The 395677-nt window shown below is 55.8% G+C and carries 340 protein-coding genes, 2 tRNA genes, 3 pseudogenes and 1 riboswitch (1 of these 346 only partly in view); of the genes and pseudogenes, 175 read left to right on the top strand and 170 right to left on the bottom strand.

All coding sequences use genetic code 11. The features are described from left to right. Window positions 1–405, top strand: a 405-nt coding sequence (locus tag AACY09_RS07715) for a transposase (protein WP_339487033.1), incomplete at its 5' end; no start/stop codon positions are given. A 75-nt stretch (window positions 406–480) separates the two neighbouring features. Here AACY09_RS07715 and AACY09_RS07710 read toward each other — a convergent pair. Then, window positions 481–1068 (bottom strand): 2-hydroxychromene-2-carboxylate isomerase, encoded by a 588-nt coding sequence (locus tag AACY09_RS07710; protein WP_339487032.1) that lies wholly within the window; start codon window positions 1066–1068, stop codon window positions 481–483. Window positions 1069–1104: 36 nt separating this feature from the next. Further along, window positions 1105–1836, bottom strand: coding sequence for an SDR family oxidoreductase (locus tag AACY09_RS07705; protein ID WP_339487031.1), 732 nt, complete (start codon window positions 1834–1836; stop codon window positions 1105–1107). Between the two features lie 103 nt (window positions 1837–1939). On the opposite strand from AACY09_RS07705, the gene AACY09_RS07700 reads away from it, so the two are divergent. Further along, window positions 1940–2425, top strand: coding sequence for a winged helix-turn-helix transcriptional regulator (locus AACY09_RS07700; RefSeq protein ID WP_339487030.1), 486 nt, complete (start codon window positions 1940–1942; stop codon window positions 2423–2425). Between the two features lie 16 nt (window positions 2426–2441). On the opposite strand, the gene AACY09_RS07695 is transcribed toward AACY09_RS07700, so the two are convergent. The 9 genes from AACY09_RS07695 to ubiE all read right to left on the bottom strand — a co-directional run bounded on the left by AACY09_RS07695 (window position 2442) and on the right by ubiE (window position 8607). Beyond that, window positions 2442–3149: a 16S rRNA (uracil(1498)-N(3))-methyltransferase gene (locus AACY09_RS07695; RefSeq protein WP_339487029.1), complete on the bottom strand. Its 708-nt coding sequence runs from the start codon at window positions 3147–3149 to the stop codon at window positions 2442–2444. After that, complete coding sequence (tatC, locus tag AACY09_RS07690; RefSeq protein WP_339487028.1) at window positions 3146–3955, bottom strand: twin-arginine translocase subunit TatC; 810 nt, start codon at window positions 3953–3955, stop codon at window positions 3146–3148. Before tatC ends, AACY09_RS07695 begins: the two co-directional genes overlap by 4 nt. Beyond that, window positions 3952–4440: a Sec-independent protein translocase protein TatB gene (tatB, locus tag AACY09_RS07685; RefSeq protein WP_339487027.1), complete on the bottom strand. Its 489-nt coding sequence runs from the start codon at window positions 4438–4440 to the stop codon at window positions 3952–3954. Before tatB ends, tatC begins: the two co-directional genes overlap by 4 nt. Before the next feature lie 144 nt (window positions 4441–4584). Continuing rightward, window positions 4585–4818, bottom strand: a complete 234-nt coding sequence (gene tatA / locus AACY09_RS07680) for a twin-arginine translocase TatA/TatE family subunit (RefSeq protein ID WP_339487026.1) — start codon at window positions 4816–4818, stop codon at window positions 4585–4587. Window positions 4819–4844: 26 nt separating this feature from the next. Next, window positions 4845–5177: a phosphoribosyl-ATP diphosphatase gene (locus AACY09_RS07675; protein WP_339487025.1), complete on the bottom strand. Its 333-nt coding sequence runs from the start codon at window positions 5175–5177 to the stop codon at window positions 4845–4847. Further along, the gene (gene hisI, locus AACY09_RS07670; protein WP_339487024.1) at window positions 5170–5571 is read right to left on the bottom strand and encodes a phosphoribosyl-AMP cyclohydrolase; all 402 of its coding nucleotides are present in this window, start codon (window positions 5569–5571) and stop codon (window positions 5170–5172) included. Before hisI ends, AACY09_RS07675 begins: the two co-directional genes overlap by 8 nt. Before the next feature lie 62 nt (window positions 5572–5633). Beyond that, a complete protein-coding gene (gene ubiB, locus AACY09_RS07665) occupies window positions 5634–7223 on the bottom strand; it encodes a ubiquinone biosynthesis regulatory protein kinase UbiB (protein ID WP_339487023.1) in 1590 nt (529 codons plus the stop codon). Then, window positions 7220–7837, bottom strand: coding sequence for a ubiquinone biosynthesis accessory factor UbiJ (locus AACY09_RS07660; protein WP_339487022.1), 618 nt, complete (start codon window positions 7835–7837; stop codon window positions 7220–7222). Before AACY09_RS07660 ends, ubiB begins: the two co-directional genes overlap by 4 nt. Next, a complete protein-coding gene (ubiE, locus tag AACY09_RS07655; protein ID WP_339487021.1) occupies window positions 7837–8607 on the bottom strand; it encodes a bifunctional demethylmenaquinone methyltransferase/2-methoxy-6-polyprenyl-1,4-benzoquinol methylase UbiE in 771 nt (256 codons plus the stop codon). The genes AACY09_RS07660 and ubiE overlap by 1 nt, the downstream gene beginning before the upstream one ends. Window positions 8608–8750: 143 nt before the next feature. On the opposite strand from ubiE, the gene AACY09_RS07650 reads away from it, so the two are divergent. The 3 genes from AACY09_RS07650 to AACY09_RS07640 all read left to right on the top strand — a co-directional run bounded on the left by AACY09_RS07650 (window position 8751) and on the right by AACY09_RS07640 (window position 10549). Next, window positions 8751–9029: a polyhydroxyalkanoic acid system family protein gene (locus AACY09_RS07650; RefSeq protein WP_339487020.1), complete on the top strand. Its 279-nt coding sequence runs from the start codon at window positions 8751–8753 to the stop codon at window positions 9027–9029. Between the two features lie 199 nt (window positions 9030–9228). Continuing rightward, window positions 9229–9669, top strand: a complete 441-nt coding sequence (locus AACY09_RS07645) for a phasin family protein (protein ID WP_339487019.1) — start codon at window positions 9229–9231, stop codon at window positions 9667–9669. A 10-nt stretch (window positions 9670–9679) separates the two neighbouring features. Next, the gene (locus tag AACY09_RS07640; RefSeq protein ID WP_339487018.1) at window positions 9680–10549 is read left to right on the top strand and encodes a phasin family protein; all 870 of its coding nucleotides are present in this window, start codon (window positions 9680–9682) and stop codon (window positions 10547–10549) included. Window positions 10550–10608: 59 nt separating this feature from the next. On the opposite strand, the gene AACY09_RS07635 is transcribed toward AACY09_RS07640, so the two are convergent. From AACY09_RS07635 to AACY09_RS07590, 10 genes are all read right to left on the bottom strand, one after another. Continuing rightward, window positions 10609–11223 (bottom strand): TetR/AcrR family transcriptional regulator, encoded by a 615-nt coding sequence (locus tag AACY09_RS07635; RefSeq protein ID WP_339487017.1) that lies wholly within the window; start codon window positions 11221–11223, stop codon window positions 10609–10611. A 277-nt stretch (window positions 11224–11500) separates the two neighbouring features. Further along, entirely contained in the window at window positions 11501–13183 is a 1683-nt protein-coding gene (gene phaC, locus AACY09_RS07630) for a class II poly(R)-hydroxyalkanoic acid synthase (protein WP_339487016.1), read from the bottom strand. A 280-nt stretch (window positions 13184–13463) separates the two neighbouring features. Continuing rightward, complete coding sequence (gene phaZ / locus AACY09_RS07625; RefSeq protein WP_339487015.1) at window positions 13464–14321, bottom strand: poly(3-hydroxyalkanoate) depolymerase; 858 nt, start codon at window positions 14319–14321, stop codon at window positions 13464–13466. Between the two features lie 140 nt (window positions 14322–14461). Continuing rightward, the gene (phaC, locus tag AACY09_RS07620; RefSeq protein ID WP_339487014.1) at window positions 14462–16141 is read right to left on the bottom strand and encodes a class II poly(R)-hydroxyalkanoic acid synthase; all 1680 of its coding nucleotides are present in this window, start codon (window positions 16139–16141) and stop codon (window positions 14462–14464) included. A gap of 331 nt (window positions 16142–16472) precedes the next feature. Next, on the bottom strand, window positions 16473–16847 hold the full coding sequence (locus AACY09_RS07615) for a DUF971 domain-containing protein (protein WP_339487013.1): 375 nt from the start codon (window positions 16845–16847) through the stop codon (window positions 16473–16475). 196 nt (window positions 16848–17043) lie between these two features. Next, window positions 17044–18384 carry an ATP-dependent protease ATPase subunit HslU gene (hslU, locus tag AACY09_RS07610; protein ID WP_339487012.1) on the bottom strand — a complete coding sequence of 447 codons (1341 nt, stop codon included), beginning with the start codon at window positions 18382–18384 and terminating at the stop codon, window positions 17044–17046. 32 nt (window positions 18385–18416) lie between these two features. Then, on the bottom strand, window positions 18417–18950 hold the full coding sequence (gene hslV / locus AACY09_RS07605) for an ATP-dependent protease subunit HslV (RefSeq protein WP_339487011.1): 534 nt from the start codon (window positions 18948–18950) through the stop codon (window positions 18417–18419). Between the two features lie 164 nt (window positions 18951–19114). Further along, on the bottom strand, window positions 19115–19783 hold the full coding sequence (locus AACY09_RS07600; protein ID WP_339487010.1) for an SPOR domain-containing protein: 669 nt from the start codon (window positions 19781–19783) through the stop codon (window positions 19115–19117). Further along, window positions 19784–21523 carry an arginine--tRNA ligase gene (gene argS, locus AACY09_RS07595; RefSeq protein ID WP_339487009.1) on the bottom strand — a complete coding sequence of 580 codons (1740 nt, stop codon included), beginning with the start codon at window positions 21521–21523 and terminating at the stop codon, window positions 19784–19786. Between the two features lie 160 nt (window positions 21524–21683). Next, entirely contained in the window at window positions 21684–23903 is a 2220-nt protein-coding gene (locus tag AACY09_RS07590) for a primosomal protein N' (protein ID WP_339487008.1), read from the bottom strand. 166 nt (window positions 23904–24069) lie between these two features. On the opposite strand from AACY09_RS07590, the gene rpmE reads away from it, so the two are divergent. The 3 genes from rpmE to AACY09_RS07575 all read left to right on the top strand — a co-directional run bounded on the left by rpmE (window position 24070) and on the right by AACY09_RS07575 (window position 26531). Continuing rightward, window positions 24070–24282, top strand: coding sequence for a 50S ribosomal protein L31 (gene rpmE, locus AACY09_RS07585; RefSeq protein WP_339487007.1), 213 nt, complete (start codon window positions 24070–24072; stop codon window positions 24280–24282). Between the two features lie 26 nt (window positions 24283–24308). Next, window positions 24309–25112, top strand: a complete 804-nt coding sequence (locus tag AACY09_RS07580; RefSeq protein ID WP_339487006.1) for a thermonuclease family protein — start codon at window positions 24309–24311, stop codon at window positions 25110–25112. A gap of 150 nt (window positions 25113–25262) precedes the next feature. Further along, window positions 25263–26531 carry a malic enzyme-like NAD(P)-binding protein gene (locus AACY09_RS07575; RefSeq protein ID WP_339487005.1) on the top strand — a complete coding sequence of 423 codons (1269 nt, stop codon included), beginning with the start codon at window positions 25263–25265 and terminating at the stop codon, window positions 26529–26531. 347 nt (window positions 26532–26878) lie between these two features. Here the strand turns inward: AACY09_RS07575 and AACY09_RS07570 are convergent, their stop codons facing one another. After that, entirely contained in the window at window positions 26879–29359 is a 2481-nt protein-coding gene (locus AACY09_RS07570) for a penicillin-binding protein 1A (protein WP_339487004.1), read from the bottom strand. Window positions 29360–29540: 181 nt separating this feature from the next. Between AACY09_RS07570 and AACY09_RS07565 the strand changes: the two genes are divergently transcribed. The 11 genes from AACY09_RS07565 (at window position 29541) to hemE (ending at window position 45201) form a co-directional block, all read left to right on the top strand. Next, on the top strand, window positions 29541–30605 hold the full coding sequence (locus AACY09_RS07565) for a pilus assembly protein PilM (protein ID WP_339487003.1): 1065 nt from the start codon (window positions 29541–29543) through the stop codon (window positions 30603–30605). Continuing rightward, window positions 30605–31177 (top strand): type 4a pilus biogenesis protein PilN, encoded by a 573-nt coding sequence (gene pilN / locus AACY09_RS07560; protein ID WP_339487002.1) that lies wholly within the window; start codon window positions 30605–30607, stop codon window positions 31175–31177. The genes AACY09_RS07565 and pilN overlap by 1 nt, the downstream gene beginning before the upstream one ends. Beyond that, on the top strand, window positions 31174–31797 hold the full coding sequence (pilO, locus tag AACY09_RS07555; RefSeq protein ID WP_339487001.1) for a type 4a pilus biogenesis protein PilO: 624 nt from the start codon (window positions 31174–31176) through the stop codon (window positions 31795–31797). Before pilN ends, pilO begins: the two co-directional genes overlap by 4 nt. Further along, window positions 31794–32318 carry a type 4a pilus biogenesis lipoprotein PilP gene (gene pilP / locus AACY09_RS07550; protein WP_339487000.1) on the top strand — a complete coding sequence of 175 codons (525 nt, stop codon included), beginning with the start codon at window positions 31794–31796 and terminating at the stop codon, window positions 32316–32318. The genes pilO and pilP overlap by 4 nt, the downstream gene beginning before the upstream one ends. Window positions 32319–32372: 54 nt before the next feature. Beyond that, window positions 32373–34448, top strand: coding sequence for a type IV pilus secretin PilQ (gene pilQ / locus AACY09_RS07545; protein WP_339486999.1), 2076 nt, complete (start codon window positions 32373–32375; stop codon window positions 34446–34448). 4 nt (window positions 34449–34452) lie between these two features. Further along, window positions 34453–34971, top strand: a complete 519-nt coding sequence (gene aroK / locus AACY09_RS07540) for a shikimate kinase AroK (protein WP_339486997.1) — start codon at window positions 34453–34455, stop codon at window positions 34969–34971. A 51-nt stretch (window positions 34972–35022) separates the two neighbouring features. Continuing rightward, the gene (gene aroB, locus AACY09_RS07535; RefSeq protein WP_339486996.1) at window positions 35023–36126 is read left to right on the top strand and encodes a 3-dehydroquinate synthase; all 1104 of its coding nucleotides are present in this window, start codon (window positions 35023–35025) and stop codon (window positions 36124–36126) included. A 10-nt stretch (window positions 36127–36136) separates the two neighbouring features. After that, window positions 36137–37696 (top strand): SPOR domain-containing protein, encoded by a 1560-nt coding sequence (locus AACY09_RS07530; protein WP_339486995.1) that lies wholly within the window; start codon window positions 36137–36139, stop codon window positions 37694–37696. Window positions 37697–37939: 243 nt separating this feature from the next. Further along, window positions 37940–42388 carry a glutamate synthase large subunit gene (gene gltB / locus AACY09_RS07525; RefSeq protein ID WP_339487104.1) on the top strand — a complete coding sequence of 1483 codons (4449 nt, stop codon included), beginning with the start codon at window positions 37940–37942 and terminating at the stop codon, window positions 42386–42388. A gap of 107 nt (window positions 42389–42495) precedes the next feature. Further along, the gene (locus AACY09_RS07520) at window positions 42496–43914 is read left to right on the top strand and encodes an FAD-dependent oxidoreductase (RefSeq protein ID WP_339486994.1); all 1419 of its coding nucleotides are present in this window, start codon (window positions 42496–42498) and stop codon (window positions 43912–43914) included. A 219-nt stretch (window positions 43915–44133) separates the two neighbouring features. After that, on the top strand, window positions 44134–45201 hold the full coding sequence (gene hemE / locus AACY09_RS07515; protein WP_339486993.1) for a uroporphyrinogen decarboxylase: 1068 nt from the start codon (window positions 44134–44136) through the stop codon (window positions 45199–45201). 115 nt (window positions 45202–45316) lie between these two features. Here hemE and AACY09_RS07510 read toward each other — a convergent pair whose 3' ends face one another. The 22 genes from AACY09_RS07510 to AACY09_RS07405 form a co-directional block, all read right to left on the bottom strand. Then, window positions 45317–45664 (bottom strand): type II toxin-antitoxin system ChpB family toxin, encoded by a 348-nt coding sequence (locus tag AACY09_RS07510; protein ID WP_339486992.1) that lies wholly within the window; start codon window positions 45662–45664, stop codon window positions 45317–45319. Further along, entirely contained in the window at window positions 45661–45915 is a 255-nt protein-coding gene (locus AACY09_RS07505) for an AbrB/MazE/SpoVT family DNA-binding domain-containing protein (protein ID WP_339486991.1), read from the bottom strand. The genes AACY09_RS07510 and AACY09_RS07505 overlap by 4 nt, the downstream gene beginning before the upstream one ends. A 316-nt stretch (window positions 45916–46231) precedes the next feature. After that, on the bottom strand, window positions 46232–46672 hold the full coding sequence (locus tag AACY09_RS07500) for an excinuclease (protein ID WP_339486990.1): 441 nt from the start codon (window positions 46670–46672) through the stop codon (window positions 46232–46234). 70 nt (window positions 46673–46742) lie between these two features. Next, complete coding sequence (locus tag AACY09_RS07495; RefSeq protein WP_339486989.1) at window positions 46743–47990, bottom strand: beta-ketoacyl-ACP synthase; 1248 nt, start codon at window positions 47988–47990, stop codon at window positions 46743–46745. Beyond that, entirely contained in the window at window positions 47990–48718 is a 729-nt protein-coding gene (gene fabG / locus AACY09_RS07490; protein WP_339486988.1) for a 3-oxoacyl-ACP reductase FabG, read from the bottom strand. The genes AACY09_RS07495 and fabG overlap by 1 nt, the downstream gene beginning before the upstream one ends. After that, window positions 48711–49178, bottom strand: a complete 468-nt coding sequence (locus AACY09_RS07485; protein WP_339486987.1) for a hotdog family protein — start codon at window positions 49176–49178, stop codon at window positions 48711–48713. Before AACY09_RS07485 ends, fabG begins: the two co-directional genes overlap by 8 nt. Continuing rightward, window positions 49175–50374, bottom strand: coding sequence for a beta-ketoacyl-[acyl-carrier-protein] synthase family protein (locus tag AACY09_RS07480; RefSeq protein WP_339486986.1), 1200 nt, complete (start codon window positions 50372–50374; stop codon window positions 49175–49177). The genes AACY09_RS07485 and AACY09_RS07480 overlap by 4 nt, the downstream gene beginning before the upstream one ends. Further along, a complete protein-coding gene (locus AACY09_RS07475) occupies window positions 50374–50874 on the bottom strand; it encodes a hypothetical protein (protein ID WP_339487103.1) in 501 nt (166 codons plus the stop codon). Before AACY09_RS07475 ends, AACY09_RS07480 begins: the two co-directional genes overlap by 1 nt. Beyond that, window positions 50874–51599: a class I SAM-dependent methyltransferase gene (locus AACY09_RS07470; RefSeq protein ID WP_339486985.1), complete on the bottom strand. Its 726-nt coding sequence runs from the start codon at window positions 51597–51599 to the stop codon at window positions 50874–50876. The genes AACY09_RS07475 and AACY09_RS07470 overlap by 1 nt, the downstream gene beginning before the upstream one ends. Next, window positions 51596–52855 (bottom strand): NAD(P)/FAD-dependent oxidoreductase, encoded by a 1260-nt coding sequence (locus AACY09_RS07465; protein WP_339487102.1) that lies wholly within the window; start codon window positions 52853–52855, stop codon window positions 51596–51598. Before AACY09_RS07465 ends, AACY09_RS07470 begins: the two co-directional genes overlap by 4 nt. After that, window positions 52842–55202: an MMPL family transporter gene (locus AACY09_RS07460; protein WP_339486984.1), complete on the bottom strand. Its 2361-nt coding sequence runs from the start codon at window positions 55200–55202 to the stop codon at window positions 52842–52844. Before AACY09_RS07460 ends, AACY09_RS07465 begins: the two co-directional genes overlap by 14 nt. Beyond that, window positions 55192–55797 (bottom strand): outer membrane lipoprotein carrier protein LolA, encoded by a 606-nt coding sequence (locus tag AACY09_RS07455; RefSeq protein WP_339486983.1) that lies wholly within the window; start codon window positions 55795–55797, stop codon window positions 55192–55194. The genes AACY09_RS07460 and AACY09_RS07455 overlap by 11 nt, the downstream gene beginning before the upstream one ends. Beyond that, the gene (locus AACY09_RS07450) at window positions 55794–56219 is read right to left on the bottom strand and encodes an acyl-CoA thioesterase (RefSeq protein WP_339486982.1); all 426 of its coding nucleotides are present in this window, start codon (window positions 56217–56219) and stop codon (window positions 55794–55796) included. The genes AACY09_RS07455 and AACY09_RS07450 overlap by 4 nt, the downstream gene beginning before the upstream one ends. Continuing rightward, window positions 56209–57753, bottom strand: a complete 1545-nt coding sequence (locus tag AACY09_RS07445) for an HAL/PAL/TAL family ammonia-lyase (RefSeq protein ID WP_339486980.1) — start codon at window positions 57751–57753, stop codon at window positions 56209–56211. The genes AACY09_RS07450 and AACY09_RS07445 overlap by 11 nt, the downstream gene beginning before the upstream one ends. Next, the gene (locus tag AACY09_RS07440) at window positions 57734–58672 is read right to left on the bottom strand and encodes an LpxL/LpxP family acyltransferase (protein ID WP_339486979.1); all 939 of its coding nucleotides are present in this window, start codon (window positions 58670–58672) and stop codon (window positions 57734–57736) included. Before AACY09_RS07440 ends, AACY09_RS07445 begins: the two co-directional genes overlap by 20 nt. Continuing rightward, window positions 58669–59403, bottom strand: coding sequence for a glycosyltransferase family 2 protein (locus AACY09_RS07435; protein ID WP_339486978.1), 735 nt, complete (start codon window positions 59401–59403; stop codon window positions 58669–58671). The genes AACY09_RS07440 and AACY09_RS07435 overlap by 4 nt, the downstream gene beginning before the upstream one ends. Beyond that, on the bottom strand, window positions 59396–61060 hold the full coding sequence (locus tag AACY09_RS07430) for an AMP-binding protein (RefSeq protein ID WP_339486977.1): 1665 nt from the start codon (window positions 61058–61060) through the stop codon (window positions 59396–59398). The genes AACY09_RS07435 and AACY09_RS07430 overlap by 8 nt, the downstream gene beginning before the upstream one ends. Continuing rightward, the gene (locus AACY09_RS07425) at window positions 61057–61602 is read right to left on the bottom strand and encodes a COG4648 family protein (RefSeq protein WP_339486976.1); all 546 of its coding nucleotides are present in this window, start codon (window positions 61600–61602) and stop codon (window positions 61057–61059) included. Before AACY09_RS07425 ends, AACY09_RS07430 begins: the two co-directional genes overlap by 4 nt. Beyond that, window positions 61599–61856: an acyl carrier protein gene (locus AACY09_RS07420; protein WP_339486975.1), complete on the bottom strand. Its 258-nt coding sequence runs from the start codon at window positions 61854–61856 to the stop codon at window positions 61599–61601. The genes AACY09_RS07425 and AACY09_RS07420 overlap by 4 nt, the downstream gene beginning before the upstream one ends. Window positions 61857–61869: 13 nt before the next feature. Next, window positions 61870–62130 carry a phosphopantetheine-binding protein gene (locus tag AACY09_RS07415; RefSeq protein WP_339486974.1) on the bottom strand — a complete coding sequence of 87 codons (261 nt, stop codon included), beginning with the start codon at window positions 62128–62130 and terminating at the stop codon, window positions 61870–61872. Beyond that, the gene (locus tag AACY09_RS07410; RefSeq protein ID WP_339486973.1) at window positions 62105–62920 is read right to left on the bottom strand and encodes a lysophospholipid acyltransferase family protein; all 816 of its coding nucleotides are present in this window, start codon (window positions 62918–62920) and stop codon (window positions 62105–62107) included. Before AACY09_RS07410 ends, AACY09_RS07415 begins: the two co-directional genes overlap by 26 nt. Next, entirely contained in the window at window positions 62893–63606 is a 714-nt protein-coding gene (locus AACY09_RS07405) for a beta-ketoacyl synthase chain length factor (protein ID WP_339486972.1), read from the bottom strand. The genes AACY09_RS07410 and AACY09_RS07405 overlap by 28 nt, the downstream gene beginning before the upstream one ends. 325 nt (window positions 63607–63931) lie before the next feature. Here AACY09_RS07405 and AACY09_RS07400 point away from each other — a divergent pair, with 325 nt between their 5' ends. Next, on the top strand, window positions 63932–64705 hold the full coding sequence (locus AACY09_RS07400) for a ParA family protein (protein ID WP_339486971.1): 774 nt from the start codon (window positions 63932–63934) through the stop codon (window positions 64703–64705). A gap of 161 nt (window positions 64706–64866) precedes the next feature. Here the strand turns inward: AACY09_RS07400 and AACY09_RS07395 are convergent, their stop codons facing one another. The 4 genes from AACY09_RS07395 to AACY09_RS07380 all read right to left on the bottom strand — a co-directional run bounded on the left by AACY09_RS07395 (window position 64867) and on the right by AACY09_RS07380 (window position 68590). Further along, window positions 64867–65664, bottom strand: a complete 798-nt coding sequence (locus AACY09_RS07395) for a universal stress protein (protein ID WP_339486970.1) — start codon at window positions 65662–65664, stop codon at window positions 64867–64869. An 87-nt stretch (window positions 65665–65751) separates the two neighbouring features. Then, window positions 65752–66195 carry a YiiD C-terminal domain-containing protein gene (locus AACY09_RS07390; RefSeq protein ID WP_339486969.1) on the bottom strand — a complete coding sequence of 148 codons (444 nt, stop codon included), beginning with the start codon at window positions 66193–66195 and terminating at the stop codon, window positions 65752–65754. 93 nt (window positions 66196–66288) lie between these two features. Then, window positions 66289–66726, bottom strand: a complete 438-nt coding sequence (gene trxC / locus AACY09_RS07385; RefSeq protein WP_339486968.1) for a thioredoxin TrxC — start codon at window positions 66724–66726, stop codon at window positions 66289–66291. Between the two features lie 73 nt (window positions 66727–66799). After that, entirely contained in the window at window positions 66800–68590 is a 1791-nt protein-coding gene (locus tag AACY09_RS07380) for an SLC13 family permease (protein ID WP_339486967.1), read from the bottom strand. Between the two features lie 241 nt (window positions 68591–68831). Between AACY09_RS07380 and AACY09_RS07375 the strand changes: the two genes are divergently transcribed. Continuing rightward, window positions 68832–69536 carry an aspartate/glutamate racemase family protein gene (locus tag AACY09_RS07375; protein ID WP_339486966.1) on the top strand — a complete coding sequence of 235 codons (705 nt, stop codon included), beginning with the start codon at window positions 68832–68834 and terminating at the stop codon, window positions 69534–69536. A gap of 20 nt (window positions 69537–69556) precedes the next feature. Here the strand turns inward: AACY09_RS07375 and selO are convergent, their stop codons facing one another. From selO to AACY09_RS07350, 5 genes are all read right to left on the bottom strand, one after another. Beyond that, window positions 69557–71017, bottom strand: coding sequence for a protein adenylyltransferase SelO (selO, locus tag AACY09_RS07370; protein WP_339486965.1), 1461 nt, complete (start codon window positions 71015–71017; stop codon window positions 69557–69559). Between the two features lie 77 nt (window positions 71018–71094). Continuing rightward, entirely contained in the window at window positions 71095–74505 is a 3411-nt protein-coding gene (mscK, locus tag AACY09_RS07365; protein ID WP_339486964.1) for a mechanosensitive channel MscK, read from the bottom strand. 33 nt (window positions 74506–74538) lie between these two features. Further along, on the bottom strand, window positions 74539–76284 hold the full coding sequence (locus AACY09_RS07360) for a potassium/proton antiporter (RefSeq protein WP_339486963.1): 1746 nt from the start codon (window positions 76282–76284) through the stop codon (window positions 74539–74541). 235 nt (window positions 76285–76519) lie between these two features. After that, window positions 76520–78322, bottom strand: a complete 1803-nt coding sequence (locus AACY09_RS07355) for an acyl-CoA dehydrogenase (protein ID WP_339486962.1) — start codon at window positions 78320–78322, stop codon at window positions 76520–76522. A 119-nt stretch (window positions 78323–78441) separates the two neighbouring features. Continuing rightward, entirely contained in the window at window positions 78442–79617 is a 1176-nt protein-coding gene (locus tag AACY09_RS07350) for a YbfB/YjiJ family MFS transporter (RefSeq protein WP_339486961.1), read from the bottom strand. Window positions 79618–79791: 174 nt separating this feature from the next. On the opposite strand from AACY09_RS07350, the gene AACY09_RS07345 reads away from it, so the two are divergent. After that, on the top strand, window positions 79792–80640 hold the full coding sequence (locus AACY09_RS07345; protein WP_339486960.1) for a 23S rRNA (adenine(2030)-N(6))-methyltransferase RlmJ: 849 nt from the start codon (window positions 79792–79794) through the stop codon (window positions 80638–80640). Window positions 80641–80897: 257 nt separating this feature from the next. On the opposite strand, the gene msrA is transcribed toward AACY09_RS07345, so the two are convergent. Both msrA and AACY09_RS07335 read right to left on the bottom strand, forming a co-directional pair. Beyond that, entirely contained in the window at window positions 80898–81545 is a 648-nt protein-coding gene (gene msrA, locus AACY09_RS07340) for a peptide-methionine (S)-S-oxide reductase MsrA (protein ID WP_339486959.1), read from the bottom strand. 119 nt (window positions 81546–81664) lie between these two features. Next, entirely contained in the window at window positions 81665–84331 is a 2667-nt protein-coding gene (locus AACY09_RS07335) for a putative bifunctional diguanylate cyclase/phosphodiesterase (RefSeq protein ID WP_339486958.1), read from the bottom strand. Window positions 84332–84409: 78 nt separating this feature from the next. Between AACY09_RS07335 and AACY09_RS07330 the strand changes: the two genes are divergently transcribed. Continuing rightward, entirely contained in the window at window positions 84410–84940 is a 531-nt protein-coding gene (locus tag AACY09_RS07330; RefSeq protein ID WP_339486956.1) for a hypothetical protein, read from the top strand. 86 nt (window positions 84941–85026) lie between these two features. On the opposite strand, the gene aceF is transcribed toward AACY09_RS07330, so the two are convergent. Next, window positions 85027–86967 (bottom strand): dihydrolipoyllysine-residue acetyltransferase, encoded by a 1941-nt coding sequence (gene aceF / locus AACY09_RS07325; RefSeq protein WP_339486955.1) that lies wholly within the window; start codon window positions 86965–86967, stop codon window positions 85027–85029. 11 nt (window positions 86968–86978) lie between these two features. Further along, entirely contained in the window at window positions 86979–89624 is a 2646-nt protein-coding gene (gene aceE / locus AACY09_RS07320) for a pyruvate dehydrogenase (acetyl-transferring), homodimeric type (RefSeq protein WP_339486954.1), read from the bottom strand. 264 nt (window positions 89625–89888) lie between these two features. On the opposite strand from aceE, the gene glnE reads away from it, so the two are divergent. The 13 genes from glnE to AACY09_RS07255 all read left to right on the top strand — a co-directional run bounded on the left by glnE (window position 89889) and on the right by AACY09_RS07255 (window position 106132). Beyond that, a complete protein-coding gene (glnE, locus tag AACY09_RS07315; RefSeq protein ID WP_339486953.1) occupies window positions 89889–92837 on the top strand; it encodes a bifunctional [glutamate--ammonia ligase]-adenylyl-L-tyrosine phosphorylase/[glutamate--ammonia-ligase] adenylyltransferase in 2949 nt (982 codons plus the stop codon). A gap of 68 nt (window positions 92838–92905) precedes the next feature. Beyond that, window positions 92906–93829 (top strand): branched-chain-amino-acid transaminase, encoded by a 924-nt coding sequence (gene ilvE, locus AACY09_RS07310; RefSeq protein ID WP_339486952.1) that lies wholly within the window; start codon window positions 92906–92908, stop codon window positions 93827–93829. A 101-nt stretch (window positions 93830–93930) separates the two neighbouring features. Further along, the gene (waaF, locus tag AACY09_RS07305; protein WP_339486951.1) at window positions 93931–94965 is read left to right on the top strand and encodes a lipopolysaccharide heptosyltransferase II; all 1035 of its coding nucleotides are present in this window, start codon (window positions 93931–93933) and stop codon (window positions 94963–94965) included. Further along, on the top strand, window positions 94965–95966 hold the full coding sequence (waaC, locus tag AACY09_RS07300; RefSeq protein WP_339486950.1) for a lipopolysaccharide heptosyltransferase I: 1002 nt from the start codon (window positions 94965–94967) through the stop codon (window positions 95964–95966). The genes waaF and waaC overlap by 1 nt, the downstream gene beginning before the upstream one ends. Then, a complete protein-coding gene (locus tag AACY09_RS07295; RefSeq protein ID WP_339486949.1) occupies window positions 95966–97093 on the top strand; it encodes a glycosyltransferase family 4 protein in 1128 nt (375 codons plus the stop codon). Before waaC ends, AACY09_RS07295 begins: the two co-directional genes overlap by 1 nt. After that, entirely contained in the window at window positions 97084–97905 is an 822-nt protein-coding gene (gene rfaP / locus AACY09_RS07290) for a lipopolysaccharide core heptose(I) kinase RfaP (RefSeq protein ID WP_339486948.1), read from the top strand. Before AACY09_RS07295 ends, rfaP begins: the two co-directional genes overlap by 10 nt. Continuing rightward, window positions 97905–98639, top strand: a complete 735-nt coding sequence (locus tag AACY09_RS07285; RefSeq protein WP_339486947.1) for a lipopolysaccharide kinase InaA family protein — start codon at window positions 97905–97907, stop codon at window positions 98637–98639. The genes rfaP and AACY09_RS07285 overlap by 1 nt, the downstream gene beginning before the upstream one ends. Next, entirely contained in the window at window positions 98636–99382 is a 747-nt protein-coding gene (locus AACY09_RS07280) for a lipopolysaccharide kinase InaA family protein (RefSeq protein WP_339486946.1), read from the top strand. Before AACY09_RS07285 ends, AACY09_RS07280 begins: the two co-directional genes overlap by 4 nt. After that, window positions 99379–100812 (top strand): lipopolysaccharide kinase InaA family protein, encoded by a 1434-nt coding sequence (locus tag AACY09_RS07275; protein WP_339486945.1) that lies wholly within the window; start codon window positions 99379–99381, stop codon window positions 100810–100812. The genes AACY09_RS07280 and AACY09_RS07275 overlap by 4 nt, the downstream gene beginning before the upstream one ends. A 51-nt stretch (window positions 100813–100863) precedes the next feature. Further along, window positions 100864–102621, top strand: a complete 1758-nt coding sequence (locus tag AACY09_RS07270; protein ID WP_339486943.1) for a carbamoyltransferase family protein — start codon at window positions 100864–100866, stop codon at window positions 102619–102621. Next, on the top strand, window positions 102605–103741 hold the full coding sequence (locus AACY09_RS07265) for a glycosyltransferase (protein WP_339487101.1): 1137 nt from the start codon (window positions 102605–102607) through the stop codon (window positions 103739–103741). Before AACY09_RS07270 ends, AACY09_RS07265 begins: the two co-directional genes overlap by 17 nt. A 277-nt stretch (window positions 103742–104018) precedes the next feature. Then, a complete protein-coding gene (locus tag AACY09_RS07260) occupies window positions 104019–104888 on the top strand; it encodes a glycosyltransferase family 2 protein (RefSeq protein WP_339486941.1) in 870 nt (289 codons plus the stop codon). Next, entirely contained in the window at window positions 104798–106132 is a 1335-nt protein-coding gene (locus AACY09_RS07255) for an O-antigen ligase family protein (protein ID WP_339486939.1), read from the top strand. The genes AACY09_RS07260 and AACY09_RS07255 overlap by 91 nt, the downstream gene beginning before the upstream one ends. A gap of 10 nt (window positions 106133–106142) precedes the next feature. On the opposite strand, the gene AACY09_RS07250 is transcribed toward AACY09_RS07255, so the two are convergent. Further along, window positions 106143–106679, bottom strand: a complete 537-nt coding sequence (locus AACY09_RS07250; protein WP_445323778.1) for a toluene tolerance protein — start codon at window positions 106677–106679, stop codon at window positions 106143–106145. Window positions 106680–106885: 206 nt separating this feature from the next. Between AACY09_RS07250 and msbA the strand changes: the two genes are divergently transcribed. The 4 genes from msbA to AACY09_RS07230 all read left to right on the top strand — a co-directional run bounded on the left by msbA (window position 106886) and on the right by AACY09_RS07230 (window position 112779). Continuing rightward, a complete protein-coding gene (msbA, locus tag AACY09_RS07245; protein WP_339486938.1) occupies window positions 106886–108673 on the top strand; it encodes a lipid A export permease/ATP-binding protein MsbA in 1788 nt (595 codons plus the stop codon). 39 nt (window positions 108674–108712) lie between these two features. Further along, complete coding sequence (gene hldE, locus AACY09_RS07240) at window positions 108713–110134, top strand: bifunctional D-glycero-beta-D-manno-heptose-7-phosphate kinase/D-glycero-beta-D-manno-heptose 1-phosphate adenylyltransferase HldE (RefSeq protein WP_339486937.1); 1422 nt, start codon at window positions 108713–108715, stop codon at window positions 110132–110134. Between the two features lie 121 nt (window positions 110135–110255). Continuing rightward, window positions 110256–111539, top strand: coding sequence for an acyl-CoA dehydrogenase family protein (locus AACY09_RS07235; RefSeq protein WP_339486936.1), 1284 nt, complete (start codon window positions 110256–110258; stop codon window positions 111537–111539). Window positions 111540–111573: 34 nt separating this feature from the next. Next, window positions 111574–112779 (top strand): acyl-CoA dehydrogenase family protein, encoded by a 1206-nt coding sequence (locus AACY09_RS07230; protein WP_339486935.1) that lies wholly within the window; start codon window positions 111574–111576, stop codon window positions 112777–112779. A 10-nt stretch (window positions 112780–112789) separates the two neighbouring features. Here the strand turns inward: AACY09_RS07230 and AACY09_RS07225 are convergent, their stop codons facing one another. The 4 genes from AACY09_RS07225 to AACY09_RS07210 form a co-directional block, all read right to left on the bottom strand. Further along, window positions 112790–113749, bottom strand: a complete 960-nt coding sequence (locus AACY09_RS07225) for a metal ABC transporter ATPase (protein WP_339486934.1) — start codon at window positions 113747–113749, stop codon at window positions 112790–112792. A 120-nt stretch (window positions 113750–113869) separates the two neighbouring features. Then, on the bottom strand, window positions 113870–114682 hold the full coding sequence (locus AACY09_RS07220; RefSeq protein WP_339487098.1) for an aldo/keto reductase: 813 nt from the start codon (window positions 114680–114682) through the stop codon (window positions 113870–113872). After that, window positions 114679–115851, bottom strand: coding sequence for an NAD(P)/FAD-dependent oxidoreductase (locus tag AACY09_RS07215; protein WP_339486933.1), 1173 nt, complete (start codon window positions 115849–115851; stop codon window positions 114679–114681). Before AACY09_RS07215 ends, AACY09_RS07220 begins: the two co-directional genes overlap by 4 nt. Before the next feature lie 120 nt (window positions 115852–115971). Next, window positions 115972–116304, bottom strand: a complete 333-nt coding sequence (locus AACY09_RS07210) for a DMT family transporter (RefSeq protein ID WP_339486932.1) — start codon at window positions 116302–116304, stop codon at window positions 115972–115974. Between the two features lie 86 nt (window positions 116305–116390). Between AACY09_RS07210 and AACY09_RS07205 the strand changes: the two genes are divergently transcribed. Both AACY09_RS07205 and waaA read left to right on the top strand, forming a co-directional pair. Further along, complete coding sequence (locus AACY09_RS07205; protein ID WP_339486931.1) at window positions 116391–117275, top strand: LysR family transcriptional regulator; 885 nt, start codon at window positions 116391–116393, stop codon at window positions 117273–117275. A 61-nt stretch (window positions 117276–117336) separates the two neighbouring features. Further along, on the top strand, window positions 117337–118626 hold the full coding sequence (waaA, locus tag AACY09_RS07200; protein WP_339486929.1) for a lipid IV(A) 3-deoxy-D-manno-octulosonic acid transferase: 1290 nt from the start codon (window positions 117337–117339) through the stop codon (window positions 118624–118626). 61 nt (window positions 118627–118687) lie between these two features. On the opposite strand, the gene AACY09_RS07195 is transcribed toward waaA, so the two are convergent. Beyond that, complete coding sequence (locus AACY09_RS07195; RefSeq protein WP_339486928.1) at window positions 118688–120133, bottom strand: TolC family outer membrane protein; 1446 nt, start codon at window positions 120131–120133, stop codon at window positions 118688–118690. A 434-nt stretch (window positions 120134–120567) separates the two neighbouring features. After that, window positions 120568–120674: riboswitch (TPP riboswitch) on the top strand. Window positions 120675–120772: 98 nt separating this feature from the next. Between AACY09_RS07195 and thiC the strand changes: the two genes are divergently transcribed. Both thiC and cytX read left to right on the top strand, forming a co-directional pair. Then, window positions 120773–122665 carry a phosphomethylpyrimidine synthase ThiC gene (gene thiC, locus AACY09_RS07190; RefSeq protein WP_339486927.1) on the top strand — a complete coding sequence of 631 codons (1893 nt, stop codon included), beginning with the start codon at window positions 120773–120775 and terminating at the stop codon, window positions 122663–122665. 88 nt (window positions 122666–122753) lie between these two features. Beyond that, window positions 122754–124043 (top strand): putative hydroxymethylpyrimidine transporter CytX, encoded by a 1290-nt coding sequence (cytX, locus tag AACY09_RS07185; RefSeq protein ID WP_339486926.1) that lies wholly within the window; start codon window positions 122754–122756, stop codon window positions 124041–124043. On the opposite strand, the gene AACY09_RS07180 is transcribed toward cytX, so the two are convergent. After that, window positions 124012–124752, bottom strand: a complete 741-nt coding sequence (locus AACY09_RS07180; protein ID WP_339486925.1) for an RsiV family protein — start codon at window positions 124750–124752, stop codon at window positions 124012–124014. The genes cytX and AACY09_RS07180 overlap by 32 nt on opposite strands. A gap of 216 nt (window positions 124753–124968) precedes the next feature. On the opposite strand from AACY09_RS07180, the gene AACY09_RS07175 reads away from it, so the two are divergent. From AACY09_RS07175 to AACY09_RS07135, 9 genes are all read left to right on the top strand, one after another. Further along, a complete protein-coding gene (locus tag AACY09_RS07175; RefSeq protein WP_339486924.1) occupies window positions 124969–125586 on the top strand; it encodes an NUDIX domain-containing protein in 618 nt (205 codons plus the stop codon). Beyond that, window positions 125577–126029 carry a DUF1249 domain-containing protein gene (locus tag AACY09_RS07170; RefSeq protein ID WP_339486923.1) on the top strand — a complete coding sequence of 151 codons (453 nt, stop codon included), beginning with the start codon at window positions 125577–125579 and terminating at the stop codon, window positions 126027–126029. The genes AACY09_RS07175 and AACY09_RS07170 overlap by 10 nt, the downstream gene beginning before the upstream one ends. Window positions 126030–126468: 439 nt before the next feature. Beyond that, window positions 126469–127284: a 3',5'-cyclic-AMP phosphodiesterase gene (cpdA, locus tag AACY09_RS07165; RefSeq protein ID WP_339486922.1), complete on the top strand. Its 816-nt coding sequence runs from the start codon at window positions 126469–126471 to the stop codon at window positions 127282–127284. Between the two features lie 94 nt (window positions 127285–127378). Beyond that, on the top strand, window positions 127379–127987 hold the full coding sequence (locus tag AACY09_RS07160; protein WP_339486920.1) for a YqiA/YcfP family alpha/beta fold hydrolase: 609 nt from the start codon (window positions 127379–127381) through the stop codon (window positions 127985–127987). A 102-nt stretch (window positions 127988–128089) separates the two neighbouring features. After that, window positions 128090–129979: a DNA topoisomerase IV subunit B gene (gene parE / locus AACY09_RS07155; protein WP_339486919.1), complete on the top strand. Its 1890-nt coding sequence runs from the start codon at window positions 128090–128092 to the stop codon at window positions 129977–129979. After that, window positions 129976–130977, top strand: a complete 1002-nt coding sequence (locus AACY09_RS07150; protein WP_339486918.1) for a DNA topoisomerase IV — start codon at window positions 129976–129978, stop codon at window positions 130975–130977. The genes parE and AACY09_RS07150 overlap by 4 nt, the downstream gene beginning before the upstream one ends. Further along, entirely contained in the window at window positions 130974–131498 is a 525-nt protein-coding gene (locus AACY09_RS07145; protein ID WP_339486917.1) for a retropepsin-like aspartic protease family protein, read from the top strand. Before AACY09_RS07150 ends, AACY09_RS07145 begins: the two co-directional genes overlap by 4 nt. 7 nt (window positions 131499–131505) lie before the next feature. Further along, window positions 131506–133755, top strand: a complete 2250-nt coding sequence (gene parC, locus AACY09_RS07140) for a DNA topoisomerase IV subunit A (RefSeq protein ID WP_339486916.1) — start codon at window positions 131506–131508, stop codon at window positions 133753–133755. 291 nt (window positions 133756–134046) lie between these two features. Further along, window positions 134047–134751 (top strand): PqiC family protein, encoded by a 705-nt coding sequence (locus AACY09_RS07135; protein WP_339486915.1) that lies wholly within the window; start codon window positions 134047–134049, stop codon window positions 134749–134751. A gap of 253 nt (window positions 134752–135004) precedes the next feature. Here the strand turns inward: AACY09_RS07135 and AACY09_RS07130 are convergent, their stop codons facing one another. Continuing rightward, window positions 135005–136597 (bottom strand): AhpA/YtjB family protein, encoded by a 1593-nt coding sequence (locus AACY09_RS07130; protein WP_339486913.1) that lies wholly within the window; start codon window positions 136595–136597, stop codon window positions 135005–135007. A 304-nt stretch (window positions 136598–136901) separates the two neighbouring features. On the opposite strand from AACY09_RS07130, the gene serB reads away from it, so the two are divergent. Both serB and thpR read left to right on the top strand, forming a co-directional pair. Next, window positions 136902–138116, top strand: coding sequence for a phosphoserine phosphatase SerB (gene serB, locus AACY09_RS07125; RefSeq protein WP_339486911.1), 1215 nt, complete (start codon window positions 136902–136904; stop codon window positions 138114–138116). A gap of 31 nt (window positions 138117–138147) precedes the next feature. After that, complete coding sequence (thpR, locus tag AACY09_RS07120) at window positions 138148–138672, top strand: RNA 2',3'-cyclic phosphodiesterase (RefSeq protein ID WP_339486909.1); 525 nt, start codon at window positions 138148–138150, stop codon at window positions 138670–138672. An 88-nt stretch (window positions 138673–138760) separates the two neighbouring features. Here thpR and AACY09_RS07115 read toward each other — a convergent pair whose 3' ends face one another. The 5 genes from AACY09_RS07115 to AACY09_RS07095 all read right to left on the bottom strand — a co-directional run bounded on the left by AACY09_RS07115 (window position 138761) and on the right by AACY09_RS07095 (window position 146510). Further along, window positions 138761–140830, bottom strand: coding sequence for an EAL domain-containing response regulator (locus tag AACY09_RS07115; protein ID WP_339486907.1), 2070 nt, complete (start codon window positions 140828–140830; stop codon window positions 138761–138763). Window positions 140831–141042: 212 nt separating this feature from the next. Continuing rightward, window positions 141043–142881 (bottom strand): molecular chaperone, encoded by a 1839-nt coding sequence (locus AACY09_RS07110; RefSeq protein ID WP_339486905.1) that lies wholly within the window; start codon window positions 142879–142881, stop codon window positions 141043–141045. A 193-nt stretch (window positions 142882–143074) separates the two neighbouring features. Continuing rightward, on the bottom strand, window positions 143075–143953 hold the full coding sequence (asd, locus tag AACY09_RS07105) for an archaetidylserine decarboxylase (protein ID WP_339487097.1): 879 nt from the start codon (window positions 143951–143953) through the stop codon (window positions 143075–143077). Window positions 143954–144027: 74 nt separating this feature from the next. Further along, window positions 144028–144840, bottom strand: a complete 813-nt coding sequence (locus AACY09_RS07100) for a rhodanese-like domain-containing protein (protein ID WP_339486903.1) — start codon at window positions 144838–144840, stop codon at window positions 144028–144030. A gap of 149 nt (window positions 144841–144989) precedes the next feature. Continuing rightward, window positions 144990–146510 carry an HDOD domain-containing protein gene (locus AACY09_RS07095; protein WP_339486901.1) on the bottom strand — a complete coding sequence of 507 codons (1521 nt, stop codon included), beginning with the start codon at window positions 146508–146510 and terminating at the stop codon, window positions 144990–144992. Between the two features lie 115 nt (window positions 146511–146625). Here AACY09_RS07095 and motA point away from each other — a divergent pair, with 115 nt between their 5' ends. Both motA and motB read left to right on the top strand, forming a co-directional pair. Further along, window positions 146626–147477 carry a flagellar motor stator protein MotA gene (gene motA, locus AACY09_RS07090; protein ID WP_339486899.1) on the top strand — a complete coding sequence of 284 codons (852 nt, stop codon included), beginning with the start codon at window positions 146626–146628 and terminating at the stop codon, window positions 147475–147477. A gap of 10 nt (window positions 147478–147487) precedes the next feature. Further along, window positions 147488–148522: a flagellar motor protein MotB gene (motB, locus tag AACY09_RS07085; RefSeq protein ID WP_339486897.1), complete on the top strand. Its 1035-nt coding sequence runs from the start codon at window positions 147488–147490 to the stop codon at window positions 148520–148522. Window positions 148523–148662: 140 nt separating this feature from the next. Here motB and rsgA read toward each other — a convergent pair whose 3' ends face one another. Beyond that, a complete protein-coding gene (rsgA, locus tag AACY09_RS07080) occupies window positions 148663–149694 on the bottom strand; it encodes a small ribosomal subunit biogenesis GTPase RsgA (protein WP_339486896.1) in 1032 nt (343 codons plus the stop codon). Between the two features lie 170 nt (window positions 149695–149864). Between rsgA and AACY09_RS07075 the strand changes: the two genes are divergently transcribed. Together AACY09_RS07075 and orn are read left to right on the top strand one after the other, a co-directional pair. Next, on the top strand, window positions 149865–150656 hold the full coding sequence (locus AACY09_RS07075) for a class I SAM-dependent methyltransferase (protein ID WP_339486895.1): 792 nt from the start codon (window positions 149865–149867) through the stop codon (window positions 150654–150656). 192 nt (window positions 150657–150848) lie between these two features. Then, a complete protein-coding gene (orn, locus tag AACY09_RS07070) occupies window positions 150849–151391 on the top strand; it encodes an oligoribonuclease (RefSeq protein WP_339486894.1) in 543 nt (180 codons plus the stop codon). An 18-nt stretch (window positions 151392–151409) separates the two neighbouring features. Here orn and queG read toward each other — a convergent pair whose 3' ends face one another. Beyond that, complete coding sequence (gene queG, locus AACY09_RS07065; protein ID WP_339486893.1) at window positions 151410–152474, bottom strand: tRNA epoxyqueuosine(34) reductase QueG; 1065 nt, start codon at window positions 152472–152474, stop codon at window positions 151410–151412. A gap of 60 nt (window positions 152475–152534) precedes the next feature. On the opposite strand from queG, the gene AACY09_RS07060 reads away from it, so the two are divergent. The 14 genes and pseudogenes from AACY09_RS07060 to AACY09_RS22020 all read left to right on the top strand — a co-directional run bounded on the left by AACY09_RS07060 (window position 152535) and on the right by AACY09_RS22020 (window position 167605). After that, a complete protein-coding gene (locus tag AACY09_RS07060; RefSeq protein ID WP_339486891.1) occupies window positions 152535–154028 on the top strand; it encodes an NAD(P)H-hydrate dehydratase in 1494 nt (497 codons plus the stop codon). After that, window positions 154021–154488, top strand: coding sequence for a tRNA (adenosine(37)-N6)-threonylcarbamoyltransferase complex ATPase subunit type 1 TsaE (tsaE, locus tag AACY09_RS07055; protein WP_339486889.1), 468 nt, complete (start codon window positions 154021–154023; stop codon window positions 154486–154488). The genes AACY09_RS07060 and tsaE overlap by 8 nt, the downstream gene beginning before the upstream one ends. An 8-nt stretch (window positions 154489–154496) precedes the next feature. Then, window positions 154497–155927: an N-acetylmuramoyl-L-alanine amidase gene (locus AACY09_RS07050; RefSeq protein ID WP_339487096.1), complete on the top strand. Its 1431-nt coding sequence runs from the start codon at window positions 154497–154499 to the stop codon at window positions 155925–155927. Continuing rightward, the gene (gene mutL / locus AACY09_RS07045) at window positions 155924–157795 is read left to right on the top strand and encodes a DNA mismatch repair endonuclease MutL (protein WP_339486887.1); all 1872 of its coding nucleotides are present in this window, start codon (window positions 155924–155926) and stop codon (window positions 157793–157795) included. The genes AACY09_RS07050 and mutL overlap by 4 nt, the downstream gene beginning before the upstream one ends. Before the next feature lie 33 nt (window positions 157796–157828). Next, entirely contained in the window at window positions 157829–158803 is a 975-nt protein-coding gene (gene miaA, locus AACY09_RS07040) for a tRNA (adenosine(37)-N6)-dimethylallyltransferase MiaA (RefSeq protein WP_339486886.1), read from the top strand. 97 nt (window positions 158804–158900) lie between these two features. Continuing rightward, complete coding sequence (gene hfq, locus AACY09_RS07035) at window positions 158901–159161, top strand: RNA chaperone Hfq (protein ID WP_010488369.1); 261 nt, start codon at window positions 158901–158903, stop codon at window positions 159159–159161. A gap of 15 nt (window positions 159162–159176) precedes the next feature. After that, window positions 159177–160478: a ribosome rescue GTPase HflX gene (gene hflX, locus AACY09_RS07030; RefSeq protein WP_339486884.1), complete on the top strand. Its 1302-nt coding sequence runs from the start codon at window positions 159177–159179 to the stop codon at window positions 160476–160478. A gap of 96 nt (window positions 160479–160574) precedes the next feature. Beyond that, entirely contained in the window at window positions 160575–161747 is a 1173-nt protein-coding gene (hflK, locus tag AACY09_RS07025; protein WP_339486882.1) for an FtsH protease activity modulator HflK, read from the top strand. Continuing rightward, window positions 161747–162619 (top strand): protease modulator HflC, encoded by an 873-nt coding sequence (gene hflC, locus AACY09_RS07020; protein WP_339486880.1) that lies wholly within the window; start codon window positions 161747–161749, stop codon window positions 162617–162619. Before hflK ends, hflC begins: the two co-directional genes overlap by 1 nt. 106 nt (window positions 162620–162725) lie before the next feature. Beyond that, window positions 162726–162911 (top strand): DUF2065 domain-containing protein, encoded by a 186-nt coding sequence (locus tag AACY09_RS07015; RefSeq protein ID WP_339486879.1) that lies wholly within the window; start codon window positions 162726–162728, stop codon window positions 162909–162911. 37 nt (window positions 162912–162948) lie between these two features. Further along, on the top strand, window positions 162949–164136 hold the full coding sequence (locus AACY09_RS07010; protein WP_339486878.1) for an ATP phosphoribosyltransferase regulatory subunit: 1188 nt from the start codon (window positions 162949–162951) through the stop codon (window positions 164134–164136). A 55-nt stretch (window positions 164137–164191) separates the two neighbouring features. Next, window positions 164192–165487, top strand: coding sequence for an adenylosuccinate synthase (locus tag AACY09_RS07005; RefSeq protein WP_339486876.1), 1296 nt, complete (start codon window positions 164192–164194; stop codon window positions 165485–165487). Between the two features lie 597 nt (window positions 165488–166084). Continuing rightward, window positions 166085–166747: pseudogene (locus AACY09_RS22025) on the top strand (HAMP domain-containing protein); the annotation flags it as partial. Next, complete coding sequence (locus tag AACY09_RS22020) at window positions 166721–167605, top strand: methyl-accepting chemotaxis protein (protein WP_445323795.1); 885 nt, start codon at window positions 166721–166723, stop codon at window positions 167603–167605. The pseudogene AACY09_RS22025 and the gene AACY09_RS22020, both read left to right, overlap by 27 nt. 111 nt (window positions 167606–167716) lie before the next feature. Here the strand turns inward: AACY09_RS22020 and AACY09_RS06995 are convergent. After that, window positions 167717–167803 (bottom strand) — tRNA-Leu (locus AACY09_RS06995). Between the two features lie 206 nt (window positions 167804–168009). Between AACY09_RS06995 and rnr the strand changes: the two genes are divergently transcribed. The 8 genes from rnr (at window position 168010) to alr (ending at window position 176395) form a co-directional block, all read left to right on the top strand. After that, on the top strand, window positions 168010–170607 hold the full coding sequence (gene rnr, locus AACY09_RS06990; RefSeq protein ID WP_339486872.1) for a ribonuclease R: 2598 nt from the start codon (window positions 168010–168012) through the stop codon (window positions 170605–170607). Continuing rightward, entirely contained in the window at window positions 170604–171353 is a 750-nt protein-coding gene (gene rlmB / locus AACY09_RS06985) for a 23S rRNA (guanosine(2251)-2'-O)-methyltransferase RlmB (RefSeq protein WP_339486870.1), read from the top strand. The genes rnr and rlmB overlap by 4 nt, the downstream gene beginning before the upstream one ends. Before the next feature lie 272 nt (window positions 171354–171625). Further along, complete coding sequence (gene rpsF, locus AACY09_RS06980; RefSeq protein ID WP_339486868.1) at window positions 171626–172054, top strand: 30S ribosomal protein S6; 429 nt, start codon at window positions 171626–171628, stop codon at window positions 172052–172054. Between the two features lie 28 nt (window positions 172055–172082). Beyond that, window positions 172083–172313, top strand: coding sequence for a 30S ribosomal protein S18 (gene rpsR, locus AACY09_RS06975; RefSeq protein ID WP_003246847.1), 231 nt, complete (start codon window positions 172083–172085; stop codon window positions 172311–172313). Between the two features lie 35 nt (window positions 172314–172348). Then, window positions 172349–173242 carry a hypothetical protein gene (locus tag AACY09_RS06970; protein WP_339486819.1) on the top strand — a complete coding sequence of 298 codons (894 nt, stop codon included), beginning with the start codon at window positions 172349–172351 and terminating at the stop codon, window positions 173240–173242. Between the two features lie 21 nt (window positions 173243–173263). Next, a complete protein-coding gene (gene rplI / locus AACY09_RS06965) occupies window positions 173264–173710 on the top strand; it encodes a 50S ribosomal protein L9 (RefSeq protein WP_339486817.1) in 447 nt (148 codons plus the stop codon). A gap of 122 nt (window positions 173711–173832) precedes the next feature. Then, window positions 173833–175227: a replicative DNA helicase gene (gene dnaB / locus AACY09_RS06960; protein WP_339486816.1), complete on the top strand. Its 1395-nt coding sequence runs from the start codon at window positions 173833–173835 to the stop codon at window positions 175225–175227. Between the two features lie 85 nt (window positions 175228–175312). Continuing rightward, window positions 175313–176395 (top strand): alanine racemase, encoded by a 1083-nt coding sequence (alr, locus tag AACY09_RS06955; protein WP_339486814.1) that lies wholly within the window; start codon window positions 175313–175315, stop codon window positions 176393–176395. A 139-nt stretch (window positions 176396–176534) separates the two neighbouring features. On the opposite strand, the gene AACY09_RS06950 is transcribed toward alr, so the two are convergent. Then, window positions 176535–177641 (bottom strand): hypothetical protein, encoded by a 1107-nt coding sequence (locus AACY09_RS06950; protein ID WP_339486813.1) that lies wholly within the window; start codon window positions 177639–177641, stop codon window positions 176535–176537. A gap of 775 nt (window positions 177642–178416) precedes the next feature. On the opposite strand from AACY09_RS06950, the gene AACY09_RS06945 reads away from it, so the two are divergent. Beyond that, complete coding sequence (locus AACY09_RS06945) at window positions 178417–180708, top strand: YgiQ family radical SAM protein (RefSeq protein ID WP_339487095.1); 2292 nt, start codon at window positions 178417–178419, stop codon at window positions 180706–180708. A gap of 126 nt (window positions 180709–180834) precedes the next feature. Next, a complete protein-coding gene (locus tag AACY09_RS06940; RefSeq protein WP_339486812.1) occupies window positions 180835–181281 on the top strand; it encodes a GNAT family N-acetyltransferase in 447 nt (148 codons plus the stop codon). A 184-nt stretch (window positions 181282–181465) separates the two neighbouring features. On the opposite strand, the gene AACY09_RS06935 is transcribed toward AACY09_RS06940, so the two are convergent. From AACY09_RS06935 to AACY09_RS06925, 3 genes are all read right to left on the bottom strand, one after another. Beyond that, complete coding sequence (locus tag AACY09_RS06935) at window positions 181466–182731, bottom strand: Hsp70 family protein (protein WP_339486811.1); 1266 nt, start codon at window positions 182729–182731, stop codon at window positions 181466–181468. A 101-nt stretch (window positions 182732–182832) separates the two neighbouring features. After that, window positions 182833–183270: a YqaA family protein gene (locus tag AACY09_RS06930; RefSeq protein WP_339486810.1), complete on the bottom strand. Its 438-nt coding sequence runs from the start codon at window positions 183268–183270 to the stop codon at window positions 182833–182835. Window positions 183271–183322: 52 nt separating this feature from the next. Beyond that, entirely contained in the window at window positions 183323–184051 is a 729-nt protein-coding gene (locus tag AACY09_RS06925; protein WP_339486809.1) for a VC0807 family protein, read from the bottom strand. 378 nt (window positions 184052–184429) lie between these two features. On the opposite strand from AACY09_RS06925, the gene AACY09_RS06920 reads away from it, so the two are divergent. From AACY09_RS06920 to AACY09_RS06905, 4 genes are all read left to right on the top strand, one after another. Then, complete coding sequence (locus AACY09_RS06920; protein ID WP_339486808.1) at window positions 184430–185188, top strand: substrate-binding periplasmic protein; 759 nt, start codon at window positions 184430–184432, stop codon at window positions 185186–185188. A gap of 101 nt (window positions 185189–185289) precedes the next feature. Continuing rightward, window positions 185290–186153 (top strand): isocitrate lyase/PEP mutase family protein, encoded by an 864-nt coding sequence (locus tag AACY09_RS06915; RefSeq protein ID WP_339487094.1) that lies wholly within the window; start codon window positions 185290–185292, stop codon window positions 186151–186153. An 81-nt stretch (window positions 186154–186234) separates the two neighbouring features. Then, entirely contained in the window at window positions 186235–186501 is a 267-nt protein-coding gene (locus AACY09_RS06910) for a DksA/TraR family C4-type zinc finger protein (protein ID WP_339486807.1), read from the top strand. A 168-nt stretch (window positions 186502–186669) separates the two neighbouring features. Then, window positions 186670–187638 (top strand): alpha/beta hydrolase, encoded by a 969-nt coding sequence (locus AACY09_RS06905; RefSeq protein WP_339486806.1) that lies wholly within the window; start codon window positions 186670–186672, stop codon window positions 187636–187638. Window positions 187639–187694: 56 nt separating this feature from the next. Here AACY09_RS06905 and ureC read toward each other — a convergent pair whose 3' ends face one another. From ureC to AACY09_RS22015, 24 genes are all read right to left on the bottom strand, one after another. After that, window positions 187695–189395: an urease subunit alpha gene (gene ureC / locus AACY09_RS06900; RefSeq protein ID WP_339486805.1), complete on the bottom strand. Its 1701-nt coding sequence runs from the start codon at window positions 189393–189395 to the stop codon at window positions 187695–187697. A 117-nt stretch (window positions 189396–189512) separates the two neighbouring features. Beyond that, window positions 189513–189818: an urease subunit beta gene (locus tag AACY09_RS06895; protein ID WP_339486804.1), complete on the bottom strand. Its 306-nt coding sequence runs from the start codon at window positions 189816–189818 to the stop codon at window positions 189513–189515. Beyond that, window positions 189815–190348, bottom strand: coding sequence for a GNAT family N-acetyltransferase (locus tag AACY09_RS06890; RefSeq protein ID WP_339486803.1), 534 nt, complete (start codon window positions 190346–190348; stop codon window positions 189815–189817). Before AACY09_RS06890 ends, AACY09_RS06895 begins: the two co-directional genes overlap by 4 nt. Before the next feature lie 6 nt (window positions 190349–190354). Beyond that, window positions 190355–190891 carry a GNAT family N-acetyltransferase gene (locus tag AACY09_RS06885; RefSeq protein WP_339487093.1) on the bottom strand — a complete coding sequence of 179 codons (537 nt, stop codon included), beginning with the start codon at window positions 190889–190891 and terminating at the stop codon, window positions 190355–190357. A gap of 20 nt (window positions 190892–190911) precedes the next feature. Continuing rightward, complete coding sequence (gene ureA, locus AACY09_RS06880) at window positions 190912–191214, bottom strand: urease subunit gamma (RefSeq protein ID WP_087518350.1); 303 nt, start codon at window positions 191212–191214, stop codon at window positions 190912–190914. A 44-nt stretch (window positions 191215–191258) separates the two neighbouring features. Next, a complete protein-coding gene (locus AACY09_RS06875; protein ID WP_339486802.1) occupies window positions 191259–192122 on the bottom strand; it encodes an urease accessory protein UreD in 864 nt (287 codons plus the stop codon). Window positions 192123–192199: 77 nt separating this feature from the next. Next, window positions 192200–192898: an urea ABC transporter ATP-binding subunit UrtE gene (gene urtE / locus AACY09_RS06870; RefSeq protein WP_339486801.1), complete on the bottom strand. Its 699-nt coding sequence runs from the start codon at window positions 192896–192898 to the stop codon at window positions 192200–192202. Window positions 192899–192923: 25 nt separating this feature from the next. After that, the gene (urtD, locus tag AACY09_RS06865; protein WP_339486800.1) at window positions 192924–193775 is read right to left on the bottom strand and encodes an urea ABC transporter ATP-binding protein UrtD; all 852 of its coding nucleotides are present in this window, start codon (window positions 193773–193775) and stop codon (window positions 192924–192926) included. Continuing rightward, entirely contained in the window at window positions 193772–194851 is a 1080-nt protein-coding gene (gene urtC / locus AACY09_RS06860; protein WP_445323794.1) for an urea ABC transporter permease subunit UrtC, read from the bottom strand. Before urtC ends, urtD begins: the two co-directional genes overlap by 4 nt. An 11-nt stretch (window positions 194852–194862) precedes the next feature. Continuing rightward, the gene (gene urtB / locus AACY09_RS06855; protein ID WP_339486798.1) at window positions 194863–196440 is read right to left on the bottom strand and encodes an urea ABC transporter permease subunit UrtB; all 1578 of its coding nucleotides are present in this window, start codon (window positions 196438–196440) and stop codon (window positions 194863–194865) included. A 105-nt stretch (window positions 196441–196545) separates the two neighbouring features. Then, a complete protein-coding gene (urtA, locus tag AACY09_RS06850; RefSeq protein ID WP_339486797.1) occupies window positions 196546–197814 on the bottom strand; it encodes an urea ABC transporter substrate-binding protein in 1269 nt (422 codons plus the stop codon). 185 nt (window positions 197815–197999) lie between these two features. Beyond that, the gene (locus AACY09_RS06845; RefSeq protein WP_339486796.1) at window positions 198000–198596 is read right to left on the bottom strand and encodes a MarC family protein; all 597 of its coding nucleotides are present in this window, start codon (window positions 198594–198596) and stop codon (window positions 198000–198002) included. A gap of 147 nt (window positions 198597–198743) precedes the next feature. After that, window positions 198744–201512: a hybrid sensor histidine kinase/response regulator gene (locus AACY09_RS06840; RefSeq protein ID WP_339486795.1), complete on the bottom strand. Its 2769-nt coding sequence runs from the start codon at window positions 201510–201512 to the stop codon at window positions 198744–198746. 114 nt (window positions 201513–201626) lie between these two features. Further along, the gene (gene purD, locus AACY09_RS06835; RefSeq protein ID WP_339486794.1) at window positions 201627–202916 is read right to left on the bottom strand and encodes a phosphoribosylamine--glycine ligase; all 1290 of its coding nucleotides are present in this window, start codon (window positions 202914–202916) and stop codon (window positions 201627–201629) included. Window positions 202917–203130: 214 nt separating this feature from the next. Further along, complete coding sequence (purH, locus tag AACY09_RS06830; protein ID WP_339486793.1) at window positions 203131–204738, bottom strand: bifunctional phosphoribosylaminoimidazolecarboxamide formyltransferase/IMP cyclohydrolase; 1608 nt, start codon at window positions 204736–204738, stop codon at window positions 203131–203133. Window positions 204739–204810: 72 nt separating this feature from the next. Further along, complete coding sequence (gene fis / locus AACY09_RS06825) at window positions 204811–205131, bottom strand: DNA-binding transcriptional regulator Fis (RefSeq protein WP_339486792.1); 321 nt, start codon at window positions 205129–205131, stop codon at window positions 204811–204813. After that, on the bottom strand, window positions 205128–206126 hold the full coding sequence (dusB, locus tag AACY09_RS06820) for a tRNA dihydrouridine synthase DusB (protein WP_339486791.1): 999 nt from the start codon (window positions 206124–206126) through the stop codon (window positions 205128–205130). Before dusB ends, fis begins: the two co-directional genes overlap by 4 nt. Window positions 206127–206296: 170 nt before the next feature. Further along, on the bottom strand, window positions 206297–207604 hold the full coding sequence (locus AACY09_RS06815) for a DUF3426 domain-containing protein (RefSeq protein WP_339486790.1): 1308 nt from the start codon (window positions 207602–207604) through the stop codon (window positions 206297–206299). A 93-nt stretch (window positions 207605–207697) separates the two neighbouring features. Next, on the bottom strand, window positions 207698–208576 hold the full coding sequence (gene prmA, locus AACY09_RS06810; RefSeq protein ID WP_339486789.1) for a 50S ribosomal protein L11 methyltransferase: 879 nt from the start codon (window positions 208574–208576) through the stop codon (window positions 207698–207700). A 131-nt stretch (window positions 208577–208707) separates the two neighbouring features. After that, window positions 208708–210057, bottom strand: coding sequence for an acetyl-CoA carboxylase biotin carboxylase subunit (accC, locus tag AACY09_RS06805; RefSeq protein ID WP_339486788.1), 1350 nt, complete (start codon window positions 210055–210057; stop codon window positions 208708–208710). A gap of 17 nt (window positions 210058–210074) precedes the next feature. Further along, window positions 210075–210524, bottom strand: a complete 450-nt coding sequence (accB, locus tag AACY09_RS06800; RefSeq protein ID WP_339486787.1) for an acetyl-CoA carboxylase biotin carboxyl carrier protein — start codon at window positions 210522–210524, stop codon at window positions 210075–210077. A 22-nt stretch (window positions 210525–210546) separates the two neighbouring features. After that, window positions 210547–210996, bottom strand: a complete 450-nt coding sequence (gene aroQ / locus AACY09_RS06795) for a type II 3-dehydroquinate dehydratase (RefSeq protein WP_339486786.1) — start codon at window positions 210994–210996, stop codon at window positions 210547–210549. Between the two features lie 121 nt (window positions 210997–211117). After that, window positions 211118–212926, bottom strand: coding sequence for a protein-disulfide reductase DsbD (locus AACY09_RS06790; RefSeq protein WP_339486785.1), 1809 nt, complete (start codon window positions 212924–212926; stop codon window positions 211118–211120). Window positions 212927–213135: 209 nt separating this feature from the next. After that, entirely contained in the window at window positions 213136–213903 is a 768-nt protein-coding gene (locus AACY09_RS22015; protein WP_445323793.1) for a methyl-accepting chemotaxis protein, read from the bottom strand. A gap of 1497 nt (window positions 213904–215400) precedes the next feature. On the opposite strand from AACY09_RS22015, the gene AACY09_RS06780 reads away from it, so the two are divergent. The 4 genes from AACY09_RS06780 to speA all read left to right on the top strand — a co-directional run bounded on the left by AACY09_RS06780 (window position 215401) and on the right by speA (window position 219771). Further along, entirely contained in the window at window positions 215401–216468 is a 1068-nt protein-coding gene (locus tag AACY09_RS06780; protein WP_339486783.1) for a DUF2333 family protein, read from the top strand. A 3-nt stretch (window positions 216469–216471) separates the two neighbouring features. Continuing rightward, window positions 216472–217023: an NUDIX hydrolase gene (locus tag AACY09_RS06775; protein WP_339486782.1), complete on the top strand. Its 552-nt coding sequence runs from the start codon at window positions 216472–216474 to the stop codon at window positions 217021–217023. 323 nt (window positions 217024–217346) lie between these two features. Beyond that, window positions 217347–217718, top strand: a complete 372-nt coding sequence (locus AACY09_RS06770; RefSeq protein WP_339486781.1) for a translation initiation factor Sui1 — start codon at window positions 217347–217349, stop codon at window positions 217716–217718. A gap of 139 nt (window positions 217719–217857) precedes the next feature. Next, window positions 217858–219771, top strand: coding sequence for an arginine decarboxylase (gene speA / locus AACY09_RS06765; protein ID WP_339486780.1), 1914 nt, complete (start codon window positions 217858–217860; stop codon window positions 219769–219771). A gap of 473 nt (window positions 219772–220244) precedes the next feature. On the opposite strand, the gene AACY09_RS06760 is transcribed toward speA, so the two are convergent. The 4 genes from AACY09_RS06760 to AACY09_RS06745 form a co-directional block, all read right to left on the bottom strand. Further along, window positions 220245–220964 carry a Type 1 glutamine amidotransferase-like domain-containing protein gene (locus tag AACY09_RS06760; RefSeq protein WP_339486778.1) on the bottom strand — a complete coding sequence of 240 codons (720 nt, stop codon included), beginning with the start codon at window positions 220962–220964 and terminating at the stop codon, window positions 220245–220247. Window positions 220965–221089: 125 nt separating this feature from the next. Beyond that, the gene (locus tag AACY09_RS06755) at window positions 221090–221548 is read right to left on the bottom strand and encodes a DUF2214 family protein (protein ID WP_339486777.1); all 459 of its coding nucleotides are present in this window, start codon (window positions 221546–221548) and stop codon (window positions 221090–221092) included. Between the two features lie 27 nt (window positions 221549–221575). Further along, window positions 221576–222628, bottom strand: a complete 1053-nt coding sequence (locus tag AACY09_RS06750; protein WP_339486776.1) for a sensor domain-containing diguanylate cyclase — start codon at window positions 222626–222628, stop codon at window positions 221576–221578. 25 nt (window positions 222629–222653) lie between these two features. Continuing rightward, window positions 222654–223916 (bottom strand): MATE family efflux transporter, encoded by a 1263-nt coding sequence (locus AACY09_RS06745; protein WP_445323777.1) that lies wholly within the window; start codon window positions 223914–223916, stop codon window positions 222654–222656. Window positions 223917–224263: 347 nt separating this feature from the next. On the opposite strand from AACY09_RS06745, the gene AACY09_RS06740 reads away from it, so the two are divergent. The 3 genes from AACY09_RS06740 (at window position 224264) to AACY09_RS06730 (ending at window position 227364) form a co-directional block, all read left to right on the top strand. Further along, window positions 224264–225028 carry a FadR/GntR family transcriptional regulator gene (locus tag AACY09_RS06740; RefSeq protein WP_339486775.1) on the top strand — a complete coding sequence of 255 codons (765 nt, stop codon included), beginning with the start codon at window positions 224264–224266 and terminating at the stop codon, window positions 225026–225028. Window positions 225029–225046: 18 nt separating this feature from the next. After that, window positions 225047–226072: a LacI family DNA-binding transcriptional regulator gene (locus AACY09_RS06735; RefSeq protein WP_339486774.1), complete on the top strand. Its 1026-nt coding sequence runs from the start codon at window positions 225047–225049 to the stop codon at window positions 226070–226072. A gap of 134 nt (window positions 226073–226206) precedes the next feature. Next, the gene (locus tag AACY09_RS06730) at window positions 226207–227364 is read left to right on the top strand and encodes an L-talarate/galactarate dehydratase (RefSeq protein ID WP_339486773.1); all 1158 of its coding nucleotides are present in this window, start codon (window positions 226207–226209) and stop codon (window positions 227362–227364) included. Here AACY09_RS06730 and AACY09_RS06725 read toward each other — a convergent pair. From AACY09_RS06725 to AACY09_RS06705, 5 genes are all read right to left on the bottom strand, one after another. Further along, window positions 227361–228269 carry a LysR family transcriptional regulator gene (locus AACY09_RS06725; RefSeq protein WP_339486772.1) on the bottom strand — a complete coding sequence of 303 codons (909 nt, stop codon included), beginning with the start codon at window positions 228267–228269 and terminating at the stop codon, window positions 227361–227363. The genes AACY09_RS06730 and AACY09_RS06725 overlap by 4 nt on opposite strands. Window positions 228270–228543: 274 nt before the next feature. Next, entirely contained in the window at window positions 228544–230064 is a 1521-nt protein-coding gene (locus AACY09_RS06720) for a tripartite tricarboxylate transporter permease (RefSeq protein WP_339486770.1), read from the bottom strand. 11 nt (window positions 230065–230075) lie between these two features. Then, window positions 230076–230561 (bottom strand): tripartite tricarboxylate transporter TctB family protein, encoded by a 486-nt coding sequence (locus AACY09_RS06715; protein ID WP_339486769.1) that lies wholly within the window; start codon window positions 230559–230561, stop codon window positions 230076–230078. Between the two features lie 62 nt (window positions 230562–230623). Then, window positions 230624–231607 carry a tripartite tricarboxylate transporter substrate binding protein gene (locus tag AACY09_RS06710; protein WP_339486768.1) on the bottom strand — a complete coding sequence of 328 codons (984 nt, stop codon included), beginning with the start codon at window positions 231605–231607 and terminating at the stop codon, window positions 230624–230626. Window positions 231608–231639: 32 nt separating this feature from the next. Then, window positions 231640–233031: an enolase C-terminal domain-like protein gene (locus tag AACY09_RS06705; protein ID WP_339486767.1), complete on the bottom strand. Its 1392-nt coding sequence runs from the start codon at window positions 233029–233031 to the stop codon at window positions 231640–231642. A 395-nt stretch (window positions 233032–233426) separates the two neighbouring features. Here AACY09_RS06705 and kdgD (AACY09_RS06700) point away from each other — a divergent pair, with 395 nt between their 5' ends. Further along, window positions 233427–234338 carry a 5-dehydro-4-deoxyglucarate dehydratase gene (gene kdgD / locus AACY09_RS06700; protein WP_339486766.1) on the top strand — a complete coding sequence of 304 codons (912 nt, stop codon included), beginning with the start codon at window positions 233427–233429 and terminating at the stop codon, window positions 234336–234338. A gap of 456 nt (window positions 234339–234794) precedes the next feature. On the opposite strand, the gene AACY09_RS06695 is transcribed toward kdgD (AACY09_RS06700), so the two are convergent. The 8 genes from AACY09_RS06695 to AACY09_RS06660 all read right to left on the bottom strand — a co-directional run bounded on the left by AACY09_RS06695 (window position 234795) and on the right by AACY09_RS06660 (window position 243187). Beyond that, window positions 234795–236036, bottom strand: coding sequence for an OprD family porin (locus tag AACY09_RS06695; protein WP_339486765.1), 1242 nt, complete (start codon window positions 236034–236036; stop codon window positions 234795–234797). A 551-nt stretch (window positions 236037–236587) separates the two neighbouring features. Then, on the bottom strand, window positions 236588–237496 hold the full coding sequence (locus tag AACY09_RS06690; RefSeq protein ID WP_339486764.1) for an aldose 1-epimerase: 909 nt from the start codon (window positions 237494–237496) through the stop codon (window positions 236588–236590). 44 nt (window positions 237497–237540) lie between these two features. Continuing rightward, the gene (locus AACY09_RS06685) at window positions 237541–238452 is read right to left on the bottom strand and encodes an EamA family transporter (protein WP_339486763.1); all 912 of its coding nucleotides are present in this window, start codon (window positions 238450–238452) and stop codon (window positions 237541–237543) included. Between the two features lie 70 nt (window positions 238453–238522). Then, on the bottom strand, window positions 238523–239803 hold the full coding sequence (locus AACY09_RS06680; RefSeq protein WP_339486762.1) for a TRAP transporter large permease: 1281 nt from the start codon (window positions 239801–239803) through the stop codon (window positions 238523–238525). Beyond that, window positions 239803–240333 carry a TRAP transporter small permease gene (locus AACY09_RS06675; RefSeq protein WP_339486760.1) on the bottom strand — a complete coding sequence of 177 codons (531 nt, stop codon included), beginning with the start codon at window positions 240331–240333 and terminating at the stop codon, window positions 239803–239805. Before AACY09_RS06675 ends, AACY09_RS06680 begins: the two co-directional genes overlap by 1 nt. A gap of 66 nt (window positions 240334–240399) precedes the next feature. After that, window positions 240400–241371, bottom strand: a complete 972-nt coding sequence (locus AACY09_RS06670; protein ID WP_339486759.1) for a TRAP transporter substrate-binding protein — start codon at window positions 241369–241371, stop codon at window positions 240400–240402. Between the two features lie 63 nt (window positions 241372–241434). Then, on the bottom strand, window positions 241435–242316 hold the full coding sequence (locus tag AACY09_RS06665; protein ID WP_339486758.1) for an SMP-30/gluconolactonase/LRE family protein: 882 nt from the start codon (window positions 242314–242316) through the stop codon (window positions 241435–241437). A 49-nt stretch (window positions 242317–242365) separates the two neighbouring features. Beyond that, window positions 242366–243187 (bottom strand): NAD-dependent epimerase/dehydratase family protein, encoded by an 822-nt coding sequence (locus AACY09_RS06660; protein WP_339486757.1) that lies wholly within the window; start codon window positions 243185–243187, stop codon window positions 242366–242368. A 383-nt stretch (window positions 243188–243570) separates the two neighbouring features. Between AACY09_RS06660 and kdgD (AACY09_RS06655) the strand changes: the two genes are divergently transcribed. The 6 genes from kdgD (AACY09_RS06655) to AACY09_RS06630 all read left to right on the top strand — a co-directional run bounded on the left by kdgD (AACY09_RS06655) (window position 243571) and on the right by AACY09_RS06630 (window position 251800). Then, a complete protein-coding gene (kdgD, locus tag AACY09_RS06655; protein ID WP_339486756.1) occupies window positions 243571–244482 on the top strand; it encodes a 5-dehydro-4-deoxyglucarate dehydratase in 912 nt (303 codons plus the stop codon). A gap of 105 nt (window positions 244483–244587) precedes the next feature. Continuing rightward, a complete protein-coding gene (locus tag AACY09_RS06650; RefSeq protein WP_339486755.1) occupies window positions 244588–246030 on the top strand; it encodes an aldehyde dehydrogenase family protein in 1443 nt (480 codons plus the stop codon). A 103-nt stretch (window positions 246031–246133) separates the two neighbouring features. After that, window positions 246134–247489, top strand: a complete 1356-nt coding sequence (gudD, locus tag AACY09_RS06645; protein ID WP_339486754.1) for a glucarate dehydratase — start codon at window positions 246134–246136, stop codon at window positions 247487–247489. Between the two features lie 262 nt (window positions 247490–247751). Then, the gene (gene garD / locus AACY09_RS06640; protein WP_339486753.1) at window positions 247752–249308 is read left to right on the top strand and encodes a galactarate dehydratase; all 1557 of its coding nucleotides are present in this window, start codon (window positions 247752–247754) and stop codon (window positions 249306–249308) included. 125 nt (window positions 249309–249433) lie between these two features. After that, on the top strand, window positions 249434–250843 hold the full coding sequence (locus AACY09_RS06635; RefSeq protein ID WP_445323792.1) for an FAD-binding oxidoreductase: 1410 nt from the start codon (window positions 249434–249436) through the stop codon (window positions 250841–250843). A 24-nt stretch (window positions 250844–250867) separates the two neighbouring features. Then, window positions 250868–251800 (top strand): 2-hydroxyacid dehydrogenase, encoded by a 933-nt coding sequence (locus AACY09_RS06630; protein ID WP_339486751.1) that lies wholly within the window; start codon window positions 250868–250870, stop codon window positions 251798–251800. 46 nt (window positions 251801–251846) lie between these two features. Here AACY09_RS06630 and AACY09_RS06625 read toward each other — a convergent pair whose 3' ends face one another. Next, complete coding sequence (locus AACY09_RS06625; RefSeq protein ID WP_339486750.1) at window positions 251847–252245, bottom strand: RidA family protein; 399 nt, start codon at window positions 252243–252245, stop codon at window positions 251847–251849. A 130-nt stretch (window positions 252246–252375) separates the two neighbouring features. Between AACY09_RS06625 and AACY09_RS06620 the strand changes: the two genes are divergently transcribed. Both AACY09_RS06620 and AACY09_RS06615 read left to right on the top strand, forming a co-directional pair. Then, window positions 252376–253302, top strand: coding sequence for a LysR family transcriptional regulator (locus AACY09_RS06620; protein ID WP_339486749.1), 927 nt, complete (start codon window positions 252376–252378; stop codon window positions 253300–253302). Window positions 253303–253429: 127 nt separating this feature from the next. Beyond that, window positions 253430–258355 (top strand): alpha-2-macroglobulin family protein, encoded by a 4926-nt coding sequence (locus tag AACY09_RS06615; RefSeq protein ID WP_339486748.1) that lies wholly within the window; start codon window positions 253430–253432, stop codon window positions 258353–258355. A gap of 81 nt (window positions 258356–258436) precedes the next feature. Here AACY09_RS06615 and AACY09_RS06610 read toward each other — a convergent pair whose 3' ends face one another. Continuing rightward, complete coding sequence (locus AACY09_RS06610) at window positions 258437–258730, bottom strand: hypothetical protein (RefSeq protein WP_339487091.1); 294 nt, start codon at window positions 258728–258730, stop codon at window positions 258437–258439. A 173-nt stretch (window positions 258731–258903) separates the two neighbouring features. Here AACY09_RS06610 and pbpC point away from each other — a divergent pair, with 173 nt between their 5' ends. From pbpC to AACY09_RS06580, 6 genes are all read left to right on the top strand, one after another. Next, complete coding sequence (gene pbpC / locus AACY09_RS06605) at window positions 258904–261261, top strand: peptidoglycan glycosyltransferase PbpC (RefSeq protein WP_339486747.1); 2358 nt, start codon at window positions 258904–258906, stop codon at window positions 261259–261261. Window positions 261262–261589: 328 nt separating this feature from the next. Beyond that, window positions 261590–262474, top strand: coding sequence for an EamA family transporter (locus AACY09_RS06600; RefSeq protein ID WP_339486746.1), 885 nt, complete (start codon window positions 261590–261592; stop codon window positions 262472–262474). Between the two features lie 295 nt (window positions 262475–262769). Next, window positions 262770–263693, top strand: coding sequence for a glycine betaine ABC transporter substrate-binding protein OsmF (osmF, locus tag AACY09_RS06595; RefSeq protein ID WP_339486745.1), 924 nt, complete (start codon window positions 262770–262772; stop codon window positions 263691–263693). Continuing rightward, window positions 263693–264865, top strand: coding sequence for an ABC transporter permease (locus AACY09_RS06590; protein ID WP_339486744.1), 1173 nt, complete (start codon window positions 263693–263695; stop codon window positions 264863–264865). The genes osmF and AACY09_RS06590 overlap by 1 nt, the downstream gene beginning before the upstream one ends. Further along, window positions 264862–265806 (top strand): ABC transporter ATP-binding protein, encoded by a 945-nt coding sequence (locus tag AACY09_RS06585; protein WP_445323776.1) that lies wholly within the window; start codon window positions 264862–264864, stop codon window positions 265804–265806. Before AACY09_RS06590 ends, AACY09_RS06585 begins: the two co-directional genes overlap by 4 nt. Window positions 265807–265856: 50 nt before the next feature. Continuing rightward, a complete protein-coding gene (locus tag AACY09_RS06580) occupies window positions 265857–266546 on the top strand; it encodes an ABC transporter permease (RefSeq protein WP_339486743.1) in 690 nt (229 codons plus the stop codon). A 5-nt stretch (window positions 266547–266551) separates the two neighbouring features. Here AACY09_RS06580 and AACY09_RS06575 read toward each other — a convergent pair whose 3' ends face one another. The 3 genes from AACY09_RS06575 to AACY09_RS06565 all read right to left on the bottom strand — a co-directional run bounded on the left by AACY09_RS06575 (window position 266552) and on the right by AACY09_RS06565 (window position 269565). Next, complete coding sequence (locus AACY09_RS06575; protein ID WP_339486742.1) at window positions 266552–267403, bottom strand: universal stress protein; 852 nt, start codon at window positions 267401–267403, stop codon at window positions 266552–266554. Window positions 267404–267440: 37 nt separating this feature from the next. After that, window positions 267441–268928 (bottom strand): SulP family inorganic anion transporter, encoded by a 1488-nt coding sequence (locus tag AACY09_RS06570; RefSeq protein ID WP_339486741.1) that lies wholly within the window; start codon window positions 268926–268928, stop codon window positions 267441–267443. 187 nt (window positions 268929–269115) lie between these two features. Then, complete coding sequence (locus AACY09_RS06565; RefSeq protein ID WP_339486740.1) at window positions 269116–269565, bottom strand: DMT family transporter; 450 nt, start codon at window positions 269563–269565, stop codon at window positions 269116–269118. Between the two features lie 333 nt (window positions 269566–269898). On the opposite strand from AACY09_RS06565, the gene AACY09_RS06560 reads away from it, so the two are divergent. Both AACY09_RS06560 and AACY09_RS06555 read left to right on the top strand, forming a co-directional pair. Next, window positions 269899–271635, top strand: coding sequence for a collagen-like triple helix repeat-containing protein (locus AACY09_RS06560; protein WP_339486739.1), 1737 nt, complete (start codon window positions 269899–269901; stop codon window positions 271633–271635). 96 nt (window positions 271636–271731) lie between these two features. Continuing rightward, the gene (locus AACY09_RS06555) at window positions 271732–273399 is read left to right on the top strand and encodes a ShlB/FhaC/HecB family hemolysin secretion/activation protein (protein WP_339486738.1); all 1668 of its coding nucleotides are present in this window, start codon (window positions 271732–271734) and stop codon (window positions 273397–273399) included. A gap of 205 nt (window positions 273400–273604) precedes the next feature. Here the strand turns inward: AACY09_RS06555 and AACY09_RS06550 are convergent, their stop codons facing one another. Further along, window positions 273605–274018, bottom strand: a complete 414-nt coding sequence (locus AACY09_RS06550; protein WP_339486737.1) for a response regulator — start codon at window positions 274016–274018, stop codon at window positions 273605–273607. Between the two features lie 46 nt (window positions 274019–274064). Further along, the gene (locus tag AACY09_RS06545) at window positions 274065–274334 is read right to left on the bottom strand and encodes a Flp family type IVb pilin (protein ID WP_339486736.1); all 270 of its coding nucleotides are present in this window, start codon (window positions 274332–274334) and stop codon (window positions 274065–274067) included. Window positions 274335–274595: 261 nt separating this feature from the next. Here AACY09_RS06545 and cpaB point away from each other — a divergent pair, with 261 nt between their 5' ends. From cpaB to AACY09_RS06500, 9 genes are all read left to right on the top strand, one after another. Continuing rightward, window positions 274596–275546, top strand: a complete 951-nt coding sequence (gene cpaB, locus AACY09_RS06540) for a Flp pilus assembly protein CpaB (RefSeq protein ID WP_339486735.1) — start codon at window positions 274596–274598, stop codon at window positions 275544–275546. 20 nt (window positions 275547–275566) lie between these two features. Then, window positions 275567–276811: a type II and III secretion system protein family protein gene (locus AACY09_RS06535; protein ID WP_339486734.1), complete on the top strand. Its 1245-nt coding sequence runs from the start codon at window positions 275567–275569 to the stop codon at window positions 276809–276811. A 9-nt stretch (window positions 276812–276820) separates the two neighbouring features. Continuing rightward, entirely contained in the window at window positions 276821–277993 is a 1173-nt protein-coding gene (locus tag AACY09_RS06530) for a pilus assembly protein (RefSeq protein ID WP_339486733.1), read from the top strand. Then, window positions 277990–279258: a CpaF family protein gene (locus AACY09_RS06525; RefSeq protein WP_339486732.1), complete on the top strand. Its 1269-nt coding sequence runs from the start codon at window positions 277990–277992 to the stop codon at window positions 279256–279258. Before AACY09_RS06530 ends, AACY09_RS06525 begins: the two co-directional genes overlap by 4 nt. Beyond that, window positions 279258–280139, top strand: a complete 882-nt coding sequence (locus AACY09_RS06520; protein WP_339486730.1) for a type II secretion system F family protein — start codon at window positions 279258–279260, stop codon at window positions 280137–280139. The genes AACY09_RS06525 and AACY09_RS06520 overlap by 1 nt, the downstream gene beginning before the upstream one ends. 1 nt (window position 280140) lies before the next feature. Beyond that, complete coding sequence (locus AACY09_RS06515) at window positions 280141–281043, top strand: type II secretion system F family protein (RefSeq protein WP_339486729.1); 903 nt, start codon at window positions 280141–280143, stop codon at window positions 281041–281043. Next, the gene (locus tag AACY09_RS06510) at window positions 281040–281819 is read left to right on the top strand and encodes a tetratricopeptide repeat protein (protein ID WP_339486727.1); all 780 of its coding nucleotides are present in this window, start codon (window positions 281040–281042) and stop codon (window positions 281817–281819) included. Before AACY09_RS06515 ends, AACY09_RS06510 begins: the two co-directional genes overlap by 4 nt. Continuing rightward, complete coding sequence (locus tag AACY09_RS06505) at window positions 281816–282121, top strand: DUF3613 domain-containing protein (RefSeq protein WP_339486726.1); 306 nt, start codon at window positions 281816–281818, stop codon at window positions 282119–282121. Before AACY09_RS06510 ends, AACY09_RS06505 begins: the two co-directional genes overlap by 4 nt. Before the next feature lie 213 nt (window positions 282122–282334). Further along, the gene (locus AACY09_RS06500; RefSeq protein WP_339486725.1) at window positions 282335–284404 is read left to right on the top strand and encodes a TadG family pilus assembly protein; all 2070 of its coding nucleotides are present in this window, start codon (window positions 282335–282337) and stop codon (window positions 284402–284404) included. 77 nt (window positions 284405–284481) lie between these two features. On the opposite strand, the gene AACY09_RS06495 is transcribed toward AACY09_RS06500, so the two are convergent. Together AACY09_RS06495 and AACY09_RS06490 are read right to left on the bottom strand one after the other, a co-directional pair. Then, window positions 284482–285258 (bottom strand): response regulator transcription factor, encoded by a 777-nt coding sequence (locus tag AACY09_RS06495; protein WP_339486724.1) that lies wholly within the window; start codon window positions 285256–285258, stop codon window positions 284482–284484. A 151-nt stretch (window positions 285259–285409) separates the two neighbouring features. Next, on the bottom strand, window positions 285410–285886 hold the full coding sequence (locus tag AACY09_RS06490; RefSeq protein WP_339486723.1) for an A24 family peptidase: 477 nt from the start codon (window positions 285884–285886) through the stop codon (window positions 285410–285412). A gap of 112 nt (window positions 285887–285998) precedes the next feature. On the opposite strand from AACY09_RS06490, the gene AACY09_RS06485 reads away from it, so the two are divergent. The 10 genes from AACY09_RS06485 (at window position 285999) to AACY09_RS06440 (ending at window position 299259) form a co-directional block, all read left to right on the top strand. Next, entirely contained in the window at window positions 285999–286442 is a 444-nt protein-coding gene (locus tag AACY09_RS06485; RefSeq protein WP_339486722.1) for a TadE/TadG family type IV pilus assembly protein, read from the top strand. Window positions 286443–286451: 9 nt separating this feature from the next. After that, window positions 286452–289199, top strand: coding sequence for a PAS domain-containing sensor histidine kinase (locus AACY09_RS06480; RefSeq protein ID WP_339486720.1), 2748 nt, complete (start codon window positions 286452–286454; stop codon window positions 289197–289199). 120 nt (window positions 289200–289319) lie between these two features. Further along, complete coding sequence (fdnG, locus tag AACY09_RS06475) at window positions 289320–292400, top strand: formate dehydrogenase-N subunit alpha (RefSeq protein WP_339486719.1); 3081 nt, start codon at window positions 289320–289322, stop codon at window positions 292398–292400. A gap of 10 nt (window positions 292401–292410) precedes the next feature. After that, on the top strand, window positions 292411–293340 hold the full coding sequence (fdxH, locus tag AACY09_RS06470) for a formate dehydrogenase subunit beta (protein ID WP_339486718.1): 930 nt from the start codon (window positions 292411–292413) through the stop codon (window positions 293338–293340). Between the two features lie 58 nt (window positions 293341–293398). Further along, the gene (locus AACY09_RS06465; RefSeq protein ID WP_339486717.1) at window positions 293399–294028 is read left to right on the top strand and encodes a formate dehydrogenase subunit gamma; all 630 of its coding nucleotides are present in this window, start codon (window positions 293399–293401) and stop codon (window positions 294026–294028) included. Window positions 294029–294127: 99 nt separating this feature from the next. Beyond that, complete coding sequence (gene fdhE / locus AACY09_RS06460) at window positions 294128–295057, top strand: formate dehydrogenase accessory protein FdhE (protein WP_339486716.1); 930 nt, start codon at window positions 294128–294130, stop codon at window positions 295055–295057. Window positions 295058–295099: 42 nt separating this feature from the next. Then, entirely contained in the window at window positions 295100–296500 is a 1401-nt protein-coding gene (selA, locus tag AACY09_RS06455) for an L-seryl-tRNA(Sec) selenium transferase (RefSeq protein WP_339486715.1), read from the top strand. A gap of 3 nt (window positions 296501–296503) precedes the next feature. Beyond that, the gene (selB, locus tag AACY09_RS06450) at window positions 296504–298411 is read left to right on the top strand and encodes a selenocysteine-specific translation elongation factor (RefSeq protein ID WP_339486714.1); all 1908 of its coding nucleotides are present in this window, start codon (window positions 296504–296506) and stop codon (window positions 298409–298411) included. Between the two features lie 38 nt (window positions 298412–298449). Next, the gene (locus tag AACY09_RS06445) at window positions 298450–298989 is read left to right on the top strand and encodes a metal-dependent hydrolase (RefSeq protein WP_339486713.1); all 540 of its coding nucleotides are present in this window, start codon (window positions 298450–298452) and stop codon (window positions 298987–298989) included. Window positions 298990–299163: 174 nt separating this feature from the next. Beyond that, window positions 299164–299259 (top strand) — tRNA-Sec (locus AACY09_RS06440). A gap of 129 nt (window positions 299260–299388) precedes the next feature. On the opposite strand, the gene AACY09_RS06435 is transcribed toward AACY09_RS06440, so the two are convergent. The 13 genes from AACY09_RS06435 to AACY09_RS06375 form a co-directional block, all read right to left on the bottom strand. Further along, a complete protein-coding gene (locus AACY09_RS06435) occupies window positions 299389–300249 on the bottom strand; it encodes an AbiJ-NTD4 domain-containing protein (protein ID WP_339486712.1) in 861 nt (286 codons plus the stop codon). A gap of 197 nt (window positions 300250–300446) precedes the next feature. Beyond that, window positions 300447–301040: a hypothetical protein gene (locus AACY09_RS06430; protein WP_339486711.1), complete on the bottom strand. Its 594-nt coding sequence runs from the start codon at window positions 301038–301040 to the stop codon at window positions 300447–300449. A gap of 482 nt (window positions 301041–301522) precedes the next feature. Continuing rightward, window positions 301523–301942, bottom strand: coding sequence for a hypothetical protein (locus AACY09_RS06425; protein ID WP_339486710.1), 420 nt, complete (start codon window positions 301940–301942; stop codon window positions 301523–301525). 204 nt (window positions 301943–302146) lie between these two features. After that, entirely contained in the window at window positions 302147–303058 is a 912-nt protein-coding gene (locus tag AACY09_RS06420; RefSeq protein WP_339486709.1) for a DUF4238 domain-containing protein, read from the bottom strand. 594 nt (window positions 303059–303652) lie between these two features. Continuing rightward, window positions 303653–304603 (bottom strand): alpha/beta fold hydrolase, encoded by a 951-nt coding sequence (locus AACY09_RS06415; RefSeq protein ID WP_339486708.1) that lies wholly within the window; start codon window positions 304601–304603, stop codon window positions 303653–303655. 96 nt (window positions 304604–304699) lie between these two features. Beyond that, on the bottom strand, window positions 304700–305158 hold the full coding sequence (locus AACY09_RS06410) for a glycine cleavage system protein H (RefSeq protein WP_339486707.1): 459 nt from the start codon (window positions 305156–305158) through the stop codon (window positions 304700–304702). Continuing rightward, window positions 305155–305529, bottom strand: a complete 375-nt coding sequence (locus AACY09_RS06405; RefSeq protein WP_339486706.1) for a DsrE family protein — start codon at window positions 305527–305529, stop codon at window positions 305155–305157. Before AACY09_RS06405 ends, AACY09_RS06410 begins: the two co-directional genes overlap by 4 nt. Next, a complete protein-coding gene (locus AACY09_RS06400) occupies window positions 305526–306017 on the bottom strand; it encodes a GNAT family N-acetyltransferase (protein WP_339486705.1) in 492 nt (163 codons plus the stop codon). The genes AACY09_RS06405 and AACY09_RS06400 overlap by 4 nt, the downstream gene beginning before the upstream one ends. Before the next feature lie 2 nt (window positions 306018–306019). Beyond that, on the bottom strand, window positions 306020–306583 hold the full coding sequence (locus tag AACY09_RS06395; protein WP_339486704.1) for a DUF4136 domain-containing protein: 564 nt from the start codon (window positions 306581–306583) through the stop codon (window positions 306020–306022). A gap of 92 nt (window positions 306584–306675) precedes the next feature. Then, entirely contained in the window at window positions 306676–307299 is a 624-nt protein-coding gene (locus AACY09_RS06390) for a DUF4136 domain-containing protein (protein WP_339486703.1), read from the bottom strand. Window positions 307300–307311: 12 nt separating this feature from the next. Next, the gene (locus AACY09_RS06385; protein ID WP_339486702.1) at window positions 307312–308061 is read right to left on the bottom strand and encodes a methyltransferase domain-containing protein; all 750 of its coding nucleotides are present in this window, start codon (window positions 308059–308061) and stop codon (window positions 307312–307314) included. Beyond that, window positions 308058–308363, bottom strand: a complete 306-nt coding sequence (locus tag AACY09_RS06380; protein ID WP_339486701.1) for a MazG-like family protein — start codon at window positions 308361–308363, stop codon at window positions 308058–308060. The genes AACY09_RS06385 and AACY09_RS06380 overlap by 4 nt, the downstream gene beginning before the upstream one ends. 92 nt (window positions 308364–308455) lie before the next feature. Continuing rightward, entirely contained in the window at window positions 308456–309313 is an 858-nt protein-coding gene (locus AACY09_RS06375) for a MaoC family dehydratase (RefSeq protein ID WP_339486700.1), read from the bottom strand. 215 nt (window positions 309314–309528) lie between these two features. Between AACY09_RS06375 and AACY09_RS06370 the strand changes: the two genes are divergently transcribed. Further along, window positions 309529–310521, top strand: a complete 993-nt coding sequence (locus tag AACY09_RS06370) for an AraC family transcriptional regulator (protein WP_339486699.1) — start codon at window positions 309529–309531, stop codon at window positions 310519–310521. Between the two features lie 152 nt (window positions 310522–310673). Here AACY09_RS06370 and AACY09_RS06365 read toward each other — a convergent pair whose 3' ends face one another. Beyond that, window positions 310674–312026, bottom strand: coding sequence for a 3-oxoacyl-ACP reductase (locus tag AACY09_RS06365; protein WP_339486698.1), 1353 nt, complete (start codon window positions 312024–312026; stop codon window positions 310674–310676). Between the two features lie 266 nt (window positions 312027–312292). Between AACY09_RS06365 and AACY09_RS06360 the strand changes: the two genes are divergently transcribed. The 3 genes from AACY09_RS06360 (at window position 312293) to AACY09_RS06350 (ending at window position 318466) form a co-directional block, all read left to right on the top strand. Then, on the top strand, window positions 312293–313576 hold the full coding sequence (locus tag AACY09_RS06360; RefSeq protein ID WP_339486697.1) for an acetyl-CoA C-acetyltransferase: 1284 nt from the start codon (window positions 312293–312295) through the stop codon (window positions 313574–313576). A 160-nt stretch (window positions 313577–313736) separates the two neighbouring features. Continuing rightward, the gene (locus AACY09_RS06355; protein ID WP_339486696.1) at window positions 313737–317258 is read left to right on the top strand and encodes a response regulator; all 3522 of its coding nucleotides are present in this window, start codon (window positions 313737–313739) and stop codon (window positions 317256–317258) included. Window positions 317259–317278: 20 nt separating this feature from the next. Next, window positions 317279–318466 carry a response regulator gene (locus tag AACY09_RS06350; RefSeq protein WP_339486695.1) on the top strand — a complete coding sequence of 396 codons (1188 nt, stop codon included), beginning with the start codon at window positions 317279–317281 and terminating at the stop codon, window positions 318464–318466. A gap of 5 nt (window positions 318467–318471) precedes the next feature. Here the strand turns inward: AACY09_RS06350 and AACY09_RS06345 are convergent, their stop codons facing one another. Further along, entirely contained in the window at window positions 318472–318756 is a 285-nt protein-coding gene (locus AACY09_RS06345; protein WP_339486694.1) for a DUF2218 domain-containing protein, read from the bottom strand. Window positions 318757–319010: 254 nt separating this feature from the next. On the opposite strand from AACY09_RS06345, the gene AACY09_RS06340 reads away from it, so the two are divergent. Next, window positions 319011–319901, top strand: coding sequence for a LysR family transcriptional regulator (locus AACY09_RS06340; RefSeq protein WP_339486693.1), 891 nt, complete (start codon window positions 319011–319013; stop codon window positions 319899–319901). 107 nt (window positions 319902–320008) lie between these two features. After that, complete coding sequence (locus tag AACY09_RS06335; RefSeq protein WP_339486692.1) at window positions 320009–320896, top strand: PA4780 family RIO1-like protein kinase; 888 nt, start codon at window positions 320009–320011, stop codon at window positions 320894–320896. 188 nt (window positions 320897–321084) lie between these two features. Here the strand turns inward: AACY09_RS06335 and ypfJ are convergent, their stop codons facing one another. After that, the gene (gene ypfJ / locus AACY09_RS06330; RefSeq protein ID WP_339486691.1) at window positions 321085–321972 is read right to left on the bottom strand and encodes a KPN_02809 family neutral zinc metallopeptidase; all 888 of its coding nucleotides are present in this window, start codon (window positions 321970–321972) and stop codon (window positions 321085–321087) included. Window positions 321973–322115: 143 nt separating this feature from the next. Here ypfJ and AACY09_RS06325 point away from each other — a divergent pair, with 143 nt between their 5' ends. Beyond that, a complete protein-coding gene (locus tag AACY09_RS06325) occupies window positions 322116–322502 on the top strand; it encodes a DUF4345 domain-containing protein (RefSeq protein WP_339486690.1) in 387 nt (128 codons plus the stop codon). Window positions 322503–322604: 102 nt separating this feature from the next. On the opposite strand, the gene trmA is transcribed toward AACY09_RS06325, so the two are convergent. Both trmA and AACY09_RS06315 read right to left on the bottom strand, forming a co-directional pair. Then, entirely contained in the window at window positions 322605–323693 is a 1089-nt protein-coding gene (trmA, locus tag AACY09_RS06320; protein WP_339486689.1) for a tRNA (uridine(54)-C5)-methyltransferase TrmA, read from the bottom strand. A gap of 77 nt (window positions 323694–323770) precedes the next feature. Continuing rightward, entirely contained in the window at window positions 323771–325066 is a 1296-nt protein-coding gene (locus tag AACY09_RS06315) for an NCS2 family permease (protein WP_339486688.1), read from the bottom strand. Between the two features lie 184 nt (window positions 325067–325250). Here AACY09_RS06315 and AACY09_RS06310 point away from each other — a divergent pair, with 184 nt between their 5' ends. Beyond that, window positions 325251–325805: a DJ-1 family glyoxalase III gene (locus AACY09_RS06310; RefSeq protein WP_339486687.1), complete on the top strand. Its 555-nt coding sequence runs from the start codon at window positions 325251–325253 to the stop codon at window positions 325803–325805. Here AACY09_RS06310 and AACY09_RS06305 read toward each other — a convergent pair. Beyond that, window positions 325802–327064 carry an MFS transporter gene (locus AACY09_RS06305; protein WP_339486686.1) on the bottom strand — a complete coding sequence of 421 codons (1263 nt, stop codon included), beginning with the start codon at window positions 327062–327064 and terminating at the stop codon, window positions 325802–325804. The two genes, AACY09_RS06310 and AACY09_RS06305, sit on opposite strands and share 4 nt — an antisense overlap. A gap of 369 nt (window positions 327065–327433) precedes the next feature. Here AACY09_RS06305 and AACY09_RS06300 point away from each other — a divergent pair, with 369 nt between their 5' ends. From AACY09_RS06300 to AACY09_RS06280, 5 genes are all read left to right on the top strand, one after another. Beyond that, complete coding sequence (locus AACY09_RS06300) at window positions 327434–328405, top strand: XdhC family protein (protein WP_339486685.1); 972 nt, start codon at window positions 327434–327436, stop codon at window positions 328403–328405. 5 nt (window positions 328406–328410) lie between these two features. Beyond that, window positions 328411–328986, top strand: a complete 576-nt coding sequence (locus tag AACY09_RS06295) for a nucleotidyltransferase family protein (RefSeq protein WP_339486684.1) — start codon at window positions 328411–328413, stop codon at window positions 328984–328986. Window positions 328987–329276: 290 nt separating this feature from the next. Continuing rightward, window positions 329277–330704 carry a cytochrome ubiquinol oxidase subunit I gene (locus AACY09_RS06290; protein ID WP_339486683.1) on the top strand — a complete coding sequence of 476 codons (1428 nt, stop codon included), beginning with the start codon at window positions 329277–329279 and terminating at the stop codon, window positions 330702–330704. A 2-nt stretch (window positions 330705–330706) separates the two neighbouring features. Next, window positions 330707–331717, top strand: a complete 1011-nt coding sequence (gene cydB, locus AACY09_RS06285) for a cytochrome d ubiquinol oxidase subunit II (protein ID WP_339486682.1) — start codon at window positions 330707–330709, stop codon at window positions 331715–331717. 10 nt (window positions 331718–331727) lie between these two features. After that, window positions 331728–331868 (top strand): DUF2474 domain-containing protein, encoded by a 141-nt coding sequence (locus tag AACY09_RS06280; protein ID WP_339486681.1) that lies wholly within the window; start codon window positions 331728–331730, stop codon window positions 331866–331868. A gap of 226 nt (window positions 331869–332094) precedes the next feature. Here AACY09_RS06280 and AACY09_RS06275 read toward each other — a convergent pair whose 3' ends face one another. The 4 genes from AACY09_RS06275 to AACY09_RS06260 all read right to left on the bottom strand — a co-directional run bounded on the left by AACY09_RS06275 (window position 332095) and on the right by AACY09_RS06260 (window position 335959). Beyond that, a complete protein-coding gene (locus AACY09_RS06275) occupies window positions 332095–332820 on the bottom strand; it encodes an amino acid ABC transporter ATP-binding protein (protein ID WP_339487089.1) in 726 nt (241 codons plus the stop codon). Window positions 332821–332839: 19 nt separating this feature from the next. Continuing rightward, the gene (locus AACY09_RS06270) at window positions 332840–333787 is read right to left on the bottom strand and encodes an amino acid ABC transporter permease (RefSeq protein ID WP_445323773.1); all 948 of its coding nucleotides are present in this window, start codon (window positions 333785–333787) and stop codon (window positions 332840–332842) included. Window positions 333788–333871: 84 nt separating this feature from the next. Continuing rightward, a complete protein-coding gene (locus tag AACY09_RS06265; RefSeq protein WP_339486679.1) occupies window positions 333872–334669 on the bottom strand; it encodes a transporter substrate-binding domain-containing protein in 798 nt (265 codons plus the stop codon). Between the two features lie 153 nt (window positions 334670–334822). Continuing rightward, window positions 334823–335959: a class I SAM-dependent methyltransferase gene (locus AACY09_RS06260; RefSeq protein WP_339486678.1), complete on the bottom strand. Its 1137-nt coding sequence runs from the start codon at window positions 335957–335959 to the stop codon at window positions 334823–334825. Window positions 335960–336118: 159 nt separating this feature from the next. Between AACY09_RS06260 and AACY09_RS06255 the strand changes: the two genes are divergently transcribed. Beyond that, on the top strand, window positions 336119–336895 hold the full coding sequence (locus tag AACY09_RS06255; protein WP_339486676.1) for a ferredoxin--NADP reductase: 777 nt from the start codon (window positions 336119–336121) through the stop codon (window positions 336893–336895). 150 nt (window positions 336896–337045) lie between these two features. On the opposite strand, the gene mscL is transcribed toward AACY09_RS06255, so the two are convergent. Next, window positions 337046–337450: a large-conductance mechanosensitive channel protein MscL gene (gene mscL / locus AACY09_RS06250; RefSeq protein WP_339486675.1), complete on the bottom strand. Its 405-nt coding sequence runs from the start codon at window positions 337448–337450 to the stop codon at window positions 337046–337048. Between the two features lie 216 nt (window positions 337451–337666). Between mscL and AACY09_RS06245 the strand changes: the two genes are divergently transcribed. Both AACY09_RS06245 and radA read left to right on the top strand, forming a co-directional pair. Next, complete coding sequence (locus AACY09_RS06245; RefSeq protein ID WP_339486674.1) at window positions 337667–337912, top strand: YdcH family protein; 246 nt, start codon at window positions 337667–337669, stop codon at window positions 337910–337912. Between the two features lie 115 nt (window positions 337913–338027). Then, on the top strand, window positions 338028–339392 hold the full coding sequence (gene radA, locus AACY09_RS06240) for a DNA repair protein RadA (RefSeq protein ID WP_339486673.1): 1365 nt from the start codon (window positions 338028–338030) through the stop codon (window positions 339390–339392). 23 nt (window positions 339393–339415) lie between these two features. Here radA and AACY09_RS06235 read toward each other — a convergent pair whose 3' ends face one another. Then, a complete protein-coding gene (locus AACY09_RS06235; protein ID WP_339486672.1) occupies window positions 339416–339787 on the bottom strand; it encodes a PilZ domain-containing protein in 372 nt (123 codons plus the stop codon). Between the two features lie 240 nt (window positions 339788–340027). On the opposite strand from AACY09_RS06235, the gene AACY09_RS06230 reads away from it, so the two are divergent. Beyond that, the gene (locus AACY09_RS06230) at window positions 340028–340534 is read left to right on the top strand and encodes a DUF3015 domain-containing protein (protein WP_339486671.1); all 507 of its coding nucleotides are present in this window, start codon (window positions 340028–340030) and stop codon (window positions 340532–340534) included. 65 nt (window positions 340535–340599) lie between these two features. Here AACY09_RS06230 and glyA read toward each other — a convergent pair whose 3' ends face one another. Both glyA and AACY09_RS06220 read right to left on the bottom strand, forming a co-directional pair. Then, a complete protein-coding gene (gene glyA / locus AACY09_RS06225; protein ID WP_339486670.1) occupies window positions 340600–341853 on the bottom strand; it encodes a serine hydroxymethyltransferase in 1254 nt (417 codons plus the stop codon). 112 nt (window positions 341854–341965) lie between these two features. Then, on the bottom strand, window positions 341966–346135 hold the full coding sequence (locus AACY09_RS06220; RefSeq protein WP_339486669.1) for an EAL domain-containing protein: 4170 nt from the start codon (window positions 346133–346135) through the stop codon (window positions 341966–341968). Window positions 346136–346632: 497 nt separating this feature from the next. Between AACY09_RS06220 and ettA the strand changes: the two genes are divergently transcribed. The 4 genes and pseudogenes from ettA to AACY09_RS06200 form a co-directional block, all read left to right on the top strand. Next, window positions 346633–348300, top strand: a complete 1668-nt coding sequence (gene ettA, locus AACY09_RS06215; protein ID WP_339486668.1) for an energy-dependent translational throttle protein EttA — start codon at window positions 346633–346635, stop codon at window positions 348298–348300. 195 nt (window positions 348301–348495) lie between these two features. Next, window positions 348496–349902, top strand: a complete 1407-nt coding sequence (locus AACY09_RS06210; RefSeq protein ID WP_339486667.1) for an NAD(P)/FAD-dependent oxidoreductase — start codon at window positions 348496–348498, stop codon at window positions 349900–349902. A gap of 44 nt (window positions 349903–349946) precedes the next feature. After that, window positions 349947–350288 carry a cupin domain-containing protein gene (locus AACY09_RS06205; RefSeq protein ID WP_339486666.1) on the top strand — a complete coding sequence of 114 codons (342 nt, stop codon included), beginning with the start codon at window positions 349947–349949 and terminating at the stop codon, window positions 350286–350288. Window positions 350289–350325: 37 nt separating this feature from the next. Then, window positions 350326–350499 (top strand): annotated as a pseudogene (locus AACY09_RS06200) (spermidine/putrescine ABC transporter substrate-binding protein PotF); the annotation flags it as partial. 138 nt (window positions 350500–350637) lie between these two features. Here AACY09_RS06200 and AACY09_RS06195 read toward each other — a convergent pair. The 5 genes from AACY09_RS06195 to AACY09_RS06175 form a co-directional block, all read right to left on the bottom strand. Further along, window positions 350638–352182, bottom strand: a complete 1545-nt coding sequence (locus AACY09_RS06195) for an amino acid ABC transporter permease/ATP-binding protein (protein ID WP_339486665.1) — start codon at window positions 352180–352182, stop codon at window positions 350638–350640. A gap of 71 nt (window positions 352183–352253) precedes the next feature. Further along, entirely contained in the window at window positions 352254–353054 is an 801-nt protein-coding gene (locus AACY09_RS06190; RefSeq protein ID WP_339486664.1) for a transporter substrate-binding domain-containing protein, read from the bottom strand. 49 nt (window positions 353055–353103) lie between these two features. Continuing rightward, on the bottom strand, window positions 353104–354162 hold the full coding sequence (locus AACY09_RS06185; protein WP_339486663.1) for an isopenicillin N synthase family dioxygenase: 1059 nt from the start codon (window positions 354160–354162) through the stop codon (window positions 353104–353106). A 13-nt stretch (window positions 354163–354175) separates the two neighbouring features. Next, the gene (locus AACY09_RS06180) at window positions 354176–355015 is read right to left on the bottom strand and encodes a sugar phosphate isomerase/epimerase family protein (protein ID WP_339486662.1); all 840 of its coding nucleotides are present in this window, start codon (window positions 355013–355015) and stop codon (window positions 354176–354178) included. A 474-nt stretch (window positions 355016–355489) separates the two neighbouring features. After that, window positions 355490–356098, bottom strand: coding sequence for a HutD/Ves family protein (locus AACY09_RS06175; protein ID WP_339486661.1), 609 nt, complete (start codon window positions 356096–356098; stop codon window positions 355490–355492). Between the two features lie 306 nt (window positions 356099–356404). Here AACY09_RS06175 and hutI point away from each other — a divergent pair, with 306 nt between their 5' ends. The 8 genes from hutI (at window position 356405) to hutC (ending at window position 367341) form a co-directional block, all read left to right on the top strand. Then, complete coding sequence (hutI, locus tag AACY09_RS06170) at window positions 356405–357622, top strand: imidazolonepropionase (protein WP_339486660.1); 1218 nt, start codon at window positions 356405–356407, stop codon at window positions 357620–357622. Continuing rightward, a complete protein-coding gene (gene hutG / locus AACY09_RS06165; RefSeq protein ID WP_339486659.1) occupies window positions 357612–358553 on the top strand; it encodes a formimidoylglutamase in 942 nt (313 codons plus the stop codon). Before hutI ends, hutG begins: the two co-directional genes overlap by 11 nt. 116 nt (window positions 358554–358669) lie before the next feature. Continuing rightward, window positions 358670–359995: a YjiH family protein gene (locus AACY09_RS06160; protein WP_339486658.1), complete on the top strand. Its 1326-nt coding sequence runs from the start codon at window positions 358670–358672 to the stop codon at window positions 359993–359995. 29 nt (window positions 359996–360024) lie between these two features. Beyond that, window positions 360025–361692, top strand: a complete 1668-nt coding sequence (gene hutU, locus AACY09_RS06155; protein ID WP_339486657.1) for a urocanate hydratase — start codon at window positions 360025–360027, stop codon at window positions 361690–361692. A gap of 78 nt (window positions 361693–361770) precedes the next feature. Then, window positions 361771–363366 (top strand): BCCT family transporter, encoded by a 1596-nt coding sequence (locus AACY09_RS06150; RefSeq protein WP_339486656.1) that lies wholly within the window; start codon window positions 361771–361773, stop codon window positions 363364–363366. Then, complete coding sequence (locus AACY09_RS06145; RefSeq protein ID WP_339486655.1) at window positions 363347–364885, top strand: HAL/PAL/TAL family ammonia-lyase; 1539 nt, start codon at window positions 363347–363349, stop codon at window positions 364883–364885. Before AACY09_RS06150 ends, AACY09_RS06145 begins: the two co-directional genes overlap by 20 nt. Window positions 364886–364897: 12 nt before the next feature. Continuing rightward, the gene (gene hutH / locus AACY09_RS06140; protein ID WP_339486654.1) at window positions 364898–366433 is read left to right on the top strand and encodes a histidine ammonia-lyase; all 1536 of its coding nucleotides are present in this window, start codon (window positions 364898–364900) and stop codon (window positions 366431–366433) included. A 194-nt stretch (window positions 366434–366627) separates the two neighbouring features. After that, entirely contained in the window at window positions 366628–367341 is a 714-nt protein-coding gene (gene hutC, locus AACY09_RS06135) for a histidine utilization repressor (RefSeq protein ID WP_339486653.1), read from the top strand. A 65-nt stretch (window positions 367342–367406) separates the two neighbouring features. Here the strand turns inward: hutC and AACY09_RS06130 are convergent, their stop codons facing one another. The 5 genes from AACY09_RS06130 to AACY09_RS06110 form a co-directional block, all read right to left on the bottom strand. Further along, complete coding sequence (locus tag AACY09_RS06130; RefSeq protein WP_339486652.1) at window positions 367407–368462, bottom strand: c-type cytochrome; 1056 nt, start codon at window positions 368460–368462, stop codon at window positions 367407–367409. 11 nt (window positions 368463–368473) lie between these two features. Next, the gene (locus AACY09_RS06125; RefSeq protein ID WP_339486651.1) at window positions 368474–369070 is read right to left on the bottom strand and encodes a c-type cytochrome; all 597 of its coding nucleotides are present in this window, start codon (window positions 369068–369070) and stop codon (window positions 368474–368476) included. A gap of 130 nt (window positions 369071–369200) precedes the next feature. Next, window positions 369201–369554 carry a hypothetical protein gene (locus tag AACY09_RS06120; RefSeq protein WP_339486650.1) on the bottom strand — a complete coding sequence of 118 codons (354 nt, stop codon included), beginning with the start codon at window positions 369552–369554 and terminating at the stop codon, window positions 369201–369203. A 97-nt stretch (window positions 369555–369651) separates the two neighbouring features. Continuing rightward, on the bottom strand, window positions 369652–369774 hold the full coding sequence (locus tag AACY09_RS06115) for a hypothetical protein (RefSeq protein WP_339486649.1): 123 nt from the start codon (window positions 369772–369774) through the stop codon (window positions 369652–369654). Between the two features lie 34 nt (window positions 369775–369808). Continuing rightward, window positions 369809–371662, bottom strand: coding sequence for an Lnb N-terminal periplasmic domain-containing protein (locus tag AACY09_RS06110; RefSeq protein WP_339486647.1), 1854 nt, complete (start codon window positions 371660–371662; stop codon window positions 369809–369811). Window positions 371663–371832: 170 nt separating this feature from the next. On the opposite strand from AACY09_RS06110, the gene AACY09_RS06105 reads away from it, so the two are divergent. From AACY09_RS06105 to AACY09_RS06085, 5 genes are all read left to right on the top strand, one after another. Then, window positions 371833–372165, top strand: a complete 333-nt coding sequence (locus tag AACY09_RS06105; protein ID WP_339486645.1) for a TraR/DksA family transcriptional regulator — start codon at window positions 371833–371835, stop codon at window positions 372163–372165. Between the two features lie 132 nt (window positions 372166–372297). After that, window positions 372298–374793, top strand: a complete 2496-nt coding sequence (locus AACY09_RS06100; RefSeq protein ID WP_339486644.1) for a Lon protease family protein — start codon at window positions 372298–372300, stop codon at window positions 374791–374793. 189 nt (window positions 374794–374982) lie between these two features. Then, on the top strand, window positions 374983–375324 hold the full coding sequence (locus AACY09_RS06095) for a PA4575 family protein (RefSeq protein WP_339486643.1): 342 nt from the start codon (window positions 374983–374985) through the stop codon (window positions 375322–375324). Window positions 375325–375506: 182 nt separating this feature from the next. Next, window positions 375507–376001 carry a TIGR00645 family protein gene (locus AACY09_RS06090; RefSeq protein WP_339486642.1) on the top strand — a complete coding sequence of 165 codons (495 nt, stop codon included), beginning with the start codon at window positions 375507–375509 and terminating at the stop codon, window positions 375999–376001. A 200-nt stretch (window positions 376002–376201) separates the two neighbouring features. Further along, window positions 376202–376819, top strand: coding sequence for an FKBP-type peptidyl-prolyl cis-trans isomerase (locus tag AACY09_RS06085; protein ID WP_339486641.1), 618 nt, complete (start codon window positions 376202–376204; stop codon window positions 376817–376819). Between the two features lie 135 nt (window positions 376820–376954). Here the strand turns inward: AACY09_RS06085 and AACY09_RS06080 are convergent. Continuing rightward, a pseudogene (locus tag AACY09_RS06080) lies at window positions 376955–377176 on the bottom strand (PA4570 family protein); the annotation flags it as partial. Window positions 377177–377391: 215 nt separating this feature from the next. Beyond that, complete coding sequence (locus AACY09_RS06075; protein ID WP_339486640.1) at window positions 377392–378360, bottom strand: polyprenyl synthetase family protein; 969 nt, start codon at window positions 378358–378360, stop codon at window positions 377392–377394. A 381-nt stretch (window positions 378361–378741) separates the two neighbouring features. Here AACY09_RS06075 and rplU point away from each other — a divergent pair, with 381 nt between their 5' ends. The 5 genes from rplU (at window position 378742) to AACY09_RS06050 (ending at window position 382480) form a co-directional block, all read left to right on the top strand. Then, entirely contained in the window at window positions 378742–379053 is a 312-nt protein-coding gene (gene rplU, locus AACY09_RS06070) for a 50S ribosomal protein L21 (RefSeq protein WP_339486639.1), read from the top strand. Between the two features lie 38 nt (window positions 379054–379091). Further along, the gene (gene rpmA, locus AACY09_RS06065) at window positions 379092–379349 is read left to right on the top strand and encodes a 50S ribosomal protein L27 (RefSeq protein ID WP_003281574.1); all 258 of its coding nucleotides are present in this window, start codon (window positions 379092–379094) and stop codon (window positions 379347–379349) included. Between the two features lie 222 nt (window positions 379350–379571). Beyond that, complete coding sequence (gene cgtA, locus AACY09_RS06060) at window positions 379572–380789, top strand: Obg family GTPase CgtA (protein WP_339486638.1); 1218 nt, start codon at window positions 379572–379574, stop codon at window positions 380787–380789. A gap of 95 nt (window positions 380790–380884) precedes the next feature. Further along, a complete protein-coding gene (gene proB / locus AACY09_RS06055; RefSeq protein WP_339486637.1) occupies window positions 380885–382003 on the top strand; it encodes a glutamate 5-kinase in 1119 nt (372 codons plus the stop codon). A 12-nt stretch (window positions 382004–382015) separates the two neighbouring features. Next, on the top strand, window positions 382016–382480 hold the full coding sequence (locus tag AACY09_RS06050) for a CreA family protein (protein WP_339486636.1): 465 nt from the start codon (window positions 382016–382018) through the stop codon (window positions 382478–382480). Between the two features lie 201 nt (window positions 382481–382681). Here the strand turns inward: AACY09_RS06050 and rpsT are convergent, their stop codons facing one another. After that, window positions 382682–382954, bottom strand: coding sequence for a 30S ribosomal protein S20 (gene rpsT / locus AACY09_RS06045; RefSeq protein WP_339486635.1), 273 nt, complete (start codon window positions 382952–382954; stop codon window positions 382682–382684). 191 nt (window positions 382955–383145) lie between these two features. On the opposite strand from rpsT, the gene murJ reads away from it, so the two are divergent. The 6 genes from murJ (at window position 383146) to ispH (ending at window position 390760) form a co-directional block, all read left to right on the top strand. Further along, the gene (gene murJ, locus AACY09_RS06040) at window positions 383146–384684 is read left to right on the top strand and encodes a murein biosynthesis integral membrane protein MurJ (protein ID WP_339486634.1); all 1539 of its coding nucleotides are present in this window, start codon (window positions 383146–383148) and stop codon (window positions 384682–384684) included. Window positions 384685–384941: 257 nt separating this feature from the next. Then, window positions 384942–385868 (top strand): bifunctional riboflavin kinase/FAD synthetase, encoded by a 927-nt coding sequence (gene ribF / locus AACY09_RS06035; protein ID WP_339486633.1) that lies wholly within the window; start codon window positions 384942–384944, stop codon window positions 385866–385868. 35 nt (window positions 385869–385903) lie between these two features. Continuing rightward, on the top strand, window positions 385904–388735 hold the full coding sequence (gene ileS, locus AACY09_RS06030; protein WP_339486632.1) for an isoleucine--tRNA ligase: 2832 nt from the start codon (window positions 385904–385906) through the stop codon (window positions 388733–388735). Next, entirely contained in the window at window positions 388728–389240 is a 513-nt protein-coding gene (gene lspA, locus AACY09_RS06025; protein WP_339486631.1) for a signal peptidase II, read from the top strand. Before ileS ends, lspA begins: the two co-directional genes overlap by 8 nt. Then, the gene (locus AACY09_RS06020) at window positions 389233–389670 is read left to right on the top strand and encodes an FKBP-type peptidyl-prolyl cis-trans isomerase (RefSeq protein WP_339486630.1); all 438 of its coding nucleotides are present in this window, start codon (window positions 389233–389235) and stop codon (window positions 389668–389670) included. Before lspA ends, AACY09_RS06020 begins: the two co-directional genes overlap by 8 nt. A 145-nt stretch (window positions 389671–389815) precedes the next feature. Next, window positions 389816–390760, top strand: a complete 945-nt coding sequence (gene ispH, locus AACY09_RS06015) for a 4-hydroxy-3-methylbut-2-enyl diphosphate reductase (RefSeq protein WP_339486629.1) — start codon at window positions 389816–389818, stop codon at window positions 390758–390760. 63 nt (window positions 390761–390823) lie between these two features. Here ispH and AACY09_RS06010 read toward each other — a convergent pair whose 3' ends face one another. The 3 genes in view from AACY09_RS06010 to AACY09_RS06000 are tightly spaced (at most 10 nt apart) and all read right to left on the bottom strand, a layout consistent with a single transcriptional unit that may run on beyond the window. Further along, window positions 390824–391261, bottom strand: a complete 438-nt coding sequence (locus AACY09_RS06010; RefSeq protein ID WP_339486628.1) for a type IV pilin protein — start codon at window positions 391259–391261, stop codon at window positions 390824–390826. Further along, window positions 391261–395538, bottom strand: coding sequence for a pilus assembly protein (locus AACY09_RS06005; protein ID WP_339486627.1), 4278 nt, complete (start codon window positions 395536–395538; stop codon window positions 391261–391263). The genes AACY09_RS06010 and AACY09_RS06005 overlap by 1 nt, the downstream gene beginning before the upstream one ends. A 10-nt stretch (window positions 395539–395548) precedes the next feature. Beyond that, window positions 395549–395677 carry the 3' portion of a hypothetical protein gene (locus AACY09_RS06000; protein ID WP_339486626.1) on the bottom strand. It continues 219 nt past the right edge of the window, so the window shows 129 of its 348 coding nt (coding positions 220–348); the start codon falls outside the window, past its right edge; it ends in the stop codon at window positions 395549–395551.

Raw genomic sequence — 395677 nt, 5'->3', positions numbered from 1 at the left:
GATCTACGCGGCCAGAGAGATCTGCTAACCAGCATCAACGGCATCGCCGACAAGACAGCGGCGTTGATACTGGCTGAGCTGGGAGATATCCAGCGTTTCGACAGCAGCCGAGCTGTTACCGCCTTTTCCGGGCTCAATCCGAGGCTGCAGGAGTCGGGGAAATTCAAAGGGCATACGCGGATATCGCGCACGGGTTCTTGCAGATTACGAGCCGGACTTTATATGCCGGGTGTCACCTCCATAACGTATAACCCGGCCATTCGAGCGCTGGCTCAGCGAATGAAAGCCAACGGCAAAACGGGTAAGCAGATCGTCTGCGCAGCGATGCGCAAACTGCTTTGCATCGCCTACGGCGTACTGAAATCCGGGAAACCGTTTGATCCTCATCTCGCTATTGCAAGGTGAGGTTCAAGACGGTATCTACGGAACGTCAGCCACCGAGTGCGCATCGAAGGTTAATGATGGCCGTTCACGAGGCTGTTACTGCGCTAATGCCTCGGCAACAAAGTCGAGGCGGTCTTGGCCAAAGTGCAGTTCGTCACCGACAAAGAAGCTCGGCGCGCCAAATACGCCTCGTTTTATGGCTTCTTCGGTGTTGGCTTTCAAGCGCTCCTTGACGGCCTCGTCTGCCACTAGTCGGGAAAATTCTTCAGGGTCAAAACCCGCTGCCGACAGCACCTGTGCGACCTGCTCGGGGTCACCCATGTTTATCTTTTGCACCCACATGGCTTCAAACACGCTTTTAACAAACAATTCAAAGCGTTGGTCATCGAGATACCCTGCCGCGCCGCGCATCAGGTGCAAGGTGTTGATTGGGAAGTTGGGGTTAAACGCCAGCGGGACTTGGTAGCGTTTAGCGAAGCGCGCAAGGTCTTGCAGCATATAGCGACCTTTTGCCGGAACTTGCACAGGTGAACTGTTGCCCGTGGCTTTGAATACACCACCCAGAAGCATGGGCCGCCAGCTAATCTGTGCGCCAGCATTGGCTGCAATCTGCGGCAGCTGGGTCCAGGCCAGATAGCTCGTGGGGCTGCCGAAATCGAAGAAAAATTCTACCTGTTTGCTCATTGGGTAACTCCTGTCATTTGATTGTTGCGCCGAGCATCAAAAGGTTTCCATCCATGGCCGTAAGTCCAGCTCATGGGTCCAACTGTCGCGGGGTTGGCAATGCAATTGCCAATAGCTGTCGGCGATGTGTTCAGGGTTGAGAATTCCGTCCTGCTCCTTGAGTGCGTAGCGTTGCGGGAATGTCTCGCGAATAAACGCGGTGTCGATAGCGCCGTCGATAATCGGGTGGGCAACATGAATGCCTTGTGGACCCAGTTCGCGAGCCATGCTCTGGGCCAGCGCGCGCAAGGCGAATTTTGCCCCGGCGAATGCGCAAAAGCCTTTGCCACCGCGCAATGAAGCGGTCGCGCCGGTGAAAATGATCGTACCCTGGCCCCGCGGCAACATCACTTTGGCTGCTTCACGACCGGTCAGAAACCCAGCCAGTGTCGCCATCTCCCAGACTTTGCGATAGACCCGTTCAGTGGTTTCAGTGATTGAAAAATTGACGTTGGCACCGATGTTGAAAATCACTGCGTGCAAGGGGCCTATTTCACGCTCAATGGTGGCGAACATTTCGATCACCTGTTCTTCGACACGGGCGTCGCAGCCGAAGGCGCGGGCGGTGCCGCCTGCCTGCTCAATACTTTCGACCAAGGGTTGCAGTTTTTCCGCGTTGCGCCTGGCTACGCAGGTGACGAAGCCCTCGCGGGCGAACCGCTTGGCGATCTCGCCACCGGTTGCGTCGCCAGCGCCCACTACCAAAACTGCTTTGCGTTGAGTTGTCATAGCTACTCCGTGTCAGGGTTCTGTTTTGGAACTCATAAGAATAGTCGGTTCCATTTAGGAACCTGTCAAGTTATTCTTGTTTGGCAATCTGCGGAGGCTATCTATGCGCTGGGAAGAACTTGATCAACAACCGTGCTCCTTGGCTCGCACCTTATCGGTGGTCGGTGACCGCTGGACCCTGTTGGTGTTGCGCGAATGTTTTATGGGCGTGCGCCGTTTTGACGACTTTGAGCAGCGTCTGGGCGTCACCCGGCACCTGTTGTCTGATCGTCTGAAGAAGCTAGTTGAAGCTCAGGTGCTGAGCAAGCAAGCCTACCAACAGCGGCCGGTGCGCGAGGAATACCGGCTAACTGCCAAGGGGCGAGATTTGTACCCAGCGATCATGGCATTGGTGCATTGGGGCGACCTGCATATGAGTGAGAATGGCGAAGCGCCAATTCGCCATAGGCACACTCACTGTGGCGAGCAGGTACATGGGCAGATGGTGTGCTCGCATTGTGCTGAGCCGCTTTTGCCGCAAGACGTTCAGTTGGAGGAGTCACCCAAATACCGTGGCAAGTTGCTGCCCGTGCGCGCGCTCGGCGATTGAGGCCGCGTTTGTCGGCTTAAAAGAGGCGAGCCAGCAGGGCAGTGACGGCCGTCTCTACGCGCAGGATGCGCTCGCCGAGTTGAACCGGACTCAGCCCCGCCTCATGGAGCTTTTCGATCTCATAAGGGATCCAGCCGCCTTCTGGGCCGATGGCCAGGGTTACCGGGCGCTCCACTGCTCGGGGGCATGCTGGGAAATCTCCTGGATGTCCGACCAGCCCCAGGCTGTCGCCCACCATCTGCCGCAGTTGGTCCTCAACAAAGGGCTTGAAGCGCTTTTCGATACGGATCTCTGGCAGCACCGTATCGCGGGCTTGCTCCAGGCCCAAAATGAGCTGCTCGCGAACCGCCTCTGGTTGCAGAAATGGTGTCTGCCAAAAGCTTTTCTCCACCCGGTAGCTGTTTAGCAAAACCACGCGGGCGACGCCCATTGAGCTGATGGTTTGCAGCACGCGGCGCAGCATTTTCGGGCGCGGTAGTGCGAGCAACAGCGTGAGTGGCAGTTTTGCAGGCGGCGCTTGGTTCAGCTCGAACCGGATATGGGCCTGCTGTGCATCCAGTTGCAGGATCTGGCCATTGCCCATCAGCCCATTGATGCGGCCAACCCGCAAGCTGTCGCCAGCTTCAGCGCGATGTACTTCCAGCATGTGTTTAAGCCGCCGACCTGTGAGGATGGCCTGGTCGGCGCTAATGCAGTCGCTGTCTTCGAGTAACAGCAGGTTCACGGTTTGGTAGCGGGCGGCTGGTCGCGGGTCTCGCTGGCGGCTTGCGCTTCTGCCTCTTCGGCTTCCAGTCGCTCACGGCGCTTGACCATGGCGCCACAGAGCAAGCCAGCTTCAAACAGCATCCACATGGGCACCGCGAGCAAGGTTTGCGAGAAAATGTCCGGCGGCGTCAGGACCATGCCAATCGCAAAGCAGCCAACCACAACATAAGGACGGCCTTTGCGCAGGGTCGGGACATCAACAATACCGACCCAAATCAGCAGAAAGGTCGCCACCGGAATCTCGAAGGCCACGCCGAAGGCGAAAAATAGAGTCAGTACAAAGTCGAGGTATTGGCCTATGTCCGTCATCATTTCGACCCCTTCCGGGGTGACGCTGGCAAAGAAGCCGAACATGATCGGGAATACCACGAAGTAGGCGAACGCCATGCCGCCGTAGAACAGCAAGATGCTGGAGATCAACAAAGGCACTGCTACGCGTTTTTCGTGCTTATACAGGCCGGGGGCAATAAAGCCCCAGATCTGATGCAAAAGCACAGGTATGGCGAGGAACAGCGCGACCATCATGGTCAGCTTGAATGGCGTCAGGAAGGGCGAGGCCACACCTGTTGCAATCATCGTCGCGCCAGCAGGCAAATAGCTACGCAGTGGGGCAGCCACGAGGGCGTAGATGTCTTGCGAGAAGTAGAACAGCCCAGCGAAAAGGACAAATATCGCGAATACGCAGCGCAGCAGGCGCGTGCGCAGCTCAGTCAGATGCGAGATAAGCGGCATCTCTTCATCTTGATGATCAGGTAGTCGGCTCATGGTTGTTGGGCTTTATCCGGGCTGTCAGCAGCGCTTGTTTTTACGGCAGAAGGCTCTTCGGCAGGCGGCTCTGTTGGCGCTGTCGTCACGGCAAAGGCTTCGTCAGGCGCCGGGGTAGTCGGCAAGCTTTCAGTGGCTGAACTCGTCGACTCACCGAAAGGTGCTGGAGCTAAGCTCGCAGCAACAGTCGTTGGTGAGGCTTCGGCGGTTGGCTTGGCAGTGCTTTTACCCGGCGCCAGAATGTCGTTTTTCATCGACTTCATTTCTCGCTCAAGGTCGAGAATCTGCTCGTTGTGCAGTTGCCGGCGAATTTCATCTGCGCCAATCTCGCGCTCAACGTCAGCTTTGATTGCGTTGAAGCTACGTTTAATCCGGCCAATCCATAAGCCCGCTGTCCGTACTGCCCCCGGCAGGCGCTCGGGGCCGAGCACTACCAAGGCGACAAGTCCGCACAAAAGCAGTTCAGTGAAACCGATATCAAACATGTGAGCTGACTCTTAGTACCTGAAAATAGTACCTGTAATACAGGACCGGCTGATGAACGAGTAAGCAGCCAGCCGGTGCTACGCGCGCGAAGTGCGCAGCAACAGGGCGGGGTGTTCAGCGAGCATGCAGCGACTAGAACAGACTTAGTCTTTCTTTAGCGGATCTTCAACCTTGCGCGCTTGAGCGTCAAAGGTCTGGCCTTTTTCGTCTTCAACTGGCGGTTTGTCTGCGTCTTCAGTGCCCATCGATTTACGGAAGCCCTTGATCGCGTCGCCGAGGTCCGAACCAACACCTTTCAACCGTTTGGTGCCGAACAACATGACCACGATCAACAGAATGATCAGAAGCTGCCAAATGCTAATTCCACCGAAACCCATGATGCGTACTCCGATTTAAATAAGGGTTAGGACTCTGAGCGTGCCGCTTTTTCGGCATGCCCACTTAATCCAAAGCGTCGATCCAGTTCGTCCAGCACTGCTTGCGGGTGCTGGTCCAGTGCGGCCAGCATAACCATGCTGTGAAACCATAGATCGGCTGTTTCATAAATCACGTCGCTGCAGTCTCCACTGATTGCAGCATCCTTTGCGGCGATGATGGTTTCAACCGATTCTTCGCCGACTTTCTCTAAAATCTTGTTCAGGCCTTTATGATACAGGCTAGCCACATACGAGGAGTCTGCGGCTGCGCCTTTGCGTGACTCAAGGACTTCAGCCAGGCGGGTCAGGGTATCAGTCATGGCTGTGTCCTTCGGCATAAATGGCTTTTGGGTCTTTGATTACTGCGTCGACTGTTTTCCATGCGCCATTCTCGAATACGCGGTAGAAGCAGCTTTCGCGCCCAGTGTGGCAGGCAATACCGCCGAGCTGCTCAACTTTGACAATAACCACATCGGCATCACAATCCAGGCGCAGCTCGTGGAGCTTTTGTACGTGGCCGGACTCTTCACCTTTGCGCCATAGTTTACCGCGCGAGCGCGACCAATAGATGGCGCGGTTTTCGCTGGCGGTCAACGTCAGGGCCTCGCGGTTCATCCAGGCCATCATCAGCACCCGGCCAGTCTGGTAATCCTGGGCAATTGCCGGAACCAGCCCGTCGCTGTTCCAGTTTATTTCATCAAGCCAATCGTTCATTGCACATTCCGCCCTGTTCGGGCTGTTCGAGTCTCTAGTTTGCCAGTACGGCACGGGTGTGGCTATCGGCGCAGCACCAGATAAATGCCGCCGATCAGCATTGTCCAGATCGGCCAGGCTGGCAGCTCAAGCTGTAAACCTTGGCTGACTGCACCGGCAATCAGCACACCCCCGAGCAGGCGCGCCGGCCAGTTTGAGTGGCTTTGCTCTTCGGTTCTGACCGTCAACTGCTGCTGATTGAGCTTTTCCAGTGTATCGCGGGCAATCTGCGACAGGTGTGGAACCTGTTCCGCCTGTTGTTGCAGGTTGCGTAGCAAGTGTATCGGACTGTAGCGCTCGCGCATCCAGCGCTCCAAAAATGGCTGCGCGGTGCTCCACAGGTCCAGGTCTGGGTAGAGCTGGCGGCCCAGTCCTTCAATATTGAGCAAAGTCTTTTGCAGCAACACCAACTGCGGCTGGACTTCCATATTGAAGCGCCGCGCGGTCTGGAACAGGCGCATCAGCAGCTGGCCGAAGGAAATATCCTTGAGCGGCCGCTCGAATATTGGCTCGCAAACCGTGCGTATAGCTGCCTCGAAATCGTTGACCTTGGTTTGCGCGGGTACCCAGCCTGAGTCGATGTGCAGTTGGGCCACGCGGCGGTAATCGCGCTTGAAGAACGCCAGCAGATTGCGCGCTAAGTAGTCCTGGTCTTCTGGTGTCAGGCTGCCGATGATGCCGCAATCAATGGCGATATACTTCGGGTTCCATGGCTGGCTGGTGCTGACGAAGATATTGCCCGGGTGCATATCGGCGTGAAAAAAGCTGTGGTCGAACACCTGGGTGAAGAAAATCTCGACGCCGCGTTCAGCCAGCAGTTTCATGTCAGTGCGCTGATCCGCCAAGGTCGCCAGATCAGTAACTGGAATGCCGTAGATACGCTCCATGACTAGCACTTTGGGCCGGCAATAGTCCCAGTAAACCTGCGGTACGTAGAGCAGTGAAGAACCATCAAAATTGCGCCGGAGCTGACTGGCGTTGGCGGCTTCACGGAGCAGGTCGAGCTCATCGTAAATGGTTTTCTCGTAATCGCTGACCACTTCCACAGGGCGCAGGCGGCGAGCATCGGCCGAGGCTTTCTCCGCCAACTTGGCGATGATAAACAGCCAGGCGATATCTTGGCGAATAATCGGCTTGAGGCCGGGACGGATGACCTTGATCACCACTTCTTCACCGGTTTTCAACTTGGCCGCATGGACTTGAGCAACCGAAGCAGATGCCAGCGGCTGTGGGTCAAAGCGGGCAAAGGTGTCGGTTACTCTGGCGCCCAGTTGTTCTTCGATGAGGGCCAGTGAGTGCGCCGGGTCGAACGGCGGCACTTGATCTTGCAGTTTGGTCAGCTCATCGGCCACATCGAGTGGCATCAAATCGCGCCGGGTGGAAAGCAACTGACCGAACTTGATGAAAATTGGCCCAAGCTCTTCTAAGGCTAAACGCAAGCGTGCGCCGCGACTCAGGCCCAGGTCTTTGCGGGGCAGCCAGCGCCACGGCAATCCGTAGCTGAGCATGCGCAGCCAGAACGGCAAAGGTAAGGCAAAGAGAAAGTCATCCAGCTGATAGCGGATGACTACGCGCAGGATTCGGAACAAGCGACGTGCGGCGAGCAACTTCATTCTTTGGGCTTATTACGTTGGGCGAGACGTTCGATGCGTGCATCGAGACGGTCGAGGGCTAACTTCAGGTCATCCAGTTCGGCAAAGCGCGCATTGGCTTCACGTTGGCCAACCAAGGTGCGCGATTCTTCGCTGAGATAATCGGCGAGGTTCAAGCGCAAGGTATCAAGAGTTTGGGATGTCCAGCTAACCCGGCTGCGCAGATGGCTGCCGAGGAGTTGGCTGCCGACCGGGCCGAGCCACCGCGACAGTTCATATTCCCAGTCGAGTTCAAGGTCTTGCAGTACAGCAGCAAAGTCGAGGAGCACAGCGCTGTCACCCTCAAGCTCTACTTCCGGGCTATGCAGCACCGCCGTTTTATCGCTGCTGGTGGCTAAACGAAGCAAGTGGGAGGCCGGCGCCCGCAGGCGGCAATCCACTTCGCCCTCCCAGCGGGCGGCCAGCATCAGGCCTTCGCCGTCGGGCATGATGAACAGGCTCATGGCTGGCGACTGGCAGTCAATGGCAATGACTTTGCCTGCCAGTGGCTCAAGGCGTGGCAGCGCAGTGCTGTCCAGTGCCAGCACACGGTTGAGGCCGGTTTCGACCCCGGCCAGCAGCCCGCTCAACAGCATCAGGGTTTGATACCGCGGTGCAGCGCGACGATACCGCCAGTCATATTGTGGTAGGTGGTGCGCTCAAATCCGGCATCGACCATCATTGCCTTCAACGTGTCCTGATCGGGGTGCATGCGGATCGACTCAGCGAGGTAGCGATAGCTTTCCGAGTCATTGGTGATCAACTTGCCCATCAGCGGCATAAAGGTGAACGAGTAGCGGTCGTAGATTTTCGACAGCATGGCGCTTGATGGCTTGGAGAACTCCAGGATCAACAGGCGTCCACCAGGTTTGAGCACCCGTAGCATCGAACGCAAGGCGTCTTCTTTATGGGTGACGTTGCGCAGGCCAAAGGCGATGGTCACACAGTCAAAGTGGTTGTCCGGGAAGGGCAGCTTTTCGGCGTCGGCCTGAACAAACTGGACGTTGCCGGCAACGCCCCGATCCAGCAGGCGATCCCGACCGACTTTCAGCATCGAGTCGTTGATGTCGGCCAGCACCACTTCACCGGTTGGGCCGACCAAGCGTGAGAATTGGCGCGTGAGGTCGCCTGTGCCACCGGCAATGTCGAGCACCTTGTTGCCGACACGCACGCCAGACAGTTCAATGGTGAAGCGCTTCCACAGGCGGTGCATGCCGCCGGAAAGCAGGTCATTCATGACATCGTACTTGGCAGCCACCGAGTGGAACACTTCTGCGACCTTTTCAGCCTTCTGGCTTTCCGGCACGTCTTTAAAACCAAAGTGTGTGGTCGGTTCGCTGTCGCTGTTCTTGCGCGGATCGTTCATGTTGCGCTCACTTGAATCATAGTGAGCGACATTCTAAACCTGCGACGTGGCTTATGTCTTGGCATGTGCTCCATAGCCGCGAGCAGAGCGACCAGCAGGCCTGCTATAGTCAGGCAAATTCAGGTTGCAGCCCGAGGATACCAATGGCCAAAATTGACATTCAACGCCCTCACTCACTGGGTCGCGACGGTGCCCGTGAAAAAGCCGAATACCTGGCAGAGCGTTTATCCAACGAATATGGCGTGCGCTATCAATGGAAGGGTGATGTGCTCGAGTTCAAGCGCAGTGGGGCAGACGGTCGTATTGAGGTCGGTGAGGATCAAGTCCGGGTGCAGCTGAGCCTGGGATTAATGCTCTCGGCGTTGAGCGGGACTATTAAACGTGAGATTGAGCAGGTCCTGGATAAGCATCTGCAGGCTTAACAATCACTAGCGTCAGGCGCGGGTTTGACGCTACCCATGCCGGCGGACAGAAAAGCGCTGTCCGCCTTTACTGGCCGCACTGCATATTTATTGCAGAATCTTTGGGCTTAGTATGTGGTTTCTAATTTTCCTCGATAGGCTGTGTCTCAAGCCTGCACTTTGTGGGCGTTTCCTCTTAATTATTTGAGTGAGGTGCACCATGTCTAAAGTCGCTATCAAAAAGAAAGTTGTCGTCGAAGACAAAGCCACCGTGCTGACCGACGCCAAAGTCTATGCGCGTAAAATCTGGCTCGCGGGTTTGGGCGCATACGCCAAAGCCGGTCAGGAAGGCGCAGAATATTTGAAAGACCTGATCAAGACCGGTGAAGGTGTTGAGCAGAAGGGCAAAAAAATCGTTGATCAACAAGTCGATGCGGCCAATAGCCAGATCGACAGCGTGAAAACTAACGTGCGCAGTAATGTCAGCAGCGTTAAAGGCAAAGTTGAATTGCAACTCGACAAAATCGAAAAGGCGTTCGACACTCGTGTTGCCTCCGCTCTGAACCGTATTGGTATTCCGTCGAAGCAGGACATCGAAGTCCTCTCTGCTAAGCTGGATGAGTTGAGTGCATTGCTTGATCACGTCTCGCGTACCAAATAAGGAGAGTCGGATGGCTGTTAAGAAGAAAGTTGAAAAAGAAGCTAGTTCGTGGATCGGCGGCGTAGAGCGTTACTCGCGTCAAATTTGGCTGGCCGGTTTGGGCGCCTACTCCAAAGTCAGCAAAGACGGCACCAAGCTGTTTGATACGCTGGTCAAGGATGGCGAGAAAGCCGAGAAGCAAGCCAAGACCGAAGTCGACAAACAAGTCGATGCGGCTAAATCTTCGGTTGATTCACGTGTGGGTTCTGCCAGGTCGAAAGTCGACGAAGTACGTGGCAGAGCAATTGGTAAGTGGGGCGAGTTGGAAGAAGCTTTCGACAAGCGTTTGAACAATGCCATTTCGCGCCTTGGTGTACCGAGCCGCAATGAAGTGAAAGCGCTCAATGCCAAAGTTGAAGGCCTGACCAAGCAGATCGAAAAGCTCACTGGCGTCTCGGTTAAGTCGGTTAAGCCAGCGGTCAAGGCCAAGCCAGCACCTAAAGCAGCAGCCAAGCCAGCCCCAAAGGCGGCCGTTAAACCGGCAGCGAAAAAACCCGTGGCAAAGGTAGCGGCTAAACCTGCTCCTAAAGCTGCCGCTAAACCAGCTGCTAAACCAGCTGTAAAAGCAGCAGCCAAGCCAGCGCCAAAGGCAGCGGCTAAACCGGTGGCTAAACCCGCCGCCAAACCGGCAGTAAAAGCGGCCGCTAAACCTGCTGTTAAACCGGCGGCTAAGCCTGCTGCAAAGCCAGCAGCGCGCAAGCCAGCGGCTAAACCCGCCGCCAAGCCTGCTGTAGCCAAGCCTGCTGCAGCAACGACACCTGTTGCTACACCAGCGGCTGCACCTGCGGCTAACTCACCGGCTACACCGGCAGCACCAACGACACCGACATCCCAGTCGTAAGCGTTTAGCTGTTACTCAAAAAGCCCGGCATCTGTGCCGGGCTTTTTGTTTCCTGTGAATTAGTCTTCCAGGTAGCGCTGAGCCAAATGTTCGGCGGCAAATCGTGATTCTGGGCTCAGGTGCGGCGCGACCAGCATCATCACTTGATAGACCACCAGGCGGCTTTCACCGTCACTGCCGATGATGCGCTGATAGTCGAGGGAGAACAGCAGCGTCAGGGTGATCTGCTCAACCAGTTGGCCAAGCGACTGCGTATCGCTAAGCAGTTGCTCTTCGGCCTTGAGTCGCGCCAGCAAGGCCGCGAGCGTGCGCTTCAGCGCGTTAAGCCAGTGGCGCATCCCTCGGGCAATTTTGGGCAGGCGTCCGGTTAGGTTGGACAGGTCTTGGAAGAGAAAGCGGTAGTGGGCCATGCGCTCGGCAATCAAGTGCAGGAACAGCCAGTAATCTTCAACATCCAGCTGGGCGTCTTCAGGTGGGTCGAGCAACGGTGCTAGCTCGGCTTGGAAGCGTTCAAACAGCCCGGTAATCAAGGGCTCTTTGCCGTGGAAATGGTAATACAGATTGCCTGGGCTGATGCCTAGCTCATTGGCGATTTCCAAGGTTGAAACATTGGGTTCGCCCTCTTGATTGAACAACATCAGGGCACATTCGAGAATCCGTTCACGAGTTTTCATGCAGGTTTCTTATTGTTAATGCACATGGCACGAAGATAACTGTGCTGCGGCGTTTCGGCCAGCAGATTGCGCCGGCTGCAGATACGCATGCAGTCCAGGGCGGGACAACCTTGGAGTTTCCTTCGTCATTGAAACCATGTCTGGAGCGGCCATTTCGGTAGGCTGGACGATGTTTTTATCGTCCAGCATTTGCAACCATGAATATCCGAAAATTTGCATGTTCCCAGTGGACAAGCTCAGTGGTGTCACTTCGTGTTTTTGGCTTTCGGGGTGCCGCCTAGCGTGCGTGTACGTAATGACCGGGCGCCTCTGCCAGCTGCGGATAATTCTGGTCACCCGTGGCCATTATGGTTTCACGCTGAGTCCCAGAGCGGGCCTGTATCCATTCCAGCCAAAGTGGCCACCAGCTGCCTTGCTGATTTTTAGCATCGTGGTACCAGGCGCGTGGATCTGAAGTAAGTTTCGGGTTCTCAAAGAAATTGGCTTTAGGGTTGCCCGGTGGATTGAGAATGCTTTGGATATGGCCGCTATTCGACAAAACAAAGCGCCGGTCGCCACCGAGAAGCAGGGTTGAACGATATACCGCATCCCAGGGCGTAATGTGATCGTTGATGCCCGCGATGTTGAAGCTGTCGACGTTAACCTTCTGCATATCAATCGGGGTGCCGCAAATTTCCAACGCACCGGCGCGAGTCAAAGGGTTGTATTTGAAGAACTCGATCAAATCGCCATGCAGCGCAGCGGGTAAACGGGTGTTGTCGTTGTTCCAGTAAAGGATGTCGAACGCTGGGGGTAGTTTGCCCATCAAGTAATTGTTGACCCAGTAATTCCAGATCAAATCATTGGGCCGCATCCAGGCAAAGACCTTGGCCATATCACGGCCATCAAGCACGCCTTGTTGATAGGAGCGTCGCTTGGCTGCTTCAAGGGTTTTTTCATCAGCAAACAGCATCGCCGGGCTATCGATCTGGCTGTCGAGCAAGCTAACCATATAGGTTGAGCTGGCAATCTTACGCAACTGGCGTTTAGCCTGCAGGTGCCCTTGTAATGCGGCGATGGTCAGGCCGCCAGCACATGCGCCGAGTAAGTTGACATCTTTACTGCCGGTGATCGCGCGGCAGACATCTATCGCCTCTTCAAGCGCTTGCACGTAGCTCGAAAGGCCCCACTCGCGGTGTTGCGGGTCGGGATTGCGCCAGCTGACGACGAAGGTTTGCAGGTTGTTTTTCAAGGCGTACTGAATGAAGCTCTTCTCGGGTGAGAGGTCGAAGATGTAAAACTTGTTGATTTGTGGGGGCACGATAAGCAAGGGCTTGGCGTACTGTTTCTCGCTCATTGGTTTGTACTGAATCAGCTCGAGCATTTCATTACGGAAAATCACCGAGCCCGGGGTGGTTGCCAGATTCCGTCCCACCTCAAATGCATGCTTACTGACCTGGCTGGGCATGCCGCCGTTGTTCATCAGATCGTCAAGTAAATGATTGAGCCCTTTGAATACACTGGTGCCGCCGCTGTTGAACAGCTCTTTCAGGGCCAGTGGGTTGAGCAACGAGTTTGAGGGCGACAGCGCATCACTCAACAACGACGAAACAAAGCGTGCGCGTGTGCGGTCATCCGCCGACAGGGCGCTTTCATCTATCCAGCTGTTGAGTTGTTTTTGCCACGCCAAATAGGCTTGCAGGCTACGCCGGTAAAAGGGGTTATGGTGCCAGGTCGGGTCACTGAAGCGGCTGTCATGAGGGTTGACCTTGTGTGGCGTATCGCCTGCCAGTACGCGGCCTAACTGACCTCCAAATGCCAGTAAATGTTTGGCACTGTGTACGGGCTGCTTGAGTCCCTGCAGCGCTAAAACGCGGAATGTGGAGATAACATCGCGACCGCGCAGACCGGAAATGGCGTTCTGCGCATTCATGGCTCTGGTAGGACTTGGCAAACTGCTTTTGCTGGTTTTATCAGGCATGAAATAACACTCCGTCGTTATTACGCTGCGCAACCTCGTATGCATTGCTGCGCTTTGTAGCTGGGTTACCGCAGCTATGAAGCAGCAGTTGAACGCGGGCAAAGTCGCCAGGACTCATTGTTCTATATTGAGCAGCAAGGCTTGTACCAATATGGCTAAACCTGCATTGCAGAGCCTGCGAGGCCCGCAGGCAATAAAATGGCCAGCCCTTAAATGAGTCAACTATAGGTGCCAAGCACTACAAGAGTGCGACAGTCTTGTGACTACCATTTCTTCAGGGCTAGTGAGTTGAGGCGGCAACTGGTACCGGGTGCATCACTGCACGTTGGCGCTCTTCGTCGAGGAACTTCATGATAATGGGTGCGACCGTTTCGGCGCGGGTCACCAGAAATAAGTGGCCATCATCAATCACATGCAGCTCGGCATTTGGAATACGCCACGCCAGTAAACGCATATTGATCAGGGGGATAATCGGGTCGTCATCACCGGCGAGCACCAAGGTCGGCTGATGAATTTTGTGCAGCCAGTGAATGCTTGTCCAACCCAGGCCTGCAAATAACTGCCAGTAGTAACCGACCTTGCCTGAGGAGCGCACTTTACTGGCGTGGGCCATGGCGAGCTTCGGATCTCGGCGGAAGGCGCCACCGTAGATGATTGGGGCGATTTGTACGCCGTATGAGGGCTGTATATAGCGCCGAGGGCTGGCCATGCGCAGCAGAACCTTGGGCTTGCCGGGCACCATTACCGCGCCCGCAGCAGTTGCCGCCAGTACCAGTTTTTTGCAGCGCTCGGGATAGTCGTGAGCAAATTGTTGGGCTAACGCGCCGCCCCAGGATACGCCGATCACATTGACTTGACCGTAGTCCAGATAGTCGAGCATTCGCGCTGCGAGCTTGGCCAATCCAGGGAAGCGATAAGGCGTGCTTGGGGTGGATGAACCGCCCACGCCAGGGACGTCGAAGGCGATGACTTCGAGTTCAGGGTCGAGCGCTTTAACGAATGGCATAACCAACTCAAGGTTGGCGCCAATGCCGTTGAAGATCAATAGCGGCGCGATTTTGCTGTTACCAGGGCGAACCGCAGTACGGATAGTCTGGCCATCCAATTCGATGGTGCGAAATACAAATGGTAGCGACATACGCGTAGCCCTATCAGTTAAACCGTTGAGGTGGACGGTCTTGGCTGTATCCATAGCCTCCAGATCATTCTGGTCCGCTGAGTGCTCAGCGAGCAGCGCAGTTCTTGCGCTGCGGGCATCAGTGCGCAGTGCGCAATTAATTAGCGTTCGTGTACATAGGTGCCGGGTGCAGCTTCACCTGCCGGGTATTTTTTATTGCCCAGCTGGGCTTTCGCCGGTTTTGTTTTACCTGAGCGCTCGGCCAGCCATTGTTGCCAATGCAGCCACCAGGAGTCCGTGTGTTTGGTTGAGTTCGCCTGCCAGTCTTTGGGGTCATCTGGCATCTCGGCGTTGGTCATGTAGCGTGATTTGGGATTGCCCGGCGGGTTGAGGATGCTCTGGATGTGCCCGCTGTTAGAGAGAACGAACTCGCAGTTACCGCCAAACAGTTTGGCTGACTTGTAGCACGACTCCCACGGCGTGATGTGGTCAGTGTTGCCTGCTACGCAAAACAGATCGCTCTTAACCTGTTTCAGGTCAATAGGCGTACCACAGACCTCAAGTGCACCCGTGCGCGTCAATGGGTTGGTGACGAACATATCAATGAACTCGCCATGCAAGGCAGCCGGCAAGCGTGTGGTGTCATTGTTCCAGTACAGAATATCGAAAACAGGTGGTTCGTTACCCAGCAGGTAGTTGTTGACCCAATAGTTCCAGATCAAGTCATTGGGCCGCATCCAGGCAAACACTTTCGCCATGTCGCTGCCTTCGAGCACGCCCGCTTGGTAGGAGCGCCGCTTGGCCGCTTCAAGGGTTTTCTCATCGGCAAACAGCGCGACCTGCGTATCCATCTGGGTGTCGAGCACACTCACGAGCAAGGTCAGGGCATGGACTTTCTGCTCGCCCAGCGCCGCGTAATGGCCGAGTAGCGAAGTGGTGGTCAAGCCGCCGGAGCACGCGCCCAGCATGTTGATGTCTTTGCTGCCGGTAATAGCGCAGATCACCTCAATCGCTTCTTTAAGCGCTTCGATGTAACTGCTCAGGCCCCATTCGCGCTGGGCTTTGGTCGGGTTGCGCCAGCTGACTACAAAGGTCTGCACGCCATTGCGCAACAGAAAGCGCGCCACGCTTTTCTCCACCGACAAGTCGAACACGTAATACTTGTTGATCTGCGGCGGTACGACCAGTAGAGGCCGTTCGTGGACTTGTTCAGTGACAGGGGCGTACTGGATCAATTCGAGCAGGTCATTGCGAAAGACTACAGCGCCTTCAGTGGTGGCCAGATTTTTACCCACCTCGAAGGCAGACATATTCACTTGGCTCGGCATGCCGCCGTTGTTGACCATGTCTTTGGCAAGGTGGGAGAGGCCGTCGAGCAGGCTTTTGCCGCCCGTCTCGAAGAAGCGTTTGACTGCCATTGGATTGGCCAGCGTATTGCTTGGCGCCATGGCTTCAGTCATCAGATTAACCACAAAGTGACCGCGGCTGGCATCTTGTGGTGACAGGGTGCTTTCGTCGATCCACTGGTGCAGTTCTTTGCGCCAAGCCAGGTAGGTTTGCAGGTAGCGCCGATACAGCGGGTTTTGGCTCCAGGCAGGGTCATTAAAGCGCTTATCCGTAGGATCGGCCTGTAGTTCAGATTGGCCGAACATAACGTTTTTCAGCTCGAGACCGAAATGCGCGACATGCTTGGCACTGTGTAAAGGTTGCCGCAGCGCAAGGGACATCACCATTCGCGCTGAAGTAAGCAGGTCTTTACCACGGATCCCAACGACGGGATTAAGGCCAAGGGTGTTTTCTGAAGCTTGATGCTTCAGGGCATCATTATTTTTATCAGCCATTTGACGCTCCATTGTCCTGAGACACCGACCTCAATTGCATTATGCGCGCGGACATAAGCAAGGGCGCGGCGTTACTCGGGTTACCGTATGCAATTAACATGACTACTGTATGCAGCTGGTTGCTCCAGATGCAGGTAACTTGCCAGTTACTTGGTTACCCGAGTTTTTGCCTTTACGCAAGGCGTGCGTGTGCAGCATTGAGTTAAAGCAGTATGCCTTGAGAGATTAGAAAATGCGTTCTAACTGTGCGCTCGCAATGGCGGGCAAACGCAGCAATGGCCGATTTGGTGCGTGCGCGGTGGGTTGGAGCAGGCCGTGGTGCGGCGCCCGCTTACTGCATGAGCCGCACAATTGATTCGCTGGGGTCGCGCGACTTGCCAGCGGCTTGCAGCTCGGCGAGGTAGTCTGACCAGAGTTGATCCTGACGAGTGGCAAGCTGATAAAGGTAGTCCCAGCTAAACAAGCCGCTGTCATGGCCGTCATCGAAGCACAGTTTCAGTGCGTAGTTGCCTGCGGGCTCGATGCTGCTCAAGCCGACATTGAGCTTGCCGGTTTGCAGGATTGGATTGCCGTGACCCTGCACCTCGGCAGAGGGTGAGTGGACGCGTAAAAACTCGGCAGGCAAGGTGTAGCTACCCTCAGCGTACTTCAGCGTCAGGGTTTTCGATGCCTTGTGCAGTTCGATTGCGCTGGGGATTTTCGCCATGGAGAGTGTTCACGCCGTGCAAAGGGTTAAAAGACAGTAGCTGCTTGGGCGGCGGACGCTTGTCCTTCATTGGGTAATGATCAAATGTGCAGCGATCAACACATCCAAGTATCAGGAACCATATTAAGTGTCCGTCGGCCCAGTGGTGGATGAAAAAGACGTCATCCACCCTTGTACGCCAAAGCCTATCGCGCGGCTAGAGAATATAACGCGACAGGTCTTCGTCTTCTGCCAGTTCGCCCAAGTGGCTGTTAACGTAGCTGGCGTCAATCAGAATTGGTTTGCCACTGTGGTCGGCGGCCATATCGCCAGCGCTGAATGACACTTCCTCAAGCAGGCGCTCGAGTAAAGTGTGCAGACGACGTGCACCGATATTTTCAGTCTTCTCGTTAACCTGCCAGGCGATCTCGGCGATGCGCTTGATGCCCTCGGCGGCAAACTCGATACCCAAGCCTTCAGTGTTGAGCAGTGCTGCGTATTGCTCAGTAAGTGACGCATGGGGCTCAGTGAGGATGCGCTCGAAGTCTTCTGGGCTCAGGGCTTTGAGTTCTACGCGAATTGGCAGGCGGCCCTGCAACTCAGGGACCAGGTCGCTCGGCTTGCTCAGGTGGAAGGCACCGGAGGCAATAAACAAGATATGGTCGGTTTTGACCATGCCCAGTTTGGTGTTGACTGTGCAGCCCTCGATCAACGGCAGCAAATCACGCTGTACACCTTCGCGGGAAACATCCGCACCCCCGGTGTTGCCGCGCTTGGCGACTTTGTCGATTTCGTCGATAAATACAATGCCGTGCTGTTCAACGGCTTCCAGCGCGCGCGCTTTAAGCTCTTCTTCATTGACTAGGCGCGCGGCTTCTTCCTCGCGAACCATCTTCAAGGCATCTTTGACCTTGAGCTTGCGGCTCTTGGTTTTGCCTTTGCCCATGTTCGAGAACAGGTTCTGCAGCTGGTTGGTCATCTCCTCCATGCCCGGCGGGGTCATGATTTCGATCCCGGCTGGGCTGTCGGCGACTTCGATTTCGATCTCTTTGTCATCCAGCTCGCCTTCACGCAAACGCTTACGGAACAGCTGACGGGTGTTGGAGTCAGTGCTTGGTGCGGCTTCTTCTTGGAAACCCTTGCGAGCTGGCGGCAGCAGGGCATCGAGGATGCGATCTTCGGCAGCATCTTCGGCACGATGGCGCACGCGGACAATTTCCTGCTCGCGGAGCATCTTCAGCGCCGCATCAGCCAGGTCGCGAATGATCGACTCAACATCACGGCCAACATAGCCCACTTCAGTGAATTTAGTCGCTTCAACCTTGAGGAAGGGCGCGTTAGCCAGTTTGGCTAAGCGGCGAGCGATTTCGGTTTTACCCACCCCCGTCGGGCCGATCATCAGGATGTTCTTCGGGGTGACTTCAGCGCGCAGCTCGGCGGGCAACTGCATGCGCCTCCAGCGATTACGCAAGGCAATCGCTACAGCACGCTTGGCATCGTCTTGGCCAATGATGTGGCGATTCAGCTCGTGGACAATTTCACGGGGTGTCATGGACATGGGTAATAGGCTCCAAACGGCACTCAGGCGGATTAAATCGCTGAGTCCAGTTCCTCGATAGTCAAATTCTGATTGGTGAACACACAAATTGAGGCGGCAATGTTGAGCGCGCTTTCGGCCACTTCGCGAGCGGTCATGTCCTCAGTGTTTTGCAGTAAAGCGATTGCCGCAGCCTGGGCGAAACCGCCGCCAGAGCCCATGGCGATCAAGCCGTGTTCAGGTTCAACGACATCGCCGTTGCCAGTAATAATCAATGATGCATCTTTGTTGGCGACCGCTAGCATGGCCTCTAAACGGCTCAGTGAACGATCGGTGCGCCAGTCTTTCGCCAGCTCAACAGCGGCGCGGACCAAATGGCCTTGGTGCTTTTCCAGCTTGCCTTCAAAGCGCTCAAACAGGGTAAAGGCGTCTGCAGTTGCGCCCGCGAACCCTGCGAGTACTTGGCCGTGGTACAGGCGACGAACTTTTTTCGCGTTGCCTTTCATCACGGTATTGCCCAAAGAAACCTGGCCGTCGCCGCCCATGACGACTTTGCCGTGGCGGCGCACTGATACGATTGTGGTCAAGGGGAGAGTCTCCACGCTGCGGGGCGAAAATGCCCAATGTAGAAACAAATGGGGGGGCGGTTGGCGCTTTTCAACCGAGGCGTTGGGATTTTCGATTAATTAGGTGCTGAGGGCGTAACAGAAAATTGCTGACCGGCTCAGGGCGAGCCGGTCATAGGCAGGAGTCAGTTGGCCTGGCGCTGTTGCAGCAGCAGGTTGCTGAAGCCGTTGGCCGCAAGGGTTTTTTGCGACTGCGACAATTGCTCGCGGGTCGAGAACGGACCCACCAACACGCGGTGCCAGGTTTCGTCCTTGACCTTGCCGGCCTCGACCCGAACGCTCTGACCGAGCAAGGTGATTTGCGCGCGCACACTTTCAGCATCGTCCTTGCGCCGGAACGAGCCGGCCTGCAGGAAAAACTGAGTGGTCACGGGCGCAACCTGCGCGACTACCGGTGCCGGTGGCGGTGTTTCGCCTTTAAGCGCCGCTTCTGCTCGTGCAGCATCAATCTTCGCCGCTTCAGCAGGGGTTACCGGCTTCTGCTCAGGCTTGCTTTGGGGCAAGGCTTCTGGCGGCACTATGACCTCTGACTCAGGGAGCAAGGTGTAGAAGTCATACTTGGGTTTAGTTGATTCAGGCTTAGCGGCAGGTTTGGCTGCCTTGGCATTGCGCGCCTGTTCGGCGCGGTCACGCTGCACCTCGCCACTGCCTGGCTTGAGGTTCATCAGCAGCATTACAAAAACGCCAATGGCCAGGCCGCAGGCCAGCCAAATCCATCCCGGAATGGGCTTTTTTGCAGGTGCTTTGTAACGACTGGCCCCGCGTTTAGGGGCCGGTTTTTTACGGGCTGCCACTTACATACGCTCCAATGTTTCCAGGCCGAGCAATTGCAGACCTTGTTTGAGTGTGCGGCCGCTCAGTGCAGCAAGGCGCAGGCGGCTTTGCTGGGTTTGCGGGGTGTCGGCGTTGATGATTGGGCAATGCTCGTAGAAGCTTGAGAACAGGCCGGCAACATCATAAAGGTAGGTGCAAAGAATATGCGGCGTACCTTTGTCGGCAACGCTGTTGAGTACTTCACCGAACTGGGCGAGCTTACCTGCCAGTTCGATTTCTTGCGGAGTCTGCAGGTCAAGCGGGCCGTTAACCTCATCAAAACTTTTTCCGAGCTTGCGCAGCACGCTGGCGACCCGGGTGTAGGCGTAGAGCAAATAGGGCGCGGTGTTGCCTTCAAAGCTGAGCATCAATTCGAAATTGAAGCTGTAGTCGCTGGTGCGGTGTTTTGACAGGTCGGCGTACTTAACCGCGCCAATCCCGACGGCGTGGGCAATAGTGCGCAGCTCATTTTCGCTGATGTCCGGGTTTTTCGCTTTAACCAACTGGTAGGCGCGCTCTTCGGCTTCGTCGAGCAGGTCGATCAATTTCACGGTGCCGCCATCACGGGTCTTGAACGGGCGCCCGTCTGCGCCGTTCATGGTGCCGAAGCCCATGTGTTCGAGTTGCATGTCAGCGCCGACAAACTCAGCACGGCGGGCCACTTCAAACACCATCTGGAAGTGCAGGGCCTGACGTTGGTCGACGAAGTACAGGGCGCGGTCAGCTTTGAGGGTCTGGCTGCGATACCGCATGGCCGCAAGGTCAGTGGTTGAGTACAGATAGCCGCCACCGGCTTTCTGCACAATCACCGGCAGCGGATTGCCTTCAGCATTTTTGAATTCGTCGAGGAATACACACTTGGCGCCCTCGCTTTCGCTGAGCAGGCCTTTGGCTTGCAGGTCGGCGACGACCTTGGCAAGGTCGTCGTTGTAAGCGCTTTCGCCGCGCACGTCGGCTGGCGTCAGTTTGACGTTGAGGCGGTCGTAGGCTTTCTGGCAATGGCTCAGGGAAATTTCATTGAAACGGTGCCACAAGCGCATGCACTCCGGCTCACCGGCTTGCAATTTCACCACCAGTTCGCGGGCCCGGTTGGCGAAGGTTTCAGAGTCATCGAAGCGCTTCTTGGCGGCGCGATAGAAGACTTCCAGGTCGGACAACTCGCTTTTGGCAGCCTCTGGGTTTTCTTCCATATAGGCCAGCAGCATGCCGAACTGGGTGCCCCAATCGCCCACATGGTTTTGCCGGATGACGTCGTCACCGAGAAATTCCAGCACCCGGGCAACCGCGTCACCAATGATGGTCGAGCGCAGATGGCCAACGTGCATCTCTTTGGCCAGATTTGGCGACGACAAGTCGATAACAACTCGCTGCGTGGGACCGGCTTTGCGTACATTCAGATGCGGGTCTGCAAGCGCGGCTTCCAAGCGCTGAGCCAGTGCCGCGTTGTTCTGATAAAAATTAAGAAAGCCCGGTCCGGCGATTTCGACCTTATTGATTTGCGGGTCGGCAGGCAGCGCAGCAACCAGCTTTTCAGCCAGATCACGTGGCTTCATCCGCGCAGGCTTGGCCAGCATCATGGCGATGTTGCTGGCGAAGTCACCATTGCTTTTGTCTTTGGTGTTCTCCACCTGAATCGTCGGGGTCAAGCCTTCAGGCAGCACGCCTTCAGTGGTGAGGACGGTCAGGGCTTGTTGGATCAGGTGGCGAATGCTGTCTTTCATGGTCTGCTCTGTCGGCCGATCGGGCGCGGCTGCGCGTGAGGCACTGGTTGAAAACTGTACATTATCGACAGCTTGAGGGGCTCGCATCAAGGGCAAAGCTCTCAGTGGTGATTAAAACCCTGATGGTTTGCCCCATAAGCCTAGCCTGTAGGCGCGTTGTTTAGAACAAGTCTATTGGATCGACATCCAGCGACCAGCGCACGGCTCTGCCGCTGGGCATTTGTTCAAGGGCATTGAGCCAGCTATTAAGCAAGCGGTGCAGCGGTGCTCGGGCATTGCTTTGAATCAGCAGTTGTGCGCGGTAACGCCCCGCCCGGCGCTCCATCGGTGCGGGCACTGGGCCAAGCAGCTCGATGCCGCTGAGCTGTAGTTCTTCGAGTTGCAGTTCAGCTTCAGTGCAGGCTTGATCGAGAAACCCTTCAGCCTGGCCCGGTTTGTGTGCTTCGGCGCGCAGCAGGGCCAAGTGACAAAAGGGTGGCAAGCCGGCGCTGCGGCGTTCACTGAGGGCTTGTTCGGCGAAGGCGAAGTATCCCTGCTCGGTGAGTTGTACTAATAGCGGGTGATCGGCCAGGTGGCTTTGAATGATCACCTTGCCGGGCTCTTCAGCACGGCCTGCGCGTCCGGCAACCTGCACAATCAATTGGGCCATGCGCTCGCTGGCGCGGAAATCGGCAGAGAACAAACCGCCATCTGCGTCGAGGATTGCCACCAGCGTGACCCGGGGGAAGTGATGGCCTTTGGCGAGCATTTGGGTGCCGACCAAGATGCACGGCTCGCCTTTCTGAATGGTATTGAACAGCTGGGTCATGGCGTCTTTGCGTGAAGTGCTGTCACGATCGACCCGCAACACCGGAACCTCTGGATACAGAATCTGCAGGCGTTCTTCAGCACGTTCGGTGCCTGCGCCTACAGGGCGCAGGTCAACGCTTTTACATTTCGGGCAGTTGTGCGGCTGACGCTCGCTGTGACCGCAGTGATGGCAGCGCAGCTCACGCGTGCGTTGGTGCACCGTCATCCGGGCGTCACAACGCGGGCATTCAGATAGCCAGCCGCAGTCATGACACAGCAAAGTCGGGGCAAAACCGCGGCGGTTAAGGAATACCAGCACTTGCTGGCCGGCCTCCAGGGTTTTGCGAATGGCTTGCTGCATTGGCCCCGAAATACCCGAGTCCAGCGGCAGGCTCTTTACATCGAGGCGTAAAAACTTGGGTGCCTTGGCGTTGCCCGCGCGTTGATTAAGGCGCAGCAGAGCGTAGCGCCCCATATTGGCATTGTGCAGGCTTTCCAGTGAAGGCGTGGCTGAGCCGAGCACAATCGGGATGTTTTCTTGATGGGCGCGGACAATGGCCAGGTCGCGGGCATGGTAACGCAGGCCTTCTTGCTGCTTATAAGAGGCGTCATGTTCTTCATCGATGATGATCAGCCCCGGATTTTTCATTGGGGTGAACAGCGCCGAGCGGGTGCCAATGATGATGTCTGCCTCGCCGTCGCGGGCAGCTAGCCAGGCGTCAAGTCGGTCACGGTCGTTGACCGCTGAATGGAGTAATGCGATGCGGGCATTAAAGCGGCGCTCGAAGCGCTCCAGTGTCTGCGGGCCTAGATTGATCTCGGGGATCAAGATCAGTGCCTGTTTGCCGGCTTCCAGGGTTTCACGGATCAACTGCAAGTAGACTTCGGTTTTGCCGCTGCCAGTCACACCTGCGAGCAAATAGGTGTTGAAACTGCCCAGTCCCGAGCGAATCGCCGTGGTGGCTGCGCTTTGTTCTGGATTCAAGCTCAGCTCAGGTTGCGCCAGCCAGTTGGTGGGGCGCGGGTGAGCGGCGTGGCGCCGGACTTCGACACGTATCAGGTCTTTTTCGCGCAGCAGATCGAGGCTGTCTTTATTCAGTTGCAGCTGGCTGAGCAAGCCGTGGGCGACGCCATGGGGGTGTTGGGCGATGGTTTTCAGTGCGTCACGCTGGCGTGGCGCGCGGCTCAGGCGCGGGTCTTCGAGGCTGGCGCCGTCATTGGCCAGCCAGAAGCGTTCCTGGCGTGCCTGTGCAGGTTCGCCTTGGCGCAGTAAAATCGGCAAGGCCCAGCTAAAGGTGTCGCCCAAGCTGTGCTGGTAATATTGCGCTGTCCACAGGCAAAACTTGAAAAAAGAGCTCGGCAGCGCTGATTGCTCATCGAGCAGTTCGAGTGCCGGCTTGAGTTTGTCGATGGGCACTTCGCTTTGATCGGTGACCTCAACCAGTATGCCGACCAGCTCGCGTCGACCAAATGGCACGCGTAGCCGGACGCCCGGCTGCAAAGCGTCGGGGGAGACACCGGCAGGGGCCAGGTAGTCAAACAGTCGGCGCAGCGGCGAAGGCAATGCGAGGCGCAAAATAGCGTCGGTCACACACAGGCTCCCGGTGAGAAGGAGCCGAATATTAGCATGTGATCAGGCGACAGCCGGTGCTTTACACTGCTTGCGTGAGTTTCTGGGTCTGGTATAGTCCGCAACCCGTTCCGTGCGGTACCTGACATCCGGTTAGGTGGCGGCACACATTATTGAGGAATACCCCATGAAAGCCGATATCCATCCAGAATACGTCGCTATCGAAGCTACTTGCAGCTGCGGTAACGTTATCAAAACTCGTTCGACTCTGGCTAAGCCACTGAGCCTCGACGTTTGCTCTGAGTGCCACCCGTTCTACACAGGCAAACAGAAAGTACTGGACGCTGGCGGCCGTATCGATCGCTTCAAGCAGCGTTTCGGTGTTTTCGGCGCGAAGTAAGCGACCGAATCGTCAAGAGCGGCCCGATGGCCCTCTTCTCGAAACTAAAAAAGGCGTCCCTGGTGGGCGCCTTTTTTGTATCTGGATTTTACCTTGCTCCGGCGCTGGCGCTTTGTCCTGCGGCGGTTCAGGCGCCGCAGGTTGCGGTCAGCCGTGTGGTCGATGGCGACACCTTGCGTTTGGTAGATGGTCGCAGTGTGCGCTTGATCGGCATCAATACGCCTGAAATGGGCGGCAAAGGGCGAACGGTTGAGCCCTTTGCGGTGCAGGCGAAACGGCGTCTAAGTGCTCTGGTCGCCGCCAGCGATGGACAGATAACCTTGCAGGTAGGGGGCGAACCCAAAGACCATTATGGGCGTGTCCTCGCTCATGCCTACGATGCTCAGGGGCGCAGTCTGGAGGCGCAATTGCTGGCTGAGGGGCTTGGTTACTGGGTGGCTGTGGCGCCTAACCTTGAGCAGCGCAAATGCTTTCAAGCCGCCGAGCAATCAGCCAGAGCGTCCAGGCTCGGTTTATGGCGAAACTCCCCGGTTATAGCAGCCCATGCGCTCAGTGCTGGCGGCTTCACGCTGGTGCGTGGTGTTGTTAAACAGGTGCAGCGAAATCGTGGGGGCTTGTGGTTAGAGATGGGAGAGTCGCTGGTGCTGCGTGTGCCGAAGGGGCAAGTAGATGGGTTTGTCCGTGCTCACGGCCAGGGCTTGCTTGGGCGCGAAGTTGAGGCGCGTGGCTGGGTAGTTGACCGTGCCAGACCTAGCTTGAGTGCCAGGCAACAGGCGCGCTGGATGCTGACGCTTGGGCATGAGTCGATGTTGCAGGTGTTAGCTGACTGACGATTGGTCGTGAGTTGGATTTTAGTCTTGCTGAGTAGGCAAATCATGGGCAATCAGTACTAAGGCTGACCGAACAGTCTTGTGCAGCTGTATACAATTTGAGTATCCTCGGCGGTCTGCCTTAATAGTCCAAAAAAGCGGAACGCCAATATGTCTGATTTGAAAACTGCCGCTCTCGAATATCATGCCCAACCGCGTCCGGGTAAGCTGAGCGTAGAGCTGACCAAGCCAACTGCAACTGCTCGTGATTTGTCCCTGGCCTATAGCCCAGGTGTTGCCGAGCCTGTGCGTGAAATTGCCCGCGATCCTGAGCTGGCGTACCAGTACACCGGTAAAGGTAATCTGGTTGCGGTGATCTCTGATGGCACCGCAATTCTTGGTCTGGGTAACCTTGGTCCATTGGCCTCCAAGCCAGTTATGGAAGGCAAGGGTGTGCTGTTCAAGCGTTTCGCCGGTATTGATGTGTTCGACATCGAAGTCGATTCTGAAAGCCCGCAGGCGTTTATCGACACTGTTAAGCGTATTTCGATCACCTTTGGTGGTATCAACCTCGAAGACATCAAAGCCCCTGAGTGCTTTGAGATCGAGCGCGCGCTGATCGAGCAGTGTGATATCCCGGTATTCCACGATGACCAGCATGGGACAGCGATCGTAACGGCTGCTGGCATGCTCAATGCGCTGGAAATCGCTGGCAAAAGGGTTGAGGACGCAAAAATTGTTTGCCTCGGTGCGGGTGCTGCTGCGATTTCGTGCATGAAGTTGCTGGTAAGCATGGGCGCCAGGGTCGAGAACATCTACATGATCGACCGTAAAGGCGTGATTCACGCTGGTCGTGATGACCTTAATCAATACAAGTCAGTCTTCGCCAGCGAAACCGATAAGCGTACCTTGGATGACGCGCTGGATGGTGCTGACGTATTTGTCGGCCTGTCGGGTGCCAACTTGCTGAGCCCTGAAGGTCTGCTGCGTATGGCGGCAAACCCAATTGTCTTTGCCTGTTCTAATCCAGACCCAGAGATCAAGCCTGAACTGGCGCACGCCACTCGCAGCGACGTGATCATGGCGACAGGGCGTTCAGACTATCCAAACCAGGTCAACAACGTGCTGGGCTTCCCGTTCATCTTCCGTGGCGCTCTGGACGTTCGCGCCACGCGCATCAACGAAGAGATGAAGATTGCCGCTGCTGTTGCGCTGCGTGATCTGGCCAAGCTGCCGGTACCTAAAGAAGTGTGCGACGCCTACGGCGGTATCGAGTTGTCCTTTGGTCGCGAGTACATCATTCCGAAACCAATGGACGTGCGTCTGATCACTCTGATTTCTGATGCTGTCGCAAAAGCGGCTATCGAGAGCGGTGTAGCAACACTGCCTTACCCTGCAAATTACCCCCTGCAATCAGTGGATGATGTGTTCAAGGGCTAAGATTGCTGCATAAAAAACCCGCTTCGGCGGGTTTTTTGTGTCTGGGATTCAGGCCGGGGTCTGCATGGGGTGCGGCAATGCACGGCTTGTTCGCCATTGATCAAATAGCGAGATGATTGATCATGGGTAAGTAATTCGGGTGAGTGCGGCGTTTGAATGGTGGATGAAAAAGGCGTCATCCACCCTAGGGTAGAGATGCGCAATGGCGGGTTCGTAGGGTCTGACAACGCGAAGCTTGTCCACCATGGCCTGCACAAACAAGCCGAGTATTCTAGACCGCAATGGTGGATGAAAAAAGCGCCATCCACCCCTTTAGCCCACAGCACGGGTGGATGGGCTACGAGGTTCTAGAACAGGTCCATTGGTGCAGAGTCATCTGCGGGCAGCGGGCTGCCTGGAACGCCTAGATTAGGGTCGATCTCGCCCATGGACGGCGGCGTATCTTCGTTCTTGAACAGCTCAAAGTAAGCGTCAGGCGTGCCGGGTGAAGCAGTGCGGCCACTGAATGGGTCAATGCGCAGCGTCAAAATGCCAGGTGGCTCTTTTGGTGGGTTGCTTGGCTTGTCTTTTAAAACCGCGCCCATGTACTTCATCCAGATCGGCAGGGCTACCGTGCCGCCAAACTCATGACGGCCAAGGCTTTCTGGCTGATCAAAACCTGTCCATACGGTGGTCACGTAGTCGGCGTTGTAGCCAGAGAACCAGCTGTCTTTGGACTCGTTAGTGGTGCCGGTTTTGCCGGCCAAGTCATCGCGTCCCAGTGCCAGTGCGCGACGCCCGGTACCGCGTTTGATCACATCCTGCAGCATGCTGGTCATGATGTAGGCGGTGCGTGCATCAATGATGCGCTTGGCAACCGCAGGCTCAACCGGGGCCTCAGGATCAGTTGTTTCGGTTTGCGGAACGATGCCGGTGTCCAGCGCCGGTGCTTCAGGTGCTGCCTGGCCAGCTTCGCTTTCGGCGAGCTCTTGCTTTTGCTCGGCTTCGGTCGGTTCTACGCTCGGCACTGATGGTGGGTTGGCGGTAAACACCGTTTTGCCGTGGCGGTCATCAATCCTCTGGATCAAGTAAGGCTGGGTTTTGTAGCCGCCATTGGCGAATGTGGTCCAGCCGGTGGCGATTTCCATCGGGGTCAGGTCAGCGGTGCCAAGGGCCAGAGACAGGTTCGGTGGCAGGTCTTGCTTGTTGAAGCCGAACTTGGTGGCATAGTTGCGGGCGTAGTTGACGCCAATCGCCTGAAGCAGGCGGATCGAAACCAGGTTGCGCGATTTATACAGGGCGACACGTAAACGTATCGGGCCCAGGAAGGTGTTGTTGTCGTTCTTCGGTCGCCAAACCTCATCGGTGCTGCTGCTGGTGAAAACAATAGGGGCGTCATTGACCAGGGTGGCAGCGGTATAGCCTTTATCCAGTGCGGCGCTATATACGAAAGGTTTGAAGCTTGAACCTGGCTGGCGCTTAGCCTGCACTGCGCGGTTGTAATTGCTTTGCTCAAATGAGAAGCCGCCGACCAGTGCGAGAATCGCACCGTTTTTCGGGTCAAGCGATACCAGTGCGCCTTGCGCTGTAGGCATTTGCACAAAGTTAAGAGTGCCGTCATCGCCGCGCTGTACGCGGATAAGATCGCCAACCTGGGCCACTTCGCTCGGCTGCTTAGGTCGAGGTCCCATGCTGTTGGTGTTAAGGAATGGGCGTGCCCACTTCATGCTTTCCCAGTTGACGGCTTCTTCTTTGCCGTCGCGGGTCAGGACGAGGATGCCGCTCTTCTCGACTTGCGTGACAATGGCTGGTTCAAGGCCCCCCAGTGCTGACTTCTTCGCCAGTTCGGTCAGCCAGGTTTCCTTGGTCATGCCGGGTAGGCGGCTTTCCGGTCCGCGATAGCCATGGCGCTGATCATAAGACAGCAATCCGCCACGCAGTGCGTCGTTAGCGGTTTGTTGTTTGTCACTTGGCACCGTGGTGTAAACATTGAAGCCTTCGGTGTACGCCTCACTGCCGTAGCGGCCGACCATTTCGGCGCGGGCCATCTCTGCAATATAGGGGGCTGCCAGCTCTGGGGTCGCTACGTGATAGCTTGCATTGACCGGTTCAGCGAGTGCCGCTTGATAGCGTTCCTCATCAATTTTTCCGAGCAGGTGCAGGCGGCCAAGAATCCAGTCGCGACGTTCTTTCGCGCGAGTCGGATTAACGAGTGGGTTGTAGCGCGATGGGGCTTTGGGCAAGCCCGCGATCATTGCAAGCTGTGAGAGCGTCAGTTCACCAATAGGTTTGCCGTAATAAACCTGTGATGCTGCTTCGATACCGTATGCGCGCTGGCCAAGGTAGATCTTATTGACGTAGAGCTCGAGAATTTCATCTTTGCTCAGCTCACGTTCTATTTGTAAGGCCAGCAGAATTTCGTTGATTTTTCGCGAGAAGCTACGCTCATTGGTGAGGAAGTAGTTCTTTGCGACCTGCATGGTGATAGTGCTGCCACCGGTTTGAATTTGGCCACTTTTTAAAATTTGCGTGGCAGCGCGCATCAAACTACTCGGGTCGACGCCATAATGGTGCTCGAAGTTGTCGTCTTCGGCCGCCAACAATGCGTTGATGAAGTCAGGGGGGATGTCTTTAAATTCGATGGGGGAGCGGCGCATCTCACCAAACTCAGCGATCAGCTTTCCGTCGCTGCTAAATACCCGTAAAGGTATTTGCAGCTGGATGCTACGCAAGGAGTCGACAGAGGGCAGGCTCGGGCTTAGGTAGAGGAAAGCCCCACTTAAACTGAGTAACAGGCCACAAAAAATGGCGACGCAGGACCATGCAAAGAATTTCAGCAAACGCATCAAGATTTTTGGATTTCCAGATAAAAGAATGAGTTAAGAACAAGACAAAGCAAAAAGGAAAAAACCGATCACATTATAAGCGTTTTTTTCCACTGGGAGCCATTTGCGCTTCTGTCAAGACTGTTATTTAATGTAGAAAAACATAAATAGTCCGTAAGTAACGGATGCCAATAGGAAATCGGTCGTGCTAGGGCTCTTCAATAAGAAAGCGAATACGCTGCTGGGGATCGACATCAGTTCGACTTCAGTAAAGCTCCTCGAGTTGAGTTGCTCAGGAGGCCGCTACAAAGTAGAGGCCTACGCTGTTGAGCCGCTCCCACCTAATGCTGTAGTTGAAAAAAACATCGCCGAGATGGAGGGGGTCGGCCAGGCACTCACGCGCGTGCTTTCCAAGGCGAAGACGGGGGTTAAAACTGTGGCGGTTGCCGTCGCAGGGTCTGCAGTTATTACCAAGACCATTGAAATGGAAGCTGGGCTTTCTGACGATGATCTTGAGAATCAGCTGAAGATTGAAGCGGACCAATACATTCCTTACCCACTGGAAGAAGTTGCCATCGACTTCGAAGTGCAGGGTTTGTCGCCGCGAAATTCTGAACGGGTCGAAGTGTTGCTTGCGGCATGCCGTAAAGAAAACGTCGAGGTTCGTGAAGCCGCATTGGCCCTTGCAGGGTTGACCGCCAAGGTGGTTGACGTCGAGGCCTATGCACTCGAGCGCTCGTTCGCCTTGCTCGCAGAGCAACTCGGCTCCAGTGATGATGACCTGACTGTCGCGGTTGTCGATATTGGCGCAACTATGACGACATTGAGCGTTTTGCATAACGGCAGGACCATCTACACCCGTGAGCAAATGTTCGGTGGCAAGCAACTGACTGAAGAAATTCAGCGTCGTTATGGCTTGTCGGTCGAGGAAGCCGGTCTTGCGAAAAAGCAAGGCGGCCTTCCAGATGACTACGACAGTGAAGTGCTGCAACCGTTCAAGCAGGCGGTTGTGCAACAGGTGTCGCGCTCGTTGCAGTTCTTCTTCGCCGCGGGTCAGTACAACGACGTTGATTACATCCTGTTGGCCGGTGGTACGGCTTCGATTCCTGATCTCGATCGCCTGATTCAACAGAAGATCGGCACCCAGACACTGGTCGCTAATCCGTTCGCTGATATGGCGTTAAGTAGCAAGGTCAATGCGGGGGCGCTTGCAAGTGACGCGCCGGCACTGATGATTGCTTGTGGTCTGGCGATGAGGAGTTTCGACTAATGGCACGGATTAACTTACTTCCGTGGCGAGAGCAGTTACGCGAGGAGCGCAAGCAGCGTTTCCTTGTTGCTCTCGGCGGTGTGCTGGCGGTTTCTGCAGGCCTGGTGTTTTTGGGTGATCAATACTTTAACAATGCGATCGAGCAGCAAAATGCGCGCAATGAATTTGTGCGCAAAGAAATTGCCGTGCTCGATACCCGGATTAAAGAAATCAGTGAACTGAAAAAACGCCGTGAGCAGTTACTTGAACGGATGAAAATCATTCAAGACTTGCAAGGCAATCGGCCGATTATTGGCCGGGTTTTTGATCAGTTAGTGAGAACCCTGCCCGATGGCGTTTTCTTTACCGGGCTTAAAATGACCGGCAAGAACATCGCCATTGTCGGCGCCGCTGAATCCAACAACCGTGTTTCGAATTTAATGCGCAATCTCGATTCCTCAGAGTGGCTAACTCAGCCCAACTTGACCGAAGTTAAAGCGGTGACGGCTGGGGCGATAGATCAGGCGAATGTGTTTCAGCTGACGGTGCAACAAACCCAGCCGAAGCTTGAAGGCGAGGAAGTTAAAAAATGAGCCTGAGAGAATCGCTGGATGGTTTGAAACAGATTGATATTAACGATCTGGACTTGAATAACGTGGGCTCCTGGCCGGCAGCGGTCAAGGTGATTGCGGGTGCCTTGCTGTTAGTCCTGGTGCTGGCCCTCGGTTATAAATTCCACTTGGAAGACCTGCAAACTCAGCTTGCTGGTAAGGAGCAAGAAGAGGTTACGCTCAAAGAGCAGTTCTCTTCTAAAGCTTTTCAGGCGGCCAACCTTGAGGCTTACAAAGAGCAAATGAAGGAAATGGAAGTCTCATTTGGCGCGCTGCTCAAGCAGTTGCCAAGTGATACCGAAGTTCCAGGTCTGCTCGAAGATATTACGCGCACAGGTTTGGGCAGTGGTCTTGAGTTCGAAGAGATCAAGCTCCTTCCTGAAGTGACGCAACAGTTTTATATCGAGCTGCCGATACAGATCAAAGTAGTGGGCACTTATCACGATTTGGCGACTTTCGTCAGTGGTGTCGCCAGTTTGCCGCGTATTGTCACGCTGCATGATTTTGATCTTGTCCCGGCCAGTAAAGACACAACGAGCAAGCTGCGGATGTCGATCCTTGCTAAAACCTACCGTTATAACGACAAGGGGGTGCAGAAATGAAACGCGCCCATTTAGCCGCTCTTTTAACGGTGTTGACACTTAGTGGTTGTGGCTCAAGCAGTGATTTTGCCGACCTGCAGTCTTATATGGACGAGGTGCGTGCGCGACCTAAGGGTTCCATTGAGCCGCTGCCTAAGTTCCAGCCCTATGAAAGTTTTACTTACAGTGCCGCGTCACTGAGAAGCCCATTCCAGCCGCCCGTGAAGATTGAGATGGTGCAACGCACCAAAGGCTCGAAAGAAATCAAGCCAGACGAAACGCGGGTTAAGCAATTCCTTGAAGGCTTCAATATTGAAATCTTTGAGATGGTCGGTACGTTGTCCAATGATCGCGGCACATTTGCCTTGGTCAGTGGTGCAGGGGGCGTTCATCGGATCAAGGTCGGGGATTACCTGGGTCGAAATAACGGACGCATCATTGCGATCAATGAGTCAAAAATTGATGTGATTGAAATCGTTCCAGATGGTGAAGGTGGCTGGCTTGAACGGCCGCGAAGCCTCTCCCTCAAGGAGCGCTCTTAAATGAGCGGAGAGAACATGAAAAAAAATAATCTGTCTGCCAAACGGAACCTGAGAATGAATAGCTCCCTTACGCGTCTAAGTATTTCCTTGCTGGGGGTACTCCTTTCGCCTGTGCTGTTGGCAGCTAACCTGGAAGCGCTTGATGTTGCTGCGTTGCCAGGTGATCGCGTTGAACTGAAAATGACCTTCGACGAGCCCGTTGCGGCGCCTCGCGGCTATACCATCGAACAGCCAGCGCGCATAGCACTGGACTTGCCTGGGGTTGCCAACAAGCTGGGGACCAAGAACCGTGAACTGGGTGTGGGCAATGCACGCAGTGTGACGGTGGTCGAAGCTAAAGACCGCACGCGCCTGATTATTAACCTGGCAGACCTGGCACCTTACAGCACGCGGGTTGAAGGCAATAACCTGTTCGTTCTGGTCGGTGCCAATGCCGGTGCAGCTACTGCAGCCGCCCCAGCCGCCGCTCCAGCGACTTCGACTTATAAAAAGCCGCAAACCAGAAGTTATGTGGCTCAGACCAAGGCGATTAGCAATATTGATTTCCAGCGTGGTGAGCAAGGTGAAGGTAACGTAGTTATCACCTTGTCAGACCCAACCGTGAGCCCGGATATTCAAGAGCAGGGCGGTAAAATCCGCCTGGATTTTGCAAAAACCCAATTGCCAGAAGCCCTGCGCGTGCGCCTGGATGTTAAAGACTTTGCCACGCCCGTACAGTTTGTCAGTGCGACCGGTTCGGCGGATAAAGCCAGTATTGTCATTGAACCGACAGGTTTTTATGACTACCTGGCCTTTCAAACGGATAACAAGCTGACGCTGAGCATTAAACCGCTGACCAAGGACGACGCTGAAAAGCGGAAGACCGAACGTTTTGCTTACAGCGGTGAAAAGCTCTCGCTGAACTTTCAGGATATTGACGTGCGCTCGGTGCTGCAGCTGATCGCCGACTTTACCGATCTTAACCTGGTTGCCAGTGACACCGTCGCCGGCAATATCACCTTGCGCCTGCAAAATGTGCCGTGGGATCAAGCCTTGGATCTGGTGCTGAAAACCAAAGGCCTGGACAAGCGCAAAGTCGGCAACGTGTTGCTGGTGGCGCCAGCGGACGAAATTGCGGCGCGTGAGCGTCAAGAGCTGGAATCGCAAAAACAAATCGCTGAGCTGGCTCCGCTGCGCCGTGAGTTGATTCAGGTCAACTACGCCAAGGCCTCTGATATGGCCAAGCTGTTCCAGTCGGTGACCAGTGCTGACGGCAGTGCGGATGACCGTGGTTCGATCACAGTCGATGACCGTACCAACAGCATCATTGCTTACCAAACCCAAGAGCGCCTCGATGAGCTGCGCCGTGTTGTGGCTCAGCTCGATGTGGCAGTACGTCAGGTAATGATCGAAGCGCGTATCGTCGAAGCCAACGTCGACTATGACAAGTCGCTGGGTGTTAACTGGCGCGGTGCGCAGGTTGGCAACGGTAACTTTATCGTTGGTGGCAGCGGCGGTGACCGTACCATTGGTGGTTCGGGTCCAGACACTGCGTTAGGTAACTTTGTTGATATGGGTGTGACAAACGCAACGTCGTCACTGGGTATCGGCTTTGTTACCGACAACACCATTCTTGACCTTGAGCTGTCGGCGATGGAAAAAACCGGTAACGGTGAAGTGGTCTCGCAGCCTAAAGTTGTGACCTCGGATAAAGAAACCGCGAAGATCCTTAAAGGTGCGGATATTCCTTACCAGGAAGCCTCTTCAAGCGGTGCGACCTCTACCACCTTCGTAGAAGCTGCTCTATCGCTCGAAGTGACGCCGCAAATCACCCCTGACAACCGCATCATTATGGAAGTCAAAGTGAACAAGGATGAGCCGGACTTCGCCAACCAGGTAAACGGCACGCCAACCATTCGCAAGAATGAGGTTAATGCCAAGGTCTTGGTCAACGATGGCGAAACCATTGTGATCGGTGGTGTGTTCTCCAACGAGCAGCGCAAAGGTGTGGACAAGGTGCCGTTCCTTGGCGATCTGCCCTATTTGGGTCGCATGTTCCGCCGCGACATCGTTCAGGATTCGAAATCTGAGTTGCTGATCTTCCTCACCCCGCGCATCATGAACACCCAAGCTGTCGCGGTGAGCCGTTGATTAAGTGCAAAATCTGATACTTGTTGGCCCGATGGGCGCTGGAAAAAGCACCATCGGGCGGTTGTTAGCCAAAGAGTTGCGTTTACCCTTTAAAGATTCTGATAAAGAAATCGAGCACCGGACCGGGGCAGATATCCCCTGGATCTTTGATGTCGAAGGTGAGCAAGGCTTTCGTGAGCGTGAACAGTCGGTAATCGTTGAGTTATGCGAGTCTCAGGGCATGGTGCTGGCCACAGGTGGCGGCGCCGTGATGCGCCCTGAGAATCGTGCTGCCTTATATAAAGGCGGCAGAGTGGTTTATTTGCATGCCTCTGTTGAGCAGCAAATCAACCGGACCGCGCGAGACCGTAATCGACCCCTGTTACGGGCCCCTGATCCGGGTAAAGTCCTGCGCGATTTGTTAGCGTTGCGTGATCCGCTGTACCGTGAAATCGCCGATATTGTGATCGAAACAGATGAGCGACCCCCACGAATGGTCGTGCAAGAGATACTTGAGCGACTAGAAGCGCTTCCTCCCCGTTAAAGCGCAGCCCGAACTGCGCTATCCTAGAGCCCTTTTCTGACAGGGGGCTGCATGCAAATTCTTCAAGTCGAGCTCGGTGAGCGTAGTTACCCTATTTATATTGGTGCAGATCTGCTCGCGCAGCCGCAGTTGCTGGCTCAGCATATTGCCGGCCGTCAGGTGGCTATCGTCACCAACGAAACCATCGCGCCCTTGTATTTACAGGCTTTAAAAGAGGCGCTCAGTGGTTTTAGCGTGACGGCAGTTGTCTTGCCGGACGGCGAAGTGTTTAAAACCTGGGAAGTGCTGCAGCAGATTTTCGATGGGCTGCTAACGGCACGGCACGACCGGCGCACAACCATTATTGCCCTGGGCGGTGGAGTTGTCGGTGACATGGCCGGCTTTGCCGCTGCCTGTTATCAGCGTGGGGTGAATTTTATTCAGATGCCAACGACCTTGTTGTCACAGGTTGATTCTTCGGTGGGCGGCAAGACCGGGATCAACCATCCACTTGGCAAGAATATGGTCGGGGCGTTTTATCAGCCGCAAGCGGTATTAATTGATACTAAGAGCCTCGTCAGCCTACCGCCGCGAGAGCTATCCGCCGGTTTGGCCGAGGTGATTAAATACGGCTTGATTTGCGATGAACCGTTTCTGCAGTGGCTGGAAGCGAACATGAGCGCGCTGCGTCAATTGGATCAGGCTGCTTTGACCCAAGCGATTGAACGCTCTTGTGCGGCAAAGGCGCGTATAGTCGCCGCCGATGAGCGCGAGTCAGGTCTACGGGCGACGCTCAACTTAGGGCATACCTTCGGCCATGCGATTGAGACACACATGGGCTATGGTGTGTGGCTACATGGCGAAGCGGTTGCTGCGGGTACTGTCATGGCGTTAGAGATGTCAGTGCGGCTGGGTTGGATCGAGCCAACTGAGCGTGATCGCGCCATTCGTCTGTTTCGCGCTGCGGGTTTGCCTGTAGTGCCACCGAAAGTGATGACCCCGGAGCACTTTCTAGAGCATATGGCTGTCGATAAGAAAGTACTCGATGGTCAGCTAAGGTTAGTGTTGCTCCGTCAAATGGGCGAAGCGGTGGTTACCAGTGAGTACCCGCGTGAGATTTTAAGTGCCACGCTAAGCGCCGATTATGCAGCGATGGCTGAACAGCAAAAAAATTAAAGAGTGTCCCATGACTAGTTTGCACGCTGACGAGGCGTTCCTCGACCATTACCAATTTAGCCATGACCCATTTGCTGCTCGGGTGCCCGGCTTCAAGTTTTTCCCTGCTCAGCGCAAGCCAGTGCTGGGTCAGTTGCACCACTTGGCGCGCTACAGCCAACTGCTGCTGGCCGTAACAGGCCCCCAAGGCAGCGGTAAGACGTTGTTGCGTCAGGCCTTGGTCGCGAGCACCAATAAACAGGCGGTATTGAGTGTCGTTGTCACGCAAAACGCCGGTGAAGGCATGGGCGTGTTGCGTCAGGTTGCCCAGGGCCTGCAGGTTGCGCAGCCGGACATGCAGTCGATTTTGGCTCAGGTCGGTCAGTTGGCTATTACCGGTCAGGAAGTCTATGTGCTGGTTGATGATGCTGAGCAACTCAGTGACAGCGATCTACGCAACCTGGTGACCTTGGCTGCGGGCGGTCCAGAAGGGCGCCCCCATGTATTCCTGTTTGCTGAAACGGCGATGCTGCCACGTTTTGATCAGGTGTCTGACGGCGAAGAGCACTTCCATATCATCGAATTGGAGCCTTATACCGAAGAGGATATGCGTGAGTACCTGGCGCTACGCCTGGAGGGTGCGGCGCAGGGTCTGGAAATCTTCAATGAGGAGCAGCTCGCAAGCATTTATGAGCAATCCGAAGGCTGGCCGGGTGCGATTAATCTGGCTGCCCGCGAAGTCTTGGTCGAGGCCATGCAGGCTAAGCGTGCGGCTGGCAAGACCTCTGGTTTTGCGTTCAATATACCGCGCAAGCATATGTTGGCGTTGGCCGTGGTGGTGGTCGGTGTACTGGTTGCCTGGATGATGCAAGGCCGTGATAAGCCTGCAATGCCAGAAGGTCAGGCTCAAGCACCGGCGGAAAATGTTCAACCACAGGCGCCGGCAACTGAGCAGGCAACGGATACGGCCCAGCAAGGCACAGACCCGGCAGAGCCAGCCATTGAATTTGCGGGCTCTGATCAGCCGATGCCGTTGCCTCTCGTGGGTAAGTCACAGCCGGTAATCCGTGACGGTGAAGTGAGCAATAACCAAGCGCCGGCCGAGGCTGCACCCGCTGAGCCTGAATCTGAGCCAGCGTCTGACACGGCTACCACACCAGCGCCAGATACTAATTCGCGCTTGTTGGTCGATACCCGTAAACAAGTGCCGGCCGAGGAGCCTGTCACCCCGGTTAAAGCCCCTGAAGCCACCAAGCCAGCGGCTAAACCTGAAACCGCTACGCCAGCTGCAAAACCCGCCAATATCACCGGTTGGTATGCCGATCAGGCAGGTTCGCGCTACACCTTGCAAGTTGTAGGCACCAGTTCGGAAAGCAACGCCAAGGCGTTTGTGAGTCAAAATGGCAGTGAATATCATTACTTCATGAAAATGTACAAAGGTAAGCCGTTGTACGTTGTAACCTATGGTAGCTTTGCCAGTGCGGATGCTGCTAAAGCCGCTATCTCCAAAATGCCGGCGAAGGTCCAGGCAGGCAAGCCTTGGCCACGTACCTACGCCAGTATCAAGCTGGAAATCGCTCAAGCTCGCTAATCACGCTGCTTAGACGGAGATGACCAGTTAGTCGGTAGCACGACTAACTGGTCTGAAATTTCGTTTTAGCGACATAAGATTGCATTAGGTCGTCACTTAAATTTGTGACGTCCCGAGCGGATATGTACAATGACCACCCTTTTGCCTGCGCAAAGCTGGGGCAATGTCCTGCGCGCACGGTAAGTTGTTGAATTAGAAAGTAATTACCTCCCTAGAAAAGGAGGCAGCCTGGTGAGAGTCCCTATGAAAGCAGGTTTGTACCGTCCTGATGAGTTCAAGGATAACTGCGGCTTCGGCCTGATAGCCCATATGCAGGGCGAGGCTAGCCATCACCTGCTGCAGACCGCTATCGAAGCCCTGACATGCATGACCCACCGTGGTGGGATCAACGCTGACGGTAAGACTGGCGATGGCTGTGGCTTGCTGATGCAGAAGCCTGACGCATTCCTGCGGGCGATTGCCCTGGAGCAGTTGTCTGTCGAGTTGCCTGAGCAATACGCTGTGGGAATGGTTTTTTTCAACCAAGACCCGACCAAAGCGCAAGCGGCTCGCGAGAATATGAATAAAGAGATTCAGGCCGCAGGCCTGAGTCTGATCGGCTGGCGTAAAGTGCCGATCGACACCAGCGTATTGGGCAGGCTGGCACTTGAGCGCTTGCCGCAAATCGAGCAGGTGTTTATTGGTGGCGAAGGCCTTAGCGATCAACAATTCGCGATCAAACTGTTTTGCGCGCGCCGCCGCTCTTCCGTGGTGAATGCCGTTGATCCTGAGCACTACATCTGCAGTTTTTCGCACAAGACCATCATCTACAAAGGGTTGATGATGCCGGCTGACTTGCAGCAGTTCTACCCAGACCTGGGTGATGAGCGTTTGCAGACGGCTATCTGTGTCTTCCACCAGCGCTTCTCGACCAACACGCTGCCGAAATGGCCGTTGGCCCAGCCTTTCCGTTTCCTTGCGCACAACGGTGAAATCAACACCATCACCGGTAACCGTAACTGGGCGCAGGCGCGGCGCACCAAGTTTGCCAATGGTCTGATCCCTGATCTCGACGAGTTGGGTCCGCTGGTCAACCGCGTGGGTTCTGACTCATCGAGCATGGACAACATGCTCGAACTGATGGTCACAGGTGGTATCGACCTGTTCCGCGGCGTGCGTATGATCATTCCGCCAGCGTGGCAGAACGTTGAAACCATGGACGCCGATTTGCGTGCGTTTTATGAATACAACTCCATGCACATGGAACCTTGGGACGGCCCGGCTGGCGTTGTGCTGACCGATGGCCGCTACGCCGTGTGCCTGCTTGACCGTAATGGTCTGCGTCCAGCGCGCTGGGTGACGACCACCAATGGCTATATCACCCTCGCGTCGGAAATCGGCGTGTGGGATTACAAGCCAGAAGAAGTGATCGCCAAAGGTCGTGTCGGCCCGGGACAGGTGCTTGCGGTTGATACTGAAACCGGTCAGGTGCTCAACGCCGAAGACATCGACAATCGCTTGAAGTCGCGTCATCCCTACAAGCAGTGGTTGCGTAAGAGTGGCTTGCGTATTCAGGCGACCATGGACGACCACGATCATGGCTCTGACTTTTACTCGGCCGATCGCCTGAAGCAATACATGAAAATGTATCAGGTGACCTTCGAGGAGCGCGACCAAGTGCTGCGCCCGCTGGGTGAACAAGGTCAGGAAGCCGTCGGCTCGATGGGCGATGACACGCCAATGGCGGTGTTGTCGCAACGGGTACGCTCTACCTATGACTACTTCCGTCAGCAGTTCGCGCAGGTTACCAACCCGCCGATTGACCCACTGCGTGAAGCCATTGTCATGTCGCTGGAGATTTGCCTCGGTGCCGAGCGCAATATCTTTGAAGAGTCGCCAGAGCACGCCACCCGCGTGATCCTCAGCTCGCCAGTTATTTCACCGGCCAAATGGCGGACCTTGATGAACCTGGATAGCCCAGGTTTTGAACGTCACTTCATTGACATGAACTATGACGAAAGCATCGGTCTCGAGGCTGCTGTCAGCAATATGGCTGATCAGGCAGAAGAAGCGGTGCGCTCAGGCAAAGTGCTGCTGGTACTGAGCGACCGCAATATCGAGCAAGGCAAGTTGCCGGCTCATGCGTCGCTTGTGGTGGGTGCAGTACATCACCGACTGACCGAGAAAGGCCTGCGTTGCGACTGTAACATTCTGGTCGAAACAGCCACTGCCCGTGACCCGCATCATTATGCAGTACTGCTCGGCTTCGGCGCCTCGGCGGTCTATCCGTTCTTGGCTTACGAGGTGCTCGGCGATCTGATCCGTACTGGTGAAGTGCTTGGCGACCTGTATGAAGTGTTCAAGCACTACCGCAAAGGCATCTCCAAAGGCCTGCTGAAGATCCTTTCAAAGATGGGTATCTCGACTGTCGCCTCCTACCGTGGTGCGCAACTGTTTGAAGCCGTAGGCTTGTCCGATGAAGTGGTCAATATCAGCTTCCGTGGCGTTGCCAGTCGCATCAAAGGCGCACGCTTTGTTGATATCGAAGCCGAACAGAAGCTGCTCGCCAATGAAGCCTGGAGCAACCGCAAGCCGATCCAACAAGGTGGTTTGCTGAAGTTTGTTCACGGCGGTGAGTACCATGCTTACAACCCTGATGTGGTCAACACTCTTCAGGTGGCTGTGCAGCAAGGTAATTACGAAAAGTATAAAGAATACAGCGCGCTGGTTGATACACGTCCGGTGTCGATGATTCGCGACCTGCTCAAGCTGAAACTGGCTGACAAGCCAATGAGCCTTGATCAGGTTGAGCCGCTGGAATCGATCTTCAAGCGCTTTGACTCGGCGGGTATCTCGCTGGGTGCCTTGTCGCCAGAAGCTCACGAAGCCATCGCCGAGGCGATGAACCGTCTGGGTGCGCGTTCCAACTCCGGTGAGGGTGGCGAAGATCCATCGCGTTACGGCACCATCCGTACCTCGAAAATCAAGCAGGTGGCCACAGGTCGTTTCGGCGTCACGCCGGAATATCTGGTCAATGCCGAAGTGCTGCAGATCAAGGTCGCTCAGGGCGCTAAGCCGGGCGAGGGCGGTCAGTTGCCGGGCGGTAAAGTTAACGGTTTGATCGCACGTCTGCGTTACGCAGTGCCGGGTGTCACCTTGATTTCACCACCGCCGCACCACGACATCTACTCGATTGAAGATCTGGCTCAGTTGATTTATGACCTCAAGCAGGTCAACCCCTCTGCGCTGGTTTCGGTCAAGCTGGTTGCCGAGGCGGGCGTTGGCACGATCGCGGCCGGAGTGGCCAAGGCCTATGCTGACTTGATCACCATTTCTGGATACGACGGCGGCACCGGTGCATCACCGCTGACCTCGATCAAGTATGCAGGCGCACCGTGGGAGCTGGGCTTGGCTGAAACGCACCAGACCCTGCGCGGCAACGACCTGCGCGGTAAGGTCCGGGTGCAAACTGACGGTGGCTTGAAAACCGGTCTGGATGTGATCAAGGCGGCGATTCTCGGAGCTGAAAGCTTCGGCTTCGGTACCGCGCCCATGATCGCCCTGGGCTGTAAGTATTTGCGTATCTGCCACCTCAACAACTGCGCCACCGGCGTGGCTACCCAGAACGACAAACTGCGTAAAGATCACTTCATCGGTACGGTTGAAATGGTCATGAACTTCTTCAAGTTCGTGGCTGAAGAGACCCGTGAGTGGTTGGCGCTGGTTGGCGTTAGCAGCTTGGAAGAGCTGATTGGTCGGACTGATTTGCTGGAAATTCTGCCAGGTGAAACCGCAAAGCAGAACAATTTGGATATCAGCCCGTTGCTCGGCAGTGATCTGATTCCGGCTGACAAACCGCAGTTCTGTCAGGTTGATCGCAACCCGCCGTTTGATAAAGGTTTGCTTGCCGAGAAGATGGTTGAATTGGCCAGCGCAGCGATTGAGTCAGCCAGTGGTGGCGAGTTCGCGCTTGATATCTGTAACTGCGACCGCTCGATTGGTGCTCGTGTCTCCGGTGAAATTGCCCGCAAGCATGGCAATCAAGGCATGGCCAAGGCACCTATTACGTTCCGCTTCAAGGGCACTGCGGGCCAGAGCTTTGGGGTGTGGAACGCTGGTGGCTTGAATATGTACCTGCAAGGTGACGCCAACGATTACGTCGGTAAAGGCATGACCGCCGGCAAGCTGGTGATCACTCCGCCGCAAGGCAGCCCGTTTGCAACGCAGGAAAGCGCCATCATTGGCAACACCTGCCTGTACGGTGCAACTGGCGGTAAGCTGTTTGCAGCCGGTACAGCCGGTGAGCGTTTCGGCGTGCGTAACTCGGGTGCCCATGCCGTTGTGGAAGGTACGGGCGATCATTGCTGCGAATACATGACCGGCGGTTTTATCTGTGTGCTGGGCAAGACGGGCTACAACTTCGGCTCAGGCATGACTGGCGGTTTCGCCTATGTGCTTGATCTGGACAACAGCTTTTACGACAAAGTGAACCATGAGCTGGTTGAGATTCAGCGCATCAACAGTGAAGCGATGGAGGCTTATCGCAGCCATCTGCAAACTGTGTTGGCTGAGTATGTGGCTGAAACAGCCAGTGAATGGGGCGCTAATCTGCTTGAGAACCTAGACGATTACTTGCGTAAGTTCTGGTTGGTTAAGCCCAAGGCTGCAAGCCTTAAGTCGTTGCTGTCGAGCATGCGCGCTAACCCGCAATAAAACAGCTTCAAGCGACTGATCTGAGCCTTGCTGCTCAGGTCGGTTGCTCACCGTGATTGTCTTGCTGCGCCGGTTTCAAACTGCGCACGCTGTTGAGAGGTTTTGAAATGACTGAACGTCTGAATAACGACTTCCAGTTCATCGAAGTTGGGCGTAAAGACCCAAAGAAGAAGCTGTTGCGTCAACGCAAAAAAGAATTTGTCGAAATTTACGACAACTTCAAACCGGCGGTTGCTGCTGATCAGGCGCACCGTTGCCTGGGCTGTGGTAATCCCTATTGCGAGTGGAAGTGCCCGGTGCACAACTTCATCCCTAACTGGTTGAAGCTGGTCTCCGAAGGCAACATTCTGGCCGCCGCCGAGTTGTCGCACCAAACCAACACGCTGCCAGAAGTGTGCGGCCGGGTGTGCCCGCAAGACCGTCTATGCGAAGGGGCCTGCACCCTGAATGATGGTTTTGGCGCAGTCACCATTGGTTCGGTCGAGAAGTACATCACCGACACCGCGTTCGCCATGGGTTGGCGTCCGGATATGTCTGGGGTTCAACCGACGGGCAAGCGTGTTGCCGTGATCGGTGCAGGCCCTGCTGGCCTGGGTTGCGCTGACGTTTTGGTACGCAGCGGTGTGACCCCGGTGGTGTTCGACAAGAACCCGGAAATCGGCGGTCTGCTGACCTTTGGTATTCCAGAGTTCAAGCTGGAAAAGACCGTGCTCAGCCATCGCCGTGAAGTCTTCACAGGTATGGGGATTGAGTTCCGGCTCAATACCGAAATCGGTAAAGACATCAGCATGGATGAGTTGCTCGCTGAATACGACGCTGTGTTCATGGGCATGGGCACCTACACCTATATGAAAGGTGGGTTCCCGGGCGAAGACTTGCCAGGCGTGCACGATGCCTTGGATTTCCTGATCGCCAACGTCAATCGCAATCTGGGTTTCGAGAAGTCGCCAGAAGACTTTATCGACATGAAGAGCAAGCGCATTGTCGTGCTCGGTGGTGGTGATACTGCCATGGACTGTAACCGCACCTCGATTCGTCAAGGCGCCAAGTCCGTGACCTGTGCCTATCGCCGTGACGAAGAGAACATGCCAGGCTCGCGTAAAGAAGTTAAAAACGCCAAGGAAGAAGGGGTTCGCTTCCTGTTCAACCGTCAGCCTATCGCCATTGTCGGAGAAGACAAGGTCGAAGGTGTCAAGGTTGTTGAGACCCGCCTGGGTGAGCCTGATGCCCGTGGCCGTCGCAGCCCGGAGCCGATCCCAGGTTCGGAAGAGATCATCCCGGCAGAAGCCGTACTGATTGCCTTCGGCTTCCGCCCAAGCCCTGCGCCGTGGTTTAGCCAGTTTGAAATCGAAACTGACAGTCAGGGCCGCGTGGTTGCACCGGAGCAGAGCCAGTTTAAACACCAGACCAGCAACCCGAAAATCTTCGCCGGTGGCGATATGGTTCGCGGCTCTGACTTGGTGGTGACGGCGATCTTCGAAGGCCGTAATGCCGCTGAAGGCATTCTGGACTATTTGGGCGTTTAACAAAGTCATTCTGGGCCTTTAGGGGCTCATGAAAACCTTGCTTGAACGCGGCAAATCGTCACGATAGACAAAAGGCACGGCACCCGCCGTGCCTTTTGCATTGTGGTCTGCGAAAATACCCGCACTTTTTCTGCTGCTGGCGGCTGTAAGGACGCAGTAAGCGTGAACCCGCAGGGCGCGAAAGCCGAAGAACTCTATGAATTACAGAGAATTGTGAACATGACTGCCCTGAAGAACGATCGTTTCCTGCGTGCCCTGCTTAAGCAGCCTGTTGATGTCACCCCGGTGTGGATGATGCGTCAGGCTGGCCGCTACTTGCCGGAATACCGGGCGAGCCGCGCCAAGGCAGGCGACTTCATGAGCCTGATGATGAACCCTGAGTTTGCCTGTGAAGTCACTATGCAGCCACTGGATCGTTATCCACAGCTCGATGCCGCAATCCTGTTCTCAGACATTCTGACCATCCCCCACGCCATGGGTCAGGGCCTGTATTTTGAAGCGGGCGAAGGTCCTCGCTTCAAGAAAGTCATCAGCTCCGCTGCCGATGTTGACGCGTTGCAGGTGACTGATCCTGAGAAAGACCTCGGTTATGTGATGGACGCTGTGCGCACCATCCGCCGTGAGCTTAATGGCCGCGTGCCGCTGATTGGTTTCTCGGGCAGCCCCTGGACCTTGGCCACATACATGGTTGAAGGCGGCTCGTCGAAAGACTTCCGCAAGTCCAAAGCCATGCTCTATGACAACCCGCAAGCCATGCACAACCTGCTGGATAAGCTGGCGCAGTCGGTCACTGCCTACCTCAATGGCCAGATTCTCGCGGGCGCTCAGGCCGTGCAGATCTTTGATACCTGGGGCGGCAATCTGTCATCGGCGGCGTACCAAGAGTTTTCTCTGGCCTATATGCAAAAGATCGTAAATGGTCTGATCCGTGAGCACGAAGGGCGCAAAGTCCCGGTGATCTTGTTCACCAAGAACGGTGGCCTGTGGCTGGAATCAATGGCTGCAACGGGCGCTGATGCGTTGGGCCTGGATTGGAGCTGCGATATTGGTGAGGCGCGCAAGCGCGTGGGCAATCAGGTAGCCCTGCAGGGCAATATGGACCCGACCGTGCTGTACGCCAAGCCAGAGGCGATTCGCAAAGAAGTCGCGCGGATTCTTGCCAGCTATGGCAACGGCACCGGACAGGTGTTTAACCTGGGCCACGGCATCACCCCAGAAGTTGACCCAGCTCACGCTGGCGCCTTCCTCGAAGCGGTGCACGAGTTGTCGGCGCAGTACCACCAATAACCCTGTCGCTGCGCGGCGATTGAACCGCGCAGCCAACGGGTTTGGCTAGAGCCTAGGTTGCAACGCCGAATGGCGTTGCAGGCTCAGCTGATGTGGTTAAGTTTGCCGAACACTGTTATTCGAACAGTGCTTGGACACGAGCCAACACGTCATCAATTATCACATCAGGCGCCGACTCAATGCGCTTGGCCCCACGGGCCTCCAAGTCTACAGTGCGAAGCTGGTTACACAGAACCACGCCCTGTGTCTCAGTGCCAGAGCCACTCAGCGGTACAGCGAAGCCAGCATACCGGGCAAAGTCACCACCTTGGGTAATGGGGGCAATGACAGCCAGCCCTGATGCGTTATACGCCGCCGGCGTAAGCACCAGCGCCGGGCGGAAATCGCCCTGCTGCTCGCGGCCAGCAGTGGGGTTCAGGTTGAGGCGCACAATATCAGCCCGATTAACGTTGGCTCGCTTCACACTTCACGTCCGGCTGGCTGCATGGCGTTCCACTCGGATAGCTCTTCGGGTTCGGGTGCATTCAAATCACATTCGGCCATTAAATCAGCTAGCCGATAGTGCAGTTTGGCCTTAGCAGGTTTAAGCGTCATCACATCGCCAGATGTATCAAGAATGAGTACATCACCGCTGGCAAGACTCATTTGCTTGAGCACGGTTGCCGGGAGCCGAATCGCCGCACTGTTGCCCCATTGCTGAATTTTAACTTCCATCTGATTACCTCATTAAGTAGATACATTGTAGAAACCAACGGAGGAAATGCAAGCGAAATGTCTCTACATAGTATCTACAGTGTAAGGAGCTAGGGCGAGGCAGGCTCAGCCTGCATGAGCAGACGCCTCACGTATAGGGAGTGCAATCACGTTATTTGCACCAGCAGGGTGTATGCGCGTGCTGGAGAAATCTACTTGTTGACGGCTATTCGACTAGCAGGGTTGACGTTCAGAGTGGCGATTACCGGCAAACCCTGAACCGCTCTTACTCGTGATGAGCTCAGTTCAGGGCTTAAAGACTTAAATACCGCTATTGTCATTTAACCTTGGCGAGCTTGCCCTTAAGTGCGACACCCGCTACGAAAGCGCCGGCATGACATTCATAGTTTTTGCTGTCGCGCATCTCGTTGCGTTTGTAGAAGCTGCTGATATCCACCACGGCATTAGCCCCGGCTTGCTTGGCTGATTCTTGCAGTTCAATCAGGGCAGACTTCAACACCCATGAGCAGGCTTCTTGGTCAGACTTGTTGAAGGCGTTGGTTTTTTTGTTGGTGACCACTTCAGTTAGCGGGCTGGATTTACCCGGTACCTTTTCCCCTGCCAAATAGAATTTGACGCTGCCATCCAGACGGCCTTCTTCGGTTGCATCGACTACAACGGTGTGAAAATCGAGCATTAACTTGGTATCACGGGCCTGGCTCAGGCCTGGAACGGCGGCCAGAATAGCCAGAACAAAACTCCAGTGTTTAAGCTGCATTATTGTTATCTCCTTGGTGGTTGTGTTCAGCCTTTTCTATGGCTGTTTTAGTTGTAGAACGGGTAATGCGTTATTGCTCGTTCTGCTCCCAGCGCTTAAAAATCAGCGAGGTATTGACCCCGCCAAAGGCGAAGTTGTTATTCATCACATGGTCATTATTCATCTGCCGAAACGTCCCGCGCAGATAGTCGAGCTGGCCGCACCGTGAATCGACTTGATCGAGATTAAGGGTTGGGACGTACTGGCCACGATTCATCATTTCGATACTGAACCAAGACTCTAATGCGCCGCATGCACCCAAGGTATGGCCGAAAAAGCTCTTCTGCGAGCTGATCGGCATCTGCTCGCCAAACAGGCTGCTGGTGGCCAAGGTTTCCGCGATGTCGCCTTGCTCGGTGGCAGTGCCGTGACCGTTCACGTAGCCAATTGCGTGGGGCTTAAGCTCGGCATCGTCCAAGGCGAGTTGCATGGCTTGGCGCATGGTTGTCTGTTCCGGCTTGGTGATGTGCAGGCCGTCGGCATTACAACCGAAACCGACTATCTCGGCGTGGATGCGCGCGCCACGGGCGAGGGCGTGCTCGAGCTCTTCGAGGACCAATATTCCGGCACCTTCACCGATAACCAAGCCATCGCGTGAGCTGTCATATGGCCGCGGTGAGCTTTGCGGCGCGTCGTTTTGCAGGCTGGTGGCATAGAGTGCATCAAAGACCATGGCTTCAGTCGGGCAAAGCTCTTCGGCGCCGCCTGCAAGCATCATTGGCAGGCGTCCAAACTTGATCGCCTCGTAGGCGTAGCCGATGCCTTGACTGCCGCTGGTGCAGGCGCTTGAAGTCGGTATCAGGCGGCCTTTGAGGCCGAAGAAAATGCTGATATTGGCCGCCGTGGTATGGGGCATCATGCGGATATAGGAGTTGGCATTGAGGCCATCGGCCACCGAGTTCAGCAGCATATTACCGAAGGCTTTGATTTCTTCGGTACTGCCGGTGGAGGAGCCGCAGGCAACGCCCATGCGCCCGTCCTGAATGCTCGGGTCGCCCAACAGATTTGCATCCGCCAGCGCACGCTCAGCCGCATAGACGGCCAGTTTGGATACGCGGCCCATGCTGCGTAATTGCTTGCGTGTCCAATGTTTTGGCGTAGTGAAGCCATCAATCGGGCCCCCGAGACGGGTGTTCAGTTCGGTGTAACGATCCCATTCATCCATGCGCCTAATGCCGCTGCGGTTGGCGCGAAAGTTGGCTTCGATGCTGGCCCAGTCATCACCGAGCGAGGTGATGCCAGCCATGCCGGTAACCACTACGCGTTTGCAGGTTGTCATCAGCACAAGCCTCCGTTGACCGCGAGGACTTGGCGGGTGATGTAGCCAGCCTCATCTGACATCAAAAAGTTCACCGCGCCCGCCACCTCCTCTGGTGTGCCAAGGCGTTGGGCGGGGATCATCTTCAGCAATTCATCTACCGGAACATGCTCATCGAGCATGTCGGTGTCGATAAGTCCAGGCGCCACGCAGTTGACTGTAATTTTGCGTTTGCCCAGTTCAATGGCCAGCGCTTTAGCCGCGCCAATAACCCCGGCTTTGGAGGCACTGTAATTGACCTGCCCGCGGTTACCGATTAGCCCGGAAACCGACGTGATGCACACGATTCGGCCCGGCTTGCGGCGGCGAATCATCGGCATGGTCAGTGGATGGAGGACGTTGTAAAAGCCATCGAGGTTGGTGCGTAGCACTTGGTCCCAGTCATCTTCGCTGAGGGCTGGGAAGGCGCCGTCACGGGTCAGGCCCGCATTGCAGACCACGCCGTAATAGGCCCCATACTGTTCAATATCGGCTTCCAGCTGCTCGCGGCAGGCGCCGCGGTCGGCAACGTCAAACTGCAGAATACGGGCGCTCTGCCCCAGGGCAATAATCTCGGCTTGTACAGCTTGCGCATCCTCATACCGATTGCGGCAATGCAGGACCAAATCATGGCCAGCGCGGGCCAGGCGCAAGGCAATGGCCCGGCCAATACCGCGACTGGAGCCGGTTACCAATATAGGGTCAGACATGCTGTTGGGCCTCGCCGGATTCTTGTAAAAACTGGTTCACGTTGGGTGGCTGGAACACATTGAGCCGCGCCGTGGCATAAATACCCGGGCCCCTGAGGTGGCACTCGAAAACAGCCATGCCGTTGTCATCTTGCAGTGAGCGCGTGGCTGTTATCTGCAACGCGGTGCCCAAGGGGAAGGACTCGACATCGCATTCGAATTTGCGGGTGCCGAGCAGAAAACCCAGGGCTACAGGTTTGCCTGCTGCGCGTGCATGGCAACCGGCAAAAGCCGCGATGCTCTGCGCCATCAGCTCTACCCCAAGCCAAGCGGGATAGCTGCCATCCGCTTGATTGAACAAGCCGCCGGCTTTGACCAGTACGCGGGTTTCGATTTCCTCGGAGCCATAGCTGATGACCTCATCAAGTAAAACCATATCGCCCGAGTGAGGGACCAACTCGGCCATGGAAAAAAGACTCATGGCGTCACTCCAAAGATCAGACTGAGGTTGCTGCCGCCAAAGGCAAATGAGTTGCTCATGGCATAGCGCGGAGCAGTGCTGAAGCCGCTGCCCAATACCGCCAGATTCAGGGCTGGCAATTGCGGGTCACGTTCGCCGTCCCAGATGTGCGGTGGCGCCCATTTAGCGGGATTGTGCTCGCCCAGGGTCAGCCAGCAAAAAGCCGCTTCCAATGCACCTGCCGCGCCGAGCGTATGGCCGCTCAGGGCTTTGCTCGATGAGCAACAAACACCCTCGGGGAATACTGCCTGCACCGCGAGCGACTCCATGGCGTCGTTATGTTGCGTCGCCGTGCCGTGCAGGTTGAGATAATCAATCTGGCGGGCGTCGAGATTGGCGGCGTCGAGCGCTTTGCGCATGGCTTGCTGCGCACCCAAGCCGTTGGGCTCTGGGGCGGAAATATGATGGGCATCCGAGGTTGCGCCGCCACCGATCAGGGCGACCGACTCGATTCCATCGGGGTTCGGGTGGCGGGACATCAGAAACAGCGCTGCGCCCTCACCAATATTGATGCCCCGGCGGTTGCGCGAAAAGGGCTGGCAGCGTTCTTCGCTCACCGCCTCCAGTGAGCTGAAGCCATTGAGCGTCAGCCCGCACAGACTGTCGGCTCCGCCACACAGCACCACATCACAAACATCCTGCTCAAGCAATCGGTGGGCGCTTAGCAGCGCCCGTGCGCTTGAAGTGCAGGCCGTCGAGATGCAATAAGCCGGGCCGCTCAGGCCTAGCCAGTCGCTGAGGAAGGTTGCCGGTGCAGCGATTTCTTGCTGGGCGTATGAATAGTGTGCCGGTAAAACGCCGTTGGCATCATGCAGGGCAATGCTTTGGGTCGCCTCATCGATTCCCGATGTACTGGTGCCGATTACCACTGCCACACGGTGGCTGCCAAAATGCTCAATGGCTTGACGGATCTGTGGCTCGATTTGCCGTGCCGCCGCCAGCAACAACTGGTTATTGCGGCTCTGCGCCGTCTCCATGCCTGCGGGCATCTCCGGCAGGGGGCTGTCGACTGAGCCAAGTGTCAGCTCGCGTCCAGTGCCCCAGCCTGCTTGCTTGCGCATGCCAGAGGTATCGCCACTGAACAGGGCCTTTGCGACAGCCTGGGTTGTGCTTCCGAGTGCGCAAATCACGCCGAGATGATGTAGGTAACTGGGCATTATGGTTTCTCGTCCGAAACGATCTGAGTAACGTGATAACGCACGTGGCCACTCGCCTCAAGGGTGAAGTCAAGGGGGGCACTGTAGCTAATCCGCCAATCGGGGTTCAGTGCGCGCTGCCTTTCGTTAATGATGGTCCAGCTCCCGGCAGGGTAGTGTTGCGCAATGCTGGTGGCACTGCTGAGGGCAAACAACACGGCGGCAAACAATTCGCGAGCTTCAGGATTTGGGGGCAACAGTCCTTCGTTATACCAGCTGCCAGCGACCAATTGCTGGCGCGCCAGCGGGGTACCCATAGGATCAAACAGGGACCAGCGTAACGCGGCACTTTGCGCTTGGATGACCAGCAACCAATCTTGCCCACTGTCGTCAGCTCGACGCTCGATCTGCAAGGTGAGGGGTAATTGGCTTTGCAGATCTGGGGTTGCCTGCGGCACCGGCGTGCGCCCAGCGCAACCGCCCAGCAGCAAAGCCAGGCCGATGATCAAGCTGCGGCTTATCACCGGTGCACCTCTACAGGCTTACGCGCCACGACGTTGACCAAGGTTTCGTCGCGTTCGCCAGTCGGCTTGGGTTTGCGCAGGCGAAGGCGTTCCAACAGGCCAAAATCCTTGGCGCGGCTCCACCACAAATACGGGTATGAGACCTGCGCAGGGCTAAACTCGAAACCTTGCTGATGCAACATCTGCAGGTATTGCTCAGCGGTTTTTTGTACATGCATAGGGTGGCGGAATAACCAACGGATGACCCAGGTATCAATATAGAAACGGGTTGATTCGGCAAACAGCAACAGGCCGCCCGGTTTGAGTACGCGGTAGAACTCGGCCAATGCTTGATCCTGTTCAACCAGGTGATGAAATGTCTGATGGCAAAACAGGATGTCGACGCTGGCATCCGCCAGATTTATGGCCGCGCAATCACTGCTGACCAACTGCACATCTATGCCCGCATTGCTGGCTTCGGTTTGCGAGCATTGCAGGCTCTGCGGATCAGCGTCTAATCCGATCAGTTGGCTCGGGGCAAATGCGTGCTGTAGGAGTTTGAATGACTTGCCTTGCCCACAACCTGCATCCAGCACCACTGGCGCCGCGGGCACGTTTGCGCCCGCCAGTGACTTGAGGTCATTGATCGCCACACGCAACACATGGTGCTGCCAGACATGGCTTTGCAGAAACCAGAAGCCGAACCCGGTTTCCTCGACATAAGTGTTAGCAGCAGGGTTCATAACGGTCCTTGTTCGGTTGGCGAGCAGAGTTGGGCGAGCACCTTCAGGCGTCGCTTTGGCTCGGCAACATAGGGGTTGCTTTGGTCCCAGGCATAGCCCGCGAGAATAGAGCTAATCATCCGGCGGATATGCGGATCGGCATTTTCGAAGAAAATCACATCCTGAAAAGAGCCGTCATACCAACCTTCGACGTATGCGCGAAATGTATCGACCCCCCGTTTCAATGGCTGAGCAAATTGGCTTTGCCAATCGACTGCCTCACCGCTCAATTGGCGATGCAGCACCTCGGCGGCCATGCTGGCTGAACGCATGGCGATGGTCACGCCTGAGGAAAATACCGGGTCGAGAAATTCGGCTGCATTGCCCAGCAACGCGTAACCGGGGCCATGCAGTTGCTTGACGTTTGCCGAGTAGCCGCCCAGTGAGCTGACCGGGGTATCCCAGATCGCATTGGTCAGAATGCTGTTCAGTGAAGGGGCTTGCTGGATCAGTTCACGCAAGCAGACCTCGGGGTCGTGACCTAACCCCTCGAAGCGCTTGGCGTCCGCAACCACGCCAATGGAAGTGCGGCCGTTGCTGAAAGGGATGGTCCAGTACCACACATCACGCAGTTGCGGATGGGTGGTGATAAGGATGCGTTCACGGTTGAAGGCCGGGCTGTCGATATGATCTTCGACATGGGTAAACAGCGCTTTGCGAGCCGGGAAGTCAGACGGCCGTTCAAGGTCGAGCAAGCGCGGGAGCACGCGGCCGTAACCACTGGCGTCGAGCACAAAGCTGCAGTTGATCAAATACTCCTCGCCGTCGTTCACGCGCTTGACGCGTAACTGCGGATGGCTGGCGTTAAAGTCACCCGCCACAACCTGTTGTTCATAACGAATTTCGACGCCTTGGCGCTCGGCTTCGTCTGCGAGGATCTTGTCGAATTTGCCCCGCTCGACTTGAAAGGTCGAACCCTTGCCTGCCGTGAAGCCATCGCGGAAGTCGATGTCGGTAGAACGCTCGCCCCAGGCAAAGGCAGCCCCATGTTTAATCTGGAAACCGGCATTTTCGATAGCATCAAGCATGCCCGCCTCTTCGATAAAGTCGAGGCAGTGCGAGAGCAGGCTTTCGCCAATGGAGAAGCGCGGAAAACGCTGACGTTCAAGCACCAGAACATCATGGCCCTTGCGTTTGAGCAAGGCGCTGGCGATTGCACCTGCCGGGCCTGCGCCAATCACGACGACAGTGCGGGATTCGTTTTCAACGGCCATCATTGGGCGTCCCTGCATGATTGATTTTCCCTGTGCGTGAATTGACTGCTGAAGCGTCAGGACTGGCCCAGGGTGAAAGAATAAAACTCAATAGCAGGCCCAGGCTGACCGTCAGGCCAAAGTTGGCAATTGCCGGGGTGCTGCTGAACATCAGCAGGCCAAATGACAACCAGCTGGTGAGTGCCGACAGCAGGGTGCCAATCAGGCTAACCGCTGCGCCGCCTACTGACTCACGCATCAGAATGGCGTAGTCGATACCGATCGCGGTGATCAGTAACAAGCCGAAAACACTGAACAAGGTCAGTGGTTGACCCAGCCATCCCAAGCAGGCAAGTGCAGTCAGTGCCGCCAGTAGCGGCAAGCTGACCACGCGCAATGCGCCGCGAAGGCCAAAAGGGATGCACAGCAACAGCACAATCGCTGCGCAGGAAATCAGTTTCAGGCTGGCTGCGCTGACTTGAGTCTGCGCGAACACGCTGTTGAGCTCGCCCAGGCGGTCGATTAATTCAACACCTTCGAGGCCTTCGGCAGCGCCTTGCAGCACCGTCGTGCTGGTCTGCCCATCAAGGCTGATCAAACCGCTGACCCCCTGTGCATCGGCGCCCATCCACAAGGGCCGCCAAGGCTCTGCCAGCGGTTCTGCGAGTACGGCATCCAGCGATCGAACCGGCTGCTGCACGAGCGAGTCCACTTCTGCGTCAAGGGCTGCCTGGGGGATGCCAGCGTCGATCAACGGCTGCCAATGCTGCTTCAGCACGTTCAGGGCATTGTGCAATTCACTGCGTTGGGCCTGTGGCAGAACCAGTTGATTGAGTGAGCGGTAACCGCGTAGCGCTTTTTCAGTGACCAGACGGTCGAGGCGCTGGCTCAACGCCGCTTGGCGTTGCAGCAGCTGTTGTTCATTTGCTGCTTTAATCAGGTAAAACTGGCTGGTGGGTTGCTGCCCGGTAAGCTCGGCAATGCGCTGCGCCTGACTTACCAGCTCGGGCTCTTTGCCCAGCCATTGGCGCAGCTCATTCTGCGTGTGAAGCTGGACTATGCCGCCGAGACAAAATAGTGCCAAGCCCAGCATCAATGGCCAGCGAGCACGTTTAAGCATGCGCCCGCGCCAGGTCAGTAAGCGGCTCGCCAGATTGAGCAGGGTGGGCGCAGGTTGCAGATACATGCCGTTAAACCAGGCGGGAAGCAGGCAAACTGAACACAAATACGCGCCAATAAGCCCCGCCGCCGAAAACAGGGCAATTTGGCTCAAGGCGTGAAAGGGGGTGAACGCCAGGGCGATATAGCCCAGCAGGTTGGTGGCCAGACTCAAGCTCAAACCGGGCAGGGTTGCCCGCATCGCGGTCCAGCTTTGCCAGTCTTGCTGCGCCCAGCATTTGCTCAGGTAATGCTGCGGGTAATCAATGGCCACGCCTATCAGGCTGGCACCGAGTATCAGGGTTAGGGCGTTGATCTGACCGAACACCATCACGCAAGCAGCACTGCCCGCCACAAGTGCGACCGCTACTGGCAGCAGGCTCAACAACACGCGTGCGCGGCGATAGGCGAAATACAGCAGGGCGATCAGGGCGATGACGGCGCTGCCGCCAAGCAGGCTGATTTCACGGCTGGCTTGGGTTTGTCCGGCATTGGCGTATAGCACACCACCGCTTGCCAGTAACTGCCCGCCAGCAGCCTTGGCAATGCCACGCGCCTTGGCCACATCCGCCGCCACCAATGCCGGGGCTTGCAGGTCAAATGCGGTGCCATGGCTTTGCGCACGCAGTAGCACCCACGTCATATCTTTCTCGGTAATCAGTAGCGCGCCGCTGCCGAGATCAGCCTGGACCTTGCTGTGTGGATTTAACGTGGTCTGCGCCCGTGCAGTCAGACCCAGCCAATCTTGTTCGATGGGCACCAGTGCGTTATTGCTGAAGGTATCGAACAGCTCTGATACGCGACGTTGGATAAATGCCTGTGGCTGGTTGATCAGCAGTTGCCGGTCGGCAGCAGGAAGCAGTGCCAAGCGCGCCGCCAGAAGCTGTTGACGCAGGCTTGGCAAATCAGTCTGCAAGCTCCACTGCACTTTGGCAAAGTGTTTGCTTGCGCGCAGTTGTTGGCCAATGTGCTCAGCCAACTGAATGGCCTTTGCATGCTCTGGCTGACCGACGAGTAGCAAAAGCTCGCGGTTGAGCGGTTCCTGCATGCGTTTTTCGGCTGCTTGGACTTCCGCGTCAGCCTGACTTTGCGGCAGCAGGGCGAGCAAGTTCGCCGACACAGGGGAACCGTTGCGCCATTGCCAGGCAACCAGGCAAATGAGTGCCACAAGGAGCACGCCAAACAGGCGCGGCAGGTTGCGCTCAGTCAGCAAAGTCGTCTCGCTCGGCCTGTGTCAGTTTGGCTGCGCCTTGGCTGTTTGGCAGTTTCAACAGCGTGCGATCACCTTGAGTTTCAAATAGCTCGATGCGCTGGACTAACTCTCCGCCTTGAATCTCAATGCGGCTGAAAATCTGTTTGAGGATCAATGCGCGCGGCGTCAGTGTCAGCGTCCAGTTATCCTGCACGCCTTGCAGTTGCAGCTGGAAGTCAGTTTCCAGGCCCGAGGTTTCGCCCTGCAACAAGGCCAGAAACAGCCGACTTTGCTGCGCCGCCGCATCATTGCCAGGTTGTGCCACCCAGCCGTCGCGGGTGCGTTTGGCAATGCCAGCACTGTTGATTCGGTAGTCTTGTCTAATCGGACTTTGTAGCTGCCACAACAAACCCTTGTCAGCGGCGAGCACGAACTTGCCGCGACTGGTCAAGGGTTGGGCCATTGCCCGCAGGTGTTTTTCCTGAATAAAGGTGCCACGTATCAGCGCATTTTCAGCCAGTTGGTTGCTCAGCGCTGTCAGGTCAAAGGCACAGGCGATAGGGGTCATCAACAGGCACCACAGCGCAAGGGCCATGCGGCGTAGTGAATGGCTCATGCCAGCACCTGCTCAACAGCGCTAACCAGCGCGCGAGGTGACACCAGTTGCATTTCACGGCTGGCAATTTCCACGGCCACCTGCACGCTGCTGGCGCGGGTCATGCGCTCCCCGGTCGCGGCGTCGCTGATCAGGTAGTGAATCTTCAAGCGGTTTTCCCACTCGATGAGGTCGGCGCGGACAATGAGTTTCTGGCCAAACACGGCACCGCGGATGTAACGCAGTTGCAGATCAATAATCGGCCAGGCAAAACCAGCATCGCGCATCTGTGAGTAGTTATGGCCGATCTTCTCGAGCAGGGCGCAGCGGGCAATTTCGAGGTACTTGACGTAGTGGCCGTGCCAGACCACCTCCATCATGTCGACATCGAAAAAGGGTACGACGACTTCACTTTCAACCTGCAATACACCGCTACTGCGCATAGAGACTCCAGTGTTGCTTACGAATACGCTGCAGGCACAGGCGCAACTCTGCTTCCAGTGCACGATCTTCAATGACAGGTGGGAAATCCTGCGCCATCTGTTCGCGCATTTTCAGCAGTGGTTCAGGCAGTTGTCGAGGGCTGATCTGCAGACGTAGCCAGACGCCCTGATTGGCCGCGAGTAAGGTGGCCGCAGCTACCTGTTCGGTGAGTTCAAGGCTGCGCAAGGCGTCGCGCGCGGCGATGGTCCCCATGCTGACCTTGTCTTGGTTGTGGCACTCGGTGGAGCGCGAAAACACACTGGCTGGCAGGGTGTTCTTCAGCGCTTCTGCGGTCCAGGCGCTGGCGCCGATTTGCACGGCTTTAAAACCATGGTTAATCATCGCGCTGCTGGCTGGGGCTCCGGACAAGTTACTCGGCAGGCCGTGGTTGTAGCGTACGTCCACCAGCAAGGCGAGTTGACGATCGAGTAAGTCCGCGACGTTGCCCACCAGGTTTTTCAGGCTGTCCATGGCAAAGGCAATGTGCCCGCCGTAGAAGTGCCCACCGTGCATTACACGCTCGGTTTCGCCATCGATTAGCGGGTTGTCATTGGCACTGTTGAGTTCGGTTTCGATAAATTGCCGCAACAAGCCCATGCTGTCCGCCATGACGCCCAGTACGTGTGGTGCGCAGCGCAGCGAATAGCGATCCTGCAAGCGGTGCAGGGCGGCAGTGGGCCCGGTGATCGCCAGGTCTTCGCGCAACCAGGCGGCGACCTGCATCTGCCCAGGGTGCGGCTTGGCAGCAAACAGGCGCTGGTCAAAGTGTTCTGGATTGCCTTCCAGGGCGATCACATTTAACGCAGTGATGCGCGTGGCCAGTTGCAGTAAATAGTCAGCCCGCGAATAGGCCAGGCAGGCGAGAGCGGTCATCACCGCTGTGCCATTCATCAACGCCAATGCTTCTTTCGGACGCAAGGTCAGAGGCGTCCAGCCCAGTTCGTCATGCACATCCCGTGCGCTGCGTTGCTGGCCTTGATAGAGCACTTCACGCTCACCGCTCAGGGTCGCTGCCACATAAGACAGCGGGGTTAGATCGCCACTGGCGCCGACTGAACCTTCTTCTGGAATCAACGGCAGGATGTCGTGTTCGAGAAATGCCTGCAAACGTTCAAGTAATTCGATGCGCACCCCGGAAACGCCAAAGCACAGCGATTGCAGACGCGCCGCCAGCACTGCCCGGGTTGCCTCGGGCTCCAGCAGTTTGCCCAGGCCACAGCCATGAAAGGTGTACAGATGGCGCGGCAAGGCTTCAACTTGATGCAGCGGCACTGCGACCACACAGGAGTCGCCATAGCCGGTGGTCACGCCGTAAATCACACCTTCTTTATCCAGCAGGGTGTCGAGGAATCGTGCCCCTTTGGCGATTTTTTCCCGGTAATCGGTGTCGTTCTGCAAATGAGCTTTGGCGCGTTGTTGCGACAGCGCGACAAGGTGCTCAATCGACAGGTGAGTTTCGCCAAAAATAACCGGCTCAGGCTGATGTGTCGTCATCGGTATTCCAAAACGGATAAAAGTTGAACCACTGGTCGGGAGCATCCAGACAGCGCTGGGCCAAACGGTCGGCGAAGCGTTGCGTCCATTCGCTGATTACCTGCTCACGGTTGCTACGCTTCCATTCCACACCGGCGGCAAAAGGCTCAAGCAGGATCTGATAGTGGCCGGCTATTTTCACGCAACTCATAAAATTAACCGGGCACTTGAGCAGGCCCGCCAGTAACCAAGGGCCTTGGGGGAATGCTGCCGGCTTGCCGAGAAACTCGACGTTGACCTGGCGCCCGCCGTGCAACGCGATACGGTCGCCTGCTATCGCCAGCCATTCGCCGCGTTCCAGGCGTTCTGACAATTGCAGCATCACGGCCGGGTTTAGCTCGCTGACTTGGATCAGGCGCATTTTGCTGGCGCCGGCCTCACCGAGTATCTGATTGAATTGCTCAGCGTGTTTGGTGTGGACCAAGACATTCATGCTGACCTCATCGCCCATTTCGGCCAGCGCGCGGCACACCTCAAGGTTGCCCAAATGGGCACCGACAAGCATTTGGCCGCGCTTGCCCTGCATTTGCAGGCGCAGGTTCTGAGGGTCGATCAGCGTGACATCTTTGGCGGTTAATTGGCCGCGCCAGATGTCCAGTTTGTCGAGCAAGGCATCGGCGAAGGCCATGAACTGGGCAAACACCGAGCGTTGCGTCGGCGCGGCGGTTTTGCAGCTCCACCGCATCAAGTTCTGTTGGTACTCAGTGATGCTGCGCCGCGCCTTGGTGCCGAACACAAAGAAATACAGGACAATCAGGTAGAGCAACGGGCTGACCAGACGGCGGCCGAGAATGCGCGCGGCAGATACGGTGAATTTCATCAGCAGCAGACTCCCGCGCTCCTGCTGGGCTGCCCAGTGCTGGTGCTTATCGGTAGTCATCGACGCCACCTGCGCCAGATAATCATCGGCGCCCGCAGCAACATGCCAAAAAACAACTTGGCGTGCATTTTTGAGATCAGCAGATTGTCATACACCAGTCGAAAATGCGAAACACCATCCAAGGGGTAGTGCACGTGGGTGGGCAGCCACTGTATCGGTTGGTTCTGCCACGCCATACGCACCAGAATTTCTGAGTCGAAATCCATGCGTCTGCCCAGTTTTACCCGGTTGATTAGCGCCACAGTGCTGGCCAGCGGGTAAACCCTGAAGCCGCACATGGAATCGCGGATCTGCAACGACAGGCTATTGATCCATACCCAAATATGGGTCAGGTAGCGCGCCAACAAACGCACTTTGGGCACGCTTTCGTCGTATTCGGGGTAGCCGCAGATAACTGCATCAGGATACAGGCGCGAACAGGCGAGAAATGCGCTCAGATCATCGAGGTTGTGTTGACCGTCTGCGTCAACTTGCAGGGCGTGGGTGAATCCAAGCATTTGGGCTTCACGCAGGCCCGCCATGACCGCACCGCCTTTACCCTGATTCTGCAGCAGGTGCACGGCGTAGCAATCGGTCTGCGCGGCGAGCTTTTCGATCACGGCGGTGCACGCGAGGCTGGATCCGTCGTTGATCAGAATACACGGCAGTTCGGCCGAGCGTAATGCCGCAACCACATGGACCAAGGCCTGCTCGTGATTGAACACGGGGACGACGGCGCAGGGATTATGCATGGTCAGCCAGTAAGATACGGCCGGACGAGCACGGCGCATTGTTATGGCTGAAGACAAAGTACAGCTTGCTGCGGTTTATATCGAAACGCAGTGTTAGCTGGATGGCGTCGCCGGGACGCATCAGTTGCTGAAACTTCAGGACTTCCATCCCGACGAAACGTGCCGGTAGAGCGGTGAACAGTTGCCGGGCCGACAGCATCACCCAGTCAATTTGGACCACGCCAGGTACCACCGGGGTTGTGCTGAAGTGGCCGCTGAAATGGGCAAGGTCAATGGGGACGCGCAGTTCTAGCATGTACTCACCGGCGCTCTCAGTGACGGTGTCCGCGGTGATCTGCTTTGGCCTTGGTGCGTCTAGAAGCTGCTCAACATGTGACTGCGCAAGTTTGCCTTGGTTGTTATAAGGCAGCTCAGTCGCCAGGCGCCATCTTCGAGGCAGGGCAATCGGCTCGACATGCTCGCTGAGGTGGTTGCGCAGGGCTTGGGTGACCGCGCGCCGTCCACTGTTGCGCAATGCATGCAGGCCGGCGGGGCTAAGTGCAATCAGCGCACCGAGGAACGCTCGACCTTTATGCAGCATGCCCACCCGTGAGTCGCTGACCCAGGCGTGACTGTTGAGTGCGTGTTCAAGCATGGGCAGTGATATGCGCTTCTCTTCGAGCTTGATGATGCGATCGAGTCGTGCGCGGAGCAAAAAGCGGCCATCGTCTGTAATCTCCGCTGCATCGGCGGTTTCTTCGCGCTGGCCTGCAGGCAGATAGGGCGATGTCAGCGTGAGCGCACCCTCAGCGCTCAGGCCAACCTCTACACCCGCAAAGGGCTGCCAATGTTCGCCGCCCTGGCGCCAAGCGATGCCGCCGGTTTCAGAGCTGCCGTAAATTTCACATGGAAATTGGTGCAAGCGTGTCAGCAGGCTTTGCGCAGCCTCGGAGGGCAGTGCGCCGCCGGATGAGAACACCTTACGCACGCGGCGCAAGGCCTGCCAGTCGAGGTTATCGCTCATACGTTTAAGCAAGGCTGGGCTGGCGACCCAGATGAAGTCGGGGTGGGCGAGGCTCGCGCACTGTATGTCTTCACTGAAGGGTTGGGCGCGGCGCAGAAATGTCCGGCCAGCACAGAGTGGCCACAACACCCGAAAAAGCAGCCCATAGATGTGTTGGGCAGAGACACTGGCGACCACCACTGCACTGCCCATCGCGTCTCCCCACAGCTGCTCCAGCGCGGTGACTTCATTGGCCAGTTGCTGCAGGTTTTTTTCGATCAACTTGGGCTCGCCACTTGAGCCGGATGTGCACAGCGTCAGGCAGCAAGCGGTACTGTCTAAACAGATGGCATTGGCCGGCGTGGAATCCTGTGTATCAGGCAAGGCATCGAGCCACAGGTCAACCTGCGCCGCGAGCTTTAAGCGGGTTTGCTGTTGGCCGTCGGCAGGGAGTAACACCTTGACGCCCGCCTGCCACGCTGCAAACAGGGCAATCGCCAAGTCAGCGGCGTCGTCGAGATAGATCGCGATGCGCTGAATTTGCTGGTCGTTAAAGTAGCCTGCCAACGACAGTGTCCGCTGGCAAAATTGCGCGTGGTTAAGCGCCGGTTCAAGGCTGATGTTGCGCTGGGCTTGCGGCTCCAGCAGCAATGCCTCAAGGGAAATCCATTTCATGCGAATCTTCTTACACGTTGGCGAACTAGCCATTCAGCAGCGAACAGCAGCCCCATCAATAAATAGGAAATCAAGCCGTTGTACATCGTCCACCATGACAGCGGGGCCCATAATGTAAGGGTTGTCGCGATTAAGCCGTTACAGAAAAAGAACAGCGCCCACACTTGGGTGACTTTGCGTGTATAGCGTATGGCAATAGCCGGTAACTCAGGCTCACGCAAACGCGCCAGGCGTTCAATCAGTGGTGGCCCGAATTTAAGACTCAGCACAAACATGATGAGCAACATGCTGCTTAATAGCACGGGATACCAACGCAACAACCCGGGTTCACCTGCGACGCCGAGCAGCGCACAAAACACCAGCGCGGCCAGCGCCATCCAGCGGCCGCCCGGACGCTTTTCACCGAGCAGCAGTCGGGCAAGCCATAAACCGCCGAGAAGCGCTGCAAATAGCCGGGGCGATAAATGCTCAATACCGAAATACACCGCAAACGGATATGCCAGTCCGGCAACCAATAAAACCAGACCTAGCAGGCGGCTCATACAGGTTCTGGGTTGACCAGCTTGAAAACGGCCTCGACCACGTCACCTACAGTGCGCACTGATTTGAACTCATCGGCGGCGATTTTTTTGCCGGTTTTACGTTTGATGTGATCAATCAAGTCGACCGCATCAATGCTGTCGATTTCCAGATCTTGGTAGAGGTTGGCGTTAAGGCTGATGTCCGCGGCGTCAAGTTCGAACAATTCGACGAGGGAGTCGCGCAGTGTATTAAATATTTCATCACGATTTTGCATGCTATTAACGCTCTCAAACGGCCTGACGTGCAGATACAAAAGCCGCCAGGTTGGCAACATTGGCGAAGTGTTGGCGGGTGTCTTTGTCTTCTGCATCGATTTTGATACCGAAGCGCTTCTGGATGGCCAGCCCCAATTCAAGTGCATCCACCGAGTCGAGTCCGAGGCCATCGCCAAAGAGTGGTTGATCAGCAGCGATGTCCTCTGCGGACATGTCTTCAAGCCCCAGTGACTCAATGATTAAATTTTTAATTTCGCGTTGTAATTCGCTCATCTGTTGCGAGCTCCTTGATGAAGTAGTGGTGCAAGTAGTCATTGAGCTTGCGTGAAGCTATCGGCGTAGGGGCAGAAGCCTTGAATTGTTCGGGGTTGATATCCGGGCCAACGCGCAGTTGGAAGTGAAAGCGCCGAGCAGGAATGCTGTACCAGGGCTCAGCCTTGGTCAGGGTGCTTGGCGACACGCTGATTGTAACCGGAGTGATCAATTGCGCGCCTCGGATAGCGATGGCTGCAGCGCCGCGATGGAAGTTGGGCGGCTGGCCTGGGACGGTTCGAGTGCCTTCGGGAAAGACGATTAGGCACTGTCCGTTGTGCAACGCCTCGGCTGCCTCATCGAGCATTTCCATGCTGCCGCTATTGCTGATGTATTCAGCCGCACGTATCGGGCCGCGCATACAGGGGTTGTCCCACAGATTTTGTTTGACCACGCAGTTGGCATCGCGAATCAATGAGATCAGCACCACCACATCAATCAGTGAGGGGTGGTTGGCGATGATCATTTGCCCGGGTTTTCCTAAGCGATCGGCACCTTCGATGCTGTACGTCAGGACACCACTGCGATACATCAACTGAACAAACCAGTGGAAACTGATGCTGATGGTTTTGCGCGCTCTGGTCCGGCGAGCGCTTGTATCGCCAGGAACAAGTGACAGTAGCGGAAAAACCACCGCTCGGAGCAAGACTCCCCCTACGCCAAACAGGCCAAAGCACAGGGCTGTAGCCAAGAGGCGCCAGACATAGGGCGGGCTGCGCGGGCTCAGTTTGGCTTGCGTGACCAAGTCCATTGCCTTCGGCTCCAGTAGTGGGTGAGAGTCTGGCCAGTGCAAAGTGTCCTGATCAAGTTCAAGGGGTGCGGCCATTGCGTAATTGGGCCACTTCCCGGGCGCAGTTGTAACTGCCAGTCGTCGCCAGGTGTCAGTAACAGTCCCACGGCATAAGGAAAAGGCACGTCGTCGATATAGGCTGCATAGATGGCTGCAGGCGACTCTTCGGCGATCACCACTAAAACTGCTGGCGCCCCTTCATTGAGTAGCAAGCAGGCTTCTTGTATGGCGTGCTCGAGGCCGTCTCCGCCGGCCGCAAGAGCGGTCATTTCACTGGTGTCGCCCCGTAATATCGACCATTGGCCGATAATTGCGTTATGCACTGACAAGCTGAATTGCGTAGGAGACAGCGGCTCATTTTGCGCAAGGTCGTGCAGCAGGGCCAAGGTACGTGGGGTTTCGCCGTGGCGGGAGACAAAGACAAAGGGTAAGGCCGGCAATGATTCGGCCAGCGGCCACGCGACATTAAATACCATCCGCGCCAGACGACTTAAGCGCCTGCGCTGCATCGGTGCAATAAAGCTGACATCGGGCTGTTGCTGCTCATCTGGAACCCGCACCGGTGCCTTGCTCCAAGCATGCCACTGTTGCGTGCTTTCCAAGTTCGGGGCCCAGGCACGCCATTGTTCTATGTTGAATTGCATCACGGCAGATAATACCTAGCCCTTGGGAAATATTTATTCGCTACAGCAGCCCTACTATTTGGCCAAAAGTGCGAGGGTATAAGCCAATCATCGTCATGGGCAACGTGTAGTAGGCGGGCGGTGTGTATATGGCGGAATAGTGGCATTATCTAACTGGCATGAGTCTTGCGCAAACCCTAGTCTCGATTGTTTGTGAGCGAATAAGCTGAAATTTTAACCCTATTAAGCTGATATGTTTGAATGAATAATCGGAGATGCTAGGTTACATCAGCCTTGTCATGTACTTTCGCTAAAATTCATGGCTATTCAGGGATTGGGAGCAATTAAAATGCGGCGTGTGGTTTTCAACCAGAAAGGCGGTGTTGGTAAATCCAGTATTGCCTGCAATTTAGCGGCTGTGAGTGCCTCGCAAGGTTACCGGACGTTATTAATTGACCTTGATGCGCAAGCAAACTCCACCCATTACCTCACGGGCTTAACGGGCAGCGAGATTCCGCTGGGCATTTCCGAGTTTTTTAATCAGACCTTGTCAGGTGGGCCTTTTGCCAAGAAGAACAAGGTCGATATCTACGAGACCCCGTTCGATAACCTGCATGTAATCACAGCCACTGCTGAGCTCGCCGACCTGCAGCCTAAGCTCGAGGCCAAGCACAAGATCAATAAGCTGCGAAAGCTGCTTGAAGATCTGTCTGAAGATTATGAGCGGATCTACCTTGATACACCGCCGGCCTTGAATTTTTATACGGTTTCGGCGCTTATTGCGGCTGATCGTGTGCTTATCCCCTTCGATTGCGACAGCTTCTCGCGCAACGCGCTGTATGGCTTACTGCAAGAGATAGAAGAGTTGAAGGAAGATCACAACGAGGATCTGGAAGTCGAAGGGATTGTGGTCAATCAATTCCAGCCGCGCGCGACCTTGCCCCAGCAATTGCTCGATGAGTTGGTCGCTGAAGGGCTGCCTGTGCTGCCAGTCAACCTGATGAGTTCAGTGAAGATGCGTGAATCGCACCAAGCCTGCACGCCACTGATCTACCTGGAACCCCGGCATAAACTGACGCTGCAGTTCGTTGAACTGCACGACCTGCTCAATAACGCCGATTAACCAAGCGCTTTTGCTTGATAGCCCCTTGTTTGTCCACCCCAAGCGCTGCTTGGGAAGGGTGGATGACGCCTTTTCCATCCACCAAAAAACGCTGCAAATCCCAAGTCCAACGTACCTGATCAAGCCTCTCGCAGCTTGATCCGATGTGGACAAGCTTCGCCTCAGCGCACCACGAAAATATCGCAGGGGGCTTTGTGTAAAAAGTGCTGGGCAAGGCTGCCAAGCAGCGCTTGCGATAGAGCGCTGCGACCATGACTGCCAAGTACCATCAATTCTGTCCGTCGGCTTGTCAGTTGTTCCTGCAGGGCTCTTAAAATGCTGCCTTGCTGCACCGAGTGACTGAGCTTGGGACCATTTTCCGTGAGTTTCAGCGCCTCATCTTCCATCAACTGGTCGATCAACGCGCTCTGGGTTTGCAGTTGCAATTCAACCTGCTTGGCGTTGCCTTTATTAGGCTCGAACACGTGCAAGGCGTGTATTTCCGCGGAGCTGGGGAGCAATTCGTAGGCTTTGTTCAAGGCGCAGCAGGCACAGACTGAAAAGTCGATGGCGGCCAATGAGCGCTTATAGGGTTTAACATCATTGCGCGCGACAATGAGCATGGGCACGCTACTGCGCCGGGCTATGCGGTCGAGGCTGGTGCCGGAGAAGTAGTCATGGCGAGAATGGTGTGCGCCCAGTACCAGTAAGTCGCAGCCAAGCTCATTGATTTGCTGCAAGACAATCTCAGAAGGTTTGCCGCTGAGAATGCGCAAACTGGCTGTTTTCGGTGCAAGGGTGCTCAAGCTGCGATCCAGTGAGCGTTTGGCTGCCTCGTGTTGCTGCTGGCTTTGCGTCGGGTCGAGCACGTGCAGCACCGTTAGCTTGGCATCATGTTGGGTGGCAAGTTGAGCGGCCCTGCTCAAGGCGAGATCGGCTGTGTCTCTTAAATCGTGGGCGATAAGAATATGTGCAGTCATTGAAGATCTCTCCGGCCGACCCCTGTCGACACGCATTATTATGACCCATCAATTAGCTGGTCTTTTGAGCTATAGCAAGGTCATGCGTCAGTGCATGCGTAACTGATAATAACCACAACTTTCGGCTACTACTTCTCCGCTGGCATCCCTTAGCTGAAGTTCCAGGCTGTACTCGGCTTTTCCAAGACGTTGGGCTTCATCTTCCAGCCGTTGTATTTCAGTTGCGCTTAAGTGCGCCTCAACAGTGATATCACCTTTGGCCGGACGCCGAAAGCGCAGGCTCATCTCTTTGACAATTGGATAAAAGCGCTTCACATCAAAGCTGGTGAGAAACAGGGCGCCGCCCGGAATTTCCGCGAGGGTAAACAGGGCGCCAGCGTACATGCTGCCGATGTGGTTTTCATTGCCAGCCAGGGGCATGCGTAAACAGACAAACCCATGCTCAAGCGCTTCGGCCTTGAGGCCACTGCGTTTAACAAAGGCAATTTGCTCTTCAGTCAGTTGGCGGGCGATCTCGAACGGCAGTGACATAGGTAGGCCTTGTGGGGGAGGAATCCATTTAGCCTAAACCCTGGTTGCCAGACTGCAATTGACCGGATCGACCGCCGGGCTTGACCCCAGCGCTCAGGCTGTTGATTGCTGGTCAAGCCAGGCGATCAATTGTGGTAACGCCATCACGCCGCTCTGCCGCGCTACTTCTTTGCCCTGGCGAAACAAAATCAAGCTTGGGATCGAGCGGATGCCCAACTGTCCGGCTAGCTGTTGATGAGCTTCGCTGTCGAGTTTGCCCAAGCGGTACTGCCCCTGCAGTTGGCTAGCGGCCTGATTGAAGGTTGGGGCGAAGGCTTGGCAGGGGCCGCACCAACTGGCCCATACATCGACGAGCAATGGCAGATCGCCTTTGGTCTGGCTGGCAAAATTGGCCGGGGTTAATTCAATGGGCGTTTTGCTCAGTAGCCCTTTCTTGCAACGGCCACAGCTGGGTTTGTCGCTCAGGCGCTCGTTGGCGATACGGTTCAGGGCATTGCAGCTGGGGCAGGGGATAAGCAGTGGCTCGGACATGATGAACTCCAGGTCTATTGCTTAATAGTTGTGGCCAGCGCAGGTTGTTTTCAAGCCGACACCGCCGCAGGGCTTAAACCGGGACCAATGGCCAGAACAGCGGAATGACAATGGTTGCGACCACCCAGAGCAATAAATTAAGCGGAATACCAATTTTCATAAAGTCGGTAAAACGGTAGCCGCCAGCGTTATACACAAAGGTATTGGTTTGATAGCCGATAGGCGTGGAAAAGCTGGCGCTGGCGGCAAACATCACGGCGACCACAAAGCCTCGTGGGTCGACGCCCAGGTGCTGCGCCAAGCCAATCGCGATGGGCGTGACCAATACCGCAACGGCGTTGTTCGAAAGCATCTCGGTAAGTATCGAGGTGAACAGATACAGCATCGAAAGCATCAGCATTGGGCCGGCCCATGGCAGCCAGCCCATCATGTTTTCGACCAGTATCTTAACCAGCCCGACTTTATCCATCGCGATGCTAATGGCGAGCATGCCGAATATCAGGCTGAGGATTTTCCAGTCGACCGCTTTGTACGCGTCCTCAACATCCAGGCAGCGTGTTGCCAGAACGCTCACTGCACCGATAATTGCCAAGCCTTCAATCGGCATCACGCCAAAGGCTGCAAGGAGCATTACCGCCAGAGTTGCAATGATTGCGATTGGTGCCTTGTCGCGACGAAAAGCACGTTCCTGTACGGCGTTAAGGCTGATCAGCTCGCCATTGTCGGCGAAACGTTTGATCTGTGCGGGCGTGCCTTCAACCAGCATCACATCACCGAACTGCAACTCGAAATCGTCCAGGTTGACCTGCACGTTTTCGTCTTGGCGGTGCACGGCAAGCACGGCGATACCGTAGCGCGCGGTCAAGTCGAGGTCGCGCATTGGCCGGTGGCTGTAGCGTGAGTTACGCCCGACTATAGCTTCAGCGAGAATCACATCGTGACTGCTGATGGTCTCGAAGGCATCACTGCGATTAAACGATAGGTGGCCGCTTTCGCGCAGCTCGACAACGTTCTTGACCTGGCCGTGAAGTACCAGGCGATCGCCGCTGGCGAGCAGGGTTGTGTGTGCTGGCGCAGTGAGCTCCAGATCGGCGCGAAACAACTTGAGCACCTGCAGGCCACTACCGCCATTGAGATTGGCTTCGCTAAGGGATTTGCCGATCACAGGCGAGTCATGGGGCACCAGCAGCTCGGTCATAAAGGTGCGGTCGAGATCGGGGCGTAACTGACGCGACAGGGTGTCGCGGTCTGGCAGCAGGTGACGGCCGACCAAGAGTAAGTACGCCATACCCGCTGTCGCCAGAATCAGGCCAGCGCCGGTGATCTCGAAGATACCAAAGGGTGCCAAACCAGCCTTGCGGGCAACACCGTCGACCAGAATATTGGTCGAGGTGCCGATCATGGTCAGGGTGCCACCTAGAATGGTTGCATATGACAGGGGAATTAACAGCTTCGATGGCAGGGTTCCCGCACGACGTGCCAGCGAGATGGCGACCGGTGTCAAAATCGCTACAACCGGGGTGTTGTTCAAGCAGGCGGAAATTACCAATGCGGTCAGGGTTAAACCTGTCAGTACGCGGATCGGACTGGTGCCCACAAGGTTGCCCAGCCAATTACCCAGTGCGTCGATACAGCCGGTGCGTTCAAGCGCTGCGGAGAGCACGAACATGCAGGCGATAGTCACTGGCGCAGAGTTGGAGAGCACACTGAGAACTTCGGCCGGGCTCAGCAATTGCGTGACCAGCAGAGCCGCGACAGCAATGGCGGCGACGATATCCGGGCTCCACTTTTCCCTGATGAAGGCAATAAGCACCCATATAAGCAGTGCGCCAACAAATAGCAGTGGTAGTGAATCCCCGAACATGGGCGTCCTTAAGCGTTGAATCTGGTGTGAGGTATCAAGCGCAGCATTGCCTTTTGCGTTTGGTCGCCAAGATAGTGGGCTTTGCTTAGATAGTCTAAGAATGTTTGAGAAGGTTTATATGTCTTTTCGGTTTAATAGATAAGCTGTACCCATTAGCTCGTCCGCCACTGTGGCTGTGCCGCGCAGTTGATGCGCGTTAGGCTTCTGATTGATCTCAGTCGATGTCGATAAGGAGTGAGCAATGCAACAGTTAGGCATTCTGGGCGGTATGAGTTGGGAATCGACCAGCAGTTATTACCGGTTGCTCAACCAAGGTGTGCGCGAGCGTCTGGGTGGCCTGCATTCAGCTCCGCTGCTGCTGCACTCGGTCGATTTTGCCCAGATCGCAGCACTGCAGAAGCAGGGCGACTGGGACACCGCTGGCCACGTTTTGGCCGAGAGCGCCCGGCGTTTAGAAGGCGCGGGTGCTGCGGCCTTACTGCTCGCCACTAACACCATGCACAAGGTCGCGCCAGCGATTGAGGCGGCGGTGGACATCCCGCTGCTGCATATAGGCGACGCGGTGGGGCAGGCGCTGCAACAGCGCGGAGTGAAGCGCGCGGCACTGCTGGGCACGCGCTTCACCATGCTTGAAGACTTTTATCGCCAGCGCCTGGCTGAACGCTTTTCGATAGAGGTGCTGATTCCGCCCCAGGATCAGATCGAAGAAATCGATCGGGTGATTTTTGCCGAGTTATGCCAAGGCCGGTTTGAGTCCAGCTCCCGTGATTACTATCTGCAGTGCGTGGCGCAACTGCACGCGCGTGGCGCGGAAGTGGCGATACTGGGTTGCACGGAGATCGGCTTGCTGCTGGAAAATACCCCGGCAGCGCTAGCACTGCTCGACAGCACCGAGTTGCATGTCGAGATGGGGCTGAACTGGATGCTGGCGGGTGTTGATACCTAGCTTGGGGTTGGCGCTGAGGATCAGGACGAGCAGCTGATTTCCAAGTGTTTGCCCCAATCGGGTGGGCGCTGGGCGAAGCGCTCTTTGCCAGGCTGTTCGGCAAAGGGCTGGCTGAGCACGTGGTGTAACTCGCGCACGACGCTGTAATCGCCTTTTTCTGCAGCTTCGATGGCCTCCTGCGCCAGATAATTGCGCAGGATGAATTTTGGGTTGACCCTGTGCATGCGTTCCCGGCGCTGCTGTTGTGACTGCCCTTGCAATGGGTCGCGCGCCTTGTATTGCTCAGCCCAGGCGTCAAAGCCGGCTAGATCGGTGAAATCTTCGCGCAGCCGTGCAAGGGCTACCTCTGGCTCGTTTTCGCCCAGCTCGCGGAAGAACAAGCTGTAGTCGATCGCACTGCTCTGCATCAGCTGCAACAGGCGCTGGACCAAGGCTTCGTCGCTGTCTTCGGCGCTAATAAACCCTAAGCGGCGGCGCATCAAATCCAGGTATTGGCTTTGGTACAGCGGCAGGAACAATTCAAGGCTGGCGCGTAAGGCTTCTACACTGATCAGCGCAGTTAAAGCCTGGCCGAGCGCTGCAAGATTCCACTGGGCGATGGGCACTTGATTGCTAAAGCTATAGCGGCCGGTGTCATCGGAGTGGTTGCAGATGTGCTGGGCATCAAAGTCATCAAGGAAGGCGAAGGGGCCGTAGTCGAAGGTGATGCCTAGAATCGACATATTGTCGGTGTTCATCACGCCGTGGCAAAAACCGTAGGCCTGCCAATAGGCGATCATCTCAGCGTTGCGCTCAACGATCTGGCGAAACATCTGTAAATACGGATCTTGATCCTGCAAGCAACTGGCGAAATGGTTGTGCAGCACATGCTCAGCCAGCTGTTTTAGTAATTCGTGCTGCTGGGTGTAATAGAAATACTCAAAGTGGCCAAAGCGAATATGGCTCGGAGCCAGGCGCAGGACCATGGCAGCGGTTTCCTGCTTTTCGCGCCAGACTGGCGTGCTTGAACCGGTCACGCAAAGTGCGCGGGAGCTGGCGATACCCAAGGCGTGTAAGTGCTCGCTGGCGAGAAACTCGCGGATCGAACTGCGCAGTACGGCGCGGCCATCGCCCATGCGCGAATAAGGTGTTTGCCCAGCGCCTTTGAGGTGCAAATCCCAGTGGTCGCCTGCCTCGTTAATCGCTTCCCCAAGCAACAAGCCACGGCCGTCACCGAGGCGTGGGTTGTAGCCGCCAAATTGATGGCCGGAGTAAACCATTGCCCGCGGTTCAGCGTCGCTCCACAGCTTATGGCCTGCAAATATCTGCGCAAAAACCTCGGTTTCAGCTTCGGCTGGGTCTAGATCCAGCAGCGCCATGGCTGACTGGCTGACCACCACCAGGCGCGGTTCGGCGATAGGTTCAGGCAGGACGTGGGTTGAGAATGCATCCCCCAGACGGGCAAAGCGATTATCAAAAGTCAGCTCGCTGAGTTGTTTCAAGACGCTACTCCGGTAAAGCGACGACGGCCGAGGGGTTAGCTCAGCCGTCAAATTGAAGCCCTACAATAGCGCGAAGCCTAGTTCGGGTCGACCGCAGGAGGGGTTGGTTTGTCTAAGCTCACTGGGGTTGGCTCGTCGGTGGGTGGCGCTAACGCCGACTCAGCCTCTGGTTCAGGTTGCTTGCTGGTCTGGACGATTACCGGGCTGGTGGTTTTCAGGTTCAGCTCGGCGCCGTTAAGGTTCTTGACCATGACATCCAGTTGATTGAAGGCCATCTCGATTTTGTGCTCACGGAAGCTCATGGCAATGCGCGTAAGCAACTCATCGGTGGCCGCGTTACGGTCACCCAGGTCGCGAACATGGACTCGCAACTCATAATTAAAAGTGCTGGCGCCAATCGTCAGGAAGAACAACAGCGGCTCAGGATCACGCAATACCCGCGGGTTTTCCATTGCTGCTTGCATCATCAGCTTGCGGGCAAGCGCAAGGTCGGATTCATACGCCAAGCCGATCATGACGGTGATTCGAGTGATGGTGTCGTTCAGTGACCAGTTGACCAGTTGATCGGTGACGAAGGTTTTGTTCGGCACAATGATTTCTTTGCGGTCAAAGTCAGTAATGGTCGTCGCCCGGATGCGGATCTTGCTCACGGTGCCGGACAAATTGCCGATGGTCACAACGTCACCGATACGGACCGGGCGCTCAAACAGAATGATCAGGCCGGAAATAAAGTTGGCGAAAATTTCCTGCAGGCCAAAACCCAAGCCTACCGAGAGTGCTGCGACCAGCCACTGTAGCTTGTCCCAACTCAAGCCGAGGGTCGACAGGGTCATGACCGAGCCGATGGCGACGATGGTGTATGACAGCAGGGTGGTGGTGGCGTATGAGCTGCCTTGTGCGAGCTTCATGCGCGACAGCACCAGCACCTCAAGCAAACCGGGTAAATTGCGACCGAGGGCGATGGTAATGCCGATGATCACCAGAGCACCCAATACGTCGCTGAGACTGATGGGAACCATGCTGGCCATGGCACCAGTACCGCTGACGTACTCGTAGAGGGTGAAGTTGTCGAGGTAGGAGAACACTGAAATCAGGTCAGCCCACACCAGCCAGAGCAGGCTGATAAATATGCCGAGCAAGGCCAGTCGCACCAGTCTCAGGGATTGTTGGTTGACTTGGTCGATATCCAGGGTGGGTTCTTCGACCACCACTTCGCCCGATTCGGATTCTTCAGCGGCTTGGGCGGCTTCGCGTTTGGCGACCGCCCGCTGGTAGGCCAAGCGCCGCGCCGCAACCGAAAGGCCACGGACGAAGGCCGCTTCGACTATCAAACCGATCATCATCAGGCCAAGTGTGTCGAGTAAGCGGTCAGTAAGCTTGATAGCGGTGTAGAAATAACCCATGCCGACCATCACAATCAGTACCAACGGCAGCATGCAGATGATACATGCGACGAAGGTGCGGAATATCGAGGTGGTTTCTCGGGCGGGGCCGGTCAGCAAAACCCGACTGAGCAGCCAGGCCATCAGCGCGTAACAGGTGACGGAGATGGCGATACCCAGTACATCATCTGCCAGTCTTTCTGGCTGATACCCGGCAATGGTCACAACGGCCACAAGGGTCAGAATAACCAGGCCCAGATAGCGCACATAGCGTCGCAAGTAGGTTACATGCGGACGTGTCCAGCGGAAGTGCAGCTCAGCGACGCCACTAGGCGATAGTATTCGGTAGATGGTGTACAGCACCATCCAGGCTTGGGCCATGCTGAAAAAAGCAGAGCCTAGGCTGGCGTTTTGCCCTCGCGCATCCATGTGCAAAGCAAAGCCGCAGAGCGCAAAGAACAGCGTGCCCGGCAATGCCAGCAGAATGTTCAGCAAGATAGCCATCGGCGTGTGCAGTTGGCTGTCGTTTTTGTAGTGGCCAATATCCTGGTGGATCTCGGCCAGCTTGCGAGTGATTGCGTTGCGCCGCCACAACAGTAGGCCGATCAATAGCAGCAGCGGGAGGAACAGCAGTGGCTTACCGATCAATCCAGCCGCAAACTCTTTAGCGCTCGAGCCCCAGGCTAGGTTGTCGAGCTGGCGCTGGAGCTTGGCTGGCATATTTTTAAACCACTCGAGGTTGAGTGGTTTATTGCTTGGAATCCAGAACATCTGCTCTTCAAGGGTTTCGCTCAGCGTCTGAGCCGTGCTTTGCAGTTGTTTTTGCGTAAGTTGCAGGGTAATTGATTCGCTGAGCAGCTGCCCCAGTTCATTGTTGACTCGGTCGAGCAGGTCACGGCGCGTCTCAATGATGCTCAGCAATGATTTGCGCAACTCTGGACTCATGTCGTCGTCGGGCTGCTTCTGCTCTAGGCTGTCGATATAGGCCGATGGATTGCTAATCAGGTCGCGCTGTTGGTTGAGCTCGAATTGATAGAGACGAATGTCGGCGATGTCGTTCGGCAAATCCTTGTCAATATCCAGCGTTGGCAGCGCTTGCTTCTGCTGGTAGAGGATTTTGGACAGCAAAATACTGCCTTGCAGCACGCTGATTTGTTGATCAAGTGCCTGGTCGCTCTGATTGACCGCGTCTAGCTGCTGCTTGGTTTGCAGGTTTTTCTGGGTGATCAGGTTGAGGCGGTTGGTGGCTTTGAGCAGGTAATCGGAATATTTGACGTTGAGTGCGCTTTCGCGGCTCAGCAGGCCATCGGTACCCAGCTTTTCGGCACTTTGTGCCTGCTCCGCGACTGTCATCTCCGACTGTTCGCGGCGCTTTTGATTGATCAACTGCTGGAGATCAGTCAGCTCTTGTTCAAGGCGCTTGATGCGCTCATCGAGTAACGCCCGCTGACTGGAGCCCAAGTCTTGCAGCAGGCTGTTGCTGCTCAGTTCTTGGCGGCGCAGTTGGGTTTGCGCATTTAATTGCGCCACTTCAGCGTTAAGTTGGTCGCGGGTTTCATTGGTGATGGGCATACCATCGAGTTTGCCGCTTTTCAAGGCATCGGCAATTTCGCGCAGGCGCGCTTGGTTGCTACTGATCTCTGCCTGAGCGCGCTCAGGGCGTGTCTGCGAGGTGATAATCAGGCTGTTGGCATCGATAATCTGCTTCTGCCACTCGCTCAGCTGATTATTGCGATCACTGAGCATCTCCTCGAGATCAGACACCTTGGTTTTGCCATAGCGATCGGCCACCGGGGTAGGTTGGCTGGCTTTGAGTCGCGCTAGTTCACGCTGGGCTTCACCGATCAAACGCGGGGCTTGGGCAACCTGCTTATTCAGGTCTTCGAGGTTTTTCTCAGCCTGTTCTTTCAGGCGTAACAGGCTAAGGGTTTTCTCAAATGTCTGTTTTAGCTGGGTCAGCTCGGCCTCAGGCAGTTTGCTGTCGGTGAGTGCAGACAGCTGATTCTGCACATCACTGGATGATGGCGGCTCAACGGCAAGCGCCAGTGAGCTGCTCAGAAACAGACTGATGAAAATGAAAGCAATGTATTTACGGATAGAGGGCATGGTCGCGTACGTGCGGCTCGAAGTTGAATGAGTTTAGAGGAATAGGCCGGGGCCGGGGCGACTGCCTTCTGGAAATTTAACGCCGACCTTGCGGATCTTGTTGCCTTCCATAGAAGCAACTGTCCAGGTCAAACCTTGCCATTCGACCTGATCACCAATAACTGGTTCACCGCCGATCTTATGGGCGATGAAACGACCGAGTTGCATGTCGGCTTGGTTATCACTCAGTTTCAGACCGTAGAGTGCGGCCACGGCACCAACTTCCGCATCGCCTTCGAGTACGAAATCGCCAAAGAAGCGCAGGTCCTGGCCGCGTGTCGGGGCTTGGCTGAACAGCTTACCGAGCGCTTCCAGGTCGTGGGCATGGCCGATCACGCAGAGTAGATCGCCCGCATCGAGTTTGGTACTGCCCGATGGGTGGAGCAACTCATTGCCGCGAAAAAGCGCCGCAACCCGTGTGCCTTCAGGCATTTTCAGCTCGCGCAGGGGCGAGCCGATGCACCATTTTTCGGCGCCCAAGCGGTAGATGAATAATTCCCACTGGCTGGTGGGGTAAATCTCCAGACCCGAGCGGCAAAATGGCGCAGGCTGGGGCGGAACTGTTACCCGTAAAAACTTGGCCGCGAGCGGTAAGCTGGTGCCCTGTAGGAGCAGCGAGACAATGACGATAAAGAAGGCGACGTTGAAAAACAGCTGAGCATTCTCGAGCCCTGCCATCAGTGGGAATACGGCGAGAATAATAGGCACCGCTCCGCGCAGGCCGACCCAGGCAATAAATGCCCGTTCACGGTCATGGAATGCAGGAAAGGGCAAAAGACCAAGGAACACCGAGAGCGGTCGCGCAATGAAAATCATCCACAGGGCCAAGCCCAGTGCGGGGACCGCGATTTTCAGCAACTCGTGCGGGGTTACCAGCAGACCCAGGACGAGGAACATGCCGATCTGTGCCAACCACGTCAGGCCGTCGAGCATATGGAGAATGCCATGGCGCGAACGGATGGCCTTATTGCCGAGCAATAAACCACACAAATAAACAGCAAGAATGCCACTGCCGCCCAAGGCGTTGGTGATCGCAAAGATAATCAGGCCGCCGCTGACCACCAGTAGCGGATACAGACCATTGGCCAAGGTAATGCGGTTGATCAGATTCAGCAGCAACCAGCCGCCAACCAAGCCGAGAAATGCGCCCAAGCCAAACTGTAAGCCAAGGTGGATCAGCAGGTCCCAACTGAAACCGGTTTGCCCGGCCTGAAGCATGGCAATCAGGGTTACGGTCAGGAATACCGCCATCGGGTCGTTGCTGCCCGACTCGATTTCCAACGTGGAACTCACCCGTTCGTTAAGGCCGCGACCGCCGAGCAGGCTGAATACGGCTGCGGCATCGGTTGACCCAACAATCGCGCCAATCAGCAGGCCTTCCATCCAGCTCAGTTTAAACAGCCACGCGGCTGCTACACCGGTGAGACCGGCCGTAATCATGACGCCGACAGTGGCCATTGAAAGTGATGGCCACAGGGCTACGCGGAAGCTTGAAACACGGGTGCGCATGCCCCCATCGAGCAGAATAATGGCCAGTGCAAGGTTACCGACCAAATAGGCCAGCGGGTAATTGGAGAAACTGATGCCTCCAGGGCCATCAACGCCTGCGAGCATGCCCACGCCGAGGAATATGACCAGAATCGGGATGCCGAAGCGCGAGCCGAATGCACTGACCAGAATGCTCATGGCTACCAGCAATGCACCGATCAAAAAGAGACTGTTGATGGTACTGGCATCCAAAGCGACATACTCCTTTATTAACGGGCAGGGCGCCTATGCATGGCACGTGCCACAGATAATAACCTGTGAGTTTGTCCTGTGGTTAAAAAAACACATGGCGTTATATGTATGGAGCGTTAAGCCCGGTAAGTGCGCTTGGCCTCTCGGGCGTTGCGTCCAGAGCGGGGTCAGGGCAAGGTTTTGAGCGAACGCCTTGTGCACATTGCATGCACAAGGCGCCTGTCCAACGGTGAGGTCAGAACCAGCTGTCTTGCATATTCAGGCAGGTGTCATCGCGGCTTTCGAGGATTGCCAGTTCGTGATGGCAGCCTGGAACTTCCCACGTCAGGAAGTAGCGCGCCGCTTGCAGCTTGCCTTGATAGAAGTCCTGATCCGCCGGATTGTCCTTTGCCAGGCCTTCTTCTGCGCGAATAGCCTGTTCCAGCCAGCGCCAGCCAATCACGGCATGACCAAATACTTTGAGGTACAGCGCTGAATTTGCCAGCCCCTGATTGACCTTGCCGCTCATCAAGTCGCCGAGCAAGGTCAACGTCACGCTGGAAAGTCGCGCCAGCAGTTGTTCGAGTGGCGTGCGCAGGTTGTTCAGCGACTCGAAAGCGCCGGCGCGCTCGCAGCACTGTTGGATCAGCTTGACCAATTGTTTGAGCGCCGCGCCGTTGTTCATCGACACCTTACGACCTAGCAGATCGAGTGACTGAATACCATGGGTGCCTTCATGGATCGGATTCAAGCGGTTATCGCGGTAATACTGTTCCACCGGGTATTCACGGGTGTAACCGTGGCCACCGAGGATCTGGATCGCCAGCTCGTTCGCCTTGAGGCAATACTCCGACGGCCATGACTTCACAATCGGCGTCAGCAGGTCCAGTAACTCCAGTGCAGAACGGCGCTGTTCTTCGCTTTCCAGTGTTTGGGTGTCATCAAACAGGCGAGCGGCATAGAGACCAAGGTCAAAGGCACCTTCTACGTAGGCTTTCTGGGTTAGCAGCATGCGCCTGATGTCGGCATGTTCAATGATTGAGACCTGTGCCGAGCTTGGGTTTTTGCCATCCGGCAAGCGGCCTTGCGGACGCTGCCGGGCGTAATCCAGTGAGTACAGATAGCCGGCATAGCCGAGCATTACTGCGCCCATGCCAACACCGATGCGCGCCTCATTCATCATCTGGAACATATAGCTCAGGCCTTGGTGCGGTTTGCCCACCAAGTAGCCAACACACTCGCCATTATCGCCGAAGTTCAACGCTGTCGAGGTGGTGCCGCGCCAGCCCATCTTGTGGAACAAACCGGCCAGCAGCACATCATTGCGCTTGCCCAGCGACCCATCATCGTTAACCAGGAACTTGGGCACGATAAACAGTGAAATGCCCTTAACCCCTGGTGGGGCATCGGGTAACTTGGCCAGCACCATGTGCACGATATTTTCTGACAAGGGATGGTCGCCGCCAGAAATAAAAATCTTGTTGCCCTTGAGCCGATAAGAGCCATCTGCAGCAGGTTCGGCGCGTGTGCGAATGTCCGAAAGCGATGAGCCAGCGTGGGGCTCTGTCAGGGCCATGGTGCCGAAGAAGCGACCGTTAATCATTGGCTCAAGGAAACGCTGCTTTTGCGCATCGTCGCCAAAGGCTTCAATCAGATTGGCCGCGCCCATGGTCAGCATCGCGTAGGACGACGTGGCGATGTTGGCGGACTGGAAATGGGCGAAGCAGGCCTGCGATAGCAGATTGGGGAGCTGCATCCCGCCCACGTCGAATTCACGTGTGGCGTTTAGAAATCCAGCCTCAAGGAAGGCATCGACTGCAGGTTTGATTTCCGGAATCAGCTTGGCCGCACCATCAACGTACTCGGGTTCATTCTCATCATTTTTACGGTTGTGGGGGGCGAACAGGTTTTCGGCAATGCTGCGGGCGGTATCGATTGCTGCATCGAAGGTTTCCCGGCTGTGCTCGGCAAAGCGCTCGCGCTGGGTCAATGCCTCGGCATCGAGCACTTCGTAAAGTTCGAACGCAAGATTGCGGGCGTTTAGCAGAGTCTCGGACATGATTGGCCTCCTGTTGGTCGGCCCGAGTCTAGGCAGGTGCCCAAGCACTGCCCAGTATTATCCATTGGCGTGATAAAGCACTACATGCTCAATATCATGCCCTGCCTTGCGACGGGCTCTTAGCTAGCAGCGCTGCTGCGGGGAATCATAACGGTCCAGTACAGGCCCCAGAGCAACGCGCCAGCGCCAATCGCAAAGCATTGGGTGAGGGTGGCGCCCATTTGCAGTGCTTGCTCTGCCAGCCAAGGGCCGAGTAATTGGCTGGCGCCATACAAGGCAATCAGTGCGGCAGACAGCCGAGGACCTTGATGCGGGTGGAGATGGCGTGCGAGGCGCTGAGTCAGAAACACGGTGCCGATAAAACCACCGCCGACCAAAATTGCGCAGAGCAGGATACCCACGGCGCCGGGCCACAGCATTGGCGCGGCAGCTCCCAGGCCTTGCGCTGCATAGTTGCACAGCAGGGCGCGGCGATCACCAATGCGCGCCCCCAGGCTGTTCCACAGGGCAATCGAGACGAGGCTCGCGCTCGCCGTCCATAACCAGGCGCCACTGACCAGTGGGTCGGAGGGATCGAGTTGCTCTTTGGCCAGCGAGGGTAAAAATGTCATCGGCAGGATATAACCCAGCCCGGCCCCGGTATAAGCGAGAAACAGCGGTGTGCTGGCGCGGTCGAACAAGCGCGTTTGCCGGTGTTGTACCTGCACCGCTGGGGCGTCCAGTTTTAGACGACGCAATAAGCCAATGCTCAACAGCGCCAGCGGCAGGCTAAGGATCGCCATTGGCCACCAGCGATCTGCGCCGCTTAGCCAGGAGGCTGGCAAGGTAGCGGTTGCGCTTGAAAGCAGCAGGCCGCCACCCAGCCCGAGGTAAATCAAGCCGCTAAGTCGTGTACGCTGATGCTGCGCGAGCCATTCGAGGACCAGTGCAGGGGCTTGAACAAAGACCACGCCATTGCTGATGCCATTGGCCAGCCGCAACCAGGTCAGGCTTTCAACCGAGGTGGCATAGACCTGTGCCAAGGTCAGCAGAGCATTGACCAGCAGGGCCAAGGGCAGGGCGATGCGCATGCGTGCCGGCGCATGCAGAACCAGGGCTAACAACGCGCCAATCAGGTAACCAATATAATTCCAGGTGGCGACTCTTGCCCCTTGCTCAAGTGTCAGCAAGCCATCACCGATCAGATAAGGCAATAGCGGCGTGTAGGCGAAGCGGCCTAAACCATGGACAACAACCAGCGCGCTTGCGCCAGCAAGTAATGCCAATATCACGTGGCGTTGCGGCAGAGAGTTCATTGAGTGACTTAATTCTTATGTGGAAACAAACCATAACGGTTGTGGTCGGTGCCGGGGTAGCAAAACATTGTGCTTAACCGACAAGGCTAGCGCATCAGGCTTGGCTGTTCATAAACAACAACTGCGAAATCTGCTGAAGCAGGTAAACTGTAGGGCTCAGAGGAGCCTATCACCATGAACTACCGTCACGCCTATCACGCTGGCAATCACGCCGATGTCTTAAAGCACCTGGTTTTATGCCGCATGATTGCTTTGTTGTCGCGCAAAGAGGCGCCATTTGCCTATCTCGATAGCCATGCAGGTGTGGGCTTGTATGACTTGCGCGGGGATCAGGCGACGCGCACCGGTGAATGGCTTGAGGGCATTGCCAAGCTTTGGCAGGCTGATGATGTGCCTGAACAATTTGCCGATTATCTGGATGTGATCCGGGCAATGAATCCTGACGGTGAAATGCGTCACTACCCCGGCTCGCCAGAGCTGGCGCGCATGCTGACCCGTGAACAGGATCGTTTGCAGCTCAATGAGAAGCACCCGGAAGATGGGCGACTGCTTAAAGAGAACATGAAGGGTGATCGGCGGGTGGCTGTGCATTTGGGTGAAGGCTGGCACGTACCCCGTGCGCTGTTGCCGACCCCGGAAAAGCGCATGCTGATGCTCATTGATCCTCCTTTTGAGAAAGACGATGAGCTGGATCGCTGTGTAGAGTCGTTAAACGATGCAATTGGCCGTATGCGCCAGGCAATCGTAGCGATTTGGTACCCAATCAAGGATCTGCGCCAGCTGCGCAAATTTTACCGTGATCTGGAAAAGAGCGCTGCGCCGAAGCTGCTGCGGGTTGAGCTGTATGTTCACCCAACGGATGAGTCACTGCGCTTGAACGGCTCGGGGCTGGTCATCAGCAATCCACCATGGGGCCTGGAAGATGAACTCAAGCATCTTTTGCCTTGGTTGGCTGAGCGTCTGGGCTTGACGCAAGGCGGTTGGCGCATGGATTGGCTGATCGAAGAAAAAGCGGCGGGTTAAGCTGACTTGCCGTGAAATAGGTTTTCAGCTTCTCGCCCATAGTCAGGGTGTTTTCGCGGTTTTTGGTGGATGAAAAAGGCGTCATCCACCCTATGGGAAACACGACTGGCTTGAGTTGGTAGGGTGTGACAACGCGAAGCTTGTCCACCATTGTTCGAGCAGCGGAATGCTCGATTATGGGTAACTCATTCGGGTATGCGCAGCCATAAAAAAGGCGACCTGTGTAAAGCAAGGTCGCCATTTTTTACGCTGGATATTTATGCTGGCAGACACACGCCTGTGCCGCCTAAACCACAATAGCCGCTGGGGTTTTTCGCCAGGTACTGCTGGTGATAAGCCTCGGCGTAATAGAACTCACCGGCGTTGCTAATTTCAGTGGTGATCGAACCTAAGCCGGCTTTGTCCAGTTCAGCTTGGAACATCGCTTGGCTCTCAAGCGCTTGAGCCAGTTGCTCATCGCTGGTGGCGTAAATTGTTGAGCGGTACTGGCTGCCTTGGTCGTTACCCTGACGCATGCCCTGAGTTGGGTTGTGGGCTTCCCAGAAGACCTTTAGCAGCGCTGCATAACTGGTGACTTTAGGGTCAAACACCACCAGCACAACTTCAGCGTGGCCGGTCAAGCCAGAGCAGGCTTCCTCGTAAGTTGGGTTTGGAGTGATTCCGCCCGCGTAACCTACAGCAGTGCTCCAAACGCCAGGCTGTTGCCAAAAGCGCCGTTCCGCGCCCCAAAAGCAGCCGAGACCAAAGACCGCAGTCTCCAAGCCTTGTGGGAATGGGCCCTGAAGTGCGTTGCCGTTTACGAAGTGCGCGTCGGGTACAGTCATCGCCACATCACGTCCCGGCAATGCCTGCTCGGCCGTTGGGAGTTCGAGTTTGTTGACAAGAATTTGCGAACGCAGAGCCATGAGCCATTTCCTCAACATCGTTTTCATGTTTTTGATAGACCGCCATTGTGCGACGACGTTACACAGTCGGCCAGCCCGAACTGAGTAACAGCCTACCGCATGTCTGATGTCGAAGTGGCTTAGTTGCGAATATAACGCTTCAAGCTGTCAATCAGGTTACGCCCGGCAATCGCTTTGTCGAACAGGAAGCCTTGGCCAATATCGCAGCGTTGACGGCGAAGAAACTTCAGTTGCGCGCTGGTTTCGATGCCTTCGGCAACCACTTTGATTTTCAGATTGTGCGCCATGGCGATCACGGCAGAGGTGATCTCCATATCATCCTGATTCTCGGGGATGTCCTTGATAAAGCTGCGATCGATTTTGATCACATCGATCGGGAATTTTTTCAAATAACTCAGCGACGAATAACCGGTGCCGAAATCGTCCATGGCCAAGCTGAGGCCGAGTTTCTTCAGGTTTATAAGCTGGCTGCGCGTGTCATCGGTCGCTTCCAGGAGCAGGCTTTCAGTCAGCTCAAGCTCTACCCGCTCGGGTGGCAGCTGTTCTTCTTCGATTATGGTGCGAATGGCGCCGACAAGGTCGGGGTCGGTGAACTGTTTGGGTGAGACATTGATCGCCACTTGGATCGAACCCATGCCCACGGCTGCAAGCTGTACGCTCATGCGGCAAGCCTGACGAAATACCCATTTGCCAATTGGTATGATCAACCCCGTTTCTTCGGCAACGCCAATGAAGTGGTCAGGGCTGATCATGCCTTTCTGCGGGTGATGCCAGCGCAATAGCGCCTCAATGCCAACCAAGGCGCCAGTCTTCAGGCAAAGTTTGGGTTGATAGAACACTTCAAGTTCATTCTGCGTCAGGGCCCGACGCAGATTGTTTTCGACAAACAGCTTATGGTCGGCCTCGGCATTCAGCGCTTCAGTGAACACATAAACCTGATGTTTGCCGTTGGCCTTGGCTTTATGCAGTGCAAGGCCGGCGTGTTTGGTCAGTACTTGCGGGTCGGTACCATGTGCAGGCGCGCAGGCCAGGCCAATTGAGCCGGTAATGCTGATCAGTTGATTGTCGACAAACAGCGGTTTGTCCAAGGTATGGAGCACTTGCGCGGCAACCACCTGGCCCGCTTCAAGGTCATGATGGTCCAGCAAGATAGCAAACTCGTTACTGGCAAAGCGCGCCAGAATCGCGGTCGGCGTCAGGGTGTTACGCAGGCGTTTGGCCAGGCTGGAGAGCAGCTTGTCCCCGGTTTGATGACCGAGACTGTCGTTGATCCGCTTGAAGTTATCGATGTCTACCAGCAGCAGGCTGATCCCAGTGTTATCTGGCACTGCGAAGCGCTTTTCCAGTGCCCGAATAAACGAAAAGCGATTGCCCAGGCCAGTCAGGTTGTCGTGAAAGGCCAAACGCTCAATGCGTTGCAAGGCGCTTTTGCTTTCGGTGATGTCTTCATAGATACCAATGTAGTGGGTCAGGGTGCCGTCATCGGCATGCACCTTGGAAATCGACAATTGGCTCCAGTAGGGTTCAAGGTTTTTACGGCGGCTTTTGAACTCGCCTTGCCAGCTATTGTGCCCTGATAGGCCTGACTGGCTGTTAAACAGCAAATCGCTGAGGTTTTCCAACGCTGGCAGTTCGGAAATTCGCCGGCCCTGCACCTCTTCTGCGCTGTAAAGGGTTATCGCGGTGAAACTGGGGTTTACGTATTCAACCAAGCCATCGCGATTGAGCAAGATAAACGCGCTGGCGCTTTGCTCGACCGCGCGCTGAAAGAGGTACAAGGCTTGTGTGGCCGTGCGCCGCTCTTGATTGGATAACACTTGGGCATATTGATCAGCCAGTTCGCCGCAGAAGGCGATCTCGTCAGTTTTCCATTGGCGCGGTCCGTCAATGTGCTCAAGGCACAGCAGACCAACAACTTCGCCGTCGACACGAATCCCCGCATCAAGCATGGCGCCAATATTCAGCGGCTTTAAGTAGTGCTGTAACTCGATGGTTCGCGGATCATTCAAGGCGTCTTCGATATGCAGCGAACGCCCCGAGCGCATGATATTCATGTAGTTGGAATAGAGCTTGAGGCTAAGCCGTTCTTCCTGATGGTGTTGTTGGGTGTCGGCGTGATACACGGTCACCGACTCCAGATAGTCACCATCCATTAGCCAAATGCACGCCCGGCCAACGGAATAAGCCTCGCAGGCTGCTTGAGTAATAAGCTTGGCTGCATCTTGCAGGGCGTTACCCTGGTAGATGTGGCTGGCCAGGCGCAGGATTAATTTCTGCTGGGCCAGGGTGCGTTTTTTCTGCTGCAGGGGGTCTTCAATTTGCGCCAGGAGCTGAGCATTTGGCGCATGCCCCGGGCTGGACTGCGCCTGTTCGGGTTGCCCTGCATGTGGCGCTGTAGCTGTGACCAGCAGATAACCGCGCAGCAGGTTATGGCCGCGCTGTTTGAAGGGTTCACCCATTTCCATCAGATTGAGCGCGCCCAAAGGCGTGTGCAATGTGTAGTGCACGAGGTAATGGGGTTGCTGGCTCAGTTGCTGCTGGATTTGGTCATGCAGTGAGTGGCGCGCTTCGGGCTCCATCAGGCTGGCGTAGGGTGATTCAACCAGCGCACATAAATCGCTCGCAGCAATGCCTAATTGACGCTCACACGAAGGGTCAAGAAACAGTAGGGCCCAACTGGCCTCATTCATCCGCTCGAAACGAAGCATGCCTAGCCGTGATGGGACTGGCAACTGCGTCACAACCTCGGCCGCCAATGGGGTGGCGACGGTGGGATGGCTTCTCATTAAATGCTGTGCTTCCAGTATGCTGCGCTGGGCGAGAAAGTCTGCCCAATTCACTATAGCGTCAAGTAAGGGTGCATTATGCAAATGCGACTGACAAGAAAACTAATTTTTGCCTTGTTGATTAGCAGCGGTTTGGTTTCTGTAGCCCCTGTATCGGCCGACTCTGCCACTGGCTTGAGCAGTCCTGAGCAAGCAAATTACCTGCATGAGCTCAAACGTCTCTACAGCACTCAAGATGAGCGCAAAGCGCTGCTGGCGCATGTCAATAAACTGCTGGAGACTTATGCCCTGCGCGCCGGCTATCAAGTTGGCCAAGCTGAGCGCAGCGATCTTCTATACAGCGTGGCACTAGGTGCGCAGGGCGAGTTCTTGTTACGTGAAGAGACTCGCGGCGAAAACCGCAGCGATATTGCTGTGCGTAATCAGCGCATTGAGGTCTTTGGTGTTGACCCTTATATCCGCTACGACTGTCCGACCAGCGGAATAAGCTGCAGCCTTAACAACCCGGTTACCGGAGGCACCATGTTAACCATAGTGCGGGATAACAACGGCGCTGCTGAACTGGCTAAAGCCTTGAGTTTTCTGGTGCGTAACCTGCAGAAGGGCTGAACCGCCATCCACCCAGATAAAAAAACCCCGCCAATGGCGGGGTTGAGGATGCGAGCGTGGCGTGCTCGAAACGTATAACTAAGTCGTTACAGGAGCATGGTGCGAATATCGCCCAATACATCGCCTAAACGCTTGGTGAAGCGTGCTGCTGCAGCGCCGTTAATCACGCGGTGATCATAGGACAGCGACAGCGGTAGCATGAGTTTTGGCTGGAAAGCTTTGCCATCCCATACTGGCTGTATAGTTGCCTTGCTGACGCCCAGAATCGCAACCTCTGGCGCATTGACGATCGGCGTAAAGCCGGTGCCGCCAATGTGACCAAGGCTGGAAATGGTGAAGCAGGCGCCTTGCATAGCGTCTGGAGAAAGCTTCTTGTTACGCGCTTTATCCGCCAGCTCCGCGGCTTCAGCGGCCAATTGCAGCAGGCTCTTCTTGTCGACGTCGCGGATTACCGGGACTAACAAGCCATCCGGGGTGTCCACAGCGAAGCCAATGTGTACGTACTTCTTGCGAATGAAGGCTTTGCCGCTTGGCGCCAGCGAGCTGCAGAAATCGGGCATTTCCTTGAGCATGAATGCGCACGCTTTGAGCAGCAATGGCAATACGGTCAATTTGACACCGGCTTTCTCAGCGACGGCTTTTTGCGCGACGCGGAAGGCTTCCAGTTCAGTGATATCGGCGGAGTCGAACTGGGTCACGTGTGGCACATTCAACCAGCTGCGGTGCAGGTTGGCGGCGCCAATCTGCATCAGGCGTGTCATCGCCACTTCTTCGATTTCACCGAACTTGCTGAAATCGATTGCCGGAACCGGAGGAATGCCCGCGCCGCCCGTTGCGCCTGCGGCTGCCGGTGCATCTTTGGCTTTGTTCATCATGGATTTGACGTAAACCTGTACGTCTTCCTTAACGATTCGGCCTTTAGGGCCGCTGCCAGGCACCGCTGCCAGATCGACACCAAATTCGCGTGCCAACTGACGAACTGCCGGGCCGGCGTGAACCTTGCCGCTGGTAACCGGCGCTGAGCTGGCGGCGACAGGCGCTGCAGCTTTGGGTGCGTCTGATTTAGGTGCATCTGCTTTAGCCGGAGCTTGGGCAGGGGCTTCATCAGCAGGTGCAGAACCGGCAACTTTCAGCTTTAGAATCAGGTCGCCGGTACCGGCTTCGTCATCCAGCTTGATTTCGACGCTTTCAACCACGCCAGCCGACGGCGAAGGCACTTCAAAGCTGGCTTTGTCCGACTCTAGAGTGAGCAAGGACTGATCAACTTCAATGGTGTCGCCCGCCTTGACGAACAGCTCGATAACCTTGCCTTTGGCGTCAGAGCCGGTGTCAGGGATACGGACTTCTTCAATCGAAGAACCCTTGGCCTGCGCTGGAGCGGCGGCCGCTGCCGGTGCAGGTGCTTCTTTCGCCGACGCAGGTGCAGATTCTGCTTTGGCTGCGGGTGCGGAGCCTGCAACCTTGAGCTTTAGAATCAGGTCGCCAGTGCCGGCTTCATCGTCGAGTTTAACCTCAAGGCTTTCCACTACACCGGCGGCTGATGAAGGCACTTCAAAGCTGGCTTTATCCGATTCGAGGGTGATCAGCGATTGATCAACCTCTACGGTGTCGCCAACCTTGACGAAGATCTCGATGATCTTGCCTTTGGCATCTGAGCCGGTGTCCGGGATGCGCACTTCTTCAATGCTCGAAGTGGCTTCCTTGGCAGGGGCTGCGGCGGCTTCGGCTTTTGGCTCCTCTGCTTTGGCAGGCTCAGGCTCGGCCTTTTTCTCAGGCTCGGCAGCTGCGCTTTCGCCTTCAACTTCAAGCTCCAGCAGTTCGTCACCTTCTTTCAGGGTGTCACCCAGCTTGACCTTGATGCTTTTGACAACCCCGGCTTTAGGTGCTGGGATTTCCATACTGGCTTTGTCAGACTCAAGGGTCAGCAGGCTTTGTTCGGCTTCAATGTGGTCGCCGACCTTAACGAACAACTCAATTACTTCACCCTCACCACTGCCGATGTCGGGTACGCGAATCAATTCACTCATCGTTTCGCTCCTTAGCAGTCCAGTGGGTTGAGTTTTTCTGGGTTGATGCCGAACTTGGCGATGGCTTCAGCCACCACTTTCGGTTCGATATCACCGCGATCAGCCAAAGCTTCAAGTGCGGCCAGCACTACGAAGTGACGGTCAACTTCGAAGAAGTGACGCAGCTTCTTGCGGCTGTCACTGCGGCCGAAACCGTCAGTGCCCAGTACTTTGTACTCTTTGCTTGGAACCCATTGGCGAATCTGGTCCGCAAACAACTTCATGTAGTCGGTGCTGGCGATAACCGGGCCTTTACGGCCAGTCAGGCACTGCTCAACAAAGGTCTGCTCAGGCTTCTGCTCTGGGTGCAGGCGGTTACGACGCTCAACGGCCAAGCCTTCACGGCGCAGTTCGTTGAAGCTGGTAACGCTCCAGACGTCAGAGGCCACGTTGAACTCATCACGCAGAATTTTCGCGGCTTCACGAACTTCACGCAAGATGGTGCCAGAACCGAGAAGTTGCACATGGTGTGCGGCTTCTTTGGTGTCTTCTTCAAGCAGGTACATGCCCTTGATGATGCCTTCTTCGGCACCCTTTGGCATGGCTGGCTGCTGGTAGGCTTCGTTCATCACGGTGATGTAATAGAAGATGTTCTGTTGCTCTTCCATCATCAGACGCGTGCCTTCACGAATGATCACCGCCAGCTCGTAGCCGTAGGTTGGGTCAAACGTGCGGCAGTTGGGGATGGTTGCCGCCATGATGTGGCTGTGGCCATCTTCGTGCTGCAGACCTTCACCGTTCAGGGTGGTACGACCTGCAGTACCGCCGATCAGGAAGCCGCGGGTGCGGCTGTCGCCTGCGGCCCAAGCCAAGTCACCAATACGTTGGAAACCAAACATCGAATAGAAGATGTAGAACGGCAGCATTGGCTGGTTGTGGCAGCTGTAGCTGGTGCCCGCAGCGATAAACGATGACATCGCGCCGGCTTCGTTGATGCCTTCTTCGAGAATCTGGCCTTTCTTGTCTTCGCGGTAGAACATCACCTGGTCTTTATCGACCGGCTCGTACAGTTGGCCTACAGATGAGTAGATGCCGAGCTGACGGAACATGCCTTCCATACCAAAGGTACGGGCTTCGTCCGGAATGATCGGGACGATGCGCTGACCGAGTTCTTTGTCCTTGACCAACTGCGCAAGAATCCGCACGAAGGCCATGGTGGTCGAGATTTCACGGTCGCCCGAGCCATCAAGGATCGCTTTCAGCGTATCCAATGGTGGGGTTGGGATATTGAAACTGTTGGCACGACGCTGTGGGACAAAACCGCCCAGTGCTTCACGGCGCTTGTGCAGGTATTTGAACTCGGCGCTGCCTTCTTCTGGTTTGAAGAATGGCAGGTTCTCCAGCTGGTCGTCGTTGACGGGGATGTCAAAACGATCACGGAATTTCTTCAGGCTATCAACATCAACTTTCTTGGTGTTGTGCGCGGTGTTCTTGGCTTCGCCTGCACCGGTACCGTAACCCTTGATGGTCTTGGCCAGCACCACGGTCGGCTGACCTTTGTGGTTGACCGCGTCATGGTAAGCCGCATACATCTTGTATGGGTCATGACCGCCACGGTTGAGCTTCCAGATCTCATCGTCAGACAGGTCGGCGACCATGGCTTTGAGTTCTGGCGAATTGAAGAAGTGCTCGCGAACGAAGGCGCCATCTTTGGCCTTGTAGTTCTGGTATTCACCGTCGATCACTTCGTCCATACGGCGCTGCAGGATACCGTCGGTGTCTTTGGCCAGCAGTGGGTCCCAGAAACGGCCCCAAACGACTTTGTTGACATTCCACTGGGCGCCACGGAATACGCCTTCGAGTTCCTGGATAATTTTGCCATTACCGCGAACCGGGCCATCAAGGCGCTGCAGGTTACAGTTGATGACAAAGATCAGGTTGTCGAGTTTTTCGCGGCCAGCCAGCGAGATTGCACCCAGAGACTCGGGCTCGTCACACTCGCCATCGCCCAGGAAGCACCAGACTTTTTGCTTGCCTGCTGGGATGAAGCCACGGTCTTCCATGTACTTCATGAATCGCGCTTGGTAGATCGCCTGAATCGGGCCAAGGCCCATGGAAACAGTCGGGAATTGCCAGAAGTCCGGCATCAGCCACGGATGCGGATACGACGACAGGCCTTTGCCATCGACTTCCTGACGGAAGTTGACCATTTGTTCTTCAGTGATTCGACCTTCCATGAATGCACGGGCATAGATCCCGGGTGCTACATGGCCTTGGAAGTAGATCAGGTCGCCGCCGTGCTCTTCAGTCGGGGCCTGGAAGAAGTAGTTGAAACCGATGTCATACAGCGTCGCGCTGGAAGCGAAGCTGGAAATGTGGCCGCCCAGATCTGGATCGGCCAGATTGGTGCGCATCACCATTGCCATGGCGTTCCAGCGAACCAACGAGCGAATGCGGCGTTCCATAAACAGGTCGCCAGGCATGCGTGCTTCGTGGGTTACGGGAATCGTATTACGGTATGGTGTGGTGATTGCGTAAGGCAGTTGGGCACCGCTGCGGGTTGCCAGTTCGCCTAAGCGAGTCATCAGGTAGTGAGCGCGGTCTTCGCCTTCTTTGTCGAGTACAGACTCAAGTGCGTCCAGCCATTCCTGGGTTTCGACGGGATCGAGGTCTTGCATGGCTTGCTCCAGGGCGGAAAGGCTTCCAGAATCGGAGGCCAGGATTCACAGCCGGTTTTGTAAACTGGCCATTTAAAATTCTTGGATGTACCGGAGGTAGGGCCGGCGCCGTGTAGTTTTACTACATTTCGACGGCGATTTCAGCATTTTGGATACAATCTTTAGTAGCAAAACTACAATTTATTTAGTTGCAGTCTGTGTAAGCCGCTCTAGATCAGGGGTCTGGCCTATTTACGCAATTGCAGCCTGTCAAAAGGATAGACCATGAGCCTGCCCATGCTGGTCGCTTTACCCGCTAAGTTGCAAGCCCAAGCTGACAGCGCAAAGCAATCGCTGGGCAATGCCATGAGCGAATTGTCTGCGCAGGCGCTCAACCAGTTTGATAGCTGGCCAGCTGAGCGCCACGTAGCGCTGTTGCGGGTGTTGGCCTGCAGTGATTTTGTTCAGCAGCAGGCCTTGCGTGACCCGCAAATGTTGCTTGATCTGGCGGCCAGTGGAGAGCTTGAACGTGGCCTTGCGGGCGGGGAAATGCGTGGGCAGTTGGCGGCAGCGCTTGAGCAGTGCAGTGATGAAGACGGCATGGCGAGTCGCTTGCGGCGTTTTCGTAATCGGCAGCAGGTGCGGATCATCTGGCGCGACATCAACCGTTTGGCGGATTTGCGGGAAACCTGCAGTGATCTGTCTGAACTGGCTGATTCAAGTATCGATCTGGCCTACCACTGGTTGTATCCGCGCCACTGCGAGCAGTTTGGCACGCCCGTTGGGCGACGCACCGGCGAAGCGCAGCATATGGTTATTCTGGGGATGGGCAAGCTCGGCGCCCATGAACTCAACCTGTCGTCCGACATTGATCTGATTTTTGGCTATCCCGAAGGCGGTGAGACCGAAGGGGTTAAGCGGCCCCTGGATAATCAGGAGTTCTTTATTCGCCTGGGCCAGCGCTTGATCAAGGCGCTGGACGTGATTACCGTCGATGGCTTTGTATTTCGCACTGATATGCGTCTGCGTCCCTATGGCTCGTCGGGATCGCTGGTGTTCAGCTTCAATGCGCTTGAGCAGTATTACCAGGATCAGGGTCGCGACTGGGAACGCTACGCGATGATCAAGGCGCGGGTGGTTGGTGGTGATCAGGCCAGGGGTGCTGAGTTGCTGGAAATGCTGCGTCCCTTTGTTTATCGGCGTTATCTGGATTTCTCGGCAATTGAAGCACTGCGCAATATGAAGCAGCTGATTCAGCAGGAAGTGCGGCGCAAGGGCATGGCAGCGAATATCAAGCTGGGCTCTGGCGGTATCCGTGAGGTTGAGTTCATCGCCCAAGCGTTTCAGCTGATTCATGGCGGGCGTGACTTGAGTCTGCAACAGCGGCCGCTGCTGAAGGTGCTTGCCACCCTCGAAGGTCAAGGCTATCTGCCGGCTGCGGTAACCGATGAACTGCGCCAGGGCTACGAGTTCCTGCGTTACACCGAGCATGCCTTGCAAGCGATTGATGACCGGCAAACCCAGATGTTGCCGGACAATGATCAGGACAAGCAGCGCGTAGCATTGATGCTCGGGTTTGATGACTGGGCAGGGTTTCATCAACAGTTAATGCACTGGCGCGGACGTGTCGACTGGCACTTCCGCCAGGTCATCGCGGATCCTGATGAGGATGAAGGCAGCGCCGACTCGGATGAAGTCGTCGGCTGCGAATGGATGCCGCTGTGGGATGACGTGCAGGACGAAGAGTCTGCTTGTCGCCAGCTAGCCGAGGCCGGTTTTGCCGACGCCCAGGCAGCATGGCGTCGTTTGGTCGATTTACGCAACGGCAATCAGGTGCGCGCGATGCAGCGCTTGGGTCGCGAACGGCTGGATGCCTTTATTCCACGGCTCTTGGCCCAAGCCGTTGAGCACGACGACCCTGATTTGGTCATGGAGCGGGTACTGCCGTTGATTGAGGCGGTGGCGCGGCGCTCTGCTTATTTGGTGCTGCTCACGGAAAACCCAGGTGCGCTTGAGCGATTGCTGACCTTGTGCGCAGGCAGTCCCTGGATTGCCGAGCAGATTACACGCTTCCCGTTGCTGCTCGATGAGCTACTTAATGAAGGCCGCTTGTTCAATCCACCATTGGCGCCGGAGCTCGCTGCTGAGTTGCGTGAGCGGTTGGCGCGGATCCCGGAAGACGATCTTGAGCAGCAAATGGAAGCCCTGCGCCATTTCAAGTTGGCCCATCGTCTGCGTGTTGCCGCCTCTGAGATTACTGGCACTTTGCCGCTGATGAAGGTCAGCGACTATTTAACCTGGTTGGCAGAAGCCATTCTGGATCAGGTGTTGGCATTGTCCTGGCGCCACACCTGCGCCAAATATGGCACGCCCAAGCGCATGGGCGGGGACGATTGTGATCCGGGTTTTATTATTGTCGGTTATGGCAAGGTCGGCGGGATTGAGATGGGCCATGCCTCGGACTTGGATCTGGTGTTTATCCATGATGGCGACCCGCAAGCTGAAACCGATGGACCAAAATCAATCGATACCGCGCAATTTTTCACGCGTTTGGGTCAGCGCATCATCCATTTGCTGACAACACAGACGAACTCCGGTCAGCTTTATGAAGTGGATATGCGCTTGCGACCATCGGGCGCATCGGGTTTGCTGGTGAGTTCACTCGGGGCTTTTGAGCGCTACCAAGAGAACGAAGCCTGGACTTGGGAGCATCAAGCCATGGTGCGTGCCCGCATGCTGGTTGGTTGCAAGCTGGTGGCGGCTGAATTTGAGCGGGTCAGGGCCTCTGTTCTGGGGCGTAAGCGTGATCTGGACAAGTTGCGGGCCGAGGTCAGTGAGATGCGTGCGAAGATGCGCGATAACCTTGGAACGCGCAAAACCGCGGCGGGAACTGCTGAAAATGCTTTCAGTGCCGAATCCGAGTTTGACCTCAAGCAAGACGCTGGAGGTATCGTCGATATTGAATTTATGGTGCAATATGCGGCCCTTGCCTGGTCGCATGAGTACCCCGAACTGCTTGAGTTTACCGACAATATCCGCATATTAGAGGGATTGGAGCAGGTCGGCGCCTTAGCGGGAGATGATGTTCTGCTCTTGCAGGATGTCTACAAGGCGTACCGTTCAGCGGCTCACCGTCAGGCGCTACAAAAGCAGCCTGGGGTGGTCAGCGGTGATCAGTTTCATGAACAAAGACGCAGCGTCTTGCGAATCTGGCAGGTGCTGGGATTAACCTGAACTTAGCTCGGCTTTGCAGCGTAAGCGCTGGGCTGGTGTGTTTGAATCAAATTTGAGGACTAGCAATTATGTCGATGGCCGACCGTGATGGCGTGATCTGGTATGACGGCGAACTGGTTCCGTGGCGCGATGCAACCACGCATGTGCTGACCCACACGCTGCATTACGGTATGGGCGTTTTCGAAGGTGTGCGTGCTTACAACACCCCAGAAGGTACGGCTATCTTCCGTTTGGAAGCGCACACCGACCGCCTGTTCGATTCAGCTCACATCATGGGCATGACGATTCCGTTCAGCAAAGAGCAGATCAACGAAGCCACCCGTGCTGCGGTGCGTGAAAACAACCTTGAGAGCGCCTATATCCGCCCGATGGTGTTTTACGGATCAGAAGCCATGGGCCTGCGTGCGCACGGCTTGAAAACCCAAGTGATAGTTGCCGCCTGGAACTGGGGCGCCTACATGGGTGATGAAGCCTTGCAAGTGGGTATCAAAGTGCGTACCAGCTCCTTCACCCGTCACCACGTCAATATTTCGATGACCCGCGCCAAGGCTAACGGTAACTACATCAATTCGATGCTGGCGCTGCAAGAAGCGATCTCCGGCGGTGCTGATGAAGCAATGCTGCTTGATCCAGAAGGCTATGTGGCTGAAGGGTCTGGCGAGAACATCTTCCTGGTCAAAAATGGCGTGGTCTACACCCCGGAAGTCACCTCGTGCCTGAACGGCATCACCCGGGACACCATTCTGACATTGGCTGAAGAGCACGGGATCAAAGTGGTCGAGAAGCGCATCACTCGTGATGAAGTCTATATCGCTGACGAAGCCTTCTTCACCGGCACTGCGGCTGAAGTCACGCCGATTCGTGAAGTCGACGGCCGCAAGATCGGCGAAGGTCGTCGCGGCCCTGTAACCGAAGTGTTGCAGAAGGCTTATTTTGACTTGGTTACCGGCCAAACCAGCGCCCACGCGCAGTGGCGCACACTGGTTAAGTAGGGCCTGGAGTTAACCTGAAACAAGGAGGCATTCTGGCCGGTTGAGCGTTGTTCGCAACGTTTGCCGACGGGTCTGCCTCCTTGGTCGTTTCTGGAATGAGCATGAAAATACTGATCGTAGGCCCTAGTTGGGTGGGTGACATGGTGATGGCGCAGACACTGTTTCAGTGTCTCAAGGCGCGTCATCCCGACTGCGAAATCGACGTTCTGGCGCCAGATTGGAGCCGGCCGATTCTTGAGCGCATGCCTGAAGTGCGCAATGCCCTGAGCTTTCCATTGGGGCATGGTGCGTTGCAACTGGCGACGCGCCGTAAAATCGGTAAGTCGCTTAAGGGTCAGTACGATCAGGCTATCTTGCTGCCTAATTCACTGAAGTCTGCCCTGGTGCCGTTTTTCGCCGGTATCCCCATGCGCACTGGCTGGAAAGGCGAGATGCGTTACGGCCTGCTCAACGATGTGCGCACGCTGGACAAAGAACGCTATCCGTTGATGATCGAGCGCTTTATGGCGCTGGCATTCGAGCCCGGTGCAGAGCTGCCTAAGCCTTATCCAAAGCCATTGCTGGAGATTGATCCGGTCAGCCGGGATGCGGCGCTGGCCAAGTTTGGTTTGAGCCTGGATCGCCCGGTGTTGGCGCTGTGCCCGGGGGCTGAGTTTGGTGAGGCCAAGCGCTGGCCCAGCGAGCATTACGCCAAAGTCGCGGAGATGAAGATTCGAGCAGGCTGGCAAGTCTGGTTGTTCGGCTCGAAGAATGATCATGCGGTGGGCGAGGAGATTCGCGCCCGCTTGATTCCAGGTTTGCGTGAGGAGGCCTGCAACCTGTCGGGCGATACCAGCCTGGCGGAGGCAATTGATTTGCTGTCATGCGCTGGTGCTGTGGTCTCCAATGATTCAGGCTTGATGCACGTGGCTGCGGCACTGGATCGTCCACTGGTCTCGGTCTATGGCTCAACGTCACCGCAATTTACGCCGCCGCTGGCCGAGCAGGTTGAAATCGTGCGTTTGGGGATTGAGTGCAGTCCGTGTTTTGACCGCACCTGTCGGTTCGGCCACTACAACTGCCTGCGCCAGCTCAAGCCTCGCCCGGTGATTGAAGCCCTGGAGCGCTTGGTGGCTGACCCGGTCGAGGTTGAATAGTGCGGGTTTTGCTAATCAAGACGTCTTCGCTTGGCGACGTGGTTCATACCCTGCCTGCGCTGACTGACGCTGCGCGAGCCATTCCCGGCATTCAGTTCGATTGGGTCATTGAAGAAGGCTTTGCCGAGATACCGACCTGGCACCCGGCTGTGGCTAAGGTGATACCGGTGGCGATCCGTCGCTGGCGCAAAAGCCTGCTGCAAACCTTGAAAAATGGTGAGTGGACCCGCTTTAAGGCAAGTTTACGAGCCGATCGCTACGACCTGGTTATTGATGCTCAGGGATTGCTCAAAAGCGCTGTGGCGACCCGCTACGTCGATGCGCCCATTGCCGGGCTTGACCGCGACTCGGCGCGCGAACCCATTGCCTGTCGGTTTTATGATCGGTGCTATGCCGTGCCACGCGAGCAGCACGCATTAGAGCGCGTGCGTCAATTGTTCGCGCAAGCACTGGATTATCCATTACCGCAAACCCCGGCTGATTATGGCCTTGACCGTGCGGCGATGGCAGGTGAGGTCGGCGAGCCATATTTGTTGTTCCTGCACGGTACTACCTGGCCGAGTAAACATTGGCCGGAAGCTAACTGGCGTGAGCTGGTTAGGCTTATGACTGAGCAAGGCTGGGCGGTACGTTTGCCCTGGGGAAATGAGACCGAAAAACAACGTGCCGAGCGCATTGTCAGCGGTTTTGGTACCGCTCAGGTTTTGCCGAAATTGAATCTGATCGGTATGGCAAAGGTTATCGCCGGGGCTAAAGCCTGCGTTGCAGTCGATACCGGGCTCGGGCATTTGGCGGCAGCGCTTGATGTGCCGAGTATCTCGCTGTATGGCCCGACACTGCCAGGACGTGTGGGCGCATATGGTCGTTCGCAGGTGCACTTGTGCGCTCCCGGCCCTAATTCTGGGTTGGGCGATCGGCACAAGCCATGCTTTGAAAATCTACCCGCAAGTCAAGTGGCTGCCGCGCTCGACACATTGCTTTCAACCCAGGAGGCGGTGTAATGCGGTTGGCATTTATTCTCTACAAGTACTTTCCCTTTGGTGGCTTGCAGCGCGACTTTATGCGCATCGCCCTTGAGTGCCAGCAGCGCGGCCACAGCATTCGCGTATACACGCCGATTTGGGAAGGTGATGTGCCCGACGGCTTTGATGTGATTGTGGTGCCGGTCAAGGCGCTGTTCAACCATCGGCGCAATGAAAAATTGACTGCTTGGATCCAGGCCGATTTGGCCAGGCGACCGGTGGATCGCGTGGTCGGTTTCAACAAGATGCCGGGGCTCGACGTCTATTACGCGGCTGATGGTTGTTTTGAAGACAAAGCGCAAAATCTGCGCAACTCGATCTACCGCAAGTGGGGCCGCTACAAGCACTTTGCTGATTACGAGCGTGCCGTATTTGCTCCTGAATCGAAGACCGAGATCCTGATGATTTCCGAGGTTCAGCAGCCGCTGTTTATCAAGCATTACCAGACCCCGCTGGAGCGCTTCCATCTGCTGCCGCCGGGCATCGCTGTTGATCGTCGCGCCCCGGCCAATGCCGCTGAAATACGTGCTGAGTTTCGCCGTGAATTTAAGCTTGCCGATGACGACTTATTGCTGGTGCAGATTGGTTCCGGCTTTAAAACCAAAGGCCTTGATCGCAGTCTGAAGGCGCTAGCTGCATTGCCGCGCGACCTGAAGAAGCGCACGCGTTTAATCGCCATTGGCCAAGATGACCCAAGGTCATTTTTGCTGCAGGTGAAAACCTTGGGACTGTCTGATCAGGTGCAAATCCTCAAAGGCCGCAGCGATATTCCGCGCTTTTTGCTGGGTGCTGATTTACTGATCCATCCGGCTTATAACGAGAACACGGGCACCGTATTACTTGAGGCACTGGTTGCGGGGCTACCGGTGTTAGTCACTGATGTCTGCGGCTATGCCCACTACATCAGTGATGCCGATGCTGGACGAGTGGTGCCGAGTCCGTTTGAACAAGATCGCTTGAATACGCTACTGGCTGAAATGTTGGTCGATGACCAACAGCGCGCCGATTGGCAAAAAAATGGCTTAGCCTTTGCCGATATCGCCGATCTATATAGCATGCCGCAACATGCGGCCGACGTCATACTAGCGGAGCGCCCATGCGTGTAATGTTGAGCGAGCCCTTTAAAAGTCTGTGGGCAGGCAAAGACCCCTTTGTCGAGGTCGAGCAGTTGCAAGGCCAAGTCTATCGTGAGTTGGATGGTCGTCGTACGCTGCGTACGGTTGTGGCGGGCCGTGGTTTTTTCGTGAAAATTCATCGCGGTATTGGCTGGGGTGAAATCGTCAAAAACTTGCTGGTGGCCAAACTGCCTGTACTGGGCGCCAGGCAAGAGTTCGAAGCGATTGAGCGCTTGCAAGGTGTTGGCATTGACACCATGACCTGTGTGGCCTTCGGTGAACGAGGCCGTAATCCAGCCCAGCAACATTCGTTCATTATTACCGATGAGCTAGCGCCAACTATCAGCCTTGAAGACTACGCCGTCGATTGGCCGTCTCAGCCCCCGCAGCCACGACTCAAACGCGCCCTTATTAAGCGCGTTGCGCAAATGGTCGGTGAGATGCATCGCGCCGGGGTGAATCACCGTGACTGCTACATCTGTCACTTTTTGCTGCACACCGATAAGCCGGTGACCGCGGAGGACTTCAAGCTCTCGGTGATCGATCTGCACCGTGCTCAGCTTCGACAGGCAGTACCGCGGCGCTGGCGCGATAAAGACCTCAGTGCCCTGTACTATTCGGCGCTGGAAATCGGGCTGACTCAGCGCGATAAATACCGTTTTCTTTGCAGCTATTTTGCCGCCGCAGGGCGCCCACGAGCATTGCGTCAAATCCTAGCTGAGGAGCAACCTCTATTGGCCCAGTTAGAGCGTCAGGTGACAAAACTGTATGCGCGTAAGGTGCGTTATGGAGGCGCATTGTAATGGCAGGTTGGAAATTAGAAGCTGCTTACAGTGGTTTGGCCGAAGACTTTGGTAGTTTGGATGCAGTTTTTGCCCTGCAGGGCGACAAGATTACGCGCGATGCAATTTCCGAGGTGATTCGGGTTGAGCGTCAGGGCGTGCGCTACTACGTGAAGCGCTACAAGAGCGCAGGCAAGGGTTTCAGGCGGTATATCGGACGCACCCGGGTGCGTACAGAGTGCCGTAATTTAAAGCGCTTTGCGAAGTGGGGCGTACCGACCTCGCAGGTTGTGGCTTCAGGGCTTGAACGCAAGAATGGCGCATTTGTTCGCGGTGCCCTGATTACTCAGGAGTTACCAGATACTCAAGATCTGGCCGCCATGGCTATTGACCATGACCCGCGCTTGCAGCGAGCGCAATGGGTGACTCAGGTCAGCGAGCAAATAGCCGCGATGACCCGCTGCCTGCATGACAATAATTTCACGCACAATGACCTAAAGTGGCGCAATTTGCTGGTTGATGGTCAGGCTCAGGTATTCCTGATCGACTGCCCAACAGGGAGTTTCTGGTGGGGCGTTTTCCTGCAGTACCGGATCATCAAAGACTTGGCATGTCTCGATAAAGTCGCCAAGTACACCTTGTCGCGCACCCAGCGGTTACGCTTTTATCTGCAGTATGCTGGGCATCAGCGGATGGACGCTCGCGATAAAAGAAATGTTCGTCAAATTCTTAAATTCTTCGAGGGGCGAGAGTGAAAGATTTTATCGCCAGCGAGGAACAACGACTCCTTGCACGTCACAGCTTAGATAGCTTTGAAGCGTTATGGGCACTACAGCTTGAGGCTGTAGATGAGCCGAACACTGAGCGTGGCGGCTGGAGCACGGTGTTTCGGCTGGAACTAGAAGATAAAGCTTTTTATCTTAAGCGGCAGAGCAACTACCTGACCCATACACTGACCCATCCCTTGGGCGAGCCGACGTTTTCCCGCGAGTTTCGTAATATTCAGCGCTACAACGAGCTGGGCATTCCGGCGTTGCAGGCTGTGTTTTATGCGCAGCGCAAAGTGGCAGGTGAGCAGCGGGCGCTTTTGCTGACGCGAGCCTTGGATAACTGGCAAGATCTTGATCAGTTATTACCGGGCTGGGGCGTGATGCCGGTGGCCCAGCGTAATGCGGTGCTGGATGCCTGCGGTCTACTCGCCCGGCGGCTGCATGCCAGTGGTCAGGTCCATGGCTGTTTTTATCCCAAGCATATTTTTTTGCAGGCGCGTGGTGAGGTCTATACCGCGCAATTGATTGATCTTGAAAAAACCCGCCCTGCCTTGTGGGGTGACCGTGACCGCGTTAAGGATCTAGAGCCGTTACTGCGACGTGCGCAGGTGTGGACCGAAGCTGATGTGCAGCGCTTCCTCAGTGCCTACTTAGGCTCCAGTGCGAACATGGACCATTGGCTCGAACGCTTGACCAGGCGCCGTAAAACCAAGGCAGTTAGTGCATGAACCTGATTGAACTGCAGCGCGCTGGCCGCTCGCCGAGTCTCCCTTTAGCGCTTGAAGGCGTCGCCCGCTCAGGCATACAGCTACACAGCTTGTTGCGCGTGCTGCCAGGGCAGCGTTATGTCGGTAAGGCGTTGTGGGGTGAGCAAACAGTACTGGCAAAAATTCTGGTGGGGAAAAACGCTGAGCGGCATTTTCAGCGTGAGCGTGAAGGGGCGCGGTTGCTGGCCGCCCAGGGTCTGTTGACCCCTAAGCTACTTGAGCAGGGAAACCACCCGGGGCAGGGTGGCTGGCTGCTCTTTGAGTTTCTAGAAGGCGCTTTGAATCTCGCCGACGTGTGGCACAGCCTGCCGGCACATGCAGCGCTTAGCGATGCCCAGCGCGACTTGTTGGGTGAGGCCCTTGGGGTCATTGCCCAGATGCACCGTAAAGGGCTTTGGCAAGACGATTTACACCTCGATAATCTAATGCGCCACGACGCTCAGCTTTATCTGGTTGACGGGGGAGGTGTCTGTGCTGAAACGCCGGGCAGCGCCCTGAGTCGCAATAAGGTAATCGCCAATCTAGGGGTGTTTTTCGCCCAGTTGCCCGCCAGCCTCGATCCCTACCTTGAAGAGTTGCTGGTCAGTTACCTGCTGGTGAATGCCGAGCATGCCTTGCCGTTAGAAACTTTGCAGACAGAAATCAACAAGGTCCGGCGGTGGCGTCTGCGTGATTTCATGAGCAAAGTGGGCCGTGATTGCAGTTTGTTCAGCGTGCAGCGCGGGGCCTCAGCATTACGCATTTTCAAGCGTAAGGAACACGCCCTGCTTGAGCCGCTGTTAGCCAAGGCTGATGCAGCGATTGACGGCGGCAAAGCGTTGAAACGTGGCGGCTCCTCAACGGTGGCCGAAGTGCAGCTTGGCGAACGCAAATTGGTCGTCAAACGCTACAACATCAAAGGCTTTGTCCACTGGCTAAAGCGCTTCTGGCGACCAAGTCGCGCCTGGCACAGTTGGTGCGAGGGCAATCGCTTGGCATTTTTGGGGATTGCCACCCCTGCGCCGCTCGCGATGCTGGAGCTGCGCAGCTTTTGGTTACGACGAAGGGCGTATCTGATTACCGAACATGTTGCAGGTGAGGATATACTCTGCCGTTTTAGGCCATATGCCGCTTCAGATTCGCAGACGATGCCAGCAGAATCCGAACTTGAGGCATTGGAAGAGCTGTTTACGACGCTCAAGCGCGAGCGTATCAGTCATGGCGATCTCAAGGGCAGCAATATGTTGTGGCAAGGCGGCCGTTGGGCTTTGATTGATCTTGATGCCACGCAGCAGCACGCTTCTGAACGCAGTTTTGCACCGGCGTTTGCCCGTGACCGGGCACGGTTTTTACGTAATTGGCCAACGGACAGCAGCTTGTACCAGCTGCTTGATCAGCGTTTAGCTAAATAAATAAGTGCTGCACTGCTTGAACAGTGCGGCAGATTTCAAGAGGTTTATCCTGTGGCACTGACGATTCTTGGATTATCTGGCGCGCTGAGCCATGACCCATCTGCAGCACTGTATATCGACGGTAAGTTGATCGCGGCGGCTGAAGAAGAGCGCTTTGTGCGTGATAAGCATGCAAAAAACCGCATGCCCTACGAGTCAGCCAAGTTCTGCCTGGAGCAGGCGGGTATCAAGCCGTCTGATGTCGATGTCGTAGCCATCCCGTTTGCGCCGATCAGCATTTTTGACAAAGCACGCTGGCACTATGCTAAGCGTTACTGGTACGCCCCGGACCGTGCTCTGGACGCCATCCTCACCGGTAACCGCCGGTACAAACGCTACCGCAACAAAATCAAATGGTGTTTGGAGCAACTTGGGTTTGACTTGAAGAAGGTCAAGATCGAATCTGTCGAGCATCATTTGGCCCACGCATCCAGTGCCTATCATTGCTCCGGCTTTACCGAAAAGACCGCGATCCTTGGTATCGATGGCAAGGGCGAATACGCCACCACTTTCTTTGGCTATGGCGAGAACGGCAAGATTCACAAGATCAAGGAATTCTACGATCCGGATTCGCTTGGCGGTCTCTATGGGGCGATGACTGAGTTCCTCGGTTTTGAAATGCTTGATGGCGAATTCAAAGTCATGGGCATGGCGCCTTACGGCGATGCGTCCAAGTATGATTTGTCGCGCCTGGCCTCATTCGAAAACGGCGAGCTGGTGATCAACACCGAATACGCCAACGTCATCGGCCTGCGTCGCTATAAAGAAAACGGCAAAGGCTTTTACTTCACGCAAAAGTTGATCGACTGGCTCGGTCCTAAGCGTGAAGGTGACATCGCCGATGATCCGTACATCCACTATGCCGCCAGCATTCAAGCGCTGTTTGAAAAGCTCGCCCTGCAAATGATGGATTACTACTTGGGCGACATCATCAAGGAAACTGGCAAGATCGCTTATGCGGGTGGCAGTGCCTTGAACGTCAAGCTCAACCAGAAAATCATCGCTCGCCCGGAGGTCAAGGAGTTGTTCGTCCAGCCTGCCGCCGGTGATGCGGGTACTGCAGTGGGTGCGGCGGCTTATATATCGACCCAGCGCGGTGTGCCTGTGGAGAAGATGGAGCACGTTTACCTCGGCCCGTCGTTCTCCAACGAAGATGTGATTGCAGCCTGCGCGCGCCACCCGAGCAAGCCGATATTCAAGCAGATCGACAATATGCCGCAGCGTATTGCCAAAATCATGGTCGACGGTAACCCGGTTGCCTGGTTCCAAGGCCGCATGGAGTTCGGCCCGCGTGCGTTGGGTGGTCGTTCTATCGTTGGCTGCCCGAGTATCCCGGGAGTGGCAAACCGGATTAACGAACAGATCAAGTTCCGTGAGCGTTGGCGCCCATTCTGCCCATCCATGCTCGACACCGTCGGCGCGCAGATGCTCAAGGTCGATCATCCATCGCCGTTTATGACCTTCACCTTTGAAGTCAATGAAGAGTGGAAAACCCGCGTGTCCGAAGTGGTTCACGAAGACGGCACCTCGCGGGCCCAAGTGCTTAAGCGTGAGTACAATCCGCGGTACTACGACATGATGAAAGAGCTTGAAAATCTCACTGGCAACGGCGTTTCGCTGAACACCTCACTTAACCGCCGGGGTGAGGCGATGATCTGCTCGCCAACCGATGCGCTCAATATGTTTTATGGCTCGGATCTGCAGTATCTGATCATGGAAGATATTCTGGTGGTTAAAGATGGCGTGGACAGCTATGACACGCTTGCCTGAACGTTATGTTCTGCAGTTTTGCCACGGTTATGACGGGCCTTTCCTGGATTGCGCCCGTCAGTACGCAAGCTTGTTTGCCGGTACGGATTACAAGGTTGTGACTGTGTTTTTGACCGGCGCTGCTGATTCAGCGGTCGCCGAAGGCTGTGCTTCCGATGAAGTGCTGTTTCTCGAGCGCAGTTCTAAGTCAGTGCGCGGGCTCAAATTGGCAGCCATCAAGCAGTTTCGTAAGATTGCTGCTTCACGGAACTTCAGCTTTTGTATTGCGCACCGAGCCAAGCCTATTTACATCGCTTTGTTGGCAACTGACCTACCCGTTATAGGCGTGCACCACGCGTTTAATGATTACCAGCGCAAATCGCGCCGCGTGTTTGCAAATCTATTTCGCAAGCGCCTGAGCTTGCTTGCAGTATCTGATGCGGTTCGTGATGATATTCGAAGATACCTTCCTGGCTGGCCAGAGCAGCGTATTCAGACCTTATACAACCGCATAGATATTAGTGCACTGCAAGCTCAGCAGCTCTCACGTGAAGCGGCCCGTGCAGAATTAAATCTGCCAAATAATGCTTGGGTCGTGGCGAATGTCGGACGTCTGCATCCGGACAAAGACCAAGCGACACTGTTGCGCGGGTTCGCTTTGGCTTTGCCGCAATTACCCAGCGATGCCGAGCTGGTTATATTGGGTAGAGGACGCCTTGAGCAATCGCTAAAGGATCTTGCCCGCGAGTTGGGTATTGCCTCGCAAGTCCGTTTTGTCGGCCAAGTGGCGAATGCCAAACGCTTGTTCAAGGCATTTGATGTTTTTGTCCTGAGCTCAGACTTTGAGCCGTTTGGAATGGTCTTGCTTGAGGCGATGGTCGCAGGCGTGCCGCTGCTGGCAACAAATTGTGGTGGGGCTACAGAAGTGGTTGAAGGTGTTGGCTTGCTATTCCCGCTGGGGAATGCCGACTTACTTGGTGAAGGTTTGCAATCCTTGGCTCAACTCGATGAATCGCAGAAACGCGTCTGTGCGGACCTGATGCTTGAGCGACTGCAGCAGCGATTCTCCGACCAGGCAGTGCGTGAAACCTTCTGGAACCTTGCGCAAGTAAGCTCGGAGGCTAGATGCTCAGTTACCTGAACAGGCGGTGTGAAGTCTACAGGCTCTATGCTGTTGCCACTGTACACATCAGCCCATCGCCCATGTCCGCCGGTAATAAAATTGCCCAGAGGAGACGTAATTCGCTTTTTGTGGTGAGAGGCCTCGAGCAGACGCTTGATCAAGGTTTGAGCTGTAAGCATGCTAGCCAGTCAGTGACGAGTAATCCCGTGCCTACGGGATGGGTGTCGCCGCTCAGCACTAAACGTTTTGGGCTGTTTAGCCGATGACGCAGTCTGTTAATCCGCAGGATGATTCTATGCAGTGGCCTTTGGTCTCAGTTTTAGTGCCATGTTACAACCATGAGAAATACATAGAAGAGAGCCTGCTAAGTATTTTGCAGCACGACTACGACAATATTGAGTTGATCGTCGTCAATGATGGCTCAACGGATGGCAGTGCCGATGTGATCAATGGGCTGCGGCAACGATACGACTTTCAGTTTTACTCACAAAGCAATCAAGGAGTAAGCGCCGCACTGAACAACGCGCTAGCGCATGCGCGGGGTGAATTTATTGTTACCCATGACTCAGACGACATAATGCTACCCGGCAAGCTGCGCTACCAGGTGGGTTATTTGCTCGAAAACCCTGACGTAGGTTGCGTGGGTGCCCGTGCGATCATGGTTAATTCAAAAGGCGAGCAGTGTAAGGCGCCTAAGGTAAAAACGCAGAAGATTAAACGTTTCGATTTTTCCGAGTTACTCGAGCTCGCATTCGCCGTTGGTGGGCCTGTGGCGGTTTATCGACGTGAAGCGATTGATAGGGCGGGTGGCTACGATCCCGCTATCAAAATTCAAGATTTCCAAATAACTTTGAAAATTGCCCATCTAGGTTATCGGGTTGATATGCTTCCGGGGTTCGTGATGTTATATCGACGTCACGATACAAACATTTCCAAGACCGCTTACAAAAGCCAGCTTGATTATGACATGGCTGTTATTGACGCTTATCAGGACCATGCGGGCTATGCCTCTGCAAAGGTTAGCGTGATTAATAAGGCGCTAAAGGAGGCAGTGGTTGATGACCCTGCGTTCGCTTGGAAGCTTTTCAAGGGCCTACCGATTCACAAATGGAATCTGGTTACCTGGAAGCGGTTTCGTCGTTTCTTAACCAAACGGTTTTTTTAAGTGGCGGCCTAATCGCCCGACCTTATTGCCTTTGTGTGCGGATATTTAGTGTGATTCATCAATTTAAAAGTACCTGTAAAGAACTGAGTTTCGCCGGGATTTTGTTAGGGTTAGGCATATTTTGGAGTGTAGTAGGGGTCATTTTTACCCCTACTATGAAGCTGTATAACCAAATTCTTATTGCGCTGGTTTATCTTCCGAGCCTTTATCTGCTGTGTCGGTATCCCCAGCACTTGGTGGCTTTATTTTGCTCATCAAAAGCGCTGTGGTTTCTGGCTGTGATTGTGGGATGGGCCTTACTCTCCCTAAGCTGGAGTCATGGCGTTGAGCGCCTAGGGGTTGCGATTAAACGCGAGCTACTGTTCACGATGTTGATCGTGGCGGGCGTATTCTGTGTGCGCAAGTATCCGGAGCTCGTGCGTCCGACGCTCGTCTTGCTGGGTGTCATTGCAAGCCTTTACTCTCTGCTTGCACTGTGTCTAGGCGATGCATTTGGCCCAGGACGCATCAATGGCTTTGGTGGCTTCCTGGATAACCCCAACTCTGCGGGTTACACCATCGCATTCATGATGGTTCTGGCATCAGCTACGTGGCCTGCAAAGTTAAGTTGGCGCATGGTCTTTATCGCCATGCAATTGTGTTCCTTAGCCTATGTGATCTCTACCGGAAGTCGGGGTGCGCTGCTTTCACTGGCTGCAGCCTGTTTCATCTTCACCATGGTTGGTGAACAAACCGCTAGACGCCTAACGGCCCTCGGCTCGTTGGTGGTAGTGGTTATTGCGGTAATCGCGCTGGACCCCCAGTTGGTTGCACGCGGTGATTCGTATCGCCTTAAACTCATTATGGATGGGCTTGAAGTTGCGAAACAGAATCTGTGGTTTGGCTTGGGGATGGGCACAGAGTACGGGGTAACGGCGGGCGCAGCCGTGCTTCAGCATTGCCATAACTTTATTGTCGATACGCTTATTCAATATGGCGTGGTCGGGGTCGTGCTTTGGGCGGCGATGTGGCTCTACATAGGCTGGCTTGCCTGGTGTATGCGCAAGGGTCCATTGGGTGCAGTCCCGCTCCTGACTTGGATTTTTGCCTCGGTGGCATTGCAGTTCGACGTATTTGTCCTGTTTGGGCGTTCGCGGGCAGTATGGCTTGAGGTATGGATACCCTTGATATTGATCGCGGGCCTGGAAGCCAACCAGACTGATGCGTTCAAGTCGTCCCGTGCGCCTGTACAAAAAATCACCTGACAACTGCTGCTCAGGACTTTATGGCTGCTGAATCGCGAATAACCCGGCTTTGCAGTTCGGCGAAAGGGAAAGTGTCGAGCAAGTTTTCGCGTTGTAGGTAACTGCTGAAGTGCAGCAGATTGCGCCTTCTTAGCGAATCAGGAAGCGCGCGGCGATAAATACGCATGTCGGAAATATCGATGAGTCCGAGCCCGCCTGTTGCGCATTCCACGATGTTGCCCAAATGCAGTGATCTGAAGTACACGCCCTTGTCATGCAGCAGGCGTATAAACTGCGCTAGTTGTTCGATGCGGCTCTGCCAATTGAAGCCTGTTTCAGCACTGACACCGCGCAGTGTTTTGCCCTGCAGTGGATCATAGTGCACGGCTCTGAAGCGGCTATCAGGAAGGAGGTAGTGCTGCAGAGGGGTCAGGGTCGCAATATTCTTGCGTTTTAATGCTTCGGCGTTATCAATAAAGCGTTGGGAGTAGGGAACAAGCAAGGCAGACGAAACCAAGCGTTTACGTCGAAAAACCTTTATAAAGCGGCCATCTTCCAGCAAAAACACCTTTGGCCCGTATGTATCGGACTCTAGGATTTTGGCGTTTGCGACCATTTTCACGAATTGCTCATCGCTAATTCGCGTTTTAGGGATCGACATGTAAATCCTCATTTTGATCAGTTACAAGCCCAAGCAAATAGCTAGGTTATTGCCATTGTTCTGGTTTTGCCTGTGTTAAAATTCAAACTTTGCCACGACAGCCTGAGACAACAATGAAAGCTGCGCCAAAAGACGACTCGCCGTCGAGTTTGAAAGTTTACCTGCGATTATTGACGTATGTGCTGCCGTATTGGGGTGTCTTCGCCGTCAGTATTATCGGCTTTGTGCTGTTCGCGTCCAGTCAGCCGATGCTCGCGCATATGTTGAAACTCTTTCTTGATGGTCTTCAACATCCCGAAGGCGCAATGCTACTTGGGGTTTCAGTCATTCTCGGCGTGCCGATTCTAATTGTACTCATTGCCCTCTATCAGGGTATAGGTTCATTTCTGGGCAACTACTATTTGGCCAAAGTTGCCCGTGGTGTCGTACACGATTTGCGCTGCGCACTGTTCGATAATTTGCTACTGCTGCCTAATCGCTATTTTGATAACAATAATTCAGGCCACCTGATTTCACGTATCACCTACAACGTGACTATGGTGACAGGTGCTGCCACGGACGCGATCAAAGTCGTGATTCGCGAAGGGTTGTCGGTGATATTCCTGTTCGGTTACCTGCTGTATATGAACTGGAAACTGACCATGGTGTTGTTGGTCATCATGCCGTTCATCGGGGTTATGGTCTCCAGTGCAAGCAAAAAATTCCGCAAGCAAAGCAAGAAAATCCAGGACGCCATGGGCGATGTCACCCACGTAGCATCCGAAACCATTCAAGGGTATAGAGTGGTTCGCAGCTTCGGCGGTGAAGCCTATGAGCAGAAGCGTTTCCACGCTGCTAGTGCCGATAATATGGATCGCAGTCTCAGAATGACGCGCACCCAAGCGATCTATACCCCCATGTTGCAGTTGGTGATCTACATCGGCATGGCATTTCTGATGTATCTGGTTTTGTATATGCGCGGCGATGCATCTGCGGGTGACTTGGTGGCTTACATTACAGCGGCCGGCTTGTTGCCTAAGCCAATTCGTCAGCTTTCTGAGGTCAGTGCGACGATTCAGAAAGGCTTGGCTGCTGCTGACAGCATCTTTGCACAACTCGATGAGCCCGTTGAGGTCGACAAGGGCACTGTCGAGAAAGAGCGGTTAACCGGCGAGCTTGAAGTACGTAATCTGAATTTTCAGTATCCGGGTACGGACAAAGCCGTACTGGCCGATATCAATTTCTCAGCCAAACCTGGGCAAATGATCGCCTTGGTTGGGCGGTCGGGCAGTGGTAAGTCGACGTTGGCCAATCTGATTCCGCGCTTCTACCACCATGAAAGCGGTCAGATTCTGCTCGATGGCGTCGATGTGGAAGATTACAAACTGCGCAACCTGCGTCGTCATATTGCCTTGGTGACCCAGCAGACCACGCTATTTAATGACACGGTGGCCAACAACATCGCCTATGGTGATTTAGCAGACGCGCCCCGTGAGGACATTGAAAAGGCAGTAGAAGCGGCGTACGCCAAGGAATTTGTCGATAAACTCCCGAAAGGGCTCGACACCGAGGTTGGCGAAAATGGCGTGCTGCTTTCTGGTGGTCAGCGCCAGCGCCTGGCAATTGCCCGCGCCTTGCTCAAGGACTCTCCGGTGCTGGTGCTCGATGAGGCCACTTCTGCGCTGGATACTGAATCTGAGCGGCATATTCAGGCAGCACTTGATCGGGTGATGAAAGGGCGTACAACCCTGGTGATTGCTCACCGCTTATCGACGATTGAAAAAGCAGACCTTATTCTGGTCATGGATCAGGGACAGATTGTTGAGCGGGGCACCCATGCCGAGCTCTTGGCATTGAACGGTTATTACGCACGTTTGCATGCCATGGGTCTGGATGAAAACGCACCGTTTGATCACGCCTGATAAACTACTCGACCGCCACCCAAGGCCCTCGGAGTTCACATGAAGTTGTCCATGCCACGTTTTGAACAAGCCCCGGTTTTAGTCGTGGGCGATGTCATGCTCGACCGTTACTGGCATGGCGGTACTTCGCGGATATCGCCCGAAGCGCCGGTGCCGGTGGTCAAGGTGGATCAAATTGAAGATCGTCCAGGCGGCGCCGCCAACGTGGCCTTGAACATCGCTGCACTGGGCGCTCCAGCCACGCTGATCGGCGTGACCGGTGAAGATGAAGCGGCTGACAGCCTAAGCGACAGCCTGCGCTGCGTAGGCGTCAAAACCTGTTTTCAGCGAATTGACGATCAGCCAACCATCGTCAAGTTGCGCGTCATGAGCCGTCATCAGCAATTGCTGCGCATGGACTTTGAAGAGCCGTTCAACACCGATGCTGATGCCTTGGCCAAAGATGTCGAATCGTTGCTCGGTGGGGTTAAGGTGCTGGTTTTATCTGACTATGGCAAAGGTGCGTTGAAGAACCATCAAGCCTTGGTTCAGCTCGCGCGTAAGCGTGGTATTCCGGTGTTAGCTGACCCTAAGGGCAAAGATTTTTCGATTTACCGTGGTGCAAGCCTTATCACGCCGAACCTCAGTGAGTTTGAGGCCATTGTGGGTATCTGCACCGACGAGGCGCAGTTGGTCAGCAAAGGCGCCAAATTGATGGAAGAACTTGAATTGGGTGCGTTGCTGGTAACCCGTGGCGAACACGGCATGACTTTGTTACGTCCGCAGTTCGCGCCGCTGCACCTGCCTGCCCGGGCCCGTGAAGTGTTCGATGTCACGGGTGCTGGCGATACAGTTATTTCAACCTTGGCGGCCTCAATTGCGGCGGGAGAAGAACTGCCACAAGCGGTGGCACTGGCAAACCTGGCGGCTGGCATTGTTGTTGGCAAGCTGGGAACGGCGGCGATCAGCGCGCCGGAGCTGCGCCGTGCGGTCCAGCGTGAGCAAGGCTCTGAACGCGGCGTAATGACGCCTGATCAATTGCTGGTGGCGATTGAAGATGCCCGCGCCCATGGCGAAAAAATAGTGTTCACCAACGGCTGTTTTGACATCCTCCATGCCGGTCACGTGACTTATCTGGAGCAGGCTCGTGCACAGGGCGAACGTCTGGTGCTGGCAGTAAATGACGATGCCTCAGTCAGTCGCTTGAAAGGCCCAGGTCGGCCGATCAATTCCGTTGACCGACGCATGGCTGTACTGGCCGGACTTGGTGCGGTTGACTGGGTGGTGAGCTTCACCGAGGACACCCCGGAGAACCTGCTCAAACTGGTCCAACCCGATGTTCTGGTCAAAGGCGGCGACTACTCAATAGACAAAGTAGTCGGCGCGGATATCGTCACAGCTTATGGCGGTGAAGTGAAAGTGCTGGGCTTGGTCGAAAATAGCTCGACTACGGCCATCGTCGACAAAATCCGCAACCGTTAACCCTCTTATACCCTGGCCACTGGCTTTATCGCCGCTGGCCAGCGGCTGTTCGGTCATGGCCGGGCTCCAAGCCTGACCCCATCATCTTCGGCATCTTTAATCGCTCAGGGAGCGAGATGCCATGCCTTCGACAGTCAACGGTCATGCCCTGACCTTGCTCAATCGTTTTGCGCAGGCCGATTGGCCCGACTACCTGAAAGTGCGTAAACCCTTCGAAAACTTGGTGTGCAGCGGCGCGCGCTCGGGATTCAAAATCGCTGCGCGGCGCTCCAGCAGGGCGCAGCCCGCTTTGGCTTTGGCGGACTCCAGCGCGCTATTCGATCTGTCACTGTCAGATGAACAGAAGATGCTGGTCGAGATGCTTGAGCGTTTCGCCAGCGAAGTCTTGCGCAAAGAAGCGTGCGCGGCTGACGAGCAGGCAACTGTTACTGCGCAACTGCATACACAAATGGCGGAACTGGGCTTGGTGCATTATGCCGTCAGCGAGCTTCACGGTGGCTTGGCTGGCGAGCGCACGGTGCTCACGAACGCCTTGATGGCTGAGACATTGGCCAAGGGTGACATGTCACTCGCTGCGAGCATGTTGCTACCGTTGTCCGGCGCTAACTGTGTCCGCCGATGGGGTTCGGCTCGGCAACAGGCGCAGTGGTTGCCGCGGTTTCTCAGTGAAACTGATCGGCCCGAAATGGCGATTGCGGTCAATGAACCGCAGACGCTGTTTAACCCGTTGAAGCTCGCGACCCGTGCCAAGCGCAAGACCAGGCACTATGTGCTCAATGGGGAAAAATGCTTGGTGGTCGGCGGTCTTGCGGCCAGTCATTTTATCGTTGCTGCGAATACGGCTGATGGGCCCGCTTTGTTTATTGTCGATGCTCTGAGCAAGGGCCTGGAGCGTAAAGCTGATCCGGCAATGGGGTTGAAGGCAACCGGAACCTGCCGGATGCGATTAAGTGCTGTGAAGGTGCCGCTTGAGGCGCGACTCAGTGCTGATGACTTTAACTACCGCAGCTTTCTCGATTATTCCGAGCTGGCTTGGTGCGCATTGGCGGTGGGTACTGCCCAAGCGGCCTTGGATTATGTCATCCCCTACTGTAACGAGCGAATCGCCTTTGCCGAGCCGATCAGTCATCGTCAAGGCGTGGCATTTATGATCGCCGACATGGCCATCGAGATTGATGCCATGCGCCTGATGATCTGGAATGCATGCTCCTTGGCTGAACGCGGAAAACCTTTTCAGCGAGCCAGCTATTTAAGCCATCTGCTCTGCGCGGAGAAGACCATGAAAATTGCAACCGATGCAGTGCAGTTGCTGGGTGGCCATGGTTTCACCAAAGATCATCCGGTAGAGCGCTGGTACCGGGATATTCGGGCGCTCGCAGTGATTAAAGGCGGCTTGCAGCTTTAGTCGGCAGCGGCCAAAGCGGCCTCAAGGAGTGATCATGAATCTGGATACCCCCAAAAAATTCAAGGGCCTGGTGAGCCATGCCCAGCAAGTTGCCGAGCTTTACTACCGACCTATTTCGCGTAAGTACGACAAATCTGAACACAGCTACCCCCGGGAGTTGGAGCTGCTCGCCGGCTTGATTGACAGTATGAATGACGGCTCGCCTGAGGCGGTTGGGGCGATCTCCGCGAGTAAAAATAGCCAAAGTGAGGCTGATCAGGGCATCAAAAACGGCGGCAACATGGCGGCTTTACTTGGCATCATGGAGCTGTGTTGGGGTGATGTTGGTTTGTTGCTGGCGATGCCACGCCAGGGGTTGGGGAATGCGGCCATTGCTGCGGTGGCTAATCCTGAACAACTTGAGCGCTTCAAGGGCGTATGGGCTGCAATGGCGATTACTGAACCGGGTTGCGGCTCTGACTCCGCTGCAATTCGCACCACTGCTGTTAAGACCGGTGACGACTACCTGCTGAATGGCGAGAAGATTTTCGTCACTTCAGGTGATCGCGCCGATGCCGTGGTGGTCTGGGCCACAGTTGATAAGTCCCTCGGGCGGGCAGCAATCAAATCATTTGTGGTTGAGCATGGCACGCCGGGCATGAGCGTAACGCGCTTGGAGAAAAAACTTGGAATCAAGGCCTCAGACACTGCCTCCATCAGTTTCACGGATTGTCGGGTGCCTGCGAGCAATATGCTTGGCCAGGCTGAGGTCGATGTCGAAAATGGTTTCGCCGGGGTGATGGAAACCTTTGATAACACCCGGCCATTGGTGGCGGGCATGGCGATTGGCGTGGCCAAAGCGTCCCTTGACCGCACGCGAGATTTACTCAAGGACAGCTTCAAGCTTGATTACGCTACACCGCTGCTAAGTGTCAGCCATGCCCAGGCAACGCTCTACCGGCTGGAGGCTGAATGGCAAGCGGCGCGTTTGTTGACCCTTAAAGCCGCCTGGATGGCAGATAATCGGATTGCAAACTCGAAGGAAGCCTCTATCGCCAAGGCTAAAGCCGGGCGAGTGGCAAATGAAGTGACTTTGAAGTGCGTCGAGTTGGTCGGGGCTTTGGGTTACGGTGAGGACGAGCTGTTGGAAAAATGGGCGCGCGACTCAAAAATTCTAGACATCTTTGAGGGCACCCAGCAGATCCAGTTACTGATTATCGCGCGGCGCTTACTGGGTAAGACATCCTCTGAGTTGAAGTAGTCCAGCGGCGTCAGGCATGGCTCGCGGCTTTAAGTGGTGGGCTCGGCGGTCTGGGCGATGCGGCTTTAGATGGCTGCTTGGGTTTTGCAGGCACTTGCAGCGCTTGCTGTTGTACCCAGTCTTTCCAGCTTATGTGCGAGTCTCGAACCACCCAGCCATCCTGAGGCGCGAAGCTCTCTGCTAGCCAGACGCCGCGAGTCGCTGCGACTTTTAGTGCGCCTTTGTGCAATGTAAATAGCTCGCCGGTAGGGCGGCCTTGGTCAAGTGGCAGCAAAAACAGATCGGGGCGGGTGCGTTGCAGGCGCGCAACGAGCTTGCCGTTTTCAAGGCATTCATCAACGTGGAATAGGCTCAGCTGTTTAGCCTCTTTGGGCAGTTCCAGACTGAGGTCGTAAACCAGCTGTAATGAAGCTGTTGGCACGTGTACATAAGCACGGGGCCGCTCAAGCAGGGTCAAATTTCCACATTGCACGGGGCGCGCAGCGCCTGACAGAGGGCTTAAGCGGAAGTTGACTGCTTCGCGATAATGCAGGGTGCCTTGATAGGGGGCAGGCAGCCAAGTGTCACCAAATCGACCACTTAACCAGCCTTCCGGGGTTTCCAATAAGCACTCTTCAGCGACTTCCTGGATGGCGGTGAGCAAGGGTAAGTTGAGTTCATGGGCAGGGACATAACCGGAGATGAGCTTGAGGACAACATCGCCGCGGTCAAGACGGCGTTGGCGGACCAACACCCAGTATTCACGGCCTTGCCAGTTCAGGGTCAGGCGAACTGAAACGCCAAGATTAGCCAGTTGAACAGAGAAGCATTGAGGGTCAGTAATCGCTATATCGGTTCGGCGCTGAAGCATTTCCTCGAAGTTTAGCGGCCAACCGTAGCCTTGGTAGGTCAGGCCGTCGGGAGTGGCTTCTACACGCAATGGCAGGGTTTGAAATTTGCCAGGATCTTTGCTGATTAAGGTGCGCGACATCTCAACTCCTCTACGGCTCACTAAATCAAAATTTAGCTGGTGCGGTGGATGATGGCTTCAGACGCTAGAGCCTGCCACAACTTCAGTGTCGCTTAAGCAGTGAACTGGCCAGCAAGTGTTTCAGGTGATGTCTCGAATAACGGCTGCTGCGCTTGCGACGTTAGCGGTTAAATGTTGCGGATTAATGGTGCCGATAATGGCACTTGAAACGGCCTGATGGGCAAATATCAATTCAAAACTGGCGCGGATTGGGTCCTCGCCAGGTGCCAGGCACAGGTGACCGCTGGCCAACGCTTTCTTGATCAAAATGCCCTTGCCGTGCTGCTGTGCGTAATCCAGTACCGGCAACTCGCCTTGTTGATTGAGGTTATAGGTGACCATGGCGCAATCGCCATCCTCTAGCGCTAACAGACCGCCGTCTACCGTTTTACCCGATAAGCCAAAACCACGGATCTTGCCTTCATGTTTTAACTCGATCAGCGTTTGATAAACACCGCTGTTGCTAAGCACCGACACGTCGTTGCCATCTGAGTGGACCAGCACCATATCAATGTAGTCGGTCTCCAAGCGCTTCAGGCTGCGTTCCACTGACATTCGGGTGTGTGCTGGGCTGAAGTCAAAATACGAGAGGCCGTTTTCAAATTCTTCACCGACCTTGCTGACAATCACCCAGTTTTGGCGTTGGCCGCGCAATAATGGACCTAGGCGGGTTTCACTAGTGCCATAAGCCGGGGCGGTGTCGATCAGGTTGATGCCCAAATCCTGGCTCAGGGCGAGGAGGTTACGCACACTGGCATCATCGGGAATAGTGAAGCCATTGGGGTATTTTACCCCTTGGTCGCGGCCAACCTTAACGGTGCCTAAACCCAGCGGAGAGACTAATAGTCCCGTTGAGCCAAGTGGGCGATGCAAGCCATGCAGGGTTTGGCTCAAAACACGCTCTCCCATATCGGCTCCGCCACTGCAGGGCGAGGCAGATCGGGTAATTCAGACGCTGCGCCCGGCGTGATCCCATCGCGCTTAAGTGTTGCCAGAACGCGGTCGGCAAAGTCGGGGGCAAGGGCCAACTTTGTTGGCCAGCCAACCAGCAAGCTGCCAGCATCCGTTAAAAAGGCATTATCGGGGCGCACCAGACCGGATTGCGCGGGCTCCGCACGGTCAACGCGCAGGGTTGCCCACTGCGCGTTGGAGAGGTCAACCCAAGGCAGTAAGTCGCCCAATTCTTTTTGCGCGGCTTTTATCTGCGCGTCAGAGTCGCGGTCCATAGCGTCGCCTTCTGCGATATCGCCACCCAGATACCAAACCCATTGGCCGTCAGCGGCCGGATGCGTGGTAACCGTAACCCGCGGCTTTGGACCACCACCCAAGCAGTGCGCGTAGAGCGGTTTCAAGGTCGGTCCTTTGACTAAAACCATATGCAGCGGGCGCAACTGTTGTTTCGGCTGGCTGATGTCAAGCGTTTGCAGCAGCTGTGCATTGCCGCTGCCAGCGCTGAGCACAATTCGTTGTGCCCGAATGTCACGGCCATCAACGCACAGACCGCTTAATTTGCCGGCTTCGAATAACGGCTCGATGCGTTGCCCTGCCAGCAAGCTATCACCCGCCAATACGGCGAGGCGTTTGATCAGGCTGGGCACATCCAGCACCAGTTCGGCGAGGCGGTAAACCTTGCCTTTGAATTTTGCATGCTGCAGCGCCGGCGGCAGTTGATCGCCTTTTACCTGATCGACACGGCCGCGCACGGCCTTGCTGGCAAAAAAACTGGTGAGGTTACCGGCAATTGTGCCGGGTGACCAAAGGTAGTGGGCATCAGAGAGTAAGCCGACGCCGCTGAGATCGAGTTCGCCGTTACCCGCCAGCGCTTCGCGCCAGCGCCTCGGCATATCGGCAATCGCTTCCGAGGCCCCGGTGAGCGCACCGTGCAGGGCATACTTAGCGCCGCCGTGGATGATCCCTTGTGATTTAACACTCTGGCCGCCCCCTAAGGTGGCGCTCTCAACCAGGATGGTGGCGAAACCTTCTTTGCGCAAACGTGCATTCAGCCATAGGCCGGCAATACCGCCGCCAATGATTAGAACGTCTGTGCTTAGAGTGGTGGGCATGCGCGCGTCTCATCTAAAAAGTCAGACGCCCAGTATAACCTGCCTGCTGGATTCAGCTCGCCGAGTGGCGTCGAAAACCTGGGTTGGCCTCTAGTTAGTAGACGCGGCAAAACGTCACGCTTAGTGGGCTGTGGTTTGGGAAAACAGCTGAATAACCATGACGCCCGCGACAATCAGGCCCATGCCAAGCATGGCTGGCAGGTCTAGACGTTGTTGATAAATAAAGGTGGCGGCAATGCTCACCAGAACAATTCCCAGCCCAGCCCAGACCGCATAGGCGACGCCGACTGGTATGGTCTTGACCACCAGGCTGAGCATCCAGAAGGAGATCGCATACCCAACGATAACCAAAATCAGCGGTAGAGGCTTGCTCAGTCCGCTGATGGCTTTCATGGATGTTGTAGCGATGACTTCCGCGGTCACTGCAATCGCTAAGTAAAGGTATCCGCTCATAATAGGTGTCTCCTCGGCAATGCAGGCTATTCTAGTTGTTTAATTGATGGGATAAAGTGATTACCTGCCTGTATAGGAGATAGGTTGTGCAGTGGAGTCTTGAGCAAATCCGCCTATTTGTCAGTGTGGCTGAAGGGCGATCGTTTTCTGCTGTTGCGCGGCAGTTGAACCGGGTTCAGTCCGCCGTCAGCAGTTCGATCGCAATGCTCGAAGCGGACCTTGGGGTGTTGTTGTTTGAGCGCAGTAGTGGTCGCCAGCCGCGATTGACCGAAGCGGGCGCTGCGCTGTTGGAAGAAGCGCGCGAGGTGCTGCGCCAATGCCAGCATTTAGAGAGCAGAGCGCTGGGGTTGGTGCGGGGGGAGGAGTTGCGCCTGCGCTTGGCTTTGGATGAGGCGATGCCATATCAGCCTGTGCTCGACAGTCTTGAGGCCTTATCAACGGCTTATCCTCTACTTGAGGTTCAACTGGCCAGCGGTGCACAGGGTGAGGTTGCGCGAAAACTGTTGGGTCGCCGGGCAGACCTGGGCCTGCTGTTTCACCATGAGCAAATGCCCGACGCACTGGAGCGACAACGTTTAGGCACGATTGAAATGGTGACCGTTTGTGGTGCCGGGCATCCGCTTGCGGGACTCAAGCCCATTGACCGGCGTGAGCTGGCCCGGCATCGGCAACTCTTGATGGTGCTGCAAGACAGTCATTACCCGGGTGGTGAACAAATCAGTCCTGCGGTGTGGCGCACTGACAGTTTTTACGCCATGGCTGAATTATTGATGCGCAACTTGGGCTGGGCGTGGTTGCCACGGCATGTGGTGCAGTACCCGACCTATCAAAACCACCTAGTGGAGTTGGTGACTGACTGGACGCCACCTTCACTTGTAGTTGAACTGGTGTGGCGTCGTGATGAGACATTGGGCCCCGCAGCCCGTTGGCTGGCGGACCGCTTCGCCGAGCATTTGCGTGCAATCGGCTGATCGGGCAATTGGCCTCTGATAAGCTGACGCCCAATCATCAAGACCGTTAAGCCGAGAGCTTATGAATCGATTGCTATACACCCTGCTGTTTCACCTTGGTTTGCCAGTGGTTGCTGTGCGTCTGGCACTGCGCGCGCGCAAGGCATCTGCCTATGCGGCGCGAATTGGTGAGCGCTTTTCCTTTGGCTTGCCAGCGTTTAAACCGGGAGGAATCTGGGTACATGCGGTTTCGGTCGGCGAGAGCATTGCGGCGGCGCCAATGATCCGTGAGCTGATGGCGCGCTACCCTGATTTGCCGATTACCATCACCTGCATGACACCCACTGGCTCGGAGCGTATTCAGGCAATGTTCGGTGGCGCTGAATACCAAGGTCGGGTGCAGCATTGTTATTTGGCCTACGACCTGCCTTGGGCGGCGTCGCGCTTTTTAGAGCGGGTTCAGCCCAAGCTTGCGGTCATCATGGAGACCGAGTTGTGGCCCAATCACATCAATCAATGTGCAAAGCGTGGTATTCCGGTGGCGCTGGCCAATGCACGTCTATCCGAGCGATCGGCGCGAGGTTATGCAAGGTTTTCCAAGCTGACCGGACCAATGTTGGCGCAAATGAGCCTGATCGCCGCGCAAACTCCGGTTGAGGCTGAGCGTTTTCGCCGCTTGGGCGCACGTGATGAATGTGTGCAAGTAACCGGCTCGATCAAGTTTGATCTGACTGTCGACCCTGCATTACTTGAGCGTGCACATGCGCTACGCGAAAAATGGTCAGCGCTCGAGCGTCCCGTATGGATCGCCGCCAGTACCCATGAGGGAGAGGACCAGCAAGTAATTGCTGCCCATCGTCGCCTATTACAGCAATGGCCTGATGCTCTGTTGATACTGGTGCCGCGTCACCCTGAGCGTTTTAATGCGGTGTTTGAGCAAATCAAAGCCGCTGGGTTGCGGGTGCAGCGCCGCTCCACTGGAGGACCGGTTACCGTCGAGCATCAGGTATTACTTGGCGACACCATGGGCGAGTTGTTATTTCTTTACGCGCTGGCCGATGTTGCATTTGTCGGCGGCAGCTTGGTTGCCAATGGCGGGCATAACTTGCTGGAGCCGGCTGCGTTGAGTAAGCCGGTATTGAGTGGGCCGCATTTATTCAACTTCCTCGAAATTGCCAATCAGTTGCGTGAGGCGGGCGCCTTGCTGGAAGTGAATGACGCGGGGGCGTTGGCCCAGGAGGTGGCTCAGCTGTGGCAAATACCGCAGCAAGCAGCGGCCATGCGTGCAGCCGGCCTGGCGGTAATGCGGGCCAATCAAGGTGCGCTAGAGCGGTTGTTGGCAGCGCTGGGGCTATTGATCAAGGCAGGCTGATTATTTCTCAGTGCCAATAAAAACCCGACATCGAGTCGGGTTTTTATCTGGCGCGGCAAACTTAGTAGTTTGGGTTACCCTTCATCTGCTGTTCAGCCGCTGCAGCCAGATCCGGCGGCAGGAAATCCTTGTCCGGGTTGTAGTCTGGCTTCAGGTAGGTGTCCAGCGCTTCCAAGTCACCTGGGCTCAAGGTGCCGGCAGCCTGTTTCAAGCGCAGATTGTTGAGGATGTAGTCGTAACGGGCATCGTTATAAGTACGCACTGAGCTGTACAACTGGCGCTGGGCATCCAGCACGTCGACGATGTTGCGGGTACCCACCTGATAACCAATTTCGGTGGCTTCAAGTGCGCTCTGGTTGGAGACGATCGACTGTTTGCGCGCCTTTACGGTTTCAACATCGGTATTCACTGCGCGGTGCAGGTTGCGCGTATCTTGGACCACCTGACGGCGCAGGCTTTCGCGTTGCTGCTCGGTTTGGTCCAGGCGCTGGTAGGCCTCACGTACTTGTGAGCTGGTCAGGCCACCGCTGTAGATTGGGATGTTCAACTGCAGGCCAATCGAGCTTTGCTCAACATCGCCACTGTAAGGGGGGATGCCGGTGTTCAGACCGCTGTTGGTAAAGCCCAGGCTGTCGTTGTCACCTTTCTTGTAGCTGGCCACAGCATCGAGGGTAGGTGCGTGACCGGCTTTGCGCTGGCTGAGGGTTTCTTTCGCAGCATCAACAGCATAGTTACTGGCCAACAGGTTGAGATTCTGAGCGGCTGCCGTATCGACCCATGCCTTGGCATCATTAGGTGTTGGCGCCAAGATCGGCAGCGTGTGACGCATGCCTTCAAGGGCTGGGTAGTCGCGGTTGGTCAAAGTGGTCAGGGCCTGAAAGGCATCATCAACCTGACGCTCAGCAATAATCCGGTTCGCGCGAGCGGTGTCGAAGCCTGCCTGCGCCTCAAGCACATCGGTTTTATCCGATAGGCCGACATCGAAGCGTTCGTTGGACTGATCCAATTGGCGCTTGAATGCAGCTTCCTCAGCTTTGGTCGAGGCCAGGTTATCTTGCGCGCGAAGCACATTGAAATAACTCTCGGCGCTTTGCAGAATCAGGTTTTGCTCGGTGGCTGAGAGATCCAGCGAGGCTTGTTCGCTTGTGGCTTCAGCAGCTTGCAACTGGAACCAACGGTCTGCCCGGAACAGGGGCTGGCTCAGGTTAGCCTGATAAACCGTGCCACTGCGATTAGCGGTATAAGACGGTGAGTCGAGCTTGGTGCGGGTGTCGGCAAGCTCTGCGCCACCTGACAAGTTAGGCAGCAACCCGGCGCGTGCCTGGGGCACGATTTCGCGACGTGCTTGATAGTCAGCACGAGCTGCGGCGATATCGGCGTTATTCTGCGCCGCTTCCCGATACACGGAGATCAGGTCGTTCATTGCGGTGGTCGGAGCTTGTGCAGCCCAAGCTTGACCGGTTATCGCAGAGGTAACGGCGACAGCCAGAGAAAGTCTACGCAACATTAGGGCGTGTTCCTAGAATTAGCGGTAATCGACAAGGCTAAGCGTCACTGCCAAGAGGGTCAAGGCTGACAATTAGCGTCATGAGTGTAGTTTGCAACAAGCTATGTTGCGTACCCGCAACAATCCACAACTTAATATTACTACTGTTGAGTTTAATATCTCTCATGTTACCGCGTCACGAATAGATCGGGCCAACACAATTGGGCCATTTTCAGAGTGCCAAGCAGTTCGATTGGGTTATAGCTACCGGGGGCTAAACGCTGATAGCTTTTTGCCGTCTGGGACATGCCCGTCTGGGACATGCCCGTCTGGGACATGCCCGTCTTGGGACATGCCCGTCTTGGGACATGCCCGTCCGGGTCGTAAACCGACGCGTGGGTCAGCTTATTTTGACTTGTGGGTTGGTTTTCCCAACCGTGCTGATTAGAATGGCGATGTTCTTGTCGGGGTGCCCTAATTGAGGGGCTGAGATTGGCTATTGCCGGATCCCGTTGAACCTGATCAGGTTAAGGCCTGCGTAGGGAACAAGATGTCCTCGCCACTGCCTCGGCGAGTCTTCTCTGCACCGCTCCGGTGCGCCCGCGCCAGCATTCTCTCGTTCAAGTTCGCTCCGACAACTATCTCAGGAGAGAGCCGTCGATGAGCGTACAAAAACAAAATAGCCTTAAGAACCTCAGTGAGTCCGCCCAGGTTGACTTGCAATCTGTTCAGCCGTTTACCCGTTCGCAGAAGGTCTACGTAGAAGGTTCACGCCCTGATATTCGCGTGCCAATGCGTGAGATCAGCCTGGACGTTACCCCCACCGATTTTGGGGGTGAAGTGAACGCCCCGGTACTGGTCTACGACACATCTGGCCCCTACACCGACCCGCAGGTGCAGATCGATGTGCGCAAGGGCTTGGCTGACGTACGCTCGGCGTGGATCGCGGACCGTGACGATACAGAACAGCTTGAGGGTTTGAGTTCACATTTCGGCCAAGTACGGCTGGCCGACGAAGAACTGAGCAAGATGCGCTTTGCCCATGTGCGCAATCCGCGGCGGGCCAAGGCCGGTCATAACGTCAGCCAGATGCATTACGCCCGTCAGGGCATCATCACGCCTGAAATGGAATACGTGGCGATTCGCGAGAATCTCAAGCTGCAAGAGGCCCGCGCTGCAGGTTTGCTCAAAGACCAACACCCGGGGCAAAGTTTTGGTGCATCAATCCCGCAACAAATTACCGCTGAGTTTGTGCGTGATGAAGTGGCACGCGGCCGGGCGATTATTCCGGCCAATATTAACCACACTGAACTTGAACCCATGATTATTGGCCGTAATTTTCTGGTGAAAATTAACGGCAACATTGGCAACTCGGCGCTGGGGTCATCGATCGAGGAAGAAGTGGCCAAGCTGACGTGGGGTATTCGCTGGGGCTCGGACACGGTTATGGACTTGTCGACCGGCAAGCACATCCACGAAACCCGCGAGTGGATTATCCGCAACTCGCCAGTGCCAATCGGTACTGTACCGATCTATCAAGCGCTGGAAAAAGTTAACGGGGTTGCCGAGGACCTGACCTGGGAGTTGTTTCGCGACACCTTGATCGAGCAAGCCGAGCAGGGTGTTGATTACTTCACTATTCATGCTGGTGTGTTGCTGCGTTATGTACCGCTGACCGCCAAGCGCGTGACCGGCATTGTTTCGCGCGGTGGCTCGATCATGGCCAAGTGGTGCCTGGCACACCACCAGGAAAACTTCCTGTACACCCACTTTGACGAAATCTGCGAAATCATGAAGGCCTATGACGTCAGCTTCTCACTGGGTGATGGCTTGCGTCCGGGCTCTATTGCAGACGCCAACGATGCCGCACAGTTCGGTGAGCTGGAAACACTGGGGGAGCTGACCAAAATTGCCTGGAAGCATGATGTGCAGTGCATGATCGAAGGTCCGGGCCATGTGCCGATGCATCTGATAAAAGAGAATATGGACAAGCAACTCGAGTGCTGTGATGAGGCGCCGTTCTACACGCTTGGTCCGCTGACTACGGATATCGCCCCTGGCTATGATCACATCACTTCAGGCATAGGCGCGGCGATGATCGGCTGGTTTGGTTGCGCCATGCTCTGCTACGTCACGCCCAAAGAGCACTTGGGCCTGCCGAATAAGGACGATGTTAAAACTGGCATCATCACCTACAAAATCGCGGCCCACGCGGCTGACTTGGCCAAGGGGCATCCGGGTGCGCAGATCCGTGATAACGCCTTGTCCAAAGCGCGCTTTGAATTCCGTTGGGAAGACCAGTTCAACCTCGGCCTCGACCCAGACACTGCGCGCAGCTACCACGATGAAACCCTGCCGAAGGACTCGGCGAAAGTCGCGCATTTCTGCTCCATGTGCGGGCCTAAGTTCTGCTCAATGAAGATTACTCAGGAAGTGCGTGAGTACGCCAAGGTCAATGGCTTATCGGAAGAAAGCAAAGCGATCGAGGCAGGCTTCAAGGAGCAAGCGCAGCGCTTTAAAGAAGAAGGCTCGGTGATCTACCGACAGGTCTGATTCAGACCCACACTCCAACACCACCATCGCCCGACTCTGATCAGTCGGGCGATGGTGGTTTCAATACTAATTTTTGTGAGTCTTGCGTGTGAATACTCCCAGTACTTATTCACCCCATCACGCGGTACCTGCTGACAAGCGGGTGTTTGGTGCGCGTGACTTGTTTTCGCTGTGGTTCTCGCTTGGTATCGGTTTGATGGTGCTGCAACTCGGTGCGTTACTGGCGCCGGGTTTAGGGATGGCTGGAGCAATGCTAGCTATTGCTTGCGGTACGGCGGTGGGCGTGTTGCTCCTCGGTGCTGTGGCGGTGATTGGTGTCGACACCGGCTTGTCGGCCATGGCCGCGTTAAAGCTCAGTTTGGGTAGTAAAGGCGCGGTGGTGCCGGCCTTGCTCAATATTCTGCAGTTAGTGGGTTGGGGCGCATTTGAAATCATTGTCATGCGTGATGCGGCGAGCCTGCTCTCGGCCCGGGCATTTGGTGAGGACAGCGTGCTGACCCTTGCCGCGTTATGGACTGTGTTTTTCGGTGCAATCGCCACCTTGCTGGCGGTAACCGGTCCCCTGACATTTGTTCGGCGTGTCCTTCGCAAATGGGGCATTTGGCTGTTGCTTGGCGCCTGCATTTGGCTAACCTGGAATTTGTTCGATAAAACCGATTTGGCGGCGCTTTGGGCGCGAGCGGGGGATGGTTCGATGCCGTTCGCCTTAGGCTTTGATATCGCCATCGCCATGCCGTTGTCATGGCTGCCGCTGATTGCCGATTACTCCCGATTCGGTAAGCGCGCCGCGAATGTATTTGGCGGAACTGCGGCCGGCTTCTTTCTTGGTAACTTCTGGCTCATGAGTTTAGGTGTGGCCTACACCTTGGCATTCGCACCAAGCGGTGAGGTCAATGCGTTACTGCTCGCATTGGCAGGTGCTGGGCTGGGGATTCCGTTGCTGCTGATTCTGCTCGATGAGTCGGAGAATGCATTCGCCGATATTCACTCGGCGGCAGTGTCGGCAGGAATCGTGCTCAGCGTCAAAGTTGAGCACCTGGCGTTGGCCATTGGTGGGTTGTGCACGCTGATCGCCCTGTTGGCACCTTTGGCGGAATACCAGAACTTCTTGTTGCTGATCGGTTCAGTGTTCGCACCGTTGTTTGGCGTGGTGCTGGTTGATCACTTTATCCTGCGCAAACGTCAAGCGGCTCTGGCGCCTCAGGTCGGCTTGCGGTGGGACACGCTACTGGCATGGGCATGTGGCGTTGTGGTCTACCATCTGCTGAGCAATTTGCTGCCAGATGTCGGCGCAACCCTGCCAGCCTTGTTGATCGCTGGCGGGCTGCAATGGCTGTTCGGTCGGATTATTGCTCAGCCGGTAAGTACTCCGGCTTGAGAATGGCGCGCAGTTGCGAATAGGGGATGGTCAGCGACACATGGCCGCTGGAGTATGGCGCCAGGGTATAAACGTCATACTTCAGCAGTACCGACTTCTTGAGCAAGGCGATGTTAGCCGTGCGAGTGAAAGGCCAGTTTTTTAGATACTCTGGATCTTGATCGAGCTTATTAGCTTTCAGCCAGCGCTGATGGGCTTGCTCTGCTGCCTGCCAAAAGGTGTCTTCAGTGCCCGGTTTAAGCATGTCGCGCAAGGTCAGCGCTTTGTGCAGGTCACGGTCGTAATTGATAAAGCCGCGTCCTGGCATGCCATGGGCGCCGCCTGTCGCTAAGTAACTGGAAAGCTCAATGATCACGAGTTGGTCATGTTGCTCACGCAATTTGGCTTGAAGATAGGTTTTCCAGCCTGAATCGGCGCGCGCCAGAAAATCCTTTTCATAGGCCTGCAATGAAGCCGGCAATGGCGAGTCCGGTGCGTCGGTGGTCATGCGCAGCAGTGCATGCTCAATCAGCGCAGTTAGCTGAGGCTCTTCGGCGAAGCTCAGGGTGTCTATGTTGACTAGAGGGCAAGGCTCACCGGTGCAGCCCGGCGTTACGTGCTCCCAGGCGCTACGTTGAGCCACCAAGGGTTTGTCGCCAGGCATCATGCTCTGGCAGGCGCTGAGAAAGAGGCTAATACCGATGATTGCGAGCTTTTTGGTCAGAGACATGTAATCCATCGTTTGGCTGAAGGCTGTTAAGGGTTGCAGGCTTCGACTCCAGCTTGGCGCTTGAGTTCGAGCCCTTGGAACCCAATCTATGCTGCATGATCCCAGTTGCACCTGCACCCGTAAATTCCTGTGGCCACTAATGTAAAGAGGCTGCGTTGTGCGAGTTGCAGGGGTAGGATGCGTGAAAGTCAGGTTAACAGACTGAGTGAGGATTCAATGCCAGACACTTTTAAACCGGGGCCGAATGCGGTCGAAATCGTAGAGCGTGAAGCCTGTTTTCGAGGTTTTTACAGCCTTGATCGCTTGCATTTGCGTCATCAACAGTTCTCCGGTGAAATGGGTCCGTTGCTCAATCGAGAGGTTTTCCTGCGTCACGATGCCGTCTGCGTGCTGCCTTATGATCCGCAACGTGATGTGGTGGTGCTGATCGAGCAATTCAGGGTTGGCGCTATGCATAAAAGTGCCAATCCCTGGTTGCTGGAGTTGGTCGCTGGTCTGATAGATAAAGACGAAGAACCGGAAGAAGTGGCACACCGTGAGGCGATGGAGGAAGCGGGTCTGAAATTGGCGGCGTTGTGGCCGGTCACTCAGTACTATCCTTCACCGGGAGGCTCTAACGAGCGCGTGCATTTGTTCGTAGGTCGTTGTGACAGTGATGGGGTTGGTGGGGTTTTTGGCCTTGCCGAAGAAGGTGAAGATATCCAAGTGCATGTATGGCCCTTGGAAGATGCATTGGATGCGGTCAAAGATGGGCGCATTGATAACGCCGCAAGCATTATTGCTCTGCAATGGCTGGCGCTTAACCGCGCCGAGGTTAGGGGGTTATGGCAGTAAATTTGATACGTGATCGTTACCGCGTTGACTTGGTCGAGTTGCAGACGGCTTGCGAGGCGAATTATGCGCGATTAATGCGCTTACTCCCGGCCATGCGCGAAGAAGCCAGCGCACGCCGCGTGGCGGTTAGCCAAGGGGAAAAACTGCTCGGTGTGCTGGCGTTGGATGTGCTTGAAAACTGCCCGTACACCTCGACCATTCGTGTGCGGCAAGAACACAGCCTGCCCTGGCTGCCAGTGCCAGCGCTGGAAGTGCGTGTCTATCACGATGCACGCATGGCTGAGGTGGTTGGCGCTGAAAGTGCGCGACGCTTTCGTGGCGTTTATCCTTACCCGAATGCGGACATGCATCAGCCCGATGAGAAGACCCAGCTCAATCTATTTCTCGGAGAATGGCTAAGCCATTGCTTGGCCTGCGGCCATGAAACCGAGCCGCAAATCTAAGGCTGATTCTGGCCTGCCGCTCTACCGACTGAACCTTCACTGCCAATCTTGATCAGCTAACTGGCGTAATCTGACTCATCCAGAGTCTGTAACAGCGTCACGAGCGCAGGGATGGTAAGGCAAGCCTTTAACAGGTTAGAAGGCACCGGGGTCGCGTTCGACTTTAGGTGTTCCTAATGAGCATTTTCGCCTGTTTGCAGCGCCATATTGTCGAGCGCAGTAGTTTTTACATAGTCTGGTGTGGGCAGACCTGATGCTTTATTACGGATGATGGTTTTGATTGGGTGAGTCGTACATAAGGGGCGGGATGGCTCTTTGCTTTTAAGGTCGAGGATTTCAAGCACTTGTGCGTAGGATCTGTGAACCAGACCGCGCAAATCGAGTTTCGCCTCGTTGTGCAAGCCGCCATAATCAAACCATTCCGCTCAAGGAGACGGCCTTGCCGAGCGCGCAAAATTATCCTGCTGACTCATCGGTACTGTTGGTTCAGTTATCGGATAGTCATCTATTTGCTGAAGAAAACGGCAAATTATTAGGCATGGACACTCAAGACAGCTTGCAGCGAGTAGTTGAGCGGGTTCTCGACGAGCAGCCGCAAATTGACCTGGTGCTGGCCAGTGGTGACCTGTCGCAAGATGGCAGCGAAGCCTCCTACACGCGTTTCCGGCAGATGACGTCGGTCATTCGTGCGCCTATGCGCTGGTTTCCCGGTAATCACGATGAGCTTCCTGCCATGCAGGCCGCCTGTGTTGGCACTAATTTGCTCGATACTGTGATTGATGTGGGTAATTGGCGGGTGATTTTGCTTGATTCGGCCATTCCTGGCGCGGTGCCGGGGTTTCTCGGTGACCGTCAACTGGCGCTGCTTGAACGCGCACTGAGTGAGGCGCCTGAGCGTCACCACCTGATTTGCATGCACCATCACCCGGTACCGATTGGTAGTCGCTGGATGGACCCGATTGGCTTGCGAAATCCAGATGCCCTATTTGCGATTGTGGCGCGCTTTGCCCAGGTCCGCGCCATGCTTTGGGGGCACATTCACCAAGAGTTCGACCAGGTGCGCAATACGGTGCGACTCTTGGCTTCGCCCTCGACCTGCGTGCAGTTTGCGCCCGGCAGTGAGGAGTTTCAGGTTGATACCAGTGCGCCCGGTTATCGCTGGTTGCGCTTGTTTGCGGACGGGCGGATTGAAACCGGAGTATCGCGCGTGACGGGCATCGATTTCGAAGTCGATTACAGCGTTAAGGGCTACTGATCGATACGCGAGGCCAAGAACCTGCATGGTTTGCTGCAAACACCATGAAACAGGCGCTTGCAGCTAGTGGTCGTGACCTAGTAGCCTCCTTCCCATGACTGAAACTATCCTTTATTTGCATGGACTTAACAGTTCGCCCGACTCGCTCAAGGCCAGTCAGTTGCGCCGTGTCATGACCCAGATGGGACTGGCCGAACAATTACGCGTGCCGGCATTGCATCATCACCCGCGACAAGCCGTCATGCAGATGGAAGCGGAAATTGAAGCATTGGGCCGGCCGCTGCTAGTCGGCAGTTCACTGGGCGGCTACTATGCGACGCATCTGGCGGAGCGCCATGGCTTGAAAGCCCTGTTGATAAACCCGGCCGTTCGGCCCCATGCCCTGTTTGACGGTTACCTGGGGCCACAAAAGAATTTTTACAGCGATGAGACGTGGGATCTGACAGCCGATCACGTCAGCGCACTGGCGGAGTTGGATGTGACGCCGTCGCAAGATCCAGCGCGTTATCAGGTATGGTTACAAACCGCCGATGAAACCTTGGATTATCGTCATGCACAGGCCTTGTATCGCGGGTGTGCGCTGCGAATTCAAGCGGGTGGCGACCATGGGTTTCAAGGCTTTGCCCAACGCTTGCCGATGTTATTTGCTTTTGCCGGTATTGCGCCCGACTTGTGGCACGATATCGACTTTTCTGCGCTTTGAATGACTCACATTGCACTGCGTCGCTGTCGCTGATCAAATTCACCAGCGCAATAAGCGGTTTTGTGAGTGCCTCGATTAACTGAATGAAGATTAAGAGACCCTATGGCCAGTTATAACGCCGATGCCATCGAAGTCCTTTCCGGTCTTGACCCGGTGCGCAAGCGCCCGGGCATGTACACCGATACCAGCCGCCCTAATCACTTGGCTCAGGAAGTCATCGACAACTCGGTCGACGAAGCACTGGCCGGGCATGCCAGCAGCATACAAGTGATTCTGCATGAGGATAACTCCCTGGAAGTGACCGATGACGGTCGCGGCATGCCAGTGGATATCCACCCTGAAGAGGGTGTTCCCGGGGTCGAACTGATTTTCACCAAGCTCCACGCCGGCGGTAAGTTTTCCAACAAAAACTACCAGTTCTCCGGCGGTTTGCACGGTGTGGGTATTTCGGTGGTAAACGCCTTGTCGACCCTGGTCGAAGTGCGGGTTAAGCGCGACGGAAATGAACACCGCATGACCTTCGAGAATGGCTTTAAGGCCAGTGAACTTGAAGTGGTCAACACCGTTGGCAAGCGCAACACCGGGACCAGTGTGCACTTCTGGCCAGATGCCAAGTATTTTGACTCGCACAAATTCTCGATCAGCCGTCTCAAGCACGTGCTCAAGGCGAAAGCCGTGCTGTGTCCGGGGTTAAGCGTCAGCTTTGAAGATAAAGCCAGCGGCGAACGGATTGAGTGGCTATTTGAAGATGGTCTGCGTTCCTATTTGGTTGATGCCGTAAGCGAATACCCCCGCCTACCGGATGAGCCATTCTGTGGCAGCCTGGCGGGCAATAAAGAAGCCGTCGACTGGGCACTGCTGTGGCTGCCTGAAGGCGGGGAGAGCGTTCAAGAAAGCTACGTCAACCTGATCCCGACTGCGCAGGGTGGTACTCACGTCAATGGTTTGCGCCAGGGCTTGCTGGATGCCATGCGTGAGTTCTGCGAGTTTCGTAATTTGTTGCCGCGCGGCGTCAAACTGGCGCCTGAAGATATTTGGGAGCGAATCGCCTTCGTCCTGTCGATGAAGATGCAAGACGCCCAGTTCAGCGGGCAAACCAAAGAGCGCTTGTCTTCACGTGAAGCCGCCGCCTTTGTTTCAGGGGTGGTTAAAGATGCCTTCAGTCTGTGGCTAAACGCTCACCCTGAGTTTGGCCAGCAGTTGGCTGAATTGGCAATCAGTAACGCCAATCGCCGGCTCAAGGCGGGGAAAAAGGTTGAGCGCAAGAAAATTACGCAAGGCCCTGCGTTGCCGGGCAAGTTGGCCGATTGTGCGGGTCAGGACCCAATGCGTTCCGAGCTGTTTCTGGTCGAGGGTGATTCTGCTGGCGGTTCTGCCAAGCAAGCGCGCGATAAAGAGTTCCAGGCAATCATGCCGTTACGCGGCAAGATCCTGAATACCTGGGAAGTGGATGGCAGTGAAGTGCTGGCCTCGCAAGAAGTGCACGACATTGCCGTGGCCATTGGTATTGATCCGGGCTCCAGCGATTTGACCCAGCTGCGCTACGGCAAGATATGCATCCTTGCCGACGCCGACTCGGACGGTCTGCACATTGCAACCTTGCTTTGCGCACTGTTCGTCCAGCATTTCCGTGCCTTGGTTGATGCCGGACACATTTTCGTCGCCATGCCACCCTTGTATCGAATTGACTTGGGAAAAGAGATTTTCTACGCCCTCGACGATGCAGAACGTGACGGTATTCTCGACCGTTTGGTTGCAGAAAAGCGCCGTGGCAAGCCGCAGGTGACTCGATTCAAAGGCCTTGGTGAGATGAATCCACCGCAGCTGCGTGAAACCACCATGGACCCCAATACCCGGCGTCTGGTGCAGTTGACGCTGGAAGATTACCCGGCCACCCAAGAAATGATGGACATGCTGCTGGCAAAAAAACGCGCAAGCGACCGTAAGGCGTGGCTTGAATCTAAAGGCAATCTGGCTGAGGTGTTGCTTTGAGGCAAACGCTTTATGCCCTGCTGTTGCTGAGTGTTGCGCCAATTTTAGCAGCGAATCCGTTGGCTGTTAGTCAGCCGGTTGAGTCGCTCAAGATAGTCAGTGAACACCCGATTGATGGCATGCCTGCGGGCAATCTGTCCGGGTTTGCATGGTGTGGTGATGCGCTGTGGGCGGTGTCCGACCGAGATGATGGGCGCATTTACCGTCTGGCTGGCGGCGAAGGCGCCTGGCAAGCTGAGCCCGAATTATTCAGCGCACCGCCTGCCCCCGAATCTGGCTTGCCATGGGGAATTCGTGCGCGGGCGTGGGCGACCGGTCTGGTGCGCGGTGGCACACTCGATTTTGAAGGTGTCAGCTGCGACGCCATGGGCAATCGCTATCTGGTGAGCGAGGCCAAGGCTGCCGTGTTGATGCTGCCGGTTGCTGCGGACCCCGAGTGGCTGCGCCTGCCGGAATCGCTGGTACGTCAGGCCCGCGGCAGCGGCATGTTGCTGCACTCCAATGCATTGCTTGAAGGTGTCGCGATCGATCCCGAGGGTAATCGCATATGGCTGGCCGCTGAGCGTGAGCGTCGTGGCTTACTGGTGCTGCATAAGAAGCGTTCGGTGTGGGAATGCACCGGCGGTTGTGTCTTGATCAGCGAAAGCGGTAAAAGCGCTGGGCCGGAGCAGCTTGGTAGCAAGCCACAGCCCAAAGACTTCTCCGATCTGAGCTATTACGCAGAAAAACTGTTCACCCTCGAGCGGCAGGATCACCGTATCTGCCGGCGCACACTGAGTAATGGCGAGGTTGAGCGTTGCTGGTCATTTGCTGATGAGGTGTTGACTGAGGCACGGCGTTATCCAAGTGCATATGGCCGCGTCGAAGCCCTGCAAATTGATGAGCGCGGCGCATGGTTGGGGGTCGACAACGGCGGCCTTATCCGCGCAGATGGCGAGGCGCGCCCGGTCGTTTGGCGTATTGCAGCGCCGAAAGGTGGATGGGAGGCGAAAAAGTGAGCGCCCAGCCTGCTGGAAAACGCGCAGGGCGAGTGATGTTAATCCTGGCATGGGGCGCAGGCTTGTTCCTGGCTACGCATTTTTTTGGCAAGCTTGAAGACCAGCAGCGCAATCCGAATAGCACGCCTCAGTCGATTCATACCAATGATTATGTCGAGGTGCGCCTGGCCAGCAGTCGGCAAGGACACTATTACGCGACCGGGCAAATAAACGGTCAGAACGTTGAGTTCTTGCTGGATACCGGGGCCACGGATGTCGCGGTACCCGCTGAGCTTGCCCGGCAATTAGGGTTGCAGGCCGGTGCAGCTGTCACAGTGAGAACCGCCAATGGCCAGTCAATTGGCCATAGAACGCGGCTTAAATACCTTAAATTAGGCGACATCGTGCTGGAAGATGTCGCTGCTCTGATTGCACCCGGCATGGCCGGTGATGAAGTATTGTTGGGCATGAGTGCCCTGAAGAAACTTGAATTTACCCAGCGCGACGGCACGTTGTTGCTGCGCCAATCCACCTTGCAATGAGGCACGCATGAGCGATTCTCTCGATTTGAGTCTGGACGGCGTTGAGCGTCGGTCCCTTGCCGATTTTACCGAGCAGGCTTACCTCAACTATTCCATGTACGTCATCATGGACCGTGCATTGCCACATATCGGCGATGGTTTGAAGCCTGTTCAGCGGCGCATTATCTACGCCATGAGCGAACTGGGGCTGGACGCGGACTCCAAGCACAAGAAATCTGCGCGTACTGTCGGTGACGTGCTCGGTAAGTTTCACCCCCACGGTGATTCTGCCTGTTACGAGGCCATGGTGCTCATGGCGCAGCCGTTTAGCTATCGCTATACCCTGGTGGATGGTCAGGGCAACTGGGGTGCGCCGGATGATCCAAAGTCCTTCGCGGCCATGCGTTACACCGAGGCGCGCTTGTCGCGTTATTCCGAAGTTTTGCTCACCGAGTTGGGCCAGGGCACCGTTGATTGGGTGCCAAACTTCGACGGCACCATGAACGAGCCGGCAACCCTGCCTGCACGTCTGCCGAACTTGCTGCTCAATGGCACCACCGGTATTGCTGTGGGTATGGCGACCGATGTGCCGCCGCATAACCTGCGTGAAGTGGCTGCAGCCTGTGTGCGCTTGATCGACGAGCCCAATGCTACGGTCGAGCAGCTCTGTGAGCATGTATTGGGCCCGGATTACCCAACCGAAGCTGAAATCATCACGCCGCGCTCTGATTTGCTGAAAATCTATGAAACCGGCCGTGGCTCAGTGCGTATGCGAGCGGTATATCGAGTGGAAGATGGTGATATCGTCGTCACTTCACTGCCACATCAAGTCTCAGGTTCCAAAGTACTGGAGCAGATTGCCGGGCAAATGCAGGCCAAGAAGCTGCCGATGGTGGCTGACCTGCGTGATGAATCTGACCATGAAAACCCATGCCGGATCGTGATTATCCCGCGTTCAAACCGGGTTGATGCAGCTGAGTTGATGCAGCACTTGTTTGCCACCACGGAGCTTGAATCGAGCTACCGGGTCAACACCAACGTCATCGGTTTGGACGGCAAGCCACAGGTTAAGAACCTGCGACAAATGCTGCGTGAATGGTTGGAATACCGGGTCAATACCGTGCGCCGCCGTTTGCAGTTCCGATTGGACAAGGTTGAGCGGCGCTTACACCTGTTGGAAGGTTTGCTGGTTGCCTTCCTCAATCTGGATGAAGTCATCCATATCATTCGCACCGAAGAACAGCCCAAAGCGGTGCTGATTGAGCGCTTTGAGCTGACAGATATTCAGGCCGATTACATTCTCGATACGCGCTTGCGTCAGTTGGCGCGTCTGGAAGAGATGAAAATCCGGGGTGAGCAGGACGAATTAGCCAAAGAGCGCGAAAAGCTGCTCAAGCTGCTAGGCAGCGAAGCACGCCTGAAGAAGCTGGTGCGTGACGAAATCATTAAAGACGCTGAAACCTACGGCGATGATCGTCGTTCGCCGATAGTCGCCCGTGCTGAGGCCAAGGCACTGTCCGAGAACGAACTCATGTCTGCAGAGCCCGTCACCGTGGTGGTCTCGGAGAAGGGCTGGGTACGTTGTGGTAAGGGCCATGATCTGGATGCGACAGGCTTATCCTATAAGGCCGGTGATGGCTTTAAAGCCATGGCGCCGGGACGTTCCAATCAATTTGCCGTGTTTATCGACTCAACTGGGCGAAGTTACTCATTACCCGCGCACTCGCTGCCCTCAGCTCGGGGGCAGGGTGAGCCATTGACCGGGCGCTTGACGCCGCCGCCAGGGGCGACCTTCGAGTGCGTAATGCTGCCGGACGATGACGCCCTGTATGTGATTGCCTCTGATGCAGGTTATGGCTTTGTGGTTAAAGGTGAAGACCTGCAAGCCAAGAACAAGGCTGGCAAGGCCCTCCTGAGCCTGCCCAATGGTGCCAAAGTGATACCACCTAAGCCATTGGTCAGTCGTGAAGACGATTGGCTGGCAGCGGTAACGACCGAAGGCCGCCTATTGCTGTTTAAAGTGGCTGACTTGCCACAACTCGGTAAAGGTAAAGGCAATAAAATAATCGGCATACCGGGTGATCGAGTGGCGTCACGCGAAGAGTACGTCACGGACCTGGCAGTTCTTCCAGTTGGGTCGACGCTGGTGTTACAGGCTGGCAAGCGCACACTGTCGCTCAAAGCGGATGACCTCGAGCATTACAAAGGTGAGCGTGGGCGGCGCGGCAACAAGCTGCCACGGGGCTTTCAGCGGGTTGACAGTTTACTGGTTGAGTAGCTGGGTAACACCTGAAATACTCACTGGTAGATCAATGCTGGAGTCTGGCGTGGGTTTCTAGGATGATATAGCCGCTGGCTGATGCTGGCGGCTTTGATTTTTTAAGCCGCATTTCTGGTGTGAAGCGCATCAGAAAAGGCTCGGGTTAGCCCCAGTCTTATAGTTAATATTTGGCTGTCAGCTGAGTTTTTCTCAGGGTTTTAACTCGCTGAAAATGAATGTTATCGCCTAAAACCACTTACGAATTCTATGGATATATAGACCGGTCGAATGACTGGCTGGATGATATTGATGACTGCAATGCGACTCCCTCTGATTCTGTTGGTAGCTCTACTCGGGTTAGCTGGCTGCGCACGTTACCAGCCTGTGCCCTTGTATCAGCTCGACAGTGGTGACGCGAAGGTGCCATCTGCTCAAGATGGTTTGGCGGTGTTGTTGGGCCCGGTATCGATTGCCGATTATTTGCAGCGTGAAGCCTTGTTGCAACGCCAGGCCGATGGCAGCCTGATAGCCTCCAGAGACGCGCGCTGGGCCGGTAGCTTGGCCGCAGATATTGACCAACAACTGCTCCTGCAGCTGTCTTCTCAGCTGAACAGTCAGCGTTTGGCCCTTGCGCCCGCTGCGCCCGGCTTTGCTCCGCAGATTCAAATTCTGATGTCGATAGCTCGACTTGATTCGGGGCCTGAGCGTCCGGCAGTGCTGGAAGCGCAGTGGCGCTTGATGAACAAGAATGGTCAACTGCTGGACGGTAAACTGGTGCGCTTGGAGCAAGCCCATGGCGGCTCGATTGCGGATCAGGTACATGCCCAGAGTAACTTGATGCGCCAATTGGTCGAGCAAGTCGCGGTGGCCGTTAAAGAGCAAGACGGTGAGCTTCCGGCCATTGCCGAGCAAGCACCTAAGAAAGCGCCTGCTGCAACCCCAAAGAAAGAAGAGACGCCGAAGATTCCCATGGCTCAACCGGTTCGAATCGACTCTGAAGTGTTCCGCTTCTGATTGCAGACTCAGCCAGCCAACAAACCCGCATTTATGCGGGTTTGTTGTTTCTGTGGGCGAATACTGCGTGTCCGGCACCGGCACCGGCACCGGCACCGGCGGGCAGAGCGGTGGGCACAAGGGCGCTGTGTGTTGTGCAGGCCTTGTGTCTCTGTCGGCAACACAAGGCGAGGCCTGTCCACCCTTGGCGCTTGGCGCGCAGTGTAGAGCCGCGGACAGAAGGGCGCTGTCGGGTCTAAGCGCTTGCGCGACCTTACTGGTCGCGCAATTTGCCTAGCTGGCGCTCCAGCAGTGCCGGGTAGGGGTCGAGCAACCTTTCGACGCAGTAAGCGCCCTCTGGGCTGGCGATAGCGCGGGTGCGAGCGCGTTGACGCACCAGTTCATCATTGGCTACACCCCGTTCAACCAACAGCAAGTTACGGCTGTGTTGGGACAGCGCCAAGGCATCCTGCGAGGTTTCGTTGAGCAGCAAGTCGCCTTGGCTAAGGTCCATCAGGTCTTCGCCCAAGGTCATGCCCAGCTGCAATTGCAAGGTGATGCCGCTGTCCGCGACCTCAATTTGCAATGCGTGGCCCAGTGCGCGCATCAACTCGCCGCAGCAAATGGCGTGAATCAGGTATTCCTCACCACTGTCTTGGCGATGGAAAAGCATCAGGCTGCTGCCATCTTTCAGTGTGTGCAGTTCTGCTTGGTAGAGGCTGGCAGCGCGCTCCAGGCAGTCGCGGTAACGCTTGAGCAAGTCCATCAAGCGTGCGCGCGGTAGGCGCCTTAGCTGTTCTTGGGCACCTAGCTGTATGGCCAGCACCGCGCTTGGCTCGGATGGTTTTGGCGCTGTCGGCAGAACGCGCGTTGGCGCGGGCGCTGGAGTGGTTTCAGCGAAGTCGCCCTCGGGCTCATCATCATGCAGATCAGCGAAGGGGTCGTTAGTCGTTTGGATGCTGCTGTTCACCTGCGGCCGAGGATTAATGCGTGGTGCGGGTTGATCATAATCGTGCTCGTCGTCAGCATCGTCCCTGGCGCTAAGATTCGGCATAGAAAACCCCGGCTCATCGCCATCGCCATCGCCATCGTCTTCGCCTGCCTCAGGCTCATCGCCATAGTCAGCGTCATCGTAGAGGTCTTCGGGCTCCAGTTCGTGCTCCGGCTCTGGCTTTTCTGGAACCAGGCGCGCTTGCAGTTGCCGGGCAAGGTCGCCAATTTCATCTTGGCGGCCGGCTCCAGGAGCAGGATCATCCGGGTCGCGCAGCCACACACGCAATTGCAGGATTGGCGTCGAAATATAACGCCCCAAGCGCAGGCTCAGGGTCAGGGTCAAGGCCAGCAAGATCAGGCTGAGAATGCCCATGCTTTGCAGGCTGATCGTCATGGGCTGCTGGAACTGACGCATATCCAGGCTGATGCGCAGTTGCCCGGCTATTACATCTTGAAAGGTGATGGGCGTGGAGTACAGCCCTTCGGTTTCGCCGAGCATGCCCTGGCTTGGGCGCGAGCCCGCTTCGGCAAGAATGCGGTTGTCGACACTGTAAATGGCGGCATGGGCGACCAGCGGGTTCTTCACCAGATTATTTAACAGCACGTTAAGGCTGAGAATATCGTTGGAAACCACAAGTTCAGTGGCAGAGCTTGCCGTTTGCGTAATCAGGCTGGTGCCCAGCGCTTCCGCTTGCTGATGCATGGCTTGCTTGAACTGCATGCCAATCACCCAAGCATAGATCACCAGCGCCATAAAGACGAGCAATAGGCTATGGCTGGCGATACGCAGCGCAAGCGGCACACGGCGCTGACGCAGGGCTTGGAAAAGCAGGATGAAGAAATTGTCGGATTTCACAGGTGCGGGCCGGTTCACAGCGCTCGGTTCTTGTCGACTGAAGATGCCGCGCAGTATAGCGAGCGGCCCGCGTACGGCAAAGCACCGCGCATGCCCGAATTGCTTGGAAAGTGGGTAGAATATGCGTTCTTCACCGGCCCAGCTGGGTATAACGGCCTGCTGAATAATTATTCGGTTGGGTGTGGGGGTGTCGAAACAGGCTGGGAAGGTGTTTTTTTTATCTAGCTATTGTCTTTTGGCGTTCAAATTTGCACGTCATTAACTGTCTTGACGGCCTTTTTGCGGCTGTTTATCACTTAATCGAGCCTTTGGAGGGTGCGCCTTGCGCGAAATCGTCCTGATCAACATCACCGGTGAAGATCGTCCCGGTCTAACCGCCGCCATTACCGGTGTATTGGCCCAAGGCGGGGTCAGTATTCTGGATATCGGCCAGGCGGTCATTCACGATACCTTGTCGTTCGGCATTCTGGTCGAAATTCCCGATACTGAACGCGGCTCTTCTGTGCTTAAAGACGTGCTGTTCAGCGCATACGAACTGGACCAGCAGGTGCGCTTTACCCCTGTCTCCGAGGCTGATTATCAGCTTTGGGTCGATGGCCAGGGTAAAGCCCGGCACATTGTCACCTTGCTGACGCGCAAGGTCACGGCAGAGCAGCTTCAGCGGGTGAGTGCGATTACCGCTAAGTATGGATTGAATATCGATCATATCGATCGCTTGTCGGGGCGCATGCCATTGGATATGCCCGCTGAGCAGGGCAAAGGCTGCATTGAGTTTTCAGTGCGCGGGGAGCCTGCAGATCCTGCTGCCTTGCGTGCCGAGTTCCTCAGTGTGGCTCAAGAGTTGAATGTGGATATCGCCTTCCAGAGCGACTCGCTGTTTCGCCGTAACCGCCGCCTGGCTGTGTTTGACATGGACTCGACGCTGATCGAAGCCGAGGTGATCGACGAATTGGCCAAGGCTGCCGGTGTGGGGGATCAGGTCTCTGAAATTACCGAGCGGGCAATGCGTGGTGAGCTGGACTTTGCCGCTAGTTTTAAAGAACGTCTCGGACTGCTTAAGGGGTTGCCGGAAACGGTGCTCGAAGACATTGGGGCGTCACTGCGCTTAACCGAGGGCGCCGAAACACTGTTCAGTGAGCTGCACCGGCTGGGGTTCAAAACGGCCATTTTGTCTGGTGGTTTCAGTTATTTTGCAAAGCAGTTGCAAGCCAAACTGGGTATTGATTACGTATTCGCCAATGAGCTGGAAATTGTCGATGGCCTAGTCACTGGCGTGGCTGTTGAACCCATTGTAGATGCGCAGCGCAAAGCTGATTTGCTGCGTCAGCTGGCTGAGAAAGAAGGTCTGCGTTTGGAGCAAACCATTGCGGTCGGCGACGGGGCTAATGATTTGCCAATGCTGGCTATCGCAGGGCTGGGCGTGGCATTTCGCGCCAAGCCTCTGGTTAAACAGTCGGCCAAGCAGGCGATTTCGACTCTGGGCCTCGATGGCATTCTGTATTTGCTCGGCTTTCGTGATCGCGACGGTCTGGAGTAACTAGCAGGCAGCGGGCAGGAGGATTTAGGCGATGAACGATGCAGAGCCGAGCAAGCGGCTGTTTTTCGCCTTGACCTGTTCGGCTGAGCAACGCAGTGCAATCTCTCAATGGCGCAGGCATCTGCAGCTGCGTTCTGGGCGACCTGTTGCGGCGGAGAACTTTCATCTGACCCTGGCTTTTCTTGGCGCTGTGCCTGTCTGTCAAATTGCTGCAATCTGCGCTGCAGTTGATCTTCTGCAGGCCAAGGGCAATGCGCTAACGGTTTTTCTCGATGCACTGGATGTCTGGCCGCGCTCCAATGCATTGGTGCTTTGGCCGCAAGATCCGCCGCCAGCGCTTGGCCAGTTGGTCTACGCCTTGGAGCAAGCGCTTTTACCCTTTGGTTTGTTGCTGGCCTCGCGTGAGTTTCGCGCGCATTTGACCTTGTCCCGGGAGTACAAAGGCTCAGCGCCGGAGGCAATGACCCCACCGGAGTTCGTGCTTAAGGCCGATCACTTTGTATTGTACGAGTCGCACAAGGGCCGTTACCGCGAATTAGCACGTTGGACCCTGTAGGTGACCACACGAAGCTTGCCCGCCATGGGGTCGAAAATGCCCGCACATCTGGGGCGGAAAATGGTGGCCGAAAGGCGCGTCGACCACCTTACTCGTCGTCAGAAGCGAAGTCGTAGTTCATGGTTTGCGTCGGCCCCTGCAGGTAGAAGCCCTGAATGTAGTTGACCCCCGCTTGCCAGAGGGTTGACAGCACAGTGGCACTTTCCACGAAGGGGACAATGGTCAGCTTCGCTTGGGAGTGCAAACTGTCGAGCAGGGTTTTCAGCGCTTCCTGGTTTTCAGGGCGATTGAGGTCTTGGCTGAACGAGCCGTCGATTTTCACGAAATCGATGTGCAGGTGCTTCAGTGAGTTGAACGGGTTGAGGGCACAGCCAAATTGACTGAGCACCACTTTGCAGTGCAACTCATTGAGCCCTTGAGTCAATGCCTTGGCTTGCTTCAGATAGGTAATAGCGTCGGTTTCGCTGAGCTGGAAGGCCAGTGCGTCTGAAGGCAGGCGTGCGGCTTTGAGGGCTACGCTGAGCCACGGCAGTAACGTCTGGTCTTGCAGGCTGGCGCTGGATAAATGAACAAACAGGCGCGTGTTATGGCCATTGCTGCGATGTTCAGTGAGTTGTTTGATGGCATTGAGGATGACCCAGCGATCAAGTTTTTCACCCAATCCGGCCGTAACCGCATCCGCGAGAAAGTCAGTCGGCTGGACCTCTTCCCCCTTGGAATTGAGCATGCGCAAGAGCACTTCGTAGTGCTCTTGGTTATCGCCGCGCAGGCTGATAATCGGCTGGAACAGCAAGCGCAAGCCATTGTTGTCCAAGGCCTGTTTAATCATTGCGACTACATCGCCGCGGTTCGCAGCCGCTGCGATCACGTCGGCAGGGTTGAACAATTTGAGGGTATTACCCTGTTCCTGTTCATCGGCACAGCGGTGGGCACGGTCGACTACAACTTGGCCATTGGGCGTGGTCTCATTGAGTCCGGCTACCCCAATCGACAGCGTGGTTTGCGCTGTGCGGCCATTTACATCGAACAGATGGCTTTCGATTTTTTTCAGTAGGGCCAAAAGCCCCGGCTCAGCTTGCTCGGGCGTGACGCCCAACTGCAGGGCGGCAAATACATCGTCGCCAAATCGTGCCAGTTGCGCCTCTCCGGCAAAGTGGCTGCGCAACAGGCCAGCAAGATCAGCCAGTAATAGATCGATACCGGCAATGCCGATGTCAGCGAGTAATGTGGCGTATTGATCGAGGCGGATGTAGGCGAGGCTCGACGGTTGTCCGGCGTTCACTGCGCGATCGGCTGCCGTGTCGATCAACTCCAGAAAATGGGGGCGGTTGAACAGCCCAGTAACCAGGTCCTGACTGCTTATTTCACGCAGCTTTTCTTCCAGTTCGCTATTGTCAGCATCCGAGCGAATAACCACTTGGGTGCAGGGCTCGCCGTCGTAGGTGGCAGGCAGAAAGCTCATGCGTGCCTTGAAGCGCTTGCCGCTGGCTTTGACGCCGGAAAACTTCAGTTCGGCCGCACTTTCGCTGTCTGAGTAGTTCTTGAGAAAATTCTTGAATTCGCTTTGGTCGCTGCCGTCGATCAAGTCGATCATCGGCATCCCTTCAAGCTCATCTGCATCTTCGTAGTCGAACAGTTCGAGGTAGGCGCGGTTGGAGTAGATATGCATGCCGTCATGCACGTAAGTGATGGCGTCAACCGAGCTTTCAAGTAAAAGTTGGCAGCGCTTTTCGGCTTCGCGCAAAGCCACTTCTGCACGCCTGCGAGCGCGGCGTTCTTCGAGATTTTGCAGCTCACGTTTAGCGATCAGAATCAGTCGTTCGTCCTCACCTTGTGGCAAGGCATCTTGCGCACCCATGGTCAGGGCTTCGGTGATGCTGTCGGAGTCGTTATCGGCAAGCAGTTGAATGGCGGGCACATCTTTGGCCATGCGGCGGATCGTGCCGATGGCCTCTGTTGGCGAGAGTTGTTCACTGCTTGGCGCACAAATGAGCAGGTCCCAGGTTTGTTGCAGCACCTCGCTCAAATCATCGCTGGAGGTAAGACGGTGAACCCGTGTTGCACTGCCCGAGTTACGAAACAGGCTGACAAGGCGTTCGGCCTCGTTTTGCGAGTCTTCGAGAATCAGGAGGCGAATTGTCTTTTTTTCGATGGCCATTGTTCAGTTCGGTCTGCGCCAAGGTATTCGAGCACTCGGCCAAGGATTGATTGTCGGTGGGGCAGATTTATCGCTGTTTGTACGTTCCAACCCAAGGGCATAGCACTGCTGATGCGCCTGGGTTGAGCAATGCAAAGGAGTGCGAATAGAAAACATGCCTCACTGGATCAGTGACCTTGGCAGCACACTAAATAAGTGAAGTTGCACGGAATCTACAGCGACTTCCAGAGTGAGTCAAAGTCTTCCTCGGAACCTGCACGCTGGCTTCCCGCTGGTGTGACGGGCTTCCCGGCATCATCGCTGGCGACGCTGTTGAGGCGATACTCGAATTGATTGAAACTACCGGTGCAAGCGTGCTTTTGGCCGAGCACGGCGCGGTGTTCGATGCCGGCGATATTGACCAGCACTTTATTGCCTTCCTGAAAGGGCAGGCGCGGAACAATAACCGAGGCGGGGCGTGAAATGGCGCTGATTTCTGGCAGCAATAACCCGCGCAGGTAGCTGCTGTTTTGTTCACTTTTACGAATCAGTTGCAGGCCGCAGGGCTGGGCGTGAGGGGCAATCAGTTCGATCCCCATCTGGGTGCCGCCACCACGGGCCTGCCGGATCCAGCGGACCACTGCGATGCTCCAAGCTTGTCCGGGCGCATCCTGAATGCCCAGCAATTCACCTGCTTGCAGTTGGCTGGGTACTTCCCTTGGCCACGTCAGGCAGTAACCACCTGGGCTCAGATTAATGATGGGCAACTCGAATGTCGGAAAGACCTGGCTTTCGACGTCTTCATTGACCGCCACCTGGGCTTCATTCGCTTGCTTTTGCGGCTTTTGATACTCAATTTCTTCAAAAGGCAGGCCGTGATCCCAGGATGGGTTTTTCTGGGCATCAAAGGCATTTGACCAGACGTCAGGCTTGCCTTGGCTCTCTTTGAATTCGGCCTTGTTGACTTCTTCCGGGAGTTTGAGGATGTCGGCAAAGGTGCGCTTATTGGCGATAAAGTAGTGCAGGGCACTCATGCCAATGCACAGGGTCAACGAGCCTTGGCCATCGCTGCGCTGAAAGGTGCGTTCGGAAATGTCGCCCCACGCCGCGCTCAGGTGTTGCAGCAGGTCAATACTTAGCCCTTCGGGAATCAGAAGTTGCGACTTTCCGGCAGACTCTGGCGGCAATAGCAGGTGTTCCTTGATCGCATCAATCAGTGGATGGGTATCGATTCCGATAGCCACCTGCAGGTCTTTTTTCTGGAATAACGAGGTGTAACGTGGTGGGCCATCAACTTGGGTAGCAACTGCAAACAAGCTCTCCGGGTCATTGCCATCTTCGATATTGACCAAGGTGCTCCACTGCTCAAGAGCCTCGGCGACACGGCCAATAGCGCTCTGGCGCATTTGATTGCAGCGTGAGCAGCCCATCAATGCCGCCACGATGTAGTTTTGCTCAACGCTCAGGCCTTGGCTGTGGCGAGCCAGAGGGTCGCGCACAACAATGTTCTTCACCTGCCGTTGTTTGGCAATCAGGTACAGCTGATGTAACTCAAGCCACAGCCCTTCAGGAACCGGGCAGTAAAGTTGGCTGGCACGGACTAGAGGGCCACAGAGGCTGTGGATTGCCCGTTGCAGGGCAATCGTCAGCAGTTGCTTGGATTCTTTAGTGGTCTTAATGACGTTCCGCGCGATAACCAGCTTGTAGCCGTTAGCAAGATGGTTTTGCAGGGCCTGACAAAGGTTGGCCACTTTGCGCGGGCGTTCATCCAAGACGATGGCTTGATTGAGAAAATGCTTTTCCAAGTGCTGACAGACGTAATGCACCTCTGGGCGCAGCAGCTCTAAGAGCTGTAAGCGGTTCTCGGAGGGGGTCAACAGTTGGTTTATTTCAACCAGCGCTTGATAAAGCTGGCGAGCCGTTTCACCGATGTTGGCCTTTGGAAGTTGGGCTATCCAGCGTTTAAGGTCGCGCGGAGTAGAGTCACAGAACGACAAGCTCTGGTTTTTCGGCGTCGAAACGCGAAGCAAGAGGTGAGGTGCTTGTGTCTCAGTCAAACTTGAATACTCCATGCCAGCAAAGGGCCAACATTCTAGTGGTCATACTAGAAACTCTAGCAGCATCCTTACGTGACACAGGGTAAAGAAGAGATGTATGTGACTGAGTCACAACACTATTAGCACAACTCTTGGCTTAGCCCTTGGTGCCCGGCATTCCCTAGCCGGGCAGTTACACAACTGTACACTATTCAATGAGTCGCAGTGTTTATGCGGCGGTTTCAGGCCCATAGGCGCCCATCAACTGGCCCATTTGTACACTGCTTCCAGCGCTTAGTGCTTCGCTCCATTTAACCTGCTCGGGGCCGAACAGTACAACCGCTGTCGAGCCCAGCTTGAAACGTCCCATCTCGGCGCCTTTTTCCAGATGAATTGGCGCACGGGCAGTTTCATCGTAGCTAAAGGTTTTCAGTTCGCGCTTTGGTGGTGTAACCAAGCCGGCCCAGACGGTTTCGACCGAAGCAACAATCATTGCGCCGACCAACACCACGGCCATTGGCCCGCGCTCGGTATCAAACAGGCACACCACACGCTCGTTCCGGGCAAACAGCTCAGGCACATTCTCTGCTGTGGTTTGATTAACCGAAAACAGGCGGCCTGGTACGTAAACCATCTGTTTCAGTGTGCCTGCCAGCGGCATGTGAACGCGGTGATAGTCCTTAGGCGACAGGTAAACGGTCGCAAATTCGCCACCCATAAAAGGGCTGGCCAGTTGCGTATCACCGCCGAGCAATTCGACCACGCTGAAACTGTGACCTTTGGCCTGGAATATCCGACCATGCTCGATTTTGCCCAGTTGGCTAATGGCGCCATCTGCGGGGCAGAGTACTGCATCAGCACGGGTGTCGAGTGGGCGGGCGTCGTCTTTGAGGGCGCGGGTGAAAAAGGCATTGAAATGCTCGAAAGCAGTTGGGTCTTCGACCTTTGCCTCAGTCATATTCACGCCATATTGTGTGATAAACCAATTGATCAGGCGGTTTTTGAACCATGCCGAGCGGCACTCAGCTGCGCAACCAATCAAACGCGACAACAAATGGTGCGGTAGCAGATATTGGCTGATGATGAACAGGCGTTGTTTCATTGCGATTCCTTAAGACCTTCTTGGATAGCGCACTGCCTGCGATAGCGCAGGCAAAGCACTTACTGATGCGTTTGTGGTGGTTATTCTACCGGGGTATCGGGGTGGTTGCCCCATTCACCCCAAGAGCCGGCGTAGGCTTTAACCTTTGGATAGCCAAGGGCTTTTGCCGCCAGATAGGTAAAGCCCGAGCGGTGATGTGTCTGGCAATGGGTGATGATTTCTTTGTCCGGAGTGATACCCAGCGTTTGCAGCACCTCTGCCATGTCCCGACGGATGCGCAACGAGCGAGTTGGGTCCATGCCGGCTGTCCATTCAAAGTTGATGGCCCCGGGAATGTGGCCACCTTTTGCGGCAAGTACTTTGTCGCCACTGTACTCGCCGGGGGCGCGAGCATCCCAGATTGCCAGATCGTTAGCGCCAAGGCGGCTTTGCAGGTATTCACGACTGGCGGTTGGGCCGTCATCCAAGGTCAGTCTGACTGCTTGGTTGTGCAGAGTGGGCTGCTCGGTGCTGACTTCCCGGTCTTCGTCGAGCCAGGCGAGCAGGCCGCCATCCAGGTAGTGATAATTACTGTGGCCGATAACATCCAGCAGCCAGATGAAGCGACCGGCCCAACCGCCGCCTTCGTCGTCATACACCACATAAACTGCATCGGGGTTGTGCCCCAGTTCAGTAAATACCTGCTCAAGATCTTCAATTGCAGGTAGCAGGCCGGGGGCGGGAGGACGGCCCAGCTGCGTACGCTTTGGGTCAATGAAGTAGGCGCCGGGGATGTGCCCGGATGCATAGCGCCCGGCGCTGGTGAGGTCGACCAGTATAAGGTTGGGTGCGCCAAGACGACTGGCCAGTTCAGCAGGTTCAATAACCAGAGGGAGTTCAGCGAAGGCGGACATGCCGGACCTCAGAAAAATGAGTATATCGCCAGCATTGTAGCGGAAAGGAGGGTGAATCTTCGAACAACACTACTGTGCGAGACGTTACGGCGGGTGAATGGGTTCGCTGAACCATGTCTGAGCGGCTTATGGGTGAGCCGGAGGCGCTCTTAGCGCCCGCGATTGGCAAAGCTGTTGAGTGCGCGCTCAATGCACTGGCCGGTTTTGGCGAAGATTTGCAGGCGGTTTTCATCCAGCTCCGCCCCGTTGCAATCGCAGATCGCAATCATCGCCACCCGGCCATTGCTGCCCAATGACCTGAGCATTACGTGTTCGCTGGGGAATAGCGCCTTTAGGGCACCGGGCAAACGCGCCGAAAATTGGGCAATATTTTCCGGGGTTAAACGCAGTTGTCCGGGTTTGCTCAACAGCGTGCGGATAACCTGACTTTGTTGCGGGTCAATACTCAGCCCATTGGCCGATGAATCAAGGCCAATGCCTTGCTGCGCTACCAGCTTGCTTTGCGTGCGATCAGCCAGCAGCAAAAGGACGCGCTGCATACCCCCTGCTTGCAAGGCGCGGCTGGCGCAGGCAGTTAATTGCAGGACATTATTGAATGCGCTGGGCTCGCTAAGAAGTTGTTGGCACAGCTGGCGCCAGTCTTGCACGTCTGCTTTGCTAACAGTTTTGCTGGGCTCAGTCGCTACCAAGTGGCTGGTATGCCAGGGCCAAAGCAGTGCTTGAGCAGGATGCCAAAGGTCAGTGGTGACCAGTTTGCGAGCACTGATAGCGGCTTGCTGATGGATTGATTGCTGTAAATCGGCAACCGGCAATTGCAGGTAAAGCCCGGTGAGTTGCTGCCAGCGCAAGCTGTGCGGACCATCCCACGCATGGTGCGCAGACAGCGCCAAACCATTGGCCAGCAGGATGCAATTGGCCGGTTGGCTGAGCCAGCGCTGCAGCTCTGGATCGGCGTCCAGGCATTGTTGCTGATGCAGTGGGTGTTCATTGTCGCGGGCAATCAATAGGGTTTTTGCAAGAAATCGTCGGTCATTGAGCAGCAACCGGTAGCTGTGGCAAATCCACTCGGGCAGTTTCCAGCGTTCGGCAACGGCCAGACAAAGTTGCAGCAAGGGTACGCCGAGCATGTCGATCTCGACCTTTTGCGCAGGCTCGGCTTTGACCAGAACACGTTGCTCCCAGGTACTTAGCAAGTCAGGGTAAGCAGCCACCAGCGCCCACACCGGGGCGAGAAACAGCATGCTGCCCCAATGGATTTCCTGCCACAGTCGCGCTAAACGACTGGAGAATAAACCACTGGCTTGCTGCGAGGCGTGTTGGCTGATCAGCTGGATTTGGCGTAATGCCAAGGGTATTTCCTCGCGATTTAACGCGGGTAAGCGCTCAAGTAAGGTCTGGGTGCGTTGCAGACCCAGCCGGTTAAGCGCGTTCTCGAGGCTTTCGGCCGGTTCGCCGAGGGTGTTCTGTGATGCATTGGCCTCGCGCAGCACACTGATCGCCAAGGCTGGGCTAGTTTGAATCAGTTCCGCTATCTCGCGCAAAGAGCGCCGACTGTCCGTCAGTGCGGCCAGAACTTTCTGTCGGCTTTCTATCTGCACCGGCATCAACTGGTTATCTAATAGCTCCAGCCATGCTTTAAGAGTGCGAGGTTTAGCAATTTGATTTGACATTGGGTGGGCCAAACTGGCTTTTATTATTAACTGACTATAGTCTCGCCCAAACCTTCCGATATAGAGAAGGGTTGTTTCAACTATTCCTTATTTCAGGCGCGTAAGTTTTTAAATTATGGCAAAAATCATCGGCATCATAGTGGTGTTCGCCAGCGTATTGGGTGGTTTCATCCTGTCTGGCGGCCATGTAATGGCATTGGTGCACCCGTTTGAGGTGCTCATTATCGGGGGCGCGGCATTGGGGGCATTTCTCCAGGCAAACCCTGGTAGCACCTTTATGCACGTATTCAAGAAGTCGCTGAAGATGTTCAGTTCGCGCTTCAAGCACTCCTACTATCTGGATGTGCTGCAACTGATCTACGAAATCCTTAACAAAAGTCGGCGTGAAGGCATGATGGCCATTGAGGCTGATGTCGAGAATCCGGCGGCGAGCCCCATATTCAGCAAGTACCCGGCGATCCTCAAGGACGAGCGGATGACCGCGTTCATCTGTGATTATCTGCGGATCATGTCGTCCGGCAATATGGCGCCGCACGAGCTTGAGGGCTTGTTCGACATGGAGATCGCCAGCCTCAAAGAAGAGCTTGATCACCCTGGGCATGCGGTTGCCAAGATCGCCGATGGCCTGCCAGCAATGGGTATTGTGGCCGCCGTATTGGGTATTGTGATAACCATGTCGGTGCTGGCCGAGGCGAATAACGCCGAAATCGGTGAAAAGGTCGGGACGGCTCTGGCCGGTACCTTTATGGGGATTTTGGCCTCTTATGGCTTTTTTGGTCCGCTGGCCAGCTCCCTGGAGCATGATGCCAAAGAAGAGGTCAATGTCTACGAGTCGATAAAGGCGGGTTTGGTTGCTTCTGCGTCCGGCATGCCGCCATCGCTTGCTGTCGAGTTCGCGCGTAAAGTCTTGTACCCGGCGCACCGCCCAAGCTTTAGCGAGCTTGAACAGGCTATGCGTGGAAACTAAAGGCTGAACCATGGAGAACAATCAGCCAATCATCGTAAAGCGCGTCAAGAAAGTCGCGGGTGGCGCCCATGGCGGCGCGTGGAAAATTGCCTTCGCCGACTTCGCAATCGCGATGATGGCATTCTTTATGGTGATGTGGCTGATGTCGTCGGCCACCCCCGAACAGAAAAAACTGATCTCCGGTTACTTTCAGGACCCTATTGGCTTTACTGAAAGTGCCAGCCCCTATGTGATTGATCTCGGCGGCTCGCCAACCCCTTCACCTGATCGCACCTTGAACCCCGAGATGAAGCCGGATGCGTCGCAGAGCGCCACTGATGTGCAGCCTGATGCATCATCTGACGCGGCCCCGGTTGATCCGCAAAAGGCCGAGAGCATTGCCGAACAGATGGAGCGTGAGCGCTTGGAGTTGTTGCTGCAAGAGCTGCAAACCAAAGTCAACGAAGATCCACAACTGCGTAATTTCAAGGATCAGATTCTGTTTGAAATTACTCAGGCTGGCTTGCGTATTCAGATTATGGATGCCGAAAATCGCCCCATGTTTGACATCGGCAGTGCACGCCTGCAGCCCTACTTCGAAGATATCTTGCTGGCGCTGACCGATACCATTAATGCAGTGCCGAACAAGATCAGTATCAGCGGCCATACCGATGCCAAACCCTTTGCTGGCAGTGGCGGCTTTGGTAACTGGGAGCTGTCTGCCAACCGCGCAAACGCGGCACGGCGCGTATTGGTAGAGGGCGGTTATGACACCGATAAAGTGGCGAGGGTTGTAGGTTACGCATCCTCCGCACTGTTTGATCGCGAAAACCCGTTAAATCCGGTTAACCGGCGGATCGATATTGTTGTACTGACCAAGAAGGCCCAGCGCGCAATTGACGGTGCTCAAGGTGCCGGAGACGCGCCGGCCACCGAGGCTGCAGACAAACCGGACGCTAAAGGTGCAGCTATTGCCCCGCAGGATATTCTGCCTGCTGATGAAATCAAGCAGCGTTTGAATATCTTCGAAGACGGCGCGTTGAAGCTCGATCAGCCCGAGCCTTAACTCGGCGAACGCTGGCGTGGTCTTAGCGTCAATGCGGCTGTCGCGATCCACCTTTGTTGATCGCGACAGCCCGCTGCCACGGATGCATCGTTGATGCGTTCCAGTGGACAACCTGACGTTGCCCATCGAGTGCGAGCAGCTTAATAGTCGTCTTCTGGCAGGGTAGTCAGAATATGCCGGTAGCTGGCCATGCGTTGGGGCTGTATACGGCCGTCTTCAAGGGCTTTAAGCAGCGCGCAGCCAGGTTCCCGGTCGTGCTTGCAATCGCGAAAGCGGCAGTGTCCGAGCAGGTCATGGAACTCGATAAAACCCGCTTCAACGTCATCGCGGCTGACATGCACCAAACCAAACTCGCGAATGCCGGGTGAGTCGATAAGCTCACCGCCACCGGGGAAGTGAAACAAGCGTGCTGTGGTCGTGGTGTGAGTGCCCTTGCCGGTCAGTTCAGACAGCGGGCCGACGCGGGTTTCAACTTCGGGCAGCAAGCTGTTTACCAGCGACGACTTGCCGACACCGGACTGGCCGACGAAAACACTGACGTGGCCGTCGAGTTGCTGCATAAGCTGGTCCATGCCGTCACCCTGATGAGCCGACACCTCAAGCAGCGGGTATCCCAACTGGCGATAAACGCCAAGCATGGCATTGAGCGCGACGCCGTTTTTATCGTCAATCAAGTCAGCCTTGTTGAGCAGAAGCAGCGGGCGAATACCGGCGTGCTCGGCTGCGACCAAATAGCGGTCGATCAAGTTGGCGTGCGGTTCTGGCAGCGGCGCAAAGACGATAACGATCAGATCTACGTTGGCCGCGACAGGTTTTAATTGGCCGCGAGTATCTGGCCGGCATAGCTCGGTATTGCGCGGCAGTTGCGCAACAATAACCCCGATCCCTTGATTGCCGGGACGCCAAACCACGCGATCGCCAGTGACCATGGTCGGCAAGTTGGCGCGCAGATGGCAGCGAAAGACCTGGCCGGCCATGTCCCCTTCGAGCGCTTCGACTTCAACTTGAACGCCGAAGTGGGCGATCACCAGCCCCGTTTGCTCGGGGCCAAGGTCGCCGCCTTCCAGCGTTTGCAATGCTTGTGATTCGCGCTTGGCGGCGCGGGCAGCGCGCTCGCCCTGAATTTTTTCGATGCGCCAGTTTTGCCGGCGATTGAGTTGGCGTTTGGCCATGAAGGTTCCGAAGGTGTGTTACATAGGGGGATTATTTCGCTGGCAATTCTAGCACGGGCAACGACAAAGGCTGTTGCTCCGGCTAGACGGCGAGGCGCATCAGCCGACAAAATCAGTAATTTGAATCACGGCGGTGCCAAATCATGGCGCGGCAATGATGGAGGCGGGTGATGGTGTTGGTTGAGGGCTTGCGCAGATTAGCTCAGCGTTATCCGGCTTTGGTGGCACTGCTCGCGCAGTTGCTGGCGACCGCCTTGCTGACCGCTGTTGTGCTGGCGGCTAATCACCTTGCCGGGTGGCGTTTCGGGTGGCTGACTGCAGGGCTGTTGCAAGGGTTGATGGCTGCGACTCTGGGCCGTTGGCTAGGTTTATCACGCTGGTGGTGGTGGCTGAATCTGGGCTTTGTGCCTGCGCTGTTGGCTTTTGGCGGCGCGCCGTTGCCGTCCTGGGTGTTTCTTGCGGCCTTTTTGCTGCTGTTGCTCTTCAACTGGAACAGCTTCACGGAGCGGGTGCCTTTGTACCTGACGGGCGCGCAGGGCACTCAGTTGCTGGCAGGCATCATTGCGCAACAACCTGCGCCGCTGCGTTTTGTTGACTTGGGGTGCGGCCCCGCCGGGCCATTGTTAACACTGGCTCGGCAGTTTCCCACAGGCCAGTTCGTCGGGGTTGAGACTGCGCCCTTGTCCTATTTGCTGGCCAAGTTCCGCGCGCTGTTTCAGAGCAACTGCAGCATTCGCTATCAAAGTCTTTGGCGCACTGATCTGGCTGAATTCAATGTGCTGTACTGCTTTTTGTCCCCTGCGCCCATGGCCGCGCTGTGGCAAAAGTCGGTTCAGGAAATGCGCCCCGGGGCATTGTTCGTGAGCAATACCTTCGAGGTGCCGGGAGTAGCGCCGGAGCAAACCCTGCAATTGAATGACTGGCGCGACTCAAGTCTGCTGCTTTGGCGTATCCCCGGCTGATTTATTCGCTAAACTGGCGGCATTGCAGGGTGTGTGAAAACGTCACGAGCGAAGGCAAGACAAGGCTTTAACAGGCGAAAAAGCGCAGTTTAGGTGTTCTAAATGAGCATTTTTCGTCTGTTTATAACGCTGTATTGTCGAGTGCAGTAGTTTTCACACAGTCTGACTGGCTAGGCCTTAGAGGAGCGAACTATGCAAAGCGCAAACAACTTGATTTGGATCGACCTGGAAATGACCGGTCTTGATCCCGAGCGTGACGTGATCATCGAGATGGCGACCATTGTCACCGACACCGAGCTTAACGTGCTGGCTGAAGGTCCGGTCATCGCCGTGCATCAGACTGATGAAGCGCTGGCGGGCATGGATGAGTGGAATACCCGAACCCATGGCGAAAGCGGGCTTACCCAGCGGGTGCGGGACAGTAAAGTCAGCCAGGCTGAGGCTGAAGCGCAAACCATCGCCTTTCTTGAGCAGTGGGTGCCTAAGGGCAAGTCGCCGATTTGCGGTAACAGCATTGGTCAGGATCGTCGTTTTCTGTATCGCTATATGCCGACGCTGGAGGAATACTTCCATTACCGCTATCTGGACGTTTCGACCCTGAAAATTCTGGCTGATCGCTGGGCGCCGCAGATCAAGGAAGGTTTCGTCAAAAAAGGTACTCACCAAGCGTTGGATGATATTCGTGAGTCCATCGCTGAATTGCAGTATTACCGCGAACACTTCCTCAAGGCCTGATGGCGGCGACCGCTGTGGTCAGGGCTGGTTGTGACGCTTGAGTGCCCACTCGACATGCTCACGGACCAGCTCGGAAGGATAATCACGGCGTGCTTTAAGCGCCTCGATGACCGGGATGCTTGAGGGCGCATTCCCTAGACCTACAGCCAAGTTGCGCAGCCAGTTCTCGTAACCGGCGCGGCGCAGAGGTGAGCCCTCGGTGCGACTCAGAAACTCCTCTTCGCTCCAGCAAAATAGCTGTGCCAGCTCGGAATTATCGAGTTGGTGGCGTGGTTTGAAGTCAGATTGCTCGGTGGGGCTGGCAAAGCGATTCCAGGGGCAGACCATCTGGCAGTCATCACAGCCAAAGACGCGGTTGCCGATGGGGGCGCGTAACGCTTCGGGAATTGAACCCTTGAGCTCAATGGTCAGATACGAAATACAGCGCCGGGCGTCCAGCACATAGGGCCCGACAAACGCCTGCGTCGGGCAAACGTCGAGGCACGCCGTGCAGCGTCCGCAATGTTCGCTGCTGTGCGGGGCGTCCACCGGCAGGTCGATATCGACAAACAACTCGCCTAAAAAGAAATAGCTACCGGCTTTACGGTTAAGCACCAAGGTGTTTTTGCCGATCCAGCCCAGCCCTGATTGTTCGGCGATGGCTTTTTCCAGCACTGGCGCACTGTCGACAAAGGCGCGAAAGCCAAAGGGGCCAATCGCCTGCTGGATACGTTCTGCCAGGTGCTGCAAGCGCTTGCGAATCAGTTTGTGGTAGTCGCGGCCCAGCGCGTAGCGCGATATATAAGCCTTTTCCGGCTGGGTCAGGCGTTTAACCATCTGGGTATCGCCCGGCAGGTAATCCATGCGCAGCGAAATCACCCTAAGCGTACCGGGTACTAACTGGTCCGGGTGTGAGCGCTTGCTGCCATGGGCCGCCATGTAGTTCATTTCACCCTGGTAGCCCTGATCCAGCCAGCGCTGCAAATGAGCTTCATGCTCGCCCAGATCAAGCCCGCTAATCCCCACCTGCTGAAAGCCCAGTTCTCGGCCCCAGTCTTTTATCGACTGTGCGAGTTGGTTGAGATCTAGCGAATCGATTGACATGTTCAGCGGCAAACCAGGAGATGAGGTGCGTATAATTCTGCCAGACAACGGAGTACTCGCATGCCGGATTCTGCAGACAATTTACCATTTGCCCTTTATAACGCCACGCAGGTGCGCCAGCTTGATGCCAGTTTAATTGCGGCGGGCACTCCGGGTTTCAAACTTATGACACTTGCCGCCCACGCTATATGGCGCGTATTGCGTCGGCGTTGGCAGTCCATTGGTGAGCTGACCGTGTTGGCTGGGAAGGGCAATAACGCCGGTGATGGCTACCTGATTGCCGAGTTGGCCTTGCGTGCGGGTTGGCAGGTTCGAGTGATTGCCGTGGGTGACACGGCTGCGTTATGCGGTGATGCGGCGCTGGCGTTTAAGCAGGCGCAGGCGGCAGGGGTGCTTGTCGAGTATTGGTCTGGACAGGCGGCGCTCAAAGGGGTTGTGGTTGATGCCTTGCTCGGAACCGGGTTGGCGGGGCCGGTGCGTGAGCCCTATGCCGCTGTTATTGGACAAATCAACAAAAGTGGTTTGCCGGTTCTGGCGGTCGATATTCCGTCGGGCTTGAGCGCGGATACCGGCCAGGTGCTTGGCTGCGCTGTGCGAGCCGATATCACTTTTACACTGATTGGTTTGAAGATTGGCCTGTTCACCGGGCAAGCGCCTGAATATGTCGGGCATATAGCCTTTGATGACCTGCAGGTGGACCCTGCCATTGTGGCCGCGCAAGCAGCGACGGCCCAGCGCATCGCCAAGGGGAATGCGCCGCAGTTACCTGCACGGCGCCCGACCGTGCATAAAGGTCAGTTAGGGCATGTGCTGGTGGTTGGAGGCGATCATGGCTTTGCTGGCGCGGCTTTGTTGACCGCACAAAGTGCACTGCGCAGCGGTGCCGGGCTGGTCTCTCTGGCCACTCGCTGTGAGCATGTTGCGGCGGCTCAGGCGCGCATCCCCGAAGTTATGGCGGCCGCTGTTGCTTCTGCCAATCAACTGCTGGCGCTCGGCCAGGGCGCATCAGTGTGGGTATTCGGCCCCGGTTTGGGCCAGCGTGCATGGGGCCGTAGCCTGTTATCGGTCGCGGCAATCAGTCAGGTCCCGCAGGTCTGGGATGCGGATGCGCTGAACCTGTTGGCTTCGGGTTGTGTCTCACTGCCAGCAAACTGTGTAATTACGCCGCATCCGGGTGAAGCCGCGCGCTTGCTTGGCCTGAGTACTGCTCAGGTGCAGGCCGATCGACCGGCAGCTGCACGGGCACTGGCTCAGCAGTTTAATGGGGTTTGCGTGTTGAAGGGGGCGGGGAGTTTGATTGCTGACCCTGGCGGGCACCTGCGGCTCTGTGATCATGGCCATCCGGTGATGGCGGGTGCAGGGCTGGGCGATGTTTTGGCCGGGGTCATAGGTGCGCTGTTGGCGCAAGGGTTGGCGCCCTTTGCTGCGGCAACCTTGGCCGTGTGGTTACATGCGAGAGCCGGTGAGCGCCTAGCAGTCATGGGCGTCGGCTTGGCTGCCAGTGATTTGTGTGATGCCATTCGTCAGTTATTACAGGAGCAGTCTGTTGTCTGAGTTAGAGCTGTACGTCGCAGATGAGCAGGCGATGGTCGAGTTGGGCGGGCGTATTGCCAATATTACGGCAGGTACTGGGGTAATCTACCTGCACGGGGACCTTGGCGCCGGTAAAACTACCTTTTCCCGCGGGATAATCCGTGGTTTTGGTCATATGGGGGCGGTTAAAAGTCCCACCTTCACCTTGGTTGAGCCCTACGAGTTGGGTGACGTAAGGATCTATCACTTTGACCTGTATCGCCTGGTCGATCCGGAAGAACTGGAGTTCTTGGGGATCCGCGATTACTTCGACGGCGATGCATTGTGCCTGGTTGAGTGGCCCGAGCAGGGCGCAGGCGTTTTGCCAAAGGCGGATATGGACATTACCATTAGCGTGCAGGGAGCAGGGCGATTGCTGCGTTTCCAAGCGAATAGCCCGCGCAGTACTGCCTGGTGTGCCGATTTGGCCATTGGGAGATGAATAAGATAATGGGGTCGGGTATGCGCATAAGCGCGCGTTTAGTTTTAGTAGGGGTCGTGCTGGCTGCATTGGCTTCAGAGGTATTTGCTGCCTCTGATGTGCGCAGTGTTCGCTTATGGCGAGCGCCGGACAATACCCGGTTGGTCTTTGATTTGTCCGGTCCGGTCAAGCACAGTGTGTTTACCTTGGCGGCACCTGACCGCATCGTGATTGACATCAGTGGCGCTAAACTGGCGACTTCGCTGGATAAGCTGTCGTTGAGCAATACGCCCATTACCGGTGTGCGTTCGGCGCAGCGCACGGCCGATGACTTGCGCGTGGTGATTGACCTTAAAGAAGCGGTCACACCTAAAAGTTTTACCTTGGCTCCTAATCAACAATACGGCGACCGTCTAGTCGTCGATTTGTACGATAAAGGCGCTGACAGCACACCAAACTTGCCGCCCACTACGGTAACGCCTTCAGCCCCTGTTCCCGTGACGCCGACTCAGGCGCCACCGAAGTTGACCCCGGTGCCAAGTGGCAAGCGCGAAATCGTAATTGCCATTGATGCCGGTCACGGCGGCGAAGACCCGGGCGCGTTGTCGTCGGTCAAAGGTCGGGTAGAGAAGAACGTCACCCTGGCTATCGCCAAAGAATTGCAGCGACAAGTCAATGCCGTGAAGGGCTATCGTGGAGAGTTGGTCCGCACCGGCGATTACTTTATTCCTCTGCGCAAGCGTACCGAAATCGCGCGCAAGAAAGGCGCGGATCTGTTCGTCTCGATTCACGCTGATGCGGCTCCATCGCGCGCCGCTTTTGGCGCCTCGGTGTACGCCCTGTCTGATCGCGGAGCTACGTCGGAAACGGCACGGTGGTTGGCTGACTCGGAAAATCAATCTGACTTGATCGGGGGGGCAGGCAATGTCAGCCTCGATGATAAAGACCGCATGCTGGCAGGTGTGCTCCTTGATTTGTCGATGACGGCGTCCTTGTCGTCGAGCTTGAATGTTGGTCAGAAAGTGCTGAGTAATATTGGCCAGGTGACGCCGTTGCACAAACGCCGTGTTGAGCAAGCTGGGTTTATGGTGCTGAAGTCGCCGGATATTCCCTCGATTTTGGTTGAGACGGGGTTTATCTCCAACAACAATGAAGCCAACAAGTTGGTCACCGCAAGTCATCAGCGGTCTTTGGCGCGCTCGATCATGACTGGGGTTAAGCAGTTTTTTGAGCAGAACCCACCGCCGGGCACATACATCGCCTGGATGCGTGATTCGGGCAAGATCGCCCAAGGCCCTCGTGAGCACCGGGTCAGCTCTGGCGATAGCCTGGCACTCATTGCTTCGCGTTATCAGGTCAGTATGGCGTCGATCAAAAGCGCCAACTCAATGAGCTCAAATGTGGTCAAAATTGGCCAGGTGCTGAAGATTCCTGCTACCTCCCTGGCTGCCCAACCATGACTGATGCTGCAAGAATCCAGCTGCTTAGTCCGCGGCTGGCCAACCAGATTGCCGCTGGCGAAGTTGTAGAACGTCCGGCCTCGGTGATTAAAGAACTGCTGGAAAACAGTCTCGACTCTGGCGCCAAGCGCATTGAGGTGGATGTTGAGCAAGGTGGCGTCAAGCTGTTGCGAGTGCGTGATGATGGCGGTGGCATCTCCCCGGATGACTTGCCCCTGGCGCTGGCCCGTCACGCCACCAGCAAGATTCGTGAGCTTGAAGACCTTGAGCACGTCATCAGCATGGGCTTTCGCGGTGAGGCGCTGGCGTCGATCAGCTCGGTGTCGCGTCTGACGTTGACTTCGCGTATTGCAGGCGCTGAGCAGGCCTGGCAAGTCGAAACCGAAGGCCGTGATATGCAGCCACGGGTGCAGCCCGCTGCGCACCCGGTTGGTACCTCGGTGGAAGTGCGCGATTTATTCTTCAATACCCCGGCGCGGCGCAAGTTCTTGCGTGCCGAAAAGACCGAATTCGATCATCTGCAAGAAGTGATTAAGCGCTTGGCGTTAGCCCGCTTCGATGTCGGTTTTCAATTGCGTCACAACGGGAAAACCATTCTCTCGCTGCACGAGGCTCATGACGAAGCCAGCCGTGCCCGACGGGTTTCGTCGGTCTGCAGCAATGGCTTCCTGGAACAAGCCTTGCCAATTGAGATTGAGCGAAACGGCCTGCGTTTGTGGGGTTGGGTGGGTTTGCCGACGTTTTCGCGCAGCCAGGCTGACTTGCAGTATTTCTACGTTAACGGACGTATGGTGCGCGACAAGCTTGTGGCTCACGCCGTGCGTCAGGCATACCGCGATGTGCTGTTCAATGGCCGCCATCCCACCTTTGTCTTGTTTCTCGAGATTGATCCGGGCGTGGTCGATGTCAACGTGCACCCGACCAAGCATGAGGTGCGTTTTCGTGATGGGCGCATGGTTCATGACTTCCTGTATGGCACCTTGCACCGGGCGCTGGGCGATGTGCGTCCTGAGGATCAGTTGGCTGCGCCTGCATCGGTAAATGCCATGGTCCGCCCGACAGGGCAGGCTGCTGGAGAGTTTGGCCCGCAAGGTGAGATGGGCCTGGCGGCCAATGTGCTTGAGCGGCCGCAATCGGACTCGGTGTGGCGTTCGCCGGGAGCAGGTTTTCAGGGTGGGCGCGCCGCATTGCCTGCAGCCGAAAGCCAAGCGGCTTATCGTGAATACTTCACGCCGATGTCGCCGGCCGTTGGGCCGGTTGGCTTGCCGCCCGAGCAAGGCGATGTGCCGCCACTGGGTTATGCAATCGCCCAGCTCAAGGGTATTTATATCCTCGCGGAAAACGTGCAAGGCATGGTTGTAGTTGATATGCACGCCGCCCATGAGCGCATCACCTATGAGCGCCTGAAAGTGGCGATGGCCAGCGAAGGTTTGCGCGGTCAACCGTTGTTGGTGCCTGAGTCGATCGCTGTCAGTCAGCGCGAAGCTGACAGTGCGGAGGAGCATGCTGCGTTGTTCCAGACCCTGGGTTTCGAGTTGCAACGCCTCGGTCCGGAAACCTTGGCGATCCGCCAGATTCCGGCGTTGCTCAAGCAAGCTGAAGCCACGCGACTTGTGCAGGATGTGTTGACCGATCTGCTTGAGTACGGCACCAGTGACCGTGTTCAGGCGCATATCAATGAATTGCTCGGCACCATGGCTTGTCATGGCTCGGTCAGGGCCAATCGCCGCCTGACGCTGCCTGAGATGAACGCGTTGTTGCGGGATATGGAGCACACCGAACGCAGTGGCCAATGCAACCATGGTCGGCCGACCTGGACGCAAATGGGCATGGACGATTTGGATAAATTATTCCTGCGCGGACGCTAGCTGGCCGCGCGCCTTCCTTGAGAAATATAAGCAATGTCTGAGCGTCTGCCGCCAGCAATATTCCTGATGGGGCCCACGGCTGCCGGTAAGACCGATTTGGCTCTGGAGCTGGCACGGGCGCTGCCGTGTGACCTCGTCAGTGTCGATTCGGCGTTGGTCTATACCGGCATGGATATTGGCACCGCAAAGCCCGACAAAGCCACCTTGGCTGAATATCCCCATCGTTTAATTGATATTCGCGACCCGGCCCAGAGTTACTCGGCGGCGGAGTTTCGTGCAGATGCCTTGGCGGAAATGGCTGAAATCACGGCCAGAGGCCGCATCCCGCTTCTAGTCGGCGGCACCATGCTCTATTACAAGGCCTTGCAGGACGGCTTGGCTGATATGCCTGGCGCTGATGCGCAGGTACGTGCCGCGCTTGAGGCGCGCGCCTTGGTTGAAGGGTGGGCGGTGTTGCATCAGGAGTTGGCAGCGGTTGATCCCGTGTCGGCCGCGCGGATTCATCCTAATGATCCGCAACGCTTAATCCGGGCGCTTGAGGTGTATAAAGTCAGTGGTTTGAGCATGACTGAGCACCGCCAGCGCCAAGCGCAACAAAATGTTGAGGTTAACCCGGCGACTGCTGGCCATTTACCCTATAATGTCGCTTGCATGGCCATCGCGCCGGCTGATCGAAGTGTGCTCCACGAACGAATTTCACGACGTTTTCAGATGATGCTTGAACAAGGCTTCATCGAGGAGGTCGAACTTCTGCGTAAAAGAAGTGACTTGCACCCGGGTTTACCGTCTATACGTGCAGTAGGTTACCGCCAGGTATGGGAATACCTTGATGGCGGTGTAAGTCGTTCAAAGATGCAGGAACTGGGGATTATTGCGACTCGCCAGTTGGCCAAGCGGCAGTTTACATGGCTGCGCAGTTGGGCTGATGTGCACTGGCTGGACAGCTTAGCTTGCGACAATGCGTCACGTGCCTTGAAATACTTTGCATCGGCCTCCATATTGAAATGAGACCATGCCGTTAGCCGTCTATCCTTAAGGGGAAGCGGCGCTAAGTTGTTTATTGATTCTTAAATTATTGAAATTGATCCTTAAAGGAGTGCGGCACATGTCAAAAGGGCATTCGCTACAAGACCCTTACTTAAATACCCTGCGTAAGGAACGCGTCCCGGTATCTATTTACCTGGTTAACGGGATTAAGTTGCAGGGACAAATCGAATCTTTCGACCAGTTTGTAATTTTGCTGAAGAACACTGTCAGCCAGATGGTCTACAAGCACGCAATTTCCACCGTAGTGCCGAGCCGTCCGGTTCGTCTGCCAACCGCTAGCGAAACGGAGCAGGCCGAGTCAGAGCCAGGTAACGCCTGATTTTAGGGGGCTGTATTGTTCTTCGAACGCCATGAAGGTGGTGAACGGGCCATCCTGGTTCATTTGGATGGCCAGAACTCCGAGGCGAGTGAAGATCCGCAAGAGTTTCAGGAACTCGCTGTTTCAGCGGGTGCTGACACGGTGGCCTTTCTCAGCGTGCCGAGCAATCGGCTGACTGCGAAATACCTTATCGGTAGCGGTAAGGTTGAAGAATTGCGTGACCAGGTCAAGGCCGCTGAGGCCGATCTGGTGATCTTCAATCACGTCCTGACGCCCAGTCAGGAGCGGAACCTTGAGCGTGCCTTTGAATGTCGGGTGTTAGACCGTACGGGTTTGATTCTCGATATTTTTGCCCAGCGTGCGCGTACTCACGAGGGTAAGTTGCAGGTCGAACTTGCTCAGTTGGATCACATGAGTACTCGTCTGGTCCGCGGCTGGACTCACCTTGAGCGACAAAAAGGTGGTATCGGCTTACGCGGTCCGGGTGAAACACAGCTCGAAACCGACCGCCGCTTGTTGCGGGTTCGTATTCGTCAGATTAAGCAAAAACTCGATAAGGTCCGCAGTCAGCGCGAGCAGGCACGTCGTGGTCGACAGCGCGCGGATATCCCTTCGGTGTCGCTAGTGGGCTACACCAACGCCGGTAAATCGACCCTGTTCAATGCCGTGACCGAATCCGAGGTCTACGCGGCTGACCAATTGTTTGCCACCCTTGATCCAACACTGCGTCGTCTCGACCTGAACGATTTCGGCCCTATTGTGCTGGCTGATACCGTGGGCTTTATTCGCCACCTGCCACACAAATTGGTTGAGGCGTTTCGTGCGACCCTTGAAGAGTCGAGTAACTCGGATTTGTTGCTGCATGTAATTGATGCGCATGAGCCCGAGCGTATGGCGCAGATCGAGCAAGTGTTGGCGGTGCTGACTGAAATTGGTGCCCATGAGTTGCCAATTCTTGAGGTCTACAACAAGCTTGATCTGCTTGAGGGGGTTGAACCACAAATTCAGCGTAATGCCGACGGCAAGCCACAACGTGTATGGTTGTCGGCACGCGATGGGCGTGGTCTACCTTTACTTAAGCAGGCAATTGCGGAACTCTTGAGTGATGATCTGTTTGTAGGCACATTACAGTTGCCGCAGAAGCTTGGCCGGTTGCGGGCTCAATTTTTTGAGTTAGGCGCCGTGCAGAGTGAAGGTCACAGTGAAGATGGCAGTAGTTTGTTGGCAGTACGTTTGCCGCGTGTGGAGCTGAACCGGTTGGTGAGTCGCGCTGGTCTGCAGCCGTTGGAATTTATCGAGCAACACACTTTGCAATAAAGCCTGTGTCAGCGGTTGTGCCGCTGAGGCTGGGCATTCGGTAGCATTGGCCGACGCGTCGTGGACGCGTCTTTGCTTTATCAGATGGAGAGCGCTATGGCTTGGAATGAGCCGGGTGGCAACTCGAATAATCAGGATCCGTGGGGTGGGCGCCGTAATAACGGTGGCGATCGCAAAGGTCCTCCAGATCTCGACGAGGCCTTCCGCAAGCTACAGGAAAGCCTTAACGGGTTATTCGGTGGCGGTAAAAAACGTGGCAGTGGCGACGGTGACAATGGTGGCAGCAGCAAGGGCGGCTACGGCATGCTCCTGGTTGGCTTCCTGGTGATCGTGGCTTTTTGGCTTTACAGCGCGATCTATGTTGTCGATGAGCAGGAGCAAGCGGTTGTTCTGCGTTTCGGTAAATATTACGAGACTGTAGGCCCTGGCCTGAACATCTACTTCCCGCCGATTGATCGGAAATTTCAGGAAAACGTCACCCGTGAGCGTGCTTACAGCAAGCAGGGGCAGATGTTGACCGAAGATGAAAACATCATCGAAGTGCCGTTGACCGTGCAGTACAAGATCAGCAATTTGCAGGATTTCGTACTTAACGTCGATTCGCCCGAAACCAGCTTGCAGCAAGCAACTGATAGCGCGGTGCGTCACGTGGTGGGTTCGACCGAAATGGATCAGGTGCTGACCGAAGGTCGTGAGCTGATGGCCAGTGAGGTCAAGGAGCGCTTGCAGCGTTTCATGGACAACTACAAGACCGGCATCGTGGTGACTCAGGTGAACTTGCAAAGTGCTGCGGCGCCGCGTGAAGTTCAAGAGGCCTTCGATGACGTGATTCGTGCGCGTGAAGATGAACAGCGCGAGAAGAACAAAGCTGAAACCTATGCCAATGGTGTGGTGCCAGAAGCACGTGGTCAGGCCCAGCGCTTGGTCGAAGATGCCATGGGTTACCGCGACGAAGTGGTCTCCCGCGCTCAGGGTGAAGCTGATCGCTTCACGGCTCTGGTCGGTGAGTACCGCAAGGCGCCGGACATTACCCGTGAGCGTCTGTATCTCGACACCATGCAAGAGCTGATGAGCAATACCAGCAAGGTTCTGGTCACGGGTGACAAGGGGCAGAACAATCTGCTTTACCTGCCGCTGGATAAAATGATTGATGGCCGTAAAGGCAGTGGTTCGAGCGCAATTTCTGGCAGTGCTTCTGCAAGTGATCCAGATACCAGCGCCGTGCGTACGCCGCAACCGGTTGATTTGCGTTCAAGGGAGAGCCGCTGATGAGTAGTAAATCACTGGTTGCCCTGATCGTTGCAGTGGTTCTGGCCATCGTGGCTTGGAATAGCTTCTACATCGTTGCTCAGACCGAGCGTGCGGTGTTGCTGCAATTCGGGCGTATTGTTAATCCGGATGTAAAGCCGGGTCTGCATGTGAAAATCCCATACGTCAACAAAGTGCGTCTGTTTGATGGCCGCTTGATGACATTGGACGCAAGCAGCTCGCGTTTCCTTACCCTGGAAAAGAAAGCATTGATGGTGGATGCCTACGCCAAATGGCGTGTGCGTGATGCCGAGAAATACTACACCGCAACATCTGGCGTTAAGCAGACAGCTGATGAGCGCCTGTCGCGTCGTCTAGAAGCTTCGCTGCGTGACCAATTCGGTAAGCGGACCCTGCACGAATCGGTGTCGGGCGAGCGTGACGCCTTGATGGCCGATGTAACTGCATCGCTGAACAAGGCTGCGCAGGCTGAGTTGGGTATCGAGGTGGTTGATGTGCGAGTTAAAGGCATTGATCTGCCTAAAGAAGTAAACCGCAGTGTGTTCGACCGTATGGGTTCGGAGCGTGAGCGTGAAGCTCGTGAGCACCGCGCCAAAGGTAAGGAGTTGGCAGAAGGTATCCGTGCGGATGCCGATCGTCAGCGCCGCGTGTTGTTGGCTGAGGCCTACCGCCAGGCTGAAGAGCTGCGCGGTGAGGGTGATGCTAAAGCTGCAGCCATCTACGCCAAGGCGTACGGTCAGGATCAGGAGTTCTACTCTTTCTACCGTAGCCTGAAAGCTTACCGTGAGAGCTTTGCGGACAAGCGTGACGTGCTGGTGCTGGACCCTAGTAGCGAGTTCTTCCGCTATCTGGAAAAATCCAAGCAGCCATAACTGTTAACCCGACGGACGCATGTCGTCCGTCGGGGTGACCGTTTAAGAAAACGTGGTATGATGCGGCAGCCGGGAAAATCCCGGCTTTTTTGCGTCTGTGGGAATCATGTGGCAGGAATTAGGCATTGCAGTGTGTTTGGTGTTGGTGCTGGAAGGCATCCTGCCCTTCCTCTATCCGCGTCGTTGGCGCGGTACGGTCGAGCAGCTAGTTCAGTTGCCGGATCGCGGACTGCGTCTTATGGGGCTGACCAGCATGTTGCTGGGCACAGCACTTCTTTATTGGCTTCACTGATGGCTTGTGCCGCCCGGATCAAGAGGGGAATGGCGAAATGGCGACGGTAGACCGCTGGCTGCTGCCAGATGGCATTGAAGAAGTTTTGCCTCCAGAAGCTGCGCGCATTGAAGTGGCGCGTCGGCAGGTGCTGGATCTGTTCCAGTGCTGGGGTTATGAATTCGTGGTAACGCCGCACATTGAATACCTTGAGTCGCTGCTGACAGGCGCGGGTCAGGATCTCGATCTGCGAACGTTCAAAGTGATCGATCCGTTGTCGGGTCGGCAAATGGGTTTCCGTGCGGACATCACGCCGCAGGTGGCGCGCATTGATGCGCACACCTTGCGTCGCGAAGGGCCGAGCCGTCTGTGTTATGCCGGCAGTGTGTTGCATGCGCAGCCACGGGCATTGACCACCTCGCGCAGCCCAATCCAGCTGGGTGCCGAGTTGTATGGCGACGCGAGCCCGGCGAGTGACGTGGAAGTCATCAGTCTTTTGGTTAACACGCTTGAGTTGGCCGTGGTGCCGGATGTGCACATGGACCTCGGTCATGTTGGCATCTATCGCGGGCTGGCACGGGCAGCGGATTTGTCCGGTGCGGTTGAGCAGCAGTTGTTCGATGCCCTGCAGCGCAAGGCGATTGATGAAATTGCTGAGCTAACCGAAACACTTCCAGCTGAATTGCGCAAAATGTTGCGCGCCTTGGCTGAGTTGTGTGGCGGCCGTGAAGTGCTCGATCTGGCGCAGGCGTGTCTGGTTGAAGCGCCGGATGATGTGCATGCGGCGCTGGATGATCTGTTGGCGATTGCCGATGAGCTGAGCCTGCGTTATCCGGAGTTACCGTTGTACTTTGACCTGGGCGAGTTGCGTGGCTATCACTATCACACGGGTGTGGTGTTTGCTGCATTTGTGCCGGGCGTCGGTCAGTCGATCGCTCAGGGTGGTCGTTATGACGATATCGGCGCAGACTTTGGTCGCGCGCGCCCGGCAACCGGTTTCTCGACAGATTTAAAGACCTTGGTGAGTTTGGGCAACATGCAGTTGGCAGAAGCGCCAGCGGGCATTTGGGCGCCTGATCACCACGATGTTTACCTGTGGCAAGCGGTACAAAAGCTGCGCGGCGAAGGTGCGCGGGTTGTACAGGCTCTGCCAGAGCAGACTTTGGCTGCTGCGCATGAGGCTGGCTGTGACCGTCAGTTGCAGTTGCGCGATGGTCGTTGGCAAGTGACGCCCCTGGCGTCCTGATATGTTTCCGTCGGTTATCGCCGACATCTAGCTTGCGCGAATGAGGACAAGTGTTATGGGTAAGAATGTCGTAGTCCTGGGCACCCAGTGGGGCGATGAGGGCAAGGGTAAGATCGTCGACCTGCTGACCGAACAGGCTGCTGCCGTAGTTCGTTATCAGGGTGGTCATAACGCTGGCCATACGCTGGTAATCAACGGCGAGAAAACCGTTCTGCACCTCATCCCGTCAGGCGTTCTACGCGACGGCGTGCAGTGCTTGATCGGCAACGGCGTGGTGGTTGCCCCGGATGCGCTGATGCGTGAAATCATCAAGCTCGAAGAGAAAGGCGTGCCGGTGCGTGAGCGCCTGCTTATCAGTCCTTCTTGTCCGCTGATCCTGTCGTATCACGTGGCGCTGGATCAGGCCCGCGAAAAAGCCCGTGGTGATGCCAAGATCGGTACCACAGGTCGCGGTATCGGCCCGGCTTACGAAGATAAGGTCGCACGTCGTGGCCTGCGTATCGGTGATTTGTTCCACCGTGAGCGCTTTGCTGCCAAGCTTGGTGAGTTGCTCGACTACCACAACTTTGTGCTGCAGAACTTCTACAAAGAGCCGGCAATCGACTTCCAGAAAACCCTGGATGAGTGCATGGAGTACGCAGAACTGCTCAAGCCAATGATGGCTGACGTTACTGCGATCCTGCATGACATGCGTCGTGACGGCAAAGACATCATGTTTGAAGGCGCGCAGGGTTCGCTGCTGGACATCGACCACGGGACGTATCCGTACGTGACCAGCTCCAACACCACGGCAGGTGGCATCGCTACCGGTTCGGGTTTTGGTCCGATGTACCTCGACTACATCCTCGGCATCACCAAGGCTTACACCACACGTGTGGGTTCTGGACCATTTCCGACGGAGCTGTTTGACGAGACCGGCGCGTTCCTTGCCAAGCGTGGCCACGAATTTGGTGCAACCACGGGTCGTGCCCGTCGCTGTGGCTGGTTTGACGCGGTTATCCTGCGTCGCGCTATCGAAATCAACAGCATCTCGGGCCTGTGCCTGACCAAGCTGGACGTGCTCGACGGCCTGGAAACCATCAACATCTGTGTTGGTTACAAAGATCAGAACGGCGACGTTCTGGTTGATGCGCCGACTGATGCTGACAGCTACATCGGCCTGCAGCCAGTGTACGAAGAAGTACCGGGCTGGAGCGAGTCGACCTTGGGCGCCAAGACCCTTGAAGAGCTGCCAGCTAATGCTCGCAACTACATCAAGCGGGTTGAAGAGCTGGTCGGCGCTCCTATCGATATCATCTCGACCGGTCCTGACCGCAACGAGACTATCGTGCTGCGTCATCCATTCGCGTAATTATCGCGATGGGTTGAAAAGGGTCGCCTCGTGCGGCCCTTTTTGCATTCTGCACTGGCCAAATCAACGCTGTCGCATGGCTGTTTTTCGGTTGCAGAAAAATCTTTGGGCATAAAGCTTGCTGGGCCTCAATAAATCCCTGAAGTCGCCGTTATAGAAGTACGGTTGTTGAGGAGTCGTCCCGTGTTCGCCATTGCTTCGTTGTTACGCAGTCGTTTGCTGCGCCCGGTTTTTATTGCCTTGGGCTTGGCGTTATTGGTGCAAGTGTTGGTGGCGGTTGTGCTGACGCGCGCAACAGTCAACACCCTGGTCGAGGATTTGTCTGCCCGATTGAATAGCGATACGCAGCGCTTATCGGCTGATCTTGATGCGGCCAGTTCCGAGGTGCGCGGTGGCCTTGAGGGGCTTTCCAGCAGAACGCAGGCAAGCTTGAATGCCGGGCTGAAGGAGCGCTTGAGTGCGGAGCAGGTACAGTTGCGCGGCGTGCTTGAAAGCAATCTCAAGCAGTCGGCAAATGATCTTGCGCAACTGCTGGCTGCAGTTGCGCCCAAAGCCATCTGGGATAACGATGTGCCGGCGCTGACCGAATTGGTGCGCATGGCCCATCGTAATCCGAATGTGCTCTTTGCCGTCTATGTCGATGCCAGCGGTGAGCGGTTGACCCGTCACGTCAATCGTACCGATGAGCGCGTTAAAGCCCTGATCGGCAAAGGGCAGGGCCGTGGTTCGCTGGATAAGTTGCTCAATGCGGCGGCCAATGATCCTGGGGTCTACATCGCTGAGTCATCGATCAATCCAATGGGTTCTGAGATAGGCAAGGTCATTCTCGGTATCTCGACTGTGGATGTCGACAATGTGGTCGCGCAGTTTGATCAGCGCTTCACTGCCCTGATTGCCAGCAGCGGGCAGTTGGTTTCGGACGGTTTGAGTGCAGCGGCCAATGACAGTGCCGGTGCATTGGCGGCACGGCTGAAAGGTGCTCAGCAAACGGCGCAGGCCATGACTGACAACAGTCGCGATGCCATTGAGTCTGCGGCGCAGAGCCTGCGCTGGAATATCAGCATTGGTTTGGCCTTGGTCGGCCTGGCGATTTTGCTGGTGCTGGCGCTAGTGCTGGGTCGCCGGGTGGTGAGCAAGCTGCACGCGCTAATTGCGGTCATGGATGATTGGGCGGCAGGCGAGGGTGATCTGACTCGGCGGGTGCAGGTCAGCAGTCAGGACGAAATCGGCGACATGGCGGCCGTGGTCAATCGCTTTGTCGGCAAGTTGCAGCCGATCGTGCGAGAGGCTGGTGATATTGCGGTGCGTACCGGTGTCGAGATTCAAGGTTTGGCGGCGCGCAGTGCTACAGCCGAGGTGTCTGCGGCCCGTCAGCGTGATGAGGTCGCCGGAAGCCTGCAGGCGCTGGCGCAGATGGTCGAGGCCGCTCAGGCGGAAAGCCATTCGATGCAAGAAGCCTTGCAGCGTGTCGGTTCGATTCGCCAGGCAACTCAGGATAACGCAGCAATCGCCAAGCGCGTGGGTGGCTCGATTGCCGAATTAGTCAGCAGTGTGGACACGGGTGCCGCAGTGATTCAGCGTCTGGCGCGGCAGAGCGAACAAATCGAGGTGGTGCTGACGGTGATTCACGGCATTGCCGAGCAAACCAATTTGCTGGCCTTGAACGCGGCAATTGAAGCGGCGCGTGCGGGTGAAAGTGGTCGCGGTTTCGCAGTGGTAGCGGATGAAGTTCGCGCCTTGGCCAGTAAAACCCAGCAGTCGACCGGTGATATTCAAGCGCATATCGGTGCGTTGCAGCAGGGCGCGCGCGAGGCGGTAACCGCGATTGGTCAAGCCAGCCGACAGGCGGCGCAAGGTTTGGCCGCGCTAAATGAGAGTGAGCGCGTGCAGAGTTCAGTGCAAATAGCCGTGGAAGAGGTGCATGGTGCAATCAATGCGGCGGCCAGTGCAGCCGTGCATCAGGCGCAAGATGCCGATGCGGTGCGTGGGCGGGTTGAGGTGATTCACTCGGAGGCGCAATATGCTGCTGAGGCGGTCGCGGCAACGGCTAATAGTGGTCGCGTGTTAGATGGCCTGGCCACCCAGCTCAGAGCCAGTCTCGGTCAGTTTCGGGTCTGAAAGCCGCTAAATACAAGGCCGCCAAGGATGTTTGGCGGCTTCTGTAAATTGCCTGCTAAGCTAAATGGCAGGCATAAAAAAACCGAGCCGTTGGCTCGGTTTTTTCGAATTTGGTGCCCAGGAGAAGACTCGAACTTCCACGACCGTAAGGTCACCAGCACCTGAAGCTGGCGTGTCTACCAATTTCACCACCTGGGCATTGATTGCAAAGATTGCTCTTTTACGATCAACTACAACAACGTTTGCCGTCGTTGTGGCGCGCATAATACGGATCGGTATTTTACTTGTAAACCCCCGTCGTTAAAAAATTTTATTATGCGGTTCGGGCTGACCCGGACACCTGTTTCGCGCTTCAATAGGCGCATGGCAAACCGAATTTATATAGAAAAGGTGAATCCTCTCTAATGGCCGATTGGCAATCCCTCGATCCCGAGGCCGCTCGTGAAGCGGAAAAATATGAAAACCCCATTCCTAGTCGCGAGCTTATTCTCCAGCATCTCGATGAGCGTGGCTCCCCGGCAAATCGCGAACAGCTGCTGGAAGAGTTCGGGTTAACCACAGATGAGCAGATAGAAGCGCTGCGCCGCCGACTGCGTGCCATGGAGCGCGACGGTCAGCTTATTTACACGCGGCGTGGCACCTATGCGCCGGTCGATAAGCTCGATCTGGTCCTGGGTCGCATTAGCGGTCACCGCGACGGTTTCGGCTTTCTGATCCCGGATGATGGCAGCGATGACCTGTTTCTCAGCCCTGCGCAAATGCGTCTGGTCTTTGATGGCGACCGCGCTTTGGCACGGGTCGCCGGTCTCGATCGCCGTGGCCGCCGTGAAGGTGCCGTGGTTGAAGTGATCTCCCGTGGCCATGAATCCATTGTTGGCCGTTATTACGAAGAAAGCGGTATCGGCTTTGTGATTCCGGATAACCCGAAAATCCAGCAGGAAGTGCTGGTCACTCAGGGTCGCAATGCGGGCGCCAAACAGGGCCAGTTTGTAGAGGTGAAAATCACCCACTGGCCAACGCAGCGCTTCCAGCCGCAAGGCGATGTGGTGGAGGTGGTGGGTAACTACATGGCGCCGGGCATGGAAATCGATGTTGCCCTGCGCAGCTACGATATTCCCCATGTCTGGCCAGATGCGGTGGTTAAAGAAGCCAGCAAGCTCAAGCCGGAAGTCGAAGAGAAAGACAAGGAAAAGCGGGTTGATTTACGTCACCTGCCGTTTGTCACCATCGACGGCGAAGATGCGCGCGACTTCGATGACGCGGTGTATTGCGAAAAAGGCGGCGGTAACTGGCGTCTGTTCGGCGGTGGCTGGAAGCTTTACGTAGCCATTGCTGACGTTTCCCACTACGTCAAAGTCGGTTCGGCGCTTGATGATGAAGCGCAAGTGCGCGGCAACTCGGTGTATTTCCCGGAGCGCGTAATTCCGATGCTGCCGGAAGAGTTGTCCAACGGCCTGTGCTCACTGAACCCGCATGTTGACCGTCTGGCTATGGTGTGCGAGATGACCATCTCGAAAACCGGCAAGATGACCGATTACCAGTTCTACGAAGCGGTTATTCATTCCCATGCGCGCCTGACCTACAACAAAGTCAGCACCATGCTTGAGCAGCCGAAGACCGCAGACGGCAAAGCACTTTGTAGTGAATACAAGGAAGTGTTGCCCCATCTCAAACAGTTGTATTCGCTGTATCACGTGTTGCTTGAAGCGCGGCATGAGCGCGGCGCGATTGATTTCGAAACCCAGGAAACTCGAATTATCTTCGGGGCTGGGCGCAAGATTGCCGAAATTCGCCCAACTCAACGCAATGATGCGCACAAGTTGATTGAAGAGTGCATGCTGGCCGCCAACGTCGCCACAGCCGCCTTTATGCAAAAGCATGAAATTCCGGCGCTGTACCGCGTGCACGATGGTCCGCCGCCTGAGCGCTTGGAAAAACTCAAGGCATTCCTCGGTGAGTTGGGCTTAAGCCTGCACCGTGGCAAGGCCAAAGATGGTCCGTCGCCGAAGGACTATCAAGCCCTGCTTGAAACCATCAAGGATCGTCCGGATTACCACCTGATTCAGACCGTGATGCTGCGCTCCTTGAGTCAGGCGGTGTATAGCGCCGATAACCATGGCCACTTTGGCCTCAATTATGATGCTTACGCCCACTTCACCTCGCCGATTCGTCGCTACCCGGATCTGTTGATCCACCGGGCGATTCGCAGTGTGATTCGCTCCAAGCTCGATACGCCACACGTGCAGCGTGCAGGCGCAACAAGCATGCCGAAAGCGCGGATTTATCCGTACGACGAAGCAATGCTTGAAGAACTGGGCGAGCAGTGTTCGATGTCTGAGCGCCGCGCCGACGAAGCCACCCGTGATGTGGTCAACTGGCTCAAGTGCGAGTTTATGAAAGACCGCGTGGGCGAGACCTTCCCGGGCGTGATTACTGCGGTGACCGGCTTTGGTCTGTTCGTTGAGCTGAAAGATATTTACGTTGAAGGCTTGGTGCATGTCACCGCGCTGCCGGCGGACTATTACCACTTCGATCCGGTTCACCATCGTTTGGCCGGTGAACGCACTGGGCGCAATTTCCGTCTGGGTGACAGCGTTGAAGTGAAGGTGATGCGGGTCGATCTCGACGAGCGCAAAATCGACTTCGAAATGGCGCAAAGCGTCACCGATGCACCGATTGGGCGTAAGCGCGGCGACACGGCGCGTGGGCGTAATGATCGTTCCGGCAAAGGTGAGCGCAGCAACAAAACCGAGCGTGCCGGTAAGGGCGAGCGCGAAAGCAAGCCGTCCGCCAAGGCTGCACCTAACGCTGACGTGCAGAAAAGCCGTGACGTTAAACGCGCTTTGCTCGCCGGCTCGAAGACCAAGCCAAAAGCTGGGGCGTCGAAGTCAGGGGCCAAAGCCGAGGGCAAGCCAGCGGCGCCGTCCAAACACCGTAAAGGCCCGCCAAAGTCTGGCGCCGCGACCAGCAGTGCACCGCGTAAACGTAAGGCGAAACCATGAGTCAGTTGGAAAAAATCTACGGCCTGCATGCCGTAGAAGCATTGCTGCGGCATCACCCGAAGCGCGTCAAGCAGGTTTGGTTGGCTGAAGGTCGTAATGACCCGCGTGTGCAAACCCTGATTGCCCTGGCGGGCGAGTCACGTGTGCCGGTGGGGCAGTGCGAACGCCGCGAGATGGATGTCTGGGTCGAAGGCGTGCACCAAGGCGTAGTGGCTGATGTCAGTCCGAGTCAGGTGTGGGGCGAGGCCATGCTCGATGAGCTGCTCGACCGTACCGAAGGTGCCCCTTTGATTCTGGTGCTCGATGGGGTAACTGATCCGCACAACCTCGGCGCCTGCTTGCGCACTGCCGATGCGGCGGGTGCGCTGGCGGTACTGATTCCGAAAGACAAGTCAGCCACGCTCAATGCAACCGTGCGTAAGGTGGCCTGTGGTGCGGCTGAAGTGATTCCGTTGGTGGCAGTGACCAACCTGGCGCGCAGTCTGGAAAAACTTCAGCAGCGCGGCCTGTGGGTCGTCGGCACGGCGGGTGAGGCCGAGACCGAGATTTACGATCAGGACCTGACCGGGCCTACCATCCTGATCATGGGTGCGGAAGGTCGCGGTATGCGCCGCCTCACTCGCGAGCACTGTGATTACCTGGTCAAGTTGCCAATGGCCGGCAGCGTTAGCAGTCTTAACGTCTCGGTTGCCACCGGCGTTTGTTTGTTCGAAGCGATGCGCCAGCGGCGCAACGTCAAGAAGTAAGGCTGTTTGCGTGTTGCGAACCGCAACGCGCAATAGCTGAACCCCTCGATGGGGCGGGTTGCCGGGCATTTTCGGCGAGCCGCCCTGTTGTCGCGCGATTGTTCAAATAATCACCAGTTTACCTTGCTTGTCGTCGGGGCCTTCTCTAGAATGTCGCCCCTTGCCGTGACGGCAGGCGCTTTTGTGCCCTCCGTTCAGCAAGACTAAACAAGTGAAATTCACTCCTTGCCTGACTGCATTAAGCGGCAGGCTACAACCCGTAAGGAGCATTTATGCGTCATTACGAAATCATCTTTCTGGTTCACCCGGACCAGAGCGAGCAAGTCGGCGGCATGGTTGAGCGTTACACCAAGCTGATCGAAGAAGACGGCGGCAAAATCCACCGTCTGGAAGATTGGGGCCGTCGCCAGTTGGCGTACGCTATCAACAACGTTCACAAGGCTCACTACGTGATGCTGAACGTTGAGTGCACTGGCAAAGCCCTGGCTGAGCTGGAAGACAACTTCCGTTACAACGACGCTGTGATCCGTAACATGGTCATCCGTCGCGAAGAAGCAGTCGTTGAACAGTCGGAGATGCTCAAGGCCGAAGAAAACCGCAGTGAGCGCCGTGAGCGTCGTGACCGTCCTGACAGCGCTGAGTCTGATGACTCGAACAGCGATGACAGCGACAACAACGACAGCGACAACGCTGACGAGTAATCCACGGATCTATTGAGGAGCCTATCAAATGGCACGTTTCTTCCGTCGTCGTAAATTCTGCCGTTTCACCGCTGAAGACGTGAAAGAGATCGATTTCAAAGATCTCAACACGCTGAAAGCTTACATCTCGGAAACCGGCAAAATCGTTCCTAGCCGTATCACCGGTACTAAGGCTCGTTATCAGCGTCAGCTGGCTACCGCTATCAAGCGCGCTCGCTTCCTGGCCCTGCTGCCTTACACCGACAGCCACGGCCGCTAAAACCGGATGTTCGACAAGTAGTAAGGGATTAACGCATGCGCGCCTTAGCTGAATTTATTATGCGCGGCCGTGTGCAGGCCACTCTCGTAGTGGTTGGATCGGCAGCATTGCCGCTGTTGTTCTGGTTGAGTGCTGCTGCAGGGTGTCTTGTACTCCTGCGGCGCGGTTTGAGTGATGCCTTGGGCATCCTCGCATGGGCATTGCTACCGGCTCTTGGCTGGTGGTATTTCGGCGAACCGCGCACCTTGATGGTGTTGCTGGGCGCGCTGGGAATGGGGTTGTTGTTGCGCTCCAGCATGTCTTGGAATCGTGTGCTGCTTTGCAGCGTGGCATTAGGCCTGGTGTATGGGTTGGTTTTGGGTGCGGTGTTCCGCGAGCCTATCGATGCCATGGCGGGTGAGTTGAATAAGCTCATGCCGCAAATGCTTGATGGGGTCTACCAGCAAATGTCGGTAGATGAGCGAGCGCGTCTGGACAGCCTGATTGCACCGGTTTTGACCGGATTGCTGGCAGCTTTGTTGCAGATTGTCAGCCTGTTGAGCCTGATGCTTGGGCGTTACTGGCAGGCGTTGTTGTATAACCCGGGCGGTTTCGGGCGCGAATTTCGCACCTTGAGACTGCCGCCGCCGTTAGCGATGTTGCTGCTGGTGGGCATGCTGTTAGGGCCGAATCTCGGTCCACAAATGGCCATGCTGACACCGTTGTGCAGCGTACCGTTGGCATTTGCAGGCATCGCCCTGATTCATGGGTTGGTGGCGCAAGGGCGGATGTCCAAGTTTTGGCTTGTGGGGATGTACATCACGCTGTTGCTGTTTATGCAGCTGACTTATCCGTTACTGGTGGTAATCGCCATTGTCGACAGTCTGTTTGATTTTCGTGGGCGTCATGAGCGTAAAAAAGGCTCTGACTCCGCGAACGGTGAAGGTTAAAAGTTAAGAGGTTATTACCAAATGGAACTGATCCTGCTGGAAAAAATCGCCAACCTGGGCAACCTGGGCGATAAAGTGAACGTTAAGTCCGGTTACGGCCGTAACTTCCTGCTGCCGAAAGGCAAGGCCACTGCAGCTACTGCTGCAAACGTTGCTGCTTTTGAAGAGCGCCGTGCCGAGCTGGAAAAAATCGCTGCCGAGAAGAAAGCTTCTGCTGAATCTCGCGCTGCTCAGCTGGCTGAACTGGAAGTCACCATCACCGCTACTGCGGGCGATGAGGGCAAACTGTTCGGTTCGATCGGTACTCACGACATCGCTGATGCTCTGACCGCCTCTGGCGTTGAAGTGGCTAAAGCTGAAGTGCGTCTGCCGAACGGCACTATTCGTCAAGTTGGCGAATACGACGTAGCCGTGCACCTGCACAGCGACGTTGAAGCAACCGTTAAGGTTGTTGTTGTAGCTGCTTAAGCAGTATGCGACATAGTAGGCCTTGCACTTCGGTGCGGGTCTGCTGACAATCAGGCACGGCATTGCGCAAGCGATGTCGTGCCTTTTGTTTTTATGCACCCACAGAATTATTCTCAGAGCTTATGAACGACATCAGCATTCCTGAACAATACGACTTGCAAACTTCGGCCCTGAAAGTGCCGCCGCACTCGATTGAGGCGGAGCAAGCGGTGCTCGGCGGCTTGATGCTCGACAATAATGCCTGGGAACGCGTGCTGGACCAGGTCTCCGATGGCGATTTTTATCGTCACGATCACCGCCTGATTTTTCGCGCCATTTTCAAATTAGCTGAGCGTAACCACCCGTTTGACGTGGTGACCCTGTCCGAACAGTTGGACAAAGAAGGCCAGCTGTCGGCAGCCGGCGGCTTGGCCTATCTCGGCGAACTGGCCAAGAACACGCCATCCGTCGCTAACATCAAGGCCTACGCGCAAATCATTCGTGAACGCGCCACCTTGCGCCAGTTGATCGGCATCAGCAGTGAAATCGCGGACAGCGCCTACGCCCCTGAAGGGCGTACCGGTGAAGAGATTCTCGATGAGGCCGAGCGCCTGATCTTTCAAATTGCCGAAGCACGACCGAAAACCGGCGGGCCTTTGGCGATCAACGATATTCTGGTCAAGGCCATCGACCGCATCGACACCCTGTTCAATAGCGGCGATGCGATCACCGGCCTGTCCACTGGCTTTAATGATCTGGACGCACAAACCAGCGGCTTGCAACCCGCTGACCTGGTGATCGTGGCCGGACGTCCGTCGATGGGTAAAACCACCTTCGCCATGAATTTGGTTGAGAACGCGGTGCTGCGCAGCGACAAGGCGATTGTGGTGTACTCGCTGGAAATGCCAGCGGACTCCATCGTCATGCGTATGCTCGCCTCCCTTGGCCGTATCGATCAGACCAAGGTGCGTGCCGGCCGCTTGGATGACGATGATTGGCCGCGCCTGACCTCGGCGGTGAACCTGCTTAACGACCGCAAGTTGTTTATCGACGATACCGCCGGTATTTCACCCTCCGAAATGCGCGCTCGCACGCGCCGTCTGGCCCGTGAGCATGGTGAGATCGGCATGATCATGGTCGACTACCTGCAGCTTATGCAGATTCCGGGCTCAAGCAGCGAGAGCCGAGTCAACGAAATCTCCGAGATCTCGCGCTCACTTAAAGCGCTGGCCAAAGAATTCAACTGCCCAGTGGTTGCGCTTTCGCAGCTTAACCGGGGTCTTGAACAACGGCCGAACAAACGGCCAATCAACTCCGACTTGCGGGAATCGGGTGCGATTGAGCAGGACGCCGATATCATTATGTTCGTGTATCGGGATGAGGTTTATCACCCGGAGACCGAATACAAAGGCGTCGCCGAAATCATCATCGGTAAGCAGCGTAACGGTCCAATTGGCACCACGCGCCTGGCGTTCCTCGGTAAGTACTCGCGCTTTGAGAACTTGGCGCCGGGCAGCTATCAGTTCGACGAAGATTAACCGCTCAAAACCTTTCTAAGAGCAATAAAAACAGACGCCCAGACGTTAAACTGGCCGCCTGTTTTGCTTTTTGGATGCCGTGTTTATGCGCCCGCTTGTTGCCACCATCGATTTGTCTGCCGTTTGCCATAACTATGCCGTTGCCAAGCGCTGTGCGCCGGGGCGAGAGGCGTTTGCGGTGGTTAAAGCCAATGCGTATGGGCATGGGGTGCAGGAGGTGGTGGGCGCGTTGAGCGGGATTGCCGATGGCTTTGCTGTCGCCAGCTTAGAAGAAGCCGCCCAAGTGCGCGCGGTGCAGGGGCAGGCAAGGATTCTGCTGCTCGAAGGCTGTTTTGAAGCAGGCGAGGTGCAAAAGGCGCAGCAACTGCGTTTGGACATCGCCGTGCAAGACCATCGGCAACTGCAGGCGGTGCTGAGCGCTCCCGCAGGTTCGCCACTGAACATATGGCTGAAGCTCGATACCGGCATGCATCGCCTGGGCTTTGATAGCCTTGGGCTGCGCGCTGCCTATGCGGCACTGGCCGGCAATCAATGCTGCAATGAGTTGAATCTGATCAGTCACTTTGCCTGCGCAGACGAGCGCGGCCATGAGCTGACTGAACAGCAACTCGAATGCTTTCTGGATGTGCTTGATCTGGATTTTGATCAGCGTTCCCTGGCCAATTCTGCCGCCATTTTGATGATACCTGCGGCGCATATGGATTGGCTGCGGCCTGGCATCATGCTTTACGGCGCAACGCCTTTTGCTGATTTAAGCGCCGCGGAACTGGGGCTCAAACCGGTGATGACGCTGACTGCGCAGCTGATTGCCCTGCGTCATGTCGCAGCGGGTGAGTCAGTTGGTTACGGCGCCAGTTGGGTGGCGTCGCGAGATTCGGTGATCGGCACTGTCAGCTGTGGCTATGCCGACGGTTACCCACGCCATGCCCCGGTAGGTACTCCGGTTGTGATTAATGGCCAGCGTGTGCCGCTGATTGGTCGAGTTTCCATGGACATGCTAACCGTCGATTTGACTGATTCAGCTGGTGCCGGCGTTGGCGACTCAGTGGAGCTTTGGGGTAATCAATTGCCTGTGGATGAAGTGGCGCAAGCGGCTGGGACCATTGGCTATGAACTCTTGACCAAGGTCACCTCTCGCGTGCCACGGCGCTATCGCCCCAACGAATAGTCTTTCGCTCAATGGCCATAAGCCTGCGCGCATACATCGCGAGCACATGGACGATCAGAGGCGCGCCCCGGAGCGTGGTGATAAGCCTAATTTGAGGATGGCGTTCCCACCTGAGTCGCGTGGGGGCGCGATTCAGGGTTCAGAGGCGGGCGACTTCGATATGGCGGGGGCTGGGGTGCTGCGATTGCCCCGGGTCTTGCTGATAACTGATAAAAAAGTGGCGGCTAAATACCGTTTTGCGTCGAAAACCCTGCAGCACTGACTCCAGGGGGTGGTCGTCAAAGAAGCCACAGAGCAGACTTTGAGTAGGTTGCAGATGATGCTCAAGCACGTAATCGAGCAGCGCCTTGAAGACTTCGGGATTGTCGTGGTCAATTGCCAGGCTGTGGAGGATCAAGTAGTTGAAACAGTGGCCTGGGGAAGGCAGGCGCAGGCCGCCAAATATTCTGCTGTACAGATTGTAGGGTCGGCGCAGGGCCGCTACCCAGGGCGTGTATCGGGTTACGCGAGTCTGCTTGAAAGGTTTTTGATTCCATATGCCTACGCTGCCAATCGCTCTGCCATTGCTGAAGGCGATGAGGTAGTGATTGATCTTGAGGCATTGATAATAGGCTCTGCCGGCTAACAGGTCGTTGACGTCATAGCGTGGGAATCCTTGGCGGTGGCTGGCCTTGTCCCAAAGGTGTTGCAATAGAGGTGCATCCTTGATGGTGGCCGGGCGGATTGTCAAACCGCTGTCGGGCCCAACGTTGCGCTGTTGGGCGGGTAGCACACTGGTGACCACCCGTCCGCCACGGTAGAAATTAGGCAACCATGGTCGGCCACGGTCGATAATGCCTAATGGAATCAGGTTTTCTTCCAGGATTACCGCTTCCATCCAGCCTTCTTCCGTACCTATGTGCGCAGCAATGGCCAGAAACAGCGTCTTTAGCGCGTTGCCTCCACGAGCTTCGGGGGCCACACGCAAGTCATGCAGGTACCTGACCAATTCAACTTTGCCATTGATGTACTGCCGACGCTGACCAATATCCACCATGGCAATCAGGACACCAGGGTTATTCAGGTCTTCCGCTACCAGTACATGTTCGTGTTCGCAGCTAACTAAAGCACCCGCGAAGAAGTTCGGCTCTCGCTCAAATGTGAGGGTAATACTGCCTATTTGGTGAACACGTTTAAGCAGGGCCAGTAGAGCGGTGTTGTCTTTGGCCGTGGCAAGGCGGGTGTGGATTTTTGTGTTTTTGTTCACGGGGTTGCCTGTAATGCTTGGCTAATTGCTTCGGGCAGTGGACTTGGCCAATGCCTAAGCGCTTCGGGTTTTATGTTGTCTTCAAACATTGCGCGTGCGCGCACCTGATCTACATAAAGTTGGCGCATGTTCGGCATGCTGATGCAGCCGTTGTTTAAGCTGCTGCCCCCAATGACCCTGCTCAGGAACCTTGGAAAACGCTTGGCGACTATTACCCCGCTGATCGAGAAGGCAAAGGTCAAGAGTAGGGCTCCAGATGCAAGTAACACGGAGAGGCCCATACGACTAAATGGGTCAATGTCATGAACACGGAATCATCTGCTGTATGGGCCATGGGAGTAGAGGCAGGTTGGGTCGGGTGAGTCCGGCAAACACGCATTTTGGGTTAGCCGTTTGCTAGTGTCTGGTTTCCGGAGTTGGCTGGGTAACGGTCTAAAGTTCTGTCTAACCGTTGGTCAGTTGGTGAGCGCCATGAGAAACCCTTATAACAAGACGGTTTAAACGGCTGGTTGTTACTGATAGTGGCGTGTTTTTCCGTTGGATCGATATTTCAAACGGGGAGCTTACGAAAGTTAGGCTGCAGCCTCGTCGGGTTTCTCAAGCAAGTTGCACAGCACTGGCTACGCTTTGTTGCACAATGGCCGTGCTCGGGCGGCCGTGCCGTGCGTTTAGCGGTTTTTTATAACGCTAAAGCCTGAGTGTAGTCGTCGGGTTTGGTTAAAAAATATGCTATTATCCGCGCCCGTGAAATTCCATGAACCCTACGGTTACCGTCATGCAAGCAGTCAAGCCATTATTCGATTATCCAAAATACTGGGCCGAGTGTTTCGGACCAGCACCTTTCCTGCCGATGAGCAGGGAGGAGATGGATCAGCTTGGCTGGGATTCGTGCGACATCATCATCGTCACCGGTGATGCGTATGTTGATCACCCATCGTTTGGCATGGCGATTATTGGCCGTCTGCTCGAAGCCCAAGGCTTCCGTGTCGGGATCATCGCGCAGCCTAATTGGCAGTCCAAAGATGACTTCATGAAGCTGGGCGAGCCGAATCTGTTCTTCGGCGTTGCAGCGGGCAACATGGACTCGATGATCAACCGCTACACCGCGGATAAAAAGATTCGTTCGGATGACGCCTACACCCCGGGTGGGCAGGCCGGCAGTCGTCCGGATCGCGCCAGCCTGGTCTATAGCCAGCGCTGCAAGGAAGCCTACAAGAACGTGCCGATTGTCCTCGGTGGTATTGAGGCCTCTCTGCGCCGTATTGCCCATTACGATTACTGGCAGGACAAAGTCCGTCACTCGATCCTGATCGATGCCTGCGCCGATATTTTGCTGTACGGCAACGCCGAGCGTGCAGTGGTCGAGATCGCCCAGCGTCTGTCCTACGGCCAGAAGATCGAAGACATCAATGACATTCGTGGCACCGCCTTTATTCGCCGTGACACGCCAGAAGGCTGGATGGAGATCGATTCCACGCGTATCGACCGTCCCGGCAAGATCGACAAGATCATCAACCCGTACGTGAACACTCAGGATACTCAGGCCTGCGCCATCGAGCAGGAAAAAGGCCCGGTTGAAGACCCCAACGAAGCCAAGGTCGTGCAGTTGTTGCCGCACCCGCGTCTTGAGCGTGACAAAACGGTTATTCGCCTGCCTTCGTTTGAGAAGGTGCGCGGTGACGGCGTGCTCTACGCTCACGCCAACCGCGTGCTGCATTTGGAGACCAACCCGGGTAATGCCCGCGCGCTGGTCCAGCGTCATGGTGAAGTGGATGTCTGGTTCAATCCACCGCCGATTCCGATGACCACCGAAGAGATGGATTACGTGTTTGGCATGCCCTACGCACGTGTTCCGCATCCGGCGTACGGTAAGGAAAAAATTCCGGCTTACGACATGATTCGCTTCTCGGTGAACATCATGCGTGGCTGTTTTGGCGGCTGTACCTTCTGTTCGATCACCGAGCACGAAGGCCGGATCATCCAGAACCGTTCCGAGGAATCGATTATTCGCGAGATCGAAGAGATCCGTGACAAGGTACCTGGCTTCACCGGGGTTATTTCCGACCTCGGCGGACCAACCGCCAACATGTACCGCATTGCCTGCAAGAGCCCGGAGATCGAGGCTGCATGCCGCAAGCCGTCATGCGTGTTCCCGGGCATCTGCGAGAATCTGAATACCGATCACTCATCGTTGATTCAGCTCTACCGTTCGGCGCGTGCGCTGCCTGGAGTGAAGAAGATTCTGATCGCCTCCGGCCTGCGCTACGACCTTGCGGTTGAGTCGCCTGAGTACGTCAAGGAGTTGGTCACCCACCACGTCGGTGGTTACCTGAAGATCGCTCCGGAGCATACCGAAGAAGGCCCGCTGAATCAGATGATGAAGCCGGGCATCGGCAGCTACGACAAATTCAAGCGCATGTTCGAGAAGTATTCGAAAGAGGCGGGCAAGGAGCAATACCTGATTCCTTACTTCATCGCCGCCCACCCGGGCACCACCGATGAAGACATGATGAATCTGGCGCTCTGGCTCAAATCCAACGGCTTCCGGGCGGATCAGGTGCAGGCTTTCTATCCATCGCCAATGGCGACGGCAACGGCCATGTATCACTCCGGTAAAAACCCGCTGCGCAAAGTCACCTACAAGAGCGATGGCGTGACCATCGTTAAGAGCGAAGCGCAACGCCGTTTGCACAAGGCTTTCCTGCGCTATCACGACCCGCGTGGCTGGCCAATGCTGCGTGAAGCGCTTGAGCGTATGGGCCGCGGTGATTTGATCGGCAACGGAAAGAATCAATTGATTCCATCCTTCCAGCCCGAGACAGACGGCTATCAAAGCGCCCGCCGCAAGAACTCGACGCCAGCCGGTAGCAAGAAGGTCGGCAAGCCGATGCTCACCCAGCACACCGGCCTGCCGCCACGCGCCAGCGACGGCAGCAAACCGTGGGACAAGCGCGAGCAAGCCAAAGCCGCTGCCTTCGCCAAGAACCAGGAAGCAGCCAGAGAGCGCGCAAACGCGAAAAAGGGCAAAGGCAAAAAGCCTGTTAAGGCGCCTGCTGTTCCGCGTTAATTAAGTCGATTCGCAGGCAATTGAAAAAGCCAGCTCGGGGATGCCCAGCTGGCTTTTTTACGTTCCGGGTTGCGACGCCGCTTAACCTCGAACAGTATCAAGGGCTCAACAGTTAAAGAGATCGCCATGATTCGGCTCGCCATCGCCAGTGATGAACCCTGTATCAAGGACTGCGCCGAGCAAGCCTATGCCGGCTACGTTTCGGTGATTGGTCGTAAGCCCGCGCCCATGCGTGCTGATTATGCCGCGCAGATTGCGGCTGGGATTGTTTATCTGGCTACAGATGAGCAAGCCAAGTTTCAGGGCTTTATCGTGTTCTACGGCCAAGACGGACAGCTGCTGTTGGAAAATGTAGCTGTGTTGCCCAGTGCCGCCGGGCGTGGCGTGGGCAAGGCCCTGATCAGCTTTTGCGAGCAGGCTGGACGCCAACGGGGTCTTGCGAGCGTGCTGCTCTATACCAATGAGCTGATGAGCGACAACCTGATGATCTATCCAAAGCTGGGTTATCTGGAGGTGGACCGGCGCACTGAGCAGGGCTTTCAGCGGGTGTATTTCGAAAAGCGCCTGAGCTGATCCAGCACCATTTGATCAGCGAAATAAAAGCATTGCTCAGTCGCTTTGTTGCGCTCTGAAAAATACATCAGCAGGCACCTTGAAGCGCTGGGTTAGTGCCCGTATCTGCCGAACATTGAGCTGACGCTTACCACCCCAAGTGGACCAATGATGGCTTACGCCGAGGGATAAGCCTTCCATTGCCTCACCCGTATCGCTTCTGCGCTTCAATCGCCAAGCCATTACCGATGCTGCCGAAGTTGTTGCCTTCGACATGGCGAGCGTTTGGCAGCATTGCGGCGACGCTCTGGCGTAGCGCTGGGATGCTGCTTGAGCCGCCGGTGAAGAACACCGTATCGACATCTGCCACACCGACGCCTGCATTATTCAGCAACTGGCCAACGCTGGCGCGAATGCGCTCCAGCAGAGGTTCGATGGCGCTGTCGAATAGCTCGCGGCTCAGTTCCGCAACCAGTCCCGGCTCGACACGCTTTAAATCGATAGGCCTCAGGTTTTGCTCGGTCAGCTCGATTTTGCTGTCTTCGACCTGCATGGCCAGCCAGTGCCCGGCGCGTTGTTCAATCAGCTTGAACAGGCGGTCGATGCCGGTTGGATCGACGATGTCGTAGCGCATATTCTTTAGCGAGAGCTGGGTTTTTTGTGCATACACCGCATTGATGGTGTGCCAAGTCGCCAGGTTGAGGTGAAAACTGGTCGGCATCAGCGCATCACTTTTCATGCGGCTGCCATAACCAAATAGTGGCATCACTCCTTGCAGACTCAGCTGTTTGTCGAAGTCGGTACCGCCGATGTGCACGCCGCCGGTGGCGAGAATGTCGTGGTGACGTTCGGCAACAGCGCGGCGCTCAGGCGAAAGACGCACCAGTGAAAAGTCTGAGGTGCCGCCGCCAATATCGACGATCAGGACCAGCTCTTCCTTGCTGATGGTGCTTTCGTAGTCGAATGCCGCAGCAATGGGCTCATACTGAAACGAGACGTCTTTGAAGCCGAGCTTATGGGCTACTGCGACCAAGGTGCTCTGGGCTTCTTGGTCGGCGGCTGGGTCATCGTCAACGAAGAATACGGGACGGCCCAGTACAACTTCCTCAAACGGACGTTGCGCAACCGCTTCTGCGCGACTTTTAAGCTCGCCAATAAAGAACCCGAGCAGGTCTTTGAACGGCAGCGCACTGCCGAGCACAGTGGTCTCACTTTTCAGCAGTTTTGAACCAAGCAGGCTTTTCAAGGAACGCATCAGGCGTCCCTCATAACCTTCAAGGTATTCGTGCAGGGCAAGCCGGCCATAGACCGGACGGCGCTCTTCAAAGTTGAAGAAAATAACCGAGGGCAGGGTGATCTTGCCGTCTTCGAGTTCGATCAAAGCCTCGCTGCCGGGCCGCTGCCAGCCGACGGTTGAGTTGGAGGTGCCGAAGTCGATGCCGCAGGCGCGGGCTGGAGTAGAAAAAGACATGCTGCGCGCTGTTCCTGAAAAACGGCCGCGCATTCTATGCGAGCTGGCGCGCGAATGCTCCCCATCTGTTGCTGTTTGCGACAAATGAAAGGCGTTGAAGCCTAACTGAGCCCCAGGGTGACAGCGGCCAGAATGCCGTAGCGTGCGGTTTTGGCAATGCTCACCAGCAATAGAAAGCGCCACAAGGGTTCGCGCATGACGCCCGCCACCAAGGTCAGAGGGTCGCCAATAATAGGCGTCCAACTGAGGAGCAGGCTCCAATGGCCATAGCCTGCGTAAAAGCGCTGTGCCCGTTGCAATTGCCGTGGACTCACTGGAAACCAGCGCCGCTGGCTAAAGTGCTCAATGTAGCGGCCGAGCCACCAGTTGATCACTGAACCCAGGATATTGCCCATGCTGGCAGCGATGAGCAGTAATCCAACTGAGTAATCCTGGCTCAGCAGCAGGCCGACCAAAAGCGCTTCGGATTGCAGCGGCAGTAAGGTCGCCGCACCAAAGGCGGCCAGAAATAAACTCAGGTAGACCGAGAGGGCTAGCATGCAGGACGGGCTCGCCGCTTAACTGTGCACAGGCACGCAGCGGCGGTTTCGCCTAGGACTGCTTGTCTTTCTCAGTCTGGTGCATGATTTCTTCCAGCTTGAGCCCGGTTAGGCCATGAATCGTGCGCCACAAATAATAGAAAATTGCCATCATCATGATCATCGACGGGATCGCAATCATGGGGTAGCTCAACAGTGTCAGCCTGCCCAACTCATCGTTGAAGGCTTCGCTTCCCGCAGGACTGATCACGATCCAGCGCGCCAGGATGTAGTTCATCACCGATGAGAAAAAGAAGGTGCCGCTAAGCAGGTAGGTGGCCCTGAGCAGGCGCGCCTCAAACAGCTGTGTGTTGCCGCCTTCCTCAAGTCGCTCATGAATCTTGTCGACATTGAGCACGGTTTTGTTGAACAGCATGGTGCGAATCAGCGGGTAGCGGGTACGCGTCGATACCAACACGGCAATACCGATTGCGCCGGGTACCGCTGCTTCCTTGATCGCCAGCCATTGGTTATTCAGGTGCAGCAAGCCGATGCCGCCGGTGAGGATCACACTCACCAAGCCGAGCAGGGCAATGAAATTGAATTTGCGGTATTTGATCAGTTCGAACGCGCCCCAGCCGATCGGGAAAGCCAGCGCCAGAATGAGCGCGCCGTCCGGACCAAGCCGGGCTTCGCCGCTGAGCTTCATCAATACCAGCGACGGTAAGACGATACTGACGAGCAAATCGATTAGCGGGCGGGGTTTATGTTTAGGCGTTGAGGCTTCAGTAATGTCGATCATATCTGTCATAGCGCGAAGTTGAGTAGCGATCATCGCCTGCTTGAGCCGTCTCGGCTAGTCCGATTGTCGGTTCAAATGTGTGTTTTTTGTTCAGACAGATATCTGGTGCATTGAGTGACAGTGGTTTTGGGGTCGCACGATTGTGCCCAATCAATCACTTTTGTGGCCCGCAAACTGCTTCAGATTCGTGTCGCGAGCGATTGGCAGTTTGTTCAGGTAGGCTGAAATTCTGTTAAGCAAATGCTCTGTTCCGGCCGATAGATAGCAATGAATGTAATACATCGGCGAGTGCGGACGTCTACTCATTATTGTTCCCGAGTCTGCAGTGAGTGGCTACCGTTAAAATTTGTGCGTGAGGGGTTTGGTTTGAAGGGGTCTTTGTCGCGTAATATTGTCGCAGTGCTGCTGTTGAGTCTGTGTGCTGCTGGTGCCAATGCGAGCATTCAACTGTTCACTGAGGAGGCCGCGCCGCTTGCCTTTTCTGAAGGCAAGCAAGTAAGCGGTATGTCAGTCGACATTGCTCGCGAGTTGATTCGCCGCACCGGCAGTCGTGATGCACAGATAAAGATCAGACCCTGGGCGCGCGGTTACGATAAAGCCTTGCGTGTAGCCGATACCGCCATTTTCTCCACGGTGCGTACCCCGGAGCGCGAAAAACTGTTTCAATGGGTGGGCCCGATCTTGCTCGGCACCACCCGTTTCTATTCGCTGAAATCACGCAACTTGCAGATCAACAGCTTGGCAGACGCCAAGGCCAGTGGTCCTTTGGCCGTGCCTAAGCAGTGGTACACCTTTGATGCCCTGAAAGAGTTGGACTTTGACAACCTTTACGGCGTAGCCACTGCCAAAAATATGGTGACCATGTTGAAGCATGGTCGGGTTAAGCTCATTGCCACTCAAGACGTAACCCTAAAAGACGAACTTGCTACGGGTGGCCTGACGGTTGCTGAAGTACAGAGTCATGTCCCTTTTATGCAGTCAGCCTATTACATTGCCTTTTCGTTGCAGACAGCTCCTGAAACTGTCGCAATCTGGCAACAGGCCTTTGATCAAATGCGTAATGACGGCACTTACTCGGTCATTTTGAAACGTTGGTTGCCCGATGTGGATCCAATGCAAAATATGCCGCATCCCTAATTGCTTAAACCGCAACGGCCCTTTCGCCGCCTCGGGCGAGAGACAGGCAGTCGAGCGTCGATTCAATTTTTAGTTTTTGGAAAATACAGTCTATGCCAATCATGCAACGTGCTTCCCACCATGAACTACGCAGCGCTTTTCGCGCCTTGCTCGAAGCCAATAGCTGCTTTCATACCGCTTCGGTTTTTGACCCGATGTCTGCCCGGATCGCCGCTGATCTGGGGTTTGAGGTGGGTATCCTGGGCGGCTCAGTGGCCTCACTGCAGGTGATTGCTGCCCCGGATTTTGCCTTGATTACCCTTAGCGAGTTTGTCGAACAAGCCACCCGTATTGGTCGTGTCAGCCGCTTGCCGGTGATTGCCGATGCAGACCACGGTTATGGCAACGCGCTTAACGTGATGCGCACAGTGGTTGAGCTTGAGCGAGCGGGTATCGCCGCGCTGACGATTGAAGACACCTTGCTGCCTGCGCAGTTTGGGCGAAAATCCACTGATCTGATCAGCATTGCAGAAGGGGTGGGTAAAATTCGTGCTGCCCTTGAGGCGCGGGTTGATCCTGACCTGTCTATCATTGCGCGGACCCACGCAGGCGTGCTGGAGGTCGACGAAGTTATTAGCCGCACCCTGGCCTATCAGAGGGCCGGCGCAGATGGTATCTGCATCGTGGGCATTGAAGATTTCGAGCACCTTGAAAAAATTGCTGAGCACCTGAGCGTGCCTTTAATGCTGGTGACTTACGGCAATCCCAAGCTGCGCGATGATGCCCGTTTGGCCAAGCTTGGTGTGCGCATCGTTGTTAATGGCCACGGCGCTTATTTTGCGGCGATCAAGGCGACTTATGACGCCTTGCGCGAACAGCGCGGGGCGGTTGCTTCCGAGTTGAGCGCTTCGGAATTAGCCCTCAAGTACACCCTGCCAGAAGAGTACATTGTCTGGGCTGAAGAATTCATGGACGTTAAAGAGTAAACCTGAGCGACGGTCTGTCCTTGTCAAATGCTCAGTTTTGGCGCATACCCTAGACGTTGAAACGTCTCTCGGGAGTCATTCATGGCGGGCGGTTGGGCAAGTGATGGTGCAGTGCAGGACCAGATCGACAGCAGTATTGAAGATGCTGTCGCGCGGGCCCGTGGTCAGTTGCCGCAAGGCGAAAGCCTGAGTCGGTGCGAAGAATGCGATGCGCCGATTCCGCAAGCGCGTCGTGAAGCGATCAAGGGCGTGCGTCTGTGTGTGGTCTGTCAGGCTGAGCAGGATAAAGCCAACGCCGGCGGGGCAGGCTACAACCGCCGCGCCAGTAAAGACAGCCAACTGCGCTAGCGGTAAACGCGGCACGGGTTGTATCGTACATTGTGCAGCCCTTTGACGACCCAGCGTCTGTTTCCAGAGACGCTCCACATCACCCTCAAGCAAGCTAAGCTAATCCGGCAGTGCCGCCAAGGCGCGTGCTGATCCTGCGGCCGTCACCGTTGAAGGGAGTCTTGGGCAATGAGTCAAAATGATCGGGCGAGTGTCGAGTGGCCAAGCTATGTCGAGACCTTCAAGGTCGCTGGCGGATTTTGGAGTTTACTGGGCCTGAATCTGTTGTTTCGCGCCGCGGTTAAGGGCAAGTTGAATTTTAAATCGGATATTGCCAAGTTGCGTCGTCAGCAGCAGGCATTGGACGCCAGGCTCAATCCTGATGAACAGGCTGAGGGCGATGGCGCGGTGACTGGGCAAGCCTTTGCCGCACATTGGATCAGTCCATCTGAGGCCAAGCCTGAGCGAGTGATTCTATACCTGCATGGCGGTGCATTTCTGTTCAGCACCCCGCGTACCCACGGGCGTATGGTGCGCAGTTGGTGTCAGGGGCTGAATGCCCGCGCATTGATGGTCGATTATCGCCTTGCCCCAGAACATCGATGGCCAGCCAGTATTGATGATTGTTACGCCGCCTACCGTTGGTTATTGGACAGCGGTGTGATGGCGCATAACATCGTATTGGCGGGTGATTCAGCGGGGGCTAACCTGTCGCTGGCGTTGCTGCATCGGCTGCGGGAAGGCAGGGAGCCAATGCCTGCTTGTGCTGTGTTGATATCGCCCTTTGTCGACTTCACCATGAGCAGTCGCAGCTTGATCACCCATCAGGCCAGTGACCTTATGTTTACCTTCAGCAGCATTGCCTCAGTACGCAATCTGTACGCCGATCCCGAGCAATTCCTTGAACCCTGTCTTTCGCCATTGTTTGGTGACTATCAAGGGTTTCCGCCACTGTTCTATCAGGCCAGCGATACAGAAATGCTCCGCGATGAAAGCCTGCGCTCTGCTGAACGCGCTCATATTGGCGGCGTTGATGTCACCGTTGAGTTGTGGCGCGGCGGCCTACCGCATGTGTTTCAGGTATTTCATAAATTGCCTCAAGCCCGTTTGGCAATGCAACAGACCTTGGGATTTATACTCAAGCACGTTAATTGGTAACGTTGGCCCGGTCATAATAGGGCCCGCAGTTGCGGGCCTTGTCTTTGCTGCAGGCGTTAGAACAGAAAGTAACGCTGGGCCATTGGCAAGACTTCAGCCGGCTCGCACCAGAGCAATTGACCGTCAGCCTTTACCTGATAGTTCTGCGCATCGACTTCGATGTTTGGCAGGTAATCGTTGTGGATAAGGTCGGTTTTCTTGACCTCGCGACAGCCTTTGACCACCGCAATCTGTTTCTTTAACCCGAGCTGTTGGGGAACCCCGGCCTCCATGGCTGCCTGGCTGATAAAGGTCAGGCAGGTTGCATGGCGAGAGCCGGCATAACTGGCAAACATTGGCCGGTAATGCACGGGTTGGGGGGTTGGGATCGAGGCGTTGGCATCGCCCATCAAGCTGGCGGCAATGGCGCCACCTTTGAGAATCAGCGTCGGTTTAACCCCGAAGAATGCCGGGCGCCAAAGTACTAAGTCAGCCCATTTGCCCACTTCGATTGAGCCCACTTCATGGCTGATGCCGTGGGTGATTGCCGGGTTGATGGTGTACTTGGCGATATAGCGTTTGATGCGAAAGTTATCGTTGCCCTCGCCGTCACCCGGTAATGCCCCGCGCTGTTGTTTCATCTTGTCGGCGGTCTGCCAGGTGCGGGTGATCACTTCACCAACGCGGCCCATGGCCTGGCTGTCAGAACTGATCATCGAGAATGCGCCCAGGTCATGCAGAATATCTTCGGCGGCGATGGTTTCACGGCGAATACGGCTTTCGGCGAAGGCCACGTCTTCGGCAATGCTTGGGTCCAGGTGATGGCAAACCATAAGCATGTCGAGGTGTTCGTCGATGGTGTTTTTGGTAAACGGCCGGGTGGGGTTAGTCGAGCTAGGCAGCACGTTGAGGAAACCGCAGGCCTTGATAATATCCGGGGCGTGGCCGCCGCCAGCACCTTCGGTGTGATAGGTGTGAATCGTCCGGCCCTTGAATGCACCTAAGGTGGTCTCGACAAAGCCTGACTCGTTAAGCGTGTCGGTGTGGATTGCCACCTGCACGTCGTATTGATCGGCCACGCTCAGGCAATTGTCGATGGCTGCCGGTGTGGTGCCCCAGTCCTCGTGAAGTTTCAGGCCAATGGCGCCGGCTTTGACTTGTTCGATCAATGGCTCTGGCAGGCTGGCGTTACCCTTGCCGGTAAAGCCAATGTTCATGGGGAAGGCATCCGCCGCTTGAAGCATGCGCGCCATATGCCACGGCCCGGAGGTGCAGGTGGTGGCGTTGGTGCCCGTCGCCGGGCCAGTGCCGCCACCAATCATGGTAGTCACACCGCTCATCAAGGCTTCTTCAATTTGCTGTGGGCAGATAAAGTGAATATGGGTGTCGATGCCGCCAGCCGTCAGAATCATGCCTTCGCCAGCAATAACTTCAGTGCCGGCGCCGACGGCAATGGTTACATCGGGCTGAATATCGGCGTTGCCACCTTTGCCGATTGCAGCGATACGACCGTCCTTGATTCCAACGTCGGCTTTGACCACGCCCCAATGATCGATAATCAGTGCATTGGTGATCAAGGTGTCGACCACATCTTTTGCGCATAGCTGGCCTTGGCCCATGCCATCACGGATGACTTTGCCACCGCCGAACTTGACCTCTTCGCCGTAGGTCGTGAAATCCTTTTCGACCTCAACCCAGAGCGCTGTATCGGCCAAACGGACCTTGTCGCCAACGGTGGGGCCGTACATGTCAGCGTAGGCTTGTCTGCTGATTTTCATTGAATATGTCCTGTGTCTGGCTGGCGGTTGAATTGCGCCATGCCGGATAACGGCGGGTTAAAGATTGGCATTCATTTAACGCGTAGCATTTGTGGCGGGCGATCTTGCGGCGACCTGTTAAAGGTCGCCCATAATGCGACCGGCAAAACCAAATACGCGGCGCTGCCCAGCCAGTTCAACTAGCTCAACCTGACGTGACTGGCCCGGCTCAAAGCGCACAGCAGTGCCTGCCGGAATATTCAGTCGCATGCCCCGCGTGGCAGCACGGTCAAAGGTCAGCGCATCGTTGGCTTCAAAAAAATGGTAATGCGAACCCACCTGGATCGGCCGGTCACCGCTGTTGGCAACGTTTAGGCTAAGGGTGGCGCGGCCGATGTTGAGTTCAATATCGCCCGGCTGGATCTGGTATTCACCTGGAATCATGTGGGTTGGCCCATGGTTTTGTAATAGATGGCCGTCGGCGAGTAACTGCCGTCCGGACTTTGGCAATAATCAGGCAGCTCGCCGACCCGCTGGTAACCTTGGGTACGGTAGAAAAGCTCAGCGGTAGAGCCCGCCTCAGTGTCCAGATAGAGCAAGCCACGATTTTGTTTAATGGCTTCTTGCTCCACTGCATGAATCAACTGTTGGCCGAGACCGTGACGGCGGGCTTGGTTCAAGACCAGAAGCTTTTGCACTTCGGCACGGTTGCGACCATTGGCTTTCTGACACAGGGCCAACTGCACGCACGCCATCACCTGCTCATTATCAACGACCACCCAAAGCAACACGCTGCCATCAATCACGCCAGCCTGTACATCGCTGATGTAGTCGTTCGCCTCAGCCTCGCTCAAGTCAGCCAAGAAACCGACAGAGGCGCCGTGGTTGACTGCATCAAAGAGCAGTTCAATCAAACCCACGCGATAGTGGGCAAAACTTTCGGGGTGAACGCGACGTAGTTGGGCCCTGCTCATTCGGCGTTACTCCTTTTCGTCCTGCTGTTCAGCATTCGGTTCGGCATTTAGATTGAGCTGCATAAAGGTCAGGTCAAGCCAGCGATCAAACTTGCGCCCCACTTGTGGCATTTGCCCGGTGATGCTGAAACCGAGTTGCTTGTGCAGGCGGATCGAGGCGCGGTTTTCGCTCTCGATGGCCGCAACCATCACATGCAGCTTGGCGTCGCGTGCGCGGTCAATCAGTACGTTCATCAGCGCTGGGCCGATGCCCATCCCGCGTTGGTCGGCGCAGACGTAGACCGAGTGTTCAACGGTGTGTTTGAAGCCTTCAATGCTGCGCCAGGTGCCGTAGGTGGCATAACCCACCAAGCGGCCGGTGCTGTTGCGCGCGGCGAGCACCGGAAAGCCCGCGCCAAGCCGCTCACGCAGCCAGAACCGGCGGTTTTCCAGATCGACTGTGGTTTCATTCCAGATGGCTGTGCTGTTAAGCACTGCATCGTTATAAATGGCCAGCAACTCAGGCAGATCATCTTCAGTGGCGTTATCGATGCTCACGCGCAGCTCCTTGGTGCAACGCACTCTTACGCGATGGGTTGATGTACGGTGACCAGCTTGGTGCCATCCGGGAACGTTGCTTCAACCTGAATTTCCGGAATCATTTCCGGTATGCCTTCCATCACTTGGTCGCGGCTGAGTAACGTCGTGCCGAAGTGCATCAGCTCTGCAACGGTCTGGCCGTCACGGGCACCTTCGAGCAGGGCGGCTGAGATCAAGGCAATAGCTTCCGGGTAGTTCAGTTTGACCCCGCGAGCTAAACGTCGCTCGGCAACCAACCCTGCAGTGAAAATCAGCAGTTTGTCTTTTTCCCGTGGCGTTAAATCCATCAGTGTTTCTCCAACCTACAAGGCATCAATAATTTTAGCGAAACTCAGGTGTTCCAAATTCGCGGAGGCACGGCTTCGCGCCCTAACACCGCAGGACGCAAAAGCTGCCACAGCTGGATCAACCATGCGCGTGCATGCAGGGCTTCGCTGGCCAGGCAGCGAGCAACCAAGATGCCCGGCAACTGGCTCAGGTCGCCGCGTAGTTCGAGGCTATGGTGCGCGCAAATTTCTCGGCAACGTTCCAGCAGTGCTGGATCGATGTCTGCGCTGAGTAACAGGGTAGCGAATACCGGCCGGCCATCCAGACCAATCGGTGAGTCGAGTAAGCCATCGTTGCCTGTTACGCGTTGACGCTCATGCCAAAGCAGCTCGCCGTCGCGGCGGATATTCAGTTCGGCTTGAAAGTGGCCGAGATCAAAACGTTCATGACTGGCCGGGCGGCCCAAGGCAACGATATCCCAATAGAACAGCCGAGCATCGCCGCTTAAGTCGATGTTGCTTATCAGCTCGGCTTGAGCGGCGCTGTAGACAATGGTTTCTTGCGGCAACCATTCCAACGTCGCCCCCGCTTCCACGCGTATATCTAACTGCTGATACGCAGGACCTGCAGCGCGATACCACTTGGCAGCGCCGGGGCTGGTTAACTGCGCCCAAGCGTTATCGCCGACCTTGATGTTGATGTCCAGGCGATCGCCGCCGGCAATTCCTCCCGGCGGATGAACAATAATATGCTGGCACACTTCTGGCCCCTCGGGGTACAGGTGCTTTTGCACCCGCAACGGCCCTTTGTGACGGCGCATGACTGGGCGAGTAGTGTCGGCATCGCGGGCATAGCCTAGTTCCAGCTCCGCATGCCAGCTGGGGGTAAATATCGCGTTAGAAATGGCTGAAGTAATGGGTGCGTTCATAACAGGCTGATTAGTTGGCATGGGCGTTAGTTTGTGCGCAGTACGCCGCTTTTAAAAGGCGTAAGACGCCTTAAGGCTTAAATCGCTACAAGGCCTCTGACGCCATCTGCTTCCATGGTTTCACCGCGTCCTTGTTGGACAATCTCACCCCGTGACATCACCAGATACTGATCGGCCAGTTCAGCGGCAAAGTCATAGAATTGCTCGACCAACAGAATCGCCATGTCACCGCGCGACGCGAGTTTTTTGATCACCACACCGATCTCTTTAATCACCGAAGGTTGTATGCCTTCGGTGGGCTCATCGAGAATCAACAAGCGGGGTTGACTGGCCAAGGCACGGCCAATTGCCAACTGCTGCTGCTGGCCGCCAGATAAGTCACCGCCACGACGCAGCTTCATTTCTTTGAGCACCGGAAACAGCTCATAAATAAAGTCCGGGACCTGCTTAGCCTGGTTGCCGGGAAAGCGCGAAAGGCCCATTAGCAGGTTTTCTTCAACCGTGAGGCGCGCGAAAATTTCACGCCCTTGCGGCACGTAGGCAATGCCTGCAATCACGCGCTGGTGCGGCTTGAAGCCGGTAATGGCTTGGTCTTCCCATTTAACTTCACCTTGTTTGGCGGGAATCAAACCCATCAGGCACTTGAGCAGGGTGGTTTTGCCAACGCCGTTGCGTCCGAGCAGGCAGGTGACCTCGCCGACTTTTGCATCGAATGACAATCCGCGCAGGATGTGACTACCGCCGTAGTACTGGTGCAATTGTTGAACTTGCAGCATAGGGATGTTCCTTGTCTAAGCAGCCTTAGCGGCCGAGATAAACCTCAATCACGCGTTCGTCGGCCTGCACTTCGTTGAGTGAGCCCTCGGCAAGCACGCTGCCTTGGTGCAGTACGGTCACGTGATCTGCAATAGAGCCAACAAAGCCCATGTCATGCTCGACCACCATCAATGAGTGCTTGCGTGCCAATGACTTGAATAGCTCGGCGGTAAATTCGGTTTCGGCATCGGTCATGCCGGCAACTGGCTCATCCAGCAGCAACAGTTGTGGGTCTTGCATCAACAACATGCCGATCTCGAGAAACTGCTTTTGGCCATGGGAGAGTAAGCCCGCCTGACGATCACGAGCGCCATCCAGGCGAATGGTTTCGAGCACTTGGTCAATTCGGTCTCGCTGTTCGCCATTGAGTTTGGCGCGCAGACTGGACCACACTGACTTGTTGGTCTTTTGCGCCAGTTCAAGGTTTTCGAACACGCTGAGCGCTTCGAACACCGTCGGTTTCTGAAACTTGCGACCAATTCCGGACTGTGCGATCTCGACTTCACTCATCCGCGTCAGATCGAGGGTTTCACCAAAATAGGCGCTGCCGTTATCCGGGCGGGTTTTGCCGGTGATGACATCCATCATCGTGGTTTTGCCTGCGCCATTTGGGCCGATGATGCAGCGCAGTTCGCCGACGCCGATATACAGGTTGAGATTGGTCAGGGCTTTAAAACCATCGAAGCTGACGTTGATGTCTTCCAGGGTCAGGATGGTGCCATGGCGAACGTTAAGGCCTTTTTCTGCCAGACGCCCAGCGCCAATGGCATCTCGGGCATTGCTAAGCGGGTCGTAAATCGGTTCAAGCATGGCTTCCGGGATCGGTACGGCTCTCATTGTTTGGGCCCTCGCTTAAGCAATCCGATAATGCCGTGGGGCAAATACAGGGTAACCAGGATAAACAGCGCACCTAGCGCGAACAGCCAGTACTCGGGGAATGCCACGGTGAACCAGCTTTTCATGCCGTTGACCATGCCAGCTCCGAGCACGGGGCCAATCAAGCTGCCGCGACCGCCCAAAGCCACCCAGACCGCTGCCTCAATTGAGTTGGTCGGCGACATTTCGCTGGGGTTGATGATGCCGACTTGTGGCACATACAAGGCCCCAGCCAAACCGCACAGCACCGCCGATAACACCCAGATAAACAACTTGTAGCCGCGTGGGTCATAGCCGCAGAACATCAGTCGGTTTTCCGCATCGCGCAGCGCAGTGAGCACCCGGCCGAATTTGCTCTTGGCCAGTTTCCAACCGAGTAGCAAGCTGGCAACCAGCAGGGCCACAGTGGCTAAAAATAGCGCTGCACGGGTTGCCGGTGCGGTGATGTCAAAGCCGAGAATACGCTTGAAGTCGGTAAAGCCATTGTTGCCGCCAAAGCCGGTTTCATTGCGAAAGAACAGAAGCATGCCGGCAAAGGTCAGCGCTTGGGTCATGATCGAGAAGTACACGCCCTTGATCCGCGAGCGGAAAGCGAAAAAGCCAAATATAAAAGCCAGCAAGCCGGGTGCTAACACCACCAGACACATGGCCCAGATGAAGTTATCTGTGCCCATCCAGTACCAAGGCAGCTCTTTCCAGGCAAGGAAGCTCATAAACGCTGGCAAGCCGTCACCTGCAGACTGGCGCATCAGGTACATGCCCATGGCATAGCCACCCAGCGCAAAGAATAAGCCATGGCCCAGTGATAGCAGGCCGGCGTAACCCCAGACTAGGTCCAGCGCGAGCGCAACAATCGCGTAGCAGAGGATCTTGCCGACCAGCGTCAAGGTGTAAGCATTAACGTGAAAGGCGCTGTCCGCCGGGGTTAGGTGGAGCAACGGCAGGGCGATCAGCAGCGCCAGTATCACTACGCCAACGGCAATGGATAACTGCGGACCCAGCTTGGCGCTGGTGCGTGCCAGCAGGGTTTGATTCAGGGGCATAGTCATTAATCGATCACCCGCCCTTTGAGTGCAAACAAACCTTGCGGACGCTTCTGGATAAACAGAATTATCAGCGCGAGGATAAGGATCTTGCCGAGTACGGCGCCGATCTGCGGCTCAAGAATTTTGTTGGCGATACCCAAGCCAAACGCGGCCATAACGCTGCCCGCCAATTGGCCGACGCCGCCCAGAACGACCACTAGAAATGAGTCGATAATGTAGCTCTGGCCAAGGTCAGGGCCGACGTTGCCAATCTGGCTCAAGGCCACGCCGCCAAGACCTGCTATGCCTGAGCCAAGGCCGAAGGCAAGCATGTCGACACGGCCGGTCGGCACGCCGCAGCAAGCGGCCATGTTGCGGTTTTGGGTGACGGCGCGAACATTGAGGCCCAAGCGGGTTTTATTCAGTAGCAGCCAAGTCAACACCACCACGAACAAGGCAAAGCCGATGATCACGATGCGGTTATACGGCAGCACCAGATTTGGCAACACCTGAATGCCGCCAGACAGCCAGTAAGGGTTGGCGACCTCGACGTTTTGCGCGCCGAATATCACCCGTACCAATTGAATCAATACCAGGCTGATGCCCCAGGTTGCCAGCAGGGTTTCCAGCGGGCGACCGTACAAATGGCGGATGACTGTGCGTTCCAGTGCCATGCCGATAATGGCAGTGACAAAGAACGCGACGGGCAGAGCCACCAATGGATACAAGGCCAGTGCTTCAGGGGCGAAACGCTGGAACATCACCTGGACCATGTAAGTCGAGTAGGCGCCAAGCATCAGCATCTCGCCATGGGCCATATTGATCACGCCGAGCAAGCCGAAGGTAATAGCCAGGCCGAGGGCGGCGAGCAGCAAAATTGAGCCAAGGCTCATGCCGCTGAATGCTTGACCGAGCAACTCGCCAATCATCAGCCGGCGTTTTACCTGCGCCAAACTCGTTTCGGCGGCAGTGCGGACATCCGCATCGGTTTCGGCATCATCTGCCAGCAGTCGCTCGAGGCGTACACGGGCCAACGGCTGGCCGGTTTCACCGAGTAAGCGCACGGCTGCCAGACGCACCTGCGGGTCGCTGTCAGTCAGTTGCAAGCTGGCCAGCGCGAGGGACAACGCATCGCTTACGTTGTCATCCTGCTCTTGAGCCAAGCGCTCGTTTAGCAGTTGCAACTGCGCCGGTTTAGCACTTTTCTGCAGGTCTTGAGCGGCCTGCAAACGAACCGCAGGCTCAGGCGAGAACAGTTGATGGCTGGCCAGAGCGGTAGCGACAAGCCCGCGCAGGCGGTTGTTCAGGCGTAACTTGCGCAGCTTTCCGTCTGGCTTGACGGCATCGCCTTCAGCCGCTTGATAGCCAGAATCGGTTTTATAGAAAGGGGTTTTGTTGCTGTCTGCCTCAACCCGTCCGCTGTTTAAAGCTTCAAGTAATGACAGGCGCGCTGCATCGGGGGCGGCGGCCCAAGCTTGTAAGAGCTTGGCCTGATTTGAGGAATTGGCGGCGCTGAACTCAGCCGCGTCCCCGGCGTAACTGCTCGACCACGACAGGCAGAGCAAAAGCGCGAGTGAAAGCCGGTAAAGGGCAGTGGTCATCATGCAGTTCCCTGTTAAAGCACCACCTCTCTTGATGGAGGTTTTGGCGTGATCTGCGCTTGTTTAGCGTGCACCCAAGCGCAGAGCGTATTAACCCGTCAGCCTTTACTTGGATTTGACGGCGTAGTCCGGCTTCTTGTCGTTACCCTCGATGTAGGGGCTCCAAGGTTGTGCACGGATTGGACCATCGGTCTGCCAGACCACATCAAACTGACCGTCATCCTGAATCTCGCCAATCATTACCGGCTTGTGCAGGTGGTGATTGGTTTTGTCCATGGTCAGGGTAAAGCCAGATGGCGCGGCGAAGGTTTGCCCGGCCATGGCGTCACGGACTTTATCGACATCTGTTGTGCCTGCTTTTTCAACCGCTTGCGCCCACATATTGATGCCGACGTAAGTGGCTTCCATTGGGTCGTTGGTCACTGCTTTATCAGCCCCCGGTAAGCTCTTGGCTTTGGCGTAAGCCTTCCACTTTTTAACGAATTGTTCGTTGACTGGGTTTTCGACCGACTCGAAGTAGTTCCAGGCCGCCAACTGGCCGACCAGAGGCTTGGTGTCGATACCGCGTAGCTCTTCTTCGCCCACCGAGAAGGCCACAACCGGCACGTCTGTGGCTTCGATGCCCTGATTAGCCAATTCTTTGTAGAACGGCACGTTGGAGTCGCCGTTTACCGTGGAGATCACTGCAGTTTTGCCGCCTGCTGAGAACTTCTTGATATTGGCTACGATGGTTTGGTAATCGCTGTGGCCGAACGGGGTGTAAACCTCTTCGATGTCTTTGTCGGCAACACCCTTGCTGTGCAAGAAGGCGCGCAGGATCTTGTTGGTGGTGCGTGGATACACGTAATCGGTACCTAACAAGAAGAAGCGCTTGGCACTGCCGCCGTCTTCGCTCATCAGGTATTCAACCGCAGGAATTGCTTGTTGGTTGGGGGCCGCGCCGGTGTAGAACACGTTAGGCGAGAGTTCCTCACCTTCGTATTGAACCGGGTAGAACAGCAAGCCATTGAGCTCTTCGTAGACCGGTAATACTGATTTGCGCGAAACCGAGGTCCAGCAACCAAAGGTCACGGCGACTTTATCCTGGGTCAGTAACTGCCGGCCTTTTTCAGCAAACAATGGCCAGTTCGAGGCTGGGTCCACTACCACAGGTTCCAATTGTTTGCCGAGTACACCGCCTTTGGCGTTGATCTCGTCGATGGTCATCAACGCCATGTCTTTCAGAGATGTCTCTGAAATAGCCATGGTGCCTGAGAGCGAGTGAAGAATGCCGACCTTGATGGTATCGGCTGCGTGTGCACTGAATGGGAATAGACCGCTGAGAATTAAGGCACTGGCGGCGAGTGTCGTTTTCAGAAAAGGACGGCGTTTCATTCTTATGGCTCCATGCGCAACTGTTGGAAGTGTCAGCTTCCAATGGCAGCATCCGTGCCAATCTGTATAACTAGCTGTTTTGTATAGGTTTAACTTGGTTTTTTAGCGAAATGCCAATCCCCTGCTGCGCTGCGATGGTGCATGAAGGGGCATGGCAAACACTCGACAGACGGTCGCGCACCGGATTAGGGCAGCAGGTAATTCTTGACCCCGGTAAAGATAATTTGTGCGGCCAACGCGCAGACAAAAAGCCCCATCAGGCGGCTAACGATCTGTAAGCCCTGGTCACCCAGCAACCGCTCAAACTGATTGGAAAGATAGAGCACAACCCCCACGGTAAAACTGGCGAGGGCAATGCCGAGGACCGCCACGATCTTGTCACCCCAGTGCGGTTGGCTGGCGCCCATCAGCAGCAGTGCACCTATGGTTCCGGGGCCGACAGTGAGGGGGATGGTCAGTGGCACGATGGTTACATCTTGCTGCACGTTATCCGTTTGTATGGCTGACTTCCCCTGGGCCATTCCCAGCGCCGAAATAAACAGCACACTGCCCGCGCCGATGCGAAATGCATCGATGGTGATGCCAAACAAGGTAAAAATATGTTTGCCGAACAGGTACAGCAATACACTTGCAATCAGTACCCCGGTGGCGACTTTCCACGCCAGCTTTTTACGTTCTTTTACGGTGTATCCACGGCTCAAGCCAATAAAACACGAGAGCACGAAGAATGGGCTGTAGAGCACAAGCAGTTTCAAATACAGGCTGAATAAATCGGACGCCATTGGGGGCTCTTGATTGCATAAAATAATTAAGTGGAGGACGTCAAAGCATAGATCAAGCTGTGCGGGCCGCCCTGCGATGGGGCATATGATCAGCGATTAAAGCGCTGATCTCCAGCCCTGATTAGCTTCTGCCAAGAGGTGCGTGAGTCAGGGTGTATTAGCGGTGCGAGAGGCGCGCTGCTCGATCCAGTAATTGATCAGCTCCCGCAACTGCGAGAGCTCGACCGGCTTGGCCATATGGCCATCCATGCCGACCAGGCGCGCCCGTTCTTTGTGTTCACTGAGGATGTGCGCCGTAAGGGCAACGACTGGTGTTCGCGGGTGCTGGCCAGCCGCTTCCCATGCGCGTAGCTGTTCGGTGGCGGAGAAACCATCGAGTACTGGCATTTCGCAATCCATCAATACCAGGTCATAGTGCTTTGATTTGATCGCTTGCAGGGCTTCTTCGCCGTTGCTGGCCGTGTCGGGCTGCAAGTTGAGTTTGCCGAGCATGCCACGAATCACTTTGGTTGAAATGGTGTTGTCTTCGGCGACTAAAATCTGAAAGTCAGCAGGTGCTTGATAGCTTGCGTTAATGCCTGGCAGGGACTGTATCGGCTTGCCATCGCGGCGGTGGGTCAACTCGTCTGCCAATGTCGCTTTTAGGGTGTAGCCGGCCACCGGTTTGGCCAGGATGCGCTTGATACCGGCGTTGCGGGCGATAATCTTGCTCGGCATGTTGCTGATTCCGGTCAGCATGATCAGCAGAATATCGCGATTGAGGCTTGGGTCTTCTTTGATCTTTGCCGCCAGTTGCATGCCATTCATGCCGGGCATTTCCTGGTCGAGCAACACCACATCAAAGTATTCGCCCATGTGCACTTTGCTGCGCAATAGCGCCAGTGCTTCCTTGCCTGACGGCACTGCGCTGACATTCAGGCCCCACGCGCTGCATTGTTGCAGCAGCACCTTGCGGCAGGTTTCGTTGTCATCAACGATTAGCAGGCGGGCGTCTTGCAGGGGGCTGTCGAGATCGGCTGTTGGCTGTTCAAGCAGTTGACTGTCCAGTGGCAAGCTCAACCACAGGGTTGAGCCCTGGCTGCTGCCATTTTGGATGCCGAATTCGCCATCCATCAGGCGGATTAATTGGCGCGCGATAATCAGGCCCAGCCGTCCGCCAAGCTTGGTCGCGGCGAGAAAGTCTTTACTGTGCAGTTCAGCGTGAAGCAAGGCATTGCGTTCACTCGGTGGCATGGGCTTACCACTGTCTTGCACGGCAAGGCGCAAGCGAGGTTTGCCAGCGCTGCTTTCAAGTGCGGCAATGATCAGGATCTCGCCTTCGTCGGTTTGCTTGAAGGCGTTGTCCAGCAGGCTCAGGAGCGCTTGGCGTATGCGCGTGGGGTCACCGCTGATAACACGCGGCACTTGCGGCTGGATAAAGCTGATCAGCTCGACTTTCTGCTGCTCTGCTTTCGCACGAAAGATGTCCAGGCAGTCCTCGATCAAGGCATTCAAGTCGAACTGTACGTCGTCCAGTTCAATCTGCCCGGATTCAAGTTTCGAGATGTCGAGAATCTCGTTGATCAGACTCAGCAGCTCATTACCCGAGCTGTGAATGGTTTGCACGTAGTCGCGCTGTTTGGTTGAAAGTGGGGTGCCCAGCAGCAGTTCAGTCATGCCCAGAACGCCATTCATCGGGGTGCGAATTTCATGACTGATCTTGGCCAAGAACTCGCCCTTGGCTTTGAGCTCTGCCGAGCTTGCTGCCAGCTCACGGCTGGAGCTGAATTTCTCGTAAGTGATGCGTTGCTGTCGCTCGCTCAGGGCAATGCACAGAAGGGTGCTGCTGATCACTATGGTGAGCAGAAAACAGTAGATCAACCAGCTTGAAGGCATCGGCCAGATGCCAACGTTCAGTGGCAGCGTTGCGACGCAGACGGCACAGAGAAAGGCACTCGCCACAAAAAACAGGCGGGCTGGGGCATAGCCACTGCGCCACTGATGCAATGCCACCAGCAATACGCTGAGCCCGCAAACCGCTGAAGAAATATAAATCAACAGGGCAAACTGGACGCTGGTGGTGGCCAGGATGAGCGCGCCTAACCCGGTGATTACTGCGATTTCCGAGACGATCAGCCGCTTAAGAAAACCATAACTGGGCCCATTACGAAAGAAGCTCAGGGTCAGTCCAAGCGCGCTGAACAGTGCGGCTAACAATGAGATATTGACTGCCTGTATCTGATGCGGCTGCAGGCTTTCAAGCCAGTCAGTGCTGAGGCCCAACACGCTGAAAGCGGCAAACAATAGAAAAACATTGGTTGCACACAGCCATAGATTCGCTTGCTCACGGCTCAGCCAGTAGCGCACAAGATTGTACAACGCGAGCATGAAAATACTGCCCAGCAAGGCGCCAAATACCAAGGGCTGGTTTTCATTGGCGGCAATGTCTTGCACGCTGCTCAATGCAATTGTTGGGCGCAGTCGTTGCGCAGAGGCCAGGCGCAAATAAACATCGAGCGGCTTGTCTGCAACAGGTAGTGGTAACAGAAAATCGCGACTTTTTAAGGGGCGACTCGAAAGCGGTAATTTATTACCCGTGCGCACATGGTCAAGCAGGGTCTCGCCATCCAGTACATAGAGGTCCAGGTAGGCGAGATAGGGTGAGAAAACCCGGACCAACTGTTGCTGATCACTGGGTGTTAAACGGTAGTGCAGCCATGCAGCCGTATCGCCACCACTGGTCAGCAGCTTGCTGATATCGACTGGCGCAAATTGGGTGCTGTGTTGCGGGGAGCGGATATCACCGAGCTGCAGTTCGCCGCTGGAATCATTGAGGATTGACCAGTCCGTGCTCGCTTGCGCATGAGCAGGCGCGTGCAGAAAAACTGTCAGCAGAAAGCTGATAAACAGTTGGGTGGCAATCCAGGGCCGACGCACAGTGAATTCCCTATCGAAAGTTGGTCCAAGGAGTATAGGTTAACAAGGTTGTGTGGAAACATGACAAAGACGGCCAATTGGCCGCCTTTGTCGTGATTTCGTCTCAGTTTGTCTTTAGTGTTCGGCGTTTTCACGGTCGATGGCGCGGTAGCCGATATCTTTGCGATAGAAACAGCCTTGCCAGTCAACCTTCGCAGCCAGCGCGTAAGCATTTTGCTGCGCTTGTTGAACGGTATCACCGAGTGCAGTGGCGCACAGGACCCGGCCGCCGGAAGTGACGACTTGACCGTCTTTGAGCGCGGTGCCGGCATGAAAGACTTTACCGGCAGTTGCCGCGGCGTTTTCGAGCCCCTGGATCGCATCACCTTTGGCGTAGTCGGCGGGGTAGCCACCAGCCGCCATCACCACACCGAGGCTTGGGCGTGAGTCCCATTGGGCTTCAACGATGTTGAGGGCTTTGGCTTGCGCGGCTTCGATCAGCAGCAACAGGCTCGATTGCAGGCGCAGCATGATCGGCTGGGTTTCAGGGTCGCCGAAGCGGCAGTTGAACTCGATCACCTTGGGTGCGCCAGACTTATCGATCATCAAGCCTGCGTAGAGGAAGCCAGTGTAAACATTGCCTTCAGCTGCCATGCCTTTCACGGTAGGCCAGATCACTTCGTCCATTACGCGCTGATGAACCTCAGCGGTGACAACCGGCGCTGGCGAGTAAGCACCCATGCCGCCAGTATTCGGGCCGGTATCTTGATCACCGACACGCTTGTGGTCTTGGCTGGTGGCCATGGGCAGCACGTTGGTGCCGTCGACCATCACGATAAAGCTGGCTTCTTCGCCGTCAAGGAACTCTTCGATCACGACGCGTGAGCCAGCTTCACCGAAGGCATTGCCCGCGAGCATATCGCGCACCGCATCTTCGGCCTCACTCAGGGTCATAGCCACGATCACGCCTTTACCGGCTGCCAAGCCATCGGCCTTGATCACAATCGGTGCGCCGACTTTCTGCAGATAGGCGAGGGCGGGCTCGACTTCGGTGAAGTTCTGGTAGTCAGCCGTTGGAATTTTGTGGCGGGCCAGGAAATCTTTGGTGAACGCTTTCGAGCCTTCTAATTGCGCGGCGCCAGCGGTCGGGCCGAAGCAATGCAGGCCGCGCTGGGTAAACAGGTCAACCACACCCGCCACTAACGGCGCTTCAGGACCGACGATAGTCATTTGCACGTTCTGCTCAGCGAAATCAGCCAACTGTTCGATAGCCAATACATCAATCGCCACGTTTTCACATTTGGCTTCAGTCGCAGTGCCGGCGTTGCCCGGTGCAACAAACACCTTCTCGACGCGTGGATCCTGGGCGATCTTCCATGCTAGGGCGTGTTCACGCCCGCCGCTGCCAATGATCAAAATGTTCATATCAATCCCCTACAGGAGGCGGAGCCTTGGCTCCATTGGTGGGCGGTAAAACCATCCACCGATAAATTTCTACGTTCTGTCTAGCTATCGAGGTTGCGATCAAGCGTCTGCATGCTCGGCAGAAGTTGGCTCAATGAGCGCAGTTGCCAAGTGGCAATGAGCATCAGGGAGTCAACTTCCAACAACGCAGGCGGATGCTTCAGCGCGGCCGATTTTAGTGCCTAAAATGGCGCATACCGGTGAATACCATTGCGATGCCTGCTTCGTCTGCGGCAGCAATCACTTCGTTATCACGCATCGAGCCGCCCGGCTGGATTACTGCAGTAATCCCGGCCTTGGCAGCGTTGTCGATACCGTCGCGGAACGGGAAAAAGGCGTCGCTGGCCATGACTGCGCCTGGCACCGGCAAGCCGGCATGCTCGGCTTTAATGCCGGCAATACGCGCGGAGTTAACCCGGCTCATCTGGCCAGCGCCAACACCGACGGTCTGGCGATTCTTGGCGTAGACGATGGCGTTGGACTTAACGAACTTGGCCACTTTCCAGGCGAAGATCAGGTCATGGATTTCCTGCTCGCTAGGCGCGCGCTGGGTAACGATTTTCAGGTCGTCAGCGGTGATCATGCCAATATCACGGCTCTGCACCAGCAGGCCGCAATTGACGCGCTTGAAGTCCCAGTCAGCGCTGCGCTGGGCGGACCATTCGCCGCATTCGAGCAGGCGAACGTTAGCTTTTGCGGCAACCACTTCGCGTGCTGCCGCGCTGATGCGCGGGGCGATGATCACTTCAACGAATTGGCGCTCAACGATGGCTTTGGCCGTCTCGCCATCCAGTTCGCGGTTGAAGGCGATGATGCCGCCAAACGCAGATTCTGTATCGGTGGCGTAAGCCAGGTCGTAGGCCTTGCGGATGCCGCCTTCGTTTTCTGGAACCACGGCGACGCCGCATGGGTTGGCGTGCTTGACGATAACGCAGGCAGGTTTAACGAAGCTCTTGACGCACTCAAGCGCAGCGTCAGTGTCGGCCACGTTGTTGTACGACAGTTCTTTGCCTTGCAGTTGCACGGCGCTGGCGATGCTGGCTTCGCCCTTTTTCGCTTCAACGTAGAACGCTGCGCTCTGATGCGGGTTCTCGCCGTAACGCATTTCCTGAGTCTTGATGAACTGGCTGTTGAAGGTGCGCGGGAAGGCGCTGCGGTCTTCAGTGCTGAGTTTTTCAGCGGCCTGATCAATGGTGCCCAGGTAGTTGGCAATCATGCCGTCGTAGGCAGCCGTGTGCTCGAAGGCCTTGAGGGCCAAGTCGAAGCGCTGCGCATAACTCAGGCCGCCAGCCTTGAGGCTTTCGATGATGTGGGCGTAGTCACTTGTATTGACCACGATGGCCACATCTTTGTGGTTCTTGGCGGCGCTGCGGACCATGGTCGGGCCACCAATGTCGATGTTCTCGATGGCGTCTGCCAAATCGCAGTCAGGCTTGGCGACTGTGGCTTCGAATGGGTAGAGATTGACCGCAACCAGATCAATCGGCTTGATGCTGTGCTGCTCCATGACGTCGCCGTCAATGGCGCGGCGACCCAAGATGCCACCGTGAATTTTCGGGTGCAGGGTCTTGACCCGGCCATCCATCATTTCTGGGAAGCCGGTGTAGTCAGCGACTTCGACCGCCGCAACGCCGTTGTCCTTGAGCAGTTTGTAAGTGCCACCGGTGGACAGGATTTCCACATTGAGGGCAACAAGCTCGCGAGCGAAGTCGAGGATGCCAGTCTTGTCAGATACGCTGATCAAGGCGCGGCGAACGGGGAGGCGCGTTGTCTGGTCGGTCATTTCAGAGTCCATCAGAGCAGAGAAATAAACAAAAAGGCGACTGTTTAGGTCGCCCTTTTTGATAAGAGGAGGTTAGAGCAGGTCGTACTGCTTGAGCTTCTTGCGCAGGGTGCCGCGATTGAGGCCGAGTAATTCTGAGGCTTTGGTTTGGTTGCCTTTGACGTAGTTCATCACCGTCTCTAAGAGTGGCGCCTCGACTTCGGTCAACACCAGGTTGTATACGTCTGAGACGTCAGCGCCCTCAAGGTGGGCGAAATAGTTATGCAGCGCTTTCTCAACATTGCCGCGCAAGGTTTGCCCTTCTGCGCTTGGCGTGTTGAGGTGCTGTTTCAAGCTGGTGTTGTCACTCACAGGCGCAATTCCACTTCCAAAAGTCTCGGTCAACATCGTCATGCAGCCACCCCATCTCCATCATTTTGCCGCTCGCGAAAATATTGGCGAACGTTGGCGCACTGTGCGTCCGTACATTCCAGGCGATTGAATTCGGCGCGAAATTCTCTGGCGCCCGGCAAAGTCGCTAGATACCAGCCCACATGTTTACGGGCGATTCGAGCGCCCATCACATCGCCATAAAAGGCGTGCAGTGCGCTGAGGTGTTCTAGCAAAATGCTTTCTACTTCGACCAAGCTTGGCGCGGGCATTTTTTCGCCGGTGCGCAAGTAATGGTCTGTCTCACGAAATATCCAAGGTCGCCCTTGGGCGGCCCTGCCTATCAGTAATCCATCTGCTCCCGTTGCAGCGAGTACGGCTTTGGCTTTCTCCGGACTGGTGATGTCGCCATTGGCCAGCACCGGAATTGAAATCGCCTGTTTTATCGCTGCAATCGTGTCGTATTCGGCATCACCGGTATAAAGGTCCGCACGGGTGCGACCATGTACCGCTAATGCAACTATCCCGGCTTGTTCGGCAATCTTTGCCACCTCAATGCCGTTTTTATTTTGTCTGTCCCAGCCTGTGCGAATCTTCAGTGTGACTGGCACATCGACCGCACCGACAACCGCATGCAAAATTTCACGGACCAGACTTTGATCTTTCAACAGCGCAGAACCAGCCGCTTTGTTACAGACCTTTTTCGCCGGACAGCCCATATTAATATCAATTATCTGGGCGCCCAATTCGACGTTCCGCTTAGCCGCCTCTGCAAGCATCTGCGGATCACCACCGGCGATCTGTACCGAGCGTGGCTCGGGATCATCCTGATGGATCAAGCGTAGGCTTGATTTACGCGTATTCCACAACCGCACATCGCTGGTGACCATTTCGGATACCACCATGCCCGCGCCCAAGCGTTGGCAGAGCTTGCGAAATGGCTGATCAGTAACTCCGGCCATTGGCGCCAGAATCAACTGGTTCGGCAGTGTGTACGGGCCGATGCGTAACGTCGACATAGGGCTTCCGTGCTCAAAAGACAAGCTGATGAGCCAAATAGTAGACGGCGAAAAAGGGGGAGAATCATACCTGCTCTGGATGACCGGATAAAGGCTGTTTTGAACAAAATCTGAACAGTTGCTAGCTTATCGCTATCAGTTATGAGAGCGACACGCTTTTCCTTTAGCCGCTATTGAGGTGAGTGGAAGCTCAGGCTGTAATTAACGGCTTGGCTGCCGGGGTCGAGAATATCCAGTGATATATGGATCGGCGTTTGCGGGGGCATTTCGGCGCGCCCGGCGAGTTCGCCGGCCAGGTATTCGCCAGGGGTAAAGCGACGACTGGCAAGTAGCTTGCCGTTGATGTCGGCAAAACGCATTTCCAGCAAGGGGAAAGGTTGCGAAAAAGCCGCGCGGTTATAGATGATCGCATCGACCACCAGTGCGCCGCTGAACTCGGGGTGTGAGCGCACAACGAGGTTACTGCTTTTGATCATGCTGATGTCAACCTTTGACGGCAGCTCACAGCCGACTTTCGGGCAAATCTGTTCAAAAAGCGGGCGGTACTGGTCCTGGCGAGCCAGTTGCTCGAAGTGATAGGCCACATATTGGCCTGCCAGTGCGCCAGCCGCGAGCAGGATCAAAATACTCCAGCCAATGATCCGACCCCATGATGGCCCTGGCTTTTGCCAGTCAAACTCAACCGGCTCGTCTTCTAATTCGAATAGGGTGTTATGGCCTACATTGGCTTCGTGGCGAGCAATCTGCACCGGGATAAAGGGTACAGGTTCAGGCTCATCATCAATGGCCCCGAGTGTTGGCTCCGGGCGCTGCAGCTCTTCTGGTTGAGCGGTGATCGGCTCCGGGGAGGCGGCCGCAGGCACGTCAGCCTTTACCCCAAAATCAGCATCGGTCAACTGAAACTCGGGCTCGCGGTTAAGTGGCTGCGCGGGAGGCGGTTGTTGCTGAAAGGGCTGGGTCGCCGGCGGGGGACTGCTGTGGGTGTCCTTTTGCTTCAGACCCAAGGGCTCGATGGCCAATTTTTCTGCCGGCTTGGATTCGTCTTCGCGCAGTAGTTCCTCAGCCCAGCGTTCATCGTGCGCTGCCGGGGTATTGCTGGGTGGTGAGGCGAATACCGAGCTGAAGTGGGTGCTGCGTTCAAGCTTGAGAAACTCCTGGGAGAGCTGTTGCTCACGCTCTTCGAGCTTGGCCAGTTCTTCATCGAGGTCCAGCTCATCAAGATCGAGGTCGTCATGGATCCATAACGTGTCATCGGGCGCTTTTGCCTTGCTCGTCGCAGCGACCGGCGGGGCGGCGGGCAGGGGTTTACTCGCTGCTGGGGTAATCACGTGACCCTGTTGCTGCAACTGTTTCGCCGCGTTGAATACGTTCAGGCAGGCCCCGCAACGCACCGCGCCATGTGCCGCACCCAGCTGCGTGGTATTTACGCGGAAGCTGGTCTGGCATTGGGGGCACTGGGTGACAAAACTCTCAGTCATGCGGCGGTCCGAAAACATGGGTGGGGTCTGTTGCTATAGCGGCAACAGATCCAAGTCTAACGCAAGTATTGGGGTAGCTGCAGCGTTGCGTAGTTAACGGCGTACGCCGCTGATTCGTACCCAGCCTTCCTTGCTTGCGGTTGGGTCGAGGTTAAAGTCGGCCGCGTAGGCGGCGCGAACCTCCTCTGCTTGTTCGGCGAGAATTCCCGACAGTGCTAGGCGTCCGCCAACCTTTACCAGGCGGGTGATCTGCGGCGCCAGCGCGACTAGCGGCCCGGCAAGAATGTTGGCGACCACCACATCGGCGGCCTCTTGCGGCATATCGGCCGGCAGATACAGCGGGAAACGTGCGGGAGCGATACCATTACGCCCGGCGTTGTCGCGCGATGCCTCAAGGGCTTGCGTGTCGATGTCGGTACCCACGGCCTGCGGTGCGCCGAGCAGCAGTGCAGCAATTGCCAGAATGCCAGAGCCGCAACCGAAATCGATCACATTGCAGTCATGCAGGGGTTGGCCGTCTAGCCATTCCAGGCACAGCGCGGTGGTCGGGTGGGTGCCTGTGCCGAACGCCAAGCCCGGGTCGAGCAGCAGGTTCACTGCATCAGGTTCCGGGGCGTCGGTCCAGCTTGGAACAATCCACAGGCGCTGGCCAAAGCGCATCGGCTTGAAGTTATCCATCCAACTGCGTTCCCAGTCCTGATCGGCAATTTCTTCGACCTGGTGCTCAGGCAGTTCACCGCCAGTGAGCAGTTGCAGATGTGCGAGCAAGGCGTTGGAGTCGGTGTCAGCCTCGAACAGCGCGAGCAAGTGGGTGTGCGACCAGAGCGGTGTGGTATTCAGTTCGGGCTCAAAAATCGGATTGTCTTCAGCATCCATAAAGGTCACAGATACAGCGCCCACTTCGAGCAGTGCATCTTCGTAGGTCGGCGCTTGTTCCGGGGTAATGGCGAGACGTACTTGTAACCAGGGCATAGCGGGACCTCGTTGGCGGCTAAATCAAATTGAGCGCAAGCTTACTGGAGGGGCTGGCCCGCTTCCACTTTTACCCAGGGCTTAAACAACAAGGGCCGCCAAACGGCAGCCCTTGTCGTAACACACTGGTATCAGTGCTTATCCATGCCCAGTTTCTTTTCGAGGTAGTGAATGTTCACGCCACCTTCGATGAAACCCTTGTCGCGAACCAGCATCCGGTGCAGCGGGATGTTGGTCTTGATACCGTCAACTACCATCTCGTCGAGACCGTTACGCATGCGCGCCATGGCTTCGTCACGGGTCGCCCCGTAAGTGATCAGCTTGCCGATCAGTGAGTCGTAGTGCGGGGGTACGGTGTAGCCGCTGTACAGGTGCGAGTCAACGCGCACGCCAAAGCCGCCAGGTGCATGGAAGTGCTTAACTTTGCCTGGGCAAGGCATAAAGTTCTCTGGGTCTTCTGCGTTGATCCGGCACTCAAGTGCGTGCCCGCGAATGACAATGTCATCCTGGGTGAACGACAGCTTGTTGCCAGCTGCGATGCTGAGCATCTCTTTAACGATGTCGATACCGGTGACCATTTCAGTCACTGGGTGCTCTACTTGCACGCGAGTGTTCATCTCGATGAAGTAGAAGTTATCGTTCTCGTAAAGGAACTCGAACGTACCGGCGCCGCGGTAACCAATTTCGATGCACGCATCGACGCAGCGCTTGAGTACTTCGGCGCGGGCTTTTTCGTTGATGTACGGCGCCGGCGCTTCTTCAAGCACTTTTTGATGGCGACGCTGCAACGAGCAATCACGGTCACCGAGGTGAATCGCATTGCCTTGGCCGTCGGAGAGCACCTGAACTTCCACGTGACGTGGGTTGCCGAGGAATTTCTCCAGATAAACCATTGGATTGCCGAATACCGAACCGGCTTCGCTGCGAGTCAGGCGGGCTGACTTGATCAGGTCTTCCTCTTTGTAAACCACGCGCATGCCGCGACCACCGCCGCCGCCAGCCGCTTTGATGATCACCGGATAGCCGACTTCGCGAGCAATCGCCAGTGCAGTTTCTTCGTCTTCAGGCAGTGGGCCGTCTGAGCCAGGAACCACAGGCACGCCTGCTTTGATCATGGCTTCTTTAGCCGAAACCTTGTCGCCCATCAGGCGTATGGTTTCAGCTTTTGGGCCGATGAAGGCGAAGCCTGAGTTTTCCACCTGTTCTGCGAAATCGGCGTTTTCAGCCAAGAAACCGTAGCCAGGGTGAATCGCAGTGGCGCCGGTAACTTCAGCTGCGCTGATGATCGCGGGAATATTCAGGTAGGACTGGGTGCCGGCGGCGGGGCCAATGCAAACAGACTCGTCTGCCAGGGCCAAATGCATCAATTCGCGGTCCGCTGTGGAGTGCACAGCAACGGTTTTGATGCCCAATTCCTTGCACGCGCGCAAGACGCGCAATGCGATCTCGCCGCGGTTGGCGATTAGAACTTTTTCCAACATCGCTGGCTCTCCTCGGTTCAAACGATTGTGAACAGAGGCTGGTCGTACTCAACCGGCTGGCCGTTCTCGCCCAGAATGGATTCGATAACACCGCTGGTTTCAGCTTCGATGTGGTTCATCATTTTCATCGCTTCAACGATGCAAAGGATGTCGCCTTTCTTGACGCTCTGCCCAACTTCCACGAAATTGCCCGAGGTTGGCGACGAAGCGCGATAGAAAGTACCCACCATCGGCGAGCGGACAACGGTGCCATTAAGTTTTGGCGCCGCTGGGGCTGCAGCTTCAGCAGCCGCTACTGGCGCTGCAGGTGCGACAGGAGCAGGGGCGTACATCGGTTGTGGCGCATAAGCAGGCTGCTTACTGTTGCGACTGATGCGAACGGATTCTTCACCTTCGTGAATTTCCAGTTCGTCGATGCCGGACTCTTCCAGCAGCTCGATCAGTTTTTTGACTTTACGAATATCCATAGCTTTTCAACTCCCAGTTGGGTCAGGGCCGTTCAAGTTCAAGTTGTTCGAGTGCAGCCTCCAGGGCCAGCCGATAACCGCTGGCGCCAAGGCCGCAGATCACCCCTACAGCAACATCTGAAAAGTAGGAGTGATGGCGGAATGCTTCGCGTTTGTGCACGTTGGATAAATGCACTTCGATGAATGGGATGCTCACCGCCAGCAATGCGTCACGTAATGCGACACTTGTATGGGTAAAAGCGGCTGGATTTATCAGAATAAAGTCGACGCCTTCGCCTCTGGCGGCGTGAATACGTTCGATCAACTCGTACTCGGCATTACTTTGCAGGTACAGCAAATGATGCCCTGCATCACGGGCGCGCCGTTCCAGATCGAGGTTGATCTGTTCCAGCGTGGTGGCGCCATAAACGCCGGGCTCGCGGGTGCCGAGCAAATTTAAATTGGGGCCGTGCAGGACCAGTAAGGTCGCCATGTTCCGTGTTCCTTGTTGTTCTTACACGCAGGACTATGCCGGAGTCGCCTCCTGACTGTCCAGTTCTATGCAGTAGCCAGCACGATGGCCGGTGTTTGCGGCAGTTTTGTGACTGAGATGTTTAAAAGCGTTCGCGGGCTTTATCCAGCCGGGCCGAGAAGGTTTTAGCATCGACTTCGCCAACGACACGCAGGTCATGCCATTCGTCGCCGTTTTTGGCGAAGAGTAGAATGGCCGGGGGGCCGAACAAGGAATAGCGGTCCAAAACCGAACGTTGAGCCGGGGTGCTTTCAGTAATGTCGAAGCGCACCAAAACGTAATCCTTCAGTTGCGCACCGACTTTTGGATCGGTCAGCACTTCGCGTTCGATGACCTTGCAACTGATGCACCAGTCGGCGTACCAGTCGAGCAGCAGAGGTTTACCACTGCTCTTGGCCGATGCCAGTGCCGCATCCAGTTCCGCGGCGCTGGTCACGGTTTGCCAGCTGCCATGTTGGGTTTGCGCAGTTGGCATCACTTGCCCATTACTCATTTGCATCCGCCCTAGCGGGCGCAGCGGGTCATCATGGCCTTGCAATGCGCCGACCCAGGCGGTGAGGGCGTAGACCAGCAAGGCCAGGCCCGCGAGTTGTGCGAGTTTGGCTTTCGAGCTCTTGACATTGAATTCCAGTGCGCCGAGGAACAGCGCCGCACCGGCAGCGAGCAAGCCCCACAACGCCAGGGTAACGGGCCCCGGTAACAAGCGATCGAGCAGCCAAATCGAGACGGCGAGCAACATCACCCCGAACAAATTACGTACGCCGTTCATCCAGGCGCCGCTGCGTGGCAACAGTGCGCCGCCGCCGGCCCCGATCAATACCAGCGGCGCGCCCATGCCAAGGCCGAGGGCGAACAGTTGTAAGCCGCCACCCAAGGCATCGCCAGTGCTGCTGATATAGAGCAGTAATCCGGTCAGCGGGGCGGTTACACAGGGTGAGACGATCAGGCTGGAAAGCACGCCCAGGGTTGCCGCTCCTGCAATTGAGCCGCCTTGGGTTTGCGAGGCTTTACGATCCAGTCGGTCACGCACGAATGCCGGTAGACGGATCTCGAACAGGCCAAACATGGCAATGGCGAACAAGGCAAAGAACAATGCAAACGGGATCAGCACCCACGGCGATTGCAGCATGGCCTGCAGGTTGAGGCCGGCGCCGAATAATCCCATCAATGCGCCTAGCGCGGCATAGCACGCCGCCATTGGCAGCACGTAAGCAAGGGACAACACCAGGCCGCGACGGTTGCTTGGGCGGCCACGTAGCACCACCCCCGAGAGGATCGGTAGCATCGGCAGCACGCAGGGAGTAAAGGTCAAGCCGAGGCCCGCGAGAAAGAACAGTGCCAAGTCGGTCCACTGCCAGCTGGCCTTGTCGGCCGTGCCCGGGTTTACAGTGCTTGCAGCTTGGCTACTGGTGCCGCTAGCAGGGATGGCGCCGCCAATGTTGATCTGCTCGGTTTCAGGCGGATAGCACAGGCCTTTGTCTGCGCAGCCTTGGTAGGTGACATTGAGCGTGTAGGCACGGTCGGATGGTGGGTCAATCGGCAGATCAACGTCGACAATGTTGTGGTAGACCTCGACTTCACCGAAGTACTCGTCGGTCTTCTTCTCGCCGGCGGGCATTTGCGCTTCGCCGAGGCCGATGTCAGCTGGCTCAGTGCTGAACTTGAAGCGATGTTTGTACAGGTAGTAACCGTCGGTGGCGACAAAGCGTAGCTTTACGCTGTCTGCCGAGCTGCTGATCAGGTTGAGCTTGAAGGCTTCTCGAACGGGTAGGAAATCGGCGCTGTTATTCAGCGGCGCGCCCAGCGGCGCAAGGGCAGGGCGGCTGTCGAGCAAGCTGGCGCTGGCCGGAAGTGCAATGATGAGCAAGAGCAGACAGAGTAAGCGGCGCATGTGGATCTCGGCAAACAAGTATCCAGCCATCATAGCGGAGCAAGGCGAGTGATGGCATCGGCTGAGCTGTAAGTGGTTTTGTCAGGCCGCTGAAATGCGGTAAACCCCATCAACAGCGCCGCGTACCTAGGGTGCGACAAATGTACGCGGGGCAGGTTGAGGGGGCTTTTTGCCGTTGCAATCAACTGCTCAAGGGCCTTGATCCGTTTCTACAGGTGGAAGGCCTGCACCGCAGTCCGCAATTCTCCACCGAGCTGGAGTAACTGTTCGCCTTGATCGCGGCCTTCGCCGATGCGCTGCAAATTATCATCGCCAAGGCTGTGGATGCGCTCGCTGTGGCTGCGAATTTCACTGACCGCGCCACTTTGCTGGGCAGTGACTGCGGCTATACGCTCGGCAATATTGGCAATGGTGCGAATCGAGCTGACGATTTCATCCAGCGCACCATCTGCCGCTGCGGCCTGATTGGCACTGATTTGCGCATGTTCCAATTGGCTGCGCATGGCCTCGACCGAGTGCCGGGCTGCTTGCTGCAGGCGGGCAATCAACTCCTGAATTTGTTCGGTGGCGCCGCTGGTGCGTTGTGACAGTGAGCGGACTTCTTCGGCGACCACCGCAAAACCACGGCCCATTTCCCCTGCGCGCGCAGCCTCGATGGCGGCATTCAGTGCCAGCAGGTTGGTTTGCTCGGCGATACCACGAATGACCGTAAGCACATTGCCAATGGTGGTGGTTTCTTCAGCGAGGCGCTCGATCGCCTGTGCATTGTTTTGCACTTCGCCGGCCAGTGTGTGCAGGCCGCTAATACTCTGGCTGATGACCTGCTGGCCTTGCTCCAGGGCTTTGTCGGCGTTGCGGCTGGCGTCGGCTGCATCACTGGCGTCGTCAGCAACTTGAACTATGGTCGATTCGAGATTGCCCAGTGCGTCGCGGATCTGCGCAGTGTCTGCCGCCTGGCGCTCAGCGCCTTGGTGCATGCCGCCGTTGAGGTCGGCCAGGGTTCGGCTCGACCCCGCAACTTGCTCGGCGTGTTCACGAATAGTGCCGACCAGCGCCACCAGGTAATTACGCAGGTGGTTCAGCGAGTCTTCGATATCCGCCAGTTCACGGGTCTTGCTCTGGAGTTTAATGGGTTTGGCAAAATTGCCTTGTGCCCAGGCCGATAACGCCGGGACCAACAACGTCAGTACGCGGGTCAGGCGGCGCTGCAAGGTATCAATGGTCAGGGCAATCAACAGAATCAAGACAATCATCGCCCCTTGTAGAAGGCGGACTTCCGCTTGAATCTTGCCGTGCTCGCTGCGCACCAGAGGTTCCAGTTCGTCTAAAGCTTGACTGACTTGATCGACCTGTTTGCGTGTGGCTTGGCTCAATTGATTGCGTTGCTCAATCAGGCTGACCGTTGCTTTTAGCTCATTGGGATAGCGGCTCAGTAAGCTTGCAAACTCGCGCTTCAGGCCAACGCCGCGGTCTTCTACTTGGGTTTGTTCGCTTGTGGTGTCAAGCCCGAGCATTGCGGCAAAACCATCGCTGGCCGACTCGTTGCTTTCCTTTACGCCCAGCAGGGGAAGATCGCCAAGCAGTCGCGCCTGTTCTTCGAGTGCTTCGCGCTCACGTTCAACGTCGGCCACGAGTTCGCTGTTGGCGCTGGCGATCATTTTATTGCGTGCGTGGGCCAATTTGACCAAGTGTTGTGCGGCGCTGAACAAGGGCGGGTGATAGCGCCGGGCATCCATTGAATCGCTGCTGGCGGCATACTGTGCAAGTTGCTCCAGGGCGCCCGCCATCTCGCGCTCGGCTTGTACCAGCAAGCCTTGCGGGTCGCCAGCCAGTTTGCCGGCGGCAAGCAGCTCTCCAGCGCTGAATGTGCGCAGGGCTTCCAAGCTGCCCCGTACATTGCCTGCAAGCTCTTTGGGTAACTGATCAAGCTCGGGTTGCAGGTCATCAATGGCCTTCAACGCCTCGCTGTGGCGCAGAGCATCGCCGCTTTGCAGGTAGTCAAAAATATTTCGGCTGACGTTTTTTTGGAAACGTTCAGACAAGTTCATGTAGCGCTCCATTAGCGCATAGGGTCGCTCTAGTGCTTGCTGCGACCACCACAGCGTTGCGGCTAATGCGATGCAGGCGGTGACGAGCAGGGCGGTGTTCAGATTGGTGAAAAATTTCAGGCGCATAGGGTTCTACCGACAACGGAACGGTATGGGCATGCAGGACATGCCGTAAGTCCATGAAGTTATTGCGTTTTCATTACAGGCGTATGACGTCGATGAAAATTGCTGGGTTGTCTGCAGTTATTGGCGCTTTTTAACTCGTTTTTGTAGGTGCTTGCCCCGCCGGGAGCACGGGTATAACGCGTCGAGCAATGCTAAGGTTGTGGTTCTACTCTGCGTTTCCCTTATAGTGGAGGCCAGTTGCGCAACCCTTGCCTGAGGTTGCGGTCGAACTACCGAATGCCGTAATAGAAGGACATTGCCATGCTGGATTGGAAGAAACGCACAACTGGCACGCGTGACAGCGTCGACGATTCAGTCGGCAACGTACGCAGTTATTTTCGTGGAGGCTGGGTGACCAAGATATTTGGCACACTGCTCTGCATCTATCTGTTGGTCGCGCTGGTTATTGGCTGGTACTGGAGCCAGGAGCCGGATCAATTCTCGGTTCAGCAGCATGCCGAGTCCGCCGCGCAGAACGCCCAGCGGCAGATGGTCAACGGCTACACCACAGTCGAAACCCTTAAATATGTAGCCACTACCTTGCTCAATAAACCCGGTGGCTACTTGTCCAACGACCTCGCGCCTCCGGGCCTGTGGCTGGACAACATGCCAAGCTGGGAGCTGGGTGTACTGGTCCAGGTGCGTGATTTGTCGAGGGCCATGCGTAAGGATTTCTCCCGCTCGCAGTCGCAGTCGACCGAAGACGTTGACTTGGCCAAGGCCGAGCCTCGCTTCAACTTCGACAACAAAAGCTGGGCACTTCCTGCGTCCGAGTCTGAATACCGCGAAGGTATCAAGTCCCTGGACCGTTACCTCGCACGTTTGTCGGGCGACGGTAAGCCTGCTGCCCAGTTCTACACCCGTGCTGACAACCTCAACAACTGGTTGGGCGATGCCGCAACTCGCTTGGGTTCGTTGTCGCAACGCTTGTCGGCGAGTGTCGGTCAGGTCCGCCTGAACACTGAGGTCAAGAATGAACTGGTAGCGGCTGGTGAGGCTGTCAAGGTCGATGAGAACGCCTACGAAACGCCGTGGATGCAGATCGACAACGTGTTCTATGAAGCTCGTGGTCAGGCGTGGGCGCTTGCTCAGTTCTTGCGCGCGGTTGAAGTCGACTTTGCCGACGTACTGGCCAAGAAGAACGCCACAGTGAGTGTGCGTCAGATCATCCGTGAACTGGAAGCTGCACAAGAGCCAATGTGGAGCCCGATGATTCTCAACGGCAGCGGTTATGGTCTGCTGGCTAACCACTCGCTGGTCATGGCCAACTACATCTCACGCGCCAATGCCGGGATCATCGACCTGCGTCAACTGTTGTCGCAGGGTTAAAGGATGCCTATCTCGCAAGCCGAGGCCGACCATCGTGCGGCCTCAGACGCGGAGCGAATCGCCTGGGTTGATGAGCAAGACTGTCAACTCGGGGCGTTGCCTCGCGCCGAACTGCGAGCGCGCGGGCTCATTGGTCGTGCGACCTTTATCCTGCTGTTCAATTCTGCCGGCTTGCTCTGTGTGCATCGCCGTACGCTGAGCAAGGCGCTGTATCCCGGTTATTGGGACGTGGCGGTTGGCGGTATGGTTATGGCCGATGAAAGCTACTGCGAGTCGGCGGCCCGTGAGCTGCAAGAAGAACTGGGCATTGGCGGCGTCATATTGCGTGAGTGCCAGCGCTTCTTTTTTGATCAAGCGGACAGCCGTTTATGGTGCGCCGTGTTTACCGCGGTTTCTGATGCGCCACTGATTTTGCAGCCCGAAGAAGTGCTCGAAGCGCGGTTTATGACGGTGCAGGAAGCCTTGGCGGAGGCCAGCGTTAAAGACTACTGCCCCGATTCACTGCAAGCCTTGCGCGCCTACCTTGAGATACAGGCTGAGCACGGCGCGGTCTGAGTCATTTTTCTGTGCGGTGGCCGTAAGTGTTCAGAATATGCCAGCAGACTGTCCATGATTTTGAACCTGTGCGGGTCAAAGTTGCGACATCAACCCTCAAGCAGGCTGTGTGAGCCTGCATGGCGTATTTTTATGCTTAGCAACGGCCAATTTTCTCGTTACACTGCGCGCCCTTTAAGCCATACCCCTTGGGGTGTGGTGCGCTGCCCCTGCCAGAGTGGGGCTTCGCGGTTGACGTTTGTCAGCCTATCGCTTTCAAACCTGTTGCGCTGTGGCTACTTTGTCACCCCAGCATGTTTCTGACCTGCCAAAGAGGAAAGCCGGTGGTCAAGAAAGCCTCGTCATTTGCCGCATTAAGCGGTTTGGTGTATTCCACGGATACTGGCCGGCATTGCCCGGACTGCAGTCAGCCGGTGGACGCCTGCATCTGCAAAAAAAACCTGATTCCCGAAGGTGACGGCATTGCCCGGGTGCGCCGTGAGACCAAAGGCCGTGGCGGCAAAACAGTGACCACAATCTCGGGAGTGGCCTTGCCGGAGGAACCGCTGAAAGAGCTCGCGAGTGCGCTTAAAAAGCGTTGCGGTTGTGGCGGTTCGCTTAAAGATGGGGTCATTGAGATTCAGGGCGATCACGTCGATCTGCTGCTCGAGGAACTCATAAAGCGCGGTTTCAAAGCGAAGAAATCCGGTGGCTAAGCTGTAGCGGCTACGTGGGTTTTTCTAAACTTCCTCGCTGGATTGCCAGTCAACTACTGAGCAATCGTCATTTTCAGACTTTAATCTGTACTAGCACTGGCTTAGCCAGGGCTATTTATTGCAACTAAGGGAGACATCAATGTCTGCACGACGCACACGTAAAGATGACGGCAGCCAATGGACCGTTGCGGACAGTCGCAGCGTTTACGGCATTCGCCATTGGGGCGCGGGTTATTTCGCGATCAATGACAGCGGCCGCGTGGAAGTGCGTCCAAATGGTCCAGACAGCACCCCAATTGACCTTTATCAGCAAGTCGACGAGTTGCGCGCCAGCGGCCTTAGCTTGCCATTGCTGGTGCGTTTTCCAGATATTCTGCAAGACCGCGTGCGCCAATTGACCGGTGCATTCGACGCCAACATCGAGCGTCTGGAATACCAGAGCAAATACATGGCGCTGTACCCGATCAAGGTGAACCAGCAAGAAGCCGTGGTTGAGAACATCATCGCCACCAAGGATGTCGCCATTGGCCTTGAAGCGGGTTCGAAGCCTGAGCTGTTGGCAGTGCTCGCATTAGCACCCAAGGGTGGCACCATCGTTTGTAACGGCTACAAGGATCGCGAATTCATCAGGCTGGCATTGATGGGCCAGAAGCTCGGTCACAATGTATTTATCGTGATCGAAAAAGAATCCGAAGTTCAGCTGGTGATCGATGAAGCGGCTGAGTTGAAAGTGGCGCCGCAGATTGGTCTGCGGGTGCGCTTGTCGTCACTGGCATCGTCGAAGTGGGCTGATACCGGTGGCGAGAAATCCAAGTTTGGCTTGTCCGCTGCGCAGTTGCTCTCGGTGGTTGAGCGCTTTCGTGCGGCCAAGCTGGATCAGGGCATCCGTTTGCTGCATTTCCATATGGGCTCGCAGATCGCCAATCTGGCCGATTATCAACACGGCTTTAAGGAAGCGATTCGTTATTACGGCGAATTGCGTGGCCTCGGCCTGCCGGTTGATCACATCGACGTGGGCGGTGGTCTGGGTGTTGACTACGATGGCACGCATTCGCGTAACGCCAGCTCGATCAACTACGACATGGACGATTACGCCGGCGTAGTGGTTGGCATGCTCAAGGAGTTCTGCGATGAGCAGGAGCTGCCTCATCCGAATATTTTCTCGGAAAGTGGCCGCTCTCTGACGGCACACCACGCCATGCTCGTAGTGCAAGTCACAGACGTGGAAAAGCACAACGACGAAGTGCCGGTCATCGAAGACCGCGAAAGCCTGCCAGAAACGGTTGGCTACTTGGCCGACCTGCTGGCCCCGACTGATTTCGAAATGGCCACTGAAACCTACTGGCGCGCCACCCATTACATGAGTGACGTAGCCCGCCAATACGCCGAAGGCAAGATCAGCCTGGTCGAAAAAGCCCTGGCTGAGCAGTGCTACTTCGCTGTGTGCCGTCGCCTGTACAACTCGATGAAGGCGCGTCAGCGTTCCCATCGCCAAGTGCTCGATGAACTCAACGACAAGCTGGCCGACAAATACATCTGCAACTTCTCGGTATTCCAGAGCTTGCCGGACACCTGGGCGATTGGCCAGGTGCTGCCGATTCTGCCGCTCAATCGTCTTGAAGAAGAGCCTTTGCGCCGCGCCGTACTGCAGGATCTGACCTGCGACTCCGACGGTAAAATCCGTCAGTACGTTGATGAACAAAGCATCGAAAGCAGCTTGCCCGTTCACGAAGTGCGTGAAGGTGAAGACTACCTCTTGGGGATCTTCCTGGTGGGGGCTTATCAGGAAATTCTCGGGGATATGCACAACCTGTTCGGTGATACCGATTCGGTGAACATCTACCAGAATCCGGATGGCAGTGTTTACCACGCCGGTATCGAAACCCACGACACCATCGAAGACATGCTGCGCTATGTGCATCTTTCTCCCGAAGAGCTGATGACCCACTACCGCGACAAAGTCGCCAGCGCCAATATTACCGCACGCGAGCGCACCACCTACCTCGATGCGCTTCGTTTAGGTTTGACTCGGTCTTCATACCTGTCGTCGTAACCTCACGCAGATCAACAAAACCGGCTTAGTGCCGGTTTTGTTGTTTAAGCGTTTGGGGTTTAGCGGGCGCCTGCCGCATCAACGCAGTGCGGTGTTAGCGCTTGCTTTATAGAGCTGAACTCAGTGCGCGACCGTATGACTGCCGAGGCAGGTGATTACGCTTGGTCGAACTACCTTGAGCGCAATAGGACAAAATACTGGTAGCGGTTTGCTTGATGCTGATCCCTGCTTTTTCAGTGTTGGGTTGTGATCACCTAGAGCGTCGCGAGCGCTATAAAGCCATGCTGAAGCAAAGCGATTTCACTGATGTAATCAACGCTGATGCGTAACGCACTTCAGCGCGGGCAGCTAACAGGTAACCAGCGATCTATTGATGAAATCGAGCAGATTGCAGGGTCACGAATATGCTACTCCTGAAATAGGTTTACACCTATGTAACCTGCCTCCTTCTTACCATCGCTTACCTAGAGTGTTCACAGCGGTAGCCTATCCCCAGAAGAGAATCGATCAACACGTACCTCACCGAACTGCTCTGAGTATATGTAGGCGTAAGCATTCGGAAGTGAGGTTAGAACGCGAGCGACCCCATTCTCCCAAAAAATCGCGGCACCATTGTCGCAGGCAATCGATCTCTCTCTAGAGGCGCGAACCAGATTCAGTAGAGGTTCATGCCGTTGCTCTTTGTCGAGATGCGGGCAGAAAACGCCTGCCACAAACCCCAGTGCCTCTAATCGCTTCAGGCTCCAGCTTGTACCTTCGCTTGCGGTAAACCGATCCGAATCGCTAAGCCCCGCGTCATACCAGCAGATCGCTCCTGCACTTAGACCAGAGAGGACTGTGCCATTCTGTGCAGCCTGGCGCAGAGCAACATCAATGCCGTAGTCTCGCCAGATTGAGAGCATCTTCTGTGTATTCCCTCCACCGATGTACACAAGGTCAGCACTTAGAATCTGCTGCATGGCATCTTGCTGGGAAAAATTTGATTTCGTAGCGAGGAGAAAATCAACCTTACACCCAAGGCGTTCGCCATAGATGTTTTGAAAAGTCCTGCAGTACCCATCTGCATCCCCGCTTGCTGTGGGAATAAAGAGAGCTTTAGGTTTAGCTTTTCCTGTCTGCTGGCAGATAAAGTAATCTAGCTCAAGTGTTTCTAGTTCGCTAATCTCGCCACCACCAATTGTTATAATTTTCACGCTCTCGGCCTTAGTTCAGGAATGCATCACGGCGCTCAGCGATCAACGTTTGCCATGCCAAGCAATCAACATATTCCGCTCCCAAACGTGCTGGAGTAAATGGTGTGGCGCTACGCATTGACGCGCTAACTACCCATCACCCCAAAACCGCGCGCCATCAATGTGGCAAGTAACGGGATAATCAGCAGGAGCAGCAATTCCAGGCGGATGGTCAGGGTGATCATAAATGCCTGGCGGCGGGTGATGATGGGGGGTTGGCCTGCCTGTAGCGTGTTGCGCCAGTTGAGGTAAACATAAGTGGGATACACCGAGAGCAGGCCAACCAGAATAAACAGGCCGACTTTAGTATGGAACACCGAATTGGACAGGTAGTAATGCCACCCTTTGCCGTACCAGATCACCCGGATTAAACCGGTGAGCAAGACCAAACCGGCGCATATGCCATAAGCCAAATCGGTGACAATCAGGCGCCGAGCCTGGGCTATGTCCAGCTCGGCGCGGAACATCACATGCTCAATGCTGAGCAGTGCGAATAAGCCAAAAATCGACAGGTAGTGCAGGTAAGCCGCTATTGCCTCGCCCATAGTATTTCCTTGCTGGTTGCGCAGTGGTTAACACGATGCATCAGGTTTTAGCCGGTCGGCAATTTCGACCCGGTCGCGACCTTTGTTTTTGGCTTGGTAGAGGGCGCGGTCTGCACGTTTCATCGCCTCATGGCCAGTCTCGCTCTCGCAGGTCAGGGCGCAGCCAATACTGATGGTCAACGGCAGTTCGGTTTGCTCAAGGGTGAAGTGGCTGTCGCCGACTTTGCTGCGGATACGTTCGGCTATTTGCTCCAGCTCATGCACGTCGTTGACTAGAGTCAGGACCACAAATTCTTCACCGCCATTGCGGGTAACGATGTCATTGGGGCGTACCGCGGCAGCGATTCTGCGTGCGGTTTGCCACAACACTTGATCACCCGCGTCATGGCCATGGGTGTCGTTGACTTGCTTGAAGCGGTCGAGGTCACAGAACAGCACACCCAGATAAGCGCCTCGGTCGTGGGCTGTCTGTTGTTCCAGCGCGAGGAAGTGCTCCAGGCCTGCACGGTTCCACAATTGGGTGAGTGGGTCGAGCATGGCTTTGCGTTGTTCGCGGCTTAAGGCTGCGCGCAGCTGTTCAGTCTGGTGGCTGACGCGGCGTAATTTCAGATAACCCTCAGCAAGCGTGGCCATGTCTTTGAGCAACTGCATTTCACTGAGGCTGAGTTGTTTGGGGCTTGAGTCAATCAGGCACAAAGTGCCCAGTGCCTGGCCTTCATCGGAGAACAGCGGCTGGCCTGCATAGAAGCGAACGTAAGGGTTGTCTGTGACCAGTGGATTGTCGTTGAAGCGTGGGTCGCTGTGGGCGTCGTTGACGACAAACATATCCGGGCTTTTGATTGCCTGATCGCAGAATGAAATGCTGCGTGGCGTTTCGGCCACATCCAGGCCAATGCGCGATTTGAACCACTGGCGATTACGGTCGACCAAGCTCACCAACACCGTTTGCACCGAGAACAGGTCGCGCACGACCCGCACTATAGTGTCCAAATACGGGTCGGCTGGGGTGTCCAGCAGCTCTTGGTCGTCTAAGGCTGCTTGGCGCTGGGTTTCGCTTTCAGGCAGTTTGAGGCTCAGCATGTTCGGGTTGCGCTCTCTTTGGTATTCACCAACGGTTGTGCTGGTTCATGTGATAAGCATAGGCGCTTAGGCTGATACCGCGTATGGCCATAAAGCACAGAAACGCGATCCACAGTCCGTGGTTGCCAAAACCTTGAAGCAGCCAGCCCACGGGCAAACTTATAGCGACCGCAACAAGCATAGCGTTGCGCATCTCCTTGGCGCGTGTTGCGCCAATGAAAAGTCCGTCCAGTAAATAGCTCCATACTGCGATCAGTGGCAATAGTGCTAAATACGGCAAGTAGATATAGGCGGTTTCCCGGACTGAGGGGATAGTGGTTTGCAGTTGGATGAACCAATCGCCGGCCAGCCAGAAGAACAGGGCGAATAACAGGCTGGCGACTAACGACCAGCCCGTTGCCACAATCAAGCTGCGACGCAGGGCGTTGCGATCCTTTGCGCCCAGGGCGTGACCACAGAGTGCTTCGACGGCATGCGCCAGGCCGTCCAATGCATGGGCGGTAAGCAGCAAACCATTCAACAACAGGGCATTGGCAGCAACGGTTGCATCGCCCAGGCGGGTGCCTTGTACGGTAATCAGAAAGAACACCAACTGCAGCCCCAAGGTGCGAATGAATATATCGCGGTTGACTGCCAGCAGAGGGCGCCAGCTTAGCCAGCGACGCAGCACCTGCCAGTTGACTGTGCCAGCGTATGGGCGCAGCGCTTTGCGGGCCAGCCACAGGCCAAGCAGGGCACCGGTCCACTCTGCTGCGACCGAGGCCCACGCTGCACCGCTAACGCCCCATTGCAGGCCGAGAACCAGGAAGAGGTCGAGCCCGACATTCAATAAATTAGTGGTCAGCAATATTGCCAGTGGGCCGCGGGCATTCTGCGTGCCCAGTAACCAGCCAATTAATGTGTAGGTCGCAAGTGCTGCTGGCAGGCCAAACAGGCGTATCTGGAAATAATCGCGGGCCAGTTGATTAAGCTCCGCCGAGGGTTGCATCAAGCTCAGGGCGATATGGCTAAAAGGCAACGCCAGCACAATCAGCAATACAGCCAGGATGCCGGCGAGCAGCAGGCCCTGACAGAGCACTTGGCGCAAGGCACTGCCATCCTCGCGGCCAGCCGCTTGTGCGGCAAAACCGGTGGTGCCCATGCGCAGAAAACCCATGGCCCAGGTCAGCAAAGTGTACAGCGTACCGCCCACGGCCACGGCGGCTAATTGGTAAGCGTGTGGCAGGTGGCCGACGACGGCACTGTCGACCAAGGCAACCATGGGCACTGAAACATTGGACAAGATCATGGGTGCAGCCAACGCCCACACGCGTTTATGAGTGGGGCGGTGATGCCATGCTTCGATTAAATACTGGATCAAGTTGGCGACGCCTGAATGCAAATTGGGCAAGCATGGCAGGCCGTGGCAGAAAGTTAAATGCACAAGGCGCGCATCAGCATGCAAGCGGGCTGATCAGCCAACACTGCTTAAGGACGGGACATTGCAGGCCAAGCTGGCGGCGCTGCTGGCCCTGAGCCACCCGAACTTTTGATTATTTATCTGGACGACATGGCAATTTGCTTGCGTTGAGGGTCATGTTGTCATACAACTATTGGGTTATGATGTATACATAATTACCACAGGCCTGAAGATTCATGCTCAACCAAAGCAATCCACAGCTTCCACGTCGTAAGCACCGAAGCCTCGCTCAAGAGCTCGTTGCTGAGCTGTCGCAACGTATTCGCGATGGCGAAATAAAGCGCGGAGAAAAGCTGCCTACTGAGTCGGCCATCATGGCCGCGCAAGGTGTGAGTCGCACGGTGGTGCGTGAGGCGCTTTCGCGATTGCAAGCCTCTGGCCTGGTTGAGACGCGTCATGGCATCGGCACCTTTGTCATTGATGTGCCGACCGCCAATGGTTTTCGGATTGATCCGGCCACCATCGTGACCTTGCGTGACGTGCTGAATATTCTGGAGTTGCGGATCAGCCTTGAAGTCGAGTCCGCAGGTCTGGCTGCGCAACGCCGTAGTCCAGAGCAATTGCAAGCAATGCGCGCCGCCTTGGATGCCCTCAAAGACAGCGTCGCACACGCCAGCGATGCGGTCGCTTCTGATTTCCAGTTCCACGTGGCTATTTCCGAAGCTACGGGCAATCGCTACTTCACCGACATCATGAGCCACATGGGTACCAATATCATTCCGCGTACACGGGTGAATTCGGCGACCCTGGCCCATGATGACAAAGGCCTCTATATGGCGCGCCTCGAGCGTGAGCATGAGCAGATCTTCGAGGCCATTGAGCGTCAGGATGCTGAAGCCGCCCGCGCCGCCATGCGTTTGCACCTGACTAACAGCCGCGAACGTTTGCGTCAGGCCCACGAGCAAGCCGAGACCGAAGCGCTGCAACCTGCTGCGTTGTAAAACAAGTGGTGTGGCTTGATGAGCCGTAAGCCCGCCGTCCTTGGTCCTGACGGCACACCCACTTTGATCGATGTGGCGCGCGTCGCCGGCGTTTCGCCGATTACTGTGTCGCGTGCGTTGGGGCGTCCTGAAGTAGTTGCAGCCAAGACGCGTCAGCGGGTGCTTGATGCTGTGCGGATTACTGGCTACGTGCCCAATCTGGCGGCGGGTGCGTTGGCTTCGAGCCGCAGCCGTTTGGTGGCGATTATGCTGCCAACCATCGCTAATTCAATTTTCTCCGATACCGTGCAAGCGCTCACCGAGCGACTGGCGCAAGCAGGCTACCAAACCCTGCTTGGTCTCACCGGTTACGACCCAGCGCAGGAAGAGGCGTTGCTGAGCGCGCTGTTGGGGCGTCGTCCGGACGGTATTGTGCTCACAGGTACCGAACACACCCCTGACAGTCGTCAATGCTTGGCGCGAGTGGGGATTCCAGTGGTCGAAGCTTGGGATCTTTGCGAACACCCGCTGGACATGCTGGTGGGTTTTTCTCATGAAGCGGTTGGACGCGCCGTGGCCACTTACCTACTGGATAAAGGGTATAGGCGTGTTTCCGTTGTCACCCTCGATGATCCACGTGGTATCCGGCGCAGTGAGAGCCTCGCTCAAGCATTGGCTGAGCAGCCTGGGGTTGTGGTGGCGATTGAGCGCTTACCTGTTCCGGCAACGCTCGCCACTGGCCGCGAAGGGCTGAGTCGATTGCTCGCCAGTGGCAAGGCCGGTGATGTGGTGGTATGCAGTTCCGACACCATTGCCCAGGGCGTGCTGGCCGAGGCCGCAAGCCGCCAGTTGGTGGTGCCCACAGAGCTGGCGGTGATGGGCTTTGGTGATTTATCCAGCGCGGCCCATATGCATCCACCGCTCTCAACTGTGCGGGTGGACGGCTTGCGTATTGGTCGCTCGATTGCCGAGGCATTGCTGGCGCGGTTTGCTAATCCGTCCATGGCGCGCACGCCCTTGCGTTTGGATACGGGCTTCGAAGTGATTGAGCGCAGCACCACGTAAATCTATTTTTTTGTGTGTTGAATGATTGCGCAATCATCTTAGAATCAAAAGGGCTGTGTCTTTCCCGAAGCCTTGTACTTGGGCTGTGATCGCCAAATTACAGGCTCTATTGATTCGATGAAGTGGAGACCCCAATGAACCAACAGCCTGCTATGACTTGCGCCGACGACGACCGTATTGCCTGGCTCCGTCTACGCTCTGTGGCCCTGCCACTGGCTAACCCGATCAGTGATGCGAAAGTCCTGACCGGTCGACAAAAGCCAATGACTGAAATCGCCATCCTGATTGCCGAGATCCAGACCCGCGATGGGCATCAGGGTATGGGGTTTAGCTATTCCAAGCGCGGTGGGGGCCCTGGCCAGTTTGCTCATGCAGTGGAAATTGCGCCGAACCTGGTGGGTGAAAATCCAAGCGATATCGCCAAGCTCTGGGACAAGCTGTGCTGGGCCGGTGCATCAGTCGGGCGCAGTGGTCTGGCGACTCAAGCCATTGGTGCGTTTGACGTGGCACTGTGGGACCTCAAGGCCCGCCGCTCGGGTCTATCGCTGGCGCGTTTGCTTGGCGCTCAGCGTGATTCGGTGCGCTGCTACAACACCTCTGGTGGCTTTCTGCACACCCCGTTGGAGCAATTGTTGAAAAACACGGATATATCCCGTGAGCAGGGCATTGGTGGTATCAAGCTTAAGGTCGGCCAGCCCGATTCCGCGCTGGATCTGCACCGCGTTGCCACCGTGCGCAAGCACCTGGGCGAGTCATTTCCCTTGATGGTTGATGCAAACCAGCAGTGGGACCGGCCAACTGCGCGGCGTATGTGTCGCCGGCTTGAAGACTTCCAGTTGGTCTGGATCGAAGAGCCGTTGGATTGCTACGACGCCGAAGGTCATGCCGATCTGGTGCGCCAGTTCGATACGCCAATCGCCACCGGTGAAATGCTCACCAGCCCGGCCGAACATTGGGAGTTTATTCGTCAGCGCGCCGCAGATTATCTAATGCCCGATGCACCACGGGTGGGCGGCATTACGCCTTACCTGCGCGTACAGACACTGGCCGAGCAGGCGGGTATGACACTGGCACCGCACTTCGCTATGGAGTTGCATGTGCATCTGGCGGCAACCCACACACGGGAGCCTTGGGTCGAGCACTTTGAATGGTTGGAGCCGCTATTTGAGGAGCGTCTGGAAACCCGCGACGGTCGTATGCTGGTGCCAACTCGTCCGGGGCTCGGCTTGACGCTGAGTGAGCAAGTTGCGGGTTGGACAGTGCAGCAGGCCGAGGTCGGTCAGCGACCTTAATCCAGTTCGCTGAGCACACTTTTCTCCAGGCTCGCGGCGTCAAGTAAGGCTTGCCTTACCGCCGCGCAGGCTGGGTTGTCATCGTCATCACGGCAAACTATGTGCAGTGTGCTGTGTATGCCACTCGGCAACGCGATGGGCTTGAAACAGAGGTTTTCCTGGCGCAGACGTGAGGCGCTGTAGGGCACCAGGGCCAACCCCATGCCAGCATTGACCAGCGACAGAATCGTCAAGGTCGAGCTAAGTTTCTGCACCACCCGAGGTTGGATATGGTGAGCGCGAATCAAGCCATTGATCAGCTCAGTGAAGGGTTGCCACGACGAAAGAATGAAGGGCTGAGCGTCAAGGTCTTTGACCTCTATCAACGCCTGTCGAGCCAAGGGATGCTGGCGCGGAACGGCCAGCACGAATGGCTCTTGCAGTAGGTTCACGCTGGATATTCCAGGCTGTGTCATCGGCGTGCGCACTATGCCTATATCAATGCGCCTGGCCAGCAATGCTTCTTGTTGCTCGAAGCTAGTCATTTCCTGTAACGCCACTTCGATCTCCGGCAAACGCTCGCGCAGCTCGTTGAGTGCACGCGGCAGCAAGCTATAAACCGCGTTGGCAACAAAGCTCAGGGCTACAGCGCCACTGTCGCCAGCGGCGATGCGACGGGCTGCCTGAGTGGCGCGTTCGGCATGCTCTAGCAGGCTGCTGGCTTCAATCAGAAAAGCCCTGCCCGCTGCGGTCAAGCTGACTGTGCGGGTGGTGCGCGTGAACAGGCTGACGCCAAGTTGATACTCAAGCAAATGAATTTGCCGACTCAGGGGTGGCTGAGTCATGTTCAGCTGTTGCGCTGCTCGGCGAAAGTTGAGTTCGGTGGCAACCATGATGAAACAGCGCAGCTGGGCAAGTTCAAACATTGATTTAATTCGAGTATCAATTGGAAGTTTAATTAGAATAGACGTTATCAATGCGTGACGTCATGCTGTTTATCAATCATGCGCACAACGAGAGATTGCGATGCCCCTTCACATGAATGCAAAGGACTCAATTGCCCGAGTTTGGTCGTGTTCATTCAGGGTGTTGTGGGTTCACACCTTAGGTTATGCCCAGGCCCACAGCGGCTATCGGCGTGGGCCATGGGCAATAAAAAAAGCCAGCCACAAGGGCTGGCCTTCCATCGCTACCGGCTCATCAGGTGCGCAGGATTTCGTTGATCACGCTCTTCTTCGGGCGAATCGCGCTGACCAGTTGCCAGATCACAAAGGCCAATGCCAGGCCAAGGAACGCTGCCGAAATCGGGTTGGTGAGGAAGCTGCTGAAGTTGCCATCAGACATCATCAAACCGCGACGCAGATTGGTTTCGGCCATCGGGCCAAGAATAAAGCCGATGATGAACGGCGCCGGTGGAATGCCTGCTTTGACAAAGGCGTAACCGAGTACACCAAACACCAGAATCGACCAGACGTCGAACAGGCGACTGCTCAGGCCGAAGGCACCAACCACACAGAGTACCAAGATGATTGGCAGCAGGATGTGCTTAGGAATATCCAGCAGTTTGATGAAGATGCGCAGGCCATAGAATTCCATGAACAGCATCAGTACGGTCGACACCAGCAAGGCCGCAAAAATGGTGTAAACCAGCGGGCCTTGGGTGATGAACAGCAATGGACCCGGTTGAATGCCGTGGATCAGGAAACCGCCGAGCAAGATCGCGGTTACCGTGTCACCGGGAATGCCGAGAGTCATGAGGGGCAACATTGCACCTCCGATGCCGGCATTGTTGGCGGTTTCACTGGCAACTACGCCGCCCATGTTGCCTTTGCCATAGCTGTCCGGATCTTTCGCGCGTTTTTTCGAAATGATGTAAGACACCAGATTCGAAGTGCCCGCCCCGATGCCCGGCAGAATACCGATGCCCAGACCGATCAAGCCGGAGCGAGTGGCATTGGGGATCTGTTCGCGAAATTCGGCCATCGAGAAGCCAAAGCCCTTGATGTTTTTCATGCTGACCGATTTGGCCTTTTCACCGGTTGGCGTACGGCCTCGCTCAGCAACCTTGATGATTTCAGCTACAGCGAACATGCCGATCATTACGGTGAGCATGGCGAAACCGCCATTGAGTTCGGCAAAGTCAAAGGTGAAGCGGCGAATCGCTTCAACCGGGGCAATACCCACAGTAGAAACAGCAAAGCCCAATGCACCAGCGAACAAGCCTTTGACCATGGAGCCGGCAGAGAGCGTGGCAATCAGGGTCAAGGAGAATACGGCGATGGCGAAGTATTCTTGTGGGCCGAAACGCAAAGCAACCTTGGCCAGTTGCGGCGCCAGAAACATCAGCGCGATAACGCTGAATATGGTGCCCAGAAACGAGAAAACGATACCGACACCCAGCGCTTTGACGCCTTCACCTTTCTCCATCATCGGGCCGCCGTCGAACACCGTGGCAATGGAGGAGGGGGTTCCCGGAATCTTCAACAATATGGCTGATATCAAACCGCCGGAAGTTGCACCGATAAACAACGCCACCAGCAGTGATAAGCCTGCATGGGGGCCCATAGTGAAGGTCAGTGGCAAGCACAGGGCAACGGCCATGGTTGCCGACAGGCCTGGTACAGCGCCGAAGACGATACCAACGGCAACGCCGACGATCATCAACAGCATAATGTGGATCGAGAAAACAGCGCCGAAGCCTTGCTGCAGTAAGTCGAGCATGATCGATTCTCCTAGAAGCCAAGCAGGCCGGATGGCAGCAGCAGGTCGAAGGCCTCACGGAACAGCGTGTACACCACCGCAGACGTGATCAGCGCAATCAGCACGTAGACCACGTGGTTGACCTTTTGGTTGACGGGGGTGAGTACGATGAACTGCAGGTACAGATAAACCGCGGTCATGATCGGAAAACCAACGCTTTTCAGCAGCGCGATGTAACCGACGATCAACGCCAGAGTTTTGACAACTGCTTTTACGTCCAGCGGCTCGCTTGGGGTTTCTTCGGGTGCGTGTGAACCTTGCTCGGTTTGCGGCATTTTTACCGCTGCGAGCAGGTGCAGTGCGCCAAGCATGCACAGCAAAGTCGAAAGCAGATAAGGGACGAAGGTTGCATCAATACCGCTATGGTGAGGCAACTGGGTCGTCATCAGCAGGTAACCAATGCCGACAGCCAGCATGCAGCCGGCAATCGCCAGCTCACTTTTCTTGTTTGTAGCCATCATTAACCTCTGGGGATGCTTGCATGGCATAGGCCGGCCAACTGGCCGGCCCGGGCCTTACATCATTTGGACTGGCGCAGAGCATCCTTGTACTGCATGAAGTCTTCGCGGGTCTTTTTCAAGGTCGCGATAGCTTCTTCGGTGTTGTAGTAGGCAACAGGTTGTTTGAATGATTTTTTCAACTCTTCTGCGTACTCAGGTTTTTCCGTGATTTGCTTCATGATATCGGCCATCTTTTTCACGATCGCCGGATCAGTGCCTTTTGGAAAGGCAACCACATAAGGCTTGTCGATAGTGAAGTCGACGCCCTGTTCCTTGAAGGTTTTTACATCGCCCAACAGGTCATTGCGTTCAGCGTTCGGCTGGCCAAGCGCATACATCTGGCCGCCTTTAATATAGTCCTGAACTGAACCGTAGCTGATAGCGCCCAGATCCATACGGCCGCCGAGTAAGGAAACCACCTTCTCCGACACCGTGCCCGCATCGATCATTTTCAGCTTAACCCCAGCCAACTGCTCGAACATCAGGCCTTGGATGTGTGAGAAGCTGCCAATCTCGGTGCCATAGGCAATGGTGTTTGGGTTAGCTTTGGCCTTTTCGATCAGGTCTTGCAGGGTTTTCAACCCAGACTGTTCGCTGGAAACAAAGATGGCGCCTTTATCTACACCAGCGATGCAGGAAATATCGAACGCGTCATAGCTGTCTTTCGACAGGCCAGCCACTTCGTTAACAATCAACTGACCCGTGTGGGTAAACAGGATGGTGTTGCCATCTGCTGCAGCGCCTTTGACCTGCTCGGCAGCCAAGGTACCACCGCCGCCTGCGACGTTGGTGACGACCATACTTTTGCCGGTAATTTCACTAAAGTACTTGGCCATCATGCGGGCGTTGAAGTCGGTGTCACCGCCTGGGTTAGCAATTACCACCACTTGTACTGGACGGCTTGGCCAGCTGGCTGCGTCGGCTGCAAACGCATTGGTTTGGCTGCCTAAAACGCCCATCGCAATCATTGCTGACATTAGGGAGGCACGGATTGTTTTTTTCATTGGAGTTCTCCGAGTTATTGAAGGGACGCGTCTTAGCGAGCGCGACCTAGGCTTGGACGTTTCGGGTCGTATTGCCAGCCCGCAACGAGGTACTGCATTGCCATGGCATCGTCACGCGCGCCAGTGGCGACCCGCTTATAGAGTTCATGGGCTTGTTGTATACGGTCCAGATCAGGCTCGATACCTAATCCAGGACGTTGTGGCACCTGAACCTTGCCGCCGATGATCTGCAGTGGTTCGCGGGTCAGGCGTTCCTGGCCTTCTTGCCAGACCCAGTGGGTGTCAATAGCCGTGATGCGCCCCGGTACAGCGGCAGCGACATGGGTGAACATGGCCAGCGAGATATCGAAGTGATTATTCGAATGTGAGCCCCAGGTCAGGCCGAACTCTGCACAGACTTGACCCAGTCGAACAGCGCCCTGCATGGTCCAGAAGTGCGGGTCGGCCAAGGGAATATCGACTGCTTCGAGGCGCAGCGAGTGGCCCATTTGCCGCCAGTCGGTGGCAATCATATTAGTGGCCGTGGCGATGCCTGTGGCGCGCTTGAATTCGGCCATGACTTCACGACCTGAATAACCATTCTCTGGACCGCATGGATCTTCGGCGTAAGCCAGCAAATGGTTTTGCCCTTTGCACAGCGCTATTGCTTCATCCAGCGACCAAGCGCCGTTGGGGTCCAATGTGACGCGCGCTTGGGGGAAGCGGGACTTGATCGCGGCGACGGCAGCCATTTCTTCGCTGCCGTTCATCACGCCGCCCTTGAGCTTGAAATCACTGAAGCCGTAACGGGCTGCAGCGGACTCAGCCTGGAGCGCGATAGCTTCTGGGGTCATCGCCGCGCTGTGACGGTTCCGGTACCAGTCATCACCGCCGCCCTTTACATAAGGCAGGTCGGTTTTGCTGCTATCGCCGATATAAAACAGGTAAGCCAGCATTGGCACGCTGTCGCGCTGTTGGCCAGAGCCAAGCAATTCAGCAACAGGGACATTTAAGTACTGGCCAAGCAGATCGAGGAGGGCGGCTTCAACTGCGGTGATGACGTTATCCAGGCGCAGATTGATTTCATGGGGCTGGCGCAGCACTGCAGCTTCCGCTTCAGACGTCACTTGGTGAGCGATAGTCTGCGGGCCGTCGGCCTTGCCTGAAAGTGCATGCTGCAGGCTGCGAAGCACCCGGTTGTAGGCGCCGATGGGTTGGCCCTCAACCAGGCTGCGAACACGCTCCAGTGCTTGGCGAATACCTTCACCGCCAGGCACCTCGCCGATGCCCATATTGCCTGCGTTGTCCTTGAGTAAGACCAAGTTGCGGGTGAAGTAAGGGGCATGCGCACCGCAAAGGTTGAGCAGCATGCTGTCTTGGCCGGCGACCGGAATCACCTGCATGCTGGTTATTGTCGGGGTCTGATGCATTCCTGATTGACCCATTACAGCGCTTTCCGTGGGCTGTTTAGCCGCTGTAGCGATGAGTTCAGGTGACCCCGTAAAGAGGGTGTGTCCTGAGTATGCTTAGGAATCGCAGGCATAGTTGGATTCTCATATTTGTTTTTATTGGTGTAGTTATGCGTCGTCGTACGACATGACAAATTTGTACCAATCACAGCCAGCGCTGTCAACGATCTTGTGTTCTCTAATGATGCATGGCTGTCTTCAGCTGCGCTTTTATGTAGCAGGGTTGCCCATGCTAGACAGGGTCATGTCTTAATTTGTAGCGTTTTAGACCTAGGTCGAATGAAAGGGGGTAGTCTTTTTAATAGTTGTACGATAACGTATCACTTCAGCTGAAGCTGCTTAACAATCTCAACCGTCCAGGGTGTTCAACAATGAATCCACAAGAACTAAAGTCCATCCTCTCTTCCGGGCTGCTGTCTTTTCCGGTGACTGACTTCGATGCTGCCGGTAATTTCCGCGCCGACACCTATGCACGCCGCCTGGAATGGTTATCGCCATACGGTGCGAGCGCGCTGTTTGCTGCAGGCGGTACAGGCGAGTTTTTCTCGCTCGCCCCTGATGAATATTCATCCGTGATTAAAACCGCAGTCGACACCTGTGATGGCGGCGTGCCAATTCTGGCCGGTGTCGGTGGTCCGACCCGTCTCGCGATTCAATACGCTCAAGAGGCTGAGCGTTTGGGCGCTAAAGGTCTGCTGCTGCTGCCGCATTACCTGACCGAAGCCAGCCAGGAAGGCGTCGCTGCCCATGTCGAACAAGTGTGCAAGTCAGTCAAAATTGGCGTGGTGGTATACAACCGCAATGTCTGCCGCCTGAATGCCACGTTGCTTGAACAATTGGCTGAGCGCTGCCCGAACCTGATCGGCTACAAGGATGGCCTGGGCGATATCGAGTTGATGGTGTCGATTCGTCGCCGCCTCGGTGATCGCTTCAGCTATCTGGGTGGCTTGCCGACTGCTGAGGTCTACGCGGCAGCCTACAAAGCGCTGGGCGTGCCGGTTTATTCTTCGGCTGTGTTTAATTTCCTGCCGAAGATGGCGATGGATTTCTACCACGCCATCGCCCGGGAAGACCAGGCTGCCGTTGGCAAGATCATTGATGACTTCTTCCTGCCTTACTTGGAGCTGCGCAACCGCCGTGCAGGTTATGCGGTCAGCATCGTTAAGGCGGGTGCCAAGATTGCCGGTTATGACGCCGGTCCGGTGCGCGCGCCGTTGACTGATCTGCTGCCAGCCGAATATGAGCAGCTTGCTGAATTGATGAAGGCGCAAGGCCCGCAATAATCTGACCAGAAGCATCTGCACCACCGCTGAGCCGTTCTGGCTCAGCGTCGTTTAGCCAAGCTTTCCAGCATTCCTGTCGTGCGGCAGCGCGATCACTTCTGACACTACTCAATACCCCGATGTGAGTGCCCGCCATGGTGCGCTCAACAAACAACTTTTCGGTGTTAATGGTGGCGGAAAAAGCGTCCACCACCCTAGGTTAGCGTTAGCCACGGATGCGAATTTGCGGGTACCGATGCTGGCGTAGGGTGCGTCAACGCGAAGCTTGGCCACCCTCATCCACGCGTACACCGAAGTATTTGAAGGAGCGCCAATATTCCGAACATAGGTGAGCGCAATGGTGGATGAGAAAGGCGTCATTCACCCTGCCGAGCGAGGGTTATTCCGAGGGGAAAGGCATAAAAAAGCCCGCCTTAAGGCGGGCAAAGTGCGATGAAGGAGGTCACATCGTTGCGATTACAGAACCGACAGCGGGTAGTTGAAGATCAGGCGGTTTTCGTCGAATTCGCTGGTGCTGTAATCACGACGAATCGAGCTGTTGCGCCATTTCATGGAAAGGGCTTTAAAGGTCCCGCTTTGTACTACGTAGGCCAGTTCGGTTTCGCGGCCCCACTCTTTGCCGTCGTCAGTGGTTGCAGTTTTGATGTTGTCACCACTGATGTAGCGGTTCATCAGCGTCATGCCTGGAAGGCCAACACCTGCAAAGTTGTAGTCATAACGTAGCTGCCAAGAACGTTCTTTGGCGTTGTCGTAGCTTGAGTTGTAGCTATCGTTGGCCAGGGTGCCGCCACTGGTGCCGTTAACGCGCATCCACTTGTCGTCGCCACTGACTTTCTGCAAGCCAACATAGAAAGCGTGTGAACCCACTTTGGCAGAGAACAAACCAGAAGCGGTTTTGTTGTCCAGTTCGCCGGCGCGTTTGCTGCCGTCTTCGCTACCCCAGAAGTAGCCAAGGTTGGCACCAAGGAGCCAGTCACCCACGGTTTGAGTGTGCACCAGATTGACGAACTGCTGGCTGTACACGTCTTCTAGCTCTGCGTTCCACAGGCTGAAAACCGTGCGGTCTTTGTTGAAGGTGAATTCACCGCCGACAAAGTTGAAGCGATCTGACTCGGCGCCGTTGAAGCTCATGTCTTCCATGCTGGCGTTGTCACGGGTGCTGTTCTGACGGAACTGGCCGCCGTATAGCGTCAGGCCGTCGATTTCCTTGGAGGTGAGCTGGGCACCCTGGAAGGTTTGTGGCAGTGAGCGGCCGTCATCGGAGCGTAAGATTGGCAATACCGCAAACCATTCGCCCACTTTCAGTTCGGTCTTGGAGATGCGAGCCTTGGCGGCTGCGGCTACACGGCCGTAGTCGTCAGCCGGGCGGCCATCGTCGTGTACGGGCAACAGGCCGGTGCCGGCGGTACCGCGACCACCGTCCAGCTTGATGGCTTCCATGGCCAATACATCGAGGCCGAAACCAACAGTGCCTTCAGTGAAGCCTGAACGGGCGTCAAGCATAAAGCTCTGAGTCCATTCTTCGGCCTTGCCTTGCGGGTAGCCAGGGTTGGTGAAGTTACGGTTGATGTAGAAATTACGTAGGCCAAAACTGACCTTGGCATCATCTACAAAGCCTGCGGCATGGCTGCTCAGGGGCAGGGCAGATGCAGCAATGGCGGTGGCGACAGCGAGTGGAAGAAGCTTGCGTGGACTCATTATTATTTTGCTCCATGTGGAGTTGTTTCTGTTCCCAGGAATAACGCGTGGCCATCAGGAGTCACGACGGTATGCCCTGGGGCGGGATAAAGAGGAATGCCTGATGTTTAAAGCGCCAGCGTCAGGCATGAGCTCGCGGCTGTGGAGTAGGTACAGGGTCGCTGCGAGGCAATGGGCAAGCGATTAGAACGGCGAGTCGGCGTCATGGTGTGACCTGTTCTGTTTATTATTATTGTTATACGTCGTCGTACAACGGCTGAATTATTTGCAAACTGATTTGTTCTTGTCAATGCCTACTTTTGGCTGATATGGCCAAATTGACTTTCTTGTTTTTAGTGCTATCTGAGCATTTTCAGGCACTTTTTGCCGATTTTAGGCTGAATTAATCCTGTGGCGATAATTCCTTGAATTAACCAGTTCGGGCGAGGCGAGGTGATTTTTAAAACTTTAGTTGTAGGACGTCATTTATTGTTATTTCCCGGTTCAGGGGCCATCCATTCCCCGTTTTTTATAGGCGAGCGTCCTCTCGCACGGATCATTTCGGTCATTTTCTACACGTCAGCTTTGCCTTGAACGGCCTGCTCAACCTCTGCCAATGGTTGATAGTGCAAGCTCAATTGCAACTCGGTTGACTGCCCCTGCTGCAGTAAGCGCAGACCGGGTTTGCCGGGCAAGTGGTGGGCATTGATTGGGTGACTGACCGGCTCGAAGCAGAAGAAATCACCGCCCACCGGGCAGAAAAGCAAAAAGTAATCGGCACCACTGACATGACAGGCAAGTTGATAGCCGGCGTCTGCTTGCGTGATCAGGCACTTACCGTCCCAGTTCGTGAAGGCATGGTCTACCAAGTTGTCGGGCAGCGGTTTTAAGTGGTTGAAGTTCCAGTCCTGCGGTAGTGCGCACTCGCTGTTCGGCAGTTTGTCGTCAGTAGCCTTCCAGACAGTTTGCGCAGAGGCGCACAGGCGCGTCTGCGCTGTGCGGGGCAGGTAAGGATGTAACCCGAGACCGTGCCATGCGGCTTTCGTGTCCAGGTGGGTCACACGCATGCGCAGGATCAGTTGGCCCTCGCATAATTCAATGAACTGCTCGGCCCGGTAGGCAAAGGGGGCGCTGCTGGTCAGGCTTAGGTGGGCGTGGCTGCTGCTGTGCTCTTCAACGTGCCAGGCCTGTTGCCACGCGCTGCCATGAATCGGGCAGCGGTCATGGTCGGTGTTTGCGGTGAGCGCCAGCCAACCGTCCGGACATTCGAAGCCGCCTTCGGCAATTCGGTTCGACCAGGGCGCGAGCGGGTAGCAAGCCAAACGCCGGGGCGAACCACTGGCAAGCGCCTGTTCATCACTGAGGCGTAGCAGTGGCTGGTGAGTGTCTTTAGTCACCCAGTTGGCGATACTGCCGCCCACCGCTGGCATCAGGCTGAGGCGGGTTAAGCGGTCTTCTAGCTGCAGCACTGCGTTCGACATGGCGAATAACTCAGTCAGGATGCCGGAATGGAACGGCTTACGGATCAGGGCTGCTTGCTGATGGCGAGTAGCACAACGCCGCAGACAACGATAAGTCCGCCCGCGATCTGCATGCCGTTGAGCAGTTGGTCGAGGATCAACCAGCCAAACAGCAACCCGGCCACCGGCTCAATGTTCATCACCGGCGCGTTGCGAGTAATGTCCAGGCGGCTGACGAAAACGAATAATGCCGAGAAGGCCATTCCGTAGAGCAGCACTAGACAGGCTAAAGCGATCCAGCCGGTTGGTGCAGAAGGGAGGTCCATCCCGCCAGGCAAGATCCCGCTGGCACCGAGAATGGCAGTTGTAACGAACACAACCGCCAAGGTCAGCATGCTGCGTACTGTGCCGGGTAGCGGCGCCAGGCGGTGCGCAGTTATCCATAAGGCACAGGCAAATACTGCTGCGCCGGTCGCGCTGAACAGCACGCCCTCAACCCAGCTGGTATCTACATCGGTCTGGTTGGCCAACTGGGCCGGCACGTTTAGCGCCAGCACCAGGCCAAACAAAATCATGCCCATCAAGAAGGTTGCGCGCCGCGTGGGCGGTGGGCCACCCAGTGCCCAGCTGAGCAAGGCAAGAAAGATCGGTGCCAGGTTCACCACCAAAAGCGCCAGCGCGACCGGAATCCTCATCACCGCCGAATAGATGCAGAAGCTTTGCACTGCAATCAACAAACCGAGCAGCAGTTGCCAGCCCCACGTCTGTCGACTCAAGCGCAGCATCTCGCCGCGATAGGCGACCAGAGCCGCCAGTACCACCAGTGTCACGCCGGCACGGCAAAGCATGGCGAGCAGCAGGCCGGTGTCGTGGTCGAAAGCGATACGCGCAGCAATGTGATTGCCGGCGAACGAGCACGCCAGTGCGACCAGAATGATTACGGCAATGTGGCGTGGCAGTGGTGCTGTGGCAGACATTGGCAGTTGAATTCCTTGGCAATTAAATGAAAACGCCGCCATAGAGGCGGCGCTCCCAATGTGCAGCGCCTTACAGTAGAACGCTTGGTAACCAAAGTGAAATGGCTGGGATGTAGGTGACCGCCATCAGCACCATCAGCAATGCGCAGTAGAACGGCAGCAGCGCTTTGACTGTGTTCTCAATGGTGACCTTGCCAACGGCTGCGCCCACAAATAGCACTGCGCCAACAGGTGGTGTGATCAGGCCGATACCCAAATTGACTAGCATGATCATGCCAAAATGCACTGGGTCAATCCCCAGATTAGTGATCACAGGCAGCAAGATTGGGGTCAGGATCAGGATCAGCGGCGCCATGTCCATCAACGTGCCCAGCACCAGCAACATGGCATTGATGCACATCAGAATTACATAACGGTTATCCGACAGCGTCAGGAATGCCGTGGTGATTTTTGCCGGGATCTGCATCAGGGTCATGATGTAGCCGAAGCTGGCGGCGAACGCGATCAGCACCATTACAATCGACAGCGTACGCACCGTTCGATGCATCAGCTTGGGCAGGTCGCGCCACTTGTAATCACGGTAAATAAACATGGTGACGAAGAACGCCCAGACCACTGCGATTGCCGCTGATTCAGTCGCGGTGAATACACCGCTGAGGATGCCGCCGAGAATGATGAACATGGTCATCAATCCCCACAGCGCCTCGACACAAATTTTCAGCGCCTGCTTGAGCGGGATCACTTCGCCTTTAGGGTAATTGCGACGTCTGGCGAACATCAGGCACATGCCCATCATTACGCAGGTCAGCAAAATGCCCGGGCCAATCCCGGCGATGAACAGTGCAGAGATCGAAACCGTACCGCCAGCTGCCAGTGAGTACAGCACCGAGTTATGGCTCGGCGGCGTTAGCAGCGCTTGCACCGAACCACTGACGGTTACGGCTGTGGAAAATTCACGGGGATACCCCTTGCGCGCCATCTCTGGAATCAACACCGAACCAACCGATGCCGTATCGGCAACCGATGAGCCTGAAATCGCACCAAAGAATGCCGATGCCATGATGTTGACCAGAGACAAACCGCCGCGCACGAAACCCACCAGCACACTGGCGAATGCAACCAATCGGCGTGACATGCCGCCTTCAGCCATGATCGCGCCAGCGAGGACGAAAAATGGAATGGCCAACAGCGAGAATTTGTTGACGCCGCCTGCGACCTGAATCATCACTGCATGAAACGGAATGCCGATCCAGAAGGCGCCAGCCAGCGCCGACAAACCGAGGGCATAAGCCACGGGCATGCGCAGAATAATCAGCAGTATAAAACTGCCCAGTAGAATAAAAGCGTCCATTACGACAGGGCCTCGCTGGTTTCTTCTAATTCTTCGTAATTGACTGCGCGACGGTGGCTTTGGTCGCCGTAGAACAGGCGTTCAACAATAAAGATGAGGGATAAGGCGCCGCCAATAGGAATCGGCGAGTAACACAGGCCAACCCGCAGATCAGGCAGAGATGGGTTGAACTGATGCCAGGTCGCAACGCACAGCTTGATGCCCCAGATCAGCATAAACAGGCAGATGGTTGCCATTAGCAGTTGAACCAGTATTTCTATATAGCGCTGCATCGACTGCGGCATGCGATCGGTGACCATGGTCACAGCCATGTGTGCACCGGCGCGGTAGCTTGCTGCGGCGCCAATGAAGGTGAACAGCACCATCAATAAAATCGCCACAGGCTCAGGCCAGCTTGAGCCACTGCCGAGTACATAACGGGTGAAAATGCCCCAAGGAATAATCAGGGCCATGGTTGCCACGGACAAACCGGCAATCCAAATGCAGCTGGTGTATATCACGTCGTTAACGCGTAACAGGGTGTTCTTCATTAACTTCACCACAGGGCCTTGGGGCAGCTTTGCGCTGCCGCCAAGGACTTTATAGAGAGTAGGTCGTTACTTGACGTCAGCGATACGCTTCATCAGATCGGCGTATTGCGCGCCGTATTTTTCACGGACCGGAGCGGTGGCATCGAAGAAGGCTTTTTTGTCGACGGTAATGAATTCAACGCCATCGGCTTTAAGCTTTTCTTCGCTGGCTGCAGACTTGGCATCCCACAACTTGCGCTCTTCAAACTGAGCTTCCTTGGCAACTTTTTTCACCAGCGCTTGTTGATCGGCGCTTAGCGAGTTCCAGGTTTCCTTGGACATCACAATCGGCTCAGGCAGGATCAGGTGGCCAGTCAAGGTGTAGTACTTGGCGTTCTTATAGTGGTTGTGCTCGAGCATGGTTGGCGGGTTGTTTTCGGCACCGTCAATTACCCCGGTTTGCAAGGCGCTGTAGATTTCGCCGGTGTCCATGGCAATGCCGTTAGCCCCCATGGATGTCATCATGTCGACAAACAGTGGGTTGCCCATTACCCGAATCTTCATGCCTTTCAGGTCTTCGATCTTGCGCACGGGTTTTTTGGTGTAGAGGTTACGGGTGCCGCCGTCCATCCAGGCCAGAGCGACCAGGTTGAATTCTGAATTGGTGATTTTGTCGAGGATTTCCTGACCGATCTCACCGTCGATGACTTTGCGCATGTGCTCTTTGTCGCGGAACACGAATGGCATGTTGAACACGTTTACATCTGGCACAACCGGGCCAACGATGCCAAGGCTGACGCGGGTCATTTGAATGGCGCCGATTTGAGTCTGCTCAACCACTTCTTTTTCAGAACCGAGCACACCGCCTGAGAACATCTTGAAGGTGATGTCGCCCTTGCTGGCTTCTTCGAGTTTCTTGCCCATCGTCTCCTCAGCCACTACGGTTGGGTAGCCTGCTGGGTGGATCTCGGCGAATTTGATTTCCAGTGCGTTGGCCGCGCCAGAAAGGCAAAAGACCAAGGGGAGTGCAGCGGTGAGCAACTTGCGTTTGAAATTCATTTGAATCTCCAGTCTTGTTGTTTTTGAGTGCAGCGTTGCGAACAGTGTTGAACAGCGGGTAGATCAGCCGCGAAACATGGGCTCAGGCAGCCCCTTGGTTCCCGGTTGAAGAGCGAACACACCACCTGCCAGCGGTTGATCAGACAGATCACCGTCGGGGCGAATGGAGGTCACGAATAAAGTGCTCAGGTCGGTGCCGCCGAAGGCGCACATCGTCGGTTTTTTAACCGGCACGGCCAGTGAGCGGTCAAGGCGTCCATCGGGGGTGAACCGATGAATCAGTCCGGCGTCGTTGCCGCAAATCCAATAGCAACCGTCTTGATCGACAGCTGCGCCATCGGGCCGTCCGGCGAACGCGTTCATATCAACGAACACCCGACGGTTGTGTGCTGTGCCGCTGTCGATGTCGTAATCAAATGCCCAGATCAGTTGCACGTCGGGATGAGAGTCGGACAAATAAAGGGTGCGACCGTCCGGACTGAAGCCCAGTCCATTGGGCACGATAAAGTTATCAAGCTGCTTGGAAAGCTGGCCATCGGCAAAACGATACAGCGCACCGACCGATGCGCCGGCTGCCATGTCCAGAAGCATGCTGCCCGCCCAGAACCGGCCTTGGCGATCGCAGCGGCCATCGTTAAAGCGCATGCCAGATTGTCCATGCTCAACACCCGCCAGCAGCTGCGTTTGCAAGCTGCCATCGAGTTGAGGCTTTAACTCGAAGATGCCGCTTTGCATGGCACCAATCCAGCCTTGACCATCAGCACGGCAAGCGATGCATGCCAGCATTTCATCAGCTTGCCAGCTTTGTGCCTGGGCATTGGCGGCTTGCCAGCTGTGCAGGCGGCGAGCTGGAATGTCGACCCAGTACAGCGATTGTTCCTGGATGTTCCAGACCGGGCTTTCGCCAACGGTATTACGAGCGTCGAGTATCAATTCGGCTTGCATGGCAGCGTCTCTGGTTGTTTTGGCGGGTCTGTTGACTAAGCGGCAGTGCTTAGTCGAAAGGACCTGCAGCAACAAAGGCGCCACCTTGATATACCGCGGCGGGGTCATCGGCGGCCACCGGCGGCTGCGCTTCTACTTTGTCGCGGAAAACCTCTGAACTGTCCTTGGCGTGAAAGCCCAAATGTGCGGCGTAGCGGTTGTCCCACCATACCTGCGCATTGTCTGATACGCCATAAACCACGGTGTGGCCGACATCTGGGCTGAACAGGGACTTTTCGATCAACTGAGTCAGGTCGTCGAAGCTCAGCCAGGTCGACATCATTCGGCGGTTTTGCGGTTCCGGGAATGACGAGCCAATGCGAATGCTGACCGTCTCGATTCCGTAACGATCGAAGTAGAAACTGGCCATATCTTCGCCATACGATTTCGACAGACCGTAGTAGCTGTCCGGGCGACGAGGGGAGAGTGCATCGATAAACTGATCCTGCTTGTAAAAGCCGATCACATGGTTGGAGCTGGCAAAGATCACGCGCTTCACGCCGTGCAGGCGAGCCGCTTCATAAATATGAAAGACCCCGCTGATGTTGGCGCCAAGGATCTCTTCGAACGGACGTTCAACCGACACACCGCCGAAATGCAGGATGGCGTCTACGCCTTCGACCAGTGCATGCACCGCTGCTTTATCGGACAGGTCGCACGGAACGACTTCTTCATGTGGGCCGTTGGCTGGATTCATTGGCGAGATGTCGGATAAGCGGATGACATCGGCATAAGGCTTGAGGCTTTCGCGGAGCACTTTACCCAGGCCGCCAGCGGCACCAGTCAAAAGCAGGCGCGCAAGACGCGGTTGGTTTGAAGAGTCGATGGTCATGAGGTGGCCTCTGACTTGGATTGTTATTGTTTGTGCTGTTATACGTTGTCGTATAACTATTTATGGGCTGATTTCAACAGGGCTTACCGATCTTGTCAACGTGACTAAAGTCGATACTTTTACAATTTGGTACAAATAGGTGCTGGATTCTTGGACACTGTTTCCCGGCAATGCCGCGTCTAAACCGCTATTTACAACGAGCCTGGTTGTGCGCAGCTTGGCTTCATTGGCTAACCTGAGAATAAATAGCGCCTGCGTAAACAGGCGCATTCTGTCGGTAGGCCTGAAAAATCCAGTTGGCAATAGATATGGTTGTACGATAACGTATTTCTTCGGCTTGGTATGTTTACCGCCTCAATAATTGTCCCCAGGGTGTTCGAATAATGAATCCACAAGAACTGAAGTCCATCCTCTCTTCCGGTCTGTTGTCTTTTCCGGTTACTGACTTCGATGCGGCCGGTAATTTCCGTGCTGATACTTATGCACGTCGCCTGGAGTGGCTGTCGCCATATGGCGCAACAGCATTGTTCGCTGCAGGCGGTACAGGTGAGTTTTTCTCGCTGGCGCCTGACGAGTATTCGTCTGTTATTAAAACTGCGGTCGATACCTGCGACGGCGGTGTGCCGATTCTTGCTGGTGTAGGTGGCCCAACGCGCATGGCTATTCAATACGCACAAGAAGCCGAGCGCTTGGGCGCTAAAGGCTTATTGCTGCTGCCGCATTACCTGACTGAAGCCAGCCAGGAAGGTGTCGCTGCCCACGTTGAGCAGGTGTGCAAGTCAGTCAAAATTGGTGTGGTGGTCTACAACCGCAATGTCTGCCGCCTGAATGCCACACTGCTTGAGCAACTGGCTGAGCGTTGCCCGAACCTGATCGGCTACAAAGACGGTCTCGGCGATATCGAGTTGATGGTGTCGATTCGTCGCCGCCTCGGTGATCGCTTCAGCTACCTCGGCGGCTTGCCGACTGCCGAAGTCTACGCTGCTGCTTACAAAGCGTTGGGCGTACCGGTCTACTCCTCTGCGGTGTTCAATTTCATCCCGAAAACCGCGATGGATTTCTACCACGCCATCGCCCGCGACGATCACGCCACCGTTGGCAAGATCATCGATGATTTCTTCCTGCCTTATCTCGACATCCGTAATCGCCGCGCTGGTTATGCCGTGAGCATCGTTAAGGCGGGTGCCAAAATCGTCGGCTACGACGCTGGCCCAGTTCGCGCACCGCTGACCGATCTGCTGCCAGACGAATACGAGCAACTCGCTGCGCTGATCGAGAAGCAAGGCGCGCAGTAATTCACCCATAACCCTTTAAACACGCCCCCATGGGGTGGGTATTCAGGGGTTTACACACATTCAACGCGCCGCAGCGTGCTGCGGCCTGTTACCAGGAGGCTACTTGTGGCTGAGACAAAACGCTTTGAAAACTTCATCGGCGGCGAGTGGGTGGCTGGCGCTACTTACTCGGTAAACCGTAACCCGTCCGATCTGGCTGATGTGATCGGCGAATTCGCTCAGGCTGATGCCGCGCAAGTTGAGCAGGCAATCTCAGCTGCTCGCGCTGCATTTGCGGCTTGGTCTACCTCTGGTATCCAGGCGCGTAGCGACTCGCTGGATAAAGTCGGCAGCGAGATTCTGGCCCGTCGTGCCGAGTTGGGCGAGTTGCTGGCCCGTGAAGAAGGCAAAACACTGCCTGAAGCCATTGGTGAAGTGACTCGCGCGGGCAACATCTTCAAGTACTTTGCGGGCGAGTGCCTGCGTCAGTCGGGTGAAGTGCTTGACTCCGTGCGTCCGGGCGTATCGGTTGAAGTGACTCGCGAAGGCCTCGGTGTGGTTGGTTTGATCACCCCATGGAACTTCCCGATTGCGATCCCGGCCTGGAAAATCGCTCCCGCCTTGGCTTACGGCAACTGCGTGGTGATCAAGCCTGCTGATCTGGTCCCAGGTTGTGCCTGGGCAATTGCTGAGATCATTTCGCGCGCAGGATTCCCGGCAGGCGTATTCAACTTGGTGATGGGCAGCGGCCGTGTGGTGGGCGACGTCATCGTCAACAGCCCTAAAGTTGATGGCATCAGCTTCACCGGTTCCGTCGGCGTGGGCCGCAGCATCGCTGCCGCTTGTGTTGCGCGTCAGGCGAAAGTGCAGTTGGAAATGGGTGGCAAGAACCCGCAAATCATCCTCGACGACGCCGACCTGAAAGTGGCTGTTGAGCTGGCAGTGCAGAGTGCGTTTTACTCAACCGGTCAGCGTTGTACTGCTTCAAGCCGTTTGATTGTGACGGCGGGTATCTACGATAAATTTATCGAAGCCATGGCCGAGCGCATGAAGTCGATCAAGGTCGGCAACGCTTTGGAAAAAGGCGTGGACATTGGGCCTGTGGTTTCCGAATCGCAGCTCAATCAAGACCTGAGCTACATCGAGATCGGTAAAGAGGAAGGCGCACGTCTGGTGTGTGGTGGCGAGCGCGTTAAATGCGAGAAAGACGGCTACTACCTGGCGCCAACCCTGTTTGCCGATTCAACTGCAGACATGCGTATCAGCCGTGAAGAGATCTTCGGCCCTGTGGCCAACGTGATTCGCGTAGCGGACTACGAGGAAGCATTGGCCATGGCCAATGACACCGAGTTTGGTCTGTCGGCGGGTATCTGCACAACTTCGCTGAAATACGCCAACCACTTCAAGCGTCACGCCCAGGCGGGCATGGTGATGGTTAACCTGCCAACTGCCGGCGTTGACTACCACGTACCCTTCGGTGGTCGTAAAGGCTCGTCTTACGGTTCCCGTGAGCAAGGTCGTTACGCTCAGGAGTTCTACACCACAGTCAAGACCACTTATATCGGTTAACTAATAACCCGCCCCGTCAGTAAAACCGGCGGGGTGGGTTGTGGCGCTATATGCGCCAGCAGTACTCGACAGCCCTTCATAAAAATAAATTGGGTAAACAGTGATGAACACATCAAGCAATGGCCAAGCCTTCGCTGGCGCGCCTGTTATCACCGAGTTGACTGTTGTGCCAGTCGCTGGCCAAGACAGCATGTTGATGAACCTGTCCGGTGGGCACGGCCCTTATTTCACTCGCAACATTCTTATTCTCAAAGACAACGCCGGCCACATTGGCGTTGGCGAAGTACCGGGCGGCGAATCGATCCGTCAGACCCTCGAAGACGCGCGTACCTTGTTGGTTGGCCAATCCATTGGCGACTACAACGGCATTCTTAATCGCGTGCGCAAGACGTTCGCTGACCGCGATTCGGGCGGCCGTGGCTTGCAGACGTTCGACCTGCGTATCACCATTCATGCAGTTACCGCGTTAGAAGCTGCCTTGCTCGATTTGCTCGGCCAGCACCTGGGTGTGCCAGTCGCCGCGTTACTCGGTGAAGGCCAGCAGCGTGATGCTGTTGAAATGCTCGGTTACCTGTTTTATGTCGGTGACAAGTGCAAGACCGACCTTGATTACCGCGATGAGTCTGATGCCGATGATGCATGGTTCCGCGTGCGTAACCAAACAGCCATGACTCCAGAAACAGTGGTGCGTCAGGCAGAAGCGGCTTATGAGCGTTACGGCTTCAAAGACTTCAAACTCAAAGGCGGTGTGCTGCAAGGCGCCGCTGAAGTCGAAGCCATTCGCGCTTTGGCCGAACGTTTCCCGGATGCCCGCGTGACCCTCGACCCCAATGGGGCGTGGTCGCTGAACGAAGCGGTGTCGCTGTGCCGTGATCTGCACGGTGTATTGGCGTATGCCGAAGACCCTTGCGGCGCTGAAAACGGCTATTCCGGGCGTGAAGTGATGGCTGAGTTCCGTCGCGCCACTGGCCTGCCAACGGCGACCAACATGATCGCCACTGACTGGCGCCAGATGGGCCACACCATTTCGCTGCAATCGGTGGATATTCCACTGGCTGACCCGCATTTCTGGACTATGGCCGGTTCCGTACGCGTGGCGCAGATGTGTAACGAGTGGGGCCTGACCTGGGGTTCACATTCAAACAACCACTTTGATATCTCACTGGCCATGTTTACCCATGTAGCCGCTGCTGCACCAGGTAAGGTAACGGCCATCGACACCCATTGGATTTGGCAGGACGGTCAACACCTGACCCGTAATCCGCTGAAAATCGAAGGCGGCCTGGTACAGGTGCCAAAAGCGCCGGGTATGGGCATCGAGCTGGATTGGGACGCGCTGGCCAAAGCCCACGAGCTTTACAAAGCTCAAGGCTTAGGCTCACGTGATGACGCAATCGCGATGCAGTTCTTGATCCCGAACTGGAAGTTCGATAACAAAAAGCCGTGCATGGTGCGCTAAATAGCGCGCCATCTGCGCCTTGGATATCACTGCCGCAGGCGTGGGCCTCAACCTTTGCTGAGCGTGCCAACGCCCGGCAGTCACGCAAGGTTGGGGCGCGCAAGGGTTCTGCTTGTGCGCTGAGTCAGTTCGTTGTTTATCGTTGGTCGTATTCACAGGATCGAGCGTGGCGATAAGACTGGCCCGAACGCGAAGAGCGCGTGGTTCTGGGTCGCCACGTCTTCAACCGAATCCTGATTCCTAGGTAAGAGGAGAGCATTTCATGCAGTTGATTCCCCATCAGGACTCACCGCGCTATATCCGTCTGCACCCAGCCGATAACGTCGGCGTGGTGGTTAACGAGCAAGGCGTTGCAGCGGGCGGTCGTTTTGATGACGGCCTTGAAGCTGTTGAAGGTATTCCGCAGAGCCATAAAGTCGCGCTGCAAGACATCGCCATTGACGGCGAAGTGGTGCGCTACGGTGAAGTCATCGGCTATGCCCTGGAGCCAATAGTGGCTGGACGTTGGGTGACCGAAGCGCAGTTGCGCATGCCTGAGGCCCCGTCGCTGGACAACCTGCCGAAAGCGACCATCGCAGCGGCACCGGTCGAGCCCCTTGAAGGCTACACCTTTGAGGGGTTTCGCAACCCGGATGGCACTGTCGGCACCCGTAATATTCTCGGAGTAACCACCACTGTGCAGTGCGTGGTTGGCGTGCTTGATCACTGCGTTGATCGGGTGCGCAAAGAGCTGCTGCCGAAATACCCCTATGTTGATGATGTGGTTGCACTGTCGCACAGCTATGGCTGTGGCGTGGCGATCAATGCACCCGATGCGGTGGTGCCCATTCGCACCCTATACAACATCAGCCGTAACCCAAACCTTGGCGGTCAGGCATTGGTCATCAGCCTCGGCTGCGAGAAGCTGCAAGCCAACCAGTTGATGGACGGTGATGCGCTGACCAATGGCATGGACGAAGAAGACTGGCTGTTCCGGCTGCAGGATTCGGGCACGGGCTTCAACGGCATGATCGAGCAGATCATGCTGATGATCGATGCGCGTTTGCAGGTGCTGAACCAGCGTCGCCGTGAAACCGTACCGGCCAGCGAACTGTCGGTCGGCATGCAGTGTGGCGGCAGTGATGCGTTCTCCGGTATCACCGCTAACCCGGCACTTGGTGTCGCCGCTGACTTGCTGGTGCGCGCCGGCGCCACCGTAATGTTCTCGGAAAACACTGAAGTGCGTGACGGTATTCATTTGCTCACTCCACGCGCCGCGTCGGTCGAGGTGGCTGATGCCTTGATCCGCGAGATGGATTGGTACGATCGCTATCTGCAGCGCGGCATGGCAGACCGCAGTGCCAACACCACGCCAGGCAACAAGAAAGGCGGGCTCAACAATATTGTCGAGAAAGCCATGGGCTCGATCGCTAAATCGGGCTCCAGCACCATTGTTGGTGTGGTCTCGCCGGGTGAACGCATTCGCGGTAAAGGTCTGTGGTTCTGCGCCACGCCCGCCAGCGACTTTATTTGCGGCACCTTGCAAATAGCGGCGGGCATGAACCTGCACATCTTCACCACGGGGCGTGGCACGCCTTACGGCTTGTCGATGGTGCCGGTGATCAAGGTGGCTACGCGCACCCAGCTGGCTGAGCGCTGGCCGGATCTGATTGACGTGGACGCCGGGCAGATCACCTCAGGCCGCCTGACCCTGGATGAAATGGGCTGGGCGATATTCCAGCTGTATCTGGATGTCGCCAGCGGTAAATCACAAACCTGGGCAGAGCGCCATCGCTTGCATAACGATCTGGTGCTGTTTAACCCGGCCCCCGTGACCTGAGTCAGGTTGCGCCGGTAACAAGCTAAGTACGTTGCTGACGCCTTGTCTTGCACTGAATCGGCGCAGGCGAGGCATTGAAAAATAACACCAGAGCCTGAGGCGAGGCTGTTGTGGAGGTAATGGTGCTGCAGGAAAAACTGATTCGCGATATTGAACAGGTGGTGGGCCAGGCGGGGTTGATAACCGACCCTGAGCGCAGGCAAAGTTACCTGAGTGACTGGCGAAACGCTTACCGCGGCAACGCTGCGGTGGTGGTGCGACCGGCCAATACTGCCGAGGTCGCGGCGGTGGTGCGGCTGTGTCATCAAGCGGGCGTGGCGATCGTGCCTCAAGGCGGCAACACCGGGTTGTGCGGCGGCTCGATTCCCGACCAAAGTGGCGCGCAGGTGGTGGTATCCCTGACCCGGATGAATGCCATTCGCGAGGTGGATATCGGCAATGAAACCATCACTGTCGAGGCCGGAGTGATTCTGCAGCGCTTGCAAGAAGCGGCTGCCGAAGCCGAACGTTTATTCCCGCTGTCACTCGGTGCCGAAGGCAGTTGCACCCTGGGCGGTAATCTGGCGACCAATGCCGGCGGCACCGCGGTGTTGCGCTATGGCAATATGCGCGATCTGACCCTCGGCCTGGAAGTGGTGTTGCCCGACGGACAGATCTGGAATGGCCTGCGCGGCTTGCGCAAGGACAACACCGGCTATGACCTCAAACACCTGTTTATCGGCGCCGAAGGCACCTTGGGCATCATTACTGCTGCGGTGCTCAAACTGTACCCAGCGCCACGCAGCACCACCACCGGCTGGGTCGCATTGCCGAGCACTGAAGCTGCGATTGAGCTGATTGCGCTGATGCGCAGCCAATGTGGTGATCGCCTGACAGGCTTCGAGATGATGTCGCGTCAGAGTGTTGAATTTGTGCTGGCTCATGTAGCGGGGTGCAATGACTTATTTGCCGAGGTACACCCTTGGTATGTGTTGATAGAAGTCAGCGACACCCTGGCCGATGCCCAACTTGGCGAAATGCTTGAGATGGCGTTGAGTGAAGCCTTCGAACGTGGCATTGCACTCGATGCAGTAGTCGCTAGCAACGAGACGCAAGTGGCCGGGTTGTGGGCGATCCGCGAAGGTATTTCGGAAGCGCAAAACCATGAGGGGCCTAGCCTGAAACACGATATCAGTGTGCCGGTGAGCCGCATTCCTGCCTTTATCAAGCTTACCGATCAGCGCCTGCATGAGGCGTTTCCCGGCGTGCGTATCGTGGCTTACGGGCATGTCGGTGATGGTAATTTGCATTACAACATCAGTAAGCCTCTTGGCAGTGAAGATGCGCCATTTAAAGCGCAAGCCGAGGCAATTATGCAGGTGATTTATGATGCGACTCTGGAGTTTAGCGGCAGCATCAGCGCTGAACACGGTTTAGGTCAATCGAAACGTGAAGCGGCTGTGCGCTACAAAGACCCCCTTGAATTGCAACTGATGCGCGCCATTAAAACCGCACTTGACCCTGCTGGCTTGATGAATCCCGGCAAGGTGCTTTAACCCCTCATCCAACTAAGGAATTCCATGACCCGCATTCTCCAGATTGGCCCCTTAAGTGAACGTTTCAATCAAGCGCTGGCCACTGAATACCAAGTTACAGCGTTGTGGCTGCAGGCTGATCCGCAGGCGTTTTTACGTGAGCAGGGCGAGCAGTTTGAGGTGGTCGCCACCTCGGCACGTTTCGGCCTGAGTACCGAGCAGATGGCACTGCTGCCCAAGTTGAAGGCCGTTTGCAGCTTCGGCGTTGGCTACGACTCTATCGCGGTGGATCAAGCCCGTGATCGCGGTATTCCTGTGAGCACCACGCCGGATGTGCTAACGGATTGCGTGGCAGATTTGGCCATGGGCATGCTGATTGATGTGTCGCGGCGCATCGCTGAGTCCGATCGTTTCGTGCGTTCAGGCAAATGGGAGCAGGCGGGCTTTCCATTGGCCATGCGTGTCAGCGGCATGCGCCTGGGCATTGTCGGTCTGGGCAGTATTGGTCAAGCCATTGCTCGCCGTGCGGGTGGTTTCGACATGCCGGTGCGGTACCACAGCCGTCGTCCGGTTGCCGACAGCGCTTACACCCACGAAGCCGATTTGCAGGAACTGGCGCGCTGGGCAGATTTTCTCGTGGTGGCATGCCCAGGCGGTGATGCCACCCGCAATCTGGTCAATGCTCCCGTGCTTGAAGCGCTTGGGCCAAAAGGCTATTTGATCAACATTGCCCGCGGTTCAGTGGTCGATGAACCCGCGCTGATCAATGCCCTGCAACAGCATCAGATTGCCGGCGCTGCGCTCGACGTATTCGCTAAGGAACCGAACGTTCCGCAAGCGCTGCGTGACATGAACAACGTGCTGTTGCTGCCTCATGTTGGCAGCGCCACCGTGCAGACTCGTCAGCAGATGGAAGACTTGCTCACGGCCAATATCAAGGCCTTTATCGAGTCAGGTAAGTTGCTTACGCCACTGTAGCTTCTAAGTGCAGAGGCCTGTCCTCCAGGTCTCTGCGTAGCGGCTGTTAAACGCTTTCTGGCAGTTTGGCGATGACCTTGATTTCGAACTGGAAACCATAGAGCCACGTCACGCCCACGCAGGTGATATTAGGGAAGGGGGCTTCGCCCCAAAACTCGGGCACCACCTGCCAAATCCGCTCAAACCTTTTTTCCGGGTCGACGATAAATACAGTGACATCCACCACGTCGTCAAAGCTGCAGCCAGCCGCTTTCAGTACCGCGTTCAGATTGGTGAATGCAAGCCGGACCTGATCCTCCAAGTTCTCCTCAGGAGAACCATCTTCTTTGCTGCCAACCTGGCCCGATACAAACAGCAAACCGTTGGAGCGAATTGCGGGCGAGTAACGGTTGCGCTCGTATAAAGCTTGGCGGCCAGCCGGGAAAACCACATCGCGATTATTCATAGTAAGTCTCCATCAAGCGGTCAGAATTAACCTTGAGGAGACTCTAGAAGCTTGCGCTTGGACGATAAACCAGCAACCTTAGTCATCACTGTTTGTGAAACTCAAACAATCCCTTGAGAGGCTGGGCGCAATGGACCGTTTCGATGCGATGCAGGCGTTTGCCCGGGTGGTGGAAGCGGGCAGCTTTACCAAAGCTGCAGACACCCTGCACATGAGCAAAACCACTGTGACCCAGTTGGTACAGCAGCTTGAAGCGCGCCTACGGGTCAAGCTACTTAACCGAACGACGCGTAAGGTGGCGTTGACGGCTGACGGCGCGGTCTATTACGAGCGCGTGGTCAAGCTGCTCAACGATATGGATGATGCTGAAACCAGCTTGTCCGCGGCCGCTGCATTGCCCCGTGGGCGGTTAAGGGTGGATGTGCCCAGCCCTTTTGCCAGATTGATTTTGATCCCCGCATTGCCCGAATTTCACGCGCAGTACCCTGACATTCAGATTGATATGGGGGTTAGCGATCGTATTGTCGATATCCTCGGGGAAAATGTTGATTGTGTGGTCCGGGGCGGCGAAATAGCCGATCAATCGCTGATGGCCCGGCGTATTGGCGACCTGCAGCTTGGCCTCTACGCAGCGCCGAGTTATCTGCAGCGCGTTGGCACCCCTGAGCATCCGCAAGAGCTGGAAGACTCCGCGCAGCGCACCGTTGGGTTTATTTGGGCGCGTACCGGCAAACCCTTGTCCTATTCCCTGCGCCGTGGCGATGAACAGCAGCAGGTGCAAGGGCGCTATGTATTGGCAGTGGATGACGGCAATGCATACCTGGCTGCGGGGCTTGCGGGTTTGGGGGTTATTTGGCTGCCGGATTATATGGCCAAGGCCCCTGCAGCAAACGGCGAATTGCTGCGTTTGTTTGAAGACTGGCAACTGGAGCCCATGCCCATGTATGTCGCTTTTCCGCCTAATCGGCACATCAGTATCAAGTTGCGGGTGTTTATCGAATGGGTTGCCCAACTGATGGTGCAGCACGCGCCGATAGTCGAGCGCAGTAATGCGTGATCGGGGTCATGTAGCACTGCCATTCAAATAGTCTAAAGTACTGCGCTTGATCTGCTCGTGACGGGGCTGCTCAAGGGCTCGTCTATAGTGTCTGGTTTTACGCTCGCCATAAAAAATGGAGTTTGCGATGCGCAACAAAGGAATATTGCTTGGCTTAGTACTGAGTTTGCTCGGGGGGTGTGATTCCTCGTCTGACTCGGCCCAGGTTACGGCGTCAACTAAAGCTGAAGCGCCGGTCAGTACGCCTGCCGCCAGTGGCCCTGCGCAGCCCAAGCCTGCCATTGACCGCGAAGCCTTAGCCAAACGCTACGCTGATCGCGAATTGACGGTGGTCGATGCTTCCGAAGTGCAACTCGATGGTGCCAGCGCGCTGTCGGTGAGCTTTTCTGTGCCCCTCGACCCTGAGCAAAACTTTGCTCAACGCCTGCACTTGGTGGATACCAAAACCGGTAAGGTCGATGGCGCTTGGGAGCTGGCTGACAACTTGATGGAGTTGCGCCTGCGCCACCTTGAGCCCCAGCGTAAATTGGTACTCACCGTGGATGCCGGTGTGCGAGGTTTGAATGGTGCCAGCCTCGGCGCTGAAAGCATTACCCGTCTGGAAACGCGCGACCTGCAAGCCAGCGTTGGGTTTGCCAGCCGTGGTTCGTTGTTGCCTACGCGCCTGGCGGAAGGTTTGCCAGTGATTGCCTTGAACGTCGACAAGGTCAATGTCGAGTTCTTCCGCATCAAGCCCGAGTCGCTGCCCAAGTTCCTGAGCCGCTGGGGACGCAACACCAACCTGGACAGTTGGGATGCGCAATCACTGATGCCCATGGCTGATTTAGTCTACGGCGGCCGCTTTGATCTGAACCCTGCACGCAACACCCGCGAGTCTCTGCTGCTACCCATCACTGGCCTCGAACCCTTCAAGCAGCCGGGTGTGTACTTGGCCGTAATGCGCGAGGCGGGGGGCTACAGTTATTCCCAGCCGGCAACGCTGTTCACCCTCAGCGACATTGGTTTGTCTGCCCACCGCTATCACAACCGCTTGGACGTGTTCACCCAAGCGTTGGAGGGGGGTGAAGTCCAGGAGGATGTTGCCCTCGAGTTGCTCGATGGCAAAGGCCAGGTGCTGAGCACGGCGAAAACCGACGGCATGGGCCATGCGCAAATGCCGCTGACCGACAAAGCTGAAGTGTTGTTGGCGCATCTGGGGGCTCAAACCAGCTTATTGCGTCTGAACAGTTCGGCGCTGGATCTGGCCGAGTTTGATATTGCCGGGCCCAAGGCTCACCCGTTGCAGTTTTTTGTATTCGGCCCGCGTGATCTGTATCGACCGGGTGAAACCGTGCTGCTCAATGCGTTGCTGCGTGACGCCGATGGCCGGCCGCTGAAGTCGCAACCGGTGAATGTAGAAGTGCGTCGTCCGGACGAGCAAGTCAGCCGAAAGTTTGTCTGGACGGGGGATGAATCAGGTTTTTATCAATATCAACTGCAACTAGCTGAAGAGGCGCCTACCGGGCGTTGGCAACTGGTGCTGGACCTGGGCGATGGTTCGCCGCAGCTGTATGAGTTTTCGGTTGAAGATTTCCTGCCCGAGCGGCTGGCCTTGGAGTTGCAAGGCAGCGAGCAACCGTTGGCGCCGCAACAAGACGCCCGGTTCGACGTCACGGGGCGCTATTTGTATGGTGCGCCGGCCGCCGGAAATCGCATCAGTGGTCAGGTCTATGTACGGCCACTGCGTGAGGCGGTGAAAAGTCTGCCGGGTTATCAGTTTGGTTCGGTAACTGAAGAAGATCTCAATCAAGACATCGAATTGGATGAGCAAAAACTTGATCCGCAGGGCAAGGCGACCCTGGATGTCGAGTCACGCTGGTCTGAGGCAAAATCGCCGCTGCAGTTGGTTCTCCAAGCCAGCCTTCAGGAGTCCGGCGGGCGGCCGATTACCCGGCGTTTGGAGCAGCCGGTATGGCCGGCCGAACGCTTGCCTGCGGTACGTGGCGTATTCGACGGCGAAGAGGTTGATGCTGACAGCCAGGCTGAGTTCGAAGTGCTGGTGGCGGATGCACAGGGCAATAAGCTTGCGGCGGATCAGCTCACGGTGCGCCTGATTCGCGAGCGCCGCGATTACTACTGGAACTTCTCTGACAACGATGGCTGGAGCTATCACTACAACGAGAAGTACCTCAATCTCAGTGAAGAAACGCTCAATGTTGGAGCCGGCGGCGGCGCTAAAATCAGCTTCCCGGTGGAGTGGGGGCCATACCGCGTCGAGGTGATCGATGCGCAAACCGGCATGCTCAGCAGCATGCGTTTCTGGGCCGGTTATCGCTGGCAAGACAACGCCGATGGCGGCGCCGTGCGCCCAGATCAAGTCAAACTGGCACTGGATAAACCGGCCTATGCTGACGGCGATACCGCCAAGGTCACTGTAACCGCACCGGCGGCTGGCAAAGGTTATCTATTGGTTGAGTCGAGCGACGGCCCGCTGTGGTGGCAAGAAATCGAGGTGCCGGCTGAAGGCAAAAGTTTTGATATTCCGATTGCCAGCGAGTGGGCACGCCACGACCTGTATATCAGCGCCTTGGTGATTCGTCCCGGTGAGCGGGCCAGTAATGCCACGCCAAAACGGGCGGTGGGTTTGCTGCATTTACCGCTGCAACGGGCCGAACGCAAGCTGCAGGTGAGCCTTGCGGCACCTGAGAAAATGCGTCCGCTGCAGCCCCTGAGCATCAAGGTCAAGGTGCGTAACGCAGACGGCAGCATTCCCAAGCAAGCGCAGGTGCTGGTGGCTGCTGTTGACAGCGGCATCCTCAATATTACCGAGTATGCAACGCCAGATCCTTTCGCCAGTTTCTTCGGCCGTAAAGCCTATGGCGCCGATCAGCTGGATGTTTATGGCCAACTGATCGAAGCCGGGCAAGGGCGCATGGCCAAGCTGGCATTCGGCGGTGACGCAGCGTTGGCCGCAGGCGGTAAACGTCCGGATACCAGCGTGCTGATTGTCGCCCTGCAAGCCAAACCGCTGAATCTCGATGCGCAGGGCGAAGGCGTCGTCAGTCTGGATATTCCGGACTTTAACGGCGAGCTGCGTTTAATGGCGCAGGCCTGGAATGCCGACCATTTCGGTATGGCGGAGGCTAAAACCGTCGTCGCTGCACCGCTGGTGGCAGAGTTGTCGGCGCCGCGCTTTATGGCCGGAGGCGATCAAACCACCTTGGCCCTTGATCTGACTAACTTGTCCGGGCAGGCGCAGACACTCAAGGTTAACGTCACGGCCAGCGGCCAACTGCGCAGTGATTACCCTGAGCAGTCGGTACAACTCAAAGAGGGGCAGCGCAACACCCTGCACATCCCGGTCAGTGCCTTGGGCGGTTATGGCCAAGGTCATGTAAAGGTCGCCGTACAGGGCTTGAGCCTGCCGGACGAAGTGCTGAAGCCCTTCGCCCGCGATTGGGATCTGGGTGTACGCCCGGCTTATCCCGCGCAGGTGAGGCAATACCGCAGCGTGATCAAAGATCAGCCATGGAGCCTGCCCGAAGGTGCCCTTGATGTCTTCGAGGCCGCGGGGCTTGAAGCACGCTTGGCTGTGTCGAGCCGCCCACCGCTTAATTTGGGCGAGCAAATTCGGGCGCTCAAGGCTTATCCCTACGGTTGTCTTGAGCAAACCACCAGTGGCCTGTATCCGTCACTGTATGCCGATGCAAGCACCCTCAAGCGTCTGGGGATCAAGGGTGAACCCGATGCCCAGCGCAAACGCTCGATTGAACTGGGCATTGAGCGCTTGCTGAGCATGCAGCGCTATAACGGCAGCTTTGGCCTGTGGGGTGCAGACAGCCCGGAAGAGTATTGGCTCACGGCTTATGTGACGGACTTCCTGCTGCGTGCCCGGGAACAAGGTTTCGCGGTGCCCGCAGAGGCGCTGAAGCAGGCCAACGAACGCCTGCTGCGTTATGTGCAAGAGCGTAATCTGGTCGATGTTGATTACAGCGAGAACGTCGAGCACAGCCGTTTCGCGGTACAGGCCTATGCCGGTTATGTGCTAGCGCGCAGCCAGCAAGCGCCATTGGGTGCCTTGCGCAGCTTGTATGAACGCCGCAGCGACTCACGCTCTGGCTTGCCGCTGGTGCAGCTGTCGATTGCCTTGGCGAAAATGGGTGACCAACCCCGTGCTGGTGCAGCATTGGCCGATGGTTTAGCGCGCCAACGTGCCGGCAACAGTTGGTTGGCGGATTACGGCAGCCCATTGCGTGATGATGCATTGATTCTGGCGCTGCTTGAAGAGAACAACCTGGCGGCGAATAGCCGTGAACAGCGCTTGTTCAGCCTGGCCGACGAAGTGGCGAGTAATCAATGGTTGTCGACTCAAGAGCGGAATGCGTTATATCTGGCCGGTCGCAATCTGTTGAGCACGCCTGAGCCGGATTGGAGTGCGGCGCTGCGCAGCGGCGATTTTAACTTCGACCTGAGCAATCAACAGTCGGGTATCAAGCTTGAAGGGGCTGAGCTTGCCGCGCCGTTGAGTATTAGCCAGCAAGGTGACGAGGCCTTGTATCAGCAACTGACGATCTCCGGCTATCCGGCTCAAACGCCCAGCGCTGGTGGCGAGAACCTGAGGATCGAACGCGATTACCTGGGCATGGATGGCAAACCCTTGGATCTCGATAATTTGCAAAGTGGCCAACTGGTGCTGGTGCATATTAGTGTGCGGGCCAAGGATCAGCGGGTGCCCGATGCCTTGGTGGTGGACCTGTTGCCTGCCGGTCTGGAGCTGGAGAACCAGAATCTGGCGCAGAGTGCGGCCAGTCTGGATGATGCCAGCAGTCAGGTGAAGGAGTGGCGCGAATCGATGCAGAATGCGGGGGTCAAGCATCAGGAGTTTCGTGCTGATCGGTATGTCGCGGCGCTGGATGTCAGCCGCTACCAGAGCAGTCACTTGCTCTACTTGGCGCGAGCGGTAACCCCCGGTAGCTACCGTGTGCCGCCGCCGCAGGTTGAGTCGATGTATCGGCCGAACTGGCAAGCCCTGGGCGCCGCGCCTGAGCGAATGGTGGTCAAGCCGCGTCAGTAGGGTGGGGCACCGCGCAGCCAGCTTATCAAGTGGCTGCGCGGTTGCAGATGACTGCGTTGTTTAGCCAATGCTGGGCATTTCTCAGGCGATTAAGCCGCTAAGCAGCCACAGACCTAAAAACGCCCAGATTAAACCGGCGATAATGCCCGCGCGCATAAAAGCCCGAACGGCCTTGTAGAGCATGAGTAAGCCAACGAGCAGGACCAAAACGCTCAGGATGGATGGGGTAATGCCAAGGGTTTCCGACATGCCATTAATAAAACCGCCAATGGCACCGCCAAAGGCGCTGAAAAAGCCACTGAGGGCATCGACAATAAACTTAACCACGGCGCCAAAGGCCTGGCCGAGTGATTCAAAAAAACCTGCTGCCTGCATGCTGTTATTCCCTTCAATTCTGAGCTCATCATACCCGAGCTTGAGCCGCTTACCGTGCTCAAAATGACCGTCAGTGTGCCATTCATTCGCCATTGCTGCTGGCGTATTGGTCAGCAAAGGGCACCTTTGGGTTCCCATGCTGCGGTTAAATACTTGGTGCACAGGATATTCGTTTGAACAGCACTTTAGTGAGTCGTTGGCAGCGCCTGCCAGCCCGCTGGCGGGTGCTGATTGCACTGCCAGTGATAGCCATCGTCAGCCTTCTGATACTCGATAAGTTGTTTCCCTTGCCGATGCCGGAAGACGATCAAGCGCGGGTGGTGCTAGCCGAAGACGGCACACCGCTGTGGCGCTTTGCGGATGCCGAGGGTGTGTGGCGCTACCCGGTGACTATCGATCAGGTTTCACCCTATTACCTGCAAGCGCTGCTGACCTATGAAGACCGCTGGTTCTATCAGCATCCGGGGATCAACCCGCTGGCGGTGCTGCGTGCTGGCTGGCAAAACCTGCGGGGCGGGCGGGTGGTTTCCGGGGGGAGCACCCTGTCGATGCAGGTGGCGCGGTTGCTCGACCCGCACTCGCGGAGCATGGCCGGCAAGCTCAAACAGCTGTGGCGAACCTTGCAGCTTGAATGGCATTTATCCAAGGATCAAATCCTCACCTTGTACCTCAATCGCGCCCCATTCGGCGGCACGCAGCAGGGGGTGGCCGCAGCAAGTTGGGCTTATTTGGGCAAACCGCCGAGTCAATTGACTCGGGCCGAGGCGGCCTTGCTCGCGGTGCTGCCGCAGGCGCCGAGCCGCTTGCGCCCCGACCGTCATCCGCAGCGCGCCCAGGCTGCACGAGACAAAGTCCTGCAGCGCCTTGCTGCGTTTGATGTGTGGCCGCAATCAGCGGTGAAAGATGCCTTGGAGGAGCCAGTGCTGCTGGCGCCCAGGCAGTCACCGCATCTGGCTCCTCTGTTGGCCCGACGCTTGAACACTGCGCAAAGCCCGGCCTTGATTCACACCACGCTCGATGCCGCTTTGCAGCGTCGACTCGAAGACTTGCTGATGGGCTGGAAGGCGCGGTTGCCGGAGCACACATCGGCGGCCATTCTGGTGGCTGAGCTGCCGAATATGGCGGTCCGTGCCTATCTTGGCTCGGTCGATCTGGCGGACAGCCAGCGTTTTGGCCATGTTGATATGGTCAGCGCGACGCGTTCGCCGGGGTCGACCCTTAAGCCCTTTTTGTATGGCATGGCGCTGGATGCCGGGCTGATTCATTCAGAATCGCTGTTGCAAGACGTGCCGCGCCGCTACGGCGATTACCGTCCAGGCAACTTTGCTGCGGACTTCAGCGGCCCTGTATCGGTAAGCTCAGCATTGGCGCGCTCGCTGAACTTACCGGCGGTACAGGTGCTGGAAGCATACGGGCCAAAGCGCTTTGCCGGTGAATTGCGCAGTGCGGGTGTACCGCTGGCATTGCCGCCGCTGGCTGAGCCGAATTTATCACTGATCCTGGGCGGTGCTGGCAGTCGTCTGGAAGAGTTGGTCAGTGGCTACAGTGCGTTTGCCCGGAGCGGCAATGTCGCGCGTTTGCGTTACCAGCCGCAAGACTTGTTGTATGAGCGGCGTTTGCTGTCACCCGGCGCCGCCTGGATTGTGCGGCGAATCCTCAGTGGGCAAGCGCGGCCCGATACTGATCCCCATGCCGACTTGGTGCAGCGCCCGACCCTGGCCTGGAAAACCGGCACAAGTTATGGCTTTCGCGATGCCTGGGCGATTGGCGTGGCGCCTCGCTACGTGATTGGAGTGTGGATTGGCCGCCCAGACGGTACACCGGTTGCCGGCCAGTTCGGCTTAGCCTCGGCGGCGCCTTTATTGCTGCAGGTGCACGACTTGCTGGTCAATCGCGACAGCCAGCGAGGCATTGCGCTGCCGCGTGACCCAAAGCCAGCCAGTGTTGGCGTGGCCGCGATTTGTTGGCCCTTGGGGCAGCCGCTCGACAATAAGAGCGAAAACTGCCGACGTCAGCGTTTCGCCTGGACGCTCGACGGCACCACGCCGCCGACGCTGCGCGCCCAAGAACAACCGCTAGGCCTTGGTCTGCTCGAACGCATCTGGCTGAACTCGCAGCAACTGCGGGTCGATGCCGGGTGCCCCGGTGCCACAGCACGTGATATTGCCCTTTGGCCCTCACCGCTTGAGCCTTGGTTGCCGCGCAGTGAACGCCGCGCCGCTCGCTTGCCGAAAGTGGACAGCAGGTGTCCGCCCCATGCCGCCCCCAGCGCTGCACCACTGAGCATTGTCGGCGTACGTGATGGCGACCGTTTGCGCCAACCGGCCAGCAGTGATCAGGCCTTGCGCATTGAGTTGACTGCGCTGGGCGGTAGTGGGCGGCGCTGGTGGTTTCTAGAGGGCCAGCAAGTCGCGGAAACCGCCGCAGATGAGCCCTTTGTTCACGTTTTCAACCGCACCGGTGAGTTCCAGCTAAGCGTGCTTGATGAAAGTGGACAAACGGCGTTGCTGCGCTTCAGCGTGCTGCCGTAGGCCATCAAGCCGAAGCGTGCCCGCAATGGCCTGCAAGTGAAACTTTTAAGAACGGCCAATTATCGCGGGCACAATGGTGGATGAAAAAAGCGTCATCCACCATACGGAGCAGGTTGTATGCGGGTCGTAGGGTGCGACAACGCGAAGCTTGTCCACCATGGATGATGCGCTACGGCTTTAAAGTTCTTTACTCAATAGTTGCGGGCAACGGGGCTATAAAGCGCTATCCGCTCGGCGATCTGTATAGCCTGAATAGTCCCTGACTGTGCTGTTCATATCAGGCTCGGCAGTGTTAGATAAGGTTTTTACCTGTATGCGGAGCGCGTTGATGACGCCCAGAGATGTATGTTTTGCCCTGCTGGTCATTGTGGTTTGGGGGCTTAACTTTGTGGTGATCAAGGTCGGCCTCGATGGTGTACCGCCGATGTTGTTGGGTGCATTGCGTTTCACCCTTGCCGCCATTCCCGCAATATTCTTCATTAAGCGACCTGACTTGCCGCTGCGCTGGTTAGTGGCCTATGGCATGACCATTTCATTTGGGCAGTTTGCCTTCTTGTTTTCCGCCATGTCGGTGGGTATGCCCGCCGGGCTGGCCTCCTTGATTTTGCAGTCGCAAGCATTCTTCACCCTGATGTTTGCCGCGCTGGTGCTGGGCGAGCGCGTGCGGCCGAGTAATCTGCTTGGTTTGGTGGTCGCGGCAGCGGGTCTGCTGTTAATCGGCATGCAGAGCGGCGTGGGCATGACCCTGGCTGGATTTTTATTGACGATCTGCGCGGCGGTGATGTGGGCGATGGGCAATATCATCACCAAAAAAGTCGGCCAGATTAACCTGGTCAGTCTGGTGGTGTGGGGCAGTTTGGTGCCGCCACTGCCGTTTCTGGCGATGTCATTGGTGTTTGAGGGGCCTGCGCAGATCGAGACAGCGCTGCGCACCATCAGCCTGTCGTCGATACTGGCCATCGTCTATCTGGCTTTTATCGCCACTATCTTGGGCTATGGCTTGTGGAGCCGTTTAATGTCGCGCTATCCGGCCAGCCAGGTCGCGCCCTTCTCAATGCTGGTGCCGGTTATCGGCTTGAGTTCATCGGCGCTGCTGCTTAATGAGCAACTCAGTCATTTGCAGATGATCGGTGCCTTGCTGGTCATGGCCGGGCTGGCAATCAACGTATTTGGTGGTCGAGTATATGGTCGTCTGGTTGCGCCGCAGTCCTGACTGAAACGGTGGCCGCCGTAGGCTGTGTCAACGCGAAGCTTGGCCACCATGGCCCGCGCAAAAAACCGAATGTTGGCGACCGAAATGGTGGCCGAAAAGGCCTCGACCACGCTACGGGAACATAACAGGGCGCACATTGCGCGGCCTTTACTTGGCGCTGGCGACCGCACTGCTTTACTCTTACGTCACACATGGATGTCAGCAATGACTGGGCCGCGCAGCCGAGTCATTGCTGCTGGCATCATTTCTGACGTTCTGATCAAGGCCTCGGACTGATCACGATTAGGGGCATAAGATGTCGTTATCTTCGCGTTTTAAGCAGTTTGTTCATGGTTTGATGCTGGCTTCTGCACTTGGCGCTACGGCTGCATATGCAGCAAAGCCGGTCGTGGTCTCATCGAAAATTGATACTGAGGGCGCAGTCCTTGGTCAATTGATTGCGCAGACCCTTGAGCAGGGCGGCGTGCCGGTTAGCCTGCGCCTACAACTGGGCGCCACAAGCATTGTGCGCACCGCGCTTATCGCAGGTGAGATTGACATCTACCCGGAGTACACCGGTAACGGCGCGTTCTTCTTCGACCGTGCGGACAGCGACGTCTGGAAAGATCCCAGCAAAGCCTACAGCACTGTAAAAGAACTCGATTTAGCCAAAAATCAACTGGTGTGGCTGCAACCGGCGAATGCGAATAACACTTGGGCGATCAGCGTTCGTGGTGATGTGGCCCGTGAGCATAAATTGGTGTCTCTGGAAGATCTGGCGCATTACCTGAGTCAGGGCGGCGATTTTAAATTTGCCGCCAGTGCCGAGTTTGTGGATTCGCCTACCGCTTTGCCGGCGTTTCAAAAAGCCTACGGCTTTACCCTCAAGCCTGAGCAGTTAGTGGTGCTTTCGGGCGGCAACACTGCTGCCACGTTACGCGCCGCAGCGCTGCAAACCAACGGCGTCAATGCGGCCATGAGTTATGGCACTGACGGGGGCTTGAGCGCGTTGGATCTGGTGGCCTTGACCGATAGCAAAGGTGTACAGCCGGTGTATCAGCCTGCACCGTTGGTGCGTGCCGAGGTGCTCAAGACTTATCCGCAAATTGAGACCTTGTTGGCTCCGGTTTTCGCCGCACTTAATGAAAAAGTCCTGCAAAAGCTCAACGCTGATGTAGCGGTCAATGGTGCTGATCCAAAACAAGTGGCCCATGATTTTCTGGACGGCCTTGGTCATTAATGTCCGCCGCTAAATCGGGTGAGTCCAATCCTGTAGTTGTGGTGTTGGTGATGCTGGCGTTGCTGGTCGTCTGCAGCGCCAACTTTGCCAGTGTTCAAGCCAATCGAATTGTCCCGGGGCAGGGGCTCGGCTTGCTGGCAGGACTCGGCTGGCCGTGGTTTTTAACGGTTGTCACAGCCTTGCTGGTGCTCGCTGGTTTAGCGCTGCGGCCATCCCGTAAGGGTTACTGGCTAATGCTCGGCCTTAGCGGCGCATTGCTGGTTCAACTGCCATTGGCTCTGGCCTGGTTTATTCAGCTGCATATTAATCCGGCGCAGCCTTACGCTCGGGTCGGCTTGGCCGGCAGTTGCTGGGGGCTGCTGTTTATTGGCGCACTGCTGCTGGTCGAGTTGCAGCAGCGTGTTGCAGGTGGAAATCACTGGGTAAAGCTGGTGATTGGATTGGTGCTTGGCGTTACCGGGTTGCTGATTAGCACCGGTGCTTTGGCACCCTTAGCCCTGTTGAGCGAATACCGCAGCCGCAGCGCAACCTTCTGGCAATTGCTTTACGGGCATTTGAGTCTGGTGGGCGGTGCATTGCTGGTGAGCCTGCTGATCGGTTTTTTGCTGGCATGGCTGATCTTGGCCATACAGCCCCTGCAACGTCCGGTCTTCGCCGTGCTTAACTTCTTTCAAACCATTCCGAGTCTGGCCCTATTTGGCTTGCTGATTGCGCCATTGAGTTATTTGTCTGCCCATTCACCCTTGCTGCAACAGTTGAATGTCCGTGGCATCGGCTGGGCTCCGGCTTTGTTGGCATTGATCGCATACAGTTTGCTGCCGGTGGTGCGTAATACCTGTGTTGCATTGCAAGGCGTTGGCTCGGAGGTTATTGAGTCGGCACGCGGCATGGGCATGAGCCCTTGGCAGGTGTTTGCTCAGGTGCGACTGCCGTTGGCGCTGCCGGTGATTATTGAAGGGGTGCGCATTACCAGTATTCAGGCGATCGGCCTCACCGCCGTTGCGGCGTTGATTGGTGCCAGTGGCTTTGGCAGTTTTATTTTTCAGGGGCTGGGGCAAGGGGCGATGGATTTGGTATTGCTCGGTGCTTTGCCAACAATCCTCTTGGCATTACTCGCGGATGCCCTGTTCAGCAGTCTGGGCTCATGGGCTAAAACAGGAGGGCAACGATGACTGGCAAGGCCATGATCGAGCTTCGCAATGTCAGCCGCCAGTTTGGCGATATCACGGCGGTCGATAACCTGTCGTTGCGTATCGAACAGGGTGAGATTTGTGTATTTATCGGCACCTCGGGCTGCGGGAAATCAACCACGCTGCGCTTGCTTAACAAGCTGATTGACTGCTCCAGCGGCGAAGTCTGGGTCGACGGCGAAAACGTCGCGACGCTCGACAGTAAATTATTGCGTCGGCGCATGGGCTATGCCATCCAAAGTACGGGCTTGTTCCCGCATTGGACGGTGGAACGTAATATCGCGGTGGTACCGCAGCTACTGGGATGGTCGAAAGACAAGATTGATGCCCGGGTGCGCGAGCTGCTTGAATTACTCTCGTTACCCTATGCAACCTTTGCCAATAAATTTCCCAGCCAGCTTTCTGGTGGTCAGGCGCAACGGGTTGGCGTTGCGCGCGCGTTGGCGGCTGATCCAGATATTCTGTTGATGGATGAACCCTTTGGCGCGCTGGACCCGATCACCCGTGAAGCACTGCAAAACGAGTTGCTGCGTATTCAATCGCACATCCATAAAACCATTGTCTTTGTGACCCACGATATTGATGAAGCCTTGCGCCTGGCGACCCATATTGTGGTCATGGATAAAGGCCGGATTGTGCAGCACGACACCCCGGAAAACCTGTTGAATCACCCGGCAAACAGCTTTGTTGAAAATCTTCTGGGGCAGAGTGAGCGCGGCCTCAAACGTGCCAGCCTCCAGCGGGTAGAGCAGTTTATGTCGGCACTCAGCTCAGAGTTGCCCGAGGTTTCTATTGCGGTTGGCAGTAGCGTGCGCCAAGCCCTGTCGCTGATGTTATGGCATCGCGTCGATGCGCTCTGCGTCTGTGACCAAGATGCCAAACCGCTGGGGATTTTGCCTATCCGCGCTGTATTGAAGCCATGACCAGTGCTATTAAAAATTGGCGAGGACCGCTGTTTTGGTTGGTCCTGCTGATGACCGCAGTGTTCGCCATGGGCCAGTTTGAAGGGCTATTTCGCCAATTGACACCTGATGCACGTGAGGTGATTTATCAGCGGGAAAGTTTCGCTCAACTGCTGCTTAACCATTTGCTGGTGGTAGCCGTTGCGTCGGCTTTTTCTGTGTTTATTGGGGTTTTGGCCGGGGTGCTGGTCACGCGCAGATGGGGGCGTGATTTCTTACCACTGGTGAGTCAGATAGCATCCATCGGACAAACCTTTCCCCCGGTAGCCGTGTTGGCGCTCTCGGTTCCATTGCTTGGTTTCGGTAACCTGCCCACCATTTTCGCGCTGATGCTTTATGGCTTGTTGCCGGTGCTACGCAATACCCTGGCGGGTCTGCAAGGTGTGCCGCCATCGGTCGTGGAAGCCGCGCGCGGAATTGGTATGGGGCCGCTGCAGGTCTTGCTGCAGGTCGAGTTGCCACTGGCCAGCCCGGTGATCCTGGCCGGCATCCGGACCTCGGTCACCATTACCATCGCCACCGCAGCGATTGGCTCGACGATTGGCGCCAGCACCTTAGGTAATCCGGTGATTGCCGGCTTGGTGAACGGCAACACAGCGTATGTCTTGCAAGGCGCTGTGCTTATTGGCGTGCTGGCCATCTGTGTCGATAGCACCTTTGAACGCGTGCAACATGGCTTAGCCTCACGGTACGGCCGTTAAGTCGTTCAGCGTAGGATTAACAACGGGCAAATGCTGGAGGCAATTAGCTGCGTGGTGGTGCTGCCGAGCAAAAATTGACGAATACGCGAATGGCCGTATGCGCCCATCACCAGCAGATCGACCTTCTGTTGCAGTTGATAGGCGCGGATTGAAGGCTCTACATCCGCCTCGCGCCAGACAAGTGTGACTTCGCTGGCTGATGTCTTGAGCACTTCAGCGGCTTCATCGAGCAAGGTGTGACAGGTCGCACTGTCGCTGCCTACCATCAGTAAATGACAGTGCAAGCCCTGCAGTAACGGGCTACTGGCAACCATCTGCAAAGCCTTGCGTGCGGTGAAACTGCCGTCATAGGCGAACAGGTAATTCTGCGGCGCGAGGAAGTCGCCACAGGTGATTAATGTCGGCCGCTGGACAGTGCGAGTCACGCCCTCCAACTGGCTGCCGACATGCTCGGAAACGGTGTCGTTGGTGGCCCCGTGACGACCAATGACCAGCAGGCGGATGCTGTCTTCGAAGGCAACCAGACTTTCCACCAGGCTGCCGTGACGCTGGCGCATAAGCGGCGTGTCAGTACCTGCCTGAATGGCCCGTGCTTGCGCCGCTTCAAGTATCTGGTGGCTCTGATCCAGTGCTCGCTTGCTGTGCTGCTGATCGACACTCGCGAGTTCTTCAAGCAAGTGCTCGCGCGTGCCCAGGCCGATAATACCGCTGAGATCACTGCGCTGCGGATACTGAGTCTTATCTAAAACATGCAACAAACTCAGTGGGGCTTGCAGACGCTGACTTGCCCACACAGCGTAATCACAAACAGCAGCGGCGGTGGTTGAACCATCAATGCAGGCGAGTACTTCTGACATGGGCAAATCCTTATTTAATCCAATCGAATCAGAGGGCCTAATGACCGATCAAGGTATCAGCGGCTTCGGGTTTGTCGTGCACACCGAACCGGTCGACAATTGTTGCACTGGCTTCATTCAAGCCTAGCACTATGACTTCGGTGCCTTCGCGGCGCAGTTTGAGTACCACCTTATCCAGCGCCGCTACCGCGGTGATATCCCAGAAGTGGGCGCGGGTCAGGTCGATGGTGACCTTGTCGATTGCTTCCTTGAAGTCAAAGCCGGCAGTGAACTTGCTCGATGAGGAGAAGAATACCTGGCCGACAACTGAGTAGGTGCGGTGAGTGCCGGTGCTGTCCAACTGCGACTCTATGTACAGGTAATGGCCAATCTTGTTGGCAAAAAACATGGCTGCCAGCAACACGCCGACCAGCACGCCGTAGGCAAGGTTGTGGGTGAACACCACAACGGTAACAGTGGCGAGCATGACGATATTGGTCGATAACGGGTAGTGCTTGAGGTTACGGATAGAGTCCCAGCTGAAGGTGCCGATGGAGACCATGATCATCACTGCAACCAGTGCAGCCATTGGGATCTTGCTCACCCAATCGCTCAAGAACACCACCATTATCAGCAGCACCACACCTGCAATCAGCGTCGACAGTCGACCACGTCCGCCGGATTTAACATTAATCACCGACTGGCCAATCATGGCGCAGCCCGCCATGCCACCGAGCAAGCTGGAGGCGATGTTGGCAACGCCTTGGCCTTTGCATTCGCGGTTTTTGTCGCTGCTGGTGTCGGTCAAGTCGTCAACAATGGTTGCGGTCATCATCGATTCAAGTAAGCCCACCACAGCCATGGCAGCGGAGTAAGGCAGAATGATTGCCAGGGTCTCGAGATTTAGCGGCACATCGGGCCAGAGAAATATGGGCAGAGTGTCGGGTAAGGCACCCATGTCGCCAACCGTACGAATGTCGAGTCCCAGAGCAATTGCTACCGCGGTTAACGACAAGATGCACACCAGGGGCGAAGGGATGATCTTGCCAATCACCGGTACATAGGGGAACAAATAGATGATCCCCAGACCGGCCGCGGTCATGGCGTACACATGCCAGGTGACATTGGTCAGTTCGGGCAGTTGCGCCATGAAAATCAGGATCGCCAGGGCGTTAACAAAGCCGGTCACTACTGAGCGTGAGACAAAGCGCATTAATGAGCCCAGCTTGAGATAACCTGCACCGATTTGCAGTACGCCACAGAGCAAGGATGCCGCCAGCAAGTATTGCAGGCCATGATCCTTGACCAAGGTCACCATCAGCAAGGCCATCGCGCCGGTTGCAGCGGAAATCATGCCCGGTCGCCCGCCGACAAAGGCAATGACCACGGCAATGCAGAACGAAGCATACAGACCGACTTTGGGGTCGACCCCGGCAATAATCGAGAACGCGATGGCTTCAGGGATTAAGGCCAGTGCAACCACTAAACCGGCAAGGATGTCGCCGCGTAGATTGAACAGCCAGGTATTTTTAAGCGATTGCAGCATGTCGATTTCCAGTGGGGCGAGTGTCCGCAGGCGGCTTCATGTCTTCCGTTGAACCGAAATTCACAGATGCGCCTGGCGCTCAGCAAGCGCAAAAATGACGCGCTGAGGAAGGACTGGGTTTTGATTTAGCGGGGAAAATAACACACCAAGCTTTTAAAATCAGAGGTTCCTGACCACGCGGTGTGCTTCATCCGCGGCGGATGAGCCAAATGCCGGCGACGATCAACAGCAGTCCGCCAACTTTTCCGGCGCTGATCGGCGCCTCTTTAAAGCCTGCCCAACCAAAGTGGTCCAAGGTGACCGCCATCGTCAACTGTCCGGCAATCACCAGAGCCATAAACAGCACGGCGCCCACACGCGGACCTGCAAATGCGGCGGTTGCAATAAACATGACGCCAAGCATGCCTCCACACCAATGCCACCATGTCAGGCCTTTCAGGGCGCCTAGCGAAGGGACCTCTCGTTGTGCCAACACCAGCAGTAACAGCGCCGTGGTTCCGACCGCAAAAGAAATCAGCGAGGCCGCCAGCACGCTGGAAACCTGCTTGGCCAATTGTCCGTTAATACCCGCCTGTAGCGGCAGGCAAGCACCGGCGACAAAGGGCAGGGCGAGTAACCACCAAACGGTAGCGGGCATAAGTCAGATCCTTGGGCGAGGGCCGGGCATTATGCCGCAAAGTGCATACCCTAAACAGCCAACGGAGCCGTATCCGAGCACGGCGGGGTGGATAATTACATTATTTCGAACTATAGGTTAGTTAGTTGGAGTAGAAGTTGTGCAAAAGTGCATTATAACTTTCTGATTAGTTGAACCTGAATAACATGCTCATAATCAGGGGGTTATATAAACGGTTAATACCAAGATACGGTTGTTGCTAGCGGGTTATTGGACTTTTATAAGCCTCAGGGTGTCGGGTTTTCGCAGTATGAAAACTTTGAGATTTACAACACTTATAGAAGGACTCTAATCATGAACAGCTCCAGAATAATTAAAACAAGTACAGCACTCGCCTTGATACTAATGGTGTCAGCTACTGCCGGTTGCAGCAGTGGCGGTGGCGGTTCAAAGAGTGTGGTAGATGGCAGTTCGTCCGATCCTGTTGCGTCTACTGATGACGGTAATTCAAATGGGTCTGGAACAGGTACCGGCAATGGTTCAGGCAACGAAACTGGCAATGGTGGTGGCAATGGCAATGGCAATGGCAACGGCAATGGCAATGGCGGTGGAACAGGTGGTGGCGACGGCGATGGCGATGGCGATGGGACGCCACCTGTTGTGATTGTTGATCCCGACCAAACCCCGCTGGTAACCGCGACTGTGGTTGATAACCTCGGCAATACCACCGGTGCTGTTGGCGACGGCCTAACCCAGATTGGTGATCAAATTTCCAATACCCCAATTGCTGGTAATACCGATCTGACTTCAGGCGTTGGTGGGCTGGTTTCATCAACCGGCGCAGCCGTTAATAGCCTCAGCACTGGCTTGAACGATGGGTTGGGGCAACTCGGCACCGACAGCAACTCTGTGGGTATCACTGTCGCGGGTGCAGGTAATGCGGTGGGAGACCTGGGTACAGGTGTTTCCAGTGTGGGCAAATCATTGCAGCTTGTTGGAGGAGGCTCTGCTATTGAGCAAGTGCCTCTGGTGGGTGGCGTTGTTAGCCAAGTCGGCAGCGTTGTCGATGGCGTAGGTGAACGGGTGACCATGCTTGGTGACACATTGAGTGTTGCCAGTACTACTGGGCCTCTGGGCCAAGTCACTGATCTGGCCGGCTCAAAACTACTGGTCCCGGTTGTGAGTATTGTTGAAGGCGCCACGCAGACCATCGGCACTGCAACTGGCCTGGGCGAGCCTGTGTCCGGCTTGGTCGCCAAGGTGAGCGGAACCCTGGGCGGGCTTGGCGATAAAGCAGCAGGTGTCGGTGGTGGTAACGCGCTCACCTCCACCATAGGCGGGGTATTGAGTGGTGTCGGCGGCACTGCAGGTGCAGCCAGTGGCTATGTGAATAGCGACGGTGAGGGTGTTTCTGGCCTGCCATTAGCAGCCGGTGGCCTCAACAGTCTGGTGGCTAGCACCAGCGGTGTAACCAGTGCGCTGGGCCAGAAAACCACGCTCGGCGGCCCGGTTGGAGGCTTGCTCGAAACCACTGGCGGCGCGGTTCAATCGCTTAGTCAGGGCCTCAATCTAGGCAGCGCCAACGGCATTGTCAGTAGCGCAGCAGTGAATGGGGGCGGGCTTGGCGGCACTGTTGCCTCACTGGGTACTCTGGTCGGCGGCAATGGCCTGCCCAATACCAACAATGGCCTGACAGCACCGTTAACCATTGCGGGTGCATCGCTGGGTAAGGTGGTTACGCCAGTGGTCAGCGGAGTGAGCACCGTCACTCAGCAAGTCGGCGCTGCCACGCAACTGGGCACGCCGGTAAATGCTGCGCTTAACCAAGTGGGTGGCGTCGTCAGTGGTCTTGGTTCCCAGGTTGCTGCGGCGAGCACTAACCCAGTGTTGAACCAAGTCGGTAATACGGTGAACACGGTTGGTCAGACTGTTGGGGCTCTCGGAGGTTTGGTTAAAGGTGCCACAGGCACGGGTACAGGTACTTCAGGTGGTCTTGGAGGCTTATTAGGTGGTTTGGGTGTTGGAGCTGGTGTCGCTGTAAACGGTGGTGCAAGCGGTGGCCTGACTGGAGGCCTGCTAAACCGTAAATAGTCGACAGCATTAGGCGCCGACCTCTCTCCCCGGGGCTCGGCGTCATTTTTGTATCTGCGGTTAAAACGTGTCAGTAGTTTGGTCATGGAGTGTCCTATGCGCGCTTTGGTAGTTCCTGTTTTGCTCTGTCTTTCATGTTCTCAAGCGGTCTTGGCGCAACAGTTGCCAAGTTATCTCAACAGTAATGATGTCGAACGAAACCTACCCACACCCAACCTCCCGGTTGATGCCTATCGGCCGGCGATTCCGGATCTGCAGATCCCAGATCCCCAGCCCACGCAATTGCAAATGGGTTCGAAAGTTAAGATCAGCAACATTCAAATCGCAGGGGGGAGCGTTTTTTCACTTGATGAAGTCGCGGCAATTTTTCAGCCCTTGCTGGGACGTGAGGCCAGCATTGGTGAGTTGATCACCGCCACGCGCAGCATTACGCAACGCTATCAGGCAGATGGCTATTTACTGTCCTACGCCTACCTGCCTCCGCAGTCATTCAAGGATGGCGTGGTGCGCGTGGTGTTGGTTGAAGGCTATGTGAAGGACTACCAGCTGCGTGGCGATATTGGTGCTGTCTCGAGCTACGTGCGTAAGCTGTTGGACAAGATTCAGGGTGAGCGTCCGCTAACCCGCAGAACATTTGAGCGTTACACCACGCTGTTGACCCTGGTCCCGGGCCTCACCATTGGTGCGCAGGTACCGCCGCCGGGTACGACGGATGGTGCCACTACATTAATTGCCGAAGCCTCTCGCAAACCCTGGACCTCAAGCATGAGCCTGAGCGATAGCAGCCGCGATCAGATCCAAGCCGTACTCGCCGGCAGCAGTAATGCACAGACTGCCTTGGCAGAGCAGATCACCTTGAGTGCTTTAGTGCCGCCTGGCGAAGATGATGAGCAATACTACCGGCTCGATTACAGCCAGTTTCTGGGAAGCGAGGGCACGCAATTAAGCCTTTATGGTTCGAGTTACAAAAGTGAGCCCCATGACCGCTTGCGCCTGGATAACGGCATAGAGCTGACCCGAAAACGGCAGAATGACCGCTACTCAATCGGCCTGACCCATCCATTTATCGCCGCGCCTAATCAGTTCTGGACCGCCGGTGCCCGACTCTATGCGGTGAATGATAAAAGCCAGTTCGACGTTGTCGATTTTCCCCTGAGTATTGATAACGACACGGATATCCGGGTGCTCGGCCTTGAAACCGACTGGCGCCAGACCGATAACCAGCGCTTACGGATTCTCAGCGCGGGCCTCTACCAAGGCATCGATGGTATGGGGGCGGATACGGATAACGCGCTCTATGACTTGGACTTTTTGCGCCTGCGTTTGTCTGGCGTGCAAAGCGATCAGTATGGGTCAAACTGGCAGGGGGTCATGTCCGCCGCCCTGTACTGGACCGATGACAACCTGCCAGATGCCGAAACCGTGGTACTGGGCGCGCAAAACTTTGGGCGTGGCTATCCCAGCGACCAAGCCTCTGGCGACAAGGGCTGGGGCGCCTCCTATGAGGTTAACTACAGTTACCGGCGCGAGAGTGACTGGTTGCGGTTGTTGCAGCCCTATGTCGCGGTCGATGCGGCACGCAGCTGGTATAACGACTCGCCCTTGCCGACCTCGCAACTGTCTTCGGCGGCGCTCGGCCTGCGTTTTGGTGATGCCCGCTACTACAACATCTCAGTGGAGGCTGCCAAGCCGATGTCTGACGTCGCGCTGGACAGCCGTAACCGGCGTCCACGGTTGACCTTCAGCTTTAGCTATCAACTTTAAGTGCGGCCATAACGGGTGGGCGCCAAAGCGTCGTCCACCCCGTGCGCCTCAGGCAACGGGTCAACCTGAGGCTTGCCCATCATTGATAAAGCCACTCTATGAATAGCCAATGCCGCAATTGGCTGCAGGCTGTTTCCCTGGCCAAAAAAAACGCTCCGTACCACTGGGGCAGGGAGCGCGCGGAGTTAAACCATTGGGTAAAGTGTCAGTACTGCGCGGCTTTTTCCGGCAGGGTTGGCAGCAGTCTGTTGAGTATTTCAAGTAAGCGGTCTTGATAAATTGGCTTCTTAAAAAAGTCCAGAACGTTTAGCCCGAGCACATCCACCACGTCGTCTGCTTCGGCGTGGCCGGACGTGACAATAATGGGTAAGTGTTGGCGCGAACAGTGTTCGCGCAAGTGCTTGATCAGCGTCGTGCCGCTCTCTTCCGGCATGCATAAATCAGTAATGACCAACCCGATAAAGGGGTGGCGCGTCAGGTGCTCGAGGGCTTTGCGCACCGAGTTTGCGGTGTGGCAACAATAGCCCTCTGATTCCAACATTTCTGCCAGCTCCAGCAGAATGTCCGCTTCATCATCGACCAGAAGTAACTCTTGGCGCGCACTGGATTGAAGGGGCATCGCATGACTCCTAGCCTTATATCTAACTTAATCAGTTAGCCTTGAACTAGGTTGGGCAACTTGCCCCGCCGACAGCGCCGCATACATCCACGAAGATACCTTTGACAGCCGTACTAATGGGGCCGGCAAAGCCGACCAATACCACCGCCACTAAAGTAGCCACAATTGCATATTCAATACCCGCTGCGCCTTTTTCTTCTTTGAGAAAGGTGGTGGTTTTTACCACGGCTGCAATATGAAGTTTTCGAATCACGTTAATGAGGGACATCTTAATCTCCTTATTTTTAGACGTACTTGCACCTTGATCATTGTGCATGCGCCCCTCTAGCGCAACTGTAAGAAGTAATTAGACCCATGGGTATAGTTATAAAGTCATAGTGGTTAAGTGGCGTAATTACGGCTATCACTGTAGTCAGTGAGTAAGCCTTTTGACGTGCTTGTTACAGTCGGGTGGAGCGGCTGTAACAGAGTGATGCTATGCATCGTCGCAAAATGTGCTTACTGCTACCTGTATTGATGCCAAACACCAACTATAAGAAGGCATTCACTAGTTGTCAGGGCAAAGGAGCGAGTCATCATGGACAGCCGGGTAACCATGGCGTTGGCTGGGGTGTTGTTGCTGGGTGCAGTGGTTGCAGGGTATTGGGGAATTACCTTGAGCCAACAACCACTGCCAACCCCTGAGGTCACGGCCGCAACGCCAGTGACTGAACAACCACAAACACTATCAACACGTATCGATGAGGCCACTGACAGCGTGCAGCGTACGGCTGTGGTTGTCGCCGTTAAGCCCTTGGCGCCTTTTGTGCCGATCACGGCTGACGATGTCGCCATCGAGCTGCTGCGCGTAGCGCCTTCCGATAGTTTCTCAAGCATTGAGCAAGTCGTCGGTCGAACCAGTTGGAACGCTATCGATGCAGGGACGTGGCTAAGCCAGGAGAGTTTCGAGGCTGGCGGGCCGCTGGCGCAAATGATTCGTCCGCAAGAGCGTGCCGTGGCCGTGGCCGTTGATGAAATCACCAGCGGAGGCGGCCATGTGCGCCCCGGTGATTATGTGGATGTACTGTTGTTTATGCAGGAAAAGGACGGGCAGAAACAGCAGACTGCTCAGGTCGCCGTGCCTGCGGTAAGGCTCTTGAGTTATGGCCAGGAGCTGGGTCCGAACTTGCAGGGGCAGGCACTTCAAAGCAAAGACAAGGACGATGAAAAAAGACCAGCGAAAGTCGGGCGCAGCGTGGTTCTGGCGGTGCCGCAGGAGTTGGTAACTCGCTTAATGCTTGCCAGTCAGGCCGGTATCTTGCGCTTGGCCGTGCGCAGTGCGGATGAGCACTTGCAGGCACGCTACGCCGCAGGCGAAATCAACTTGGTTGCACTGGATGAACAAAGCCGCAGCTTATTGCCGCTCAATCAACTTGAGAGTAAAGCAGCGAGCCGTGTTCCGACCCGCAATCAAGCCCCGCGTGCGGTTGCCCGTACTCCTGGAATACAGGTGTTTCGCGGCGTCGATAACGCTTGGCAAACCCCCTGACCCCGCAAGGAAGCCAAACCATGATCTGTATAAGTCGTCGGATCGTTTTCAGCCTAAGCCTTATCAGTTGCGCTGGCATTAGTTCAGGCGTGGCATCGGCTGCAGCAGCCGGATGTTCATCGCTTACAGCAGTGCCTGCGGTGGTTGAAGTCGGGCAAAGTTTGCAGCAACAAATCCGTTATCCAACGGCAATCAAGCGTCTGGCTATTGGCGATCCTGAAATTGCCGACGTGCGCCTGACCGCCAATGACAGTTTCTTGTTGACCGGTAAAAAATCTGGTGCCACCAGCTTAATGGTCTGGACGTCTTGCAGCGCTGAACCGCGCAGCAGCATGGTCTATGTCGAAGGCCTGGCCACTGCAGCGTTAGCGCGGCCCGTTCAGCCTGACTCGTTAGGTATGCCCGTGAGTCAGGTGCAGACCGATATCCGCTTTGTTGAAGTCAGTCGCAGCAAGATGAAACAGGCCAGCACCTCGATATTCGGCACCGGCTCGAATAACTTTCTCTTTGGTGCGCCCGGGACCGTCGGCGGGGTCACCGTTTCGCCCGGTTTGGTGGGCGGCATCAGTCCGGCCATTCCGTTGGTAAACAGTGGCTTCAATATTGTTTTCGGCGGTGGCAGTAGCAAGGTTCTGGGGCTGCTTAACGCGCTGGAAAACAGCGGTTTTGCCTACACCCTGGCCAAGCCAAGTCTGGTTGCCTTAAGTGGCCAGAGCGCCAGTTTTCTCGCCGGTGGTGAGTTTCCGGTTCCGGTGCCGAGCGCTGGTAGCGATAACATCAGCATCGAGTACAAGGAGTTCGGTGTACGCCTGACGCTAACGCCAACGGTGGTCGGCAACAACCGAATTAACCTCAAGGTGGCCCCTGAGGTGAGCGAGCTGAATTTCCAGAATGGAATTGAGATTGCAGGGACCACGGTTCCAGCCCTGAATGTGCGCCGCACAGATACCAGCATCAGCTTGGCGGACGGCGAAAGTTTTGTCATTAGCGGCTTGATCAGCAGCAGCAATCGCGCGCAGTTAGACAAGTTTCCGGGCTTGGGCGATATCCCCGTTCTTGGGGCCTTATTTCGTTCAACCAATATCAGCCGTGAAGACAGCGAGTTGCTGATGATTGTGACTCCGCACCTGGTCCAGCCTCTTGCAGCGACTGCGCAAATGCCCTCTTTGCCGGGTGAAAACCTGCGTCATTACGATCCGAACTTTTTCAAGATGTACTTCTTCGAGAACGGTAACTTCGATAAACGCTCCGGTCTGTCGCAATAGGGGGTGTTTATGAGTCAGACATTTTTAGCCTTGACCCGTAATGACGCCGATTTGGACTGGTTGCGAGGATCATTGAGCTCACTGGGCGAAGTGCTCAAGGTGGGCCATGGTGCTTTGAACGAAGTATTGTCTCTGGCCGACGTGACCGGTGCCGGCCTGCTATTTGTTGGCCTCGATCGTGAAAATCTGGTGGCGCAAAGCTCACTGATTGAAGGGGTGCTTGAGGCCAAACCCATGCTGGCGGTTGTGGCGCTGGGTGATGGCCTGGATAACCAGCTGGTGTTGAGCGCGATGCGCGCAGGCGCTCGAGATTTTATTGCTTACGGCGCACGTACCAGTGAGGTGACCGGCTTGGTCCGCCATCTCGGTCGGCGTATGCCAAGCCTGCAACCGAGTGCGCAAGCCGGCAAATTGATCGCCCTTTATTGCCGGCAACAGGATGTTGATGCGAGTTTGATATCCAGCCATTTGGCATTGGCGATTTGTCAGACAGATCAAAGCACCTTGCTCCTCGATTTAGGTTTGCCCCCAGGCGAGTGCTTGGCCACGCTGGGGCTGCAAGCGTCATTTAACTTTGCCGATGCCATGCGTAATACCCGGCGCATGGATGCGAGCCTGATTGACAGTGCCTTTAGTCAGACCCGATGCGGCTTGCGGGTACTGTCGCAAACGGCTAAAGACCAACCGCTGCAAACGGCCACAGCGGCTGAGTTGTACTTGTTGCTTGGTGCGCTGCGTCAGCATTTCCAATATATCGTGGTCAACCTTGCAGGTCAGCCTGACAGCGAAGCATTACGTCTGTTTGCAGCCAACGCAGAACGCTTGCTCTGGTGCACCGATCAAAGTGTTTCGGGCTGTCAGCGCAATCTTGAGTTGCTTGGCAATTGGCGCGATGCCGGGGTCAAGTTGCACAACGCCAGCCTGTTGATTGACCGCTATATGCCCGGCGTTGCACCCGATAGCGAAACCCTGGGAAAAACCTACGCACTGCCGGTAATTGAAGTGCTGCCGTCTAGCCCGGAAGTGCGAATGAGCGCCCGTAATTTGGGTCGCAGCTTATTTGAAGTATCACCCCGTGAGCGGATCAGCAAAGCGCTTCGCCAGTTGGGTTGCTTGTTGGCCGAGCGGCGCAAGGCGCCGGGCGCTTCACGTTGGCCTTGGCCACGGAGGAAGTCCGCATGAGTAGCGAAACACTGTTTGGCGGCACCGCCCGTTACAGCCAAGAAGGCCAGTATGATGGTCAGGGCCTGAAGCTGGTTCTGCACCGCTATATCATCGACGCCATTGACGATGAAGGGGTCAATATTCTTGAAAGCCCCAGGCCGCAAATCGCCCATTTTGTCACCGATCGCGTCGTTGATTACGTAAACCGCCATCACCTTGCCGTTTCGCGCTACGAGATGGAGCGACTGGCAGAAGAATTGGTTGATGAGCTCACCGGTTTCGGGCCCCTTGAGGTGTTGCTGCATGACGTTTCGGTGACTGAGATTCTGGTCAATGGACCGAATCGGGTCTTTATCGAACGTGATGGCATGCTCCATCAAAGTGACCTGCGATTTATTGATGACTTGCACGTTCAGCGGGTGATTCAGCGAATTTTGGCACCTCTGGGACGTAGGCTGGATGAGTCTTGCCCAATGGTCGATGCGCGTATGCCAGATGGCAGCCGGGTTAATGCGATTATTCCGCCAATCGCACTGGATGGGCCGTGCCTGTCGGTGCGCAAGTTTCGCAAAGACCTGCTGCAAAGCGCGGATTTGCTGGCACATCAGTCAGTCGATGAAGCGGTTCTACAGTTTATCCGGCTTGCCGTAAGCCAGCGCTGCAATGTTCTGGTTAGCGGCGGCACCGGCACTGGCAAAACCACCATGCTCAATGTCATGAGTTTGTTGGTGGCTGAGCACGAGCGAATCGTGACCATCGAAGACACGGCCGAATTGCAGCTGAATCACCCTCACGTCGTACGCCTTGAAACACGCCCGCCGAATGCGGAAGGCCATGGTGAAGTGGCGGCCAGTGACCTGATTCGCAACGCCTTACGGATGCGCCCGGACCGGATCATTCTGGGGGAGATTCGCGGTGTAGAAGTGATCGATGTGTTGCAGGCGATGAACACCGGCCACGATGGCTCAATGAGCACCGTACACGCCAACAGCGCGCAAGATGCACTGCTGCGTTTGGAAACCTTGGTCGGCCTCACCGGACGCCAGGTCGCGGAACGCACCTTACGTCAGATGATATGCGCCGCATTGGATGTGGTGATCCAGTTAACCCGCTTGCCCAATGGCCGCCGCTGCGTAAGTGAGGTGGTCGAAGTGGTGGGCATCCGTGATGATGTCTTCGTGACTAACACCCTCTTCCGCCTTGAAAAACACTCAGGCCGATTCCTTCGCGAAGCCGTGAATCCGGCCAGTGAAAAGCTTCAGCATGCTTGGCGGCAACTCTAATGAAAGCGTCCTTGCTGCTAGCTGCAGTTTGCTTGGTGTTGGCAGCACTGGCCGTGCTGGTGATGCAGCATGGTTGGCGTCAAGCTCGCTCGGAGCACGTAGTTGAACGGCTCGGACAAGCAAAACCAGAAATGGCTAAGGATTCTCGCTGGGGCTGGCTTGAGCGTGCATTCTTGCGTGCGGGGCTGAAACTGCCCAGTAACAGACTTGGGATTTTGTTCAGTAGTTGGATCGCACTGCTGACTTTAGCTCAGCTGATTGGCGGTTGGATGCTGGGGCTGATTGCGCTGGTGCTGCCACCGCTGGTCTTACACATGTTGCTCAGTTGGCGTTCACGGCGGCGCTTGCGCCGTGTGGTGCATCAATTGCCGCAGATGCTTGATCAGGTGATGCGCAGCTTACAAACCGGCCGGACCTTGGGCGACGCACTGGTAAAAGGAATCGATACCGCACCGGAACCCTTGCATGGGGCCTTATCGCGGGTGCAACGAAATGTGCAATTAGGCGTCAGCTTGCCCGAGGCACTGGATGATGTCGCCGAGCTTTACGCGCAAGAAGAACTGCGCATTCTCGCCTTGGGGGTCAAGGTCAATCACCGATTTGGCGGCAGCGCCATTGAGCTACTGGGCAGCCTTATTAAGGTGATTCAAGAGCGCGAGCAGATGGCTCGTCAGCTTCGCGCCATGACAGGTGAAACACGGCTCACCGCAGTGGTGTTAGGGGTATTGCCGATTGCCATGGCAGCTTACATTTTGGCGGTTAACCCGAGTTATTTAATGAGTATGTGGCTCGATAGCAGTGGTCAGAAAATGCTGCTCAGCGCTTTTATTCTGCAAGTGATCGGCACTGTCATGTTGTGGCGAATGCTGAGGAGTATTTGAAATGGCTTGGGCCGTGATGGGTCTAATGCTCGCAATGGCTGCTGGGCTGCTTATTGCTAATTCGTTGCAACAGCAACGTCAGCGTACTTTGATTGCCAGGCGTCTGGCCGGCGGCCGTCAACAGTTTCAGCACAAGGTCAGACGTAGTGATGCGTTAATTCAACAGATAGGGCGTAGTCATTTGGGGCGAAAGTTGTTTAGCCTCGATGGCGAGAGCCATGTGCTGCTCAACCGCATTGGGTGGCGCCGGACAAATCAGCGGGCACTTTATCTGGCTTGCCAAGTGATTGCCCCGGTGATGATCCTGGGGCTGGTGGTTCTGGTAAGTTCGTTGCTGGTTGAACCGCCTAAAAATGCTTGGGTGTATATGGTGCTCGCGGTGGGCTGCGGTTTTTTACTGCCCAAGCGCGTGCTGTCGATGGCAGCTGCTCGACGCCAGCAGCAACTGATCAATGAAGTCTCAATATTTATTCCGCTTTTGCGCATTCTGTTTGATGCCGGGCTGACAGTTGAGCAATCGCTTCGTGTGATCAGTTTGGAAAGTGAAAAGTTACTGCCCGTGCTCACCTCAGAACTGGATGCCGTGCTCAAGCATGTTGATTCCGGGATGGAGCTTGCAGACGAACTGAGCATCATGGGCAAACAGCTGGATGTCGATGAACTCAGCGACAGCCTGGCGATTTTGCAGCAGTTGATTCGTCAAGGTGGCGGTGCAATGAGCTCGCTGCTGGCGCTGAAAAAGATCCTTGATGAGCGGCGCTTGACCAACCTTCAGGAATACATCTCCAAGCTATCAGGGAAGATGTCAGTGGTGATGATGCTGTTCCTGTTTCCTGCGCTATTGATCGTTCTGGCCGGGCCCGGAATGAGTGCAATTAGTCGCGCACTTGGAGGTATCTCATGAAACTTGCAGCAGCGTTGTGCAGCGCACTTTGCGCAGCAGTATTAAGTGGTTGTGCGGCGCACCAAGTGATGCCGGGCGATGCCGCGGATAACGGTAAATCTTGCGCAAACAAACCGACGCAAGAACAAGAGTTAGCCCTCAATTTGGCCAAGGAGATGGCGGATGAAGGACGCCTGTACGCGGCTTTGGCTAACTTGCAGGGCCTGCCGCAATCTTCGCCAGAGGTACGCCTGCGCCAGGCGCGGATCATGCGCAGTATCGGTCGTGGCGAAGCCCAGGAACTTTATCAGAGCTTAATCGGTACCTGCCTCACAGCGGCTGGCGAGCAAGGGCTGGGTCAGCTCGCGGCGGCGCGGGGTGACCAGGCCGAGGCCCTGCAACGATTGGAACGTGCCGCTTCCCTGGCGCCAACTGATGCCAAGATTCGCAATGATCTTGGCGTGGTGTATCTCAGGCTAAAGCGCACAGATGATGCCCGCTTTGAGTTTTTAACTGCGGTCGAATTGAGTCAGTCAGACAACTTGCCAGCGACCAATCTGCTGGCACTTTTGTTTGTTGAAGATAAGTCGCAGCAAGCGGCAGATCTGGTTTCACGTTTGCACCTCAGTGCGACCGAAGTGCGTGAAGCACTCAAGCGCTCTGAACAACTCAAGTCTTCAGCGCCAACCTTGTTGCCGCTGGCCAGTCAGGCGTCGAAACCCGATCCAGCAGCAGTGGCGGTTGTTGGGGTGCTTGGCGAAGCAGTCAGCCAGATCACACAGGATGTTCAGCCATGAAGGGGTCGCAGAAAATCAATTTGGCCGCAGGCTGTTTGCTCGCTTTGGGCGTGATATTGCCTGTGGCGGTGCAAGCAGATGAACCGGTGACCAGCAGGCCGCTGCCTCAGCTTTCGAAGACCGAAAGTTGGTTAGCGATTCAACGTGATGGGCGAGCAGCCTCGGTAACACTGCAAACCGCTACACCGGCTGAGCGTGAGCTTGCCTATCAGCGTTGGCTAGACAGTTTCAGTCACCCGATTCCTGATTTCTATGAGCAGGAAACGGGTGGGAAAATGACCACGGGTAGCGGCAGTAATTAGCATTGTTTAGTGCAGGGTAGGGTGGATGACGCTTTTTTCATCCACCGTTAACAGGCACCGCTCTGCGAGTGACGGCTATCGGGTGCTACGTCTAACCAGGTCATGGCTCGGCTGAGTCATGGTGGACAAGCTTCGCGTTGTCACATCCTACGCAGAGTAACGAATACAGCGCGGCGAATGTCGCTTTTCCATCCAGCTTAAAGGAGTACTGGAATGGCTCGCAGTTATTCTCCTCATAATAGGCTGAGTTACCAGCGTCAGCGTGGTGCGATTGGCATCATGGCCGCGATGGTGATGCTAATGGCCTTTGCTTTCCTGATGCTGGCAGTCGACAGCGGTCGCTTGTATCTGGAAAAGCGCAGCGTTCAGCGTGTGGCGGACATGGCCGCGCTGGAAGCCGTGCTTCGTGACGGTAATTGCCAGGCAGGAGCAGGCGCGACCAGCGCACAAGCCTTTGCTGCCGAGAACGCGCAACTTCGTAACGGTTTTAGTCTGGATAGCCAACGCCAACTAATTGCAACCTGCGGCAATGTCGATGCGAGTGGCAGCCGCCGTAGCTTTGCGGCAGATACCAATGGCCGCGCTATTCAAGTCGATGCCAGGCGTCAGGTGCCTGCCAGCCTGATTTTGGGTGGCTTGTTCGGCCAGCAAGTAACGATTTCAGCCCTCGCCGTAGCGGCCAGGCGTGAACCCTTGGCTGCGCTAACCTTGCGCACCACGCTGGCATCGGTCGACTCAACCCAGTCGCCGCTGCTAAACGCAATTATTGGCGGCATGCTTGGTGGCTCAGTCAATCTTTCTGCGGTGGGCTGGGATGGTCTGGCCAAGAGTCAAATCAATCTTGTTGATTTTCTCGACGAACTGGCAATCGAGCAAGGTATTGCATTGGGGGATTATCAGTCGGTACTCGATGAAAATATTTCACTGGGCACCTTGTTGGATGTGGCAGCAAACACTTTGCAGCAATCGGGAAGCAGTGCAGATATTGATGCCGCAATTGCAGGTCTGACAGCACTTTCTGCGGTGGTTCCATCTGGCACGCCGTTGTTGCAACTGGGCGATCTGATCAAGGCACAAAGCGCTACGCAAAAGGCGGGGCTGGGCGCTGCGCTCAATCTTTTGCAACTGGTTCAAGGTTCGGTGGAGTTGGCCAATAGCAAAAATGCTGCAGTGGCCAGCTTGCCCATCAATGTGCCGGGGCTGAGCAATGTCAGCCTGAATATCAAAGTTATCGAACCGCCGCAATTGTCGGCCATCGGCAACCCAGAGCTGGCCAAGGCAGACCCCTATGGCCCCAATCAGATTGCCGTGCGCTCCGCGCAGATTCGCACCGCATTGAGTATTGATTTGAGTGGAGCAACCACTGCATTGGATAATCTCTTACAACCTTCTGGCGCGACTTCGTCCTTGGGTAGTTTTCTAAACAGTGCTCTCAACCTTGATCTGCTCGGCGCCGTTGGTGACTTGGTGCAGGGGATTCTGTGTGGACCTTGTCAGAGTAAACAAATCAGCGCAGCACAGGTGCTGCCTGATGGCCGAATAGACGTGATGCTTGATGTCGCTGAAGCCCAAGCTCGCGTTACCGATTACAGCTGTAATGGCAACACTGAGAAGACCCTTGATGTTGATGTGAAAACATCGGCTCTAAATCTTGCGGTTGGCAAGTTAGGCAATAGCCCTGCTGATGCAGTGAACAAAATATTCAACTCGCCAGACATACCCGTTGCAGCACCCCTGGCGTTAATCAAGCTTGGGGAGCAGACAGTCAGAGCAAGCTCTTGTTTGCTCACCATTTGCTTCGATCCGCAATATCGAACAGCTGGCGGAAGCTGGGTTTCAGATCGCAAGCAAGCAGCCTTCACGGTTCGATCAGGAATTGGCGCCACCATAAACGCTAGCGTAATCGGCAGTGGAGCCAACACGTCACCGTTGGTGTATAGCGCACCCAACGCCAATCAGTTGCCGAACGTGGGCGAAGCACCCTATTTTAAGTCTGCTAACTCCAATAACAATGTCGCCGGCAGCTTGGCCACCACCTTGGCCGGTATCGATTTGGAGCCTTATGCGAGCAGCAGTCCAGGCATACTCGGTGGCTTGATCAATACCTCAGTAAACCTGATCAGCTCGCTGCTCGGCAGCTTGGAAGGGGTGATTAGCGGCGTGCTTGGACCTTTGGTGGATCCTTTGGTCAGCACCTTGCTCAATGGTTTGGGGATTGATCTGGCAAAGGCCGATGTGGGCGCCAATCTCACCTGCGGTACGCGCGCTGAGTTGCTGTTATGAGACTCTCAGCGCGGTGCTTTTCTACTGTATCAGGCTCTGCTGAGTGTGCTCACGTTCAAGTGCGCGTTCAGCGCAATCTAGTGAGCGGTCACCGCAGAGCCTTCACTCTTTCGACTCGGCGAGAGCGCCAAGGCCAACTGCGTGCGGTTGTGCATATGGGTGAGCCGCAGTACCTGAGACACGTAGAGCTTGACGGTGTTTTCGGTAATACCCAGTTCGCAGGCGATCTGATAGTTGGTCAAACCCTTGCCAATCAAGCGTGCGACCTCCAGCTGACGTGGAGAGAGCTGGTTGAAGTGTGCGGGTATTGCCTCCGCGCAATCTGCATCAGGGTCGGGCTGGACTTGGCCAAAATGGCTGCGCATCTGGTGAAGGTCCTGGTGCAGCTCACCGATCGATTCAGCCAGAAAGTGCAGCTTCTGATTCATTTGCTCAAGCTTGGCGCCATCGTCCAAGCGCTCTTGCAAGTGCCGTTCAAGACGCTTAACCGCCCGGCCAACTTCATCCATGTTGATCGGTTTTTGATAGAAGTCAGCAACTCCGGCGCGCATGGCCGAGACAACATCTTGGGTCTCGGTCTGACCGGTGAAAATGATGGCTTCGAACTGACGATTGCCGTCGTAGGTTTTTTCCAGGGTATTGATGAGGCTGATGCCATCTTTGCCCGGCAGGTGCAAATCGCTGAGCACAATGCCGATCTGCGGGTCAGCGCAAAACAACTCGATCGCCTCGTGGGCGCTGTGACAACCCACACAACAGTAGCCGCTATGGGTAAGAAACTCACAGAGTTCGTCAACAATGTCCGGTTCGTCGTCCACGACGAGGAGTTTTACTACGCGTTGATGCCTTTCCATGTCAGCTCATCCGGTTGTTTTAATTTTTCTGTAGCGCTGAATTTGTCGGCGCAATTCGAGGCACGGCTGCAAACAGTGCAGGCTAAAAATCGAACAGATCAATCAATAAGTACGATCGTTCCACACTTAAGGTATAGCACTTTAATAGTATTCAGAAAGTTTTAGTCAGAATAAGGGATGTCAAAAAGCCGACAAAAAGAAATAGACCGTAGGGATAGGCCCCTTTTGAGTCTGGGCGCAGGGACTTGAGGCGGCTCTGGGTGGCTGGGCTGAGCTTTGCCCAAATGGCGCTGGCGAGGGCTGTCCAGGCGATAAAGCAGAGCCCGGCAACGGCTATGGTTATGAGTAGGGTTTGGCTGTTGCTGCACAGGCCAATAAATAGCAGCAATTTGACGTCGGCGGCTCCTAGCTTGTTAAGCATATAGCCGGGCACGCTGAGTAACAGGGCGAAGGCCGCAGCAATACACGCCTCTTCGGGTGTGTTGCCAAGCAGGCTTTCACCGCGCAGAAGCAAGTAGAACAGGGCGAAGGCAATGCCGCCGAATGTAAGCCAGTTGGAAATGCGTTTTGTACGGACATCCTGTACGGCGCAGATTGCTAACCAGATCAGCAAGATGGCGGTATTCATGGCTGATTGTGCTCTGTCAATGGAGGGGTTTTAAGTTGCGCAGAGGTATTTTTCGGGGGTGGCTCGGTCATAAACAAAGAAATCAACCCTGTAATGAGTGGAGGTAGTCGCCATGCAGTACTCCGTCAGAAAAACATGTGCTCACCGTCAGAAGGGGGCTGCCGCGATTGAGTTCGCGCTGGTGTTTGTCCTGTTTTTTGCAATTTTCTACGGCACAGTCAGTTATAGCTTGCCGTTGTTGATGATGCAGTCTTTTAACAATGCGAGCGCCGAAGCGGTGCGACAGGCCGTTGGGCTGGTGCCGGGGCAAGCAGATTATCAGCAAGAGGCACTGGCGGTGGTCAATCAGCAATTGAGTTGGATGCCCAGTTCGGCGCGGACGCTTGTCGCAGTAAATATCACTGCACCAGGCGCCGACGGTGTGATGAGCGTGCGCATCAGTTATCCGTATAACAGCAACCCGCTGGTGCCGTTTTTGGTATTGCCGGGTATTGGGCGGGTCCCCAGCTTGCCGGACGACCTTGTCGCAACCGCTAGCATAAAGCTCAATAATTAAGGAACGGTTATGGCGCGCTGGTTCGGCTTTACCCCTAAAAGTACCTTGGCAGCCAGCAATCCGTCGGCTGAAGATTCAGTTCGACAGGCAGCAAAACATACCCCGCCCAGCGCTGCGGGGTTGAGTCTTTATCTGGATACACAAGGCGTCGTAACCCGTATTGCTGGACCATTGGCGGCACGATTGGCCATCACAGAAACGCAGCGCCCACTGGAGGCTTATCTCTGCCGGGGTTCTGTTCTAGCTGCCGATATGCCGAGTTATCAGGGGCAGGTTCTGGAGCTGGACTTTAATGGATGTGCCAGCACCGTACTGACGTTACGCGGCTGGTTACAAGCCCATGCCGAGGGCTGGTTGCTGCAACTGCTGGATGTCTCCGATCTGCTTGAACACGCCCGCCGCAATGACTTGCGTCATCACCTACTCGCCCAGGCAGGTAGTTTTGCTCAGCATCTGAGTTATCAGTCGCCAGAGCGTTTGCAGTCGGCCACGGTTGAGGTGTTATCTGAATTGCGCCAGGCATTGGGTATCCCCGGTGTGGCCATCGCCTTGCGTGATGAAGCTGGCGACTGGCGGGTTTATGCTCAGCAAAATGCGCCATGGCGTGATCAGCAGGCGCTGGGTAAGGCGCTGGATGACCTGGATCAGGCCTATCCACAGCAACTCAGCGCTGTAACCTTAACCACCAGGCCTGGGCTTCAGGTGTTGTTCCCCAACGGTCTTGGTTTTGTGACGCCCTATCAGCACCAAGGAGTGACGACTGCTTGGCTGTTGTGTGCCGATTTTGATGCCAGGCGACAGGCTCCAGCGCTACAGATTGCCGATTGGACAGGTTTGTTCACCCCGTTGGGGGGGGCTGTTAGCGGACGATTGCAGGCAGTGCAGCAAGCTCATCAGCAAGTTCGGCAAAGTGCATTGCAGGGGTTGTTGGGCGCCGGCTGGTGGGAATTCAACAGCCTCAATCAAACCCTGCAATTAGCCCCGGAATTGGCTGTGATGCTGGGTACAGGTTTAGCCACGGGACTGGAGTTGCAAGCATGGCTTGAACGACTTCATCCCAGTGACCGTGACGAATTTCGGGTGCGCCTCAATGGTTTGGTCGCAGGTGGCCAGAGTTTTATTCAGTGCTTGCGTGTGCAGGTGGAGGGGCAGGCCGCCGACTATCGTTGGTATCGCGTGCAGGCAGTGGCCAAAGGTGCGGGAAGTAAACTGCGTATTTATGGCTTTTTACTCGATATCAGCGATATCAAAGCGCAAGAAACCAAAGCCGCTGAGGCACATGAGCGTTTAAGCAACTTGATAGCCAGCGCACCCGCGGTGATTTATGTGCAGCGCTACAGTGAAGCTGCCCTGCGGCTGGAATTTTGCAGCGACAGCTTGCAGCCGTTGCTGGGCTGGGATCTGGCCGAATTACAAGCGGGCCTGCTCGCCGACATCGTTCACCCAGATGACCACGAAAGCTACTTTAATCGTGGGCGACAATTGCTTCGTGACGGTGCGGTGAGTTGCCGTTATCGGCTGCGAGACCGGCAGGGCGATTATCACTGGCTGCTGGATGAAGCGAAATTATTGCGCGACGAATTGGGCCAGCCACGCGAAGCCGTAGGTTTGTGGCTGGATGTCACCGACGCTATGCTGGCCGCTGAGCGCATCCGCGAAAGTGAAGAACGTTATCGGGTTCTGGTCGAAGATTCTCCGGCGATGATTTGTCGATATCTGCCCGATTTAACCCTCAACTTCGCCAACCGTCCGCTGGCGGAGTATCTCGAACGCAATCCTGAGCAGTTGATAGGTGCAAACCTGGCGGAGTGGTTATCCAGCGAGCAGCAGCAGGCCTTTGCACAGCGTTTACTGGGGCTTACACCTGAAAATCCGATAAGCACCGCTGAAATATGCCTGCAGTTACCGGGCCGCGAGCATGCGTGGTGGGTGTGGGCTGATCGCGGCATTTTTGATCAACAAGGGCAACTGATCGAAGTGCAGGCGGTTGGCCGTGACAACACTGAAGTACGCAAGGCCCAGCAGCAATTGTTCCAAGGCGCGAAGATGGCAACCTTGGGAGAAATGGCAACCGGCATGGCCCATGAACTGAATCAACCGTTAAACGTGATGCGCATGGCGGTGGCCAACACACTCAAGCGCGTAGCGGGCGGTGACGTACCTGCGGATTACCTGCAAGAAAAACTGCAGCGCATTGAGGCGCAAGTCTTGCGGGCAGCGAAAATCGTTGATCACATGCGCGTATTTGGCCGTCGTTCCGAGGTGGAGCATGGCTTGTTCGATCCACTGCAAGCAATAGACGGTGCGATGTCACTGCTGCGCGATGGATTATTGGGCAAGGGTGTCGAGTTGTACTTTGAACCGGTTGAGTTGGCGACCAAGGTCAAAGGTCATGGCGATCAACTGGAGCAGGTGTTGATTAACCTGATGGTCAATGCGCGTGATGCGCTGCTCTCGCGTATGGAGCGCGAACCTGACTCGGGGTTTGCCCCGCGGATTGGTCTGGCGGCGACGTTATTGCCGGAAGGTGTATTGATTGAAGTGCAGGACAACGCCGGCGGCATCGAACCGCGTTTGCTTGAACGCATCTTTGAGCCGTTCTTTACCACCAAGCCGGTGGGCAAGGGGACGGGGTTGGGCTTGTCAGTCAGCTTCGGCATCATCGAGCAAATGGGCGGGCAGTTGAGAGCCTTTAATCGCGAGGAGGGCGCCTGTTTTAGCATTCTGTTACCGGCAGATTTCAGTTCCGAGGTCTAACCTCGCGGAGAATTTAAATTCATTAGCTTGCTGGCAGAAACCCGGCGAGCAGCTAATCTTCATCGTGCTACGTTCCGGCAATGTATCGGGACGACAACTGCCTGATGCAGGAGAATCACGATGGATATGAACCGTCGACAGTTTTTCAAGGTCTGTGCTGTTGGCCTTGGAACGTCGAGCCTCGTGGCCTTGGGAGTTGCACCGCCCAATGCCTACGCCGACCAGATACGCCATTTCAAGCTGGCGCGTACGATCGAGACGCGCAACACCTGTCCTTACTGCTCGGTCGGTTGCGGCCTGATCATGTACAGCCAGGGCGACGCTGCTAAGAACGTCGCACAGAACATTATCCATATCGAAGGCGATTCGGATCACCCCGTCAATCGCGGCACGCTGTGCCCTAAAGGCGCTGGGTTGCTTGACTTCGTGCACAGCGAAACTCGCCTGAAGGTGCCGCAAGTGCGCGAGGCCGGTTCCAGCGAGTGGAAAGAGCTCGAATGGGACGATGCCCTGAATCGCATCGCCAAGCACATGAAGGATGATCGTGACGCCAACTTCATTGAAACCAATGAACAAGGCCAAACGGTCAACCGGTGGTTAAGTACCGGTTTTCTCGCGGCGTCGGCATCGTCCAACGAAGCGGGCTACATCACCCACAAAGTGGTGCGTTCTCTCGGCATATTAGGATTCGATAACCAAGCACGTGTCTGACACGGCCCGACGGTGGCAAGTCTTGCCCCGACGTTTGGCCGCGGCGCCATGACCAATCACTGGACCGACATCAAGAATGCCGATCTGGTCTTGATTATGGGCGGCAACGCTGCTGAAGCGCATCCATGTGGCTTCAAATGGGTGACCGAAGCCAAGGCGCATAACAACGCCAAGCTGATCGTGGTTGACCCGCGCTTTACCCGTTCCGCCTCGGTGGCGGACCTGTACGCGCCTATTCGTACCGGCTCGGATATCGCCTTCCTGGGTGGGCTGATCTACTACCTGATTGAAAACGATAAATACCAGCACGAGTATGTGCGCAACTACACCGATGTCAGCTTTATCGTGCGCGAAGGTTACGACTTCGAAGCTGGGTTCTTCAGCGGTTACGACGAAGCCAAGCGGGGCTATCCAGATAAGTCGGGCTGGGGCTATGAGATGGGTGACGACGGCTTTGCCAAAGTTGACCCAACGCTGAGCCATCCGCGCTGCGTGTTCAATCTGCTGAAGAAACACTACAGCCGTTACACGCCGGATATGGTCAGCAGTATCTGTGGCACACCGAAAACCCAGATGATGCAGGTGTGGGACACCATCGCCGAAACATCGGCACCGGGCAAAGTCATGACCATCATGTACGCGCTCGGTTGGACTCAACACTCAACCGGCTCGCAGATGATCCGGGCAGGCGCCATGTTGCAGTTGCTGCTCGGCAATATAGGTATGCCCGGTGGCGGCATGAATGCCTTGCGCGGTCACTCCAATATTCAGGGACTGACTGACCTGGGGCTGCTCTCAAACCTGCTGCCCGGTTATCTGACCCTGCCCAGTGATTCCGAGCAGGATTACGCGGCTTATATTGCCAAACGCGCCAGTAAACCCCTGCGTCCGGGGCAAATGTCGTATTGGCAGAACTACGAGAAATTCCACGTCAGCCTGATGAAGGCGTGGTACGGCAAAAACGTCAACGCAGAAAACAATTGGGGCTACGACTGGCTGCCTAAGTTGGATGCGCCTGCGCCAGGTTACGACGTGCTGAAAGTCTTCGACATGATGTACCAAGGCAAGGTCAACGGGTACTTCTGCCAAGGCTTCAATCCGATAGCCTCGTTCCCGAACAAGGCCAAGATTGGCGCGGCGCTGGCCAAGTTGAAGTACCTGGTAATCATGGACCCACTCGCCACCGAGACCTCTGAGTTCTGGCGTAACGTTGATGAGTACAACGACGTTAATACCGCCGACATTCAGACCGAGGTGTTCCGCCTGCCAACCTCCTGCTTCGCCGAGGAAGATGGCTCGCTGGTTAACAGTGGTCGCTGGCTGCAGTGGCACTGGAAGGGCGCTGAGCCGCCGGGCAAAGCGCGTACTGATATCCAGATCATGGCGGGGCTTTATCATCGTCTGCGTGATATGTACTCCAAAGACGGCGGTAAATTCGCGGACCCTATTCTGAATCTCGATTGGCCCTATTTGCAGCCGGATGAACCCTCGGCGGAAGAACTGGCCAAGGAGTATTCGGGCAAGGCGATCACTGATCTGACCGACCCGGTATCCGGCGCCTTGCTGGTTAAAGGTGGCGATCAACTGGCAGGTTTTGCGCAGCTGCGTTCCGATGGCAGTACCTCCAGCGGTTGCTGGTTGTTCTGCGGTTCATGGACCATGCAAGGCAACCAGATGGCGCGGCGGGATAACTCCGATCCATATGGTATAGGCCAGACCCTCGGTTGGGCGTGGTCGTGGCCCGCTAACCGGCGGATTCTCTACAACCGCGCCTCGGCGGATGTTTCCGGTAAACCTTGGGAAGGGATGCACAAGCCGCTGGTGTACTGGACCGGTAAGGCGTGGGGCGGCGCTGATGTGCCGGACTTCAAGGCCGATTCACCACCCGATGCCGGGATGAACCCGTTCATCATGAACCCGGAAGGGGTGGCGCGATTCTTTGCCGTCGACAAGATGGCCGAAGGTCCATTCCCTGAGCACTACGAACCCTTTGAAACGCCCATTGGACGTAACCCGCTGCACCCCGATGATCCGCGTGTCACCAGCAACCCGGCGGCGCGTGTATTCAAGGGTGACATGGAGCTGTTTGGCAACGCTGCCGACTTCCCGTACGCAGCAACAACCTACCGGCTGACCGAGCACTTCCACTTCTGGACCAAGCACTGTCGCCTTAACTCGATTGTGCAGCCAGAGCAGTTTGTGGAAATCAGCGAAGTCTTGGGTAAAGAGTTGGGAATCGCGGCAGGGGATTGGGTCAAGGTATCAAGCAATCGCGGCTACATCAAAGCCGTTGCGGTGGTCACTAAACGCCTGAAACCCCTGACGGTTGACGGTAAAACCGTGCATCAGATCGGCATTCCGATTCATTGGGGTTTCTCCGGTGTGGCGCGCAATGGTTACCTGACCAACACCTTGACCCCGTTCGTGGGCGATGCCAACACGCAGACGCCGGAGTTCAAATCCTTCCTCGTTAACGTGGAAAAGGCATAGGAGCTGACGCATGGCTACTCAAGACATCATCGCCCGCTCCGCCACCACCACCCATTCGCCGTCTATTCGGCAAATTGATGAGGTGGCAAAACTCATCGACGTCTCCAAGTGCATCGGCTGTAAAGCCTGCCAGGTGGCGTGCTCGGAATGGAACGACCTGCGTGACGAGGTCGGACATAACCACGGCACCTACGAAGCCCCGGCAGACCTAAGTGCTGACTCCTGGACCCTGATGCGGTTTGCCGAACATGAAGATGAGGCTGGCAAACTCGAATGGTTGATTCGCAAAGACGGCTGCATGCACTGCGCCGAGCCGGGCTGCCTGACGGCATGCCCGAGTCCGGGGGCGATCGTGCAGTACGCCAACGGCATTGTGGATTTCAATCAGGATCACTGCATCGGCTGCGGTTACTGCATTACGGGTTGCCCATTTGATGTGCCGCGTATCTCGAAAAAAGATAACAAAGCCTACAAGTGCAGCCTTTGTTCTGACCGTGTAGGCGTTGGCCAGGAGCCGGCCTGCGTCAAAACCTGCCCAACCGGGGCGATCGTCTTCGGCACCAAGGAGGACATGAAGGATCACGCCGCCGAGCGCATCGTCGACCTTAAATCCCGTGGCTATGACAACGCCGGTTTGTATGACCCACCCGGTGTGGGCGGCACTCATGTGATGTATGTGCTGCACCATGCAGACAAGCCAACGCTGTATTCCGGCTTGCCTGAAGACCCATCCATCAACCCGATGGTCTATGTCTGGAAAGGCGTGGCCAAACCTTTGGGCTTGTTTGCCATGGGCGCAACTGCACTGATCGGCTTCTTCCACTACTTGCGTGTAGGGCGCAACGTGGTTGAGGAGGACGAACCTGATGCAGTGGTGGACAGGGCCGTACACAAGGTTGATCCGACGGTGCATGAGTACGATCCCAATGCCCCACGCTGAGTGAAATGATCAACTTCAGCAGGGGCGCTGGCTGCTGCTGAAGTTCGAGGGAGTCAATATGAGACATGACATCCAACGCTACACCGCAGGTGATCGCACCAACCACTGGGCGGTCGCGATCTTATTCATACTCGCGGCGCTGTCTGGCCTGGCGTTGTTTCACCCTGCACTATTCTGGCTGAGCAACCTGTTCGGCGGCGGTTCATGGACGCGCATTTTGCATCCATTTATTGGCGTCGCCATGTTCCTGTTTTTCATCTGGCTGGTGATGCGCTTCATGAGCCACAATCTCATCCATAAACGCGATGTGCAGTGGCTCAAACAGATCGATGATGTGGTGGCCAATCGCGAAGAGAAAGTGCCTGAAGTTGGCCGCTACAACGGCGGCCAGAAGCTGCTTTTCTGGGTGTTGTTGGTGTGCATGTTGCTGCTGCTGGTGACGGGTTTGGTCATCTGGCGCGAGTACTTTAGCTACTTGTTCGGCATCAATGCCATTCGCCTGTCCGTGTTACTGCATGCCATAGCCGCGCTGGTGCTGGTTATGAGCATTATCGTGCATATTTATGCCGGTATCTGGGTGAAAGGCTCGGTCGGGGCAATGCTCACGGGTTGGGTCAGCAGAGGCTGGGCGCGCAAGCATCACGGGCTTTGGTATAAAGAGGTTGAGAAGGGCGAGCACAAGCACTGAATAGGGCTGAGTCGCGCGGGTGTCTAGCATCCGCGTGAGACTCGCTTTGAACTGAGTGGAGACTGCACTCATCAAGTTGTTATGCGAAAGGAGTCCTGCGTGTCAGGCAGAATATTAGAGCGCGGCGAAATCGAAGCGTCGGCAAATATCCCACCGTTTCTCAACCCTCTGACAGCATCATTATTTCAGCGTCGTGCCGAACGCCTTAAAAGCCTTGCACACGACCATCCGCTCAGTGGTTATCTGCTGTTGATGGCACAACTCTGCGAAGCACAAGACCGCACCCTTTCAGCTTTGCCCGCATTGCCGGGGCCAGACCAGCGCGCGCTGGACTTAAGCCGTGAACACCGTATGCCGCCGCTGGCATTTGAAGCATTGGTGCGCGGTGATGACTGGCTAATTGCGCTGGATAAATTGCTTGAGCAGTTTTCCGTCCAGGACAACCCGGCCGTGACTGCAGCGCTGCAACAGTTAGCGCATGCAGACAGAGGCCAGCGCAAGGCGTGGGCGGTAAACCTGTTAAGTGGTCAGTTTGATTTGCTGCCCGCAGCCGTGGTGCCGATTCTTGGCGCCGGGCTGCAGGTAGCCTTTAGTCATTGGTTGCTGGCGTTGCCCGCTGGCACCTTGAGTGAGCGTGAAAGCTGCACCCAGTGTCCAGCCTGCGGTTCGCCGCCGGTTGCGGGGATGATTCGCCACCGTGGCAAGCAGATTGGTTTACGTTATCTAACCTGCTCGCTGTGCTCCTGCGAGTGGCATTTTGTCCGGGTTAAATGCAGCTATTGTGAAGAGAGCAAGCAACTCGCTTACCTCTCGCGTCAGCGTGATGATGCAAAACCCGAGGCGGCGCCAATACGTGCTGAGGTCTGCCCGAATTGTGACGGTTACTTGAAACACTTCTACCTTGAGTACGACAGTGAAGCCGAAGCCATGGCCGATGATTTGGCCAGCCTTGATCTGGACATGATGGTCAACGAAGCCGGTTATATGCGCCGGGCGCCAAACCTCTTGCTTGCACCCGGCGCAGAATGAGAGCCTACACTGAGATGTGACCCCTCACGTTAAGGACGCTTGATGACGGCCGCTCGTCTACCTTCAGTCGACCGCTTGCTGCGCAGCCCGGCAATCGCGCCATTACAACAACGCTATGGCCGCGAAGCCATGCTGAAAACCCTGCGCGATTTACTCGAAGAGTTACGTGAGCCTGCACAAAGTGGCGCCCTGGCCGCCATCGAACTGAGCGAAGGGGTGCTGGCTGGCCGTGTGGGTGAGCGACTTGCCGCGCAGCACGCGAGTAAAATCCGCCGGGTGTTCAACCTTACCGGCACCGTCTTGCACACCAATCTGGGCCGCGCTTTACTGCCGGAAGAAGCCATCGAGGCGGTGAGCCTTGCCGCCCGTTATCCACTTAATCTTGAGTTCGATTTAGTCACCGGTAAGCGCGGCGACCGTGATGACCTAATCACCGGTTTAATCCGCGAGCTGACGGGCGCCGAAGCGGTGACTGTGGTCAACAACAATGCTGCAGCCGTATTGCTCACGCTCAACAGCTTGGGTGCGCGTAAAGAAGGCGTGATCTCGCGCGGTGAGTTGATCGAGATCGGCGGCGCGTTTCGCATCCCCGACATCATGTCGCGCGCGGGGGTAAAGCTGGTTGAAGTCGGCACCACCAATCGTACCCATGCCCGCGATTATGAAGCCGTGATTAACCCGCGTACTGGCCTGTTAATGCGGGTACACACCAGCAATTACAGCGTGCAAGGCTTCACCGCCAGCGTGCCGACGGCGGAGCTGGCAAACATCGCTCATGCCAATAACCTACCGTTGCTCGAAGACCTTGGCAGCGGCACGCTGGTTGATCTGACCCGATGGGGCTTACCCAAAGAGCCAACGGTGCAGGAAGCGCTGCGCGATGGTGCGGATATCGTCACCTTCAGCGGCGATAAACTGCTAGGCGGGCCGCAAGCCGGCTTGATTCTGGGTAGCCGTGAGCTGATCAACAAGATCAAAAAGAATCCACTCAAGCGCGCTTTGCGAGTGGACAAACTAACCTTGGCCGCGCTTGAAGCCGTGCTTAATCTATATCGCGATCCGGACCGATTATCTGAGCGCCTGACCAGCCTTAAACTCTTGAGTCGTCCGCAAGCCGATATCCAGGCTCAAGCCGAGCGCATTGCGCCATTAATTGCGCAACAACTGGTCGAAGGCTGGCAGGTCTCTGCGCAGGCGGCGTTAGGCATGATTGGCAGCGGCGCCCAACCGGTTGCGCGTTTGCCGAGTGCGGCCATTTGCATTCGCCCGCTGCAATCCAAACGATTGCGCGGTCGCGCCTTGCGCACCCTTGAAGAAAACCTGCGTTGTTTGCCCATTCCCGTGCTTGGCCGCATCGACGATGACGCCTTGTGGTTGGACCTGCGCCAGTTGGATGACGAGTCAGGCTTCATTGCGCAGTTGCACCTGCTAACCGGGGAGTGAGCTGTGATTGTCGGCACGGCAGGGCATATTGATCACGGTAAGACCGCATTGCTGCAAGCACTCACCGGTCAGAAAGGCGACAAGCGACCGGCAGAGCGTGAGCGCGGCATCACCATTGATCTTGGCTATCGCTACGCTGACCTTGGCAATGGTCAACTCACTAGCTTTATTGACGTCCCCGGGCATGAGCGCTTTGTGCATAACATGCTTGCCGGTTCCAGCGGCATAGACCTGCTGTTATTGGTTGTCGCCGCCGATGATGGCGTGATGCCGCAAACCCGTGAGCATTTGGCAATTGCTGAGCTGTTAGGCATTCGTCGTGCGATGGTGGCCTTGACCAAGATTGATCGGGTAGAGCGTCAGCAAGCGATTCAGGCCGAGCAGCAAATCACCCAACTGCTGAGCACTGGGCCACTCGCAGGCTCGGCCCTTTACCCTGTTTCAAGTATTACCGGTGATGGCATTGAAGAACTGCGCGCCGCACTGAAAGGCAGCGCCGAGCATGTGCAGCAGCGCAGCCTTAGCGGTTTTTTTCGCTTGCCGATTGATCGCGCATTCAGCGTGAGCGGTTCCGGAATCGTGGTGACGGGCACCGCTATGGCCGGGCAGGTGTATGTCGGGGATGAATTAACACTCAGTCCCAGTGGCCGCAGCGTGCGAGTGCGCGGTATTCATGCACAAAATCAACCGGCGGATCAGGCTGTTGCCGGGCAACGCGTGGCGTTGAATATAACCGGTGAGCGCCTTGCGCTTGAGTCTGTTCACCGAGGCGATTGGCTGCTGACGCCAGCGCTGCACGCACCGACCACACGCATTGATATTCAGCTCGACATACTGCCCGGTGAAAGTCGGGACTTCAGTCACTGGACACCGGTTCATGTGCATCTTGCTGCGCAAGATGTCACCGGTCGTGTGGCGCTGCTGGAAGGCACCCATGTCGCGCCTGGAAAAACCGCGCAGGCGCAGATTCTGTTCAATGCTCCGGTACATGCCGTGCATAACGACCGACTGGTGTTACGGGACCAGTCGGCGCAGCGAACAGTGGCGGGCGGGCGGGTTCTGGACCCTTTTGCACCTGCACGTAATCGACGTTCCGAGGCGCGTTTAGCTCAACTCAATAGCCTGCTGGTTGATGAGCTTGAGACCTCACTGCCTGCGTTGCTGCACAGTGCAGGCAATGGTCTCGATCCCACGGTTATTGAACGCCAGTTCAACCGCCCGCGAGCACAGTGGGCCACACCGGCTGATGTGCTGGAGATTAATACCCGCCTTGGTTTGCGGCTATTCAGCGTCAGTGTTTGGCAGCAACTCACCGAGCAATTGCTGCAAGGTTTGCAGCGTTTTCATACTGAGTGCCCGGATGAGCTAGGCCCCGACCGTGATCGCCTGCGCCGCTATGCGCTGTCTACCTTGGAGCGGCCGGTGTTTATCAGCCTGCTTGAGCAACAACTTGCTTCTGGCACAGTTGCCAACAGTGGCCCGTGGCTGCACCTGCCTGAGCACCAGGTGCAACTCGGTGAGGCTGATGAGGCTTTGCGCGAACAGCTTTGGCCATTACTTATCGCCGGTAACTTCGACCCGCCCTGGGTGCGTGACCTCGCCAGCACTCTGCAAAGAGAAGAAGCCGAAGTGCGCCTGCTGCTGCGCAAACTGGCGCGACTCGGCATGCTTCATCAAGTGGTCAAAGACCTGTTTTACCCTGAACAAAGCATTCGCGAACTGGCTGCAATAGCCGTGTCTATCGAGCAGCAAAACGGCTCAATAAAACCCTCGATCTGGCGCGACAGCATCAACCTGGGCCGCAAACGCAGTATTCAACTACTCGAATACTTTGACCGGATCGGTTTTACCCGAAGGCTGGTGGGCGAGCGTAAAATCAGAATGGACTCGGCTTTGGCTACGGATAAATAATGCCGGTGCAAACACTCGAATCTTTATAGGGAAATAATATGGCTTCAGCGTTTGCCCACGCAGTCGTGCCACTGGTCGTGTACGCAGTATTCAAAGGCAAGTCCATGAATTTGCGCGTGCTGGTGCTGGCCATTTTTTTGGCCATTGCACCGGATGCAGATGTAATCGCATTCCAGCTGGGCATCCCCTATGGATCAGACTGGGGGCACAGAGGCTTTACCCACTCATTATTCTTTGCCGCAGCGGTTGCTGCAGTGTGCACGCTAGTGTGCAAAGCACTTAATTCAAAGCCTCTGGTGGTGTTCGCCATGTGCTTCACCGCCTGCGCCTCCCATGGCGTTCTGGACGCCATCACGAATGGCGGACAAGGTGTTGCCTTCTATTGGCCGTTCAACTCGGAGCGTTTTTTCCTTCCGTTCAGGCCCGTGCAGGTATCGCCAATTGGTGTTGGCGCCTTTTTCACCGACCGCGGCCTCAGGGTGATTGCCTCTGAACTGGTTTGGATATTTATGCCTGGGTGTGTAATTGGCCTAACCGGGGTTTTTATCAGGCGCAAAGTTCTGGCGGGGGCCGGTTAAGCGCGCTGGGCGCTACGGGTGACGTCACTTGATGTAGTGCCGCATCAGTGAAAATAAATCTGTCCCCATTTCTCAATCATACTGCTGCGATAAGGTATGCTCGTTTCGACGCTTTTTCGACACCTAGGCTGGTGTCAGTAAGGAAGCCTAGAAAATTTCCTTATACATCAACATGGAAGGCAATCACGCCCGGTGGCGTGGCCGGGCTTCAAACCCGGTAGGGGACGGCAGCCGTTCCTAGGTGGGTTCGACTCCCACTGCCTTCCGCCATTTTCTGGCCTCAACCGAGGGTCGTAGAGGCAAGCGATGTTTGAGTCGAAGGTGTTCAAAAACGTGGTCTGTCCCCTATTACACGCTCAATTGTTCCCTGCAAGTGGATAGGGGGATTTTAGCTACATATTAACCATTGCTTATTGAAGCTATTACATAGTTGATAAACGCCGAACAGCTTATTAACATAAAACGAGCATCGGCACTTGTAAGGTTACTTTCCTTCATGAGTGCGTGACGAATACCATCTGAGTCATTTGTGTAGCCATATAGTGAACAAAACGCTGACTTTAGCGCGGGATGCATCAGACCTTTACTTTCCAAAGTCTTTAAAGCAGCTCCTAATGTAGCCTTTTCTTGACCGCTAACGGTTCTACATAAGCTTTCAACTGCTGAAATTGACTCTTTAATCGAGTTTCTGTAGTCAGGATTTGCTCGATCACTCAGCATCGAGATTGCGGTACTCAGATGCTGTCGTACACCATAGTAAGGTGTTGTCTTGGATATGGCATCCTCAATTTCAGCAATCTCATCTGGCGAACTGATTTCAGCAATTTTTCCATCTACGAAGCGGTATGCAGAACTCTCTCTTTCAAGAAAGTAGTTGCATGCGGCAATGAAACCCTCTTTCTGTAATTCTGGTCCGTACTCAACAACAAACTCAATGAAGTCATATATTTCATGCCACTTGGCAGAGAAAAAATATTTCCTTAGAACACCAAGTCCATCCGTTTCATCATAAAAATAAGTTGGTATAGTGTCGATCGGTTTTTTGAAAAAATATAACCACAGTGAGTTGAACAATCTGTATAAATTACTACCTGATATGTAATCTGTTCGTTCACCCATATCAGATCTAAAGCGATCAAATTTTTCCCAATAAAATGCCGTAAGAACACTCCATAAAGAATTTTTCAAATCCTCATCAATGGAGTCAATCTGAAGTATTTTTCCAGTCGGGACTAATCCTCTTCTTTGAGAAAATCTCAATTTTATCTCCATCTTTAAATTTAGCAGAAATTAGACAGAATTTTTTATCTGCACAACGCTACATGTCTTGAAAGAGGTAAGTCACTTATTTCATGAGGCCAAAGCTTAAAGAAGGCCTGCCGTATATTACTCTTTCCATTTATATCCACCAATTAAAGATTCTCGAATATATTTAGATAAGATTTTACTCAAGCGCTTTATGCTTTCGATGAATGAGTAGTAGGATGCGTCGGCTTCAAATAGATGTCTTCGCCATGTTCTTCTTTGATGGTTTCAAGCACAGAAACTAAAATCTCTTTTAAATCTTGACTTTCTATCGAATTAATAATCTTCTCCCTTTCTCTACTAGGTTTTTCTAGAAGCTGATAGATTAATAACTTTAAAGCAGGTCGAAGAAAGCGTTCATTAACACTCTCGACTAGTCCAGAAGGGTTTTCCGTCAATTCTGAGTTTTCTTTTAAGGTATGTGGTGTGTCATTTTTAAAGACATTTCCTTGCGTCAATAGTGGATTGCTTTTCATAAGTTCAGAATTAAGCGCCTTCTGAATTTCAGCGCTATTTATTTTCAAATAGTGCTCGGGATCTTGGTAGTCGCCAGGAGCGTACAATACATTATTATTGAAATATAAAACAACGAAAAAAAGAATTACTATTAAGGAAGGAAATGCCATTACAAAATAAATGAATATTTCTTGTAATTCATTAGGTAAGCCGAGTAGTGCGATAGTTGCAAGTGCTTCTGCCAACCCTGCGAATATAGCTATAATAGTCAATGGATTGCTGACTTTCATATATAATCCTATAGTAGGGACTAAACTAAAATTTATAGAAGTAGCAACTGCAGACCAAATTATTTCTTTGTCAGCAGCATGGCATTGATACTAATGTGCCACACCATTCAGGCAGAGGGTAGACTTCATGATTCAATGTGTCGAAGAAATGTCGAAAACAAAGCGCTTTTATGTGCAAATTCGAGCAGTGCTAAAAGCTCAAACCCTTGCATTGAGCGGGTCAGTGCAGCAATGACATAGCCATACTAAGGGTTTGAAGCCCGGCCACGCCACCGGGCGTGATTGCCTTCCATGTTGATTCAAGTGTCCTGCTCGACACTCACCCTAATGTCGAAAACCGTCAAACCGAGCATACCTTATCAATGCTGCTTGATCCGAGCGCAATGCAAAAAATTTGAATGCCATAACAATCATTTTGCAATTGGAAATTGCCTTTGCCCAGCTAGGATAAACACTAGGCACCTCCAGCTTATCCAAAAGAGTCACTCATCACAGGTTGCATTTGTAAGAAGAGTAAACATGTCGATGAGTTCATTGCTCGCCGGCCCATCTTGAATACACCACACTGGACCTTCAGCACCATCACCTTCAGAAACATAATATGGACATCCACTTTTCATAGCATTCAGATTATGTTTATTTGCTTGGCACTCACTTACAGTAGCTGAAGACTCAATCAACATCAGGTGCTTTGGGGGATTAAGGTATTTGCAGTCGAGTTCTACGGGGGCAAATGGGTTTCGGTCTGATGATTGCTGACCTTTTACTTCTGCAATTTCATCTAAAGAAGCCGCGACGGGAGCCGGACATACCACAGTTTCGGTGTCAGCAATCACCTCATGACTATTAAAAAATACAAAAAGAACAGGCGTAATTAAAAAAATTAGTATTTGAAAGCGCATAATTTACCTAAACGAGAAACGAGCATTTACAGAGAACAGACTATGTGAATTTAAAGGTGGTCTGTCCCCTATTGTTACAGGAGATTACCAAAAGAACATTGTTTCATTTATGAATGAATCTCCTAAATTTGATTTGTAGCCTAACGCTTTGCTTACCGGAAAATTTCGAGCGCAGCGAGTAATTTTTCCGAGTGCAGCAACTTGTTAAGCAGCGCCTGCACTGCGCTTCCTCTGATAAAAGGGAACAAGTTCATCTAGTTGCCAATTTGGATACTCGAAACCATCTGTTTGGCTCATAATTTTTCGAATACTTTCAAAAGCATATTTAGGATCATCATCTAGTACATGAAGTGAGAATGGTGGCTGTGGGTAAAGACCCAAAATATCACCATACATTCGTTCAGCAATGACCCCATCATCTTTAGGGGAAATAATCAAAGACTCACCCGCTGATCTTGCTATATAAAAATTTAGCATGTGGGCCCCACCTTTATCCAGCTGATACCCACACGTTTCGTTTGTCTTGTTGTCAAAAGCATTCCAACTATCAGCCATAGAGCAAGCAACAAAGCAAAGTTTAGGTGTTAGAGGGTAAAATAAGCATGTTTCAGGCAGCTCAATAAAGCCCGTCTGTAAGATCGGGTTGTCGCTTCTTACAAAAAAGTCATCTTCATGGGCTAGAAGTAAACACCAATCGCGATTGGCTACGAAATTCAAATCTAAACAATCCTTACAACCGACTCGACAATGTTTCGGTTCCTCAGTAATCCTAAATAGTTCGCGCGCTTTACTCTCATATTTCATGTGAGTTGGTGTACGAACCAACTGGGATAGTATGAACTGAGCCCAGATAATTCTGTCAGATTCAGATAGTTCACCATAGCTGACAATCTTCTCGTAAATTGGAGCAGCTAAAGTTTCCAATTCTTGGCCCAATGACTTTTCGACTGACCAAGAGTAAAGTCCAAGCTTTCGTCCCCATTGCTTCCATCCCTTAGGAGATTTCTTAACTTCGTCGGTATATGAACAGTAAAAATAAGAGGTATAACCCTGACTATCAGCCCACGCTTTATTCGCGAACTTGGGTGAGTAGTGTGACAAAGGTGGTTTAGCCAAGTATAAACTCCATTTTCTCTCTAGCTGCTTAACAGTTGAGTGGACCGACGGCTTTATGATTGCATATTAGTTACTTCTTCATAACAACACCTGCCCGGTCAATTCAATGCGTAAATTATCTTTATAAAACAATTGGTTATCATATTAATGTTGCATGCGACTTGTATTCGCTTGACCTCCTCATTTTGTATAACTAACAACACTCTACAAAAGCACAGCATTGATGCGATATGGATACCACACCAGCCGAGCCACGCCTGCGATGACGGGTATCAGGAGTATCAGGGGACAGACCACGTTTTATTTTCTCTGCTGAAAACAGCAATATGGACTGATATGAATGTGCCACACCATTCAGGCAGAGGGTAGGGATCAAGAGCATAGGTGTCGAAAAAATGTCGAAAACGAAGGGCTTTTATGTGCAAATCCGAGCATTGCAGGGAACTGAAACCCTTGCATTGAGCGGGTCAATGCAGCAATGACATAGTAAATTGTAGAGTTCGACTCCCACTGCCTTCCGCCATTTCGATCGTCCAAGTGTCAGCCGCTCGGGTAGGGTGGATGACGCTTTTTTCATCCACCACGGGCAACGGCCTACGCTGGAAAATGTCGCTCCAGAAACCCCAGCAGCAAGGCATTCACTTCTGCGGACTTTTCGCTTTGTATCCAGTGCCCACAATCACTTAGCTGATGCTGTTCCAGGCTGCTGACGCGACTTGGCATGCGGCTGATGGTGTGGGCTTCAAGGGTGGCGACAGGGTCTTTGTCGCCGACCAGAAACAGGGTGGGCTGCTCGATTTTTACATCTTGAAGAAACTCGGTTTTTTGCCAGTTACGCTCGAAATTGCGGTACCAGTTCAAGGCGCCGCGAAAGCCGTCTTTTTTAAACGTCTCGATGTACAGCTTAAAGTCTTCTGCGGTGCACCAGTGCGGTAATTCTCCGGGTGTTGCGATGCCGTCGAATAATTTTGAGTCGGCTGGGCGCTTTTGTAGCAGCAGGTTGCCGGAGCTGGCACCCTGCATAAAGATGAGCAGGCTGCGCTCAATGTCGGCATCCAATTCCTGCTCGGCGACACCGGGTTGTTGAAAGTAAATGATGTAGTTGAAGCGGTCGGCAAACAACTCCCGCATGATTTCGATTGCCGGGCGCTTGCCGCGTCCGGCGAAAGGCACAGACATCGTCACCAGCGTGCTAACCCGTTGCGGTTCGAGTTGAGCCAGATGCCACGCCACCATGGCGCCCCAGTCGTGGCCGACAATACACACGTCATGCTGGCCCAGGGCGGTCATACTGGCCTGAATGTCTGCGCAAATCGTCAGTACGTCGTAGGCCTCTATATCCTCCGGGGCGTCACTGCGGCCGTAGCCGCGCATTTCCGGGACAAATATGCGGTAGCCTGCCGCGACCAGTGCGGGTATTTGTTCACGCCATGAGTGCCAGCATTCGGGAAAGCCGTGCAGCAGCCAAATTGGCCGGCCAGTTTCGGGGCCTGCCATATGCACATGCAGCTTGATGCCGTTTACTGCTAAGTCTTGCGATTGCATGCTGAGCTCCTGATGAGCGCTTTTAGGACTCACGCTAGCAGAGGACACCCTTGAGTCTAACCAGCATTCATGGCTCGAATGGTGGGTGACGCAATCTCAGCGCAGCGCTTGTACGCCGCTGTCAGTTGGGTTGTAACCGTCCAGCAACATTCGTTCAGCGAATGCATTCAAGGCTGCATCGCCGGTGAGCATCTGGCGCCTGGCGCTGGCCCAGTCGCTGGGTTGCAGGCGGATCATCCACCCTTCGCCGTAGCAATCTTGGTTAATCAGTGCCGGGCGACGCACCACGTCGATATTGCTGGCTATCAATGTGCCGGCTACTGGCGTACGTGCAGATGAAGCTGCCTTGGCGAACTCGACGATGCCGAAGCTGCGGTCTGCCTCGATGATCTGACCGTCACGCTTGGGGGTGAACGCGAAGATCTGGCCGTAACTGGCGCAGCCATAGGCGCTGAGCCCAATGGTCAGTGTGGCGTCTGCCTCTTCACGTAGCCACAGGTTGTGGGCGGGTGCGTAAAGCAGGTCTTCCGGGAATTCCAAGCCGTCTAATGTCATAGCGTCAGGACTTTGTCGTACTCAAGAATCATCTGGGCAAGCTCACCACCGCTGGCGATTTCATCCAGCTCGAAGATCAAGCGGTGTTCGTCGATGACAACGCCTGGTGCTCGGCACATCAGCAAGCGTACACCAGCCGTTTTCGCTTGTTGGATAAAATGCCTGACCGACTCTCCATCTGCGACTGCATAGAGATTGTCAGCCACACCAGTCTGCGCCAATTGAACAGCTTCGCCGCTTAGAAATACTGTTACCTGTGCATCCATGCAGGCCAGAAGCGTAGCCGTGTAAAACGGTGCTGCGCAGCGTGCGGGTGTGCTTGGGCCACTGTTTACCACAATTAGGATGCGCTGATTGGCGGTACTGCTCATAGGGCTTTGTCCATTTGGATTAAGGCTACACGTTGCCCGTCGGGTGACTCGCGCTCGACTATGGCGTAAGGCTCATAGCCCAATTGACTGTAAAGTAATAACCCTGCGGTGTTGCTGTTGAAGCAGGACAGACGCATGCGTTTGGCATGAACTTCAGTGCGCGCTTGTTCTTCCATGGCCATGATCAGGTACCGTGCAATGCCGTGACCCCGAGCGTTGGGCGAGACCATCACATTGCCGAGGGCGCAATAGACATCGTCTTGCCACTGATAGTGATTGGCGAAACCGACCACTTCATCGTTGAGCAGCACAACTGTACTGTCGCGACGGTGATTGATGGCATCGGCGAGTTGAGCAGGGGTGAGTGGCCAGCTCGCTTTTGGATAGCAGTAGAACAGCTCAGCGGCGCTCTGCACGAAGGTGGCGATGATCAGCAGATCACGCTCTTCGACCAGTCGATGACTGAGGCGATGCGGGCGCGAAGCCATGGTCAATGCGGCGGATACTGACTAAGCACTTTAGTCACCGTTTCGCGGATCGCGGTTTCACGTTCGGCTGGGCTAAGTGCATTGCGCGGCATGATCTGCTGGGCACTGCCGCGCCACACCAGTTTTTTGTCCTTGCCGTCGTAGAGGTCGACCTGAAGGGTACCGACTTTGTAATCAACCGTTTGGGTTTCGGTGTACATCGGGCCACCCCAGTAACCGCCACCCCACGCATTATTCCAGCCGCCACCGTAGTTGGTGGTTAGCAGGTTTTGCCGGTCATCAACAATCATTGCGACTTGAACGCTGAGGTCGCCTTGAGTATTGGCCGATGCCGCGCGCAAACCACGCTGTTCAAGCTGGTCGGTGACGGCATCACGGATGCGCTGTTCGGTAAGGTCGCTTTTTATCCGCGGGTCATCTGGCGAGTAGGTAAGCGCCGGGGTTTGCCACGACCAGCTCTGGTAGCTGGCAAAGTCGCGGTTGGTATCGTAGTCGCGATCTACCTGAATGCTTTCACAGGCACTCAGCAGCAAAATGCTGGCGAGTAATAACATATGGCGCTTCATTCTTTGTCTCCGACATCAACGTTGGGTTCGTAGGCTTATGCAAGCGCGGCAACTGCTGCGGGGCAAATATGGAGTGTTGCAAACAATGTCGCTCAATTCGGAGGATAGCTTGCGAGGGCATTATTCATCGCTTCACGTAATGCCTTGCTGCGTCCACTTTCATCACTGCCGCTAAGGGCTTCGGCGTTACCACTCCAAACAGGCTGGCCATCGCGGCTGTCGAAGAAGTCCACGCGCACGACCGCCACCTCCTCCTGATAGGTACGTACGATGGGCACGCTGCCATAGGCGCCGTAGCGGTCATAGCGATCGTAGTAGCCGCTGCCTGCGCCATAGTAAACACCGCCGTTGTCGTAAGACTGGCGCAGGCGCGTTTCCAAACGCACGCTGGCTGAGACCAAGAGATCAGCGGCTTTGCCGGTTTGTACTGGACGTAAACCGGCGCGGTCGAGGCTGTTACTTAGCGCGCTGCTGATCATTTCGCTGCTGGCCCAGGCACTGCCAGCGGGCAACTGCTTATTAGCCCAGCTCCAACTGCGATAATGGCCATAGTCCCGTGTCGGGGCTGGGTAAGCGCTTAAATCAACATGACCTGCAGGCTGTATCGGCGCTGGCGGCAGCGGGGCTGAAGACGCGCTGTAGGGGTTGTCTGACTGACAGGCCGCAAGGCTGAGCAGCGCTGCCACGCTGAACATTAAGGTGACTGCACGATTCATCTTGCGACTCCTTTAACGTGGTCGGCAGACCCAGTGCAAATAACGACCCAGGCCCGCAAATGTTGGATGTCGTCGGTAAGCCAGCTCCATCTCTAACAGGTCGATGAGTTCGGCCTTTAGTTGAAAGTCGTGGGGCATGTAGTCATGAAAAACGCGCACGCCACTTTGAATTTCGACTTGCCAGTCTACGCTAAGTTGCGTGGCGAGCTCATGGGGATCGACCGGGCGCTGTGGGGTCAGACTTTGCTTTTCACCGGCGAACTCAGCCTTGCGCAGCTTGCGAAAATGTCCCTTGAGCAGGTTGCGGTAGATCAATGCATCTTTATTATAAAAGGCCAAAGACAGCCAGCCGCCCGGCGCGGTGAGTTGGTGCAGCACCGGTAGAATCGAGTGGGGCTCGGCCAGCCATTCGAGTACCGCGTGACAGATCACCACATCAAAGGGTTGATGGCCTTGGCCGAGCAAGTCTTGCCATGGCGCTTGGATAAATGTGGCCTCCACTCCCGCTTCAGCAAAACGCTGACGGGCACCATTCAACATTGGCTCAGCGGGTTCGGCCAGCGTGACTTGATGGCCGCGCTGGGCAAGCCATAAGGACATATGACCCAAGCCCGCGCCTATATCGAGCACCCGCAGCGGACTATCAGGCAAGGCTTCGGCGAGATCGGCTTGCAAGACTGCGAGGCGAATCGCACCTTTGGCCCCACCGTAGATTTTTTCCGCAAAGCGCGTCGCCAGTTCATCAAAATGACGGTCATTCATGAGGCGAAGCGCCTTTCACTGTCGGCCAGTTTGGCGTTCACCACATGCTCCATGTCCAGGCCCAGTTCGCTGCACAACAACAATAAATACAGCACTATGTCACCCACTTCCTGGCCCGCGTGCGCCAGCACTTCATCCGGCAGTTCACGGGATTGCTGTTCAGTCAGCCACTGGAAGATTTCAACCAGCTCAGCCATTTCGACGCTGGCCGCCATCGCCAGGTTTTTAGGGCTGTGAAACTGCCGCCAGTTGTTACGATCACGTATTGCGTGCAAGCGGCTGGTGAGTTCGGTGATATTCATGCTGCGCTCCTTGAAGGCGCATAGCTTGAGATGGATCGGGCGGCTGCGCAAGCCCGGTGGATAACCCTTTACCGCCCATGGTATTGCTCTGATCAGTTATCCAGCGGCTGCCAGGTCCCTTGCATATGTGGCATGTCGTTAGTTCCGGTCAGGGTGAATTGCCCGCTAGGTCCGCTGGCGCTGGATCTAAGAATCACGTCGCCGGGCAGTAGCAGTGGTTTTTTAAAGCGCACATCCACTTGATAGCCACTGACGGGGAGTTGCTCGCCCAGTTCGGCCAACACGCGGCCTTTGTTCCACAGGCCGTGGGCGATTGCCCGGGGAAAGCCAAAGAGCTTGGCGCTCAGTGCAGACAGGTGAATGGGGTTGTAGTCGCCGGCAACTCGCGCATAGCGCCTGCCGATATCGCTCGGCGCATGCCAGTGGGCGCGTTCGGTGAGTGGCATATCCGCCAGTTCCACCGCTGCTTCTGGGCTGCCCTCAAGTTTGACGCCGCGGCAAAGAATTCGACTGTCGCCCTGCCAAAGCAGGCCGAGTTGGTCTTCCAGTCGGGTGATAACGCTGAAAACAGCGCCTTTTTCATGGGGCTGTAAATTCTCGACATGCACGCTGATGCTGAAGGGGCCGTGGCCCGCGAGCGGACGTAACACCTGAATGCTGTTTTCCAGATGAACCAGTCCAAGCAGCGGGAAGGGAAAGCGTTTATCGGTCAGTAATTTCAGCTGCAGCGCAAATGCCAGCACATGCGGGTAAGCGGGCGGCAGCAGGCTGCACTCTAGGACACCGCAGATCTTTCGATAGGACGCAAGATTTTCAGGGTCGATGCTTATTTGCGTGCGCAGGCCTACATCGGGCAATTTTTTGCCGGTAATCCCTCGGCGCAAAACGGCTTGCATAAATAACCCCGGCAACGCCGGGACAGTGTCTAGGTCAAGCCATTGGGTCGTCATATAGTGCGCCTCATTTAATCCTTGGCAGCAGCTTAGTAGCTGCAAACCCTCAAGCATTGGCCACTTCGCTCAAGCGCCTGTCATGCCAGTCAATAGGTTTTGGACAATGGTTTCGCTGTAGCCGTTCGCTAATTTGGCAAGATGCTGACTTGAGCCTGTTTGGGAAAGCTGCCTAAGATGTCTTGCAGTTAATCAATAGCCAAGAAATGTTAAGCATGCGCGATCTTACGGATGATATTGCGTTGATGCGGCCAGTAATCGCCGCATTGCAAACCAGTGGAAATGATCCAGCCAAGGTATTGGCCCGCATTGGTCTACTGGCAGGAGAGTTACCGCCTAAACGCTTTCCTCACGCCCAGCAGGCGAAATTTTGGCAAGCGGTAATTGATGAGACCGGCGAGCCCCACGCCGGGTTGTTCTTGGTCGAGCATCTGCCTATCTATCATGGCCTATTGCTTGAGTATCTGTTCCTATCCAGCGAAACCTTTGGTGCGGGCCTGCGCCACGCCTTGCGCTACGTACGCTTGCTGTCTGATGCACTGAATGCGCGTCTGGATGTTGAGGGAGATCGCGCCGTATTAACCTTGGCAGTGGACAGCGGCGTTTCACGGCATTTCCCAGAGTTGCTTGCCGGTGCTGTTATTCGTTTGTTCAAAGCCCTTACCGAAGGCGAGTTCGCGCTCTATGAGGTGCACTTCATTCACCCCAAAGGGGCTAGCCCCGAGCACTATCGGGCGGTATATGGTTGTCCTGCGCACTTGGGCAGCAAGCGCTATGCATTGGTGTTCGACAGCGCGATTCTGAGCAGATGTTCAGCGCTGGCTCAGCCTGAACTCCTGCAAGTACACGACTTAGTGGCGCAGCGGCAGTTAAGCGAGATTGAGCGGCTTGATCTGGTCAGTCAGGTGCGGGAGTTGATTGCTGAGTTGGTGATCGATAATCGCGCCACTCTCGAACAGGTCTCAAAGCGGCTGAATATGCCTGCCCGGCGTTTACGCGAGCGCCTGAGTGTCGCCGGCGTGCGCTTTAATGATCTGGTCGGTGATTACCGGTGCCGTCTGGCCAAAGACCTGCTGCTCAATACCGATGAGCGCATTGAAGTGATTGTCGAGCTTACCGGCTTCTCGGAGCCGAGCACTTTTTATCGTGCATTCAAGCGCTGGGTTGGACTTACGCCGGTTGAATTTCGTAACAGAAGGAACAGCTAAACAGGGCTTTATCTGGTCCTGAACTTAGCTGTTGTAGTAGTTGAGCGTATGGCCATGCTTCGCGCCGTCACACCCCTCGCGATACGTGGGCTGTGACGGCGCCTGTTGGCTTTTGCGCCTGCCAACTTATGGGCTCAGGTTGTTTTGCGTTCTCAGGCGCCAAGCAGGCTTTGTCCGCATACCCGCATGACCTGACCGGTAACGGCGCCGGAGGAGGGCTGCGCAAACCAGGCCACCGCCTCGGCGACATCTTGCGGCAAGCCACCTTGGCCCATTGAGTTCATGCGTCGGCCTGCTTCACGCAGGGTCAGCGGGATGGCCGCTGTCATTTGTGTTTCGATAAAGCCCGGTGCGACCGCGTTGATGGTGACGGCTTGCTTGGCCAGCGCCGGTGCCCACGCCTCAGTCACACCAATCACTCCAGCTTTACTGGTGGCGTAGTTGGTTTGGCCCATGTTGCCGGCAATTCCGCTGATGGAAGAAATCAGCACCACCCGTGCATCTTCATGCAACTTGTTGGCGTCAAGCAGGGCTTGAGTGAGCACCTGCGGGGCACTGACGTTGACGTTAATCACCGAGTTCCAGAAACCTTCGGTCATTTTTGCCAGCGTCTTGTCGCGGGTGATTCCGGCGTTATGCACCAGAATGTCGAGGCCGTCGGGTAGCGCTTCAATCAAAGTTTGCGCTGCATGCTCGGCGCAAATATCCAGCCCAATGCTGCGTCCTCCCAAGCGCGCGGCCAGGGCGTCCAGATCATCCTGCATGGCCGGTACGTCCAGCAACACTACGTCGGCACCATCACGGGCCAAGGTTTCGGCAATCGCCGCCCCAATGCCACGTGAGGCACCGGTGATCAGGGCTGTTTTGCCTACCAATGGCCGCGTCCAATCTTTGACTTCAGCATTACAGGCGGTGAGGGTTAAAACCTGACCAGACACGTAAGCACTTTTGGGCGACAGGAAAAAGCGCAGTGCGCCTTCCAACTGGCTTTCACCCCCTTTACCGACATAGAGCAATTGCACGGTACCGCCACGGCGTATTTCTTTGCCCAGTGAGCGGGTAAAGCCTTCGAGCGCGCGCTGAACGCTGGCGGCCACCGGGTCTTTGATGGTTTGCGGCGAGCGGCCCAGCACCACCACATGGGGGCAGGTGCCGAGTCCTTTCATGGCGGGCTGAAAGAACTCGCGCAGGGTGTTGAGCTGGTCAAACCGGGTTAGCTCGCTGGCGTCAAACACCAGTGCTTTGAGCTTGGGCGAGTGCTCTGCCGTCCAGCGTGGCAGGTCAAACATGCCGTCTTCATTGGCGAAGAGCTGGTCGCTAAGCTTGTTGGCAAAACCGCTGATGGTTTTGCACAGCGGGCCGCCGCTAAGCAGTAATGCCCCGTCGACGGGACGGGTGCGCCCGGCTGTCCAGCGTTCCAGTCTTACCGGCGCGGGTAGGCCGAGGGCGCTGACAACGCGGCGTCCAGTGGCTGAGTTGGCGAAAGATAGATAACGATCCGACATGAAGGGCTCCTGCGAGCAGAACAAAAAAGTTAGCTAAAGGTCTTCTTAAAGGCTAGTGAGTAAAGCATATGACCATGGTTGCAAGGTTCAAAGCGAAAGCCTGCACTGTGTAACAGCTTTAGCCTTTAGCGGTGGCCTAACTTTATGACAACAGCATTGCACAATTGACTTGAAACTTTATTGAGCGGGCATGCTGGCCAATGTGAAGCTGCGGTTTCAGGCTAGCCTATGCGACACTCCAATTTCACTTTCGCAAGGAGTCACCCATGACCCAGCTGCGTCGCGTTGCCATCATCGGCGGCAATCGTATTCCGTTCGCACGTTCGAACACCGCGTATGCCACAGCAAGCAACCAGGAAATGCTGACCAGTGCGCTGGGCGGTTTGGTTGAACGCTTCAACTTGCATGGCGAGCGTCTTGGGGAAGTGGTTGCTGGCGCCGTACTCAAGCATTCCCGCGATTTCAACCTGACCCGCGAGTGCGTTCTTGGCTCGTTGCTGTCCCCAGAAACACCCGCTTACGATATTCAGCAAGCCTGCGGCACCGGGCTTGAAGCGGCGTTGCTGGTCGCTAATAAAATTGCCTTGGGCCAGATTGAGTGCGGTATTGCCGGTGGCGTTGATACCACCTCCGATGCGCCGATTGGGGTCAATGAAGGTCTGCGTAAACTATTGCTCGAAGCCAATCGCAGTAAATCCACCGGCGACAAGATCAAGACCCTGTTGAAAATTCGACCTCGCCATCTGGCACCGTCACTGCCGCGAAATGGCGAGCCACGCACGGGCTTGTCCATGGGCGAGCATTGCGAGTTGATGGCGCAAAACTGGTCAATTCCACGCGATGAGCAAGACCAGTTAGCGGTGGCCAGCCACCAAAAAATGGCCGCGGCATATGCTGAAGATTGGCAAGATGATTTGATGACACCATTCAGCAGTCTGACTCGCGATAACAACCTGCGCCCCGATATCGATCTCGAAAAACTCGCGACCCTCAAGCCTGTTTTCGAGCGCAGTTCACGTGGCACCCTGACCGCAGCTAACTCAACGCCGCTGACCGATGGTGCCTCGCTGGTACTGCTCGCCAGCGAAGAGTGGGCGAAGGCGCGCGGGCTTCCGATTCTGGCTTATTGGCGCGATGGTGAAGCGGCCGCAGTGGATTTTGTCGATGGCGCTGAAGGCTTGTTAATGGCCCCGGTCTACGCTGTGCCACGATTGCTGGCGCGTAATAATCTGGCCTTGCAGGACTTTGACTATTACGAGATTCATGAAGCCTTTGCAGCGCAGGTGTTGTGCACACTTAAAGCGTGGGAGGACCCTGAATACTGCCAGGCGCGCTTAGGCCTGGACCAACCCTTGGGCGCCATCGACCGCAGCAAGCTGAATGTCAAAGGCAGTTCACTGGCGGCTGGCCATCCGTTTGCGGCCACTGGCGGGCGGATCGTTGCCAACTTGGCCAAGCTGCTCGCGGCGGCAGAGCAAACCGAGGCGCGAGGATTGATTTCGATCTGCGCTGCTGGCGGGCAAGGGGTCACGGCCATTCTTGAAAAGTAGCCTTGGCTGATCGCGCTCAAAAAACTTTGATTAATCCATCGGCGCCGTCTAAGGCGCCGTTTTTATATCTGCATAAGTTGCCAGATAGCAGGTGTTTTCTCCGGCAGTGACTAAGCTGCAACTAGTTAATTAAAGGACGACTTCGTTAAGGATTCGGATGATGGCGCGTATCTGTGGGTTGTTGCTGTGCTGGTTGCTCTGTATTTCGGTGCAGGCCGCACAAGTGCCGCTCAGCAAGGAGGATGAGGCATGGGCCAAGGCGCATCCAGTTATCCGTGTAGGGATTGAACGAGAAGGCTGGGCACCCTTTGATGTGATCAACCCGCAGGGTGAATACACCGGGCTTAGCGGCGAGTATTTAAGCTTGATCACCCGCCGGTTGGGGATGCGTATTGAGGTTGTGCTGTTTGATAGCTGGGACGCGGCGTTAGTCGCCTTGCGCACCGACAAAATTGATCTGCTGCCCTCGGTGGTTCGTACCCCTGAACGTGAGACGTTCTTGCGATTTACCAAGCCTTATGTCGTGAGTAGCAGTTTGGTGTTTACCCGTTCGGATGAGCACCTGCAAACACTTGCAGATCTGGACGGGCATGAAGTCGCCGTCGAGCGTGGCTATGTGGTTGAGTCGCGGCTTAAAGAGTCCGTTCCAGGTGTTCGGCTGATGCGTGTCGACAGCACCGCTGATGCACTACAGGCATTGTCGTCCGGGCGTGTGGATGCTTATGTCGGCGATATGATTGTCGCCACGTATCTCATCCGTGAGCTCAACCTGACCAACATTGAGGTCCGTGCCGAATCGGGCTTAAGCAGCAGTGAGTTGAGTTTTGCCGTGCGCAGGAGCGCACCCGAGTTGCAGCGACTATTGGATGCTGGTTTGTTGACCGTAACGGATCAGGATACAGCCACCATCAAAAGCCACTGGTTACCGGCACTGACCGAGTTCAACTGGCAGCGTTTACTGGAAGTCGGTTGGCCTTACCTGCTCGGTTTTTTGCTGCTCATGGCCTTTGTTTTGGTATGGAATCGCCGGCTCAGTGTGCAAATTGCTGAGCGCGAGCGAGCGGAAGCAGAGGCTCAGTTGCAGCGGCGTACATTGACCGCCTTGATTAACGCGATTCCAGATCCCATTTGGTTTAAGGACGAAAAGGGCAATTACGGCGGAATTAATCAGGCTTGCGCCGATTTGTTTGGCCTTACGCCCGAAGAAGCCATAGGTAAAAACGATGTCGAATTGCTCGGCATTGAGTGGGCCAATGCCCGTGCGGGTCACGATAAAGTCGCCTTGGCGCGTGGCGGCGCATTTGAGACCGAAGGCTGGGCGCTATACCCGGATGGTCGCCGTGTGGTGTTTGATACCTTGCGCTCGACATTTCAGGACGATCAAGGCGCGCTCTTGGGGTTGGTTGGTGTGAGTCGTGATATTACCGTGCGCAAACAAGGGGAAGAGGCGCTGCTGGCAGCAAAAAACATGGCCGAAGATGCCGCGCGGTTGAAATCAGATTTTCTCGCCAATATGAGCCATGAAATTCGCACGCCGATGAACGCCATTATCGGAATGTCGCACCTCGCTTTAAGGACGGACCCCTCGCCGCGACAACGCGACTACCTGAATAAAATCCAGCAGTCTGGTCAGCATTTGCTCGGCATCATTAACGCCATTCTCGACTTCTCGAAGATCGAAGCGGGCAAGCTGAGTATTGAACATATTGATTTCGATTTACGTCAGGTGCTTGAGAACGTTGCCAACCTGGTCGCCGAAAAGGTAAACGAGAAGAATCTGGAACTGATTTTTAATCTTGATCCCGCGGTGCCGCAGTTTTTGGTAGGTGACCCGTTACGCCTGGGGCAGGTGCTGATCAACTTCTCTAATAATGCGGTTAAGTTCACTGAAAATGGCGAGGTTGAGCTGCAAATTCGAATCGAGCAGCGTGATAGCAAGCAGGTACAGATTTACTTTGCAGTGCGCGATACCGGCATCGGCATGGATAAGACGCAGATCAGCCATCTGTTTCAGTCATTCCAGCAGGCGGATACCTCGACCACCCGAAAATATGGCGGCACAGGGTTGGGTCTGGCGATTTGCAAAAAACTGGTTGAGGCCATGGGCGGCGAGGTGGGTGTTGAAAGCCAGCAAGGTAGGGGGAGCCTGTTCTGGTGCACAATTCCTTTTGGTATTGGGACTGATCAAGGCATGCCAGTTGCGGTACCCACTTCCCTCAAAGGTCGACGGGTGCTGGTGGTTGATGACAACAGCACGGCGCGTCAGGTGTTTGAAGGGCTTCTGAGCAACATGGGCATGGCGGTTGAGCTTGTCGAGTCGGGTGCTCAAGCGTTAACTAAAATCGCCCAAGCCGATAACCGTAACACGCCCTATGAATTGGTACTTATCGACTGGCAAATGCCGGTAATGGACGGCATTGAGACGACGCGGCGCCTGCATGGCCTGAACCTGCGCAAGGCGCCGAGCGTGTTGATGGTGACGGCTTTCGGGCGTGAGGAACTACTGCTCAGCGCCAAGTCGGTCGGGGTTGATGATGTGTTGTTCAAACCGGTAAATCCGAGCTTTTTACTTGATGCCGTATTGCGCAGTCTGGACGCTGAGGCAGCAGGTTTTGTCAGCAGCCCACAAGCCCTGCTACATGAGTGCCCGGACTTCAGTGGTCGCCGGGTGCTGTTGGTTGAAGACAATGAGCTTAACCGTGAAGTGGCCATCGGCTTGCTGGAGGAAAGCGGGTTGCTGATTGACGAGGCCGAGCATGGCGAAATAGCCCTGACCAAACTACGTGCAAATCCGGATGATTATTACGCACTGGTGTTGATGGACATGCAGATGCCAGTGCTTGATGGCATTTCAACGACCTTTGCGATCCGTAAAGAACCGCGTTTTGCCAAGCTCCCCGTCATCGCCATGACCGCTAACGCCCTGCCCGAAGACCGTGAGCGCTGTATTCGCGGCGGTATGAATGATCACATTGCCAAGCCCATCGAACCCCGCGATCTTTGGGCAACCCTGAGTCAATGGCTTGCGCCAGGCAAGAGTGTCGCATTGGCCCAAGCGCCTACTGAATCCGGGAGTGACAGCGCGGGGCGCGCTCTCACTGAGATGCAGTTGCCTGGCATTGATGTTGAAACAGCCCTGCGTCGGGTGCTAGGGAAAACCGAGTTGTATCAACGATTGCTGACTAAATTTGCCAGCAGTCAGCAGGGTGTCATTGGTCGAATCCGTGCGGCCATCAACGTAAATGATAAACAGGCGGCAGAGCGTCTGGCTCATACCCTGAAAGGCCTGGTAGGCAACTTGGGCGCAACCGAGATGCACGCTCAGGCAACGGCACTGGAGTCCGCTATTACAGATTCTCAAGGGCAAGAATTAGAATCGCTGTTGAAACCTTTGGAGCTGGGTTTGATCGAACTTGTAACGGCTATTCATCAGCAGTTTCCAGCGGAGCCTGTGTGCGTTGAAACCGATGTTGATGAAGCCAAATCGCGTGAACTCTGTGCCGAGCTTGAGCGCTTGCTGATCGAGGATGATCCCCGTGCAAGCAAGTTCTTTGACGCCAACTCTGTTGAGTTACGCAAGTTCTTCAGGGGTGACTATGATGCACTTGCCAGTGCAATGCGCGTCTATGACTTTATCAGCGCGCTCGGAGCAATCAGAGACCGCTGTCGCCGCGATACTTGATGGAATAGAGATGAATCATTATGGATGACAGTTTGAACTACCCAGATCAACCGCTGGTTCTGGTGGTTGACGATGTGCCGGACAACCTCGAACTGATGAGCGAGTTATTGCTCGACAGTTATCGCGTGAAAGTTGCCAGTAGTGGTCTTAACGCGTTGCGCATAGCCGCTAGCAATACCCCTCCAGACTTGATCTTGCTCGACATCACCATGCCCGGCATGGACGGCTATGAAGTCTGCCGTGCGTTAAAGCAAAACCCGCAAACCCAGAATATACCGGTTATTTTCCTGACCGCTAAAAGTGAGCTGGCCGATGAACAGCTTGGCTTTGATCTCGGCGCGGTTGATTACATCACCAAGCCGATAAGCCCGCCGATTGTAATGGCGCGGGTTAAATCCCATCTGCAGCTCAAGGCCGGGGCGGATTTTCTGCGTGACAAAAGCGAGTACCTGGAGCTCGAAGTGCGCCGGCGCACCCGCGAAATAGAAAAACACCAAGAGGTGGCTATCGAAGCTATGGCCGGGCTGGCCGCGATGCGCGACAACCCATGCAGCCTGCACCTTGCCCGGATCAAGCCCTATATGGTAACGCTGGCAACAGCCCTGGCACGCCAGCAGCCTGGCCTGAGCGTCGAACTTAGTAATGAGCGAATAGCCCAGTTAGGCCGCTCCGCATTGCTGCACGGCATTGGCAAGCTGGTGTTACCAGACCGTATTTTGCTGAGTCCAACCAAGCTGGAAGGGCATGATCTTGAGCTTATGCAAGGGCATGCAAAGGCAGGGTATTTGGCACTTGAGGCCGCAGAGAAGCAGCTCGACAGTCAGCACAGCTTTTTGAGCGACGCCAAGGACATTGTCTACAGCCAGCATGAAAACTGGGATGGCAGTGGTTATCCACAGGGGCTGCGTGGCGAGCAGATTCCTCTTTCCGCACGGTTGATGGCGGTGGCTGGGTGTTATGAGCAGTTAACCAGTCATCATGCGTATCGCCAGCCCCTGAGTCATGAAGAGGTGACTGCACGAATCAACTCCGCCAGCGGCACCTTGTTTGATCCATCGGTGGTGCTGGCATTTATTGAGGCGGCCGACGCTTTTTCAGCAATAGCATTGTCCCTTGAGGAAGATGCCGAGGCGCTCAACTTTGAGCTTGAACGGCTAAACGACTCCATGGGCGAGTCGATTGAACTGAGCTTGCCGGCTGAGGAGTAAGGCGATTACGCGGTCCATTCCAGTGTCAGTGCTTCTTGCCAGGCAAAACGTTCAAAGTGGCTGGCGACGACATTTTTTAGCCGATCAAGCTGTTCGTCGGTTTCGGCCTGTACGCTCAGCTGCAAGCCGGTATCACTGGCTTGCAGCAATGCCAGTCCCATTTCAAATTCGATCTGCCCCTGTTGTTCATCAAAGTTAACTGGGATTTTGTGCGCGAAATGTTTGCACAACCGACCAATATAACGGGCCGGTGTTTCGGTGCTGACGAATGCAGATGAAGTCAGTGTCATTGGGGTTCCTTGGGAAAAGTAGGGGTGGGTTACGCTTTTTCATCCACCATTTGTGCTTATGAACATTCGGATCAGTGGCTGGTTTTGCAGCGCATTGCATTTCAACTAGGGTGGACCAACTGCGCCTTGTCAGACCCGAGTGCATAAACAATGCGTTGCGAATCCGGCAAGAATCTTGTTCATCAATAATTTCATAAGGCTAAAGGTCAGATAAATAGGCTATAAACGCTTTAACTAATAAGCAGGGCTTAATAATGGAGCAGTTAAAGCGCATGGCAATCTTTGCCACTGTGGTTGAACGCGGCTCAATGGTCGCAGCCGCCGAAGTCCTTGGTATGACCGCATCTGCCGTGAGCCAGCAGATCCGCAAACTGGAGCAAAGTACTCAAGTCAGTCTGCTCCATCGCACCACGCGCAAGCTAACCTTGACTGAAGCGGGGGCTGGGTTTTACCAAAGCAGCGCGCAAGTCATGGCCTTGGCTCAAGAGGCTGAGCAGCGTCTGGCTGAGATGCGCGATGCAGCAGTTGGCGAGTTGCGTATCGCGGTGCCGGTCGGCTTCTCCGGTCGGCATTTGAGTGATGCGCTGTCTCCCTTGTTGCAAGCGCACAAAGGCCTGAGCGTACAGCTATTCTTTCAGGATGAGCGCATTGATCTGGTTGAAAAACGGATCGACTTGGCGATTCGGGTCGGCCCGCAGCAAGACTCAAGCCTGGTTGCACGACACATTGGTGATGCCGTCTTTATACTCTGCGCGGCGCCAAGTTATTTGCTTACTCAGCCGCAGATCACGCGCCCGGAAAATCTACTTGACGTCACGTGGTTGCTGCTAAGTACCACGCAGATGCATGAGAGCCTTAAACTGCTTGGGCCAAACGGGCAGACAGAGAACATCCGTATTGAGGGCCGTGTGGCTTGCAACAACCTGCTTGCGGTGCGTAACTTTACGCTGGCAGGCATGGGGGTATCGCTGCAGCCCCGGCATGAGATTACTGATGAGCTGGCGAGCGGCCAGTTGCGCGAAGTGTTACCGGGCTGGCAAATGCCTCCCCTGGGGATATACATCGTGACGCCGAGGCGTGATGTGCAGCCCGCAAAAGTGCGCTATGCGGTCGAGGCGCTGCGCCGACATTTGTTGGCAAATTGATCGGATCAAGCAAGGTAATGGTGGTATAGACTGGGCGCTGTCGAAAGATTGCCGTATAACGAGCAGAACAGGTGAAGTGAGCCACAAAGGACCCGTGATTAAAGCTGATGAAGACTCCAAAACGTCTTGAACCCTTAGTCGAAGATGGTCTGATCGACGAGGTGATACGCCCGCTAATGAGTGGTAAAGAGGCTGCAGTTTATGTAGTGCGCTGTGGTCAGCAATTGCGCTGTGCAAAGGTCTATAAGGAGGCAAATAAGCGTGGCTTCCGCCAGGCTGCTGAGTACCAAGAAGGTCGTAAGGTGCGTAACAGCCGTGATGCTCGGGCCATGGCCAAAGGCTCGAAATACGGTCGTAAAGGTCAGGAAGATGCCTGGCAGAACGCTGAAGTAGGTGCCTTGTTTCGCCTTGCCAGTGCAGGTGTTCGCGTACCTAAACCCTATGACTTCCTTGAAGGCGTGCTGTTGATGGAGTTGGTCGATGACGGTGAGGGCGATGTTGCACCACGCCTCAACGATGTTGACCTGCACCCGGATGATGCCCGCGAGTTCCATGCCTTTATGATCGAGGAAATCGTCAAGATGCTGTGTGCCGGTCTGGTGCATGGTGACTTGTCTGAGTTCAATGTGCTGCTTGGCCCAGACGGGCCGGTGATTATCGACCTGCCGCAAGCGGTCGATGCGGCCGGCAATAACCATGCATTCAAGATGCTGGAGCGTGATGTTGGCAACATGGCCGCCTATTTCGGACAGTTTGCCCCTGAACTCAAGTTCACCAAATACGCAAAAGAAATGTGGGCGTTGTATGAGGAAGGCAAATTAACTCCAGAGTCGGCGCTGACGGGTGAGTTTGATGACCCCGAAGATGCTGCAGACGTTGATGCTGTAATGCGTGAAATCAAGGCCGCATTGGCTGAAGAGGCGCGGCGTCAGGCCCTGCTTGATGCGGATGATGCCCCATCCGGGGAGGAGCCTCCGCCGCCTTGGATGCAGTAAGTAAAAAGCCCCGTTGCAGACAGTGTGAAAACTACTGCGCTCGACAATACTGCGTTATAAACAGGCGAAAAATGCTCATTTAGAACACCTAAACTGCGCTTTTTCGCCTGTTAAAGCCTTGTCTTGCCTTCGCTCGTGACGTTCTCAAACAGCCTGATTAGGGGCTTTTTAATGGGTGCCTGTCGCGGTTACAAGCTGGCCGCGCCAAAGGTGTCGCAGCTGCCGAGTTTGCCGCTGTTAAACCCGGCTTTAAACCAACGCATACGCTGCGCTGAAGTGCCGTGGGTGAATGAGTCTGGCATCACTTGGCCGCGGGTTTGTTTCTGTAAACGGTCGTCGCCAATGGCATTGGCGGCGTTCAATGCTTCTTCCAGATCGCCAGGCTCCAGCCAGTTGAGGCGACGCTGGGCGCTGTTGGCCCAGACGCCCGCTAAACAGTCGGCTTGCAGTTCCTGGCGGACCAGCAAACCAGTGCTGCCTTCCATGCGTTGGCCGGCTTTGCGCGCGGCATCGACTTTTGCTGAAACACCGAGCAACGTCTGAACATGGTGGCCGATCTCATGAGCAATGACGTAAGCCTGGGCAAAGTCACCGGCAGCCCCGAAGCGTTGTTCAAGTTCCTGAAAGAATGACAGGTCCAAGTAGACCTGCTGGTCACCGGGACAATAGAACGGCCCTACAGCTGAATCGGCAAAGCCACAGGCGGAATTGACGCCGCCATTGAATAGCACCAGTTTCGGGTCTTTATATTGGCGGTTGGCACTGCTGAAAATTTCACGCCAGGTATCTTCGGTGTCCCCCAGAATTGAGCGAACAAATTCAGACTGCTGATCATTGGCCGCCGGATTGTTGGCTGATGATTGCTGTGTGGGAGCAGGGGCACTGCTTTGGGTGGCTTGGCCAGCAATATTGCCAAGTATCTGCAGCGGATCCTGGCCCATCAACAGGCCGACCACTACGACCACGGCAATCCCACCGAGGCTCAAACCGCGGCCGCCTCCAAAGCGTCTGCCACCGCCGCCACTGCCGCGTGCATCCACTACGTTGTCACTGCGTCGTCCTTTGCTCCAGCGCATTACCCGATTCCCTTTGAAAGTGCTGTTATCAGTGTTGCTCAGTATATGCCAGACGCCAGTCCGGTCGTCAGTTACGGCTGATGCTAGGCGCAAGCCGTAATGACGCCTAAGCTATGGCTTTGGACGCTTTAAAGGATTTAGCAATGCTATTGGCGAGAGTGGTACTGGTAATTCAGATCGTCATATTGTTCGGCTTGGGCCTGGCGTATTTTGTCAGCCCGCAGCAAATGGCTAATGTTTCGGGCATGTTGCTGATGGAGTCCGCAGCGATTACCGATGTTCGCGCCTATTACGGCGGCTTGCAGATTGGCTTGGCTGCATTTTTGGGGCTGGCGTTGACTCGTATCGATCTGACTCGCAGCGCCTTGACCTTAATGGTGCTGCTCTACAGCGCCTTGGCGGTGGCCCGGTTGGGTGGCTTGTGGCTCGACGGCGGGGCCGGGCAAACCTTCAACCTCTACATCTTGTTGTCTGAGGTTGTTGCTGGGGGGCTGAGTTTCTACGCCCTGCGCGGTCTTAACCGCGCGTAGGGTGGGGGCGCCTTTTTTCAACCACTCATGCAGTCGCAGGTTTCAGGCTTGATTGCTGCGACTTGGCGGGCACGTTTCAGGTTGCCCGCTCTAGGTCGATGCTTACTTACGCACCAGCAGTACACCTGATTCCATGTGGTGGGTGTAGGGGAACTGGTCGAACACAGCACATTGTTCAATCCGGTGCGTGTCGCTGAGCTGTTCGATATTGGCGGCCAGGGTTTCCGGGTTGCATGAAATGTACAGAATGCGCTCGAAACGTCGGGTCAGCTCACAGGTGTCTGGGTCCATGCCGGCGCGCGGCGGGTCGACAAATACGGTGCCGAAGTCATAGCCCTTGAGGTCGATACCGGCCAAACGGCGGAAGGGGCGCACCTCATTCAGCGCTTCTGTGAGCTCTTCTGCGGATAGGCGTACCAAGGTGACATTATCCACGCTGTTGTCTGCCAGGTTGGCCAACGCGGCGTTGACCGACGACTTGCTGATCTCCGTGGCCAGAACTTTTCGCACCCGTGTTGCCAGCGGCAGGGTGAAGTTGCCGTTGCCGCAATACAGCTCAAGCAAGTCGTCCTGACGTTCGCCCATGGCGTTAAACGCCCAGTTGAGCATCTTCTGGTTTACCGTGCCGTTGGGCTGGGTGAAGGCGCCTTCTGGTTGACGGTAACTGAAAGTGCGTCCGTTGACTTGCAGTTCTTCAACCACGTGGTCGCGGCCAATCACCAGGCGCTGACCTCGTGAGCGGCCGATAAGGCTCACCCCGAGCTCAGTGGCAAGTTGCTGCGCGGCGTTTTGCCAGTGCTCATCAAGCGGGCGGTGATAACACAAGGTTATCAGTGCATCGCCAGACAATGTGGTCAAAAACTCCGCTTGGAACAGTTTGAAGCTGAGCGCTTCGCTGGCTTGCCAAGCGGCTTTGACACGCGGCATCAAATCATTGATCCGTTCGCTGGCAATCGGGAAGTCGTCAATCAGGATGGGCGTGCGCTTGTCGCCGGGCGCAAACATTGCGTAAAAGCGCTGACTGTCTTCACGCCACAGGCGGAACTCGGCGCGCAAACGGTAATGTTCGCGGGGTGAGTCAAACACCTCGGGTGCTGGCGCATTGAACGGCGCGAGCAGATTGATCAGGCGTTGCTGCTTTTCTGCCAACTGCGCGTCGTAGCTGGTTGGATCGAATTGTGGCGCACTCATGAAAAACTCTTCAGCGTAGTCAGAAGGCTGCAGGTTAACCTGCAGCGCTTGTGAGGTGTGGGCGCGGGCAAACGCGCTTAAGCGTTAAACCAGGCAAACTTGATTACAAACAAAACGGCCAGGATCACCAGCGCTGGGTTCAGTTCTCTCCAGCGGCCGGACAGCAGTTTGATAGCCGCCCATGTGATAAAGCCAAACGCAATGCCGTTAGCGATTGAGAAAGTCAAAGGCATCGCCAAAGCAGTAACCACAACAGGCGCGGCCAGAGTGATGTCGCTCCAGTCGATTTCCGCCAGGCCTGCGGTCATCAACACGGCAACAAACAGCAGCGCTGGTGCGGTTGCGAAGGCGGGAACACTGCCGGCCAAGGGGGAGAAAAACAGGGCCAGCAGAAACAGAATCGCCACCACCACCGCAGTCAAACCGGTGCGCCCGCCTGCGCTGACGCCCGCCGCTGACTCGATATAGCTGGTGGTGGTTGAGGTGCCCAACAAGGAGCCGACCATCGCCGCGCTGCTGTCTGCGATCAATGCACGGCCCATTTTCGGCATGTAACCGTCAGCGCGCATCAGACCGGCTTTTTTGGCAACAGCAATCAAGGTGCCCGAGTTGTCGAACAGGTCAACGAAGAGGAACGCGAAGACCACGCTGACCAAGCCGATGTCCAGTGCGCCCATGATATCGAGTTGCATGAAAGTCGGCGCCAGGGATGGCGGCATCGAGACAAAACCACCGAATTGCGACACGCCCAAGGCAATACCCAGCCCGGTGGTGAGCAAAATGCCGATCAGTACGGCCCCCGTCACCTTGCGCGCTTCAAGAGCAACAATCACAAAGAAACCCAGAATTGCCAGCAGCGGCTCAGGCCTGCTCAAGTCCCCCATGCCTACCAAAGTGGCCGGATTGGAAACCACGATACCGGACTCTTTCAATGCGATCAGGGCGAGAAATAAACCAATGCCCGCGGCTATCGCGGAGCGCAATTCCAGCGGGATACTGTTGATGATCCATTCGCGTATCTTGAAGATCGACAGCAGAAAGAACATGCATGCCGAGAGAAATACGGCACCCAATGCCACTTGCCAGGTGTGGCCCATGTGCAGGACCACGGTGTAGGTAAAGAAGGCATTTAGGCCCATTCCCGGGGCGAGGGCGATAGGGTAATTGGCGATAAACCCCATGATGGCCGAGCCGATGGCAGCGGCCAGGCAGGTGGCAACAAAGATCGCGCCCTTGTCCATGCCGGTTTCACCGAGGATGCTCGGGTTGACGAACAAGATGTAAGCCATCGTCAGGAAGGTGGTCAGACCGGCCAGCATTTCTGTACGAATCGTGGTGTTGTGTGCTTTAAGTTGGAACAGTCTTTCCAGCATGCTGGTTTCCCCATGGCGCTAAATACGCCGAAAATGGCCTGATCGATAGGAAAGCACATCTATCCCTGAGTGCACTTTATGGCGGGTGGTTGCGCAAAAGGCGCGCATCATACCAGTAAGCCCGGTGGTGGTGAATTTATGACCCGACTGAGTATTTGGGTTCTGTCTGGTCGAGGATAAGCAGATGACTGTACGTGCCGTAATTGCGGTAGCCGATGGCGTTGATGAGCTTGAATGTGTGACATTGATTAATGTCCTGCGCCGAGCTGACATTGAGGTGATAGTGGCCAGTATAGAAGGCCGGCGAATGATTACCTGCGAACGGGGCACCCGGTTAACAGCCGACGCCATGCTGATTGACGTGTTGGCGCAGCGTTTTGATTTGATTGCCTTGCCGGGCGGCATGCCCGGCGCCGAGCGTTTGGCCGAACACCCACCACTCGCGGAGCGGGTAAGGCAGCAAGCCAAAGCCGGGCTGTTGTTCGCGGCCATTGGCGAGGCACCTGCGCTTGCCCTGCAGCAATATGGGGTATTGCGCCAGCGCCGTATGACCTGTTATCCGGCCTTTAGTGATCGGCTTTCTGGCTGCGTCTTTGTTGATCAGCCGGTGCTGGTCGATGGCAACTGCATCACAAGCCAAGGGCCCGGCAGCGCGTTGGAGTTCGCCCTGACATTGGTTGAACAATTGTTGAGTAAAGCCCAGCGCCGCCAAGTCGCCGCAGACATGCGCGTGCTTTAAACGCTGGCGCTGGACTGTTTTGTAGCGGCCAGTTCTTGCTCGGTCTGCTCCAAGGTATCTCGCTGCGCCAGTGTCGGGAACAGCTTGATCCAGGTGCCCGTGACCAACAGCGTGCCGACCCCTCCGAGCACCACGGCGGGCACGGTGCCGAGCCAATGCGCGGTGAGCCCGGACTCGAACTCGCCGAGCTGGTTGGAGGCGCCGATAAACAAACCATTCACGGCACTGACTCTGCCGCGCATGGCATCAGGTGTTTGCAGCTGCACAAAAGCACCACGAATCACCATGCTGATCATGTCCGCTGCGCCCAGCACCACCAACACCAGTAAGCTAAACCAGAATGACGTCGACAAGCCGAAAGCGATGGTAGCCACGCCAAAAATAGCAACGGCGGTGAACATGGTTCTGCCGACCTGACGATTGATCGGAAACCGCGCTAGCCAGAACGACATCAGCAACGCACCAACGGCGGGAGCTGAACGCAGCAGGCCCAGCCCCCACGGACCTGTCATTAGAATGTCCTTGGCAAACACCGGAAGTAGCGCCGTGGCGCCACCCAGTAAGACTGCAAATAGATCAAGTGAGATGGCGCCAAACACATCCGGGCGGCTACGAATAAAGCGAATGCCTGCCAGCAGATTGTTTAGCGAGGCTTTTTCCTGACTTTGCTGGGCGGGGTGTTTGGGCAGGCTGAGCATCAAGCCGCACGCCAGTGCATAAAGAATTGCCGTAGGCACGTAAACCCAAATGCTGCCGAAAGCGAACAGAAAGCCGCCCAAGGCGGGGGCGACGATGGTTGCGGTTTGCATGGCTGATGCCGATGCTGCAACCGCCGCCGGAAATAACGCAGGCGGTACCAGACGCGGCAACAGCGCCTGAGTGGCGGGCATTTCGAACGCTCGTGCCGCGCCCAAGCTAAACGCCAGAAGGAATATCATCTCGCGGCTGATATCACCGCTGTAGCTGCTGATCACCAACGCCAGCGCAATAAGGGCCTGCACCGTCTGGCAAATGGCGGCAATGCGCGCCCGGTTGTAGCGGTCTGCAACGTGGCCGGTGTGCAACATAAACAGCACACGGGGAAGAAACTCGGCTAAGCCAACCAAGCCGAGGTCAAGCACACTGCCGGTGAGCTTGTAGATGTGCCAGCCAATCGCAACGGTGAGCATCTGAAAGCCGCTGGCGGTTGCCACACGGGCAAGCCAGAACGCGATAAAGGGGCGATGGTGGCGTAGCAAGGCAGGCGTGGTGTTTGACATAACAGCTTTAGCTCGGGCTTGGGCGGGGAGCAGAGTCTAACTGAAACAAATTATTTCAGCTTCCTGCGGGTATTATTTTGGCTTGTCACTGCCGTTGTTTATGACGCTCTTTTTATCCACCATGAAGCTCCTGCGGCTAACGCTCTGGTAGGGGGGGCGACGCTCTTCTCGGCCACCATTTAGGCAGGCACAGGCGATTATTGGTAAACCCCCGGTGGCCAAGCTTCGCGTTGACGCACCCTACAACGGCCATCATTTGCGCAGCCACCTTCTATTATTGGTTAACTCCGGAGGACAAGCTTCTGTTGCCGTGTTCGCGCTCGGCCCGTTTATAATGGCGATCGCTCGATTTTTTGCAGAGAGCACTCGATGCAGCATTTAGATTTATTGGTGATTCGTCAGGCATTGCAGTGGTCGCAGGCCGGGCAGCGGATTTGGCTGTGTACCGTATTATTCACCTATGGCTCCGCGCCCAGGGCGCCCGGCTCTTTATTGGTCGTCAACGAGCAGGGCGGTTGGTTGGGCTCGCTGTCTGGCGGCTGTGTAGAAGATGATTTTCTCCAGCGAGTGAGTGAAGGCGCCTTTCCTGAACCGGCAATCATCGTGCGCTACGGTGACGGCACTGACAGTCACTCCAATGTCAGCCTGCCCTGCGGTGGGGTCTTGGAAGTGCTGGTGGAAAATCTCGCCCCCAGTTGTGAGGTGCAGGCGCATTTGCGTGAATTGCAAAGCGCCTTGCTCGGCCAGCGTCGGTTGTTACGCTCGGTCACGGTGCCCCAAGGTACGTGGCAATTGAGTGCGGATGTCGAGCACGGCCCACGGGTGCGCCGTGAGTTAGATACCTTGCAGATCCGGATTGGCGCGGCGCAACGCTTGCTGTTGGCGGGTTATTCGAGCGTGGCACATGTCTGCGCAGAGTTCGGTAAAACCCTGGGTTTTGAAGTGGTGCTCTGTGACCCGCGCGATGATGTGCTGGAAGGCGTTGAATTGCCGGGCATCGAGATCCGCCGTGAATTACCCTCGATGGTGATCGCTGCGGGCGGTTGCCACGCCGACACCGCCGTAGTGGCGCTGACCCACGACCCGCGAATCGATGATCTGGCAATGATCGAAGCGGTGCGTACCGACGCATTCTATATCGGCGTTATGGGATCGCCACAAACCACCCAGAAGCGATTTGCGCGCTTGTTGCACTCAGGCGGGCTGAGTGAGGCTGATCTGGCGCGTATCCAGGCGCCTATTGGCCTCAATATTGGCAGCAAGACACCTGCTGAAATTGCCTTGGCAGTACTGGCCGACATCGTCCGCCTGCGCAATGGTATTGCCAAGGACCAGCTCTGAACAGCGTGGCCAGCGACGTTATCGCCGTGGTGCTGGCCGCAGGGCGAGGGCGGCGCTTTGGCAGTGATAAGCGCCTGGCCCAACTCAGTGATGGCCAAGGATTGCTGGCCGCAACTGTTGGCCACGCTCAGCGGCATTTCGTTCAGCTTTATGTGGTCCTGCGTGACGACGACGATCCGCTGGCGCTTGGGCTCACTGAGCAAACAGCCGTCGTGCGCTGCGTCGATGCCGATCAAGGCATGGGCAACAGTTTGGCGGCGGCAATTACCGAGGTGGCGGCGCTGCACCCTCAAGCGCGAGCAATTGCCGTGTTGCTGGGGGATATGCCTTGGCTAGCGGACCTCACATTGCAACGGCTGGTGCAAACGGCTGACAGTGCGAAGATTGTTTACCCGGTCTACAAGGGTGAGCGTGGTCATCCGGTCATATTCGGGCGGCAGTATTGGCCGCAATTACAGCGGCTAAAGGGCGACCAAGGTGCCAAGGCGCTGTTACAGGAGCATGCCAACGATTGTATCGGCGTGGCGATTGACGATGCTGCAACCCTGCTCGATGTTGACCGTCCAGAGGCGCTGCGCTGAACATCAGCGCTGATCGCGACAAACAACCACAGCGATGATTCCCCAGTTTGCAGCTACTCTTAATCCCGAGTAAACCGCTATGGGATTATCCTGTAATGATACTGATCAGTGCTTGGCTTTTAGCGGGGCACGCGGTTTTCACCGCCACTCAATTGCGAAGGAGCGCGCATTGCCTCATTCCTACTGTTAGTTATAAGAACCCTGACGTCATTTGACGATCAGAGTCTAGAGAATCACTTGGCAGGCCTCGAATGATGCGAGGTTTTGTATAACCTGATTGAGGACGCGCCATGTTTGGCTTAGAGGCATTGGAGTTAGCCCGGATCCAGTTTGCTTTCACCATCTCGTTTCACATTATATTTCCTGCAATCACCATCGGTTTGGCCAGCTACTTGGCTGTTCTCGAAGGCTTGTGGCTGAAAACTGGCAAAAGTGTGTACATGGATTTGTATCACTTCTGGTCGAAAATCTTTGCCGTTAACTTTGGTATGGGCGTGGTTTCAGGTCTGGTTATGGCTTACCAGTTTGGTACTAACTGGAGCGCGTTCTCAGACTTTGCCGGTGCCGTCACTGGCCCCTTGCTGACTTACGAAGTGCTCACTGCGTTCTTCCTCGAGGCGGGTTTTCTCGGGGTCATGCTCTTTGGCTTGAACCGCGTCGGCCCAGGCTTGCACTTTTTCTCTACCTTGATGGTTGCTATCGGTACGCTGATCTCGACATTCTGGATCCTCGCGTCCAATAGCTGGATGCAGACGCCACAGGGTTTCGAAATTGTTGATGGCCGGGTTATCCCGGTCGATTGGTTCGCGGTGGTGTTCAACCCCTCGTTCCCTTATCGCCTCCTGCACATGGCAACTGCCGCGTTCTTGGCTACTGCATTCTTTGTCGGGGCATCTGCTGCCTGGCACTTGCTGCGTGGTCGTGACACGCCTGCGATTCGCAAAATGCTGTCGATGGCGATGTGGATGGCCTTGATTGTGGCGCCGATTCAGGCGGTCATTGGTGACTTTCATGGCCTCAATACCCTGAAACATCAGCCGGCAAAAATCGCGGCCATTGAAGGCCACTGGGAAAATACGCCAGGTGAAGCCACGCCATTGATTCTCTTTGGTTGGCCGGATATGGAGCGTGAAGAGACGCGCTTCAAGGTCGAGATTCCCAAACTCGGCAGCCTGATCCTGACCCACAGTCTCGATAAACAAGTGCCTGCGCTTAAAGAATTCCCCAAGGAAGACCGTCCTAACTCGACCGTGGTCTTCTGGAGTTTCCGGGTCATGGTCGGCCTCGGTTTGCTGATGATTTTGACAGGGGCTTGGGCGTTGTTGCTCCGACCGCGGGGCAAGCTGTATGAAAACCGCGCTTTCCTGAACCTGGCGCTGTGGATGGGGCCTTCAGGCATTGTCGCGATTCTAGCGGGTTGGTTTACCACTGAGATTGGTCGGCAGCCTTGGGTGGTATACGGCTTGATGCGTACCTCGGATGCTGTTTCAAATCATACCGTGATGCAGATGAGCGTGACCTTGGTACTTTTTGTCGTGGTCTATTTTGCCCTGTTCGGTGCAGGGTTTGGTTACATGATGCGTCTGGTGCGCAAAGGGCCTGTGCCTGTAGAAGGCACCAACCATCAGGAAGGTGGCCCAGGCCAGCAACGCACCCCGGCTCGTCCGCTGTCTGCTGCGCCGGATGATAACGAAGACACTCAGACTGAAAGGAGCTGAACATGGTCGGCATAGATCTCTCGCATATCTGGGCTGTGATCATCGCCTTTGGTGTGATGATGTACGTGGTCATGGATGGATTCGATCTGGGCATCGGCATCCTGTTCCCATTCGTTAAGGATGACAGCGAACGTGACCTGATGATGAACTCGGTGGCGCCGGTTTGGGATGGCAATGAAACCTGGCTGGTATTGGGTGGCGCGGCCTTGTTTGGTGCTTTCCCTCTGGCTTATGCCGTGGTGCTTGAGGCGCTTTACCTGCCGCTGATCTTTATGTTGCTCGGCTTGATCTTCCGTGGCGTGGCCTTTGAGTTCCGCTTCAAAGCCAAGGCCCATAAAAGGCATATCTGGGATAAAGCGTTTATTGGTGGCTCAATTACCGCGACCTTCTTTCAGGGCGTCACGCTTGGCGCTTATATCGATGGTATCGAAGTGGTTGGCCGATCTTATGCCGGCGGTCCACTGGATTGGCTCAAGCCTTTTGCGCTGTTCTGTGGTCTGGCGTTGGTGGCCGCCTATGCCTTGCTGGGTTGCACCTGGCTGATCATGAAAACCGAGGGGCGCCTGCAAGAACAAATGCATGACTTGGGCAAGCCGCTGATTCTGGTGGTCCTGGCCGTTACCGGTATCGTCAGCTTGTGGACGCCTTTGGCCCACCCCGAAATTGCCGAGCGCTGGTTCAGCCTGCCTAATCTGTTCTGGCTGTCGCCGGTGCCGATTCTGGTTCTGCTCTGTACCTGGGCGTTGTGGCGAGCCGTGCAAAAGCGTCAGCATTACGCACCGTTTTTGTTGACCCTTGGCCTGATCTTCCTGGGCTACAGCGGTTTGGGCTTGAGTCTGTGGCCAAACATCATTCCACCCAGCGTGACCATCTGGGACGCGGCATCGCCGCCGCAAAGCCAGGCGTTTATTCTGGTTGGGGCGCTGTTTATCATCCCGTTTATCCTGATGTATACCGCATGGAGCTACTACGTCTTCCGCGGCAAGATCACCCATGAACATGGCTACCATTAAGGAGCGCAGCATGACCGGCACCCAGCAGAAGAAACCCTTGTATCAGCGCATAGGCTGGCTGGTGGCGATCTGGGCGGGCAGCGTGGCGGCTCTGGGCGTTGTGTCATTGTTGCTGCGCTGGTTTATGAGCGCAGCAGGGATGACCAGCTAGGAATATCAGCACCGGCAACGGTGGCCTCGTAGGCTGTGGCAAGGCGAATATCCGAGAGCGTAATGGTGGATGAAAAGAGCGTCATTCACCCTACGGAGCGTCACATGTTAGGGCGCCAACGGGGCCGTTGTAGGGTGCGTCAACGCGAAGCTTGGCCACCATTATCCGTGCAGATATACCCGAATATTCGAGACCGCAATGGTGGCCGAAAAAGGCATCGACCGCCCTACAGGAGCTTCGACAAGAATTGCTCTAAACGTGGGTGCTTGGCGCTGCTGAAGATGTTGTCCGGTGTATCGCTCACCAACAGCTCTCCGTCCTCCATAAACAGCACGCGGTCCGCTACTTCGCGGGCAAACCCCATTTCGTGGGTGACCACCACCATGGTCATGCCTTCATGGGCCAGACTTTTCATCACATCCAGCACTTCGCCGACCATTTCCGGGTCGAGCGCTGATGTAGGTTCATCAAACAACATCACATCGGGGTTCATTGCCAGTGCGCGGGCAATGGCGACACGCTGTTGCTGCCCGCCAGAGAGCTGCGCCGGATAAACATTCAGCTTGTCAGCCAGACCCACCCGCTTCAGCAGCTTTTCGGCGTCTTGCTCGGCCTGCTTAGGCTCACGTTTGGCGACCTTGATCGGGGCCAGCATGACATTGCCTTTAACCGTTTTATGCGGAAACAGGTTGAACGACTGAAACACCATGCCGACGCGCTCACGCAGCTTGTTGATGTTGGTGCCGGGGGCATACATATTGATGCCGTCGATGATGATCTGACCGTCGTTGATCTGCTCAAGCTGGTTGAGTGCTCGCAGAAAGGTCGACTTGCCTGAGCCCGAAGGCCCAATGATTACCACCACTTCGCCGCGGGCAATGGTCGCGCTGACGTTCTTGAGCGCATGGCAGCCATTGGCGTAGATCTTGTTGACTTGGGTGGCAATGATCATGTCATTGCCGGTGTAGGCTTCAGTCACTGGCGGCTAACCTCTTTTCAATGCGACGAACAATCCACGACAGTATCGTCGTTAGAATCAGGTAAAGGCCGGCAACGGTGATCCACACTTCAAACGTCGCAAAACTGCCGCTGATGGCTTCGCGTCCAGCTTTGGTCAGGTCGGTAATGGCGATCACCGAGACCAGTGAAGAATCCTTGATCAGGTTGATCAACTGGCCAGCCATCGGCGGCAGGGTGCGCTTGAACGCTTGCGGCAAAATAACGTGAGTCATGGCCTTGGGATAAGACATGCCCAGCGAGCGCGCAGCTTCCATTTGCCCGGGGGAAATCGACTGGATACCCGAGCGCACAATTTCGGCAATATAGGCGCCGGTAAAGATTGATAGCGCCATCACCCCAGCCGAGAAACGGTCGAGGTTGAGCATGGTGCCGACGAAAAAGTACATGATGAATATCTGTACCAGCAGCGGTGTGCCGCGAATCAGGCCGATATAGGCAAACGCCAGATTCTGACAGGCGGGATTGTGGGATATTCGCATCAAGCCAGCGGCCAGACCGAGCAAGGTGGCGAAAAACAGTGAGATCACTGAAATTTTCAGCGTTACCCATAAGCCGTTGAGCAGTGGACCGGCGCGCCATTCCACCGTGCGGGCAATCACATCACCTTCGAATATCAGGTCGCCCTGGCTGGCAACCGCTTGGTCGTATTCCTTGAAAACTTGCGTTTTGCCGCCGTCGTCCAGGGTGAGGGTGATTGCATCCTGAGTCACGTCAGTGATGGTGCCATTACCGCTGGCGCGTAGATCGAGCGGGGCGGTGTTGACGATGTAAGGCAGCACACGTGCCCATTGCCAGCTGTAGTTGATCTGCTTCGAGGCCATGTACAGCGTGCCCATTAGGCCCGCAATTATAAGTACGGATAAGCCGTGCCAAAGCCAGCGTCGGGGACTGGTCAACAAAGTGACCTCCTGAAAATTTAGGTTTTGCGGTAACGCGCGGGGCATGTGGAAATCAGGCCAGAGGGTCAGTCTGGCCTGATGGTGTTACTGAACCTGGTTGAGCCAGGTGTCGCTTTCAAACCACTTCGAGTAGAGACGATCGTAGGTGCCTTCACCCTTGATCTGACGCAGGAAGTTATTCAGCAGGTTGAGCATTTCCGGGTCGCCCTGGGCAACAGCCCAGCCCAGTGGCTCGAAGGTGAATGGCTTGTTCAGGTGAACGACTTTGTCTTTATTCTGGGCGAAGTAGATCGCGTTGAACGGCAAGTCGTAGATGAAGGCATCAGCCTTGCCATTGGTGACTTCAAGCACCGCATCCGACTGGGTTTCGAACACGTTGATCTTGGCTTTGCTGAGCAGACGCTTGACCGCTTGCTCACCGGTGGTACCGAGTTTGGTGGTGATGGTGTACTGCGGATCGTTAAGGTCTTTGTAGTCGTTGATTTTACCCTTGAGTTTAGGGTTCAACAGAATGCTCTGGCCGATTACGATGTAGGGATCAGCAAAGTTCACCCGCATATTGCGCTGGGTGTTGATGGTCATGCCGCCGTTGATCATGTGGCACTTGCCGGTCAACAGGGTTGGAATGATGCCGTCCCAAGCGGTATTGACCGGAACGTATTTAACCCCCATCTGCTTGGCGAGCAATTTGCCCATGTCGATATCGAAGCCGATAAATTCGCCGTTTTTGCTTTTCATTTCGAACGGCATGTAGCCCGCGTCGAAACAGATTTTAAGCTCCCCTGACTTAACAATGTCGTCAAGAACTGGACCCGCTTGAGCTGTGATTGAAGCACCTAGCAGGCTGGCGGTAATCGCCAAGCCGGTGAAAAATTTTCTCATGTGAGAGTCCTTATTCTTCTGAGCGCATTATTGCGTTCTTATTAGTTGGCATCTGCCTTTTGTAAAGGCGCCTTTGTTATAACAGGTTAAGCCTTGAATGAAAAAGACCTAGGTCAACCGCAGGTCGCTCAGAGAGAAATCCGTCGTTATCAGTTACTTAATGGCCTTGAGAATGACAAATTTCGGGTTCGACGCCACTTGTTCGACGCCACGAAACAGGCGCTTGAGCTTTTGGTGGTAGCCCAGATGGCGGTTGCCGACGATCCACAGTTCGCCACCCGTTACCAGCGCGTTATGGGCTTGCTGAAACATCCGCCAGGCAAGAAAATCGCCCACCACTTGCTGTTGATGAAAGGGCGGGTTGCACAGCACCAGATCCAATGTCTCTGCCGGTTGGTCGGCCAGGCCATCGCCGGCGCGGATATCCGCAGCGCGCTCCCCCAGTGCTGCGTGCCAATTTTCCCGAGCTGATTGCACCGCCATATACGACTCATCAACCAGCGTCATCTGCGCTTCTGGATTGCTCAACGCATAGGCAATCGCCAGCACGCCGTTGCCGCAACCCAAATCAGCCACGCGCAGCGGACTTTGCGCTTTAGGCAGGTGCGGCAAGAATGCGCGGGTGCCGATGTCGAGTCCTTCGCGACAGAATACGTTGGCGTGGTTGATCAAGTTGAGTGGCGGCTTTTCCACGGTGTAGCGACTGGGGTAGGGCGAGACTGGTTGCGGTTTTTGCTCTGGGGTCGCCAGCAACAGACGCGCTTTTTTGACCGCCAATGAGGCCTGAACCGGGCCGATGTATTTTTCCAGCAGATCACCGGCCGCACGCGGCAAATGTTTGACCATACCCGCCGCCACAACCTGAGCGCCGGGTGCTAACTGGTCGTGTAGGCGAATCAACTGCTCCTCGAGTAGCGCGAGGGTCTTGGGGATGCGGATCAACACGCGGTCAAACGGCCCTTGTGGGGCCTGTTCAGCGGGCATGAAGGTGACAGTGTCTGCGGCCAACTGATTACGCAGCAGATTGATGTGCAGCGCCATATGCCCCAGATGTGAGTCTGAGCTGCTGATAATCTGCGGGCGATTGTCCGGGATGGCTGCGAGGGAGCAGGCAAGCGCGCCAAAGCTGTCATTGAGGATCAACACGCGAAGTGCTGCGTCAACACCTTGTTCGGCGAACTGGGTTAGCAGGTATTCGTCTGCGGCATCAAACGCCTGCAGGGTTTCATGGGACTGCTCTGGCTGGCGGATCAACGCAAGCTCGGCAAAAGGCGTAACAAATATAGGCATATAAGCTGCTGGTTTTTATCAACGAAAAAGTGCGCGACACTGCAGGCAGATGGGCCGGGCGGTTAGAAGGCTATAGCTTAGCTGTTTTACGCCAGTCACCGTGCAGCAATAGTGCATGGGCAACGCCCGGGCCCAACCACCAATGCACGTGGGAGCTTTATGAGCGCTAGTGATGACAAATTCACCCGGCAAACCCTTAGCCATGTAGAGGTTTGGTCGCCGACGTTATTCAGTTTGCGCTGTTCGCGTGATCCTGGGTTTAGGTTTACCGCCGGGCAATTCGCGCGCTTAGGCGTCACCAAGGCGGATGGCACAGTTGTCTGGCGGGCATACTCCATGGTTTCTGCGCCGCACGATGACTATCTTGAGTTTTTTTCAATCGTGGTGCCGGACGGTGAGTTCACCTCCGAACTGAGTCGGTTGTCCGCTGGCGATACCTTGCTGGTGGATAAGCAAGCCTTTGGCTTTCTTACCTTGGATCGATTTATTGATGGCCGTGATCTATGGCTGATCGGCAGCGGTACAGGCTTGGCGCCATTTCTGTCGATCCTGCAAGGCCTTGAGGTCTGGCAGCGCTTTGAGCGAATTATTCTGGTCTATAGCGCACGCACGGCGCAGGAGCTGGCGTATCAGCAACTGATTGAACAGCTCAGCACCTTGGAACATTTGGCTGAGCATGCCCACAAGCTGGTTTATGTGCCTGTAGTCACCCGTGAGTCGCTTGCCGGCTGCCTTAATCAACGTATTACAGCGTTGCTTGAGAACGGCGAGCTAGAGAGAGCTGCAGGTGTGGCGATGGATGCTGAACACTCGCGGGTGATGCTTTGCGGCAACCCGCAGATGATTGATGATCTGCGCCAGCTTTTGAAAAAGCGCGATATGCAATTGAGTCTGACCCGCAGGCCCGGCCAAGTCGCTGTGGAAAATTATTGGTAGATGGCGTGAGTAGTGATTTTGGTAGGGTGTGTCAACGCGAAGCTTGGCCACCGAGGCTCAATTGATAATCAAATGTGCCTGCGGAAGTGGTGGCCGAAAAAGGCGTCGACCACCCTTCGGGAGCGGTAGCAAATACGCGTCGACCCGTTGTCAGACCTTATCTTTCAGCAGGTCGCGGATTTCAGTCAGCAGCACTTGTTCTTTGGTTGGCGCCGCTGGCACTGTCGGGGCGATTTCTTCCTTGCGCTTGAGGCTATTCATGACCTTGATGGCCATAAAGATAGCGAAGGCCACAATCAGGAAATCCACCAGCGTCTGGATGAACTTGCCGTAGTTCATGGTCACGGCTGGGATATCGCCCTGCGCCGCCTTGAGGACCACAACGAGGTCGCTGAAATCGACACCGCCGATCATTACACCCAATACCGGCATGATCAGGTCGCCCACGAAGGATGCAACAATCTTACCGAACGCCGCGCCGATGATGATACCGACAGCCATGTCGACCACATTGCCTTTAACGGCAAAAGCTTTGAATTCACTGATAATGCTCATGTTTCCAATCCCTGCGATCTATGGTTGTAGGTTTATTTTAAACACTCAATTGCATTTAGCCACAAGATCGTCCGTGCTTCGTCAAAAATGTGGCTGCCCGATTTTTTTGGAGCGTCAGTGCTAAAAAAATTGACGCCTTCGCCTTTGGGTGTGAGCAAGCAGAGCCTGCAGGCTCGACTAGGCTGAAGGTAAACACACTAAGAAGAGGGCGCAAACATGCCGTTGGAACATCACTCCCTAAAACATGAGTTTCCTCAACACGCCGCGCAGTTCATTGCCTTGGCCCAGACGAATAAGCGCTTTGCCCGGCTCGTCGAAGAATATGAAGCCCTGGATAAGCGTATCTATGAGATCGAAGACGGCCACGACTCGATGGACGATTTGAACTTGCAAGGCTTGAAGATGCAGCGCGTCTCGCTTAAAGATGACATTTCCGACTTGCTCAGCAGCAAGGGCGATTAGGCTCCAAGCGCGGGTTCAGCGCGACCTTGCGGATCAACAATTGGCAGCGTTGTACAGTGTCGCCGCTTCCTCAGGACAGGCTATGATGGACGCTTTGCTCTGAGGAAGTCTGCTGATGGCTAAGGCCAAACGACTGTATGGCTGCACCGAATGCGGTGCCACATTTCCCAAGTGGGCCGGTCAGTGTGGTGAGTGCGGCGCTTGGAATACCCTAGTCGAAACCATGCTTGAGGCGAATGCGCCCGCTCCCAGCGGGCGCAGCGGTTGGGCCGGTCAGCAGGCACCGTTAAAGACCTTGGCCGAAGTCAGCGTTGAAGAGATGCCGCGCTTCTCGACTGCATCTGGCGAGCTCGACCGGGTGTTGGGTGGTGGCTTGGTTGACGGCTCTGTGGTGCTGATTGGTGGCGATCCTGGCATCGGCAAGTCGACCATCTTATTGCAAACCCTGTGCAACATCGCCACGCGCTTTCCGGCCCTGTATGTGACCGGTGAAGAATCCCAGCAGCAAGTGGCTATGCGCGCACGACGCCTGGGTTTGCCGGAAGACAAACTCAAGGTCATGACTGAAACCTGTATCGAAAACATCATTGCCACGGCGCGGCAGGAAAAGCCCAAAGTCATGGTGATCGATTCGATCCAAACCATTTTTACCGAGCAGTTGCAGTCCGCGCCTGGTGGCGTGGCGCAGGTCCGCGAAAGTGCTGCTTTGCTGGTGCGCTTTGCCAAACAGAGTGGCACGGCAATTTTCTTGGTTGGTCATGTTACTAAAGAGGGCGCATTGGCAGGCCCGCGCGTACTCGAGCACATGGTTGATACCGTGCTGTATTTCGAGGGCGAGTCAGACGGACGCTTGCGGCTGCTGCGGGCAGTGAAGAACCGCTTTGGTGCGATCAATGAACTGGGTGTGTTTGGCATGACGGATAAAGGTCTGAAAGAGGTGACCAATCCTTCAGCCATCTTCCTCACCCGGGCGCAGGAAGAAGTACCGGGTAGCGTGGTCATGGCAACCTGGGAAGGCACGCGGCCGATGCTGGTTGAGGTGCAAGCGCTGGTTGATACCAGCCACTTGGGCAACCCGCGGCGGGTCACGCTGGGTCTGGATCAAAACCGCTTGGCCATGCTACTGGCTGTATTGCATCGCCATGGCGGTATCCCTACTTATGATCAGGACGTTTTTCTTAACGTCGTTGGCGGGGTCAAGGTACTGGAAACAGCCTCAGATTTGGCGCTCATGGCGGCGGTTATTTCAAGCCTGCGTAATCGGCCACTGGCCAATGATTTGCTGGTGTTTGGTGAAGTCGGCTTGTCGGGTGAGATTCGGCCGGTGCCCAGTGGTCAGGAACGTTTGAAAGAGGCTGCCAAACACGGTTTCAAGCGTGCCATTGTGCCCAAGGGCAACGCCCCAAAAGAGTCGCCGCCAGGGCTCGAAGTGATTGCAGTCACGCGACTTGAACAAGCACTGGATGCTTTATTTGATTAACCGCATCTTGTTGTCTGCGCGCTTCAGGGTTCCTCTCCCAGCGCGCTGAGTTCGCGTTCAAGCAGTGATTCATCGCCCAGATTAAGCTCGACCAGGCGGCGCAGGTGGCTTATCGATTCGAGGTCGATGTGCTCGCAGGCAAAACCCAGTAAGCCTGCATCATCGCGCGTCTGGGTGACCTCCATGCGCACCTTGGCGACATCGCTGAGGCTGATCTGCACATCAAACAGCTGCTGTGGATCTGCCTGCCAGTCTGCGGGGCGTTCAACCATCAAGCCTTTAAGCGAGACATCATGCAGTATTACCTCCCAGCGCTGGGTGCCCTGGGATATTTCGGTGGGTGCGTCAAAGGCAATTCGCTGAAAGCGTCTACGCTCCGAGTTTGTATCACTCATAATCGACTCCTGATTGGCGTTCTCACACTATAGCCAAGCCAGGCGGGGGAAGATGTTTGTTTCGTGAGAAAAATATTTTGAGCTTTGTTTTTCGAGCAAACCCCTTAAAACATTGGGCGAAACGTCAACGGCTGTTTGCAGTTTCGGCGCTGGACGACGCGGCATATTTGACAGTTTTGCAAGTTTCACCAAAGCTGCTAGTGCAGCTTTATAATTATATTTTGGTGGAGCACAAGAAAAATGGAAAAGCGATTGCTGAGCAAAGGCTTGATTTTCGGTTTGTTGACTGTTGCCAGCGTTGGGGCTTACGCCGAAGCGCCAGGCGGCCCGGCATGCGGTTGGGGTAACATGCTTTTTGATGGTCAACGTGGCCTCGCACCACACTTTCTGGCCAGTACAACCAACGGTACTTCAGGTAATGCCACCTTTGGTATGACCTCCGGTACGAACGGCTGTAGCACCAGCGGCAAGCTCACCTATGGTGGGCGCTCAATGCTGGCCATGAACGGCATGCTCGACTCGATTGCAGAAGATATGGCCCAAGGTCAGGGTGAGGCACTTGATGCCTACGCTGTACTGCTCGGCATTCCGGCAAGTGACCGCGCGCAGTTTGCCAAGGTCACGCACGAGAACTTCAACACGATCTTCTCTTCTGCAGACGTCACCAGCGAGCAAGTTCTGGCTTCCACCATGGATGTCATGAGTCGCGATAGCAAACTGGCTGTCTACGCTAAAACACCGGCGTAACCAATACCGGCCACAAAAAAGCCCGCCAATTTGGCGGGCTTTTTCGTTAAGCAGTTTACGACGGGTTACGCACCATAGACCGGGAAGCGCGCGCACAGGGCTTTGACCTGTTCACGGACACTGCTCTCAACCGCGTCATCGCCAATGTTGGCGAGGATTTCACAGATCCAGCCAGCCAGCTGACGGCACTCATCTTCCTTGAAGCCACGAGTGGTCACCGCAGGTGTGCCGATACGCAGACCTGAAGTAACGAAAGGTGAGCGTGGGTCGTTTGGCACCGAGTTTTTGTTGACGGTGATAAACGCACGGCCCAGTGCAGCATCGGCTTCTTTGCCGGTGATGTCTTGCTTGATCAGGCTCAGCAGGAACAAGTGGTTCTCAGTCCCGCCAGACACCACGTCATAGCCGTTTTCCATAAACACGCTGGCCATGGTCTGGGCGTTTTTGATGACTTGCTGTTGGTAAGTCTTGAACTCAGGCAGCAAGGCTTCTTTGAAGCAAACGGCCTTGGCTGCAATGACGTGCTCCAGTGGGCCACCTTGGCCGCCCGGGAATACCGCTGAGTTGAATTTCTTTTCCAGCTCTTCGTTCTTGCGCGCCAGAATCAAGCCGCCACGTGGACCGCGCAGGGTTTTGTGGGTCGTGGTAGTGACAACGTCAGCGAATGGCACTGGGTTCGGGTATACGCCGGCGGCAACCAGGCCAGCTACGTGGGCCATGTCGACAAACAGGTAAGCACCGACTTTGTCAGCGATTGCGCGGAAACGTGGGAAGTCGAGAATCTGCGAGTAGGCAGAGAAACCGGCGATGATCATTTTGGGCTTGTGTTCAACGGCCAGGCGTTCCACTTCATCGTAATCGATCAGGCCGTCGTCGTTGATGCCGTACTGCACAGCATTGTAGATCTTGCCCGAGAAGCTGACGCTGGCGCCGTGAGTCAGGTGACCACCGTGGGCCAGGCTCATGCCCAGGACGGTGTCGCCAGCATTGAGCAAGGCCATGTAGACTGCGCTGTTTGCTTGCGAGCCGGAGTGCGGCTGGACGTTGGCATAGTCAGCACCGAACAGCTCTTTGGCGCGGTCAATGGCGACCTGCTCAACGATATCAACGTATTCGCAGCCGCCGTAGTAGCGCTTGCCCGGATAGCCTTCAGCATACTTGTTGGTCAGCACCGAGCCTTGGGCTTCCATCACCGCTGGGCTGGTGTAGTTTTCCGAGGCGATCAGTTCGATGTGTTCTTCCTGGCGTTGGGCTTCTTGCTCCATCGCGGCAAACAATTCGGCGTCAAAACGGGCAAGATTCAAATCACGGCTGAACATGGCAATCCCCTGAGAAAACAGCTGGGCTGAAGAAATAGGGTGCGGATTCTACCCCATACTGCACGAGTGCGGGTATGAATGGCGGTCATGTGCCTGACAAGTGGGGCTCATGTCAGCTCAGCATAAACAGGGCTGCGCCACTGAACTGGGCCCTTAGTTGGTGAGCGGGCATTGGTTTGCCGAGCAGGAAACCCTGGATTTCGTCGCAGTTGTACTGGCGTAAGAAATCAAGTTGGGCTTGGGTTTCAACGCCCTCGGCAATCACCGCCAGATTCAAACTGTGGGCCATGGCGATGATGGCTCTGGCTATCTGCGCATCTTGCTCACCTTGAGGCAAGCCATCGACGAAGCTGCGGTCAATTTTCAGCACATCGATTGGGAATTGCTTGAGGTAGTTGAGGGACGAGTAACCGGTGCCAAAGTCGTCAATCGCAATGCTTAAGCCAAGACGTTTGAGACTTGTCAGGGTGCGCAGGGCATTTGCCACATCATTCATCAGGATGCTTTCGGTGAGTTCGAGCTCAAGGCATCCTGCATCGATTCCCGTCTCATTGAGAATTCGGGTGATGCGTTTGTCGAGTTCGCCGTCGGCGAACTGGCGCGCTGACAGGTTGACCGAAATTTTCGGGATGCGCATATCGTCATCTTGCCATGCTCTGAGCTGACGACAGGCTTGGGCAATAACCCAGTCACCCACATCGACCACCAGGCCAAGCTCTTCCAGCACTGGAATAAACTCAACCGGCGAGACCAAGCCACGTTTAGGGTGCTGCCAGCGCAGCAGGGCCTCAACGCCGGTCAGACGTTGACCGTTGCAGGCGAACTGCGGTTGGTAGAACAACACCAGTTCACCTTGCTCAAGCGCATGGCGCAGGTCGCTTTCCAGTTCAATGCGCTCTAGCGCTCTGGCATTCATATCGCTCTGGTAGAACTGGAAATTGTTCTTGCCACGTTCCTTGGCGTGGTACATCGCCGTGTCGGCGTTTTTCATCAGTTGACTGAGTTCTTTGCCGTCTTGCGGACTCAGGGCGATGCCGATGCTGGCCGTTACGAAGAACTCACGGCCTTCGAGCACAAATGCCTGAGCCAGACTGGCAAGGATCTGCTCGGCAACGTGGATTGCCCGGTTCAATGCATTGTTGCGGCTGGGGTGCGATTTCAGCAGCAGGGTGAACTCATCGCCGCCCATGCGCGCGACGGTGTCGTCGTCATTCACGCAGGCCGCCAGACGGGTTGCAACGTCTTTGAGCATGCGGTCGCCAGCCGCGTGGCCAAGGGAGTCGTTGATCGGTTTGAAACGGTCAAGGTCAAGGAACATCAATACCACCCACTCACCTTGACGCTCGGCTTGGTGCAATGAGGTGTGCAGGCGATCTTGAAACAAGGTCCGATTCGGCAACAGGGTAAGCGGGTCGTAGTAAGCCAGGCGGTGGATGCGTTGTTCGCTGGCTTTACGTTCACTGATGTCGCTGAAGAAGCAGACGTAGCTGACCAGGTCGCCTTCATCATCCTGTACGGCGGTAATGCCTACCCACGCCGGGAAGTTTTCCCCGTCGCGACGTTTCAGCCACACTTCGCCCTCCCAGCTGCCGCGCTGATTGAGCTGCGCGAGAATGAAGTTCAGTTGATTGGCCTGTTGCCGGTCAGCGGTTAATCGGCTTGGCAGCTGGTCAATCACTTGCTCTGAGCTATAGCCCGTGACGTGGCTGAATGCTTCGTTGGTTTGCACGATATAGCCAGCGGGATCTGTTACCAGAATGGCGGCTGTTGAGTGTTCGAAGACCGTTGCTGCCATGCGCAGCTCGTTCTCTATGCGGCGATGCTGGGTGATGTCGCGCGCCACACCATGAAGGCCTTTGAATCGATTGTTCTCGTCCCACATGGCGACTAGTCGCAGCTCCATCGGGACTTTGCGCTCATCGCTGCGCAAACAGTCAAACATAAACAGACGTGGCTGAAGTTTGTCCGTCAATTCAGTCATGCGCAGTGGATCGCCCAGGGCGGCGCGCAATTCATCGACGATTTCTTGCAGCTCCTTCAACTGCGCAGGCTTGGCGGCGAGGCTGAACAAGCCCCGGGCTTTTGCCTCCTCAGGCTCATACCCTAGCAGGGTCTTGATCGATGGGCTGATGTAGTCAACTTGCAGGGTGTTATCCGTTGAATAAATGACATCTGAAGTGCTTTCCGCCAGCAGTCGATAGCGCTGCTCACTGTCGCGCAGCGATTCACTGTGCTCAATTTGTTCGGAAATATCTTTGGCCACGCCAATCAGCCGATCAACATGACCGGCAGCATTGCGCGATAGGGCCTGCTCGCGGATGCTGAACCAAAGCCAGTTGCCATTGCGGTGGCGCCAGCGCAACTGGGACTCCAGCAGTATGCCGTTGCCAACAACGTGCTGCAGGCTGCGGACTCGCTGATAGTAGTCAGCATCGTCCGGGTGCAGCAGGCGCTCCCAGAACTGCTCGCCAAAGGCTTTAAGTTCTTCACTGCTGTAGCCGAGCTGCAAGCCCAGATGGTGATTGCTGAAAAGCACCGACTTATTGCTCAAATCGTGTACGTAAAGCGTGTCAGGGACGGCCTGCACCACGCTAGACCAGAAACGCTCGCGTTCAATCAATGACAGCTCGGTATGCTTGCGGCTGGTGATGTCGGTAATGCTCAGGGTGACCGAGTTCAGGTCGTCATTGTCCTCGGGCAGGTTTATCTGCAACCACAGGTGACGTTCCCGATCATCCGCCGTGAGCAGGCTGACCTCTTGATCAAACTGGGTTTTGCCAGTCAGTAGGGCGCCCAGCAATTCGCCGCGATAGTCGTTGAGGTTCAACTCCCCGTGATTGAACAGCAGCTCCCACGCCTCGCGTGGCGAATTGACCTTCAGCAGGCGTAGGGCGACGTGGTTGGTTTCGCTAACGCGCATCAATTGCGGTAGTTGCTTAAGTTGTTCGGGGTTCTCCAGCAGCCATTGGCTGAGCTGCGCAGGTGAGGTTACTTGTTGGTCATGGAGGTACTGCGCCAGTGCAGAAAGGTCGAGTACACAGAGCGCGGTGCCGGTGCCGTCGAAGATGTCCTGATAGCGGCGACGAGCATTGAGCAATACGTGAGTGGCGTGCTGTTCATCGGTGACGTCACGCAGTACCCAGGCGTAACCGTTGCTGTGTTCGCCGTCGCTGAGATTGCTGCGGTTGATGTCGAATAGGCGCTTGCTGCCTTTGACGTCAATCTCAAGGGGTTCCGGGCTGACTTCATTGCTGAACGCGCTGCCCTGCAGCAATAGTGGGTCCAATTGCGGCAGCACTTCAAAAATGTGTCGGCCGCGGGCCTTATCACCTAGCCCAAACAGGCTTTCAGCTTGCGGGTTTAAATACTCGATATAGCCTTGGCTATCGGTCACCAATACCCGCTCTTCAATGGCGCCAAGGGCACTGGCTGCCTGGCGCAAAGAACGCTTGGACTCGGCGTTTGCCCGGTGCAGCTGGCTCTGGTCGAGTAGTAGCCGATACAGCGCGACCAGCGTCAGGATCGAGCACAGAATAAACAACAGAAACTTACCGGCAAGAGTCGGCAGTTGCTGAGCCCGGACCAAATCTTCGTTGAACAGGGCGCGCAATTGCCAGTCGCTATTGTCGATGGCCAGGGTCTGGATAGTTTGTGCCAAGTCAGTTGCGGTTACCGGTGGGAACAGCCTTTTGGTGGTCTCGGCCTTACTGTGTGGGCCCACAATGGCGCGCTGGGTGAGCCGGTCTTCCAGCAACCACTGGTAAGCATTGAGCGGCTGATCATGTAGCCAACTGGCGATGGCATTGCTGCTGAAACGCAGGAGCCAATAACCGCTGCGCTCACTCAATAACAGGTAAAAACGCCCGTTCGGTTCCGCGGTGAACGCATAATGGTATGGCGCCCCAGGATTGCGGCTGACCAAGCTCGCAATAAATCGCGCATCTGTTGCGCTCGCTGCGCTATCGGCACTGATCGCACCGTCAGCAGACAGTCGGGCAATGCTTTCGATGGCCGGATAAATACCGGCCAGGGTCTCGACCAGGCTCTGCGCGTTTTCGGGGGCGTCGTTGCGCAGGTTTTTTGCGCGCAATAAGGCTTGAGCGGACTGCGCCTTGATCGACAAATTCATGCTCAGGGTGTTGGCCAACTGGCTGCTGAATACCAGGCCCATTTGCCGTTGAGTCTGCTGCAGGTTGCGCGACTCGAGCATCAACTGCCATAGCAGCAACGCCAACATCACCAATACCAAAACCACCAGGCTACGCTTAAGCGAGCTACGCATAGGCGTGGCTTGAGGCTCAGGCGAGTGGGGCGGCGTCTTTGATGGGGCGGTAGATGGCACTTGTTTTTGGACCTTGCAACTGCAGATGGTGCTGGATGTTACGAGTGTTTGTACGTAGCAAACAGTTTATTCGCGTGCGCGGCACGCAAGAATGCCACAATTGTGGCAAAGTGCCAGCCCGTTCGGCGAGTGTAATTTGCCCTACAGCCCGCATTCCGGTAGCTTTGCCACTCACGCGCGAGCAAATCATGCTCGAAGAACCTGTAAACAGATTCTCTGTGTAACGGTTTAAGCCAGCTAGAATAGCTTGAAGCCTTTATTTGCTTAGGTAAATTGGCATCCACAGCTATTTGCAAGGTATTTAAAGCCGGTCGTCGGAATCGTTATGCGTTCTCAATACTCACGGAGCCAGTAGTCGCAGCGAGCCTATCGCAGTGCTCTGCCCGTAAGGCGACATGCCCGTGTCCCAGTTTCTAGTCTAAGTATCAAGGTTATCCATGGCCCAATACGTCTATACCATGCATCGGCTGAGCAAAGTTGTGCCGCCGAAGCGGGAAATTCTCAAAAATATTTCGCTGTCGTTCTTTCCAGGCGCCAAAATCGGCGTGCTCGGCCTCAATGGTTCGGGTAAGTCCACGCTGCTGAAAATCATGGCAGGCGTTGATACCGAGTTTGACGGCGAAGCGCGCCCAATGCCTGAGTTGAATGTGGGTTACCTGCCGCAGGAACCTGTGTTGGACCCAAGCAAAACCGTTCGAGAAGTGGTTGAAGAGGCCGTTAGCGTCATCAAGAATGCGCAAGCGCGCCTGGATGAAGTCTATGCCGCCTATGCTGAACCCGATGCCGACTTCGACAAGTTGGCAGCCGAACAAGCCAAACTTGAAGCCATCCTGCAAACCTCCGACGGTCACAATCTTGAGCGTCAGCTTGAAGTCGCCGCCGATGCGCTGCGTCTGCCAGCCTGGGATGCCAAGGTTGAGCACCTGTCCGGTGGTGAGAAGCGCCGTGTAGCCCTGTGCCGCTTGTTGCTGTCTGCACCTGACATGCTGCTGCTTGATGAACCAACCAACCACCTTGATGCCGATTCGGTGGCGTGGCTTGAGCACTTCCTGCACGACTTCCCGGGTACCGTGGTTGCGATTACCCACGACCGTTATTTCCTGGACAATGTCGCCGGTTGGATTCTCGAACTCGACCGTGGCGCGGGTATTCCGTACGAAGGCAACTATTCGGGTTGGCTTGAAGCCAAGTCGGACCGTTTGGCCCAGGAGTCCAAGCAGCAGTCGGCCCACGAAAAAGCCATGAAGGACGAGCTGGAGTGGGTGCGCAAAGGCGCTAAAGCCCGTCAGTCGAAATCCAAGGCACGTTTGCAGCGTTTCGAAGAAATGCAGTCGCAAGAATTTCAGAAGCGCAGCGAAACCAACGAGATCTACATCCCGGCGGGCTCGCGTCTGGGCGACAAAGTGATCGACTTCGTTAACGTCAGCAAAGGCTACGGCGACCGCGCCTTGATCGACAACCTGTCGTTCAGCATGCCCAAAGGCGCCATCGTCGGTGTGATCGGTGGTAACGGTGCCGGTAAGTCGACTCTGTTCCGTATGTTGATGGGCAAAGAGCAGCCAGATTCAGGCAGCATCGAAATTGGCGAGACCGTGCAGATGGCCTGTGTTGACCAGAGCCGCGAAGACCTGGATGGCAGCAAGACTGTGTGGGAAGCCGTGTCCAATGGCTCCGACATGATCAAGATTGGCAATTATGAAGTGCCGTCGCGTACCTATGTCGGTCGCTTCAACTTCAAAGGCGGTGATCAGCAGAAGTTCGTTAAAGACCTTTCCGGTGGTGAGCGTGGCCGGCTGCATTTGGCCCTGACCTTGAAAGAGGGCGCTAATGTCTTGCTGCTCGATGAGCCATCAAACGACCTCGACGTAGAAACCCTGCGTTCTTTGGAAGAAGCATTGCTCGATTTCCCTGGCGCCGCCATTGTGATCTCGCACGATCGCTGGTTCCTTGACCGCGTGGCCACACATATTCTGGCGTACGAAGACGACTCGCACATTGAGTTCTTCGAAGGTAACTACACTGAATATGAAGCTGATCGTAAGAAGCGCCTTGGCGAAGCAGCTGCTCAGCCGCATCGTGTGCGTCACAAGAAGCTCGCGCAGTAAGACTTTACTGGCGTGAATTAAAAACCGGTCGCGGCTCAGCGACCGGTTTTTTTATGCGCGAATAATAGTGGCCAAGCTTCGCGTTGACGCACCCTGCAACGGCCACCATTTTTTCCTTGCGTGCCCGCACGCAAGACAAATTACAGGTCGAGTTAATAGTCTGCGCTCAACTTCAATTGTGAGCGGAGCATCGCCGTGAGTAACTGGCGCAACATCAGTCTGTGGATGGACCAACTGGAAGACCCCTTGCGTGCCCGCCCGGCGCTGGGTGAGGACATTCAAGCGGATGTCGCCATCATTGGTGCCGGTTACACCGGACTGTGGACCGCCTATTACCTCAAGCGCCAAGCGCCGCAACTTGAGATCGTGATTGTCGAGGCCGAGACCGCAGGTTTTGGCGCCTCGGGTCGTAATGGTGGTTGGCTGATTGGTGATTTGCTCGGCAGTGATCGGCTGCTTGCCGGGCTCTCGCTTGAGGCGCGTCAGGCCTCACGTTCCTTGCTGCACGGCATACCGGATGAAGTCGCTGAGGTGTTAGCGCGCGAATCGATCAACTGTGATTACCGCAAGGGCGGCGTGCTGTATTGCGCCGCGCGTTATCCCGAGCAGGAGGTTGCCCTGCGTGCGCAACTGCAGAGCGCTCGAGCGCAAGGCATGGGCGAAGAGGATTACCGCTGGCTGACCCCCTCTGAATTGGCCGGACAGTTGCGTATTGCTAATCCGTACGGCGCTTTGTTCAGCCCCCACTGCGCGACTATTCAACCGGCGCGCCTAGCCCGGGGCTTGGCTGAGTGTGTCGAGCGCATGGGTGTGAAGATCTTCGAGCAGAGCCGCGTTACCCACTGGGACAAGGGGCGGTTAAGCACGGCACAAGGCTCGGTAAAGGCGGACTGGTTGGTGCCGGCGGTTGAAGGTTATGCCGGTTCACTACCGCCACTGGGTCGTTATCAGTTGCCGGTGCAAAGTTTGATTGTCGCTACCGAGCCGCTTACTGCCGATACCTGGGCGCAAATCGGCTTGGAGCGCGGCCAGGCATTTAGCGAGAACAGTAAGCAGGTCACCTATGGGCAGCGCAGCGCAGATGATCGCCTGGTATTTGGTGCCCGCGGCGGTTATCAGTTTGGGGGACGTCTTCGCAGCGATTTCAACCTGAACGGGAATGAACTCGCGCTGCGCCGGTATCTGTTTGGTGAGTTGTTCCCGCAGTTGCGTAATGTGCGTTTGAGCCATTCGTGGGGCGGAAATCTCGGCGTAGCCCGACGTTTTCATCCGCATATGTTGATCGACCGCAAGGCCGGTATTGCCCTGTCGGGCGGCTACGGCGGCGAAGGTGTCGGCGCCAGCAACCTTGGCGGTCGGACGTTGGCCGCGCTGATTCTCGGTCAAGACAACCTGTTGACTCAGCAACCTTGGGTGCTCGGTGATACACCGCTGCGCAGCTTGTCCTGCTGGGAGCCTGAACCCTGCCGCTGGCTCGGCTACAACGCCATTATCAAAAGCTTTACCCACGAAGACAAAGTGCTAGCCAACCCGGCAACTGCGCCTTGGCGTCGTCAGCTTGCCCAGCATTTGGCTGGTTTTATGGAAGGACTGATGCGCTGAGCGCGTTGGCCATCGGCAGAACAATTTAAACCAGGAGCACAACAATGAGCATCACTCAATTTAAACAGACCGCCACCCTGCAACTGGATGAATCCAACCCCGTTGCGGTGCCACTTGGCGAACCCATAGCGATTGCTTCAACGCACAGTGTTGAGCGCGCAGACGGCGTTGAAACCGGTGTTTGGGAGTGCAGCCCAGGGCGCTGGCGGCGGCAGATTGAGCAGCAGGAGTTTTGTCATTTTATCGCCGGGCGCGCCACCTTCACCCCGGACGGCGGCGAACCTGTGCTGATCGAAGCAGGTGATGCAATTTTGCTTCCGGCCAATTCAATGGGCATCTGGGACATCCAGGAAACCTTGCGCAAAAGCTATGTGCTGATTTTTTAACAGACTGATAACAACAAAAACCAGAGGTAAAAGCGTCATGCTCAAGAAACTCATCCCCATGCTGTTGCTGGCTTCAACCTGTCAGGCTACCGAGGCTGTGCGTATCTACAATTGGTCTGAGTACATAGCTCCCGACACCATGACAAGCTTCCAAAAGGCCACGGGCATTGGCAATCACTATGACGTCTATGACAGCAACGAGACCCTGGAAGCAATGCCGCTGAAGATTGACCGCCTGCGTACGCGGATTTGGAGCAAGGTCAAAAGTGGAATCTAGCGGCAAACAGACACAAAAAATCCCGGGCGCTCCGGGATTTTTTTGTGCTCGGATAAAACGCTGGTATGCCGCCTAGGCGCTTACCAGTTCGCGCTCTGCTTGCGCGGCCTCAACCCCCATAAACTGCTTGATGCGTTCGCCGGCATTGTCTTTGCGGATGTCGCAAGGGCTTGCATCGGCCTGGATCACGCCGTTTTCCATGAGAATCACCCGGTCAGAGATCGACAAGGCAAACTCCATCTCGTGGGTAACGATGACCATGGTCATGCCTTCGCTTGCCAGATCACGGATAACCTTGAGCACTTCGCCGACCAGTTCCGGATCAAGGGCAGAGGTCGGTTCGTCGAAGAGCATGATGTCCGGGTTCATGGCCAGCGCGCGGGCAATGGCTACGCGCTGCTGCTGGCCGCCAGACAGTTGATGGGGGTACTTGTGCGCGTGCGCCAGCAAGCCAACTTTATCGAGCAAGGCATAGGCCTGCGCTTCGGCTTCGCTGCGGTCGACCTTGCCGTGAAAGCGTGGGGCCATGGTGATGTTGTCAACAATGGTGCGGTGCGGGAACAGGTTGAAGTTCTGAAACACCATGCCGATGTGCTGCACGCCTTTGCGCATGCGCAGGTTGTTGGGGTGGTCCTTGGCGGTGATAAAGTCGTGGCCGAACAAAACTATCTCGCCCTGATCGATGGATTCAAGGCCGTTGATGGTGCGGATCAGCGAGGTCTTGCCTGAACCGGATGGGCCAATGATTGAAATCACTTCACCGCTGGCAATGTTGAGGTCGATGCCTTTTAGCACTTCATGCTGGCCATAGCTTTTGTGGATTTTTTTGAGTTGCAGTGCTGGCGCTGCTCCTGGACCTTGTTGGGCGCGGGATTTATTGCTGACGGTACTGACCACGCTGCGCAGTTTTTCCAGCGCCTGATCGCTCAAGGTTTGCGGTGTGCGCAGATTAAGGTCGAGCTTGCGCTCCAGGTACTGCAATAAAAAGCCAAATACGGTGACGATCATGACGTAATACACCGCCACCGCCGACAGAGTTTCCATGACCAGGAAATTTTGTGCATACAGGCGCTGGCCGACCATCAGCAGCTCAGTCAGGGAGATGACCGAGACCAGTGAGGTCAGCTTAACCACGGTGATGTATTCATTGATCAGGGTTGGCAGAGAGATGCGAAACGCCTGTGGAATCACAATCAACCGTTGAATGCTCACGCCGCCAATCGCCAGGGCGCGTCCCGCTTCTTTTTGACCTTTGGCCACAGAAATCAGGCCGCCACGATGGATCTCGGCCATGTAGGCCGCTTCGGTCAGCACCAGGGCAAAGAGCCCAGCTAGAAACGGGTTAGACAGTACGCTGCCTGTCGCGGGGATCAACTGCGGCAGGTTGTATACGAAAACCACCAGCACCAGTAACGGTACGCTGCGAAAAAACCAGATGTAGATGCCCACGGGAATGCGCAGATACGCTTTGGTCGAGAGTTTGGCTGAGGCCAGAAAGAAACCGAGCACCATGCCAATCAGCCACGCGAGGGTGCTGAGTTCGATCACGGTGATGCAGGCTTTCCAGAAGCTCGTCATTGAGAATAACGAGAAAAAATACGACCAATCATATTGCATGGGTATCTCCATTGGCCCTGAACTCAGGCCCAGGGCCATATGCGGCCAGCGCTACAACCGCTGGCCAGAACTCAGTTGGCGGCCGGTGCTTCTAGGCTGTATTTCTCAAGCATGGCGGTGTATTCGCCGTTGGCTTTGGTCGCTTCCAGGGCTTTGGCGAGAGCATCGAGCAGGGCCTGATTATCTTTTTGTACATAGATACCCAGGGTTTGCTTGTAGATCAGCCCCGGGCTGCTGATTTCTACGCGCTGCTTGGAGCGCTCAGCGATTTGCTTGGCAGCGCCGGCGATTTCAATCTGGGCCTGAATGTGGCCAGAGAGCATGGCTTGGGTGGCTTCCGGTGCAGAAGGATATTCGCTGACGGCAATCGGCTCTTTGCCATTGGTTGTGCAGTAGCTCTCGGAGAGCTCTTGCAGCTGTTTGACCCAGTTGGTGCCTTGTTGCAGGCCAACTTTCATGCCGCACAGATCTTGTTCGGTTTTGGGTTGAGCCTCGCTGCCGGCCTTGACCATGATCGATGCGCCGGTTTGTGCGTAGGGAATCGCCATCGCCTGCTTCGTGCGCTCTGCAGTGATGTACATGCCCGAGATAACCGCATCGTAATGTTTGGCGTTAAGCCCAAGGATCAAGCCGGAGAATTTGGTATTGACGTAGGCGACCTCAAGATTGAGTTGTTTGGCCAGTGCGGCTGATAGGTCAGGGTCGGAGCCGACAACTTTGTCGCCGTCATAGGATTCGAAGGGCGGGTAGGTGATATCCATGCCGACCTTGAATTGGCCCGGCGTGGTGGTGGTTACGTCCGCGTGGCACAGACCAGATGCAACCAGTGCGGCGGTCAGACCCGTCAAGCGTAGGGTGTTGGCTAATTTCATGGTGTGCTCCCAGTTGTTATTAATTAAGTGCGTGTCAGAGGGGCGCAGCTTAAGAAGGCTGCGTCTGGTTTTTTAAATGGCCAAAACTTGAAGGTTTGCGCGCCTGATCCGGCAGGCTTAACGTGCCGTCAGCCACGCGCTGGCGTAGATATTGATAGGTTTGCAAAGCTTGGGCCCACATGTGCTCGCCAATGGCGATCGGCTGATAAGACTGATCAGCGCTGGCGAATTGCGGCAGCGGGCGGATTTGGGTGTGGAAATCGCAGGCGTAAAACAGGGGGAACGAATAACGCTCCTCGCGCACTGTACGAACTCGGTGCGCCGTGGCAACAAATGCACCAGCAGTCATCACTTCGAGCATGTCGCCAATGTTGACCACAAAAGCGTCGTCAACCGGTGGTGCGTCAATCCACTCACCTAACTCGTTCATCACCTCAAGGCCGGGTTTGTCGGCCAGGAGAATGGTGAAGCACTCATAATCGGTATGCGCCCCAATGCCTGGGGCGTCTTGGGCTTCGCCGTCGAACGGGTAGTGAATCAGGCGCAGTTTGGATGGCGGACGTGTGACGAGGGCATCGAAGTAGTTTTCTTCAAGGCCCAAAGCAAGGGCAAAGCCTTGGAACAGCACACGGCCCAGAGCGAATACATCACGGTAGTAGTTTTCCACCGAGGTCTGAAAGCCTGCCAGCTGTGGCCAGTGATTCGGCCCAAGCAGCGGTGTGCCTGCGGTGAAGAGCGGGTCGTCACGGGGAACCTCAAAGCCGATATCAAAGGCTTCCTTGTGGTCAGGCTTTCCTTGCGAGTAGACCTCCTCGCCTTCGGGCACGTAGCCTTTATGGCTTTCTGAAACGCCGATGTAATGGCCCATCTTGGTGTCCATCGGCTGGGCAAAATAATCGCGTGCAGCCCGTCTCAAGCCGTCGATGCGCTCGGCGCAGATGCCGTGGTTACGGATATACAAAAAACCGACTTCACGTGCTGCCTTGCCTAATTCTTGAGCCACTCGCAGGCGTTGGTCGATATCAGTGCTGAACAGCCCGGCGATATCGACAACCGGAATCGAGGTAAAGGCATCACGGGGTTTGGCTTGGGTTTCAGGTGAGTGCATTGGGCGCTCCGGCTCAGGCAAATATACGGTTGAAGTGCTGGCGTTCGGTGTCGCCAATCCAGCGGTTGAGTGACCACAGATCAGCCACTGGCACATTGGTAAAAGGCAAATGATGCAAATAACCGTCCGGGCCAAACTCAGGGGTCATGGTGCTGACCTGATAACCACGGGCTTGCTGCGATTGCCAAATGGCTTCCCAGTGCGATTGATGAAACGCCAGTGCAGCAGCGTATTCAGGTGCGGCTGGGTGCGGCACTTGCGGGCCTTGGTCGTAACCGACGCGTGCCTGTATGTGATGCACGCGCTGAACAAAGGCGCTGAGGTCGTCGGCTGGGTCATCGAGCAGGCGCTCGCAGGTCACCACCCAGTGGCTGATGTCACTGGTGAAGCGCATCTCTGGCAATTGCCGGATCACATCAAGGGTGACCCATGGATTAAACAGGGAGCGGGCGCGGTGTGTCTCGAAGCTGCAGAGCAGGCCATTACGTCTGGCGACGTCCATCGCACCACCGAAGAAGTCGACCTGTTGCGCCAGCGACCAGCGATCATTGCCGGCCAATACATTGACGAAGCGTGGCTGCAATTCGCTGGCTAAATCCAGCTTGCGCGCCAAGTCTTCGAGGTGCATGGCCGGTGTCGCTGATTGATCGGGTAGCACATCGTAAGCGGTGAATACGATGCAGATATACGCCAGTTGCTCGGCGCTGAGAAAACCGGCGAAGGCCTTGCGCTCGGTGGCATCCAGCGGCAAACGCGCTTCCATGCCATCAAAGCCAGCGGCTTTTAGCTCAGCATAGGCCTGAGCTTTGCTACCGGGATAACCCCATAGGGTGCGAAACAGTTCGAGCTGCATAGATTAAGTCCCCGAATGAGCGGGTCTCTGCCGAGCGCAAGCCTTAGGCTTGGTGATCAGCAGGTACGGGCCTTAGCGCAGGTGGATGCCAGCGTGGTCAAGGAAACTTAAAGGCGTAGATGAAGCACTGTAATGAGGGTACATAACGGGTCCTTTGAAACGCGTGGCAACGGGCACCGTTAGGCATGCCTGCGCCGTTTTTTATAGTGTTGCTACGCGAACGCAGCATTTGGCAGTCAAAGGTTTTCATCTGGCCAGCCTCTACAGGGCTAGTCCGCTGCATCCCGGAGGGGGGGCAGATTTGTCTCGATTATGGGGAGCGATTGCTGCGCGAAAGAATAGCGTTTGCCAAATAATTAGTTTTGATTTCTCTAAACTAATAAAAGCCACGGCGGCGCTATTCAGTTGCCGTTGTTTAAGCCGTTCGAAACCTAAGGCGAACCTCTGTTACGGTGTTTTTAGGCGATGTCAGCGTTAGCTCGTGTGATGTTTTAGGCGTGCTACCAGCAGCTGGCCAGGTGTTTGCGCGTTAAGCCTGATGGTTTGCTTGGCATCTGCTTCATCCAGCAACAACCCTTGCCCTGGGGCTAATGCATAGGGTTCGCCAAGCGGCATCTGGCAGGTTAGCGGGCCGCCAGAGTGGCAATAGAGCATCAATACCGTTGTTTGTTCTGCGGCGTCCAAGCGCTGATTGGCAGCGATATCCAGCACCGCCAAGTGATGCGTCCAGTCCGCGCGGCGGCTGATTACATTGAAGTCAGTCACTTCGCCATCTATCAGCTCGGCATACACCGTTGCCTCACCTTGAAACGCCCAAGGCTGAGAGCTGGGTGTCAGCGCCCGCGGGGCCGAGCCTTGGGTGTGCAGCGTTAAGCCTGCGCCACTCAATATGACCAGGCTGCGATCCAGCCCGCCAAAACTGGAAAAGCTGCCATTACTGCCAACCTTGGCGCTGCTGATACGCCAGGCAAAATCTTCAAGGGTCGCGCCTGGCGGTGCGATGGCCAGTTCGGCAGTGCTGCCCGAGCCGTTTTTCCACGGCATCTGCTTGGCGCTGGCGAGGTCGATTCCGCGGATGCTCATTAAAGCCAATCCTTTTAATGTATATACAAATAAGTTGACGATCGACTAGTTAGAAAATTTTATTCTGAGGGCTAATCGTTCTGGCCACTTAAGGAATAAGCAGCAGCGCTGAACAGTGATTCAACACTGTTTATAAGGCAGTATCAAGGGGTTTTGGCCGAATGAATAGGCAACTTGCGTGGCACATTGCCCCTGACAAGATCGACCGGGAGGGGCTTGACCTGCTGGGCGATCGATCATAATGTATATACATAAGCAGTTATCAAAGTTGAAACAGCTAAAGAATAAGAGCCAGGGAGCAATCCAATGCCGTTGTCCAGCCACACAGCCAAGCTTTGGCGTGATGTCAGTGTTTTCGATGGTCTACAAGCGCTACCCGAACCTATGGCTGTTTTGGTCAAAGGTGACGTGGTTGCGGGTGTGTGGCCTGAGTCCAGTTTTGCTGTACAGGACGCTCAGGGTGCCATTGAGGTTGGGCGTGGCGGCGTCATGACGCCAGGGTTGGTCGATTGCCACACGCACCTGGTGTATGCGGGTAATCGCGCCGCCGAATTTGAGCTGCGTCTTGAGGGCGCCAGTTATGCCGAAATCGCCCGCGCGGGCGGTGGCATCATCAGCTCGGTTCGCGCCGTCCGTGCTGCCAGCGAAGATCAATTGCTGGCGCAAGCGCTGCCGCGTTTGCAGGCGCTGATGGATGACGGCGTCACCAGTGTTGAGATCAAATCGGGTTACGGGTTAACCGTCGTCGATGAGCTGAAGATGCTGCGCGTCGCCCGGCGTCTGGCTGAGCAACTTCCGGTTCATATCACCACGACATTGCTCGGCGCCCATGCGTTGCCGCCCGAATATGCCGATGACAGCGACGGCTATATCAGCCTGGTCTGCGAGCAGATGATTCCAGCGGCGGTCAGCGAAGGCTTGGTCGATGCGGTGGACGTGTTTTGTGAAAACATTGCCTTCAGCCCGGCGCAGACCGAGCGGGTGTTTATCGCCGCCCAGGCCCACGGCCTGGCGATTAAAGTACATGCTGAACAGTTATCGAATCAGGGCGCTAGCGCCCTGGCTGCACGCTACAGTGGACTTTCGGCCGATCACATTGAGTTTCTTGATGAGGCCGGGGTAAAGGCAATGGCCGCAGCAGGTACGGTTGCAACGCTGTTGCCGGGTGCCTTTCATACCTTGCGTGAAACCCAACTCCCGCCCATTCAGCTATTACGCGATCACGGGGTACCGATGGCTTTGGCCAGTGATGCCAATCCGGGTACGTCGCCAATCTGCTTTCCAACCCTGATGCTCAATCTGGCCTGCACCTTGTTCCGCATGACGCCGCGCGAGGCTTTGGCGGGCATGACCGCTCATGCCGCCACGGCTATCGGACGCAGGGATCTCGGGCGTATCGCCGTTGGCGCGCCCGCCAATCTTTGTGTCTGGGATGTGCAGCAGGCAGCTGAACTGGCTTATGCCGTTCAGCCCGGCCGTTTGCGTCAGCGGGTATTTGCAGGAGCGCTGACCCATGACCGTTGATCGTCACTGCATGCAACTCTGGACCGGACGCACCGACCCTGAAGCAGACAGCCCGCGTTGGCATCAACAGATCCAGTCACTGAGCGCAAACGTCCAGCCCGGAGTGGCATTGATTGGCTTTGCCAGTGATGAAGGTGTGCGCCGCAATCATGGACGGGTGGGGGCAGCGGCTGGGCCTGAAGCCATTCGCAAGGCGTTGGCTAACCTAGCTTGGCACCGCAACGCTCCGGCCTTTGATGCCGGTGACGTGGTATGCGCAGACGATAACCTCGAAGCGGCGCAAGCGCGGCTAGGCGCTAACGTGGCGGCACTGCTCGATGCAGGACACCTGCCGATTGTTCTAGGTGGCGGCCATGAGGTGGCTTTTGGTAGCTGGCAAGGCATTGCCCAGCATATGGATGGCGAGACCGCGCCGCGCATCGGCATCATTAATTTCGATGCCCATTTTGACCTGCGTGATCCGGCGTTCGTCCGCTCGTCGGGCACGCCGTTCGCGCAAATTGCCGAGCAATGTGCGCAGCGCAATTGGCCATTTCGCTACGCCTGCCTTGGCGTCAGCCGGGCGAGCAACACCCGCGCGCTGTTTCAGCGGGCCGAGGCGTTAGATGTGCTGGTGCGTGAAGACCGGCAGATCCGTCCAGACAGCCTCAGTGCAATCGGTGCAGACGTACAGGGCTTTATCAATGACTGCGACGTTGTTTACCTGACCATTGATATCGATGTCTTGCCTGCTTGCGAGGCGCCGGGAGTGAGCGCACCGGCTCCGCGTGGTGTTCCGCTGGCCTTGCTGGAGCCCTTGCTCGAACAGATCCGTGATAGCGGCAAGTTGCGCCTAATCGATCTTGCTGAGTTGAACCCCAATCACGATATCGACACCCGCACGGCGCGAGTCGCCGCACGATTGATTCACCTGCTGACCTTAACCGGCTGATTCGCTGACGCCGCCGGCACGGCAACACAAAGATTCTCCAACAAAAACAACAGTGAGGAATTACCCATGAGTCTGGTCGCGACCCGAAGTGAAGCCACCGTGCACGGAGCGTTGGCATGAGTGAGCAACTATCCATGACGGCAGGTGTTTCAAAACCTCGGGCTCTGGCGCGCCTGTTGGGCTACAGCCTGATTGGTCTGCTGATCTTTTTTGTACCCTTCACCATTGGCGGTCGCTCGACCATTCTTCTTGACCACGCAGCCAGCGCCCTGCAAGCCAGTGCCCGGCCGCTGGTGATCGGCATTGCGCTGTTGTTTATGCTCTATGGCGCGCTGCAGCCCTGGCTCAGCGGTAGCTGGCGCAAAGACCTGACGACCATGGTGTTCAGTGCGCTCAAGGTTTGTGGGTTGTTGATCGGTGTGGCCTATGTGCTGCACATCGGTCCAGAAGCCCTCTATGCGCCGGGCATGTTGCCTTTTCTGTTCGATAAGCTGGTCTTGAGCCTTGCCCTTATTGTGCCGTTGGGGGCGCTGGCGCTGGTATTCCTGATTGGCTTTGGTCTGCTCGAATTGATTGGCGTCTTGATGCAGCCGGTCATGCGGCCGATCTGGCATACGCCGGGTAAATCCGCGATTGATGCGGTAGCGTCGTTTGTGGGCAGCTATTCAGTGGGTTTGCTGATCACTGACCGCATGTATCAACAGGGTCATTACACCCTGCGTGAAGCAGCAATTATCGCCACGGGCTTCTCCACTGTCTCGGCGCCGTTTATGGTCATCATCGCCAAAACCCTTGGCTTGATGGGCAGCTGGAACCTGTACTTCTGGAGCGCAATGCTGGTCACTTTCAGCGTGACGGCAGTCAGTGCGCGCATTTATCCGCTGTCGAAACTGCCCAGTGAGCGCACGCCCGAACCAGAGCTGAAGCCCGGTGAGAGCCGCTTTGCCAGTGCCTGGAATGCCGGCCTGACCCAAGCCAGCCAAGCGCCTGCTTTGTGGGTCTCTCTGCGCGAAACCTTTGTTGATGGTTTGCGCATGACCGCGGCGATTCTGCCCAGCATTCTGGCGGTGGGCCTGCTCGGCTTACTGGCGGCCAAATACACCCCCATTTTTGATGCGTTGGGTGTGCTGTTTTACCCACTGACCTGGCTGCTGGGCGTTAGCGATCCGATGCACGTGGCCGGTGCTATCGCTTCCGGGCTGGCGGAAATGTTCCTCCCGGCAATCCTGCTTAAAGATGCTGAAGTGATGGTCAAGTTTGTCGTCGCCATCGTCTCGGTCAGCAGCGTGCTGTTCCTCTCTGCATCAATTCCCTGCGTGCTTGCCACGCGGATTCCATTGCGTTTGCGCGACCTGCTTGTGGTCTGGCTGCAGCGCACTGTTTTAAGCCTGGTATTCAGCATCCCGCTGGCGTACCTGGCGCATTCATTCAACCTTATTTAAGCCTCGACGCTATTTGACAGGAGCCTGACATGAGCCTCTTCCGTGACACTGAAATCCGCGCTGCACGTGGCAACAAACTCACCGCTAAAAGCTGGTTGACCGAAGCGCCGCTGCGCATGCTGATGAACAACCTCGACCCGGAAGTGGCTGAGAATCCAAATGAGCTGGTGGTCTACGGCGGGATTGGCCGTGCGGCGCGCAACTGGGAATGCTACGACAAGATTGTGGAAGTTCTGACACGTCTTGAAGACAACCAAACCTTGTTGATTCAGTCAGGCAAACCCGTTGGTGTGTTTGAAACCCATGCCAATGCGCCGCGTGTATTGCTTGCCAACTCTAACTTGGTACCGCACTGGGCGACCTGGAAGCACTTCAACGAGCTCGATGCCAAGGGCTTGGCCATGTACGGCCAGATGACCGCGGGCAGCTGGATCTACATTGGCTCGCAAGGCATTGTCCAGGGCACCTATGAAACCTTCGTCGAAGCCGGTCGTCAGCACTACGACGGCAACCTGAGCGGACGCTGGGTGCTGACCGCCGGCCTGGGCGGCATGGGCGGTGCCCAACCCCTGGCCGCAACCTTGGCCGGTGCCTGCTCGCTGAATATCGAATGCCAGCAGAGCCGCATCGATTTTCGCTTGAAAACCCGTTATGTCGATGAGCAGGCGTCTGACCTGGATGATGCCCTGGCGCGAATCAACAAATACACCGCTGAAGGCAAGGCGATCTCTATTGCGCTGTGTGGCAACGCCGCTGATATTTTGCCTGAGTTGGTGCGCCGTGGTGTGCGCCCGGACATGGTCACCGACCAGACCAGTGCCCATGATCCGCTCAACGGCTATCTGCCAAAAGGCTGGAGTTGGGAAGAGTACCGCGACCGTGCGCAGACCGATGCCGATGCCGTGGTTAAAGCGGCCAAGCAGTCGATGGCAGAGCACGTAAGCGCCATGTTGGCATTCCAGAAAATGGGTGTTCCAACCTTCGACTACGGCAACAACATCCGCCAGATGGCATTGGAAGAGGGCGTCGACAACGCCTTTGACTTCCCCGGTTTCGTACCCGCTTACATTCGTCCGTTGTTCTGTCAGGGCATCGGCCCGTTCCGTTGGGTCGCGTTGTCGGGTGATCCGGAAGATATCTATAAAACCGATGCCAAGGTCAAAGAGCTGATTCCGGATGACAAGCACCTGCACAACTGGCTGGACATGGCCCGCGAGCGTATCAGCTTCCAGGGTCTGCCAGCACGTATTTGCTGGGTTGGCTTGAAGGACCGCGCCCGTTTGGCCCAAGCCTTCAATGACATGGTCGCCAGCGGTGAGCTTAAAGCGCCGGTGGTCATTGGCCGTGACCACCTCGACTCGGGCTCGGTTGCCAGCCCGAACCGTGAAACCGAAAGCATGCTCGACGGTTCTGATGCAGTGTCTGACTGGCCGCTGCTCAATGCCCTGTTGAATACCGCTGGCGGCGCGACGTGGGTCTCGCTGCACCATGGTGGCGGCGTTGGCATGGGGTACTCGCAGCACTCCGGTGTGGTTATCGTCGCAGACGGCACACCCGAAGCGCGTGCACGTCTGGGCCGGGTTCTACGCAACGATCCGGGTACAGGGGTCATGCGTCATGCCGATGCTGGTTATGATATTGCTGCTGATTGCGCCCGCGAGCAGGGGTTGGATTTACCAATGCTAGGCGAGCGCTAATCCCAAGGGTGCAACCATTCGCGACAAGGATCGCGAATGGTTGTGCATCGGACGCAACACCCAAGAAGGCCGACAACAATGAACTCCAAAAGCCTCAACCGTAGCGTGTTTATCCCAACATTCCTGGTGGTCCTGATCGCCGTAACCGTCGGTTTGTTGAACAATGAAATGTTGGTCCGTGTGGCCAAAGACGTCTTCTACTTTTCGCTCTCTGATTTTGCATGGCTGTACCAGCTGTTGGCGATATCGGTGCTGGGACTGGTGGTCTATATTTTCTTCTCCAAGGCGGGTGATATCCGTCTTGGTGGTCCGAATGCCAAACCTACCTTTTCCATGGCCTCCAATTTTGCGATGGCTTTGACGGGCGGGATTGCGACTGGCGTGGTGACTTACTCAGTCAATGAACCGATCATTTACCTGGGTAATATCTACGGCGAGATTGCCAATCAATCTTTTGCTCCAAGCAGCGCCGAGGCGGCGATTTTTGCCTTGGCGCGTTGCTTCCATAACTGGAGCTTTATTCCCTATGCGATGTATTCGATTGTCGGTTTGATGATCGCCTATATGCATTACAACCGGAAAAAAGAGTTCTCCATCGCCTCAACCCTGTCGCCATTGATTGGTGCGCATAACCGACGTCCGCTGGTTAAATCACTGATCGATATTGTCTCGGTTCTGGCGATTGCATTGGGCTTGGCATCGTCGCTGGGCGCGGGGCTGGCGCTGATCAGCTCGGGGATTGAGGCGCAGTACGGCATTCAATCCAGCCCGATGACCTGGCTGATGCTGTCCTTGCTGATCACAGCGGTGTTTGTCACCTCGGCGCTGTCCGGTCTGAAGCGCGGCATTCAGTTTTTGTCTTCAGTCAACGCCTATATCTTCTACGCCTTTGTCATCATTTTGCTCATCGTTGGCCCGCTGAGTTACATCTTCAATTTGTCGGTGACTTCGATCGGCTACTGGCTGAATAACTTCTTCCTCTGGTCGTTTGACACCAAGGAATCTGGCGGCGAGGCACTGGTTACCTGGTGGACCATGTACGACTGGTCGATCTGGATTGCCTATGCGCCGTTAATGGGGCTGTTCTTAGCGCGTATTTCTTATGGACGCACCCTGCGTCAGTTTCTGGTGATCAATTGGATTCTGCCCTCGGTGTTCGGCATGGTCTGGTTCGCAATCTGGGGCGCTTCCGCTATCAAGTGGCAGCTCGATGGCAGCCTGGATTTGATCAAGGTGATTACCGATCACGGCGCGGTTGCGGGGTTGTGGGGCTTCTTGCAGCACTTGCCGATGTCTGGCTTGTTGGTGCCGTTGGCGATCTTCACTCTGATCATTTCCTTTGCCACCGCGGCGGATTCCATGACCTCGACCATTGCCTCAATCTGCACCAAGAACATCCGTGCAGATGAAGAGTCGCCTAAGTCGCAGAAGATTATTTGGGGCCTTTCGATCAGTGCAATTGCCTTCATCATGGTTGCCTTCGGCGGGGGTGCGCAGGGCGTGGATGGCATCAAGTACCTGGCGGCTGCGGGCGGTTTCACTGTGCTGTTTTTGTTTATCCTTATCGCGGCATCGGCAGCGCGTGTGTTCGTCTTCAAAAAGGAAGCACTGGACACTGACCTGGTTGAAAGCCGCGAGCAGTTAGGGGCGGTAAATGAACAACCTATTGCCTGATGTATTGCTTAGCGAAGCGCCGGTCACCTGGACCGATGTGGTGAACGTGGCGCGCTGCGGCGCGCGCATGGAGTTGTCGGCATACCGCTGGATGCGGGTGAATGAAGCCCGTGAAGCGGTGCTGGAGATTGCCCGTTCCAGCAAACCACATTACGGCATCAACACTGGGCTTGGCGCTCTGTGTGATGTGGTCTTTGCGCCGAGCGAGCTGAGCAAACTATCGCGGCATACGCTGATGAGCCATGCCTGTGGCGTCAGTTCGCCGCTGCGCAGTGAGCAAGTACGGGCGATCATGTGCTGCGCGGTGGTCAACTATAGCCACGGTTATTCCGGGGTGAGCGGCGACGTGGTCAATGGCCTGCTGAATTTGCTCAATCAAGGCGTCACTCCGGTGGTTCCGGGGCAAGGCTCGGTGGGTTATCTGTCGCACATGGCGCACATTGGTCTGGCGCTGCTGGGTATTGGTGATGTCGAGTTTGCCGGGCAGATTGTGACGGCCAGCCAGGCGCTTGCCAGTATCGATATGCAGCCGGTCGAGCTCGGCCCCAAGGATGGTTTGTGTTTGGTTAACGGCACGCCGGCAATGACCGGCTTGGCCTGTTTGACCTTGGCCGATACCTATCACCTGGCGAGCTGCGCAGATGTGGTGGCGGCCATGAGTTTCGAGGCATTGGGTTGTCAGCTCGATGCCATCAGTACAGCGGCTATTCAGCGTAAAACCCACGTCGGCATGCAGCAGACCATGGCCAACCTGCATCAGTTGTTGGCCGGCAGTGAAGTGGTTGCCAAGGCGCAAGGCACGCACCTGCAAGATGCCTTGAGCCTGCGCGCCATTCCACAGGTACACGGTGCTTGCCGTGACCAACTCAAGCATGCGGCTCGGCAAGTCAGCGATGAGCTTAACTCCGCCACAGATAACCCCTTGGTGGTCAAGGACGGTGCAGAATACCGGATTATTTCCCAAGCCAACCCTCACGGTGAGTCGGTGGCCATGGCCTGCGATTTACTGACGATTGCGGTGTGCGAGTGGAGCAGTATTTCCGAGCGCCGGGCTTATCGTCTAGTCACCCCGCAGGCCAACAAGCTTCCGCCATTCTTGACCAAGGGTGGCGGGGTCAAGTCGGGGATGATGATCGCCCAGTACAGCGCGGCCTCGTTGGTGGCGGATAACAAGCGTTTGGCCTTGCCTGCGGTGACCGACAACTTTCTGACTTCCGGGCTGCAAGAAGACCACCTGAGTTTGGGTGAAAGCGCGGCGCTGAAGTTGGATAAAGCCATAGAAAACGCCTTTTACGTTTTGGCGATTGAGTATTTGTTGGCGGCCCAGGCTTTTGACTTTATTGATGTCAGGCCTTTTGGTCAGGGCACTGGTTGCGCATGGGGATTACTGCGCGAACTGGTCGCAAGCTATGAAGAAGAGCATCCGTTGTATCAGGATATTCGTCACACCTATGAAGTGCTGCGCGACGTGAACACCCTGTTCGCTTTGCGCCAGGCGCTGCCGAATTTCGATCTTTGAGTGGATACCATTATGTCTGTATTAACCTTGATTCCAGGGCGTTTGAACCTCACCGAGCTGCGCAGTTTTTATCAGCAGCCTCAGCGCGTTGAGCTTGATAGCTGTGCTGACCAGGGCATCGAAAACAGCGTTGCCTGCGTGCAAGGCATTCTTGATCAAGGCCGCACCGCCTATGGGATCAACACGGGGTTTGGTTTGCTGGCACAAACCCGTATCGCCACCGAAGATTTGGAAAATTTGCAGCGCTCGCTGGTGCTTTCCCATGCCGCGGGCATTGGCGAGCCATTGGACGACGCCATGGTGCGTTTGATCATGTTGCTCAAGGTCAACAGCCTGTCGCGCGGTTTCTCGGGCATTCGCCGCAAGGTTATTGATGCCCTGTTGGCGCTGATCAATGCCGAGGTGTATCCGCATATCCCGCTCAAAGGCTCGGTGGGCGCATCGGGTGACCTCGCGCCTTTGGCGCATATGTCTTTGGTGTTGCTCGGTGAAAGCCAGGCGCGTTATCGCGGTGAATGGCTGCCAGCCAAGGAGGCACTGGCAATTGCCGGGCTGGAGCCGCTGACCTTGGCAGCAAAAGAAGGGCTGGCCTTGCTCAATGGCACCCAGGTTTCGACTGCTTATGCACTGCGTGGTCTGTTTGAGGCCGAAGATCTGTATGCCGCCGCCTCGGTCTGCGGCGCTCTGAGCGTTGAAGCGATGCTCGGTTCACGTGCGCCATTTGATGCGCGTATCCATGATGCACGCGGCCAGCGCGGGCAGATTGATGCGGCTGCGGTTTACCGCTATCTGCTGGAGGCGAGCAGTGAAGTCGGCCTTTCCCATGAAGCCTGCGACAAGGTGCAGGACCCGTATTCACTGCGTTGTCAGCCGCAGGTGATGGGCGCTTGCCTGACTCAGCTACGGCAAGCGGCAGAGGTGCTCGCGGTTGAGGCCAATGCGGTGTCGGATAACCCGCTGGTATTCGCTGACGAAGGCGATGTGATCTCGGGCGGTAACTTCCACGCGGAACCTGTGGCCATGGCGGCGGATAATTTAGCCTTGGCGATTGCTGAAATCGGCGCGCTGAGTGAGCGGCGTATTTCGCTGATGATGGACAAACACATGTCGCAGTTGCCGCCATTTTTGGTGGCCAATGGCGGCGTTAATTCTGGCTTTATGATCGCTCAGGTTACGGCTGCCGCGCTGGCTAGCGAGAACAAGGCGTTGGCCCATCCACACAGTGTCGACAGTTTGCCAACTTCAGCCAACCAAGAAGATCACGTATCAATGGCACCAGCGGCGGGTAAACGCCTGTGGGAAATGGCCGCCAATACCCGGGGAGTTTTGGCCGTTGAGTGGTTGGGTGCCTGTCAGGGGTTGGATTTCCGCAAGGGCCTGAAGAGCTCCGAAGTCCTGGAGCAGGCGCGCAAGGTGTTGCGCGATGCGGTGCCGTATTACGTTGAAGATCGCTTCTTCGCTCCGGACATTGCCGCCGCTGATGAGTTGCTCAAGCAGCGTGTATTGTCGGGCTTGATGCCCACCAGGCTATTGCCGTCGCAGGGGTAGCGCCACACCGGGGGAGGCTGTTGTAGGGTGCGTCAACGCGAAGCTTGGCAACCGAAGTGTTAAAGGTCAGTGGAGGTTTGTGGGCCACCATGGTGTCGGAAATTGGCAGTTTGCCCCGATGCCGTGCCCATCACTCGTCCTAATCGGCCGCGGCCTGTATTATTGGGGCGTCGCTCACACACCAAGGAATTTACGTGGCCAGCAAGATCCCACGTTATCGTGTCATTGAAGAGCATCTGTTAGAGCGTATCAGCAGCGGTGCTTACCCGGTCAATCATCAGATTCCTCCAGAAGAGCAGTTAGCCCGCGACTTTGGTGTAAGCCGCATGACGGCGAACAAGGCTATTCGCGATTTGGTGCAGAAAGGTTATTTGATTCGGCAGGCCGGTCTCGGCACCTTTGTTACGGACCGCAAAGCTGAATCCTCGCTGCATGAAGTCTTGAATATTGCCACTGAAGTCATCAGCCGTGGCCACGCCTACAGTAATGATGTCATCCGCTGTGAGGCGATTGAAGCGGACGATGAAATCGCGCTGCGCTTAGGTGTCCGTCTCGGCACGCAAGTGTTTCACACGATTCTGGTGCACCGTGAAAGCGGTGTGCCGATCCAACTCGAAGACCGTTTTGTGAACCCCCGCTGGGTGCCCGACTACCTGCAGACGGATTTTTCGCAAAAAACGCCTAATGAAGTGTTGGTGGCAAACTGCCCGATATCCGATGTCGAGCATGTTGTTGAAGCCTTGCTGGTCGACAACCAAACCGCTCAGTGGCTGGATATCGACACCGCCGCGCCGTGCCTAAGCATGGTTCGTCGCACCTGGTCTGAAGAGCACCTGATCAGTTATGCGCGCCTGATCCATCCTGGTGACCGCTACAAGCTGCGCTCACGGGCCAGTCGGCGTAATTGACTGCCGCGCACCTCTCAATGCCGGAACCGCTTAGGGGGCCGGCATCTTTCAAGCCGCACAAACCGTTATTTAACAGTGGTTGCCGGGAATGCCGCGCTGCCCAATGTATTGCCATCCACCTCTTTGCCGTAATAGCCGTCATCATCGGCGTGAAACTGTTTAGCGGTGGTCGCGACGTCGTCCTTAAAGCGCGGATCTTGTGGACGCTCGCGGCTGTTCATATAGGCGGCAACATCCCAGGCTTGCTGAGGTTTTAGCTGAACGGCTTTGCCCAGTGGCATGTTCTCGAAAATGAAAGTGGCTGCAGTGTTGACCCGGTGCATGCCCGCGCCCCAGTTAAAAGACTGAGCCCCCCATAATGCCGGGATTACCGGTACATCAGCCATTACGGTGCCTTGGCCTTTAGCGCCGTGGCAAAGCGCGCAATGTTCGCTGTAGACCTTGGCGCCCCGTTCTGGTGACGGTGCTTGTGAGGGTTTTTCCAATGCCGCGAAGGCGCGCCCTGGCATATGCCCTCGAGCATCTAGCTTTACCTTGTCGCTCAGCGGCCCGGGCAGCTTGAATGAATCCACATTGCCACCTTGCTGCAAGGCTTTATCACTCATTTCGGGTACGGCCTTGTCTTGCATGCCGAACATGTCGAGCAGCCCGCCCATAAGCAGCCAATAGGAATAAGCGGACATGGCGACCAGTTCGGGAGAGTCAATTTCAGGTGCTTTGCCATTCATTGAGAAACTGAAGCAGCCTTGAATGCGCTCGGCAAAGCTGCTGATCTTGTTGTTCTTCTTGCGAAACTCGGGGTAGGCCAGAAAAGCCGCCCACATCGGCGATGCATAGGCTTTGTTGCCGGCATCCAGATGACAATTGGTGCAGTTGAGTTGATTACCCACGTACTTGCCGCTGAGTTGCTGGGTGTTGACGAAAAGTTCGTAGCCTTTGCGTACCTTGTCGCCAAAGGCGTCTTCAGGAATTTTGCTCAGGTCACGAGGTTCGAAGTAACCCAGGTTCGCGGCTTTCTGCTGGGCGGGGATCTCATCCTGCATGTCCGCAATTATGCCGTCAGCACTGCTAATACTGCTGCCCGCAAGTAACAGGAACAGCCACGCTTTTTTGATAGGCATCGGTTGCTCCTCTACTTGATGGCTGACAGGTAGTCAGCCAAAGCCTGAATTTCGGTGTCTTTAAGCTTGCTGGCGATATGACCCATTGTGTTATCCGGGTCACCTTTGCGTTCATTTTTTTGCCAAGCGATTAGCTGTTCTTTGAGGTAGCTGCTTTGTTGGCCCGCTAAGCGCGGAAAGTGGCCGCCACCCACCGCCGATGGGCCGTGGCAGCTGTAGCAGGCCGGTAATGAGCGATGCAGATCGCCCTGGTAATAGAGTTTTTCCGCAGCGGATTGATTGAGGTTATCGCCGCGCTTTTGCAGCGTCGGCGTTGTGCCTTGCTTGGCGTAGTAATCCAGGGCTTGTTGGCGAACATTGAGGTCAACCAAACTTTCCGCCATCAGTGTCATGATTACGTTGTTGCGATCACCTGAAATAAAGTGCTCGATCTGAGCATTCATATAACTGCTGGAAAGCCCGGCCAGCTTGGGCGCCTGCGGGGTGCCTTCACCCAGAACGCCGTGGCAGGCCACACAGGTTTGCGCCGCTTGTGGTACCTCGGCTGCACTGGCATGGCTAGCCAGAAGCAGCGTCAGCACTGTGCTGATGGGTAAAAGTGGACGCATATGAAACCTTCCTGCCTGCATGAATATGCATTGAGCATAGGTCGCAGAGTGGTCCCCGTCACCCAACCGCAGGTTTAATCAGTGGCTTGTTTTGCGGTCTTGAGCCTGATCTTGTCGTGTTCAAGGTGGATTAACGCTTGCGCATCGCCTGGGCAAACGCCTGGTCTTTATGGCGTTGCCAGTCTTGCTCGCGTTCGTCATTGATATAAGCCTGCCAGTCGCGCTGTTCATCGCTGTCTTGCATGGCTTGGCACTGCCTGAAGCCGTCATCCCAGCCGGTGCTATAGATCACATCGCTCAGGTAGCGTGGTACGTCTTTTTTGAAGCTGCCGGTGATCGCTCCGCCAGCCTGATGGCCGCTGCTGCAGCCTTGGTGAAAGCCGACGGCATAGGCTGGCGGATAACCTTGGTCAATCAGGTTGTCGTGGGTTGACTGGCAGCCTGCCAGTCCAGCCAGAATACATACGCTCAATAAACGCCACATTACACAGTCTCACAAAAGCATGAGCTCTTTGCTCAATGCTGATTGTGCTGCGCGAGCGGTTAAAAAAACGTCATGCAAAGGTGATGAAATCATTGCCCTACGCAGCGCCGTCATCGGCGTGCGGACGGTTGACGCTCTGGTGGCCGCCGTTTTTTCGGCCACCATTGCGGTCTGGAATACGCGGATTGTTTGCGCGGGCCACGGTGGCCAAGCTTCGCATTGCCCCATCCTACGCAAAGCCGATCAGTGATCTTTCAATAGTTGTACCACTTGAGTTCGAGCATCAAGGTGTTCTCTGGCGTGCTCAGGTGGCTGAAATCGCGGGCGGCGCTGAAGCGAAGGCCGAGGTCCCGTGAGATTTCCCATTGCTGGGTCAGGTTGATGTTGCGGCGGATTTCACCGTTGTAGAAGTAATCGGCTTTGCCTTCGAGCAACAGGTTGCCCAATGGATTGCGCCATAACAGCCCGCTGTTAAAACCGGCTGCCGGGGCGACAAAGGCGGCAAAGTCGCGGTTGTTTTCCACCCGGGCCGTGGCCAGAGCAAAACCGAGGGTGTTGTCGGTCAGTTGCCAGGTACCGCCGCCGCCACCGGTAAGGTAAGTCGCCAGAGACTCGTCGTCATCCTTGCCCGCAACGCGCTCCGCACCACCTGAAACCTGCCAAGACCAAGGTTGCAGCAATTCACTACGCGGCGTCAGCGAGCGAATCTTGGCCAAGTCGAGTTGCTGCAATTGCCAATGGTTATTCTCGTATTGGCGCAGTTTAAGTTGAGCGATCTCAATCTGTGCACCCATCGGGAAGCCGTACAGGTTGTCGTTGAGGTCGTGATACGCCATGCGCAAACCATATTCGGCGAAGGCTTTATCACCACGGCTGCCCGCGCCCAGTTGCCAGGTGCGCGATTCGTGGCCATTTTCGGGCAGATCCGGGCGCTCAAGGTCGAGCAGCGGTGGCGGGTTTTGATTAATTGACTTGAGCAGATCAAAGCTGCGCGCCGAGGTGGTTGAATCCCGCTCGCCGCTGGTGGACTGGTAGCGCAACAGGCGGAACGCGCCATCTTGAATCAAGGCCCGACGCTTAGCTGGCAGTTGCTCAAAGGCAGGGTCATTCAGTGCTGACTGATCAGCAGCCAGGCGCAGCACCCACTGCTGTTCGTCATCGGTGAGTTGTTTGGCGCGACCAAGCAGCTCACGTTCACGGGAGGGGCGGTAGTCAATGCGTTCAATCAGCCCGGCATCTTCAACCGCGCGCACGGTATCGGTTGGAATCGCAGTGATCGGGAAATCTTCAGTCAGCTCAATGCCGGGGCGGGCGACTTCAAGCAGTTCCAGCAGGCGAAAGGAGCAATTTTCGTCGAAGAAGAAATAGTCGAACTCAATATCCTTGAGCTCCCAGACATGCTCCATCATGCGCCGGGTTTCTTCTGGGGTGAGATTGAGCCGGTACTCCCACAAGTCGCGGTTTTCCAGGCTGCGGTATTCCGCCAGTTTTTCCCGGTACGGTACGACTGCAAAAAAGCCCGGATAGCCGCCCATCAAGCCTTTCCAGGCATAGAGCATGCTGTTGTCCATGCCCTCGATAAAGGCCCCGAAATTAAGCGCATAGCTAAGCAGGGCGGTGTTGTTGCTGTCGACGTCGGCCTGATCGATGCGCAGCAGCGTGTGGCCGAACATTGAGGATGGGCTGTTGAGGTAGGCCGCAGGAAACACCAGTACGGTGCTGTGTGGCGAAACCTCGGTCATCCAGTCGTTGTATTTCTGGCATAGGGGCGTTGGCAAGTCTGTGAGGGACAGTTGATCGCGCAGCCAGCGAGTGCGTGCGGGGTATTTGCACTGTGCATGCTCATCGGCCAATGATGCCGGAGCATAAAGCGCTTTGACCGTGGCGCTTAGCTCCGCTGCCGGGTCGCTGTCACCGGTGTCGGCGATAAAAAAATCTTCATCGTCGATATAACTGCGCCAGCCGCCCAGCTTACCGGTTTCGTAGTGGCCCAGGGATATCCAATAGGGTTGCGCCGCCAATGCTTGTAACTGCGCTTCCGGGATATTCGGGGCGGCCTGTACCGCTACGCAGCAAGATGCCGCCAAGACTGCCAAAATCCGTTTCAATGTTTAAGGTTCTTATACAAAAGGCCAGACTGGAGCTTTGGCGATGCTGGCGGTTTGTGTCAAGGCCATGAATCAACATCTCGCCAATCGGCTTTATTTACCGCATTGGTGCGTGCAGGTTTCTCAATTAGGACACACACTGTAGGCAGATGATCTGCAAGGAGCCTGTCATGACAGAGTTCGATCCATCTGCGGCGCTTGATGCATTGCTCTGCGAATACAGTTCGCGCGCCACCACTATCCGTAACACCCTATCTGACAGCCATTCACCTGACTCTGAAGAGCAGGCGGCTCAACGCCAGAATGATGAGGTGCTTGAAGCCTTGCTCGCCGAGGCAGAGGAGGGAAGGCATGCGGTCGGCCTGGCCAAGTTGCGTTTAGCTGAAGGCACCTATGGCCAATGCCTGAAGTGCGCCGAACCCATTGAGTCCGCTCGACTGCAAGTATTGCCTGCCACGGCCTACTGTTTGGCCTGCGCAGAGCAAAGCGCTATTAGCCGCTAAGCGCCTGTGGTGGCGCTTGGTCTATGTGGGTCGATGGCAATTAGTCGATATTGATCAACTGCTTTCGCTTGTGGTCAGCGTCCGAAGCGGCGATTATTTCTCTCGCATGTGCCCTCCGTACAAGGATTTCCAATGCCTGAATCTGTTGCTACCCAATTGCGGCTAGCCCCCGACGCTCTAACTCGTCCATTTGCCCCCGAGCAGTTTAATTTCACTACCACAGATGACTTGGAGCCTTTTCGCGGTGTTTTGGGTCAGGAGCGTGCAGTCGAAGCCCTGCAGTTTGGCGTGGCTATGCCGCGTCCCGGTTATAACGTGTTCGTCATGGGGGAGCCTGGCACTGGGCGATTCTCCTTCGTACAGCGTTACCTAAAGGCTGAAGGTAAGCGTATGGATACGCCGGCCGATCATGTGTACGTAAATCATTTTGACGAGCCACGTGAGCCGCGCGTGCTTGAGCTGACTGCTGGCTCTGCTGGCGAGTTTATTGCCGATATCAATCTGTTGATCGACAACCTGCTGGCTACATTTCCAGCGGTATTCGAGCACCCGTCCTATCAACAGAAGAAGAGCGCCATAGACCGCGCCTTCAACAAGCGGTATGACCAGGCCCTGGATGTGATCGAGCGTCTGTCACTGGAAAAAGGCATCGCCCTGTATCGCGACAGCACCAATATTGCCTTCACCCCAATGCTCGAAGGCAAGGCATTGGATGAGGCCGAGTTTGCCCAGTTACCTGAAGCCGACCGCGAGCGCTTCCATGTCGATATTGCGCAATTGGAGGAGCGCCTGAACGAAGAACTGGCCAGCCTGCCGCAGTGGAAGCGTGAGTCGAGCAATCAGTTGCGCCAGTTGAACGAAGAAACCATCACTGTTGCCCTGCAGCCGCTGCTGGCACCGCTATCGGAAAAGTATGCCGAGAACGCTGAGATCTGTGCTTATTTGCAAGCTGTACAGGTCAACCTGCTGAAAACCGTGGTGGAGCAGTTGGTTGATGTTGAGAAGGTCGATGCACAAACCCGCAAGTTGCTGGAAGAGCAGTACTGCCCGAGCCTGGTGGTGGGGCATCATGTCGACGGTGGCGCGCCGGTAGTTTTTGAGCCGCATCCGACCTACGACAACCTGTTCGGCCGCATTGAATACAACAACGACCAAGGCGCGCTTTACACCAGCTACCGACAGTTGCGCCCAGGAGCCTTGCACCGTGCCAACGGCGGGTTCCTGATTCTCGAAGCCGAAAAAATGCTCAGCGAGCCCTTTGTTTGGGATGCACTCAAGCGCGCCCTGCATTCGCGGCAATTGAAGATGGAATCACCCCTGGGTGATCTTGGCCGGATTGCCACTGTCAGCCTTAATCCGCAGGTTATCCCTTTGCAGATCAAGGTCATCATCATTGGTGCGCGGCAGTTGTATTATGCCTTGCAGGACCATGATCCTGACTTCCAGGAAATGTTCCGGGTGCTGGTCGATTTCGACGAAGACATCCCCTTGGCGGATGAAAGCCTTGAGCAGTTCGCTCAGCTAATGAAAACCCGTACTTCAGAAGAAGGCATGGCGCCACTGACCGCAGCCGCGGTTGCCCGTTTGGCAACCTTCAGTGCGCGTCTGGCGGAGCATCAGGGCCGTTTGTCGGCACGCATTGGCGACCTGTTTCAGCTGGTTAGCGAGGCTGATTTTATTCGTCAACTGGCCAACGAAACAGTGACCGATGTCGGCCATATAGAGCGAGCACTCAAGGCCAAGGCCACTCGGACAGGACGAGTCTCGGCGCGCATCATTGATGACATGCTGGCCGGGATCATTCTTATCGATACCAGCGGCGCAGCTGTGGGCAAGTGCAACGGATTGACGGTTTTGCAGGTCGGTGACTCTGATTTTGGTGTGCCTGCACGGATCTCGGCCACGGTGTATCCGGGCGGTTCAGGCATTGTCGACATCGAGCGGGAAGTCAATCTGGGCCAGCCGATTCACTCCAAGGGCGTGATGATTCTGACCGGTTATCTTGGCAGCCGTTATGCCCAGGAGTTTCCGCTGGAGATCTCTGCAAGCATCGCCCTGGAGCAGTCTTACGGCTATGTCGACGGGGACAGCGCATCACTTGGCGAGGTTTGTACGCTGATCTCCGCTTTGTCGCGTACGCCGCTTAAGCAGTGCTTTGCGATCACCGGCTCGATCAACCAATTCGGTGAAGTGCAGGCCGTGGGTGGTGTCAACGAGAAGATCGAAGGCTTCTTCCGGCTGTGTGAGGCGCGTGGGCTTACGGGTGAGCAGGGCGCGATTATTCCGCAGTCCAACGTCACCACCCTGATGCTGGATGAGCGTGTGCTGCAAGCAGTGCGGGCAGGGCAGTTCCACATCTATGCGGTGCGCCAGGTCGATGAGGCATTGAGCCTGTTGGTTGGTGAAGATGCCGGATCGCCAAATGAAAAGGGCCAGTTTCCGAGTGGCAGTGTTAATGCCCGTGTGGTTGAGCGCCTGCGCGAAATCGCCGAAATGGGCATGGAAGAAGACGACAAAGAGCCAGAAGCGCTGGCTGAGAAGGTCGCTAAAGCCATGCCGAAGCCTCCTGCGAAGAAGCCCGTACCGACAAAACCGGTGGTTTCTAAGACTGAAAAGTTAGAAAAGTAGCCTGCCGTTATAGCGCTCAATACTGGTACATAGCCAGTATTTGAGCGCCAGGTCGCAACTTTCCGGTTGTGGCTTCATTCAAGGGTTCATCCACACACTTACCCACAGGTGTCGAGGGGCAATGAGTGGCTTCCCTAGCAGTACTTTTCGGGTGTAGGCTGTAGTTCTGATCATGAGAGGGTCGCCGCGATGCCGCGTAGTCTCTGCCTCACACGTCAATGCTTGGGTTTGGTCACACGTATCGAGTGCGTGGTGCTGCCACTGGCCGGCGAAAATGGACTTTGGACGCTGATCTGCGCTGCTGGTATTTCAGGTACTCAACCTTCTGTAATCAAGGCTCAGGGCCCATTCTACGGGCCTTCTGTGGCGGAAGGGGTATTGGCTGGAATCGCCGAGAGTCTGGCCAATCAAGGCTATGGCTCATGCTCTGAACTGCTGATTTGGCGCCTGCATGTACAGTCTGAATTGCGCCAGCTCAATGGCAGGCGCTGCTGTAACCTTGGTGACTATCAATTCCATCCAGAGAGCTGATCGGGCCCCTGTCAGCCGGCTTTAAGCGAGGCTTGCGTTGCCTGCGTTTGCACAGTTAATCCCACGACTCTCCACAGAGTTATCCACAGCACGACTAATAACTCGTCAAGGTGTTCCAAGGGGCTTTTACGGGGCTGCGGCGCGCGTATAATCGTGAACCTGTTTATCCTTCGTGAGGCTTCATGGAACGCTTTATTGAGAATGCGATGTACACCTCGCGTTGGTTGCTCGCTCCAATTTATTTTGGCTTGTCGTTGGGCTTGCTCGCGCTGGCGATTAAATTCTTCCAGGAAATCTTTCACATCCTGCCTAACGTCTTGTCGATGGCCGAGGCAGACTTGGTCCTGGTCATTCTGTCGCTGATCGATATGGCGCTGGTTGGCGGTCTGTTGGTCATGGTGATGTTGTCGGGTTACGAGAATTTTGTCTCGCAACTGAACATCGATCCCGGCAAAGAAAAACTCAGCTGGCTGGGTAAAATGGACTCCGGTTCATTAAAAATGAAAGTCGCGGCGTCGATTGTGGCGATTTCTTCGATCCATTTGCTCAAAGTCTTTATGGATGCGAAGAACATTCCGGATAACAAATTGATGTGGTACGTGATTATTCATATGACCTTTGTGCTATCCGCTTTTGCCATGGGTTACTTGGACAAACTAAGCAAGTACGACAAATAACATCCGCACATGCATGTGCAGGCAGTGCCCGCTCCGGCCCGGTTTCCAGCCGAGCGGGAGCGGTTTGCCTTTAGCGACCTAAAAGTCGGCGCGGCAGGGCCGGAGGAAGGGGGCGCTAAGGGTGTCGCACGCGGTGGTTAGAGCCTGAGATTGCTTTGTGCTAGGCTTGCCGGCCTTTTAAACCTGCAGCGGAGCAGTTCATGTCCGAACTAAATTTTACCACTGACGAAACACGCGTCAGCTACGGCATTGGTCGTCAACTTGGCGGCCAACTGCGTGACAATCCGCCACCGGGCGTGAGCCTTGACGCGATCCTTGCTGGCTTGACTGACGCTTTCGCCGGCAAAGACAGCCGCGTTAGCGAAGCTGACATGAACGCCAGCTTCAAGGTTATCCGTGAAGTGATGCAGGCTGAAGCTCAGGCCAAAGCCGAAGCGGCAGCGGGCGCTGGTGTTGCATTCCTGGCTGAAAACGCTGGCCGCGACGGTATCAAAGTATTGGCTTCTGGCCTGCAGTACGAAGTGTTGGCTACCGGTGAAGGCGCTACGCCAACCCGCGAAGACACCATCCGTGCGCATTACCACGGCACCCTGATCGACGGCACTGTGTTTGACAGTTCTTACGATCGCGGTGAGCCCGCTGAATTCCCAGTAGGCGGTGTAATCGCTGGCTGGACCGAAGCTTTGCAACTGATGCCTGCTGGCAGCAAGTGGCGCCTGTATGTACCGAGCGAGCTGGCCTATGGCGCGCAGGGCGTTGGTAGCATCCCGCCGCACAGCGTACTGGTATTTGACGTCGAGCTGCTCGAAGTCCTGTAAACCAGTGGGTGCTGAGTCCGGCAGTGATTATGCCGGGCTCAGAAACGCTGAGTATTGTGATTGATATGCTCGTGCATAGCGGTCACGCAGCGTGTTTGCGCGCTGTTTTCTCAGCGCCAGAGCATGATCGTCGGGGCGCAATGCCCGGGCATAGCAGAACAGAAACAGATTGCGCACCAGCTCTTTGAGCACCAAGGGCTCGCTGGAATTCAGCTCGTGCAAATCCAGATCACCCATGTCCCGCAACTCATCCAGTGCTTCTTCCTCAAGCATCGCGCAGACTTCCCCTGTGTCACGATTAAGGATGCGCAGATAGGGTTGTGGTCGATCAAGCCAGGCATCAATTAAATAAGTCATGTCTCATCTCCCTTGAAGGTGTTAGATGATAATAATTCCTATTCGCATAATAGCAAGGATCAATTAATGCTATTCGTCGGGCGTTGCGCGTTCGAGCGGTGATGGTGGCTCTTGTAGGGTGCGTCAACGCGAAGCTTGGCCACCGTGGTGTGGCAAGTTCTCGGATATATATGTGTGTAAATGGTGGCCGAAAGGGTATCGGCCACCTTGTCGATTTAGTGGGTGCGGGCCACGGCGAAGCGGCTCAGCTCAACCAATGCATCGCGATACTCACTGGCAGGCAGTACGTCAAGGCAGGCGATTGCGCGTTCTGCGTAGTCGCGGGCTTGTTGGGCGGTGTAGTCCAGCGCCCCCGCTGCTTCAACGGCGTTGCGAATGCTCTCAAGGTTCTCGATGCCCCCTTTCTGGATCGCCTGGCGTACCAGAGTAGCTTGCTCGGGCGTGCCCTCGCGCATGGTGTAGATCAGCGGCAGGGTAGGTTTACCTTCGGCTAAATCATCGCCAACGTTTTTGCCTAGCGTGGCGGCGTCGCCGCGGTAGTCGAGCAAGTCGTCAACCAGCTGGAAAGCAACGCCAAGGTGGTCACCAAAGGTGCGCAGCGCTTCGGTCTGTTCGGCTGTGGCACCTGCCAATGCAGCTGCACTGTGGGTCGAGGCCTCGAAAAGCATCGCGGTTTTGCCGCGGATGACTTCCATGTAGGTCTCTTCCGTGGTGCTGGCGTCGCGAATTTTCGATAGCTGCAGAACCTCGCCTTCGGCAATCACGCGCGTGGCTTTGGAGAGGATTTTCATCACCGGCATCGAGCCCAGTTCAACCATCATCTCGAACGAGCGCGAGTAGAGGAAGTCACCGACCAGTACGCTAGGCGCATTACCCCATTGGGCATTGGCCGTGCTGCGTCCGCGGCGCATGTCAGACATATCGACAACGTCGTCATGCAGCAAGGTTGCGGTGTGCAGGAACTCAATGGTCGCCGCGAGCAGGCGCAGGTTGTCGTCCTGCAGCCCAAGCGCCTTGCCACTAAGCAAGACTAATAAAGGACGCAGGCGCTTACCGCCAGCCGAGATAATGTAGTCGCCGATTTTCTCTACCAGCGGCACACGCGAGACAAGTTGTTGACGGATAATGCCATCAACGGCGGTAAAGTCGTCCGCCACCACGCGGTAGAAAGCCTGGGGTTGCATCAGTTGCAGGTGCTCCTCGAAGGTTGCGCGGCATGCTAGGCGGCGGGCTCAGGGCTGTCAAGGCAGGGGTCTGAGTCGCTTCAGCAGTTTCATATATAAAGGTGACAGCTTAACAAAGGGCTGAGCTTAGCCATATTACTGTTATAAAATGCCCCGCTGCATCACTATACCGCACGCCGATGCGAGCCTGACCCATGGCGTTGGCTACAGGGGCTTGCGCGGCGTAACCAGCTTGCGTACAATCGCGCACCCTGAACTTCCCCCTGGGCATTTCCCTGCCTTACGCAATTGCAAGGGCGTCTTTTCCGGCCCCGAGCAGCCATGCCAGCCGATAACTATCCCTCTAAAGAGCTGGGTGAGCAGGATTAACGGAGATATACCATGTACGCTGTAATTGTAACTGGTGGCAAGCAATACAAAGTCACCGAAGGCGAATTCCTGAAGGTTGAGAAACTCGAAATCGGTACTGGCGAATCCGTCACGTTCGATCGCGTTTTGTTGATCGGCAACGGTGACGACGTTCAAATCGGCGCACCGGTTGTAGCTGGCGCTACTGTTGTTGCAGAAGTTGTGTCGCAAGGTCGTCACGATAAAATCCGCATCATCAAGTTCCGTCGTCGTAAGCACCACATGAAGCGTCAGGGCCACCGTCAGTGGTTCACTGAGATCAAAATCACCGGTATTTCGGCCTGATTCATTTCAGCCTGATCCCTTTATAGGAGTATTGACTCATGGCACACAAAAAAGCTGGCGGTTCCACCCGCAACGGTCGCGACTCAGAAGCTAAACGCTTAGGCGTTAAGATGTATGGCGGCCAGGCTATCAAAGCAGGCAACATCATCGTGCGTCAGCGCGGCACCCAATTCCACGCTGGTTACGGCGTTGGCATGGGTAAAGATCACACTCTCTTCGCTAAAGTCGAAGGCGTGATCAAGTTTGAAGTAAAAGGCGCCTTCGGTCGTCGCTACGTGAGCGTTGTCGCGGCTTAATCGCGGCAAGGTTAAAAGCCCCGTCCTTGCGACGGGGCTTTTTTGTTTTTGTATTCTTGGGGTTCTTGCCAAACTGACCTGATAAAAGGCTTATGATTAAGCCCTTGTGGGAAGCTTTCTAAAAACTGAGTAGTAGTTTTTCAGCGGTTCCTTAGGTCAATTTTGCAAGCACCTGTGTTCCTTGGTTATTGTTAACCCGCAGTATTGGCGGGAGGCGTGCTCATGAAATTCGTCGATGAAGTATCGATTTTTGTAAAAGCCGGCGACGGTGGTAACGGTTGTATGAGTTTCCGTCGTGAAAAGTTCATCGAAAACGGTGGGCCGAACGGTGGTGATGGCGGTGATGGCGGTTCGGTGTATTTGATGGCCGACGAAAACCTCAATACCCTTATCGATTACCGCTACACGCGGCGTTTTGATGCCGAACGTGGCTCCAACGGCGGCAGCACCGATTGCACGGGTCGTAAGGGTGAAGAGTCAGTCCTGCGCGTGCCAGTGGGTACCACGGTGATTGATGCCGGTACCCAGGAAGTGATTGGTGACCTGACCAAGGCAGGCCAGCGCCTGCTGGTTGCACAAGGTGGCTGGCACGGTCTGGGTAATACCCGGTTCAAGTCCAGTACCAACCGTGCTCCGCGCCAAACCACGCCGGGTAAGCCGGGTGAGTCGCGCGACCTCAAGCTTGAGTTGAAAGTGTTGGCTGATGTCGGCCTGCTGGGCTTGCCTAACGCCGGTAAGAGCACCTTTATTCGTGCGGTGTCGGCCGCTAAGCCGAAGGTGGCGGATTATCCGTTTACCACGCTGATCCCCAACCTGGGTGTTGTCAGTGTCGACCGCTACAAGAGTTTTGTGGTTGCCGATATTCCGGGTTTGATCGAGGGCGCCTCTGATGGCGCGGGTCTGGGGATTCGCTTCCTCAAGCACCTGGCGCGTACGCGTCTGTTGCTGCACCTCGTCGACATGGCGCCGCTGGATCTGACTGATCCGAGCGAGTCGGCTATTACTATTGTCGATGAGTTGACCAAATTTAGCCCGGCACTGGCTGAGCGTGATCGCTGGTTGGTGTTGAACAAGTCGGATCAGATGCTCGAAGAAGAGCGTGATGAGCGTGTCGCCGAGGTGGTTGCTGCGCTTGACTGGAAAGGCCCGGTTTATGTGGTCTCGGCTATTTCGGGGGAAGGTACGCAGCGCCTGTGTCAGGACATCATGACCTACCTTGAGGCGCGTACCGAGAAGATTGCTGAAAATCCAGCATTCGCCTCTGAGTTGGCTGAACTTGATCAGCGCATTGAAGATGAGGCGCGTGCGCGTCTGCAGGCGTTGGATGATCAGCGTGCATTGCGTCGCTCGGGTGTCAAGAGTGTCGAAGATGTCGATGAAGATGACTTCGACGATGAAGATGACGACGACGGCCCGGAAATCTTCTACGTCCGGGATTAAGCCATTATCAACGCCGCTTAATAGCGGCGTTTTTGTATGTTTCGTGACTAGTAACTGTTTTGCACTTTTCGGTGCAGGGCTAGGGTTGAGGAATCATGCGTGACAAGGTGACTGGCGCGCAGCGCTGGGTGGTTAAAATCGGCAGTGCATTGTTGACTGCAGATGGTCGTGGTCTGGACCGTGCGGCGATGGCTGTGTGGGTTCAGCAGATGGTAGCCTTGCGCGAGCAGGGGGTGGAGTTGGTACTGGTGTCTTCCGGCGCTGTGGCGGCCGGCATGAGTCGCTTGGGCTGGACTTCGCGGCCAAGTGCGATGCATGAGCTTCAGGCGTCTGCTGCGATTGGTCAGATGGTGCTGATTCAGGCGTGGGAGTCGAGCTTTGCTGAGCATGGCCGGCGCACTGCACAAATCTTGCTGACCCACGATGACCTGTCTGATCGCAAGCGCTACCTGAATGCGCGCAGCACCTTGCGTACCTTGGTCGAGCTGGATGTGGTGCCGGTGATCAATGAAAACGACACTGTGGTCACTGATGAAATCCGTTTCGGCGATAACGACACTCTGGCGGCGCTGGTTGCCAATCTTGTTGAAGCCGACCTGCTAGTTATCCTTACGGATCGTGACGGCATGTTCGATGCTGATCCGCGTAATAATCCCAATGCCAAGTTGATTTATGAAGCGCGAGCGGATGATCCTGCTCTGGACGCCGTAGCTGGTGGTGTGGGCGGTGCTTTGGGTCGTGGCGGTATGCAGACCAAGCTTCGGGCTGCACGGCTCGCTGCGCGCTCTGGCGCCCATACAATCATTGTTGGTGGCGCGATAGAGCAAGTGCTTGCGCGGCTTAAGGCAGGCGAGCGGCTGGGCACGCTTCTGGCGCCTGAGCGCGGAATGTTGGCGGCGCGCAAACAATGGCTTGCCGGGCATCTGCAAACGCGCGGCACCCTGGTGCTGGATGATGGTGCGGTCAAGGCGCTGTCCACCGGTCGCAAAAGTTTGTTGGCGGTGGGTGTGCGTGCGGTGAAGGGTAGCTTTCGCCGCGGCGAGATGGTGGTCTGCGTGGCCGCCGATGGTCGTGAGATTGCCCGAGGATTGGCCAACTACAGTGCCCTTGAAGCGCAAAAGATAATTGGTCAGCCGTCTGATGCGATTGAAAAGCTGCTGGGCTATGTCGATGAGCCAGAGTTGATGCACAAAGATAATTTGATACTGGTCTAGGAGTGCGCTCGGATGCGTATGGCGAACGGATTGCTGGCTGCGTTGATGCTTGTGCCGGGGCTGGTCTTGGCGGAGGAGATTGGTTCGGTATCAACGGTGTTTAAGTGGATGGGGCCCAACGACAAAATTGTTGTTGAAGCTTTTGATGACCCTAAAGTCCAAGGCGTAACCTGCTACCTGTCGCGCGCCAAAACCGGCGGCGTCAAAGGTGGCTTGGGCTTGGCTGAGGATCGCTCCGACGCCTCGATTGATTGCAGGCAGATTGGTCCGATCAGTTTCACCGGCAAGCTTAAAGACGGTGAGGAAGTATTCAAGCAGCGCACCTCGTTGATCTTCAAGACCATGCAGGTGGTGCGCTTCTTCGATCAAAAGCGTAATGCGCTTATTTATCTGGTGTACAGCGACCGGGTGATCGAAGGCAGTCCGCAGAACTCAATGGCGGCGATTCCAATCATGCCGTGGCCGACGCAGAAGTAATTCGCCTCACCAGCTGTGGTTTTGGTTGGGGTGTGTCAATGCGAAGCTTGGTCACCGTGGCTCGCACAAACAGCCCGAGTATTCGAGACCGCAATGGTGGATGAAAAGAGCCTCATCCACCCTGGATTACAAAATTTGGGCAATAAAAAACCGGTCATAAGACCGGTTTTTTAAGGCTTTACGCCAAGAACTGACTGCTAATTAAGCAGCAGTGCTGAGTGCCTTGATGTGGGCATTCAGGCGGCTCTTATGGCGAGCTGCTTTGTTCTTGTGCAAGATGCCTTTGTCAGCCATGCGGTCGATGACCGGAACAGCTGCAACGTAAGCAGTTTGGGCCAGACCAGCATCTTTAGCGTCGATAGCTTTAACAACGTTTTTGATGTAGGTACGGACCATCGAGCGCAGGCTGGCGTTATGGCTACGACGCTTCTCAGCCTGTTTTGCGCGTTTTTTGGCAGAAGGTGTATTGGCCACCGTCAAGCTCCTCGAAATTTTTGGGTTGCAAACAAATAAGGCCGCGAATCATGCCTAGAAGGTATTCGTCTGTCAAGACTAAAGACAATTCCTGGCGCTAGCCTGACAAGTGGCAGGCCGCTACACTCGACGCCTTCGTGAACCGGTGGATTGTCCGCTGGCTCACATGTATGCGGAAAAATCATTATCTCATGAATTTGCTTAAGTCGCTGGCCGCCGTTAGCTCTTTGACCATGCTCTCGCGCGTTTTAGGTTTTGTGCGCGATACCATTATTGCCCGTACCTTCGGTGCTGGCGTGGCTTCTGACGCCTTTGTGGTGGCATTCAAGCTGCCCAATTTGCTGCGAAGAATTTTTGCGGAAGGCGCATTTTCCCAAGCGTTTGTGCCGATTTTGGCTGAGTACAAGACCCAGCAGGGCGAGGAGGCAACTAAAACCTTTATTGCCTACGTCTCGGGTTTGTTGACCTTGGTGCTGGCGTTGGTGACCTTGCTCGGTGTCATTGCGGCGCCGTGGATCGTATGGATTTCCGCCCCCGGCTTTGCCGATGAGGCTGATCGCTTTGCGCTCACCACCGATCTGCTGCGGATCACCTTCCCTTATATATTGCTGATTTCGCTGTCGTCACTGGCGGGGGCCGTGCTCAATACCTGGAATCGTTTTTCGGTGCCGGCATTTGTGCCGACCCTGCTGAATGTCAGCATGATCGTGTTTGCGCTGTTTTTAACCCCCTATTTTGATCCGCCGATCATGGCGCTGGGCTGGGCAGTGCTGGTGGGTGGTTTGCTCCAACTGCTCTATCAGTTGCCGCACCTGAAGAAGGTTGGCATGTTGGTCTTGCCGCGCCTGAATCTCAAAGACCGCGGCGTATGGCGGGTGATGAAGCAAATGGGGCCGGCGATCTTTGGGGTGTCGGTCAGCCAGATCTCACTAATCATCAACACCATCTTTGCTTCATTTTTGGTCGCCGGTTCAGTTTCCTGGATGTATTACGCTGACCGCTTGATGGAGTTGCCCTCAGGCGTGCTTGGCGTTGCGCTGGGTACGATTTTGTTGCCTGCGCTGTCGAAGACCTACGCCAGTTCGAGCCGCGAAGACTATTCACGGTTGCTCGATTGGGGGCTACGTCTGTGTTTTGTACTGGTATTGCCAAGCGCGGTGGCGCTGGCGGTGTTGGCAGAGCCGTTGACCGTGTCGTTGTTCCAGTACGGTAAATTCAGTGCCAATGATGCCTTGATGACTCAGCATGCATTGATTGCGTACGCAGTGGGTCTGCTCGGGATCATTCTGGTGAAAATCCTTGCCCCTGGTTTTTATGCGCAGCAGAACATCAAGACCCCGGTGAAGATTGCGATCTTCACTCTGTTCTCGACCCAGTTAATGAACCTGGCGTTTATTGGCCCGCTGGCCCATGTTGGCTTGGCGCTGTCCATCGGTTTGGCGGCCTGCCTGAATGCCAGCTTGTTGTATTGGCAACTGCGCAAGGCGGATATGTTCCAGCCGCAACCGGGTTGGATGATGTATTTGATCAAGTTGGTGGTGGCGGTATGCGTGATGGCTGCAGTGCTGCTGGTCATCATGCATTACATGCCGCAATGGTCATCTGGCGGCATGCTGGAGCGCCTGTTGCGCCTCGGGGTGTTGGTGGCTGCAGGGCTGATCAGCTACTTCGCCAGTCTGTTGTTGATGGGCTTTAGATTGCGCGATTTTTCGCGCAAGGCTATCGCCTAGCTTGCAATAGATGCGCTCTGCCCCAAATTGTTAGGGAGGGCTGATGCTGTTTTCATCCACCATTGAGGTCTCGAATATTCGCGGTGTTTGCGTGAGCGATGGTGGCCAAGCTTCGCGTTGACACACCCTACAAGAACCACCATTTTTCTGAATCGGGATTAATTGACCGGCAGATTTCTGATTGGCGCGACGTTGTTGCCTGTTGTCTGCGGTCTGGTATGCGTATAATCGACCACTTTATGAGCAAGAAGCGCGTTATGCAGCTGGTACGAGGCCTACACAATCTGCGGCCTGAGCATCGGGACTGTGTCGCCACAATCGGTAATTTTGACGGCGTCCATCGTGGCCATCAGGCTATTTTGGCGCGTTTACGTGAGCGAGCCGCAGAGCTTGGCGTACCCAGCTGCGTGGTGATTTTTGAGCCACAACCCCGCGAATTCTTTGGTCCGGAGACTGCGCCAGCGCGGCTGACACGCCTGCGTGACAAGCTCGCCTTGTTAGCGGCCGAAGGCGTTGACCGGGTACTGTGCCTGGCTTTTAATCCGCGCTTGCGCGAATTGAGTGCCGCCGAGTTTGTGCACAAAGTGCTGGTTGAAGGCTTGGGCGTGCGCCACCTCGAAGTGGGTGACGATTTCCGCTTCGGTTGTGACCGTGCCGGTGATTTCGCCTTCTTGTCTGCTGCTGCAGAGCGCGAGGGCTTTACGGTCGAGGCCGCCACAACTGTTGAACTTGATGGTATTCGAGTCAGCAGTACCCGGGTTCGCGAAGCCCTGCAAAGTGCAGACTTCCCCCTGGCTGAGCTGTTGCTTGGGCGCCCATTCCAAATCGCAGGACGCGTGTTGCACGGCCAGAAACTGGGTCGTCAGCTGAATGCGCCCACCGCCAATATTCAGCTCAAACGTCGCCGTGTGCCTTTGACCGGGGTTTACCTGGTCAGCACCGAGATCGACGGTAAGACCTGGCCCGGTGTTGCCAATATTGGCGTGCGGCCCAGTGTCAAGAGTGACGGTAGCGCCCACCTTGAGGTGCACCTTTTAGACTTTGCCGGTGATGTATATGGCCGGCGTTTGACGGTGGCATTCCACCACAAGCTGCGTGATGAGCAGCGATTTGCCTCTCTTGAGGCGTTAAAGACGGCAATTGCTGCCGATATTGCCGCCGCCCGTGCCCATTGGCGCACTTAAATAAATAGTGCCGACCGCTTAAATGAAGAGCCGAAATGACCGACTATAAAGCCACGCTAAACCTGCCTGATACCAAGTTCCCGATGAAGGCTGGCCTGCCGACGCGCGAGCCGGAAACCCTGAAGCGCTGGGACGATATTGGCTTGTATCAGAAACTGCGCGAGCTGGGCGAAGGCCGTCCAAAGTTTGTGCTGCACGATGGCCCTCCGTACGCCAACGGCAGCATTCACATCGGTCATGCGGTCAACAAGATTCTCAAAGACATCATCACCCGCTCGAAAACCCTTTCGGGCTACGACGCACCTTATGTGCCGGGTTGGGATTGTCACGGCCTGCCGATTGAGCACAAGGTCGAGACCACCTTTGGCAAAAATCAGCCAGCAGACCTCACCCGTGAGCGCTGCCGTACCTACGCCGGCGAGCAGATCGAGGGTCAGAAAGCTGACTTTATCCGCCTCGGCGTGCTTGGCGATTGGGACAAGCCTTATCGCACCATGGATTTCGCCAATGAAGCCGGCGAAGTTCGCGCGCTGGCTGAAATGGTCAAGCAAGGCTTTGTCTTCAAAGGCCTGAAGCCGGTTAACTGGTGCTTCGATTGCGGCTCGGCCTTGGCTGAGGCTGAAGTTGAGTACCAGGACAAAAAGTCTGATGCCATCGACGTCGCCTTTGTCTGCGAAGACAACGACAAACTGGCCGCCGCATTCGGCCTGAGCAGCCTGCCGAAGCCTGCCAGCATCGTGATCTGGACTACCACGCCGTGGACCATTCCGGCCAACCAAGCGCTGAACGTGCACCCAGAGTTCAACTACGCCCTGGTTGATGTCGGCGACAAGCTGTTGCTGCTCGGCGAAGAGCTGGTTGAAAGCTGCCTAGAGCGTTATGGCCTGCAAGGCAGCGTCATCGCGACCGCCAAAGGCGATGCGCTGGAGCTGATTCGTTTCCGTCATCCGTTCTATGAGCGCTTTTCGCCCGTGTATCTGGCCGAATACGTTGAGATGGGTTCCGGCACCGGCATCGTTCACTCGGCACCAGCCTACGGTGAGGACGACTTCCGTTCGTGCAAAGGCTACGGCATGAGCAATGACGACATCCTTAGTCCGGTGCAAAGCAACGGCGTTTACGTTGAGTCGCTGCCGTTCTTCGGTGGTCAGTTCATCTGGAAAGCCAACCCGAATATCGTTGCCAAGCTCGAAGAAGTTGGCGCGCTGCTCAAGTATCAACCGATCCAGCACAGCTACATGCACTGCTGGCGCCACAAGACGCCGCTGATCTATCGCGCTACCGCGCAGTGGTTTGTCGGTATGGACAAGCAGCCGAATCAAGGCGACACCTTGCGTGAGCGTGCGCTGGGTGCCATTGAGCAGACTGAATTCGTTCCTGCGTGGGGCCAGGCTCGCCTGCACAGCATGATCGCTGGCCGTCCTGACTGGTGCATCTCGCGTCAGCGCAACTGGGGCGTGCCGATCCCGTTCTTCCTGCATAAGGAAAGCGGCGACCTGCATCCGCGCACCGTCGAGCTGATGGAAGAAGTGGCCAAGCGTATCGAAGTCGAAGGTATCGAGGCCTGGTTCAAGCTCGACGCCAGCGAGTTGCTCGGTGACGAAGCCGCGCAGTACGACAAGATCAGCGACACCCTCGATGTGTGGTTTGACTCGGGCACCACCCATTGGCACGTGCTGCGTGGCTCCCATCCGTTGGGGCATGCCTCTGGCCCGCGCGCCGATTTGTATCTTGAAGGTTCCGATCAGCATCGCGGTTGGTTCCACTCATCCTTGCTTACCGGTTGCGCAATCGACGGTCACGCGCCGTATAAAGAGCTGCTGACCCACGGTTTCGTGGTCGATGAGAACGGTCGCAAGATGTCCAAATCGCTGGGCAATGTGGTTGCGCCACAGCAAGTCAACGACAGCCTGGGCGCAGACATCATGCGTCTGTGGGTCTCGTCGACCGATTACTCGGGCGAGATGGCGGTTTCTAACGTCATCCTGCAACGCAGCGCCGATTCTTATCGCCGTATCCGCAACACCGCGCGTTTCTTGCTTTCCAACCTCACAGGTTTCGAGCCTGCTGAGCATGCGTTGCCGGTTGATGAACTGCTTGCGCTTGACCGCTGGGCCTTGGATCGTGCCTTGCTGCTGCAGCGTGAAATCGAAGAAGCCTACGACAGCTACCGTTTCTGGAATGTTTACCAGAAAGTGCACAACTTCTGTGTGCAAGAGCTGGGCGGCTTCTACCTCGACATCATCAAGGACCGTCAATACACCACGGCGGCCGACAGTGTTGCTCGTCGTTCATGCCAAACTGCACTGTTCCACATCGCCGAAGCTCTGGTGCGGTGGATCGCGCCGATTCTGGCCTTTACGGCCGATGAAATCTGGCAGTACCTGCCGGGCGAGCGCAACGAGTCGGTGATGCTCAATGGCTGGTATCAAGGCCTGGCAGAGCAATCGCAGGATGTCGAAATGAACCGCGAATTCTGGGAGCGGGTCATGGCGGTCAAGGTTGCGGTCAACAAAGAGCTGGAAAATCAGCGCAAGGAAAAAGCCATCGGTGGCAACCTGCAAGCTGAAGTGACCGTATACGGCGAAGACAGCCTGATCGCTGATCTGAACAAGCTCGGCAACGAGCTGCGCTTTGTTTTGATCACCTCGACCGCAACCTTGGCGCCGCTCAGTGCTGCGCCGGCTGACGCGGTAGAAACCGAAGTGGCTGGCCTCAAGCTGAAGGTGGTTAAGTCTGCCCATGCCAAGTGCGGTCGCTGCTGGCATCACCGTGAAGACGTGGGTGTGAACCCCGCGCATCCGGAAATCTGTGGTCGCTGTGTCGATAACATCGAAGGTGAAGGCGAGGTTCGTCATTATGCCTAATGTCCCAAGCCGCTTCGGGCGGCTTGCTTGGCTCTGGCTAAGCCTGCTGGTGTTTGCTGTCGATCAAGCCAGCAAGTTCTATTTCGATAACAACTTGACCATGTATCAGCAGATTGTGGTGATTCCGGACTACTTCAGCTGGACCTTGGCCTACAACAAAGGCGCCGCCTTTAGTTTCCTTGCAGGTGAATCGGGCTGGCAGCGCTGGTTCTTTGCCGCTATCGCCATTGCCGTGAGTGCGGTGCTGGTGGTCTGGCTCAAGCGCCTCAAGGCCGATGAAACCCTGCTTGCTGTGGCGCTGGCCTTAGTCTTGGGCGGCGCTATCGGTAACTTGGTAGACCGGATTGTACTGGGCCATGTGGTCGATTTTATCCTGGTGCACTGGCAGAACCGTTGGCGCTTCCCGGCATTCAATCTGGCTGACAGCGCCATTACATTGGGCGCCATTTTGCTGGGTCTGGATATGTTCAAGAGTAAAAAAACCGAGGAGCCGGCACATGACTGATATTCGTATCGGCCCGGACAAGCAGGTCACCTTGCATTTCGCGATCAAGCTGGACAATGGCGACGTTGTCGACAGTACCTTCGACAAGCAGCCTGCCACCTTTAAAGTCGGCGACGGTAACCTGTTGCCGGGCTTTGAAGCCGCACTGTTTGGCTTCAAGGCGGGCGATAAGCGCAGCATCGAGATTCTGCCTGAGCAGGGTTTTGGTCAGCCAAACCCGCAAAACCTGCAGGTGATTCCGCGTAGCCAGTTCGAAGGCATGGATTTGTCGCCGGGCTTGCTGATTATTTTCAATGATGCGGCCAACGCAGAGCTGCCGGGTGTGGTCAAAGAGTTTGACGACGCTCAGGTGACGATCGATTTCAACCATCCCCTGGCCGGTAAAACCCTGAGTTTTGATGTTGAGATCATCGAGGTCATAGCGCTCTGATTGCGCAAGTAGGAGGGCGCCTGCGTATCTCCCAGGCGTCAATTTCTACCCAATCTCTCATTAGGTGGCCGATAGGCACTGCGCGCCACCTGATGTAGGCTAATTATCCCGTTTCTTTCCAATTGCACGGCGCAACGAGGCCAATATGCAGATTAAACTCGCAAACCCACGTGGCTTCTGTGCCGGTGTTGACCGTGCAATTGAGATTGTTAACCGCGCGTTGGAAGTGTTTTCACCGCCGATTTACGTGCGCCATGAAGTGGTGCATAACAAGTTTGTGGTCGAAGACCTGCGCGCCCGTGGCGCCGTATTCGTTGAAGAGCTGGATCAGGTGCCAGACGATGTCATCGTTATCTTCAGCGCCCACGGCGTTTCCCAAGCGGTGCGTGCAGAAGCCGACCGCCGCGGCCTGAAGGTGTTTGACGCGACCTGCCCGTTGGTCACCAAAGTCCATATGGAAGTGGTGCGGTACAGCCGGGAAGGGCGTGAGTGCATTCTTATCGGCCATGCTGGGCATCCAGAAGTCGAAGGCACCATGGGCCAATACGACGACAGCAATGGCGGCGCTATTTATCTGGTCGAAGACGAGAAAGATGTTGAAAAACTAGCCGTGCGCAATCCAGATGCACTGGCCTTCGTCACCCAAACCACGCTGTCAATGGATGACACCAGCAAAGTCATCGACGCGCTGCGAAAAAAATTCCCGGCCATCGGCGGCCCGCGTAAAGACGACATTTGCTACGCCACCCAAAACCGTCAGGATGCCGTCAAACAACTGGCCGCAGAATGCGACGTGCTCCTGGTAGTCGGCAGCCCCAACAGCTCCAACTCCAACCGCCTGCGCGAACTGGCAGAGCGCATGGGCACCCCAGCCTATCTCATCGACGGCGCTGAAGACCTCAAGCAGGAATGGTTTACCGGCGTCGACGGCATCGGCATCACCGCTGGCGCTTCGGCACCAGAAGTTCTGGTGCGCGGCGTTATCTCCCAGCTACACGCCTGGGGCGCAACCGGCGAAAGCGAACTCCTCGGCCGGCCCGAGAATGTAACCTTCTCGATGCCGAAAGAGTTGCGGGTGAAGCAGGTTTAAGCCTGTTTCTCCACGCAATAAAAAAACCGCCTCGGCGGTTTTTTTATTGCGTGCAAGTTGCGCTTACCAGCAGTCTTGGAAGCTAGCGGCAGTGCCGCTTTCGCCTTTGGTGCCGCGACTGTTCAGGGTTAGCGTACCGCACTCGTTATCCCTTGCTTGTGCACCGCGGGGCGCCGCACTAAGCACTACGCAGTTGGCTATTGCGACGTTGGCGCAAGCGCCAGCGGTAATGCTGTAGCGTTGGTCTTCTGAAATGACCGCCGCGTCTGCATCGCCACTCATAGCTAAACCGCCAGCCCCTAAATTCGTGGTATAGCTCTGGTTTTGTGAGTAGAAGCGTTCCTGCGCCTGCATGATGCGCATCAACCAAGCTTGGCCATCTGAACGGCCTGAGCGCATAACGTAGTTCTGGTAGCTCGGGTAAGCAATGCTGGCCAATATGCCGATAATCGCAACCACAATCATCAGTTCCATCAGGGTAAAACCCTTTTGCCTAAACATTAATTCTCTCTCCAATACAGGCCGCGAATCGGGTTTTTGACTTCGCAGAGTTTTTCCCCGTCCGCGCAGGCGATATCGCCATCATTATCGCCATCACCACGGTCTTTCAGGCAGCTCTCTGCACCGCAGAGCAAGCCTACGGCATTGCCATCGCTTAATACAGTTGCAGGCACTGACGGGATACCGCCGTGGGTTAAATCAAACCCGCGAACTGGTGTCTTGACGCCCGATATGGTTTTGGTAAAGACAGCACTGGCATCAGTGATATTCATTGCATAGAAGCGGCCACTCCCCACATCAGGGCCGCATGTTGTCACTTGCGTGCCATTAGGTCGGAAGGTCGTGAACAACACAGCTCCCGCAAAGCTCGTGGAGTTGGCCAGCACCTTCTCGCCTGCAGGGAAGCGTATAAACCAACCGCTGCTGTTTGCCAGCGTAGTTGCATCAGGTGTGTAGTCATCGCCTGGGGTTAGCTGGGCATAAAGACCGTTTATATCGGTACGTTTGCCAGGTATTTCCGCTGCCGCTGTCGCTTGGGCTTTGTTGATAAGATAATTGTAGGCATCAAACATTGTCAGTGGAGCATTGGCATCGTTGGCAGTGGCATCGGCCAGTTCGGTTGCTGTAAGCACGTTGCTGGTTGCGTCGTAGGCTTTATCAGCAAGCGCTTGTACTTCAGCTTGCAGGCCGGATGAAGTACCTGAAAGTGCTAGGCGTTCAGCTTGTAGGGTTTGTAGAAGCGCAGCTTGGGTCGCCAAGGGGGAGCTAACTGCAGCAAGAGCGGTTTGATCTGCAGCAGCAGTCGCGGCAAGTAATTCATCATTGCTGATACCGCTAGGTGTGGCTGGCAGTCCAGCAAGCAGGTTCTCCAGTTCTGTTTGTTTAGCTGTCAGTTCGGCCTTCTTTGCATCACCAGCCGCCACGTCACTTGACTCATAAGCATTAAAGGCTTGCAGTTGTAACGACTTGACCTCAGCCATTGCTGTACTGATTGCCGAAACCTGATCCACAATTCCTGCGCGTGCTGTGACATCCGGCGAGCTTTGGTAATTGTCATTAAGGGTTTCCAGCTCAGCTTCAAGCGCTGTGGTATCGGTGTCCACTTTCCGGGCGTCGATGATTTCCTGTTCTTTCGCCGTGATGGTGCTGTATTCAGCCTCTAAGGCTGGAGAGGCCGCTAGGGCTGTCAGTCGAGCCTGCAGCGCACCCCAGTCAGTGGCATCATCATTCTGTAGTTGTGCTGCTTTGAATGCCGAGGCCTCTGCAGTCGTTGGCTGCAAGTCCGTAACTTGTTTGAGACCATCCTGTGCGACTACCGTCAGACTGTGTAATTGGGTTTGTTGAGTCGTTTCATCTGCATGGGCTGTGACATAGGGGTCGTTGGTGAGAATGGCATCAATTGCACTTTGCTTCTGATTAACGCTGGTATTGGTGGCCAGCAAGTCGTTGGCTTTATCGGTGTAGCCAATGCTGCTTTGATAATTGCTGAAACTTTCCCGAGCGGATGTTTCGCTTGCGGTTAGCGCGTCGATTTCAGCACGCTTCACATCAATTTGGCTTTGGAGGCCTGCCGCTTCGCTAGTCGACAAATTAACGCTACTCACGTCGGTCAGGTTGCTTTCTGTCACCGTCGTATAGGTAGTCGGCGCTGCGTAGACGTTTGCATCTTTAATGACGTAGAAGCGATCAACTGCTGCTTCACTCAGTGGGTGACCGCGGTAGCCCGAGCCGATACTGATGGTGAAGTAGGTCTTGCCGCCGCGTTCTTTAATCAAGGACACATCTGGCTTGTTATAGAAACGACGGTTGTTTTGCTGATCGGTGCCAGCAATACTGGCGATCCGCCCGCCCGTTGCAAAGTTAGCAGCGCCGGTATTGTTCGATTTGATGTCGAAGCGGAATATTTGACCGCGGGTATCAGAGGTGAAGATGGTATCAATCAAGCCATCGCCGCCTAGGTCAACCAAAGTCGGATCAGCTGGCATGCTGTTGGTCATGGCTGCTAATTTCAGGTTGGCGTCGGTATCTCCGCTTGGGCCTGCCATCCATAATTTTTGTCCAGTGGCAGCATTCACCACATAAACAGCATTGCCGTAGGTGTCATTTTTAGGGTTGTCTGGGGTGGTGTCGTTATCTTGGATCGGGTCGTAACCCCCAGTGAAAATAAGCACATCGGTAGCAGCACCATTCCAATTAACTTTGGCTACTTTGGGGGTGGACCACGTCTGTCCGAGGCGAGCAAAGCCAGTGCTGGCGCCACCACGGATAACCCAGTTCAGTTTTGGGCTAATGCTAGATGGGTTGCCTGCTGTGGCTGGGGTAACGTTTAGGGAGTAATAATTTCGGCCACCACGCCCCATGCCCGCATACAGATTAACAGCCGTAACGGTGCGCAGTCTGGAAGAAGCGTTGACGTCGCCGTAGGTTACCTTCAAATCAAACTGGCCATCTATGCCGTATTTTTTATTTGTGCTGCCTTGCGGGTCTTCGTAGTAAGACTTTAGATTGCCCAGCAGTTCTTTGGGTACGAATGAAAAATACTCAGCACCGGTCTCAGGGTTGATCGCCCCAATAAAACCTTCGTTGGTGCCATAAAACAGAGCCAGTTTATCTTGATTGCTGCTGGTGTTCGCCCGGGTCAGGTCTTCATCGCTGGTGTATGCAACAACTTTTGGCGTGTTGTGCAGGATGTCACCGATTTGATAGCGAACTGAGCTATCGGCAGGATTGGTGCCGCGCGCCCAAGTAATGATGTCGGTCTTATCGGTGTTGGTCATTGCGCTATCACCCAGCATAGTCTTCGTGATAGCGGTGTTATTGGTGACCAGTAAATTATTGCTGCCACTGGCTAAGTTAACTGGGGTCGGGTTCGCGCTAGGTTCAAGGTTATTGCCGGTGTAAGTATAAATGACCCGTGCCGATGGGCTGCTTAAGTGGCTGGCTGCGCCGCCCGCTTCAGCGTTTTTACCGTCAGCACTTTGGCTCCAGAAGCTTTGTGCGCTATCGCTAAAAAAGCCTGTGCTGGAGTCAATTGCATTTTGGCCCCTGCTGTCGGTGACGACCAAGTCGCCATTGACCGTTGTAGCCTTGTATTTTTTAACGTTGCCGACCCAGCGAGCACCCTTAGCGGGGCGGAATAGCGCGTAATAAAGATCATTGCGATAGCCAAAGTTACTGTAGGCACTCACCGAAACTGTTGGCGTTGTAAACGTCGTGTTCTCAGCCAAAATGTCAGTCACAATGGATTTCAGCGAGCTGACGAGGCCGGAGGTGTCTGAGGTAACAAAGAACTTACCTTGGCCATAAGTGGCGGTGTCTTGCAGGAGTCGGGTGTCGCTGATGTTGCCGAAACCGATGGTGTAGGTCGACACGGTTTGCTTGCCGGCCAAAGATGCAGGGCCGCTGTCATTATTCGCCATCCACTCTGCGAGGCCAGGCATCCAACACCCAGCGTTGCTTTCACCGTCAGTTGGATAGCCTTGGTTGCATGAAGTGTATTGGGTATTTGCAACGCCGGTTTTTACCAAGCTTGAGATAGCGTTGTTACTGCTGCTATCCCCATTTGGCAAGCCGTCTGTCAAAACGATAATGTTAGACTTTTGGCATGAGTTAGTAATAGGGGAGATATAAGTGTTGCCGCTTCTAGAAGCTGCGTCACTGTTCCAAGGGTTTCGCGTGCTTGACCCTGTACCCACCTCGTATACACCCCGAGAGCTATTGCCATAAACGAGGCTGCCCCCACGCATGTACTGTACCGCTTCATGGTAGCTTTCAAGCAGTGGGGTTGATCCGCTGGCATAGTAACTCGTCAAGTTGGACTTGAATGAGCTAGCGACTGTACTGGCTTGCTTGACCGGGTTGTTAATAAACCCCCCTTCATTGTCAGAGCTAAAGCGCGCCAGACCAATATTAGAATCATCGGTGATGGCCAGCTCGTCTACCAGTTGATTAACGACCTGCTTAACCACCTGTAGGCGTGTGAGCTGTCCGTTATTATTCTTGTTCTTACGCCCTTCGGTGCTGGTACACCAGTCTCTGGGCATACCATTCTTGTCATTTTCAATAGGCGTTAAGCTATCGCAGTCGGTCCCAGGTACACCGCTTTGCATCGAACCCGAGGTATCGATAACAAACAAAATGTTGGGTCTTACACGCTGATCTGCTGGTAAGTCCCGGGTGGTATAGATTTCGGTGTCATCGGCCAGTGCTGTGCTCAATGACAGGGCTAAGTAGGTAAAGGCTGAGGCGCCAATTGCGAGTTTACGGGTCAGGCTCATGGTCGAGTCCTCAGTTTTGATTCAAAAAAAGTTCAGTGGCTACGGCAGGGCTTGAGGGCGTGTAAAACACAGAGCCGACCCAGTCAATTTTCAAACCGAGTTGATCGTATTGAGCCGGTGTGCCGTTTATATATAGAAG

The sequence above is a fragment of the Pseudomonas sp. EL_65y_Pfl2_R95 genome, assembly GCF_963971045.1.
GTDB lineage: Bacteria > Pseudomonadota > Gammaproteobacteria > Pseudomonadales > Pseudomonadaceae > Aquipseudomonas.
This window is presented reverse-complemented; position numbering and strand designations above follow the sequence as displayed.

Bases quoted from the DNA above. Each gene is read 5' to 3' on its own strand.
- AACY09_RS06115 (WP_339486649.1), bottom strand. From the start codon at position 369,774: ATGCGAAGCTTGGCCACCGTGGCCCGCGCAAACAATCCGCGTATTCCA.
- msrA (WP_339486959.1), bottom strand. From the start codon at position 81,545: ATGGCTCTGCGTTCGCAAATTCTTGTCAACAAACTCGAACTCCCAACG.
- purD (WP_339486794.1), bottom strand. From the start codon at position 202,916: ATGAACATTTTGATCATTGGCAGCGGCGGGCGTGAACACGCCCTAGCA.
- AACY09_RS06695 (WP_339486765.1), bottom strand. From the start codon at position 236,036: ATGAGTCCACGCAAGCTTCTTCCACTCGCTGTCGCCACCGCCATTGCT.
- AACY09_RS07355 (WP_339486962.1), bottom strand. From the start codon at position 78,322: ATGTCCGAGACTCTGCTAAACGCCCGCAATCTTGCGTTCGAACTTTAC.
- AACY09_RS06715 (WP_339486769.1), bottom strand. From the start codon at position 230,561: ATGGCTACAAACAAGAAAAGTGAGCTGGCGATTGCCGGCTGCATGCTG.
- hflC (WP_339486880.1), top strand. From the start codon at position 161,747: ATGAGTAGTAAATCACTGGTTGCCCTGATCGTTGCAGTGGTTCTGGCC.
- AACY09_RS06185 (WP_339486663.1), bottom strand. From the start codon at position 354,162: ATGCACTCACCTGAAACCCAAGCCAAACCCCGTGATGCCTTTACCTCG.
- tatB (WP_339487027.1), bottom strand. From the start codon at position 4,440: ATGTTTGATATCGGTTTCACTGAACTGCTTTTGTGCGGACTTGTCGCC.
- msbA (WP_339486938.1), top strand. From the start codon at position 106,886: ATGAAAGCTGCGCCAAAAGACGACTCGCCGTCGAGTTTGAAAGTTTAC.
- pilN (WP_339487002.1), top strand. From the start codon at position 30,605: ATGGCACGGATTAACTTACTTCCGTGGCGAGAGCAGTTACGCGAGGAG.
- hutU (WP_339486657.1), top strand. From the start codon at position 360,025: ATGAGCCTCTTCCGTGACACTGAAATCCGCGCTGCACGTGGCAACAAA.
- AACY09_RS06910 (WP_339486807.1), top strand. From the start codon at position 186,235: ATGGCGGGCGGTTGGGCAAGTGATGGTGCAGTGCAGGACCAGATCGAC.
- AACY09_RS06925 (WP_339486809.1), bottom strand. From the start codon at position 184,051: ATGATCGACATTACTGAAGCCTCAACGCCTAAACATAAACCCCGCCCG.
- AACY09_RS07330 (WP_339486956.1), top strand. From the start codon at position 84,410: ATGCAAATGCGACTGACAAGAAAACTAATTTTTGCCTTGTTGATTAGC.
- hldE (WP_339486937.1), top strand. From the start codon at position 108,713: ATGAAGTTGTCCATGCCACGTTTTGAACAAGCCCCGGTTTTAGTCGTG.
- AACY09_RS06395 (WP_339486704.1), bottom strand. From the start codon at position 306,583: ATGAAGCGCCATATGTTATTACTCGCCAGCATTTTGCTGCTGAGTGCC.
- AACY09_RS06495 (WP_339486724.1), bottom strand. From the start codon at position 285,258: ATGGAAAGGCATCAACGCGTAGTAAAACTCCTCGTCGTGGACGACGAA.
- AACY09_RS07210 (WP_339486932.1), bottom strand. From the start codon at position 116,304: ATGAGCGGATACCTTTACTTAGCGATTGCAGTGACCGCGGAAGTCATC.
- urtA (WP_339486797.1), bottom strand. From the start codon at position 197,814: ATGAAACGCCGTCCTTTTCTGAAAACGACACTCGCCGCCAGTGCCTTA.
- AACY09_RS07445 (WP_339486980.1), bottom strand. From the start codon at position 57,753: ATGACGACACATCAGCCTGAGCCGGTTATTTTTGGCGAAACTCACCTG.
- AACY09_RS06555 (WP_339486738.1), top strand. From the start codon at position 271,732: ATGCGCGCTTTGGTAGTTCCTGTTTTGCTCTGTCTTTCATGTTCTCAA.
- AACY09_RS06565 (WP_339486740.1), bottom strand. From the start codon at position 269,565: ATGCCCGCTACCGTTTGGTGGTTACTCGCCCTGCCCTTTGTCGCCGGT.
- AACY09_RS06730 (WP_339486773.1), top strand. From the start codon at position 226,207: ATGAACCAACAGCCTGCTATGACTTGCGCCGACGACGACCGTATTGCC.
- AACY09_RS06305 (WP_339486686.1), bottom strand. From the start codon at position 327,064: ATGTCAAACACCACGCCTGCCTTGCTACGCCACCATCGCCCCTTTATC.
- AACY09_RS06940 (WP_339486812.1), top strand. From the start codon at position 180,835: ATGATTCGGCTCGCCATCGCCAGTGATGAACCCTGTATCAAGGACTGC.
- AACY09_RS06690 (WP_339486764.1), bottom strand. From the start codon at position 237,496: ATGTCGAACGCAGTGCTGCAGCTAGAAGACCGCTTAACCCGCCTCAGC.
- phaZ (WP_339487015.1), bottom strand. From the start codon at position 14,321: ATGTCGCTACCATTTGTATTTCGCACCATCGAATTGGATGGCCAGACT.
- AACY09_RS07010 (WP_339486878.1), top strand. From the start codon at position 162,949: ATGGCGACGGTAGACCGCTGGCTGCTGCCAGATGGCATTGAAGAAGTT.
- AACY09_RS06775 (WP_339486782.1), top strand. From the start codon at position 216,472: ATGCCTATCTCGCAAGCCGAGGCCGACCATCGTGCGGCCTCAGACGCG.
- AACY09_RS07455 (WP_339486983.1), bottom strand. From the start codon at position 55,797: ATGAGCCATTCACTACGCCGCATGGCCCTTGCGCTGTGGTGCCTGTTG.
- AACY09_RS06615 (WP_339486748.1), top strand. From the start codon at position 253,430: ATGCGCAACAAAGGAATATTGCTTGGCTTAGTACTGAGTTTGCTCGGG.
- AACY09_RS06265 (WP_339486679.1), bottom strand. From the start codon at position 334,669: ATGAGAAAATTTTTCACCGGCTTGGCGATTACCGCCAGCCTGCTAGGT.
- ribF (WP_339486633.1), top strand. From the start codon at position 384,942: ATGCAGCTGGTACGAGGCCTACACAATCTGCGGCCTGAGCATCGGGAC.
- AACY09_RS07160 (WP_339486920.1), top strand. From the start codon at position 127,379: ATGACTGAAACTATCCTTTATTTGCATGGACTTAACAGTTCGCCCGAC.
- AACY09_RS07235 (WP_339486936.1), top strand. From the start codon at position 110,256: ATGCCTTCGACAGTCAACGGTCATGCCCTGACCTTGCTCAATCGTTTT.
- AACY09_RS06790 (WP_339486785.1), bottom strand. From the start codon at position 212,926: ATGCGCCGCTTACTCTGTCTGCTCTTGCTCATCATTGCACTTCCGGCC.
- kdgD (WP_339486766.1), top strand. From the start codon at position 233,427: ATGAATCCACAAGAACTAAAGTCCATCCTCTCTTCCGGGCTGCTGTCT.
- AACY09_RS06845 (WP_339486796.1), bottom strand. From the start codon at position 198,596: ATGGCGTCCGATTTATTCAGCCTGTATTTGAAACTGCTTGTGCTCTAC.
- AACY09_RS07400 (WP_339486971.1), top strand. From the start codon at position 63,932: ATGCGGCGTGTGGTTTTCAACCAGAAAGGCGGTGTTGGTAAATCCAGT.
- AACY09_RS07675 (WP_339487025.1), bottom strand. From the start codon at position 5,177: ATGACTGATACCCTGACCCGCCTGGCTGAAGTCCTTGAGTCACGCAAA.
- AACY09_RS06530 (WP_339486733.1), top strand. From the start codon at position 276,821: ATGAGTCAGACATTTTTAGCCTTGACCCGTAATGACGCCGATTTGGAC.
- AACY09_RS06685 (WP_339486763.1), bottom strand. From the start codon at position 238,452: ATGTCTGCCACAGCACCACTGCCACGCCACATTGCCGTAATCATTCTG.
- AACY09_RS06430 (WP_339486711.1), bottom strand. From the start codon at position 301,040: ATGAAAGTCAGCAATCCATTGACTATTATAGCTATATTCGCAGGGTTG.
- waaF (WP_339486951.1), top strand. From the start codon at position 93,931: ATGAAAATACTGATCGTAGGCCCTAGTTGGGTGGGTGACATGGTGATG.
- parE (WP_339486919.1), top strand. From the start codon at position 128,090: ATGGCCAGTTATAACGCCGATGCCATCGAAGTCCTTTCCGGTCTTGAC.
- AACY09_RS06005 (WP_339486627.1), bottom strand. From the start codon at position 395,538: ATGAGCCTGACCCGTAAACTCGCAATTGGCGCCTCAGCCTTTACCTAC.
- hisI (WP_339487024.1), bottom strand. From the start codon at position 5,571: ATGAACGATTGGCTTGATGAAATAAACTGGAACAGCGACGGGCTGGTT.
- AACY09_RS07175 (WP_339486924.1), top strand. From the start codon at position 124,969: ATGCCAGACACTTTTAAACCGGGGCCGAATGCGGTCGAAATCGTAGAG.
- aroQ (WP_339486786.1), bottom strand. From the start codon at position 210,996: ATGGCGACCTTACTGGTCCTGCACGGCCCCAATTTAAATTTGCTCGGC.
- AACY09_RS07435 (WP_339486978.1), bottom strand. From the start codon at position 59,403: ATGCATAATCCCTGCGCCGTCGTCCCCGTGTTCAATCACGAGCAGGCC.
- kdgD (WP_339486756.1), top strand. From the start codon at position 243,571: ATGAATCCACAAGAACTGAAGTCCATCCTCTCTTCCGGTCTGTTGTCT.
- AACY09_RS06175 (WP_339486661.1), bottom strand. From the start codon at position 356,098: ATGAGCATCCGCGGAATCGACCTCGCCAGCGCCAAGCAGATGCCGTGG.
- AACY09_RS06780 (WP_339486783.1), top strand. From the start codon at position 215,401: ATGCTGGATTGGAAGAAACGCACAACTGGCACGCGTGACAGCGTCGAC.
- argS (WP_339487009.1), bottom strand. From the start codon at position 21,523: ATGAAAGACAGCATTCGCCACCTGATCCAACAAGCCCTGACCGTCCTC.
- waaA (WP_339486929.1), top strand. From the start codon at position 117,337: ATGAATCGATTGCTATACACCCTGCTGTTTCACCTTGGTTTGCCAGTG.
- rplI (WP_339486817.1), top strand. From the start codon at position 173,264: ATGGAACTGATCCTGCTGGAAAAAATCGCCAACCTGGGCAACCTGGGC.
- AACY09_RS06915 (WP_339487094.1), top strand. From the start codon at position 185,290: ATGCAACGTGCTTCCCACCATGAACTACGCAGCGCTTTTCGCGCCTTG.
- AACY09_RS06410 (WP_339486707.1), bottom strand. From the start codon at position 305,158: ATGACATTAGACGGCTTGGAATTCCCGGAAGACCTGCTTTACGCACCC.
- rpmE (WP_339487007.1), top strand. From the start codon at position 24,070: ATGAAAGCCGATATCCATCCAGAATACGTCGCTATCGAAGCTACTTGC.
- AACY09_RS07450 (WP_339486982.1), bottom strand. From the start codon at position 56,219: ATGCGCAGTAGCGGTGTATTGCAGGTTGAAAGTGAAGTCGTCGTACCC.
- AACY09_RS06815 (WP_339486790.1), bottom strand. From the start codon at position 207,604: ATGACTGAGAGTTTTGTCACCCAGTGCCCCCAATGCCAGACCAGCTTC.
- AACY09_RS07275 (WP_339486945.1), top strand. From the start codon at position 99,379: ATGAACCTGATTGAACTGCAGCGCGCTGGCCGCTCGCCGAGTCTCCCT.
- AACY09_RS06255 (WP_339486676.1), top strand. From the start codon at position 336,119: ATGAGCGCTAGTGATGACAAATTCACCCGGCAAACCCTTAGCCATGTA.
- AACY09_RS07530 (WP_339486995.1), top strand. From the start codon at position 36,137: ATGACTAGTTTGCACGCTGACGAGGCGTTCCTCGACCATTACCAATTT.
- AACY09_RS06160 (WP_339486658.1), top strand. From the start codon at position 358,670: ATGAGTGAGCAACTATCCATGACGGCAGGTGTTTCAAAACCTCGGGCT.
- thpR (WP_339486909.1), top strand. From the start codon at position 138,148: ATGAACGATGCAGAGCCGAGCAAGCGGCTGTTTTTCGCCTTGACCTGT.
- ilvE (WP_339486952.1), top strand. From the start codon at position 92,906: ATGTCGATGGCCGACCGTGATGGCGTGATCTGGTATGACGGCGAACTG.
- AACY09_RS06375 (WP_339486700.1), bottom strand. From the start codon at position 309,313: ATGACGACCCAATGGCTTGACCTAGACACTGTCCCGGCGTTGCCGGGG.
- AACY09_RS07660 (WP_339487022.1), bottom strand. From the start codon at position 7,837: ATGCTGTTGAGCGGGCTGCTGGCCGGGGTCGAAACCGGCCTCAACCGT.
- AACY09_RS06945 (WP_339487095.1), top strand. From the start codon at position 178,417: ATGCAAGCAGTCAAGCCATTATTCGATTATCCAAAATACTGGGCCGAG.
- pilQ (WP_339486999.1), top strand. From the start codon at position 32,373: ATGAATAGCTCCCTTACGCGTCTAAGTATTTCCTTGCTGGGGGTACTC.
- AACY09_RS07345 (WP_339486960.1), top strand. From the start codon at position 79,792: ATGAACTACCGTCACGCCTATCACGCTGGCAATCACGCCGATGTCTTA.
- AACY09_RS06710 (WP_339486768.1), bottom strand. From the start codon at position 231,607: ATGAAAAAAACAATCCGTGCCTCCCTAATGTCAGCAATGATTGCGATG.
- AACY09_RS07640 (WP_339487018.1), top strand. From the start codon at position 9,680: ATGGCTGTTAAGAAGAAAGTTGAAAAAGAAGCTAGTTCGTGGATCGGC.
- AACY09_RS06735 (WP_339486774.1), top strand. From the start codon at position 225,047: ATGAGCCGTAAGCCCGCCGTCCTTGGTCCTGACGGCACACCCACTTTG.
- ypfJ (WP_339486691.1), bottom strand. From the start codon at position 321,972: ATGCGCTGGAGCAAAGGACGACGCAGTGACAACGTAGTGGATGCACGC.
- AACY09_RS07505 (WP_339486991.1), bottom strand. From the start codon at position 45,915: ATGGAAGTTAAAATTCAGCAATGGGGCAACAGTGCGGCGATTCGGCTC.
- AACY09_RS06100 (WP_339486644.1), top strand. From the start codon at position 372,298: ATGCCTGAATCTGTTGCTACCCAATTGCGGCTAGCCCCCGACGCTCTA.
- AACY09_RS06085 (WP_339486641.1), top strand. From the start codon at position 376,202: ATGTCCGAACTAAATTTTACCACTGACGAAACACGCGTCAGCTACGGC.
- proB (WP_339486637.1), top strand. From the start codon at position 380,885: ATGCGTGACAAGGTGACTGGCGCGCAGCGCTGGGTGGTTAAAATCGGC.
- ispH (WP_339486629.1), top strand. From the start codon at position 389,816: ATGCAGATTAAACTCGCAAACCCACGTGGCTTCTGTGCCGGTGTTGAC.
- AACY09_RS07500 (WP_339486990.1), bottom strand. From the start codon at position 46,672: ATGCAGCTTAAACACTGGAGTTTTGTTCTGGCTATTCTGGCCGCCGTT.
- AACY09_RS06725 (WP_339486772.1), bottom strand. From the start codon at position 228,269: ATGTTTGAACTTGCCCAGCTGCGCTGTTTCATCATGGTTGCCACCGAA.
- AACY09_RS06195 (WP_339486665.1), bottom strand. From the start codon at position 352,182: ATGCAATATGATTGGTCGTATTTTTTCTCGTTATTCTCAATGACGAGC.
- AACY09_RS07015 (WP_339486879.1), top strand. From the start codon at position 162,726: ATGTGGCAGGAATTAGGCATTGCAGTGTGTTTGGTGTTGGTGCTGGAA.
- AACY09_RS07110 (WP_339486905.1), bottom strand. From the start codon at position 142,881: ATGGAGTATTCAAGTTTGACTGAGACACAAGCACCTCACCTCTTGCTT.
- accB (WP_339486787.1), bottom strand. From the start codon at position 210,524: ATGGATATTCGTAAAGTCAAAAAACTGATCGAGCTGCTGGAAGAGTCC.
- AACY09_RS06585 (WP_445323776.1), top strand. From the start codon at position 264,862: ATGACTGGCAAGGCCATGATCGAGCTTCGCAATGTCAGCCGCCAGTTT.
- hfq (WP_010488369.1), top strand. From the start codon at position 158,901: ATGTCAAAAGGGCATTCGCTACAAGACCCTTACTTAAATACCCTGCGT.
- AACY09_RS06445 (WP_339486713.1), top strand. From the start codon at position 298,450: ATGGCTTCAGCGTTTGCCCACGCAGTCGTGCCACTGGTCGTGTACGCA.
- urtE (WP_339486801.1), bottom strand. From the start codon at position 192,898: ATGCTGCAAGTTCAACAATTGCACCAGTACTACGGCGGTAGTCACATC.
- garD (WP_339486753.1), top strand. From the start codon at position 247,752: ATGCAGTTGATTCCCCATCAGGACTCACCGCGCTATATCCGTCTGCAC.
- queG (WP_339486893.1), bottom strand. From the start codon at position 152,474: ATGTCAATCGATTCGCTAGATCTCAACCAACTCGCACAGTCGATAAAA.
- AACY09_RS06660 (WP_339486757.1), bottom strand. From the start codon at position 243,187: ATGACCATCGACTCTTCAAACCAACCGCGTCTTGCGCGCCTGCTTTTG.
- ureC (WP_339486805.1), bottom strand. From the start codon at position 189,395: ATGAAAATCAGCAGACAAGCCTACGCTGACATGTACGGCCCCACCGTT.
- AACY09_RS06095 (WP_339486643.1), top strand. From the start codon at position 374,983: ATGCCGCGTAGTCTCTGCCTCACACGTCAATGCTTGGGTTTGGTCACA.
- glyA (WP_339486670.1), bottom strand. From the start codon at position 341,853: ATGTTCAGCCGTGATTTGAATCTTGCCCGTTTTGACGCCGAATTGTTT.
- AACY09_RS06575 (WP_339486742.1), bottom strand. From the start codon at position 267,403: ATGTCAGAAGTACTCGCCTGCATTGATGGTTCAACCACCGCCGCTGCT.
- trmA (WP_339486689.1), bottom strand. From the start codon at position 323,693: ATGAGTGCGCCACAATTCGATCCAACCAGCTACGACGCGCAGTTGGCA.
- AACY09_RS06545 (WP_339486736.1), bottom strand. From the start codon at position 274,334: ATGCACAATGATCAAGGTGCAAGTACGTCTAAAAATAAGGAGATTAAG.
- prmA (WP_339486789.1), bottom strand. From the start codon at position 208,576: ATGCCCTGGTTACAAGTACGTCTCGCCATTACCCCGGAACAAGCGCCG.
- AACY09_RS06670 (WP_339486759.1), bottom strand. From the start codon at position 241,371: ATGAATTTCAAACGCAAGTTGCTCACCGCTGCACTCCCCTTGGTCTTT.
- AACY09_RS06465 (WP_339486717.1), top strand. From the start codon at position 293,399: ATGAGACATGACATCCAACGCTACACCGCAGGTGATCGCACCAACCAC.
- AACY09_RS07420 (WP_339486975.1), bottom strand. From the start codon at position 61,856: ATGCAAAATCGTGATGAAATATTTAATACACTGCGCGACTCCCTCGTC.
- rpsF (WP_339486868.1), top strand. From the start codon at position 171,626: ATGCGTCATTACGAAATCATCTTTCTGGTTCACCCGGACCAGAGCGAG.
- ileS (WP_339486632.1), top strand. From the start codon at position 385,904: ATGACCGACTATAAAGCCACGCTAAACCTGCCTGATACCAAGTTCCCG.
- AACY09_RS07285 (WP_339486947.1), top strand. From the start codon at position 97,905: ATGGCAGGTTGGAAATTAGAAGCTGCTTACAGTGGTTTGGCCGAAGAC.
- AACY09_RS06360 (WP_339486697.1), top strand. From the start codon at position 312,293: ATGACCCAGCTGCGTCGCGTTGCCATCATCGGCGGCAATCGTATTCCG.
- parC (WP_339486916.1), top strand. From the start codon at position 131,506: ATGAGCGATTCTCTCGATTTGAGTCTGGACGGCGTTGAGCGTCGGTCC.
- AACY09_RS07425 (WP_339486976.1), bottom strand. From the start codon at position 61,602: ATGAGCCGCCTGCTAGGTCTGGTTTTATTGGTTGCCGGACTGGCATAT.
- AACY09_RS07380 (WP_339486967.1), bottom strand. From the start codon at position 68,590: ATGTTCGGGGATTCACTACCACTGCTATTTGTTGGCGCACTGCTTATA.
- AACY09_RS06050 (WP_339486636.1), top strand. From the start codon at position 382,016: ATGCGTATGGCGAACGGATTGCTGGCTGCGTTGATGCTTGTGCCGGGG.
- AACY09_RS06500 (WP_339486725.1), top strand. From the start codon at position 282,335: ATGGCTCGCAGTTATTCTCCTCATAATAGGCTGAGTTACCAGCGTCAG.
- AACY09_RS06675 (WP_339486760.1), bottom strand. From the start codon at position 240,333: ATGAAGAACACCCTGTTACGCGTTAACGACGTGATATACACCAGCTGC.
- AACY09_RS06235 (WP_339486672.1), bottom strand. From the start codon at position 339,787: ATGAGTGATACAAACTCGGAGCGTAGACGCTTTCAGCGAATTGCCTTT.
- AACY09_RS06205 (WP_339486666.1), top strand. From the start codon at position 349,947: ATGAGCATCACTCAATTTAAACAGACCGCCACCCTGCAACTGGATGAA.
- cgtA (WP_339486638.1), top strand. From the start codon at position 379,572: ATGAAATTCGTCGATGAAGTATCGATTTTTGTAAAAGCCGGCGACGGT.
- AACY09_RS07480 (WP_339486986.1), bottom strand. From the start codon at position 50,374: ATGCCCAGTTACCTACATCATCTCGGCGTGATTTGCGCACTCGGAAGC.
- rpsR (WP_003246847.1), top strand. From the start codon at position 172,083: ATGGCACGTTTCTTCCGTCGTCGTAAATTCTGCCGTTTCACCGCTGAA.
- AACY09_RS06190 (WP_339486664.1), bottom strand. From the start codon at position 353,054: ATGAAATTAGCCAACACCCTACGCTTGACGGGTCTGACCGCCGCACTG.
- selA (WP_339486715.1), top strand. From the start codon at position 295,100: ATGACGGCCGCTCGTCTACCTTCAGTCGACCGCTTGCTGCGCAGCCCG.
- AACY09_RS06180 (WP_339486662.1), bottom strand. From the start codon at position 355,015: ATGCAGCTCGAACTGTTTCGCACCCTATGGGGTTATCCCGGTAGCAAA.
- AACY09_RS06280 (WP_339486681.1), top strand. From the start codon at position 331,728: ATGACCGGCACCCAGCAGAAGAAACCCTTGTATCAGCGCATAGGCTGG.
- AACY09_RS07470 (WP_339486985.1), bottom strand. From the start codon at position 51,599: ATGAACCCTGCTGCTAACACTTATGTCGAGGAAACCGGGTTCGGCTTC.
- AACY09_RS06745 (WP_445323777.1), bottom strand. From the start codon at position 223,916: ATGATCTTGTCCAATGTTTCAGTGCCCATGGTTGCCTTGGTCGACAGT.
- AACY09_RS06290 (WP_339486683.1), top strand. From the start codon at position 329,277: ATGTTTGGCTTAGAGGCATTGGAGTTAGCCCGGATCCAGTTTGCTTTC.
- AACY09_RS07225 (WP_339486934.1), bottom strand. From the start codon at position 113,749: ATGTCGCGCACCTTAATCAGCAAAGATCCTGGCAAATTTCAAACCCTG.
- AACY09_RS07390 (WP_339486969.1), bottom strand. From the start codon at position 66,195: ATGTCACTGCCGTTCGAGATCGCCCGCCAACTGACTGAAGAGCAAATT.
- AACY09_RS06350 (WP_339486695.1), top strand. From the start codon at position 317,279: ATGGATGACAGTTTGAACTACCCAGATCAACCGCTGGTTCTGGTGGTT.
- AACY09_RS06620 (WP_339486749.1), top strand. From the start codon at position 252,376: ATGGACCGTTTCGATGCGATGCAGGCGTTTGCCCGGGTGGTGGAAGCG.
- rlmB (WP_339486870.1), top strand. From the start codon at position 170,604: ATGAGTCAGTTGGAAAAAATCTACGGCCTGCATGCCGTAGAAGCATTG.
- AACY09_RS07485 (WP_339486987.1), bottom strand. From the start codon at position 49,178: ATGAGTCTTTTTTCCATGGCCGAGTTGGTCCCTCACTCGGGCGATATG.
- AACY09_RS06405 (WP_339486706.1), bottom strand. From the start codon at position 305,529: ATGAGCAGTACCGCCAATCAGCGCATCCTAATTGTGGTAAACAGTGGC.
- AACY09_RS07650 (WP_339487020.1), top strand. From the start codon at position 8,751: ATGGCCAAAATTGACATTCAACGCCCTCACTCACTGGGTCGCGACGGT.
- cydB (WP_339486682.1), top strand. From the start codon at position 330,707: ATGGTCGGCATAGATCTCTCGCATATCTGGGCTGTGATCATCGCCTTT.
- rnr (WP_339486872.1), top strand. From the start codon at position 168,010: ATGGCCGATTGGCAATCCCTCGATCCCGAGGCCGCTCGTGAAGCGGAA.
- AACY09_RS07170 (WP_339486923.1), top strand. From the start codon at position 125,577: ATGGCAGTAAATTTGATACGTGATCGTTACCGCGTTGACTTGGTCGAG.
- AACY09_RS06120 (WP_339486650.1), bottom strand. From the start codon at position 369,554: ATGTGGCGTTTATTGAGCGTATGTATTCTGGCTGGACTGGCAGGCTGC.
- AACY09_RS06550 (WP_339486737.1), bottom strand. From the start codon at position 274,018: ATGCCCCTTCAATCCAGTGCGCGCCAAGAGTTACTTCTGGTCGATGAT.
- radA (WP_339486673.1), top strand. From the start codon at position 338,028: ATGGCTAAGGCCAAACGACTGTATGGCTGCACCGAATGCGGTGCCACA.
- AACY09_RS06740 (WP_339486775.1), top strand. From the start codon at position 224,264: ATGCTCAACCAAAGCAATCCACAGCTTCCACGTCGTAAGCACCGAAGC.
- AACY09_RS06895 (WP_339486804.1), bottom strand. From the start codon at position 189,818: ATGATTCCAGGTGAATACCAGATCCAGCCGGGCGATATTGAACTCAAC.
- aceF (WP_339486955.1), bottom strand. From the start codon at position 86,967: ATGAGTGAATTGATTCGCGTACCCGACATCGGCAGTGGTGAGGGTGAA.
- aroB (WP_339486996.1), top strand. From the start codon at position 35,023: ATGCAAATTCTTCAAGTCGAGCTCGGTGAGCGTAGTTACCCTATTTAT.
- AACY09_RS06970 (WP_339486819.1), top strand. From the start codon at position 172,349: ATGCGCGCCTTAGCTGAATTTATTATGCGCGGCCGTGTGCAGGCCACT.
- hflK (WP_339486882.1), top strand. From the start codon at position 160,575: ATGGCTTGGAATGAGCCGGGTGGCAACTCGAATAATCAGGATCCGTGG.
- AACY09_RS07710 (WP_339487032.1), bottom strand. From the start codon at position 1,068: ATGAGCAAACAGGTAGAATTTTTCTTCGATTTCGGCAGCCCCACGAGC.
- tatC (WP_339487028.1), bottom strand. From the start codon at position 3,955: ATGAGCCGACTACCTGATCATCAAGATGAAGAGATGCCGCTTATCTCG.
- AACY09_RS06125 (WP_339486651.1), bottom strand. From the start codon at position 369,070: ATGCGTCCACTTTTACCCATCAGCACAGTGCTGACGCTGCTTCTGGCT.
- AACY09_RS07230 (WP_339486935.1), top strand. From the start codon at position 111,574: ATGAATCTGGATACCCCCAAAAAATTCAAGGGCCTGGTGAGCCATGCC.
- AACY09_RS06535 (WP_339486734.1), top strand. From the start codon at position 275,567: ATGATCTGTATAAGTCGTCGGATCGTTTTCAGCCTAAGCCTTATCAGT.
- AACY09_RS06245 (WP_339486674.1), top strand. From the start codon at position 337,667: ATGCCGTTGGAACATCACTCCCTAAAACATGAGTTTCCTCAACACGCC.
- AACY09_RS07415 (WP_339486974.1), bottom strand. From the start codon at position 62,130: ATGAGCGAATTACAACGCGAAATTAAAAATTTAATCATTGAGTCACTG.
- AACY09_RS06705 (WP_339486767.1), bottom strand. From the start codon at position 233,031: ATGGGTCAATCAGGAATGCATCAGACCCCGACAATAACCAGCATGCAG.
- AACY09_RS07180 (WP_339486925.1), bottom strand. From the start codon at position 124,752: ATGTCTCTGACCAAAAAGCTCGCAATCATCGGTATTAGCCTCTTTCTC.
- AACY09_RS07635 (WP_339487017.1), bottom strand. From the start codon at position 11,223: ATGAAAACTCGTGAACGGATTCTCGAATGTGCCCTGATGTTGTTCAAT.
- AACY09_RS06075 (WP_339486640.1), bottom strand. From the start codon at position 378,360: ATGCAACCCCAGGCTTTCTACCGCGTGGTGGCGGACGACTTTACCGCC.
- gltB (WP_339487104.1), top strand. From the start codon at position 37,940: ATGAAAGCAGGTTTGTACCGTCCTGATGAGTTCAAGGATAACTGCGGC.
- AACY09_RS22015 (WP_445323793.1), bottom strand. From the start codon at position 213,903: ATGCACCAAGGCGCTGAGCGCCAGGCGGCAGACACTGCGCAGATCCGC.
- ubiB (WP_339487023.1), bottom strand. From the start codon at position 7,223: ATGAAGTTGCTCGCCGCACGTCGCTTGTTCCGAATCCTGCGCGTAGTC.
- rsgA (WP_339486896.1), bottom strand. From the start codon at position 149,694: ATGGCCAAACGCCAACTCAATCGCCGGCAAAACTGGCGCATCGAAAAA.
- AACY09_RS06520 (WP_339486730.1), top strand. From the start codon at position 279,258: ATGAAAGCGTCCTTGCTGCTAGCTGCAGTTTGCTTGGTGTTGGCAGCA.
- AACY09_RS07135 (WP_339486915.1), top strand. From the start codon at position 134,047: ATGACTGCAATGCGACTCCCTCTGATTCTGTTGGTAGCTCTACTCGGG.
- dusB (WP_339486791.1), bottom strand. From the start codon at position 206,126: ATGTCGACGTTACGCATCGGCCCGTACACACTGCCGAACCAGTTGATT.
- phaC (WP_339487016.1), bottom strand. From the start codon at position 13,183: ATGCCTGATAAAACCAGCAAAAGCAGTTTGCCAAGTCCTACCAGAGCC.
- AACY09_RS06875 (WP_339486802.1), bottom strand. From the start codon at position 192,122: ATGAACGCACCCATTACTTCAGCCATTTCTAACGCGATATTTACCCCC.
- AACY09_RS06625 (WP_339486750.1), bottom strand. From the start codon at position 252,245: ATGAATAATCGCGATGTGGTTTTCCCGGCTGGCCGCCAAGCTTTATAC.
- motA (WP_339486899.1), top strand. From the start codon at position 146,626: ATGGCAAAAATCATCGGCATCATAGTGGTGTTCGCCAGCGTATTGGGT.
- AACY09_RS06720 (WP_339486770.1), bottom strand. From the start codon at position 230,064: ATGCTCGACTTACTGCAGCAAGGCTTCGGCGCTGTTTTCTCGATCCAC.
- cpaB (WP_339486735.1), top strand. From the start codon at position 274,596: ATGGACAGCCGGGTAACCATGGCGTTGGCTGGGGTGTTGTTGCTGGGT.
- AACY09_RS07440 (WP_339486979.1), bottom strand. From the start codon at position 58,672: ATGACTACCGATAAGCACCAGCACTGGGCAGCCCAGCAGGAGCGCGGG.
- AACY09_RS06345 (WP_339486694.1), bottom strand. From the start codon at position 318,756: ATGACACTGACTTCATCTGCATTCGTCAGCACCGAAACACCGGCCCGT.
- AACY09_RS06145 (WP_339486655.1), top strand. From the start codon at position 363,347: ATGAACAACCTATTGCCTGATGTATTGCTTAGCGAAGCGCCGGTCACC.
- AACY09_RS06415 (WP_339486708.1), bottom strand. From the start codon at position 304,603: ATGCAATCGCAAGACTTAGCAGTAAACGGCATCAAGCTGCATGTGCAT.
- murJ (WP_339486634.1), top strand. From the start codon at position 383,146: ATGAATTTGCTTAAGTCGCTGGCCGCCGTTAGCTCTTTGACCATGCTC.
- mscK (WP_339486964.1), bottom strand. From the start codon at position 74,505: ATGCCCTCTATCCGTAAATACATTGCTTTCATTTTCATCAGTCTGTTT.
- AACY09_RS07215 (WP_339486933.1), bottom strand. From the start codon at position 115,851: ATGCCCACCACTCTAAGCACAGACGTTCTAATCATTGGCGGCGGTATT.
- AACY09_RS07100 (WP_339486903.1), bottom strand. From the start codon at position 144,840: ATGTCCGCCTTCGCTGAACTCCCTCTGGTTATTGAACCTGCTGAACTG.
- AACY09_RS06370 (WP_339486699.1), top strand. From the start codon at position 309,529: ATGCGCGATCTTACGGATGATATTGCGTTGATGCGGCCAGTAATCGCC.
- AACY09_RS06130 (WP_339486652.1), bottom strand. From the start codon at position 368,462: ATGCCTATCAAAAAAGCGTGGCTGTTCCTGTTACTTGCGGGCAGCAGT.
- rplU (WP_339486639.1), top strand. From the start codon at position 378,742: ATGTACGCTGTAATTGTAACTGGTGGCAAGCAATACAAAGTCACCGAA.
- AACY09_RS07260 (WP_339486941.1), top strand. From the start codon at position 104,019: ATGCAGTGGCCTTTGGTCTCAGTTTTAGTGCCATGTTACAACCATGAG.
- hslU (WP_339487012.1), bottom strand. From the start codon at position 18,384: ATGTCCATGACACCCCGTGAAATTGTCCACGAGCTGAATCGCCACATC.
- AACY09_RS06105 (WP_339486645.1), top strand. From the start codon at position 371,833: ATGACAGAGTTCGATCCATCTGCGGCGCTTGATGCATTGCTCTGCGAA.
- AACY09_RS07115 (WP_339486907.1), bottom strand. From the start codon at position 140,830: ATGGCCATCGAAAAAAAGACAATTCGCCTCCTGATTCTCGAAGACTCG.
- AACY09_RS07050 (WP_339487096.1), top strand. From the start codon at position 154,497: ATGGGGTCGGGTATGCGCATAAGCGCGCGTTTAGTTTTAGTAGGGGTC.
- hutG (WP_339486659.1), top strand. From the start codon at position 357,612: ATGACCGTTGATCGTCACTGCATGCAACTCTGGACCGGACGCACCGAC.
- AACY09_RS07195 (WP_339486928.1), bottom strand. From the start codon at position 120,133: ATGTTGCGTAGACTTTCTCTGGCTGTCGCCGTTACCTCTGCGATAACC.
- fdxH (WP_339486718.1), top strand. From the start codon at position 292,411: ATGGCTACTCAAGACATCATCGCCCGCTCCGCCACCACCACCCATTCG.
- hutH (WP_339486654.1), top strand. From the start codon at position 364,898: ATGTCTGTATTAACCTTGATTCCAGGGCGTTTGAACCTCACCGAGCTG.
- AACY09_RS06390 (WP_339486703.1), bottom strand. From the start codon at position 307,299: ATGAATCGTGCAGTCACCTTAATGTTCAGCGTGGCAGCGCTGCTCAGC.
- accC (WP_339486788.1), bottom strand. From the start codon at position 210,057: ATGTTGGAAAAAGTTCTAATCGCCAACCGCGGCGAGATCGCATTGCGC.
- hutI (WP_339486660.1), top strand. From the start codon at position 356,405: ATGCCGTTGTCCAGCCACACAGCCAAGCTTTGGCGTGATGTCAGTGTT.
- AACY09_RS06485 (WP_339486722.1), top strand. From the start codon at position 285,999: ATGCAGTACTCCGTCAGAAAAACATGTGCTCACCGTCAGAAGGGGGCT.
- dnaB (WP_339486816.1), top strand. From the start codon at position 173,833: ATGAACGACATCAGCATTCCTGAACAATACGACTTGCAAACTTCGGCC.
- rfaP (WP_339486948.1), top strand. From the start codon at position 97,084: ATGCGTGTAATGTTGAGCGAGCCCTTTAAAAGTCTGTGGGCAGGCAAA.
- AACY09_RS06425 (WP_339486710.1), bottom strand. From the start codon at position 301,942: ATGCGCTTTCAAATACTAATTTTTTTAATTACGCCTGTTCTTTTTGTA.
- AACY09_RS06525 (WP_339486732.1), top strand. From the start codon at position 277,990: ATGAGTAGCGAAACACTGTTTGGCGGCACCGCCCGTTACAGCCAAGAA.
- AACY09_RS06300 (WP_339486685.1), top strand. From the start codon at position 327,434: ATGCAGCATTTAGATTTATTGGTGATTCGTCAGGCATTGCAGTGGTCG.
- ureA (WP_087518350.1), bottom strand. From the start codon at position 191,214: ATGGATTTAACGCCACGGGAAAAAGACAAACTGCTGATTTTCACTGCA.
- AACY09_RS07350 (WP_339486961.1), bottom strand. From the start codon at position 79,617: ATGAACTCTCTGCCGCAACGCCACGTGATATTGGCATTACTTGCTGGC.
- ubiE (WP_339487021.1), bottom strand. From the start codon at position 8,607: ATGAACGATCCGCGCAAGAACAGCGACAGCGAACCGACCACACACTTT.
- AACY09_RS06750 (WP_339486776.1), bottom strand. From the start codon at position 222,628: ATGCTGAGCCTCAAACTGCCTGAAAGCGAAACCCAGCGCCAAGCAGCC.
- AACY09_RS06480 (WP_339486720.1), top strand. From the start codon at position 286,452: ATGGCGCGCTGGTTCGGCTTTACCCCTAAAAGTACCTTGGCAGCCAGC.
- AACY09_RS07335 (WP_339486958.1), bottom strand. From the start codon at position 84,331: ATGAGAAGCCATCCCACCGTCGCCACCCCATTGGCGGCCGAGGTTGTG.
- AACY09_RS06340 (WP_339486693.1), top strand. From the start codon at position 319,011: ATGGAGCAGTTAAAGCGCATGGCAATCTTTGCCACTGTGGTTGAACGC.
- AACY09_RS06335 (WP_339486692.1), top strand. From the start codon at position 320,009: ATGAAGACTCCAAAACGTCTTGAACCCTTAGTCGAAGATGGTCTGATC.
- phaC (WP_339487014.1), bottom strand. From the start codon at position 16,141: ATGGCTGATAAAAATAATGATGCCCTGAAGCATCAAGCTTCAGAAAAC.
- tatA (WP_339487026.1), bottom strand. From the start codon at position 4,818: ATGGGTTTCGGTGGAATTAGCATTTGGCAGCTTCTGATCATTCTGTTG.
- AACY09_RS07295 (WP_339486949.1), top strand. From the start codon at position 95,966: ATGCGGTTGGCATTTATTCTCTACAAGTACTTTCCCTTTGGTGGCTTG.
- AACY09_RS07060 (WP_339486891.1), top strand. From the start codon at position 152,535: ATGCCGGATTCTGCAGACAATTTACCATTTGCCCTTTATAACGCCACG.
- AACY09_RS06490 (WP_339486723.1), bottom strand. From the start codon at position 285,886: ATGAATACCGCCATCTTGCTGATCTGGTTAGCAATCTGCGCCGTACAG.
- AACY09_RS06400 (WP_339486705.1), bottom strand. From the start codon at position 306,017: ATGGCTTCGCGCCCGCATCGCCTCAGTCATCGACTGGTCGAAGAGCGT.
- AACY09_RS06380 (WP_339486701.1), bottom strand. From the start codon at position 308,363: ATGAATATCACCGAACTCACCAGCCGCTTGCACGCAATACGTGATCGT.
- gudD (WP_339486754.1), top strand. From the start codon at position 246,134: ATGAACACATCAAGCAATGGCCAAGCCTTCGCTGGCGCGCCTGTTATC.
- AACY09_RS06010 (WP_339486628.1), bottom strand. From the start codon at position 391,261: ATGTTTAGGCAAAAGGGTTTTACCCTGATGGAACTGATGATTGTGGTT.
- AACY09_RS06260 (WP_339486678.1), bottom strand. From the start codon at position 335,959: ATGCCTATATTTGTTACGCCTTTTGCCGAGCTTGCGTTGATCCGCCAG.
- AACY09_RS06275 (WP_339487089.1), bottom strand. From the start codon at position 332,820: ATGATCATTGCCACCCAAGTCAACAAGATCTACGCCAATGGCTGCCAT.
- hemE (WP_339486993.1), top strand. From the start codon at position 44,134: ATGACTGCCCTGAAGAACGATCGTTTCCTGCGTGCCCTGCTTAAGCAG.
- AACY09_RS06510 (WP_339486727.1), top strand. From the start codon at position 281,040: ATGAAACTTGCAGCAGCGTTGTGCAGCGCACTTTGCGCAGCAGTATTA.
- AACY09_RS06090 (WP_339486642.1), top strand. From the start codon at position 375,507: ATGGAACGCTTTATTGAGAATGCGATGTACACCTCGCGTTGGTTGCTC.
- AACY09_RS06560 (WP_339486739.1), top strand. From the start codon at position 269,899: ATGAACAGCTCCAGAATAATTAAAACAAGTACAGCACTCGCCTTGATA.
- AACY09_RS06590 (WP_339486744.1), top strand. From the start codon at position 263,693: ATGTCCGCCGCTAAATCGGGTGAGTCCAATCCTGTAGTTGTGGTGTTG.
- rpmA (WP_003281574.1), top strand. From the start codon at position 379,092: ATGGCACACAAAAAAGCTGGCGGTTCCACCCGCAACGGTCGCGACTCA.
- lspA (WP_339486631.1), top strand. From the start codon at position 388,728: ATGCCTAATGTCCCAAGCCGCTTCGGGCGGCTTGCTTGGCTCTGGCTA.
- AACY09_RS06755 (WP_339486777.1), bottom strand. From the start codon at position 221,548: ATGGGCGAGGCAATAGCGGCTTACCTGCACTACCTGTCGATTTTTGGC.
- AACY09_RS07265 (WP_339487101.1), top strand. From the start codon at position 102,605: ATGACACGCTTGCCTGAACGTTATGTTCTGCAGTTTTGCCACGGTTAT.
- AACY09_RS06505 (WP_339486726.1), top strand. From the start codon at position 281,816: ATGAAGGGGTCGCAGAAAATCAATTTGGCCGCAGGCTGTTTGCTCGCT.
- mscL (WP_339486675.1), bottom strand. From the start codon at position 337,450: ATGAGCATTATCAGTGAATTCAAAGCTTTTGCCGTTAAAGGCAATGTG.
- AACY09_RS06310 (WP_339486687.1), top strand. From the start codon at position 325,251: ATGACTGTACGTGCCGTAATTGCGGTAGCCGATGGCGTTGATGAGCTT.
- AACY09_RS07095 (WP_339486901.1), bottom strand. From the start codon at position 146,510: ATGTCAAATCAAATTGCTAAACCTCGCACTCTTAAAGCATGGCTGGAG.
- motB (WP_339486897.1), top strand. From the start codon at position 147,488: ATGGAGAACAATCAGCCAATCATCGTAAAGCGCGTCAAGAAAGTCGCG.
- AACY09_RS06680 (WP_339486762.1), bottom strand. From the start codon at position 239,803: ATGGACGCTTTTATTCTACTGGGCAGTTTTATACTGCTGATTATTCTG.
- AACY09_RS07615 (WP_339487013.1), bottom strand. From the start codon at position 16,847: ATGGCGAAAATCCCCAGCGCAATCGAACTGCACAAGGCATCGAAAACC.
- AACY09_RS07465 (WP_339487102.1), bottom strand. From the start codon at position 52,855: ATGATGGCCGTTGAAAACGAATCCCGCACTGTCGTCGTGATTGGCGCA.
- orn (WP_339486894.1), top strand. From the start codon at position 150,849: ATGCAAAGCGCAAACAACTTGATTTGGATCGACCTGGAAATGACCGGT.
- AACY09_RS06890 (WP_339486803.1), bottom strand. From the start codon at position 190,348: ATGAGCAGGGCCCAACTACGTCGCGTTCACCCCGAAAGTTTTGCCCAC.
- AACY09_RS07005 (WP_339486876.1), top strand. From the start codon at position 164,192: ATGGGTAAGAATGTCGTAGTCCTGGGCACCCAGTGGGGCGATGAGGGC.
- AACY09_RS06150 (WP_339486656.1), top strand. From the start codon at position 361,771: ATGAACTCCAAAAGCCTCAACCGTAGCGTGTTTATCCCAACATTCCTG.
- AACY09_RS06610 (WP_339487091.1), bottom strand. From the start codon at position 258,730: ATGCAGGCAGCAGGTTTTTTTGAATCACTCGGCCAGGCCTTTGGCGCC.
- AACY09_RS07375 (WP_339486966.1), top strand. From the start codon at position 68,832: ATGCAACAGTTAGGCATTCTGGGCGGTATGAGTTGGGAATCGACCAGC.
- AACY09_RS06220 (WP_339486669.1), bottom strand. From the start codon at position 346,135: ATGCGTAGCTCGCTTAAGCGTAGCCTGGTGGTTTTGGTATTGGTGATG.
- AACY09_RS07075 (WP_339486895.1), top strand. From the start codon at position 149,865: ATGGTGTTGGTTGAGGGCTTGCGCAGATTAGCTCAGCGTTATCCGGCT.
- purH (WP_339486793.1), bottom strand. From the start codon at position 204,738: ATGACCGACCAGACAACGCGCCTCCCCGTTCGCCGCGCCTTGATCAGC.
- trxC (WP_339486968.1), bottom strand. From the start codon at position 66,726: ATGTCCGAGCCACTGCTTATCCCCTGCCCCAGCTGCAATGCCCTGAAC.
- thiC (WP_339486927.1), top strand. From the start codon at position 120,773: ATGAGCGTACAAAAACAAAATAGCCTTAAGAACCTCAGTGAGTCCGCC.
- AACY09_RS06630 (WP_339486751.1), top strand. From the start codon at position 250,868: ATGACCCGCATTCTCCAGATTGGCCCCTTAAGTGAACGTTTCAATCAA.
- AACY09_RS06230 (WP_339486671.1), top strand. From the start codon at position 340,028: ATGGAAAAGCGATTGCTGAGCAAAGGCTTGATTTTCGGTTTGTTGACT.
- AACY09_RS07520 (WP_339486994.1), top strand. From the start codon at position 42,496: ATGACTGAACGTCTGAATAACGACTTCCAGTTCATCGAAGTTGGGCGT.
- urtD (WP_339486800.1), bottom strand. From the start codon at position 193,775: ATGAGAGCCGTACCGATCCCGGAAGCCATGCTTGAACCGATTTACGAC.
- AACY09_RS06020 (WP_339486630.1), top strand. From the start codon at position 389,233: ATGACTGATATTCGTATCGGCCCGGACAAGCAGGTCACCTTGCATTTC.
- AACY09_RS06665 (WP_339486758.1), bottom strand. From the start codon at position 242,316: ATGCAAGCCGAATTGATACTCGACGCTCGTAATACCGTTGGCGAAAGC.
- miaA (WP_339486886.1), top strand. From the start codon at position 157,829: ATGTCTGAGCGTCTGCCGCCAGCAATATTCCTGATGGGGCCCACGGCT.
- pilP (WP_339487000.1), top strand. From the start codon at position 31,794: ATGAAACGCGCCCATTTAGCCGCTCTTTTAACGGTGTTGACACTTAGT.
- mutL (WP_339486887.1), top strand. From the start codon at position 155,924: ATGACTGATGCTGCAAGAATCCAGCTGCTTAGTCCGCGGCTGGCCAAC.
- AACY09_RS06930 (WP_339486810.1), bottom strand. From the start codon at position 183,270: ATGCTAGCCCTCTCGGTCTACCTGAGTTTATTTCTGGCCGCCTTTGGT.
- fabG (WP_339486988.1), bottom strand. From the start codon at position 48,718: ATGTCTGACCCTATATTGGTAACCGGCTCCAGTCGCGGTATTGGCCGG.
- AACY09_RS06905 (WP_339486806.1), top strand. From the start codon at position 186,670: ATGAGTCAAAATGATCGGGCGAGTGTCGAGTGGCCAAGCTATGTCGAG.
- AACY09_RS06385 (WP_339486702.1), bottom strand. From the start codon at position 308,061: ATGAATGACCGTCATTTTGATGAACTGGCGACGCGCTTTGCGGAAAAA.
- AACY09_RS07395 (WP_339486970.1), bottom strand. From the start codon at position 65,664: ATGACTGCACATATTCTTATCGCCCACGATTTAAGAGACACAGCCGAT.
- AACY09_RS06580 (WP_339486743.1), top strand. From the start codon at position 265,857: ATGACCGCAGTGTTCGCCATGGGCCAGTTTGAAGGGCTATTTCGCCAA.
- glnE (WP_339486953.1), top strand. From the start codon at position 89,889: ATGAGCCTGCCCATGCTGGTCGCTTTACCCGCTAAGTTGCAAGCCCAA.
- fis (WP_339486792.1), bottom strand. From the start codon at position 205,131: ATGACGATGTTGACCGAGACTTTTGGAAGTGGAATTGCGCCTGTGAGT.
- AACY09_RS07700 (WP_339487030.1), top strand. From the start codon at position 1,940: ATGCGCTGGGAAGAACTTGATCAACAACCGTGCTCCTTGGCTCGCACC.
- osmF (WP_339486745.1), top strand. From the start codon at position 262,770: ATGTCGTTATCTTCGCGTTTTAAGCAGTTTGTTCATGGTTTGATGCTG.
- AACY09_RS06515 (WP_339486729.1), top strand. From the start codon at position 280,141: ATGGCTTGGGCCGTGATGGGTCTAATGCTCGCAATGGCTGCTGGGCTG.
- speA (WP_339486780.1), top strand. From the start codon at position 217,858: ATGTCTGCACGACGCACACGTAAAGATGACGGCAGCCAATGGACCGTT.
- AACY09_RS06355 (WP_339486696.1), top strand. From the start codon at position 313,737: ATGGCGCGTATCTGTGGGTTGTTGCTGTGCTGGTTGCTCTGTATTTCG.
- ettA (WP_339486668.1), top strand. From the start codon at position 346,633: ATGGCCCAATACGTCTATACCATGCATCGGCTGAGCAAAGTTGTGCCG.
- AACY09_RS06935 (WP_339486811.1), bottom strand. From the start codon at position 182,731: ATGTCTTTTTCTACTCCAGCCCGCGCCTGCGGCATCGACTTCGGCACC.
- aceE (WP_339486954.1), bottom strand. From the start codon at position 89,624: ATGCAAGACCTCGATCCCGTCGAAACCCAGGAATGGCTGGACGCACTT.
- AACY09_RS07580 (WP_339487006.1), top strand. From the start codon at position 24,309: ATGGCCCTCTTCTCGAAACTAAAAAAGGCGTCCCTGGTGGGCGCCTTT.
- AACY09_RS06365 (WP_339486698.1), bottom strand. From the start codon at position 312,026: ATGTCGGATCGTTATCTATCTTTCGCCAACTCAGCCACTGGACGCCGC.
- AACY09_RS07430 (WP_339486977.1), bottom strand. From the start codon at position 61,060: ATGAAATGGATTTCCCTTGAGGCATTGCTGCTGGAGCCGCAAGCCCAG.
- AACY09_RS22020 (WP_445323795.1), top strand. From the start codon at position 166,721: ATGGCGGCCGTGGTCAATCGCTTTGTCGGCAAGTTGCAGCCGATCGTG.
- AACY09_RS07495 (WP_339486989.1), bottom strand. From the start codon at position 47,990: ATGACAACCTGCAAACGCGTAGTGGTTACCGGCATGGCTGGCATCACC.
- urtB (WP_339486798.1), bottom strand. From the start codon at position 196,440: ATGACCACTGCCCTTTACCGGCTTTCACTCGCGCTTTTGCTCTGCCTG.
- pilO (WP_339487001.1), top strand. From the start codon at position 31,174: ATGAGCCTGAGAGAATCGCTGGATGGTTTGAAACAGATTGATATTAAC.
- AACY09_RS07705 (WP_339487031.1), bottom strand. From the start codon at position 1,836: ATGACAACTCAACGCAAAGCAGTTTTGGTAGTGGGCGCTGGCGACGCA.
- alr (WP_339486814.1), top strand. From the start codon at position 175,313: ATGCGCCCGCTTGTTGCCACCATCGATTTGTCTGCCGTTTGCCATAAC.
- AACY09_RS06325 (WP_339486690.1), top strand. From the start codon at position 322,116: ATGCTATTGGCGAGAGTGGTACTGGTAATTCAGATCGTCATATTGTTC.
- AACY09_RS06570 (WP_339486741.1), bottom strand. From the start codon at position 268,928: ATGCTGCAATCGCTTAAAAATACCTGGCTGTTCAATCTACGCGGCGAC.
- AACY09_RS07645 (WP_339487019.1), top strand. From the start codon at position 9,229: ATGTCTAAAGTCGCTATCAAAAAGAAAGTTGTCGTCGAAGACAAAGCC.
- AACY09_RS06600 (WP_339486746.1), top strand. From the start codon at position 261,590: ATGACGCCCAGAGATGTATGTTTTGCCCTGCTGGTCATTGTGGTTTGG.
- AACY09_RS07575 (WP_339487005.1), top strand. From the start codon at position 25,263: ATGTCTGATTTGAAAACTGCCGCTCTCGAATATCATGCCCAACCGCGT.
- AACY09_RS06315 (WP_339486688.1), bottom strand. From the start codon at position 325,066: ATGCTGGAAAGACTGTTCCAACTTAAAGCACACAACACCACGATTCGT.
- AACY09_RS07410 (WP_339486973.1), bottom strand. From the start codon at position 62,920: ATGGACTTGGTCACGCAAGCCAAACTGAGCCCGCGCAGCCCGCCCTAT.